This is a genomic window from Serratia sp. JKS000199, assembly GCF_900215455.1.
Taxonomy (GTDB): Bacteria; Pseudomonadota; Gammaproteobacteria; order Enterobacterales; family Enterobacteriaceae; genus Serratia; species Serratia ureilytica.
Window position 1 is genome coordinate 2,725,020 of sequence record NZ_LT907843.1, and the last position, 455,053, is coordinate 3,180,072.

A 455,053-nucleotide genomic window follows, 5' to 3' on the forward strand; every position below is an offset into this window, starting at 1 on the left:
TTACCGGCAAGCAAGGGGCGCGCAACGCGTAATGCTGGTCAGTTAGCGTTTTTTTGAAGTACTCGAGTCGTTTTCGGTCGATAAATGAGAGGTGCATCATGAGGCTCCAGCACCTCGACCGAGCCAGGGGCCGAAGGCGCGGCCCCTGGCAACCCGCGCCTTTGCCCTATCAGACGGTTGGCTTTGCCAACTGCCCTCTCTCCGCCATACCGCATTGAGGCCGGTTGCGACAGGCGTCCCTGCCTGTCTCACCTGAAACCGCCGTCCATGGCGGTTTCTCCTAATGCGCCATGCCTGCGTTCGGCGTCTTCAAGGGCGTCCAATACCGTGCTCATCTCCGATTTCTCTTCTCTGCCATAACCTCATAAGGGACAGGTTGCCCGGTAGCTGCCAGCTCGGGTGTTGACCTTAGGCGCGCATCACCGGCTGCCGAGCAAGACGGCATTGTCAGGGGCAACCGGCCAGGGAAGGCCGGTTGAGGCGAGACTAACAGGGATGTTTGTCGCAGCCGACCCGCCCGACAATGCAGACGCGGCGAGGGCATCCGCACAGCGGACAGACGGTGTTAAGCAAGGGCGCGGGGGGAGGGGCCGCGCCTTCGGCCCCTCCAATTGCCGTTCATTGTAGTAACAGAGAAATTCGGGGGATTTACGGCAATTCATCCTGCACGTCACGTAAAGAGACTGGATAAAAAATACCAGTCAGGCTTAAGTGACCGGCATTAGGCGCAACGCGCCCTCTGTTTTCCTCGTCGCCGCGCGACATATTCGCTTACCCTGCGCCAATGGATAGCGGTTTGCGTTTCATTTCAACGGGCGTATGATGCGCGCGACCTTCCTTTTTCGACGAATTATCAACCACCATGCCGACTTCATCCGCAATAACGCGACGCGCGCCCGATCTCACTTCGCTGGCCTTTTTGGCGGTGGCGTTTCTTACCGGCATCGCCGGTGCGTTGCAAACCCCGACGCTGAGCCTGTTTCTGGAAACCGAGGTCAAGGTGCGGCCGGCGCTGGTCGGGCTGTTCTTTACCGGCAGCGCGGTGATCGGCATTCTGGTCAGCCAGTTTCTCGCCGGCCGCTCGGATAAACAAGGCGACCGCAAATCGCTGATCTTCCTCTGCTGCATGCTGGGTGCGCTGGGGTTCACGCTGTTCGCCTGGAGCCGCAACTACTATCTGCTGCTGATCGTCGGCGTGGTGCTTACCAGCTTCGGCTCCACCGCCAACCCGCAGATGTTTGCGCTGGCGCGTGAGCATGCCGACCGTACCGGCCGCGAGGCGGTGATGTTCACCTCCATCATGCGCGCCCAGGTCTCCCTGGCCTGGGTCATTGGCCCGCCGATCGCCTTCGCGCTGGCGCTGAGTTTCGGCTTCAAAACCCTGTATCTGGCGGGCGCGGCGGCCTTTGTCCTGTGCGGCCTGCTGGTGTGGAAACGGCTGCCCTCCATGCCGAAAAGCGCCGTGGCGAGCGCGCCTCTGGCCGCACCGCGCCAGCATCGCCGCGACGCGCTGCTGCTGTTTGGCGCCAGCACCCTGATGTGGACCGCCAACAGCATGTACCTGATCAACATGCCGCTGTATATGGTGCACGAACTGCGGCTGCCGGAGCGGCTGGTCGGCGTGCTGATGGGCACCGCCGCCGGGCTGGAAATCCCGATCATGCTGATCGCCGGCATGGTGGCGAAACGCTGCGGCAAACGGTGTTTGATGCTCGGCGCCGCCGTCGCCGGCGTACTGTTCTACTGCGGCCTGCTGTTTATCACCGGCAATGGGCAACTCATCGCTCTGCAGCTGTTGAATGCGGCGTTTATCGGCGTGCTGGCGGGGATCGGCATGCTCTACTTCCAGGATTTGATGCCCGGTCAGCCCGGCACGGCCACCACGCTGTTCACCAACACCATTCGAGTCGGCTGGGTTATCGCCGGCGCCATCGCCGGCGCGGTGGCGGAAATCTGGAACTACCATGCGGTGTTTTACGCCGCGCTGGCGATGGCCGCAGGCGCGACGCTGTGTCTGTGGCGGTTGAAAGACGCTTAAGGCGCGGTGTCCGCTTCCAGTCTGGCGAGGTAGATCAGCGCCTGATCGCGGTGATCGTGGCACATGTCGCGGCTCGGCTGCAGGCTGCCGCACACCTTCGGCCGCAGCGGCGAATGAAACAGGCCGCAGCGTAGCTGTTCATCCAAATGAATACAGCGGGTATTGGCGGGCTTGCCGTTCGGCATGCCGGGGATCGGGCTGGATATTGACGGCGCGATACAGCAAGCGCCGCAGTCGCTGCGACAGTCCATCAGCGCTACTCCTGGTGGGCTGGGGAAAAGAAGCGCGACAATAGCAGCCGCGTGCGGCGGCCGCCAGCAGAATCCCTGCGCCTTGGCGATCTTTACACTCGTCCCGCAACCGTCTTGCCCCGCCGGATTCGCCACCTGACGAATAAATGCCCAAAAAGCCGCAATTTAAAGACAAAAACGCGTGAAGCGTGCAATTCCCACGCTTTACATGCGCCATGCACCCATGTACCATTGAGCTAGTACAAAAGAACCTCTTCCATCAGGAGCACGCATGTCTACGGACACCATCCAGAAGCTGGCCCGCCCTTCCGTCCTCGGCGGCGCGATGATCATTGCCGGAACCGCCGTTGGCGCCGGCATGTTTTCCATTCCGATCGTCACTTCCGGTGTCTGGTTCAGCGGCTCCGTCGCTCTGCTGGTGTATACCTGGGCCTGCATGTTGCTTTCCGGCCTGATGATCCTCGAAGCCACGCTGCACTACCCGAGCGGCGCCAGCTTCAACACCATGGTCAAAGACCTGCTGGGTAAGGGCTGGAACGCCGTGAACGGCCTGTCGGTAGCGTTCGTGCTGTATATCCTGACCTACGCCTATATCTCCGCCGGTGGCTCGATTATCGCGCATACGCTGGAGGGCATCGTCGGCGTCGGCCAGACCACCGCCGGCCTGGTATTCGCACTGGTCGTGGCGTTTATCGTCTGGCTCTCCACCCGCGCGGTCGACCGCCTGAGCACCATTCTGATCGGCGGCATGGTGATCACCTTCGTGATGTCCGTGGGCGACATGTTCACCCACGTGCAGCCCGCGGTGCTGTTCAACACCGGCGATGACCAGGCCAGCTATCTGCCTTACGCCCTGGCGGCGCTGCCTTACCTGCTGACCTCGTTCGGCTACCACGGCAACATTCCCGGGCTGGTGAAGTACTACCACAAGGACAGCGGCTCCGTGGTGCGCAGCCTGGTGTACGGCACCCTGCTGGCATTGGCTATCTACATCCTGTGGCAGTATGTGATTCAGGGCAATATCGCGCGCGATGCCTTTAAGCAGGTGATCGCCGAAGGCGGCAATATCGGCAGCCTGCTCAAGCAAATGGGCAACGTCTCCAGCAGCCAGACCGTCAGCCAACTGCTGAACGCCTTCTCCTATATGGCGCTGGCCAGCTCGTTCCTCGGCGTGTCGCTGGGCCTGTTCGATTATCTGGCGGACTTCTGCAAGTTCAAGGACGACGCCGTCGGGCGCAGCAAGACCGCGTTGGTGACCTTCGTGCCGCCGACCCTGGCCGCGCTGCTGTTCCCGAACGGTTTCCTGTACGCCATCGGCTTCGCCGGGCTGGCGGCCACCATCTGGGCGGTGATCGTGCCGGCGCTGATGGCGCGCGCCAGCCGCCGCCGCTATCCGCAGGCCGGTTATCGCGCACCGGGCGGCAACGGCGTGATCCTGTTCGTCATCCTGTTTGGACTGATCAACGCCGCCGCGCATATTCTGTCGCTGTTCGGCCTGCTGCCGGTCTTCCGATAATCCCCGACGGGAGGGCTGCCGCCCTCCCTTTCCCGTACTGTTTTTGCGCCGGGCTATTGCCTGAAATCGGCGGCGCGAGTACCTTGTCGCAACTTCTCTAATACTCTTCATTGCGGATGAATTGAAATGGCAAGAGCTAACGAAATTAAACGCGGCATGGCGATCAGCTACAACGGCAAGCTGCTGCTGGTAAAAGATATCGATGTGCAGAGCCCGAGCGCCCGCGGCGCCAGCACCCTGTACAAAATGCGCTTCTCCGACGTGCGCACCGGCCTGAAAGTAGAAGAACGCTTCAAGGGCGACGATATCCTGGACACCATTTCCCTGTCGCGCCGCAAGGTGAACTTCTCCTATATCGACGGCGAAGAATACGTGTTTATGGATGACGAAGATTACACGCCGTACATCTTCAAGAAAGACCAGATCGAAGACGAACTGCTGTTCATTCCGGAAGGCGGCCTGCCGGGCATGCAGGTGCTGACGTTGGATGGCCAGGTGCTGGCGCTGGAGCTGCCGCAGACCGTGGATATGGAAATCGTCGAGACCGCGCCGGGCATCAAAGGCGCTTCCGCCAGCGCCCGCAACAAGCCGGCCACCATGGCGACCGGTCTGGTGATCCATGTGCCGGAATACCTCAGCGCCGGCGACAAGATCCGCATTCATATCGCCGAACGCCGCTACATGAGCCGCGCCGACTAGTCGTGCCAGCGGGGCCGATACTCGGCCCCGTTTCCTTTTCCGCTACGGCAATTCCGGGAAAAAGCGCCGCTTGAGCGCCAGCTCGACGCCGCGCAGCTCCGCCAGCCCTTTCAACCGCCCGATGGCCGAATAGCCCGGATTGGTTTTCTTTTTCAAATCGTCCAGCATCTGATGCCCATGATCGGGGCGCATCGGGATCGGCCGCCGATCGCCCGCCCGCTGCCGACGCAGTTCTTCGGTCAGGATCGCTTCGATCACCGCCACCATGTCCACATCGCCCTGCAGATGCGCCCCCTCGTGGAAGCTTTTCGGGTTTTCCTCGCGGCAGGTGGCGCGTAAGTGGGTAAAGTGAATGCGATCGCCGAAGGTTTCAATCATCCGCACCAGATCGTTGTCGGCGCGCACGCCGTAGGAACCGGTGCATAGGGTGAAGCCGTTATGAATACTGTCGACGGTCTGCTTCAGCCACTGCATGTCTTCGATCGTGGAGACGATGCGCGGCAGGCCGAGGATCGGCCGCGGCGGATCGTCGGGATGCACCGCCAGCCGGATGCCGGCCTCTTCCGCCACCGGCACGATGGCGCGCAGAAAGACCGCCATGTTTTCGCGCAGCTGCGCCTTGTCGATGCCGTCGTATTCCGCCAGGCGGCGGCGGAACTGCTCCAACGTATAGCCTTCTTCCGCCCCCGGCAGCCCGGCGATGATATTGCCCGTCAGCGTGGCTTTCTCCTCCTCGCTCATGGCGGCGAAATAGGCCGCCGCCTGACTACGCTCTTGCGCCGTATAGTCCGCCTCGGCGCCGGCGCGTTGCAGGATATGCAGCTCGAACGCAGCGAAGGCGATTTGATCGAAACGCAGCGCTTTGGCACCGTCCGGCAGCGAATAGGCCAGATCGGTGCGCGTCCAGTCGAGGATCGGCATGAAGTTGTAGCAGACGGTGTCGATGCCGCAGGCCGCGAGGTTGCGCAGTGACTGCTGGTAATTGGCGATGTACCGCCGCCAGTCACCGCTGTGGGTTTTGATCTCTTCATGTACCGGCACGCTCTCCACCACCGACCACACCAGCCCCTTTTCCGCCAGCAGCGCCTGCCGCGCGCGGATCTCGTCGATCGGCCAGACTTCGCCGTTCGCAATATGGTGCAGCGCCGTGACCACCCCGGTCGCCCCAGCCTGACGCACGTCATCCAAAGAGACCGGATCGTTCGGGCCATACCAACGCCATGTTTGTTCCATGTTGTGTCCTTATGCCTGTCTCGCATCGCGATGTTGTTATACCAGTTTAATTTAGATGTCAGCTAGCTTTAACTTACTCTTTCGCCGTGCGCTGTCAAAATTGAACCGTTCATTGGTTGATCCGCTTCACGATTCTGGCTTATTTTGGCCTGACCAATTCCCTTAACCTGCCGATAACTTTAGACTGGTGGCAGTTTTTTATCGCCGGCCCCCGCTGCCCTTGCGTCGGCAAACTGGTCCGCTAACTTGACGCAAGTGGCCCGCCAGCTGTCTACTCGCTTTGGAGATGAGATGAATACGATCGCCAACACCCCGCTGCCGGGCGCCGTCCGGCAACCGAATTATGATCGCCGGGCCCTGCGCAGCCGCATCGTGCACCTGGGTTTCGGCGCGTTCCACCGTGCGCATCAGGCGCTGCTGACCGATCGGGTGTTGAACGCCCAGGGCGGCGACTGGGGCATTTGCGAGATCAGCCTGTCCGGCGGCGTGCCGCTGTTTCAGGCGCTGCGGCAACAGGATCATTTATACAGCGTGCTGGAGAAAGGCGCGGACGGCCATCAGGCCCTGGTGATCGGCGCAGTGCATGAGAGCGTGCACCGCAAGCTGGAGGGCATCGCCGCGGTGTTGGAGAAGCTGGCCGAGCCGCAGGTGGCGATCGTCTCGATGACCATTACCGAAAAGGGCTACTGCATCGAACCCGGCAGCGGGCGGCTGGATCGGCGGCATCCGGGGATCGTCGCCGATCTGGCGGCGCCGCATCAGCCGCAGACCGCGCCCGGCATTTTGGTGGAGGCGCTGCGGCTGCGGCGTGAACGCGAGCTGCCCGCCTTCACCCTGCTCTCCTGCGACAATATTCCGGAGAACGGCCACGTCCTGCGCCGGGCGGTGCTCGATTTGGCGCAGGCGCGGGATCCGTCGCTCGCCGACTGGATAGCCTCCGCCGCCACCTTCCCCTGCACCATGGTCGATCGCATCGTTCCGGCCGCCACGCCGGCCACGCTGGATGAGATCGCCGCCGCGCTGGGCGGCGTGCGTGACGAATGCGCCATCGCCTGCGAGCCCTTCATTCAATGGGTCGTGGAAGACAATTTCGCCGCCGGACGCCCGGCATGGGAGCTGGTCGGCGCCCAGTTGGTCCGCGATGTGCTGCCGTTTGAGCATATGAAGCTGCGCATGCTGAACGGCAGCCACTCGTTCCTGGCATATCTCGGTTACCTGGGCGGCTACCGCTATATCAACGAGTGCATGGCGGACGAGCACTACCGCCGCGCCGCACAGCGGCTGATGCTGTGCGAGCAGGCCCCAACCCTGAGCGTCACCGGCATCAGTCTGCCCGACTACGCCGCGCAGCTTATCGCGCGCTTCAGCAATCCGGCGCTGCAACACCTCACCTGGCAGATCGCCATGGACGGCACGCAAAAGCTGCCGCAGCGCCTGCTGGACGCCGTGCGCTGGCATCTGCGGCACGGCGGCGACTATAGCGGGCTGGCGCTGGGCGTGGCGGGCTGGATGCGGTACGTCGGCGGTGTCGATGACGCCGGCCAGCCCATCGACATTCGCGATCCGCTGGCAGATGTCCTGCAACAGACGATCGCCGCCACTCCGGACGATCGGCGGCGCGTAACGGCGCTCCTGGCGCTGAAATCGGTGTTTGGCGAACAGCTGGCGACGCATGCCGCGTTTACCGAGGCGGTGACGCAAGCCTATTTGTCACTGCGCGATCGCGGTGCGCGTGAAACGGTGAAGGAGTGGGTGAAGCGGTGAAGTGCCTGCAGGCTGAGAATAACCATGCCGACGTAACGTTACGCCGGCATGGCGGAACGACTTAACGATAAACGACCGTCATAACAGCAAGTTTCTTCTGTTGGTCTACCCACTTCATTTCGGTTGTGCCAAGATTCAGCGGAAGTTCTTTGCGTGTAGTATCAAAACCTGACAACGCTTGCTGGGCCTGATAATGCTGGCCGTTGCGGTAACATTGCGTATTCGCCTTAGAATCTGCAATCTTGACCGTGCAAGGACTTTCAACGATAGAGCCGACGAAGCGAATTACCCCGCCGGCCACTCCTGCCTGACTCACTGCCGTCCATGAAAACAACATTCCTACGATCAAAAATAACCGAAAGGTATTCATGGCAACCTCATTTTTAGTTAAGCCAATTTAACCATAGAGGATCTTGTTCGGAATAATCGCAAGGAAAGGGACGAGATTTGATCGTTAATCGCGTCATTAACAATGTAAAAACAAGCTACTAACAAAAGTTAACCGTATCTAATACAGGGTTTTATCTAAGAGTTTTCTTGCAAAGAAAAGTGGATTTTGCCGGTTGAAAAGCGCAGGGTGGCGTGCAAAATTTGCGAGGTAGAGCACAAATTAAATCGCGCTCGCCGCCGCGACCGCGCAGAATCGCTCATTTATTAGGCAGGTTGATTTTTGCACCCAGGAATGATTAATGACTAAAACCAATCTGATTACCGGCTTCCTCGGCAGCGGTAAAACCACCGCCATCCGCCATTTGCTGGCCCATAAGCCCGAGCATGAACGCTGGGCGGTACTGGTCAACGAATTCGGCGAAATAGGCATCGACGGCGCGCTGCTGGCGGACAGCGGCGCGGTGCTCAAAGAGATCCCCGGCGGCTGCATGTGCTGCGTCAACGGCCTGCCGATGCAGGTGGGTCTGAATATGCTGTTGCAGCAGACCAAACCGGACCGGCTGCTGATCGAGCCGACCGGGCTCGGGCATCCGAAGCAAATCCTGTCGCTGCTGACCCAGGAGAGCTATGCCGGCTGGATCGATCTGCAGGCCACGCTGTGCCTGCTGGATGCCCGTCAACTCAGTCAGCCCCGCTACCGCGACAACGAAAACTTCCGCGATCAGCTGGCCGCGGCCGACGTTATCCTGGCCAGCAAAAGCGATACCTATCGGCCGGAAGACAGACGGGCGCTGGAAGCCTGGACGGCGCAAGATCCGCTGCAGCGGCCCTGCTACGCCATCGCGCAAGGTGAGGCGGATGTCGCGTTGTTGTCGCTTCCTCGCACAAATCGTACAGAATTACCGGACGCACGACATCATCATGGTCAGGCGAAAACGCAGGGACTGGCGGCGTTGCGGCTGCCGGAGAACGCGCGTTGGCGGCGAGCGCTGAACGAAGGGCAAGGCTTCACCAGCTGCGGCTGGATTTTTGACGGCGACACCCGGTTCGATACCGTCGGCTTTATGGAATGGGTGCGGCTGGCGCCGGTCGAACGTGCCAAAGGCGTGGTGCGCATCCCCGAAGGCACGTTGCTGATCAATCGCCAGGGCCAGGATCTCAACATCGAAACCCGCCCGAACGCGCCGCTCGACAGCCGGGTTGAACTGATCCACAGCGAAAATGCCGACTGGAACGCCCTGCAATCCGCCTTGTTTAAGATTCGTTTAAGTTAAACCCCGTACCGTTGCCCCCCGGTTGCCGCAGGGCGGCCGGTTTTGTTTCGTTTTCATTTTTCCAACAGGTTTATGTCATGACACGCCGCAATTTACCCTTCATTCTCTTCTTCAACTTACTGGGCGTTGCGCTGTTTCTGTCCTGGTTCCTGCCGGCCAATCACGGCGGCTGGTTTACCCTGGATTCGGCGATCTTCTTCTTCTTTAACCGCCATCTGGCTACCGACCCGGCATTTTTGCACCTGGTCGCCATCACCAACAACCGCGCGTTCGATGTGATTTCACTGCTCGCCATGGGCCTGCTGTATTTGTACTTCTACCTGAAGCAGGACGCCGCCGGCCGCCGCCGTCTGGTGATCACCGGCGTGGTGATGCTGCTGACCGCCGTGGTGCTGAATCAGCTTGGCCACCTGCTGCCGGTGAAGCATCCGAGCCCCACCCTGACCTTCGACAATATCAATCGCGTCAGCGCATTGACCGGCATCCCCACCAAGGACGCCTCCGGCGACAGCTTCCCCGGCGACCACGGCATGATGCTGATTATTTTTTCCTGCTTTATGCTGCGCTATTTCGGCCGCGGCGCCTTCGCCGTCGCCCTGCTGATTACGCTGATCTTTTCATTGCCACGCGTGATGATTGGCGCCCACTGGTTTACCGATATCGCCGTAGGCTCGCTGTCCGTGGTCTTGGTTGGCGCCAGTTGGGTGCTGATGACGCCTTGCAGCGACTGGATTATCGAACGGTTGAATCGCCTGTTGCCCGGCAAGCACCGCCCCGGCCAACCATAACTTACGTCTATGAGTCATTCCGGGAGGCGCCCGCCTCCCGCGTTTTATCCCCTCGCGATGCGCAAAATTTCTCCGCCCCCCGTTAACGCTTTTGCAACCTGATTTCACGCCAGATTCATACATCGGACAATTGGCGTTTTTTATATGAAGATTTACATTATGTTACATCACAAATTCATATAAAAAAGACCGGAAAAAGACTCGCAATCCCCTATTTGTTCCGGTAATCTCAGATGCGTTTGTGCCTGGTTTAAGTCGAATCAGTACGGAATCCGATAAAAATGTGCGTTCCCGCACGTTTTCAACGGTAACTGATTGTCGATGCAACAGGTGCGGACTAGGCTCGTTTCGTTTGGCATTTTTCAGGTAGCGACTTTCGTCGTTAAGGACTTCAAGGGAAAACAACAACAATGGTCAAATCTCAACCGTTTCTGAGATATTTTTTGCGGGTAGTCCCTGCAATTGCCGCTGCGGTTATGCTGTCAGCGTGCAGCTCGACTCACACTTCGAACTTGAGTAACGCACAAACTGAGATGCGTGCAGTTAATGACAAAGACGGTCTTTTACTGCAAGCCTCTCAGGATGAATTCGAAGCGATGGTCCGCAACGTTGACGTCAAGTCAAAGATTATGGATCAGTACGCGGACTGGAAAGGCGTTCGCTACCGTTTAGGCGGTGACACCAAGCGCGGCATCGATTGCTCGGCGTTTGTACAGCGCACCTTCCGCGAACAGTTCGGCATGGATTTACCGCGTTCTACCTACGAACAGGAAGATCTCGGTAAGAAAATCCAGCGCACCAAACTGCGCGCCGGCGATTTGGTGCTGTTCCGCGCCGGTTCTACCGGGCGCCATGTCGGCATCTATTTAGGCAACGATCAGTTCGTTCACGCTTCTACCAGCAGTGGCGTCATGATTTCCAAGCTGACCGATAACTATTGGAATAAACGTTATCGAGAAGCGCGCCGAGTGTTGACCAACGGCTGACGGCGCAACGCCCTGAAGATCCTGAATACCAAACGAGCGATAAACGCCGCCTACGGGCGGCGTTTTTTTTGGCTGTCGAACGAGAGCCACCGGGGCTGAGCCAGGCCTTATCGTCACCTCACACCATTATTTTGATAAACTGCCGGCCGGAAATCGCGCCGACGAGGAAAAACTCGCCTATTATCGTCAGATGACGGCAACGGCGCGCCCGGCGTTATTTAAAACGTTTCCGCTTAATAGGTGCATTATATTTCTGTCGGCGACGCCTTGTATTTAAACGCGTCGCCGGTTGGGTACGGGATAAAAGGCAAAAAATGAAAAAAAAGCCGTTGGCACAATCCATTAAATGGCTGCGCGACACGCCTGACGCCCCGTTGCAGAGGTCTCGGTTATGGGCTTGAAAAGGGCGTTCTCTCGCAGCGTGTCGCACCGACAGCGCAGTCTGGCCAAAAGCGTTGTCGCCGCCCTGCTATTTTTTACGCTATTCACCGCGGTCACACTTTCTTTGATCAACCACCAGCGCACGCAATATCAACACAAGGTTGAAGCGCGTACGCAAAAATTCGCGCTGGGTTATATCTCGCACCTGACGGATGTCATGCAAAAAATGATGCCGCTGCTGGACAAACCCTGCCTCTCAAGCCAGTCGGACATCACCTATCAGGCGGCCTTTACCAGCGGCGTACGCACCTTCCTGCTGGTGAAAGACGGTTACGCCTACTGCTCCTCCGCCACCGGCGACATGATGCTGCCGATGAAAAACCTGTATCAGGACATCGATACCCACCTGCCTTTGGATCTGAAGCTGCAGCAGGGCACGCCGATCGTGCCGGACAAGCCGGCGGTCGCGGTTTGGCTGCGGCATCCTGGCGCATCGGCGACCGGCATCCTCGCCACGCTGGACATCAATTTGATGCCCTACCTGCTGTTCACTTCGCATGACGAGCAGGCGCCGGGCATCGCCATCGTGATGGGCAACCGCGCGCTGACCACCTTCAGCCCGAACCTGATGCCGATCGCGCAGTTGCCGCAAGACAAGGCGGACACCCTGACGCTGCCCAATCTGCCGCTGAGCATCCTGTTCTACAACGAGAAACTGACGCCCAACGATATTCGCCTGACGCTGCTGGGCAGCCTGGTGCTGTCGCTGATGATCGGCGTGCTCTGCTACTACATGCTGCTGTTGCGGCAAAGCCCGGAGCGCGCGCTGCTGCGCGGCATCAAGCGCAACGAGTTCTTCATCGAATATCAGCCGGTGTTCCATACCGGCAGCAACAGCATCGGCGGGCTGGAAGCGTTGATCCGCTGGCAGCATCCTATCGAGGGCCGCATTCCCCCGGATGTCTTTATCCCGTACGCCGAAAGCAACGGGCTGATCGTGCCGCTCACCCGCCATCTGTTCAGGCTGATTGCCGAAGATGCGCCGCAGCTCGCCAAGGCGCTGCCGCGGGGAGGCAAGGTCGGCCTCAATATTTCCCCCGCCCACCTTAGCGCGCCGTCATTCCATCAGGACGTGTATGAACTGTTGGCGCAGCTGCCGGGCGATTACTTTACGCTGGTGTTTGAAATCACCGAACGCGGCATGGTGGAAGAAGAGAGCGCGCTGGCGGAGTTCGACTGGCTGCATAAACAGGGCATCGAGATCGCGGTGGACGATTTTGGCACCGGCCACAGCGCGTTGATCTATCTTGAGCGTTTCACCATGGATTACCTGAAGATTGATCGCGGCTTCGTCAACACCATCGGCCAGGACACCGTCACCGCACCGGTGCTGGATGCGGTGATTTCGCTGGCGAAAAAGCTGAAAATGCTGACGGTGGCCGAAGGCGTGGAAACCGCCGAGCAGATGCAGTTCCTGCAAGAACGCGGCGTTAACTTCATGCAGGGCTATTACTTCAGCAAGCCGCTTAGCATCGCTAATTTCCTCGCTTACTGCAATGCTCATCAGGTCTTTGATTATCAGGAAAAAAATAGTTAATCTTTAAGCATCTTTACCCTGCGTCCGCCCGAAGAATGTTATGCTGGGCGCCGGTTGTACTTTATTCCACAGCAGGAGCTTACCGTCTGATGTCCGTGCGCATTTTCGCTGCTCTGGTGCTTTCGGCACTGAGCTTCGCCTCGCAGGCCGAAGCCCTCAACGAAAGCTACGCTTTCGCCCTTCTCGGTGAACCGAAATACGCCGCCGACTTCAGCCATTTCGACTACGTCAATCCGGCGGCCCCCAAGGGCGGCGACGTGCGCCTGGCGGCCATCGGCACCTACGATAACTTCAACCGCTTCGCTACCCGGGGCGTGCCCGGCGCGCGTACCGACGAACTCTACGATACTCTGTTCGCAACGTCCGACGACGAACCCGGCAGCTTTTATCCGTTGATTGCCGAATCGGCGCGCTTCCCGGCCGACATGCGTTGGGTGGAAGTGGATATCAACGCCCGCGCGCGTTTCCACGACGGCAGCCCGATCACCGCCGCCGACGTGGCCTTCACCTTCAGCAAATTCATGGCCGAGGGCGTTCCGCAGTTTCGCTCCTACTACAAAGGCGTCACGGTCAAAGCCATCTCTCGGTTGACGGTGCGCATTGAATTCCCGCAGCCGAACAAAGAAGCGATGCTGTCGTTATTCGGCAGCCTGCCTATTCTCCCGGCCGCCTTTTGGCAAAACCATAAGCTCAACGAGCCGCTCAACACGCCGCCGCTGGCCAGCGGCCCGTATAAAATCGGCGATTATCGCCTCGGCCAGTACATCACCTATCAACGGGTGCGCGACTACTGGGCCGCCAACCTGCCGGTGAACCGCGGCCGCTATAACTTCGACAGCATTCGCTACGATTATTATCTGGACGATAAAGTGGCGCTGGAAGCGTTCAAGGCCGGCGCTTACGATTTCCGCATCGAGCCGTCGCCCAAGAGCTGGGCCACCCAGTATCAGGGCGGCAACTTCGCGCGCAACTACATCATCAAACAGGACGAGACCAACCAGGCGGCGCAAAACACCCGCTGGCTGGCGTTCAACATCCAAAAACCGCTGTTTGCCGACCCGCGCGTGCGCGAGGCGATCACCCTGGCTTTCGACTTTAACTGGATGAACAAGGCGCTGTATTACAACGCCTATCAACGCGCCGACAGCTATTTCCAAAACACCGCCTACGCCGCCCGCGGCTATCCGGACGCCGCCGAACTGGCGCTGCTGGCGCCGCTCAAAGGCCAGGTGCCGCCTGAGGTGTTCACCAGCATCTATCAACCGCCCGCCTCCGACGGCAGCGGCAACGATCGGCAAAATCTGCTGAAGGCGACCCAACTGTTGCAAGAGGCCGGTTGGGTGGTCAAAAATCAAAAGTTGGTCAACGCCAAAACCGGCCAGCCGTTCGCCTTTGAGCTGATGCTGCTGAGCGGCAGCAACTTCCAGTACGTGTTGCCGTTCCGCCACAACCTGCAGCGGTTGGGCATCGATATGGCAATCCGCGAGATCGACGCCTCGCAATATACGCGCCGCATGCGCGAACGCGACTTCGATATGATGCCGACGGTGTACATGGCGATGCCGTTCCCCACCGCCAATTTACGCATCATTTGGGATTCGGAGTACATCAACTCCAGCTATAACACCCCCGGCGTCAAGGACCCGGCGGTCGACAGCCTGGTCAGGCAAATCGCTGAGCATCAGGGCGACGAAAAAGCGCTGCTGCCGCTCGGCCGCGCGTTGGATCGGGTGTTGACCTGGAACCGCTACATGCTGCCGATGTGGTACTCCAACCACGACCGCTACGCCTATTGGGACAAGTTCTCCACGCCGCCGATCCGCCCGGCCTACGCCATCGGCTTCGACAACTGGTGGTACGACGTCAACAAGGCGGCGCGCTTGCCGGCTCAACGGCAATAAGGAGTCGGCATGGCAGCCTATCTGATACGCAGACTGTTGCTGGTGATCCCTACGCTGTGGGCGATCATCACCATCAACTTTTTTATCGTGCAAATCGCCCCCGGCGGCCCGGTCGATCAGGCCATCGCCGCCATCGAACTGGGTCAGGGCAGCGGTTTCGGCAGCGGCGGGGTCAATGAAGGCCTGGGGCACGCCAGAGCCGGCGTCCCGGCCGCGACCGAAGGGCAATACCGCGGCTCGCGCGGCCTGGATCCGGAGGTGATCGCCGAGATCACCCAGCGTTATGGCTTCGATAAACCGCTGCACGAACGCTACTTCACCATGCTGTGGAACTACATGCGTTTTGACTTCGGCGACAGCCTGTTTCGCGGCGCTTCGGTGATGCAACTGATCGGCCAAAGCCTGCCGGTCTCCATCACGCTGGGCCTTTGGAGCACGCTGATCATCTATCTGGTGTCGATCCCGCTCGGCATCCGCAAGGCCGTCCACAACGGCAGCGCGTTCGATACCTGGAGCAGCACGCTGATCATTATCGGCTACGCCATTCCGGCGTTCCTGTTCGCCATCCTGCTGATCGTGCTGTTCGCCGGCGGCAGCTATCTCGACTGGTTCCCGCTGCGCGGCCTGGTCTCCAGCAACTTCGATACCCTCTCGTGGCCGGCGAAGATCGCCGACTATCTGTGGCACATCACGCTGCCGGTGCTGGCGACGGTGATCGGCGGTTTCGCCACCCTGACCATGCTGACCAAAAACTCGTTCCTCGACGAGATCCGCAAACAGTACGTCACCACCGCCCGCGCCAAGGGCCTGGACGAGAAAAAGATCCTGTACCGCCACGTGTTCCGCAACGCCATGCTGCTGGTGATCGCCGGTTTTCCGGCCACCTTTATCAGCATGTTTTTCACCGGCTCGCTGCTGATTGAGGTGATGTTCTCGCTCAACGGCCTGGGGCTGCTGGGTTACGACGCCACGCTGCAGCGCGACTACCCGGTGATGTTCGGCACGCTGTATATCTTCACCCTGATCGGCCTGCTGTTGAACATCCTCAGCGATATCACCTATACCCTGGTCGATCCGCGCATTGACTTCGAGGCCCGCCAATGAGCCGCCTTAGCCCGATCAATCAGGCGCGCTGGGCGCGTTTTCGCCGCAACCGCCGCGGTTACTGGTCACTGTGGATCTTTCTGGCGCTGTTCACGCTCAGCCTGGCCGCCGATCTTATCGCCAACGACAAACCGCTGTTGGTGCGTTATGAAGGCCGGCTATACCTGCCGTTTATGATCAACTACAGCGAAACCGCGTTCGGCGGCGAACTGAACACCGAAGCCGACTATCAGGATCCGTTCGTCCAGCGCCAAATCGACCGGCATGGCTGGGCGATCTGGGCGCCGATCCGTTTCAGCTACGACACGATCAACTTCGCCACCGAGGTGCCCTTCCCCTCCCCGCCTTCGCGCCATAACCTGCTGGGCACCGACAGCAACGGCGGCGACGTGCTGGCCCGCGTGCTGTATGGTTTTCGCATTTCGATGCTGTTCGGCCTGGCGCTGACGCTGTTTTCCAGCCTGATCGGCGTGTGCGTCGGCGCGACACAGGGGTATTACGGCGGGCGTTTCGATCTGTGGGGGCAACGCTTTATCGAAGTGTGGTCGGGCATGCCGACGCTGTTTCTGATCATTCTGCTGTCGAGCATCGTCCAGCCCAATTTCTGGTGGCTGCTCGGCATCACTATTCTGTTCGGCTGGATGAGCCTGGTGGGCGTGGTGCGCGCCGAGTTCCTGCGCACCCGCAACTATGACTATATCCGCGCCGCGCGCGCCATGGGCGTGCCGGATCGCGTGATCATGTCCCGCCACATGCTGCCCAACGCCATGGTGGCGACGCTGACCTTCCTGCCGTTTATCCTCTGCGGCTCGATCACCACCCTGACGTCGCTCGATTTTCTCGGCTTCGGTCTGCCGATCGGTTCGCCGTCGCTCGGCGAACTGCTGCTGCAAGGCAAAAACAATCTGCAGGCGCCGTGGCTCGGCATCACCGCCTTCCTGGTGCTGGCAGTGCTGCTGTCGTTATTAATCTTTATCGGCGAAGCGGTACGCGACGCCTTTGACCCCAGCAAGGCGCATTGATATGGCTACACCTCTGCTCGCCATCCAGGATCTCAGCATCGCCTTCCGCCAGGGCGACGCCGTCACGCCGGTGGTCAACGAACTCTCTTTGCAGATAGCCCCGGCGGAAACGCTGGCGCTGGTGGGAGAATCCGGCTCCGGCAAAAGCGTCACCGCCCTGTCGATACTGCGACTGCTGCCCGCGCCGCCGGTGGTTTACCCTGGCGGCGATATTCTGTTCAACGGCAACTCGTTGCTGCATGCGCCGGAGGCTGAACTGCGCAAGGTGCGCGGCAATCAGATCGCGATGATCTTTCAGGAACCGATGGTGTCGCTCAATCCGCTGCACACCATTGAGAAGCAACTGGCGGAAGTGCTGATGCTGCACCGCGGCCTGCGGCGCGAAGCCGCACGCGCAGAGATCGTCGACTGTCTGGAGCGCGTCGGCATCCGCCAGGCCAAAACCCGGTTGCAGGACTATCCGCATCAGCTCTCCGGCGGTGAACGCCAACGCGTGATGATCGCCATGGCGGTGTTAACCCGCCCGAAATTGCTGATTGCCGACGAACCCACCACCGCGCTCGACGTAACTATCCAGGCGCAGATCCTGACGCTGTTGCAAGAATTGAAACAAGAAATGAGCATGGGGTTGCTGTTCATCACCCATAACCTGAATATTGTGCGCCGTCTGGCGGACAACGTGGCGGTGATGCGTCAGGGCCGTTGCGTGGAGCAAAACGGCCGCGCACAGCTGTTCAGCCGGCCGCAGCATCCCTACACACGGCAACTGCTGGCCGCCGAGGACGTCGGCGAACCGCTGCCGCTGCCGGCCGCAGCCAGCGCGCGCCCCGGCGATGAGCGGCCGCTGCTCAAGGTGGAAGATCTGCAGGTGCGATTCCCCATTCGGCGCGGCCTGCTTCGCCGCACGGTGGACTATCACTATGCGTTGAAGTCATTGAGTTTCGAACTGCGCGCCGGAGAAAGCGTGGGGCTGGTGGGGGAATCCGGATCGGGTAAAAGCACCACCGGGCTGGCGCTATTGCGTCTGCTGGCCTCGCAGGGGGCCATCTGGTTCGACGGCGAACCGCTCCACCCGCTGACGATGAAACAAATGCTGCCCTACCGCAGCCGGATGCAAATCGTCTTTCAGGATCCGTATTCCGCCCTCAACCCGCGCCTGAACGTACAGCAGATCATCGCCGAAGGGCTGGAAGTGCACCAGCGGCTGAACGCCGAGCAGCGCGAACAGCGCGTGATCGAGGTGTTGCAGGAGGTCGGCCTGGATCCGCAGCTGCGCCACCGCTACCCCACCGAGTTTTCCGGTGGCCAGCGCCAGCGCATCGCCATCGCGCGTGCGCTGATCCTGCAGCCGCAGTTGCTGATCCTCGACGAGCCGACCTCTTCGCTGGATAAATCGGTGCAGGCGCAGATCCTGACGCTGCTGAAATCGCTGCAGCAACGCCACCGGCTGGCTTATCTGTTCATCAGCCATGACCTGCAGGTGGTGCGTTCGCTGTGCCACCAGGTGATTGTGCTGCGACAGGGAGAAGTGGTTGAGCAGGGAGACTGTCGGGCGATTTTCGCGGCGCCCGCAGCCGACTATACCCGACAACTGTTGCAGTTGGCGGATTAGCGGCGAATTCAGAAGGGGTATTGCGCGCTGAGCGGTTCGGCGATCGCGGCGCCGACGTTTTTCAGGCGGCACATCGTCGCGCTCTCATCGCTGCGCTGCACGAACAGGCAAGGTTCCCCTTCCCATTCGACGATCGCGCAGTCGACCTGAATCTCCTGCAACGACAGATTAAGCTGTTGCATCACCTGCCAGGCCTCGGCCCCTTCATGGCTGAGCAGCTTCAGTCCAATCAGGTTGTTATCCTCGTCTATTCCGTTAAACGGAATCGGTTCGACCTTTACGCCGGTGAAACCGGATAGCCAACGATAACTTTGCGGCAAGCGATGCACTACCGAAAGTTGGATACTCTCCACATGAAATCCCTAGTTTGAAAAGGTGAAACACTTTTACCTGACAGGGTTACTAAGTTATAGCCGTTGACTCCCGACTCTGCCGCGCACAAATGTTATTTAAATGTAAATTTTGCCGCAAGCCATTAACCTGACCCCGTGCTTGCCGATGCCGTGCCATTTTTTGGCGCGCCGTGCGGTGTTATTTCACGGCATTTTGCGACTCAGCTCGCATTTTTGCGTTATATGTAACCCTTTCCCGCAGCGATCTCAACTCTTTTTTCTTGCAATGCGACTACTTTTTCGTCGCCATATTTTTACATTGAAGAAACATTTCACCCGTCGCGTTAGCGCACCGTCCTCCGCTAATACCTTGATTTACATCACCCCTAATGCAAACCGCCCGCACCGACCCGCCGGCAAAACGCCGCGCATACCGGAGGATATCGGGCAGCTCAGCGACGGTATTTTTTAACAAAAAGCACACAGAAGGGTAAATGCCCCATTAATTAGCAGGCATATGTTTGGCAACAAAATTTTCATTGCCGGTTGCACCGCAAACTGGCAAGGCGCAACCCTGTGACGGCTCGGGGCAACTTCGCCCCGAACCAGGAGAACGTCAGGCTGCGCGATCGCGCGGCCGGCTGGCGTACAGATAGAACAACACCGCCACAATGCTGCACAGCGCCATCGAAGTGACCATCGGCCAGGCGCTCTTGCCCGGCGCCATCGACAGAACCGCGCCCACCAGCGCGCCGATGCTGAACCGCAACGTGCCGGCCAGGGAAGACGCGGTGCCCGCCATATGCGGAAAATCATCCAGGATCACCGCCATGGCGTTGGAGGAGATCATCGCGATGCACCCCAGATAGACCGCTACGCCGATCACCAGCGCCCAGAAGCCCAGCCCGACGGCGCTCACCGCCAGCAGCCACAGCCCCATCGCCAGCTGCACCAGCAGCCCCAGTTTGAACATCTTGACCGCGCCGAACCGCCGCACGTTGCGGCTGTTGATCAGCGTCGTCAGGAACAGGAAGACGATATTCAGCGCAAAGTAGTAACCGAAGTGCTGCGGCGAAACCTGGTTCAGTTCGATGTAGACGAACGGCCCGGCGCTGAGGAACGAGAACATGCCGGCGAACGAGAAGGCGCTGGCCAGCATGTAGCTCAGCACCCGCTTGTGGCGGAACAGCGAACCGAAGTTGCCCAGCGTAGTGCGCAGGTGGAACCGCTGTCGACGCTCTTTCGGCAACGTCTCCTTGATGAACAAGGCCACCAGCAGTGAACCGATCAGCGCCGCGGCGCCCATGGTCCAGAAGATGGCATGCCAGTTGAACCACAGCAGCAGCGCCCCGCCGATCATCGGCGCCAGCAGCGGCGCGATGGTCATCACCAGAATGACGAACGACATCATGCGCGAGAACTCGTCCTTGGTGAACATGTCGCGCATCAAGGCGTTGATCACCACGCTGGCGGCGGCGGCGGCCAGTCCGTGCAAGAAACGCAGTCCGATCAGCTGATCGATCGACTGCGCCATGGCGCAGGCGCAACCGGCGATGGCGAAGATCAGCGTTCCCCACAGGATCACCGGTTTGCGGCCGATGCTGTCCGACATCGGCCCATAGAACAGCTGCCCGAAGGCGAAGCCGAGCATATAGGCGCTGAGCGTCATCTGCACGCTGCCGGACTCGACGCCAAACTGGGCGGCGATCACCGGCATGCTGGGCAGGTACATGTCGATGGCCAGCGGCATCAGCATGGACAGCAGGCCCAGAATGAAAATCAAACCGAGATGAGAGGTTCGGTTCTGTTGCACGTTCCACGACTCCTTAATCGGCCGCAATCAATGATCGGTTATCAGTCCTGCAGGTGCGGCGCGCCCACGCTGGCGATCTCTTCTTCGGTCAGTGGGCGGTATTCGCCCGGCGCAAGATCGTCATCCAGCACGATGGCGCCGATGCGCTCACGGTGCAATTCGATCACCCGATTGCCGACCGCAGCGAACATCCGCTTCACCTGGTGGTAGCGCCCTTCGCTGATGGTCAGGCGCACCACATGCTCGTCAACCTGCTCCAGCGTCGCCGGCCGCGTCAGATCTTTCTCGTTGTGCAGTTGCACCCCTGCGGCGAAACGCTGCGCGGTGTCTTCCGCCAGCGGGTGCTCCAGCGTCACCAGATAGGTTTTCTCGCAGTGGTGGCGCGGCGAGGTAACGCGGTGCGACCACTGGCCGTCGTCAGTCATCAGCACCAGCCCGGTGGTGTCGATATCCAGCCGCCCGGCGGCGTGCAGTTTGTACGCGACCGGCTCATCGAGGAAGTACAGCACCGTCGGATGATCGGGATCGTCGGTGGAGCAGACGTAACCCTGCGGTTTGTTAAGCATGAAATAGCGCGGGCCGTTCTGCTGCTGCAGCGGATTGCCGTCGAACGCCACCTCTTGTTCCGGGGTCAGTTTGACAGCCCCGCTCTTCACCACCTCACCGTCTACGGTGACGCGTTTAGCCCGAAGTTCGCGCGCGACCAGCGCACGGCTGATGCCTAACTGCTGAGATAAAAACTTGTCCAATCGCATGGGATCTGCTTTGCCTGTCGTTGTTATGATCGCATTGATCGTATTGCCAAAATATGACGCCCGCCGTTGCACCGGGTGCAAATGGCAGGCTCAGGGGGGAAATCGCGTGGGGGCACAGCGATTGCTGTCACACGAGTATAGCGGCACAACGCGCTGCCCGACAGGGGTAATTTTCACGCTTCTCGCACCGCGCGCGCTCAGAAGGCATAATATAGACATTTCTCGGTCGCCCGGGGCGTAAAATGTCAGCGTTTCTGTGGCAACAGCGCTGACAAACCTAACCCCCGCGGCCCATTCCAACCTACGGCGTTCATTTATGGCCTTTACCCTACGCCCCTACCAACTGGAAGCGGTCGAAGCCACCATCAACCATTTCCGGCGGCATCCCGAGCCGGCGCTGATCGTGCTGCCGACCGGCGCCGGCAAAAGCCTGGTGATCGCCGAGCTGGCGAAACGCGCCCGTGGGCGAGTGCTGGTGTTGGCGCACGTCAAGGAACTGGTGGCGCAAAACCACGCCAAATACTGCGCCTACGGCCTGGAGGCGGACATCTTCGCCGCCGGGCTGCAACAAAAAGAGAGCGCCGGCAAGGTGGTGTTCGGCAGCGTGCAGTCGGTGGCGCGCAACCTGCCGCTGTTCGACGGCGCCTTTTCGCTGCTGATCGTCGATGAATGCCATCGCATCAGCGACGACGACGACAGCCAGTACCAGCAAATCATCCAGCACCTGCAGAAAACCAACCCGCAATTGCGGCTGCTGGGGCTGACCGCCACGCCGTACCGGCTGGGCAAAGGCTGGATTTATCAGTACCACTACCACGGTTTCACCCGCGGCGACGGCGCCAGTCTGTTTCGCGACTGCATCTACGAGCTGCCGCTGCGCTACATGATCAAGAATGGCTTCCTGGTGCCGCCGGAGCGGCTGGATATGCCGATCGTGCAATATGACTTCAGCAGGCTGGAAGCCAGAAGCAACGGCCTGTTCAGCGAAGCGGATCTGAACCGTGAGCTGAAGCGGCAAAACCGCGTCACGCCGCACATCATCAGCCAGATTGTGGAGTACGCCGACGATCGCAAAGGCGTGATGATCTTCGCCGCCACCGTCGAGCACGCCCGTGAGATCCACGGCCTGCTGCCGAACGGCGAAGCCGCGCTGGTCAGCGCCGAAACGCCGCCCGCCGAGCGCGATGCGCTCATCGAGGCGTTCAAACAGCAGCGGCTGCGCTATCTGGTCAACGTAGCGGTATTGACCACCGGTTTCGACGCGCCGCACGTCGATCTGATCGCTATCCTGCGCCCCACCGAGTCCGTCAGCCTGTATCAGCAGATCGTCGGGCGCGGGCTGCGTTTGGCGCCCGACAAAAAGGATTGCCTGATCCTCGACTACGCCGGCAACCCGCACGATCTGTTTACGCCGGAGGTCGGCGTCAGCAAGCCGCACGGCGACAGCCAGCCGGTGCAGGTGTTCTGCCCGGCCTGCGGTTTCGCCAACCTGTTCTGGGGCAAGTGCACCGAAAACGGCGACATCATCGAACACTACGGCCGCCGCTGCCAGGGCTGGCTGGAGGACGACGACGGCCACCGCGAACAGTGCGATTACCGCTTCCGGTTCAAGAGCTGCCCGCACTGCGGCGCGGAGAACGACATCGCCGCACGCCGCTGCCATCAGTGTCAGGAGGTGTTGGTCGATCCCGACGACATGCTGAAGGCGGCGCTGAAGCTGAAAGACGCGCTGGTGCTGCGCTGCGGCGGCATGGAGTTGCAAAGCGGCCGCGACGATAAGGGCGAATGGCTGAAGGCCATCTATTACGACGAGGACGGCACCAGCACCAGCGAGCGCTTCCGCCTGCAGACGCCGGCGCAGCGCAAAGCGTTCGAGATGCTGTTCCTGCGCCCGCACCAGCGCGCGCCGGGCGTGCCGTTCGCCTGGCACACCGCCGCCGACGTGCTGGCGCAACAGCAATCGCTGCGCCATCCGGATTTCGTGGTGGCACGCAAGCGCGGGCAGTTTTGGCAGGTGCGTGAGAAAGTGTTCGATTATCAAGGCCGTTTCCGCCGTGCCAATCAGTTGGCCTGAGCGAACGGCCCTCAATCTGGGCAGGTTTTCGTTGCCCTGCGGGCGGCTTTCCGTTAAAATGCCGCGCGCTTTACCTGGGCCTGCCCAGCGTTAAAGCGGAATTCCGAACTTGCTACTTGGGTCGCCTGTAGCAGGGTAAATTTTCTTTTAAGAGAAAAAACAATGTTCACTATCAATGCAGAAGTACGTAAAGACCAGGGTAAAGGTGCGAGCCGCCGCCTGCGTGCAGCAAACAAATTCCCAGCTATCGTTTACGGTGGCAAAGAAGCTGCAGTTTCCATCGAATTGGATCATGATTCTGTCAAGAACATGGAAGCTAAACCAGAATTCTACAGCGAAGCAGTAACTCTGGTTATCGACGGTAAAGAAACCAAAGTTAAGGTTCAGGCTGTACAGCGTCACCCGTTCAAGCCAAAACTGGCTCACATCGACTTCGTTCGCGTTTAATCGCTACGTTTTCGAACCTTTCGGGACGCCGAAGTAAAGAACGCCGCAATTGCGGCGTTTTTTATTGTCTGCGATTCGGCAAGCTTACTTGCCGCTGCCGGTCCGGCGCTGCAGCTGATCGCGCAGGTTCGGCGGCGTGCCCCTGATGGTCAGCGTGTCGGTGGCCGCATCCCAGAAAATGCGCTCGCCCAGCAGCATGGCGTCGAAGTTCAGACTGATACCGCCGCCGCTGCCGGCGAATTTGGTCAGCTGGCGCAGCGTGCCGCGATCCGCCGGGAAGCTGTCTTCCAGCTCATACCCTTGCTCGCTGGAGAACTGCATGAAGTCTTTCTCACCGACCGGCGACAGTTCCTGCGACAGCGCCTGCAGTTCGATCTCTTCGCCCGCCTGCAGCTGTTCGTTGCAATAGCTGTACACCTGCTGGCGCACCGACTGGCGTTCATTCTTGTCCAGCTGCGCGTCGGCGCAGTAGTCGTCCACCGCCTGCAGCAGCCCGCGGTTTTGCGCCTTGGTGTCCAACCCTTCGGACGCCGCCAGGAAATCCATGAAGAAGTCGGCGACCTTACGGCCCACGCGCCCGCGCAGGAAGGTCAGATAGCGGGTCGATTCCGGGTTGGTTTCCCACTCGGTCAGATCGATGCGCGCAACGATATCGGCGTTGTTGATGTCCAGATAGTGCGTAGTGTTGATATCCAGCTCTTCGTTGACGCGCATGCTGTTACGACTGTTCAGCACCGCGATCAGCAGGTACTCGACCGCCAGATAACGGTATTGGCCGAACAGCACCACGCCGCCTTCGGCGAATGGATACTTCGCCAGTTCGTCGCGCAGACGGCCGGTCGCCGCGCGGCTGAAGGCCAGAAAGTCCTTATCGTCCTTGCGGCAGGTGCGCAGCGCTTCCGCCAGCTCGCTGCCCTCGTTGAACAAGCCCAGGGCCTTGCTCTTGGCGCTGTAGACGCGATGCAGTTCCGCCATCATTTCTTCCACCGCCGCGTTGGTGGGAAGCAAGGAATCGCGCAGCACCACGTCCAGCGTTTGCTCGTCGCGTTTCACCAACTGGTGCAGAGCGATCTGGTCGATATCCAGACTCATGGTAAATCCTCCTGTTCTTTAGGCGCGTATTCAAACACTGAAGGCCCCGCCCTGCAATACTAAAAAACCGCGGCAAACCGGAAAGGCGCAGCGGTGAGCCGCCCCGTCGCGGGCGAACCCTTTCCCGAATGACAGGAAGTGATAAAAGAGCGGAAAATCACTGTCCTATACGGTAAGATAGGGCACTTTGCAGATTACTAAGCGCAATTTTATGCCACAATCATCCCGTTACAGTGACGAACACGTTGAACAACTGCTCTCAGAGCTGGTCAATGTTCTGGAAAAACACCATACCCCCACCGATCTTTCCCTGATGGTGCTGGGCAATATGGTCACTAATTTGATCAACACCAGCGTTGCCCCCGCGCAGCGGAAAACCCTGGCGAGATCGTTCGCGGAAGCCCTGCAGGCTTCTGTCCGTGAAGATAAAGCGCATTAATATTTATTTATGGTGACAAACCGTCAGCGTTATCGTGAAAAAGTCTCCCAGATGATCAGCTGGGGGCACTGGTTCGCCTTATTCAACATCCTGCTCGCCCTTGGGCTGGGTAGCCGCTACCTGTTTGTCACCGACTGGCCCGCTTCCCTGCTGGGCCGGGTCTATGCCCTGGTCAGCCTGCTGGGGCATTTCAGCTTTATCGTGTTCGCCGGCTACTTGCTGGTGATCTTCCCGCTCACCTTCGTGGTGATGTCGCAGCGGCTGCTGCGATTTATTTCCGCCGCGCTGGCCACCGCCGGGCTCACGCTGTTGCTGGTCGACAGCGAGGTGTTCTCCCATTTCCACCTGCACCTCAATCCGGTGGTGTGGGATCTGGTGGTCAACCCGGATCAAAGCGAGCTGTCGCGCGACTGGCAGCTGATGTTTATCTGCGTGCCGGTGATCTTCCTGGTGGAGATGCTGTTCGGCACCTGGAGCTGGCAGAAGCTGCGCAGCCTGAACCGCCGCCGTTTCGGCAAGCCGCTGGCGGCGCTGTTCATCAGCGCCTTTTTCGCCTCGCACCTGATTTACATCTGGGCCGACGCCAACTTCTATCGCCCGATCACCATGCAGCGGGCCAACCTGCCGCTCTCGTACCCGATGACCGCGCGCAAGTTCCTCGAAAAACACGGCCTGCTCGATCAGCAAGAATATGAACGCCGCCTGGTGCAACAGGGCAATCCGGAAGCGGTGGCGGTGGAGTACCCGCTCAGCGATCTCAGCTACGGCGATAAGGGCAGCGGCTATAACCTGCTGATGATCGTGGTGGACGGCATTCGCGCCAAAGACGTGGCGCAGGATATGCCGACGCTGACGCGTTTCGCCCAGGAAAACGTGCGCTTCAGCGATCACTACAGCTCGGGCAACCACGCCGACACCGGGCTGTTCGGCCTGTTCTACGGCATTTCCCCGACCTATCTGGACAGCGTGCTCGCCGGCCGCAAGCCGTCGGCGCTGATCAACGCGCTCGGCGAGCAGGGTTACCAACTGGGGCTGTTCTCGTCCGACGGCTTCAACGCCAGCCTGTACCGTCAGGCCCTGTTGACCGACTTCTCGCTGCCGACGCCGGCGCCGCAAAGCGACGCGCAAACCACGCAGCAATGGCAACGCTGGCTGACGGATCAGGGCGACAAAGAGCCGTGGTTCTCCTATATCAACTTCAGCGGCGCCGAGCCGGCCGAAGGCGCTAAAACTCCGGCGCCGGCCGATTTTATCCAACGCTATCGCACCGGCGCTCAGGACGTGGACAGCCAGATAGCCCAGGTGCTGGACACCCTGAAACAGCGCGGCCTGCTGGATAAAACCGTGGTGGTGATCACCGCCGAGCACGGCGTCGAGTTCAACGACAGCGGCAAAGGCCAATGGGGCGCCGGCACCGCCTTCAACCAGGCGCAGCTGCAGGTGCCGCTGGTGATCCACTGGCCGGGCACGCCGGCGCAGACCATCAACAAGCTGACCGGCCATAACGACGTGATGCGTACCTTGATGCAACGGCTGCTGCACGTGAAAACCGCGCCGAAAGACTATTCGCAGGGCGAAGATCTGTTTACCGCCCAGCGCCGCAACAACTGGATCGCCACCGGCGATGGCAACCAGCTGGTGATCACCACGCCGACGCAGACGCTGATGCTGGACAACAGCGGCAACTATCGCGTCTACGATCAGAACGGCGATGAAATAAAAGACGAGAAACCGCAGCTTGCTCTGCTGTTGCAGGTGCTGACCGATGTAAAACGCTTTATCGCCAACTAACTGCTTAAAACTAAAGCAATCAAGTGGTAAGGCGCTTGCATAAACATCGAGAATCGGTAGTATGATTTTTCATAGCGTCGGCATGTAGCGCAGCCTGGTAGCGCACCGTCATGGGGTGTCGGGGGTCGGAGGTTCGAATCCTCTCATGCCGACCAAATTCAAGAAAACCTGCTGTAACAGCAGGTTTTTTTTCGTCTGTACGTGAGAGGATGAGAATCTCCGAAGGAGGTTTGAGCCGAACGTAGTGAGACCACGTTGCTTTAGCAACGGCCCACAGGGCAAGCATCGAAGATGCGCATAATCCTCTCATGCCGACCAAATTCAAAAAACCTGCTGTAACAGCAGGTTTTTTTTCGTCTGCACGTCGAGAGGATGAAAGCGCAGCCGCTGCGCCACTGTCTCCCCCAACGATCATTGCGCGCCTCGCTTTCGCGACGGCCTTTCTCTTTACCAGGCTCAGGCTGAGATTTTGTCTTGTTGGTTTTCGGGCGCTGCGGCGATGAACGCCGGGAGCTGAGTACAGGCGTCGTAAATCGCTTTACAGCGCGGGTACCCGCTCAGATCGCACCCCATCCGCAGGGCATTCGCCCACTGAGGGATCAGGCAGCAATCCGCCAACGTCGGGCTGTCGCCAACGCAGAAGGGCCCTGGCGGCCTCTGGAGCAACATCTGTTCCACGGCGCTCAGCCCTTGCCGGATCCAGTGCGCATACCAGCGTTTTTTCTCTTCCTCACTCACCTTCAGCTCTTCACTCAGGTAGCGTAACACCCGTAGATTATTGACCGGATGAATATCGCAAGCGATGACATAAACGATTTCCAGTACCCGGCTGCGCGCCGGATCGGCCGTCGGCAACAGCGGCGACTGGGGGAAATGGCGATCCAGCCAGTCGGTAATCGCCAGCGACTGGCTGAGAGACTCGCCGTCGTCCGTGAGCAGCGTCGGCACCAGCCCGACCGGGTTCATACGCCGATAAGCCAGCTCATTCTGCTGCCCGATGCGAATATTGACGCCCACCGTCTGGTAATGGATACCTTTCAGCGCCAGCGCAATGCGCACGCGGTAGGACGCAGAGCTATTAAAAAAACTGTACAGCTTCATCATTCACCTCAGAATCAGCCTCAGACAATCTTCACGGCGATAGGGGTAAGCCCCTCTACATTCCCGGTAATCACATCGCCTTTCACCACCGCCCCCACCCCTTCCGGCGTGCCGGTAAAAATCAGATCGCCGGGCTGCAGCTCAAAAAAGCCGGACAGATAGCTGATGGTTTCATTCACCGACCAGATCAGATGACGGATGTCGCTGCGCTGACGATCGCTGCCATTGACCTGCAGCCAGATAGGCGCATGGTTGACGTCTGCGCTGTCGCCGGCTTTATGCAGTGGCGCGATGGGCGCAGAGAGATCGAACGACTTGCCGATTTCCCATGGGCGCCCCATTTGACGCATGTCCATCTGCCGATCGCGGCGGGTCATGTCCAGGCCCGTGGCATATCCCCAGATATATTCATGCGCCTTTTCCAACGGAATATCGTTCCCCCGTTTGCCAATCGCCACCACCAGTTCGATTTCGTAGTGATAGTTGTCCGTTTGCGCCGGATACGGCAGCGTCAGCGTTTCGCCGGCCGCCACCGGCACCACCGCATCGGCAGGCTTGCAGAAGAAGAACGGCGGCTCACGATCCGGATCAAAGCCCATTTCGCGAGCATGGGCGGCATAGTTGCGCCCGACGCAGTAGACACGGCGCACGGGGAACTGTTTATCACTCCCCACGACAGGAACAGTCACGGGGGCTGGCGGTGCAAATACGTATTGCGTCATTTTGTCTCTCCCAAATTAATAACGTGCTTCACGGAACAGCCCCAGGGCTTCCTGAACCGGCCGGTCCGAAAAACTGAATAACACGGTGTCTTCATCCGCCTGAAACGACACGTCGAACCAGGTCGGTGCCACAAAGATATCTTTTGCCGAAAAGTGAAGGGTTTCGTTGCCGATGCTGACCTGGCCGCGCCCTTCCACTACGTGGTAGAGGGTGCTGTCCGTGGCGCGCGCCTTTCGTGAGGAAAAGCCTTTCGGTAACAGTTGCAGAAAAGCGCCCATCGAGGGCATGGGATAGCCGCCGGTCACCGGATTGACGTAGCGCATCTTGTAGCCGTCCCACTCGTCGGCGTCCCCCATGCGGGTGAGGTCGTACAGCGTTTCGCGGCTGCGATCGTAGCGGTAGTTGAAAATGGGCGATGAGTTGCCTTTCTGATGGCGCAGCGGCAACATATTGGCCGCATAACGCGGTAAATAGTCCCCCTCCCGGCGCGTCACGGGCTGCTGTTCTTGCGGATAGTCTTCCGCGAAACCGCAGCCCAGCAGATTCACCAGCGGCAAATCCAGCCCGTCCAGCCATACCACCGGCTCAGCGCCGGGATTGCCGTGATCGTGCCAGCGCCACTGCGGCGTCAAAATGAAGTCGCCTTCATGCATTTGCGTTCGTTCGCCGTCAACGGCGGTAAACGCCCCTTTCCCTTCGACGATAAAACGCAACGCGGACTGATTATGGCGATGGCTCGGCGCAATTTCGCCCGGCATGATCAACTGCAAGCCGGCGTACAGCGTCGGGGTGATGGCGGCTTGTCCGCGCAACATCGGGTTTTCCAGCACCAGCACGCGGCGCACTGCTTCTTTGGCGCCAATCAACTCGCCGCTGGCCAGCAGGTGCGGGCGAATCTCCTGATAGTTCCAGTAAGCCGGGGCGCAGTTTGCATTCGGCGTTGACGGTACCAGATGGTGCAGCGACTCCCACAACGGGGTCAGGTTCTGCCCGGAAATCTGCCGGTAAAACTGCTGGCGGCTGGGGTTAACATCCTGATGGCGTTCAGGCATAGGGATTCTCCTTTTTCATTCACGACGCTGCGCGAGGCAACGTGTCAGGGGCTGGGGCAGACAGACGAACGACAGCCGTCAGCAGCATTAACATCACCGTACTGAGCGCCGCCGGAAGGGCAATAATGAAAAATAGCGTATCGAATGAGAAATTCATCGCCATCATCACGCCGCCGGAAAGCGAGCCGACAATCGCGCCGCAGCGGCCAATGGCATTGGACCAGCTGACGCCCGTCGCCCGGCTTTGCGTCGGATAGAGCGTGGCGGTCAAAGCATTCAGCCCGACCTGCGACCCGCTGATGCCGATGCCGGTGCCGAAGATGGCCAGCGCCATTTGCCACAGGCCGTTCTCGCTCAGGCCAATCATGACGATACACACGGCGCCCAAGGCGTAGCTCACCGCCAGCACCCGGAAGGGATTGCATTTGTCCATCAACACGCCCAGCCCCAGCGCGCCCACCGTGCCGCCTATCTGGAAAGCAGCGGTCACCCAGGAGGCATGCCGCAGATCAATACCGCGGTGGTTAAGCAGCGTCGGCATCCAGCTGGAGAGCAGGTAGATGATCAGCATGCTCATGAAAAAAACCGCCCAGAGCATGAGGGTGATGCGCAACTGGCGGCCGGCGAACAGCGGGCTGATGCTGCCTTTGGCCGCCGTGGCGGCTTCGTTCAGATAAAAATGGGTCTCTTCATCGCACTCGCCAGTCATGGCGCTGACCGTTTTGGCAATCACCTTTTGCGGCAGTTGGCGGCGAACCTGCCAGCGCGGGGATTCCGGCAGGGCAAACAGCAGCGCCGCAAAGAGCATCAACGGCAAGACGCCGCCGAGCACCAAAATGCCGGACCACCCCACCCTCGGCACCAGTTGGGCGCTGACGATCCCGCCCAGGGCCGAACCGAGCGTGAAACCGCAGAACATCAGCGTGACCAGCGCGCCACGGCGGCGAGCGGGCAGATATTCAGAGGTCATCGTGATGGTGTTCGGCATCGCGCCCCCCAGGCCCAGGCCGGTGAGAAAACGCAAAACGACCAGCGTTTGCAGATCGGGGGAGAAGGCCGAAATCAGGCTCAGCGCGCCAAACAGCGCCACGCAAAGTTCGATAACGCGCTTGCGGCCAAAGCGGTCAGAAAGCGGGCCGCAAAGCAGCGCGCCCGCCGTCAATCCCAGCAACCCCGCGCCAAACAGCGGCGCCAGCTCACCGGCGGACAGTTGCCATTGGGCGCGGATGTCGGGCGCGATGAAACCAATGGCGGCGGTGTCAAAACCATCGAGCATCACCACCAAAAAGCAGCAGAGAATGACGCGCCACTGCGTCTTGCCGATAGGGGCTGCGTCGATCAGTGCTTGTAAATCACGCCGTTGAGTCATAGTGAGCGCCTCGGAGCAGGTAGGGAGATGTCTGTGTTGTTTTAGGTATGTTACGAATTTGTATCTTTAGCGATAAAATGTACAATGGCTTTTCGGGCGGAGACATAACCGGAGGGTTATAGCAAATGGCGAACTGGGCGCAGAAATTGAAGCTGCACCATCTACAAATGTTGGTGGCATTGGGTGAACAGGGAAATCTGACCCACGTTGCGCGGATGATGAACATCTCCCAACCCGCTCTGTCAAAATGGTTGTCGCAGCTCGAAGATGAGATTGGGCTCACGCTCTTTGAGCGGCATAGCAAAGGGCTACGCCCCTCCGAGGGGGGGAAATTGCTGCTTCAGCATGCGCAGCGTTTGATCAATGATCTGGAGCGTTCGCAGTCTGAAATCGCCCGCTTTAAGCAAGGCGGGCTGGTGGGAAGCCTGAAAATCGGCTGCTCGCCGGTGGCGACCGACTGCGTTTCGCAGGCCATATTGAGCCTGCTGCAGGAAATGCCGACGCTGCATCTCAATATTGAGGAAAAGGTGATGACCCCCCTGCTGCACGATCTGCTCGCGGGCGCGGTGGATGTCGTCGTGGGCCGCGTCGGGGGGCGGGCGCTGCAACTGCCGCTCAACTATCAAGTGCTCTACACCGAACCGGTATGCTTCGTTGCCCGCCCTCACCATCCGCTGGCAAAATCCGCCTCCCTCACCTGGCACGATCTCACCCACTGGCGCTGGATAGTCTGGCCGACCGGCACGCCAATCCGCCTCAGCATCGATAATGCGTTGGCAGATAACGGCGTGATGCTGCCTGAAAACACGGTTGAATCGGCATCGATGAACGTCAGCACCAACCTGCTGCAAAGCAGCGACATGATCTCCATTCTTTCACTACGGCTGGCGCAGCGTTATGCCAGCCAGGGGCAACTGGCGATCCTGAACCTGCCGAAGATTGAGCAGAAAGGCAGCGTGGGCGTCTTCTGGCGCAACAGCGAGCCGCCTTTTGCCGCACTGAGCCGCTTTTTGCAGCTGCTGACGCAGGCCAGATAAAAATCGCCTTAACGCGACGGCTCCCTTTTCTGGCAGAACGGGGATTCAGCAGCGGGCTTTACCGCACGCCGCGCAAGAATAAACGCCCCTTGTAAAATTCTGCGCCGCCTCTTGCCAACCCGAGCGCCTCAGGCCAGAATACTGTACATTAAATCAGTGTTTACAGGTGAGTCATGTTTGTAGAATTGGTGTACGACAAACGCAACGTCGCTGGGCTGCCCAACGCCGCCGAGATTATTCGCAGCGAGCTGGAAAAACGCGTGCACGTGTTGTTCCCGGAGGCGGAAGTGCGCGTGAAACCGATGCAGGCCAACGGCCTGAACTCCGACGCCAGCAAAAGCGATCGCGAAAAGCTGAACCGGATGTTGGAAGAGATGTTCGAAGAAGCGGATCAGTGGCTGGTTCTTGATAGTTGATGAATAGTAGCCTGCGTAGAACACCCTACTGGTAGCCAAACCTGAATCTAGTACTATCACGCTTTTTTATAGGAGCAAGGCAGCGTGGCAACATCGTGTCTGCCATCTACTATACTACCCAAGCCTACATCTGAGAAAATAGTGGCTCTCAAAAGTCACGGCTTGCACTACGATGCAATTCTCATAATGCCGCCCACCGACTTTCACTCACATAGTTTGATAATTTCAAGGCCCACGATAAAGCCAAGTAAAACCACAAATTCTAAATGGGTTACATTCGGAATTTGTCAGCTAACCTCCCAACATATCTCATGCTATAATATCAATAATCTAATCAACCCATTGGAATTGTTAATGAAAATTTATTTAGGGGCTTCTCTTTATGCAACCTACTAAAAAGTGGTCACAGGAACTCGAAGGGTTACGCGGCCTGGCATCGCTTTGGGTTGTTTTAGGCCATATCTGCATTTTAACTCGCTTCCGTCCCCCCATTCTTTCTGATCCCGCAGTGGGTGTAGATCTTTTCATCCTGCTTTCTGGCTACCTGATGGCCAAAAATTATGTTGAACGCAAGGAACAAGAACCTTGGACCGATTCGTCGACTTTTAAAAAATTTTGGACTCGGCGATTCTTTCGCATCGCGCCGCTCTACTATGTCTTATTGGTTTTAGCTATCGTATTCGGTAACTACTTTGGTGAGGCCAGGGACATCATCGGCCACTTCTACAGCGAAACGCAAACCAACAGCTCACGTTATAGCGACCATTCATTTTTAAACGTGTTCACACATGTCAGCTTTATGTTTGGCTTCCTACCTGATTTTTCATTCAATACAGTTCTACCCGACTGGAGTATTGGGTTAGAAATGCAGTTCTATTTTCTTTTCCCATTCATCATGTTAACCGTCTTGAGGCTGGGTTTTGCGCGAACATGTCTCACCGCTGTTTTGTTATGTGGACTCGCCAAGTTTCTGGTACCGGACTACTTTGCGGCGTTCCCAATGCCTTCCATGATCCTCATAAAGCTAAACTTATTTATCGCAGGTATGCTGATAGCTGAGTCAATCCGTAGGAAGAGCATTCAATATGCAGGTTTTGCTCTGCTGACTGTATTGGGCAGCGTGTATTTACCAAATGAATTTAATAAATACCATCTGCTTGCTCAGGTAGGTCTGATCTTAATGCTGGTCACGATACTTTGGACTCGGAGTGAAGATAGCAAATGGGCACGCGCGTTGCGCTTGCCACGTTGGTTCCTGACAAACCGCCTCAGCGTATTTATGGGCGATGTCTCATACTCAGTCTATCTACTCCACCTATTGATAGTTCTACCAGTCGTCGCTTATTTGCTCTCAAACACATCGTTTGCAGAGCTTTCTTCAGTAATGCGGTTCATTGTTGCATCAGGGATCATTATCCCGCTCACTTATGGTATCGCAACATTGCTGTATCGCTTTATTGAGAAACCGGGTATCAAGTACGGAAAAATGCTTATCAGTCGCAACAGAGCAAAAGCCGCCGTGCTACCGTAATTGCTATCGATACTCTATAGGCATGCTTAGCTGTTGACCCAGCGCCACCAGGAGAATTCATTCCCGTGGCGCCTTTTCAACAACAGTCATAGTAAAAAAGCCATCTGCTAAGCAGGTGGCTTAAACACTACCTTTCTAGTCCTAGATGCATTCGCTTTACTCTTCCTTGACCTGGTACCGACCATACCCATCGAGTTATCTCTTCGTTTGCTCCAACTATGTCCAGAAAGCCTCCCTTTGCCAACAGTGATAACCTCAACAAGTGTGCTTTCTGAGATAAGGATACTTAGCGAACGGCCTGATGGCTGCATCTGTACTTCGGTGTCCATACGAAACGATACTGACAGCGATAAAACACTCGAGGAGTGGGTTCATATCTGCCGATGCTGCTCAATCCTTGATTTGCTGGTAACAAACCGAGGCAGTAATCAGCATGGGTATTCCACAGGAACGATCATCACCGCCACAGGAGGTGATGTAGCATTGATAACAAAAAGCCCCAGCATCGCTGCTGGGGCCTCTGTCATGGTGCCGGCTACCGGAATCGAACTGGTGACCTACTGATTACAAGTCAGTTGCTCTACCTACTGAGCTAAGCCGGCTGAATTTGGCGGAAGGACAGAGATTCGAACTCTGGGAGCTGTTACACTCGACGGTTTTCAAGACCGTTGCCTTAAACCACTCGGCCATCCTTCCAATGGGCGCTGATATTAGCGATACCGTTATGAAATGTCTATCGTTTTGATGCAAAAAAATCGCATCGGCGGCGCAGTTGCCTAAACTTCAGGCCTTAAACGCTTAAAAAATGAAAAGCCCCGCAAAAGCGAGGCTTTTATGTTCGGCTGAAACGCGATTACTTCGGCTGCGAATCGTAGTCTGAACAGGTTTGATAGCCCTTGTTCATGACATGGCCCGTGTCGTTGTAGCTGACAAAATACGTTTGCACTTTGCCATCGCGCGGCGCGACCGCATAGGTGTCGCAAGTGCCCTGCGCATGGATCAGCGTGGCGGACGTCGACGGCGGACCGGCAATCGCCCGCACCTGCTGCTTGGTCATCCCTACTTTGACATCGCTGACCACCGGCTCATTGACATAACTGGTTGCACGGTCATAGGCGGTGCAGCCGGCAAGAATGGAAAATACCGCCGCAGTGCCGACGGCCAAAACCAACTTCTTCGTCATAGCTTGTCCTCTTGGAGTACGTTTGTTGTCCCCTAAGTCTAGAAGTGGAAAGGCTTTTCTACAAACTCCCCTTTGTCGATCGGTGCGCTTTTTCTCGCGTTCGGCCGGCACGGGCGCGACATCGGATTCAAAAGCCGAAATCGCTCAGCGCCGGGACATCGTCCGGGCGCCGACCGAGCGGCCAATGAAAACGCCGATCCTGTTCGCGAATCGGCATGTCGTTGATGCAGGCATGGCGGTTGATCATCAACCCTTCCTGATTGAACTCCCAGTTTTCGTTGCCGAAGCTGCGATACCAGTTGCCGGAATCGTCGCGCCACTCATAGGCGAAACGCACCGCGATGCGCGCGCCGTCAAACGCCCACAGTTCCTTAATCAGCCGATACTCCAGCTCTTTCGCCCACTTGCGTTGCAAAAATGCGACCACCGCCGCGCGGCCGTCGACAAACTCCGCGCGATTACGCCAATGGGTATCGAGGGAATAGACCTGCGAAACCCGCTCAGGATCGCGGCTGTTCCAGGCATCTTCCGCCAACCGTACTTTTTCGATGGCGGATTCACGGGTAAAAGGCGGCAATGGGGGTTTAATGCTCATGATCATCTCCTGCGTATAGGCAAATAGACAACTCTGTCTACATCATTACGCTAGCGCATGTAGACAGAGTTGTCTACAATCACTCGAGAATAGCTTGGGAGAAAAATGATGACCGTTGATCGCAACACCTTACCCGCCCGTCAGCGCATCCTGCTGACGGCCCACGATCTGTTCTATCAGGAAGGGATCCGCGCCACCGGCATCGATCGCATCATCAAGGAATCAGGCGTCACTAAGGTGACGTTTTATCGCCACTTTCCCAGCAAGAACGATTTGATTACGGCGTTTTTGGCCTATCGCCACCAGCAGTGGCTAACCTGGTTCAGTACAGCGTTGGATCGACATGTGGCGCAGAGCAGCGGGTTACTGCCGGCGCTGGCGCCCTGCCTGGCGGAATGGTTCGACGATCCGCGTTTTCGCGGCTGCGCGTTTATCAATACGGCCGTGGAGATCGCCGATCTGCTGCCGGAAAGCCTGCACCTCGCCGGCCGGCATAAGCAACAGATGACGGATGAACTGGCGCGCCACCTGCCCGCAGGCCCGCAGCGGGAACAGCACGCCGCGATATTGGCGATGCTGATCGACGGCGCCATCGTCAGGGTGCAGATTGAGCGCCAGCCGCAGCCGGCGTTGCAGGTGCTGAATGCCGCGCTGGCGTTGTTGGCACAAGGCGGGTTCGATCAGTAATTGGCCCAGATGCCCGGCGTCACCAGTTCCAACAGGTGGGAGTCTGGATCGCGAAAGTAGATGCTCTCGCCACCGTGATCCCAACGCATGCGCCCCTCAATCTCCACGCCGTTGGCCGTCAGATGCCGTTCCCAGTGCGGCAGTTGGTCTTTTGCCACCGCCAGCCCGATATGCGCCGGCCCCACGCCATCGTGCGCGGGAATAAAGCCGGTCGGATAATGCGCCCCACGCAGTGAATCGCCCTCGACAAACAGCAACAATACGCTCCGATCGCCAACGTTATAGGCGCGGAACCGCTCGTTGGCGACCATCGCCGGCAGCTTCAGCACTTCTCGGTAGAAGGCGTCCGCTCGCTCAATATCGCTGACGTACAGCACCGTTTCGATCACCTTATCGATCTTGAGTTCCATATCATCCCCCTCTTTTTTGTACTGACAGCGTAGGCTTAGAGGAGGAAAACCACGGTGCTTCCCGTGCCGATAGCGGATCAATCCGTGCTTTTTACCGGTTTACAGGCAAAAAAAACGCGGCCCGAAGGCCGCGCGATGACGTTCACACTGAGGTGCTTAGAACTGGTAAACCAGGCCCACGGCAACCACGTTGTCGGTGTTGATCCCGGCAGCGTCGGTGAAGTCGTTGTTGTCCACCAGGTTGATTTTGTAATCAACATAGGTAGACATGTTTTTGTTGAAGAAGTAGGTCGCACCCAGGTCGACGAATTTGACCAGGTCTTGATCGCCGTAGTCCTTGCCGTTACCGGCGCGGCCCAGGTCTTTACCTTTGGTCTGGTTATAGCCGACGAACGGACGCAGACCGAAATCGAACTGGTAGTGCGCGTAGGCTTCGAAGCTCTGCGCCTTGTTGGCGTAGCCGTAAACGCTGCTGTCGGAGCTGCCGAAACGCGCCGCGTTGTAGGACTGGGTGAACATCACCGCCAGGTAGACGTCGTTGGCGTCATATTTCAGACCGCCGGAGTAACCTTCGGCCTTGTCGCCGCGGCCCATGATGTTCTGGTGACCGTTAGCGCCGTTCTGCTCGCTGGTGCGGCGAGAGTTGAAGAAGGCGCCCGCCGCGCTGATGCCGTAGCCCATATCATAGCTCATGGACATACCGTAGCCTTCGCCGTTCTGGCCAAGGACGTCGCGACCGTTGTTGGTCTCTTCGCCATTACCGTTTTTACCCTGGTACTGCAGGGCGAAGTTCAGGCCGTCAACCAGACCGAAGAAGTCGTTGTTACGGTAGGTCGCCAGGCCGCTGGAACGCTGGAACATGAACTGGTCGGCGCCGTAGGTCATACCGTCGAACTCAGGCTGCAAGTCGGTATACGCCGCGACGTCGTACAGCACACCGGTATTACGGCCGTAGTCGAAGGAACCGTAGTCGCCGAATTTCAGACCGGCGAAGCCGTAACGGGTGAAGTTCTTGTTGTCCTGGTTTTCAGCGTGGTTCAGGTTAGCCTGATATTCCCACTGGCCGTAGCCGGTCAGCTGATCGCTGATTTGCGTTTCGCCGCGCAGGCCAAAACGCATATAAGACTGGTCACCGTCCACGCCGTTGTTGCTGGAGAAATAGTGAAGACCGTCGACTTTACCGTACAAATCCAGTTTATTACCGTCTTTGTTGTAGATTTCCGCCGCGCCTGCTGTGCCTGCAACCAGCAGTGCGGGTACCATCAGAGAGAGTACTCGAAGTTTCATCGTTATTATCCTCGTTAATTATGTCGAGCTACGGCCACTGCCCTTTTCGAGCATTATTAGCACGACTGTGCATTACCATTCTGGTAACAAGGGTTATATTAATCCAGAAAGAAAATGATACCAAGTATCCGATAGTGTTTCAGCGTGATTAATAAAGGTTTCAAAATGTAAATGTGCGCGAACTTTCACAAAACATTACCGACAAACAAAATAAAGCACTTAAAGACAAAGAATAGATTAATTGATAAAAAATCATGTAGTTATACAAATCTTTAAGAAAAAAAAGCCAACCATACAATTGTGCTGGACAATAAGCACATTGTGCCAAAACGCCGCCTGCACGCAGCCGCTATAATCACCTCGCTATCATCATTATTTTCATTATTACCTTCATTATCCGAAGATAATTTCTGCATACCTTTAACCGGCTTCTGGCCGGTTTTTTATTTTCCTCCACACTGTCCTCACAATTTCAATCCGCACAAATAGCACGCAAATAAATAACCTCGCGATATAGTTTCGCCAATTTACATCCGCACTAATTGCTAATCTTTTCTCTTATTTTGGTCTACAAATTGAATTTGTTTTTCATTTCGTGCTTTATCTCGCCGAATATTGTGTGTCACAGGCAAAATTGGCCGCAGAGTTTCACTTCTGGTAGCCTGAAAAAAAGCTCACCCTCAGCGAGTAAAGTCATGATGCCATTTCACCCAGAGGCGCTATGGCGGCGGCTGCAAGGCTCCCCCTTCCGCGCCCGTTTCCGTTTGAATCCCAAAGACCAGAGCTATCTTGACGACAAAGGCTTGCCGCTGATCCTCAGCCATGCCCGCGACTTTATCGATCGCCGTCTGGCCGCCGCCCACCCCAAAAACGATGGCAAGCAGACGCCGATGCGCGGCCACCCGGTGTTCGTCGCCCAACACGCCACCGCCACCTGCTGCCGAAGCTGCCTGGAAAAATGGCACGGCATACCGCAGGGCGTCGCGCTGGACGAACAGCAAAAAGACTATATTGTCCAGGCGATCGCCCTGTGGCTGGTGCGCCGAGGCGGCGCCAGAGAGGAATCAGGCGCGAATCTTTTCGACCCGGATCGCGGATTGTGATAAAAACTGTCAGTAACTTTCGCCACTCTTTTGACCCAAGATCCTGACGCTTACATGACAGCCACCTTGTGCAATGAACAGCAAACGCCCGGCGTTCCTCAACAGATCGCCACCCGCCTGGCCTTTTTCGTCGCCGGCCTCGGTATGGCCGCCTGGGCGCCGCTGGTGCCCTTCGCCAAAACGCGCATCGGCCTCGATGACGGCTCGCTCGGCCTGCTGTTGTTATGTATCGGCGCCGGCTCCATGTTGGCGATGCCGCTGACCGGCTTCCTGACCGGCAAACTGGGCTGCCGCGCGGTGATCCTGATGGCGGGGCTGGGGCTGTGCATCGATTTGCCGTTGCTGGCGCTGATGGACTCCCTCGGCGGCATGGCCGTGGCGCTGCTGTTGTTCGGCGCGGCGATCGGCATGATAGACGTGGCGATGAACGTGCAGGCGGTGATCGTCGAGCGCAACAGCGGCAAGGCGATGATGTCCGGCTTTCACGGCTTCTTCAGTATCGGCGGCATCGCCGGCGCAGGCGGCGTCAGCGCGCTGCTGTGGCTGGGGCTGACGCCGCTGCAATCCACCCTGATCACCGTGCTGGCGGTGATCGTGCTGCTGGCGTTCGCCAGCCGCCATCTGCTGCGTGACAGCGGCGCCGACGACGACGGCGGACCGATGTTCGTCTTGCCGCGCGGTTGGGTGATGTTTATCGGCATTCTGTGCTTTATCATGTTCCTGGCGGAAGGCTCGATGCTCGACTGGAGCGCGCTGTTCCTCACCACGCTGCGCGGCGTCGAACACAGCCAGGCCGGGCTGGGCTATGCGCTGTTTTCCATCACCATGACGCTCGGCCGCCTCAATGGCGATCGGGTGGTGAACTCGCTGGGCCGCTACCGGGTGCTGCTGCTGGGCAGCCTGTGCGCCGCTGTCGGTCTCAGCCTGGCTATCGCCTTCAATCACGCCACCGTTTCGCTGGTCGGCTTTATGCTGGTTGGCCTAGGCGCTTCCAACGTCGTGCCGATTCTGTTCAGCGCCGCGGGCAACCAACGCGATATGCCGGCCAATTTGGCGATCGCATCCGTTACCACCGTCGGCTATGCCGGTATTCTGGCCGGCCCGGCGCTGATCGGCTTTGTCGCTCAGTTTTCCAGCCTGACGGTGGCCTTCGCCTGCGTAGCCGCTCTGCTGTTGGCGGTGACCGCCAGCGCCAGGGCCGTCACTCGCTGATTCAGGAATGCGCAGCCACTATGCAAAATAAACAACTGACCATTAGCTCCAGCAATATCACTCGCTGTTTCCTGCTGTTTATCGTGCTGCTGACGATCGGCATCGGCCTGTATGGCTACAACTACACCAACGCCTGGCTGGCGGAAAAGAAGTACACGCTGAACAGCATCGCCGGTTCGCTGCAAAAGCGCATCGATACCTATCGCTACATGACCTATCAGGTCTATGACAAATTCGGCAACGCGCCGGCGCAGAATGTCGATCCCGGTTTGCAGGAAACCCGCCTGCGCCCCGACGTCTACTATGTCGAGAAGCCGCACAAGAAAACCGACGCGGTGATCTTCGGCAGCCATGACGAGAACACGCTGGCGATGATCGCCAACATTTCGGACTACCTGGACAACCGTTGGGGCGCCAAGACCGAGAGCTACGCCATGTATTACCTCAATGGTCAGGACAACAGCCTCAGTCTGATCACCACTCAGCCGCTCAAAGAGCTGGCTTCGCGCTTTAGGGAAAGCTACCTGACCACTTCGGCGGACGAACGCCGCGCCGAGATGCTGCAACAGGCCAATATGCTCGACGAACGCGAGAGCTTTTCCGATCTGCGCAAACAGCGCTTCCAGAACGCCTATTCATTCTCGATTCGCACCACCTTTAATCAGCCGGGACATCTGGCGACGGTGATCGCCTTCGACTTGCCGATCAACGACATCATTCCGGCCAACCTGGCCCGCGCCAATTTCCTGCTGCAGCCGGACGATGTCGAGCTCGACGACAGCGCCATCCCGGCGGAAACCGCCCTCGGCGCCCAGGCGGCGATGAGCGGCGGCTGGGTGGAGTTCAGCGCCGCCCTGCCCAATGCGCCGTTGAAGGTGGTGTATCGCGTTTCGGCCATTAATCTGGCCATAGACCTGCTGCGCAACAACATCTGGCTGATCGCGGTCAATCTGCTGCTGTTGGCGCTCTCGATGCTGAGCATCTACTTTATCCGCCGCCAGTACATCCGCCCGAGCGAAAACATGGCGGTTGAGCTGGAGGCCGAGCGCGCGCTGAATCAGGAAATCGTCTCCAGCCTGCCCTCCGGCCTGCTGGTTTACAGCTTCGCCAACAATGCGGTGATCGCCAGCAACAAAATCGCCGAGCACCTGCTGCCGCACCTCAGCCTGCAAAAAATCGCCCATATGGCCGAACAGCATCACGGCGTCATTCAGGCAACGGTCAACAACGAGGTGTATGAAATCCGCATTTTCCGCAGCCAGCTATCGCCGGATACCTACCTGTTCCTGATGCACGATCAAGATAAAGAGGTCATGGTGAACAAGCGGCTGCAGCAGGCACGGCGTGAATACGACAAGAACGTGCAGGCGCGCAAACTGATGTTGCACAACCTGGGCATCGAACTGAATCAGCCGGTGCGCCAGATGCACGATCTGGTCGACAGCCTGCGCAACCAGCCGGATCAGGAACAACAGCAGGCGCTGCTGGTTCAACTGACGGCGGCGTCGTCATCGGTGCTGGGATTGATCGATAACATCACTCTGCTGACGCGGCTGGAAACCCAGGACTGGCAACCGACGCGCGAGCCGTTCAACCCGGCGGCGATGATCGACGAGTTGCTGCTGGAAGCCCTGCCCGCTCTCAATCAAAAGGGGCTGGCGCTGTTCAAGCATTTCCAGTTGGACGTCGAACAGAACTACATCGGCGACGCCAACGCGCTGCGCAAAGTGATCTCACTGCTGGTGCATTACGCCATTATCACCACCGCCTGCGGTAAGATTTCTCTGGTCATCGACCATGAGCCCGAACACCCGGATCGCCTGATTTTCCAAATCAACGACACCGGCTCCGGCATCTCCAACGAAGAGATCAGCAATCTCAATTACCCGTTCCTCAGCCAGACGCTGGTGGACCGCTTCAACCACGGTTCCGGCCTCACTTTCTTCCTGTGCAATCAGCTGTGCAAAAAGCTTAACGGCCAGTTGGACATTCGCAGCAAAGTGGATATCGGCACTCGCTATACCATTCGCGTCGCCATGGAGATGGAGAGAAAAGAGCCGCAGGAACAGGAAAAGCTGCTCGACGGCGTCACCGCCCTGCTGGACATCACGTCAGATGAAGTGCGCGGCATCGTGACCCGCCTGTTGCAGGCTTACGGCGCCGACTGCCTCGTCGCCGAAGATCGCGCGGTCAACCGCGATTATGACGTGCTGCTGACCGATAACCCGCAGCGAGCCGATGATTACACGCTGTTGCTGGCGACCGATGAACCGGGTTGGCAAGCGCTGGATAAACGCTACATTCGGGTGAACTATAACCTGAACGGCGCATTAATCGACGCCGTGCTGATGCTGATCGAACAGCAAATGGCCGCGCTGGAGCAGGAAGAAAGTCCGCTTTCATTGAGCTCAGAAGATATCCAACTCTATGAAAAACAATTGAAATCAAGTGATTACTATGGGCTGTTTGTCGATACAGTACCCGATGATGTCAAAAAACTGTATACTGAGGCGGGCAGCAGTGATTTCAATGCGCTGTCACAAACCGCACACCGCCTGAAAGGCGTGTTTGCCATGTTAAATCTGCTTCCCGGCAAGCAGCTGTGCGAATCGTTAGAACAGCGCATCGCAGAAGGTGATGCGCCCGAGATCGAGAATAACATCAGTCAGATTGATTTTTTCGTCAGCAGACTGCTGAAGCAAGGTAGCCAACAACATGAATAACCTGAACGTAATTATTGCTGATGACCATCCTATCGTACTGTTTGGCATCCGGAAGTCACTTGAGCAAATTGAATGGGTGAATGTCGTTGGGGAGTTCGAAGACTCAACCGCACTGATCAACAATCTGTCCAAGCTGGATGCCAACGTGCTGATCACCGATCTGTCGATGCCGGGTGACAAGTATGGCGACGGCATCACGCTGATTAAGTACATCAAGCGTCATTATCCGCAGTTGTCGATCATCGTGCTGACCATGAACAACAACCCGGCGATCCTGAGCGCGGTATTGGATCTGGATATCGAAGGCATCGTGCTGAAACAAGGCGCGCCGACCGATCTGCCGAAGGCGCTGGCCGCCCTGCAGAAAGGCAAGAAGTTCACGCCGGAAAGCGTCTCCAAACTGCTGGAGAAAATCAGCGCCAGCGGCTATGGCGACAAACGCCTGTCGCCGAAAGAGAGCGAAGTGCTGCGTCTGTTCGCCGAAGGTTTCCTGGTGACCGAAATCGCCAAGAAACTCAACCGCAGCATCAAAACCATCAGCAGCCAGAAGAAATCGGCGATGATGAAGCTGGGCGTAGAAAACGACATCGCCCTGCTCAACTACCTCTCGTCCGTCAGCATGACGCCGTTGGACAAAGACTAAAGCCCGCCTCACGGCAGGTTAACGCCAAACAGGCACGGCATCCGCCGTGCCTGTTTGCTTTTCAGGCCTCGCTGCGGTTGTAGCGTACCTGCTGGCTGTAATAAGCCAATGTCTGCTCCAGCGTCTCCAGCGTAACCGGTTTCGACAGGCAATTATCCATGCCCGCCTCAAGACAGCGCTGCTTCTCCTCCGCCAACGCGTTCGCCGTCACGCCGATCACCGGCGCGCTGAACTGCATCTCCCGCAGCGCCTGCGTCAGGCGATAGCCGTCCATGTTTGGCATATTGACGTCGGTCAACACAATATCGACGTGGTGCTGTTTCAGTACGGCGAGCGCGTCTACGCCGTCGTTGGCGGTCACCACCTGATACCCCAGCGACCCCAGCTGATCGGAAAGCAGACGACGGTTGATCGGATGATCGTCGACCACCAGCAGATGAATATCGCCGTTGTCCGCCGCGCTGGCCTTGGCGGGCACCGGCAGCTGCACCAGCGCCTCTGCCGCGCCGTTGCCGACGCCGAACAATCGGTTGATCAAGGTCAGCGTTTCACGCGGCGTAGAGGTGCTGTGCATCCAATAGCCTGGCCGGGTTTCCAGCGACGGGCCGATATGTTCGGTCGAGAACTGGATCTGAGCCAACAGCGGCGTGTTCAGCATCAGCGGATAATCGCTGAGCATCACCTCGTCGGCGGCGGTCTCCTGCCCGTCATAGCGCTGGATATCGGCGCCGTAGCCGCCCAGAATCGCCATCAGGTAGCTTTCCAGCCGCTGATTGCGGATATCCAGCCACAGCCGCCGGCCCTGCCAGGTATCGCTGGCCTGCGGGATCGGGAACTGGGCGTTAAACAATGGAATGCGAATGCTGAACAAGCTGCCCAGCCCCGGTTCGGACTCGACGGAGACGTCGCCGTCCATCAGGTTGACCAATTTCTCGCAGATCGCCAGCCCCAAACCGGTGCCCTGGAAGTGGCGCTGCACGCCGGTGCCCACCTGGAAGAACGGATCGAACAGGCGTGAGATCTCCTTCTCCGGAATACCGACGCCGGTATCGCGCACGCTGAATTCCAGGTAGCTGCCGCGGGTGCAGACCTGCAGCACGATGCAGCCGGTATCGGTGAACTTGATGGCGTTGTTCACCAGGTTGGACAGCACCTGCTGCAGCCGCACCGGATCGCCGAAGATACGCTCCGGCACGTTTTGCTCGATAAAGCAGTACAGCCCCAAACGTTTCTTCACCACCAACGGCAAATAGTTGCCGGCGATATGGGTGATCACCTCCAGGCAGGAGAACTCACGCGGTTCAATCTTCAGCTGCTCGGACTCGATTTTGGAGAAGTCGAGAATATCGCTGATGATTTTAAGCAGCAGCCCGGAAGAGTTGTTCATCGCATTGACCAGCCGATCGACCCCTGGCGGTAACGCCTTGGTCTGCAGCAGATCGAGGTTGCCGATAATGCCGTACAGCGGCGTGCGCAGCTCATGGCTGACGGTGGCCAGGAACATCGATTTAGACTGGCTGGCCTGCTCCGCCGCCGCCGCCATCTCCTGCAGCGACTCTTCCATTTTCACGCGCGCGCTGACGTCCACCAGCACGCAGATCGCCACCTCTTCGTTGCGGTAACGCGAATGGACAAAGCTGATCTGCAGATTATTGTTGTTGCTGGTCATCACATCGACGAAGTTCGCCTGCTGTTCGCAGATGATGCGCGTAATGCGATCGCGATCTTCGTGGGTCAACAGGTTGATGTAGTTGTGCGCCAGTTCGTTACTCAGAATATTGGTGCCATCGCTGATGCGCAGGATACAGATGCCCACCGGCGCCGAGGCGACGATCTTGCGGTTGAACTGTTCGTGTTCTTCCAGCCGGAAGGCATTGTCCTCCGCCGGCAGGAACATTTTGCGCTCAAACAGCCACGCCAGCGTGAACAGCACGATAGCCGACAACAGGTTCAGCAACAGCGCATTGAGGATCAGCATTTTGAAGCGTTCCACCACGCTTTTCACCGGCAGCGCATAAACGATGCTCAGCGATGAAGGCGGCAGCGCTTTTTTCAGGATCAGATCGCGGTAGTTGTCGACATAACCGAAGTAAGCATGCTCTTCGGGGTAGCTGTTGAGCGCAGCGGCATAGCGATCGCCATCCGCCAGGCGCAGTATCGGATCGTTGTTTTCATCCAGCAGCGTGACACCGATCGGCAGGTTGCCGGCGGTGACGAAATCTTCCAGCCGGACGGTTTGCTCGATGCCCAGCAGCGCCTCCAGCTTGTTGCCGATATAGAGAGGCGTCAGCACATACAGATAACCGATGTCAGGCCGCTGCGCGCTGGGGCTAATCCAATACAGGTTGTTGTCTTTGTCCAGATTCTTGGCGTTGCGGTATTTCAGAATGCGCTCGTGCAGCAGCTTCAGCATGTTTTCCCGGTTGGCGACCGCGTTGCCGCCGCCGAATTCCGCCAGACACAGGCTGTCGCCGCCGATAAAGAACACCCGGTTGAGATCGTAGGCCGCCACGAAGTTCTCTTTCCAATACTGGATCAGGCCGCTCAGCGAATCGAGTGAACTGCGGTAAGTGGCGCTCAGGGCGCAATTAGACTCTGGATACAGCGGATAGAATTGCGGTGGGCTGCCCTTGCCGGGGATCACGCCGCTGAACATGTCCAGGCCGCTGACCGAACCGTTGAGGCGGTTTTCCGCCATGTACTTGATGTCGCGTATGATGTCGGCGGAATGGCGAATATAGCCCTGCGCCTGATCGAAATTGAGGTTGTACTCCTGGCGGATGTCCGATTCTTTCTGATGCAGGATATTCAGAATATAAAAGGTGGTGAGCAGCGCTCCCAACGACCACAGCAAAATCGCCAGCACCCGGAACAGATAGCGGGATATCTTCAGCGTAGTTCGAAAAGAGGCTAAATATTTCAATCGGATACCATACGAAAGTCAGTGGCGGCGCGCGTTGTCGCCGGCGCAGCGGCCGGCGGCTCGGTGCGCCAATTAAACCATATAACTGAAAAAGGGCCTAGCATCGCTGCCAGGCCCTTTTGTCTCAGTGCATTACGGTGTCGGCATGCCGACGCCCTCACCTTGCTTAAACGTTGTCGTCGTCCATCGGCTCAGCCGCGTCGTCGCCATCGTCCAGCGGCGTAGTGTCTTCTTCCACCGCTTCCGCGCCCGGTTCCAGGCTGTCCAGCTCTTCGTCTTCCACCGGCTCGGCCACGCGCTGCAGACCGACGACGTTTTCGTCTTCCGCCGTACGGATCAGCGTCACGCCCTGGGTGTTACGACCGACCACGCTGACTTCCGAAACGCGGGTACGCACCAGCGTGCCGGCATCGGTGATCATCATGATCTGGTCGCTGGTTTCCACCTGCACGGCGCCGACCACCTGGCCATTACGCTCGCTCACCTTGATGGAGATAACCCCCTGGGTGGCGCGTGACTTGGTCGGGTACTCGGTGACTGCAGTACGTTTACCGAAGCCGTTTTGCGTGACGGTCAGAATGTCGCCCTCGCCGCGCGGCACGATCAGCGAAATCACGCTGTCGCCTTCGCCGAGGTTGATGCCGCGCACGCCGGTCGCGGTACGGCCCATCGAACGCACCTGCGTTTCCGGGAAGCGCACCACTTTACCGTTGGCGGAGAACAGCATCACTTCGTTGGTGCCATCGGTCAGATCGACGCCGATCAGCTCGTCGCCCTCGTTGAGGTTGACGGCGATAATGCCGGCGCTGCGCGGACGGCTGAACTCGGTCAGCGCGGTTTTCTTCACGGTACCGCTGGCGGTGGCCATGAACACGTGACGCCCTTCTTCATACTCGCGCACCGGCAGAATGGCGGTGATACGCTCATCGGCTTCCAGCGGCAACAGGTTGACGATTGGGCGGCCGCGCGCGCCACGGCTGGCTTCAGGCAGTTGATACACCTTCATCCAGTACAGGCGGCCACGGCTGGAGAAGCACAGGATCGTATCGTGGGTGTTGGCCACCAGCAGGCGATCGATAAAGTCTTCTTCTTTAATGCGCGCGGCGGACTTGCCTTTGCCGCCGCGGCGCTGAGCTTCATAGTCGGACAGCGGCTGATACTTCACGTAGCCCTGGTGAGACAGGGTCACCACAACATCTTCCTGGTTGATCAGGTCTTCGATGTTGATGTCGGAAGTATTGGCGGTGATCTCGGTGCGACGGCCGTCGTTGTACAGCTCTTTGACCGCCACCAGCTCTTCGCGGATCACTTCCATCAGGCGCTCTGGGCTTTCCAGAATAAAGATCAGCTCGGCGATGAAGTTGAGCAGCTCTTTATATTCGTCCAGCAGCTTTTCGTGCTCCAGGCCGGTCAGTTTCTGCAGACGCAGATCCAGAATCGCCTGAGCCTGCTGCTCGGTCAGGTAGTACTTGCCGTCGCGGATGCCGAACTCCGGCTCCAGCCACTCAGGGCGAGCGGCGTCGTCACCGGCGCGTTCCAGCATGGCGCTGACGTTGCCCAGATCCCACGGCTGAGCCACCAGCGCGACTTTCGCTTCCGCCGGCGTCGGCGCACGGCGAATCAGCTCGATGATCGGATCGATGTTAGCCAACGCGATAGCCAGCGCTTCCAGGATATGGGCGCGGTCACGGGCCTTGCGCAGTTCGAAGATGGTGCGGCGGGTGACCACTTCGCGGCGGTGGCGCACGAAGGCTTCGAGGATATCTTTCAGGTTCAGCAGCTTAGGCTGCCCCTGATGCAGCGCGACCATGTTGATGCCGAAGGTAACCTGCAGCTGCGTCAGCGCATACAGGTTGTTCAGCACCACTTCGCCGACCGCGTCGCGTTTGACTTCGATCACGATGCGCATGCCGTCTTTATCGGACTCGTCACGCAGCGCGCTGATGCCTTCTACGCGTTTTTCTTTCACCAGCTCGGCGATCTTTTCGATCAGACGCGCCTTGTTCACCTGATACGGGATCTCGTGAACGATGATGGTTTCGCGGCCGGTTTTGGCGTCGGCTTCCACTTCCGCGCGCGCGCGCAGGTAGACTTTGCCGCGCCCGGTGCGGTAGGCCTCTTCAATGCCGCGACGGCCGTTGATGATCGCCGCCGTCGGGAAGTCCGGCCCCGGGATGTGTTCCATCAGCCCTTCGATGCTGATGTTTTCATCATCGATATAGGCCAGGCAGCCGTTGACGACTTCAGCCAGGTTGTGCGGCGGAATATTGGTGGCCATGCCCACGGCGATGCCCGACGAGCCGTTGACCAGCAGGTTCGGGATCTTGGTCGGCATAACGGCCGGGATCTGCTCGGTGCCATCATAGTTAGGCACGAAGTCGACGGTTTCTTTTTCCAGATCCGCCAACAGTTCGTGAGCAATCTTGGACATGCGCACTTCGGTATAACGCATCGCCGCGGCGGAGTCGCCGTCGACGGAACCGAAGTTACCCTGACCGTCCACCAGCATGTAGCGCAGTGAAAACGGCTGAGCCATACGCACGATAGTGTCGTAAACCGCGCTGTCACCGTGCGGGTGATATTTACCGATCACGTCCCCGACGACACGGGCCGATTTCTTGTATGGTTTATTCCAGTCGTTACCCAATACACTCATCGCGTAAAGAACGCGGCGGTGAACCGGCTTCAGTCCATCACGAACATCTGGCAGCGCACGTCCGACAATAACGGACATCGCGTAGTCCAGATACGAGTTTTTCAACTCGTCTTCGATGTTTACCGGTGTGATTTCTCTGGCAAGGTCGCTCATGGAGCTGCTATCCCTCTACTAATGATTCATCTGCCCGCTGCCATAGTGGCAAAGGTGTAAAACTATATCACAAAGCACGCTTTACGGGAAAATAACCGCCGCTGTTTCACGGAAATTGTACAGATTAGTGCGCTAAAAACGCATCGACGCAGACGATGCCGCGCCGGAACATGTATAATCCGCGCAACGAGAACAAGGAGCCAGACAAGCCCATGAACGCAGAATCATCCAGCCGAGTGCAAAACGTTGACCACCAGGAAATCGCCAAGTTCGAGGCCGTCGCCTCCCGCTGGTGGGATCTGGAAGGCGAGTTCAAACCGCTGCACCACATCAACCCGCTGCGCCTGAACTACATCATGCAGCGCGCCGGCGGCATTTTTGACAAGCAGGTGCTCGACGTGGGCTGCGGCGGCGGCATTCTGGCGGAAAGCATGGCGCGCGAAGGCGCCGAAGTGACCGGTCTGGACATGGGCGGGGAGCCGCTGCAGGTCGCCCGGCTGCACGCGCTGGAAAGCGGCGTGAACGTGACTTACGTGCAGGAGACGGTGGAAAGCCACGCTCAGGCCAACCCGCAGCGCTACGACGTGGTCACCTGCATGGAAATGCTGGAGCACGTGCCCGATCCGGCCTCGGTGGTGCGCGCCTGCGCCCAACTGGTGAAACCGGGCGGCCACGTGTTCTTTTCCACCATCAACCGCAACACCAAAGCCTGGCTGATGGCGGTGATCGGCGCGGAGTACGTGCTGAAGATGGTGCCGCAGGGCACCCACGATCATAAGAAGTTTATTCGCCCTTCCGAACTGATCGGCTGGGTCGACGGCACGCCGCTGCGCGAAAAGCACATGATCGGCCTGCATTACAACCCGATCACCGATCATTTCAAGCTTGGGCGCAACGTTGACGTGAACTACATGGTGCACACCCAGCACGAAGGCTGAGCGCTGTAAACCGCGCCGGCCCTGCGTTATCGGGGTTCGGCGCCAACGCGCTGTTAGGAAAAATACCTAATTTCCGCGACTTCGATCAAAATCGTGGTTGTAGACAGTTTTTTAGAATATTAAATCAGATCAATATGCCGTTTTTTTCTAACGTTTAATAAAACGCCAAACGATCGGTTTTTTCAGTTTTTCAGTAAAATCTGATCTCGCTTATTGACAAGCTTGTCGCGCCAGTCACGGCGCGCACTGCGAACGGCAAGTTACATTTCACCCCCAAGTTATCCACAAATTAGGCCGGTTTTGTTCACTTGCAAACGCCGTTTTTTCTCACTATCTTGTTACCTCACCGACATACAACCCCTATATATAGTGTTTACATACTGAGCAGAGCGACTACACTTCTGCTTAGGGGCACCATACGGACAGGTAAAACACCACATGAACCAAAGTCTGCTTGTAACTAAACGCGATGGCCGTAAAGAGCGCATCAACCTCGACAAAATCCACCGGGTCATCGATTGGGCCGCAGAAGGATTGCACAACGTCTCGGTTTCTCAAGTAGAGTTGCGTTCCCACATTCAGTTTTATGACGGCATCAAAACCGCCGACATTCACGAAACCATCATCAAAGCCGCTGCCGATCTGATCTCCCGCGATGCGCCGGACTATCAGTACCTGGCCGCTCGCCTGGCGATCTTCCACCTGCGTAAAAAGGCTTACGGCCAGTTCGAACCGCCGAAGCTGCACGCTCACGTGACCCGCATGGTCGAGATGGGCAAATACGATAAACATCTGCTGGAAGACTACAGCGCTGAAGAGTTCGAGCAGATGGACTCCTTTATCGATCACTGGCGCGACATGAACTTCTCTTATGCCGCCGTCAAGCAGCTGGAAGGCAAGTATCTGGTGCAGAACCGCGTCAGCGGCGAGATCTACGAAAGCGCCCAGTTCCTGTACATGCTGGTGTCCGCGTGCCTGTTCTCCAACTACCCGCGTGAAACTCGTCTGGATTACGTCAAACGTTTCTACGACGCGATTTCCACCTTCAAGATTTCGCTGCCTACGCCGATCATGTCCGGCGTGCGCACCCCAACCCGCCAGTTCAGCTCCTGCGTGCTGATCGAGTGCGGCGACAGCCTGGACTCCATCAACGCCACCTCCAGCGCCATTGTGAAATACGTTTCGCAACGCGCCGGCATCGGCATCAACGCCGGCCGCATCCGCGCGCTGGGCAGCCCGATCCGTGGCGGTGAAGCCTTCCATACCGGCTGCATCCCGTTCTACAAACACTTCCAGACCGCCGTCAAATCCTGCTCGCAGGGCGGCGTGCGCGGTGGCGCGGCAACGCTGTTCTACCCGATGTGGCACCTGGAAGTGGAAAGCCTGCTGGTGCTGAAAAACAACCGCGGCGTTGAAGGCAACCGCGTGCGCCACATGGACTACGGCGTGCAGTTGAACCGTCTGATGTACCAGCGCTTGATCAAAGGCGAAGACATCACCCTGTTCAGCCCGTCCGACGTGCCGGGGCTGTATGACGCGTTCTTCGCCGATCAGGACGAATTCGAGCGCCTGTACACCCAGTACGAGAAAGACGACAGCATTCGCCAGAAGCGCGTGAAAGCGGTTGAGCTGTTCTCGCTGATGATGCAAGAACGCGCCTCTACCGGCCGTATCTATATCCAGAACGTCGACCACTGCAACACCCACAGCCCGTTCGATCCGCAGATCGCGCCGGTGCGCCAGTCCAACCTGTGTCTGGAAATCGCCCTGCCGACCAAGCCGCTGGAAGACGTCAACGACGAAAACGGCGAGATCGCACTGTGCACCCTGTCCGCCTTCAACCTGGGCGCGATCGACAGCCTGGACGATCTGGAAGAGCTGGCGACCCTGGCGGTACGTTCGCTGGACGCCCTGCTGGATTATCAGGATTATCCGATCAAGGCCGCGCACCGTGGCGCAATGGGTCGCCGCACCCTGGGCATCGGCGTCATCAACTTCGCCTATTATCTGGCGAAGAACGGCGTGCGCTACTCCGACGGCAGCGCCAACAACCTGACCCACAAGACGTTCGAAGCCATTCAGTACTACCTACTGAAAGCCTCCAACCGTCTGGCGCAGGAACAAGGCGCTTGCCCGTGGTTCAACGAAACCACCTATTCGCAGGGCATCCTGCCGATCGACACCTACAAGAAAGACCTGGATGCGATCTGCAGCGAGCCGCTGCACTACGACTGGGAAACCCTGCGTAAAGAGATCCAGGAAACCGGTCTGCGCAACTCGACGCTGTCCGCCCTGATGCCGTCGGAAACCTCTTCGCAGATTTCCAACGCCACCAACGGCATCGAGCCGCCGCGCGGTCACATCAGCATCAAGGCGTCGAAAGACGGCATCCTGCGCCAGGTGGTGCCGGAGTATGAGCGTCTGAAAGACAACTACGAGCTGCTGTGGGAAATGCCGAGCAACGACGGCTATCTGCAGCTGGTGGGGCTGATGCAGAAATTCATCGACCAGTCGATTTCGGCCAACACCAACTACGATCCGACCCGCTTCCCGGGCGGCAAGGTGCCGATGAAGCAGCTGTTGAAAGACCTGCTCACCACCTACAAGTTCGGCGTGAAAACGCTGTACTACCAAAACACCCGCGACGGTGCGGAAGACGCCCAGGAAGATTTGCAGCCTGCCAAGGCCGGCGATGACGACTGCGAAAGCGGCGCCTGCAAGATCTAAAGTTTGACCTAGCGGGCCGGAATTTTCCGGCCCCTTCATTTAGCCACGTTACGATGGATTCAGGCTTATGGCTTACACCACTTTTTCTCAGACCAAAAACGACCAGCTGCAAGAGCCGATGTTCTTCGGCCAGTCGGTAAACGTTGCGCGTTTCGACCAGCAAAAGCATGAAATCTTCGAAAAACTGATCGAAAAACAGCTCTCCTTCTTCTGGCGCCCGGAAGAGGTTGACGTTTCCCGCGATCGCATCGATTACCAGGCGCTGCCGGAGCATGAGAAGCACATCTTCATCAGCAACCTGAAGTATCAGACCCTGCTGGACTCCATCCAGGGCCGCAGCCCGAACGTCGCCCTGCTGCCGCTGATCTCGATCCCTGAGCTGGAAACCTGGGTGGAAACCTGGTCGTTCTCCGAGACTATCCACTCCCGTTCCTACACCCACATCATCCGCAACATCGTCAACGATCCGGCGCTGGTGTTCGACGACATCGTCACCAACGAAGAGATCAAGAAGCGCGCGAAAGACATTTCCGGCTACTACGACGATCTGATCGAGATGACCAGCTACTATCACCTGCTGGGTGAAGGCACCCACCAGGTGAACGGAAAAACCGTCACCGTCAATCTGCGTGCGCTGAAGAAGCAGCTGTACCTGTGCCTGATGAGCGTGAACGCGCTGGAAGCGATCCGCTTCTACGTCAGCTTTGCCTGCTCCTTCGCTTTCGCCGAGCGCGAATTGATGGAAGGCAACGCCAAAATCATCAAACTGATCGCCCGCGACGAAGCGCTGCACCTGACCGGCACCCAGCACATGCTGAACCTGATGCGTTCCGGCGCCGACGATCCTGAAATGGCGGAGATCGCCGAGGAATGTCAGCAGCAGTGCTACGATCTGTTCGTGCTGGCCGCCCAGCAGGAGAAAGAGTGGGCGGAATACCTGTTCCGCGACGGCTCGATGATTGGCCTGAACAAAGACATCCTGTGCCAGTATGTGGAATACATCACCAATATCCGCATGCAGGCGGTCGGCCTCGGTCTGCCGTTCGAAACCCGCTCCAACCCGATCCCGTGGATCAATGCCTGGTTGGTGTCCGACAACGTGCAGGTAGCGCCGCAGGAAGTGGAAGTGAGCTCTTACCTGGTTGGCCAGATCGACTCGGAGATCAACGCCGACGACCTGAGCGACTTCGAACTGTAAGCGATGGCGACGCCAACCGTAACGCTGCGCGCCGCCGGCACGCAGCTCTCTTGCCCTAACAGTGAAAACTGCCTGCTCGACGTGCTGGAACTGCACGATGTGCAGGTAGAGTACCAATGCCGCTCCGGCTATTGCGGCGCCTGCCGTCTGAAGCTGGTGAAAGGCGAAGTGGCCTACCGCCAACAGCCGCTGGCGTTTATCAACGCCGGTGAAATCCTGCCCTGCTGCTGCATGCCGCTGACGGATATCGAGCTGGAAATGTAAAGTCGGGTGCCGGAAACCGCGCCTGGAGACCAGAAGGCGGGGTTGCCCCCGCCCTAGGATTACCGCTTCACCTCACACGCCAACCTGATCAGGATAGTGATATTTTCCTGGTAGATTTTCAGCTCGCACAGCGAGTCTCTTATCATCCAGATAAATAACAAAACCGTAATACATACAACGGTTAGCGAGTGAAACACATGCCTTAAGCGCATGCTTGCCTCCTTGCTGTGAAGGGGCTACCATACCGGTGTCTAGGCGGTATGTGCAGCCCCATTCTGATTGAGAGTCAGTCTGGGGCTTTCATCTATCCGCCTTGTCACACAATGCCCAAGACGAACAGTCTCAAGCACCCGTCAAGAGAGTAACAGCATTCCCTCACCGCGAATATCCCCTATAAGATTATGATTAATCAGGGATATATAACTATCCTCAAAGTATTTCGCTTAGCGCCCCTTTCCCGCCGATGTGGAAAAATAACGCGCCGGGGAATCGCCGAAGGCTTTACGAAACATGGCGATAAAATTGCTCGGCGAGGCATACCCCAGCGCCTCCGCAATCTGCAGCACCGTTTCGCCTTCGGCCAGCTTCGCCAACGCATATGACAACCGAGCCTGCTGACGCCACTGGGCAAAACTCAACCCCGTCTCGCCGATCATCAGCCGCCGCAGGGTACGCGGCGACATCGCCCCCCATTCAGCCCACGCCTCCAGTGAACGTTCGCTCCCCGGTTGCGCCAGCAAGGCCTGCAGAACGCCGGCCAGGCGCGGATGGGACGACATCGGTAAATACAGCGGCTCCGTCGGCGCCAGCCGTATCTCGTCACGCATCACCTGCGCCATACGCTCCTGCTCCAGGGTAAGCGCGCTGCGTTTGTCCCAACCTTCCGCACGCTGAGCCAGCGCCTGTAGCACTGCGCTGATGCCGATAACGCAAGGTGTATTCGACAGATCGTGGCAGGCCTCCGGCGCCAGCAGTAAACTCCAACCGCTCAGCGCGCCGCAAACCTGCACCCGGTGCTCCGTCGCCGGCGGGATCCAACCCGCCCGCTGAGGCGGCAGCACCCAATCGCCCTGCGCCGTGCTTACATGCAGCAAACCGCTTTCAACGCACAGCAACTGCCCGCGCACATGCTGATGCCAGTCGTATTCGCGCGTGCCCAACCGATACTCCCGGCCTGCCGCGTCGCGGCCGCCGAGGGCGATCAGCCAGGGGCCCGTCGACCATTCGCTGCAGTCAGCGTCGAGGGCGTGAAGGTTCGCATTCATATTGGCCACTAATCACTATTTTTAGTCCAGATACCGTTATACCAACCTTTTCCTGCACCGACATAATGAAATGCTTCCGGCCGCGACCGTCTGCGGCCACTGACTCACGAGGGAACATGATGACAACACTCAGCATTGGCATTATCGGCGCCGGGCCCGGCGGCCTGTGTCTGGCTCAGGGACTGCGCCGCTTTGGCATCCACGCCACGGTGTTTGAACGCGACACCACACCGCAAGCACGCGATCAGGGCTACCGGCTGCGCATCGATCCGTCGGGCCAGCAGGCGCTGGCCGCCTGCCTGCCGCCGACGCACTACCGCTTGCTCTGCGCCGGCAGCGCGCAAAACAGCGGCGAGAGCAATCTATGGGATCCGCAGCTTGCCCCGCTCATCGGCCGGCGCCCCGAGCACTGGTTGCCCTCCAGCCAGCACCAAACACAAGAACCGGGCGGCGATCTCGGCATTCATCGCCAAACGCTGCGCGAGATCCTGCTTGCCGGCCTGCAAGACCGGGTACGTTTCGGCCATACCTTGCATGAATTTGCACAAACGCCGCAGGGTGTGGAACTTCAGTTCGCCAACGGCGAACACGTGCGGGTCGATGTGCTGATCGCCGCCGACGGCGTCAACTCGCTGGTGCGGCGGCGCTGCCTGCCCGAGGCGGGGCCAGAAGACAGCGGTGCGGTCACCCTCTACGGCAAAACGCCGCTCGATGCGGCGACCCGGGCCCAATTGGCCCCTGAGCTGCTGAACGGCGTATCGGTGATCTTCGCCGACGGCGTGTCGCTGGTGGTTGAACCGATGCGCTTTCAGGCCCCCATGGCGCAACTGGCGGCCGACTACGCGCCCGATTGCCGCCTCTCGCCGGTCGACGACTATCTCTATTGGGCCTGTATCGGTTCGGCTGAACGTCTCGGCGGAGCCCCGGGACTGGAGGAGAACACCGCGTTGCAGGCGCGCGTACGGCATATCTCGCAAGGATGGGCGCCCGCCTTGCAAACGGCGTTAGCGCTGGCGGATCCCCTATCGCTCAGCGTGCGGACGGTGCAGGTTACGGCGGCGATGCCGGAATGGCACAGCGAACGCATCGCCTTTCTCGGCGACGCCGTGCACGCCATGAGCCCGGCAGGTGGGCTCGGCGCCAACACCGCGCTGGTAGACGCCGCCAGCCTGGCGGCGCATCTGGCGCACTCAGACAGCGCCGCGCAGGCGCTCAGGAACTACGGTACAGAGCTGCAAACGCGAGGCGCGGCGGCAATACATCTTTCACGCCTGGCGTCCGAACGGCTACAACAAAACAGTGAGGCAGACAACTCAGCGCCATGAGCGTCACTCGATAATTTCCACCACCTCCAGCCAGGCGTTTTTACCGCACGCCTGGCCCCCATTCAGCCAACGGCGCAGCATATCCAGCGCCAGCATCGCCACCGACTCCTGCCGCAGCCGCAGCCCGTGGCGCGACGCGCGATAACGCACGGTCTGGCCAATCCCGCCGCGCGGCGTGTGCAGCGCAATGCTCACCTGCTCATCGCGCATGGCGCTGACCGCCAACGCCAACGGCGCGCCGGTCAATTCCGCCAGCGAGCGGGCGCGCGCCAGCGTCGTTTCCAGCGTTTCGATGCAGTGGGCCGGCAGCAGCTCTCCCCCCGCCAGCGGCGCGCCTTCGCTCTGCAGCTGCAGGTTGATCAAGCCGCCGCTGAATTGCTCGCTCAACGCCAGCTTCAGCCCTTGCTGATTCAGGCGCTGCGTCAGCGTCGCCGGCAACCCGACGGTGCCTTCGAAGATGCAGTTGTCCCCCGCTACCTCGCGCACGCGTCGCCAGGCCAGCTCCATCTCCGCGCGCCGGCTTTCCGGCCCGGTCAACTTCAGCTCAATGATCGGGCTGGACGAGCGGTAACCCAGCACCACGTCCGGCGGCAGCGGCAGGCTGTCCAGTTCGGCGGCCAGATCGCTCTCGGAGGTACCGAACGTCGTCAGACGCAGGCACAGCGGCGGCGCCGGCAAAGTGAAGCGCTGGCGCAGACGCGGCACGATCTGCTGTTCGACCATCACTTTGAATTCCGAAGGCACGCCGGGGGTGAAGAACATCAGGCATTGGTTCAGCTGCAACGCGAAACCGCAGGCGGTGCCCACCGGGTTATCCAGCATTTCTGCATTGGCCGGGATCTGCGCCTGCTTGCGGTTGGAAGGGGCCATCGGCCGCCCGCGCTCGGCGAAATAGGCTTCCATGCGCGCCAGCCAGTCAGCCCGTTCAATCAGCTCTACGCCGCAGGCTTTCGCGGCGGCCAGCGCGCTCAAATCGTCGCTGGTCGGCCCCAGGCCGCCGTTGACGATCAGCACATCGGCGATATGGCTGCGTTCCTGCAGGATCTCGATCAAAGCAGAGAGGCTGTCCCCTACCGTTTCCCGCCCGCTCATCGGCACGCCCTGCTGGAACAGGTAGTCCGCCAGCCAGGCGGCGTTGGTATCAATAATTTGCCCGTGCAGCACCTCATCGCCGGTGCTGAGCATCTCCACCCTTAACATTGATCTCTCCCACATTTTTTGGTCATTCCACTATAGAAGCCCGTAAATAACTTTTCACTAGCCGCCGTCGGATTATTTCCGCCATCGCGTCGTTCATCATGCGCCATGCCGCTCGCAAGGTTGTAAACTTTAATTTACAATGCGCGTAACGCCGGTTTGACACAAATTAGGGCTTCCACTATCCTGCCATCCTCATAAATCGTTACCTATAATTTTCAAAATCTTTCGGCTGGTAGAGAAAAAACGTGAAGAATCGCACTCTTGGCAGTGTTTTTATCGTGGCGGGCACCACCATTGGCGCCGGGATGCTGGCGATGCCGCTGGCGGCGGCCGGCGTCGGTTTCGGCGTCACGCTGGCCTTACTGGTCGGGCTGTGGCTGTTGATGTGTTACACCGCGCTGTTACTGGTGGAGGTTTACCAGCATGAGCAGGCGGATACCGGTCTGGGCACGCTCGCCAAACGTTATCTCGGCGGCGGCGGCCAGTGGCTGACCAGCTTTAGCATGATGTTCCTGATGTACGCCCTCACCGCCGCCTACATTAGCGGCGCCGGCGAACTGCTCGCCACCAGCATCAGCCAATGGACATCGCAGGACTTCCCGGTGTCGCTCGGCGTCCTGCTGTTCACCCTGGTGGCCGGCGGCGTGGTGTGCATCGGCACCCACTCGGTCGACTTGTTCAACCGCATCCTGTTCAGCGCGAAAGTGGTGTTTCTGGTGGTGATGCTCGGCCTGATGTTGCCGAATATCCACCAGACCAATCTGATGACGTTGCCGCTGGAGCAAGGTCTGGCGTTATCGGCCATTCCGGTGATCTTCACCTCATTCGGCTTCCACGGTAGCGTGCCGAGCATCGTCAACTACATGGGCGGCAACATTCGCAAACTGCGTTGGGTGTTTATCATCGGCAGCGCCATCCCGCTGATCGCCTATATCTTCTGGCAGCTAGCGACGTTGGGCAGCATCAGCTCTGACACCTTCGTCGGCATTCTGGCGCAGCAGGCCGGGCTGAATGGCCTGTTGCAGGCGGTGCGTGATGCAGTAGCTTCACCGCACGTTGAACTGGCGGTGCACCTGTTCGCCGATCTGGCGCTGGCGACCTCGTTCCTCGGCGTTGCGCTTGGGCTGTTCGATTTCCTGGCTGACCTGTTCAAGCGGCAAGATAACGTGCGTGGCCGCCTGCAAACCGGCGCCATCACCTTCCTGCCGCCGCTGGCCTTCGCGCTGTTTTATCCGCGTGGTTTCGTGCTGGCGTTGGGTTTCGCCGCCATCGCCCTGTCGGTGCTGGCGCTACTGCTGCCTTCGCTGTTGGTGTGGAAAACTCGCCAAAAGCATCAGGCACAATATCGCGTCTGGGGCGGCACCCCTGCGCTGGCGCTGGTGTTTGTCTGTGGGGTAACGGTGATCGCCATCCAACTGGGCATCGCCAGCGGCATGCTGCCGGCGGTCGGGTAAGCGACGAAAGACAAAGAATGATAAAGAGAAAGGGGCCGCAATGGCCCCTTTTTGCTGAGCGTCAGAAGCTCAGACCGACACCGACATAAGGGCCATCGGCCAGGGTGTTGTCGCGACGCCCGTCTTTGCCTTCCATCTGCATGTAACGGTAGCCCACGTCCACGCTCAGCGGACGGAACTTCCAGCGCAGGCCGCCGCTGGCTTCGTTATAGGCCTTCACGCCGCTGGTGAAAGACTCAGGGGCAAAGTAACCTTCGCCGTGCAGGCTGAAGTAACGGTTAATTTCCCACTCCAGGCCGCCGCCCAGCGCCACCGCCCCGCCGCTTTTCCCGTCTTTCGGGCTGAGGTACAGCGCTTTGGCGCCCACGGTCGCCGTCAACGGCCCCAGCGGCACGCCGAAGTTCAACCCCACGCTGCCGACGTTGCCGTCGTGGTCGCTGCGCGCCCAGTTGCCGGTCAGGTCCAGACCTGAAGAGCCGGTGCTCATACCAACGCCCAGGTTGGTGTAGTGTTGCCCGGCTTCGCCCGACACGCTGATGGCGTTCGCCGCGCCGGTCACAAACAGCAATCCTGCCGCGCACGCGACCCAAGTCTTTTTCATCATCTTTCCCTCTGGTTTGTCATCCGTACCGAATGATCGAATCAACGCAAAATAATAACGTCATGAGTCTATACCAAAGCGCAATGAGTATTTAAGGGATAAAAGCGAAAAAATTCTTCAATAATCAAATAAATGTAAAAATTTGCAAACAAAAATCCATATTCGTCAAGGCGATGCCAACGATAACCGAGACCTATTTGCCGTCGCTCGGCAATAGGGCTACAACTAGTAGTGGCTTTGACCAAGGTCAGGGGAAGAAGCCCCGCCAAAGGACTATGCTGATGAACGCTTAAACCGCCCGAGTCTTTACTTAACTGCACTACGATAAGGAGCAAGTGATGAGCAAGAAAGGACTGACCACCGCAGCCGGCGCCCCGGTTGTCGATAACAATAACGTGATCACCGCGGGCAAACGCGGCCCGATGCTGTTGCAGGACGTGTGGTTCCTGGAAAAACTGGCCCACTTCGACCGCGAGGTCATCCCCGAGCGCCGCATGCACGCCAAAGGATCCGGCGCCTACGGCACCTTTACCGTCACCCATGACATCACCCGCTACACGCGTGCCAAGATCTTCTCCGAAATCGGTAAGCAGACCGACATGTTTATCCGCTTCTCCACCGTCGCCGGTGAGCGCGGCGCGGCCGACGCCGAACGCGACATTCGCGGTTTCGCCATGAAGTTCTATACCGAAGAAGGCAACTGGGATTTGGTGGGTAACGATACGCCGGTGTTCTATCTGCGCGATCCGCTGAAATTCCCCGATCTCAACCACGTGGTAAAACGCGATCCGCATACCAACCTGCGCAACCCAGTCTACAAGTGGGACTTCTTCTCCCACCTGCCGGAGTCGTTGCACCAGCTGACCATCGACTTCAGCGATCGCGGCATTCCGAAATCCTACCGTCACATGCACGGTTTCGGCAGCCACACCTTCAGCTTTATCAATGCCGCCAACGAACGTTTCTGGGTGAAATTCCACTTCCGCTGCGAACAAGGCATTGAAAACCTGATGGATGAAGAAGCGGAAGCGATCATCGCCAAGGATCGCGAAAGCTCACAGCGCGATCTGTTCGACGCGATCAAACGCGGCGACTTCCCGCGCTGGAAGCTGCAAATTCAGATCATGCCGGAACACGAAGCCTCGCAGACGCCGTATAACCCGTTCGATCTGACCAAGGTGTGGCCGCACGGCGACTACCCGCTGATCGACGTCGGCTATTTCGAGCTGAACCGCAACCCCGACAACTACTTCTCAGAAGTTGAGCAGGTGGCGATGAACCCCGCCAACGTAGTGCCGGGCATCAGTTTCTCGCCGGATAAAATGCTGCAGGGCCGCCTGTTCTCCTATGGCGATGCGCACCGCTACCGCCTGGGCGTCAACCACCACCAAATCCCGGTTAACGGCGCCAAATGCCCGTTCCACAACTACCATCGCGACGGCGCGATGCGCGTGGACGGCAACAGCGGCAACGGCGCCACCTACGAACCGAACAGCTTCGGCCTGTTCCAGGAGCAGCCGGACTTCAGCGAGCCGCCGCTGAGCATTGAGGGCGCGGCCGACCACTGGAATCATCGTGAAGACGACGATTACTACAGCCAGCCGCGCGCGCTGTTCAACCTGCTGAGCGCCGAAGAGCACCAGCGCATGTTCACCCGCATCGCCGGCGAACTGTCGCAGGTGCCGGAACACATCCAGCGCCGTCAGGTCGAGCTGTTCACCAAGGTGCACCCGGACTACGGCGCCGGCGTCGCCAAGGCGTTGGGGCTGAAATAATCCCCCTGCCATCATTCACTCAGCCGCCCTTACGGGCGGCTTTTTTATGCCTGAGAGAGACGCTGCGCCACCCACTGCTGCAACTGGCGGCGCGAAATCTTGATGCCGCCGTTTTTCAGCTCGTCAGGCAGCGGAAGCAATGCCGTCGGGCGTTGGAAATTGGCGAGCTTATCCTGCGACCAGGCGAGCAGCGTCGCCAGCGACAGCGACGGATCGCCGTCGATCACCGCCACCGGCCGCTGACCGAATTCGGCGTCCGCCACCGGCACCACAAACGCCTGCGTGATCTGCGGATGCGCCGCCAGCACGCGTTCGATATCTTCCGGCTGCACCCCTTCGCCGCCGCTGAAAAACAGGTTGTCCAGCCGGCCGAGAATTCGCAGTTCCCCCTCGATCATCGCGCCGCGATCGCGGGTCGGGAACCAGCCCTGCTCATCGGCCAACGGCTGCAGATGGCCATGACGCCAGTAGCCAAGCGCCAGGCTGTCGGCGCGGATCCAGACCTCTTCATCCACCAGTTTTACCTCGCGGCCGCCGAGCGGCAGGCCGACACCCGCCCGCGCATCGGCGCGCTTGGCGCACACCGTGGAGGCCAGTTCGGTCAGCCCGTAGCCGCACCAGCAACGGATCCCCGCCGCCTCCGCCCGTTCGGTCAGTTCCACCGGGATCATCGCGCCGCCGAGCAGCACCGCCTTCAGCGTCATGCCCGCCAGCGGTTGCGCCAGCAGCCGCCACAGCTGGGTCGGCACCAACGAGGCATGCGTGCATCCCGCCAACGCCTCGTTCAGCGGGTGCATCTCGCGCACCGCCAACCGGGCGCCCGCCGCCAGCCAGCGCCAGACAATGCCCTGTCCGGAGACGTGAAACAGCGGCAATGACAGCAGCCAGCAATCCTCGCGCTGAAACGCCATCAGCCCCAACACCCCGGCGGCGCTGGCCAGATGGTTGGCATAGCTGTGTGCGGCCGCTTTCGGCATGCCGCTGGAACCGGAGGTCAACGTCAGCGTCGCCAGACGCTGCGCATCCCACGTCGGCAGGTCTGGCCAACGCGGCTCGGTCGACGGCGGGGTCAATCGAATCACGTCTTCCGGCAGCGCCGGCAACGAGTCCGGGCCGAAGACAAAGGTCATATCCAATTCCGGCAATAGCTGCGCCAGCAGCGGCGTCGGCAAGGCGGGATTGAGCGGCAACAGGCGTGCGCCGCACTGCAACAGCGCCAGATAGGCCAGCAGCAGTGGATAGCTGTTTTTACCGCACAGCGCCACGCCGCAGCCCGGTTCAACGCCCTGATGCTGGAAATCCGCCGCCAGCTCATCCACCTGGCTCTGCAACGCCAGCCAGTTCAGCGGTTGTTCACCGAGCATCAGCGCCGTCGCCTGCGGCTGAGTGCGCGCCCAGTGTCGCCACGGCCAATCGTTCAACGGCGCCATAGGCACTCCAGCGCCGAGACATCCAGCAGCGGCAACGCGCTGCCCGGCCACGGGCGCAGCACCTGCGCCTGCATCAACCCCAGCGTGTCCAGGCCCGGCACGGTATCCGGCGTCAGCCAATGGGCGATGCGCGCCAGCTGGGTCAACCCCAGGCTGGATTCGAGGCTGGAGCTGATCACCGCCGTCAGGCCCGCCGCGTGCGCCTGCGCCACCAGCGTCTGGCAACGCGCCAGGCTGCCGACCAGCGTCGGCTTGATCACGATGGCCGCCACGCCCGGCTCGGCCTGCACCACAAAGTCCGCCTCCCGCACGCTCTCATCCCAGGCGATGGCGATACCGGTCGCCCGGGCGAAGTCGCGCGATTCATCACGGGTCTTGCAGGGCTCTTCCAGGAAGGCGATGCGATCGCGCCACGCCGGGTTAACGTACCTGGCGAAGCCGTCGGCCTTGGCGCGGGTCCAGCTGCGGTTGGCGTCCAGCCGCAGCCGCAGATCCGGCAGTGCCTCCAGCAACACGTTGACGATCATGCCGTCCCGCACCGCCTCATACAGCCCCACCTTCACCTTGGCGACTTTCTCGCCCGGCAAAGCGCTCAATGTCTCGAACAGCTCATCCGGATCGCCGGTGCACAGCGGCGCCTTGCGAAAATCCGCCTGCATCGGCAAACGCTGCTCCAGCTCGGCCTGCGCACAGCTGAGCCCAAAGGCCACCGAGGGCAGCGCGCTGTGCTCCGGTTCGTTGCCCGCCAACCACGCCTGCAGCCAGCCCAACGCGGCCTGTTCGGCCTGCGCCGGCGTTTCCCGGCTGAATTCCGGCAGCGGCGCGATCTCGCCCCAACCTTCACGCTCGCCCTGACACAGCTGCACCACCCATCCGTCACGCGTTTTCAACCGTTGATTGCGCAGCACCACGCCCGCCTCCATCGGCAGGCTGTAACGGTATAGCGCCGCGCTGCGGTTTGCCCCGCTCATTACGGGTTACGCTTGAATTTGCTGAAGTCCGGTTGGCGCTTCTCGTTGAACGCGTTGCGCCCTTCCTGCCCTTCGTCGGTCATGTAGAACAGCATGGTGGCGTTGCCCGCCAGCTCCTGCAAACCAGCCTGGCCGTCGCAGTCGGCATTCAGCGCCGCCTTCAGGCAGCGCAGCGCCATCGGGCTGTTCTGCAGCATTTCGCGGCACCAGCGCACCGTCTCTTTTTCCAGATCGGCCAGCGGCACGACGGTATTGACCAGGCCCATGTCCAGCGCGGCGGCGGCGTCGTACTGGCGGCACAGGAACCAGATTTCGCGCGCCTTCTTCTGGCCGACGATGCGCGCCATGTAAGACGCGCCCCAGCCGCCGTCGAACGAGCCCACTTTCGGGCCGGTCTGGCCGAAGATGGCGTTATCCGCCGCGATGGTCAGATCGCACATCATGTGCAGCACGTGGCCGCCGCCGATCGAATAGCCGGCCACCATCGCCACCACCGGCTTCGGGCAGGTGCGGATCTGGCGCTGGAAGTCCAGCACGTTGAGGTGATGTACGCCGCTGTCGTCGCGATAGCCGCCGTAGTCGCCGCGCACTTTCTGATCGCCGCCGGAGCAGAAGGCCTTATCGCCGGCGCCGGTCAGAATAATGACGCCGATGCCGTCGTCGTAACGGGCGTTGGCCAGCGCGTCGATCATCTCTTTGACCGTTTGCGGACGAAACGCGTTGCGCACCTGCGGCCGGTTGATGGTGATTTTGGCGATGCCGTCGGCGGACTTGTGATACAGAATGTCTTCGAAATCGCCGGTGCAATCCTGCCAGGCGATAGCGGCATACAGGTGTTCTTCATTCGGATAAAGCATGTTCGGTTCCTTTAACCAGGGTTAACGAGAAAGGTCTGCAGCTCGGCGACGAAATCCTGCGGATTGGCCAGATGCGCGTTGTGGCCGGCCTGCGGCACGATGCGCAACGGCAACCCGGCGTCGCGCGCCAGCCGTTGAAATTTGGGGTCGTTCTCACCACACAGCACCCGCAGCGGCACGGTCAGTTGGCGCAGCTGCGGCGCCAGATAAGGCTGTCTCCCGAGCGAGGTGGCTTCGAGCATGTCGGCAATCGCCGGGCCACTGTTGACCGAACGCGCGGCGATCAGCGCCTGGCGGTGCACATGGCTAAGCTCTTTGAACACCGGTTGCTGATACCAGTCCGCCAGGACTTCGGCAATCGGCTCACTGCGAAAACGCGCCGCCCATCGCGCATCCTGCTCGCAACGATCGCGGCGCTGTTGTTCGTCCTCAAGCCCCGGGTTGCCGCCCTCGACGATCACGCCTTGCAGGCCGTCATGGCGGCCGTGGCAAGCGTGATACATGGCGATGCGCCCGCCGAGCGAGTAGCCCACCAACCAATAACGTTCAATATTGCGCAGTTGCAGGGTCGCGGCGATTTGCGCGCTGATGTCGTCGAAGCCGCGGCAGCTCACCGCCACGGAATCGCCGTGGCCGGGCAGATCGATGGCCAGCGACGGCCATTCCGGGCAACGCGCGGCGATCACCCGCCATTCATTGTTGTTGCCCAGCAGGCCGTGCAGCCATACCAGCCACGGACGCCCCGCTTCGCCCTGTTGCAAAATTCGCGTCGCCAGCATCATTGCACCGCCATCTGTTGTACCAGGAATTGCAGACTCTCGGCCCCTGCGCTCGGCGACACCTGCAGTTCTATCAGCGTGGCGCCGCCGCGCCGCCAGCCTTGCTCAACCGCCTGTTGCAGTTGGCGCCAGTTTTCCGGCCGCGCGTAGTCAAGCTGGAACATCGCCGCCGCGTGGCTGAACTCGACGTTCTGCGGCATGCAGTAAAAGCGTTGGCGCTCCTCGTCCGGCGTCGGCAACAGCGAGAAAATTTGGCCGCCGTTGTTATTGACGACGATCAGCACCGTCGGCGCCGAACAGTGGCGCAACAACGCCAGCGCATTGAGGTCATACAACGCGGAAAGGTCGCCCACCATCGCCAACGTCGGCCTGGCGGTGGCGCGCTGTACGCCGGCGGCGGTGGAAATCAGACCGTCGATGCCGCTGGCGCCGCGGTTGCTGAATACCGGGTAAGCGACAGGCAGCGTGGTTAACGCGTCGATCAGTCGCACCACCAGGCTGTTGCCGAGAAACAGCTGGCCGTTCTCCGGCAGCAGTTCCGGCAGGCGGTGCGCCAGCTGCGCTTCGCCAAAGTTATCGTGCAGATGCGTGGACGCCGCCGTCAGCGCCTTATCCGCCAAGACCGCCAGCCCGGCGGCCCACGGCGCGCGCGGTTGCGCCGGATGCTGCGCCAACCACTGCGCCACCCCGGCACGCAGACGCCGCCCCCGGTGCTGGGCCGGATCGAGCCGCCCCGGCAGCTCGTCGATGACCCAATACTCTTCCGGCCGACACTGCGCCTGCCACTGCAGCAAGCGTTTACCGGTCAGACTGCCGCCGAACTGCACCACCAGCTGCGCGTCTTGCAACACGCGCTGCGCCTGCGGATGAGCGAGCCATAAATCGGCGCAGGGCAGCGGTTGCCCGGTCTGCGACAGCACATCGCCGATCAGCGGCCAGCCCAGCGTCTCGGCCCAGTCGGCCACCTGTGCGCCCTCTTCCGCGCTCATGCGGCCAGCCAGCACCACGCCGCGTTTTTGCCGCCAGAAGAACCAGTCCGGCTGCGGCACTGGCGCCGCACGCGTCTCGCTTTCCTGCAGCCAAGGCCGATCGCTCTGCCACCAGTCGCCCAGCGCGGCGGACCAATCGGCATACTGACGTTCATCGCCGCCGTACAGCGGTTCGGCGAACGGGCAGTTAATATGCAACGCGCCGTGCTGCAGGCGCGCCATCGCGCTGTCGACGCTGGAGGCCAGCCACGCGGCCGGAATATCCGGCGTAGGACGCGGCAGATCGATCGCCAACGTCGGGTGGCTGCTGTAGAGGCCGTTTTGACGGATCGCCTGATTGGCGCCGCAGTCGATCAGTTCCGGCGGCCGATCGGCGGTGAGAAACACCAGCCGCTCACCGGTCAGGCCGGCCTCGATTAAAGCCGGGTAAAGGTTCGCCGCCGCGGTACCGGACGTGACAATCACCGCTACCGGCTCACGCGCCGCCTTCGCCAGCCCAAGCGCCAAATGGCCAAGCCCGCGTTCATCAAAGTGGGTATGACAGATAAAAGATCGGTTGGCCGCAGCGGCCAGCGTCAACGGCGTGGAGCGCGATCCCGGAGCGATACAAACATGCCGCACCCCATGGCGGGCCAGCGCCTCGAGCAGCACAGCCGCCCACCGGCGATTAAAAACACTTGTCGACATAGTTCGCTCACAAGTCAGTTAGCAGAGATCGTCCCCGGCGCAGCCGACGGACGCCGCGCCTGTAGTTACGCTCTGTATTATATGAGGTGTTATTTTCACGGCTTTTGCGCCAGCGCAAAAACGCCGTATATCCCTGGGTGTTTACACCAGATAATTATTTGATTTAGAACAAAAAACAAACAATAAATACACAAACACTTTACACCTGCGGCGACATGGCCTCAATTCGTCCGCACAAAAAACAGGGGAATAGCGCCCCGCCTGCGGCGGCTAGCGGAAAGTATAGGCGGGATATGGAAGAACTATCGGAGAAACAGCGGGATGAAGCACACAGTCTGCAGAAAAGAACGAGGCGGCTTGCGCCGCCCCTGGGGCGTGATTTATTTGCGGGCCAGCAGCAGCCCCAGCACCAGCCCGACGGTGGCGCCGATGCCCACGCTGTGCCAGGGTTTATCCCGCACATAGTCGTCGGTGCGGTGCACCGCTTCTTTGGCGCGGGCATAGTAGGATTCGCCGGTGTTCACCCAGCGCGCCTTGACCTCACTCAGCGCCTGCTCGGCGTGCGACTTGATGTCGATGTAGGCCTGATCCGCGCGATCGCCGCTGTATTGCAACACTTCTTCCAGCGTTTCGGTCAGCATTCTCAGATCGTCATCCAGCGTAGTTTGCTCAGCATCCGTATGTCTTGCCATCGTGAGATCTCCGTGGTTGAAAAATTAAGCGTTCCTACACTATAGACAACGATCGTCACCTGCGGCCATCGGACTTTTACCCTAAAACACTAATTGCACCTTGGCGGCCTGGCGCTTGTCACCGGCAAACTCCAGCGCCTGCGCCAGTTGGTCCCCGGCGAACTCCGCCGACAGCAGCGGCAGCGGATCGACCACATCGCCGGCCAGCCAGGCCACCGCCAGCGCGAATTCCTCCACGAAGCGGAAGGAGCCGAGCAGATTCAACTCCTTGGCGATCAACAGCATCAGCGGGAAATCAGGGAAGCTGCCGCCCATCCCGACCTGCACGACGGTGCCCTTGGCGCGCGTGACTTCCAGGCAGCGCTGCAGCGACGTCGGATGCCCTGCTGCCTCGAAAGCGATGTCGAAATAGCCTTTGTGTTGCTGATATACGCTGAAATCGTCGTCTGCGGCATGCAGACAGCGATCCGCCCCCATCTGGCCGGCGAGCGCCAGACAGCGCGGGCTGAGATCGGCGCAGACGATCTCGGCGGCGCCCAGCGCTTTCAGCGCCGCCACCAGCAAACAGCCGATCGGGCCGACGCCGGACACGAAAACCGTTTTACCCTTCACCGCGCCGGGCTGTTTCGCCGCGTGGATCGCCACCGCCAGCGGTTCGGCGAATACCATCACCCTGTCGTCGCGATCGGCGGCGTAAGGAATGCACTGCGCGCTATCCACCACCTTGTATTGGGTGAAAGCGCCGTCGACGTGCGGGAAATACATCGCGCTGCCGAAAAAGCGCATCTCGACGCACTGATTGCTTTGCTGCGCCAGACAATATTTGCACTGCCCGCAGGGTTTGCTGGGATTGAGCGCCACCTTCTGCCCGATCGCCAGCTGCGGCGAATCGCTGGCGACCACCTCGCCGATCGCCTCGTGGCCCAGCACCATCGGCTGGCGTACCTGAAAATTGCCGACCTTCCCTTCCTGAAAGTAATGCAGATCCGAGCCGCAGATGCCGCCGCGGCGGATTTTCACCAGCGTGCCCTGCCCCTGATAATTCACTTCTTGCGCGATCACCGCCACGTCTCGTTTGCCGTTAACCATGCAGGACTGGGTTTGAATTTTCATCTCAACACTCCACGAAAGAGGGATTACACCGCGGCGGACATGCCGCCATCGACAAACAGCAGCTGCCCGTTGACGAAGCTGGAAGCGTCGGCGGCCAGGAACACCGCCGCGCCGATCAGCTCCTGCGGATCCCCCCAACGCGCGGCGGGCGTGCGCTGGGTTAGCCAGGCGGTAAAGGCCGGGTCGTCGGCCAACGCCTGTGTCATCTCGGTTTTGAAATAGCCGGGGGCAATGCCGTTGACCTGAATGTTGTAACGCGCCAACTCCACGCACATGCCGCGCGTCAGCATTTTCACCGCCCCTTTGGACGCCGCGTAAGGGGTGATGGTGTCCCGCCCCAGCTCGCTTTGCATCGAGCCGATATTGACTATCTTGCCGCGCCGGCGCGGCACCATGTAACGGGCCACGGTCTGCGACACGATGAAGACCGCCTTCTGGTTGACGGCGATGATGTCGTCCCAGTCTTGCTCCGGGAACTCGGTGAAGGGATGACGGCGCTGGATGCCGGCGTTGTTGATCAACACGTCTATCGCGCCGATGTCCGTTTCGATACGGCCGATGGCGGCATGCACCGCCTGAGAGTCGGTGACGTCGAACGCCGCCGCGTCGGCGCGCAGCCCCTCTTCGCGCAGGCGATCGGCGGCGTGCCGGGCATGTTCTTCGGTGGTGGCGTTGACCAGAATATGCGCGCCTTGCTGCGCCAGGCCGCGCGCCAGCAGAAAACCGATGCCGCGCGAGGCGCCGGTGATCAAGACGGTTTTGTTATCCAGAGAAAACAGGTTGTTCATGGTAATTCCCGGCCTTCAGGCCTCCAATCGGACAGGCCTCTATCTCAGCCGATTGTTACCGGTAAAAACGTGATGGAAATCACTGAAAATAATGTTACGAAACCCTGTTACCCTTAACGTGAACTCACGCAGACAGCGAGAGAACAAAACCAACCTATCAAATTGAAAAATAGCCACTTTCAATAAAATCGCATGCGTTGTTATCACCAAATCGATTTGTTAACATACCGCTATCCCCCCTTGCCGCGCCGCCCGTTAAGGCTACCGAATGAAACACCCCCGCGTAACGCTACAGGACATCGCGCAATTGGCCGGCGTGACCAAAATGACCGTCAGCCGTTTTCTGCGCACGCCGGACAAAGTGGCGGCCGACACCGCTGAACGCATTGCGCAGGTCATGCGGGAGCTGAACATCACTGACGCCGATACCGCACAGGCCGGCAGAAAACCGCGCATCGGCGTGTTGATCCCCTCTTTCAATAACCAGATTTTCGCCGATCTGCTGGCCGGCATCGAATCCGTCACCCAGGCGCGGGGTTACCAAACGCTGGTGGTGAACTACGATTACAGCCCGCAGCGGGAAGAAGAGCAGATTGCACAGCTGCTGGCTTATCCAATCGCCGGGCTAATCCTCACCGATTCGGCGCACACCTTGCGCGCTGAGACCTATCTCGCCGCCGCGAAAATTCCCATCGCGCAGGTGATGGATCTCGACGCGCCGCCGGGGCGGATCGCGGTGGGATTCGACAATGAACAGGCGGGGTATGACATGACCGCCGCGCTGCAGGCCAGCGGCAAACGCCATATCGTTTACTTTGGCGCCATGTCCGACGCCCGCGACATTAAACGTTACCAGGGTTACTGCCGCGCCATGGCGGCTCAGGGGCAAACGCCGCGCCAGATCACGCCGCATCGGGTCTCATCGGTTTCGATCGGCGCCGACATGCTGGCAATGGCGCGCGAACGCTACCCGCAGTTGGACGGTATCCTGTGCACCAACGACGATTTGGCGGTAGGCGTGTTGCAGGCCTGCCTGCGTCTCGGCGTGCGCGTGCCGCAGGAGGTTGCGCTATCGGGTTTTCACGGTCTGGATATCGGCCAGGCGACCACGCCGGGCATCGCCAGCGTGATCACGCCGCGCTTTGAGATGGGTAAGGCCGCCAGTGAACTGTTGCTGCAGCGGATCGCGGGCGAGCCCTGCGCCGAGCGTCTCGATCTGCACTACCGCCTCTCACTCGGCGGCACCGTTTGAGCCGGCATGCCGGCTGACCGGCTGTGCGGCGCGGGCTTTTTCGCTGCGCGCCGCCCACCACAGCCCGCTGTTTTTCATCGCATAGCCGAATAGCAGGCCCACCAGCAAAGAGAGCGTCACCAGCGGCCAGTCGCCGCCGCCGGCGAAGGTCGCACAGGCGCCGATAAAGGTGCCGGGCACGAACCCCAGCCATTGCTGTTTGGCCTGTATGCACATCAAGAACGCCACGGCGCCGGTCAGCAGATACCCCAGCAAATTCCATTGCGGCGCCAGTTCGCTGCCGTGGATGATGACCATTGCCCAGAAAACGCCGCTGCAGCAGGTCAACGCGCCGATCAACAGCCCTTTCAGGCCGCCCTGCGGGCAGGCGAAATAGGCCGTGCAGCCGAGAAAACCGGCCCAACCGATCAGGCCCAGACTAACGGCAACCCATCCCCAAACGCCGGACAGGATCCCGGTGGTGACGGCAATGGCGAAAAGAACGTTCATAAAGTGACCTGCAGCAAAAAGAAAGCGCGCAGTTTACCCGAAAACAGGCCAATTTATGCGATACAAATCACATCATAAATGTAATTAAAGAATCATTAATTATAAAAAATAGATATTCATCACAAAATAATTAGCAAGGGAACCCCACCCGGGACGTTTTCCATGCCAGCAACAGGCACACTGCGCTGCTGCTCAAGAACAGCAAATGGGTCGCCTGCTGCAGATCGACGCGATCGACCACCACGCCCAGCAAGATCGGCACCCAGTTGGCGATATAAGCGATAACGTAAAACAGAGAAAGCAAACGCGCATGGCTGGTCGGCGGCGAAATCAAGTTCACCAGGGTCGCGCTGCCGACGAAAATGGCGCCGTAAGCATAGCCGGCCACCACCAGCCCCACCGCCGCCAGCCCCAGAGAATGCCACTGGATCGCCATGGCGAACACCACTGCCGCCAGCACCTGCGCCAGGCAACCGAACAACAGCGAATGACGGGCGTTAACGCGGCGGCTCAGGATCTGGCTGATGCCGGCGATCAGCAGATACACCGCAATCGCATAGCCAAAGACGCCACGCTGGTGCATGCCTAACAGCGTTTCCGCCACGCCGGGGCCGATTGCCAAAATACTGGCGGCCAGCGCCCAACAGACAAACAGCGCGCCGGCGCACACAAAGAATTTACCGCCGGTAGCGCGCAGGCCATCGAGCAGCGTGCTTTTTTCCTGTTCGGCCGGCGCAGCGCGGGCCGGCGACGCAACCTGGCCACGCGGCCACAGCAGCATGACGCCCAACGCCGCCATGGCGGCAATGGCCATGATGAAAACGAACGGCAGCGTCGTAGGATGAAAACCGGTCTGCAAAGCGATGCCGCTGAAGATCGGCCCCAGCGCTAATCCGGTGGTGAATGACAGCGTTGCGATTAACGCCGCGCTTTTACCGCCGTCGCGCGGCCCAAACCGCACCAACGCGATGTTCGCCGCGCCGGTCAGCGCCCCGGTGCCTACCCCGGCCAGCAGCCGCGCCATCAGCATCATGGCAAAGGTATCAGCCAGCGCGAACAGCAGCGCGCCGCTCAACACCACCAGCAACGCCGGCACGATCATGCTGCGTAAATCCTTTACTTTGCCGGCCAGATTGCCGACGCCGAACAAAGAGATCAGCACGCCGGCGGCATAGGCGCCGTAGATGACGGTCAGACTGACCGAGCTTAGCGCAAGCTGCTGCTGATACAGCGGATAAAGCGGCGTCGGCGCGCTGCTGTTCAGCAATGCCGACATCAAAGCCAGCGCCAGGAACAGTAAAATGGCCGTGCGCGACGCCCGTGCGTTTGCTGGCGCCGCGTCCTGGATCGCGGTATTTTCTGACATGCTTCCACTCCCAAAGTCGGCAGGCGGCGGCCTGCCATCGTCGTCTTTCCTCACCCGGTCTGCCGGGAACGGCGCTTATCATAGCGTTACGACGACGGGCGAAGTATCGTCAAGAATGAATCACCCTGATGCATTCTTGCATCACCGGAGAAATAACCGCCGATGTGCGTGCCGTTGACCGTCTTTCTCTCCCTCCAGGCGGAACAACGCTTTATGATAGATACCGGTATCGTTCGCCCGGCCCGCACTGCTCCCCTGGCGCCGACAAATCTGCAGAGAGGAAATGGCATGATGAATTGGGATGACGCGCGCTTCTTTCTGGCCGTCGCACGCTGCGGCACGTTACGTAAAGCCGCCAACCAGCTGCAGGTTGATCAAGCGACCGTCGGCCGACGTCTCACCGCCCTGGAAAACTCGCTGGGTTCGAAATTGTTTATCCGCACGCCAAAATCCTTCTCCCTCAGCCCGCTGGGTGAATCCATGCTGGCGGACATGATGAAGATGGAAAATGCCGTGCAGGCGATCGCTCGCAAAGCCGCCGGCGGCGACGAAAGTCTGTGCGGCAACGTGCGCATCGCCACCACCGATACCCTGGCCGAAGCCTTCGTGATACCGGCGCTGCAAGATCTGCGGCAACGCTATCCGGCCATCACCGTCACGCTGTTGACGGCGCTGAACATCACCGATATCGCTTACCACAGCGCGGATCTGGCGATCCGCGGCGCGCGCCCCGATGACGATGAGCTGATCATCAAACGCTTAGCCACTATCGAAATGGGCCTGTACGCCAGCCCGCATTATCTGGCGCAACGCGGCATGCCGGTCAAAGGCGAGCAGCTGCGCGGCCACGATCTGCTGATGTTCCCGCGCGAACTGGTGCCGCGCCACTGGAGCAATTTCGGCGGCGAGACCCTGTTCGAGCCCAACGCCGTGCTGCAATGCAATTCGCAGCTGTTGTTACGTTCGGCCACCCGCAGCGGGCTGGGCATCGGGCTGCTCTTGTCGTGCTTGGCCGACCACGACCCGGAACTGGTGCGCCTCTTTCCCGAGAGCAAAGACTGGGTGGATATCTGGCTGGTGCTGCACCCCGATTTGCAACGCGCCGCTCGCGTGCGCGCGGTGGTGCAGGCGCTGGAAACGTCGTTTAGCGCCCATTACGACTGAGTGCCGTTTCTCCATAAAAAAAGGCCGCCGAAGCGACCTTTTTACCGTCTGAAGCGTTATCAGAACGTCGGCTGAGCCATCTGCACCAGCGAAATCAGCGGCTGAGGATAAACCCCCAACAGCAGCACCAGCGCGGCTGAGATCAGCACCACGACGCCACCGGCGGTCAACGCCCAGTTGTTCGGGGTGTCGCGCTGCAGCGATTCCGGCGCGCTGAGGAACAGACTGACGGTCACGCGCAGGTAGTAATACAGGCCGATGGCGCTGCCTACCACGACTGCGCCGGTCAGCCACCACAGGTGCGCGCTGACGCCCATCGCGATCACGAAGAACTTACCGATAAAGCCCAGCGTCATCGGGATACCGGCCAGCGACAGCATCATCACCGTCATTACCGCGGACAAGATTGGCTTGTGCCAGAACAGACCACGGTAAGAGAACAGCGAATCCGCATCCGGGCCGCGGTATGGGCTGGACATCAGGCTGACCACGCCGAAGGCGCCCAGGCTGCTGAACAGGTAACCGGCCAGATAAACGCCGGCGGTTTCCAGCGACAGCTGATGGGTTTGCACCGCAATCAGCGCCACCAGCAGGTAGCCCAGATGAGCGATCGACGAGTAGCCCAGCAGACGCTTGATGTTGGTCTGGCTGATGGCCATCAGGTTACCGAACAAGATGGAGCAGAACGCGATGATCGACAATACCATGCGCAGCGCTTCGTTGTCGGCGGCCGGGGCATATAGGAACAGACGCATCACGACCGCAAAGATCGCGATCTTGCTGGCGGTCGCCAGGAAGGTCGAGACCGGCGCAGGCGCGCCCTGATAAACGTCCGGCGTCCACAGTTGGAACGGCACCAGCGACAGCTTGAAGCCCAGACCGACGATCATCATGCCCATGCCGGCCAGGATCAGCGGCTGGTGCATCATGTTTTCCTGCAGGCTCTTGCCGAGGCCGGCCAGCGACAGATCGCCGGATTCGGCGTACAGCAGCGCCATGCCGAACAGCAGGAACGACGACGCGGCGGCGGACAGCAGCATGTACTTGATGGCGGCTTCCAGCGGGCGCTTCTGGCGGTAGGCGTAGCCCACCAGGCCGAACAGCGGCAGCGAGATCAGCTCGATACCGATGAACAGCGAAGCCAGATGGTTGGCGCTCGCCAGCAGGATGCCGCCCATGGCGGCGATCAGCACCAGCAGGTAGAACTCTTCGCGGTTATCCGGATAGCCGACCAGCCACGGATACGCGAAGGTGCAGGTCGCCAGACTCGCCAGCAGCACCAGCCCGGTGTAGAACATCGAGTAGCCGTCAACCCGCAGCAGCGGGGTGACGTCCATTGGGCCTGCCTGGCCGACAAAGTACAGCGAAAGCAGCGCCAGGTTGAGACCGATCACGGTCAGGGTGGCGTTGATAAAGTGGTCGCGTCGCCACGCAATGCCTAGCATCACAACCACCACCGTCAATCCGACGATCAACAGCGGCAGCAGTGCGATCAGTTGTTGAGGAGTTATTGTCATGGCGAATTACGGCCTTGTTGTTGAAATTGCTGAAACTGACGAACCAAACCAGTGTTGCACGTTGCTCATCGCCGCGTTGGAAGTATCCAGAATCGGCTGCGGGTAAACCCCCAGCAGAACCAGCAACACCACCAGCAGCAGAATGATGAACAGTTCGCGCGCGGTCATGCCCTGCAGCGGCTGGTCGGATTTAGGCGCACCGTAGTAAGCGCGCTGCATCATGATCAGCGAGTAAACCGAAGCGAACACCAGACCGAAGGTGGAGATCACGGTGATCACCGGCACCACCTGGTAGCTGCCGAACAGAATCATGAATTCGCCGACGAAGTTACCGGTACCCGGCATCCCCAGCGTAGCCACAGCGAAGAACAGCGACAGCGCAGGGATGAACTTGATGCGCCCCCACAGGCCGCCCATCTGACGCATGTCGCGCGTATGCAGACGTTCATACAGCTGGCCGCAGATGATAAACATGCCGGCGGCGGACAGGCCGTGCGCGATCATCTGGATAACCGCGCCCTGGTAAGCCAGCTGGCTGCCGGTGTAGATGGCGATCAGCACGAAGCCCATGTGCGATACCGAGGTGTAAGCGATAAGGCGCTTAATGTCGGTCTGCGCGAACGCCATCCAGGCGCCGTAGAAGATGCCGATCACGCCCAGCCACATGGCGATTGGCGCGAACTCGTGCGAAGCCTCAGGGAACAGCGGCAGGCTGAAACGCAGCAGGCCGTAGGCCGCGGTTTTCAGCAAGATGCCCGCCAGGTCGACGGAACCTGCGGTTGGCGCCTGGCTGTGCGCATCCGGCAACCAGCCATGCAGCGGCACCACCGGCATTTTCACCGCGAAGGCGATGAAGAAGCCCAGCATCAGCATATATTGCACGTTGTGGGACATCGGCGTTTGCAGCAGGTCTTCGTAATCGAAGGTCCACACGCCGGTGGCGTTATAGTGCACGAACACCAGGCCCAGGATCGCAATCAGCATCACCAGACCGCTGGCCTGGGTGTAGATGAAGAACTTGGTCGCCGCGGTGATGCGGGTTTTACCGTCCGACGCCTTGTGACCCCACAGCGCGATCAGGAAGTACATCGGCACCAACATCATTTCCCAGAAGAAGAAGAACAGGAACATGTCGATGGCGAGGAACACGCCGATAACGCCGCCCAGGATCCACAGCAGGTTGAGGTGGAAGAAGCCCTGATACTTCTGGATTTCACGCCAGGAACAGAGGATCGCCAGCACGCCCAGCAGACCGGTCAACACCACCATCAGCAGCGACAGACCGTCCAGCGCCAGGTGGATGGAGATGCCGAAGCGCGGGATCCACGGCAGCAGGAATTCGCTCTGCCACTGCGGAATGCCTTTCGGCGTGGTCAATGTATAGCCGCCCTGCATCCACAGCTGCAGAGAGAGCGCCAACGTCAGCCCCATTGCGATCAGCGCTATCCAGCGCGGCACCTTAGTACCGAAGCGCTCAAGCTGCCAGCACAGCAGACCGCCGATAAAGGGGATAAGAATTAGCCAAGGTAATAGCATGGCGTTTTGTGTCCCTTATACGAATAATTTCAAACTTTGTACGTAGCGCCTGCCCGGCGCTACGCCCGAAAAATGCGTCTGTTTAAATTATTCAATTAAACCAAAATCAACAGAGCCAATACGACCACTGCACCCACACCCATAGACGCTATATACCAACGCACCTGACCGTTCTCGCTCACCGTCAGACCGCGGTTCCCCCAGCGGGAGAAGACGGCCGGCAGGTTCATCAGCGAGTTCAGCGGATCGCGTTGCAGCAGCTTCGCAATGCCCAGGTACGGCTTGACGAACACTTTGTCATACAGCCAGTCGAAGCCCCAGGCATGGAACCACCAGGTCGAGAAGAAACGACCCGGCGCGCTGTTGGCGATGCTGTTGACCAGGCTGCGTTTGCCCAGCCACAGCGCGGCCGCCAGCAGAATGCCGACGATAGCCACCACGCCGGAGGTGATTTCAAGCCGCAGCACGCTGCCGTGCGCCAGCTCGGTGGTCTCCGGCAGCACGCCCTGCAACGGCGGCACGATCATCGCGCCGACGAAGGTGGACAGCACCAGCAGAACCAGCAGTGGCAAGTGGTGAGTGATGCCTTTACCGGCATGCGCTTTGATTTTCTCTTCGCCATGGAACACGATGAAAATCATACGGAAGGTGTACAGCGAGGTCATGAACGCACCGACCAGGCCGGCAACCATCAGGTTGATGTGGCCGTTGGCCATCGCGCCCGCCAGGATCTCGTCCTTACTGAAGAAGCCGGCCGTGACCAGCGGCAACGCAGACAGCGCCGCGCCGCCCACCAGGAAGCAGACGTACACCAGCGGGATGCTCTTGCGCAGACCGCCCATCTTGAAGATGTTTTGCTCGTGGTGGCAAGCCAGGATCACCGAACCGGACGACAGGAACAGCAGCGCCTTGAAGAACGCGTGGGTCATCAGGTGGAAGATCGCCGCGTCCCATGCCTGCACGCCCAGCGCCAGGAACATGTAACCGATCTGGCTCATGGTGGAGTAAGCGAGCACGCGCTTGATGTCGGTCTGCACCAGCGCGGCGAAGCCGGCCAGCAGCAGAGTGACCGCACCGACGATGCCCACCAGGTGCAGCACTTCCGGCGCCATCAGGAACAGGCCGTGCGTGCGGGCGATCAGATAGACGCCCGCGGTCACCATGGTCGCCGCGTGGATCAGTGCGGAAACCGGGGTTGGGCCCGCCATCGCGTCCGCCAACCAGGTTTGCAACGGCAGCTGCGCCGATTTGCCGACCGCGCCGCCCAGCAGCATCAGGGTCGCCCAGGTGATGGCCGTGTCGCCCACCGCCAGTTTCTGCGGCGCCAGGATCATCAGCTCGCGGATGTTCAGCGTGCCCAGCTCGTTGTAGAGGATGAACAGCGCGAACGCCAGGAACACGTCGCCCACGCGGGTCACGATAAAGGCTTTCATCGCCGCCGCGCCGTTGGCCGGATCTTTGTAGTAGAAACCGATCAACAGGTAGCTGCACAGGCCCACGCCTTCCCAACCCAGGTACATCAACAGCAGGTTGTCCGCCAGCACCAATACCACCATGCTGGCGATAAACAGGTTGGTGTAAGCGAAGAAGCGCGAATAGCCCTCTTCACCGCGCATGTACCAGGAAGCGAACATGTGGATGAAGAAGCCGACGCCGGTGACCACCGACAGCATGGTCAGCGACAGGCCGTCCAGCACCAGGGTCACGCCGATATTGAAGTTGCCGACGGCCATCCAGGTCCACAGGCTTTGCTCGAACAGCTGCACGCCGGCGGCTTTCTGGGCGAAGAAATCCATCGCCACATACACCGTGACCAGCGCAGCCAGGCCGATAGAACCCACGCCGACGGTGGCCGCCGTGTTTTCAGACCAACGACCGCGGGAAAATGCCAACAGCAGGAACCCGATCAGCGGTAGCAGAATTGTTAAATATAATAGGTTCATCCGCGCATCTCACTGACAGTATCAATATTCAGGGTATGACGACGACGGTAGAGCTGCAGCAGCAGCGCCAGGCCGATACTGGCCTCGGCTGCCGCCAGGCTGATCGCCAGGATGTACATCACCTGTCCGTCCGCCTGGCCCCAGTAGCTTCCCGCCACGATAAACGCCAACGCCGCAGCGTTGATCATCACTTCCAGGCTGATCAGCATAAACAGCAGGTTGCGGCGCACCAGCAGCCCGGTCAGCCCGAGCACAAACAGGATAGCCGCCAGGATCAGGCCATGTTGAAGAGGGATCATGCTTGCTCCTCCGATTTTCTTCTCGCCATTTCGCCACTCGCCGGCGCGTTGCTCAGCACCTCTCCAGGCTTGTGCTCGCGGCCGATATGGAAGGCGACAACCAGACCCGCCAACAGCAGCATTGAAGCCAGCTCAACCGCCAGTACGTAAGGCCCGAACAGGCTGATGCCCACCGCCTTCGCGTCGACCATCTCACCGCTGATACCCTGATCGGATACGCTGCGGATCGCGACGATCAATACCACCAGCAGCGCCAGCGACAGCAGGCCAGGCCCGATCCACACCGTCGGCTTCATCCAGTCGCGCTCTTGCTGCTGCACGTTGCCGAGGTTCAGCATCATCACCACGAACACGAACAGCACCATGATGGCGCCCGCATAAACGATGATTTCCAACGCGGCGGCAAAGTAGGCGCCGAGAGAGAAGAAGACTGCCGAGATCGCCAATAACGAGACGATCAGATACAGCAGCGCATGCACAGGGTTGGTATGGGTGATCACGCGAATCGTCGCGGCCACCGCAATCAAACCTGCCAGATAAAATGCAATTTCCATGCTTGCTGGCTCCTTAGGGCAACAGACCTTTGACGTCGATCGGTTTGGCTTCGTTTTCGGCTTCGCCTTTGGCTTTGCCGTCAATCGCCATACCGGCCATCCGGTAGAAGTTATATTCCGGATATTTACCCGGCCCCGAGATCAACAGATCTTCTTTTTCGTACACCAGATCCTGACGCTTGTACTCACCCAGTTCGAAATCCGGCGTCAGCTGGATAGCGGTAGTCGGGCAAGCCTCTTCGCACAGGCCACAGAAGATGCAGCGCGAGAAGTTGATGCGGAAGAACTCCGGATACCAACGGCCGTCTTTCTGTTCCGCTTTTTGCAGCGAGATACAGCCGACCGGGCAGGCAACCGCACACAGGTTACAGGCGACGCAGCGCTCTTCGCCGTCCGGATCGCGCGTCAGCACGATGCGGCCGCGGTAGCGCGGCGGCAGGTAAACCGGTTCTTCCGGGTACATCTGGGTTTCACGCTTGGCGAAGGCATGCATGCCAATCATCCAAATGCTGCGCACCTGGGTGCCGAAACCAACCACTAACTCTTTCAATGTCATGGTTTATTCACCCCTTATTGAGCGTTGTACAAAATGACCGCGGCGGTTGCCAGCAGGTTCAGCAGCGTCAGCGGCAGGCACACTTTCCAGCCGAAAGACATCACCTGGTCATAACGCGGACGCGGCAGCGCGGCGCGGATCAGGATGAACATCATCATGAAGAAGGCCGTTTTCAACGCGAACCAGATGAATGGCGGCAGGAACGGACCCTGCCAGCCGCCGAAGAACAACGTCACAATCAGGGCGGACACGGTGACGATACCGATGTATTCCCCCACGAAGAACAGACCGAACTTCATGCCGGAATATTCGATGTGGTAACCGTCAGCCAGTTCCTGCTCGGCTTCCGGCTGGTCAAACGGGTGACGGTGACACACCGCCACGCCGGCGATCGCGAAGGTCACGAAGCCGAAGAACTGCGGAATGACGTTCCAGACGTGCGCCTGCGATTCAACGATAGCCTGCATGTTGAACGAACCCGCCTGCATCACCACGCCCATCAGCGACAGGCCGATGAACACTTCGTAGCTCAGGGTTTGCGCGGAGGCGCGCATCGCGCCCAACAGCGAGTATTTGTTGTTGCTCGACCAGCCGGCGAACAGCACGGCGTACACCGCCAGGCCGGCCATCATCAGGAAGAACAGAATACCGATGTTGAGATCGGACACCGCCCAGGTCGGGCTGACCGGCACGATGGCAAATGCCAGCAACAGGGAAGTAAAGGCGATCATCGGCGCCAGGGTGAAGATCACCCGGTCGGAGAATCTCGGCACCCAGTCTTCCTTGAAGAACATTTTGATCATGTCGGCGACCAGCTGCAGCGAGCCGCCCCAGCCTACGCGGTTCGGTCCGTAACGGTTCTGGAACAGGCCGAGCAGGCGGCGTTCGCCGAAGCTCATGAACGCCCCGCACGCCACGACCACCAACAGGATCACGACCGCTTTAAGAACGGCGATCAGAATGTCGATCACCTCAGGGGTAAACCAGCTCATCGTGCCGCCTCCCGCAGATTGTCTACCTTAGCACCCACCAAGATCGGCGGGATCCCTGGCAAGCCGAGCGGCAAACCAACCTGGCCCTGGGTCAGGGTTTCACTCAGACGCACCGGCAGACGCAAGGTCTGGCCCGCACAGCTGAACTCCACCAGGCTGCCCGCGTTGACGCCAAGCGTCGCCGCGTCGGCCGGGTTGACCATCACGTAGGCTTCCGGCATGCGCTGCTGGATCACGTGAGAGCGCTGCGACATTTCATCGCTGCCGAACAGGTGGTAGTAAGGCGCGACACGCCAGCCGTCGTTCGGATTGAAGGCGGCTGGCACGCGGTCGAAGTAACCGAGGCTGCCCTCCCCCGCTTCGATCAGGCGCACGCCCGGATCGCCGTGGCGCAGTTTGCCGCCCACTTCGGCCTGGAACTTGTTCCATGCCTGCGGTGAGTTCCAGCCTGGCGCCCAGGCGAACGGGATCTGCTGACGATCGGCCAGCGGGCTGTTGTTCCCTTCCATCGAGAAGGCGAACATGGTGTCTTTATCCTGCGGCTGACGCGGCTCGTGCACGCTGATGTTGGCGCGCATGGCGGTACGGCCGCTGGAACGGTGCGGCGAACGCGCCAGCTTCTGACCGCGAATGCGGAAAGTCGCGTCCGGCGCGGCATCGACGATGCCCTGCAGCTGCGGCAACGCGGCGACGCAAGCGGCGATCACGTCATCGAGCTGAGTCCAGTCCACATGGCGGCTGGTGTAGGTGGAGTGCAGCGAGTGCATCCAGCGCCAGCTTTCCAGCATCACGGTGAACTGATTCTTCTTGGCGTCGTCGTAGTAAGCCGGATCGTATACCTGGAAGAAGCGCTGCGCGCGGCCTTCCTGGTTGATCAGCGTACCGTCGCTCTCGGCAAAGCTGGCCGAGGAGAGGATCAGATTGGCTTTGTCCATGATCGCGGTGCGCTGGTGATCGGCGACGATCAGGTTGCTGACCTTGGCCAACGCTGCGTCCACCTGCGCCGCCGGCGCATGGCGATAGAGATCGTTTTCCATCACGATGGCGGTATCGGCTGCGCCGCTCGCCAGCTGTTCCAGCGCCTGATCGAGCGAACCGCCGCCGATCATCGCCAGGCCCATGCTGTTGGCGGCGCCCGCCACGAAGGTGATGCCGACGTCGGAACCGCGGCCCTTCAACGCTTTGGCGATGTTGGCCGCCGCTTCGATGATGGCTTCGCTGCCGGCGTTGCTGCCGGTAATGATCAGCGGTTTGCGTGCGCCGGTCAGCGCCTGCACGATGATGTCGACTTTCTTGTTCAGGCCTTCGGCCAGATCGTTCACCGCCGGCGCCGCGCTATCCAGCGCGTGCGCGATGGCGAAGCCGAAGCGCGCCTGCTCGTCAACCGGCGCGCGGTAGTTCCAGGCGGCGATGTCGTCCAGGCGGGTGTTGTCGACGTTGGTGGTGAACAGCGGGTACTTGGCGTGCTGGCCGATGTTCTGCACCGCCGCGATCTGCCAGTCGGCAACGCGCTGCGCCGCCGCCATCGCGCGGGCTTTACCCTTGACGGCCTGACGCACGGACAGCGCGATGCGCGCGCCGGTTTGCGTCAGGTCTTCGCCCAGCACCAGCACCGCGTCGTAATCTTCGATCTCACGCAGCGCCGGCGTATGAACGCCGCCGTTCTTCAGCACGTTCAGCATCAGCGCCAGGCGTGATTGCTCCGCCTGAGCGATACCGGTGTAGTAGTTCTCGGCGCCGACCAGCTCGCGCAACGCGAAGTTGCTTTCCAGGCTGGCGCGCGGGGAGCCGATGCCGATGGTTTTCTTCGCCTGACGCAGGATGTCCGCCGCGCCCTGCATCGCCTGCTCGGCGTTCAGGGTGATCCAGTCGTCGCCGCGCAGCTGCTGCGGTTGACGCGGACGATCTTTCTGGTTGACGTAGCCGTAACCGAAACGGCCGCGGTCGCACAGGAAGTAGTGGTTCACGCTGCCGTTGTAACGGTTTTCGATACGGCGCAGCTCGCCATAGCGCTCGCCCGGGCTGGTGTTACAGCCGATGCTGCACTGCTGGCAAATGCTCGGCGCGAACTGCATGTCCCATTTACGGTTGTAGCGTTCGGAGTGCGTTTTGTCGGTGAAGACGCCGGTCGGGCACACTTCCACCAGGTTGCCGGAGAACTCGCTTTCCAGCGTGCCGCTTTCCGGGCGACCGAAGTAGACGTTGTCGTGCGCGCCGTACACGCCGAAGTCGGTGCCGTCCGCATAGTCTTTGTAGTAACGCACGCAGCGATAGCAGGCGATGCAGCGGTTCATCTCGTGCGAGATAAACGGCCCCAGCTCCTGGTTGTTGTGGGTGCGCTTGGTGAAGCGGTAGCGACGGAAGCTGTGGCCGGTCATTACCGTCATATCCTGCAGGTGACAGTTACCGCCTTCCTCACAGACCGGGCAATCGTGCGGGTGGTTGGTCATCAACCACTCGACCACGCTTTCACGGAACTGCTTCGCTTCGCCGTCATCGATGGAGATGAAGGTGCCATCGGATGCCGGGGTCATACAGGACATCACCAAACGGCCGCGCGTATCTTCCGCGTTTTGGTATTGCTTTACCGCACATTGGCGGCAAGCGCCGACGCTTCCCAGCGCCGGATGCCAGCAAAAGTAAGGAATATCAAGGCCGAGGGAGAGACAAGCCTGCAGCAGGTTGTCCGCTCCGTCTACCTCATACTCTTTGCCGTCTACATGAATCGTAGCCATAGTCAGCATGCTTCCAAGTGGCCTGCCTTGCGGCAGGCGTTAATCAAAAATTCTGGCCGTGTTCGGGCGAGTCGGCTTACCAGCGTTGCTTCAGCAGATTGTTCGGCTGAATGCCGCCAATCGCATGCGCGTTGCCGAAGTGCTGCACGGCGATACCCGCCTCGAACTCTTCACGGAAATATTTAATCGCGCTTTGCAGTGGCTCTACGGCACCTGGCGCGTGGGCGCAGAAGGTTTTGCCCGGGCCGAGGGAACGGCACAGCTGTTCGAGGGTTTCGATATCCCCCGGCTGCCCTTCGCCGTTTTCCAACGCACGCAGGATCTTCACGCTCCACGGCAGGCCATCGCGGCATGGCGTACACCAGCCGCAGGACTCGCGGGCGAAGAACTCTTCCAGGTTGCGCACCAGCGGCACCATGCCGATCTCGTGGTCTACCGCCATCGCCAACGCGGTGCCGAGACGGCTGCCGGCTTTGCCGATCGCGCCGTATTCCATCGGCAGATCGAGGTGATCGGCGGTCAGGAAGTCGGTGCCCGCGCCGCCCGGCTGCCAGGCTTTGAAACGCAGACCGTCGCGCATGCCGCCGGCGTAATCTTCCAGGATTTCACGCGCGGTGGTGCCGAACGGCAGCTCCCAGACGCCCGGATTTTTCACCCGGCCGGAGAAGCCCATCAGCTTGGTGCCTTTGTCTTCACTGCCGGAGATGCCGGTGTACCACTCCACGCCGTTCGCCAAAATGGCCGGCACGTTGCACAGCGTTTCGACGTTGTTGACGCAGGTCGGCTTGCCCCAGACGCCGGCGCTGGCCGGGAATGGCGGCTTGGAACGCGGGTTGGCGCGGCGGCCTTCCAGCGAGTTGATCAGCGCGGTTTCTTCGCCGCAGATGTAACGGCCGGCGCCGGTGTGCACGATCAGCTCGAAATCAAACCCGGTGCCGAGAATGTTCTTGCCCAGATAGCCGGCTTCGGTGGCTTCCGCGATGGCGCGACGCAGGTGCGCCGCCGCTTCGATGTACTCGCCGCGCAGGAAGATGTACCCGCGATAGGCTTTCAGCGCGAACGCGGAGATCAGCATGCCTTCCACCAGCAGGTGCGGCAGCTGCTCCATCAGCAGGCGGTCTTTATAGGTGCCCGGCTCCATCTCATCGGCGTTACACAGCAGGTAACGGATGTTCATGGATTCGTCCTTCGGCATCAGGCTCCACTTCAAACCGGTGGAGAAGCCCGCGCCGCCGCGGCCCTTCAGCCCGGAATCTTTCACCAGGCCGACGATCTCGTCCGGGGCCAGGCCTTTGAGGGCCTTCTCTGCGCCGGCATAGCCGTTTTTGCTGCGGTATTCGTCCAGCCACAGCGGCTGCTTGTCATCGCGCAGACGCCAGGTCAGCGGATGCGTTTCGGGAGTGCGTACAATGTGCTTGGTCATTGATACTGCTCCAGTAGCGTCTCGATATCTTCAGGCTTCAGCTGACTGTGCGTGTCGTCATCAATCATCATGGTCGGCCCTTTATCGCAGTTGCCCAGACAGCAGGTCGGCAGCAGCGTGAAGCGGCCATCAAAGGTGGTTTGACCCGGTTTGATGTTCAGCTTCTTCTCGATAGCGGCCTGAATGCCCTGGTAACCGGTGATGTGACAAACAACGCTGTCACAATAACGGATCACGTGACGTCCTACTGGCTGACGGAAAATCTGGCTGTAGAACGTGGCCACGCCTTCTACGTCGCTGGCGGGGATGCCCAGCACTTCCGCGATGGCGTAAATCGCACCGTCCGGAACCCAGCCGCGCTGCTTCTGCACAATTTTCAGTGCTTCGATGGAAGCGGCGCGCGGATCCTCGTAATGGTGCTTTTCGTGCTCGATCGCATCACGTTCTTCCGCGCTCAGTACAAATGCATCAACGCCGCTCTGAGGAGCGGCTGCATTGATGGGCTCGAGCGCATCGTTGACTGCGTGATTGTCTTTTTGATCATGCATAGTTAGCGGTCCACATCTGACATTACAAAATCGATACTACCCAGATAGACGATCAGGTCGGAAACCAGGCTGCCTCGGATGACCGATGGGATCTGCTGCAGGTGCGCAAAGCTCGGCGTACGTACCCGGGTGCGGTAGCTCATGGTGCTGCCGTCGCTGGTCAGGTAGTAGCTGTTGATCCCTTTGGTGGCTTCAATCATCTGGAATGATTCGTTGGCTGGCATCACCGGGCCCCAGGAAACCTGCAGGAAGTGGGTGATCAGCGTTTCAATGTGCTGCAGCGTGCGCTCTTTCGGCGGCGGCGTGGTCAGCGGGTGATCGGCCTTGAACGGGCCTTCCGGCATATTGTTCAGGCACTGTTCGAGGATGCGCAGGCTCTGGCGCAGCTCTTCCACCTTCAGCATCACGCGGGTGTAGCAATCGCTGTTGCCGTCGCCGACCGGCACTTCGAAGTCGAAGTTCTCGTAGCCGGAGTACGGGCGCCATTTACGCACGTCGAACTCGACGCCGGTGGCGCGCAGACCGGCACCGGTCACGCCCCATTCCAGCGCTTCTTTGGCGTTGTAAGACGCGACGCCGATGGAACGGCCTTTCAGAATGCTGTTCTTCAGCGCCGCTTTCACGTAGGAATCCAGACGCTTCGGCATCCATTCGAGGAATTCACGCAGCAGGCGATCCCAGCCGCGCGGCAGATCGTGCGCGACGCCGCCGATGCGGAACCAGGCCGGGTGCATACGGAAGCCGGTGATCGCTTCCACCAGATCGTAGATCTTCTGGCGGTCGGTAAAGGCGAAGAACACCGGGGTCATCGCGCCGACGTCCTGAATGAAGGTGGAGATGTACAGCAGGTGGCTGTTGATGCGGAACAGTTCGGACAGCATCACGCGAATGGTGTCAACGCGCTCCGGCACCTTGATGCCGGCCAGCTTTTCAACCGCCAGCACGTAAGGCATTTCGTTCACGCAGCCGCCGAGGTATTCGATGCGGTCGGTGTACGGAATGTAGCTGTGCCAGGATTGACGCTCGCCCATCTTCTCGGCGCCGCGGTGGTGATAGCCGATATCCGGCACGCAGTCGACGATCTCTTCGCCGTCCAGCTGCAGAATGATGCGGAACGCACCGTGCGCAGACGGGTGGTTCGGGCCGAGGTTGAGGAACATGAAGTCTTCGTTCTCGGTGCCGCGCTTCATGCCCCAGTCTTCCGGCTTGAAGGTCAGCGCTTCCATCTCCAGATCTTCTTTCTGCTTGGTCAACACGAAAGGATCGAATTCGGTGGCGCGCGCCGGGTAGTCCTTGCGCAGCGGGTGCCCTTCCCAGGTCTGCGGCATCATGATGCGCGACAGGTGCGGGTGGCCGTCGAAGGTGATGCCGAACATTTCCCAGGTCTCGCGCTCATACCAGTTGGCGTTTGGGAACACCTTGGTGGCCGTCGGCACGTGCAGGTCTTTTTCAGACAGCGCCACCTTCAGCATGATGTCGCGGTTGCGCTCGATGGAAATCAGATGGTAGAAAACGGAGAAATCCGCAGCGGGCAGGCCGTCGCGGTGGGTGCGAAGACGTTCGTCCACGCCATGCAGATCGAACAGCATGACATACGGCTTCGGCTGTTTTCTCAGGAACGTCATTACTTCCAGTAACTGGTCAGGTTTAACCCATACCACGGGCATGCCGGTGCGGGTGGCCTGAACAGTAAAGGCTTCCGGCCCAAAACGGTTGCGCAGTTCGCCGATCACCGGGTCGTCAAGGTGATCTCGGGTCTGCCAGGCAGGCAAGGCGTCGTGCGTCGTCAAATCTGTCATAATTTTTTTTCACCACACTAAAGGGTTATTCGCCGCAAGTTTCACTTTTCGCTGTGTTAACCAATAGCGCACTAAGATGGACGTTAAATGAACGTCTTAAATCTCGTCAGGCGTCCGGAGGTTGGTCACCGCGATGCGCTCGCCGTGTTTACGCTCTCTTTCAGACTGCATATTGGCGCGGTAAACGCCCTGATCGCCGACAACCCACGACAGTGGGCGACGTTCTTTGCCGATGGATTCCTGCAGCAGCATCAGCGCTTGCATGTAGGCTTCCGGACGCGGTGGGCAGCCGGGAATGTACACGTCGACCGGCAGGAACTTGTCCACGCCCTGCACCACGGAATAGATGTCGTACATGCCGCCGGAGTTGGCGCAAGCGCCCATCGAGATCACCCACTTGGGCTCCAGCATCTGCTCGTACAGGCGTTGGATAACCGGGGCCATCTTGGTGAAGCAGGTGCCGGCCACCACCATCAGGTCAGCCTGACGCGGGGAGGCGCGCAACACTTCCGCACCGAAACGCGCCACGTCGTGAACGGCGGTAAACGACGTCACCATCTCCACGTAACAGCACGAAAGGCCGAAGTTATACGGCCAAATAGAGTTTTTACGCCCCCAGTTCACCATGTCATGCAGCGCATGCTCGAGTTTACCCATGTAAACCGTGCGGTGGACCTGTTGTTCCAGGGGATCGGCGACGATCTCCTGTTTTTGCAGGGGATAACGGTCGTTCTCACCGTTCGGGTCTATGCGGGTGAGCGTATAGTCCATCTTAATGCCTCGCTGTTACTGCGGATGACTGTTGGTGTTAGTGATCGTGCTCGGTTTGCTGCGGCGTTGGGAACGCGCCGGAGTCCAATCCAACGCGCCGATGCGCACCAGATAAACCAGACCGGCCAATAGCACCAAAATGAAAATGGCGGCTTCGATAAAGCCTACCCAGCCGCTCTCGCGAATCGAGACCGACCAGGCATACAGGTATAAGGCTTCAACGTCGAAAATAACGAAGAACATGGCCACCAGGTAGAACTTGGCGGACAAACGCATGCGCGCCGTGCCGACCGAGTCGATGCCTGATTCAAACGGGGTGTGTTTGGCGCGCGCCCGGGCTCTCCCGCCCAAGAAGAACGCGCCCAGCAGCATTAAGCCGCAGAGCCCGATAGCCACAACGAGAAATACGGCGAGCGCCCAGTGATGAGCGATAACTTCAGTGGTTGTTGACATACTCTATGCTTACTCATCAAAAGTGGCGTCGATCGCACTGCTCTTGTCACCGGCAGTTAGTGCGCCACATCGATTTAAGGGAAGGATAAATAACCACACAAACAAACTGCTTTTACAGCGAGTTAGGCAGCGTTTTTCTGTGGGCTTTTTACTCCTTTCTATAACCTTTTGTCAACTTTGACAAAAGTATCTACACACTAGTTTACATACGTATCATTTGATTAACATTTGATGCGCCAGGGACAGGCTAAATCGTGTCAGTTAATTTTTGTGTAGAAACAGATAGATATAAACCAACATGCACATTTCAGTTTTACTATACCATTGTCTCAGGAATTCCCTGTTCTTCCACTCACTACCTAGGGGTATTTTTTTGATCCAGGACACGTTTTCAGCATAAATCCTCAAAAAAAGTGTGGCCCTTTAACAATTTTCCTCAAATTGAGCCGCAAAAACGGCCGCTATAAGCTAACAAAATAACCCTTCTATTACCATGCCTTTAACCCATTCAATCTTATTGCTCAAAAAACGAACTTAGCGTATTAAACCAGGCCAAACTCTCTTTTCAGTAACGCTTAAAAGTTAACAAAACATCCAACTCAATTAAAAAAACAAACCAAACACATATAAATACAATTTTAGGTAAAAAAAGGACAAAAAAAACCTCCGCCGAAGCAGAGGTTTTCATCAGATATCGCGCCGCAGCGTTATTCTTCTTCGTCCACCAGGCTGGCGTCATCCTGATCGCTCTGGAGACCGCCTTCCGCGCCGTTGAAGCCATAGCCGTCATTGCCGCCCTGCATCGCGCTAAAGATGGCCATCGCCAGCTCGTTGCTGCACTGCGCGTTTTTGCACAGCGCATACTGGGTATCCGGCAACGGCGGCAAACCTTCCGCCGCGCCCAGCACCCGCAGGTCAGGGCTCATCATCTCGATCGGCCGCGCGGTCACGCCCAGGCCGGCCTTGCAAGCCGCCCGCACCGCGGACAGCGTGGAAGCGACGTAGGCGATGCGCCACGGGATGCCGGCTTCGTCCAACTGCTTGATCGCCAGCGAACGGAACGGGCTTGGCTCGTCCATCACCACCAGCGGGATCGGCTCGCCGGCCTGGTAATGGTAATCGGCGGCGCAGTACCACAACGTCGGCGACGTGCGCAGCACGATGTGCGGATGCCCTTCGGGATCGGCCGTGGTCACCGCCAGATCGATCTCGCCCTCTTCCAGCAGATCGACCATCGTCGTGCTGCGCTTCACGCGCACGTCAATAGCCAGCTTCGGATAGATGGCGGTTACGCGGTTCAGCAGGAAAGGCAGAATGGTATCGGCGGTGTCGTCGGAAGCGCCGATGGTCAGAACACCTTTAATATTGTTGTACATCAGAGAGGTACAGGCTTCATCGTTAAAGCGCAGGATTTTTCTGGCATAACCGAGAAGCTGAATACCATGCTCAGTCAGAAGTTTGTTGCGCCCATGGCGGGCAAACAGTTCTTTGCCGACCAGTTGCTCTAATCGCTGCATTTGTTGGCTGACGGCTGATTGAGTACGGCAAACGGCGACAGCCGCCGCTGCGAAAGTATTCAAATCAGCAACCGCAACAAAGGTTCTTAGCAGATCGAGGTCGAGATTAAGTATCGGACGATTTGCAGTTGTCATAGTGTATTCTTCACTTTTTTAAATTCTAATTTACGAACTACTACCCTGGTGTGTTTCTCAGACGCCGTTGAAAAAGGACGGAGCCTGTTATGACAGTACCCCACTCATAAGTGGAGGGCAAAAAAATTACTTATGATTCGTTACCTCTATCGCTTTTTGAAATGCGATCTATCGATGCTGCTTATAGAACGCGGGGGACTAAATGCCGGCATACGGGGAAAACCCCCACCGGGCCTGAGATTTTACTCATTCATACTGCCTAATTTCCACTCCATTCGTGCTACTGATAACCCTTATCAACTGGCGTTCAGACTGCATTTACGAGCAAGAAATATAAATAATTAACGGCACCGACTTCGTGTCACCACGCAATGAATTTAATAAATTCAATCAGTAAGATTTTTACTTTAAATAATATTCTCATAACCACATAAACAATGCTTAAGATAAAATATAAAGTAAAGCTTATGTAAATATGCCATTTTTCTTAGTGTGGTGTGTCATCTGACAACCCGCTATCAGACAACTCCGGTATTATCGTTCCTTTACAGTTACTGAAAACCATTCTCCCTTACGGCTTATCAGTTCTCCACACCCAAGCGCTGACGCCAGCGCGTCGCGTTGAACGACGCTCGATTTCACAGAACAAAACCCTAGTAAAATTATAGTTCATGAAATTATGAACCACAAAATAACTTTACCTTTGCTTATCATAACTAAAATCCCCCGTTACGACATGCATTTGCACCAAAGGCGTGCAAAACCCTTCAAAAGCAACTACGCCAGGAGTACATTGGGCGGGTTGCGGCGTCCCACGGTAGGAGCGCCCCTATCCCAGCAAAAGGCTCAACTTTTTATGTCCCCCATTGAGAAATCCAGCAAACTGGACAACGTCTGCTATGACATTCGCGGCCCGGTGCTTAAAGAAGCTAAACGTCTTGAAGAAGAAGGCAATAAAGTCCTGAAACTGAACATCGGCAACCCTGCCCCGTTCGGCTTCGACGCCCCGGACGAAATCCTGGTCGACGTGATCCGCAATCTGCCCACGGCGCAAGGCTACTCCGATTCCAAAGGCCTCTTCTCGGCGCGTAAAGCGATCATGCAGCACTATCAGGCGCGCAACATGCGTGACGTGACCGTTGAGGATATCTACATTGGCAACGGCGTCTCCGAGCTGATCGTTCAGTCCATGCAGGCGCTGCTCAACAGCGGCGACGAAATGCTGGTGCCGGCGCCGGACTATCCGCTGTGGACCGCCGCAGTGTCGCTGTCCGGCGGCAAGGCCGTACATTACCTGTGCGATGAGCAGGCCGGCTGGTTCCCGGATCTGGACGACATCATCAGCAAGATCACCCCGCGCACCCGCGGCATCGTGATCATCAACCCGAACAACCCGACCGGTGCGGTCTACAGCAAAGCGCTGCTTGAGCAGATCGTCGAGATCGCCCGTCAACACAACCTGATCATCTTCGCCGACGAGATCTACGACAAGATCCTGTACGACGAAGCAGAGCACCACTCGATCGCCGCGCTGGCGCCGGATCTGCTGACCGTGACCTTCAACGGCCTGTCGAAGACCTACCGCGTGGCGGGCTTCCGCCAGGGCTGGATGGTACTGAACGGGCCGAAAAAGCACGCCAAAGGTTATATCGAAGGGCTGGAGATGCTGGCTTCGATGCGCCTGTGCGCCAACGTGCCGATGCAGCACGCGATTCAGACCGCGCTGGGCGGTTATCAGAGCATCAGCGAATTCATTCAGCCCGGCGGCCGCCTGTACGAACAGCGCAACCGCACCTGGGAATTACTCAACGACATCCCGGGCGTCTCTTGCGTGAAGCCGCAGGGCGCGTTGTACATGTTCCCGCGCATCGATGCCAAACGCTTCAACATCCATGACGACCAGAAGCTGGTGCTGGATCTGTTGCTGCAGGAAAAAGTGCTGCTGGTGCAGGGCTCCGCGTTCAACTGGCCTTACCCCGATCACGTGCGCATCGTCACCCTGCCGCGCGTAGACGAACTGGAAATGGCGGTCGGCAAGCTGGGCCGCTTCCTGGAAGGCTATCACCAATAATCATCAGGGGCGCAGCGCCTCGCTGCGCCCTTCCCTCACAGCCCGGTTGCAAAATTCGCCGACACTGCTTCACAATGGGGCCCTCACTTGCCGTTAAAGAGAGCACCATGAGTCAGAGCCATTTCTTCGCCCATCTGTCCCGCCTGAAACTGATCAACCGCTGGCCGCTGATGCGCAACGTGCGCACCGAGAACGTCTCCGAACACAGTCTGCAGGTGGCCTTTGTCGCCCACGCGTTGGCGGTGATCAAGAACCGCAAATTCAACGGCAACCTCAACGCCGACCGCGTTGCGCTGTTGGCGATGTACCATGACGCCAGCGAAGTGATCACCGGCGACATGCCGACGCCGATCAAATACTACAATCCGCAGATCGCCCATGAGTACAAGAAGATCGAAAAGATCGCCCAGCAAAAGCTGCTGGACATGATCCCGGCGGAGCTGCGCAACGATTTTCGCACCATTCTCGATGAGCATTATTACAGCGAAGATGAAAAGCAGGTGGTGAAGCAGGCTGACGCGCTGTGCGCCTACCTGAAATGCCTGGAAGAGCTGTCTGCCGGCAACAACGAATTCACCCTGGCCAAGGCGAGGCTGGATAAAACCCTGGAACAGCGCCGCAGCCCGGAGATGGACTACTTCATGGAAGTGTTCATTCCCAGCTTCAGCCTGTCGCTGGACGAAATCAGCCTCGACAGTTCGCTGTAACCCCGCCGGCGCAGCCTCGCTGCGCCGTTAAAAACCGTAGAGCCACGGCACCACAATCACGCTGACCGCCATCACCAGCAGGGTGAACGGCACGCCGAGACGCACGAAATCGCCGAACTTGTAATTGCCCGGCCCCAGCACCAGCGTGTTGACCGGTGAAGAGACCGGCGTCATAAAGGCGGCGGACGCGGCGATGGCGATAATCATCGCGAACGGGTATGGCGAGACGCCCATTTCGCGCGCGGCGGCGATGGCGATCGGCGCCATCAGCACCGCCGTCGCGGTGTTGGAAATAAACAGCCCGATAGTCGCGCACAAGACGAACAGGCACAGCAGCATCACGCGCGGCCCCGCCCCGCCGGCGACATCCATCAGCCCGCTGACGATCAGACTGACCCCGCCGGTCTTTTGCAGCGCCTGCGCGAACGGCATCATGCCGACGATCAAAATGATGCTCGGCCAATGGATCGATTTATAAGCGCTCTCCATGTCGATACAGCGGAATTTGCCCATCAGCAAACAGGCGATCAGCGCCGCGATCGGGTTGGGGATTTCGTCGGTCAGCATCATCGCCACCATCAACGCCAGGCAAAACAGCGCGTGCGGCGCCTGTGTGATGGCCGGCGCCACTTCGTCCACTTCGGCCGGCAAGTTGAGCACGATAAAGTCATGGGTTTTGGCCTGCAGTTGACGGATCGCCTTCCAGTCGCCGATCACCAGCAAAATGTCGCCCAGCTCCAGCGGCTCGTCCACCAGTTTGCCGCCGAGCGTCTCGCCGTGGCGGCGGATGCCCACCACGTTCAGATCGTAGCGGCTGCGGAACGCCGCTTCGCGCAGGCTTTTGCCCAGCAGCGCCGAGTCAGGGATCAGCGAGACCTCCGCCATGCCGACGTTGCGCGACTGTTCCGAGAAGTAATCGCCGCGCAGCACCATCGGCTCCAGCCGCTGTTCGCCGCAGAATTCGCGCAGATCGATCTGGCTGTCCGACATGTCGATCAAGAGGACGTCGCCCTCGCGCAGCTCGGTGCTGCCGGAGGCGCTGACCATCACCCGCCGAAAGCGTTTCCAGCGTTCGATGCCCACCACGTTGGCGCCGTAGCGCGCACGCAGGTGCAGTTCATCCAGCGAACGCCCAATCAGCGGCGAAGCGCTGCGGACAGCCAGCCGCCGCGCGCGGCCGGTCAGTCTGTAATCGCGGATCAGATCGCGGAAGGTGCGGCGCTGCCAGCCGTCGCCGGCTTTGCCCGTGTCACCGCTGCCCAGCCAACGCCGGGCGATCAGCATGTAGCCGACCCCCAGCGCCAGCACCACCAGGCCGATCGGCGTCACGCTGAAGAAACCGAAACCATGGATGCCTTCGCGCACCAGCTCGCTGTTGACCACCATATTGGGTGGCGTGGCCACCAACGTCATCATGCCGCTGATAAGCCCGGCAAAGCTGAGCGGCATCATCAGCCGCCCCGGCGCGATCTTCATTCTGGCCGTCACGCTGAGCACCACCGGGATAAAGATCGCCACCACGCCGGTCGAGCTCATAAATGCCCCCAGCCCGGCGACCGTCACCATCAGCAGCATCAACATTTTGGTTTCGCTGCTGCCGGCCACTTTCACCAACCAGTCGCCCACCTGATAGGCCACCCCGGTGCGTACCAACCCTTCGCCGATCACGAACAGCGCGGCGATCAGAATCACGTTGGGATCGCTGAACCCGACCGTCGCCTCCTGCAGGCTGAGCGTGCCGCTCAGCACGAAGGCGATGATCACCAACAGCGCCACCACGTCCATGCGCAGCTTGTTGGTGGTAAACAGCACGATGGCAATCAGCAGTAAACTCAGCACCCACAGTAATTCGCTGTTCAAAACGGCCTCATCCGGCAAATGTCCAAGGGCTTAAAAAATAGCATAAAAAAACCCCGCAAAGGCGGGGTCTAATCAATTAGGGTGAAGATAATGCCACTCAGGCCAGTAGGCGAACGATCGCGCCCTGCGCCGTTTTATCAACGGCGATCTGCGCCAGCGAATCCAGCCGCAGGTCAACCTGCTCCAGCTTCGGCGCGTCGGCCGGGGCGTTGACCGCAATCACCTGGCAGCCCGCCGCCAGCCCCGAAAGAATGCCGGCCGGCGCGTCTTCAACCACCACGCACTCGTGCGGCGCCAGCCCCAGACGTTCGGCACCCAGCAGGTAGGCATCGGGCTGAGGCTTGCCGTGTTTAACCTGCTCGGCGGTGATGAACACCGCCGGCTGCGGCAAACCGCCGGCCTGGCGGCGAGCGCCGGCCACCGGCACCGAACCGGAGGTGACGATCGCCCAAGGGATGCCGAGCGCGTTCAGGCGCTCCAACAACGCGATGGCGCCCGGCAGCGCGCGAACGCCTTCGGTATCCTGCGCTTCCACCTGCTCCAGCAGTTGGAACTCGCGCTGAATTTCCGCTTCGCTTTCACCCGGCATAAAGTGGCGCAGAGAAGTAATGGCCTGTTTACCGTGAATGAAGTCCAGCACCGCTTGCGGATCGACGCCGCGACGCTCGGCCCAGTGCGTCCAGGCGCGCTCTACCGCCGGCAGCGAATCCACCAGGGTGCCATCAAGATCGAACAGAAAACCCTTACACTCCACAGAAAACCTCTTTTTAATCAAGCATTGATGATTTGCGCTATCTCAACGGCGCTCAAGTGATACTGGCGCGGGCAGGCCAGCCAGATCGCCAGCATACGCTGGTATTTTTCCCACATTTTGGTCTGGGCGTTGAAACCGTGGCTGCCGGAATCGAAGTGAGTATAGCGCCCCTCGGTGTTGACCAGGAAACGCACATAGCTCAGGTAGCGCGCCTCGGTGGCGGCGTCGAAGCCGAGAAACGCCAGGCGGCGCTCGTCCAGCCCCTGTTTCTCTTTCAGATTGCCCCAGGAAACCTGCAGCGCATGGTGCATCTCCATCACGTTGATGATGGTGCGGCATACCTCTTCGCTCAGTTCACCAAAGTCACGATCCAGCTCGCGCATTTGCAAGCCGAAGCCGCGTTCGACGATGGTTTGCAACCGGCGATAACGATCGCTGTTGTCCGGATCGAGTAGCGTCATCATCTTGTACTGATTCGACAGGATCAGGCGCTGGGCATGGGTCATTTCCATCAGGATTTCCTCATTTCTGTATGATGGCGGGAGCATCGCACAGCGCAAGAACGCAGGAAATCACAACTCGACCGTTCTTTGATTTAAACCGGGGTTATTGGCGCTTTGACGAGAAAGGCCGCATCAGCGCGGCCTTTTTCATTTACAGATCGTCGAGGAAGGTTTTATCCAACTGCTTGAAGGCGCGCTTAAGCAGATCGGCCAACGTCTGATAGGTGGGCGTGCCCTCGAGCGGCGCCACCGCCTGCCCGGCTTCCGTCAGCTTGTTGCGCACCTCATGGAACCATTGCAGCAGCGTCGGCGGCAGCGGCGTAACAGAGCGACGCCCCAGCCACCACAAGCCCTGCATCGGCAGGCTGCAGGCGAACAGCGCGGTGGCGATCGCCGGGCCGAGCTGGCCGCCCAGCGCGATCTGCCAGGTCAGCGTGAAAATCGCCAACGGCGGCATGAAACGGATAGCGAAACGGGTGGCACGCGCAACGCGGTTCTCCGGAAAGACCGGTGCCAGACGTTTGTCTGACGGCCAGGTTTTCATATAATGCTGCCCGCGCTGGAAGACCTGAAACCAGCTTACGGAACCGGACGGTTTGCTCGTCATTGCGTACCTCAACGTCACGTAAAGAAACTAAAAGCGTGCTGCCAGAGCCCATACTAAAAAATTTGAAGCTTTAAATTTATTTTGTGTTTGCACCGGGCTATCGGTATCCTAAGCCGGCCTTGTGGCCGGTAGAAGATGACGTAAATTTTGTCAACTTTTAGCCCTATAAAAATCAAGATTATTTAAACCGCAGAGAAATCATCGGTTTTTCCATCATCCTGTGATTTGTGCACTTCACATGATGTTAATCATAAATGTCATCGGCACTATGCGCTACGCTTGTTGTCTGATTGACGATTAATTCACCACGTGTGTTCGATTTTCTTTTAACAACACGACTATTTAAGTAGGTACTTCCATGTCGAGTAAGCTAGTACTGGTTCTTAACTGCGGCAGTTCTTCTCTGAAATTCGCCATCATCGATGCCGTTAACGGCGACGAATTCCTCTCCGGTTTGGCCGAGTGTTTCCACCTGCCTGAAGCTCGCATCAAGTGGAAAATGGACGGCGCCAAACACGAAGCTGCCCTGGGGGCCGGCGCTGCACACAGCGAAGCGCTGAACTTCATTGTTAATACTATTCTGGCACAAAAACCAGAGCTTTCTGCGCAGCTGACCGCTATCGGCCACCGCATCGTGCACGGCGGCGAGAAGTTCACCGCTTCCGCCGTGATCAACGACGAAGTTCTGCAGGGTATCAAAGATTCCGTGCCGTTTGCACCACTGCACAACCCGGCTCACCTGATCGGCATCGCGGAAGCGCTGAAATCCTTCCCTCACTTGGCTGACAAGAACGTTGCCGTGTTCGACACCGCGTTCCACCAGACCATGCCGGAAGAATCTTACCTGTACGCCCTGCCGTACAGCCTGTACCGCGACCACGGCGTTCGCCGCTACGGCGCACACGGCACCAGCCACTTCTACGTGACTCAAGAAGCCGCGAAGATGCTGAACAAGCCGGTAGAAGAAGTGAACGTGATCACTTGCCACCTGGGCAACGGCGGCTCCGTCACCGCAGTGCGCAACGGCCAGTGCGTTGACACCTCCATGGGTCTGACCCCGCTGGAAGGCCTGGTAATGGGCACCCGCAGCGGTGACATCGATCCGGCTATCATCTTCCACCTGCACGATTCTCTGGGCATGAGCGTTGATCAGATCAACAAGATGCTGACCAAAGAATCCGGCCTGCTGGGCCTGACCGAAGTCACCAGCGACTGCCGTTACGTTGAAGACAACTACGACAGCAAAGCCGACGCCAAACGCGCCATGGACGTGTTCTGCCACCGTCTGGCCAAATACGTCGGCGCCTACAGCGCGCTGATGGAAGGCCGTCTGGACGCGGTGATCTTCACCGGCGGCATCGGCGAGAACGCCGGCATGGTGCGTGAGCTGACCCTGAACAAACTGGGCCTGCTGGGCTTCGAAATCGACCACGACCGCAACATGGCCGCTCGCTTCGGCAAATCCGGCGCCATCACCAAAGACGGCAGCCGCCTGGCGCTGGTGATCCCGACCAACGAAGAGTTGGTCATCGCGCAGGACGCATCCCGCCTGACCGCGTAATGCTCTCAAAACACCGTCAGCCCAGGCTGACGGTGTTGTTTTAGCCTCATGTTAATCGTGAAGAGGACTATTCTGTGTCACGTACTATTATGTTGATCCCCACCGGCACCAGCGTCGGCCTGACCAGCGTCAGCCTGGGTGTCATCCGCTCCATGGAGCAAAAAGGCGTTCGTCTGAGCGTGTTCAAACCTATCGCTCAACCGCGCACCGGCGACAACGCACTCGACCAGACCACCACTATCATCCGCAGCAACTCCACCATCCCGGCGGCCGAACCGCTGCGCATGGACTACGTTGAGGGCCTGCTGAGCTCCAACCAGCAAGACGTGCTGATGGAAGAGATTGTGGCGCGCTACCACGAGAACACCAAAGACGCGGAAGTGGTGCTGATCGAAGGCCTGGTGCCGACCCGCAAACATCAGTTCGCCAACGCGCTGAACTACGAGATCGCCAAAACCCTGAATGCCGAAATCGTCTTCGTGCTGGCGCTGGGCAACGACTCCCCGGCGCAGCTGAAAGAGCGCATCGAACTGGCGCGCACCAGCTTCGGCGGCAGCAAGAACAAAAACATCACCGGCGTGATCATCAACAAGCTGAACGCACCGGTCGACGATCAGGGCCGCACCCGTCCTGACCTGTCCGAAATCTTCGACGACTCCACCAAGGCCAGCATCGCCCACGTCGATCCTGCGCAGCTGTTCGCCAACAGCCCGCTGCCGGTTCTGGGCTGCGTGCCGTGGAGCTTCGATCTGATCGCCACCCGCGCCATCGACATGGCTCGCCACCTGAAGGCCCGCGTGGTCAACGAAGGCGACATCATGACCCGCCGCGTGAAGTCCGTGACCTTCTGTGCGCGCAGCATTCCGCACATGCTGGAACACTTCCGCCCAGGCTCCCTGCTGGTGACCTCCGCAGACCGTCCTGACGTACTGGTCTCCGCCTGCCTGGCGGCGATGAACGGCGTGGAAATCGGCGCCATCCTGCTGACCGGCGGCTACGCCATCGACGAGCCGATCAAGAAGCTGTGCGAACGCGCCTTCCAGACCGGCCTGCCGGTGTTCATGGTTGACACCAACACCTGGCAAACCTCGCTGAGCCTGCAGAGCTTCAACCTCGAAGTGCCGGCGGACGACCACCAGCGCATCGAGAAAGTGCAGAACTACGTGGCCAGCCACATCAGCACCGAGTGGATCGACTCGCTGACCGCTACCTCTGAGCGTTCACGCCGCCTGTCTCCACCGGCGTTCCGTTACGAACTGACCGAGCTGGCGCGTAAAGCCGGCAAGCGCATCGTGCTGCCGGAAGGCGACGAGCCGCGCACCGTGAAAGCGGCGGCCATCTGCGCCGAACGCGGCATCGCGGAATGCGTGCTGCTCGGCAACCCGGACGAGATCCAGCGCGTCGCGGCAGCGCAAGGCGTTGAGCTGGGCAAAGGCATCGAAATCGTCGATCCGGTCGCCGTGCGTGAAAACTACGTGCCACGTCTGGTTGAGCTGCGCAAGAGCAAGGGGATGACCGAAGTGGTCGCGCGCGAGCAGCTGGAAGACAACGTGGTGCTCGGCACCCTGATGCTGGAACAAGGCGAAGTCGACGGCCTGGTCTCCGGCGCGGTTCACACCACCGCCAACACCATCCGTCCGCCGTTGCAGCTGATCAAAACCGCACCGGGCAGCTCGCTGGTGTCCTCCGTGTTCTTCATGCTGCTGCCTGACCAGGTACTGGTCTACGGCGACTGCGCGATCAACCCGGATCCGACCGCCGAGCAGCTGTCTGAAATCGCCATCCAGTCTGCGGATTCCGCCGCGGCCTTCGGCATCGAGCCGCGCGTGGCGATGATCTCCTACTCCACCGGCAACTCCGGTGCGGGCAGCGACGTAGAGAAAGTGCGCGAAGCGACCCGTCTGGCGCAGGAAAAACGCCCGGATCTGATCATCGACGGCCCGCTGCAGTACGACGCCGCCATCATGGCCGACGTCGCCAAGTCCAAGGCGCCGAACTCGCCGGTGGCCGGCCAGGCGACCGTGTTCATCTTCCCGGATCTGAACACCGGCAACACCACCTACAAAGCGGTACAGCGCTCCGCTGACCTGGTTTCCATCGGCCCGATGCTGCAAGGCATGCGCAAGCCGGTGAACGACCTGTCGCGCGGCGCACTGGTTGACGATATCGTCTACACCGTCGCGCTGACGGCGATCCAGTCTTCCCAGGCTGACGCTGCCGCCGCCAAGGCGTAATAAACCGTTAAAAAAAGCCAGTCAGGTAATCCTGACTGGCTTTTTTATGCCTGATATTCTTGGTGATGATGCTGTTTTAGACAATACCCGCCAAATCCGCAGCACCCACCATCATCGCCAGGCGCTGACGCCCCGTGCAGAAAAATCAATGGTAGGCATGATGGGGGTTTGGCTGTTCGTGGCATAGAAAAATGCCGAATTCGTAAAGGAATACACCTTCCCGGAAAAATTGATGGTGACGCGGTTGCCCTCGCCGCGGATAGTTGCATCAGCCCGATCCGCCGTCAAAATTGGCGCGCTTTGACTCAGCACGTTGATAGGGTCGCCATCCAGGCTTCCGTTCAAATAGTAACGATACACACCCGTGTCGGTGGCCCCCGCATTCTGGTACTCGGTGACATAGAGCCAAATCTCGTCGGTCAACTGCTTTTTGCTGTAGAGCTTATCGTCATAAGTATCGCGGGTGGCATACCAATACCCCGCAAAGCCAACGACAATAACCAACAAAACCGTCGTCAATAGCCGATGAGCCCATTTAGTAACCATGCCGAGTTGCATAATCAATTCCTTCTCAAGCGTTATACCAATCACCCCGCTTCACACACATTGCTGCCCCAGTCATCTCATTCATCCCTTCTCTGGCTTTATTACTTCGCGCTGGCAATAACCTGCGAAATCTGGCCGTCACTGATTTTCAGCGAGAAACTGCGCTGCCAGAAACGTTTGGAATCTGCATCCTGAGGATCTACGGTACTGATTGCCACGGTATATGGCACATTGCTCTCAAATGCCTTGAACGAGTATGGGATACATTGGCCGGGCGTAATCGTCTCAACGGGCTTCGGCGGTAGAATGGTCCTACGCCAGAGTTCATGCGTTTGGCTACCCAACCGGTGTTCAATAGCGATACTGACCAGACTGACCCTGCCACTCTGTGTTGGGTCGGTTTGCGGTAAAGAGAAACAGAGATCATTTCCCCTCAGCGTAATATCCGCAGTGTAAAAACGTTGCTTTTCAAGCATACAGCCACTGAGCAACATCATCATGATGAGCGTAGAACGGGATAGCGTGATCTCGCCTAGCGTCAGCCTTCTGAACGAGCCTCTTGCTGTTATCATTATTTACTCCATGAATATAACTAATTGTATTTATTATACTATTTTTATTATCTCTTTTTACCTAAGCATTGGCCATCTATTATCCATTAAAAACAAAAAGCCCCCTAAGGGGCTTCTCAGTTGATAACGCGTGAGTCATGACTCAGATACTGGGCAGGAAGCTATGTGCTTTGTCCAGAGCACCAGACCTCATTCGTTACAGCAGTTGTTATTGACTCGAGAACTATTTTTGCAGCAGCTGCCCGGCAGCCTCCAGAATGTGCTCGGCGGTCAGGCCGTACTCCTGCTGTAAAAACGCCTGGGTGCCCACCTGGCCGTAACGCTCCTTCACCCCCACGCGCCGCATCGGCGTCGGGCATTCCTCCGCCAATACCTCCGCCACCGCCGACCCCAGCCCGTTATGAATGCTGTGGTTTTCACAGGTGACGATGCGTCCGGTCTTGGCCGCGTAGGTTTTGATCAGTTCACGGTCAATAGGCTTGAGGGTGAACATATCGATCACCGCCGCGCTGACGCCCTGCCGCGCCAGCATCTCCGCCGCCTTCAGCGCCTCCGCCACCATGATGCCGTTGGCGATCAGCGTGACGTCGTCGCCATCGCGCAGCAGGTTGCCCTTGCCGATGGTAAAGCGCGAGCCTTCCTGGTAGATGCGCGTCGCCTGCTTGCGAATGGTGCGCACCCAGTAGAAGCCGCGCAGATCCATCAGTTGGCGCAGAACGTCGGCGAACATGGTGGCGTCGGTCACTTCCAGCACCACCGAATGCGCCAGCCCGCGCACAATGCCCATGTCCTCGAACGACATGTGGGTGCCGCCGTTGTGGCAGGCGCTTACCCCGGCGTCGGAAGCGATCACTTTGACGTTGTTGCGCTGGTAATCCAGCGACATGAACAGCTGATCGAAACAGCGGCGGCTGGCGAAGGCGGTGAAGGTATGCACGAACGGCACCCGGCCGGTAAGCGACAGCCCGGCGGCGACGCCGATCACGTTGGCCTCCATGATGCCGCAGTTGATCACGTGCTGCGGGTGATCCTTGTGCACGCCGTCCATCGCCATCGAGCTCATCAAATCCGCCTCCAGCGCGATGATCGGCGCGCCCGCTTCAATCTGCCGCCGGACCGCGCCGGCATAGACTTTGCGCATTTCGACGGCGTCGTTCTCCAACTGCGTCACTACGTTAAACATGGGCGGCCTCCAGTTCGGCGATGGCTTTTTCGATTTCCAGCTGCACGTCCGGCGTCAGGCGCAGGTGGTGTGAGTTCGACAGGTTTTCCAAATAGGTCACCCCCTGTCCCTTGATGCTGTCGAGCACGATCGCCAGCGGCCGCTGTTCTCCGCCGCGCGCCGGCCTCACCGCCGCCAGCAGCGCCGCAATGTCGTCGCCCTTGATGGTCTGCACCTCAAAGCCGAAAGCGCGGAACTTGGCGGCCAGATCGAACGGTTGGATCACCTCGTCCAGCGCGCCGTCCAGCTGCTGTTTGTTGTAATCGATAAACAGCGTCAGGTTGTTCAGATTGTGGTGGGCGATAAACTGGAACGCCTCCCAGCACTGCCCTTCGTTCAGTTCACCGTCGCCGAGGATGCTGAACACCCGATTGCGGCGCCCCGCCAGCCGATGGGACAGCGCCATGCCGGCGGCGATCGACACACCCTGCCCCAGCGAGCCGGTAGTGGCGTCCACGCCGCGCGTGCGCAGCCGGTCCGGATGGCTCGGCAGGCGCGTGCCGTTCTGATTGAGGGTTTGCAACTCCGCCAGCGGGAAGTAGCCCTTGATCGCCAGCGTGCTGTACAGCGCCGGGCCGGCGTGCCCCTTCGACAGCACGAAGTCATCGCGCTCCGGCCAGTCCGGATCCGCCGGATCGATGCGCATCACGCCGCCGTACAATACCGCCAGCGTCTCGACCACCGACATACAGCCGCCGTAGTGGCCAAACCCCAGCCCGGTCAACGCCTTCAATGTTTCCAGGCGGATGGCGCGCGCCAGGGCGCGCAGCTCTTCAATTTCCATTTCGCTCGTTGTGTCGTTCATCACTCTGCCCTCGTTATTTCTCGACGCGGTCAGCGGCCGGCGCGCCTTTGCGTTTTCCCAGGAAGTTATGCGCCACCAGCAGCGCAAACACGGCGACAATCGCCAGCATGATCATCTCCTTCGACATAAAGCGCGCCATGTTGCCCAGCAGGATGCCGATCGCGCCGAAGTCGGCGTCGGAGAAGGTGGTGTTGGCAAAGCCCAGCGCCCCCAGTACCGGCAACAGCAGCACCGGCAGGAAGGTGATCAGCAGACCATTGGCGAAAGCGCCCAGCATCGCACCGCGCCGCCCGCCGGTGGCGTTGCCGAACACCCCGGCGGTAGCGCCGGTGAAGAAATGCGGCACTACGCCGGGCAGGATCAACACCATCTTCAGTTGCCCCAGCAGGAACAGCCCGGCCAACCCGCCGAGGAAGCTGAACAGGAAGCCGATCAGCACCGCGTTGGGGGCATAGGGGTAAACCACCGGGCAATCCAGCGCCGGCCGCGCGTTAGGCACCAGTTTTTCCGAGAAGCCGGTGAACGCCGGCACGATCTCTGCCAGAATCAAGCGCACGCCCTGCAGGATAATGAATACCCCGGCGGCGAAGGTGATAGCCTGGATAATCGAATACACCAGGTAGTTCTGGCCGCCGCTGAGCTCGCTTTCCACATAGGCCCGCCCGGCGCAGATCGCCAGGATCAGGTAGATGACAATCATGGTCATCGAGATCGAAATGGAGCTGTCGCGCAGAAAACTGAGGTTTTTCGGCAGGTTCATCTCTTCGGTCGAGCGCGAGTTTTTCCCCACTTTCGAGCCGATCCAACCGGACAGCACATAGCCCAGGGTGCCGAAGTGGCCGAAGGCGATATCGTCGTTGCCGGTGATGCGGCGCATATAGCGCTGGGCGATCGCCGGGAAGAACGCCATCACCAACCCCAGGGTCAGCGCGCCGGTGAACACCAACTGTACGCCCTCGAAGCCCGCCACCGTCAGGATGATGCCGATCATGCAGGCCATGTAGAAGGTGTGGTGGCCGGTGAGGAAGATGTATTTCAATCGGGTAAAACGCGCCACCACGATATTCGCCACCATGCCGAACGCCATGATCAGCGCGGTGGAAGCGCCGTATTTCTCCAGCGCGATGGAGACGATGGCTTCGTTATTCGGAATGATGCCCTGAATATTAAACGCGTGTTCGAACATGCCGCCCAGCGGATTGAGCGATCCGACCAATACCGTGGCGCCGCCGCCCAAAACGATAAAGCCGAGAATGGTTTTTACCGTGCCTTTCACCACGTCGGAAAACGATTTCTTTTGCGCCAGCAAACCGATCAGCGCAATAAGCCCGACCAGTACCGAAGGCACCTTTAATATATCCACCACAAACTTAAGCGTTTCCTGGATAAACATATCCACCTCGCCAATCGTTTTATTCAGATGATTGAGTGGGCTTCGAAGTAAGCGCGCAGCTTGGCTTCCAGCTCATTAATGTCGATGATGTTGCTGATCACCACCAACTGCTCGGCCGGTACGCTGGCGCTGTCGGCGATGTCTTTCGCCATCACGAACACGTCGGCGGCGCCGGGAGTGGCGGACGACAGATCGGAGTGTTCGACCTCGGCCTCCACCCCCATCTTTTTCAGCACCTTTTTAATGTTCATTTCCACCATAAAGCTGCTGCCGAGACCTGAACCGCAAATCGCCATGATTTTCATGATATCCACCTGTTGAATTTAGCGTGTAGGGTAGCGCCGCCGGGAATATTCCCGACGTTATGGGCATTAATAATGTTCCTGGTGATTAAACGTTAATAGCGGGCGATAATATCCTCAATTTGCCGTTTATCTGTGGCGTGAAATAACGCCTCCATCGCGGTGTTATCGGAAAATAATTCCGCCAACTGCGAAATCATTTCAATGTGACTGTTGCCGTCGGGTGCGGAAAGCATCACCACCACCTGAACCGGATCGTTATCCGCAGAATGAAAATTCACGCCCTGGTGGATCTTCAACAGCGACAGCCCCAGCGCGTTGGCGCCCTGCTCCGGCCGCGCGTGCGGCATCGCGATGCCCGGCGCCAGGACGAAGTAGGGGCCAAGCTGCTCCTGCTGATGAAAGATGGCCGTCAGGTAATTCGGCGTAATCACGCCGCGTTGCAGCAGCGGTTGCGCGCTCAGCGTTACCGCCTGGCGCCAGTCCTCCACCCGTTCGCACAGCTGTATATGATCGGCGGTCAGCCATTCTTTCAGCACGTTACCCTCCCAAGCGTTGATGGTTTCGGCCGGTGATTAATTCACCGACGACGGTAAAACTTTAATCAACCCCTCTCGGCTGCACAGTGATTGGCATCACAAAGATAGCGCTACCAAAGCGCTATCATGCAGATCTGTGATAGCGCTATCAAAACGCCATGCCGCGGCGCGGCGTTAACCACAATTTTTTCTCGCTCTTCCGGGTTACGGGGTAGAATGTGCCGCATACTGGGATCGTCGAAGCCGCGCCGTCGGCTTCCCACCATCACAATCTTTATGCGCCGCGCGCGCATTTCAGTCGGGATTAGGCATGTCGATCGGTAAAAAACGCCGCAGCACAGGCAGGGTGACGTTGGCTGACGTAGCGCAGCTGGCGGGCGTCGGCACCATGACGGTGTCGCGCGCGCTGCGCACGCCGGAACAGGTTTCGGACAAACTGCGCGAGAAGATAGACGCGGCGGTAAACGAGCTGGGCTATCTGCCCAACCTGGCCGCCAGCTCGCTGGCCTCGGCCTCGTCCTACACCATCGCCATGGTGGTGCCCAGCCTGTCCGAATCCGGCTGCGCCGAAATGTTCGCCGGCCTGCAGAAAGTGCTGCAGCCCGCCGGCTATCACATCATGCTGGCGGAGTCGCAGCACCACCTGGAACGCGAGGAGAAACTGCTGGAGACGCTGCTCTCTTACAACCTGGCGGCGGCGGTGCTGCTCAGCGTCGAGCATTCGCAAAATGCCCGCAACGCGTTGATCGCCGCCAACATTCCTGTGGTGGAGATCGGCGCCGTACGCGCCGATCCGATCGACATGAGCATCGGCATCGATTACGTGGCGGCCATGTATCAGCTGACGCAAACAGTGATCGCCAGCGGTTACCAGAATGTCGGGCTGCTGTGCGCCAATCAGGAGCAGTGGATTTTCCAGCAGCACCTGCAGGGCTGGCACAAGGCGCTACTGCGCAACCATATGTCGCCGCATCGGGTCATCAACGCCGCGCAGCCCGCCAGCTTCAGCACCGGCGCGCAGCAGCTGCCGGAATTCTTGCTGGCCTGGCCGGAGCTGGACGCGCTGGTGTGCGCGTCGGACGAACTGGCGGGCGGCGTACTGTATGAATGCCAGCGGCGGCGCATCAAGGTGCCGGATAATCTGGCGGTGGTGGGCTTCGGCAACAGCGAGTTCAGCCGGGTGTGCCAGCCGCCGCTGACCACCATGACCATTCCGCATCGCGACATCGGCATTCAGGCCGGCCAGGCGCTGCTGGCGCGGCTGAACGAGCATCCCTGGCAGCCGCCAGGCTCCCTGCCCGCCACGCTGTGCCGCCGCGACAGCTGCTGAATCCGCCCATAAAAAAAAGCCGGTCGATGACCGGCTTTTCCATGCGCAGGCGGCTCAGTGATTGTCGAGCGGCTTGCCGTAATCCTGTTCATTGTTGCGCGTCAGCCACAGCGACAGCGCCTTCAGCGAATCCGGGGTAAACTCGTCGCAACGGGCGGTGATCTCTTCCGGCGTCAGCCAGCACACCTCGGCCACTTCTTCTTCCTGCAGCGCGAACGGCCCGTGCGATACGCAGCTGAACAGCGCCCCCCACACCCGGCACTGCTCTTCCTCGAAGTAGAACAGACCGTGCTCGGCGAAAGGCACGCCGGCGATGCCCAGCTCCTCTTCCGCCTCGCGGCGCGCCGAATCCAGCACGTTTTCACCGCTTTGCACTACGCCGCCCGCCGTCGCGTCCAGCCAGCCCGGGTAGAAGTCCTTGATCTCGGTGCGACGCTGCACCAGAATTTTTCCCATCCCATCATGCACCACAATATAGGTAGCACGATGACGCAGCCGCTCCGCCCGCATCTGTTGACGACTGGATTGAGCAATCACCTCGTTTTGCTCGTCGACGATATCAACCCACTCGGTATCTGCAGCCTGACCCTGTTCCGCCATCCTCTAAAACCTTCTATTTTGGCGCGATGCAATCCCGCGCGCTGGTTAATCAATGAGTGTTTTTCAAAGATTTTTATTGTGTGTGTATAAATTAGTGCGTTTAGCGTGTTAACGCCACCTCCGCGACGACCTTGCCGTCGTCGAGCGTCAGCACGCGCAAAGTGCCGCTTTCCAACATGCCGTAGCTGGCGGGAAAGCCCCCTTTCGGGATGCTGACCGAGCCCGGATTGAAGCAATAGATCTCACCCTGCCGCTCCGCCTGCGGCAGATGCGTATGGCCATAGGCCAAGACGTCACCGCAGTATAACGGCGGCAGTGCCGAGGGATGATAAAGGTGACCGTGGGTCAAAAACAATCGTCTTTTTTGCAGTAAAACCTGTTGCCAGGGCGCCTCGATGGGAAACGTCAGCAGCATCTGATCGACCTCGCTGTCGCAATTGCCGCGAACGGCGATGATCTTGTCGCTATAGCGATTCAATCGTTCGGCAACCTGAGCGGGCTGATACCCGGCGGGCAGCGCGTTGCGCGGGCCGTGATTCAGCAAATCACCCAGAAGAATCAACCAGTCGGCGCCGTGTTGTGCGAACAATTCCAGCACGCGTTCGGTCGCCGGCAGCGAACCGTGGATATCCGAGGCGAACATCAGCTTCATAACCTTGTCCTATAGAGGGAAATAAGCGCCATTTTACCGCGCCGGCGCCGTGCGGCAAACCGCCGCCCGCCCCGGTGGAGAATTGTGATCCAACTGCGCAGATAGCATCGGACGAATCCCACATAGCCTGCTATCCTTAGCTGCTATTGTTGGATCTCTGATATACCTTTGTGCGCGGCGAAGACCGCAGCAACGTGTAATGAATTACAGATCACCTTACCGCAGGAGGCAACATGATTGACCTGTATTACGCGCCTACTCCCAATGGTCACAAGATCACCTTGTTTTTGGAAGAGGTCGGCTTACCCTACCGTATCCATCGCGTAAACATCAGCGCCGGCGAACAGTTCAAGCCGGACTTTCTGAGCATTTCTCCCAACAACAAAATCCCGGCGATCGTCGATCAGCAACCGGTGGACGGCGGCGCGCCGATCAGCCTGTTCGAATCCGGGGAAATCCTGCTGTATCTGGCGGAGAAGACCGGCAAGCTGCTGAGCAAAGGCCTGCGCGAACGCGCCGCTACCCTGCAGTGGCTGTTCTGGCAGGTGGCCGGATTCGGGCCGATGCTCGGGCAGAATCACCACTTTAACCACTACGCGCCGCAGCCGGTGCCTTACGCCATCGAGCGTTACCATCTGGAGACCAAGCGGCTGTACGGCGTGCTGGAAGCTGAACTGCAAAAACACCCGTACCTGGGCGGCGATAACTACAGCATCGCCGATATCGCCACCTACCCGTGGGTCGTGTCGCATCCGCGCCAGCGCATCGATCTGGCGGATTACCCGGCGGTGCGCAACTGGTTCGAGCGCATCAGCAATCGCCCGGCGACCGAGCGCGCCTACAAACTGGCCGAACAAGCCTAAGTGCCCCCCCGACTCCCCGTCGGCCGGGGAGTCACATCGTCCCTGCGTTATCATTTCCCTACTTTCCGTGTATTCTGAACGCTAATAATCAGACCTATGGAGAATCTCTGATGTCTTTCAGTCAACCCGACGCCGTTATTCGCATTAAAAATCTGCGGCTGCGCACGTTCATCGGTATCAAGGAAGAGGAAATCAACAACCGACAGGACGTCCTGATCAACGTGGTGATCCACTACCCGGCGGACAAGGCGCGCAACAGCGAAGATATCGCCGATGCGCTCAACTACCGCACCATCACCAAAGCGATCATCCGCCATGTGGAAGATAACCGTTTCGCGTTGCTGGAAAAATTAACGCAGGATGTGCTCGATATCGTAAAAGAACACGTCTGGGTGACCTATGCTGAAGTGGAGATAGATAAACTTCTGGCCCTGCGCTACGCCGACTCGGTTTCCATGACCATGAGCTACCGCCGGGACTAATTCAGGGAGGTCGACCATGCGGATCCTGATCACCGGCGCAACGGGATTGATAGGCAGCAGCCTGACGGCAAGACTGCTGGCGCTTTCTCACCACATTACGGTGCTGACCCGAGACGAACGGCGAGCCCGAGCCCGGCTGGGCGACCGGCCGAGCTATTGGCGAACGCTGGACGACCGGCAATCGCTGGATGAATTTGACGCGGTGATCAACCTGGCCGGCGAACCTATCGCCGACAAGCGCTGGAGCGTGCAGCAGAAAGAGCGGCTGTGCCGCAGCCGCTGGGATCTGACCGAACGCTTGGCGAAGCTGATCAAGGCCGGCAGCACGCCCCCCGGCGTGCTGATTTCCAGTTCCGCCGTCGGCTACTACGGCGATCAGGGGCAGGCGGTGGTGACCGAAGAGGAGCCGCCGCACGACGAATTCACCCACCAGCTGTGTCAACGCTGGGAAGCGCTGGCGCTGCAGGCGCAAAGCGACGCCACCCGCGTCTGCCTGCTGCGCACCGGCGTGGTGCTGGCGCCACAGGGCGGCGCGCTGGCCAAAATGCTGCAGCCGTTCCGCTTCGGGCTCGGCGGCCCGATCGGCGACGGTCGCCAATACCTGCCGTGGATCCACCTCGAAGACATGGTCAACGGCATTATTTATCTGCTGGATCACGCCACCCTGAGCGGCCCGTTCAACATGGTCGCTCCCTACCCGGTGCACAACGAGCAATTCGCCGCCCAATTGGCCAACGTGCTCGATCGCCCGGCGTTTCTGCGGGTGCCGGCGTTCGTCATGCGGCTGTTGATGGGGGAAGCGGCGGTGCTGGTGCTCGGCGGCCAGCGGGCGGTGCCGAAGCGCCTGGAAGAGGCCGGTTTCCACTTCCGTTATCTGGAGCTGGAACAGGCATTGGATGACGTTGTCAATCAGCGGGCCGAAGCCCGCTGATCTGAGGTTACTTCAACGCGCCGGACAGGAACTGCTGCAGGCGCGGGCTTTTGGGATTGCCGAACAGCTCGGCCGGCGGGCCCTGCTCTTCGATCAACCCTTTGTGCAGGAAGATCACGTGGTTCGAAACGTGGCGCGCAAATTCCATTTCGTGCGTCACCACCACCATGGTTTTTCCCTCCTCCGCCAGCTTCTGCATGATGCGCAGCACCTCGCCCACCAACTCGGGATCCAGCGCCGACGTCGGTTCGTCAAACAGCAGCACTTCCGGCTCCATCGCCAATGCGCGGGCAATGGAGACGCGCTGCTGCTGGCCGCCCGACAGGTGCACCGGGTACTTGCCGCGCGCCCGCTCGTCGATGCCCACTTTATCCAGGTAGCGCACCGCGCGCTCGTGCGCGTCGGCCTTGCTCAGCCCCAGCACCTGCACCGGCGCCTCCATCACGTTCTCCAGCACCGTCATATGGCTCCACAGGTTAAAATGCTGGAACACCATGGTCAGGCGGGTACGCAGCAGCTGCAGCTGCTTCTTGTCGAATACCTTCAGCTGGCCGTCCTTGTCGCGCACCATGCGAATATCTTCGTTGTTCAGGCTGATCGAGCCTTCGCTCGGCTTCTCGAGGAAGTTGATGCAGCGCAGAAAGGTGCTTTTGCCGGAGCCGGAGGAGCCGATGATGCTGATCACATCCCCGGCGTTGGCCGCCAGCGAGACGCCCTTCAGCACCTCGTGATCGCCATAGCGTTTGTGCAGTTCCGTGACGGCTAATTTATTCTCAGACATGGTTTTTCTTCCCGTCATTTATCAGTGACTAACGTGTGCCATCCAGCGTTTTTCAGCTTTGCGGAACAGGCTGATTAACACGTAGGAGATGATCAGGTACAACACCGCCGCAATGCCGAAAGCGTAAAACGGCTGATAGGTCGCGGCATTGATGTCGCGCGCAATCTTCAGCAGATCCGGCACGGTGGCGGTAAACGCCAGCGCGGTGGAGTGCAGCATCAGGATCACTTCGTTGCTGTAGGCCGGCAGCGCGGTGCGCAGCGCCGAAGGCAAAATGATGCAGCGATACATCTTGAAGCGCGAGAAACCGTAGGCGTTGGCGGCCTCGATTTCACCGTGCGGCACCGAGCGGATCGCCCCGGCGAAGATCTCGGTGGTATACGCGCAGGTGTTGAGCGTCAGCGCCAGGATGGTGCAGTTGAGCCCGCTGCGGAAAAACGCGTTGAGAAACTCGCTGCCGCGCACGATTTCCAGGCTGTACATGCCGGAGTAGAACACCAGCAACTGCACGTACAGCGGCGTGCCGCGAAACACGTAGGTGTAGAGCCACACCGGGAAACGCACCCAGCGCAGGGAAGAGACGCGCGCCACCGCCATCGGGATCGCCAGCAGCCCGCCCATCACCACGGAGGCGATCAGCAGCCACAGCGTGACCGCCACGCCGGTGAAACGGTAGCCGTCGCTCCACAGCAGCGACTGCCAATACTGTTGCAAAATCTCGATCATAGCTCGGCCCTCTTGACGCCCAGTGAGTAACGCCGTTCAAGCCACAACAGCACGCCGTTGGAAACGGTAGTGAAAATCAGGTAAACCACGCCGGCTACGATGGCGAAGAAGAACGGCTGATAGGTGCCTTTCCCCGCCAACTGCGTGGCTTTCACCACGTCGTTCAGGCCAAGGATAGACACCAGCGCCGTCGCCTTCAGGATCACCTGCCAGTTGTTGCCGATGCCCGGCAAGGCGAAGCGCATCATCGCCGGGAACAAAATGCGCCGAAAGATCTGCGCGCCGCTGAAGCCGTAGGCCGTCGCCGCCTCAATCTGCCCTTTCGGCACCGCCAAGTAGGCGCCGCGGAAGGTTTCGGTAAAGTACGCGCCGTAAATAAAGCCGAGGGTAATGATGCCGGCGCCGAGCGGGTCGATATCGATCTGCGAGAAACCGAGCAGCGTGGTGATGTTGTTCAAAGCGATTTGCAGGCCATAAAAAATCAGCAGCATCAGCACCAGATCGGGCACGCCGCGGATCAGCGTGGTGTAAGCGCCGAACAGGCCGGAAATAAGGGGGTTGTGGGAGAGTTTGCCGCCGGCGCCGATCAACCCGATCACCACCGCCAACAATACGGAACTGAGGGCCAACTCCAGCGTCACCAGAGCCCCCTCGAAAATCAGTTGGGAATAGCCTTGCAGCATCTACTTCACCCTGTCGTCTAGGATCCGAACCATCGGAGCCGGCGCACCGGCCCCGCAGTCACAGCATGGAACGGTTAGCGGATTAGCCGCCGTAGACGTCGAAGTCGAAGTACTTTTTCGCGTATTTATCGTAGGTGCCGTCTTTGCGCATCTCGGCGAAGGCTTTGTCCAGCGCCGCTTTCAGCTCGGTATCGGTTTTGCGCAGCCCCATGCCGGTACCGACGCCAAAGAATTTGTCATCCTTCACCGATTCGCCGGCGAACGCATAGTCTTTGCCCGGCGGCTGTTTCAGGAAGCCATCGCTGCCCGCCACTTCATCCTGGAAGGCGGCGTCGATACGCCCGGAGGCCAGATCGGCGTAGACCAGATCCTGGTTCTGATAAGGCACCACGGTGACGCCCTTCGGCTGCCACATGGCGTTGGCGTAGGCTTCCTGGGTCGTGCCCTGCAGCACGCCCACGCTCTTGCCTTTCAACGCATCCACGGTAGGCAACAGCTTAGACCCCTTCGGCGCGATCAGGCGGGCGTTGGCGGCATACAGCTTGTCGGTAAAGGCGATTTCCTGCTGGCGTTTTTCGGTGATGGACAGCGAAGAGATGATAGCGTCGATCTTTTTCGCCTTGAGGGATGGGATCAGCGCGTCAAAGTCGCTCTCCACGAAGGTGCATTGGGTATTTATGCGTTTGCACAGCTCTTTGGCCAAATCGATATCGAAGCCGACCAGCTCGCCTTTGGCGTTTTTGGATTCAAACGGCGCATAAGTCGGATCGGTGCCAATCTTCAATGTCGATGGGATAGCGGCGAATGCGCTGTTTGCGGCCGCCAAAGCCAAGACTAAAGGAAGAACCTTAACCAGCTTTTTCATAAATTACCCTCAAATTGATTTTTTTGATGCCACTACGGGCATTACTTTTCCCCACCAAATCAATTTGCAGTAATCGTGCCACATTAGGTGCTACGGGCGGAGGGAACGGCTCCGGCCTTCACAATACTGTTTCCTGGGACGATAACCGCAAAATTAAATCGGCCGCTCGGGGCCGCGCCACTGGCAGCCGCGACAGGACGGCGCCATGAAACAGTGAACGTGATGAAGTGGGATCATTATGGTGCATGCGCCGCCCTAATTCAGTGCGGTGTTGCACAAATGTACCAATTTGGGGATGAAAATGTTAATCAGCACCCTGCCAACGGGTGAACAGATCGGCCGGCAATTCAATATCAAACTGATCGATCACCCGATTGACGGTCTGATCGATGATGTCTTCCACGCTTTTCGGCTGGTGATAAAACGCCGGCACCGGGGGCATGATCACCGCGCCCATTTCCACCGCCTGCGTCATCAGCCGCAGGTGCCCAAGGTGCAACGGCGTTTCACGCACGCACAATACCAGGCGGCGGCGTTCTTTCAGCACCACGTCGGCGGCGCGGGTCAGCAGTCCGTCGCTGTAGCTGTTGACGATGCCGGACAGCGTTTTGACTGAACAAGGCAAAATCGCCATGCCCAGGGTTTTGAAGGAACCGGAAGAGATGGCGGCGGCGATATCGCGCGCATCGTGAACCACATCGGCCAGCGCCTGCACTTCACGCAGACTGTACGGCGTTTCCAGCGCCAGCGTCTGCCTTGCAGCGTTGCTCATCACCAGATGGGTTTCCACCTCTGCGACGTCGCGCAAGACCTGCAACAGGCGCACGCCGTAGATCGCGCCGCTGGCGCCGGAAATGCCGATGATGAGTCGTTTCATGAAGAATGGCCTCTGCCGTAAAAAAGTAAAAAATAAGATCAGGCAGACTTTGCCGCAATGGCGAGGGATAAGCAAGTTCACAGGAGCAAGGCGCACCGCCGCAGACGCGGCGATGCCCCCTGATGGATCAACGCAGGCGGTTAGCCTTCGTTATGCAGTTCCAGATTTTCCGCTTCGGTTTGTCCCCGCAGCGCCTTGGCGTCGTCGTTGCGCAGCGACTCCAGGTATTCCAGATAGCTTTGATCGACGTCTTTGGTCACGTAGATGCCGTTGAATACCGAGCATTCGAACTGGGTGATGTCCGGGTTTTCTTCACGCACCGCTTCGATCAGATCGTCGAGGTCCTGGAAGATCAGCCCATCGGCGCCGATGATTTGGCGGATTTCATCCACTTCGCGCCCGTGGGCGATCAGTTCGTTTGCGCTCGGCATGTCGATGCCGTAGACGTTAGGGAAACGCACTTCCGGCGCGGCGGAAGCCAGGTACACGCGCTTGGCGCCCGCTTCGCGCGCCATCTCGACGATCTGCTCTGAGGTCGTGCCGCGCACGATGGAATCATCCACCAGCAGCACGTTCTTGTCGCGGAACTCGGCGCGGTTGGCGTTCAGCTTGCGGCGCACCGACTGACGACGCGCCTGCTGGCCCGGCATGATGAAGGTGCGGCCGACGTAGCGGTTCTTCACAAAGCCCTGGCGGTAGGGTTTGTCGAGAATGCGCGCGATCTCCAACGCGATGTCGCAGGAGGTTTCCGGAATCGGGATCACCACGTCGATGTCCAGATCTTCCCATTCGCGGGCAATCTTCTCGCCCAGCTTCTGGCCCATGCGTACGCGGGCGCTGTAGACCGAGATCTTGTCCATAAAGGAGTCCGGGCGCGCGAAATAGACGTATTCGAACAGGCACGGATTGGTTTTCGGATTCTCTGCGCACTGGCGGGTGAACAGCTGGCCTTTGGTGGTGATGTACACCGCTTCGCCCGGCGCCACGTCGCGCAGGAATTCAAAGCCCAGGGTATCCAGCGCCACGCTCTCGGAAGCCACCATATACTCGCTGCGGCCATCTTCCAGCGTGCGTTTGCCGATCACCAGCGGACGAATGCCGTACGGGTCGCGGAACGCCAGCAGGCCGTGGCCGATAATCATCGCCACGCAGGCGTAAGCGCCACGCAGTTGCTGATGCATGGCGGCAACCGCGGTAAAGATGTTGTCGGCCTCCAGCGGATAATGCGGGAAGCGATCCAGCTCGCTGGCCAGCACGTTCAGCAGGATTTCCGAGTCGGAGGTGGTGTTGACATGGCGGCGGCCGCTTTCGAACAGCTTTTGGCGCAGCTCATGGGCATTGGTCAGGTTGCCGTTGTGGGCCAGCGTAATGCCGAACGGCGAGTTGACGTAGAAAGGCTGGGCCTCAGAGGCGCTCGAGCTGCCGGCCGTCGGGTAACGCACATGGCCAATGCCCATGTTGCCCTGCAAGCGTTGCATATGGCGCGCCTCAAATACATCCTTCACCAGGCCGTTGGCTTTACGCAAACGGAACCCGTTGTGGGCGTCAATGGTGACGATGCCTGCGGCATCCTGGCCACGGTGCTGAAGCACCGTCAGCGCATCATAAATCGACTGGTTTACCGGCATAAAACCGGCGATACCGACAATACCGCACATGTTGTCTTTTCCTCATCAGCGCTACCGCCCCGGCAATTGGGTCGGCAAGAAACTCGACGTGCTCTGCAGGTAGTCAAAGAACCACCTGATGACGTAACTGAACTGGGGAATCAGCTGCGACTGTTTCCAGTCGGCACTTTGTGAAAAGCCGGTAAAGGTATCCAGGAAGAACAGGATCGCCGCAACGATCAACACGCCGCGCAATGCGCCGAAGCAGATGCCCAGCACCCTGTCGGTGCCCGACAGCCCGGTTTTCTCTACCAGTGAGCTAATCACATAGTTAACAATAGCCCCTACGATCAGGGTCGCGATGAACAAAATCGCGATCGCGATGCCGTTTCGCACCAGTTCATCTTCAAAACGAGTGAAATAGACCGCAAGGTAAGAGTAGAAATGGCTGGCAACAAAAAACGCACATCCCCATGTCACAAGTGACAATGCTTCGCGAACAAACCCTCGGATCAGGCTCACCAGAGCCGAAAATCCAATCACCGCTATAATGACGTAATCAATCCAGACCATGAACTATTCCAATGATGAATCGCCCCTGCATCCAATTCGCGGCGAATTCTAACAGAAAAAGAAAACGTTTGCGTAGGGGATTTCCTACCACGTTACAAATAAAAAGCGGCGATTAAAAAATTCCCAATCGCCGCGCCTACATAGGTGATTTCGCCTGTAAAAGGCGCGGTTTCTCTAGCGATCTCTCCACCACTCCTTAATTCAGGGGCGCATCCTGCTGCGCCCCTGCGGGGTTTAACGACCGTACGGCTTCACCTGCCCGCTCAGCCCGCTGATCGAGTTCAGCGACGGCAATGCCGCCTGCAGCTTCTGCTTGGAAGCATCCGGGCCGACGTAGATGCGGGTGATCTGCCCTTGCACCGGCGTTGACGGCACAGTGAAGGCGCGATAGCCCGAAAGACGCAGCGAAGCGACAATCTCGTTCGCCTTGGCGGCATTCTTCAACGCCCCGAGCTGCACGACATAGGCTTGCCCGGCCGGCGCTTTTTCTTCCGCCGGTTTCGGCTGCGGTGCCGGCTCAGGCTTCGGCGTCGGTTCAGGTTTCGGCTCCGGCTTAGGCGTCGGTTTCACTTCCACCGGCTTCGGCTGCGGCGCCGGTTTCGGTTTCACCTCTACCGGTTTGGTTTCCACCGGTTTCGGCTTAGGCTGCTGCTGCACCGGCTGAGGACGCGTCTCGACCGGCGGCTGCGCCACCTGCGTCGGTTGCTGAGCATTCTGCCGCACCGCCTGTTGCGCCGCCGCTTCGTTAGCCGCCTGCTGCTCGACCAGCGCCCCCGCCCCTTCCGGCGGCTGCGCCGGCAACGGCTGCGTCACCGGCGGCAACACGTCGTTCTCTTCGACGTCGCCCGCCTTCGGCACCAAAGGAATGGCCGCGAATTCATCCTCGTAATGCTTCTTTTTGCCGTCCAGCAACCCTGGCAGGATAATCACCCCCAGCGCCACCAGAATCACGGTTCCGACCAGTCGGTTCTGAAATTTACTCGCCACTCACACTCCCCGCATCTCGTCTGACGCCGCCATCACCTGCGCAACGGTGTGGAACGATCCACAGACGATCACAATATCCTGTTTATCAGCATCCTGCATAGCCTGCCGCCAGGCAGTTTCGACATCATTAAAGCGTCGCGGTTCCGCCAGATGTTGCGCCAGCAGTTCGACGCTGGCGCCGCGCGGGCCGTCGAGCGGTGCGCAGTACCATTCATCCACCTGCTCGCTCAGGCAGGCCAGCGTACCGGCGATGTCCTTGTCCGACAGCATGCCCACCACCGCGCGCACCTTGCCGCCGTCACGCGGCAGCTTGGCCAGACGCCCGGCGAGATAGCCGGCGGCGTGCGGGTTGTGCGCCACATCGAGGATCAGCATCGGCTCCCGCCGCACGATCTGGAAACGCCCCGGTAGCGTCGCCTGCTGCAGCCCGGTGAAGATCGCGCGCTCGTCGATTTCCAGCGGGGAACAGTTCAGCGCCGCCAGCGCGGTAGCGGCGTTGGCCAGCGGCACGTTCGGCGTCGGCAGATCGGTCAGCAGCGTGTCGCCGCCCTGCCACTGCCAGCGATCGCCCTGCTCGCTGAAGCTCCAGGCTTCACCACGGCGATACAGCGGCGCGCCCAGCGTTTCGGCGACCTGGCGAATGCTGTCCGGCATGTCGGGTTCACCCACTACCGCCGGCTTGCCGCTGCGGAAAATGCCGGCCTTTTCTCGGCCGATGCTTTCGCGATCGTTGCCCAGCCAGTCGGTGTGATCGAGCGCGATGCTGGTGATCACTGCCACGCTCGGATCGACGATGTTGGTGGCGTCGAGACGCCCGCCCAGGCCGACTTCCAGGATCACCACGTCCAGCCGCGCCTGTTTGAACAGCTGCAGCGCCGACAGGGTGCCGAATTCGAAATAGGTCAGCGACGTTTCGCCGCGGCCGGCTTCAATGGCGGCAAACGAGCGGCTGTGCTCCGCTTCGCTCAGCTCTTCCCCCTGAATGCGCACGCGTTCGGTGTAGCGCACCAGATGCGGTGAGCTGTAAACGCCGACGCGCAGGCCGGCGGCCCGCAGAATAGCTTCAAGGGTGCGACAGGTCGTGCCTTTGCCGTTAGTGCCGGCAACGGTGAACACCGTGGGAGCGGGGGTCAGTAAGTCCAGATGCGCCGCGACGCGCTGTACGCGCTCGAGGCCGAGTTCGATCGCCTGGCTGTGCAGACGTTCCAGATAGTAAAGCCACGAGCTCAATGGCGACGTGGCTTGGGGAATTTGGTGGTTTTGCATGAGTCCCATCACTGAACTTGGGTTCATTAATCCATCAGGGCACCACCCTCACCGCGGTAAAGGCGATGCGCTTCGTCACTGCCGCCCACCTGCAAACCGCAACGTCATAGGCTGCGGCCGGCAGGGAACGGGCATCAGCCGTCACTTAGCCACAAAGTGGCGGCTGAACCCGGGCGGGATCCGTCTTTGCCTCAGGCGTCGGCCTGCTGCTCCGGCTCAATGACCGGCGCGGCCTCATCGAAATGCGGCTGCGGCTGGTTGGTCAGCTTGGACAGAATGCTCGCCAGCGTTTGGCGCATTTCCGGGCGGCGAACGATCATATCGATCGCGCCTTTTTCGATCAGGAACTCGCTGCGCTGGAAGCCCGGCGGCAGTTTCTCGCGCACGGTCTGCTCGATCACGCGCGGGCCGGCAAAGCCGATCAGCGCTTTCGGCTCGGCGATGTTGATGTCGCCCAGCATCGCCAGGCTGGCGGAGACGCCGCCCATGGTCGGGTCGGTCAGCACGGAGATGTACGGCAAGCCGCGCTCCTGCATTTTGGCCAACGCCGCGCTGGTTTTCGCCATCTGCATCAGCGACATCAGCGCTTCCTGCATGCGCGCGCCGCCGCTGGCGGAGAAGCACACCAGCGGACAGTTGTCCTCCAGCGCCTGCTCAACCGCACGCACGAAACGCGCGCCAACCACGGAAGACATCGAACCGCCGATGAAGGCGAATTCAAAGGACGCCGCGACGATCGGCATGCCGTACAGCGTGCCCTTCATCACCACCAGCGCATCTTTCTCGCCGGTCGCTTTCTGTGCGGCGACCAGACGATCTTTATAGCGCTTGGAATCCTTGAATTTCAGAACGTCCTTCGGCTCCAGATCGCTGCCCAGCTCCACTTCGCTGCCTTCGTCCAGCAGGGTATGCAGACGCGCGCGCGCGCTCATACGCATGTGGTGGTCGCACTTCGGGCACACTTCCAGATTCCGCTCCAGCTCGGCGCGGTAGAGAACCTGGCCGCAGCTGTCGCATTTAGTCCAGACCCCTTCAGGAATGCTCGCCTTACGGGTTTGTGTGATATTGCTCTTGTTAAGAATTCGTTCAATCCAGCTCATCGATGACCTTTCTGTTTGAACCTGGCACACGCCAGTCCGCTGTTCATGCTTTAACAATCCCCCCGAAAACACCCCAATGAAAAAATGCCCGTTCGCGGCGCGGCAAGCGCGGCGACTGAGGCATCGGCTTCAGGGTTGTTCGCAGGAACAGACCATAATGTCGCTCATTAAACCATATCGGCCCGACGCTGTGGACAAAAAACTGGTCGAACCGACAGGTTAAGCGATGTTTTTACTGTTTTTGCTGGCGGGCGGCCGCGCGCTTGTGGCGCCAAATTTCAATCACGCCCGGCAGAATCGAAACGATGATGATCCCGACGATCAACAGCTTCAGGTTCTCCTGCACCACCGGCAGATCGCCGAACAGATAGCCAGCATAAGTGAAGAGCAGCACCCAAACCAGTGCGCCAATCACGTTGTAGGCGGCGAAGTGGCGATAGGACATATGCCCCATGCCGGCGACGAACGGCGCAAAAGTACGCACGATCGGCACGAATCGCGCCAGAATAATCGTTTTCCCGCCGTGCTTCTCATAAAACTGATGCGTTTTATCCAGGTAGCTGCGGCGGAAGATTTTCGAATTCGGGTTGCTGAACAGCTTCTCGCCGAACAACCGCCCGATAGTGTAGTTCACCGCATCGCCGATGATCGCCGCCACGGCCATCAACGCCACCATGGTGTGCACGTTCAGATCGTTGGTCGGCAAAGCCGCCAGCGCGCCGGCGACGAACAGCAAAGAATCCCCCGGCAGGAACGGCGTCACCACCAAACCGGTCTCGCAAAACAGGATCAGGAACAGAATAGCGTAGACCCACATGCCGTATTGTGCGACCAGTTCGGCCAGGTGCACATCAATATGCAGAATGAAATCAATAATAAACTTGATGATGTCCATAAATTCTCTCATTGATACCGGGCGTTTCAATCACCCGGCAGAAGCACAAGGGAGCGACGCTTTCAGGCGTGCCGGCGTTTAATCGTCGGGTAAAAACAGCGGCCCCATCGGCGGCCGCGGGATGCCAAAGTGGTCGGGATAGTCCACGGAAACCAGATACAGCCCCTCGGCTCGCGCCGTCGCCGCCGCCAGATTGCGATCCTTCAGCGCCAGCAACTCGGCCATCCAGTTCTCATCCTGATTGCCGCAGCCGATCTCCATCAGGCTGCCGACGATGTTGCGAACCATGTGATGCACGAAGGCATTCGCCTTGATATCTACCACAATATATTCGCCGTAGCGCGTAACCTTAACGTGTTTTACGCAGCGCCACGGGGTGCGCGACTGGCATTGCACCGCGCGAAACGAGGTAAAGTCGTTCTCGCCCAGCAATGCCTGCGCCGCCCGATGCATGCGGTCCGCGTCCAGCGGGTGATAAAAATGCGTCACCCCCTGTTGCAACACCGCCGGCCGGTAGCGATGGTTGAAAATAATATAGCGGTAACGGCGCGCGGTGGCGCTGAAACGCGCGTGAAAATCATCGGCGACGGGGCTCACCCAGCGCACCGCGATGTCCGGCGGCAAATGGGTGTTGACGCCCATCGTCCAGGCGGCGTCCTTGCGGCGCGCGGTGGTTTCGAAGTGCACCACCTGCCCGGTGGCGTGCACCCCGGCGTCGGTGCGCCCGGCGCACAGCACGTTGATCGGCGCATCCGCCACCTTGCTCAGCGCCTGCTCCAGCCGTTCCTGCACGCTGGCCACTTCTTGCTGCCGCTGCCAGCCGTAGTAACGGCTGCCGTCATATTCGATGCCCAGCGCTACCTTCAGCGTCGGCTGAGCGGGCGAGACCACCTCAGACATCAGTACATCTGCTCCTGCACCAGACGCTCGGCGGTTTCGATCGCCATCAACGCGCCGCCGAAGCGGACGTTGTCCGCCACCGTCCAGAACTGCAACAGCTCGGGGATGCCGTAATCGTTGCGCAGACACCCGATGCTGAGCGCATCGCTGCCGGAAGCTTCGGTGACCTGAGTCGGGTAATCATCCTCTTCACTCAGTTGAACGTCCTCGACCTCTTCAAGCTCGCTGCGCGCCTCTTCGGCGGACAGCGGGCGCAGCGCTTCCAGGTGCACGACCTGGGCGTGGCCATAAAACACCGGCGACTGGATACAGCTCACCGAAATCGGCAACCCTTCGTCCTGCAGCACCTTGCGCACCTGATCGACGATCAGGCGCTCTTCGCGCACGCTGCCCTGCTCGTCGGCGACAAGCGGCAGCATATTAAACGCCAGCTGTTTAGTGAAAACGCCTTCTTCGGCCGGGATGCCGTTCAACAGCCGCGCGCTCTGGCCGGCCAGATCGTCCACCGCCGCCTTGCCGCGCGAGGATACCGACATCAGCGTCGTGACGTGCAGGCGCGACAGCCCCGCCTGTTCGGTCAGCGGTTTGATCGCCGTCAGCAGTTGGCTGACCATGCTGTCGGCCACCGCGACGATGTTGCGGTTGCGGTAATCCGCCAGCACCTGCGGGTTAACGCCAGGCACCACCAGCGGCACATCCGGTTCCATGGCGAACAGGCCGCTAGTGTCGATCACCAGACAGCCCATGTTGCCGGCCTCTTCGGCATAGCGCGCTGAAGCGTCGCTGCCGGCGACGAAGAAGGCCAGCTGCGCCTGCGACCAATCGAACTCTTCGGCGTTTTGCACCAGAAGAGACTTGCCGTTGAAGCGCACATTGGCGCCCGCACTGCGTTCGCTTGCCAGAGGATAGAGCTCACCCACCGGGAACTGGCGTTCCTGCAACAATTCCAGCAACGCTTCACCTACCGCGCCAGTGGCGCCGAGCAGCGCGATATTCCAGCCGTCAGACATTGGGTTTTCTCCAGAGTATTTCATTCATAAAAGCAGACGGGCAGTGCAGCCACCGCCCGATAATCTTTGCCGCTCACTGTAGCGGCGTTGGCTTAAGACAACCTTACGCGCTACGCGATGCTGAAGCCCAACTTGCCGAGCAGCTCGGCGCTGGCGCTGTCATCGCATTGCACGGCCAGCGAAGACCACTCGCGGCGTTCCTGGTAGTGCTTGCGCAGGCGATCGAACTCGCCCGGTTGCCCGGCGACTTTGCGCAGCGGCGCATCATCGCGGCGCACATCATACACCAAGTGCATCAATCGTTTTAACCGCGCTTCATCCAGCGGGCCGTTGAGACGGATCTGGCTGAACTCCGGCACCGGCAGCAGCGAGGCCAGCGCCACCTGTTGCGGCTGCCCCAGATGGCGGCTGAACGCTTCGAACACCTGGGTGGTGCCGCGCGCCTTGCCTTCCAGCGTATACCCGGCGATGTGCGCGGTGCCGATATCCACCCGCGCCAACAGCGGCAAGGCGAGATCCGGCTCCGGTTCCCACACGTCCAGCACCGTGCTCAGCTTTTTGCCTTTTTCCAGCGCCTGCAGCAACGCAGCGTTATCCACCACCGGCCCGCGGCAGGCGTTGATCAGAATGCGGTTGTCCGGCAACGCCGCCAGCAGATCGGCGTCCGCCAGATGCAATGAATGATACGGGCCGGATTTATTCAGCGGCGTATGGAAGGTCAGCACGTCGGCCTCGGCCACCAACTTCTCCAGTGGCCAGAATTCCCCGGCGTCGCCGCGATCGGCGCGCGGCGGATCGCACAGCAGCGTGCGCACGCCCAGCGCTTTGAGGCGCGCGTCCAGACGCGAACCGACGTTGCCCACGCCGACGATGCCGACGGTTTTATCCCGCAGTTGGAAGCCGTCGCGCTCGGCCAGCAGCATCAATGCGGAGAACACATACTCGACCACCGCGATGGCGTTGCAGCCCGGCGCGGCGGAAAACCCGATGCCCTGCCGTTGCAGCCAGGCGTCATCGACGTGATCGGTGCCGGCGGTAGCGGTGCCGACAAAGCCGATGCGGCTGCCGGCCAACAAGGCTTCATTGACCTTGGTGACCGAACGCACCATCAGCGCGTCGGCATCCGCCAGCGCCTCAAGCGGGATCGGACGCCCCGGCACCGCCCGCACGTCGCCCAGGCGGCTGAACAGCTCGGCCGCATACGGCATATTTTCATCAACCAGAATTTTCACTGCGTTCTCCGACGGTTTACGGCTATTTGTCTGCGAAATAGTGTGCCACTGAATCAGGCACGGCGAAAGCGCTCAGGGGTGGTGCCGGCGATCTGCTGGAACATGACGATAAAGGCCGACGCGGAGCTGTAGCCGACCTCCAGCGCCACGTCCTGCACGGTTTTGCCCTGTTCGAGCAGCGACACGGCGTGCAGGAAGCGCAGGCGCTGGCGCCATTCGCTGAACGGCATGCCCAAATCCTGCTGGCAGCGGCGAGACAGCGTGCGCTCGGTGGTGTATACCCGCTTCGCCCACGTCGCCAGCGAGGTGTTGTCCGCCGGGCAATGTTCCAGCGCTTCCAGCACCGGCGCCAAAAACTTGTCGTCCGACGACGGCAGATAGGTTTGCTGGCGCGGCGACAGATGCAGCTGGTCGATCAGCACCTGGCAGAGGCGCAAATCCGCCTCCGCCTGCGGAATGTACTGTTTGCGCGCATAGAAATCCTCGGCGATGGCACGAAAGATCGGCGTCACATTGACCAGGCAAGGATCGGCCGGCATGCCGGCGCACAGCGCCGACGCGATGTCCACCATGCGGCACTGCGCCAGCCGCTGGTTGTAACAGGAGTGTTCGATGCCCGCCGGCGTCCACAGCACGTACTCCGGCGGCGCCAGAAAGCGCTGCCCGCCGATGCGCAGCACCATCACCCCGGCTTTGACCCACATCAATTGGCCCCAGGTATGGCTGTGCGGCTGGAATTCGGTGCGGACGTTGAACTCCTCGCAACGAAACTGCACCGGGTTTGGCGCCGGGATCAGCGACTCGGGGAAATGGCGGATTTCTGGCATGGTTTCGTCCCGTGATTTGTCTTATTTACGCCGATTTTTGTCTGAATATCGTTATATATGATAAACCGGACACGCGTAGACTAGCCAGCATGTTGGACGCTATTGAGAATAATTGTCATGAATATGCTTTTCCCCCTGCTGGCCGTGCTAATTTGGTCAATTAACGCCGTCGTCAGCAAACTCTCCGCCACCGCCATCGATCCGGCGGCCATCTCGCTCTACCGCTGGCTACTGGCGCTGATCGCCCTGACGCCGTTTGTGCTGCCGGGCGTGCTGCGCAATTGGGCGCAGGTGCGCGCCAACTGGTGGAAGCTGATGATCCTCGGCTTGCTCGGCATGGTGCTGTATCAAAGCCTGGCCTATTACGCGGCGCACAGCGTCAGCGCGCTGTTTATGGGCATCATCGTGTCGCTGATCCCACTGCTGACCATCCTGATCAGCATCGTACTGCTGCGCATTGCGCCGACCGTCGGCGTGCTGCTCGGCAGCATTCTCTCCTTCTGCGGTTTGATCTGGCTGGTCAGCGGCGGTCAGCCCGGCGCGCTGTTGCAGCACGGTATCGGCAAAGGGGAATTGATGATGCTGCTCGCCACCGCCTCTTACGCACTGTATGGCGTGTTGACCAAACGCTGGGCCATCGCGCTGCCGAACTGGCAATCGCTCTACGTGCAGATCCTGTTCGGCGTGCTGTTGCTGCTGCCGAATTTCCTGATGGCGCAGGATGTCGGCTTGAACGGCCATAACCTTCCGCTGGTGCTGTTCGCCGGCATTCCGGCCTCGATCATCGCGCCGTACCTGTGGATCCAGGGCGTCCTGCGCCTGGGCGCCAACACCACCTCGATCTTCATGAACCTGGCGCCGGTGTTTACCGCCGCTATCGCAGTGCTGTTCCTGCATGAGCAATTGCACGGTTACCATCTGATCGGCGGCGGCATCACCCTGCTGGGCGTGATCCTGTCGCAGCGGCTGCGCACGCCGCTGACGCGTAAAGCCAAAGCCCCGGCGGCAGGCGCAGATTCCTGCAAAGAACAGGCCTAAGCCAGCAACCTGAAACGCACCCGCACCAACAGGCCGCCCAGCGCGGCGGAGCTCAACAGCTCCGGGCGGGTGCCGTGATACGCGGTGATGTCCTTCACCAACGCCAATCCCAAACCGGCGCCCGGCTGATCGCCCACGTTGTCCAAACGATGAAACGGCTGCAGCGCCAACGCCTTGTCCTGCAAGGCGATGCCCGGGCCGCTGTCTTCTATCTCCAGCACCCCTTCCCCCGTAGCCTTGTCCCGCGTAAGGCGGGCGGTCACCACGCCCTGACGCGGCGTGTATTTCAGCGCGTTGTCCAGCAGATTGGCACACAGCTCGGCCAACAGCAGCGGCTCCCCCGCGACCTGACATGCCGCTTCACCCTCGAAACCGAGATCGATCTGTTTGCTGCGCGCCTGCGGCAAGCGAGAGAAACAGGCGTCGCGCAGCACCTGCGCCAAATTGACCGGCTGCAGCTTCCGATCGGCGCTGTGCTCGCTGGCTTTCAGGCGCGAGAGGTGCAGCAGACGGTCGGTGAGCGCCACGGTGTTATCCAGCGTCGCGCTCATCGCCTGCAGACTTTCGCGCCACTGCTGCGGCCGATCGCTGGCCAGCGCCACCCCGACCTGGGTCTTCAGCACCGCCAGCGGGGTGCGCAGCTGGTGAGAGGCGTCGGCGCTGAAGCGTTCCTGACGCGCCACCATCAGCCGCAGCCGTTCGATGTAACGATTAAAGGCCACCAGCAGCGGCTGCATCTCCGACCAGGGAAGAACCCGCGGCAAAGGCGTCAGTTCGCCCGGATCGCGCCGCAGCATGATGCCGGAGAGTTTACGCATCGGCTTCAACACCCGCTTGAGCAGCGCGAACGCCAGGATCAGGGTCAACACCACCACCGTGCCCTGGCTCAACAGCGCCGCGATCATCATCTGCCGCGCCAGGTAACGACGCGATTCCAGGGTTTCCGCCACCAGAATGGTCGCCATGCCGCTCACGCCCGACTCGTTGACCGGTTGAAACAGCGCCGCCACGCGGATCGGCCGGCCGAGGTATTCCGCATCGTAGAAATGCACCAATGCCGGATAGAGGGTGGAGCGTGGAATGTGGGGCGGCAACGACGGCAAGTCGTCATAGCCCGAGATGCTTTTCCCCTGCGGCGAGATCACCTCGTAATAGAGCTGATCGTTCATGTTGCGCTCGAAGCTGTCGAGCACCACATAAGGCACATCGACCGCCAGCTTGCCTTCGCGCACCACCAGCCGCTCCGCCACGGTGCGCGCCGACGCCAGCAGCGTGCGGTCGTAGGCCAGGGTGGCGGCGCTCATGGCGCTGAAGTAGTGGGTGTAGATAGAGATGCCGCCCAGCGCCAGCAGCGGCAGGCCAAAAAACAGCAGCAGTTGATAAAACAGCGAACGCGGCGCGTTAAACCACCGCATTGCACAGTTCCAGGCTGTAGCCCAGACCGCGCAGCGTGACGATCGCCACGTCGCTGCCCTGCAGCTTTTTCCGCAAACGGTGTACGTAAAGCTCGATGCTCTCTGGATTGGCCTCGTCAGACAGCGTAAACACCTGCTCAAACAGCTGCTGCTTGGCCACCGGGCGGCCGCGCCGGTGCATCAGCGCGGTCAGCACCGCCAGCTCGCGCGGCGTCAGCGCCAGCGGTTTGCTCTCCAGCAGGAAATAACCTTCGTCATGATAGGTCAACGCGCCGTATTGCAACGCCGGCTGCGCGGCGCCGACACTGCGGCGCAGCAACGCCCGAATGCGCGCCTCCAGCTCGTCCAGTTCGAACGGTTTGGTCAGGTAGTCGTCCGCCCCCAGATTCAGGCCTTTCACCCGGTCGGTCACGTCGGTGCGCGCCGTCAGCAACAGCACCGGCAGATCCTGCCCGCGCTTGCGCAAGCGCGCCAGCAAATCGAGACCGTTCAGACGCGGCAACGCCACATCCAGCACCGCCAGCGCATAGCGTTCATTAAGCAACAGGTGGTCGGCGGCCACGCCGTCCGGCGCGACGTCGACGGCAAATCCGGCGCCGGTCAGCGCCTTTTGCAACCAGTGAGACAGCTCGGGGTGATCTTCAACCAATAACAGTCGCATGTTCCCATTCCATTGATTTACCTGAACAACCAGACATCGATGCGGCGTCTGTTAACAGGTCGATAACAGAGAATGGCATGGAAAATAAGGGGATAAAAGAGCGCCGCGCCGCCAGTTTTGGGAGCTGGCACACAATTATGCGTACTGGGGCGCGCTCGTGTGACGCCTCAGATCAGCGTGATGGGGCTATCGGCGAGAGCAAGATCCAACACCGGACGCAGCTTGTCGGCGGTAAACGGCGAAGAAACCAGCACGGAGCGGTTGTTGGCGGCAAACACCAGATCGATGCCGGTCACGCAGGCGGTCATCTGGCAAGCATACTTTTCACCGTCGGCGTTGACGAAATGCAACTCAAATACGCCAATCTCAGGGCGCAAGCGCTTCAAACGACACTGCCCGGCTTCTCCCGCCATCTCGGCGTAGACCTCTGGCAACCGTTTAATCGCACATACCTTGGCGCTGTCCCTGCCGCCAAACAATTTCCCTAACGAAAACATATCACTGCATCTCTATTCATTTTATTACAGATGATTTTAACGCGAACGACTATCGGCAATCCTGACATTACGCAGGGTTTTGGCCGGTTTTGCGCACTGTTCTCTGCGCCCATTCTATGTTAGCGCACCCGCCGTTCGCTCGCGACAAGAGACCCTAATCACAGACTGGAAACTTTTCCGGCCACTGAAAGGTAAATGAAAGGTTGTTGTTTTAACAATTCCGCAACCGCATTCGGCGGGATTCACCATCAGACAATACCGAGGGTAAGTCACAATGAAAAAAATAATGACCCGCACCTTTACCGCCGCCGCCCTGTTGCTGGCGGTCTCTCAGGCCTTTGCCGTGGAAGCGCCCAAACGCACCGAATGCATTGCGCCGGCCAAACCCGGCGGCGGCTTCGATCTGACCTGCAAACTGATTCAGGTATCGCTGCAGGACACCAAGGCCATTGATAAACCGATGCGCGTCACCTATATGCCCGGCGGCGTCGGCGCGGTGGCCTACAACGCCATCGTCGCGCAACGCCCGGCGGAGTTCGGCACCGTGGTGGCCTTCTCCGGCGGTTCGCTGCTCAACCTGGCTCAGGGCAAGTTCGGCCGCTACAACGTGGACGACGTGAAATGGCTGGCGGCGGTCGGTACCGACTACGGCATGATCGCGGTGCGCGCCGACTCGCCTTACAAAACCTTGAAAGACTTGATGGACGCTTTCCAAAAAGATCCCAACAGCGTGGTGTTCGGCGCCGGCGCCTCGATCGGCAGCCAGGACTGGATGAAAACCGCGCTGCTGGCGCGCGAAGTCGGCGTGGATCCGCGCAAGATGCGCTACGTGGCGTTCGAGGGCGGCGGGGAACCGGTCACCGCGCTGCTGGGCAACCACATCCAGGCGGTATCCGGCGATCTGAGCGAAATGGTGCCTTACCTGCAGGGCGACAAGATCCGCGTGCTGGCGGTGTATGCCGAGCAACGTCTGCCGGGCCAGTTGGCCGATATTCCCACCGCCAAAGAGCAAGGATACAGCCTGGTGTGGCCGATCATTCGCGGCTTCTACGTCGGGCCGAAAGTCAGCGATGAAGAGTATCAGTGGTGGATCGACACCTTCCAGAAAATGATGGCGACCGACGAATTCAAGCAGCAGCGCGATCTGCGCGGCCTGTTCGAATTCAACCTGACCGGCAAAGAGCTGGACGCCTACGTGAAGAATCAGGTTGCCCAATACCGTGAGCAGGCGAAAGTGTTCGGCCTGGCCAAATAACCGCAGGGGAAAACCATGAGCGATCGTATTTTTGCCGGCTTTTGGCTGCTGCTGTGTATCGGCGGGCTGTTCATCGGCTGGGGCATCCAGAGCGAATACAGCTATGAACCGCTGGGGCCGCGCCCGTTCCCGCTGGCGATCCTCAGCCTGATGGCGCTGTGCGCGGCGCTGCTGTTGCTGCGCCGCCCGCAGGCGGTGGAATGGCCGCACCACAAGGTGATGCAGCGGCTGCTGGTGCTGGTGATCACCCTGGTGCTGTATGCCTGGGGGTTTGAATGGCTCGGCTTTCCGCTGGCGACCGCGCTGCTGACGTTCAGCATCGGCCTGCTGTTTCAGGCCAGCCTGCCGGCAGCGGCCATCTCCGGCATCATCATGGGCGCCGCGTTGTACTACGCCTTTGACCAACTTCTCGATGTCACACTGCCGCTCGGCGCCTGGCTGAGCTAACGGGAGCGATGATGGATACCTGGATGTATTTGACCCAAGGGTTTGAAGTGGCGCTGGTGCCGCAAAACCTGATTATCGCCCTGATCGGCTGCTTCGTCGGCACCATCGTCGGCCTGTTGCCGGGGTTGGGGCCGATCAACGGCGTGGCGATCCTGCTGCCGCTGGCGTTCGCCCTCAAACTGCCGGCCGAATCGGCGCTGATCCTGCTGGCGACGGTGTATATCGGCTGCGAATACGGCGGGCGCATCTCGTCAATTCTGCTCAACGTGCCGGGCGATGCGGCGGCGATCATGACCGCGCTGGACGGCTACCCGATGGCGCAGCAGGGGCGCGCCGGCGTGGCGCTGTCCATCTCGGCGGTCAGCTCGTTCGTCGGCTCGATGATCGCCATCGGCGGCATTATTCTGTTCGCGCCGCTGCTGGCCCGCTGGTCACTGGCCTTCGGCCCGGCGGAGTATTTCGCCCTGATGGTGTTCGCCATCGCCTGCCTCGGCAGCATGATGAGCCAAAACCCGCTGAAATCGCTGCTGGCGGCGCTGATCGGCCTGGGGCTGGCGACGGTGGGCGTCGATGCCAACACCGGCGTTTACCGCTTTACCTTCGACAGCGTGCACCTCTCCGACGGCGTGCAGTTTATCGTGGTGGTGATCGGCCTGTTCTCGGTCAGCGAGATCCTGCTGATGCTGGAAAGCACCAGCGCCGGGCAAAAGCTGGTGCGTAAAACCGGCCGGTTGCTGTTCAACCGCAAAGAGGCGGCGCAATGCGCAGGCCCTACCCTGCGCTCGTCGGTGATCGGCTTCTTCGTCGGCATTCTGCCGGGCGCCGGCGCCACCATCGCCAGCGCGCTGACCTACATGACCGAAAAGAAAATCAGCGGCAACAGCGACACCTTCGGCAAGGGCGACATCCGCGGCGTAGCGGCGCCGGAAGCGGCCAACAACGCCTCGGCCTGCGGTTCGTTCATTCCGATGCTGACGCTGGGAGTGCCGGGTTCCGGCACCACGGCGGTGATGATGGGCGCGCTGACGCTGTACAACATCACCCCCGGCCCGGCGATGTTCACCGAACAGCCGGATATCGTCTGGGGGCTGATCGCCGCGCTGCTGATCGCTAACGTCATCTTGCTGATCATGAACCTGCCGCTGGTTGGCCTGTTCACCCGCATGCTGACCATCCCGCTGTGGTTCCTGGTGCCGGCAATCGCCGCGGTTTCCGCGGTGGGGGTTTATGCGGTGCACAGCACCACCTTCGACCTGCTGTTGATGGTCGGGTTGGGGGTGTTCGGCTACATTCTGCGGAAAATGCACTTTCCGATGTCGCCGCTGATTCTGGGCTTCGTGCTGGGTGAGATGCTGGAGCAGAACCTGCGCCGCGCGCTGTCGATCAGCAACGGCGAATTCGGCATCCTGTGGAGCAGCAGCATCGCGCAAACGCTGCTGGTGTTGGCGGTCGCGGTGCTGGCGCTGCCGCCGCTGCTGCGCCTGATGCGCAAACGCAGCCATCCGGCGGCCGAGGCCAAGGCCGAGTAACGCGTAACGGGCGGGGATATGTTCCCTAATGCCGATCGTTTGAGGATGCTTGCATAAGTCGAGCAGAGAAAAAATCCAGAGCCAGACTTTTGACTCTGGATTTTTCATGTCTAAACTCGCAATAGCCTTTGTTGTACGCGATTGCTCCATTAAAGATGTCTGTTACCTCCTCGACACCGTTTTTAACCTGGCGAAGGCCATCAAATTTTACCCCTGAATCTGCCCCCTACACGAACTTTTTATATCGGTATTTATGGAGAACGTGACGCAAGCACACTGAGCCATTATATAAATATGAATTATGATTTTTTATTTAATCATAAAAAATAAAATATTATAAACCTAGCCAAAGCTCATCGAACAACGCCAGAGACCATATTATTGCCGTTCAATCAGGCACATGGTAATGTGATGACGATATCCTCTGTAAACCTGTCACAATATGGGCAACATTATAGATGAACAATCAATAAGGAAGATCAATGTAAAATGAGGGATTATAATGTTTAGAGTATTTATTTTTTGTTTCGCCTCTTTATTATCTCAGCAAGCTTTAGCTGGCGCCTATATGCTCCCGGTCTCTTTTGTTAACCTGACGGTTGTTCAATCGCTGGTTGCGTGGGATGAGAGCCCTTCTGATCTCAACCCTTGCTATGGGTGGACGTCTTGTTTTATTGGCCCTGATGTAAAATACAGTACTCGATATCCTGGACTACACGGCTCATGTGTAGACTCCAAAAATTGTCTTCGGATTGAAAATTATAGAACAGCAAAAGAAGTGGAGATCGCCTGGAAGAACACCTTCGGCATTCCATGGACCTCGCAGCCTTACCTCGTGAATGGCAGAGATGCCAGCTGTGTTGGGATGTTCTATATACGAACGCCGGCAATATCCGGCGGTGCGAGTTTATGGCCTAATTCTGTTTGCGGCATATTACCACCACAAAACCAATCTTGTGATGTGAATCTTCCTACAGTGATAGATTTTGATACGCTTTCACAAGACGAGATTTCCGGGATGGAGAGAACGATTTATGGAACAATCGGATGCACTCAATCAGGCACGATAAAAATTTACTCTCAATCTACATTGGGCGAGGGGAATATTTATTTAAGAAGCAACAAGAAATTTTATTCAACGCTTTTTTTAGATGGCAACTCTGCATGGACAGGCGTGGATTATTATCTGGTTGGCGGCCAACAAAGAAATATCAGCCTAAAAGCAAAACTGACAGCCCATGATACCGTCGACCCAGGGCCTTTCTCAGGTAATGCTATTGTATACATTGCATTTCTATAAATGCGGCACTACGGCTGTCGTGGAACGAGGATTAACAGCCGCAGTGTTTCTGGTACACTTGGCCCGATTATCTCGGGCCTTAATCGAGCTTGCGCAGCGTTATTATCCCGTGTTTCATTAGCTAACGCTCAATGTTGCATACCGCCCGCTCTAAGGCCGCAATATCATTATCGGCCAGCAAAGGCTGCACCTGCGCAAAGTCCGCCTCGGACAAATCATAGAGGCGCAACGCAAGCAACCGTGCGATGATTTCCGGCGCGAATCGCCAACGGATAAACCTCGCGGGATTGCCGCCGACGATGGCATAAGGTTCAACGTCGCCGGTCACCACGCTGCCGGCGGCGACGATCGCCCCTTCGCCTATCGATACCCCTGGCATCAACATCGCCCGCATGCCAATCCAGCAACCGTCACCCAGCCGGGTATCGCCTTTGGGGCGGTACGCCTGTTTGATGGTTGCCATAAACGGGTACAGGCTCAACCAGTCGATGCGATGGGTGTGATTGCCCCCCATCAGGATCACCGCTTCGGCCGCGATGCAGACATAGTCGCCGATCAGCAGGCGATCTATTTCGCCCAGCGGCTGCCATTGCCGGCTGACCGCGTCGCCGTGCAGATAGCGCACCACCGAGCGTTCGAAACCGTTATCCCAGCAGTCGCTGTAGTAGCTGTGGGTGCCTTTGACGATAATATTCGGGTTAGTCACCGTCTGATGCAGCAGTTCGGTGTTGGACCAGTGTTTTTCGGACATGGCGTATTCTCTTGTTACGGGAATAAAAGCCACGGAACGGAATGTCTGTGGCCGTGTTGTCGTTCACTCAACACGGCCATTCAAGCGATAAGCGCTCGTTTCAATCTCGGGTTATTCATGATTACCGCCTCTCTTGCGAGGCGAAATGGTAACCGATCACGCCTCGGCGGTCTTGCTTTTCAACAGCAGCACCCCACCCATGACCAACGCGCTGCCCAGCAGCTGCAGCTGATTCATGTTTTCCCCCAGCAGGAAATAGGCGATCACCGCGGTGAAAACCAGCTCCAACGACAGGATCAGGTTGGCTACGGCCAGCGGCAGCGTTTTCAGGCTGATGTTATACAACCCGAAGCCCAACAGCGTCGGCCCGGCGGCCAGCGCCAGCAGCAACAGCCAGCCGCTCCACTGAATGCCCTGCGCGCCGTGCGACAGGAACCACAGAGAGCCGGCCATGCCGTGGAACGCTGCCAGCGGGAACGCCGTCAGCGCCGCGTTGAACACCAGCTGATACAGCGCCGAAAAACCGAAAACGTACAAAATGGTGTTCCACACCGGATAGCCCCGTTCGCTGGCCACCCGCCCGCCGAGGGTATACAGGGTATAGCCGATGCCCGACAGCATCCCCACCAGCAGCCCCAACAAGTCGAAGTGCTGGTTGCCCATGCTGTCGCCGTTGCTGACCAGGAAACAACCGCCCAGGCTGATGGCGATCACCAGCAGTTGGCGCAGCGTCAGGCGTTCGCTGTACATCACCCAGCCGAGGAACACGGTAAAGCCCACCGAACAGTAGGTCAGAATGGTCGCCACCGATGCGCCGTTCAGCGCCACCGACAGCGTCCACAGGCTGTTGAACAGCGCCAGCAGCAGCCCGTAAAGCGCGTAGAACAAGACCTGTTCACGGCGCAGGCGCGCCCACTGCGGTTTCACCACCAACAGCAGCGGCAACAGCACCAGCGCCACCAGCGCCGCGCGCCAGAACGCCAGCACGAAGGTCGGCAGGTGATAGTACTCGGTCAGCGCGCGGATGATGATGGCGGTAAAGGCCAGCAGCATGGCGCTGATCATGGCGATGACGTAACCCTGGTGGCTGCCCTGAAAGAGACGCGCGCCGGGCAGCGCCGGCCGGGCGGAAACGCCTGACGGTAATGACATGAGATCCTCGGAAAAATGGCGACGTAAATGCTCAGGCGCACAGTGTAACGCGGCCATTTTTTCTCACTATAGCCACTTTACGGCGTTGTCATGCAGGCCACTTTTCTGCGCTTGAAGCCCTGTTGACATGGGGTATATTAAAAAGCTCTCTCCCTAACCGGGCCAATTTCGCATGCATATCCCGTTGGATCGCGAGCAGGACGTTCCGCTCTATTTACAGATCGAAGAAGCGCTGCGGCGCGCCATCCTCACCGGCGTGTTCGTCGATGGCGACAAACTGCCCTCAACGCGCACGCTGGCGGCCGAATTGGCGGTCAGCCGTTTGACGGTGGATAACGCCTATGCCGAACTGGCGGCCAAGGGCTTTTTGCATCAGCGGCGCGGCAGCGGCGCCTATGTTGCTCACCCGCAGGCACAAACGCGCCCGGCCCGGCCGAGCAGCGATGCCCCCTTCCCGCTGGAGAGCTTCACCACCCTCACCTCGCGGCTGGACGGCTACGCCGACGCCCCGCTGCCGGAGGGGCTGATCAACTTCGCCGCCGGCGTCGGCAGCCCTAAGGTGTTTCCGCTGGAGGCGTTTCGCAAAGTGCTGCTGTCGGTGCTCAGCCGCCACGCGGAAGAGGCCTTCAGCTACGGGGAATACTGCGGCTACTACCCGCTGCGCGATACGCTGAGCCGCATTCTCAGCGCGCAGGGCATCCCCACGCAGGCGGAACAGGTGCTGATCACCAACGGCTCGCAGCATGCCATCAGCCTGGTGGTGCAAAGCCTGCTGGCGCCGGGCGATACGGTGATCGTCGAAGAACCGACCTACGCCGAAGCGCTGGGCCTGCTGCGCCAGCACCGCATCAATATCGTCACCGTGCCGGGCGATCGCCACGGCATGCTGGTCGAACGATTGCCCGAGTTGCTGGAACGCCACCGCCCCAAATTGATCTACACCATCCCCAACTTTCACAACCCGACCGGCCGTTGCCTGAGCGAAACTCGCCGGCGGCGCCTGCTGGCGATCGCCCAACGGGCCGGCGTGGTGATCCTGGAGGACGATTTCGTCGGCGATCTGCGTTACCAGGGCAAACAGCTGCCGTCGCTGCGTGCGCTGGCGCAGCCGGGCGCGGTGATCTACGTCAGCACCTTCTCCAAGATGCTGCTGCCCAGCATGCGCATCGGCTATCTGGTGGCGGACAGCGAGCACTATCAGCGCTTCGCGCGGCGCAAGCACGTTGACAGCTTCACCAGTTCCAGCCTGATCCAGCGGGCGCTGGACGCGTTTGTCACCGTCGGCCGTTACGACAAGCAGCTGCGCCGCGCCGGGCGCGTCTATCGCCTGCATCTCGAAGTGATGATCGACGCGTTGCAACGGCGGTTGCCGCCGGGGTGCCGTTTCGAAACGCCGCAAGGCGGCTTGTTTATCTGGCTGACGCTGCCCGCGACGGTGACCACCACCGAGCTGATGCCGGTGGCCTGGCGGCACGGCGTCACTTTCGCGCGCGGCGAATGCTTTTATGCCCAGGAACAGCTGGGCGCGCACAGTCTGCGGCTAAACTTCGCCGCCAACTCGCCGCCGCAGATTGAAGAAGGTATCGCCCGGCTTAGCCGGGCGATTGAGGAAGTGATAGCAGAGAAAAACGCCGGTTAGACGGCGGCCCACCACAGCCGCAGCTTCATCCCCCAGTAGCTGGTCCAGCCGGTGGTGCTCTGCACCACCTTGCCCTGCGAGACCACCACGAAGGTCGGCGTCACGCCAATCTGCCACTGCGCCGACAGCGTACCGGCCGGATCGTTGACCACCGGCAGCGCCAGCCGTTTGCGCGCCAGCCACTGTTTCACCTGGGTATCGTCGCCCGATCGCAGCGCGACGGTCAGCACGTTGCCGCCCGCCGCCTGCAAACGGGCGACGTCCGGCGTGGTGAAACGACAAACGCCGCACCAGCTGGCCCAGAAGTAAACCAGCAGCGGCCGCTCATGACTGAGCTGCGCCAACGACACGCGCTCGTCGTCCAACGTGGTCAGCGTCTGGGCATCGAAGGCCGGCGGCGCCTGCGGCGCGTTCAGCCAATCCATCACCGTGATCACCGCCAGTGCGATCAGCGCCAGCAGCAGCAACTCGCGCCCCCAGCGCTTGAGCTTAACCATGGTTGGCCTTCGCCAGCTGCTGCTTCACCATCGTTTCCAGCTCTTCATAGGACACCGCCCCCGGCAGCATCCGATCGCCGATCAGCGTCGCCGGCGTCCCTTGTACGCCCAGTTGTTCCGCCAACGCCATATTGGTGCGCAGCGTGGTCATGCTCTGTTCGCTCGGTGCCACCGCCTTGACGCCGGTTTTCTCCTGCGCGGCGGCGATGCTGGCCTTGTCGTGGAAGCCCTTTTTCGCCATCAGCCGCTGATGCAAGGCCCAGAATTGCTCCGGGTGCTGCTGCCAGGTGGTGAGCGCCACGCGCGCCGAACTGACCGAACTTTCGCCCTTGAACGGCAACAGCTTCACCACCAGCGCCACATCCGGGTATTGCTTGACGATTTTCTCCAGCATCGGATCAAACCGCTTGCAGTACGGGCAGTTATAGTCGGTAAAGGTCACCAGCGTCAGTTTCGCGTTGGCGGCGCCGAGGCGCGGGCTGGCCGGATCCTGATACAGCGTTTTGGCATTCTGCTTGATAGCCTGGCTGATTTGCTGGCTTGCGGTTTGCTGCTGCCAGGCGTCCACCGCCTGCGCCAGAATGTCCGGGTTGGACACCAGCGTTTCGCGGATCATCTCTTTGATACGCGCCTCTTGCGCCGGGGTGAAAGGCTCGGCGGCCCACACCGGGGCGGCGATGATCATCAGTAAAATCAGTAACTTTTTCATTGTTCGGTTCCTTTGGCATGGGAAAGCGTTTGCAGCACGGCGTCACGGGTCAACAGCGGGGATAGCACCACGCCGTCCGGGCTGCCGGGGCCATAGATTTGGTTGAAAGGCACGGCGACGCTGCCGCGCCTTTGCAGGAAGGCGCTGATGTCGGCCGACGGGCGGCTCCAGTCGCCGCGCAGCGCGACCACATCATCGGCGCTCAACGCCCGCTGTACGTCATCGCGCAGCAGCACATTGAATTTGTTGGCTTTACAGGTCACGCACCAGTCGGCGGTGACGTCGACGAACACCCGTTTATGTTGCGCCAGCGCCTCGGCGATCGCCTGTTCGCTCAGCGGTTGCCACTGCACCCGATCCTGCAACGGCTGGTGCCACAGACCGGCGGTCAGCGAGCCGGCCAGCAAGACGGCGCCCGCCAGCACCAACGTGCCCGCCGCCAGCTTGGCCGCCAACCGTGCCCCCTGCCGGCGCCACACCGCCAGCAGCAGTGCCAGCAGCGCCAACCCCCCCAGCCACAGCGTAGCCTGCACGCCGATATGATTGCTCAGCAGACTCAGCAACCACAGCGACGACGCCAGCATCAACAACCCCATCGCCAGCTTGACGGTATTCATCCAGCGGCCGGGACGCGGCAACCGCAGCGCCAGCGACGGCCAGGCGGCGATCAGCAGCCACGGCAGGCTCATGCCGATGCCGAGCGCGATGAACATGCCCCACAGCACCGGCAACGACGCCGCCAGCGCGAAGGCCACCGCCGTGCCGAGAAACGGCGCCGAGCACGGCGTCGCCAGCAGCGTGGCGAACGCGCCCTGCCAGAAATGGCCGCTCAGACCGTGCCCGTTATGGGTGGCCAGCGAGGTATTCAGATCGGATGAGAGGCGCAGATGGAACAGGCCGAACAGGTTGGCGCTGAACAGCAGCGTCACCAGCACCATAAAGCCGATAAACCACGGATTCTGGAACTGAATGCCCCAACCGAGCGCGTGGTTGCCGAGCCGCAGCAGCGTCATCAGCAGGGCCAACGCCATAAACGAGGCGACAATACCCAGCGACGACGCCAGGAACTGCAGCCGTACGCTGCGCCGATCGCGCCGCTCCACCTGCAGGATGGAACCGAGCTTGATGCCCAACACCGGCAGGACGCACGGCATCAGATTGAGGATCAACCCGCCCGCCAGCGCCATCAATACCGCCTGCCATAACGGGAACGCCGCACCGGCCGGCGCGGCCAGCGGCTCGCCGATCGGCAGCGTTATCTGCTGCGCCATGCCGCCGTCGTCGATCACCAGCGTCAGCGTTTTGCCGCGCAGATCCGGCGCCGCATCGCCCCAACCGTCGCTGACCGGCACTCGCGCCAACAGCTGAGCGCCGTCGGTCTCGACCTTCGGCTTGCCGAGATCGGCATCCGCCAGCGTATCGAAGAACAGCGCGGGCTGTTGCCAGCCGGCGGCGCGTTCGGCGGCAATCTGCAGCTCGCCGCTGCGATACCCGGCCTTGACGTTATCCGTCAACCCGGCGGCGATCGGCACTTGCCCCATCGCCTGCGCGAAGTCGTGATTAAACTGCGGATCGTTCGGCGCCGTCAGATCCAGACTGAAGGGGTAGTCGGTCAGAATGCAGACGTTGCTGCAGGTGGACAGCGTCAGGGTGCCCGCCAGCGGGCCGGATACCGGGCCTGGCACCACGATCGGCAGCGTGACCCGATCGTGATAGCCCTGGGTGGAAATGCCGGCCACCTCGAAACGCTGCGGCGTCGGCCAGTGCCAGATCGCCGGCGGTGGGTGGCCTTGCCAGACGATAGCCGGCGCGATGCCGCCTTCACCCGGGGAACGCCAGTAGGTTTTCCAGCCTTTTTGCAGCTCGACCGACAGCAGCAGACGGGTCTCTCCCGGCTGTGACGTGTCGGCGCGCAGCCGCACCTTGGCATGATCGTTGGCCGGATTTTGCAGCCAGCCGCTGTCCGCCGCCTGCAAGGCGGGCAGCCACAGCATAAACAGGCAAGCGCAGGCCAGCCTGATAATTTTCAACATGTTAATTCTCCATAAATGATTAATTCACCGCGAAAAACGGGCGATTAACTCATTCACGGAAGACGCATAATCGAAGGTGCACCCTGAGGGTGGGCGGAGAAATGGCGCGAGGAGGAGGAATGCGCAGACGCGCGGCAATGGTCGGCGCCAACAGCGCCAGCAGCAGACCCAGCCCGAACAGCACGGTTTCGAACATTACCGGCGGCGCGGCCAGCAATGATTTGGCGCTCAGTTCACAGGGCGTCGGCTGCGCTTCGGCGGCGGCATCACTGGACTGAACGGCGGTAGCGGCCGGGATCCCCAGCGTTTGCTGCAGCGCATGCAGGCCCGCCATGCGCTGGGTCATGCACGTCAGCACCACCAGGCAAGCCAGGCATAAAAACCATTTTGCAATCCGCTGCCGTTTAACCATGCCATCCTCATGTTCAGATCTGGGGTTATCTTAGCGGCGCAGACGCGATTAGCAACGTTTTGTCGGTAAAGAAATGTCTGAGCGGCGGTATTGATGGCGGCGAATTACAGGTATCATAGAGGGTAAGCCTGCGCTTTTCGCCGGGTACAATGACGATTCTCTCCTCCAGGCACACTGCGGGGATACACAGCGAAGGACTGGTGATATGCAACCTTTGAGTGGGCCGGGCACCCCAATCGCCGGCGAGCGCCCCCCTTCCCCGGGCAAAACGGCGGCCACTGACGATCAACCCCTCTCTCCGGCGCAGCGCACAACGCTGGAAAAACTGATCGTGAAAATCATGACGCTCAGCTCAGTAAAATCGGCGGAGATCTGGGCGTCTCTGCGTCACGATCTCGGCGCCGACAAAGGCGGCGAACTGCTGGCGCGCCATTTTCAACCGGCGGAACAGCTGCTGCAAACGCGCCTGACGCAGGCGCAGCAAAACCATGCCGGGCGCCAACTGCTGCAACAGCTGGCCGAGTTGCTGCCGCAGGGCAATAATCGCCAGGCGGTCAGTGACTTTATTCGTCAACGGTTCGGCCATACGGTGTTGAGCCAGCTAAGCCCGCCGCAGCTGCAGCAGGTGCTGAATCTGTTGCAGACCGGCGGCCTGACCATTCCCCAACCGCAGCAAACCGCCACCAGCGATCGCCCGCTGCTGCCCGCAGAGCATCAAAGCCTGCAGCAGCAGGTCACCAAACTCAGCGCCGCGACCGGCGAAGCGCCGGCTAAAATTTGGCAAACGCTGTTCGATCTGGCGGGCGTGAAAACCAACGATCCGCTGCCGGCGCGCCACTTCCAGCTGCTGAACCAGTTTTTACAGGTGAAGGTGGCGCTCAGCCCGCAGAACGCGCCAACGCTGAACAACCTGCTGGCGGCGCTCAAACAGCCGGCGGATGAGCAAGAACTGCAGCAGATGAACGACTATTGCCAGACGCGCTTCAACTGCGGCGCCAACGCGCCGCTGACGCATCCGCAAATGAGCGACGCCATTCATCAGCTGTTTGCCCGCCGTCTGGAGAAAGCCGGCCAGGCGCAGCCGATCGCCAGCCCCTCTATCGAACCGCAGCCGCTGCTCAACCCGCTGATCGCCACCCTGCCTCTGCCGCTGCAAAAAGCGCTGAGTAAGCCCGCCGTGGCGCTGATCCTGCTGCTGTTGGCGTTGGCCGTCGTGCTGGCGCTGGTGTTTTAACGCCTCAGGCGCAGCCGCAGTCCGCTGCGGCCGCCCGGGAGCGCAGTGACCCCGGCAGTTCGCCGATGGCCAACGGATGGCCGTCGCGCAGCCAGAAATCCAGCCCGCCAATCAACTCCTTCACCCTAAACCCCAACTTCGCCAGCTTGTAGGCGCCTTTGGTGGAGCCGTTGCAGCCGATGCCGTCGCAGTAGGTCACATACACCTTTTGGCGATCCAGGTGCGCCGTGCCGGCTTCATCCATCAGGCGATGCGGCAAGCTGAATGCGCCGGGGATATGCCCGGCGGCGTACAGCGCCTCCGCACGGGTGTCGATCACCACCATCCCGTCCACGCCATTGCGCAAATCTTCCGCCACGTCCCAGGCATCCGCATAGCGACTCAGTTTAGCCGCCAGATAGGCCAGGCTCTCTTCCGGCGCTGCCGGCGGAAAGGCCAGCACCAAGGATTCTTTCGACATATCACTCACTCCCGTTGATCAAGACAGATGACAATAGTGCCTGATTTTGGTCTTATGATTGATACCCATTTTTTACTCATGATAAGACCCATTATGCGGCACACGCTGATCACGCTGTTTCAGCAATCGCCCCAGGCCATCGGCACGCTGCGCGATCGTCTGTGTGCGGCATTGCGGCAGGCCATCCACCACGGCGCATTGAGCGTTGGGCAACGGCTGCCCTCCAGCCGAGTGCTGGCTGGGGATCTGAACCTCTCAAGGGTGACCGTCGAAGCAGCCTACGGCCAGTTGGAGGCGGAGGGGTATTTGCAGCGCCGCGTCGGCCAGGGCACATTTGTGGCTATCCGCATCGCCAAATCGCCGCCGCCGGCGACCCGCTCCGCCATGCCGCGCCTTTCGCTGCGCGGCCAACAGATCGTGCACACCGGCGGCTGCCGCGATCCGCAGCATCCTCAGGCCTTCGCAGCCGGCTCGCCGGACCTGCGCGCGTTTCCGCTGGCCCTGTGGAAGCAGTTGACCGCTCAACGCCTGCGCCTGCAGGGGGAAAGCCTGCTGCGCTACGGCGATCCGCAAGGCTATCTGCCGCTGCGCGAAGCCATTGCCACCCACGTCAACCAAACGCGTGGCGTAGTCTGCGATGCGAGCCAGGTTATCGTGCTGACCAGTTCGCAGCAGGCGCTGCAAATGATCGCCACCTTACTGTTGGACAGCGGCGACAGCGTCTGGATGGAAGAGCCGGGTTACGCCGGGGCGAGAAACGCCTTTATCAGCGCCGGCGCCACGCTGACGCCGGTGGCGGTAGACGGCGATGGCCTGCGAGCAGAACCTTCCTTGCCCGATCCGCGTTTGATTTATCTGACGCCCTCGCACCAATACCCGACCGGCGCGGCCCTCAGCCTGGCACGCCGCTTAGCGTTGCTGGCGCAGGCGGAGCGGCAACAGGCCTGGATCATTGAGGACGATTACGACAGCGAGTTTCACTACGACGGGCTGCCGATTCCGGCGATGCAAGGCCTGGATCGCCATGGCCGGGTGCTCTATCTCGGCACCTTCTCCAAATCGTTGTTCCCTTCGCTGCGGCTGGCGTACCTGATCGTGCCGCCCGCGCTGGTCGCCCCCTTCGTCACCGCACGCACGGTCTATGACGGCCACAGCGCGCAATTGATGCAGGCGGTGACCGCCGAGTTCATCCGCCAGGGGCACTTCGCCGCGCATATTCGTTACATGCGCCAGCTCTACCACAGCCGGCGCGATGTGCTGCTGACGGAAGTGCGCGAAAAGCTGAGCCACTTCGCCACGGCCGCTCCCGCCGCCGGCGGCCTGCAGCTCAGCGTTTGGCTGCCGCCCGGCCGGGAGGCGGCGCTCAGCCAACAGGCGCGGCGGCTCGGCGTCCTTACGCCCGGGTTAACGGCGCAATACCAAACGGTTCAGGCCCAGCGCGACGGCTGGCTGCTGGGTTTTTCGGCCCTGACGCCGGGCGAGATGCGCAGCGCCGTCGAGCGGCTGGCGCGGATCGCCGCGGCTTAGCCCTGCCCCGGAGAGACGCCGGCCGGCTTATTGCTCGGTCAGGCGCATCTCCGCCACCAGCGGCAGGTGATCGCTCACCGCCGGCCAGTGCACGCCGTTCCAATCGCCGCTGGCGTTCGGCACCGTCAGGCTGTCCAGATGCCAACGCTGCGCATTGCCGCTAAAGATGTAATCCACCTTGATTTCGGCGTTTTCCGCCGGCCAGCTGCGGCCATCTTGCCCATTGGGCATGATATCGTTCCAATAGCGGCTCAGCTCCAGCCAGGTGACGCTGCCCGGCACGTCGTTCATGTCGCCGAACAGCAGTTTGATGCCGCGCACTTCGATGGTGCGATCGTTCAGCTCCCGCACCTGATCCAGACGCATCGTCGGATCTTCCTTGGTATCGAGGTGGGTGTTGAACAGGGTGATCGGCGTCGGGAACTCCGGCACATCGACCTTGGCGCTGAAGGCGATGCGCTGCTCGCGCTGGCCGGACGGCAACGGATAGATCACGGCGTCGTGCAGCGGATACTTCGAGAGAAACGCCAGTCCGTATTCACCGCCGTCGAAATCGATCGCCCGGCCGAACACCGCCTGCATGCCGGTCAGCTTCGCCAGTTCCGCCGCCTGATCGACCCGCCCGCTGCGGGCGGTGAGTTTATCCACCTCCTGCAGCGCCACCACGTCGACGTTCATCGCGCGAATCGCCTTGGCGATGGCGGTCATGTCGCTGACCTTGCCGGCGGCGATATTGAAGCTGGCGACGCGGATCTTCGGCGCCTGTTCCAGTTCGTAGGTTTTGTTCTTCAGGCCGCCCAACGCGCTGGCCACCTCGCGGCTGTTGGCGTTGCTGTTGGCGTGCCCGGTATCGGCGGACGACCAGGCGCTGTGAGAGATGCCCAGGGACAGTAAGGTGATGAGCAAAGCGTGACCGGTGTGCATGAATTCTCCTTGAGGGACAGATAAGTGTTATGCGGGCGCTTCCCGGCCCACAGCTAACACCGATTTTGCCGCAGAAACCTGCGACTATTTCCTAGTTGCACCGCTATTTTTCGTTTCTGCGCGATGCTTCGCATTCTGGCGGTTTACGCATTGCGCCGTTGGACAATCGGCTGATTTCGTTTTAAAACCGGTAGATTGCCAACCGCGAGGAGTTCCGATGACCAGCCCGATTGCCGAACAGCTTACCGAACGTTTCTTCCGCTATCTGGCGGTGACCAGCCAGAGCGACGCCGCCGCAACCGCCCTGCCCAGCACGCCGGGGCAGCATGAGATGGCGCAACTGTTGGCGGACGAGCTGCGCCGGCTCGGCCTGGCCGACGTTCAAATCGACGAGCACGCCACCGTGACCGCCCGCAAGCCCGGCACCCAACCCGGCGCACCGCGCATCGGCTTCATCACGCATATCGACACCGTGGACGTCGGCCTGTCGCCCGAGATTCGCCCGCAGCGCCTGCGCTTCACCGGCGAGGATTTATGCCTGAACACCGAGCAGGACATCTGGCTGCGTACCGCCGAGCATCCGGAGATCCTGCCCTACCGGAACGAAGAGATCCTGTTCAGCGACGGCACCAGCGTGCTGGGCGCCGACAATAAGGCGGCAGTCACCGTGGTGATGACGCTGCTGGCCAACCTGACCGCGGCCGATCGCCACGGCGATATCGTGGTGGCGTTCGTGCCGGACGAAGAAATCGGCCTGCGCGGCGCCAAGGCGCTGGATCTGCAGCGTTTCCCCGTCGATTTCGCCTACACCATCGACTGCTGCGAACTGGGTGAAGTGGTGTACGAGAATTTCAACGCGGCGGCGGCGGAGATCCGCATCGAGGGGGTGACCGCCCACCCGATGTCGGCGAAAAACGTATTAATCAACCCGATACGCATCGCCAACGACATCATTAACCGATTCGATGTGCAGGATACTCCGGAGCACACCGAAGGGCGCGAGGGCTATTTCTGGTTCACCGATCTGGCCGCCAACGCCAATCAGGCGACGCTGAAGGTGTCGATTCGCGACTTCGATCGCGCGGCGTTCGAGGCACGCAAAGCCCGCCTTGAGGAGACCGTGCGCCAGGTGGCGGCCAACTATCCGCGGGCCAACGTCAGCTGCAGCGTCAGCGACATCTACAGCAACATCAGCAACGCCATCGGCGAGGACCGGCGCGCCATCGATCTGATCTTCGGCGCCCTCGCCGCCCACGGCATCCCGCCGAAGGTGATCCCGATGCGCGGCGGCACCGACGGCGCGGCGCTCTCGAGCCGCGGCATCCTGACGCCCAATTACTTCACCGGCGCACATAACTTCCACTCGCGCTTCGAGTTTTTACCCGTCAGCGCCTTCGTGAAATCCTATCAGGTGACCCGCAGCATTTGCCTGCTGGCCGCGCGACAAAGCGGCCAACCGGCTTAGCTCATCACCCAGCCGAGCAACGCGGCCCATACCAACAGCGGCAGCGAATAATAGTGGAAGCGCAACCAGATCTTGCGCTCCCCCGCCATGCGCAGCGCAATCAGGTTGGCGAGCGATCCGATCGCCAACCCGAAGCCGCCGGCGTTGACCGCATAGGCCAACTGAGCGCTCGAGGGCACATAGTTGAGCAGCAAAATGGTGGCCGGCACGTTGCTGACGATCTGCGACAGCCCGACGCCCAGCGCATACACGCTCCCCTCGCTCAGCCCGGCGATGGCGGCGAACGCCGGCTGAAGCGGCGGCAGGCGGGTAAACAGGCCAACATCGATAAACATGGCGGCGAACACGAAAATCAGGCTCCAGTCGATCTGCAACAGCACCCGGCGCGCCAGCAACAAAAAGCCGGCGAACACCGCCAGCAGCCCATACAGCGGCAGACCGATATCCAGGCACAGCAGGAAGATCGCATACAGCCCCACGCAGCTCAGCAACAGCGGCCGTTGATAGGGGTAGCCCTCGGTATTCGGCGTTTTCACGATGTCGCGCGCCGGGAAGCTGAACCAGGTCAACGCCAACAGGCTCAGCATCATCGCGGCGCCAAACGGCGCCATCTGGCCGATGAAGCCGAGGAAAGAAAGGCCGGAGCGGCTCCACAGCAGGATATTTTGCGGGTTGCCGATCGGCGTCAGCAGCGAACCGGCGTTCACCGCCAGCGCCTGAAAGATGATCAAACGGCCCACCGGCAGCGCCGATAGCTTTTTCAGCGTGATGGTGAGCGGAATGACGATAAACAGCGCCACGTCGTTGGTCAGAAACGACGACAGCAGCGCGGCGGAAAACACCAGGAACAGCGCCAGCCGCCGTTCGCTATGCAGCCGGTTGATAATCTTGCGGCCAACGACGTCGAAGTAGCCGCTGACCTCGACGCCTTTGGTCAGCAGCATCAGCCCCAACAGGGTAATGAGGGTACGGCCGTCGATAAACCCGCCCAGCGCCGCCAGCGGCTGCGGATGAAAGGCGAACATCGCCACGCCGGCCAGCAGCAATGCATGCAAGAAGCGATCTTTGACAAAGGGGTGGATAAGCCGAGAAATGTCGGTTGAACTCATAGCGGCAGTGTGAACCTCACCGAAAAGAATGGGCAGACGTTAGCTCAGACGCGGCTTCAGCGCCAGCAAAATGCTATTTTACCTTTATCCGCTTTTCATTTGCCGCGCTTTACTTTATTTGTAGCGGCTTTCTCGTTTTCAAAGGACATGTTATGGCTTCCCTGTTCGCCAAAGGGGCGTTGCTCAGCGCCTTATGCGCCCTGCTCGCCGCCTGCGACGATGCCTCCTCCCGCCCGCAAATCGATATCGACGGCAAGACCATGGGCACCTTCTACAGCGTTAAGGTCAGCGGTGACGTCGCGATCGGCAAACAAGAGCTGCAGCGGCAGATCGATACGGTGCTCGAACGGGCCAACGACGATATCTCTACCTACCGCGCCGATTCGGTGCTGTCGCGGTTTAACCGCAGCGCCAGCCTCGAGCCGCAGCCTATCCCGCGCGGCATGGCGGACATCGTATTGATGGCCCAACGCATCGGCCGCGATACCGGCGGCGCCATGGACATCACCGTCGGCCCACTGGTGAACCTGTGGGGGTTCGGCCCAGACAAGCATCCGGTCAAGGTGCCGGAACAGGCGCAGATCGACGCGGCGAAGCAGAACATCGGCCTGCAGCACCTGAAGCTGATCAGCGACAATCGCGGGGAGTGGCTGCAAAAAGATCTGCCGGGCATGTATGTCGATCTCTCGACGCTGGGCGAAGGCTATGGCGCCGATGAGCTGGTGCGCCTGATGAACCGTCACGGCATTACCAACTACCTGGTGTCGGTAGGCGGCGCGGTCTCTTCGCGCGGCGTCAACGGCCAGGGCAAACCCTGGCGGGTGGCGATCCAAAAGCCGACCGACCGTGAAAATGCGGTGCAGGCGCTGGTGGATCTGCACGGTTACGGCATCAGCACCGCCGGCAGCTACCGCAACTACTTCGAACAAAACGGCCAGCGTTACTCCCATGTCATCGATCCGACCACCGGCAGGCCGATAAACCACCGACTGGTTTCCGCCACGGTGATCGCCCCGACCGCACTCGAGGCCGACGGCTGGGATACCGGCTTGATGGTGCTGGGCCCGGAGAAAGCGTTGCAGCTCGCAGAAGAGAAAGGGCTGGCGGTCTACCTGATCAGCAAAACCGACGACGGTTTCAGCGCCGTGATGACGCCGCAGTTCAAAGCATTTTTAGTGCAGTGAGATAAAAAAGCCCGGCGCGCAATGGCCGGGCTTATTCCTGTTCCGCGCCGATCACTTGGTCAGCGCGATGATACCGAGGGTCAGACCGGCAACCGCCGCCGCACCGCCGGCGATCGCGCCCGCGGTTTCCCAGTTATCCTGAGTGGTGCCCTTCATACAGGTGTTGGTGTGCACCAGACGCCCCTGGTCATCGTAGACCGGCACGCAGGGAGAATCGGTGGCGCATCCGGCCAACACGGCCGACAGTAACCCAACCGCAATTAACTTTTTCATACTTCTTGCCTCAATGTTCGATCACTTTAGAAAGCTACGCCGAGCGATAATCACGCTACCTGGCTATTGTATGCCCAACGCGTGTAATGGCGAGGTAATGATGTGTCAGGGGATGTGATTTGGGAAAACTCCGAGCGCCCGGCCGGTGGGCTTCGGGCAGTAAAAAGCCCGCGAAAACGCGGGCTTGTTGGCGGAATGACGCGCGGCGGGATTATTTCGCCAGTTTGCGCATCACCAGCGTGGCGTTGGTGCCGCCGAAGCCGAAGCTGTTGGACATCACGGTGGTCAGCTCGCGCTGGGTCGGCTGAGTCACGATGTTCATGCCGGCCGCCTGTTCATCCAGGGTTTCGATGTTGATGCTCGGTGCGATAAAGCCGTGCTCCAGCATCAGCAGGCTGTAGATCGCTTCCTGCACGCCCGCGGCGCCCAGCGAGTGGCCGGTCATCGCCTTGGTGGAGGAGATGGCCGGGGTATTGTCGCCGAACACTTCACGAATGGCGCCCAGCTCTTTCACGTCGCCTACCGGCGTAGAGGTGCCGTGCACGTTGATGTAATCGATCGGCGCATCCAGATCCTGCATCGCCATCTTCATGCAGCGCACTGCGCCTTCACCCGAAGGGGCAACCATGTCGGCGCCGTCGGAAGTCGCGCCGTAGCCGACGATTTCCGCATAGATGTGCGCGCCGCGCGCCAGCGCGTGCTCCAGCTCTTCAACCACCACCATGCCGCCGCCGCCGGCGATGACGAAACCGTCACGATCGGCGTCATAGGTGCGGGACGCTTTTTCCGGCGTGTCGTTGTATTTGGTGGACAGCGCGCCCATCGCGTCGAACTCGCAGGCCATTTCCCAGCACAGCTCTTCGCCGCCGCCGGCGAATACGATGTCCTGTTTGCCCAGCTGGATTTGCTCAACCGCGTTGCCGATGCAGTGCGCGGAGGTGGCGCAAGCGGAGCTGATGGAGTAGTTCACGCCGTGGATTTTGAACGGCGTTGCCAGGCAGGCGGAAACGCCGGAAGCCATGGCCTTGGTCACCACGTACGGGCCAACCGCTTTCAGGCCGCGCGGGCTGCGCATCGCATCGGCGCCGAACACCTGGAAGCGCGGAGAACCGCCGCCGGAACCGGCGATCAGGCCCACGCGCGGGTTGTTTTGATACTCTTCTTCCTTCAGGCCGGAAGACGCGATCGCTTCTTGCATCGCCAGGAAGGCATAAATGGAAGCGTCGCTCATGAAACGCACCGCCTTGCGGTCGATCAGGCCGGTAGTGTCGAGCTTAACTTGCCCCCATACGTGACTACGCATGCCGGAATCTTTCAGCTCCTGGGAGAAAGTGATCCCAGAACGTCCTTCCTGCAGGCTTGCCAGGACCTCCTGCTGGTTATTACCAATGCTGGAGACAACTCCCAGGCCAGTAATCACTGCACGTTTCATTCAATACCTCTTCCACTATTTACCTACGGGATTTTGCATCGCACTTTAGCGTACAGATGTAAGCCGAACAAGTCCGATCAGCGTTTTTCAGCTTTATTGTTGTCCAGTTTGCGCCGGGGCGCCAGCGCCGTTAGAATTCGCGGCATCCCTTGAATTTCGAGCCATTGACCGTGAACCACGCCCCCATCCAAACCGCAACGCTAACCTGGAACGAACAGGGTACACCTGTTTCGAAACAGTTTGATGACGTCTATTTTTCCAATCAGGATGGGCTGGAAGAAACCCGCTACGTCTTCCTGCACGGCAATCGGCTGCCGCAACGTTTCGCCGCCCATCCGCGTTCGCTGTTTGTCGTGGCGGAAACCGGGTTCGGCACCGGGCTCAATTTCCTCACGCTGTGGCAGGCCTTCGCCGGCTTCCGTCAAGCCGAGCCGGACGCGACGCTGCAGCGCCTGCACTTTATCAGCTTCGAAAAATTCCCCCTGCAGCAGGCTGACCTGGCGGCGGCGCATGCACGCTGGCCGGAGTTGGCGCCTTATGCCGACGAGCTGCGCGCCCAGTGGCCGCTGCCGTTGCCGGGTTGCCATCGCCTGCTGTTAGCCGAAGGCCGCATTACGCTCGATCTGTGGTTCGGCGACGTCAACGATCTGCTGCCGCAGTTTGACGCCAGCATGAATAACCAGGTGGATGCCTGGTTCCTCGACGGTTTCGCGCCGGCAAAAAACCCCGACATGTGGACCGATCAACTGTTCGCCGCCATGGCGCGCTTCGCCCGGCCGGGAGGCAGCTTCGCCACCTTTACCGCCGCCGGCTTCGTGCGCCGCGGCTTGCAACAGGCCGGTTTTCAGGTCAACCGCTGCAAGGGCTTCGGCCAAAAGCGTGAGATGCTCGCCGGCGAGCTCCCGGCCGATGCGCAGCCCGCCACACATCCGGCGCCCTGGTATCGACGCCCGGCGGCGGACAACACCGCCGACATCGCCCTGATCGGCGGCGGCGTCGCCAGCGCGCTCACCGCGCTGGCCTTGCTGCGCCGCGGCGCCACCGTCACGCTGTACTGCGCCGATGAGCAGGCGGCCGAGGGCGCATCCGGCAACCGCCAGGGCGCGATTTATCCTTTGCTGAACGGCAGCGGCGACGCGCTGGAGAGCTTTTTCAGCGCCGCGTTTCCCTTCGCCCGCCGCCAGTACGATGCCCTGTTGCAACAAGGCGTCGCCTTTGATCACCAGTGGTGCGGCGTCAGCCAGTTGGCCTATGACGAAAAGAGCGGCGCCAAGATCGCCAATATGCTGAAAACTGACTGGCCGCAGGCCTTGGCGATGGCGGCCGACCGCGAGACGCTCAGCGAACGGTGCGGCGTCGATACCGGCTTTGGCGGCATCACCTACCCGCTAGGCGGCTGGCTATGCCCGGCCGAGCTGACGCGCGGCGCTATCGCGCTGGCGCAGCGTCAGGGCTTGGTCTGCCACTACCAGCACGATGCACAGAGGCTGACGCAGGAAGAAAACGGCTGGCGCATCGATTTCGCCAACGGCGACAGCCGACGCCATGCGACGGTGATCCTGGCCAACGGCCATCGGTTGGCCGAACTGGCGCCGACGGAAGCCCTGCCGCTGTATTCGGTACGCGGGCAGGTGTCGCATATTCCGACCTCGCCGGCCCTCGGTCAATTGAAACAGGTATTGTGTTACGACGGCTACCTGACGCCGGTTAATGCCAACAACGGCCACCACTGCATTGGCGCCAGCTACCAGCGCGGCGACATCGCCACCGACTACCGCGAGCAGGAGCAACAGGAGAACCGCGAGCGCCTGCTGCGCTGTCTGCCGGAGCAGGCCTGGCCGCAGCAGGTGGACGTCAGCGCTCATCAGGCGCGCTGCGGCGTGCGCAGCGCCACCCGCGATCATTTGCCGATGGTCGGCGCGCTGCCGGACTATCAGGCCACGCTGGCACAGTATCAGGATTTGCAGCGGCAGAACCAGCGCGGCGAAACCGTCGCCGATGCGCCGGTCTATCCCGGTCTGTTCGCTATCGGCGGGTTAGGCTCGCGCGGCTTGTGCTCGGCGCCGTTGGCGGCGGAAATTTTGGCGGCGCAGCTGTTCGGCGAACCGTTGCCGGGTGATGCGCGCCTGCTGGCGGCGTTGAATCCGAATCGGATGTGGGTGCGGAAATTGCTGAAAGGACGTGCGGTTTAATCAACCTTGAGGGGCGCGGCGACGCGCCCCGGCATGACGATCAGGCGGCAGGGGTTGCAGCCTGATAGAGGTTTTCCCACATGCCGCGCACCAGGATCTGATCCGGCGGCGAGAGTTCCCCGGCGGCGATCGCTTTGTGCAGGCTCTCCTCCACCCGCGCTTTCAGCGCTTCGGCGGTGTGTTCGCCCTGCTCTTCCGCCTCGGCCACCGCCAGCGTCAGATGACCGCGCAGGTAGCCACCGGCAAACAGTTCATCATCGCTGGCGTGCTCTACCATGTCATCAATCAGCGCCAAAATGCGCGCTTCAAATTCTGCGATCATCAAATTTCCTCATTAAATAACGGGCTGTGGCGTCAGTTGAGATCTTCCGGATACGGAAAGTGCTCGGCCGCCAACGGTGGCGTATTGTAGAACGATTGCAACGCCTGAATAAAGCGCGCAGGCCTTGTGGGTATTCCCTGCTCCAGCAGCGCCAATACCCGGGCGCGCACCTTGCGTTGGAAGGCGATGCGATCCGGCTCGCAGTCGCCGTTCAGGTTGTCGCAGCTGACGTTGAACGGGAAACCGGCCGCCACGCAGAACATCCATTCCAGCGCCTGCGGTTTGATCTCTACCGCTTCAAATTCGCTCTGGGTCTGCGCGTCCCGCCCATCCGGGCAATACCAATAGCCGAAGTCCACCAATTGACGGCGCGCTTCACCGGCGATGCACCAGTGCGAAATTTCGTGCAGGCCGCTGGCGTAGAAACCGTGGGCGAACACGATGCGGTGATACGGCAATTCGTCGTCGGCCGGCAGGTAGATCGGTTCGTCGTCGCCCTTCACCAGGCGGGTGTTGTAGTCATCGCTGAAGCAGCGATTGAAGATCTCGATCAACTGCTCATAATGATGGCGGGTCTGCGTGTCTGACATAAAAAACTCTATAACCACAAAAATAAAGAGGCCATTATACCCGATAACCGGCGGGGGGATACGGGCGCATAAACGGCGCCCATTTTCATCGTCAGCCGTGCACGAAGGCGGACAGCCACTGCTGAATCTCTGCGCCGTGATTGTCGTAAAGCAGCTTGAGGCTCATCACCAGCGAGACGATCACGATCATCGGCCGAATCAATTTCTGGCCACGGGTCAGCACCATGTGCGCGCCCAAACGCGCCCCCAGCACCTGCCCCACCAGCATCACCAGACCGATGCTCCACACCACCTTGCCGCCGATGATGAACAGCGCCAACCCGCCGACGTTGGAGGTAAAGTTCAGCACTTTGGCGTGCGCCGTAGACTTGGCGAGGTTGAAACCGCACAGCGTCACGTAGGCCAGCGCGTAGAATGAGCCGGCGCCGGGGCCGAAGAAACCGTCGTAAAACCCGACGCAACCGCCGGCTACCAGCCCGAACGGCAAGGCGCCGAGGCGGCGTTGACGATCTTCCTCACCCAGTCGCGGCATCAACAAGAAATAGAGACCGATGCCGATCACCAGCAGCGGCAACATCTGCCGCAGCAAATCGGCGCGCATGTGCTGCACCAGAATCGCACCGGCGATCGAGCCGATCAGCGTCAGAAAAATCGTCAGCTTCTGGTCGTTGAGGTTCACCGCTCGCCGACAAATGAAGTACAGACTGGCGGAGAAAGAGCCGCCGACCGACTGCAGCTTATTGGTCGCCAGCGCCTGCGCCGGAGGAACCCCCACTGCCAGCAAGGCCGGCACCGTCAGTAATCCGCCGCCGCCGGCGATGGAGTCGATAAACCCCGCCAGCAGCGCTACCGCAAACAACACCCCGAGCATCTCGGGGCCAATGACGAACCAGTCCATGTGTTATTCCGCTGAGAAATGGTGATCCAGCAATGCCTGACAGGTAGGCGGTAACGGCGGCGGCACGGGTTTGCCCGGCTTCGCGTTCGGCTGATGCGGTACGAACCAGCTCGCCAGTTCGGCGCCGCAGCCATCGCCCGGCGGCGGCGTATCCTGCTCCTGGCACTCCAGGCTGCCGGCCGGACAACGCAGACGCACGTGCATGTGCGCACGGTGGCCGAACCACGGCCGCACCTTGTGCAGCCAGGCGCGATCGGCGCCGGCGTCCAGGCACAGACGCTGCTTGATCGCCGGGTTGACGAAGATGCGCGTCACGTCCGCATCCTGCGCCGCCAGTTTGATCAGCGACTCAATCTGCGGTTGCCATTGGCTCGCCACCACCTGTTTGCCGTCGCCCGACACCAGATCGATCGGCTGCGGCTTGAGCAATTGCTGCGCGCTCCAGCGTTGGCGCGGCAGCTGCAGCCAGATGTCGACGTCGAGCCCAGACTGGTGGCTGGCGTGGCCGCTGCTGAAGCGCCCGCCGGCCGGCATCGCCATGTCGCCGATCAGCACCGTGCCCAGCGCTTTCTGGTTCGCTTTGCTGCTGAGACGCTGTATGAACGCCAGCAGATCCGGATGGCCGAAATAGCGGCGCTGGTCGGTACGCATCACCTGATAGTCCGGTGAATTCAGCGGCAACGGCTGCGCGCCGATGATGCAGCCGTTGGCGAAACCGCCCACCGCCTGCGGCGCGCCGGCCACCGGATGGTCGATTTTCTGCCACGGCGTCAGCGCCATGGCGGAAGCGGAGGCCGTCAGGGCCACCAGGCCCAACATCCAGTTTTTCATGGCGATTACCAGCGAGGCACGTCGGAAACCACATCACCGTTTTGCGCACGCTGGCGCAGCAGGTGATCCATCAACACGATCGCCATCATCGCTTCGGCGATCGGTACGGCGCGGATGCCCACGCACGGATCGTGGCGACCGCGGGTGACCATTTCCACCGCTTCCCCGTGGCGATTGATGGTGCGGCCCGGCACCATGATGCTGGAGGTTGGCTTCAGCGCCAGATGCGCGATCACCGGTTGGCCGCTGCTGATGCCGCCGAGAATGCCGCCAGCATGGTTGCTTTGGAAGCCTTCCGGGGTGATTTCATCGCGGTTTTCGCTGCCGCGTTTGCTCACCACGGCGAATCCGTCGCCGATCTCCACGCCTTTCACCGCGTTGATGCTCATCAGCGCGTGAGCCAGATCGGCATCGAGGCGGTCAAACACCGGCTCGCCCAGGCCAACCGGCACGTTTTCCGCAATCACGCTGACCTTGGCGCCGATGGAGTCACCCTCTTTTTTCAGCGCGCGCATCAGTTCGTCCAGCGCTTCCAGCTTGTCCGGATCCGGGCAGAAGAACGGGTTCTGTTCGACCTGATCCCAGTCTTTCAGCTCGCAGGTCACGTCGCCGATCTGCGCCAGATAGCCGCGCACCTGCACGCCGAACTTCTGCTGCAGGTATTTCTTGGCGATAGCGCCCGCCGCGACACGCATGGCGGTTTCACGCGCCGAAGAGCGGCCGCCGCCGCGATAGTCGCGCAGACCGTATTTCTGTTCGTAGGTGTAGTCGGCATGCCCGGGACGGAACACGTCTTTGATGGCGCTGTAGTCTTGCGAGCGCTGATCGGTGTTTTCAATGATCAGACCGATGCTGGTGCCGGTGGTCACGCCTTCGAATACGCCGGAGAGAATGCGCACCTGATCCGGTTCGCGACGCTGGGTGGTGTAACGCGAGGTGCCCGGACGACGGCGGTCCAGATCGTGTTGCAAATCGGCTTCGGTGAGCGGGATGCCGGGCGGCACGCCGTCGACGATACAACCCAGCGCCACCCCGTGAGATTCACCGAAGGTGGTGACGCGGAAAATCTGCCCAATACTGTTTCCTGCCATCACGGCTCCTTACCGTTAGTCTTTTATCGTTATGAGGCCCGCCATGCGGGCCTTGGAAATGCGGCTTAGCTGCGATAGAGGCTGAAGTGATCCTTGCAATCCACCAGCTGCTGTTTGGTCAGCATGAACACGCCGTCGCCGCCGTTTTCGAATTCCAGCCAGGTGAACGGGATGTCCGGATATTGTTCCATCAGATGTACCATGCTGTTGCCCACTTCACAAATCAGCACGCCGTCGTCGGTCAGGTAGTCCGGCGCGCAGGCCAGGATGCGGCGCACCAGCTTCAGGCCGTCGCTGCCCGCCGCCAGCCCCAGTTCCGGCTCAAAGCGGAACTCCTGCGGCAGATCCGACATGTCTTCCGCATCGACGTACGGCGGGTTGGTGACGATCAGATCGTACTGGATCGCGGGAACGTCGCGGAACAGATCGGAACGGATCGGGATCACCTGGTGCTCGACGCCGTGCGCCTGAATATTGCGCTCGGTCACCGCCAGCACTTCGCTGGAGATGTCCACCGCGTCCACTTCCGCTTCCGGGAAAGCGTAGCCACAGGCGATGGCGATGCAGCCGCTGCCGGTGCACATGTCGAGAATATGGCGCGGCGGGTGCGGGATCAGCGCGCTGAAACGATCGTTGATCAACTCGCCGATCGGCGAGCGCGGCACCAGCACGCGTTCGTCGACGTAGAATTCCATGCCGCAGAACCAGGCCTTGTTGGTCAGGTAGGCGACCGGGATACGCTCGTTGACGCGGCGGATCACGCGCTCAACGATGCGATGGCGCTCGCTGGAAGTCAGACGAGCGGTATGCATGTCCTCCGGAATGTCCAACGGCAGAAACAGGCTTGGCAGCACCAATTGCACCGCTTCGTCCCACGGATTGTCGGTTCCGTGACCATAATAGATATTGGCGGCGTTGAAACGGCTTACCGTCCAGCGCAGCATATCTTGAATGGTGTGCAGTTCGTTCACTGCTTCGTCGACGAAAATTTTGTCCAATTTGCCCTCCGGCAGGCGCTGTGTTTCATGATTTAGCCGCATAGTTTGCCATGAAGCCCGCGACAAATCACGCGCGCCCCTCGCGCTTTTCACTCTGGCCCGAGTTTTGCGTCGACAGCGCTCATTCACAAGGTAAACTAGCGAAATAAACGATTTCCGGTGAATGAAGCATGAAGAACAAGCCCCCTCTGAGCAAAGACGAACAACAGCTCTTCAGAGAGTCGGTGGCGGGCGCAAAAAAGCTGCGCCAGGACACCATCGTCCACCGCCCGCCGAAGCTCAAGGTCAAACAGGTCGCGCCGCAGCGGCTGCTGCAGGAGCAGGTCGATGCCAGCTATTATTTTTCAGATGAATATCAGCCGCAGCTGGAAGAGGAAGGCCCGACGCGCTACGTGCGCCCCGGCAGCAGCCCGTATGAGCTGAAGAAGCTGCGACGCGGCGATTATTCGCCGGAGCTGTTTCTTGATTTGCACGGCCTGACTCAGCTGCAGGCCAAGCAGGAATTGGGGGCGCTGATCGCCGCCTGCAAACGCGAGCATGTGCACTGCGCCTGCGTGATGCACGGGCACGGCAAACACATTCTCAAACAGCAAACGCCGCTGTGGCTGGCGCAGCATCCCGACGTGCTGGCGTTCCATCAGGCGCCGAAGGAATGGGGCGGCAACGCCGCCGTCCTGCTGTTGGTGGAGCTGGCAGAATAGCCTCCCGCAGAAACGACTCAGGGCGATGTCAGACATCGCCCTGAGTTTATTCCGCACCGCATCCGCGGCTCACACTTTGGCCATCACCTGCGAAGGGCTGACCTGCCATTCAAATTTGCCGTAGCTGCCGTCCGCCGGCAGATCGACGTTGGCGATCGCCGAGGTCGCGAACATCGGCGGGCACTCGCCCGGACACAGTTCCGCCACCAGATACCCCACCAGCGGCAGGTGCGACACGATCAGCACCGAGCTCACCCCTTGCATCGCCAGCGCCTGAAGATAGCTGCCGACTTGTTCGGCGTTCCCGCCCGGCGTCAGTTCAGGCAGCACTTCTTCGCCCTCCGGCAGCGTCAAGGCTTCACGCACCGTCGCCAGCGTCTGTTCGGCCCGCAGATAGGGGCTGACCAGCACGCGTTCAATATCCACAGACTTGGTGTTCAACCAGGCCGCCATCTGACGGGACTCGTCGCGGCCGCACAGGGTAAGGGGCCTTACCGCATCGCTGGCTGCCTCGAGCGCCGCCTCTCCGTGACGCATAATCAAAACTTGCATATTGCACCGCTGTTGTTGACAAAGTAACGCTATACAGAAACGCCGTGCGTGCTGTACCGCCGAGTTTTACAACCCCAAAGCCAAAGCTTTAAAACGATAACGCGCCGTCTCTTTATGGCGGCCGGGCATTTTGCCTGAAAGTTTGCGTAAAGAAAATGCTGTTTTTTACAGCAATCCTCCCCGGGCAAACCTCGATTGCTCATAGAACAATCAATTCAACGGGTTAAATTTTAACCTTTCCGCCATGAAAATTATTGATGGCGCTCAAGCTAACTTACCGCTGCCGCAGCCTTGCTGTACAGCCTCACGGGCTGACGCTGTCGCAAGGAGTGATGGCGATCACAACGCGGCCCTGTTGCAACTATAGTGCAAATCGGGCCGCCCTGCGTTCAACTCCCCAGCGGGTAAAAACGTTCGCCCTGCTGCGCCATGCGCTGCAGGCGCTCGCACGGCGCGAAGTGCTCGCCGTGCTGCTGACGCAGGTAGTCCAGCGTCTTCACCACTTTCTCGGCGCCGAGTTCATCCATATAACGGAACGGGCCGCCAAGGAACGGCGGGAAACCGATGCCGAATACCGCACCGATGTCACCGTCGCGCGCGCTGCGGATCACGCCTTCATCCAGACAGCGCGCCGCTTCGTTCAGCATCATCATCACGCAGCGCTGGGCAATGGTCGCCGGCAGCATGTGCGCCTTCGGCGTGACGCCGAGCAACGTATACAATGAGGTGTCCGCTCGCTTGCGCCGCTGACGCTGCTGCCCCTCGCTCGGGTAAAGATAGAAGCCGCGGCCGTTCTTGCGCCCTTTGCGCCCGTCCTTCAGCACCGCCTCGAACGCGGCAGGCGCGGCGAAGCGCGGCCCCAGCGCCTCAACCAGCACCGGAATGATCTTGGTGCCGACGTCGATGCCCACTTCGTCCAACAAGGTGATGGGGCCGACCGGGAAGCCGAAGTCCACCAGCACTTTGTCCAGCGATTCAATGGGCTCGCCTTCCAGCAGGCAGCGCGCCGCTTCGTTGATGTACGGCGCCAGGATGCGGTTGACATAAAAACCGGCGCTGTCGCCCACCACGATGGCGGTCTTGCCCTGCTTGTGCGCCAGCGCCACGGTGGTCGCGATAGTCTCTTCGCTTGTGCCAGCGTGCGGGATCACTTCCACCAGCGGCATTTTGTCCACCGGGCTGAAGTAGTGCAGACCGATCACCTGCTGCGGCCGCTGGGCCTGTTCGGCGATTTGACCGATAGGCAGCGAGGAAGTATTGGAGGCGAACACGGTATGCGGCGCGCAGTTCGCTTCGACCTCGGCCACCATCTTCTGCTTCAGCGCCAGATCCTCAAACACCGCCTCGACCACGATATCCACCTGCTCGAAGCCGGTGTAATCGGTAGAGCCGGAGATCAGCATCATCTGTTTTTGCCGTTCCGCCGGGCGCATGCGCTTGCTGCGCACCCGCTTGCCGAGCACGTCCCAACTGTATTTCAGCGCATGATTGATGCCAGTTTCATTGATGTCTTTGATGCGAACCGGCAAACCGCCGCGCGTGGCGGTGACGCAGGCGATGCCGCCACCCATCAGGCCGCCGCCGAGAATGCCGACGCGATGCAAGGCGCGCGGCTGAGCATCGCCGCCCCGCTCTTTTTTCAGCGCGGTGGAAGCGAAGAACAGGCTGCGCAGCGCCGCCGATTGCGGCGTCATCGCCAGCTCGCCAAAGGCGCGCGCTTCGGCTTCATAGCCGCTGGCGCTGCCGTGATCCAGCCCGGTGCGCACCACCTGAATGATGCGCTCCGCCGCCGGGTAGTTGCCGTGCGTTTTCGCCAACGTTTTCTTGCGCACGATGCTGAACAGCAGATTTCTGCCCAGCGGGCCGTTGAGCAGACGATCCTGCCACGGCAGCTCGCGCTGATGCTTCCAGCCCTGTTTCACCCGCTCGATGGCGGTCTGCAGCAAAATCGATTGCGGCACGGCGTCGTCCACCAGCCCCATGCGCAACGCCTGGCGGGCGCGAATGTGCTTGCCGGTCAGGATCATGTCCAGCGCCTTGGCGGCGCCTATCAGGCGCGGCAGGCGCTGAGTGCCACCGGAGCCCGGCAGCAGGCCCAGCTGCACTTCCGGCAGACCGAGCGCGGTTTTGTCATCCAGCGAACAGACGCGGCCGTGGCAGGCCAGCGCTAATTCCAGCCCGCCGCCCAGGCAGGCGCCGTGGATGGCCGCCACCACCGGTACCGGGAAGGCGGCGATCTGCGCCAGCGTGCTCTGCCCTTTCTTGGCCAGCGTTTCCGCCTCTTTGGCGCTGGTGCAGGCGGCGATCATGGTGATATCAGCGCCGGCGATAAACGAGTCCGGCTTGCCGGAAACGATCACCAGCCCTTCCAGCGCAGTATGCTGCTGCGCGCGGATCAGCACGTCGTTAACCTGTTCGACGAACTCGGCCTTGAGCGTATTGACCTTGTCGCCCGGCACGTCGATGGTGATCACGCCGATGTTGTCGGGGCGGATCGTCAGTTGAAAGGCCGACGGTTTGGCGCGCTGCTCGTGCAATGCGTTTTCGACGCTCATCATTCCACCTCCACGATCATCGCGGCCCCTAACCCGCCGGCGGCGCAGGCGGTGGTCAGGCCCAGCCCGCCGCCGCGGCGTTTCAGCTCACGCAGCGTCTGGGTAATCATGCGCGCGCCGGTGGCGGCGAACGGGTGACCATAGGCGATAGAACCGCCCAATACGTTGAATTTGTCCATGTCCACTTCGCCGATTGCCTGGCTGCGGCCAAGCTTCTCGCGGGCGAACGCTTCGCTGGCGAACATCTTCAGGTTGGCCAGCGTTTGCGCGGCGAAGGCTTCATGCATGTCGATGAGCGTCAGATCGGCCAGGCCGATGCCGGCGCGATCCAGCGCCAGCGGCGTGGCGTAGGAGGGCCCCAGCAGCATGTCTTCCCACACGTCGATGGCGGCGAAGGCGAAACTGCGCAGATAGCCGAGCGGCTGCAGCCCCAGCGCTTTGGCGCGCGATTCGCTCATCATCAGTACCGCCGCCGCACCGTCGGTCAACGGCGTGCTGTTGGCCGCAGTGACGCTGCCGTGCTTGCGATCGAACGCCGGTTTCAGCTTGGCGTAGGAAGCCAGGCTGGAGTCTTTGCGGATGTTGTTGTCTTCAGAAAGCTGTGCGCGGTACGGCGGCACGTAGGCGGTCATCACCTCATCGCGCAGCCACCCCTCCTGCCAGGCCCTGGCCGCCAGCTCATGCGAACGGTGCGCCAGCGCATCCTGCGCTTCACGGGTGATGCCGTGGCTTTTCGCCATCTGTTCGGCGGTATCGCCCATGCGCAAGCCGGTGGAATACTCCGCCACCGCCGGCGGCACCGGCATCAGATCGCGGAATTTCAGCCGGCTGAACAGTTTGAGACGCTGCGACAGCGTGCGCGCCTTGTTGACGTCCACCAGCGTGCGTGCCAGCGCCTTGCTGACGCCGATCGGCAAGACGGAAGAAGAGTCGGCCCCGCCGGCGATGCCGACGCTGATGCTGCCGGCCATGATGCTCTCCGCCACGTTGGCGATCGCCTGGAAACTGGTGGCGCAGGCGCGCGACACGCTGTAGGCGTCGGTATGAACGCTCATGCCGGTGCCAAGCACGATCTCACGCGCGATGTTCGGCGCCTCGGGCATTTGCACCACCTGGCCGAACACCAGTTGTTCGATCAGTTGCGGCTCGATACCGCTGCGCGCCAACAGCTCGCTCACCGCCGTTTTCCCTAAATCCACCGCCGGAATGCCGTGATAGGCGGTCGCCTGTTTGGCAAAGGGGGTACGCAGTCCATTCACAATCGCAATGCGGTCACCATGACGGGTCACCAACGGCAGTGCCTTACTCATAAATGCTCCTGAAGAAAATAACGTCAGCGCAATGGGCAGAAAGAGGTCTGACCTGATGAGGTCATTGTTAACCAAACGGTTACATTTGGCAAACCGGCAGAGATCAAAACTGCGAGCAGGCGCACTTTCTATCGGGAACGAGGCAGGGAAGGAAATCCCCGGCGCGCAGCAGGCGGCGCCGGGGGTAAAGCGGGGATTAACGCAGGCCGAGCTGGAAGATCAGGGTTTCCGCCTGGCAGGCGAAGGTAAAATCGGCTTCCAATTGTACGCCGCCGTCAACCGGTTTAATGCTACTGCTGATGTCACAGGGATCGGATTCGACCGCGCGAGCCTTTTCGCTCAGGGCCGCCAGCATCGCCTCCGCATCTTGTTGATTGCTGAACACCTGGCTGTAGGATGCGGTGCAATCGGTGTTATCCATCACGGTGCCGACATCCACGCAGCAACACGCGGCGGTTTCCTGGGCGCTGCATTTATTAATTGCATCTGACATGGTTGGTTCTCCTCAAGGGCCTCTGTTATCAGCCCAAATTGCCGTTTTATTCACCGGCGCAAAGCCACGAAATTCTGTGGGTATTTTACGCTCCCAAGCCGGCAATCACTAGCACTTACTTTTACTGGGTGTTTTAAGTGATGGAAATCACAAATAAAAATGAGCGCCTGCTAAGAAATGGTAAGAATTTTGTTATTTACCACTGTCTTTTTGTTAAGCAGATCTCTTTTTTGATATCAGAGTGGAAATATTTCAAAAACAAACTTGCAACATTTTCACAGGTCAGACCTATACTTCAGCCACTGGTCTGATTTGTCTGAACGATAACGGACCCTACAATCCCGCGCTCCTTGTTACTTCGTGTAACAATAGTTTAAATAATAAACACATAATGAGGTTTTGGTCATGAGCCAGAAAAACCTATTGACTAAATCAGCTCTCGCAGCTGCAGTGGCAATTATTTCTTCAAACGTGTCTGCCGCAGGATTCCAGCTGAATGAGTTCTCATCAGCTGGTTTAGGACGTTCGTATTCTGGCGAAGGCGCCATGGCGGATACGGCGGCCTCCGCAAGCCGCAACCCGGCGTTGCTGATGATGTATACCCGCCCGGAACTCTCTTTCGGCGCAGTCTTCATCGATCCGGACGTAGATATTTCCGGTACCTCGCCTTCCCGCGCCAGTCTGGATGCGAAAAACATCGCGCCGACCGCCTGGGTGCCGAACCTGCATTATGTTCACCCGATTAACGATCAATTCGCCGTAGGCGGCTCGGTCACCAGCAACTTCGGTTTGGCGACCGAATTCAATAACGGTTACACCGCAGGCGCTTACGGCGGTAAAACCGATCTGGAAACCCTGAACCTGAACCTGAGCGGCGCCTATCGTCTGGACCAACACTTCAGCTTTGGCCTGGGCTTTGACGCCGTCTACGCCAAGGCTAAACTCGAGCGTTACGCCGGTGAATTGCCTAAGCTATTGGCCGCTCAAGGCTTACAAACCGGTAGATTAACGCAGCAGCAAGCCGGAATGATCGCTCAAATCCCTGGCGATACCCAGATTTCTCACCTGAAAGGCGATAAATGGGGCTTCGGCTGGAACGCCGGTATTCTCTACGAAGTGGATGAAAACAACCGTTACGGCTTCACCTATCGCTCTGAAGTGAAAATCAAGTTCGACGGCGATTACAAGAGCAGCCTGCCGGCACAGTACAACCCAATTACCCAGGCGCTGGGCGTTGGTTTACCGTGGGGCACCAGCGGCAGCACCATTCCAGGTTCTCTGGATCTGAACCTGCCGGAAATGTGGGAGCTGTCCGGTTACAACAAAGTGGCGCCGCAGTGGGCCGTTCACTACAGCCTGGCTTATACCAGTTGGAGCCAGTTCCAGGAGCTGAGAGCCACCGGCAACAACGGCCAGACGCTGTTCGAGAAGCATGAAGGCTTCCGCGATGCCTACCGTATCGCATTGGGCACCACCTACTTCTACGACGACAACTGGACCTTCCGTACCGGTATCGCCTTCGATGACAGCCCGGTGCCTGCCCAAAACCGTTCGATTTCCATTCCCGATCAGGATCGTTTCTGGCTGAGTGCCGGTACTACCTATGCGTTCAACAAAGACGCCTCGGTTGACGTCGGCGTGTCCTACATGCACGGCCAGAAAGTCACCATCAATGAAGGTCCTTACACCTTCAACTCGGTGGGTAAAGCCTGGCTGTACGGCGCCAACTTCAACTACCGCTTCTAATCTCGCTTGAGATGGATGCCAAAGCGCCCCGCGGGGCGCTTTTTCTTTGCCTGTCGCTCGCAGCGGGCGTAAAAAAACCCGCCAGACGGCGGGTTTTCATGGGCATAAAGCCGGCGGTTACTGCGAGTCGATCTCGTCCAGATCGCCCTGAATCGCCTTGGCGTTCGGGTTCTCTTCCGGCTTGAGCGAACCGCCGTTGGCGATGAAGTCGTGGCGCTGGAAGTAAGCTTCGCGCACCATGACATAAGGATCGGAGGAGTTGCGCAGCAGGCCGTCGGAATCCAGCAGTTGAGCGCGAGTTTCGATACCCTCGACCACCCATTTGCCCGCCGACATCCAGAAAGTCAGGTAGCTCAGCATCGGATACAGCGTATCCGCAAAGTCGCCGCCGTCTTCACGCAGGGTAAAGCTGCCGTAGCCCGGCAGCATCACGTACGGACCGTAGCCCACATCGTAATGCCCCAACGTGCTGCCGAAACGGTTCGGCTCTTCGCGCGCCAGTTTCGGGTTGGCCATGCCGGCCACGTCGATCAGGCCGCCCATCCCGAGCAGGGTGTTCAGGAAGAAACGGTTGAAGTGGATCATCCCGCGGTAAGGATCCCCCTTCAGGAAGGCGTTGACCATGCTGGCCGGCTCTTCCAGGTTGGAGGTGAAGTTGCTGATGCCGTTACGCGCCGGCATCGGCACGTAGTCACGCCAGGCCACCGCGACCGGACGCAGGATATAAGGATCCAGGACGTTGTAGTTGAAGTCGAACATCGTCCGGTTAAATCCTTCCAGAGGATCGGAACGCCCTTGCGGCTCATTGTCTGGCGCGCTGGCACAGCCCACCAGTAATGCCGCTGCGAATGCCACCCCAGTCAGGCGAAAGTTCATATTTTTCTCCATAAAAACACGTTCGGTCTTATTTTTCAGGGACCTGCTTGTTTATCTGAACGCTAACCTGCTCTTTGCCGCTGAATGTCTGCAGCGAGCTTTCGCCGAACCAGTCCCCCGGCTGCGGCGTGGCCAATCCGTCCTGTGAGAGGCGCACACGCACCTGCACCTGATGCTGTGCCGAGAGTAGACGCTCGGGCATCATGGCGTTGCTGTCGTCCAGAGAGAAAGACAGCGGAAAACGGCTCAGCGGCAATTGTTTTACCGCGACCGGCACCGGGCTGACGCCGTCGGTCACCGAGATAACCAGCGTCCCCTGCGGCGGCATGGCTTTCGCCGCCTGCGGTGACAGTGAAACAGTCACATTCAGTTTAACAGTTTCTCCGCCGGCCTGGGCTTTTGCTTGTGCAATACTGCGCTTTATCACTTCCGCGCGCGGATCGTTGGCCGGCAGCAGCTGCAGCATCACTTGCCAGGCGCCGATCGCCTGTTTGAAATCGCCCTGTTCGAAAGCGTTAAACGCCAGCAGGCTGAGCACCCGCGGATCGCTGTGATTTTCCGCGATCATGCGCCGCAACAGCTGCGTCGCCTGCTTGTTATCCTCCGGATCGTTGGATCGCGTCAAGACCTCGGCATAGCCGAGCCGCACTTCCAGACTATTCGGATCCAATTGATAGGCATGAGCAAATGCCTGCGTGGCGGTGGTGGCGTTGTTCAACGCCATGCCGACGCGCCCCAGCATCATCCAGTCATTGATATTGCGATCGTCCTGCTGCAGCTCGGTGCGCAGCCCCAGCCCGAGGCGAGCGATCTCTTCCATGCTCAGCGGTTTGGCGCGCTCATTGGCGACGCGCTCACGCAATTCCGGCATTTGCGCCTGCACCAGACGCCAATCCAGCACCTGCGCCAACCCGCCGGTTTTCAGATAAAAGCCAACGGTCACCGCCAGCAATAACAGCACGCCCGGCACTAACGCCCAACGGTTGATCGGGTTCGCCTGCTCTGCCTGTTCGACGGGGATGTCGTTCAACAGGTTCTGTTGCAGCTCTTTAACCAGCTCCGGGCGCTCGGCCACCACACCCTGCTGCTCGTCCTGCTCCAGTTCGCTGAGGCGATCCTGATAGAACGCCTTGTTCAGCACATCGCGCGTAGCGGCGCTCTGCTTGCCGCGGCGCATCGCCGGCACCACCAGCAACGCGGCGGCGCCGGCCAGCAACACGCAAATAATCAGCCAAAAAGCCATTAGGGTTTCTTCCTGTCAGTCTCTTGCAACAACGCCGCCAGGCGCTGCCGTTCCCGTTCGGAGAATTCATCGTCCACCGCCGCATCGGGCCGGCGACGGGTGCGCAGGATCACCACCGCCCCGCCTATCAGCACGAACAGCAGCGGGCCGATCCACAAGATCAGCGTCGCCGGCGTTACCGGCGGTTCGTAGGTGACGAAATTGCCATAACGCGCCACCATGTAATCGATGATCTGCTGCTTGCTTTGCCCCTGCATCATCAGCTCGTACACCTTGGTGCGCATGTCTGCGGCGATAATGGCGTTGGAATCGGCAATGCTGTTGTTCTGGCATTTCGGGCAGCGCAGCTGTTCGGTCAACTCGCGATACTGTTGCTCCTGCTCAACGGAGTTGAAGCGATAGGTATCGATCGCCGCAGCGGCGCTCCAGCTCAGCAATGCGGCGAACAGCAGGGCAATCAGCCTCATGCCTCACCCCCGTACTTTCTATACAGCGGCAGCACTTCCTGCTGCCAGACGCGCTCGTTCATGTCGCCGGCGTGGCGATAGCGAATGATCCCCTGTCCGTCGATAAGGAAGGTCTCAGGCGCGCCGTACACCCCGAGATCCAATCCCAGCATGCCGTCGCCGTCGTACAGGCTGAGCGCATAGGGATTGCCGAGGGAATTAAGCCAGGTCACCGCCTTGGCGCGATCGTCTTTATAGTTCAGGCCGACCACCCGCACGCCGCGCGCCGCCAGCGTATTGAGATACTGGTGCTCCGCGCGGCAGGTCGGGCACCAGGTCGCCCAGACGTTGAGCAAGATCGGCTTGCCGTCACGCAGCACCGCCTGATCGTAGGTTTTGCCCGGCTGATCCAACGATTCCAGCCTGAAGGTCGGCACCGGTTTGCCGATCAGCGCCGACTCCAGCATGGTCGGATCTTCGCCGCCGGCGTTGCGCGTCAGTTGCACCATCAGGGCCGCCACCAGCAGCAGGAAGAGCACCAACGGGATAAACAGCAGCTTACGCTTCATGATTGCGCCTCCAGCTTGCCTTCGCGCTTGAGCTTTTTGCTCATGCGATAACGCGGATCGAGAATGCACAGCAGGCCGCCGATCGCCATAAAGACGCCGCCGAACCAGATCCAGCGCACGAAGGGTTTGTAATACAGACGCACCGCCCAGGATCCGTCTTCCAGCTCCTCGCCCAGCGCCGCGTACAGATCGCGGCTGAACCCGCCGTCGATCGCCGCCTCGGTCATCATGCTGCGCGCCACGCTGTAGTAGCGTTTCTCCGCGTGCAGCGTCGCCTCCGGCTTGCCGTTGCGCGTGACGTCGATGATGCCGACGCCGCCGCTGTAGTTCGGGCCGCGAATGTCGTGCACGTCGCGGAACACGAAGTGATAGTTGTGGATATCCACGCTGTCGCCGGCCTTCATCCGCACGTCGCGCTCCACGCTGTAGTTCTGGCTGAAGGCGATGCCGATCACCGTCACCGCCACGCCGAGGTGGCCGAGCACCATGCCCCAGTGGCTGCGGGACAGCTGCCGCAGGCCGCGCCAGAAACCGTGACGATGGGTGGCGCGCTCATGCAGCTCCATCAGCGTCAGGATGATCACCCACAGCGCCATAATCAGGCCCACCACCGTCATGCCGGCGATGCTGTCCTGCAACAGCCACGGCAGCAGAATCGACAGCACCAGCGTCACCAGCAGCGCCACGCCGAGGCGGCGCCAAAGCTTGCCCGGCTCATCGCGGCGCCAGCGCACCAGCGGCCCGATGCCCAACAGCAGCGCCAGCGGCGCCATCAGCCAGGTGAACATGGTGTTGAAGAACGGCTCGCCGATCGAAATGCTGCCCAGCCCCAACTGTTTGTGCACCAGCGGCAGCAGCGTGCCCAACAGCACCACCAGCATGGCGGCGATCAGCAGCACGTTGTTGCCCAGCAGGAAGGTCTCGCGCGAGAAGGTCTCGTGCTGCACCCGGCTGCGCACCTGGCCGCCCTTGACCGCGTACAGCAGCAGCGAACCGCCGATGACGATCACCAGATAGGCGAGAATAAACATGCCGCGCGCCGGGTCGGAGGCGAAGGAGTGCACCGAGACCAGCACGCCGGAGCGCACCAGGAAGGTGCCCAGCAGGCACAGCGAGAAAGCGGTGATCGCCAGCAACACCGTCCAGGCTTTGAACGTGCCGCGTTTCTCGGTCACCGCCAGCGAATGCATCAGCGCGGTGCCGGCCAGCCACGGCATAAAGGAAGCGTTCTCCACCGGATCCCAGAACCACCAGCCGCCCCAGCCCAGCTCATAGTAGGCCCAGGCCGATCCGAGCACGATGCCCAGCGTGAGGAACACCCAGGCGGCGGTGGTCCACGGGCGTGACCAGCGCGCCCAGGCGGTGTCGAGCCGGCCGGCCATCAGCGAGGCGATGGCGAACGCAAAGGCGACCGAGAAACCGACATAGCCCATGTACAGCAGCGGCGGGTGGAAGATCAGGCCGATATCCTGCAGCAGCGGGTTGAGATCGCTGCCGTCAATCGGGAAATTCGGCAACGTGCGGGTGAACGGGTTGGAGGTCATGATGATAAACAGCAGGAAACCGGCGGTGATCATCCCCATCACCGACAGCACTCGCGCCACCGCATCCTGCGGCATCGCACGGCTGCACAACGCCACCGCCAGCGACCAGCAGCTCAGCAGCAGCACCCACAGCAGCAGCGAACCCTCGTGCGCCCCCCAAGTGGCGGCGATGCGGTAATACACCGGCAGTTGGGTATTGGAGTTGGTGGCCACGTAGGCGACGGTAAAGTCGTTAACCACGAAGGCATGCACCAGGCACAGGAACGCCAGCGCAATCGCGGCGAACATGCCGTAGGTCAGCGGGCGGGCCACCGCCATCATGCGGCTGTCCTGCCGCGCCGCGCCCCACTGCGGGTAAATGCTCAGCAGCAGCGCGATCGCCAGCGCCAGGCACAGCAGAAAACTGCCCAGTTCCGGCATCATGACTTGGCGCCCTCCGCCTGCGGCGCGTTATACGCTTCCGCCGGCCCTTGGTGATTCTCTTTCATCGCGTCGGCCACTTCCGGCGGGGTGTATTTCTCATCGTGTTTGGCCAGCACTTCGCGCGCGTTGACCACGTTGCCCTCGCCCAGCACGCCCTGCGCCACCACGCCCTGCCCTTCGCGGAACAGGTCCGGCAGAATGCCGGTGTAGGTCACGCCGATCGCGCCGCGCGCATCGTAAATCTTGAAGCTGACCTGCAGCGTATTGGGATCGCGTTTCACCGAGCCCGGCATCACCATGCCTCCGATGCGCAGCCGCTGGCCGACCTCGGGCTTCTCATGGTTTTCGCCCTTGCCCTGCAGGATTTCACCCGGGGTGTAGAACAGATCGATGTTGGAGCGCAGCGCGTACAGCATCAGGGTTGCGGTCAGCGCGATGCCGATCAGCACAACGATCGCCAGATAAAGGCGGCTTTTACGACGTGGATTCACAATGATTTCTCCCGCGGTGCGGCGGATTTTTGTTTTGATTGTTGCGCATGGCGAATGCGCCGCTCGCGCGCCTGACGGCGGCCGATCTCGGCGAGCAATAGCCGCCGCTGCCAGACGGTGTGCGCCACCAGCCCCAACAGCGAAATCAGCGTGACGGCAACCGCCAGCCAGACATAGAAGGCATAACCGCCCATGGCGAAAAACGCCGGCCAGGAATCGAACGCGGCATTCATGACTGACGCTCCTTATTCACCAGCCCGGCGACCCACGGGCGCTGGCGCTCCTGGAACAGGATCAGATTGCGCAGGCGCATCAGCGTCAGCGTAATGAACAACAGCAGGTAACCGAGGATCGCCCAGCGCAGCGGGGTGCGCATGCTGGGCGCAATGGATTGCTGCATGTTGGTCGACCCCTGATGCAGCGTGTTCCACCATTCGACAGAGAAATGGATGATCGGGATATTCACCACGCCTACCAGCACCAGAATCCCGGCGGCCCGGCCCGCCAGGCGGCGGTCTTCAAAAGCGTTATACAGCGCGATAACGCCCATATAGAGGAACAGCAGCACCAGCTCGGAGGTCAGCCGCGCGTCCCATACCCACCAGGTGCCCCACATCGGCTTACCCCAGGCGGAGCCGGTCACCAGCGCGATAAAGGTGAACACCGCGCCGATCGGCGCCATCGCCGCCACCACGGTATCGGACATTTTCATCTGCCACACCAGGCCGATAAACGCCGCCACCGCCATCGAGGCGTAGATGCCCATCGACCACATGGCCGCCGGCACATGAATATAAATGATGCGGAAGCTGTCGCCCTGCTGATAATCCTTCGGCGCGAAGCCAAAGCCCCATGCCCAGCCGAGCAGCAGGCAGGCCGCCGCCGCCAGCCCCAGCCAGGGGATAAAGCGGCCGCAGACGTGATACAGCCGTTCGGGCCGCGCCAGTTGATGTAACCATTTCCACATTGTCGTCAGTGCTCACGGTAATTTTTATGCGTCGGCCGCTCCGAGCGTTCGAAACGGCGAAAATCTTCTGCGGGGTACGCTCTTGTCGGCCTTGCCCCGTCTGTTCATTCAATACGTTAGCTAGTGCACGCTCACTCGCAGCGCCGCCGCGGTGGCAAACGGCGCCAATGTCACGCTGCCCGCCAGCATCGCGCCGAGTATCGCCAGATAACCGTCGATCGGCATGCCCATCGAGGCGGCGTCGATCGCGCCGGTGGCGAAGATCAGCACCGGGATATACAGCGGCAGCACCAGCAGGCTGAGCAGCACGCCCCCTTTGCGCAGGCCGACGGTCAGCCCCACGCCGATAGCGCCGATCAGACTCAGCGTCGGCGTGCCGAGCAGCAGCGTACCCGCCACCGCCAGCCAGGTTTGCATATCAAGCGACAGCAGCAGCGCCACCAGCGGCGACAGGATCAGCAGCGGCAATCCCGTCACAACCCAGTGAGCACACACTTTGCCCAGCACCGTCATCGGCAGCGGCGTCGGCAGCAGCAACAGCTGCTCCAGCGAACCGTCGAGAAAGTCGTCGCGAAACAGCCGCTCCAGCGACAGCAGCGAAGCCAGCAGCGCCGCCACCCACACGATGCCCGGCGCAATGCGCGCCAGCAGCTGCGGTTCAGGGCCAATCCCCAGCGGGAACAGCGTGATCACAATCAGGAAAAACCACAGTGGGTTGACGATCTCCGACCCTTTACGGCAGGCGATCTTCAATTCGCGACGCACCAGAGTCAAAAACATCACAAACTCCCCGCGTCGTGTTCCGCCAAACGAATTTTGCCCACCGTTTGGCTGACGCCGGCCAAATCCTGATGCGTGGTCAACAATACCATGCCGCCCCGCTGCGCATGTTGTTCAAAAAGGCTAATCAACTCGGCCACGCCCTGTTTATCGATTGCCGTCAAGGGTTCATCGAGGATCCACAGCGGCGCCGCGCTGAGCCACAATCGCGCCAGCGCCACCCGCCGCTGTTGCCCGGCCGAAAGCTGCGCCACCGGCAGATCTTCGTACCCCACCAACCCCACCTGCTCCAGCGCGCGCCAGATGGCCTGATGCTCGACCGCGCCGCGCACCGCCTGATAAAACTGCAGATTTTCAAAGGGTGTCAATACGGCTTTGATGCCCGGTTGATGGCCGATAAACAGCAAATCTTGCTGATACGCCGCGCGATCGCGCAACGTGTTGCGCCCGCGCCAGCACACCTCACCGCCGTCCGGCCGCGCCAGACCGGCGAGGATGCGCAGCAAACTGGTCTTGCCCGCGCCGTTCGGCCCTTCTACCTGAATGATATCGCCCGGCTGAACTGAAAAGCTTAGCTCGCTAAACAGGATGCGCTCATCGCGCACGCAACTCAGACTTTTGGCTTCCAGCATCAGGGAACTCATATTTTTCTTTGGGATAGCGAATCATAGCATAAGCCTTTCCCCGCACGCAGCCTGCGGCGGGCGCGCCGAGGGGCCAATATGGCGAGCAGGATCAAGAATGCGTGGAAAAAATCGGCGGATTTTAACTCTTGTTACCTTTTTCTGTATTTCGCCGCATTTAGACCGGGCAACTACGCTTAATGACGTGAACTCACCCTTATTGAGCAGGAGCGACAGCATGAACGAACAGCCACGCCAGGAGCACGAGCCGGATGAGACAATGCAGGTAGAGAGCGAAGAGCAGGAACAGGGCAAACGCGAAATCGAAGTCAGGGAAGAAAATTTGCCTTCGCGCGCGGCAGCGGTGCATGAGCAGATCCGGATGGAAGGCGAAAAAGAGCTAGAGCGCGACGGGCTGGCGCTGCTGTGGTCGGCGATCGCCGCCGGGCTGTCGATGGGCGCCTCGCTGGCGGCGAAAGGCATTTTCCACGCCCGCTTGCCGGACGATCCCAGCCGCTTTTTCATTGAGAACCTCGGCTACACCTTCGGTTTTATCATTGTCATTATGGCGCGCCAGCAGCTGTTTACCGAAAACACCGTCACGGCGGTGTTGCCGATCATGCATAAGCCCACGCCGCGCAACCTGCTTATCCTACTGCGCCTGTGGGGCGTGGTGCTGCTCGGCAATCTGATCGGCACCGCGCTGGCGGCACTGGCGTTTACCCATATGCCGCTGTTCGACGCCGAAACGCGCCGCGCCTTCATCAGTCTGGGCGAAGAGGTGATGCGCCATACGCCGGGAGAAATGTTCGCCAACGGCATCCTGGCCGGCTGGATCATCGCCACCATGGTATGGATGTTCCCGGCCGCCGGCGCGGCGAAAATCTGGGTGATCGTGTTGATGACCTACCTGGTGGCGATTTGCGATTTGACGCATATCGTGGTCGGCTCGGTGGAGATCCTGTATCTGGTGTTCAACGGCGCGATGGGATGGCAAGCATTCGTTTATCCGTTCGCCCTGCCGACGCTGGCGGGCAACATCATCGGCGGCACCTTTATCTTTGCGCTGATAAGCCACGCGCAAATCCGCAACGATTTGAGCGCCAAAAATAAGGCGGCGCGCCTGCAAGAGGAAAAACGGCGCCACGGCGGGGAAAAATCGTGATCGCCGTCGGTTAGCCGAGGAAATTTCGGCGCGAACTGGCGAGGTATTGAGCAAACGCGCCGCTAAGCGCTTATTCTGCGGGTAAAAAAAGGTATAATGCCCCGGCAGCTTCGGTTGCCGGTACGCAGCGTCCCCGTAGTTAAACGGATATAACAAGCCCCTCCTAAGGGCTAGTTACTGGTTCGATTCCAGTCGGGGACGCCATTTTTCCTTATCGAGCCAATGCGCATCGACCGCCCGCGGACCCTGCTCCAATCCCTTATTCAGCCCTAATTTCATCCCTGCGGGTGCAGGCACGCCATCCAGGTCATTCCTGCCAACACGATTGGCTGATGTTCCCGATTATTGGCCATCGCATTTCCTGAAAACATGAACAGAATAAATGCCAGCATGAATTGAATGGCCCGTTTTCCTAAACCGGCGACGATGATTCGGCCAAAGGCAGACAGCCTTAAATACAGTAGCAGGAGTGCGCGGTGCCGTTTATTCATCGAATCGGGGCGATTTTCTCTATCCATGACGTCTCCTTTTCCATCACTACGTCACAGGAATAAGTATATCGACATTGATAACTTTACTGTTTGAATTTTCATCTCTATATAGCTCGATAAAGAAGCTTTCCCTCATTTTGGCGTTGATAGCCGGCAAGTAAGCGTCATATATCCCCTCAAAAAAATTAACGTACTCAGGCAACTCGCCCATAAAGGGAATAACAATATATTTGCCCATTGGGATATAGAAGTTGAAGATGGAGTGAAAAACCGCCTGCTCCTTGCCGTTGGCATGGCATTTATTCCCCCTGCTTTTCTCTACATTATATGCCCCCCAATTTTTGCTTAGCCGTTTCTCATTAGTCTGCGCAATATCATTGGCATCTCTGTATTTCCTTATAGAATGGAAAATTAATGTTTTGTAATGCTTCAGCATCTCGATGTCATCCGGCATGACCGTATGATAGAAATAGGGTTTATTATCGTTGCCGTACGGGGGGATCTGCGTGGAAAAATCCCATCCCCGGCTGTTTCTAAAGCTGTTGGGCGTTTCGCCAAAGAAACGTTTGAATGCCCGGGTGTAGCATTGCTGAGAGGCAAACCCCGATGCCAAGGCGACATCCAATATGTTCCCTTGATGCTGTTTGAGCAAGACAGCCGATCGGCTCAGCTTTCTATTCCTGATATACGTCCCGAGCGTAATGCCAAAATAATGCTTAAACAACCGCTGTAAATGCCATTTAGAGTAACCCGAGATAATTGAAACCTTCTCAACCGAAAGCCCTTCCACAATATTCTTTTCCATATACTCCAATACTTGTAAAAGAATATCTCTTCTGTAATCCATGTGCGCTCCTTGCATTTATAAAAGCCGTATCCTTTTCATTAAAATCGTTAAGCGAAGAAATTAAGTCATTAAGATTAATCCTAAAAAATCACGCCCTCTTCTTTTTATTCTCACACCCTCCAAGAGGTCATTATATAAATAACTGAAAATGATCATGTTATATAAATCCACCCACAAGAAAATAGAAAAACAAAATTTAACGACACAAAGTGCATCTATTGAAGGAGCACTTGCGCCGCCAGTGAGAATCACACTTTCTGTTAAATTTTTTATCTTAAAGTGTTTTTTATCGCATCAATTGCATGGCCGAATAGGAATTTCATCATCAGAAATTAAATCGCATTTTATAGCCTTGATTGTTGATAACACTTATTGCAGCTAATGGGTAAAGCCTGAGCCGTGGCTAAGGAAACTGAGAGGAATAAACGCAAAGCCTGAACATCAGGCTTAATAATCACGTGTCGCAACAGTGAGTTTCTTTTTTATCTTTCCCTGCACAGAAAAAGCGGATGCATCAACAAATCATGTTAGAGGTCATATATTGCCTTCCCGTCCCGGGGGCATTGATGCTCCCGCACCGCGCCAGCCTCTCCGCCGTCAAGCGCCAAGCCGATACGCGCCATAGTTTGTTACCGTAACCGCCCGCTCCTCAAAAAAAAGCCCAGCACGCAAAGCTGGGCTTTTCATCCAATGAGCGGATTAGTCCGTCAGGTTGTCGATCTCTGCCGCTCTGTGCTTACGCAACAGATACAGCAGCAAGGACACCCGTCGCTCGGTCCGTTCCGGGGTATCCGGCGGCAAGTTATAGCGCAAGGTGTAGCGCTCGTTGTTCTCGTTGCAAAAATCGATGACCAGTACGGGCGCAGACGCTCCCGCCACTTTTCGATAATTCAGCGAGATGCACGACAGGTTTTTGCCCATCTCAACTCACCGTGACGGTACGGCGGGTTGACTCGGCAATTCGCCCCACGCCGGCGCTCAACGCAGCGCCCAGCAGCAGTATCAGCAGTGAGCCCCACGCGGCGCGAGAGAGTTGCTTGGCCGCTTCATCAGCCGCTTCACGCGCTTTCTGCTCGGCCTCGGCCTTGAGTTTTTCCACCTTCTGCACCGCCTGCTGATAAGCCTGGGCGTAGTTATCGACGATTTGGCTCGCTTCATCACGGCTCTTGCCGGTGCGTGCCGCAACAATATTCACCAGCGCGTCCTTATCGGCGGCGCTCAACGTCGGCTCACCGGACTGCTTAACGCGCTCGAACCACTGCTTAAGCTCGGTGGCGGCCTGCGCCGGATCGGCCGCAGCATCCACGGCCGACTGTTTGCCGTCGGCGGCCGCCCGATTGGCTTTCTGCTCCAACCGAGCCGGATCCAGCTCCGGCTTACCGGTCTGCTTAAGCGTTGCGTTCAACTGGCTTTCCAGGTTTCCCCAGTCCAGGCTGATGCCATTTTTATCCAACTGTTGCTTCAGGCTGTCGCCCACGCTTGGCGCCGCCGCCGCCAGGCCGCTGCCCGCCAGCGAGAGCCCTTTGCCAACCGCGTTGCCAGCCAGCCCCACCACGCCGCTTGCCAGCGACACCATCAACCAGGTGGTCAGCAAGGTGGTGATCGCCCAGCTCAACAGGCCATGCAAGCCGCCGCGATTCGGCGCGGTGCGGCCGGCGACGAACGCGCCTGCGGCCAACGACGCCAGCGTTGAAACCAGCAGCCAGATCCCGGTGCCGGTGCCAAATCCGCTCAGCGGGTTGCCCTTTTGCATCATATCCACGGCCTGGGCGCCGATCGCCGTCCCCAGCACGCTGAATATCAGATAAGTCACCAGCGCCACGGCACTCCCGGCCAATATCGAGCCCCATGACACCTGAAACGCAAAGCGATTTGATTCATAGACAGTGGTCATCGTTGTTCCTTATATTTTCTGGACAAGTGATTGCACGCACGGCAGAAAACCGCGCAGACAAATTCAGTCTGCCGCGCGACATCATCGGCCGTCCCGGTTCATTTGCACCAGAACGCCTGGTGCATTCACACCCTGCGAATACGCACGTTATGCACTAAGCTGCTCAGCGAGTAGCGTAACCCGCGGCCCCTAGAGAGGCCGCTCCCCTTCTGTCTAGCGGAGAACACATGAGCCAATCCGTCTTGGCCAGCGAAACCAACCGCGGCCACCTGCAGCAAATCATCTCCGGCTTGTCCGACGGCGTGATCCTGACGGATACCGATCAAACCCTGCTATGGGCCAACGAGGCCGCGTTAGCCATGCATGGCGTGAGCCACCAGCAAGCCCTGGGGGCCAATGCCGGCGAGTACGCGGCGCGTTTTGCCCTGCGCTATCGCAACAACCATCCGCTGGCTTTGGAGCAGTACCCTTTGAACCGGGTTGCCGATGGCGAGACCTTCACCGATGTGGTGGTGGAAGTTCGCCAGGTCGACGATCCGGACAGTTTCTGGGTGCACCGCCTGCGGAGCCTGATCGTCACCGATCCGCAGGGGCAGCCGGAGCTGCTGGCGCTGATCATGAGCGACGCGACGGAGTGGGCCAGCGCCGAACAGCGCTTTGAAAAAACCTTTAACGCCAATCCGGCGCCGGCGGTCATCTGTCGGCTCAGCGATCTGCGCTACGTCAAGGTCAATCAAGGGTTCCTTGATATGACCGGTTACCAACGTGAACAGGTCTTGGGGCGTTCGGTTTATGAACTGGACGTCCTGCAACAGGCCGAGCATAAAGAGCTGGCCGTGCAGCGCCTGGGGGAAGGCGCCACCATTCCGCAGATGGAGGCCGAGCTGAAACTGCCCGATGGAGGCAGCAAGCTGGTGGTGGTTGCCGGTCAACCGTTGGACATCAATGAAGACGACTGCATGCTGTTCACGTTTACCGATCTCGAACCCCGGCGCCAGGCTGAATCGGCGCTGCGAGAAAGTGAAGAGCGGTTCGCCAAATCTTTCCGCCTGAGCCCGGTGCCAACGCTGGTGTGCACCGCAGACGGGCGGCGCGTGCTGGATGTTAACGAAGCCTTCGTCCGCGCCATCGAATGCGACGCCGAAGCCTTGGTCGGCAAATCGGTCGACGAGATCCCGGTTTTTGACGATCCCGAGGCGGGCAGCCGTTTGTTTGCCGCCCTGGAAAAAACCGGCAATGTCGAAGGGATGGACATCCGGGTGCGCAAGAAAGGGAGCGAGTTAATCGACTGCGTGGCCTCGGCGGATGCCGTCAGCATCCATAATGCGCCCTGCTATCTGTTGGTGCTCATGGACATTACCGAACGCAAGCGCTCGGAGCTGGAGCTGGTGAACGCCATCGAGGAAGTGATGCAGGACGCCTCGTGGTTTAGCCAAACCCTGATCGAAAAACTGGCTAATGTGAAAAGCATCAATCGGTCCAACCAGACCGGGTTTGCCGCCAACGATCTCACCCCGCGCGAGCGCGATGTGCTGGGTTTGATCTGCGAGGGACTGCCGGACAAGAAAATCGCGGCGCGCCTCAATCTGGCGCTCAACACCATTCGCAATCATGTCGCGACGGTCTATTCCAAACTCGGCGTGCACAGCCGCAGCGAAGCCATCGTATGGGCCAGAGAACGCGGGCTGTTTACCGGCGGACCAGCCTCGATGAATGGCAAGTAGCCTGCAAATGCACTAGCCATACCGATGCAAACGCCCCTTATGAGCACCGAGTGAAGTGCATAACATGGCGGTGCAAATGCAGGCTTTCGCCCTGTGCGAACGCCAAACGGATCGAACCTAAGGAGCGCATCATAATGAACAGCGAAAAAGCCAATGGCATGATGGAAAAAGTGGCGGGCAAAGCGCAGGAAATCGCGGGCGACGTCAGCGGCAACGAACGTTGGCAGGCCGAAGGCGTCACGCGCCAGGCAGTGGGCGCGCTGCAAGAAAAATACGGCGACGCCCTGAGCTGCGCCGGCAGCATGATGAAGAAAAATCCCCTCGCCGCGTTGGCACTCGTTGCCGGCGCAGGTCTGTTGGCCGGCCTGCTGCTGCGTCGCCGTTGATGGGCGCCGACGAGCAAACCGCTTTTCCCTGAATGCCGTGTCCGGTGGGCAGCCACCGGGCACGGTTCTTTGCCAGGCGGGGGATTGCTGCCTCCCTCTCGTTGGCATCCGGGCTTAACGCATGCTCTGCGTCGCCATGCCACGGATTATTATGGCGAAACCATTCTATCCCGCATGGAACATGAGCCTTTATCGTTCAGGCTGTCGCACACCGCCTTTACTCGCTGCTTAACGGCACCTCTTTTATTATATTCGTCCTATTGCTGATTATCATCGCCCTCTCAATCAACGCCCCCTGTGCCTGTTATTTCTGCTTGTTATGCCAGTAAGTTAATTTACCCTCAACATAACGAAATTCCTCGGCATAAAAACCGAATATATCAATCAGGCTGGGTTTATCCTCCGTGCCATTAAATGTTAATATTGCCGGATTATGCGCACGGAGAAATAGCATGTTCCCCAGTAAAAAACATTCGCAGCGGGCGACCCCGCTGACCAGCTATCAATTTTCCAGGCTGCATACTTTCGAATGCGTCGCCCGTCATTTATCTTTTGCGCTGGCGGCACAAGAATTGTCGATCACCCCCAGCGCCGTGAGCCACCGCATTAATTTGCTCGAAAAGGAATTGGGGTTTCTGCTATTCCAACGCTTTCATCGCAGAATTACGCTGACGCCGGAGGGCGAGCGTATGCAATGGGCGCTGGACAGCTCCTTCAACACCTTGAATCAGGAAATCCTGGACATCAAAAATCGCGAGTTGACGGGGACCTTGACCCTCTACTCGCACCCGTCCCTGGTGCAATGTCTGCTGCTGCCGCGCATCGGCGATTTTATCGCCCAGCACCCCACCATTCACCTCAACATTCTGACCGGGCAGGAAATCATCAACCTGGCCAACCGCGGCGTGGATCTGGCGATGTACTTCGGCAAACTGCGCTCGGGGCGGCATCTGGAAGAAGCCTTTATGCAGGAATCGATGGTGCCGATCTGCACGCCGCAGTACGCCGCCGCACACAATCTGTATGATGCGCCGGAAAACCTGGCTCACTGTACGCTGCTGCACGATCGCTACAACTCCGGCGAAGATGAGTGGCAAACCTGGTCACAACACTTTGCGCTGGGGCTGGATACCGACAGTAAAAGTATGGAGTTCGACCGTTCCGATCTCGCGGTGCTGGCCGCTACGCGGCACCTTGGCGTCGCCATGGGGCGGCTTAATCTGGTGCAGGACTGGATCAAAAGCGGCGAGCTGATCATTCCGTTCGCCGATATGACCGTGCCCTGCGAACACTGCTATTTTACCTCGACCATCTCCGAGCGGCAGTGGCCGAAGATCCTCGCGTTTAAGCAGTGGATCATGAAAATATCCCCTCTGGTCTGATGGCCAGAGGGTTATCGCCATACTTTGGGAGAATAAGAAAAATGCAACGCGCAGGCATAGAGCCGGCCGGCCTTTGAATAAGAGATATATTTGCGATTTTTATCCCAGGTCAGCAGGGAATTATTGGCAAAGTAATAAACCTCCAGCGGCATCCCGTTAGCCAATTTCGACCAACCTCGGCTTCTTATCACGGTAAAGTCACCGTTATCGCTGAGCGTAATCAACGGCACGCCCCAGGCATAGCGGGATATTTGCATCTGAATAATGAATTGGCTTTCGCAGCTTATTTGGTAATTCTGTACATCAACATCCATAATTTATATTTTTGGTGCCACCCTACGGTCAAAATAAATAAGATATGAACAACTCACCACGATTAACCCCAGCACGATCAGCACGGCACCCAATACAAACTCAATTTGCAGCGGCTCGCCGAGCATGACGACGCCCGCCAGGATGCCGAATACCGGCGTCATAAAGGTGAGAATGCCCAGCGAGGACGCCTGATAACGACGCAACAGTGAAAACCAGATCAGGTAACTGAAAAACGACACGATCACCGTTTGGAACAGCAGGCTACTCCAGGCCACCCGGCTCAGAACGACGTGCAAATTGCCCGACGCTATCGCCAGCAACGACAGCAGCACGCAGGCGCCCGTCAACTGGAACAGCAGCGTCTGTTTAGCCGGGCACTCCGCCAGACGCGTGGTACGGATCACCAGCGTAGAACCGCCCCAGGCGATCCCCGCCAGCAGACCGTAGAGATCGCCCTTCAACCGAGCTGCAGCGCCGCTGCCCTCAGCCATGCCCGATATGGCCAACACCACGCCGCCAAAGGCGATGAGCATGCCAAGCCACTGCACCGGCGACAGGCGTTCCTGGCGAATCAGAAAATGCAGGCCGAGAGCGGAAAACAGCGGCGCGGTATACAAAAACACCGCCATATGCGAAGCGCTGGTATAGCGCAGCCCTTCGGAGACAAAAAAGAACTCCAGCGCGAACAATGCCCCTACGCTCAAACCGGCGCTCAGCGTGGCGCGATCCCAGGTGAAGCACTCGCCGCGGCAGCGCGCCAGCAGGTAAACCCCCAGCGCGGCAAGACCGGAGCGAATGGCAATTTGCAGCACCGCCGACACATCCGACTCGGCGGCCTTGATCGCCACCTGCTGCATTCCCCAAATGGCGCATAGCATCACCATGGCGGCGGCAGCCCTGCCGTCGATACCGATTCTTGCATTCATAATAGGGTTCCCGCCGCCGTTGAAATAATCACAGGCTGCCGTCGCGTTATTCTTTATACACCACGATTTCCTGATAAAGCTTAATAACTTCGCCATCGCTGTCGACGGAGTCGGTATATTCAGTTTGCTGCGCCAGGTGAATCACCTTCCAGCCTTTTCGCGCCAATTCCGGGATCGTCAGGCGCCCCACGCCGCGGCAGAAAAACAGAGTGTCGTCAGACAACCTTAGCTTACTAACCTCTGCATAATCATAAGCTTGAGAATGGCAGACGTGCGACTCCGCCGCCATCGCCGGCAGTGAAAACAGCCCCACTAACAACATTAACAGGTTTCTCATGGCGACCTCCCAATCGCTTATTCATGCCGGCCGATTACGCAGACAAAGGCTGACGTTAATACACCGGTAAAAGGCTCAAATTAATTACCTCTTGCACGGATGAAATTACAGGCTGGGGTTGGTGACTGACAAATGAAAAATATAAACCTTGGCGTTAAATGAATTCATCCGAGTGGAGAGAGAGGCAGAGCGGCCACTTTCACCGCACGAAATGGTCAAAAACCGGACAATAATTAGCAAGAAAAGTAATTATTTATTTCACCGTTTATGCTACAAATGCCGCCCGCCGCTAAAACACCAAAAAAAACCGTCAAAATGCGCAAAAACGCAGCTTTCTGCGCAAAACATCGGCATGGCGGCGCTGATGAGGGCGGTCATACCTAAAACAGGGATAACACATGGCAATGAAATTGCGCGTAATGACTCAAGCGGTGGCGCTGGGTCTGGCGATCGGCAGCGCGTCGTTCGCCGCTCAGGCGGAAATCACCCTGCTGAAGCAAGATCCACAGGCCGGCGATCCGCTCAGCCGCCTGAACTTCACCGTTGGCGGCAGTATTCGTCCGCAGTTCAACAACATGACGGGCGACGGTGACAAGGGCTCGTACAAGCGTAACGGCTTCGACGGCGGCACCCGCTTCCGTTTCGCGGCGGACTACTATCTGTTCGACGATATCAGCTGGATCAGCTACTACGAGCTGGGCGTGAACATTCCGGCGCTGTTTGACTGGGATCATCACTATGCCGACGGCGCGAGAAACACCAGCCGCCGCATGCTGTACACCGGCCTGAAAAGCAACACTTGGGGCCAGATGACCTTCGGTCAGCAGAACAGCGTTTATTATGACGTGGTGGGCGCCAAGACCGATATCTGGGACTACGACATGCTGGCCCAGGCGCCGGGCAACGGCATTAACGGCGACTACGACGGCTCTTACCGTTCACGCAAAATGCTGAAGTACAAGAACCGCTTCGGCGATGCGGACGTTTACGCCTCGTACCTGTTCAGCGACAGCGACTACCTGCCGGGCAACGGCCTGCGCTACAAGCGCAAAGGCGGCGGCTCTCTGGGCGTGGATTACCACATTACGCCGGATCTGACCTGGGGCACCGCCTGGAACTACACCCGCGCCGAAATGCGCAACCCGTCCACCAGCGGCAGCAAAAGCTACGATCAGAACATTTTCGGCACCGCCATCAGCTGGAAACCGGACAACTGGACCCTGACCTTCGGCGGCGGTTACTACAACGACTTCCTGACCACCAAGAAAGCCGACGTCAATAATTACTTCGCCGGCGATGCGTGGGGTATCGAATACCTGGCCGGTTATACCGTGCCGGTAGGTCAGTACGCGGTGAAATCGGTGATGCCGTACTTCATGGGCGACCGCCTGGAATACATCACCGGCCGCAACTACCAGCGCATCGATAACGGCCTCGGGGTGACCGTACAGTTTGACTACGGTTTCCGCGTTGACGTGGAGCACGTGCTGACATCGAGCACCGACAACCTCGGCGATATGACCGTGGTGCGTCTGCGCTACGATTTCTGATTGCTCAGAATGCAAAAAAGGCCGCGCAAGCGGCCTTTTTCGTTTATTGACGCAGCGTCAGAAGCCGCCGCGCGCCGAGCGCCCGACCGCTTCGCCCAGTTGCCATACCGCCATGGCGTAATGGGTGCTGTGGTTATAGCGGGTGATGACGTAGAAGTTCGGCAGACCGTACCAATACTGGTAGCCGGTGCCGACATCCAGCCGCAGCAGGCTGGCCTCTTGGTTATCACCAAGCGAACCCTGCGGGCTCAGGCCGGCTTCGGCCAGCGCGGCGACCGAGTAGCGCGTCTTGAAGCCGTTTTCCAACCCCGGCGCCTGGCCGTTGGCCTGAATGGCGACCGGCTCGCCTTTGGACCAGCCGTGCGCTTTGAAGTAATTGGCCACGCTGCCGATGGCATCGACCGGATCCCACAGGTTGATATGCCCATCGCCGTTGAAATCGACCGCATAGCTTTTGAAGGAAGAAGGCATGAACTGCCCGTAGCCCATCGCACCGGCGAAGGAGCCGCGCAACTCGAGCGGATCGTCGCCTTCGGTGCGCGACATCAGCAAGAAGGTTTCCAGCTCACCGGCGAAGTAATCGGCGCGGCGCGGGTAGTCGAAGGCCAGCGTCGCCAGCGCATCGATAATGCGGGTTTTACCCATTACGCGGCCCCAACGGGTTTCCACGCCGATAATCCCCACGATAATCTCCGGCGGCACGCCGTACACCTGCCAGGCGCGCTGCAGCGCATCCTGATATTGATTCCAGAACACTACGCCGTTTTGCACGTTATCCGGGGTGATGAACTTGTTGCGGTAGCGCAGCCAGGAGCCATTCGGCCCGGTTGGCCCCTGGGTAGACGGCGTCGGCGCCTGCCTGTCCATCAGCCGCAGCACCGAATCCAATCGCCGAGCCTGCGCCAGCACGTCGTGCAGCTGCTGCCGGTCAAAACCGTGTTCCTGCACCATCTTCTCGATAAAGCGCGCGGTATTCGGGTTATTGGCGAAATCCCCACCCAGCGGCGCGCCGCTGTGCGCCGGGCTCAGCAAAAAGCCGCCCTTTACCGGGGTGCTCTGCGGCGTAGCGGTGGTACTGGGTTTCGGCGTGCTGCTACAGGCAGCAAGCAAGGTAATCAGCGGTAAAAGCGCAACCAGGTGACGCATCGGATATCCATATAGCCATGCAAGAGATAAGTGGGAGTTATGTTAATGCATTGTTCAACGCGAACAAACAGGATTATGCCGCCAATGACCGCGTCAGGTAGCCAAACGTGCCAAATTGTGACGTTTTGCACGGGCAAAGAACGCCCGGTGCGGCCGCGCTGAATCTCAACCGCAACTAAATGAGAAAAGTTATCACCTTGACGCCCACGTTTGCCCCGATAAAATGCCCGACTGCTTGCCACCCGGCTATCGCCGCAATGATCACGACAATGGACTGTGATGGAATCTCTCGGACAACTCGCCAAAGACCTGTACCGTGGGCGCATCTCGCGCAAACCGTTTATTTTCTCGCTGGCGATCTTCGCCATCGGTATCGTGCTGCTGTCGTTTCTGTCGACCTATCTGGATAAAAACCATTTTCGCGCCCACGCGCACGGCGACGGCGCCGAATTCGTCTCGGTGCTGCTGTATCTGCTGTGCATTATGGTGTGGGCGTTGTTCTGTTTCGGCCTGGTCACGTGGTTCATGGCCAAAACCGCATTCCGACTCAACGATATCGGCCTGCCCGGTTGGGCGTTGGCCGTAGCGTGCTATGTTTGCTCGGTGCTCAACAACTACTCCCCCGGCCCGGTAGCGCGCTGGCTGCCGCTGTTCAGTCTGGCAGTCATGGTCTGCGCCCTGCTGTTGCCGCCCGACGGGCTGCGACGCAAGCCGCGTGAACAGACCGATTGAGCGCCATTCCGCTCAAGGCTATGGCTATCCGCCGGCCGTGCCGTCACAATAGCGCCTCATTCAGGTTTTAATCAGGGATCGCCATGTTCAGCCATTACTTCGCCCATTACGCCTTCGATCGCGACAGCGACGCCTGGCAGATCGGTTTTCGCGACTTCCCCGAGTGGCAAACCGCCTGCTATAAACGCGAAGACATCGAACTGGAGGCGCAGGAAAGCCTGTTGGCCGCCATCGCCGCCACGATGGATGAAGGTTTGCCCCTGCCCGCCCCTTCTCCTCTGCAAGCCGATGAGTTGAGGGTACACCTGCCGGCGCTGGTGGCGCTGAAAATCGAACTGCACAACGCCATGCTGCGCAAAAACACCGGTAAAGCGGCGCTGGCGCGCAAGCTGGGTTTCAACGGCGGGCAAATGGAGCGGTTGCTGGATATCGGTTACGCCTCGAAGGTGGAAGCGTTGGAGCAGGCGCTGTATCTGTTGGGCTACGACGTGCGCGTGACAATAAGTGAAGTTTGCCAATAAGTTAGCAACAGGTAAGCAAAATATTATCCGCAGGGGCTAAATTTTCCTCCATTCACGCCGATGTGATCGTTACCTAATCCTCTGTCGCAACAACGAAGGCTAAAAATGGAGTGGAGTCGCCGTCATATTTGGGCCGTTATTCTGCTGTCTTGTCTCGTTTTTTGGGTCATTCTGGCGACCGGCATCAACGCCGTCGCCTGAGCGCCTGCCGCTGCATTGCTTCATCCCTTATTTTACAGCCCGCCACGGCGGGCTAGTTCCTGTCGCCCGCCGATAAAAAGCGTTATAAAACAGCGCGCCCTGTTCAAAAAACAGCCAAAAATTGTGATCAAAAACACAGTATTGAAATCAGACCAGTATTGAGAGTACATTAGCGCCGATCCTGTCGCGGTTCGGATTTTACCTCACGGAGCATGAGGCGCGACAACCGGACAACCCGCGCGCGAGGACGTTGTTCTTTCGTTTGGAAGAACCCGCCCGACAAACAGGTTGCCCATAAAACACTCAGCACAACAATCGGGATCATTGCTGGCGAGGACTCCAGACAGGAGTTGTTCAGTGAAATATTTTTTGATGGGCGTGTCATTCATGCTGGTTGCCTGGGTTGGCACCTTCATGTTGATGGTTGCCTGACCGGGAACACAGCCAAAGGGACGCGCGAGCGTCCCTTTGTCGTTTCCGTCGTTCGCCGTTATTTGCCCGGCATCATGCGGCGCAGGGTGTCGTCCTTGCGCAGGTAGTGGTGATACAGCGCCGCCAGCGCATGCGCGCCAATGATAAAGTAGCCGATATTCGCCAGCGTCTCATGAACCGTTTTAACCAGCTTGCGCATCACCGGATCCGGCGTCACCCATTGCGGTACCGGCCACCCCAGTAAAGTCCACGATTTCCCGCCGTAGGCCAGGGTTAACACGCCCAGCAGCGGCAACATCAGGAATACCACGTACAGCAGCCAATGGAAGATCTTGGCGCCCACTTCCTGCCATTCCTCCAGCGGCGGCGTGGTCGGCGGCGTCGCGTGGAGGGTGCGCACCGCCAGCCGAATCAGCATCAGGGCAAAAACCGAAGCCCCAAAATTAAAGTGCAGATTTTTGACCAGCGGCGCCCACGCCTCCGGCACCGAATCCTTCAGCAACATCGCCGCGTAGGTGAGGCTCACCATCAGCAGCGTCAACCAATGTAAAACGATTTGCGATCGCGCGTAGCGGTTGCTCATACACTCTATCCAAAAAATAAAATTCAGCGTAGTCGAGCATAATGGGGAAATAATGAAGAAAACCTTGGGACGGGAAAAAATAAGGCCGGACAAACGTCCGGCCTGACAGGATTATTTGGCGCCGCCGCCTTTGCCCGGCATCAGCAACCCGTCCGCGCGGAACATGGCCTTGATGCCGCGTACCGCCTGGCGAATACGGTCCTGATTTTCGATCAGCGCGAAGCGCACATGGGTATCGCCATAGTCGCCGAAGCCGATGCCCGGCGAAACGCAAACCTTGGCTTCCGCCAGCAGGCGTTTGGCGAACTCCAGCGAACCGAGATGGGCATAAGGTTCGGGAATTTTCGCCCAGACGTACATCGACGCCTTCGGGTTTTCCACCATCCAGCCGGCCTCATGCAGCCCTTTCACCAACACATTGCGGCGCTGCCGATACTGCTCGGCGATATCGCGCACGCACTGCTGATCGCCTTCCAGCGCGGCGATGGCCGCCACCTGCAGCGGCGTAAAGGTCCCGTAGTCGTGATAGCTCTTGATGCGCGCCAACGCGCTGACCAGTTCGGGATTGCCGACCATGAAACCGATGCGCCAGCCGGCCATGTTGTAGCTTTTCGACAGGGTGAAGAACTCCACCGCAATGTCTTTCGCCCCCGGCACCTGCATGATCGACGGCGCTTTCCAGCCGTCATAGACGATATCGGCATAGGCCAGATCGTGGATCACCAGCACGTTGTACTGCTTGGCCAGCGCCACCACCCGCTCGAAGAAATCCAGCTCCACGCACTGCGCGGTCGGGTTGGACGGGAAGCCGAGGATCATCATTTTCGGGCGCGGAATGGTTTCGCGAATGGCGCGCTCCAGCTCGCCGAAGAAATCCACGCCGTCCACCAGCGGCACCGAGCGCACCTGAGCGCCGGCGATCACCGCGCCGTAAATGTGGATCGGGTAACTGGGGTTCGGCACCAGCACGGTATCGCCGTGATCGAGGGTCGCCAGCATCAGGTGCGCCAGCCCCTCTTTCGAACCGATAGTGACGATGGCTTCGCTTTCCGGATCGATATCCACCTGATAACGATCGGCATACCAGCGCGAAATGGCGCGGCGCAGGCGCGGAATGCCGCGCGAGGTGGAATAACCGTGGGTGTCGTCGCGCTGGGCGACGGCGCACAGTTTTTCCACGATGTGCGGCGGCGTCGGGCCGTCGGGGTTACCCATGCTGAAGTCGATAATATCCTCGCCGCGACGGCGTGCGGCCATCTTCAGTTCGGCGGTGATGTTGAATACGTAAGGGGGAAGGCGTTCAATGCGCGTGAAACGGCGCTGTGGACTGTTATCAGCCATAGGGGATTCCTCGATAGACGTTAGCGCCCGGACCGTCCGAGCGACGCTGGCCAGCGAACTGACCGAATATCGAACATAGCGCAGCGCCGACGAGCTTGTCGATACCCTGCGCGATATTTTTATTTAGCGCTCTGAAACTCCGCCGCCAGCAGCCCGAACAGCCAGTCGTCGCACCACTGATCCGCCAGACGGTAGTTGTCGCGCAGCGTGCCCTCCAGCTGGAAACCGCACGACTCCAGCAGGCCGCGCGAGGCGAGGTTGCCGGCGGTCACGGTGGCGGTCAGCTTGTGAAAACCGCAGGCGTTCACCGCAAAATCCAGCACCGCCCGCAGCGACTCCTTGCCATAGCCCTTGCCCTGCCCGGAAGGCAAACTCCCGTATCCCACTTCCGCCTGCCGATACGGCGCCCAGTGCGGGCGAAAGCCGGTAATGCCCACCGCCTCTCCGCTGTGCTTCTCACGCATCACCAGGCACAGCCACTGGTCGCCGTGTTTGTCCCAGACCGGCAGGCGCTCCTCGAACCGTGCGCGGATCTCCGCTTCGCTGCGCGGATCGGAGATGTAACGGATCACCTCGGGATCTTGGTACAGGCGCAGAAACAGCGGCCAATCCTCGGCGGTTATCGACTGTAACTGCAGTCGTTCAGTGACCAGCTTCATAAAATCTCCGAAAAACGAAAAAGAGGAACTTACGAATGAAAGATATCTCTTTATTTTCCCCGATTGGTTGCCGATAATCATTTACGTTAAAACCACAAAACCATAACGTCTTGCCCGATTCCCTACAACTGCCCGCCGCCGTTACCCACGCGGCATCAGGAGAACACCATGGCCTCTTTAGTCATCGACGATATTCCGCAGGCGATCGTTAACGTCAAGCGTCAGCTGCGCCAGGCATTGCCCAACTATCGCGACGTATTCCAGGCGCTGGAAGAGAACATCCGCGGCCAGGTCGAACAGATTCGCCGCGAACTGGCCGCCGGCCACAACCCGGTGCCGCAAATTGACGCGGAAGATATCCTGCAGCAGCGCGTCACTGAACAACAAAAAGCGCTGATCAAACAACGCGGCGCCTGCGCTATTCGCGGGGTGTTTCCGCGCGCCAAAGCCGAGGGCTGGAACCGAGAAATCGGCGATTACCTCGATCGCAACAACTTCGTCGAGCGATTGAAGAACGCCGCCGAAGACAACTATTTCGGCAAGCTGGCCGCCAGCAAGCCACAGATCTACGGCATCTATTGGTCAAAACCGCAGGTTGAAGCGCGGCAGGACGCGCGCATGCATGCGGTGCAGGTGTTCCTCAACAGCCTGTGGGCCACCGAAAGCAACGGCAAACAGCATTTCGATCCGACTCGCGTCGCCACCTACGCCGATCGCACCCGCCGCCGCCCGCCGAACTCCTCGTCGCTGGGCCTGTCGCCGCACGTCGACAGCGGCACCATCGAGCGCTGGCTGGACGAGAACTTCCGCTATGTGTATCGCCACGTCTTCTCCGGCGACTGGCAGCAGTACGATCCCTTCGCCGCCGACGGCCGCACCGAAGTGCGCGAGATAGCCTCTCCGGCGGTCTGCTCGATGTTCCGCACCTTCCAGGGCTGGACGGCGCTGACGCCGCAGCGCACCAACGCCGGCACGCTGAACCTGGTGCCAATCGCCAACGCCATGGCCTATGTGCTGCTGCGCGCGCTGCAGGACGACGTCGCCGATGACGATCTGTGCGATGCGGCGCCGGGTCGCGCGCTGTCGATCTCGGAAAAATGGCATCCCCTTTTATTAAGCGGGATTTCCCCTATTCCCGATCTGGAGCCGGGCGACACGGTCTTTTGGCACTGCGATGTGATCCACGCGGTGGAGAACGAACATAACGGCGAGTTCGACAGCAACGTGATGTACATCGCCGCCGCGCCGGGCTGCGAGAAAAACGACGCCTATCTGCAGCGCCAGCTGCCGAGCTTTATCGACGGCAGAACGCCGCCGGACTTCGCCCCCGACGACTTCGAGGTGGATTTCGACGGCCGCGCCACCGTCGACCTGCTGACGCCGCTGGGCAAAGCGCAGCTCGGCATAGGCTGATCCCCCGCCCGTGGCGCACGCCACGGGCCCCTTTCGCTGTGGTATACTGCCGCCATCCGTAGGCCGCAGCGAGAACCCGTCGTGCACCCTTTTTTTGAAATGCTGTTGGCGGTGTTTGATCGCGCCGCGCTGATGTTGATCTGTCTGTTTTTCCTGACCCGCACCCGGCTGTTCCGCCAACTGCTGCAAAAAGAAGACCATACGCCGCTTGAGCTCGGCATCGTCACGGCAATCTTCTCGCTGTTCGCGCTGTTCAGCACCTACTCCGGCATCAACGTTGAGGGCTCGCTGGTCAACGTGCGCGTCATCGCCATCATGGCCGGCGGCATCCTGTTCGGCCCCTGGGTGGGGATCGTCACCGGCATCATCGCCGGGGTGCACCGTTATCTGATCGACATCGGCGGCATCACCTCGGTGCCCTGCCTTATCACCAGCATCATCGCCGGCATCAGCGCCGGTTACATCAACCTCAAGGTGAAAAAAGAGCAGCGCTGGCGCGCCGGCATCGTCGGCGGCATGCTGTGCGAATCCCTCACCATGCTGCTGATCGTGCTGTGGGCCAAGCCGACCGAGCTCGGGCTGGACATCGTGTCGCAGATCGCCCTGCCGATGATCCTCGGCACGGTGTGCATCGGCCTGATCGTGCTGCTGGTGCAGAGCGTCGAGGATGAGAAAGAAGTGATCGCCGCGCGCCAGGCCAAGCTGGCGCTGGATATCGCCCACAAGACGCTGCCCTATTTCCGCAACATCAACAGCGAATCGCTGGCCACCATCTGCGATATCATCCGCCAGGATATCCGCGCCGACGCGGTGGCGATCACCGATACCCATCAGGTGCTGGCTTACGTCGGCGTAGGGCGCGAAGCCTACCCGATCGGCCGCGAAGGGCTGAGCCGCGTCACTCGCGAAAGCATTCGCCACGGCAAAATCATCATCAAAAACAACCTGGAAAACCCGGCCGCGCCGCAGATCCATTCGCAGCTGGTGGTGCCGCTGTGGGAAAAAGGCGAAGTGACCGGCGCGCTGAAAATTTACTACTGCCACGCTCACCAGATCACCAACACGCTGAAGGTGATGGCGGTCGGGCTGTCGCAGATCATCTCCACCCAGATGGAGGTTTCGCGCATCGAGCACCTGCGTCAGATGGCGGATAAAGCCGAAATGCGCGCGCTGCAGAGCAAGATTAACCCGCACTTCCTGTTCAACGCGCTGAACGCCATCTCTTCCTCCATCCGCCTGAATCCGGACACCGCGCGCCAGCTGATCATCAACCTGTCGCGCTACCTGCGCTACAACCTGGAGCTGAACGACGAACTGATCGATATCCGCAAGGAACTTCATCAGATCCAGGATTACATCGCCATCGAACAGGCGCGTTTCGGCGCCAAGCTGACGGTGATTTACGACATCGACGACGACGTCTCGGTGCGCATTCCGAGTCTGCTGATCCAGCCGCTGGTGGAGAACGCCATCGTGCACGGCATCCAGCCCTGCAAGGGCAAAGGGGTAGTGGTGATCGCAGTGAAAGATCAGGGCGACCGGGTGAAAATATCGGTGAAGGATACCGGCCACGGCATCAATCAGGAAACCATCGATCGGGTGGCGCGCAACGAGATGCCGGGCCACAATATCGGCCTGCTCAACGTACACCACCGCGTGTCGCTGCTGTACGGTGAAGGGCTGCATATCCGCCGCCTGGAGCCGGGCACCGAAATCGCGTTCTACATCAGCAAAAACGGCGGCAAGCTGCATCAGGAGCCGAGCGCGCCGCCGGTCGGGGAGGCCTCATGAAAGCCATTATCGTGGAAGACGAATTCCTCGCGCAGGAAGAACTCAGCTACCTGATCAAGAAACACAGCAATATCGATATCGTCGCCACCTTCGAGGATGGCCTCGACGTCCTCAAATACCTGCAGACTCACCAGGTCGACGCCATTTTCCTCGACATCAACATCCCGTCGCTGGACGGCGTGTTGCTGGCGCAAAACATCAGCAAATTCGCGCATCGCCCGTCTATCGTGTTCATCACCGCCTATAAAGAGCACGCGGTGGAAGCGTTCGAGATCGAAGCGTTCGACTATATCCTCAAGCCCTATCACGAGGCGCGCATCGTCACCATGCTGCAAAAGCTGGAGGCGCTGCATCATCGCCCCGCCGGCGCGACGGAGCCGGCCAGCGCGCCGAGCCGCGGCAGCCACAGCATCAACCTGATCAAAGATGAGCGGATCATCGTTACCGACATCAACGACATCTATTACGCCGCCGCCGATGAAAAGGTGACGCGGGTCTATACCCGCCGGGAAGAGTTCGTGATGCCGATGAACATCACCGAGTTTTACGGCCGGCTGCCGGAAGAGCATTTCTTCCGCTGCCACCGCTCTTACTGCGTTAACCTGGCGAAGATCCGCGAGATCGTGCCCTGGTTCAACAATACCTACATTCTGCGGCTGAGCGATCTCGAGTTTGAAGTGCCGGTCAGCCGCAGCAAGGTGAAAGAGTTCCGCAAGCTGATGCGCCTGTAAGCGCTTACCAGCGCGGGCCCGGACGGTAGTAATACCCCGGCGGCGGCGGTGGCGGCATGCGGTAATGCGGCCGGTCGCGCCAGTCGCGCCAGTCGCGCCGCGGCGGCCCGTAGTAAATCACCCGGGGCGGCGGGCCGTAATAGTACCCGCGCGGGCGTTCATACCGGCGGTGATCGGCCCACCAGCGCGGATCGCGCCAGCGATAGCCGTCCCAGTAATGGCCGCGATTGTCGCGATCGCCGATATGCAACGACAGGCCAGGCACGTTCACGCCGATGGAGACGTCGGCCTGGCTCGCCAGCGGCAGCGCCAGCAGCGCAGCCAGTAACAACAGCGTTTTTTTCATTTCATGGCTCCTGCAGAGCGGACCTTGTCCGATCGCAGATAACATAGCCCCGCGCTCACCGCCGCTCTATAGGCGCAATGCCGATTTACGCCTTTCAGACGCATCCTTCACAATTCCACCACAATCGTTCACCGGCGATTAACAATAAATCGTTGATATCTTTGATGTAGATCACGTGTCACCCCCGGCATTTCACGGGCTTTCAGGCGCAAAAACGGCAACTCACGCCGCATAAAATGCATTTCATTCCTTCCGTCGTGCAACTCATTCCCGATCCGCCGCCCGCCGCAGGGGCCGGCCATATAATAAGCCCATACCGCGGGAACACTGATTCACCCCGCAAATTTCAGCCAACGGCTCACGCCCGGCAACGCACACACAGGAAGGAGACCGGCCATGAACACCAAACCGGCAAATCGCAGCTTAATCGTTCTCGGCACCATCATCTGTCAGATGGGTCTGGGCACCATCTACACCTGGAGCCTGTTCAACCAGCCGCTGGTCGACAAGTTCCACTGGGGGCTGGCGGACGTCGCCACCACCTTCTCCATCACCAGCTTCTTCCTGGCCTTCGCCACGCTGTTCGCCGGTAAGCTGCAAGAACGCTTCGGCATCCGCAACCTGACGCTGTGCTCCGGCATCCTGGTCGGCCTGGGCCTTATCGCCAGCGCCCACGTCAGCTCTCTCGACATGATCTACCTGCTGGCCGGCGTGGTGGTGGGCTTTGCGGTCGGTATCGCCTACATCTCCACCCTGTCCAACCTGATCAAATGGTTCCCGGCCAACAAAGGCCTGATTTCCGGCATCTCCGTCGGCGCCTTCGGCAGCGGCAGCCTGCTGTTCAAATACGTCAATGCCGCCCTGATCGCCGACGTCGGCGTTTCCGGCGCCTTCTTCTACTGGGGTGCCATCGTGATGGGCCTGATCGTCGTCGGCTCCCTGCTGCTGAAAGAGCCGGTGCTGGCGACCAACGCCGCACAGCCAGGCGCCAACGGTCTGGGCAACGACTTCAGCGTGCGCCAGATGCTGGCCACCAAAGAAGCCTACCTGCTGTTCACCATCTTCTTTGCCGCCTGCATGAGCGGTCTGTATCTGATTGGCATAGTGAAAGACATGGGCGTTCAACTGGCCGGGATGGACTTGGCCACCGCCGCCAACACCGTGTCCGCCGTCGCCATCTTCAACACCGCCGGCCGCATCATCCTGGGGACGCTGTCCGATAAAGTGGGCCGTATGCGCGTCATCAGCTTCACCATGCTGGTTACCGTACTGGCGATTGTCGCCCTGAGCTTCATGACCCTGAACCACACGCTGTTCTTCATCTGCGTCGGCGCAGTGGCCTTCTGCTTCGGCGGCAACATCACCGTGTTCCCGGCGATTGTCGGCGACTTCTTCGGTCTGAAAAACCACAGCAAGAACTACGGCATCATCTACCAGGGCTTCGGCCTGGGCGCGCTGGCCGGTTCGTTCGTCGCCAAATACTTCGGCGGCTTCCACGCCACCTTCATGGTGATTGGCGTCCTGTCCGCCGCCTCCTTACTGATTACGCTGTTCATCAAAGCGCCGAAAGCCGTGGAAGTGGAAAGCGAAGAAACGGCACAGGCGGCAGAGCTGGCCAAAGCCTGATACCCCGCGAAAACGACAAGGGGCGCAACCTGCGGGTTGCGCCCCTTTTTTTATCGTGCCGCCGCGTTGCTTACAGCTGCATGCCCAGCGTCTGGCGCAGATGCGCGCCGGCTCCCAGCAGGCCCGGTTGGCCATGGGTTATCATGAACACCGGAATGTCTCGCACATAGTCACGGAAACGCCCTTTATCTTCGAAAGCGGCGCGGAAGCCCGAGGCCTTGAAGAATTCCATAAAGCGCGGCACGATGCCGCCGGCGATGTACACGCCGCCAAAGGTGCCCAGATTCAGCGCCAGGTTGCCGCCGAAGCGCCCCATGATCACGCAAAACAGCGACAGCGCGCGGCGGCAATCGATGCAGCTGTCAGCCAGCGCCCGCTCGGTAATGTCCTTCGGCTCCAGTTTCTCCGGCAGGCGGTTGTCCGCCTTGACGATGGCGCGATACAGGTTGACCAGGCCCGGCCCGGACAGCACGCGCTCGGCGGAAACGTGCCCCACTTCACCGCGCAGCACCTCCAGAATAATGTCTTCTTCTTCGCTGTTCGGTGCGAAATCGACATGGCCGCCCTCGCCCGGCAGGCTGACCCAGCGGCGATCGACCTGCACCAGGTGGGCAACACCCAACCCGGTGCCGGCGCCGTACACCGCGATCGGTTTGCCCGGCTGCGCATCGCCGCCGCCAAACTGCAGCACGTCGTCCGGCGAGAGCATCGGGATCGCCATCGAGACGGCGGTGAAATCGTTGATCACTTCCAGATGACTCAACCCCAGGTTGGCCTTCATTTCTTTGATAGAGAACGCCCAGCTGTGGTTGGTCATCGCAACCCAGTCTTCCGTCACCGGGCAGGCGATCGCGATACAGGCGTCCTGCACCTCGATATCGCACGCTTTCAGATAGTGGCGGATCACCGCCTCCAGGCTGTCGAACTCCAGGCCGGAATAGGTTTTCGCCTGGGTAATCTCACCCGTCGCAACAGTGCACAACGCCAGGCGGGCATTGGTGCCGCCAACATCACCTACGAGGGCATAGGTCATTGATTTCGTCTCCGCAAAATGAAAAATAAAAAGCTGCCCACACTGTAAAATCCTGCTGCGAAAACAACAATCACCCGCCTCGTATCTGCACCCCAATAGCGATCCGGATCACAAAAAACGTTTCAGCTGGCCCGCGACGCCGCGCTTTGAAACAAATTGCGGCAAAAAACGCCCCTCGGCGACTGTTAACCGTCATCGACGCCGGGCAATATCAATGCGTGCCTGCGCGCCGATAGTCTGGCAAGCTGTGGCCACTGTCCAACCACCCGCTCTCCCTGCCCTGCATGGAGGCATCGACAAGGGATTATCCATGCTGCATCCGCGCGCCAATGCCATGTTGGCCTTTGCTTTGCCTGCGCTGATTATCGGTTCCGCCTCCAGTCTGGTGCTGTTGTTGGTGATGAAAATCGCCGCCGCACTGCAGCAGTTACTGTGGGTAACGCTGCCCGATGCGCTGAGCCTGGACGCCCAGTCGCCCTGGTGGCCGGTCGCAATGTTGACGCTGACCGGTGTGGCGGTCGGCCTGATCGTGCGCTATATGCCGGGCCATGCCGGGCCGGATCCGGCGACGGAATCGCTGATCGGCATGCCCCTGCCGCTCTCCGCCCTGCCGGGGCTGGGGTTGGCGCTGATCGTCGGCCTGGCCGGCGGCGTCAGCCTGGGGCCGGAAAACCCGATCACCGCCATCAATATCGCGCTGGTAGCGGCGGCTGGGGCTCGCCTGCTGCCGAAAGTGCCGCGCATGGACTGGATTATCCTGGCGGCCGCGGGCACCATCGGCGCAATGTTCGGCACACCGGTCGCCGCCGCGCTGATCTTCTCGCAAACCCTGGCAGGCAATAACGAAACGCCGTTGTGGGATCGGCTGTTCGCCCCGCTGGTGGCCGCCGCTGCCGGCGCGGTCACCACCCAGCTGTTCTTCGTGCCCAACTTCGCCCTGCAGCTCGACGCCTATGACGTGACGCGGCTGCCGGACATCTTCAGCGGCGCCATTGTGGCGCTGATCGCCATCGCGCTCGGCATGGTGGCGCTGTGGTGCTTCCCGCACGTTCACCGCCTGTTCCATTCGATGAAGAATCCGGTGTTGATGCTAGGACTGGGGGGCTTTGTGCTGGGCCTGCTGGCGCTGGTGGGCGGTGAGATTACCCTGTTCAAAGGGCTGGATGAAATGAAGCGCCTCGCGGCAGACGGCAACTATTCGGTGCCGGCGCTGTTGGCCGTTACCCTGACCAAGCTGGCGGCGCTGGTGATCGCCGCCGCCTGCGGCTTTCGCGGCGGGCGCATCTTCCCGGCGGTGTTCGTCGGCGTGGCGCTGGGGCTGATGCTGCATCAGCACGTTCCGGCGGTGCCGGCGGCGATCACCGTCTCCTGCGCCATCATGGGGCTGGTGCTGGTGGTCACGCGCGACGGCTGGCTCAGTCTGTTTATGGCGGTGGCGGTGGTGCCGGATCTGCACCTGCTGCCGATCTTGTGCATCGTGATGCTGCCCGCCTGGCTGGCGCTGGCGGGCAAACCCTTGATGCTGGTGAACCGCCGGCAACCGCCGCACGACGATTAGGCCAGCGCGAACGCCGCACGACGATTAGGCCAGCGCGAACGCCGCGGCGGCGCGAGCGTGGATCGCGGTGGTGTCGAACACCGGCACCGAGGCATCCCGCTCGCTCACCAGCAACCCTATCTCGGTGCAGCCGAAAATAATCCCCTGCGCGCCCTGTTGTTCCAGATCGCTGATGATCCGGCGATACTCGTCGCGCGAGGCGTCGCGAATTTTGCCGAGGCAGAGTTCGTCATAGATGATGCGGTGCACGATGTCACGATCGGCGCTGACCGGCGTCACCACATCGATGCCGTGCAATTCCTGCAGGCGGCCTCGGTAGAAGGTCTGCTCCATGGTAAAACGCGTGCCCAGCAGCCCGACGCGGCGAATGTTTTTCTCCCGCACCTGCAGCGCCGTGGCATCGGCGATGTGAATCAGCGGCAGGCCGCTGGCCTGCTCGACCGCCTCCGCCACCTTGTGCATGGTGTTGGTGCAGATCACGATAGCTTCGGCGCCGGCGGCGCGCAAAGCCACCGCGGCGGCGGCCAGCAGCCGACCGGCGCCATCCCAATCGCCCTGGTGCTGCAAGCGTTCAACCTCCTGAAAATCGACGCTGTAGAGCACGATTTTGGCCGAATGCAGCCCGCCGAGGCGCGCCTTTACCTGCTCGTTGATAGTGCGGTAATACGGAATGGTGGATTCCCAACTCATGCCGCCCAGCAGACCCAACACTTTCATCCTTCACTCCTCAGCATTTTCCGACGATCCTCTGACCTTACCTGAGAATCGCCGGGCTGACGACGCCTTATTTGGCGCCGGAATTGATCGGCTGGCGCGCTTCGAACCAGCGTTGGCGCAGCGTGTCGTACAGCCAGTTGTAGGCCATGGTGTACGGCAGGAAGAACAGGAAGAAACCGATTTCCAGCATAAACGCCTGCGCCCAGGAAATGCTCAGCATCCAGGCGGCGATCGGCACGCCGATCAGAATAAAACCGGCTTCAAAGCCGACGGCGTGCAGCGCACGCACCTTCAGGTTACGCACCACCCGGCTGACCGGCCACAGGCGGTCGAACACCGTGTTGTAAACCATGTTCCACAGCATCGCGACGGTGGACAGCATCACCGCCAACGCACCGACCTGCACCATTGAGCGGTTCAGCAGCCACGCGCCCAGCGGGGCGCAAACCATCACGGCGATGGCCTCGAAACCGACGGCGTGGACGATACGTTCAATGAGAGACTTGTTTTGCAGTTGCATACATCACCTTTTTTTCAACAGTTGTTGCGAAAGCCAGGTGATTATCATCGCTTTTTTGGGTAGATTAAAAATAGGTTCCATCGATAAAGTAGATATATGCACTATTCACCGGAAGCGTTACAGGCGTTCGTTGAAGCCGCCTCCCTCGGCTCATTTTCCGCCGCCGCGCGCAAGCTGCGCAAAAGCCAATCTACCGTCAGCACCGCCATCGCCAATCTGGAAGCCGACCTGGCATTGACGCTGTTCGATCGCAGCGCGCGCCAACCGGTGCTCACCGCCGCTGGCCGCAAGGTACTGGGGCACGTGCAGGAGATCCTCGCCGCCAGCGAGCGACTCGACGCGCTGAGCATTCAGCTGGCGGGCAATGTCGAACCGCGCCTGAGCATGGTATTTTCCGATACCTACCAACCGAAGCATCACGACAGCCTGATGCAGCGGTTTGAACAACGTTACCCGGAGATTGAGCTGGAATGGATGATCGCCGAGGAAGGCGACGTTATCGATCTACTGCAAAGCGGCCGCGCGCATTTGGGCATGGTGGAAGTGCAAAAAACCTATCCGCCGGATATCGCCTTCTCCCGCCTGCCTGAGCAGACCGAAATGGGGTTGTTCGTCGCGCATGGGCATCCGCTGGCGCAGGTCGCCGCGCCGACCCCGGAGCAATTATCCAGCACCCGTCAGCTGATCCTGAACACTTACACCGGCGCCGAAGCGGCCAGACAAGGCGGGCTGGTCTGGTCGGCGCCCAGCTATCTGCTGTTGCTGGAGATGGCGGAACAGGGATTCGGTTGGGCGGTGCTGCCGCACTGGCTGGTGCAACAATACGGCCACGGCAGGCTCACCCAGCTGCGCCCGCGCGGCTGGCCCAAACTGATTTCGGTGGATGCGGTATGGTCCAAACTGACCCCGCCGGGCCCGGCGGGGTACTGGATGCTGGAGCGATTGCTGGAAGACGACGCGGCTCAGGCGGCGGCGTTGCGCGACTGAATGACGCGCGAGATCGTATCGAGCAGTTCGGGAATATCCATCTTCGGCAGCATCACTTCGATGAAAGCCAGCCGGTCGCCCTGCGCCGCCTCACTCAGCGCCTGGCGCAGCGCCTCCGGCTGACTGACCCGCAACGCCGTCACCGGCCGCCCACCGGCCAATGCCGTTGGCAGCTGCGTCCAGTTCCACCGGGCGATGTCGTTGTAACTCTGCTCCGGCCCGTGGATAGCGCGTTCAATCGTGTAGCCCTGATTATTCAGCACGAAGATCACCGGTTTAAGCCCGTCGCGCAGCATCGATCCCAGCTCCTGCACGGTCAATTGCGCGGCGCCGTCGCCGATCAACAGCACCACCCGGCGCTGCGGTTCGGCAGTTTGCACCCCGAAGGTCGCCGGTAAGGTATAGCCGATCGAGCCCCAGAGCGACTGCACGATCATCCGGCTGCCGCGCGGCAGCGTCAAGGTCGCGGCGCCGAAACAGGCCGTGCCCTGCTCAGCCAGCACGATATCCCCCGGCCGCAGGAAATCCTGTATCTGCCGCCAGAAGGCGTGCTGATCCAACCCTTCCCCATCGCCTTCCGGCAGCGCCGGACGGCCGATCGTCGGCAACGGCCAGCGAGACGCCAGCGACAGAGTCAGGCGGTGCAGCGCCTGCACGGCGGCGCACATCGGGATGCGGCTGAACCGTTGACGACCGACCCAGGCTTCGAACGGTTGGATATCGATGCATTTTTCCGCCGGCAGATGATGCGTGAATCCTCCGGTAATGGTGTCGGTGAGACGCACGCCAACGGTGATCACGACATCGGCATTTTCAATCAGCGCTTTGGTCGCCGCAGCGCTGGCGCCGCCGCTGTAGGTGCCGACAAAACCGTCGCGGTTCTCATCCAGCACGCCCTTGCCGAGCAGCAGCGTGGCGTGCGGGATAGCCACCTCCTGCATCCAGTTATCCAGCGCTGTTTCAACGCCAAAGCGGTCCGCCAGAAAGTCCGCCAGCAATGACACTTGCCGTGCCGATTGCAGCTTTTCACGCGCTGCGGCGATAAACGCCTGCAATGCGCTCCGCGACAGCCTGGCCTGGCGCAGCATCAGCGGCGCCGGTTTGGCCGGCAGCGGCGCTTCCGCTACGTCGCTGGGCAGCATCAGATAAACCGGACGATGCTCCAGCAAGGCGGCGTCGATCAGGCGGTCGATCTCCCTGGCGGCGTTGTCGGCGGTCAGATTGGCCTGTGCGACGCTGACTTCTTTGGCTATCCGCGCAAAGTGAGTGAAGTCGCCATCGCCCAGCGAATGGTGCAGCAAATCGCCGGCGCGCTGGGCACGCTGCGCCGGTGTGCCCACCACGTGGATCACCGGCAGGTATTCGGCATAACTGCCGGCCACGCCGTTCAGCGCGCTCAGCTCCCCGACGCCGAAGGTGGTGAGCAGCGCCGCGGCCGGTTTGCAACGCGCATAGCCGTCGGCGGCGTAGGCGGCGTTCAGTTCGTTGGCGCAGCCTACCCAGGTGATTTGCGGATGAGCGATGACGTGATCGAGGAATTGCAGGTTGTAATCCCCCGGCACGCCGAAGACGTGGCGGATGCCAATCTGGGCCAGACGATCGAGCAGATAATCGGCCACCGTGTAGATCTGAGTCATGATCATCACCTGTCTGCAGCTGAAGCGATTATCTTTAAGTATCGAAGATGCCGGTTAATTTTCGAACAGCGCTTTCCGTGTCGAGCGGCAACCTGGCGTTACATGCCGGCCTTGTGATCGCCCCCTCGACGGCACGTTGTGAAAACGCATACACTCAAAACACGCCACTTCTTCGCCGACAAAGGATCACAATGTCCTACTCAGCCTCCCCCTCGCGTTATCAAGATATGGAATACCGGCGCTGCGGCCGCAGCGGATTGAAGCTGCCCGCCGTCTCGCTCGGGCTATGGCACAACTTTGGCGACGCCACGCTGTACGACAACGCCCGCGCCCTGATCCGCTGCGCCTTCGATCGCGGCATAACCCACTTCGATCTGGCCAACAACTACGGCCCGCCGCCCGGCGCCGCCGAGGAAAACTTTGGCCGCATTCTCAACGCCGATCTGCGGGCCTGGCGCGACGAGCTGATCGTCTCATCCAAAGCCGGTTACACCATGTGGCCCGGCCCCTACGGCGATTGGGGCTCGAAAAAGTACCTGGTCGCCAGCCTCGATCAGAGCCTCAGGCGCATGGGATTGGAGTATGTGGATATCTTTTATCACCATCGGCCGGACCCGGACACGCCGCTGGAAGAAACCATGGCGGCGCTGGATCTGTTGGTGCGCCAGGGCAAAGCGCTGTATGTCGGTTTGTCCAACTACCCGGCCGAGCGCGCGCGCCAGGCGTTCGACATCCTGCAGCGGCTCGGTACGCCGTGCGTGATCCACCAGCCCAAGTATTCGATGTTGGAACGCGGGCCGGAGGCGGAATTGCTGGATACACTGGCGAATCATGGCGTCGGCGCGATCGCCTTCTCCCCGCTGGCGGGCGGCCTGCTGACCGATCGTTATCTGCACGGCGTCCCGCAAGATTCCCGCGCCGCCAGCGGCAGCCGTTTCCTGCAGCCGGAACAGCTGACCGCCGACCGACTGGACAAGGTGCGCCGCCTCGATGCGCTGGCGCGGCAACGCGGGCAGAAGCTGTCGCAGATGGCGCTGGCCTGGGTGCTGCGCGGTGATCGCGTTACCTCGGTGCTGATCGGCGCCAGCAAGAGTGCGCAGATAGAAGACGCGGTGGGCATGCTGGCCAATCGTCACTTCAGTGAAGAAGAACTCGCGCAGATCGAGAAAATCTTATTGTAATCGCTTACAAATTCCGCCGCTCAATTGAGCGGCGATGCCCCAGAAAAATCTCAAATCTCGGCCTCCGGCGCCCTTTTCAGAGTGGCTCTCAGATTCAACCCTATGCGCCGGCGCTATGATGCCGATATTGCAGCAAAAATAACGATAAGGCCGCTTTTTAAACTGATGAACGCGCTTCATAAAGTGATCAACGGCCAGGCCGCGCAAGCGGAAAGGAGAAGTCATGTTTAAACCTCTGCTCTTGGCCGCCATCTTGGCGGCGACGGTGCTGCCCGCCGCACAGCAGGCTCACGCCGAAGGGCTCAGCATCGATCTGATGCCGGGCGTTTCATTGCGCATCGGCGATCAGGACAATCGCGGCCGCTACTGGGACGGTTACGACTGGCGCGATCGCGACTGGTGGCAAGGCCATCAGGGCCGCTATCTCGGCGACCGCAGCCCGCGTGGTTATTACTGGGACGGCTATCGCTGGCGCGACCGCGACTATTGGCGCAAATACTACTACTCGCGCGATGGCCGTTATTACAAATGCGACCGCCGTTGCGACAAGCATTACTGGAAGAAAGAGAAAAAGCACCACCACGATCATGATCGCGATCGCTGGCGCCGCCACGGCGATGACGACCGCGATTAACGACAACGGGCCTGCGCAACGCCGGCCCGCACTGTTTTCGCCTACAGCACACTGCCGATCAGCAAGTAGCCATTCAACCCCACCACCACCAACACGATCAGCTTGCCCAGGTTTTGCACCACGGGGCCGTTAACCATCTCCCCCATCAGCGCCCGATTGCCGGTGAAAGCCAGCAGCGGCACCAACGCCAGCGCAATGCCGAAGCTGAGCAGCACCTGGCTCAGCACCAGAATGCGCGTGGCGTCCATTCCCAGCATGATGACGATAAACGACGGCAGCATGGTCACCGCTCGGCGCAGCCACAGCGGGATATGGAAATGCACGAACCCTTGCATCACCACCTGCCCCGCCAGCGTGCCCACCACGGTGGAAGAAAGACCGGCGGCCACCAGGCTCAGGCCAAACACGGTGGCGGCGGCTTGCCCGAGCAGCGGTTGCAGCGTCAGATAGGCCACGTCAAGATCGGCGATGCCGCTGTTGCCGCTGAAATGAAACGCGGCGGCGGCAGTGGCCATCATCGCCAGGTTAACGAAACCGGCGATGGTCATGGCGACGGCGACGTCGACTTTGGTGGCGGCATAGCGCTCCGCCTTATCGTGCTCACCGCCAACTTGGGTGAGCGACGAATGCAGATAGATCACGTGCGGCATGATGGTGGCACCCAATACCCCGGCGGCCAGGAATACCGCGTCGCCGTTGGGCAAATCGGGCAACGCCATGCCCTTCAGCAACGGCGCGAGCTGCGGCTGGGAGAATGCCAACTCGACGATATAAGCGGCGGCGACGAACAGCAGCAGGCCACCAATAACCAGCTCCAGTGGCTTTTGCCCGCGTTTTTGCAGCATCAAAATTAAAAAGGTGGCGATGCCGGTCAGCACCGCGCCCTGCAACAGGGACACGCCGAGCAGCAGCTTGAAGCCGATCGCCGCGCCGATAAATTCGGCCAGATCGGTCGCCATGGCGATGATCTCCGCCTGCACCCAATAGGCCCATACCGCCGGCCGCGGGAAACGATCGCGAATATGCTCGGCCAGGTTTTTCCCGGTGGCGATGCCCAGCTTGGCAGACAGCAGTTGGATCAGCATCGCCATCACGTTGGCCCAGACCACGACCCACAGCAAACTGTAGCCGAACGAGGCGCCGGCCTGGATGTTGGTAGCGAAGTTGCCGGGGTCGATATAGCCGATAGCGGCGATGAAGGCGGGCCCCATCAGCGAGAGTTTGATTTTTCTGGCGGAGCGACCGGAGGTGGTTTCAACCACGCGACTGTTCAGCATATGTTGAACCCTTACTGAAATTACGTTTATCTCCACTCTATATAAATGATAATAATTATCAAGCGCATTTAGAGCGGTAAAACTTATCTCTGTAATAGCCAACATTAATGGTTTTATCGAAGGGTTCAGCGCGGAGCTTGCCGATTTCCATGCTTTTCTGATGGGATTTTGGCTGCAATACCCCTGAAAGACAGGTTAGCACAAGAATACGAATTTCCTATTTCTGCTTTAACATCTTGATTTTTTATGCTTTTGCGCAACACTTTAGGAGAATTCCCGCTATGATTTTCCATATTTGCAATAGAAGTCTCGTTTTTAAACGTAGCGTTACATAAAATGACAGCCGAAATTCAGCCTGCCTCAAATTTGGAGCAAACATGTCCCATATTGCGCACTTTGCGTTGGCGATAGTGGTGGTGGCGATCCTGGCCCTGTTGGTGTGCCGCGATCGCAAAAGCATCCGCATTCGCTATGTTATTCAATTATTGGTTATCGAAGTACTGCTGGCCTACTTTTTCCTGCATTCGGAAGCGGGTTTGGGCTTCGTAAAAGGATTCGCCGCGCTGTTTGACAAACTGCTCGGGTTTGCGGGACAAGGGACTGATTTCGTGTTCGGCGGCATGGGCGACAAAGGCCTGGCGTTCTTCTTCCTGAAGGTGCTGTGCCCGATCGTCTTCATTTCGGCGCTGATCGGTATTCTGCAGTACATCAAAGTGCTGCCTTTCATCATCCGCATTATCGGTACCGTGCTGTCGAAAGTGAACGGCATGGGCAAGCTGGAGTCGTTCAACGCCGTCAGCTCGCTGATCCTGGGCCAATCCGAAAACTTCATCGCCTACAAGGATATCCTGGGCAAGATGTCGGAAAAGCGCATGTACACCATGGCGGCGACCGCGATGTCTACGGTGTCTATGTCCATCGTCGGCGCCTACATGACCATGCTGGATGCCAAGTTCGTGGTGGCGGCGCTGGTACTGAACATGTTCAGCACCTTTATCGTGCTGTCGTTGGTCAACCCGTACGACACCAATAAAGAAGAAGAGCTGCACCTCGGCAACCTGCACGAAGGCCAGAGCTTCTTTGAAATGCTGGGCGAATACATCCTGGCCGGCTTCAAAGTAGCGATTATCGTCGCCGCGATGCTGATTGGTTTCATCGCCCTGATCGCCGCGCTTAACGGCGTGTTCAGCGCCATCTTCGGCCTGAGCTTCCAGGAAATCCTCGGCTACTTCTTCTATCCGTTCGCCTGGATCATGGGTATTCCTAAGCACGAAGCCCTGCAGGTCGGCAGCATCATGGCCACCAAGCTGGTTTCCAACGAATTCGTGGCAATGATGGAACTGCAGAAAGTCTCTGCCGAACTGTCGCCGCGCAGCCTGGGGATCCTGTCGGTGTTCCTGGTGTCCTTCGCCAACTTCTCTTCCATCGGCATCGTGGCCGGTGCGATCAAGGGCCTGAACGAACACCAGGGCAACGTAGTGTCCCGCTTCGGTCTGAAGCTGGTCTACGGCTCTACGCTGGTCAGCATCCTGTCCGCTTCTATCGCGGGTCTGGTGCTGGGCTAAGCCTGAAATTTACAGCAATGATAAGGCGCCTGCGGGCGCCTTTTTTATTGGCTGGCCTTCGGCGAAGGTGAAATAACGCAAAGCAAAAAGCCGACCCTAAGGTCGGCTTTTCAAATGGTGGTGGAGCTAGACGGGATCGAACCGTCGACCTCTTGCATGCCATGCAAGCGCTCTCCCAGCTGAGCTATAGCCCCACAAAAGTGGTACGCGTTGACCGGCGTTACGGTATTCCCCAACCTCTCTGAGAAGAAGGTTGGTGGAGCTAGACGGGATCGAACCGTCGACCTCTTGCATGCCATGCAAGCGCTCTCCCAGCTGAGCTATAGCCCCGTTCCACAATCACTTTGTGCTGTGAACGGGGCGCATAATATGAAACCCGCTCAAAGCTGTCAACGGCTAAATTGAATTACTGAATCAAGCGTTGAAAAAGCCGCCAAATCAGCATCTTTGGCGCCAAAAAATCATCACTTTGCGCAGAGTTCATCCATTTTGCGCGCTACTTCTCAAAATGGCAAAAGACCCTGCATATCACGTTGATTTTTAATTAATGGAATGTTAGCGAAATGCGCTTGAGTCGGGCTCCCGAGCGGCATAGACTGCCCGCGCCATAAACTTTATTACTATAAACCGAGTCCGTCATGTCTTTGCATTCACCAAAAGAAATCGCCGCCCTCGCCGTTCAGGCCGGGGTAAACAAAAGCCGCGCCCCGCTCGCTAATCTGCTGATTCTGGGCTTTCTCGCCGGCGCCTTTATCGCCACCGGCTTCCTGCTGGATATTCACGTCATCGGCACCCTGCCGGCCGAATGGGGCTCTTTCGGCGCGCTGTTGGGGGCCGCGGTCTTCCCTATCGGTTTGATCCTGACCCTTCTGGCCGGCGGCGAACTGCTGACCGGCAACATGATGACCTTGCCAATGGCCTGGTTCGCCCGTGAAATTCCCGCCATCGCCGTGCTGCGCAACTGGTTTTGGGTCACCCTGGCCAACTTCGCCGGCAGCGTGGCCGTCGCCTACTTCTTCGGCCACCTGCTGGGCCTGACCGAAGGCGCGTTTTTACATAAGACGCTGGCGATCGCGCAGGCCAAAGTGGATGCGGACTTCCTGCACGCCTTCATTTCCGGCGTCGGCTGCAACTGGCTGGTATGCCTGGCGGTGTGGTTAGCCTTCGCCAGCAAAGATGTGCCGGGCAAAGTGATCGGCATGTGGTTCCCGGTCATGGCTTTTGTCGCCATCGGCTTCCAGCACGTGGTGGCGAATATGTTCATCATCCCGGCGGCCATCTTTGCCGGCGGCATGGGCTGGGAGCAGTATCTGCCTAATTTCGTCGCGGTATTTCTCGGCAATGCGCTGGGCGGCGCCGGCTTTGTCGGGTTGATGTATTTCCTCGCCTACCGTCCGGGTTTGCCGGCTAGCGAACAAGCCTGACAAAGCGCAATAAAAAAGCCCCGGGATCGCTCCACGGGGCTTTTTCTTTAAGGCGTATCAGCCTAATCAGGCTTGGGCTTCACGCTCGGCGATGTAAGCCAGCGCCATATCGATACGCTGCAGCGAACGCTTCTGGCCGATCGCATGCACGGTCACGTCCATGCCCGGCGACTGGCCGGCGCCGGTCACCGCGACACGCAGCGGCATGCCGACTTTACCCATGCCGACGCCCAGCTCATCCGCCGTGCCCTGAATGGCGTCGTGCACGTTTTCCGGCGTCCAGACGGTGATGGCGGCCAGCTTGGCGCGCACCGCTTCCAGCGGCTGACGCGCGACCGGACGCAGGTGCTTCTTGGCGGCGTCGGCGTCGAATTCGCTGAAGTCTTCGTAGAAGTACCGGCAAGACTCCGCCATCTCTTTCAGCGTCTTGCAGCGCTCGCCCAGCAGCTTGACGATGTCCTTCAGTTCCGGCCCGTTGCGGGTTTCAATGCCCAGTTGCTCAACGTGCCATGCCAGATGCACCGCCACTTCTTCCGCCGGCATATGGTTGATGTAGTGGTGGTTCAGCCACTGCAGCTTCTCGGTGTTGAACGCGCTGGCGGATTTGTTGATCGCTTCCAGCGTGAAGAACTCTTTCATCTCGTCGATGGAGAAGATCTCCTGATCGCCGTGGGACCAGCCCAGACGCACCAGGTAGTTCAGCAGCGCCTGCGGCAGATAGCCGTCGTCGCGGTACTGCATCACGCCCACGGCGCCGTGACGTTTGGACAGCTTTTTACCGTCGTCGCCGAGGATCATCGACACGTGCGCGTATTCCGGCACCGGCGCGCCCAGCGCTTTCAGAATGTTGATCTGGCGCGGGGTGTTGTTGATGTGGTCTTCGCCGCGGATCACGTGGGTGATTTCCATGTCCCAGTCATCGACGACGACGCAGAAGTTATAGGTTGGCGAACCGTCGGTGCGGCGGATGATCAGATCGTCCAGCTCCTGGTTGCTGAATTCGATCGGGCCGCGAATTTTATCGTCGAAGATCACCGACCCTTCCTGCGGGTTGCGGAAGCGCACCACGTGCGGCTCGTCGTCGGTGTGGCTGCACTGGCTGTCGCGGCAGTGGCCGTCGTAACGCGGCTTCTCGCCGTTTTCCATCTGCTTCTCGCGCAGCGCTTCCAGGCGTTCCTTGGAGCAATAGCATTTATAAGCGGTGCCCTGCTCCAGCATTTCGTCGATGACCGCGTTGTAGCGATCGAAACGCTTGGTCTGGAAGTACGGGCCTTCATCCCAATCCAGGTTCAACCAGTTCATGCCATCCATAATTGCGTCGATCGCGTCCTGGGTAGAGCGTTCCAGATCGGTATCTTCGATACGCAGAACGAACTCACCGCCCGCATGGCGGCTGAACAACCAGGAATAAAGTGCGGTACGCGCGCCGCCGACGTGAAGATAGCCGGTCGGGCTCGGTGCAAAACGGGTTTTGATTTTCATTGGGTTCACTGCCTTATTACGCAACGCGTGTCGGCGATGGCCGACGATTGCTCGGAATTGAAAAAAGAGTGGACGACATTGTATCACCACACGCTAATTCCTCAACGCCGACACGATATTGCGCTGGTCGATTTCGCGCGTTTTGCGGCGAGTTTCGCATAGCATTGCGCAAAGAATCGACGCCGTTGGCGATAATTATCGCGCCCTGCCTAAATTTGCGGCGAACGATTGAAATCATTTTAAAAACCGTTGACTCACTTTGAACTATCCCTATAATGCGACTCCAACAAGACGGGGCGATTAGCTCAGTTGGTAGAGCATCTCCTTTACACGGAGGGGGTCGGCGGTTCGAGCCCGTCATCGCCCACCATCTTGTTGAGAAAAATGAGAACGAATGAGGGTGATTAGCTCAGTTGGTAGAGCATCTCCTTTACACGGAGGGGGTCGGCGGTTCGAGCCCGTCATCACCCACCATCATTCTCTCGTTTAGCAGTGCCTGGAAGTCCTGAAGTGGGTGATTAGCTCAGTTGGTAGAGCATCTCCTTTACACGGAGGGGGTCGGCGGTTCGAGCCCGTCATCACCCACCACTTCTGCGGGTCGTTAGCTCAGTTGGTAGAGCAGTTGACTTTTAATCAATTGGTCGCAGGTTCGAATCCTGCACGACCCACCAATTCAGAAAAAAGCGCCTTTTGGCGCTTTTTTCGTTTCTAAAGACCGTATTATACAGCCCTCTTTATCTCTCGTCAGTGAACACTCATCCGCCATGGCCCTTTGTCAGATCAATTAAACCTGCAGCGGTAGGGCGAAAACCGCACCCGCAATAAAAACCGGCCAGATGGGGTTCGTAATCGACGTGCAGCCAGCTTGCTCCACGCATTTTTGCGATCGCTATCGCCGCTTGAACCAGCCCGGTCGCCACCCCCTGCCGTTGATAATGACGATGGACGCAGGTATCTAAAATAAACGCGTGCTTGCCACCGTCCCAAGCCACATTCACAAATCCAATCATCACATCTTCTGCGTAAGCGCCGATATGGGCCAAACTGCGGGATAATATCGCCGGCATGTCAGCCGGTAGCGGTTCTCCCCAAGCGGATAACCATAGCTCGTTCAACACAGGAAAAGCCGGATGAGGATCCGTTCGAAACTCAACATCCCGAACCATACGCCCCCTCTTAATCGATTAAGTCGAAACAGGAAACTTCTATCATCTCTCTATTATGGACAGGCCTCGTTAAAGCTGCCTGCGGTTGCCTGGGAAACACGAGATACGAATGGTTATCATTTTGACGGCTTGAATGGTAAATTAGCGGGCATAACACTCCCCAGCAATCCGCACGCGGATTGATACGCCTTAGTTCAAGGAAAGAAAGAGCCCGCTCATGACCCTATCCTTACGTCAGCTGTTCATTTCAGTTATTGCCGCCGCGGCCTTGCTGCTCAGCGGTTGCGGCCCGGACGACAAGAGCGACGGGCAGAAACCGTCCGCCCCCGCTGCCGACAGCAGTTGGCCGCGCACCATCGATAGCGCTAAAGGGAAGTTCACGCTGGAAAAACCGCCGCAGCGCATCGTATCCACCAGCGTCACCATCACCGGCACGTTACTGGCTATCGACGCCCCGGTGGTCGCCAGCGCCGCCACCAGCCCAAATCCCCTGGTGGCCGATCAACAAGGCTTCTTTACCCAGTGGAGCGAAGTGGCCAAACAGCGCCACGTCGAACGGCTGTATCAGGTGGAACCCAATGCCGAAGCCGTTGCCGCCGCCGCGCCGGATTTGATCGTCGTCGCCGCGACCGGCGGTGATTCGGCGCTGAAACTGTACGATCAGCTGTCCGCCATTGCGCCGACGCTGGTGCTCGATTACGGCGACAAAAGCTGGCAACAGCTGGCCAGCGAGCTCGGTGAGATCACCGGTCACGAAGCCGGCGCCAAACAGGCGGAAGATCGTTTCGAGCAGCGCGTGGAACAAGTGAAGCAGGCGATTACCCTGCCGCCGCAGCCGACCACGCCGCTGGTGTATGCCGACAACGGCCGCGAAGCCATGCTGTGGACGCCGGGCTCCGCCCAAGGCAAGCTGCTGACCCAGCTCGGTTTCCAGCTGGCTACCCCACCGGAAAGCGCCAAAGGCAACGCCAGCATGGGTAAACGCCATGACATCATCCAGATCTCCGGCGAAAAAATGGCCGAAGGCCTGAACGGCAAAACCCTGATCCTGTTCGCCACCAATGAGCGCAAAGTGCAAGAGGTGCTGGCCAACCCGTTCCTCAAGCATCTGGAACCGGTGGAACAGCGGCACGTCTACGCCGTCGGCAACGATACCTTCCGCCTCGATTACTACAGCGCCACCAACATGCTGAACCAAATCGAACGGTTGTTCAAAAAGCCCTGAATCACGCCGTCGGCAGGCCAGTCCCCTGCCGACGCTTTTCGCAAACGGGGCAACAATTCACATTCAATCAATTGAAATATCAATAGTTATTAACATCGTCCACGCGCCTTCGCCACCAACCGGCGGGTGCATGCGGGCGTAAACTCGTGTTACTATTGGCGCCCTTCACGAACGCAAATAACAATGAGAATAAAAATCATAAAGGAGTTACCGGTGTGAACGTACCCACTCCGACTGAGCGGACGCTTTCGTCCGCACCGCACGCAGCTTACGCCAGTGGCTTCAAACGCATCGCCGGGTTCGGTATCGGCTTGGCGTTGTTGTTGCTGTGCATCATTGCCAGCCTGATGCTGGGTTCCAAAGCCATCCCCTTCCATACCGTCTGGCTCAGCCTACAGGGCGCCGCGAGCGGCTCCGACAGCACCATCATTCTCAACGCCCGGGTGCCCCGTACGCTGGCGGGCATTTTGGCCGGTATGGCGCTCGGCGCCGCCGGCGCGCTGATTCAGGCGCTGACGCGCAACCCGCTGGCCGATCCCGGCGTGCTCGGCATCAACGCCGGCGCCAGCTTCGCCGTAGTCATCGGCATCATGTTTTTCGGCGCCGCCACCACCGAAAGCTATATGGCCTATGCCTTTGTCGGCGCGGCCCTCACCACCCTGCTGGTCTACCTGATCGGCACGCTGGCGGGCGGGCGCATCAACCCGGTGCGGCTGACGCTGGCCGGCGTGGCGATCGGCGCGGTGTTGCTCGGCATCACCACCGGGCTGTCGCTGATCGATCCGCAAACCTTCGACCAACTGCGCTTCTGGCAGGCCGGCACGCTGGATATCCGCACGCTGGCCACCCTGCCGGTGACCGCCCCCGCCATTTTGCTCGGCTGCCTGCTGACGCTACTCATCGCCCGGCCGCTGAATACCATCGGCATGGGGGAAGATCTGGCTATCGCGCTCGGCGCGCGCGTCGTGCTGACTCAGGCGATCGCAGTGATCGCCATTACGCTGCTGTGCGGCGCGGCGACCGCCACCGTCGGCCCGATCAGTTTCATCGGCCTGATGGTGCCGCATATCGCCCGCTGGTGGGTCGGCCCCGACCAACGCTGGATCCTGCCCTACTCCATGCTGCTGGCGCCGATTTTACTGCTGTGCGCCGACGTGGTCGGCCGCTTGCTTGCGGCCGGTGAGCTGCGGGTTTCCATCGTGGCGGCCTTCATCGGCGCGCCGGTGCTGATCTGGCTGGTGCGCCGCAAGAAAACGCTGGGGGGTCTGTGATGAGTCTGCCGCACACGCTGCATATCGGCCGCCCGGACGGCGTCATCAACGGGCGCCTGCCGCTGCGCCTGCTGCTGGTCAACCTTTCACTGTTGGCGCTGTGTCTGGCGATGGCCGTCGCCGCCCTGTGCTACGGCACGCTGCAACTTTCGCTGGAGCAGGTTTTTGCCGCGCTGACCGGCGAGGCGCCGAAAAACCTGGTCACCGTGGTCACCCAATGGCGCTTGCCGCGCATCGCCATGGCGCTGCTGTTAGGCGCCGCGCTCGGCATGAGCGGCGCCATCTTCCAGTCGATTATCCGCAACCCGCTCGGCAGCCCGGACGTGATTGGCTTTAACATGGGGGCTTACACCGGCGCGCTGATCGCCATCACCCTGTTCAACGGCGGCTATTACTACATCGCCGGCGGCGCGCTGGCCGGCGGCATTCTCGCCGCGCTGGCCATCTACCTGCTGGCCTGGCGGCAAGGCATCGCCGGCTTCCGGCTGATCATCGTCGGCATCGCCATCAGCGCGGTGCTGGTCTCCACCAATACCTGGCTGATCATCACCGCCTCGCTCGAGCGCGCCATGGACGCCGCCATGTGGCAGGCCGGTTCGCTCAACGGCATGACCTGGCAGAAAGCCCAGCCCGCCACGGCGTTTATCGTGCTGGCGGCCGCCGCCGCGCTGTTGATGGGCAAACGGCTACAGCTGCTGGAAATGGGCGACGACACGGCGCGCGCGCTGGGCGTCAATGCCGAAAGCAGCCGGCTGTGGCTGATGCTGTTCGGCGTCACCCTCACCGCCGCCGTCACCGCCACCGCCGGGCCGATTTCCTTTATCGCGCTGGCGGCGCCGCAAATCGCCCGCCGCTTGGCCGGGCAATCCTCGGTCACCCTGACGTCCTCGGCGCTGATGGGCGCGGCGCTGCTGCTCGGCGCCGACGTGGTGTCCCAACATCTTTTCGCGCCGATCCAACTGCCGGTCGGGATCGTGACCGTCTGCATCGGCGGCCTGTACCTGATTTGGCTGCTCATCCGTGAGGCCCGCAGATAGATAATGAAGAGTGATAATGCCATGAGCCACCGCCTGCACGCCTCGCACCTGAAGCTAGGCTACGACAATAAAATCATCGCTGACGATCTGAGCGTGGCGATCCCCGACGGCGCCTTTACGGTGATCGTCGGGCCGAACGCCTGCGGCAAATCGACGCTGTTGCGCGCCCTGTGCCGCCTGCTGAAACCCAGCGCCGGCGAGGTGATGCTGGACGGCAAGAACATCAGCAGTTTCGCCACCAAGGCGCTGGCGCGCGAGCTTGGCCTGCTGCCGCAAACCTCGATCGCACCGGACAGCATCACCGTGGCGGACCTGGTGTCGCGCGGCCGCTATCCGCACCAGAGCCTGCTGAAACAGTGGACACAGGCCGATAAACAGGCGGTGGAAGCCGCCATGGCGGCCACCAACGTCAGCCAACTGGCGGATCGCAGCGTCGACGAGCTGTCCGGCGGGCAGCGTCAGCGCGTCTGGGTAGCGATGGCGTTGGCGCAGCAAACGCCGCTGCTGCTGCTGGATGAACCGACGACATATCTGGACATCGCGCACCAGATCGAGCTGCTGGATCTGTTCCGCCAGCTCAACCGCGAGCGCGGTCAAACCCTGATCGCGGTGCTGCACGATCTCAACCACGCCTGCCGCTATGCCGATCACATCATCGCCATGCGCGACGGCAAGATCGTGGCGGAAGGGAAACCGGCGGAGATCATTACCGCCGAACTGGTGGAGCGGGTGTTCGGCATGCCGTGCATGATCATCGACGATCCGCTGTCCCACACGCCGCTGGTGATCCCGCGCGGCCGCTACCACTGCGACGCGCCGCAGGCATGAAAAAGGCCGGGTTACCCCGGCCTTATCGTTACTTCTCCAGCGACACCTGCTTGAAAATGTGTTTGCCGAACGGGTCTATCTCGTAGCCTTTCACTTCCTTGCGCACCGGTTCGAAGATGGTCGAGTGCGCAATCATCAATGCCGGCATCTGATCGTGCATTATCACCTGCGCCTGCTGATACATCGCCACCCGTTTGGCGTGATCGTTCTCCTCGCGCGCCTGCAAGATCAACTGGTCGAACGGTTTATAGCACCATTTCGCCGAGTTCGAACCGCCGAGCGAAGCGCAGGTAAACAGCGGGCCGAAGAAGTTGTCCGGATCGCCGTTGGCGGTGGTCCAGCCCATCAGCGCGGTCTGGTGTTCGCCGTTTTTAATCCGCTGTAAATACTCGCCCCATTCGAAGGTGACGATTTTGGCGCGCACGCCGATTTTAGCCCAGTCGGCCTGGATCATCTCCGCCATGCGCTTGGCGTTGGGGTTATAGGGCCGCTGCACCGGCATCGCCCACAGATCGATGTCGAAGCCCTGCCCTAGCCCGGCCTCCTGCAACAGCTGCTTCGCCCGTTCCGGCGAATACGGGTAGTCTTCAAGCTGCGCGTTGCTGCCCCATTGAGCCAGCGGCAGCAGGTTCTTGGCCGGCTGACCGGCGCCATGGAACACCGCGTCGATGATCGCCGGCTTGTTGACCGCCAGCGCCAACGCCTGGCGCACCTTAACGTTATCCAACGGTTTCTTCTGGGTGTTGAACGCCAGGAAACCGATATTCAAGCCGGATTTTTCCATTACCTGAATGTTGCCGTCCTGCCGCATGCGTGCCAGATCCGCCGGATTGGGGAACGGCATCACCTGGCATTCGTTCTTTTGCAGCTTGGCGTAACGCACCGCCGCATCCGGCGTGATCGAGAATACCAGCCGATCAAGCTTCGGCTTGCCTTCCCAGTAGCGGTCGAACGCCTTGTAGAGGATTTTCGCGTCCTTCTGGTACTGCACCAGCTGGAACGGCCCGGTGCCGATCGGATCGTTGTCCACCCGCTGCGGCGTGCCGGCCTTCAGCATCGCGTCGGCATATTCCGCCGATAAAATGGTGGCGAAATACATGCCCAGATCGGCGACGAACGGCGCCTCGGCGCGGGAGAGCTCAAAGCGCACGGTGTGCTCATCCACCTTGACGATCCGGTCAATCAGCGTGCCGAACTCCATCGACTCGAAGTTGGTGTAGGCGCCATTGGAGACCTTGTGATACGGGTTGTTGGCGTCCTTCTGGCGCATAAACGAGAAGATGACGTCATCGGCGTTGAAATCGCGGGTGGGCGTGAAATATTTATTGCTCTGGAATGCCACGCCCTTGCGCAGATGGAAGGTATAGCGCTTGCCGTCTTCGCTCACCTCCCAGCTTTCCGCCAGGCTGGGTTGCAGCTCGACGGTGCCGGGTTTGAAATCCACCAGCCGGTTGTAGATCGCCGCCGAACTGGCGTCTACCGTGGTGCCGGAGGTGAACAGCTGCGGGTTGAAGCCTTCCGGCGAGCCTTCGGAACAGTAGACCAGCGTATTGGCCCGCGCGCCGCCGGCAATCGCCAACGCCAGCAGCCCGATCGTTATTGCTTTTCTTTTCATTGCGCTATCCCCAGTGGTGAAAAAACAGCCGAACGGATAGCAATAAATCATGCAGTTAGCGATGTAAAGGACAAATTCCGCGCATAAAAACGGGCAGGCGCGCAAGCGGCCTGCCCCGGTGAAACGGCGCGAGGATGATGAAATTAAATCATCTGGCTGAAGTTCATCTGCGCCATCAGCTTATAGTTATCGGCGTAGTCGACCGGAATGGCCACCACCACCGGCCCCTGGATCTCCATCGCCTTGCGCAGCATCGGCCGCAGATCTTCCACCGACTGCACGGCGAAACCGACCGCGCCGCAGGATTCCGCGTAGGCCTTGAAGTCGATCGGCCCGAACTCCACGCCGGATTTGCGCTGGTATTTGTTCACTTCCTGCATTTCCACCATGTTGTAAGCGTTATCGACCCAGATCACGTGCACGATGTTGTTTTTCAGCCGCACCGCGGTCTCCAGCTCCATGCTCGACTGCATGAAGCCGCCGTCGCCGGAGATTGACACCACCTTATCGCCGGGGCGCACCAGCGCCGCGCCAATGGCCCACGGCAGCGCTACCCCCATGGTTTGCTGGCCGTTGGAGATCAACAGCTGGCGAGCGCGGAAGCTGTAAAGATAGCGGGCTATCCAGATGTGGAAACTGCCCATGTCCACGCACAGCGTCACGTCGTCGCTGACGATGTCCTGCAGCTCCTTGACGATGCGCAACGGATGGATCGGCATGCCGCCGCGGCGCGCGGCGCGTTCCGCCAATTCGGCGCGCTGGCGGCCGAGATCGGTCAGGATCAGTTCCACCTCCGCCGGGACGCAGACCGCCTCATTGAACGCTTCGGTCATCATGTTCAGCGTGGCGCTGATGTTGCCCACCAGCTCGACGTCCGGCCGATAGCAGGTATCGATGTCCGCCGGCAGCACGTCGATATGCACCAGCTTCAGCCGCCCGTGGCTGTTCCACATGCACGGATCGTATTCGATCGGATCGTAGCCGACGCTGACCACCAGATCGGCCTTTTGCAACAGCTGATCGGCCGGCTGGTTGTTGAACAGGCCGACGCGGCCGGCGAAGCGGGCAAAGTGATTGACGTCAATCACCCCCGCCGCCTGATAGGTGCCGACCACCGGCATATGGGTGCGGTACAGCAGATGGCGCACCGCCTCGCTGTTCTCCGGCCGGCTGGCCTGCAAGCCCAGCAGCAGCACCGGGCATTTGGCCTGGCGGATCAGTTTCACCGCCGCCTGAATGTCGTCCGCCGCCGCGGCCCCCATGCGCGGCAAGCGGCAGCCCGCCAGCACCGGCGCCGTGACCGGCTCATTGACGATATCCATCGGCAGGCTGACGAACGACGCCCCCGGCCGGCCGAACTCGGCGCGGCGGAAGGCGTTGGCGATCACCTCGGAAATCGCCGAACCGGCATGCACTTCGGCGCAGTACTTGGTCACCGGCCGGAACATGCTGACGGTATCCATGCTCTGGTGCGTCTGCTTCAGGCTGTCGGCGCGCTTCACCGCGCCGCCGAAGGCCACCACCGCATCCCCTTCCGAGGTGGCGGTCGCCAGCCCGGTGATCAGGTTGGAGCTGCCCGGCCCGGAGGTGACCAGCGCCACCCCCGCCTTGCCGGTCAGGCGGCCGACCGCCGCCGCCATAAAGGCCGCGTTGGCCTCATGGCGCACCACTACCGTTTCGATCGACGGCGCATCTTCCAGCGAATCGAACACCCGGTCGATCTTGGCGCCCGGAATGCCGAAAACGTGTTTGACGCCCTGCGCTTCCAGGTTTTTCACCACCAAGTCGGCGCCGCATTGCCAGTCATTGCCTGTTTTTTCCTGTGCCATGGTTCCACCTCCTAAGAAAACGATCGCCGGGATTAGCCCTCGGCGGAACGAATCGCGCGATCCAAATCCTCTGGACAGAGGTTGGCGCGCAAGAAATCCGCATCATGCGGCAACTGAAGATTGAGACGGGTGATGACGCCGAACTGCAGGCGGCCATGATCGAGCTGGTAATCCAGCACGTGGCCGCCGCCGCTGCGGTCGTCGGTAACGAAGTGTTCGTGATAGCCGGCCACGCCGATGCCCTGCATGTAATCGGGCGAGCGGAAGCCGACCAGCGTGCCGCGCCGCTGATGGAACGAGAAGGTCGGCTGCTCTTCTATCGCTTCCAGCATTGGGCGGTAAGGCCGTTCCTGACGCGGCACGGTGCGGGTTTCGACATGGCTGAACTCACCGTCGACCCGCACCGCGCAGAACAGGTTCGGCGAGGCGACCTGTTCATCGATGCATTGGTGCAGTTGCGCCTTGGTGATCGGCCGATCGAATTGCTGGCTGACGCTGGGCTGGAAAAAGGTGACGACGGCGAAAGGGGTTTTCTGTTGCAAACCGGCCGGGCGGGCGCTGCCGTCGGCGCGCAGCTGGTGTATTTCCTGATCGAACGCGATCAGTTCGCCATCCAGATGATTGAAGGTGCCGAGGCCGAAATCGCCGTGTTTCAGCAATTCGGCGATGGTGGTCTCCCCTTCATAAACCCCGTCGATGAGCGCGCTCATCAGCGAGATTTGATAGATTTCGCCCTCCCCGGCGTTGATCGACTGCCTGGCGAAACCCTGCGCCAGATGGCGCGCACAGGAACACCCGTGTTTTTCGTTCATGCTGACTCCTCCACCAGCGCGGAACTGCGGTTCCACGCGTTCAAAAGACCCGCCGACGGCGAGCCAAGATGCCCCTCAGGCGCGTTCATCAGTTGGAACGATTCAGCCTGAGGCGACAAAAAAACCGGCACGGCTGGCCGGCCGATATCCAGAAACAACAGGAAGATAAGTGAAAGTAAAGACTCACTAATCATTGAGGTTGAGTCGGATATCAAATTGAACGGTTAATCTGGTGTTGGAGCGACAATCAACGCCACAGGCGGCTGACGCAGCCTGGGAAAAACATCTGCTATTTGGTGCTAAACGCCGCGAGGTTTATGCGTTTTCTCTCTATGCGGCCGGGATGCGGCGGCGCTGAAGCCCGTCGTCAACCCGCAATCAGAGTAGCCGCAGCATCGCCAACAGAGAAGCGGGTATTCATAAGAAACGCTTTTGCATATAATGCAAAAATGAATGACGCCCGCTATGTAGAACATCTGCCAATCTTTCTCGACGTGGCCCGCCTGGGCAGCTTTTCCGCCGCCGCACGCCAGCTGGGTATGGTGCCTTCTTCGCTGGTGCGCCATATCGATGCGCTGGAAAGCGCGCTCGGCGCGACGCTGTTCGTACGCTCCACCCGCGGCCTGTTGCTGACCGACGCCGGCGAGCTGCTGCTGGCACGCGCCGCCGCGCTGATGACGGACATTACCGGCATTCGCGCCGAGCTGAACGCGCTGAACGAAACGCCGCAGGGCACGCTGCGCATCAGCTGCCTGCCGACCTTCGGCAAAACCTATGTGCTGCCGCTGCTGCCGACGCTGGCGGAACGCTACCCTCAGCTGTGGGTCGATCTCGATCTGACCGAACGCCAGACCGATCCGACCCAGGAACGGCTGGACGCCGCCATCCGCATCGGCGAGCAGAAGGACAGCGCGCTGTACGCCAGCCGCATCGCCACCCAACGCTGGGTGATGTGCGCCAGCCCCGGCTACGTCGCCCGCTATGGCCTGCCGAGCGATCTGGAGGCGCTGCCGCAGCACCGGCTGATCGCCCGCTACCACAAACAACAGCCGGCCTGCTGGGCGCAGATCCTCGACGCGGCGTTGATGAACCGCTGCACCATGGCGCTGCGCTGCGACGACTTCACCGCGCAGCGCCAGGCGGCGCTGCTCGGCCTCGGCATCGCCTTCCTGCCCAACTGGGTGGTGGGGCCGGACGTGCAGAATGGGCAACTGGTTCAGATGCTCGAAGATCCGCGCCATGAGCAGCAAGGCATCTATCTGCTGCGCCCGATGGCGAAGGTGTCCGCCCGGCTGGCGGCCTTCACCGCCCTGCTGCAGCAAACCCTCGGTCAGCCGCCCAGTTGGGGGTAAAGCGGTGTCACCCGGTTGTGCAGCGCCGGATTGTCGCTCTCGTCCTTCAGCTCGATGCCGCTCAGCCGCCGCTGGAACGCCTGCTCCAGCAGCCAGGCCAGGCGGAACGCCGCCTGCGGGTAATCCAGCCCCTCCGGCCGCACGTTGGAGATGCAGTTACGCTCGGCGTCCGTTCTGCGCGCATTCGGCTCCCAGGTTAAATAAATGCCCAGGCTGTCCGGCGACGACAGCCCCGGCCGTTCGCCGATCAGCACCGCCACCGCCCGGGCCTGCAGGCACTCGCCGATCTCATCCCCCAGCGCCACTCGCGCCTGATGCGCCAACACCACCGGCGCGATCGCCAGCCCCAACGTATCGAGATAGGGCCGCAGCGCCTGCAGCAGCGGCAATGCCTGGCGGTGCACCGCCTTGGAGGAGAGGCCATCCGCCACCACCAGCAGCAGATCGGTCCGGCGCGGCGGCACGCCGAGCAGCAGGCGGCGGCTGTCCAGCGCCAATCGCCGCCCCAGATCCGGACGGCGCAGATAGGCGGCGCGGTCAACGGCCTGGCTGTGCACCGCCAGCGTGGGCCAACCGGCATCGTGCAGATCCGCCGCCAGCCGTTCGCTCTCGAATGGCTGATGCACCGCGTCGCGCGCCTGGGCATGGGCCAGGCCGAAGCGCAGCAGCTCGTCGGTCGGCAGACTGGCGCCGGTGCGCCCCAGCGCGATGCGCGCATCGGTAAAGGCGCGCAGCGCGTCCCAACTGTTGACGTGAACCGGTTTGCTCATGTCCGTTCTCCCTGCAGCGCCAGCAACAGCGGGTGATTGGCGGCGGCGTCGCGCAGCCGTCCGCGTTCATCGGTGATGTTCATCGCCGCCAGCCAGGCGGCGAACTCTGGCGCGTGCTTCAGCCCCAGCAGCTCGCGGATATAGAGCGCGTCGTGGAACGAGGTGCTTTGGTAATTGAGCATGATATCGTCCGCGCCCGGCACGCCGATCAGGAACGTCAGCCCGGCGGCGGCCAACAGCGTCAGCAGCGTGTCCATATCATCCTGATCGGCCTCTGCATGGTTGGTGTAGCAGACATCGCAGCCCAGCGGCAGGCCGAGCAGCTTGCCGCAGAAGTGATCCTCCAGCCCGGCGCGGATAATTTGTTTGCCGTCATACAGGTATTCAGGGCCGATAAACCCCACCACGGTGTTGATCAGCAGCGGTGAGAAATGCCGCGCCACCGCATAGGCGCGCGCCTCGCAGGTCTGCTGATCGACGCCGTGATGCGCGTTAGCCGACAGGCAACTGCCCTGCCCGGTTTCGAAGTACATCACGTTATCGCCCAACGTGCCGCGCTTGAGGCTCAGCGCCGCCTGCTGCGCCTCCGCCAGCAGCGCCAGACTGATGCCGAAACCGCGATTGGCCGCTTCGGTACCGGCGATCGACTGAAACACCAGATCCACCGGCGCGCCTCGCTCCATCAGCCGCAGCGTGTTGGTCACGTGGGTCAGCACGCAGGATTGGGTGGGTATGGCGAAGCGCTGGATCACATCGTCCAGCATGTAGTTGAGTTTTTCCAGCAGCGGCAGGCTGTCGCTGGCCGGATTGATGCCGACCACCGCGTCGCCGCTGCCGTACAGCAAACCGTCCAGCATGCTGGCGGCGATGCCTTGCAGGCTATCGGTCGGGTGATTGGGCTGCAGCCGCACGCTGAGGTGGCCCGGCAGGCCAATCGTATTGCGAAAGCGCGTCACCACCCGGCATTTCTTCGCCACCAGGATCAGATCCTGATTGCGCATGATCTTGCTTACCGCCGCCGCCATCTCCGGCGTAATGCCGGCGGCCACCTGCGCCAGCATGGCGCTGTCCGCCTGCTCGCTCAGCAACCAGTCGCGAAAATCGCCGATCGTGAGGTGCGAGATGGGCTCAAAGGCGGCGGCGTCGTGGCTATCGATGATCAGGCGCGTCACCTCGTCCTGCTCGTACGGCACCAGCGGCTGCTGCAGGAACGCCTTGAGCGGCACATCCGCCAGCGCGATGCGCGCCGCCATGCGCTCTTCGGCGCTTTCCGCCGCCACCTCCGCCAGATAATCGCCGGAACGCGCCGGCGAAGCTTTCGCCATCAGCTGGCGCAGGCCGCCGAAGCGATAGCCGCGTTGGCCCAACGTTGCCTGATACATAGCCCCCCTCCCTTGCCCTGAGTGACGAGATAAAAGCCCTGCACCAAGTGTAGTCAGTGAAGCAAGAAAATTAATTTGCCTGCTATCGCCGCCATCGCGCATCCCCCCATTTCACCCGCCGCCGCTTCGGGTTACAGTAGCCGCGAAAACAGGAGGGGTGATGGATCCGCAACGGCAAATTATCGACTGGCTGCAACAAGATAGCGCGCGCATGGCCGCCCTGCGCACCGTGCGCCGGCTCGGCCTGAATGACTGGTGCCTCGGCGCCGGCTTTGTGCGCAACCTGGTGTGGGATCGGCGCCACGGCTATGTGGAGCCCACGCAGCTCAACGATATCGACGTGATCCACTTCGATGCAGAGCGGGCGGACGCCGAACGCGATCGCATGCTGGAGGCGCGGCTGCAGCAGTGGCTGCCGCAGCCGTGGTCGGTCAAGAACCAGGCGCGCATGCACCTGCGCAGCGGCCGCGCGCCCTACCGCAACAGCGAAGAGGCCATTAGCTTCTGGACCGAAGTGGAAACGGCGATCGGCGCGCGCCTGAACGCCGACGACAGCATCACGCTGGTCGCCCCTTTCGGGCTCGCGGCGCTGTTCAACGACACCATTACCTTCAACGTGAAAAATGGCGATCGCACGGCCTATGCCCAGCGCGTGGTCGACAAAGGCTGGCTGCTGCGCTGGCCGCGTCTGCAGCAGGTAAAGATTTAGCCGCCGCTGCCGATACCTTGAACAGCGAGATCCAGACTCAGGGAGAGCAACCATGTCGACCACCATCACCATGATCGTACCGATCAAGAATACCGTCCCCGGCGTCAGCAACGTCTTCAGCGCGCCGGGCCATCAGGGCGAATTACTGATGGCCAAACCGGTCAACAACCAGCCGCAAGGCGGCAAGATGGAGAAAAACGAACGCGCCAACGGCAATGACGAACCGGTTAATCTCAATGAAAGCCGCGCTTCGGCGCGTATCAAGGCGCTGAACCGGCAGATTCAGGCGCTGCAGCAAAAGCTGGTGGAACTGAAGGATTCCGACGCCGATCCCAAAGAGATCGAAAAGCAGAAACAGCTGATCGAAGCGCAGATCAAGATGTTGCAGGCCGAGATCGCGCGCATCCAGAAAGAAGAAATGGAAAAGCAGCAGCAGGAGCAGATGGCAAAAGCCGCAGCGCAATCCGGCGACGGCGTAAACCGCCCAACGCCGCTCAACGCAGTGGACGTCTATATCTGACTCAATATTCCGCGTTTTCCTGCCGGCGCTGGTGCAGCAGCGCCGCCTGCTGACGCGCCACCTGCCAGATGGCCTCCGCCGCCGGCGTCAGCGAGCGGTTCTTGCGCCGTACCAGCATCAGTGCGCGGTTAATTTCCGGCACCAGCCGCCGTACCCGAAGCCGCCCCCCTTCCGGCAACGGCAGCGCCAACGCCGGGAAAATGCTGATGCCGATCCCCGCCGCCACCATCGGGAACAGCGTCGCCGGATGGCCGATTTCCTGCACCACCTGCGCCTCGACGCCCTGCTGCCTCAGCGCGCTGTCGATCAGCGGCCGGCTGCCCGACGCATAATCCTGCAACACCAGGCGGCAGCCGTTTAACGCCGACCAACGCACCTCTTGCTGCTCAGCAAACGGGTGATCGTCGCGGCACAGCAGCAGAAACGGTTCGTGCAACACCGCTTCGCACTCCAGATCCACCGCCTGCACCGGATCGACCACGATGCCGAAATCCACCTCGGCGTTACGCACGCTGTGCAGCACCTGCTGCTGCGCCTGATCGCGCAGCATGATGCGGATCTCCGGGTATTCGCGTTCGCCGGCGGCGATGCACTGCGGCATCAGATGGGCGGAAATGGTCTGGCTCGTCGCCACCCGCACCGTGCCGCTGCGCTGTACGCCAAAGCTGCGCGCATCCAGCAAAGCGGCCTGCAGTTCGTCCAGCAGCCGCTCGACCCGGTTGGCCAGCCGCAGGCCGGCGTCGGTCAACACCACTTCACGCGTGGTGCGATCCAGCAGGCGCACGCCGACCTCCGCCTCCAGCTCTTTCACGCTGTGGCTGACCGCCGATTGCGTCAGGCCGATCGCCTCGCCGGCGCGGCTGAAGCTGCCGTGGCGGGCGATGGCGACGAACACCCGCAGCTGTTTGAGTGAGTAATTCATGTGTTTTATTCATAGATGAATTAAATAAATCAATTTAATTATTATATGCCCACGCGGGAGAATAGCCCCATCGATTTTCTACCCGAGCGCATCGCCATGAGATTCCTGCCCGATCGTTTTACCCTGACGCTGATCGCCACCGTGCTGCTGGCGTCGTTCCTGCCGGCTCGCGGCGAGTTCGTCGGCTGGCTCAACGCCCTGACCATCGCCGCCATCGCCCTGCTGTTTTTCATGCACGGCGCCAAGCTGTCGCGCGAGGCCATCCTGGCCGGCAGCAATAACTGGCGGCTGCATCTGTGGGTGATGTTCAGCACCTTCATCATTTTTCCGGCGCTGGGGATGCTGTTCGCCTGGTGGGCCCCGATCGACGTCAGCCCCGAGCTGTACGCCGGTTTCATCTACCTGTGCATCCTGCCCGCCACCGTGCAGTCGGCCATCGCCTTCACCTCGCTGGCGGGCGGCAACGTGGCGGCAGCGGTGTGCAGCGCGTCTGCATCCAGCCTGCTGGGAATCTTCGTGTCGCCGCTGTTGGTCGGCCTGCTGATGAACGTGCACGGCGATACCGGCAGCCTGCGGCAGGTGGGCTCGATCGTGCTGCAGCTGCTGGTGCCGTTCGTCGCCGGCCACCTGCTGCGGCCGCTGATCGGCGGCTGGATCGAGCGCCATCGCCCGCTGATCGGTAAAACCGACCAGACCTCGATTCTGCTGGTGGTGTACGCCGCCTTCAGCGAGGCGGTCACGCACGGCATCTGGCATCAGGTGGGGATCGGTTCGCTGGCGTTTATCGTCGGCGGCAGCATCGTGCTGCTGGCGATCGTGCTGGTGGTGAACACCTACATGGCACGCTGGCTGGGGTTCAGCAAGGCGGACGAGATCACCATCGTGTTCTGCGGTTCGAAGAAAAGCCTGGCGAACGGCATTCCGATGGCCAATATCCTGTTCCCGGCGGCGACGGTAGGGATCATGGTGCTGCCGCTGATGGTGTTCCATCAGGTGCAGCTAATGACCTGTGCGGTGCTGGCGAAAAGGTATCAGCGCAAGCAGCGGGCGCAACAGGCGGTGCCCAACGCCAACGCGCAGGCGTCGCGCGGGTAAAAAAAGACGGGCCAAGGCCCGTCAGTTCAGCTTTTCTTCAGCGGCTTGACCAGGTGGTCAAGCCCTTCGATTTTAATCGCCAGCGTCATCTCCATCAGCATGCCGAGCTTGCCTTTGGGGAACTCGCCCTTGCGGGCGAACCACAGCAGGTACTCTTCGGGCAGATCGATCAGCACCCGCCCCTGGTACTTGCCGAACGGCATCACGGTATTGGCGATTTCCAGCAGGTTTTCTTTTTCCATCAGTCACCCAGCAAGCGGATCATCTCCGCTTCGTCGATCACGGCGATACCCAGCTCCTGCGCCTTCGCCAGCTTGGAACCGGCCGCTTCGCCGGCGATCACCAGATCGGTTTTCTTCGACACACTGCCGCTGACCTTGGCGCCCAACGCCGTCAGGCGATCTTTGGCCTCGTCGCGCGACAGCTGGCTCAGCGAGCCGGTCAGCACCACGGTTTTACCGGCGAACGGGCTGTCTATCTCCTCCGCCACCACCATCACCGGCGCCGGCCAATGGATGCCAATCTCGGCGCCCACCAGCTCGTTGATCACCTGCTGATTGAGCGCTTCATCGAGGAAGTTGCGAGTGTGTTTGGCCACCACTTCGCCAACGTCCGGCACCTCTTTCAGCGCTTCGATATCGGCGGAAAACAACTTCTCGAGCGATCCGAAATGCGCCGCCAGGTTGGCGGCGGTCGCTTCACCAACCTCGCGAATGCCGAGCGCATACAGGAAACGGGCGAAGGTGGTCTGCTTGGATTTCTCCAGCGCGTTAACCAGGTTCTGTGCCGATTTCGGCCCCATGCGATCCAGACCGGTCAGAATGCCGGCGGACAGGCGGAACAGATCGGCCGGGTTCTTCACGTACTCCTTGTCCACCAGTTGCTCGATGATCTTGTCGCCCATGCCTTCGACGTCCAGCGCGCGGCGAGAAACGAAATGCTTCAACGCCTCTTTGCGCTGCGCCCCGCAGATCAGCCCGCCGGTGCAACGCGCCACGGCCTCGCCTTCCACGCGCTCAACGTCGGAACCGCACACCGGGCAGTGCAGCGGGAACACCACTTCGCGCGCATCCTGCGGCCGACGGTCTTCCAGCACACCCACCACCTGCGGGATCACGTCGCCGGCGCGGCGCACGATCACCGTATCGCCGATGCGCAGCCCCAACCGCTCAATTTCATCGGCGTTGTGCAAGGTGGCGTTGCTGACGGTCACCCCGGCCACCAGCACCGGCTCAAGGCGCGCCACCGGCGTAATCGCGCCGGTGCGGCCAACCTGAAACTCCACTTCGCGCACCACGGTGATCTGCTCCTGCGCCGGGAATTTGAACGCCGTCGCCCAGCGCGGCGCACGCGCCACGAAGCCCAGCGTTTCCTGCAGATCGATGTCGTCAATCTTGATCACCACGCCGTCGATATCGAAACCGAGCTGTGCGCGGTCCCGCTCGACCTGGCGATAGAACGCCAGCACTTCCTCGCTGCCGGTGCGGCGCTGGGCGCGATCGCTGACCGGCAGGCCCCAGGCCTTGAACTGCATCAGGCGTTCAAAGTGGCTGCGCGGCAGCTCGCCGCCTTCCAGCAGCCCGACGCCATAGCAGAAGAAGGTCAGCGGGCGTTTGGCGGTAATGCGCGGATCGAGCTGGCGCAGCGAACCGGCGGCGGCGTTGCGCGGATTGGCGAACACCTTGCCGTCTTTGCGCCGCGCCTCTTCGTTCATCTGTTCAAACCCGGCCTGCGGCATGAACACTTCGCCGCGCACTTCCAGCCGGCGCGGGATGTTGTCGCCGGTCAGGCGCAGCGGGATGGCGCGAATGGTGCGCACGTTGGAGGTGATGTTCTCGCCGGTGGTGCCGTCGCCGCGCGTCGCCGCACGCACCAGCTCGCCGTCTTCGTACAGCAGGCTGACCGCCAGGCCGTCCAGCTTCAGCTCGCAGCAGAAGGTCAGCGGATCGCTGCTCTTGAGCCTGTCCTGCACGCGCTTGTAAAACGCCAGGAAGCTCTCTTCGTCGAACACGTTGTCCAGCGACAGCATCGGCACTTCGTGACGCACCTGGTCAAACGCCGCCAGCGGCGCCGCGCCCACGCGCTGGGTCGGCGAATCGGCGGTGATCAGCTCCGGATGCGCGCTCTCGAGCTCGCGCAGCTCGCGCATCAGGCGGTCATATTCCGCATCCGGCACTTCGGGCGCATCCAGCACATGATACTGGTATTCATGATGGCGCAATGTGGCTCGTAGTTGATTGATTTGTTGGATTATCGATTCCATGGCTCACCATCAAAGATAAAAAACCCCCGGCTAGCGGGGGCTTTGTTGTTACGGATGTTCAGTGCGCGCGGCAACCCGGTCAGGCGTTGTTTTCCAACACTTCACGGATACGCGCTTTGTAGGTTTCCAGCTTCTGCGGCGTCATCATGCGGCGCTCGTCGTCCAGCACCACACCGCCCACGTCGTCGGCGATGCGCTGCGCCGACTGCAGCATCAGCTTGAAGTTCTGATTGGCGTCGCCGTAAGACGGCACCATCATGAACATCGACACGCCCGGCGTGGAGAAATCGGACATCATGTCAGGATCGAACGACCCCGGCTTGACCATGTTCGCCAGGCTGAACAGCACCGGGCCACTGCCGGCCGGGCTGATATGGCGGTGGAAGATGCCCATCTCGCCAAACTGGAAGCCCGCCTGCAACACGCTCTGCAGCAGCACTTCGCCGCCGATCACGCCGCCCTGATGGGCCGCGACGTGCAGCACCAGCACGGTCTCTTTCAGTTTAGCCTGTACTGGCGCAGCGGCCGGCTGTTGCGGCTGCGGTGCAGGTTCCGACGCAGGCTTCACTTCCGGCGCTTGCTGCACCGGGGCGGGTTCGGCGTGGAATGCCGGTTCCGCCGCCAGCGGCGCCTCATGTTCATGCGGCAGATCGTCGACGCGCGGCTCACGGCGCGCGGCCGGTTGCGGTTGCTGCGGCTCGGCCGGTTTTTCGTCCGGCGCGTAGTTGTTCAGCAGGATGTCATCGTACTCCGGCCGCTGAGACAGCGGAGGCGGCGTCTGATGGGCAGCCGGCTGAACGGCGCGGGGCGCAGGCGCAGCCGCCGGAGCGGGCTTCGGCGCGGCCACGGGTTCTTCGCGTGCGGCATCGAAATGGCCGAATGACGGCTCGTCTTGCGGGTGAGCGGCGCGTACGCGCACCTCACCGACGCCTTCTTCGAGATCGTCGATCGGAGTTTGTTCACGTTCCTTTTGGGAACGTTTGGCTGGGCGATCGCGGAAGAGCGCTGACCGTTCTTTGCGACTGGTCCACAGACCGTGCAATAACAGCGCTATTATGGCGATCGCGCCAACAACGATTAATATCAGACGCAAATCCTGCATCATTGCTATCTCTGTTGTTCCAATACATTGCCACCGCGGCAAACATTCACTCTTTAACTCTATTTGCCCGCGCACACAAGTGCAAGTCCGTGCTGAACTTTATGCCAATAAAGATGATTATACTGCCTTTTTCTGCTGGTTTTTCAGCCAACCCTACCCTAGCCAGTGGAAAATCATCCCTATATGATAATGATGCCTGTTCAGACAACGAGATAACTTAAGATATGTCCTATACGCAGCCCCCTTCCCGTTCCACCAGCGGCATTCATTATTTCGCCGAAGGCTGGCGCCTGATTTCGCGCCCGGGGATTAAACGCTATGTGGTCCTGCCGTTGCTGGTCAACGTGCTGCTGATGGGCTCCGCTTTCTGGTGGCTGTTCAGCCGCCTCGGCGACTGGATCCCGGCGATGATGAGCCACGTTCCCGATTGGCTGCAATGGTTGAGCTACCTGCTGTGGCCGCTGGCGGTCATTTCGGTGCTGCTGGTGTTCAGCTATCTGTTCAGCACCCTCACCAACCTGATCGCCGCCCCGTTTTGCGGCCTGCTGGCCGAACAGCTCGAAGGCAGCCTGACCGGCAAACCGCTGCCGGACACCGGCCTGCTCGGCATCGCCAAAGACCTGCCGCGCATCATGGCGCGCGAATGGCGCAAGCTGATGTATTACCTGCCGCGCGCGCTGCTGCTGCTGGCGCTGTACTTCGTGCCCGGCATCGGCCAGACGGTGGCGCCGGTGCTGTGGTTCCTGTTCAGCGCCTGGATGCTGGCGATCCAGTATTGCGACTATCCGTTCGACAACCACAAGGTGAGCTTTGCCGACATGCGCCGCGCTTTGCGCCAGCACAAAACCGACAACCTGCAGTTCGGCGCGCTGGTCAGCCTGTTCACCATGATCCCGATCCTCAACCTGGTGATCCTGCCGGTCGCCGTCTGCGGCGCCACCGCGATGTGGGTCGATCGCTACCGCTCGCAATTCGTCCGATAACCGCCGTTTTTTGCCGCCGACAGCGCGGAAATTTTCGACAGGGCGCGCATTTCGCGCCCTTATCATTGTGCTTAAAACTTATTTCCTAATAACATATAGATATACCAATTCTTTACTTCCCTGCCGGTACTGTTAGCGTATGCTTTCGATGTTCCCCACATTTTCATAGAGTTAAAGGACGGGCTATGAGCAAGATATATGAAGACAACTCATTAACAATCGGCCATACGCCGCTGGTTCGTCTGAACCGTATCGGCAACGGACGCATTCTGGCCAAGGTTGAATCACGCAACCCGAGCTTCAGCGTCAAATGCCGCATCGGTGCCAATATGATTTGGGATGCGGAACAACGCGGCGTGCTGACCGCCGGCAAGGAACTGGTGGAGCCGACCAGCGGCAACACCGGCATCGCGCTGGCCTTCGTGGCCGCCGCGCGCGGCTACAAACTGACGCTGACCATGCCGGAAACCATGAGCATCGAGCGCCGCAAGCTGCTCAAGGCGCTGGGCGCCAATCTGGTGCTGACCGAAGGGGCGAAAGGCATGAAAGGCGCCATCGCCAAAGCGGAAGAGATCGTCGCCACCGATCCGAACCGCTACCTGATCCTGCAGCAGTTCAGCAACCCGGCCAATCCGGCCATCCATGAAAAAACCACCGGTCCGGAAATCTGGGAAGACACTGACGGGGAAGTCGACGTGTTCATCTCCGGCGTCGGCACCGGCGGCACGCTGACCGGCGTCAGCCGCTACATCAAGAACACCAAAGGCAAAGCCATCACCACCGTGGCGGTCGAGCCGACCGACTCGCCGGTCATCAGCCAGGCGCTGGCCGGTGAAGAGCTGAAGCCGGGCCCGCACAAAATTCAGGGCATCGGCGCCGGCTTCATTCCAGGCAACCTCGATCTGGACCTGGTGGATCGCGTCGAAAAAATCTCCAACGACGAAGCCATCAGCATGGCGCGCCGTCTGATGGACGAAGAAGGCATCCTGGCAGGCATCTCCTCCGGCGCAGCGGTCGCAGCGGCGGTGAAACTGGCCGAAGAACCGGCGTTCGCCGACAAGACCATTGTGGTCATCCTGCCCTCTTCCGGCGAACGTTATCTCAGCACCGCGCTGTTCGCCGATCTGTTCACCGAGCAGGAATTGCAGCAGTAATTCCGCCACTGCACAAATCGCTAAAAAAGCACCCTGTGGGGTGCTTTTTTGTGGACTGGATCAAACTTTATAGCAGTCCAAGATTGCTTTTGCCCGTCGCCTTTAGTATTTAACGGTGCATTATTTCGATGCGCAAAATTAATCACTCTCCGAGCCTGGTCGAGGCTGAATCGATTTACTCATCTGTCGCCGACGCGGCGAATCGGGCATAATGGGGAGCGGATTGGAACGACGTCTAAAGCCGAGTTTTTTGATCTGAAGTGCCTAACGCGTCGTTTTCTGTTGCATCAACGTTCGCCCCTGTCCATAGTCAGGCGCTATAACCAGACAAGCTAAAGTCAGGCCCCTGGGCTAAACTTTAGCTCCACAACATTAATCCAATAAGTTGGGGAAACATCAATGTTCCAGCAAGAAGTTACTATTACCGCTCCGAATGGTCTGCATACTCGCCCTGCCGCTCAGTTCGTAAAAGAAGCAAAAGGCTTCACGTCTGACATCACCGTAACCTCCAACGGCAAAAGCGCCAGCGCCAAAAGCCTGTTCAAACTGCAAACTCTGGGGCTGACTCAAGGGACCGTAGTGACCATCTCCGCTGAAGGTGAAGACGAGCAGAAAGCCGTTGAGCACTTGGTAAAACTGATGGCAGAGCTTGAGTAATCGGCCCGTCTTTTTAGTTAACACCAGTCAAGAGTAAGGTAGGGTTATGATTTCAGGCATTTTAGTATCACCGGGCATCGCTTTTGGTAAGGCTCTCTTGCTGAAAGAAGACGACATTGTCATCAACCGGAAGAAAATCTCTGCTGATCAAGTAGAGCAGGAAGTCTCGCGTTTTCTGGCCGGCCGCGCGAAAGCGTCCGAACAGCTGGAAGCGATCAAGACCAAAGCTGGCGAAACCTTCGGCGAAGAGAAGGAAGCTATCTTCGAAGGCCACATCATGTTGCTGGAAGACGAAGAGCTTGAGCAGGAAATCATAGCCCTAATCAAAGACGATCTGGCCTCCGCAGACGCCGCCGCCTACACCGTGATCGAAGGCCAGGCGAAAGCGTTGGAAGAGCTGGACGACGAATACCTGAAAGAACGCGCCGCCGACGTGCGCGACATCGGCAAACGCCTGCTGCAGAACATTCTGGGCATGCCTATCGTCGATCTGGGCTCCATTCAGGATGAAGTGATCCTGGTGGCCACCGATCTGACCCCGTCCGAGACCGCGCAGCTGAACCTGGACAAAGTGCTGGGCTTCATTACCGATCTCGGCGGCCGCACCTCCCACACCTCTATCATGGCGCGCTCCCTGGAGCTGCCGGCAATCGTCGGTACCAGCGACGTGACCAAGCAGGTGAAGAACGACGACTATCTGATTCTGGACGCGGTTAACAACCAGATTTACGTTAACCCGACCGCTGACGTTATCGATCAGCTGAAAGCCGCCCAGAACCAATACATCACTGAGAAAAACGATCTGGCCAAGCTGAAGGACCTGCCGGCGATTACGCTGGACGGCCATCAGGTTGAAGTCTGCGCCAACATCGGCACCGTGCGCGACGTCGCGGGTGCAGAGCGCAACGGCGCGGAAGGCGTCGGCCTGTATCGTACCGAATTCCTGTTCATGGACCGCGACTCGCTGCCAACCGAAGACGAGCAGTTCCAGGCTTATAAAGCCGTGGCGGAAGCCATGGGCTCGCAGGCCGTGATCGTCCGCACCATGGACATCGGCGGCGACAAAGACCTGCCGTACATGAACCTGCCGAAGGAAGAGAACCCGTTCCTCGGCTGGCGCGCCATCCGCATCGCGATGGACCGCCGTGAAATCCTTCACGCCCAGCTGCGCGCCATCCTGCGCGCCTCGGCGTTCGGCAAACTGCGCATCATGTTCCCGATGATCATCTCCGTGGAAGAAGTGCGCGATCTGAAAGGCGAAATCGAGACGCTGAAGGCGCAGCTGCGCGAAGAAGGCAAGGCGTTTGACGAGAGCATCGAAGTGGGCGTGATGGTGGAAACACCGGCTGCGGCGGTCATCGCTCACCACCTGGCGAAAGAAGTCGACTTCTTTAGTATTGGGACAAACGATCTAACCCAGTATACTCTGGCGGTAGATCGCGGCAACGAGCTGATTTCTCATCTCTATAACCCGATGTCCCCATCAGTGCTTGGCCTGATCAAACAGGTTATTGATGCATCTCACGCGGAAGGCAAGTGGACCGGCATGTGCGGCGAACTGGCTGGCGATGAGCGTGCTACACTGTTGTTATTGGGCATGGGGCTGGATGAGTTCAGCATGAGTGCGATTTCAATCCCGCGCATCAAGAAAATTATTCGCAACACGAATTTCGAAGATGTGAAGGCGTTGGCAGCGCAAGCCTTGGCACAGCCAACGGCACAAGACCTGATGAATTGCGTCAATAAATTCATCGAAGAAAAAACGCTCTGCTAAACTTCCACGACACTGGAACGCCGCCCAATTTAATGCTTAGGAGAAGATCATGGGTTTGTTCGATAAACTGAAATCTCTGGTTTCTGATGACAAGAAAGACACGGGCACTATCGAGATCGTCGCTCCCCTTTCTGGCGAAATCGTCAATATCGAAGATGTGCCGGACGTAGTGTTCGCTGAAAAAATCGTTGGCGACGGTATCGCCATCAAACCGGCCGGCAACAAAATGGTTGCTCCGGTTGACGGCACCATCGGTAAGATTTTCGAAACCAACCATGCATTCTCTATCGAATCCGACAGCGGCATTGAGCTGTTCGTCCACTTCGGCATCGATACCGTAGAACTGAAAGGCGAAGGCTTCAAACGCATCGCCGAAGAAGGTCAGCGCGTCAAGAAAGGTGACGTCGTTATCGAGTTCAACCTGCCACTGCTGGAAGAGAAAGCCAAGTCTACCCTGACGCCGGTCGTTATCTCCAACATGGACGAGATCAAAGAGCTGATCAAACTGTCCGGCAGCGTAACCGTTGGCGAAACCCCGATCATCCGCATCAAGAAGTAATCGCGAATGAGCAAGAAAAACGGCGCCCTCGGCGCCGTTTTTTTATCCCCTTCGTCTTTCGAACCACTGCGTTGTTGGCCGCACGTGCTCACCCCGGTCACTTACCGGAGTAAGCTCCCGGGGATTCCCCCGCTTGCCGCCTAGCTGCAATTCGAAATCCTTTGGGTATGCCGCGGATAATAGACGTTATCGGCGCAGGCAGTTTGAACATGGACAGCGCGCAACCTTCGGAGCGTACACACAGTACGTGACGAAGGCGAGCACTGCCCTAGTTCAAAATGGCAAGTAAGATAGTCTATTATTGCCAGCGCGGGATACGCAGAGTGATGATAAGCCCCTCTTTGTCGCCATTGCGCGCCTCAACCTGGCCGCCGTGCGCCAATACCACCTTGCGGGTAATCGCCAGCCCCAGGCCGTAGCCCTTGCCCGACTGCGCCGACTTCACGCGCACGAATGGATCGAAGATGCTCGACAGTTTCGACTCCTCCACGCCCGGCCCCTGATCGCTGACGGCGAGCTGGAACTGGTTGTCGATGCGCGACAGCGCTACCGTCACCCGCTGGCCCTGGCTGGAAAAGCGCAGCGCATTGCGCACGATGTTGTCCACCGCGCGCCGCATCAGCTCCGCATTGCCCTTGACGGTATACTCCACGTCCGACTCGGCCTGCAGCACGATCTCCACGCCGGGCACCTGCGCCTCGTAGCGCGCATCGCTCACCACCGCGTCCACCAGGCCGTACAGATCGAAGTACTCCTCGTCCGGCAGGCTGCTGTGTTCGGTGCGCGACAGCGCCAGCAGCTCGCCGATCATTTTATCCAGCCGCCCCGACTCATGTTCGATGCGCTTGAGCGAGGTTTCGACGTTGCCGGCATTCTGCCGCGCCAGGCCGATCGCCAACTGCAGGCGCGCCAGCGGCGAACGCAGTTCGTGCGAGACATCGTGCAACAGCTGCTCGCGGGCGCTGACCAGCAGTTCCAGCCGCTCGGCCATGGTGTCGAAATCGCGCGCCACGTCGGACAGCTCGTCATGACGGCGGCGCATTTTCGGGAACAGCCGCACCGACAGATCGCCCTGCGCCACCCGATCCAGGCCGCCGCGCAGCTGACGCATCGGCCGGGTCAGGTTCCAGGCCAATACGGCGCTGAACAGCAAACCGCCCAGCCCGCCGACCCACAACATCGGCGCAGGAATGTTGAAGAAATGGGAACGCCGCTCCGGCCGATACTCTTCCCGCAGCCCGCGCACGTTATAACTCAGCCAGTATCCCTGCCCTTCCCCGGTCTGCACCCAGGCGGAAATCGCTTTCGGCATCCGCCGCCCTTCAAACAGCGGTTCTTCCGGCGCGGGCGGCGGCGGTTGGGTCATCGGCGTTACCGACAGCAGACGCCTGTCGTCCTCGGGCCAGTCGCGCATCAGCGCTTCCAGCGCCGGCATGCCGCCGCTGCGCAATTGGGTGGCGGCGGAGGTCAGCTGCAGGCCGATCGCCCGCCGCGCCATGGCGTTCTCCGGCGGCACATAGCGATCGCCATAAAGAGAAAACGCCACCCACAGGGCCTGCGTCATGATGAGAAAGGTCAGCCAAAAGCCGAGCAAAATTTTCCAGAACAGTCTTCCGCGCATGTCAGGTTACCGGATGCGATAGCCGATGCTGCGCACCGTTTCGATGCTCAGCGTATTGCCGGCCAACGCGCTCAGCTTCTGGCGGATATTGCTGATATGCACATCCACGCTGCGGTCATAGGCTTCACGCGGGCGCCCCAGCCCCTTCTCGGACAATTCGTCCTTCGACACCACACGGTCCGGCGCGCGCAGCAACAGCTCCAACAGATTGAATTCCGAAGCGGTCAGATCGAACGCCTTGCCGCGCCATTCGCTGCTGCGGGTTGAAGGGTTTAACGTCAGCTCGCCAACGCTGATGGCGGCCTCGTCGTCCGCTTCTTGCGGCCGTTCTTCGAAACGGCGCAGCACCGCGCGCAAACGCGCCACCAATTCGCGCGGATAGCAGGGTTTGGGCATGTAATCGTCGGCGCCCATCTCCAGACCAATCACCCGATCGATGTTGTCACCTTTGGCGGTCAGCATGATGATCGGCAGCCGGCTCTTTTTGCGCACGTCGCGCAGCACGTCGATGCCGCTCATATCCGGCAGCATGATGTCGAGGATCATCGCGGTATAGTCGCCCGACAGCGCGCCCTCTACCCCCGCCTTGCCGGTCAGCACCAGCTTGGCGTCGAAACCTTCGCCCGTCAGGTATTCGCTCAGCATGGTGCCAAGCTCCAGGTCATCGTCGACCAGTAAAATTTTCATGCCTTGCTCCTTCACCGATTTTCGTTATTTTCCCGCCAATTTCGCCGGTCCGCAGCCGGTTTTACTCAATCCTTACACATCGCTCTTGGCGTCTCGTCACCGTTATTGTGGCCGCTGCCGCGCGATTTCTCTACTTCAGTCATGGCATTGGCGCACGGGCAAGCGGCAGCCGCCGCAAGTGGGGCTGCCGTCTGTCGAAAGGAAAGGAGGAAAGGTTTTCCCGACGGAACACACCGCCGGGAGGGCGCGCTCAGCCGAACACGCCGGTTGAAAGGTAGCGATCGCCGCGATCGCAGACGATCGCCACCACCACGCTGCCGGGGTGAGCCGCGGCGACGCGCAAGGCGCCGACCACCGCGCCACCGGAGCTGACGCCGCAGAAGATGCCTTCACGCTGCGCCAGCTGGCGCATGGTCTGCTCGGCATCGCCCTGTTCGATATCCAGCACCTGATCCACCAGCTCCGGGCGGAAAATACCCGGCAGGTAAGCGGGCGCCCAGCGGCGAATGCCGGGGATGCTGCTGCCCTCCGCCGGCTGCAGGCCGATGATCTGCACCTGCGGATTCTGGCTTTTCAGGTAACCGCCCACGCCGGTAATGGTGCCGGTGGTACCCATGCTGGAAACGAAATGCGTGATGCGCCCTTCGGTTTGGCGCCAAATCTCCGGGCCGGTGGTAGTGAAATGGGCGTAGGGATTGTCCAGGTTGTTGAACTGATCCAGTACCTTGCCCTGCCCCTGACGCTGCATCTCCAGCGCCAGATCGCGCGCCCCTTCCATGCCCTGCTCACGGCTGACCAGGATCAGCTCGGCGCCGTAGGCGCGCATCGCCGCCTGCCGCTCCAGGCTCATGTTCTCCGGCATCAGCAGCTTCAGCGTATAGCCTTTCAATGCAGCGATCATCGCCAGCGCAATGCCGGTGTTGCCGCTGGTGGCCTCAATCAGCACGTCGCCGGGCCTGATCTCACCGCGCAGCTCCGCCTGCTGGATCATCGCCAACGCAGCGCGATCCTTCACCGATCCCGCCGGATTGTTGCCTTCCAGTTTGACCCATACCTCGCTGCCCGCCTGGGCGGCCAGCCGTTGCAGTTTTACCAGCGGGGTATTCCCGATGCATTGTTCGAGCGTTGTCACGATCTTTGCCTGTGTGTTGGTGTGCGTAAAGTAAAAAGGCAACCCTGGGGTTGCCTTGAATAAAGGGCTGCTAAAACCTATCAGGCGCTTTTGGCTAACGCAACAGGTTGCAGCAGTTGATCGCCGGCATATAGCCGCGCATTGAGGCTGCCGACGTAATAACGGCCGCCGCGCACCGGCGTGGCGTTGCCTTCTGGCAGCACCACGCTGATCGGTTCCTGGTGCCAGCCGATCGGCTGCACCGTCAGCTGCCAGAAATGGCCGCGCGGACTGACTTCCAGCACCTGAACCGGTAGCGGGCAACGTTCGCTGCTTTCGGTCGCCACTTCCATTTCCCACGGGCGCAGGAACAGATCGACGCTGCCCTGGTGCATCGGCTGGAACGACAACGGCCACTGGTGCGCGCCGACGAACAGCTGGGAGCCGCGAATTTCGCCGTTCAGGCGGTTCACTTCCCCCATGAATTCCAGCACAAAGCGGCTCGCCGGTTCGCGCATGATGTCGACCGGCGACCCGACCTGTTCGATATTGCCCTGGCTCATCACCACGATGCGGTCGGCCACTTCCATCGCCTCTTCCTGATCGTGGGTGACGAACACGCTGGTGAATTTCAGCTCTTCATGCAGCTGACGCAGCCAGCGGCGCAGCTCTTTGCGCACCTGCGCATCCAGCGCGCCGAACGGTTCATCCAGCAGCAGAATCTGCGGTTCCACCGCCAGGGCGCGCGCCAGCGCCACGCGCTGTTTCTGGCCGCCGGACAGCTGCGACGGATAGCGGGTAGCCAGGTGGCCCAGCTGCACCATTTCCAGCAACTGAGTGACTTTCTGTTTGATCGCCGCGGCGTTCGGGCGCTCACGGCGCGGCAGCACGGTCAGGCCGAAGGCGATGTTATCGAACACCGTCATGTGGCGGAACAGCGCATAGTGCTGAAATACGAAGCCCACGCGCCTGTCGCGCGCGTGCATGTGGCTGACGTCGGTGCCGTGGAAGCCCAGCTTGCCGCCGCTCTGGCTTTCCAGCCCGGCGATGATGCGCAGCAGCGTGGTCTTGCCGGAACCGGACGGCCCGAGCAGCGCCACCATTTCGCCGGAAGCAATATCGAGCGAGATATCGTTCAATACCTTGGTGCGACCGAAGGACTTGTTGATGCCGTTAATCTCAATGCTCATGATTTTCCTCCCGCTCGAGACGCGCGTTTTGACGTTCCAGACGCCACTGCAGCGCGCTCTTCAAAAATAGGGTAACGATCGCCATCAGGGTCAACAGGGCGGCGGCGGTAAAGGCCCCGACGGTGTTGTAATCCTGCTGCAACAGCTCGACCTGCAGCGGCAGGCTGTAGGTTTCGCCGCGAATCGAACCGGACACCACCGACACCGCGCCGAACTCGCCGATGGCGCGCGCGTTGGTCAGCACCACGCCGTACAGCAGCGCCCAGCGAATGTTGGGCAGCGTCACGCGGCGGAACATCTGCCAGCCGGACGCTCCCAGCAGAATGGCGGCCTCATCTTCCTGGCTGCCCTGGCTGAGCATCATCGGCACCAGTTCGCGCACCACGAAGGGACAGGTGACGAAAATGGTCACCAGCACCATGCCCGGCCAGGAGAACATCACCTGAATGTTATGCGCATCCAGCCAGCCGCCCAGCAGGCCGTTGCTGCCGTAAAACAGCAGATAAATCAGCCCCGCCACCACCGGTGAAACGGCGAACGGGATATCGATCAGCGTCAGCAGCAGCTGGCGGCCGGGGAAGGTAAAACGCGTCACCAGCCACGCCAGCAACGTGCCGAACACCAGGTTGAACGGCACGGTGATCAGCGCGATCAGGACCGTCAGCCAAATGGCGTGCAGCATGTCCGGATCGAGCAAATTGCTCCACATCGCGCCGAATCCTTTGGAGAAGGCCTCGGCGAAAATCGATATCATCGGCACCACCAGCAGCAGCGCCGAAAACAGCGTGCCGATGGCGATCAGCGTCCACTTGCCCCAGTTGACGCGCGGGCGCTCGGCGCCGTTGAAGGCGGAAATATCAGCCATCAGTGCCCTCCTCCCAAACGTCTGCCGAAGCGGCTTTGCAATACGTTAATGCTGAACAGCAGCAGCAGCGACGCCGCCAGGATCACCGAGGCGATGGCGCTGGCCGCCGGGTAATCGAACTCCTGCAAACGCACAAAAATCATCAGCGAGGTCACTTCCGTCTTCCAGGCGATGTTGCCGGCGATGAAAATCACCGCCCCGAACTCGCCCAGACTGCGGGTAAAGGAAATTGCGGTGCCGGCCAGCAGCGCCGGCGCCACTTCAGGCAGCACGACGCGGCGAAAACTCTGCCAGCGCGTGGCGCCCAGCGTCTCGGCCGCCTCTTCGTACTCCGGCCCTAACTCTTCCAGCACCGGCTGCACGGTACGCACCACAAACGGCAGGCTGGTGAACGCCATCGCCACCGCGATCCCAAGCCAGGTGAAGGTGACCTTGATGTCGAAGTGCGCCAGCCACTGCCCGTACCAGCCCGTGGTGGAAAACAGACCGGCCAGCGTCAGGCCGGCTACCGCCGTCGGCAGCGCGAACGGCAGGTCGATCAGGCCATCCAGCAGCGAACGGCCGGGAAAGCGGTAGCGCGTCAGGATCCAGGCCATCAGCATGCCGAACACCGCATTGAACAGGCTGGCGACAGCGGCCGCCAGCAGCGTCACTTTATACGCCGCCACCACCTGCGGGTTGGAAATCACTTCCCAATATTGCGCCAGGCTCATCTGCGCCAGCTGCATCACCAGCGCACTGAGCGGCAGCAGCAGAATCAAACAGGTATAAAACAGGCTGCTGCCGAGGCTGAGGCCAAATCCGGGCAGCACCCGCTTACTGGACGACAACGCCAACATTTACTTGCGCCCTGCCGCTAACAGCTGATCCAGCTCGCCGCCGGTGGCGAAGTGGGTTTTCATCACCTGCGGCCAGCCGCCGAATTGATCTTCTACGCGGAACAGTTGGGTGTCCGGGAATTGCCCCTTGGCCGCCGCCATCGCTTTCTGGTCATACACGCGGTAGTAGAAACTGGTGATCACCTGCTGCGCCGCCGGGCTGTAGAGATAGTTCAGATAGGCTTTGGCCGCCTGTTCGGTGCCGTTGCGCGCGACGTTTTTGTCGACCCAGGCCACCGGGAACTCCGCCAGAATATCGACCGGCGGCACGATCACTTCGTACTTGTCTTCACCGTATTGCTTGCGGATGTTGTTCACTTCGGACTCGAAGCTGATCAGCACGTCGCCCAAACCGCGCTCGACGAAGGTGGTGGTCGCGCCGCGGCCGCCGGTATCGAACACCAACACGTTTTTCAGGAAACGGGTCATGAAGGCGCGGGTCTTGTCCGCATCGTTGCCGTCGGCCTGGCTGGCGGCGCCCCAGGCGGCCAGATAGGTGTAACGGCCGTTGCCGGAGGTTTTCGGGTTCGGGAACACCAGCTTCACGTCGTCACGCACCAGATCGTTCCAGGTGTGGATGCCCTTCGGGTTGTCCTTGCGCACCAGAAACGCCATGGTGGAATAGAACGGCGAGCTGTTGTTCGGCAGACGCGACTGCCAGTCCGCCGGGATCAGCTGCCCGCGATCGTGCAGGATCTGCACGTCGGTGACCTGGTTGTAGGTCACCACGTCGGCGCGCAGGCCCTGCAGGATCGCCAACGCCTGCTTCGACGAGCCGGCGTGCGATTGTTTGATGGTCAGCTTGTCATTCGGATGCTGCTGATTCCATTGCTGTTCAAAGCCGGGATTCAGCGCGACGAACAATTCACGGGAAACGTCATAAGAGCTGTTCAGCAATTCCGCCGCCGACGCGGCGCCGCTCGCCAACAGCGCAGCCGCCAGCCAACCTTTCAGCACGAGATTTTTAACCCGGTTTTGTTTCATTCTGCACCTTATCACTAAGTCATTCCTTCAGGCTTTCGCCTTATTGACGACCAGTGTATTTATAACTCGGTGCGGAGCTGTAACGCTTTTATATACCGTTTAGTGATTTACAAGCATCAAACGCTATAAGGCAGGAAATGCGAGGCGTTTTGGGGGCGGGAAAACAGACCGAAGCCGGACGCGCCGGCTTCGGCAACGGCGTCAAAGTGACAGCAAGCGCGTCAGCGATGGCGCAAAGTAGTAGCTGCCGGTGACCGCACGGCTGAAACGCAGCATCGCGTCGCGTTTGCCGTCCAGATCGCCGAACATGCTCAGCAGTTGCTGCTCGATATTGTGCAGGCGCGCGCAATAGGCGATGAAGAACAGGCCGTGCTTGCCGCTGGCGGTGCCGTAAGGCAGGCTCTGGCGCAGAATTTTCAGGCCTTTGCCGTTCTCTTTCAGATCGACGCGGCTGACGTGGGAGGTATCCGGGCGCCGATCCGCCGGCAGCTCTTCGCTGTCGTGCTTGGTGCGGCCGATGATCTGCTCCTGTTGCTCGGTGGTAAAGCGCTGCCACTGGCGCAGGTTGTGCTCGTAGCGTTGCACCAGCACGTAGCTGCCACCAGCGTCCTCTTCGCCTTCGGCGATCGTCGCCACTGCCGGGCGTTGGTCACCTTGCGGGTTTTCGGTGCCGTCGATGAAGCCGCTCAGATCGCGCTCTTCCACCCAGCGGAAACCGTGGGTTTCTTCCTCAATCTTGATGACGTTGCCGAACGCCGCCAGCGCGGCCTGCGCCAGCGTGAAGTTGACGTCGTGGCGCAGCGACTGGATGTGGATCAGCATATCGCGCTGGGTGGCCGGCGCCAGCCCTTTGCCGAGCGGCGTGAACGGCTTCAGCTCTTTCGCGCCCTGGCCGCTGGAGAGATCGTGCCAGACGTCGTAGCCGAAAGCGATCACCGCGCCGAGGCGCGCATCGGGGAACTGCTGCTGCAGCTCGCTCAGCGTCTGACAAAACTGTTTGCAGCCCTGGCGCAAATCGGCGAATTCGCCCTGTACGCTGGCTTCCATAAAAATGGCGAAACGGCAGTGCTCCAGCAGAATGCCGCTCTGAACCTGTGTCATGTTGTTATCCTCAATACCAGAATCCGGCAACAGGTAAGGTATGGCGGTTGACGCGCGGGGTCCCTGTTACAAACGCGCGCTATCATACCGCAAGCACAGGCGATTGCCTTGCAGCAGCGCAAAGAAAATAGGGGTAATGATTTGGACAAGCAGGCGCCGGGAACCGGCGCCCGTTGAACGCGTTACTGCTGCGGCTTGGCGTGCCAGATGATTTTGCTGACCGTCCAGCTTTTCAGGGTGTCGTCCGGCGGGATGATATCCTGCGCGCCGGCCCACTTGCCGCTGAAGATGTAGGTGACGTATTTGCTCTGCTCCGCCACGCACTCCACTTTACCGGCGTCTTCGCCGCTGCCCGGCTTACAGGAGCCAAACGCCTTGCTGTACATGTCGCCGAACGGCGTGCCGAGCTTGTTGCCCCACTCCGTCGCCACTTTCGGATCCAGCACGTCCACCCGCTGCAGGCGCCCTTTCGGTTCGCCGGTGATCACCAGCTTCACTTCGTCGCCGGACAGCGCCTGATAATAAGAGACGATCTGGCCGTTGTTGGTCGCCATGCCGCCGCGCAGGCGGTAGTTGCCGTCCAGCCCGTCGTTGATGGCACTTTCCGACATCGGCGTGCCGGCGTTGAGCTTGCCGACGCCCTTGGCGCCGACTTCCAGGCTGCTGCCGAACCAGTTGAATGGCGACAGGCTGGACCAGGAGAAATTAGACATGCTCGAACAGCCGGTCAGTAACAGCGGAAGCCCTAACAACAGGGGGCGAATATTCATCTCTAGCTCCTTAGACATCAATGGCACGGGGCGGGTCACCCGCTCCTGCCGCATTCGGCGTTTTGCTGCGTGCCAGCCTCTCACAACGGCCCGCACTACGCCAACGGTTGCCAGCTTGGAGTGCGGAAAATGCGAAAAGTGCCGCACTTCTCGGCAATTAGTCGGCGCGCTCCGCCAGCGCGAAACAGGCTTTCAGACGCGCGTTCAGCAGCAGATAGCTCAGCGCCAGCGCGTCGAGCAGCGCCAACGTCAGCTCCAGCCCCGGCGCATCGCCGTCCTGGCGCCACAGGCTGAACAGCGAGCCGCCGAACGACGCCAGCAGCGAGACAGCCAGCCCCCAGCGCCAACCGCGCCACAGCCGCGGCCATTGGTGGCGACGGCCGCTCAGCAAAAACGCCAGCGCCGCCGGCAGACCGAGCAGCATGCCGTACCAAAAGCGTTGGGTATCCGGATAAAACAACGCCAACAAGCTTTCGCCCTGCTCGCGCGAAGCGCCGGCCATCACGAACAACAGCCAGGTGCGCGCCTGCAAAATCAGCACGGCCCAAAATCCCAGCGGCAGCCGCAGCGCGCCGTGCTGATCGTAATCGTCCGGGGAAAACCGGGGTGAGAATGGCTTCAACGCTCGTTCCTTGCCAACAGAATAAAGACTATGGCTACAGATGGGCGCCGGCGATGGGAATTTCAATGCGTCGGCTTAAGAAGCTCTTAAGATCGGTGTGTTTTAATCCTTATCACTAAGCAAGCAACCCGATATCAGCGGGATGTGATTTTCGATAACGATAAGGAAGCGCAACATGAAAAAACTGACTCTGGCCGCTCTGATCGCGCTGTGCAGCGCACCGGTACTGGCGCAACAAGGCGGGTTCCTCGATCCGGCCGCGCCGCAGGCTCAAACGCAAACCACCGCACAGGGCGGTTTCTCCGGCCCCAGCGCGGCGCTGACCACCGTGGACAAGGTGAAATCGCTGAGCGACGACGCCTGGGTGATGCTGCAGGGCAACATCGAGCAGCGCATCGGCGACGAAACCTACACCTTCCGCGATGCCACCGGCACCCTGACGGTCGATATCGATCGCAAACGCTGGAACGGCCAGACCGTTACGCCGAAAGACAAGGTGCAGTTGGAAGGCAAAGTGGATAAAGACTGGAACAGCCTCGAAGTGGACGTGAAAACCGTCAAAAAGCTGCCGTAATGCGCTGCGGCGGGCGGTGCAACGCCGCCGCCCGCCGCTCGATCAATATTCCTGATCTTCGATCAGCCGCTTGCCCAGGCTGGTGATGCCCTGAATCTCGTAGCCGAGCTTCTCGTACATCTCGACCACCGTGTCGTTGTCTTCGCGCACCATAATCTGGATCTTCGGGCAGCCGCGGGCGATCAACTTCTTCTCCAGACGGTTGATCAACGCATTGGCAATGCCGCGCCCGCGATAGTCGGGATGCACCCCGAGGTAATACGCCGACCCGCGGTGGCCGTCATAGCCGCCCATCACCGAACCGACCACTTCGCCGCCGACTTCCGCCACCAGGAACAGCTCCGGGTCGTGGTTCAGCTTGCGCTCGATGTCCATTTCCGGATCGTTCCACGGCCGCAGCAGATCGCAGCGCTCCCACAGGGTAATGACTTCTTCAAAGTCGTCTTGTCGAAATACGCGAATTTCCATCGATGTTGGCCGCTGTTAATTAAGGTGTTTATCTGATTATCGCGTGATTATTCACTTACGCAATATCAAACTGCAATTTACCGCGCTATTTGCCCGGAAATCGCCGGTAACAGGCGTAATAAATGGAAATAGTTATCGGGTCGATTAATGATTATCAATACGATATAACGTCGCAAAATAGAATCGTCGACGGAGCGTTGCGTAATGAAAAAGCAGGGTAAACAATTCCTCAATTTTAAACCGCTTGCCGTTTCCCCGACGCGACGCCAACTGTTGCTTTCCGGCCTGGCGGTGGCGCTGTTCGGCGTGAAAAACCCAAGCGCCAGAGCGGAAGGCCTGCTGCGCAACCAGCACAGCAAACCGGCGGCGAAACCGGCCGGCGGCAAAAAGCGGGTGATGATCGATCCCGGCCACGGCGGCATCGACTCCGGCGCGGTCGGCCACGAAGGTTCGCAGGAAAAACACATCGTGCTGGAAATCGCCAACCACGTGCGCCGTTTCCTGCATGAGCACGATCACATCGAGGCGCGCCTGACGCGCGAAGAAGACGAATTCATTCCGCTGTTCCAGCGGGTGGAGATCGCCCACCAGCACCAGGCCGATCTGTTCATTTCCATTCACGCCGACGGTTTTACCAGCCCGTCGGCCTCCGGCGCTTCGGTATTCGCCCTCTCCAACCGCGGCGCCAGCAGCGCCATGGCGCGCTACCTGTCCAACCGTGAAAACGCCGCCGACGACGTAGCGGGCGGCAAATACAAGGATCAGGACAACTACCTGCAGCAGGTGCTGTTCGATCTGGTGCAAACCGACACCATCAACAACAGCCTGACGCTCGGCCGCCACGTGCTCGGCCAAATTCGTCCGGTACACCATCTGCACAGCGACAGCACCGAACAGGCGGCGTTCGCGGTGTTGAAATCCCCGTCCATTCCCTCGGTGCTGGTAGAAACCTCGTTCATCACCAACCCGAACGAAGAACGGCTGCTGGGCACCACCGCGTTTCGCGAGAAAATCGCCCGCGCCATCGCGGACGGCATCGTCAACTTCTTCGACTACTTCGACGCACACCAACGCAAACCCCGCTGATGCCGCGGGCGGCGAATAAGAGTATACTCAGCGCCTTGTTCAGCCAGACGCTATAAAGACCCCGCATGAGTTTACCTAACATCGCTGAAGTAAAATCCTTCCTGCTGGCGCTGCAGGATCATATCTGCGCGCAGCTCGCCCAGGCCGATGGCGGCGCCGTGTTCACCGAAGACCAATGGACGCGTGAAGAAGGCGGCGGTGGCCGCAGCCGCGTGCTGACCAACGGCGCGGTGTTCGAACAGGCGGGGGTCAACTTCTCGCACGTCTCCGGCGCCACCCTGCCGGCCTCGGCGACCGCGCACCGTCCGGAACTGGCCGGGCGCAGCTTCCAGGCGATGGGCGTCTCCCTGGTTATCCATCCGCTCAGCCCCTACGTGCCCACCAGCCACGCCAACGTACGCTTTTTCATCGCTGAAAAGCCGGGCGAAGCGCCGGTGTGGTGGTTCGGCGGCGGTTTTGACCTGACGCCGTTCTACGGTTTCGCAGAGGATGCCGTGCACTGGCACCGCACCGCGGCCGAGCTGTGCGCGCCGTTCGGCGACGAGGTCTACCCCAAATATAAACAGTGGTGTGACGATTACTTTTTCATCAAGCATCGCAACGAAGCGCGCGGCATCGGCGGCCTGTTCTACGACGATCTGAACACCCCGGATTTCGACCATTGTTTCGCCTTCACCCGCGCGGTGGGCCAGGGCTTCCTCGACGCCTACCTGCCGATTGTCGAAAAACGCAAGGCTTTGACCTGGGGCGAGCGCGAGCGCCAGTTCCAGCTGTATCGCCGCGGCCGCTATGTGGAGTTCAACCTGGTGTGGGATCGCGGCACGCTGTTCGGGCTACAAACCGGCGGGCGCACCGAGTCCATCCTGATGTCGATGCCGCCGTTGGTGCGTTGGGAATATAACTACCAGCCGGACGCCGACAGCCCGGAAGCGGCGCTGGCGCGCGATTTCCTGCCGGTGCGCGACTGGCTGCAGGAGCCGAAATGATGCAGATTTGGGTCGATGCGGACGCCTGTCCGAACGTGATCAAGGAAGTGCTGTTCCGCGCCGCCGATCGCACCGCCATCACCGTGACGCTGGTGGCGAACCAACCGCTGCGCACGCCGCCGTCGAAGTACATCCGTTCGCTGCAGGTGGCGGCCGGCTTCGACGTGGCCGATAACGAGATCGTGCGCCGCTGCGAAGCGGGCGATCTGGTGATCACCGCCGACATTCCGCTGGCAGCGGAGGTGATTGAGAAAGGCGCGGTGGCGCTGAACCCGCGCGGCGAACGCTATACGCCGGACACCATCCGCGAGCGCCTCAACATGCGCGATTTTATGGATACCCTGCGCGCCAGCGGCATTCAGACCGGCGGCCCGAACGCCCTGAACCAGCGCGACCGCCAGCAGTTCGCCAACGAGCTGGATAAATGGCTGCTGCAGGCGAAACGGGCGCAGTGACTGCGCCCTGCTCCGCTGCGGTTTAGAAGCGCACCTCCCCGCCGAAGATATAGGTGCGTCCACGGGCAGTGTTGGTCGGCGTCTCATACTGCGACTGAGACGGCAGCGAGTTCATCTTGTTCAGCGCGTCCGAGTAGTCCTTGTCCATCAGGTTTTGCACGCTGAGCTTCAGCAGCAGATTGCGATTCACCTGATAGGTGCCGTACAGATCGATAATGGTCGGAATATGCGGCGCCGGCTCTTTCAGCAACTGCTCATTCTCATCGTAATCAGAGTCCGGCGACAGGCGCACCGATTTGCCGGTATATTTCACCACCCCGCCCAGCGTCAGTTTCTCGTCCAGCAGGCGCACCCCGCTGTCCAGCGTGAAGTAGAACTCCGGCAGCTCGCTGATATCGCCCGCGCCGAATACGTTGCTGGCCTGGTTGGTCGGCTGGGAGGTATGCTCCTTGCTTAACGACAGCTTGGTGAAGGCGAAACCGGCGTCGTACAGCGCTTCAAGCTCCACCCCGCGCATTTTGACCGGTTCGGGGGCGTTGCTGTACATGGTCATGCTGACGTTGACGTCCGCGTCATCCCACTCTTCCTGCGTCGCCTGCGAACGGTTGCACTTCTGGCGATTTTTACACACCAGATAGGATTGGCTGGAAATGTAGTTTTTGATCCTGGTTTCGAAATAGACCGCTTTCAGCTGGAAGCTATCCTGCTTGAACAACAGATCGTGGGCATTGGCGTTGAACCCGCCCTGCCAGGTCTCCGCTTTTTCCCCCTTCAGGAACGGGTTCATCGACTGGCCGCCGCTGTTGGCGAAGAACACTTCCTGGATATTCGGCCCGCGCATCGACTTGCTGTAGCTGACGAACGGCTGCAGCCACGGCGTCACCTGCGCCGACAGCATGACCGACGGGTTGAAGCCGTGTTCGTTGCGGGTGATATTGCCGGCGCCCTGCGGGAAGCACTCTACGCGCTCGTCACAGGCCGGCTTATAACCGGAGAGGCGATAGGCGGTGTAGTTCAGATCGAAATTCCCCTGCCAGATACCGTAGTTAGCTTGCAACCCGCTGTACAGGCTGGAGATATCTTGTTTGCCGGCAATGCCCACCGGCATGCTTTCCGCCTGATTGTCATCCGTCACCAAACCGGAGGCCTTTTTCTTATACTCGTTGCGCACCAGCTTGCCGCCGTAGCTGAAAGCGAAATCGACGTCCTGCAGGCTGAAACGGCTGGTGTTGTTGATATCCAGCGCATCGGAGATGTTTTTCGCCGTGCTGTCGCTGAATCCCGCCATGTTGTTGGACATGAACTGCTGCTTGCCGCGGCTGGTGCTGGCGGTCAGGTTGAAATCGATCAGTTCCGAGAACGGCGCATAGTGGTATTTAAGGTAGAAATCGTCGCTGTCGATGTGGCGGCGGGTGATTTTATTCTGGTAGCTGCGCGCCGACAGTTCGATGCTGTTAAAGGCATCCGGCTTGATGTCCACCTTGAACAGCTGGGATTTCGGGTTCTGGCGGTAGGTTTTATCGACGTTGAACATCTCGCTGTCGAACCCGGCGCCGTTTTTGTAGTTGGAGGTGATGGAACTGCCGCTGATCGCCGCCATCGCCCCCAGGCTGCCGCCGTCGGCAAAGGCGGCGGTTTTGGCACCCAGGGCGATCATGCCGCTGCGGCCGATGCCGTTATTGCCCACCGAGAATTTGGTGCGCACGCCGAACGGGTTGTCGGAAAATACCACGTCATCCACGCCGATGGTGCCGAAGTTGGCGCTGCCCGCCAAGGCGTTCACCCCAGCGGATCCGGTGGCGTTGCCGCGCGCCACGTCGACGCCGACGATAAAGTTAGGATCGATCAGCGCCCCGAACTGGCTGGTGGGCAATCCCCCGTGCGCTGCGTCGCTCGGCGAGTTGCCGTAGTAGTTTTGCGTGATGCCGTCGACCATGGTGTTGACCCGGCCAAAGCCGCTCAGGCCGCGGATATTGACGCTGACCGATCCCTGGCCGGGATCGATCTGGGTATAGGTGCCCGGCATGCTGCGCAGAATGCTGTCCACCGACTCCAGATTCTTGTTTTCGTCGCGCGAGCTGAACGCGCCCGGCCGGGCCAGCGCGTCTTTTTCGCTGCTTTTGCCGCTGTCGGCGGCCGAGACGTTGAGCGGGCTGAACGCCACGCTGCCTTTATTATTTTCCGCCTGTTCCTGCGCGGCCGCAGCCTGCCCGTACAGCGCCAGTCCCGCGCCGATCAGGCTCGCTATCATTTTGATTTTCATATATCCCCAGAAATAGCCAATAAGGTTTGATGGCCGACAATGCCCAGCAAAAAGCCCGCCGAAAGCGCGGTAAAAGGTTGTTATTGTTTTATTGCGCCGCAGCGTGCTGCGGCGCTAAAGGTTATTTCTGCGCCTGCCGGTCCGCCGCCAGAATAAAGGCGTACTCCAGCGCGCCGTTTTCCAGCCGCGCCAGGCGGCCCGATTTGCCGCCGTGGCCGGCGGTCATGTCGGTGGAGAGCAGCAGCAACGAATCGCCCTGCTTGAAACGCCGCAGCTTCGCCACCCATTTGGCCGGTTCCCAATACTGCACCTGCGAGTCGTACAGACCGCTGGTGACCAACAGGTTCGGGTAACGTTGCTTACGCACGTTGTCGTACGGGCTGTAGGACTTCATCAGCACATAGGCGGCCGGCTGGTGCGGGTTGCCCCACTCCTCGTATTCCCCGGTGGTGAGTGGAATGCTGTCGTCCAGCATGGTGGTCACCACGTCGACGAACGGCACCTGCGCCACCACCGCGTTGAACAGCTGCGGCGCCTGATTGATCACCGCCCCCATCAGCAAGCCGCCGGCGCTGCCGCCCATGGCGTAGATGCGCCCCGGTTGGCCGTAGCCGTCTTTGATCAGCGCCTGGGTGGCGTCGATGAAGTCGTTGAAGCTGTTCGGTTTGTGCGTCAGCTTGCCCTGTTTGTACCAGCTCTGCCCCAGCTCGCCGCCGCCGCGCACGTGGATCAGCGCATAGACGAAGCCGCGATCCAGCAGGCTGATGCGGTTGGCGCTGAACGCCGGATCCATGCTCATGCCGTAAGCGCCATAGCCGTACACCAGCAGCGGGTTATGCCCGTTTTTGAACAGCGATGTGCGGTACACCAGCGAGACCGGCACCTTCACGCCGTCGCGCGCCGTGACCCAGATGCGCTCGCTGTGATACAAGCTGGGATCGACGCCTTTCACCTCCTGCTGTTTCAGCAGGGTGCGCTCGCCCTTGTTCAGGTCCCACTCATAGGTGCGGGTCGGCGTGGTCATCGCCGAATAGCCGTAGCGCAAGCGATCGCTGTCCGGCTCGGGGTTATAGCCCAGCCAGGCCATGTAGCTGGCATCATCGAACGGGATGGCGCGCTCGGTTTTGCCGTCCCAGCTGATTTGCCGCAGCTGCACCAGCCCGTTGGCGCGCTCCTGCACCACCAGCCAATCGCGGAACAGGCTGAAGCTTTCCACCTCGTGCTGCGCCTGCGGTGCGATCAGCGTCTGCCACGGTTTGCCCGCCGCCGCCGTGTGGTACAGGCCAAAGTTCGGATCCTGATGGTTGGAGCGCAGGTAGAACTCGCCCCGGTAGTGATCGAGGTAATACTCGCGGCCGTTCTGCCGGGCGGCGAACAGCTGCGGCTCGCGCTGCGGCTGGTTGGCGTCGATCAGGCGCACTTCGGAGGTGGTGTTGCCGCTGATGGTCAGAATCAGGTAATCGCGCGAGGACGAGCGGCCGAGGCTGAGGTAGAACGCCGGATCGTTTTCCTGGTACACCAGCTTATCTTCCGCGGTCGGCGTACCGTACCGATGGCGGTAGACCTGATATGGCAACAGCGTTTGCGGGTGGTTGCGCACGTAGAACAGGGTTTGGTTGTCGTTGGCCCACACCATGTTGCCGGAGGTGTTTTCCAGCGTTTCCGGCGACCAGCGTTCGCTGTCTATCTCGCGCAGGGAGATGCGGTATTGGCGGCGGCCCTGCAGATCCTCGGCCACTGCCAGGCGGCGGTTGTCCAGGCTGACGTCCATCGCCCCCAGACGATAATACGCATGGCCGGCCGCGCGCTGATTGGCGTCCAGCAAGGTTTGCCACGGCGCGTCGGCAGTGAGCGCCTGGCGCTGATACAGTGCGAAATCTTTACCGGCGGCGTAGCTTTCCTGATAGCGATAACCGTTGAGCTGATACGGCACCGAACGATCGTCAGGGTTCACGCGACCCAGCATCTCCTGATACAGCGTGGCGCGCAGCTTCTGGTACGGCGCCATCATCTGCTCGGTATAACGATTCTCCGCCTTCAGGTAGTCCAGCACCTTCGGCTCTTTTCGGCTATCGTCGCGCAGCCAGTAGTAATCGTCGGTGCGCGTCTCGCCGTGCGCCGTCAGCGCTTTCGGCGCGCGTTCCGCCAACGGCGGCTGCGGTTGCGCCAGCGCGACGCCGGCGACGCCTAAAGAAAGCCAGAGCGCGGCCGCGATGCGACGGCGCGGGGTGAATAACAGCGGATTCATAATCCCTCACGAAGTTTGAAGAGGTGCACGACGGCGATGCGGCGCCTGCGGGCATTAACGGCGGGCATTCAGCTCCGCCAGATTGAAATCGATCGGCATCGTCACCTTGACGGCTCCCTGCTGCAGCATCTCCGGCGGCGGCGGCGGCAACGGCTGGGCGCGCGACACCACCGCCACCGCTTCCCGATCCAGCGACGCGGTGCCGGAACGCACCTGCAGAATGACATTCGAGACCCGTCCCTGCGCGTCAACGCTGAAACTGACCTGCGGCATGCCGCTGCGCCGGCGGCTGCGGGCATCCAAAGGGTAATCCTTGATGCGATTCAGTTTGCCCTTCACTAGGCTCTCCCACGACAGTTTGGCCTGCGCGTTGCTGTTGGCGTCGCTGTTGATCGGTGCGGCGGTTTGGTGGGAGAGCGTCTGCGCCTGCGGCGCAGCAGCGCTGGACGCGGCGGCGTTGCGCGTCTCTTTGGCCTGCTCCTGCGGTTTCGGCTGCGCTTTTTGCGGGGGACGGTGTTCGGCGCGCTTCTTCTGCGCCGTCACGATTTTTGCTTTATCGGCACGCGCCAGCTTGGGCAGATCTGGCTGTTGCTGCTGCTCCGCCGGCTGCGCCGCGGCAGATTCAGCCTGCTGCACGCCCAGCGGCAGCGGCTTACTTTCCGGCGCTTCAATCTGCGCCGCCCAGCTCATCATCACCGCCGGCGGCGGCAGCGCCACCGGCTCCAGCGCCGTCTGCGGCCAATAAAACAGCAGCACCAACGCCACATGCGCCGCCAGGGCAAGCAGCAGGCCGCGCGCCCAGCGCGGCTGCGGCAGCTCAAAGGCCGGAAGGGAATAAGACTGACTTAACATAGGGACATTAGTTTACTTAATTGCGAATGATTGCAGATCACATTTACTAATGATAATCATTTGCAAATATAATTAACACTCCTTTTCACCGTCTTAACGTATTCATTTCACTGATGGTGTGATCCACAGGTAGTCTGCGGTGTTCGCATCGACCTGTACGCCCGGCTCCGCCAGCATCAGCACCATCGGCGCCGCCGCCGGTTGCAGATCCCGCACGTGCAGCGGCACGCCCACCGATTTGGCGGCGTGATAGCCACCGGCGATCAACAACGCGGGCGTCGGCGCCGCCAGCAGGCGCTCAGCCATGCGCCGGTCGCGCTGCTGCTGGATCGCCAGCATCGCATGCAGCTGCGCGGCCTCAATCTGGCCGCCGTGCGAAGTGCGGATAGTCTCTTCCAGCGCCTTGCGCACCGCCGGCTGCGACGAGAGCTGCCCCGCCGGGAACTGCGGCTGCTGATAGAACGCCGCGATCTCGCTGCGATCCAGGTTGGCCGACCACAGCGGGTAAGGCGCGCGCATCGCCGCCATCGTCACCCCGCCATACAGCGCCCATTTCCAGCCCGGCTGCCAGGCGATCAGCTCCGCCACGCGGCCATCACGCACCGTGGGATCGCTCTGCAGCCACTGCTTGACTTTGTCGACCTGCGCCTGCTGGTTCGGGTTGATCATCTCCATCAGCACGCTACCCTGCGGCCGCAATTGCGGCAGCTGCTGCACCAGCCATTGCTCAATCTGATGGTGGTAAGGATTGTCATGCTTTTCCCCGACGATCACCCGCGGCTGCTGCGCCAACCGCGACAACAGCTGCTCGGGCGTCAGGGTCGCGCCGCTGTGCAGATCGGTGATATTCCCCATGCTCGCGACGTCGCTGGCCGGCGTCTTCACCGGCGTTTGGCTGCAGGCGCCGAGCGCCAACGCCGCCAATAAAATCAGATATCTCATCATGTTGCCCCATTAGCGAAAATGGCGACATTATAGATAATAATTATCATTTGCATATAGATCTGGCCTGACGATTTTTTTACGCGGCGATCGCCGGTGACGCATTGCGTTGAAACGGCATTGCGGGTATAACCAATAGCCATTCAGATATTTAGACGTCTATACGGATAGATTATTATGCACTCATCGGCGCCCGCCGCAGGGCAGTTCAAACGCAGCATGAAGGCCCGGCATCTGGTGATGCTGTCGCTGGGCGGCGTGATCGGCACCGGGCTGTTTTTCAATACCGGCTACATCATCTCCACCACCGGGGCGCTCGGCACGCTGCTGGCCTACCTGATCGGCGCGCTGGTGGTGTATCTGGTGATGCTGTGCCTGGGCGAGCTGTCGGTGGCGATGCCGGAAACCGGCGCCTTTCACGTCTATGCTTCGCGCTATCTGGGGCCGGCCACCGGCTATGCCGTCGCCTGGCTGTATTGGCTCACCTGGACGGTGGCGCTGGGCTCCAGCCTGACCGCGGCCGGATTCTGCATGCAGTACTGGTTCCCGCAGTCGCCGGTGTGGCTGTGGTGCCTGATCTTCTGCGCGGCCATTTTCCTGCTCAACGTCGTGACCACCCGTTTTTTTGCCGAAAGCGAATTCTGGTTTTCGCTGATCAAAGTGGTGACCATTCTGGCGTTCATCATTCTGGGCGGCGCCGCCATGTTCGGCCTGCTGCCGATGAAAGACGGCACCCCGGCGCCGTTCCTGCACAACCTGACCGCTTCCGGCTGGCTGCCGCACGGCACGCTGCCGATCCTGATGACCATGGTGGCGGTGAACTTCGCTTTCTCCGGCACGGAGCTGATCGGCATCGCCGCCGGTGAAACCGAGAACCCGGAGAAAGTCGTGCCGCTGGCGATCCGCACCACGGTGATCCGCCTGATGCTGTTCTTTATCGGCACGGTGTTTGTGCTGGCGGCGTTGATCCCCATGGATCAGGCGGGGATCGTCAAAAGCCCGTTCGTGCTGGTGTTTGAACGCATCGGCGTGCCTTACGCCGCCGATATCTTCAACTTCGTGATCCTGACCGCCATCCTGTCGGCGGCCAACTCCGGCCTGTACGCCTCGGGGCGCATGCTGTGGTCGCTGGCCCACCAGCGCACCCTGCCGGCCTACTTTGCGCGCGTCAATGCGCGCGGCATTCCGATCAACGCCCTGACCTTCAGCATGCTCGGCGGCGTGCTGGCGCTGCTGACCAGCGTGATCGCGCCGGATACGGTGTTTGTCGCCCTGTCGGCGATCTCCGGCTTTGCGGTGGTGGCGGTGTGGCTGAGCATCTGCGCCGCCCACTATGCTTTCCGCCGCGCCTATCTGCGCAGCGGCCAGCCGATAAACGGCCTGAAATACCGCGCGCCCGGCTATCCATTGACGCCGATCCTCGGTTTTGCGCTGTGCCTGCTGGCCTGCATCGGGCTGGCGTTCGATCCGGAGCAGCGCATCGCGCTCTACTGCGGGCTGCCGTTCGTCGCCCTGTGCTATCTCACCTATTTCCTGACCCGGCGCGCCGGGCAAAAAAACGCTTTGGGAGAACAACATGTCGGTTAACAACTCCGTCGCTCGTTTGCTGGCCGAACGGCCGACGCTGATCCTGGACGGCGCGCTGGCCACCGAGCTGGAAGCGCGCGGCTGCGATCTGACCGATCCGCTGTGGTCGGCCAAGGTGCTGATTGAAAATCCCGAGCTTATCTATCAGGTACACCTCGATTATTTCAACGCCGGCGCCCAGTGCGCTATCACCGCCAGCTATCAGGCCACGCCGCAGGGCTTCTCGCGCCGCGGCCTGGACCAGGCTCAGTCGCTGGCGTTGATCGCCAAAAGCGTGCAGCTGGCGCAGCGCGCACGCCACGATTATCTGGCCGCGCACCCGCAGGCGGCGCCGCTGCTGATCGCCGGTTCGGTGGGCCCGTACGGCGCCTATCTGGCCGACGGCTCGGAATACCGCGGCGACTACCGGCTGGCGCAGGATGACTTCATTGCCTTCCACCGCCCGCGCATCGCCGCGCTGGCCGCCGCCGGCGTCGATCTGCTGGCCTGCGAAACGCTGCCGTCGTTCACCGAACTGCAGGCGCTGCTGACGCTGCTGCAGGAATTCCCGACGCTCGGCGCCTGGTTCGCCTTCACCCTGCGCGACAGCCAACACCTCAGCGACGGCACGCCGCTGACGGAGGTCCTGTCCGCGCTGCGCGGTAACCCGCAGGTGCTGGCCACCGGCATCAACTGCATCGCGCTGGACAAGGTCGCCCCGGCGCTGCGTCAGCTGAGCGCGCTGGCCGACAAACCGCTGCTGGTCTACCCGAACTCCGGCGAGCACTACGATGCGGTGAGCAAAACCTGGCGCGCCTGCGGCGGCGAGCACGGCAGCCTGGCCGATCAGGCGACAGAGTGGCGCGCGCTCGGCGCACAATTGATCGGCGGCTGTTGCCGCACCACCCCGCAGGATATTCGCGCCATCGCCGCGCGCTGCAAGGCATAAAAAAGCCCCCGGCGCCAACGGCGCAGGGGGCCAGTCATTAACCCGGGCTTACAGCGGTTCGGTCTGGGCTTCCACCACCGCCAGCGCCACCATGTTGACGATGCGGCGCACCGAGGCGATCGGCGTCAGGATGTGCACCGGTTTGGCCACCCCCATCAGCACCGGCCCGACGGTCACCCCTTCCGAGCAAGAGACGCGCAGCAGGTTGTAGCTGATGCGCGCCGCTTCCATGTTCGGCATGATCAGCAGGTTGGCCGAGCCTTTCAGCGGGCTGTCCGGCATCAGATCGTGACGGATGCTTTCCACCAGCGCGGCGTCGCCGTGCATTTCACCGTCGATCTCCAGCTCCGGCGCCAGCTCGTTCACCAGCTCCAGCGTTTTACGCATCTTGCGCGCCGCCGGGCAATCAGACGAGCCGAAGCTGGAGTGAGACAGCAGCGCCACCTTCGGTTCGATACCGAAACGGCGCACGGTTTCCGCCGCCATCAGGGTGATCTCCGCCAGCTGTTCCGGCGTCGGATCGTCGTTGACGTAGGTGTCGGCGATGAAGGTGTTGCCGCTCGGCAGCAGCAGCGCGTTCATCGCGCCCGCGACGTGCGCGCCTTCACGGAAGCCGAACACGTTCTTCACCACGTCGTAATGCTCGTGGTAGCTGCCGATGGTGCCGCAGATCATCGCATCCGCTTCACCGCGGTGCAGCATGATGGCGGCGATCAGCGTCGGGTTGCCAATCACCGCGCGACGCGCCTGCTCTTGCGAAACGCCACGACGTTTCATGATCTGGTAGTACTCGCCCCAGTATTCGTTGAAGCGCGGATCCGACTCGTTGTTCACCACTTCGAAATCTTTGCCCGGCGTCAGTTGCAGGCCCAGCTTTTTCAGGCGCATCTCGATCACGCTCGGACGGCCGACCAGGATCGGGAAAGCCAGCCCCTGCGACACCAGCTCTTGCGTGGCGTGCAGCACGCGCTCTTCCTCGCCTTCCGCCAGCACCACCCGCTTCACCTCTTTGCGCGCCTGGGAGAAGATCGGTTTCATGAACAGATTGGTTTTGTAGACGAACTCCGCCAGCTTCTCCACGTAGGCGTCGAAGTCTTCGATCGGACGCGTCGCCACGCCGGAGTCCATCGCCGCCTTGGCCACCGCCGGTGCGATCTTGACGATCAGACGCGGATCGAACGGTTTCGGAATGATGTATTCCGGCCCGAAGGAGAGATCCTGATCGTCATACGCGGAGGCCACCACGTCGCTCTGTTCCGCCAGCGCCAGATCGGCGATGGCATGCACGCAGGCCAGCTTCATCTCTTCGTTGATGGTGGTGGCGCCCACGTCCAGCGCGCCGCGGAAAATGAACGGGAAGCACAGGACGTTGTTCACCTGGTTCGGGTAGTCGGAACGGCCGGTGCAGATGATGGCGTCCGGGCGCACCGCTTTGGCCAGCGGCGGCAGAATTTCCGGTTCCGGGTTGGCCAGCGCCATGATCAGCGGATCGCGCGCCATGGTTTTCACCATATCCTGCGTCAGCACTCCCGGGCCGGAGCAGCCGAGGAAGATGTCGGCGTTCGGGATGGCGTCGCCCAGCGTGCGCTGGCCGTTATCCTCGATGGCGTAGGCGGCTTTGGTCTGTTCCATATTGGCGTCGCGGCCTTTATAGATGACGCCCTTGGAATCGCAGACGGTGATGTTCTGTTGACGCAGCCCCAGCGCCACCAGCAAGTTCAGGCAGGCGATGGACGCCGCGCCGGCGCCGGACACCACCAGCCGCACATCGGAGATGTTCTTCTTCACCACGCGCAGGCCGTTGAGCACCGCGGCAGTGGTAATGATCGCCGTGCCGTGCTGGTCGTCGTGGAACACCGGGATCTTCATGCGCTCACGCAGTTTCTGTTCGATGTAGAAACACTCCGGCGCCTTGATGTCTTCCAGGTTGATGCCGCCGAAGGTCGGTTCCAGCGCGGCGATAATGTCGATTAATTTGTCAGGGTTATGCTCATCCACTTCGATATCAAATACATCGATACCGGAAAACTTCTTGAACAAAACGCCCTTGCCTTCCATCACCGGCTTACCGGCCAACGCGCCGATATTGCCCAGACCCAGTACCGCCGTGCCGTTGGAAATCACCGCCACCAGGTTGCCGCGCGCGGTGTATTTGTAGGCCGCCAGCGGATCTTCGGCGATCTCGAGGCAAGGCGCGGCGACGCCCGGCGAATAGGCCAGCGCCAGATCGCGCTGGGTCGCCAACGGTTTGGTTGGGGAAACCTGGATCTTCCCTGGGACAGGAAACTGATGGAAATCAAGGGCACTCTGTTTGAGCTGTTCGTCCATTATGGATTCCTTTGTTTTTTGCTTTTATGTTGAGGTAAGGCTTTGAGGCTGCGCCCTGCCGTGGGCTATGGCGCCCAGGTACAATGACAGGGCACAGCCTTGAAGTATAGTGAGAGAAACATCACAAACTTTGAAGCGCGCCATAACCTTGGTCGAAAGACCGTTTTAAAAGTAAAAAAAGAAGGCCTGCGGGACAAGTCAGACAAGCGCCGCCGTCAGCGCGGCGGCAGCGTGGCGCGCCAGGCGTTGAGCGTCTCCACCTGGCCGGCGCAAATGTGTAACGAGGTTTGTAACGCCAGGGCATAGCTTACCGCATCGCCCCAGGTCTCCCCCTGCAACTGCGGCTGCTCACAGGGAGCAAATACCGACTCAGGGGGCAACAGCGGCACGGCCTGCGGCGCCGGCGGCCGGGCGCAAGAGCTCAAGCACAGCGCCAGGCAGAGGCTGAGCGGCGCAGGGATCGTTTTTAATCGCTTCACGGTATTTCCTCTGATAAGCCTCGTGTTGTTGGCGCAGCTGCTGTTCCTGCCGCTGCTGCGCCGCCATCAGCGCACGATTTTGCGCATCCTGGGTCTGCAGGGTGGCGATCAGCCCCGCCTGCTGCGCCAGGCTTTTTTGCAATTCCGCCGCCTGTTGCCGCGCGGACACCAACTGATGCGACAGCAACGCGCTGTAGCCGCCGAGGCAGATGGCCGCCAGCAACAGCAGCAGCAACCCGCCCTGCATCAGTTTTTGCAGCCAGCCGCTCATGCCGGATAGTCCCGAAACGGCAGCTGGAAGTGCGGGCCGTCCTTGAGGGTCTTCCATTCGCCGCCCCATTCGACGTTGATGCCGCATTCACGCGCCGCGCGCCGCACCGCCACCGCAATTTGCGCGTAGTAATCCCACTCCCAGGAGACCACGCCCGCCGGCATCGCCACCACGTCCACCGCGTGTCCGGTCAGATGGCGGCTGCGCAGCGTTTGGCTGTTGCCGGCGCGCACCATTTCCCGCTGGCGCGCCATGCTGCGCAGCCCCTCGCTGACGGAAAACGGCACCAGGGAATAGCGCAGCGCCAGACGAATAACGCGCACCAGATCCGGATGCACGCCGCGCAGGTTCTCTTCACTGCGGGCGGTAAAGCGAATCTCTTCGATGTCATTTAACATTTTTAAACCCCGTTTTTTTGCCGATGAATTTTTTAATTAAGGCGTTGATGTAATCCGCCCCCATAAAGCCAATCAATACGCTGGCCAAATTCGCCCAGTTTAATTCCAGGCCCATCAACGCCAGCGCATCGCGCACCGTCCAGGCCAATAACGCGCACATCGCCGCATTCAATAAACGTCGCCGAATACCCACGTTGCGATAGGCACCGTGTAATAGCGCCATCACGCCGGCCAGAATGGCGTTCAATACCGGCTGAAGATATTCACATACTCGCTGGACTATTAAGCCAACAGCGTCAGGCTCTATGCTGGACATAGCTCATCTCCTTTTTTATTTTTAATTAAATGCCAATCACGGCCGGTGGGACATCGGATACTCAGAATCTAGTTAAGGATGCTATTACAAAGCAAATGAATAAATACAGGCCCTATGGTCGAATTCATTCATGCTGAATGCTGGCACAACACATAAACGCCAAGGCAGGCGGCAGTGAATAAAAAATTCATTCTTATCGTGATTTGTTTCGACTGTTATTTCCGCGAAAAATAAACATTAATGGCAACGGGAAATATTTCCCCATCGAAAAACATCCACTCTGGAGAAATGCCATGTCCACACGTAAAGCCGTTATTGGGTATTATTTTATTCCGACCAACCAAATCAATAATTACACCGAGACCGATACGTCTGTCGTGCCGTTCCCGGTTTCCAACATCACGCCGGCCAAAGCCAAACAGCTGACGCACATTAACTTCTCGTTCCTGGATATCAACAGCAATCTGGAATGCGCCTGGGATCCGGCCACCAACGACGCCAAGGCGCGCGATGTGGTCAACCGTCTGACCGCGCTCAAAGCGCACAACCCCAGCCTGCGCATCATGTTCTCCATCGGCGGCTGGTACTACTCCAACGATCTGGGCGTGTCGCACGCCAACTACGTCAACGCGGTGAAAACCCCGGCGTCGCGCGCCAAGTTCGCCCAATCCTGCGTGCGCATCATGAAGGATTACGGCTTCGACGGCGTGGATATCGACTGGGAGTACCCGCAAGCCTCGGAAGTGGACGGTTTCATCGCCGCGCTGCAGGAGATCCGCACCCTGCTGAACCAGCAAACCGTCGCCGACGGCCGCCAGGCGTTGCCGTACCAGTTGACCATCGCCGGCGCCGGCGGCGCCTTCTTCCTGTCGCGCTATTACAGCAAGCTGGCGCAGATCGTCGCGCCGCTCGATTACATCAACCTGATGACCTACGATCTGGCCGGCCCCTGGGAGAAGGTAACCAACCACCAGGCGGCGCTGTTCGGCGATGCGGCCGGGCCGACCTTCTACAATGCGCTGCGCGAAGCCAACCTGGGCTGGAGCTGGGAAGAGCTGACCCGCGCCTTCCCCAGCCCGTTCAGCCTGACGGTCGACGCCGCGGTGCAGCAACACCTGATGATGGAAGGCGTGCCGAGCGCCAAAATCGTGATGGGCGTGCCCTTCTACGGCCGCGCCTTCAAGGGCGTCAGCGGCGGCAACGGCGGGCAATACAGCAGCCACAGCACGCCGGGCGAAGATCCGTACCCGAACACCGATTACTGGCTGGTGGGCTGCGAAGAGTGCGTGCGCGACAAGGATCCGCGCATCGCCTCCTATCGCCAACTGGAGCAGATGCTGCTGGGCAACTACGGCTATCAGCGGCTGTGGAACGACAAGACCAAAACGCCTTACCTGTATCATGCGCAGAAAGGGCTGTTCGTCACCTATGACGATGCCGAGAGCTTCAAATACAAAGCGAAATACATCAAGCAGCAGCAGTTGGGCGGCGTGATGTTCTGGCATCTGGGGCAAGACAACCGCAACGGCGATCTGCTGGCCTCGCTGGATCGCTATTTCAACGCCGCGGACTACGACGACAGCCAGCTGGATATGGGCACCGGGCTGCGCTACACCGGCGTCGGCCCCGGCAACCTGCCGATCATGACCGCGCCGGCTTATGTGCCGGGCACCACTTACGCGCAGGGCGCGCTGGTGTCCTATCAGGGTTACGTCTGGCAGACCAAATGGGGTTACATCACCTCGGCGCCCGGTTCTGACGGCGCCTGGCTGAAGGTGGGCCGCGTGGCGTAAGCCGTAAAAAAACCCCGTAGCCGAATGCTGCGGGGTTTTCATTGAGTTAACCGTTTGATTTTCGCGTCCCTTCGTCTCTATTCCTTCAGTTGTGGCACCAAGGATAACCGCCATCCCGCACCACTTCGCGGCCCATCAGGCTGTAGACATCGCTTTTGCGCGTCAGCCGCTCATGCCACCAGTTAAACCCGGCGCCCTTGCTGGCCGGGTGCCACGCCAGCCAAATCATTTCGTCGCCCTTTTGCATCTCTACCGGCACCGTCACCAGTTCGCCGCTGGCCAATTCCTTTTCGATCAAAGCAGGCGGCAGAAAAGCGTGGCCGATGCCGCGTTTGAGCAGCGCCAGGTTGCTTTCCACGTCGCATACCACCAACTGACGCTGCAAGGGCAGCGTGCCGTGATTGCGCTTGGGCAGCTCATGGCTGCTGTCGGCGATCACCACCACGATGTCGTTCAACCGCTGTTTCTTGCACACCGGCTTTCTCTGCGCCGCGAACGGGTGCGAAGGCGACACGCACAGCACAAAGTTGAGCTTGCCGAGCATCAGGGTTTTAGCCTGCACGCTGTCGGGAATTTGGCCGATGGCGATGATCAGATCCGCCCGGTTGTTCTTCAGCGCATCCCAGGTGCCGTTCAACGCTTCTCGCTGCACCGAGATACTGGCGTTCGGGCAATGCTGAATATAGTCGCGGATATCCTGCGTCAGGGTTTCCAACGGGAAGAAGGTGTCTACCGCCAGGCGGATATTATTGTCCAGCTTGGGGATGTTGCGCACCCGGCTTTCCAGATCCTGCACCGCATTTAATATCCAGCTGCCTTCCTGCAGGAGAAACTCCCCTTCATCCGTCAGGGTAATCATGGGGCCATTGCGATGAAAAAGTTTCACGCAGAGTTTGCTTTCAATATTGGAAACCCGATAAGAGATCGCCGAAGGCGTTTTATGCAGCGCCTCCGCCGCCATAGAGAAAGAACCGGTGCTCTTGATGGTGCTGATTATTTTAATCGCGTCCAGGGATAATCTAGTCATACAAATTCCTCTTTAAAATAAAATAAGAAAAATGACACTAAATTCCCAAGGTGGTGGCGCACAAAAATCGATCAAATCGAACAAGGGTACTCATAGCAACAAGCAATATACTTCATAAATGAGAGCGCTATCTTAAATACTATTCATCACGACCTGATATAAAATTCATCATAGCGCCCTACTTTTACACAGCGACAGTTAAATAAATTCAGCCTAACGATCAAAGATCGTCATCATAATAATTTTCGTTAATAGCCGTTAAAACATTCCGCTCTATCGCACGACCAGAATGATAAAAATAAAACAAGCCGACAAGAAGGGTTATTTCTAATTGCGTTATTAGTCTCTCATTTTGTCGGTGAAATACGCTCAACTTACAACATAATTTCAGTCAGGAGTGACTTATGAACAAAACTTCCCGTACCCTGCTCTCTCTGGGCCTGCTGAGCGCGGCCATGTTCGGCGTTTCGCAACAGGCGAATGCTCACGGTTATGTCGAGTCGCCGGCCAGCCGCGCCTACCAGTGCAAACTGCAGCTCAACACCCAGTGCGGCAGCGTGCAGTACGAACCGCAGAGCGTCGAAGGCCTGAAAGGCTTCCCGCAGGCCGGCCCGGTTGACGGCCATATCGCCAGCGCCAACAAGTCCACCTTCTTCGAACTGGATCAGCAAACGCCGACGCGCTGGAACAAGCTCAACCTGAAAACCGGCCCGAACTCCTTTACCTGGAAGCTGACCGCGCGTCACAGCACCACCAGCTGGCGCTATTTCATCACCAAGCCGAACTGGGACGCTTCTCAACCGCTGACCCGCGCTTCCTTTGACCTGACGCCGTTCTGCCAGTTCAACGACGGCGGCGCCATCCCTGCCGCGCAGGTCACCCACCAGTGCAACATACCGGCAGATCGCAGCGGTTCGCACGTGATCCTTGCCGTGTGGGACATAGCCGACACCGCCAACGCCTTCTATCAGGCGATCGACGTCAACCTCAGCCACTGATCCGTCAAAAGGGGGATGTCTCTGGAGGGTTCAGCCTGGCGCTGAACCCTTTTTTTGCGGGTGTCGCTATTGCGACATGTTGAGGATAGTGCGCACATTGAGCGCGCTGGTGGCGATAATGTCGATGGCGCCGGTGCGCAACGCGCCCAAAATCGCCAGCGCCTTGGTATTCTCGGAGGCAATGGCGATCACGCACGGAATTTTGCGCAGCTCATCAATGCTCAGCCCAATCACACGGTCATTCATCACCGTATCGACATGCTGCCCCTGGGCATTGAAAAAGTCATAGCCGGCGATGTCGCCGATCACGCCCTGATTAAGGCTGGCGTCGATAATCTCGTGCGGCGTAAACCACCCCAATTTCACCATATAACTGTTTTCATTCATGTCGCCAATGCCGACTAACGCCACATCGGCCTTACGCGCGCGATCCAACGTTTCCTTGATCGTGCCGTTCTGCATGAAGGCGTCTTTCAACGCGCGATTTTCGACGTAGGCCGGCGCATAGAGCGTCTCGCTGCTGCCGCCGAACTTCTTCGCCAGACGCCGGCTGATATGGTCGGCGTTGATCGCATCGCCCGGACGGTGGGTGCCGCCGATGCCGCAGATGAACTTGCAGTTGCGCTCCGCCACGCTGCCGACGTGATCGGCGATCGCCGCCACGTTGCGTCCCTGCCCGACCGCCAACACCATATCGTCTTTCAGCGACATCGCCAGGTAGTTGGACACCAGCGCCGCCACTTGCCGACGCTGTTCCTCTTCGTCCTGATGATCGAGCGCGATCAGCGCGCGGCTGATGGGAAAACGTTCCATCATCTGCTGTTCCAGCCGGGTGCTGAACACCGGGTGATAACGCACGTTGATCTCGACGATGCCTTCTTCCTTGGCGCGCTTGAGCAAACGACCGACTTTGATCCGTGAGATGCCGAACTTTTTGGCGATCTCTTCCTGCGTGATCTCATCCTGATAATAAGCAACGGCGATTTCGGTCAGCAGTTCGTTATCCTGGGACACAGTTTGTTTTTCCATCCGTTAGACGTTTCCCCACGGCAGGCCGGTTAATCATGGCGGAGGGACGATACACGCCCCTCCGACAATGCTGAATGCCCGCTAGTATAACGCGTTCAGGCGGCAACGGTATTCAGTCGTTGCTCCACCTCGTCCGCCAATCGGGTCAAGAGCAGGCAGCAAGATACCGCGCCGGCGTCCAGTACGCCGCGCGAACGCTCGCCCAGACGGCTGGCGCGGCCGATTTTCGCCACCAGCTCGCGCGTGGAATCGCGCCCGCGCGCCGCGGCGATCCTCATCTGTTCCAGCGCAGCGGCGAAGTCGTCACCGCGCCCCGCCGCCTGCTCAAACGCCGCTACCGCCGGTATCAGCGTATCCATCAGACACTTGTCCCCCACGCCCGCGCTGCTGATGTCCTGCAGTTCGCGCAAACCGCCGTGCAACATCGCCAAAAATGCCTGCTTATCCAGCACGCTGCGCTCGCGCACGCTCTCCGCCATGCCCATGAACAGGCTGCCGTACAGCGGCCCCATCGAACCGCCGATGCCCTCCATCAGCGCATCGGAAACCGCATCGAACGCCTGCGCCAACGTGAGCTCGCGGCCGCGAATGGCATCGCCGCACATCGCGAATCCCTTCGACATGTTAATGCCGTGGTCGCCGTCGCCGATGGCGCCGTCGATTTCGCTCAGGTATTCGCGGTTGCTGACAATGGTTTCTATCAGCCCCGTAACGATCTCACTGCCGTACCGGGTTGAAATTTGTTCCGTCATGATTCACTCCACCTGGGTTAAGCCTAAAGATTGCGCCGGCATGTCCAGCAGCGTTTTCAGTTCGTCATCCAGCGTCATCAGCGTCAGCGTCACGCCCATCATTTCCAGCGACGTGAAGTAATTGCCGACGTAGCGCCGATGCACCCGCACGCCTTTCGCCGTCAACCGACGCTCTATTTCGGCATAATAGATATACAGCTCCATCACCGGCGTGGCGCCAAGCCCGGAGATCAGCAACGCCACCTCATGCCCCTGTTCCAGCGGCATGTCGTTGAGCACGAAATCGAGCATGGTGCCGGCCATCGCCGACGCCGACTGGATCGGCGACACCTCAATGCCCGGTTCGCCGTGATGGCCAATGCCGATCTCCATCTTGCCGTCTTCGATATGAAAATTGGGTTTGCCGACCGCGGGAATGGTGCAGGAACTGAGGCCGACGCCGATCGAACGACACCGGTCGATGGCTTTTTGCGCCGCGCCGATCACGCCGTCCAGATCGTATCCCTTGGCCGCCGCCGCCGCGCCGACCTTCCACATCAGAATTTCTCCGGCCACGCCGCGCCGTTTATCGATCTCACTGGCCGGCGCCGAGGCGACGTCATCGTTGGCCACCACGGTTTTCACCCGTATGCCGGCCGCCGTGGCCTTCTTGATCGCCATCTTGACGTTCATGTTGTCGCCGGCGTAGTTGCCGTACAGGCAAGCGACGCCCGCACCGCTGTCCGCCGCCTTGAACGCGTCGAGAAAAGCCCCCGCCGTAGGCGATGAAAAAATCTCGCCAATTGCGACGGCATCCAGCATGTTTTTGCCGACATACCCCAGAAACGCCGGCTCATGGCCGGAACCGCCGCCGGTGACGATGCCCACTTTGCCGGCGATCGGCGCCGGCGGATATTTCAACACCCGCGCATTGTCAGTGGCGGCGTAATAGTCCGGGTGGGCCAGCCTATAGCCCTGAATGGCGTCTTCCACTACGTGATCGGGATCGTTAATGATTCTGTTCATCGCGGCCTCTCTGTCGCCTGAATAAGAAATTATTGAATGGTGTAACCGCCGTCGACCACCAGGTTGGCGCCGGTGATCATCGCCGCCGCGTCACCGGCCAAAAACAGGGCGCTGGCGGCGATATCTTGCGGCTCAGCAAAGCGCCGCAGCGGAATTTTCTGCTTCATCTGCTCAGCCACCTCGCCAGACCAGGCTTTGCGCCCCAGCTCCGTCAAAACCACGGTGGGTGAAATGGCGTTGACCCGCACGTTGTGTGGCCCCCACTCCAGCGCCAGCACCTGGGTCAACCCGATAACGCCCGCTTTGCTGGCGCAATAGGCCAGGTGATTCGGCAATGCCACCACCCCGGCCTGCGAGGCGAGATTGATGATGCTGCCGCCGCGCTGGCGAATGAAACGGCGACCCACCGCCTGGCAGGTGAGAAACACGCCTTTCAGATTGACCGCCAGGGTTGCATCCCACGCCGCTTCCGGCAGTTCCTCAGCGGGATGCAGCGCGACGATGCCGGCGCTGTTGACCAGCACGTCCAGCCGCCCGAAATGCGCCTCAATCTGCGCCACCGCCCGCTCCACCGACGCGGCATCGGTGACGTCGGCCACGACGCCCAGCGCCGCCTCGGCGTCCAGCTGTCGCGCCACTTCCGCAACCTGCGGCGCCCGATCGAGCAGCGCCACGCGCGCGCCGTTTTGCAGATAGCGTTCGGCGATAGCGAGACCGATCCCCGCAGCGCCGCCGGTAATCAGCGCCACCTTGCCCTGCAGCGAGAGCTCGCGCGGCGCCGTAGTTTGATGATTAATCATAAATTTCCCCTTAAAACTGTGAACTTCACCCTCGGTCAGGATATTTTCGCCAAACTCGCGCCGCGTTCTTCCTGCGCCATCGCGTTTTCCTTCGGCAGCGTGACAAATTTCATCAGCACGCCGCTGAACAGGTACAAGCCGGTAAAGATCCAGATCACGCCAACGGTGCCGAGGCTGCCGATAAACAGCCCCACCACCGCCGGGCCGACAAAGGTGCTCAGGCCGGCGCCCAGATTGAGAATCGACATCGCCGCGCCCTTATTGTCCGGCGCCAGCGACGGCATGATGGCCGACAGCGGCACGAACGCCGCCAGGCAGGCGCCGAACAAACCGGCGGCGCAAACGGTCAGCAGGTAGTTGGCGCCGAAGAATTGCGGCACGTAGTAGAACATCAGCGTGGTCAAGGCGCAGCCGACGCAGCCGAACCACATCACCACATTGCGCCAGCCGAGACCGTCGCTGATCACGCCGAAAATCAGGTTGAAAATGATGTTGACCGTCCACAGCGCGGCGTACATCTGCAGCCAATGCGTGCGGGTGAACCCCATATCCATCATGTACATGGGCATGAATACGACGAAGCCGTATGCCGCAGAGGTATTAATGGTGCGCACGATGCCGCCCAGGCCAATCTTCGGGTTTTCAAACGCGATGGTGATGCCTTTCAAGACGTAACCCAGCGACGCTTTTTCCCGGTTGCCGCTCTGTGCCGCGCCGTCGTCGCGATTGAGCATCAGCGCAATCACCGCGCCCAGCACGACGAAAATCAGCGCGCTCCACAGCGTGTGGATCTCGCCGAGATAAGGCAGCATGATGCTGGAATACAGCACGCCCAGCACGCTGAGCCCGCCGCTGTAGACGAACCAGAAAATCCCCACCGCCGACCCCAGCCTTTCCGGCGGCGCCTCATACGCCACCCACACCAGAAAGCCGTAGGCGAACAACGGATAACCCAAGCCGCGCAGCGCATAGGTCGGCACCATGATCGCCAGGTTGTTGCTCGGCAGGCCGAACGTCAAAAAGCACACCGAACCGAACAGAAACAGCAGCAGGCCGGCCAACATCACCCGCCGGGCGGTAAAGATTTCCGCCAGCACGCCGGAAAACCAGGCGGCGATCGCGGCCGCAAAACCATAAACGCTGAACAGCAGCGCCGATTCCTGAATGCTCAGCCCCTTGCCGATCAAATAAGGCGACAGCCAGCCCTGTTCCAGCCCTTCGCCCATCATGAACACCAACACGCCGGCATAGCCCAGCAGCAGTTTCGGTGACAGACCAATGCGATGAATCAGTCCATGCAACATAGAACACCCCAGCACATGTGATTATGGAGGCGCAGGCTCACCCGCACCCGAAGAACGATGCAGGTTTCAGAGGTTTGGATTAAGCACCACTTTGATTGAACCGATGCCGCGCTTCATCAGCTCGAAGCCCTCGGCGAACTGTTCCAGCGGCAGCGTATGCGTCACCACGCCTTCGGTCGGCAGATCGCCATTGGCGATGCCTTCGATCACCAGCGGGTAGCAGTAAGGGCCGAGGTGCGAACCGAGCACGTCCAGCTCTTTGCGGTCGCTGATGATGCTCCAGTCGACGGTCACCGGATCCTTGAACACGGAAAATTCCACGAAGGTGCCGAGTTTGCGGATCAGCGTCAGGCCCTGTTCCACGGACTTTTGGGCGCCGGTCGCCTCGATGTAGATGTCGCAGCCGTAGTCGTCGGTCATCGCTTTAACCGCCGCGGGCACGTCGTCACGGGTCGGGTTCAGCGTCACATCCGCGCCGAAGCACTTCGCCAGCGCCAGACGCTCGTCGGACAGATCCAGCACCACCAGCTTCGAGGGCCCGGACTTTTTGATCGCCCCGATCATGCCCAGCCCCAGGGTGCCGGCGCCGGCCAGCACCACGACATCGCCCAGTTTGATATTGGCGCGTTGCACCGCATGGAAGGAGCAAGCATAGGGTTCGATCAGAATGGCTTTTTCGATCGGCAGATCGGCCGGTACGTGATAGTTAATCGCCTCTTTGGTGAACTTCATGTACTCGGCCATGCCGCCATTGACGTTTTTCTGGAAACCGTACAGGTCATGCTTTTCGCACATCCAATACTGGCCGCGGTTGCAGAAGCGGCATTGCCAACAGGGAACGATCTGTTCTGATATCACCCGATCGCCGAGATTGAAGCCCTCGACGCCTTCGCCGTATCCCACCACGTGGCCGATAAACTCATGACCGGGGATCATCGGCGCCTTGATGTATGCCGGTTGTTTTTCATCGCCCCAGAAGCTGGGCGCCCCTTCGAACGCTTTAACATCGCCGGCGCAGATGCCGCAGGCCTCGATCTTCACTAGGATCTCTTTCGGGCCGATCTTCGGTACCGGCACCTGTTCCAGGCGGTAATCTTTCGGGGCGTACGCCACAACCGCCTTCATGATCTCGGGGATACCGTCCGCCATTTTCGCCTCTGTCATGCAGGTCTGACACATAGCACTCTCCTCTGGTAGGGTGACTCTTTATGATCAATAACACAAACAAAGAACAAATGAACACTAACGTCACGCGTTCAATTTGCCCACAGAGAACTTGCCAAACTGTGATATCGCTCAAAAACCCGTCTGCATGAGGATAAATAACGATTAAAACCCCTTTTTTAGTGACGATCGTCACCTTTTAAAGGGAGGAACAGAAAAATCAGGCAAAAAACAAAAGAACACCAATTGAACATTTGATTAAACAGGGATACGGTAATGAACGTGGCGCCACCGAGGATCGCCGCCCTTTTCGTTACCAATCAGGAGACCGCTATGCTGCCTATCGCCATCGGCGCCGACGATGCCGCCATTGAACTGAAGGATCTGATCGTCGCCCACCTGCAACGACGGGACATTCCCGTCATTGACTACACGACGGATCGCACCGCAGAAACGGGGATCTATCCCGATATCGCCTATCGCGTCGCGCAGGCGATACGGGAGGAAAAACATCGGCGGGGGATCCTGCTGTGCGGCACCGGCATCGGTATGAGCATCGTGGCCAATAAAGTGCCCGGCATTCGCGCGGCGCAATGTCACGATACCTACTCCGCCCAACGGGCGCGCAAAAGCAATGATGCGCAGATCATCACGCTGGGCGCGCGGGTCATCGGCGCCGAACTGGCGAAAACCATCGTCGATGCCTGGCTGGAATCGGAGTTTGAAGGGGGAGGTTCGGCGCCGAAAGTCGAGCGGATCGGCTATTACGAAAACGCGGTCGGTCGGCGTTAAACCGCCTGCAGTCTCGATGGCGGTCGCGCGCAAGCCGCGCTCCGCCTGGGTTTATTCGTCATTCATTGTTATTATCCATCGCAACAATCAGAAAAAGCGCATTTTCATTCTCGATCCGATGATGCAGTGTGTTCCCCCTATGATGAAAAAGGTTCTCATTTCCCTACGTTGAGCTTGGTCAAGGAGCTTATCAATGAATCAATTAGACGCACTCAAGCAGCTGACCACGGTGGTCGCCGACAGCGGCGATATCGAATCCATCCGCCAGTTCGAACCCCAGGACGCCACCACCAACCCTTCGCTGATCCTGAAAGCCGCCGCGCTGCCGCAGTACAAAGCGCTGATCACCGAAGCGCTGGAGTATGCCCGCCGCCAGGGCGGCAGCAAGGAAACCCAGCTGATCAACGCCAGCGATAAACTGGCAGTCAACATCGGCGTCGAGATCCTCAAAAGCGTGCCGGGCCGCATCTCCACCGAAGTGGACGCCCGCCTGTCGTTCGACCGCGGCATGTGCGTCGCCAAAGCGCGCAAACTGATCGGCATGTATCAGGAACAGGGCATCGACAAATCGCGCATCCTGATCAAGCTGGCTTCCACCTGGGAAGGCATCAAAGCCGCCGAAGAGCTGGAAAAAGAAGGCATCAACACCAACCTGACGCTGCTGTTCTCCTTCGCTCAGGCCCGCGCCTGCGCCGAAGCCGGCGTGTATCTGATCTCGCCGTTCGTCGGCCGCATCTATGACTGGTACCAGGCTAAACAGCCTGCCGCCGACTACGACGCCGATCAGGATCCGGGCGTGAAATCGGTGCGCACCATCTATGAATACTACAAGCGTCATCGTTACCAGACGGTGATCATGGGCGCCAGCTTCCGCAAAGTTGAGCAGATCCTGGCGCTGGCCGGCTGCGATCGCCTGACCATCGCGCCGAACCTGCTGGAGCAGCTGAAAAACAGCGAGCAGCCGGTCGAACGCAAGCTGACCCCTTCGACCGAGGGCTTCCACCAACCTGCCCCGCTGGCCGAAGCGGAGTTCCGCTGGCTGCACAATCAGGACGCCATGGCGGTGGAAAAACTCGCCGAAGGCATCCGCCTGTTCGCCGTCGACCAGCAGAAGCTGGAAGACATGTTGGCCGCTCAACTGTAATCGCACTGGAGTTTCGTTATGTCTTCTCGTAAAGAGCTTGCCAACGCCATCCGCGCACTCAGCATGGACGCCGTACAAAAAGCAAATTCCGGCCACCCGGGGGCCCCTATGGGCATGGCGGACATCGCCGAAGTCCTGTGGCGCGACTACCTCAACCACAACCCGACTAACCCGCACTGGGCTGACCGCGACCGTTTCGTGCTCTCCAACGGCCACGGCTCCATGTTGATTTACAGCCTCCTGCACCTCACCGGCTACGACCTGCCGATGCGCGAGCTGGAAAACTTCCGTCAACTCCATTCCAAAACCCCGGGCCACCCGGAGTACGGTTACACCCCGGGCGTTGAGACCACCACCGGCCCGCTGGGCCAGGGCATCGCCAACGCCGTCGGCTTCGCCATTGCCGAACGCACCCTGGCGGCGCAGTTCAACCGCCCTGGTCACGACATCGTCGACCACCACACCTACGCCTTCATGGGCGACGGCTGCATGATGGAAGGCATCTCGCACGAAGTCTGCTCCCTGGCCGGCACCCTCAAGCTCGGCAAGCTGACCGTCTTCTACGATGACAACGGCATCTCCATCGACGGCCACGTCGACGGCTGGTTCACCGACGACACCGCCCTGCGTTTCGAAGCCTACGGCTGGCACGTGGTGCGCAACGTCGACGGCCACAACCCGGACGCCATCAAGGCCGCGATTGAAGAAGCCCGCAAGGTGACCGACAAGCCGTCGCTGCTGATGTGCAAGACCGTTATCGGCTTCGGTTCGCCGAACAAGGCCGGCACCCATGACGTGCACGGCGCCGCGCTGGGCGCCGCCGAAGTGGCTGCCACCCGCGAAGCGCTGGGCTGGAAATACGCCGCCTTTGAAATCCCGCAGGACATCTACGCCCAGTGGGACGCCAAGGAAGCCGGTCAGGCCAAAGAAGCGGCCTGGAACGACAAGTTCGCCGCCTACGCCAAGGCCTTCCCGGAACTGGCCGCCGAGTTCAAGCGCCGCATGAACGGCGAGCTGCCGGCGGACTGGAAAGCGGACGCCAAAGCGTTCGTGGAAAAACTGCAGGCCAACCCGGCCAACATCGCCAGCCGCAAGGCGTCGCAGAACGCGCTGGAAGCGTTCGGCAAGGTGCTGCCGGAGTTCCTGGGCGGCTCCGCCGACCTGGCGCCGAGCAACCTGACCATGTGGTCCGGTTCGAAAGCGCTGAACGTTGACCCGGCGGGCAACTACATTCATTACGGCGTGCGCGAGTTCGGCATGACCGCCATCACCAACGGCATCGCGCTGCACGGCGGGTTCCTGCCGTACTCGGCGACCTTCCTGATGTTCGTGGAATACGCCCGCAACGCGGTGCGCATGGCGGCGCTGATGAAGCTGCGCAACGTGTTCGTCTACACCCACGACTCCATCGGTCTGGGCGAAGACGGCCCGACCCACCAGCCGGTGGAGCAGCTGGCGAGCCTGCGCGTGACCCCGAACATGAGCACCTGGCGTCCGTGTGACCAGGTGGAATCGGCGGTGGCGTGGCAGTACGGCATCGAGCGCAACGACGGCCCGACCACGCTGGTGTTCTCGCGCCAGAACCTGACCCAGCAGCCGCGCACCGCAGAGCAGCTGGCGAACGTGTACCGCGGCGGCTACGTGCTGAAAGACTGTGCGGGCACGCCGGACGTCATCCTGATTGCCACCGGCTCCGAAGTGGGCATCACGGTGGAGGCGGCGGACAAACTGACCGCGGCGGGCCGCAAGGTGCGCGTGGTGTCGATGCCGTCGACCGACGCGTTCGACAAGCAGGATGCGGCGTACCGCGAGTCGGTGCTGCCGGCGGCGGTAACGGCGCGCGTGGCGGTGGAAGCGGGTATCGCGGACTACTGGTACAAGTACGTGGGCCTGAACGGCGCTATCGTGGGCATGACCACCTTCGGTGAGTCGGCGCCGGCGGAGCAGCTGTTCGCCGAGTTCGGCTTCACCGTGGACAACGTGGTGGCCAAGGCGCAGGCGCTGCTGAAGTAAGCCGCCGGGTGCAAGCCGATAAAAAAGCCGGTCATCATGACCGGCTTTTTTTATTCCATCACCCGATGAATCTGCAAATACTGCAGCAACATGATGGTTTTGCCGTCTTTAATCCGGCCATCGGCGATCATCGCCACCGCGTCGCGAAACGGCAGTTCGATCACCTCAATATCTTCATCTTCAATGCCGCCGCCGGCCGCGCGCCGCTCATTGTCATGGTATTCGGCGATAAAGAAGTGCACGATTTCGGTCACGCCGCCCGGCGACATGTACGCTTCGAAGATTTTCTTCACCTCGCTGACCTGAAAACCGGTCTCCTCCACCGCTTCGCGGCGCGCGCACTGCTCCGGAGAGTCGGCGTCCAGCAAGCCGGCGCAGGCCTCGAGCAGCATGCCGCTCTCGTTGCCGTTGACATAGGTCGGCATGCGGAACTGGTTGGTCAGCACCACCGTGCCTTTGGCGCGGTTATACAGCAAAATGGTGGCGCCGTTGCCGCGATCGTAGACCTCGCGCACCTGTTGCACCGAACCGCCGTTTTTGCGTTTCAGATCGAACGTGTACTTGTGCAGCACATACCAGTTGTCCGACAGCAGCTCTTTCTTCACATTCTCAATTTTCGACGACATAACCCTTTTCCCTTGCGTGACAACGTGAAGATCATACCGCGATTAGGTCGCGCCGCGGCAGACGATTTGCAACAAAAATCACACCGCGCCCCGCCGGACAAGCCGGGACTTAACATTGCTTAAAATAATGAAAAATAAGTCGCGCTCAGGCGCATGAGATTGCATAAAACCCAGTGCGATTCGCCCCCCAAAGACAAATCGTCAGAGGAAACCGGCCCGCCGCTGAAAATCGACGGGTGTTTCGCTATTCATTTGATTACACAACCACAATTGTTCCCGTTTTGTTGACAACTTGATACAAATCGCGGTGCATTTTAGTTGCAAAAGTTATAGTTTTGCTTTCGAATGAAACTGGCGACGCGCCCTACCTGAGAGAAGGATCCTTGATTGCTTGTTAAACGTTCCGTGACCGGCAGCCTGGCCAAAGCGCTGTTCGGCATCGTGATACTGTCGGTGCTCGCCACCGGGTTGGCGTTGACCACCGTCGCCGGCAGCCAGAGCGATGCAGAAGCGATCAATATCGCCGGTTCGCTGCGCATGCAAAGCTACCGGTTGGCCTTCGATCTCGACCAACAGAGCCCAGAACTGGAGCTGCACCTGCAGCAATACCGGCAGTCATTGCAGGCGCCGGCGCTGCAAAAACTGGCGCGCTTCTACGTACCGGCCGAGGTGCGCAACCATTACCTGGCGCTGCAACAGGCGTGGCAAACGATGGAGCGGCAGATCCGCAACGGGCAGGCGATCGCCTATCGGGCGGAGGTCGCCGGCCATGTCAATCGCGTTGACCATTTCGTGTCCGCCCTGCAGCGCTATTCCGAACTGAAACTGACCCTGGTGGCCGCCGTCAGCGTGCTGGGTTACGCCGCCATCATCGGTCTGGTGCTGTTTTGCATTCGTTTTATGCGCCGCCAGGTGGTCACCCCGCTGCAACATCTGGTCGACGCCAGCCAGCGCGTGCAACAAGGGGATTTTCACCACCCACAGTTGGACGTGACGTTGCCGAACGAGCTCGGCGTGCTGTCGCAAACCTTCAGCGCCATGTCGGACGAACTGGCCCGGCTCTATCAGTCGCTGGAGCTGAAGGTACAGGAAAAAACCCAACGTCTGCAGCAGGCCAATGAAACGCTTGAGGTGCTGTATCGCTGCTCGCAGGCGCTGAGCGTGCGCCAGCTCGATCAGCAGGCGTTCGAAAATGTGCTGCGCATCGTGCGCCAAAGCGAACGGCTGCGCTGCATCCAGCTGAACGTAGCGGACGGCCAGGGCCAGTGGCGGCTGAGCGAAGGGGAAGCGGCGCCGACGCAGGCCTGGAACGCGCTGCCGATCACCCAGGGCGACAAGCCGCTGGGCGAGTTGCGCTGGCAGCCCGAGGCGCACCCGCCGCATCCTCACCTGATGCAGAGCCTGGCCAATATGTTGGGCCGCGGCGTTTACTTCAACCGGGCACAAAAGCAGCACCAATATCTGCTGTTGATGGAAGAGCGTGCGACCATCGCCCGCGAGCTGCACGATTCGCTGGCGCAGACGCTGTCGTTCCTGCGCATCCAGCTGACACTGCTGCGGCGCAGCGCCGCCGATCCGGCGGCGCAGACCATTATCGACGATTTCGATCGCACGCTGGCCGATGCCTATCGCCAGTTGAGAGAGCTGCTGGCCACCTTCCGCCTCAACATTCAGGAGGCGGATCTGAACGCCGCGCTGGAGCAGCTGTTGCAGCCATTAAAAGCGCTAACCCCCGCGCGGATTCAGTTACACTGTCGGCTGTCTTCGCAGGCGCTCAACGCCCAGCAGCAGGTGCACGCGTTGCAGATCGTGCGCGAGGCGGTGCTCAATGCCGTCAAGCACGCTGGGGCAGACGAGATTACGGTGTGTTGCGAGGTCAACGCCGCAGGCGACAACGTTTTCAGCATTACCGACGACGGTTGCGGCATCGCCAGTCTGGAGGAACCGGAAGGGCATTATGGTTTGACCATCATGAGCGAACGCGCGGCGCGATTGGGAGGAACGCTGCACATTCAGCGCAGAAGCGGCGGCGGCACGGCGGTTTGCCTGACATTCTCGCCCTGACCTTGCGCTGTTCATTCTGCGTTACGGTTGCCGCCGGGCGGAAGGCCGTCCGGGGAGGTTTACGGCGCTGATTGCCGCTATTTTTGAAGAGACAGTCCCACTGTGAAGCACGCCGCAGGGCGCGTTTGAGTGGCTTTACTTGCTACAGGGAGCATATTTCATGGTGATGAAGCAATACCGAGTCATGATCGTTGACGATCATCCGTTGATGCGGCGCGGCATCAAACAACTGCTGGGACTGGATGCGCGATTTAGCGTGGTGGCGGAGGCCGGCAACGGCAGCGAGGCGGTTGCGCTGGCGCTGCAGCACGCCCCGGACGTGATCTTGTTGGATCTGAACATGAAGGGCATGTCCGGGCTGGACACGCTGCGGGCCCTGCGCGACGAAGGCGTGGACGCGCGCATCATCGTGCTGACGGTCTCCGACGCGCGCAGCGATCTGTATGCGCTGATCGACGCCGGCGCCGACGGCTACCTGCTGAAAGACAGCGAGCCGGAACTGCTGCTGGAGCACATCGGCGCCGCCGCCGAGGGGCAGAACGTGATCAGCGATGCCATGGCCGACTATTTGCTGGCGCGCAGCGAGCAGCGCGATCCCTTTGCCGCCTTGACTGAACGTGAGCTGGATGTCTTGCAAGAGGTGGCGCGCGGCCTGTCCAACAAACAGGTAGCGGCGCAGCTGCATATCTCTGAAGAAACAGTGAAGGTGCACATCCGCAACATACTCCGCAAATTGGACGTGCGTTCTCGCGTGGCGGCGACGGTGATGTACCTGGAGCATAAAAGCCAATGAACGTCAGCCCCGGCCGCTGCGCCGGGGCAGCTTACTCGATGGCGCTGAGCAGCGCCTGATGGTGCTGGTGCACCCAGCTCTTGTTGAACGGCCCCCAGCTTTCCAGCTGATAAAAACCGTCGTTGTTGCGCACGCCCTGCTGCACGAACTGCAGCTCGACGCCCATGCCGGGCAGCGCCTTCAGCACATCCTGCAACGTGCGGCGCGGCCAACCGGTCAGCGCCATCAACCGCGGCACATTGGGCCGCTCACTGTGGCTGATCAGCCAGCACAAATAAAGCCGACGGGCAAATACCGGGTTAATTCCCATGCCAAGCTCCTGCTGTAAGGTGAGTCCTGTTTATTTCCGGTTCCCTGTGCGCGAAAAAGGCGCGCAAGGCCTTCGACAGTCATAAAAATGTCTTAATCGCGTCTCGTTGTCGGCAAACAAGCGCCAACGCCGTTTTACGCTACCGTTATTTACACTATCTCCTTTTTTTCTCCACGCTTTCCTCGGCTTTCCCGAGTACAGTGCAATAGCGCCGGGATCCCTCCCTGCCGCTGAAATGCATAATTCTGATGCGTTTTAAAGATAGAACAAGTCATAACGAGGTTCGCGCTGCATGGCCAATTTTTTTATTGATCGCCCGATTTTCGCCTGGGTGCTGGCAATAATTCTTTGCCTGACCGGAGCGTTGGCGATTTTTTCTTTACCGGTAGAACAATACCCGAATTTGGCGCCGCCGAACGTGCGCATCAGCGCAACTTATCCAGGCGCTTCGGCGCAAACGCTGGAAAACACCGTCACGCAGATCATCGAACAGAATATGACCGGCCTCGACAACATGATGTATATGTCGTCGCAGAGCACCAATACCGGCCAGGCGACCGTCACGCTGACGTTCGAAGCCGGCACCGACCCCAACGAAGCGATGCAGCAGGTGCAAAACCAGCTGCAGGCGGCGATCAAACGTCTGCCGCAGGCGGTGCAGAATCAGGGGGTCACGGTCTCGAAATCCGGCGATACCACGCTGATGATGGTGGCGTTCGTCTCCACCGACAACAGCATGGACAAGCAGGACATCGCCGATTACATCGTCTCCAACCTGCAGGATCCGCTCAGCCGCATCAACGGCGTCGGCAGCATGGACGTCTACGGCTCGCAGTACGCCATGCGCATCTGGCTCGATCCCAACAAGCTCAACAGCTATCAGCTCACGACCCAGGACGTGGTCAAAGCCATTCAGTCGCAGAACGCCCAGGTGGCGGTCGGCCAGTTGGGCGGCACGCCGTCGGTCGATAAACAGGCGCTGAACGCCACCATCAACGCCCAGTCGCAGCTCCAGACACCGGAGCAGTTCCGCCAGATCACCCTGCGGGTCAATCAGGACGGTTCGCTGGTGACGCTGGGCAACGTCGCCACCGTTGAGTTGGGCGGCGAGAACTACAACTACCTCAGCCGCTACAACGGCATGCAGGCCGCCGGCATGAACATCAAGCTGGCTTCCGGCGCCAACGAACTGCAGACCGACCAGTTGGTGAAGGACAAAATCGCCGAGCTGTCGCAATACTTCCCGCACGGACTGGAAGCCAAAGTGGCCTATGAAACCACCCCGTTCGTCAAAGCCTCGATCAAGGACGTGGTGAAAACGCTGCTGGAGGCCATCCTGCTGGTGTTCCTGGTCATGTACCTGTTCCTGCAGAACTTCCGCGCTACCCTGATCCCCACCATCGCCGTGCCGGTGGTGCTGATGGGCACTTTCGCCATCCTCTCCGCCTGCGGCTTCAGCATCAACACCCTCACCATGTTCGCCATGGTGCTGGCGATCGGCCTGCTGGTGGACGACGCTATCGTGGTGGTGGAGAACGTCGAGCGCGTGATGAGCGAGGAAGGCTTGCCGCCGCGAGAGGCCACGCGCAAATCCATGGGGCAGATCCAGAGCGCGCTGGTCGGCATCGCTCTTGTGCTGTCGGCGGTGTTCGTGCCGATGGCGTTCTTCGGCGGCACCACCGGCGCCATCTATCGCCAGTTCTCCATCACCATCGTCTCCGCCATGGTGCTGTCGGTGCTGGTGGCGATGATCCTGACTCCGGCCCTGTGCGCGACGCTGCTTAAACCGATCGCCAAGGGGCATCATCACGGCAAGCGCGGCTTCTTCGGCTGGTTCAACCGCATGTTCAACCGCAATGCCGATCGCTATGAGCGCGGCGTGGGGCGCATCCTGCACGCCAGCGGCCGCTATATGGTGATTTATCTGCTGCTGCTCGGCGGCATGGCGCTGCTGTTCATCAAGCTGCCGACCTCGTTCCTGCCGCAGGAAGACCGCGGCATCTTCACCGTACAGGTGCAGCTGCCGGCGGGATCGACCCTGCAGCAAACGTCCAAAGTGGTGGAGAAGGTCGAGCAGTACTTCCTCACCGAAGAGAAACAGGACGTGTTGTCGGTGTTCGCCATCATCGGCTCCGGGCCGGGGGGCAACGGCCAAAACGTGGCGCGCCTGTTTGTCCGGCTGAAAGACTGGGACCTGCGCGCCTCGGGCGCCAACAGCTCATTCGACATCATCGATCGCGCGACTCAGGCATTCAGCAAGATTAACGAAGCCCGGGTGATCGCCAGCAGTCCGCCGGCGATCACCGGCCTCGGCAACTCCTCCGGCTTCGATATGGAGTTGGAAGACCACGCTGGCCTCGGCCACGCCAAGCTGATGGCGGCGCGCGATCAATTGCTGCAGCTCGCCGGGCAAAATCCGCTGCTGTCGCGCGTGCGCCACAACGGCCTGGACGACAGCCCGCAGTTGCAAATCGATATCGATCAACGCAAGGCTCAGGCGCTGGGCGTGTCGATCGACGACATCAACAGCACGCTCTCTACCGCCTGGGGCTCGACCTACGTCAATGACTTCGTCGATCGCGGCCGGGTGAAAAAAGTCTACGTTCAGGCTGCGGCGCCGTTCCGCATGCTGCCGGATGACATCAACAAATGGTATGTGCGCAACAGCACGGGCGGCATGGTGCCGTTCTCGGCCTTCGCCAGCTCGCACTGGGAGTATGGTTCGCCACGGCTGGAACGCTATAACGGCAGCTCGGCGCTGGAGATCGTCGGCGAAGCGGCCAACGGCGTCAGCACCGGCACCGCCATGGCGGAAATGGAGAAACTGGTCAGCCAGCTGCCGACCGGCTTCGGTCTGGAATGGACGGCGATGTCCTATCAGGAACGGCTGTCCGGCTCGCAGGCGCCAGCGCTGTACGCCATCTCGCTGCTGGTGGTGTTCCTGTGTCTGGCGGCGTTGTACGAGAGCTGGTCAATTCCGTTCTCGGTGATGCTGGTGGTGCCGCTGGGGGTGATCGGCGCGGTCGCCGCCACCTGGCTGCGCGGCCTGGAGAACGACGTTTATTTCCAGGTCGGCCTGCTGACCATCATTGGGCTGTCGGCGAAAAACGCCATTCTGATCGTCGAGTTCGCCAATGAGCTGAACCAGAAGGGGCAGGATCTGATGTCGGCGACGCTCGACGCGTCGCGCATGCGCCTGCGGCCGATCCTGATGACCTCGCTGGCGTTCATCTTCGGCGTACTGCCGATGGCCACCAGCAGCGGCGCCGGTTCCGGCAGCCAGCATGCGGTCGGCACCGGGGTGATGGGCGGCATGATCTCCGCCACCCTGCTGGCGATCTTCTTCGTGCCGCTGTTCTTCGTGCTGGTTCGCCGCCGCTTCCCCGGTAAAGCGCATCCTGCCGCCACACCGCCCGCCGAAGAGTGATCGGCGATGCATAAAAAAAGCAGCGTCGGATGACCGATGCTGCTTTTTCGAACGAATATTTCGTTCCCACGGTGTTTCAGTAATTTTCCAATGACTCAACCTTGCCATCGGCTTCATCGCTGTGTCAGTTGCCCAACATCTCATCAATGAAGTCTTTCCAGTTTCCTAATTCACGATCAACCATAATACTTTACAACCTCAATTATTTGACGAAGCGGATTCTACGCCTGTTTTTTGACCATGTGAAGGGAAACGGGAACGATGCCGGGCCCGGAAACCGGGGTTAGCGCACATTTTCGTATTTATCTGATCAATGTTCAGTGCGGCTATTCCCTTGTGATATCAATTTCTCCACGATAGCGTGTAAAAGGTATAACAATACGCCAATGGAGCGCCGATCATGTCCACCTCTTTGTCTGTCTCACAGTTGAAAGCGCAAGGTCATTATCAGGAAGCCACTGCGCTGGCGTTGCGGCAACTGGCGGCAGAGCCGGAAGCGGCGATGCTGCATTTTCAGCTGGCCTGCCTGTACGACGTTCAGGGTTTGGAGCGACAGGCGATTCCCTGCTACCTCGCGGCGTTGGGTCGCGATTTGCCGCCCGCCCAGCGCCGTGAAGCCTGGCTGGGCCTCGGCAGCACTTACCGCGCCCTGGGGAAATACCCGGCTTCGCTGCGCGCTTTCGACGATGGCTTGGCTGAATTCCCGCAGGCCAACGAGCTGAGGCTGTTTCGTGCCATGACGCTGTACAACCTGGATGAAGGTAAACGGGCCGTGGCCGATCTGTTGTTGTTGCTGGCGGAAACCTCGTCAGACCCCGACATCCGCGGCTATCAGCGCGCCATTCGGCACTATGCCGCCGATCTCAATCATATTGATTAGAGGAAAACGATGGAAATCATCACCGATATGAACCGCCGCGCCATCGACTGGCGGCGGCTGTGTGAATTGCTGCAGGCCGCCGGGCTGGGCGAACGCGATCCGCATACGCTGCAACGCGTTTATCAACACAGCCAGTTTTGCTATTGGGGGTTTATCGGCGATGAGCTGATCGCCACCGCGCATGCCATCAGCGATTTGACTTCGGTCGCTTACCTGGCCGACGTGGCGATCGATCCGCGCTTTCAGGGGCAGGGATTGGGGCGCCGGTTGATGGACCGGGTAATGCAAGATCTGGCGCCGCTCGGCAAGGTTTTCATCTATTCGGTGCCGGAAAAACTGGCTTTCTATGAAAAGTACGGTTTTCACGATTTGACCACCGGCATGGTGTTCGCAGAGGGGGATGCTCTGTGGCGTTTGCAACTGGGGGGCTACGTGCGTTAATCGCGCATTACAACGTTCGGCTGATAAAAATAGGGCGGCAGATGCCCCGCAGAATTGCTGCCGCTGTCAGGATCTTTCACCACGGCCGACGATTGTCGTAGCCGATATATTCATCGTTAACGCGATCCAATCCGTCCACAAGACAAGACGCTATTTCCGACGTGATCTTATCGGAAATTTCGATCCGGCATTCTTTCATGCCGTTCCCCCGTATAAATCCTCCCCACTTGCACAACGCACGCAGCTTAAAACATCGCATTTTTTTGATTAAGATTTATCTTTGCCATTAATTTGGCGCGCGCCATGAGATTGTCCCAGCACACTCTTTGAACTGCGCTAAAAATAAGCAACACCCCTCACTAAAAAGCAAGAAATATCTTAATTATTAATTCATTAACATTCCCTCCCTCACAAAAACGATCGATATTAACGATCGAATATTTTATTTTGATAGCCATTTTCTATGTTAATTCCTTTTAATAACCGGAGTATTAATAGAGGATTTCTATTCTATTCCTCTTTCTTCACTGGGCAGCTCGATTAAAAACCAAATTTACTCTTTATAAATCATGCTAGTATATGGGGCTTTCCTGATTGTCCACCGCAGGATAGCGTTCTTTCCCTGAGGCGCCCAATAAGTTCAATGTGAAATTATTTAGATTGTTTCTTTTTTTATGTTTTAAGATATCAATCCTCACCGGGAAATAGAAATTAAGGGATTATAATAAAATGAAAATTGATATTTTCAGCGAGTGTGCCTATACCGCTATCGGCATCCGGCAGCTCATCAATCAAACCTGGGCGGAGAAACGCGCGCCGGCCGGCTTTAGCCGCAAAAGGGTCTGCTTTATCGATGTCACCATCGCCAATTTTGAAGCGCGCTACCGCGATGAATATGCCAACCCCAATACCTACAAAATAGTCATTATCACCGACTGCCTGCATGACATGGTGATTGTCGACAGCAAGACCATTATATTATCAAACCTTATATCATTGAGCCGCTTCAGCCACCTGATCGGCGACTTATATAAGCGCTACAGCCACTATACCGAGCCGCCGCAACTCTCTCAGCGCGAATCGCATTTTCTGTCGGAATGGTCGACGGGAAAATCGCTGGCCGACATCAGCAATGCCATGAATATCAGAAATAAAACCGCCAATCATTACAAGTCGCGAATAATGAAAAAACTCGGCGCCAGCCGGATAAAACCGCTCTTGCATATTACCCGCGTACGGTGTTTGACCGATCGTTTAAACATAAGGCTCAATAAAGAGTAGCTCTCTCTCTGCCAGCTCTGCATTGGCGGCAGAACGCTTTCGCCGGCGCCTTTTCACCAGCACGGTCGGCGAAGGCAGCCGTTCAACCACGTTGCCGACCTCTTATCCCTGGCGCGCAATCGCACCTCGCACGCATCGTTGTCTGGATCTCGCCGCCGCTTTACTGGCATTATCTCTGCTATCGCCGGGCGGCTAGCGGGCCAAAGATCGCCCACGCCGCTCAGTATCGACTCGACGAGACAGGTAGCTTTACGCCATGGCAAACAAACCGCAACAGACAACGCTGACGATGTACGGCATCAAAAACTGCGACACCATCAAAAAAGCCCGCCGCTGGCTGGAAGATCAGGGCGTGGCCTATCATTTTCACGACTATCGCGCCGACGGCCTGGACGAACAACGGCTGCGCGGTTTCGTCGCGCAACTGGGGTGGGAGCCGCTGCTCAATACCCGCGGCACCACCTGGCGCAAGCTGGATGAAGCGCAGCGCAACGCCTGCGATAACGCCGACGCCGCCATCGCGCTGATGCTGGCGCAGCCGGCGATCATCAAACGCCCGTTGCTGGACGCCGGCAACGGGCGCACCCTGCTCGGTTTCAACGCCGACGCTTACCAGCAATTTATCGCCGAGGTCGCCGTATGACTTGCCCGGTTATCGAACTGGCTCAGCAACTGATCAAACGCCCTTCCCTCAGCCCAAATGATGAAGGCTGCCAGCAGCTGATGATCGATCGCCTGCAGGCGATCGGTTTCACCGTCGAAGCAATGGACTTCGAAGATACCCAAAACTTCTGGGCCTGGCGCGGCGAAGGGCAAACCCTGGCGTTTGCCGGGCACACCGACGTAGTGCCGACCGGCGATGAAAAGCGCTGGGACAACCCGCCGTTTGAACCGGCGATCCGCGACGGCATGCTGTACGGCCGCGGCGCGGCGGATATGAAAGGGTCATTGGCCGCGATGGTGGTGGCCGCGGAACGCTTTGTCGCCGCCAACCCGAATCACCGGGGTCGTCTGGCATTCCTGATCACTTCGGATGAAGAAGCCAGCGCCACTCACGGCACGGTTAAAGTGGTTGAAGCGCTGATGGCGCGCAACGAACGGCTGGATTACTGCCTGGTCGGCGAGCCGTCCAGCACCGAGCGCGTCGGCGACGTGGTGAAAAATGGCCGTCGCGGCTCGATCACCGCCAACCTGCATATCCACGGCGTACAAGGGCACGTCGCCTATCCGCATCTGGCGGACAATCCGGTGCACCGCGCCATGCCGGCGCTCAATGAACTGGTGGCGATCGAATGGGATCGCGGCAACGAGTTCTTCCCGCCGACCAGCATGCAGATCGCCAACGTGCAGGCCGGCACCGGCAGCAATAACGTGATCCCAGGCGATTTCTACGTGCAGTTCAACTTCCGTTTCAGCACCGAACTGACCGACGCGATGATCAAGCAGCGCGTGGAAGAGCTGCTGGAACGCCATCAGTTGAATTACAGCATCGAGTGGCGTCTGTCCGGCCAGCCGTTCCTCACCTCGCGCGGCGCGTTGGTGGATGCGGTGGTCAACGCCGTCGAGCACTATTCTGAATTGACGCCGCAGCTGTTGACCACCGGCGGCACCTCCGACGGCCGCTTCATCGCGCAGATGGGCGCGCAAGTGGTGGAGCTGGGGCCGGTCAACGCCACCATCCACAAGGTCAACGAATGCGTCAACGCCGCGGATCTGCAGCTGCTGAGCCGCATGTATCAACGCATCATGGAGCAATTGATCGCATGATCAACGCAGAAATGCTCACCGGCCGCTCGACCGAGCACCTGGCGCCGCTGAGCGGCAACCATCGGCTGCAGCCGGAAGCCGTCAACGCGTTTCTGGCGATGCAGCAGGCGGCGCGTGCGGCGGGATTCGATCTCCAGCCCGCCAGCACCTTCCGCGATTTTGACCGGCAGTTGGCCATCTGGAATGGCAAATTCTGCGGCCAGCGGCCAGTATTAGATAAGGACAGTCAACCGATCGACGTCGCGCCGCTGTCCGCCACCGAGCGCTGTGAGGCGATCCTGCGCTGGTCGGCTCTGCCGGGCGCCAGCCGCCACCACTGGGGCAGCGATCTGGACGTGTACGATCCGTCGCTGTTGCCGGAAGGGCAAAAGCTGCAGCTGGAACCGTGGGAATATGAGGAAGGCGGCTACTTTGCGCCCCTTAACCAGTGGCTGACGGCGCATATGGCCGAATTCGGTTTCTACCGCCCCTTCACCGAAGACTGCGGCGGCGTAGCGGTGGAGCCGTGGCATCTGAGCTACCGGCCGCTGGCGCAAGAAGCCGAACACTTGCTGACGCCGGCGCTGTTGCTGGCGGCCTGGCAAGACAAGGAGGTCGCCGGTGCCGAATGGCTCGAACGCCATCTGCCATCGATTTTTTCGCGTTTTATACGCAGTAAAGGAAAGGAGTAGCTATGCAATGGTTAGCTGATTACTGGTGGATTATCCTGCTGGTTCTGGTGGGGATGGTCGTCAGCGGCATCAAGGAACTGCGCCGCGTTGACGTCAAAAGCTATCTGGCCAACAAGCCGGAGATACCGCCGCACCGCGACAACAACGCCCAGTGGGATGACGAAGACGACTGGCCGAAGAAGAAGTGATATCAGGGCGCTCATCGGCGCCCTGAATTTTTAGCGGAAGGCGATCAGCTCGCCGCGCTTGCCGGACAAGGCTTCGTCCCAGTAGCGCTGCGGCACATAGTAATGCAACCTTTCCAGCGCGGCGTTCATCATGCCCTGGTTGATCGCATGCCCAACGTCCTGTTCCACGTCCAGCGTGAAATCGGCGCCGTTGGTCCGCAACGCCTCCGCCGCCGCGTGAGCATGCTGCACCGCGATCACCGCGTCCTCTTCGCCGTGGATCAAATGCACCACGCTGTCGCCGAACGCCTGCTCAGGCAACTGGGCGAAACGCCCGCTGAACGCGACCACTCGCCCGGCGAGGCGGGTTTCCGCCTTCAACGCCTCCAGCGCCATGATCGCTCCCTGCGAGAACCCCACCAGGGCAGTGCCGGCATAGCCAACGCCGCTCAGCTGCTGCCAATGGCGCACCACGGCCACAAACTGCGGCATTACGTCTGCGATGCGGGCCACGCGGTTCTCTTCGGTCACGTCCTGCACCGAAAACCACTGGCGGCCGGCGCCGTTGCCAAACGCTGCGGGGCCACCGATGCTTACCACCTGCGCCTGGGGAAACTCTTTGGCGAAGTAACTGCCGATCTCCCCCATCGCCACCGGGTTGTCGCCGACACCGTGAAACAGCAAGATCAGCTGCGCCGCCGGGGTCGCCGGGCTTTGGACAACGAAATGCTCATGTTTCATCGATGACTCCTTAATAGTAACCAAACCTGACGCAGCGACTGTCGTCGCCGCACCGCTGACAGCCACTATACGCCGCTGAGAAATCGGGAAAATCGGGTTTTATTGAGCAAGTTCTTCAATTTATTGCAATGACTGCGCCCAGTCGCGCCAGTAGCGGCAGTGCTGCGCATTCAGCTGTTCCAGCGCCTGCGCCGTTTCGTGCCGCCAGTGGCGCAGCAAGGCTTTCTGGCCGCTGACGCCCGCCCGCTCTGCGCACTCCGCGGGAGAGTGCCGCCGCTGCAGATGGCCGCGCAGTGCGGGCAGCGGCAGACTGCTGGCCAACAGTAACCGCTGCAACGCCCCCAGGCTGGCCTCCAGCGGCCGATGGGCAAAAGCGAACCCGGCCAGCTCGCGCCAGTCCTCTTCGCCGAGCGACGTATCGCCGTCGTCGCCCGGGATCGCCAGCGTAAGCTCGATACGCTGCCGCAGCCAGGGCCAGTCGCGCGCCAGATGCTTGTGTGCCGCGTGCCGCAGCGCCTCTCCTTGCTCGCTCAGGGGCAAGATCGCCATCGCGGTATAGCAGCCGCTGCTGGCCTCCGGCTTGCTGCCAATGCGCACCAGCTCAAAACCGCAGGATTGCCAAAAGCGCCACAGCGGCTCGGTATAGCCGAAGCTGACCGACAGGAAGTCCAGCCCCTGCGCCTGGCGGCGTTGCCGCTCGATCAATTGGCGCGCGATACCCCGCCGCCGCAATGCCGGCAGCGTCGCAATGCGGGTAATGCGCCGTGAACGCAGCGTCGGCGCCCACCATTGGCCGCCATGCGCCGCCAACGACTGCGCCACCAGATTGCCGCGCGGCCGACGGCGGCCGGCCCACACGTCGTGCGCCAACTCGGCGCTCAACCCGCCTTCGTCCACCAGCCACACGGCGCCGACCACCTCTTGTTCGGCCTGCGCCAGCCCAAAATGCATGCCGGGCGCATCCATCAACCTGCGCAAATCCAGCGGCGAGGTGCGGTAATGCGCGCTGCTCAGCAGAGCATAGAAACGCGTGAGCCGCTGCGGGTCGGCGCACAGCTCGCCTTGTTCCGCCTGGCTGTAATCGATCGCCTGGCCATCCGCCGGCCAGGCGGGCAGCTCGTTGAACAACAGCGCATTGTCCGTTATCCGTTCCAGCGCATCCCCCTGCGCCCAACGCATCGGCTGATGCAGGCTCAGCGCCTGATAGGCCGGCAGCCCGGCGCAAAACTTCAGCAGAAAACCGCGGCCAGTGCCTTCATAGCCCTGCACCGTGGTGGTCAGCAACACGCGCGGGAAATAGCCGATCAACTGCTGCAACAGCGGCGCGGGGATCGCCGCCGCCTCATCCACCAGCAGCCACCCCACGGCGCTGACGTCGCCTTCCCGGCACTGCGCCAACAAGGCATCGGGCGCCCAAAACTGCGCGCGCCCCTGCGCCCATTCCCCGGCCACCGCCGTGGCGGCGCGGCTCGGCCCGGTGATCCAGCAGATCAGCGGCGACTGCGCCACCAGCATGCCCGCCAGCGTCGATTTGCCGCGGCCGCGAGCGGCGGTCAGCACCCACACGCCGGACTCGGCCTGCAGCAGCGCCGTCAAGATCGCCTGTTGTTCCTCGGTCGGCCGGCCATCCGGTGGCAGCCACCCTTCACGCGCCGGCAGCGCGGCCAGCGTCAGGGGCTCATCCTGCCGCCAGATCGTCACTTCGCTGTCGTCGGTCAGATGCTGCTGCAGATGATGAATGAAATGCGGCGTGGTGATCGGCTGCGGGCAATCGCTCCAGCGCAGGCTGTCGCCGTCCGGCAACTGAGCCCATTGCCGCCAGGGCGGCGTCAACAGCAGCAGCCAGCTGCCGGCGCGCAGGGCGCCACTCAACGCCGCCAGCGCCTCTACGTCCAGCGAATGACCGGCATCGAACACTGCGTGCAGCCGCTCCTGCCCCAGCAATTGACGCACCGCGCCGCTCGCCAACGCCGCCTGGCCGGGCGGCGGATTCTCCCCGACCCAAGGCCAGTCGCCGGGCAACGTCGCCGCCAGCCGCTGCGCCTGTTCGCGGCACCACTCGGGTTCGCCGCTGAGCACCAGCAGGCGCCGGATGCCCTGCCGCCGCATGAGTTGTTGCGCTGCCTGTAGCATAAGGCTGTATCTCAATTCGAAAAAAATGCCGGAGTCAGGCTCCGGCACGTGAGGTGTTAACGGGATGCGAAGGTGTTGCAGGTATTGGGATCGCCGCTGTCGAAGCCCTGTTTAAACCAGGTGTAGCGCTGCTGCGAAGTGCCGTGGGTAAAGCTGTCCGGCACGACGCGGCCCTGGCTCTGTTGCTGCAACCGATCGTCGCCAATCGCCTGTGCGGCATTCAGCGCCGCCTGCAGGTCGCCCTCTTCCAGCATCTGCTGCTTCTCGGCGTATTTGCCCCATACGCCGGCAAAGCAGTCCGCCTGCAGCTCCATTTTCACCGACAGGCGGTTCACTTCCGCCTGGCTGGCGCCCTGCTGCATCTGGCGGACCTTCGGCTCGATGCCCAGCAGGTTCTGCACATGGTGGCCGACTTCGTGCGCCACCACATAGGCCTGAGCGAAATCACCGCCGGCGCCCAGCTTGGTCTTCATGTCCTGATAGAAAGACAGATCGATATACACCGTTCTGTCGCCCGGGCAGTAGAACGGCCCCATCGCCGCCTGACCGGTGCCGCAGCTGGTGCGCGTCACGCCGCGATACATCACCAGCTTCGGCGGTTGGTAGGTTTTGCCCATGCGCTGGAAAATCTCTTTCCAGTTATCTTCGGTCGAGGCCAGCACCACCGAAGTGAATTTGGCCAGCTCATCGTCTTTCGGACTGATGCTGGCGCTCTGTTGTTGACCCTGAGGAGCGACATTACCGCCGTTCAACAGCGGCGACAGATCGATGCCGTAATAGCCGGCCACCAGCACCACCACCAGAATGACGATGCCACCCTTGCCGCGCACCGGCACGCGGAAACCGCCGCCACCGCCGCCCAAACCTGAAGACTGCCCGCGACGATCCTCAACATTGTCACTTTCCCGACGCCCTTGCCAACGCATAAATACACTCCAGATATTTCCCCTGCTCGTTGAAGATGCCGCGCGTTGGTAAGCGCAAAGGCAGCTTCAAGCCTGAGTGGGATAGGTTTTAGTCATCTCGCATCCATCATTATAAATGGTCTGCCGCGGAGGAAATGTAGAAATTTTCTGGAAAAATGCAGAACAGCGGGACGATCCGGCCGGATCGCCCCGAATGGCGGTGCCAACGCTTAGTCGAGCTTCACGCCGATGCGGCGCGCCACTTCTTCGTAGGCTTCGATCAGCCCGCCCAGGCTTTGACGGAAGCGGTCTTTGTCCATCTTGTCCAGGGTGTTTTTGTCCCACAGACGGCTGCCGTCCGGCGAGAATTCATCGCCCAGCACCACTTCGCCGTTGAACAGGCCGAATTCCAGCTTGAAATCGACCAGGATCAGGCCGGCGTCGTCAAACAGCTTGGTCAATACTTCGTTGGCGCGATAGCTCAGCTCACGCATGCGCGCCAGATGCTCTTTGCTCACCCAGCCGAAGGTTTCGCAGTAGGATTCGTTGACCATCGGATCGTGCATGGCGTCGTTTTTCAGGAACAGATCGAACAGCGGCGGGTTCAGCACCAGACCTTCTTCGATGCCCAGACGCTTCACCAACGAACCGGCGGCGCGGTTGCGGATCACGCATTCCACCGGCACCATGTCCAGCTTCTTCACCAGCACTTCGTTGTCGGACAGCAGACGCTCCATCTGGGTCGGGATGCCGGCTTCTTCCAGTTTGCTCATGATGAAATGGTTGAACTTGTTGTTCACCATGCCTTTGCGATCGAACTGCTCAATGCGCTGACCATCCAGTGCTGACGTATCGTTGCGGAACTCCAACACCAACAGATCGGGATTCTCGGTGGTGTAAACGGTTTTTGCCTTTCCGCGATACAGCTCAGCTAGCTTTTGCATCTTACTTACTCCAGTGATGTATCCCCGTTGTCTCCCGAGCGCGGCCCGAAATTAGGGGGTATAGAATTGACCTAATGAATTCTTTGGCGTGCCGGGCACTATTGTGCCAAACCTGCGACGCAAACGATACCGTATAGACAAAACAAAAAGGGGCCGAAGCCCCTTTTTGGTTATTTAACGCTGGTTTTACTGAAGGCAGACTGGAATGCCGCCACCAGTGCGTCGTTTTTCGACTGGGTGAGCGGTTTGCCTTTCGGATCGATAAATTGCAGGCTGGTGCGGTTGTTGAGATCGCCGACCTGCAGCTTGTAATCCCCTTCCGCCAGCTCAGGATCCTTGACGCCCAACGCATCCCAATCGCTGCTGCTCAGGGACTTGTAGGTCACGGCGACGGTGCCCTGCGGACGGCTGCGGTCACCCACTTTCATCCCCAGTTTTTCGAGCGCCGGCGGCAGGCGATCCCACACCACGGTGTACGGGCCGCGCACGACCAGCATCGGCAGGCCGGTATCATCGGCGCCGCTCTGCACGTCCAGCGCGCCGAAGCGGCTGGCGGTCTGGCTGCTCGCCAGGTTGTCCTGCTTGTCCAGACCTTCGATCAGGGTGTTGATCATCATGCCGTTGTAACGCTGGATCTCAGACTGATCGGTGACCTGTTCGGTCTTGCCCTGCTGCTGCAGGCCAACGCTTTTCACCACCAGCGCCTGCTGGTAGCCTTGTTGCTGCACGCTGATCTGATAACGGCCTTCGTACTGGTTGTCTTCGTCCAGACGGTTCCACTTCACCCAGTCGGTGGTCAGGGTCTGACCGGCGTCCTGGCGGGAAGCGATCGCGATGTTCTTCGTCTGCAGCAGGCTGACGACGCGCGACCACAGGTTTTGGTTCTGCGGGCTGTTTTCCAGCAGCAGCGTGCCGCTGTCGCCGGCGTATTGCGCGCGAGAACCGCTCAGCAGCGCCAACGGCTGCACCGGCGGACGAATGTCCAGTTGCTTGCCGACGTTGCCTTGCAGCGTCGTGGCGGGCACGTCATAGTTGCCGCTCTGCACCGGCAGGATCATGCCTGACGGCGCGTTCAGCGCCTTGAGCGGAGCCGCGTCGAGGTAAGCCTCGTCGCCGCTGACCTGGCGCTTGTAGCGCTGATCGCTGCTGCAGGCCGCCAGCATCATCACCAAAGAGATGCCCACTACTTTTGCTACCGTCGACTTTTGCAATGAATAAGCCATCAAATTTCCCTTAGAGTTACAGCAAACCGACGCTTTTCAGCGCGCGCTCCACCACCGGGCGGGCGGTTTCGCTCAACGGCGTCATCGGCAGACGCAGCGTATCGGTTGCCATCAATCCCAACGCCTTACAGGCCCACTTCACCGGAATTGGGTTTGCTTCTACAAATAGATCCTGATGCAACGGCATCAAGCGCTGATTTAAGCGGCGCGCTTCGGCGAATTTGCCCTGCGCCGCCAGCGCACAAAGTTCCGCCATCTCGCGCGCAGCCACGTTGGCCGTCACGGAAATCACCCCTTTGCCGCCCAGTTGCATGAAGTCCAACCCGCTGGCGTCGTCGCCGCTCAGCAAAATGAAGTCTTCATCGTCAACCAGCACTTGGATCTGACTAACGCGACTTAAGTTCCCCGTCGCTTCTTTTACAGCAACAATATTCTTGATTTTCGCCAGCCGAGCGATGGTCGGCGGCAGCATGTCGCAGCCGGTGCGCGAAGGCACGTTATACAGGATCTGCGGCAGCTCGGTGCTCTCGGCGATCGCCTTGAAGTGCTGATACAGCCCTTCCTGCGTCGGCTTATTGTAGTACGGCGTCACCGTCAAACAACCTACCACGCCAGTGTTGGCGAAGCGGGTGGTGAGCGCGATGGCTTCGGCGGTAGCGTTGGCGCCGGTGCCGGCGATCACCGGAATGCGGCCGTCGGCCAGCTCCAGCGTCTGCAGCACCACGTCAACGTGCTCGTCATGGGCAAGCGTTGCGGACTCGCCGGTGGTCCCTACGGAAACGATCGCCGCGGTGCCACTGGCTACATGATAATCGATCAATTTTTTCAGGCTCGCGCGATCGACAGCACCTTTGTCGTCCATCGGCGTAACCAGTGCAACAATACTTCCCGTAAACATTGGCCGTCCCCTCCACAAACAAGTCACTCATGGTACTTTTGCTGCCTATCCAAAAGCAAGCGCACAACCGCGTTGTAAGCGCTTGGCAGGCGGTTTTTTTTATGTTTACCATGGTAACCCCATTAAGCACGACAGGAAGCGCCATTTTGCCTCAGTCAGACGAACACTATCTCGTGATTACCGCGCTCGGCGCCGACCGCCCCGGAATCGTCAATACCATCACCCGCCACGTCAGCAGTTGCGGATGCAATATCGAAGATAGCCGTCTGGCCATGCTGGGAGAGGAGTTCACGTTCATCATGCTGCTGTCCGGCAGCTGGAACGCCATCACCCTGATCGAATCCACCCTGCCGCAAAAAGGCGCGGAGCTGGAGCTGCTGATCGTGATGAAGCGCACAAACTCGCATGAAAGGCCGCCGATGCCGGCCACCGTGTGGGTTCAGGTCGAGGTGAAGGACTCGCCGCACATCATCGAACGTTTTACCGATCTGTTCGACTCCAGCCAGATGAATATCGCCGAGCTGGTCTCACGCACGCAGCCGGCGGACGGCGACCTGCCGCCGCAGCTGTATATTCAAATCACCGCCCACAGTTCCGGCGATCGGGACGCCTCAAATATTGAGCAAGCCTTCCATCGCCTATGTACAGAATTGAACGCGCAAGGCAGTATTAGCGTGGTGAACTATCCACAGCATGATGAGAAAGATGGAGAGTAGTGATGAGCCCATTGAAAGCCGGTGACACAGCGCCGAAATTTAGTTTGCCTGACCAGGACGGTGAGGAAATTAATTTGGCCGACTTCCAGGGACAGCGAGTATTGGTTTATTTCTATCCGAAGGCGATGACGCCGGGCTGCACCGTGCAAGCCTGCGGCCTGCGGGACAACATGGACGAATTGAAAAAGGCCGGCGTCGAAGTGCTGGGCATCAGCACCGACAAACCGGAAAAACTGTCGCGCTTCGCCGAAAAGGAGCTGCTCAACTTCACGCTGTTGTCTGATGAAGACCATCAGGTATCGCAACAGTTTGGCGTGTGGGGCGAGAAAACCTTCATGGGCAAGACCTATGACGGCATTCACCGCATCAGCTTCCTGATCGACGCCAAAGGCAAGATTGAAAAAGTGTTTGATGATTTCAAAACCACCAATCACCACGACATCGTTCTGAACTACCTGCAGCAGTAATTTTCACGAAGCGCAGCGGCCTGCTGCGCTTCGTTTCCCTCCGTCAGCCGGCCTTGTCTTCCACCTCGACCCGCAGTTCATCCGGCCAAGCGTGAATCACCGCCTTCACCAGCGTCGCCAGCGGTATGGCGAAAAACACGCCCCAGAAGCCCCACATTCCGCCGAACACGATCACCGACAGGATAATCACCAGCGGATGCAGGTTGACCGCCTCGGAGAACAGGATCGGCACCAGCAGGTTGCCGTCCAGCCCCTGCACCACCAGATAGGCGACGATCAGCGTCCAGAAATCGGCGCCGACGCCCCACTGGAACAGCGCCACCACCACCACCGGTATGGTGACCAGCACCGCGCCGATATAGGGGATCAGCACCGAAAAGCCCACCAGCACCGCCAGCAGCAGCGAGTAGCGCATGTCCAGTACGGCGAACACCAGGTAGGTCGCCACGCCGACAATCACCATCTCCAGCACCTTGCCGCGAATATAGTTGGTGATCTGCTGATTCATCTCGTTCCAGACCTGCCCCGCCAGACCGCGATTGCGCGGCAACACGCGGCGCACCGCGTTCAGCAGCTGCTCTTTGTCTTTCAACAGGAAGAACATCATCATCGGCACCAGGATCAGGTAGATAGCCAGCGTCAACAGGCCGACCAGCGACGCCAGCGAGAATTTCACCACCGACTCGCCCATGCCGGACAGCCGGCTGCGCAGATTTTCCGCCATCATGTCGATGATGCCGGCATCCACCAGCGCCGGATAACGCTTCGGCAGCGTCGCGGCAAAGTTATAGAACTGGTTGAGCATGCCCGGCAGATCGCTCATCAGATTGATGCCCTGCTGCCAGGCGGTTGGCGCGACGACGAACACCAGCAGCATGGCAACGCCCGCGAACACCAGCAGCATGATACTCGCCGCCCAGGTGCGCGAACAGCCGATGCGCTGCAGGCGCGCGGTCGGCCACTCCAGCAGATAGGCCAGCACGATGGCGACCAGCAACGGGGTCAGAATGCCGTGCAGAAAATAGAGAATGAGGAAGCCGGCGACCAGGATCACCAGCAGCGCTATAGCCTGCGGATCGGTGAAGCGGCGGCGGTACCACTGTAATAACATCTCCAGCATCAGAGCGGGCTCCTCGAGATTTGGCGGGCGGGCATAGCGATTCCTGTGATGGGCCTGATTAAAGCATAGATAGAACGGGCGCACTCGAGGTGTGCAAGGCACTCAGAGTACTCAAAGTTGGCCATACATCAACAGCGATTTGGCTGATTTTATCGCGCAGGCGAGCGATTGGCGCAAAAATCCGCAGACGCGGCGACAGACTGGGTGAACGGCCCCGGACGGGGCCGTGGAAGATTACAGCGAGGTGCTGATGGAGAGGGGCGAACCAACCGCCAGTGCGAACAACAGCACACAGCCAATCGCGATCGCCGCCGCCAAATCATTTTTCATTGTCCCGTCCCTTGATGCTTGAAGTGATTATCGTCACGAACTCTGTCGGTTCTACGTTGACGGCCTTTGCCGATGCACATCATTAAAAACCCCCGCCTAAGCGGGGGAGAAGACGTTCTGGTGCATCAAGTATTACAAGGAGGTCATGAGGGATTGCTAACCCTAAATGACTATTTCAAGCTAGGATTATTCCCAGAACATGGCAAGCGATCGCGTCGAGGTTATCCGCACTTTGAGATAAACCTCATAAAAAAATCCCGCACGGCAGCGGGATGAAGGGATGATAACGTCATAAATTTTTTATGCGGACAATGAGGCGGTATTGTCGTCATTTGGCGACAATACCGCGCCGCCATGGCGGTCACAAGGGAAATTTGACCACCGTGAGGAAATCAGAATTTCGCCAATGCACGCGATCGCGCGCCAGTCAGCATCAACGAAAAAATGGGATTTTCGTCAGACAGCCGTCGAGCAAAAACCGGTAGCATGGCCGATATCATCCCAAATGCCGTAAGGGGGAAAGATGAACAGCAAACCGTGTGAATTTGATGAAGCCATCTGTCTGGCAATCGGGCGTGGCGTTTGCGAAGTCGTGAAGATAGGGGATGAAATCAGCGTCTTCTCTCTGCTGGAAGCTATCGAGAGCTTCATCGAGCGGCAGGCGCTCAGCGAAAGTGAAGTGGCGGCGGCGGACGACGCGCTGGATTTGATCAGCGGATTGGTCCGCCGCCAGTGCTGAGGCCGGTTACGAGGTGCAGCCGATGAGCCGTTGCTCTATCGCAACGCCGGGCATCATTTGTCGTAAACCGGCAATCAATTCGTCGCCCGCCGCATGCAGCGCCGCCAACGGCATTGCCGGCAGGCTCTCCAGGATGAACCACATCCGTTCGGCCTCGGCGCTCAGCCGGGTTCTGACGCCCTGACGCCAGTTCCAGCGGCGGCAGGTCACGCCGCGATCGTCGCGCCAGACCACCTCCCCCGCCTCCGGCGATTCATGGATCACCGCACCCTCCTTGACGGTATCGAACAGCTCACTGCCTTCCGCGACGATCAGCCGCGGCTCGCCGACATAAGCCGCGATATTCTCGCCCCCCACCGGCACCGCATAACGAATGCTGACGGCGTTGTAGAGATCGACCACCGGATCGATGCTGGGCATCGTGCCGTCGCGCAGCGCGCGCTTGCGCAAGGCATCGGCGGAACAGGGCGTACGCTTGGGTTTGGCGCCAAACCGCATGAAGACATCGCGCCAGGCCGAGAGATGCGCCTCAGCCCAGGGCGCGTCCTCCTCGCCGAGGGCGCGACAGGCCTGCGCCAACGCCAGCGCCCCCACGTCCGGGTTGGTTATGGGAGCCGCGGCCACGGTAATGCTTAACGCCCGGAATCCGGGCGCCAGCGCAGCGACGGCCGGATCGATTGACGGATCGACTAAAATCATTGAATAATCCTATACTGACCATTTTATTCCATAATATTGACCGATGAGCGAAAAAGTCAACAGACCGACCGAGTTCGGCGCCGACGTGCAAACCGTCAGCGAAGCGGTGTCACACCGCATCAAACAGCAGCGAAAAAGCCAAAAGCTGTCGCTGGACGAACTGTCGCGCCGGGCGGGCGTCAGCAAGGGCATGCTGGTGGAGATCGAGAAAGGCAGCGCCAATCCCAGCATCGCCATCCTGTGCAAACTCGCGGCAGCGCTGGGCCTGTCGGTGGCGGACATCGTCAACGTGACCCGCGCACCCGCCGCCTACCTGATTGAAAGCCAAGACATTCCCACGCTGTGGCACGGCGATCGCAGCGGCTCGGCCCGCTTGCTGGCAGGCACCCGCGGCCCGAATATGATAGAACTGTGGCGCTGGGAAATGGCGCCGGGGGAAGCCTATGCATCGGGCGGCCATCCAGCGGGCACCTTCGAGCTGCTGCACGTTGAACAAGGCGTCTTGAGCCTTGCCGTCGAACAAACCGAGCTCAGGATTACGCCAGGCTGTTCGGCGGTCGCCAGAACGGACGGCCCGCACCGTTACGCCAACGAGGGCGAAGACACGCTGATTTTCACCATGACGGTCGCCGAACTGCACGCCTGAACGGCGGCCCAGACCTTAACGCTTGCACAGGAGAAGAACCCTCATGACAATCCCTGCCCCACGGGAGTGGCGGCGTGCTGACTATCTCGTCAGCACCGAGCCCAGCCTGCTGGATATTGACGCCATTCATGCATTTCTGACCCGTTCGTCATGGGCGGAGGGCATTGATAAAGAGACCGTTCGCCAGTCCCTCTCCCACAGCCTGTGCTTCGGCTTGTATCACGGCACCAGACAAATCGGTTTCGCCCGGCTGGTCACCGATTACGCCACCTTCGGCTATCTGTGCGACGTGTACGTGCTGGAGACGCATCAAAAAGGCGGGTTGGGCCTGTGGCTGGCGGAATGCTGCCAGGCCCATCCGCTGATGGCGACGCTGCGGCGAATCATGCTGGTCACCAGCACCGCCCCTTGGCTCTATGAAAAAGTGGGCTATACCGCCATCAACTGTCCCGATTTTGTCTGGCAGATCGCCCGACCGGACATCTACCGACGTTAATTTTTCAGCAAGGCCGCCCCAGTTCACACTCTTCCCCCGCGACATTGGCAATCGCGGCGGTTAGGGCCCATGCTGGCGACAAATTTTACCGTTTGCCCCTTTCAAGGAGAATCTATGCCCGTTTCAGCCCGTAACCAGTTAGCCGGTACCGTGTCCGCCGTCGCCAAAGGCGCCGTCAATGACGAAGTGGAGATCACCCTGCAGGGCGGTGAAAAACTGGTGGCCATCGTCACGGTACAAAGCCAACAGTCGCTGGGATTAACCATCGGTAAAGAGGCCGTCGCGCTGATTAAAGCGCCGTGGGTGATCCTGGCGACGGAGGATTGCGGTTTGCGTTTTTCCGCCCGCAACCAGTTTGCCGGGGAAGTGATTGCGGTTGAGCACGGCGCGGTCAACAGCACCGTGCACCTCAAAGCGGATGCCGGTTTTGTGCTGACGTCGGTGATCACCAATGAAAGCCTGCAGGAGATGGCGCTGAAGAACGGTTCGCGCGCCATCGCCCTGATCAAAGCCTCATCGGTGCTGCTCGCCGTCAAAGCCTGATACCGCCAGGCCCGCACAAGCGGGCCTTTCAAGGCGCTATTTCAGCGCCTGCTCGGCCAGCAGCCCGAGGGCGATGACGATCATCGCCGCGCCGGAGATGCGCCCCACCACCTTCGCAGCCTGCGGGCGCGTGCGCAGCACCGACTGCGAACCGAATCCCACCAGCAGGTACACCAGGCCGCAGCTGATCAAATGCACCACGCCCAACGCCAGCATCTGCATCGGCACCGACCATTCGGCCCGGGCGTCGGTAAACTGCGGCAGCAGCGCCAGAAACAGCAGAAACACCTTGGGGTTCAGGCCGCTGACGCACACGCCCTTGCCGGCCCAGCGCAGCCAGGAATCGGAACGCTGATCCTCACCGGCGCCCGGCACCGGCGGATGCAGCAGCATATTGAAACCGATCCACAGCAGGTAAGCCGCCCCCAGCAAGGTGAGCGCCGTCAGCGCCAGCGGATTGCCGACCAGCAACGCGCCGACGCCCGCCACCACGATGGCAATCATCAGCAGGTGGCCGAACAACAAACCGGCGACGGCGGGCACCACCACCCGGCCGCGAATGCCCGCCGAGATCACATAAGCCCAATCCATACCCGGCGTGATCACCAACAGAATCGACACCGCCCAAAAAGCGGCGAACAGAGCGAGCGTCATGCCGGCGCCCTCTCAAACGCACAGCGCCGCACCGAACAGAGAACCATCGCGTTTTCCTCGTAGAATAAGCACGGCCGCCGCCTGGCGGCGGCCGTCAAAACCGTTCAACAGATGGCAAGAATATCCTCAAGGCGTTAAAATGTGCTTTCAATTACTTGCCTGAAACCGGCATAAGCGGGGAAATTTTTCCAAATGGACAAGATTGATCGCAAAATTCTTGCGGAACTGCAAACCGACGGGCGTTTGTCGGTGACCGAGCTGGCCGAGCGGATCGGATTGAGCGTATCCCCCTGCCACCGCCGGGTGCGCGCATTAGAAGAATCCGGGGTGATCAGGGGCTACCGCGCCCAGCTCGATCCCGGCAGCCTGGGCTACAACTTCTCCGCTCTGGTGTTCGTCACCATGCGCGAAGGCGATCGCCGCGCCGTCGAAACCTTCGAAAACGCCATGGTGGACATTCCGCAGGTGGTGCAGGCACAGCGTTTGTTTGGCGATCCCGATTATCTGCTGCACGTTATCGCCCGCGATCTGCCCGCCTTCCAGCAGCTTTACGACGAGAAGCTCTCCGCCCTGCCGGGCGTGCAGCGCCTGAGCTCCACGCTGGTGATGAAAACCGTGGTGCCGGAACGCTCTTTCCTGCCGCTGGGGAAATGACGACGGGAGCGTTGCCGCTCCCGTTTTTATCTTTTTAAGGCACAATCACGAAATCCGGATTGGCGACGGCGAACAACGCCTCGCGGTCCGCCGCCGGTGGGTAAATCCACTGCGTGTTAATCTCCTGTTTAATCTTTTTGCCTTCCTGACGGGTAAAGCGCACCTGGCGCTGCCAGCCTTCGGTATACAGCGCGCCCCAGGGGCCCAGATCCAGACAGGTCACATACTTCGGCTGGCTATACGGGTGCGTCGGCAACCCCACCAACTCCGCCGCCGCATTGTGACCGGCGACGCGGCCGAGGCTCATCGCATGCTGGCAGGTCATCAGGTTGTGGTTACCGAGATCATCGGTCGCCGCCTTTACCGTATCGCCGGTCACGAAAATGCCCGCCGCCGCCGGCGCACGCAGGAAAGCGTCGCCGATCACTCGGCCACTGCCGTCGCGCTCGCCGGGGATCTGTTCGGTCAGCGGGTGCGCCCGCACGCCCGCCGCCAGGATCACCGTGTTGGCGGCGATGCGCTCACCGTTCGACAGCATCACTCCCTCGGCATCGATAGCCGAAACGCGCAGGCCGGCCCGCGCTTCCACGCCGCACTCCGCCAGCGCCTGGCGTATCACCGCCCCCGGCTCTGCCCCCATTCCCGCGCCCACTTCCGGCGCGGTATCGACGATCACCACGCGCACGTTCTCGTCTTTGCCCAGCGCATCGCGCAGCCGTTGCGGCATCTCCGCCGCGCTCTCCAGGCCGGTCAGTCCCGCTCCCACCACCACGGCGGTGTTGCGCGCCGGCGTCGACGGTTTGGCCGCCAGCGCTTTAATATGAGCATCCAGACGCTGCGCGCTTTCCAGCGTATCGACGTTGAAACCGTATTCGGCAAAGCCCGGTACCGCAGGCACGGAGAGCCGACTGCCGGTGGCCCACACCAGGCGGTCGTAAACCAATTCAAGGGCTTCCCCCGTCGCCTGCGCCACCGTGAGCGTTTTGGCGACGGCATCGATGCCCTCTACCGTCCCGGCCAGGTGCCGTACGCCGACGGCGGCGAGCTGCGCGGAAATATCCGGGTTCATGTTTTCCAACACCGCTTCATACAGGCGCGGGCGGATGGTGACCGTTGGCGTCGGTGAGACCATGATCACCTCGATATCCTCATGCTTACCGGCAAGGGTAATGGCGCGCATGGCGGACACGGCGGCCCAAAAACCGGCAAAACCGGAACCGGCAATCACTATTTTCTGCGTCATGGGATGACTCCTTCATACAGGGTTAACCGGGCGACAAGGCTGCCCGCAGTTTTTTCGGATGAACGATGCCGTTCCGCTCCCGTAACAGGGTGCAGAAGGCCCGCCCGCCCCTTCCGAAGAGGCGGGAAAAAGTGTGTTTCGCTTTAAGGAAAGGCGGCGATTAGGACTTGGCGCGCGCCGTTTTGCCGCTGCGCGCGGTGCGTTCCGTCATGCGCTCGTCGAGCCAGAGGTTGACCTCACCGAAGAAGCCCTGCGGCGCCTTGCGGCCAAAGCGGGCGGCGACGGCGCCGAGGGTCTGCGCCGCCAGCGCATCGCGCATCGCCTTCTCCGCCTGCAGCATCACCGCATGGATAGCGCATTTGCCGGAGACCGCCCATTCCGGCGGGGAGTCATCGAACACCGCACAGCGCCCGCGCACCTCCTGGCAATCGAACAGCGGCTTGTGCCCCTCGATGGCGTCGATGATTGCCAGAAAACTGATCTCGTCCGCCGGGCGGGCCAGCCGGTAACCGCCTCGCACCCCTTCACTGGCGGCGACGATGCCCGCCTTTTCCAGCTTGGGGAAAATCTTGGCCAGAAAGCTGGGGGAGATCCCTTGCAGTTCGGCGAGTTCGCGGCTGCTGAGCGCGCGCTGGTTATCGCCGACCAGCCACAGCAGGCAGTGGATGCCATATTCAACGCTGGTTGTGATGTACGCCATATGTCCGTTTTTGACCGTCAGTAAACCTTCAATAACGCAGACTATATGAGTCTGCGTTTATCTTGTCAATAAAACACAGACTAACTTTATCCGCGTTTTATTGAAGTTCCGTCTCGCTCCCGACGGAGAAAACGCCCTTCGAAATGAAAAATAAAACTTTTTTGCCCTATTCGCCCCCGGCTAACGTTTCCTTGTCGCCTGCCGCTGACTATGATGTGATGATTGCCGTCGCGGCGGTTTGTGATCCGCCGCACTTTCACGCGGATCGCGCCGTGGGAATAAAGAACTCTTGTCTGCTGCTGACGTCTTAGAAATGATTATTTAAGGGAAACGCCTGACTATGACCAACCGGTTGACCAAAACCGCGTTAGCGGTGCTGTTGCTCGGCACGTTGAACGCCACCGCCCTGGCGCCAGCACAGGCGGAAAGCCAGGACCAGTTGCCGGATATGGGCACCTCCGCCGGCGGCACCCTGAGCATCGGACAAGAGCTGGCGATGGGCGACTTCTACGTGCGCCAACTGCGCGCCAGCGCCCCGCTGATCAACGATCCGCTACTGAGTCAATACATCAACCAACTGGGCAACCGGCTGGTGGCCAGCGCCTATTCGGTGCGCACGCCGTTCCATTTCTATCTGGTGCGCAACGACGAAATCAACGCCTTCGCCTTCTTCGGCGGCAACGTGGTGCTGCATTCCGCCCTGTTCCGCGTCAGCGACAACGAAAGCCAGCTGGCCTCGGTGCTGGCGCACGAAATCTCGCACGTCACCCAGCGCCACCTGGCGCGCGCAATGGAAGATCAGCAACGCAACGCCCCGTTGACCTGGGTGGGCGCGCTTGGTTCCATCCTGCTGGCGATGGCCAACCCGACCATGGGCATGGCGGCGCTGAGCGGCACCATGGCCGGCACCCAGCAGGGCATGATCAGCTTTACCCAATCGAACGAACAGGAAGCCGATCGCATCGGCATTCAGGTGCTGCAGCGCGCCGGTTTCGATCCGGAAGCGATGCCCGACTTCCTGCAGAAACTCTCGGATCAGTCGCGTTACGCCTCCAAGCCGCCGGAAATGCTGCTGACGCACCCGCTGCCGGACAGCCGTCTCTCTGATGCGCGCAACCGCGCCAACCAGATGCAGAAACACATCGTGCAGTCTTCGCAGGATTACCTGATGGCCAAGGTGCGCGCACTGGGCATGTACAGCTCGGAAGGCTATGGCCTGAATGAAGAGCTGCTCGGCTCGCTCAGCAAAGGGAACGTGCGCGAACAGGCGGCCGCCAAATACGGCCGCGCCATCCTGTTCTATGAAGCGAAAAAATACGACGACGCGCGCAACATCATTCAACCGATGCTGGCGCAGGATGCGAAAAACGTCTGGCTGATTGACCTGATGACCGATATCGATCTCGGCCAGAAACGCGCGCCGCAGGCCATCGCCCGCCTGCAGGCGGCCAACGTCGCCCAGAACAACAACCCGGTGCTGCAGCTCAACCTGGCCAACGCCTATGTCGAAGGCAACCAGCCGGCGCAGGCGTCGAAGATCCTGAACCGCTACACCTTTGCCCATCCGGACGATCCGAACGGCTGGGATCTGCTGGCGCAGGCCAGCGCCGCTCAGGGGCTGCGCGATGAAGAGCTGTCGGCCCGCGCCGAAAGCCTGGCGCTGAACGGCCGGCTCGATCAGGCTATCGGCCTGCTCAGCAATGCCAGCTCGCTGCAGAAACTCGGCAGCCTGAAACAGGCGCGCTACGATGCGCGCATCGACCAGCTGCGCCAACTGCAACAGCGCTTCCGCCAATACCAGCGCAGCTGATTCAACAAGGAATGAACGCCATGAAAAACGTCACGATTTACCACAACCCGCGCTGCTCCAAGAGCCGTGAAACCCTGGCGCTGCTGGAACAGCACGGCGTCGATCCCAAGGTGGTGCTGTACCTCGAAACGCCCCCTACGGTCGATGAGCTGAAAAAGCTGTTGAAGGAACTGGGCTTCACATCCGCGCGCGAGCTGATGCGCAAAAAAGAAGATCTGTACAAGGAATTGAAGCTGGCGGACGAAAGCCTGAGCGAAGAGCAACTGCTGGCGGCGATGACGGCGAACCCGAAACTGATCGAACGCCCGATCGTGGTGAAAGGCAGCAAGGCGCGCATCGGCCGGCCGCCGGAGCAGGTGCTGGAGATTTTGTAATCGTCCGGCAAATCTCTTATTGAACCGCAAAATACCAATAGCCCTGAACAGGGCTATTTTTAATTAATTGTTATATAAATACTTTTCATCATCACAGTCTTCTTCCGCTGCTATGCTGCGCAAACGCCAAATCTCTCGGTGAAACAGCCGTTGACAATCGTCAACACCCCACCTACCCTGATCGCATCACTGGACGAGCGATGAAAAAACACCCAGACAAGTACATTCAGGCGGCATTAGCTTACGCCCTTTCTCAGGGTTGGCATTTTCGGCCCAGCAAGGGGCACGCATTTGGCCGACTACATTGCGCCTTTGCCGGGCATCAAGAACATATGATGAGCATCTGGAGCACGCCAAAAAACCCAGAGGTACATGCCAAACAGATTCGGCGCAAAGTCGATCACTGCCTGGCGCTGTCGCAGAAAAAATAACCGGAGAATCACCATGACGCTCTATCATTTCTCATTGACGCTGGATGGGGTCACCGCCGATACCACCGGGCTGGAAGATGCGCTGTATGCGGCGGGATGCGATGACGCGCTGATCTGTTTCTACGGTAAAGCCGTTTACCTGGAGTTCGATCGAGAAAGCGATAACTTTGCGCACGCGATTTGCAGCGCCATCAGCGATATTGAATCCGCAAATATCGGCGCCAAGGTGATATCGGTGGACTCCAGTCTGGTGGGATTAAGCGATATTGCCGAGCTCACCGAACTGTCGCGTCAGGCGATCGCCATGCTAAAAGACGGGACTCGCGGCCCCGGCGGCTTCCCTTCCCCCATTCAACGGCTCGGCGGCGCCTCACCGCTGTGGCGCTGGGCTGACGTGGCGGCCTGGTTGGCACAGCAGGGGAAAATCGACCCACTGCTTGCAGACAATGCGCAGTGTCTGGAACATATCAATCTCGCTTTGCAACTGCGAAGCGATCGGCAACGCCAGCAGGTTGAGCACTACTGCTCCCTGCTGGAACACGCGGAAAAATAGGCAGATTAGCCCGTTACAGCCCCAGGATCTCTTTAACGAACGGGATGGTGAGCTTGCGTTGGGCGGTGATCGAGGCGCGATCGAGTTGATCGAGGGTCATAAACAGCGTGCGCATCTCGCGATCCAGCCGTTTCAACAGGAAGCGGCCCACGTCTTCCGGCAGCTCGAAGCCGCGCAGTTTGCCACGCAGCTGCAGCGCCAGCAGTTTCTCTTCGTCCGACAGCGGCTGCAGCTTGTAGATCTGCCCCCAGTCCAGGCGCGAAGCCAGATCCGGTAAACGCAGGTTCAGCTGACGCGGCGGACGATCCCCGGTGATGAACAAACGGGTGCGGCCGGTTTCCAGGATGCGGTTGTAGAGGTTGAAGATCGCCATCTCCCACTCTTCGTCGCCGGCGATGCATTCGATATTGTCGATGCAGACCAGCGCCAGCTGCTCCATGCCGTCCAACACTTCAGGCACGAAGTAGGCGCGCTTGTCGAGCGGCACATAGCCCACCGCTTCGCCTTTCTGCGAAAGCTCGGCGCAGGCCGCATGCAGCAGATGGCTGCGCCCGCCGCCTTCACGCGACCAGAAATAGATATAGCTGCCATGTTCCTGACGGACGGCGGATTGGATCGCGGCTAATAGGGATGGGTTCTCGCCCGGATAAAAACTGGCGAAAGTTTCATCATCGGGAAGATAAAGTGGCAGTGAAAGCTGTGCCGGCGTATTCAGAGAAGCACCTCAACCAAAACTGGCAGAAAAACGTGGGCAGTTTAACACAGAAAACGGGCGCTGTTGAACCGGCAGGATCTTATGCCGCAATAGTGAACAATGCCTAAGCATCGCTTGATCGGCGGCGGCACCCGCCGAGGCAAGAATTATCCGATATAATTCCCTAACTCCATGCCTGCGCAGGTTAAATTTGTAATTTAAGTAAAATCTGACCTAGTATAGGTAGGCTAAATGCAATCACCATCAACAAGGTTTCTGCAAGGATATAGACGATGAAAGTATGGAATAAAGTGCTGTTGGCCTCCTTTATCGGGTTGTTGGTTGCCGGCTGTGATGACTCCTCCAAGGTTGACGCCAACCTGGATAAAGCCAAAGACAGCGCCGAGCAGATGAAAGACGCCGCCCAGAAAAAAGCGGACGATCTGACGGACAAAGCGAAAGCGACGGCGGATGAAATCAAAAAAGAGGCCGCCACTCAGGCGGATCAGCTGAAAGACAAAGCTTCGGCGATTAAAGAAGACGCCGCCAAGCAGGCGGACGCCATCACCAACGACGCCAAGGCCAAAGCCGCCGCGATCAAAGACGACGCAGGCAAACAGAGCCAGCAGTTGGTGGATCAGGCCAAGGCCATCAAAAACGACGCCATCAACGGCGCCAACGATCTGACCGAGCAGGCCAAGGCGAAGACCGAAGCCATCAAGAACAGCGCCGAAAACAAAGCGCAAGAGTTGAAACAAGAGACCGATGCGGCGGTGAACGGCAATACTCAGCCGGCCACCCAGCAGTAAGCTATTCTCAGCCACCAAAGAAAGGAGCAGTAAATGGGGATTATTTCCTGGATTATCTTCGGCCTGATCGCCGGTATTTTGGCTAAGTGGATCATGCCCGGCAAAGACGGCGGCGGCTTTATTCTGACCGTCGTGCTGGGGATCATCGGCGCCGTGGTCGGCGGCTATATCAGCACCTTCTTCGGCTACGGCAAGGTTGACGGCTTCAACTTCGGCAGCTTCGTGGTGGCGGTTATCGGCGCCATCGTGGTGCTGTTCGTGTACCGCAAAATTCGCAGCTAAGGCGAATGCCATAAGTCAAAAGGGCAGCCCCTGGGCTGCCCTTTTCGTTACTTCTGCTCCGCCGATTCGTCCGGCGCGTCAAGCACCTCTTCTTCCTTGCGGAACAGGCTGATGACCTTGAACAGCAGGCTCAGGCCGATCCCCACGATGGTCGCCAGCGCCATGCCTTTCAGCTCCGCCGCGCCGATGTGCACCTTGGCGCCGCTCACGCCGATGATCAGGATCACCGAGGTCAAAATCAGGTTCTGCGCTTTGTTGTAATCCACTTTGGATTCGATCAGCACGCGAATGCCCGAAGCGCCGATCACACCGTACAGCAGCAGCGAAACGCCGCCCATCACCGGCACCGGCACCGCCTGGATCGCCGCCGCCAGCTTACCGATGCAGGACAACAGGATCGCCAGCACCGCCGCGCCGCCGATCACCCAGGTGCTGTAGACCTTGGTGATGGCCATCACGCCGATGTTCTCGCCGTAGGTGGTGTTCGGCGTGGAGCCGAAGAAGCCGGAGAATACCGTCGAGATGCCGTTGGCGAACATCGAGCGGTGCAGGCCCGGATCGCGGATCAGGTCTTTTTTCACGATGTTGGCAGTCACCACCAGGTGGCCGACGTGCTCGGCGATCACCACCAGCGCCGCCGGCAGAATGGTGAAGATGGCGAACCACTCAAAGCGCGGGGTGTAGAAGGTCGGCAGCGCGAACCAGTGCGCCTCGCGGATCGGCGTCAAATCCACCACGCCCATGAAGAACGACAGCGCATAGCCCACCAGCACGCCGATCAGGATCGGGATAATCGCCAGGAAGCCGCGGAACAGTACTGAACCGAGCACCGTGACCGCCAGCGTCACCAGCGAAATGGTGATGGTGGTCGAGTCGGCGCTGGCGCCTTCCGCCGGCAGCAGCCCCGCCATATTGGCCGCCACGCCCGCCAACTCCAGGCCGATGACGGCGACGATCGCCCCCATCGCCGCCGGCGGGAACATCACGTCCAGCCAGCCGGTGCCGGCCTTTTTCACGATCAGCGCCACCAGGCAGAACAGCACGCCGCACATGATGAAACCGCCCAACGCCACTTCGTAACCGAGCGGCAACAGCAGCAACACCGGCGAGATAAACGCGAAGCTGGAACCGAGGTAGGCCGGGATCTTGCCTTTACAGATGAACAGATACAGCAGCGTGCCGATGCCGTTGAACAACAGCACGGTCGCCGGGTTGATCTTGAACAGGATAGGCACCAGCACGGTGGCGCCGAACATGGCGAACAGGTGCTGGAAGCTGAGCGGAATGGTCTGGAGCAGCGGCGGGCGCTCGCTGACGCCGATGGCGCGACGGGTCATGTGTGCTTTTCCTCGGTTTATTGGTTTTATAGGTTTTAGTCAAAAAAAAGCCGACTCGTTAAGTCGGCTCAAATGTTTACTTAGTACCAAATATCTTGTCGCCCGCATCGCCCAGGCCAGGCACGATGTAGCCCTTGTCGTTCAGACACTGATCGATGGAGGCGGTGTACAGCTCAACGTCCGGATGCGCTTTCTCCAGCGCGGCGATGCCTTCCGGCGCCGCGACCAGAACCAGCACCTTGATGCTGTGGCAGCCGGCTTTCTTCAGCAGATCGATAGTGGCGATCATCGAACCGCCGGTGGCCAGCATCGGGTCGACGACCAGCGCCATGCGCTCTTCGATGTTGGAAACCAGCTTCTGGAAGTACGGCACCGGCTCCAGGGTTTCTTCGTCGCGGTATACGCCCACTACACTGATGCGCGCGCTCGGCACGTGCTCCAGCACCCCTTCCATCATGCCCAGGCCTGCGCGCAGGATTGGCACTACGGTAATCTTTTTCCCTTTGATCTGATCCACTTCAACTGGCCCGCACCAGCCTTCGATGGTGACTTTTTCCGTCTCCAGATCGGCGGTCGCTTCATAGGTCAGTAAACTACCCACTTCTGAGGCCAGCTCACGGAAGCGTTTGGTGCTGATGTCATTTTCGCGCATCAGGCCAAGCTTGTGTTTTACCAGCGGGTGTTTCACCTCAACGATCTTCATCATTTTTCTCCTATTAAGGTGGTTGCGGCCAAAAAAATCGCGGGATTATACCTCCTTTTTTTCGCCGCGCCACCCACAATAGCCCGATCGGGATCAACAAAAGTTTGAATATCAGTATAGATGACGAAAAAGCGGAGCCGGTTCACAAGCCGCTCGCAAACGTTTGCCTGCGCTGTTAGAATTGCCGCGCCTTATTCCGGAATCAACATCGGAAGCACAGTTTTCAAACCGCAAATCGTCGTGGGGAATCGCGCAGTGACCGACAAAACCTCTCTCAGCTATAAAGACGCAGGTGTCGATATCGATGCAGGCAACGCATTGGTAGATCGCATCAAAGGTGTAGTTAAACAGACCCGTCGCCCGGAAGTGATGGGCGGTCTGGGCGGGTTTGGCGCCCTGTGTGCGTTGCCGCAGAAATACCGCGAGCCGGTGCTGGTTTCCGGTACCGACGGCGTGGGCACCAAGCTGCGTCTGGCGATGGATCTGAAACGCCACGACACCATCGGCATCGATCTGGTGGCGATGTGCGTCAACGATCTGGTGGTTCAGGGCGCCGAGCCGCTGTTCTTCCTCGACTACTACGCGACCGGCAAGCTGGATGTGGACACCGCGGCCAGCGTGATCACCGGCATCGCCGAGGGCTGCAAACAGTCCGGCTGTGCGCTGGTGGGCGGCGAAACCGCTGAAATGCCGGGCATGTACCACGGCGAAGACTACGACGTGGCCGGTTTCTGCGTCGGCGTGGTCGAAAAATCCGAGATCATCGACGGCAGCAAAGTGCAGTCCGGCGATGCGCTGATCGCCCTGGGCGCTTCCGGCCCGCACTCCAACGGCTACTCGCTGGTGCGCAAAATCCTGGAAGTGAGCAACACCGATCCGACCGCCACTCAGTTGGAAGGTAAACCGCTGGCCGACCACCTGCTGGCGCCGACCAAGATTTACGTGAAGTCCGTGCTGGAGCTGATCGAGAAGGCTGACGTACACGCCATCGCTCACCTCACCGGCGGCGGCTTCTGGGAAAATATTCCACGCGTGCTGCCGGAAGGCATGCAGGCGGTGATCGACGAAGCCAGCTGGCAGTGGCCGGCGGTGTTCACCTGGCTGCAGCAGGCCGGTAACGTCAGCCGTCATGAAATGTATCGCACCTTCAACTGCGGCGTAGGCATGGTCATCGCCCTGCCGGAAGCCGAAGTGGAAGCGGCCATCGCGCTGCTGACCGCGGCAGGTGAAAAAGCGTGGAAAATCGGTAAACTGACCGCCTCTTCCGACGAACAACAAGTGGTCATCAACTGATGAAAAAGATCGTGGTGTTGGTCTCCGGCCAGGGGAGCAATCTCCAGGCGCTGATTGACGCCTGCCAGCAGGGCCGCATCGCCGCCGAAATCGTGGCGGTGTTCAGCAACAAGGCGCAGGCATATGGCCTGCAACGCGCCGAAGCGGCGGGCATCGCCGCCCAGGCGCTGGATGCCAAGGCCTACGCCGATCGCACGGCGTTCGACGCCGCATTGGCGGACGCCATCGACCAGTACCAGCCCGATCTGGTGGTGCTGGCCGGCTACATGCGCATCCTCAGCCCGCAGTTCGTGCAGCGCTATGCCGGCCGCATGCTGAACATTCACCCTTCCCTGCTGCCGAAATACCCGGGGCTGCATACTCACCGTCAGGCCATCGACAACGGCGACAGCGAACACGGCACCTCGGTGCACTTCGTGACCGAACAGCTCGACGGCGGCCCGGTGATTTTACAAGCCAAGGTGCCGATTTTCGCTGACGACGAGGAGGATGACGTGGTTGAACGGGTGCAAACCCAGGAACACACGATCTATCCACTGGTGGTGAGCTGGTTCGTCGACGGCCGCCTGGCGATGCGCGACGGCGCCGCCTGGCTGGACGGTGAACGCCTGCCGGCGCAGGGCCACGCCGCCGACTGATGCGCGCAGCCTGAACCTTGCCTAAACGGCGCCCACGCGGCGCCGTTTTTTTTCGCTGCCCGCCGCGATGGTTCCAAAAGGCTCGCTGCGCCGTGGCCAAACTGCCCGCTTTAGGGCCAACCCCGTCGTGAGCGCGTCCCAGTATGTCGCATCAATGCCCCGCCCGGAACGGAACGCATCACGGACGCCAAGCCAACTGTGGTTCCGCGCGCAATAATCCTTGTCAAAAAATAAAACCATTATAATACTTTCTACCCTAAACAATATTGGGTGAAATTTTTCAAAAAAGAATATATTTATCCCTTATACATAGTTTTAAATTAAATAAATTAACGTCAACCCCATGATTATTGTGAGCTTCGTTGCAATAACAGAAAACACCCCTGTCAATTGTAATGATGTGTTGCCGTTCTATTACAAGTATGTAAGAGTGTGTCTAACACGATAACTTAACATTACGTACATAGGATTCCTTTCATATTCGCAAGCGCCAGTCATATATGACGCCTTCAAATGCAAATAATTCAATATGAAAGAATTCAGTATCGCCGCTGCTTATTTTTATATAATTAGCGCGATATTAAAATTGATTTTTATTTTTCAGATAAATATTTAATGGGGAATATCCCATTGAGATGAATTCGTTTGAATATATTTCAACGATATGCAGCAGCTCGAATCATGTTATAGCTAACTCATCAACAAACTGATTAATAAGGATATTTATGCTTAATCATACCTCTCTGACTCGTCAATCCCACCGTTTCGATATTGTTCTCGACTCGCCTTCCATGCCCTCTGACGGCATTGATTTATTAGTCGAAGAACTGCCTGAAACGCTGCACTTTGCCAGCGATTGCGCCTCAACCGGCAGCAGCGTCAGCACCGCCTCTACAGCGGGCTGCGGCTGCATTGCAACGGCGAGCTGCATCGGCACAATGGGCAGCGTTACCAGTAGCGGCAGCTAAATCATTACCCACAACCGGTACAAGATACTGTGCCAGTTAGTTATCTGAAACTCTACTCACTGGCTTTAAACAATGAGCACGTACACTGACGCCACTTTAGATTTCGACAGCAGTCATAAGCCAACCCTGGATATATCCTGGGATCGCAAACGGCCGCTATTAGAGGTCGAGTCACTGAATAAGTTTTATGGTGACACGCAAGTTCTTCATGACATCTCGCTGCAAATCAAGCCGGGAGAAATCATTGGATTGGTCGGACCTAACGGTGCCGGCAAAACGACGCTCATGGAAACCTTGTACGGAGGACAGCCCTTTGAAGCCGGCTTGGTGCGTTTATTTGGCGAAGACGTTCGACAAGGGCTTAATCACGTCATCAAGCAACAGTTAGGCGTCGTTCCGCAATCCTTTAGTTTGCCTTCGCTGCTGCGCGTTGAAGAGATCATTTCGCTCTATCAGGTACTTTATACGGATGCGTTGTCGGTTAAGCAGTTATTGGACATTGTGGCGCTAAAAGCGCAGCGTAAAATGCGTTTCTCGCGGCTTTCAGGGGGGCAAAAAAGACGTTTGGTGTTGGCGCTGGCATTGGCCGGCAAACCCAAGCTTCTTTTGCTGGATGAACCCACCAGCGATCTTGACCCGCAAAGCCGACGCTATATTTGGCGGCACATTATTGCGAATTCTCGTCAATCTGGCACGGGCGTATTGATCGCCACTCACCAAATGGATGAGGCGGAGAATTTATGCGACCGGGTGATGATCATCAACCACGGCCGGTTGCTGGAGAATGCCAGCCCACAACAGCTTATTGAGCGTTATTGTCCTGGGCATCATATCCGATTCTCAGTGCCGTTGACGTCGGTTGACGAGTTCCTCGCGCTCTTCCCTGAGGCGACGCAGGAAAGCGATGAACATGATCAAACCTTCCGCCGCCTACATATTCCCACCCAAGAATTGGCACAGGTGTTACCGCAAGTGATTGCGTTATCACAACGATTGGGTTGTGAACCCGAACAAATGCAGGTAAGCAAAAACACCCTCGAGGATGTGTTCATTCATCTGACAGGCGAAGCATTAAGGGATTAACATGAGCCATAGCTGGCAGATTTATCGGCGCTTCTTCGGCGCCAACACCAAAGAATATTTACGCGATCCGCTATCAACCTTATTTTCTCTTGTATTGCCGTTATTTTTCATCTTTACCTTTGGCATAACGGCAAAAATTATTAATGGCAATCATCAACCGTTCTCCATGCAGGTGAGCGTTGTCGGAGACACGCCGGAAACAGAGGCTCTCTGGCTTAAATTGAACAATTATCCTGGCCTGGCCGTCCAGCGCCAGCTTCGAAGCGATCCGGAAGCGCTGGTGCGCGCGAATGAAGTGAACGCGGCGGTGAGTTGGGATGCAGTACAACAACGCCCTGCGATCACCACGACGGAATCCATGAGCTCCATCGCTCAACTGGTTTCCGCCGCACTCAATCAGCAACCGGCCGACGCCCAGCAGCCGATACGCTTCATTACGCTGAAAACTGAGCGTTTCAACTATTTTAGTTTTATCTTCCCGTCCTTGCTGACGCTGGCCCTGTTGCAAGTCGCCTTATTTGGCACGGCGACGCCGCTGATCGCCGCGCGAGAAAAAGGCACTTACCGCTATTACGGCGTCATTCCGTTGCCACGCTGGATTCTGCTCGCATCACAGGTCAGCGTCCGCCTGGTGATATCACTGGTTCAGATCGCCCTGTTAATGCTCATTAGCAGTCTGGTCTTTGGCTTTACCCTTGAGCATCCCCTGCTGTTTATCGTGCTGCTCGTCGCCAGCGCACTGTTGCTGGTGAGCTTTGGGTATGCGCTGGCCGGCTTATTCCGCACGAATACCGTCGCGACAATCGCCCTGACCTTACTCAACTTTTGGTGCATGTGTTTCGGGCAATTGTTCCTCGATCTGAGCGCATTCCCGCCACTCAAATGGTTAATTTTGACGACGCCGGTCGGTTTTGTCGCCGATGCACTGCGATACGCCATGAATGGCAGCGAAGGCGTATTCCCCTTCTTCATTAACTGTATCGGCATGGCGATATGGGGTGTGATCACGCTGTTTGTCGGCGTTAAGTGGTTCCTTTTCCAGCCAAAACAATCTTAAAAAAAACAGGTACGCAAAGATGAAAAACAGATCGGCATCTTGGCATTTTTACAAGCTGTATATCGGTAGCCATCATGATGGAATGGACTTTCTGATCACCCAGGGATTGACCCAAGCACTGGCGTACGCTCCTGATTCTCCTTGGTTCTTCTTACGTTATATCGATGAAAAAGGATTACATTTACGCGTTCGTTTTCTGCTGCAGGAAAAGGACAGCCAGCGCCTGGAAACTGCCATTTACGCTGCGCTGCATGATGCGCTGAATAGCCTGCCGTTGCGCCCGGCCAACCTGTGGACGCCATTGGTCAGCTTCCGCGGCAACACGCCGTTTCCCACGCATGAACTCCCGGTCCATTGCGAACGCGCGGAATATGAGCCGGAAACGGACGTCTACGGGGGCGAAACGGGCATTGGCATCGCCGAAGCGCTGTTTCACCAATCCAGTGACATTGCCCGTGCCATATTGCTGGCCGAGGCAGGCGGCGGCATGACGCGCAAAGAGTTTGCGTTGCCTCTGATGCTGGCCATGTTGGAAACGTTCATTCCTGTTGCCCGGCGTTCCGCCTTCCTTGAAAGCTTCTCGACTTTCTGGCTGGCGGGCTCTGCGGATATCGGAATGATCAAAAACAGCTTTACCGATCGCGCATGGGAACTGATTGATGAAAACTCGGTTCTTCTGTCGCCGCAGATACGGCAAGACGCGCAAAGCGCCGAACTGGTGGATCGCTGGCAGTCTGCGCTAGACCAGACCCGGCGTAACTATGAACGCCATTGCGAACGATACAGTGACGGCCTCGCGAAAAATCTGGCATTCCAATTCATGCACCTAATGAACAATCGCCTTGGCTTAAGCACGCTGGATGAAGCCTGGCTGGCCGTGTTGCTAAGCAAAAGCCTGGAAAGCGGAGTTATTCATGCATCATCATAACTTTGCCGTTTCCGCGTCCATGCGCCAGAAATATCCGTTCATGTCGCTGCTCTCGCCGCTGACGGGCGTTGTCGGCAGCGTCTACCCGTTGGAACCGCAGGAGATGCATATCCCCCGCTTTTCGTCGGTTCTGGCCAGCCTGGGCAATCTGTCAATGCCATATCCCCATATCATTGACAATAAAGGCAACGACCTGCAAAAAATCGCGCTTGCCGGCTGCGGCGCCGATGAACACGTCGATATGGCGATCGTCCGCGCTGTCGCCGAAGCGGCAGAGCGATACGCCACCTGCGTCTACCATCCTCGCGATGTTTCGGTCGCCAGCTTCCGCGAACTCGGGGCTGACGGTTTGGCGGCCGACAGCCTGCCCCGTTGCAGCGAGGAGGAGCTCGCCGATCCGCTCTGCCCGGTCAAACCCATTGATGACGCCCAGCCGTTGCGCTGGGTGGAAGGTTACTCGTTGACGGACTCCCGCCCGCGCAAGATCCCGTTGATCATGTCGCATCTGTATGTGCGGCCCTGGGAAAGCGAGCGTTTCTGGTTGCCGATATCGACAGGCGTCGCGGCGCACACCGACCTCACCACCGCCACGGTAACCGCGATCAATGAAGTCATCGAACGCGATGCGATTGCCCTTACCTGGCTATTGCAAATGCCTTTAGCGCGCATCCGCTTCGATGAACCGGTACCGGATAGATTACAAGACAAGTTTTCACGCCTGGCGGCCAGTGGGCTGGAACAGCTGTTCTTCGATGCCACTACCGACATCGGCTGCCCGACAATCTACGGATTGCAGCTGCGCGACGGGCATCCGACCTCGGCCCAGTTCGTCAACTGCTCTACGGGGTTCGATCCCTGGGGCAGCTGCGGCAAGATTATCCGAGAAAGCGCCATGGGGCGTTCGGTACTCGAACATCAACTGCCGGTGCCGGACGATATACGCGATTTTATCGCTCTCGAACATGGCGCCATCTTCATGGGGCGAGCCGAACAGCGCTCCGCATTCGATTTTCTCACCGCCAGCGAGCGGCAGATGCCGATTAGCCGCCTGCAGGCCGGGCAACCGCAAACGCCGGCAGCACAGCTGAAAAAATTGGTGGCGCGTTTTCGTCAACTCAAGATGGACGTCGTGATAGCGGACATGACGACGGATGAACTGCGCGATGCCGGTTTACATGTGGTGCGCGCTGTCATCCCCGCCCTTTTGCCCATGACGGCATGCTATCGCGCCCGCTATCTCGGGCATCCGCGCCTACGGGAACAGCAGCAACGGTTGAGTGAACAATTAGGCAAAGCCGCCACGATAAATCCGTGGCCGCAACCTTTTGCCTGAAGGAGAGTGGTAATGATTATCGTCAGTGACACCGCGTTCGGCAATGACGTGGCCGATTATATGCACTGCCAGGAAGGGATCTCTCAACTGACATTGGCAACCGCACTGAACTATTCCTGGGCCGACAGCAAGGCTTCGTTCGTCGGGATCGCGCTATCCGGCGGCGCGCCGCTTAAGCTTGAACAGCTCACCACGCAGCTGTTTCGCGCCGGGATCCCTCACGCTTGCACCGTGTTGAACGACCATATGCTGTTTTGCGGCCCCCTAGTCATCCCAGGCCGAACCGCCTGTTATGCCTGTGCGGCGAAGCGCCTGCTCAGCCTCGCCGAAACGCCGCGTACGGCAATGATGGATTTGAACCTGCAGCGATATCATGAACAGCAGCCGCAGAACGCATTGCGCGGATATACGCCGGCGCTGGTGCTGATGGCTGGATTACGGTTAAAGCAGTATGCGCAGCTCCCCGAAGACCAATTCGGCAAACTGACCGCCGTGAGCTTTGGCAGCAATCGCACCGCGAGCAGTTCCGTGGTGGCGTTACACGGCTGCAGCTGCCGTGAGAACCGGCATATTTCGCAGGCTCAGGGCACGGCCTTGTTGGCCGAACACCTGGAAGGAGCCTTACGCTAATGAAAGCCACTCATATGTCGACCGTCTTGTCGGGCGCACAGTTTAGCCACCATAACGATCTTTACGCTTTGCTGCCCAAGCGCCCCAAATTAATTCCGGAACTGATTTTCATTCCTGAAAGCGATACCCGCGTAGCCGTGTATGGCGCCTATCAGCCGCGCATCCTGACCTGCGTTCAGGGGATAAACACGCTGGCGGTCTTCCTCGAGCGCCTCGATGGCGTCAACGTGCTGGAAAGCGTGCTGACCGACGACGCGACCATGAGCCGCGAGAATGCCCTGGGCATGCTGTCCTTACTGTTTCGCTATGGCTTCCTTGAAGAAGGTGAAGGCCTGGATGACGGCGCCCCAAGCCATTTGGCAAGCTATTGCGGCCGCTTTGTCGACAATACCCGCCTGCACGCCAACCGCACTGCGGCGCTGCAGTCCGCCCGCCGCCGCAGGCTCGCCCTGGTTTGCCCGGAAGATGTGTCATCGCTGCTGCAACACGCGTTGGCGCCTATGGCCGCCAGCATTGACGTTCTGACCGAGCGCCCAACGTCCAGCGCCCTCCCCTGGGATGATGCACTGATCATTTTTGACGGCAGCGAGTCCGACGTTTTCCGCCAGGCATGCGCCGATGGGTTGCACCAGGCCGGCGTGCGTTATCTGAGCTGCATTATTGGCGCGGATCGCACGCTGGTGGGCCCTTATACCCTCCCGAACATCAGCGCCAGTTATCAATGCGCACGCACGCAATGTGAGCAGCCATCGCCCGCCAACGATCGGCAAGAGGTGGCGTTCCGCGCCGTCTATGCCGCCCATGAGCTGGGGCAAATTCTGCTCGGGCTGTCCTCTGAAAGCTACCTCAACAAGGTCGTTTCCCATAGCCATCGGGGCGAGGGGGAGTACACCTTAGCCTATAAGGTCGCCCGCATTCCCGGTACCGCGCTAAGCGGTTTAGGCCATGCCGCCTATCTGCCGCCGGGGGAAGAGGCATTTACTGCCTGGCAGCACCATATCGGCACACGCTTGCCGCCGCAGGGCTTGTTGCCACCGCGTTCGCATCAGATGCACTTCACGCTGGATAACCTCAACCGCCACGCCTCAAGGCCGGTCAGGCTGCATGGGCAGCAGCATATCAACCTGCCCGACAGCGCATTGGCGGAGCGCTGTCCGCCGCCCTGGCGAATGTCGGCAATGCCGTCACAACCGTTGACACTGGCCAATCTGGGCTGGTTGCTGCGCCACGCCACGGGTTATCAAAAAGGTGAAGACGGCACATTACGCCGCATCGCGCCCAGCGGTGGGCAACTGCTCTCGTGCGATATGTTTGTGGTCGTCCGCCGGCCGCTGCCGGAGATACCTTGCGGGGCCTGGTTCTATCTCGGTGAAAAGCACCAGCTCGTCAGGATTGACGGCATTGACTGCCAGCAATTGGAACACTTGCTCCAGCATCCCGAAGAGCCGATTTCACTCATTACCAGCGGCAACCTGAACCGCGTGCGCGGCAAATATAACGACTTCAGCTATAACATCGTTAACCTTGACGCTGGAGTGGTTAATCAATATTGCGCGCTTTCCGCGCGCGCGGCGGGCTGGACGCTGAGAGAAGATCATGGCGTCGACCTGCAATGGTTGGCGTCATTGCTCTTCTTCACGCAACAGGATAACCCCCATATCCTCTGCCAGGTCTTGCATGTGCAAGCGCCCCCGTCACAGGGTGAGCCGTGCCCTGCTCCACTTTATGAAACGGCGAGCAGCCTGGTCGCCGTTAGCCACCGCCCACGGCCGGCCGCCGCGCCAGCGTCGCCCACGCCCGCTGCTCTTTCATCACTGGCGACTGTGCACCGCGATGAGCCGCTCTCCGCGTTGCTGGAGCGCCGCAGGGCGACGTATGACTATGCCGATAGCCCGTTCCCGGAAACCTGGCTGAATACCCTGATCGCCGTCGCGCATGCCGGTCTTGAACAAAGCCGCCTGCGCGGGATGCCGGCGTTGCCAATGGAACCCTGGATATTGCTGCCGGAAGCCAGCGGCGAACTTGCCGCGGGCATTTATCAGTGCAGTCAGGCAGATCGCCGTTACTGGCGGAAACGGGATAGCGGGTTTGGCCGCGCACATTTGGCTGATTGCATCAATCAATTAGCGTTCCATAAAGCCGGCGCGTTGCTGATGTGGGTTGCCGATCTTGAAAAGACCCTGCATGACCATGGCGCGGCGGGATACCGCATGCAGCTGCAAAACGCCGCGGCAAGCGCGATGCAGTGCTGGTTGGCGGCGCTGGACTGCGGCTTGACCGGAACGCTGGCGGGAGGCGTGATCGAAGAAGGGCTCATTCGCCACGCGGGCGCCGACGGCTATCGCGAGGCGCCGCTGTTCTGTCTAGTGCTGGCGTCCCCTCCGCCGGCAGAGGGTGTTTAACATGCCGCCTGCATCCCCCCTGTTGCGTTTAAACGAGGATGTGAAACTGATCTCTCCGCAGGCGAATGTGGCGCTGTTGCTGCAAGAAAACAGTAATGCGCCGTTAAAGCTGAGTGGGTTTTCTGCCCGGCTTGCCCAACAGTTGCAAGGGGGCAGCTCCATGGCGGCCCTCCTGGCGGAGCTGGCAGAACACCACCCGAACGCAACGCCCGAACAGTGCCAACAGGCGCTGTCCGCGTTTCTGCTGCGGTTGAAACAGGCGAATATGATCGTTGATGGCGCGCAAAAGCCGCCTGCGGCGGCGAAAGTGGCCGGGCGATATCAGCTGCCTAACCCCGATCGCGCCGCACATAAAATCGCCACCGTGCTGCGGGTTGTCCCGCGCGGGTTAGGTTACGGCCTGCTGAGCCTCGCGATTGCCGCTGCCTTGTGGCGTTTCATCGCGTGTTTGCCAGGGCTAAACGCCTGGCTGCTGCAGGGCGAATGGGCCAGCGTCCAGCTGATGGTGATGCTTGTCGGCATACCGTTATGGCTGTTTTTGCATGAAATGGCGCATGCCGTCGTTTGCCGTCTTTACGGCTGCCCGGTTCTGGGGGCAGGTCTGCAATTTCGCGGCTGGTGGCTGCCCTCCGTGTTTGTCAACACCAGCGCCATCGCGCTATTCCCACTGCGCGGCATGAAGGCCTGGGTGGCGATGGCAGGGCCATTGATGGATCTCTTGTGTCTGGGAGCGCTCGCGGCGCTGAGTGAAAGCGCCGTCGCCACCGCGATACGGCCGTTACTGCTGTTGATACTGTTCGGCCTGCTTTTCAATCTCACCCCTTTTCGGCTTTCGGATGCCACGCGGGCATTTCGCGCTTTTGCCCAACCCGGCGCCAATAAGAAAACCCGCGAGTGGTCTGCCCGAGGCCGCCGCCTATTCCGCAGTTATTGCCTGCTTTACAGCCTCTGCATGGCGGCGGCGATGGGTTGGTTAAGCTTCGTGAGTTGGCAGAAGGTGAATAACTGGTTGGCATCTGGAGTATTATCATGACGTTACCCGCGCAGCCTTTGTTGCTCGTCGCCCCTTTTATCATGCTGCGCACCGCAGGCCTGCCGGCGCACTATGTCAGCCAACTTCCGGATGATTTATCCGCGATTATCCGGCAACACCACTTGCAGGAGCCGGCCTGGCGGCAACTCGGGCAGGCGCTTATCGCCAGGCTGCATGCGAATATCGCATTACCCTCGGCGGACAGCGTTCGCCAGGATATGATTCGCTGTCGCCGCCATATCTTCAACGATCGCTATTTCAACCTGTCTGCCGAAGTGCGCGCCTGGTTGGCGCATTACGACTCAGCCGCTCTGGAGCAACTGACCGAATGGTTGGCGATAGCGAATGAGCGCCGGCAGTTGGCGGCAACCTTTAACCAACGCTGGCAGCGTGTCAACGAACAGACGCAGGCCTTGTTGCTCAAAGCCGCCAACGAACCGGCTCTGCGCCGGGCGCTCTGCCTTGCCTCCCCGCAGTTGCTTTGCGATCTGGAACAAAATTGGCAGAGTTGGCCGGCCAAACGGCGCCGGCGCGTAGAGCGCTCCTTGTTTGCCTACATGATTCGAGCGGCGGGCAAAGTCAGCCCATTCAGCACCTTTTCCTCTTTTAGCCTGGTCCCGTTTGAAAGCTCGGCCGGCGAAGCCACTCTGCAAACCGGTGAAGGCAAGGTGACCTCGACCGTACACCTCAACCGCTCCATCGCATTAGCCTTGCGCGACGCGCTGTATACGCAGCTCTGGTTGGCGAAACATGATCTGCCGCTGTGCCGTAACCCCTCCTTGCAACGCATTTCCGCCAGCCAGATGCGCGGCCATTTCTATCGCTATGAGAAACGCCACGGTTTGTTATGGAACGAAGAGCAGCAATTTGTCTTGGGCCTGGAGGCAGCGGAAATCGACGCCGTTCTGAGCGCCAGCCACCAGCAAAGCTGGAGCGAGTGGCGAGCGCATTTCGAACTGGCCGGGATGGCCCCGCCCGAAGCGGAAAGACTGCTGAGAAAGCTGGTGCGCAAGGACGTCTTGCGCCCAACATTACAGTGGGGAACGCATCATCCTGCCCCTCTGGCCGATGTTTTGGCGCTGATGCCGGCGGAGCTCTCCAGCGACGCTCTGCGCAACCTGCCCGAACTGCCCGAACGCTTTGGTGCGGCAGAAAACGCGGAGCGCGTTGCGCTGCTTGAGCAGGCTCAACAGACGATTCAACAGAGCTGGGAGCGGCTGACCCGCCATCAGATGCCCGAAATTCGCAATATTTTATATGAAGACGCCTGGCGGGAAGGGATCAGGATGACATTGCCTGACGCTTTCATTCCCAATGTACTTGCCCGCGTAGCGAAAGCGGTGGCCAAACGCGCCACGTTGTCGCAGGAGTACCTCTGGCTGCTGCAGAACTTTATCGACAAATACGGCGCAGGTGGCCACTGCACCGATGTCTCATTGTTTTTGCAGCAGAGCTGGCAGGGATTTATTCAATTCACCCAACAACGTATCTCGCAGTCCGCCGCCACAACGGCCCGCTGGCGGCAGCACAATATCAACCCCGCCGCCCTGAAGCTGCCGGTAACGCTCTTCCTGCAATTGGATGCCCGTCATGTGGGGCAGCTAGCGCATCCCCGGGGCAAAGTGGTCATCAACAATGCGTATTCGCGTATCGGCTGGCAGTTGGCACGCACCACATTGACCAACGACAGCCAGGCCGACGACAGGCGCCATCAGTTGCAAAACTGGCTGCGCCAGTTCGCCGCGCCGGCGCTGCCATTAACCTTCAGCGTCAGCGGCGAGTCCAGCAATCTCCAGGCTCAGGCCCGCCTGGCGGCTCATCATCTGTGCCTGGATGAGCCGCCTCAGGTTGCCGGCGACCTGACGCTCGACCGGCTCCAACTGCATCATGATACGCAGAGCGGCCTGCTGAAGCTGACGGACAACCAGGGACAAGCGTTCCAATTATGTTACCTCGGCGCGGCGACGCCGATGGTGGCCTGGGGAACCAAATACCTGCTTACCGTACTGGCCGAACCGGTGCAGATTGGCCGCCCCGCCTACAAGCGATTGATGGCCAATGAGCTGGATCATGACTTCCGCCATGCCCCGCGCATGGAGGAGGAAGACTGTGTCCTGATCCGTGAAACCTGGTGGGTCCGCTCTTCCCGCATTTTCCATGAGCTGTCCGGGCATCAGGCGGCGGAGCATCCGGCGCGCCTGTTGGCATTGTTACTGAAGAACGGCATTCCGACGGACAGCTATGTGAACGGGCAATTCAACGATCATCTTAGCTGGCAGTCATTTAACAACGACAAGATTCGCAAGCCGATGTGGTGCAGGCTGGGCAATTCACATTGCCTTGACCAATTGCTGCTACTGGCGCGAAAAGTTGACTGGTTAGTCTTCCGAGAGGCTCTCCCGTCACCGGAAAACAGTTGGATGGAAGTGAAGAATGAAACCTATCTCACTGAAATACACACTGAGATGGTCATCCCTGGCGATTACCTCGACGCCTCTCTTATGTCCCCTCTGAAGGAGAAATCCCATGCATAAAGTATCAGGCTTGCTGCTTATTATCGGCCTCGTCATGTTCGCTGTCGCCCTGGCCCTCAATATCTACAGTAGCTACACGGCGAGCAACGCCAACGGTGCGTCATTGTTCTCCACCAACTGGTGGGCGCGCTGGTTCCCACTTTACGCTTCGGGAGCCGCTCTGCTCTTCATTGGTGTGATCTTGCGCCTGACAGTAGGGGATCGTTAAGCACCTATGCGTTCCCCATCTTCAGAGGCACCGCGCAACGCCGCCCGCCAGCAGGCGTTGCACCTGCTGAACTCGCCTCATACTCCGCCGCGCGGGCGGCCATGGCGCAAAGCGGCGCTCGTCGGAGCGATTGCGCTGGCGTTAGCCTTAGGTCTCGTTGCCGGCAGGGCATGGTTTACCCAGCCAGCAGCGGCCGAGCGCGCCAGCGCCGCCGAGCCTCAGGCCAACACCGCAGCACCTGTCGAGCCAGCGCCCCCTGCGGCGGCCGCATCTGCAGTCACGGCCGCAGGATTCATCAAGGCCTCGCGCCTCTCCACCGTTTCGGCAGAGATTACGGGAACGGTGCAAGAGATTTATGTGCAACGCGGGGACAAGGTAAAAAAAGGCGAGCGATTGGCATCACTCGACGGGCGTTCGCTAAGAGCGCAGCTTGCGTCGCTCCAGGCCAGCCAGCAAATCGCGGCGGGCAAACTCGCGCAGACAGAGTCCCGCCTGCCGCGCGCGCGCAATCAGCTGCAGCGATTGAACCGTTTGTTGCCGCTCAACTATGTGAGCCAGGATGATGTCGACAGCGCCAAAGCGGAGTTGGATTCGTTCGAGGCGCAGCGCCGCCAATATCAGGCAGAATTACAACAAGTGGGCTGGCAGATAAAAGCCAGTGAAATCGACCTGTTGCGTACGATTATCCGCGCGCCCTTCGACGGCCAGGTGGTGTCGTTAGACGCCTCCCCAGGGGAAACGGTCTCGCCCATTTCCGCCGGCGGCGGTTTCACCCGCACGGGGATCGCCACCATTGTCGGTTTGGATAATTTTGATGCCGAAGTTTGGCTGCCCGAAAGCCAGCTGGCGAAAGTCGCGCCCCAACAACGAGTGACAATCAAGCCGGATGGCCTCCCCGATCGACAGATCTCAGGCACCGTCAGCCTTATCTCTTCGGTGGTGGATGAGCAACGCGCGGCGGTTTTAGTCATTATCAAGCTCGCTCAGCAACAGCCCTGGCTGAAACATAATATGTCAATTCAGGTAGATTTTTATGAATAAAACGGCAACCGCGCCGAGCGATCCGGTCGTACAACTGCAACAGGCCGGCAAAGACTATAAAAAAGGGCGCGAGCACATCACGGTATTGCACGATCTTGATTTTAGCCTGCACGGCGGCGAGATGGTCAGCATCATGGGGCCATCCGGCTCAGGGAAATCGACGCTGCTCAATCTGATCTCCGGCGTTAATGTCTGCGATCGGGGCGAGGTATTTTTGCAAGGGCATTCGCTGCATCGGCTGCGACCTGAAGAACGCACCTCGCTGCGAGCCCGCCATATTGGCTTCGTCTTTCAGTTTTATAACCTGTTGCCCGTGCTCAGCGCCGAAGAGAATGTCGCCCTCCCCCTGCACCTTTGGCATATGGACGCCAAACAGCGCCGGCAACGCGTCGACGCCGCGCTGGAGCTGGTTCAGATGGAACACCGGCGCCGCCACTTGCCGGATGAACTCTCCGGAGGAGAGCGCCAACGCGTGGCCATTGCGCGTGCGATAGTCACTAATCCGGATCTGCTGCTGTGCGATGAGCCTACCGGCGATCTCAGCCAGGAGGCGGGGGAGGAAATTATGGATATTATGACGCTACTGAGCCGGGAGCAGGGCAAGGCTATCATCGTCGTGACGCATGATATTCAGGTCGCCGCGCGGGCACAGCGCCAATTCCAACTCAGGGACGGCAAGCTGATCCGTAGGGATATGCCATGAGAGCCGTGTTTTACCTCTGGTTGTGGCGCTCCGCCACTGAGCAGTCGAGAAGATTTATCATGATCTTGCTGTTTATCGCCAGCGGCGTCATGTTGCTGCTGCTCATGCTGACCTTTGATCGCGCCTTCAGCTTAAAGGCAAGCGATCCGCCCGGCGCAGACAACCGGCTACTGGTGCTGAATGCACTCAGTTCCCAAATGCTGCTGCCGCAGTTTTATCATCAGAAAATGAGTCAACTGCCGGCGTTGGATCGGCTGAGCTGGGGAGTTTGGGTCGGTGCTTACTATCGCCACCCCGGATGGTTCGTGCCCGCTATCGCGGTAGAAGACCAACACTACTTCGCCATGATCCCCTCTTTAAAAATAGCGCCGGGCTTACTGGAGCGTTGGCAGAATGACCGGCAAGGCGTGCTGGTCGACAGCCGTTTTGCGGCGCAATATCGCTTAAAAGCGGGCGATCGGCTGCCGCTTTCATCCGCGATTTGGAAGCTCGCGCCTAACCCCATTCTCGATCTTTACATTACTGGCATCGTTGAAGAAACCCAAACCGACACCCCTCCCGCGGTCTGGATGCATTATGACTACCTCGACAGCGTGAGACAAAATGGCAAGCGGCTGGTGAGTTTTTTTATGGCGACCCCTAAACCCGGCATGTCTGCCGAGAACCTCTCCCGGCAGATTGATGCCCTGTTTGGCGCGGAGCGGTTGCGCGGCACCACGCAGACAGCCCCCGTACGCATGCATATAAAATTGTTTATGAGTAAATTGTTCGATTTCCATCGCGTGATTTTTTGGGTCAATCTGGCGCTGTGCCTGTTATTGGCGCTGCTGCTCAGCACCAACTTCTATGTCATGACGCATAAAGCCTTGAGCGACTACCGCACCCTTAATTATCTGGGTTTTCGCAAATCACAGTTGATTAAAGCGGTTGCCGTGCAACTCGGCGCCATCACCTTGGCGGGTGCCATCGTGGGCATAGTGTTGTCGGTTATTTTTATTCTGCTGTTGCCGACGCTGTTCCCCGCCGTATTAAACGCCGTTGAGCCGCATTTCCAGGATTATGCCATCGGCCTCCTGCTGGTCTTTATTTTATCCCTGGTCTGCGCATTGCCCTCCCTCTTGCAAATCGCTCGCCTGCAGGAGGAGAGAAAATGAACCCGCGCTCATCCTCGAAAATCCACCAGCTCGGGATATTGCTGGGCATTGGATTACGCAACCTGTGGCGGCGGCCGCTTTATTTCACCGCGATTCTATCCAGCTTCATTTTTCTCGCGGTCATTGTGACATCGTTATTTTCACTGCGCGCAGGGCTGATCGGCGCGCTGGAGTCGAGTGCGGAACCCGGCCTGTATTTTGCGCAAAGCAAAGACTCCTCTTCCGAACTGACCAGCACGATAACGCGAACGCAGGCGGCGCAACTTTCGCGCTTGCCCGGCCTTGTTGCGGCTTCGCCGGAGTGGGTTGTCCTGGTGCGGCTCCGCCCAGACAACGTGGAGAAAGAGTATCTGGTGCGCGGCGTAACGCCGGCGGCATTCACGCTGATGAACGCGAACAACGGGCAACCGCTGGTCACCCTCACCCGCGGCAGAGCATTTCAGCCGGGGCAAAATGAGCTCGTCGTCGGCGCGTCATTGGCGCGGCATTATCCGGCGTTCCACGTGGGCGAGACCATACGCCTGCACGACCGCGATTGGAAAATCGTCGGTGAATTTACCACCGGCGGTTCGCCGCGGCAGTCCGAGTTCATGGCCGATCTGGAACATATCCGCACCAGCTGGGGCGCGGGACTCGATTACAACCTGGTGGCATTGACCAGCAATGTCACCTCTGTCGAGCAACTGCAACAAGCCATCCAGGGGACGCTCAATGACCGAGTCGCCATTAGCGACAGCCGAACCTACTATGCCGGCAGCAGCGAAGGGTTGGGCCAGGTGCTGCTGTGGTTCGGCCTGTTATTTTCATTGCTGGCGGGGGTGTCGGTGACTGCGGGCATCATCGCGCTGTGTGAATCGCTCATTGCCAACCAACAAGACCAGCTGGCAATAACGCTGCTGCTGGGATTCGGCAGGGTTATTGATGTGTCTTATCTCTGCCAAACCCTCTTGCTGGGCCTGGCAGGCTCTTCCATTGGCGCCTTGTTGAGCATGTTGCTGTTCAACGGCATCACGTTCACCACGTTTGGCCACGCGCATGAGCTGGTGTTCCCCATGATGGTCAGCGGAAAAATGCAGATGATCAGTATCGCTTATGGCGTATTCATCAGCTTTATCGCCTCACTGTTTGTGCTGCCGGCCATTCGCGCAGCGACAAAGGGAAAATAATGCCGGGCGCAACAGAGAGCCGGCGAAAAGCAAGCCGCGCGTCGCCGCCGGGGTGCGGCCCAATAGCGATTAAAAAATGATAGCTACTTAATTTATTGCGGTATGCCCGGCGAAACGCGGCAGAAGATTTTGCGATGACCTTGGCGATAAGGGCAAAGCAATTTCCCCCGCCGGTCATTGTCGCCAACGAAGAGCGCAGGGCATTCATTGAATGAAATCGCGCTAGGTGAAAAACCCAAAGCACTGAATATCAATTACACAGAGATATTGATTTGATTTTGCAGGCCAAAAGAAAATGGAAAGCCTGGTGACAAGGCACTTGAGTACCACTCCAGAACAGGAGCCAGAGAAAAAATGAATGATTCATCCCTTAATAATACCCCCCTGGCGGACACCCAGCAGGGCGTATGGTACGCATCGCAAGCGAGCCACTCTTCCAAACTCTATGCGACGGCGCAAGCCCTGCGCCTGCACGGTGAAATTAATCGGACATTATTGCTCAACGCCATCGAACTGGCTCTGCAGGATATTGAGGTGCTCAACCACCGTTTCCTCGATATCGATGGCACTCCGTCTTTCGGCATCCGCCAGCCTGCTGGCCGCGTGACCGTCTGCGATCTCAGCCATCACGCAGACCCGGAGGCGCTCGCCTGGCGCGCGATGGAACAGATAACGCAACGGGAACAGGGACCGGAGAATTTACATCTTCATGAACATCAGCTGTATGTTTTGAATGAACGCGAAGCGATATGGTTTTCCCGAATACACCATATCGCTTTCGACGCCTACGCCTATTCCCTGCTCCACCGCCGTGCGGGGGAGCATTACCGAGCGCTGTTGCAAGGAACGCCGCCTCTCCCCAGCCGCTTTGTCAAACTGACCACGCTCTGCCAGGACGACGTCCTCTACAGGCAGAGCGCGCAATATGCGGACGATCACCGCTACTGGATGCAGCGCTGCGCGCAGTTGCCTGCGCCGACCTTTCTGGGTGCGCCAGCGCAAGCCATGGCCGAGCACACGTTGGAAGTCGAGACCGTTATCGATACCGAGCTGGCGCTAGCCCTGGGCAGCTTCTACCAAAGCAGCGGGATCGCGTTATCCGACATCTTGCTCAGCGCGTTCGCCAGCTATTTCTCCCGCTGTCAGTCGGGCGAGCGGCAACTGTTGTTCGGCCTGCCCTGCATGGGGCGGCTTGATACTTATGGCGCCCAGGCGGCGGTCACACGCAGCAATATCCTGCCGCTTCTGCTGGATTTGCCGCAACACGCGCACTTTCGCGACGTTTGCGCCACCGTCGCCCGCAGCCGGCGCGAGCTGCTCGCGCACCAGCGCTACCGCGGAGAATGGATCGGCCGAGCCATCGGCAGGGTAGGCGATACTCTGCCCCTTTACGGCATCGAACTGAACATCTTGCCTCCGCCTGCGACGCTCGATTTTGCGGAGCTAAGCGCCACGGTCAAACATATCGCCACCGGCCCCGTACGCGATCTTAACCTCCACCTGGAACTGGGTACGGACCTGCAACCGCGCCGCCTGCGTCTTATCGCCAATGCCGCGCGCCATCATCACGCAGAGCTGCAATTGCATGTGCGGCGGCTGTTGCATTGGATCATGCAGTTGGTTGCGGCGCCGACCCTTCCGCTGCAACAACTGACGCTGCCAGCACCGGCGGAACTGGCGTTAATCGCGCAATGGAACGACACCGCCCAGCCGTTACCCGCCAACACGATCCTCGGCCTGTTCCTCAAACAGGCTCAAGCCACTCCGCATCAGCTAGCCGTGCTCGACGAAAACGAACGGCTGAGCTATTCGGCGCTGGAACTGCGCTCACGGCGGTGCGCGCATGCCCTTGAACGCCATCTGCAAGGCGCTCGCGGCCAGGTGATCGCCGTCACACTTGAACGCAGCGTAGCCTTAGAAGTGGTTCTGCTGGCCATTATGCGTGCCGGCGCCACGCTATTGCCGCTGTCGCCCGAACTGCCGACGCGGCGACAGCAAAAGATGCTCGAGCAGGCCAATGCGGCATTGCTGATAGCCGATCGCGCCGATGACGACAGGTTGCCGGACAGCGTTCCCCGGCTCGATCTCGCCGCGCTGTACTCACTAGCCGCCCATCAGGGCGACGCGGCATTGCCGCTCGTCACGCGGCAAAGCGGCGCAGATCCGGCTTATATTCTGTTCACCTCCGGTTCCAGCGGCGCCCCAAAAGGGGTGATCGTGAGCCATCTTGCCTTGGCCAATCGCCTGCAATGGATGCAGGCCGAATATCCTCTCGGAACGCAGGATCGCGTGCTGCAGAAAACGCCGGCCACCTTTGATGTGTCGATTTGGGAGTTTTTCTGGCCGCTGATCGGGGGCGCAACCTTGGTGATGGCGCGGCCCGGCGGCCATACCGATCCGGCGTACCTGCTGAATTGCATCGTGCAGCATCGCATCACAACGCTGCACTTTGTTCCATCGATGCTGGCGCTGTTTCTCGACGCCGTCGAACGCAGGCCCGAACCGCTGCCGCTGCTCAGGGTATTCGCCAGCGGGGAAGCCTTGTCGCCGGAGCTGGCCCAACGGCAGCGGACATTGCTGACGGCGCCTTTGCATAATCTTTACGGCCCGACGGAGGCCGCCATTGATGTCACTTACCACGCGCTGAGCTGCAGCGACGAGAAGCGCAGCGTGCCTATCGGCCGCCCCATTTGGAATACGCGCATCCACGTGCTGGATCCCTTCGGCAACACCACCCCCATTGGCATCGAAGGGGAATTGCACATTGAGGGCATTTGTCTCGCTGACGGCTATGCGGGCCAACCCGAGCTGACGGCAGAACGGTTTTTCGCCACAGCGGACGGCAAGCGCCTTTACCGCACGGGAGACCTGGCGCGCTGGCGCCCGAATGGCGAAATAGACTATTTGGGGCGGCTGGATCACCAGATAAAAATACACGGGCAGCGTATTGAGCTGGAGGAAATTGACGCGGTTCTCAATCGACATCCGCAGGTGCTCCAGTCCTGTGCCAACATGCATGACGGGCGCATTGTCGCCTATGTCGTGGCCAGCGGCGCCGAGGCCGATGAAAAAGCCTTACTAGCGCTCTGCCGGGAATATCTCCCTGCCTACATGCTGCCGCAGTGCCTGGTGTTTCTCTCCGAACTGCCGCTCAGCCGCAATGGCAAACTGGATAGAAAAGCGCTGCCCGCTCCGCAAAGCCCGCAATCACAGGGCGGTGGCATTCCCTCCTCCCTGACGGAGCAACGGCTGTGCGAATATTTTGCCGATGCGCTGCGCCTGCCTGCCGTGGCGCCTGAAGCCAACTTCTTCGAACTGGGAGGCAACTCGCTGAGCGCCGTTGATGTCGCCGCCCGCATTAACGCCGGCCTGGGTTGGCAAATCACCATCGCCAGTATCTTTGCTCATCCTTCAGCCCGGGCGCTGGCCGAACAAGGCCAGCACTCAGCGCCGGATATGCTCGATGCCACACTGCTGCTGCGCCCTGGCGCCGGCGCTTCGCAAAACGCGCTGCCGACGCTGTTTTGCATCCATCCGGCCGGTGGCATCGCCTGGTGTTACAGCGGCCTGGCGCGTTTTCTCAAAACGCCGTGTGAAATCGTCGGCTTGCAAGCTCAAGGCCTGACGCCGGGCAGCAATATCACCCGAACGATGGATGAAATGGCCGCAGAATATGCCAGGCGCATACGCGCCCATCAGCCCGAGGGGCCTTACTGGATCATCGGGTGGTCGGTTGGCGGCATGATCGCCCACAATGTCGCCATCCACCTAGAGCAACAAGATCAGCAGGTCGAATTGCTGGCGATGATGGATGCCTATCCCAGCGATCTGTGGCGACGCTTCGCTTTTGAAACGCTCAATGGCGAAGAGGAGGAGAGCCTGGCGCTGGCCGCCCTGTTGTTCATTGCGGGCATCGCCTTGCCCTTCGATCAAGAATTGCCTTCGCTGGTCGTGCCGAAAGGCGAGATCCTGCAACGCGCGGAAACAATCGCCCTGTTGCGAAAACACGGCAGCGCCCTGGCCAGTCTGGATGACGGCACGCTCGACCGCTTGATTGACGTGGTGATTAATAGCCGCCGCCTGGTCGGCCAGTCGGAACACGGCCACTTCTACGGTAATTTGCTGTTCTTCACGGCAGCAGCGCCGCGCGCAGAAGACTGGTTGGATTTGGAGGCCTGGCGCCCCTATGTACATGGACGAATACAAAATATCGACATCGACTGCGATCACCCCGCGATGGCCAGGGCGGAAGCATTGCGCGATATCGCCGGGCATCTGGACGCCGCTTTTGCTCGTTTCGCGCAGCGCACGTCCGTATCAGAACTGAACTACACCATAGAGTACATCACCCAATGAGCGATTCTTTTTTACTTAAGGACCTGGCGGAAAATTTAGTGCCTTTCACGGCACACCGGGTTACGTCCTCTCTCATTTGGTCCGCCGAAGAAAAGGCAGACGGCGAAGCGCTGCACGCCGCGTGCAGCTATCTGGTCACTCCCGATACGCCAGGCGCCGTCAAAGTTTTCCACGCGGAACGTTACGGCGGAGGCGGTATTCAACGTAACGGCGGCGGCGCCCGCTGCGGTTTTGATGGCCGTTACCAGGTGAAAGGAATCGGTGCTAATCCGCTGGTCGGGCAAGGTTCGGATTGGTATCACTCCAATGGCGAACTGCGCGCCGAACAGGCGATCTATGAAGCCCTATGGAGCGAAATGCTGGCGCAGACGTTGCCTTATGGCGCCGCGCGCACCCACGCGATTTTGCTCACCGACAGCTATACCCATGGGGATTTCACCCGCACAAAGGGCCGCTCTCGCCGCGCCCTTCTGGTTCGCGAGCCCCTGGTCCGCCCGGCACATTTTGAACGAACGCCCTACTTCCGGCCCAAAGCGGAATATGCAGGGCAGCTCATGCATGACGTTCAACGGGTTAAATCCGTGCTTCGCCGCCTGCCGGACTATTTGCCGGTCCCCACCGCGGGCTTCAGCGAACAGGCCGCTCGCGATCCGCGGCGCCGCTGCCTTGAGGGGATGTATGAGCTCACCAAACGTCTGGCTCGGCAAATGGCGTTTTGCCGCACCCGCTTCCTGATGTTGACCACCTCATCCTCCAACATCACCATGGACGGTAGGGTATTGGATTTTAACGGGCTAACCTGTTTATTCCCCAGCGATCATCGTTACGATTTCGAATACCAGCTCAAGTTTGCACAATTGATGAGAGAACCGGCAATCATTCAGAACAGCCTATCCGAGCTGTGCTTCTACCTTGGGAAGTACCTGTTTGATCGGCCTTTCATTGCCATCGCCCAGCAACAGGTAAAAACCTATTTCTGGCATTTTTTTCAGCAGGCCTGTTGCCGTGGCTATTTGACGCTACTGGGCATTCCCATCGACCTGCTCTCACCGACGCAGACGCCAAAACCCTTAGAGAGGCTGGCAAACAATTTCCTGCAGCTGCTTATCCACCGTTGCCGAAAGCTCTATGTCTCAGCGGAAATGGCGGGAGACGAATCGCCGCTGGAACGTTTGGTCGTGACCTTGATTCGCTGCAGCCAAGGGCACCCCGTCCCCACGCATGACGATTTCTCACGGGATGCGCGTTTTATGGGCACCCTGCGCGCTTTCTCGCAGGTCAATCATTGGTTGGTCGAAACCTGCCACGCCCAGGGAATCGATGCCACCGTTATTCAGAAAGGCATGGCGCAACAGGCTCGCCTCAGGCTGCGGCCCCGCCCCCAGTGCGGGAAAATACAGATGCTCAACGAAATCACGGCTCTGGTGGAGGCCAATGGTGATGACGACCAACGCTTGCGGCAACTGTTAACCGACATGCGGATAAAGGCGGTGGCCTTCGCCAAAGAAACCTTTGGCGGGCAGCCGCTTGTCATCCCCTCCAGGAGAAATGAACCAGCATGACGCTCTATATTCGAGAAACCGCCGGCGGCCAAGATCAATGGTCAGACTATGAGCAGCTTGGTTTTGCCGTGAGCTGCATGTTACATCACCGAAATTACAGCCTTCATCCGATAAAAAGCGTTCAAGAGCGCTTGATATTTGCCATACAGCACGGGCAGATCAAGTTTCTTTTCGACACCAATGACCAACCGCTGGCCTATGTTCTCTGGGCCTGTCTGACGGAGGACACCGAAACGCAATTGCAACGCGATCCGGGGTTCCCACTTCACCCTTCCGAATGGAATGAGGGAGACAGGATATGGCTGCTCGATTTTTGTTGCAGGCCCGGTTTCGCACCTCAGGCAATCAAGCGCTTCAACAAGCTCAAACCCTGGGGAGAGGGCCAGGTGCGCTGGCAGAACAGAAAGAGAAAGGTAATGACGCTGGCCTGATCCGCACGGCCCGCTCCTTAAATAAAACGAATGGAGAGCCCCTCGATGGACGGATTTGTACTCATGGCGATCAAACGAATCGCGGTAGAAACGGCATTTTTCTGTGAAGGCCCCTATGACAGCGATAACGGATTTGAGCGTCTGATGGCCTGTAAAACCCGCAGCGACTTGAACAATAGCGCGTTTGGCGATGTCTTCCTGCATTCGTTTCTTCGCGGCAAAAGCGTGGAAGAAATAAAAAGCGTTGTCCTAAATTCGGCAATTCAATTGATTGTTGCGATTAAAAAAGTATCGGCGGAAATCGCCGAACAAATTTTATTGCAGACTCCATTGCCACCAGAGGCCATAAGTGTCGCCAGGCCAGCTAATACCTGCACCGTCTGAAGTCTGAACCTTGCCTAAACGGCGCCCACGCGGCGCCGTTTTTTTTCGCCTTCATCCATTCTGTGAAGTTATACTTTGCACAATTTCACGGCACAGAGGAGCCCACATGTCCAGCACTGCCAGCGTCAGGTTACGCCCATTGGAACGGGACGATCTGTCGTTCGTCCACCAGATGGACAACAACGCCAGCGTTATGCGCTATTGGTTTGAAGAACCCTACGAAGCCTTTGTCGAACTTTCCGATCTCTACGACAAACACATCCACGATCAGAGCGAGCGCCGCTTTATCATCGAGCACGAAGGCGCCAAGGTCGGCCTGGTGGAACTGGTGGAGATCGATCACATCCACCGCCGCGCAGAATTCCAGATCATCATCGATCCCGCCCACCAGGGCAAAGGCTACGCCAGCACCGCCGCCCGCCTGGCGATGGACTACGGCTTCTCGGTGCTGAACCTGTACAAGCTGTACCTGATCGTCGACAAGGAGAACCCGAAGGCGATCCACATCTACAGCAAGCTGGGCTTTAACGTGGAAGGCGAGCTGATCGACGAGTTCTTCGTCAACGGCGAATACCGCACCGTGCTGCGCATGTGCATCTTCCAGCCGCAATATCTGGCGAAGTTCAAAACGCCGGGCGATAAGCCGCTGGTGAAGTGACGGTCTGCGAGAAAAAAGAGAAAACCCGCGCTGGCGGGTTTTTTATTGGCGAATAACCGGCTAGTATTCGGTGATGCCATTTTTACCGGAAAATGAGCTGATAAAAAAGCCAAGAGCGTATTTAACCGGAATAGTGGATGAAACAGTAACGCACCGCAATAACAAGAACCTTTCCTCTGAATTTCTACGAAGGAGTAACGTAAATGGCTAAAGTTTCAAACCTGCTGCTTTTTATCGGCCTGGCGATGTTTGCCATCGCCGTAACCCTGAATATATATAGCGGCTACACGTCCGCAGATCCCAACAGCACCCCGCTGTTTTCCCCGCTCTGGTGGACGCGCTGGTTCCCGCTCTATGCCTCGGGCGCTGCATTGTTGGTGGTGGGGTTGGTATTGCGGGTTACGGCTAAAGGCCGCGCGCATTAAGGATTACCATTTCAGCACCGCCGAGCCCGCCACAGCTATTATCGACATGAGCAATTATATTGATCATCATCGACAACATAATTGTGGTTGATAATAAATTGCAGAGAATGGATTGAATTCCACATGATGAAAAATGAATAAAACAAACTCGCCGGCAATCAGACTTATGCCATGCCTTAATTCATGCCGGCTTAATGCGCGGGTAAAATAAAACAGCAGACGCAGGCCGACTGCAACGGCCATTGCCGGCGACGGAGCGAAAACCTCCGTCGCTCATCCCTCACCCATACCGCCCGGTAATATAATCCTCGGTGCGGCGCTGACGCGGCGAAGTGAAGATGGCGTCGGTGTCGTTGTACTCCACCAGCCGCCCCTGATGAATAAAGGCGGTGTAGTCGGAGACGCGTGCCGCCTGCTGCATATTGTGCGTCACCAGCACCACGCTATAGCGCTGCTTCAGCGCGGAAATCAGCTCTTCGATGGTCAGCGTGGAGATCGGATCGAGCGCCGAGGTCGGCTCGTCGAGCAGCAATACTTCCGGCTCGATGGCGATGGCGCGCGCGATCACCAGGCGCTGCTGCTGGCCGCTGGACAAGCGGAACGCATTTTCGCGCAGCCGGTCCTTCACCTCATGCCACAGCGCGGCGGCGCGCAGCGAACGCTCCACCGCTTCATCCAGCAAGCGCCGGTCGCGCACGCCCTGCAGGCGCAGGCCGTACACCACGTTTTCATAGATCGATTTCGGGAACGGGTTCGGCCGCTGGAACACCATGCCCACCCGCCGCCGCAACGCCGCCACGTCGATCTGCGCGCCGGAGATCGCCGCGCCGTTCAGCTGCAGTTCGCCCTCGATGCGGCAGTTGTCCACCAGATCGTTCATGCGGTTGAAACAGCGCAGCAGCGTCGATTTGCCGCAGCCCGAAGGGCCGATCAGGGCCGTCACCCGGTGTTTCGGGATACGCAGCGAGATATCGTGCAGCACCTGTTTGTCACCATAAAACAGGTTCAGGCCGTTGACCGCCAGCGCGGTCTGTTCATCGTCGAGATGCTGGACATCCAGCCGGGGCAAACTGCCTGGCGTCATCAAACCCATTACGCACTCCCCAAAAATAGCGTCATTGTTACTGCGACCATGCTCGGTACCGCTCCCTCAGCGAATGGCGGATGCCCATCGCCGCCAGATTCAAACTCACCACGATCGTCACCAGCAAGAAGGCGGTGGCGAACACCAACGGCCGCGCCGCCTCCACGCTCGGGCTCTGGAATGCCATATCGTAGATCTGGAAGCTCAAATGCATGAACTTCCGCTCAAGGTGCAGATACGGGAAAATCTCGTCCACCGGCAGCACCGGCACCGATTTCACGACCCCCACCAGCATCAGCGGCGCGGTCTCCCCGGCGGCGCGCGCCACCGCCAGGATCAGACCGGTCATCATCGCCGGCGCCGCCATTGGCAGCACGATGCGCCACAGCGTCTCGGCCCGGCTGGCCCCCAGCGCCATCGAGCCCTGCCGCAGCGAGGTGGGTATGCGCGACAGCCCTTCCTCGGTGGCGACGATCACCACCGGCAGCGTCAGCAGCGCCAGCGTCAGCGCCGCCCACAGCACGCCGGGCGTGCCGAAGGTCGGGTTGGGCAGGGATTCAGGATAGAACAGCTGATCGAGCGTGCCGCCTATCATATAGACGAAGAAGCCGAGGCCGAATACGCCATAGACGATCGAGGGCACGCCGGCCAGATTGACCACCGCGATGCGGATCACCCGCGTCAGCAGATTGTTGCCGGCATATTCGTGCAGATACACCGCCGCGATCACGCCAAACGGCATCACCACGATCGACATCAGGATCACCATCAACACCGTGCCGAAAATGGCCGGAAACACCCCGCCCTCGGTATTCGCCTCACGCGGGCTGTCGATGAGAAACTTCTTCACCTGCTCGCCCCAGTGCGCCAGCTTCTCGGAGGTGCTCATGGCGTTCGGGTACCAGGCATCGCGCACCTGGCTGAGCGGAATGGTCAACGTCTGCCCGTGCATGTCGCGCAGCAGCAACGCGTCGCGCTGGCGATCGCGGTTCAGCCCCGCCAGACGTTCGGACAACAGCTGATACTGCCGCTGCAGCTCCAGCCGCTCGGCCTTGATCGCGTCCTGCGCGCGGGCGTCCAGTTTATCGTCGCGCTGCAGGCGCTTTTCCCGCAGCCGCAACGCGTCAAACTGCTGATTGATGCGCGCCATGTCGCGGAATTGAATGTCGTGCGCCTGGCGCGAGAGCGCGGCGATTTGCGGCAGGCGCTGCTGCAACGCCTGCCCCAGATTGCGGCCGGTCAGCGGTTGCCCGTCTTCCAGCAGCCCCGCCAGATAGCCGTAAGCGGTGCCGTGGCTGTCGCGTTCCAGCACCAGCAGGCTGCGCGGCGCGCTTTGACTGCGGATATCGCTGGCCAGCAAGGTGCGGAAATCCTGCCCCTCGCGCTCGCGGTTGCCGACCTTAATCAGATAACGTTCGACGTTCTGCGCCTCGCCCGGCGGCGTGACGCCCGCCTCGGCCAACTGGCGCCGGGAAATGCTTTGTTGCTGGTACAACTCGCCGATCACCGTCACCGGCCCGGCACCGTTCTGATTCAGTTCGAACTGATAAACCGGGCTCGGCCAGAAATAGCGCATCCCCTGCCCGGCCAGCAGCAACAGAATGCCGATCAGCGCCAGCAGGCTGACGGCGACCGAACCGGCGGTCAGCCACACCCACGGCGACCCGCTCTTCACCCAGCTTTTCATGGCGCCTCCTGATTCGGCGTGTAGCGCTTGCGCAGCCGCAGGCGCACCGCCTCCGCCAGCGTGTTGAACACGAAGGTGAAGACAAACAGCACCAGCGCAGTCAGGAACAGCACGCGGTAATGGCTGCTGCCGGAAACCGCCTCCGGCATTTCGATGGCGATATTGGCCGCCAGCGCTCGCAGCCCCTGGAACAGGCTGCCGTCAATAATCGGCGTGTTGCCGGTGGCCATCAGCACGATCATGGTTTCCCCCACCGCGCGGCCAAAGCCGATCATCAGCGCGGAGAAAATGCCGGCGCTGGCGGAAGGCAGCACCACCTTGATCACCGTCTGCCATTGGGTGGCGCCCAGCGCCAAAGAACCCTGGCTCAGGGTGGCCGGCACGCTGAACAGCGCGTCCTCCGCCAGCGAGAAAATGATCGGCACCAGCGCGAAGCCCATCGCCACGCCCACCACCAGCGCATTGCGCTGGTCGTAATTATCCCCCAGCCAGAAATGCAGCGGCTCACCAAACAGCACCACCTCCAGCCGCGGCCCCAGGCTGAGCGCCAGCCACACCGTCAACGCCAGCAGCGGCAACAGCAACAGCAGATCGACGCCCGGCCGGCAGCGCGGCATAAAGCGATGGGTCAACGCGCCGCACAGCAGCACCGCCGCCGCCAGCAACAGCGGCAATGCCAGCACCGCCAACAGATACTGCTCGATGATCGGCGCCAGCCAAATGCCGGCCACCAGCCCGATCACCACCGTCGGCAGCGCGCCCATCACTTCGATAGCCGGTTTGATCACCCGCCGCAGCCCCGGCGTCATAAAGTAAGCGGTATAGATGGCGCCGGCCAGCGCCAGGGGAATAGCGAACAGCATCGCGTAAGCCGCCGCCTTGAAGGTGCCGAAGATCACCGGCATCAGGCTGAATTTGGGTTGGTAACTGTCTTCGCCGGAGGTGGACTGCCAAACATAGGCCGGCTGCGGGTAGTTCTCATACCACACCTTGCCCCACAGCGAACGCCAGGTAACGTCCGGATACGGGTTGTCGAGCGCATAGCGCTGCCAGCCCTGCGCGCTCTCCAGCAGCAGGCCATCGCCGCGCGGCGCAAACGCCATCTGCTGCACCTCGGCGCCCAAACGGGTATTCAGCAGCGGCTGCGGTTGAATGGTGGAGAACAGCGAGAAGCCGCCATCGGGCCGCAGGGTGGCGAACACCCGGCGATAGGGCTCAGCCACCGTCAGCTCCTGCCCGTCGGCGCCATGGTCGAAATGCTGCACCGGCGTCAGGCGCCAGCGCTGCTCTTTTTCTACTTCGAACCACTCGCGCAGATTGCCGTCGGCGCCCTTGATCAACAGCGCGCTGCCGCCGGGCAGCGCCGTCATCTGATACGGAGCATGTTCGCCAAGGGTACGCGTTTCACGCAGCTGCAGCTGCGCGCCGTCGATCTGATAACGCGCCAGCCGGTTGCCCGCCAGCAGGTAAAGCTGGCGGCCATCCGGCGTCAGCACCAGTTGTTCTGCATTCTGTTCCAGCGGCCGCTCGCTGAACTGCGGCGGCCGATCCGGGCTGAAACGGCCGAACACCAGCCGCCGATCGTCGGTCACCCCGGCCAGCAGATACTGCCCGCGATGCGCGTCCGCCAGCGACAACAGCTTCAGCGGCTTGCGCTGCGGATCCAGCGCCAGCGGCGGTTGGCCGAGTGGGAACAGCCACTGCGGCCGGCCGTTTTCCGCCGTGGCGAAATCCGCGCGCGCCACCACCAACCGGCCGTCGGCCTGCGCCAACGCGAACAGATCCCGCTCTCCGGCGGCCTGCGCGAGCAGCACCGGTTTGGCCAGCAGCGTTTGCTGCACCAGCGGTGTCTGGGCCTGGCCGCTCGGCGCCGGCGACAGACGATAAAATTGCCCCGTGCCCTGCGCATCGATGCGATAACCGACGCGCTGCTGCACGTCCATGCCCAGCGCCAGCGCCGGGGAAGACGCCACAATCGGCAGCGGCTGAACTTGCCCAAGCGAGGCCGGTTTGAACAGCGGCAGCACCGCAAACAGCAGATAAACGAAGATCAGCATCAACGTCATCAGCACCATCAGCCCGCAGGCGGTCACTGCCGCCTGCACGCCGCGGTCGATGCGCCCGCGCAGGCGATCTCGGGGATGTTGATTTGCCGTCGTCTGTGTCATGTGTCTCGCTGTCGCTGATGTAATCGGGCTTACGCCGTAAGATAACCGGGCATCTTATGTCAGTTTTATGACGTTTGCATGACAAAGTTACCCGACTCAACCCAGGTTTTTTACACTGCCAACAGACAATATGAATTTGATATATTGCTGAAAAATGACCATAAACACGCTTTATAACGCCAAGAATAAGCCTGCTAACCGTCATTTCATGCTGATCGTTTCACTGCCGGGCATCCCGCCGCGGGGAAAATTTATTGTCGGCGAAAAACGCCGCGCGCCAACGCAATGGATATGTTGGACTTTCCTGTCAATCTCTCGCAATAATGATGAAGGACACTAGAGCGGCATCCGGGCGCTGCGTCCCGGATCCTATTCTAAAATTGAACTGGAGTGGCAATGGGTCAGGAAAAGCTCTACATCGAAAAAGAACTAAGCTGGTTATCCTTTAATGAACGCGTGTTGCAGGAAGCCGCAGATAAGAGCAATCCCCTGATTGAACGAATGCGTTTTCTGGGCATTTACTCCAACAACCTCGACGAGTTCTATAAAGTCCGCTTCGCCGATCTCAAACGCCGCATCCTGATCAGCGAAGAGCAGGGCTCCGCCGGCGCCTCGCGCCACCTGCTGAAAAAGATCCAGGCCAAGGTGCTGAAAACCGATCAGGAATTCGACGGCCTGTACAACGATCTGCTGCTGGAAATGGCGCGCAACCAGATCTTCCTGATCAACGAACGCCAGGTGTCCGAAAACCAGCAAATCTGGCTGCGCCAGTATTTCAAACAGCATCTGCGCCAGCACATCACGCCGATCCTGATCAACCACGACACCAATCTGGTGCAGTTCCTGAAAGACGATTACACCTATCTGGCGGTGGAAATTATCCGCGGCGCGCGCACCGACTATGCGCTGCTGGAAATCCCGTCGGACAAAGTGCCGCGCTTCGTCAATCTGCCGCCGGAAGCGCCGCGCCGCCGCAAGCCGATGATCCTGCTGGACAACATTCTGCGTTACTGCCTGGATGAGATTTTCAAAGGCTTCTTCGACTACGACGCGCTCAACGCCTATTCGATGAAGATGACCCGCGACGCCGAGTACGATCTGGTGACCGAAATGGAATCCAGCCTGCTGGAACTGATGTCCTCCAGCCTGAAACAGCGCCTCACCGCCGAACCGGTGCGCTTCGTTTATCAGCGCGACATGCCGAACGAGATGGTGGAACTGCTGCGCGGCAAGCTGGGCATCTCCAACTACGATTCGGTGATCGCCGGCGGCCGCTATCACAACTTTAAAGACTTCATCAGCTTCCCGAACGTCGGCAAGGCCAATCTGGTCAACAAGCCGCTGCCGCGCCTGCGCCACATCTGGTTCGACGGTTTCCGCAACGGCTTCGACGCCATTCGCGAAAAAGACGTGCTGCTCTACTACCCGTACCACACCTTTGAGCACGTGCTGGAGCTGCTGCGCCAGGCGTCGTTCGATCCGAGCGTGCTGGCGATCAAAATCAACATCTACCGCGTGGCGAAAGACTCGCGCATCATCGAATCGATGATCCACGCCGCGCACAACGGCAAAAAGGTCACGGTGGTGGTCGAGCTGCAGGCGCGCTTCGACGAAGAGGCCAACATTCACTGGGCGAAGCGCCTGACCGAAGCCGGCGTACACGTAATCTTCTCGGCGCCGGGGCTGAAAATCCACGCCAAACTGTTCCTGATTTCGCGCCGTGAAGGCGATGAAATTGTGCGCTATGCTCATATCGGCACCGGCAACTTTAACGAAAAAACCGCGCGCATCTATACCGACTATTCGCTGCTGACCGCCGACTCGCGCATCACCAACGAAGTGCGCCGGGTGTTCAACTTTATCGAGAACCCCTACCGGCCGGTCACCTTCGACAACCTGATGGTGTCGCCGCAGAACTCGCGCCTGAAGCTGTATGAGCTGATCGACAACGAAATCGCCAACGCCCAGGCCGGGGAACAGGCCGGCATTATGTTGAAAATAAATAATCTGGTGGATAAAGGGCTGGTAGATCGGTTATATACCGCGTCCGGCGCCGGCGTGAAGATCCGCCTGCTGGTGCGGGGCATGTGTTCCCTGATTCCCAACCTGCCGGGGATCAGCGACAATATTCAGGTGATCAGCATCGTCGATCGCTTTTTGGAACACGATCGGGTTTACGTTTTCGACAACAAAGGTGACAAACGGGTGTATCTGTCCTCCGCCGACTGGATGACCCGCAACATAGATTACCGTATCGAAGTGGCGGTATCGCTGCTGGATCCGGCGCTGAAACAGCGCGTTCTGGACATTCTGGAGATCCTGTTCAGCGATACGGTCAAGGCCCGTTATGTGGATAAAGAACTGAGCAACCAGTACGTGCCGCGCGGCAACCGCCGCAAAGTGCGCGCCCAGGTGGCTATTTACGAGTATTTAAAAGCTCTGGAACAACCAGGACAGTAGGCCAGCAACTATGCCGCTAAAAAACACTGCAACGAACAAACCGCAGGAAATCGCCGCCATCGACCTCGGGTCGAACAGTTTCCACATGGTGATCGCCCGCGTCGTCAACGGCGCCTTACAGGTATTGGGCCGTTTAAAACAGCGGGTGCACCTCGCCGACGGATTGGACAGCAACAACGTACTCAGTGAAGAGGCGATAGAACGCGGCCTGGCCTGCCTGGCGCTGTTTGCCGAACGGCTGCAGGGCTTCCCGGCGGATAACGTCACCATCGTCGGGACCCACACCCTGCGCCAGGCGGTGAACGCCGAAGTGTTCCTCAAGCGCGCCGCCAAAGTGATCCCCTACCCGATCGAAATCATCGCCGGCCAGGAAGAAGCTCGCCTGATCTTCATGGGCGTGGAGCACACTCAACCGGAGAAAGGCCGCAAGCTGGTGATCGACATCGGCGGCGGCTCGACCGAGCTGGTGATCGGCGAAGACTTCGAGCCGCTGCTGGCGGAAAGCCGCCGCATGGGCTGCGTCAGCTTCGCCCAGCTGTTCTTCCCCGGCGGCGAGATCAGCAAAAACAACTTCCGCCGCGCGCGGCTGGCGGCGGCGCAGAAGCTGGAAACGCTGGCCTGGCAGTACCGCATTCAGGGCTGGCAGTACGCGCTGGGCGCCTCGGGCACCATCAAGGCCGCCCACGAAGTGCTGGTGGCGATGGGAGAAAAAGACGGTCTGATCACCCTCGAACGCCTGGAAATGCTCGCCGAACAGGTGCTGCAGTTCAAAAGCTTCAGCTCACTGAGCCTGCCGGGGCTGTCGGAAGATCGCCAATCGGTGTTCGTGCCGGGGCTGGCTATTCTGTGCGGCGTGTTCGATGCGCTGGCGATCCGCGATCTGCGCCTGTCTGACGGTGCGCTGCGCGAAGGCGTGCTGTATGAAATGGAAGGCCGCTTCCGCCACCAGGACATCCGCAGCCGCACCGCGAAAAGCCTGGCCGATCACTACAACATCGACCGCGAACAGGCCAAGCGGGTGCTGGAAACCACCGAACTGCTCTATTCGCAGTGGATGGCGCAAAACACCAAGCTGGTGCATCCGCAATTGGAAGCCCTGCTGAAATGGGCCGCCATGCTGCACGAAGTGGGGCTGAGCATCAACCACAGCGGCATGCATCGCCATTCGGCTTACATTCTGCAAAACTCCAATCTGCCTGGCTTTAACCAGGAACAGCAGCTGCTGTTGGCGGCGTTGGTGCGTTTCCACCGCAAGGCGATCAAGTTGGAAGAGCTGCCGCGCCTCAACCTGTTCAAAAAGAAACACTACCTGCCGCTGATCCAGCTGCTGCGTCTGAGCACCCTGCTCAACAACCAGCGCCAGTCGACCACCACGCCGGAAACGCTGCGCCTGACCACCGACGACAACCACTGGACGCTGCGCTTCCCGGCCGGCTACCTGGCGCAAAACAACCTGGTGCAGTTGGACTTCGAGCGCGAGCAGGCCTACTGGAACGACGTCGTCGGCTGGAAGCTGCTGATCGACGAAGAAGGTTCGCAAGACGAACAACGCTCCGCCTGATCCCCCGCCCCCTGCCAGCCAGGGGGTTTTTCTTTCCGCCCCCGCTCCGCCAACCTAAACGAAACCCTAATACGGCGCGCCGCTCGCCGGAAAAAAATGGACAACTTTTGTCATCAGCGCCTAAAATCCGGTTACAAATTCTCGAGCGAATAACACAGGACACCGGCATACCGGGTGATATATGCGCAAGAAAACCACCGGACAGATGACGAAGATAGTGTTGTTTATCAGCTTTATCATTTTAGTCGGCCGACTGCTGTACGCCGCCGTGGTGGCGGTGCCTCATCATCAGGAAAAAAAGCAGGCCGCTGCGCAAAACGCCGCCGAAGTCAGCACGCCGCAACAGGACGCCTCCTCTGAATAACCGCCGCGCCCCGTCCGTTTCATAAAAATGACTCCGGCACTCGCTATGCTCTATCTTTTAATGAGCCTGCGTCAGGAACGCCGAGCGCCCGTTAAGGAACACCATGTCAGCCGCAACCCATAACGTCAAAAAAGTCGCTGAACACCGCCAGCGCATTCTCACTCTGTTGTTGAACAATAAGGAATTGGTCGACGGCATTCTCGGCCGGCCAGGGGATGAACACGCCCTCAGCCAAAGCGAACTGCTGAACCAGACGGCGGAAATCACCGGCCTGCTTGACGACATGCACGCCGCCGACCTGGCGGACCTGCTGGAAGCGCTGCCGCAGGATGAACGTATGGCGCTGTGGCGGCTGGTGGGCAACAGCAAGCGCGGCCAGACGCTGGTGGAGGTCGCCGAGCCGGTCTGGGACAGCCTGATCGAGGAAATGAGCGACAAAGACCTGCTCAAAGCGATCAAAACGCTGGACGTCGACGAACAGGCCTACCTGGCGCAATACCTGCCGCGTAACCTGATGGGCCGGTTGCTGACCTCGCTGGAGCCGGAGCAGCGCGCTCAGGTGCGCGAGATGAGCCAGTACGCCAAAGACAGCGTCGGCTGGATGATGGATTTCGAACTGGTGACGGTGCGGCCGGACGTCACGCTCGGCGCGGTACATCGCTTCTTGCGCATGCGTAAAACCATTCCCGACGCCACCGATAAACTGTTCGTCACCGATCGCAAAAACACCCTGCTGGGCGAACTGCCGCTCACCGCAGTGCTGCTGAACGACCCGGAGATCCCGGTGCGCGAAGTGATGGACAGCGATCCCGCCACCTTTCAGCCCGAAGACAAGGCCGATGAAGCGGCCGGCGCGTTCGAACGTTACGACCTGATCAGCGCCCCGGTGGTTGATGCCAAAGGCAAACTGATGGGCCGCCTGACTATCGAAGAGATCGTCGACGCCGTCAACGAAGAGAGCGACACCAACCTGCGCCGCATGGGCGGTTTAAGCCCGGAAGAAGACGTGTTCGCCCCGGTCAGCAAAGCGGTTAAAACCCGCTGGGCCTGGCTGGCGATCAACCTCTGCACCGCGTTCGTCGCCTCGCGCGTGATCGGCCTGTTCGAGCACACCATTTCCCAGCTGGTGGCGCTGGCGGCGCTGATGCCGATCGTCGCCGGCATCGGCGGCAACACCGGCAACCAGACCATCACCATGATCGTGCGCGCGCTGGCGCTGCACCAGATTGAAGTCGGCAACATCTCGCGCCTGATGCTCAGAGAGCTGGGCGTCGCCATCATCAACGGCGTGGTGTGGGGCGGCATCATGGGCGTGATCACCTGGCTGCTGTACGGCGACGCGGCGATGGGCGGCGTGATGACGTTGGCGATGCTGCTCAACCTGCTGCTGGCGGCGCTGATGGGCGTGGTGATCCCGATGACCATGCTCAAACTGGGCCGCGACCCGGCGGTCGGCTCGAGCGTGCTCATCACCGCGCTGACCGATACCGGCGGCTTTTTCATCTTCCTCGGCCTCGCCACTCTGTTCCTGCTGTAATACGCCAAAAGCCGGCCTCGCGCCGGCTTTTTCGTCATTCTGTCGCCGGGCTGGCGTTAACGCAGTAAAGTCGGGCTTCCCGGTAGGTTTTCCTCTCGCGCTGTACTACCCTTTGCCAATAAATCGTCTTAATTCATCCACGTCATGAATCCAATCACTGACAGAGGCCATCGGTAAGGGTGTCTATGGATATCAGCGCGCCGAACACGTTCGGCACACACAAAGGCGTCGTGGTGACGCATTCCCTGTTCGTGGCGCTGGCGACGTTTTTGCTCGCCTTGCTGAGCCTGTCGCTGTCCAGCGAAGCCCGCCACTTCACGCCGCTGTGGTTCCCGACCGCCGCCGCAATCGCGGTGCTGTACCGCCACGCCCCGCGTCACTGGGGGCTGCCGCTGCTGGCCAGCGGCCTCGGCATCGTGCTCGCCAGCTTCTTGCTGTTCGGCGTCAGCGTCACTCCCGTCAAGCTGGCCGCCATCAACCTGCTGGAAGCGGCGATTTGCGCCCTGCTGTTGCGCCGCATGCTACACCCGTACGATCCGTTGAATGATCTCGCCAGTTGGCTGCGTTTTGTGGTCTGTGCGGTGATTTTTACCCCGCTGTTCAGCGCGCTGCTGGCCGCCGGCCTGGTACCCGCGCCAGAGCAGCCTTTTTGGCAGCCGTTCGGTACCTGGTTCATTTCCGAAGCGATAGGGGTACTGTCGCTGGCACCGATCGGCCTCGCTTACAACCGTCGTACCCTGACGGCGCTGAACCCGTTTCCATTATTGCTGACACTGATGGTTACGCTGGCTTTCAGCTTTATGGCGCTGACCTATCTGCCTTTTCCGTTCACGTTCGTGATTTTGCCGCTGCTGTGGGCAGCCATCGCACTGCCGCGTTTTGAGGCGTTCACCGTTTGCTTCTGCACCCTCTTGCTGATCACCGTGATGATTTCGCTGGGACTGCTGCATTTTCAGGCTACCGGCAAACACCTTGGCGATCTCGGTCTGTACTTGCCGATGCTGCTGATTTTAATCCCGGCGCACGCAATGGCGGTGGTGATGCACGCCTTCCGAGTGGAAAAACAGCATATCGTCGAAAGTGAAAGCCGCTTTCGCAGCGCGCTGGAGTATTCCGCCATCGGCATGGCGCTGGTGTCGCCGCAGGGCAAATGGCTGCAGGTCAATCAGGCGCTGTGCACGCTGCTCGGCTATACGCCGGAGGCGCTGCATAAGCTGACCTTTCAAGAAATTACGCATCCCGACGATCTCAACGCCGATCTCAGCCAGTTGCACGACCTGCTCGATGGCCATATCAGCAGCTATACCCTGGAGAAACGCTACATTCGCAGCGACGGCCAGACCGTTTGGGCGCTGCTGGCGGTTTCGCTGGTGCGCGACGCCGAAGGGGTGCCGTTGTACTTCATCTCTCAGGTGGAGGACATCAGCGATTTGAAGCGCAGCCAGGCGGAAAACAACCGGCTGGTGGAGCGCATAACGCTGGCCAATCAGGTGGGCGGCGTCGGCATCTGGGAATGGGTGATAAGCCAGGAAAACTTCACCTGGGATCAGCGCATGTTCGAACTCTACGATCTCAATTCCGACCAAACGCCGACGTTGGCGCTGTGGCGCACGCTGTTGGTGCCGGAAGATCGCGACCGCACCGATCGCGAGCTGGCCGAGATTCTGGCTCAGCCACGACCATTCGTCATGGAATTTCGCATCACCACGCGCGGCGGCAAGTTACGCCATATTCGCGGCCAGGGCAATGTGATCCTCGACGACCAGGGCCAGCCGCTGCGCATGATCGGCACCAATATCGACATGACCGAGCTCAAGATCCTCGCCGAAGCGCTGCACGAGGAGAAAGAGCGCTTGCACATTACCCTCGACGCCATCGGCGAAGGGGTGATCTCCACCGACGGTCACCAGCGCATTACCTTTATGAATCCGGTGGCCGAGCAGATGTGCGGCTGGCCGCTCGATCTGGCGATCGGTATGCCCGTCGCCGGCGTGGTGCGCCTGACCAACGGCAAAGACGGCCCGGAAATCGAAAACCTCACGCAATACCCACGGCAATGGCCGGCGGATTATGCGCTGGTGCTGCACAGCCGCGACGGGCGTTATTTCGACGTACAGCAGTCGGTCTCACCGCTGAAAACCCTCGACGGGGAAACCATGGGCGCGGTGATGGTGCTGCAGGACGTCACCGCCTCGCGCGAACTGATGAAAAAACTCAGCTACAGCGCCTCGCACGATGCGCTGACCGGATTGCCGAACCGCACCCGCTTCGAGAAACAGCTGAAGGCGGCGATCGTCGCCGGCGGGGAACCGTCGTCACCGCATTCGCTGGTGTTCCTCGATCTGGATCGGTTCAAGGCGGTGAACGACACCGCCGGCCATGCGGCGGGCGATGCCCTGCTGCGGGACATCGCCCAACTGATGCGGCATCAGCTGCGCCATAGCGACTGCCTGGCCCGGCTGGGCGGCGACGAGTTCGGTCTGATCCTGTACGACTGCCGGCTGGAACAGGCCAAATCGCTGGTGCAGCAAGTGGTTAATCAAATCAGCCAGCACCCGTTCTACTGGGAAGGGAAGATTTACCGCGTCGGCGCCAGCGCCGGCATCACGCGCATCAGCGCCGACGCCAAAAGCAGCGAACTGCTGGCGCAGGCCGATATCGCCTGCTACACCGCCAAGCACCAGGGGCGCGGCCAGGTTTATCTGTACGAAACGCGGCAGAAACAGCTGCTGGAGCGGCAACACGAGGTGCTGAGCCTGCAGGAAGTGCAGACGATCATCAGCGAGGGGCAACTGCGGCTGCTGACTCACGCGGTCGCACCGCCGGCGACGCCGCTGTCGGCCGCGTTTCACCAGGTGAAGCTGCAGGTGATGGCGCCGGACGACCGCCCGCTGTCGCACGAGGCGTTCATCGCCGCCGCGCAGCTGTACGGCCTGATGCCGGACATCGACCGCTGGACGGCGGCGCAACTGCTGGTGAAATATGCCGACGACATCAAACGCAAAGGGCTGTCGCTCGCGCTGCCGCTGGCCATCGACAGCCTGCTGAGCGCCGACTTCCAGCGCTACCTGACTGAAACGGTGCGCGCTTCCTCGCTGCCGCCGCAGGCGCTGCTGTTCAGCGTCGATGAGGCCGCAATACTGGAGCACGCCGCGCAGTGTCGGGCATTTCTCCGCGAACTGCAGCAGCAGGGCTGCCGGCTGATCGTCAACGGCTTCGGGCATAACATCAATGCGTTCGATGAGCTCAGCGACCAGAGGATCGACATCATTCGCATCGATGAGCGCTTTATCACCAACGTGCACTGCAACCAGATGGACGAGCTGATGGTCTCGATGCTCAACGGCGCGGCGCATCGCATTAAAGCGCAGACCTTCGCCGGACCGGCTCACCAGCCGGTGACGCTGCAGGCGCTGCGCGACATCGGCGTCGATCTGGCGGACGGCGACCAGGTGGCGCTGGAGCAGCCGCTGGCGGTGTTGCTCAGCGACGGCTATTTCGGCATCCGTTAACCCTCTCCCCCTCTCAGGCGCCGTCTCCCGGGCGGCGCCTCGCATCTCGTTCGTTACATGATATTAACCAAGACAAGATTAGTGATATAAATAACACCTGAAGCTTAAACGATTAAGTAAGATGAAATCCCCATGCGAACATCGACGTATCCGTTGATTTTCCTCGACAGGTGATGGCTCAGAGACAAGGGACTATGGAAAAGAAATGGTTTTCCGCCAGGGAACTGATGGGTAAGGCGGGGTTGCCCTCAACCCCGCAAGGGGTCAATCTGATGGCCCGGCGCGAAGGCTGGGTCAGCCGCCGCCGCAGCGGCGTACAGGGCAAAGCGCTGGAATACCATATCGACAGTCTGCCGTTCGGCGCGCGCAGCCTGTCGGCGTTGCGCGAAACCGACCATCCGGATTACGACGTCAAACGTCAGGATCCGGTACGGGTCTGGATCGAGTATTACTATCACCTCACGCCGGCCGAACGGGAAAAGCTGCTGGCGTTCCTGATGCGTGAAGGCATGAGCCGCCTGCTGCAGCTGATCGAGTCTCCCCGCTAGCCGCGTTCAACTCTCCGCTTCCGGCGCCCAGCCGCCGTTGTGCCACAGATGCAGCGTGGCGTAAGAGCGCCACGGGCGCCAGCGCTCGGCGTAGCGTTCAATCTGGCGCGGCGTCATACCGGGGAAACGCTGTTTGATCAGGTAGTCGCCGGCCAGGAACACGTCCGGCCACGACCAGGCGCGCATCGCGATATAGCTGGCGGTCCAGCTACCGATACCCGGCAGCGCGGTCAGCGCCTTGATGCCCTGTTCGATATCCAGCACGTTGTCGAGCTGCAGCCGTCCTTCCCCCAGCGCGCGGGCGATCTCGATCAGCGCCGCCGCGCGCTTCACTTGCACCCCGAGCGGGCGCAGTTCTTCAGGCTGCAGCTGCGCCACCCGTTCTGCCGTGGGGAAAACGTGGGTGATGCCCTCATGCGGCGTCGCCAGCGCTTCGCCCCAGCGTTCAGCCATCCGCCCGGCGAAGGTCGCCGCCATTTTCACGCTGACCAACTGCCCCAGCACCGCACGCGCCGCCTGCTCGAAACTGTTCACGCAGCCCGGCAGGCGCAACCCCGGCGCATCGGCCGCCAGCGAGCCCAGCGCCTCATTGATGCGATCCGGCGCGGCGTCCAGATCAAACAGCAGGCGCACCCGGCGCAACACCTCCGTCGTCACCAGACTGAGCGTCGGCGCAATCTCGACCCGAACCCGATTGCGCGCCTCTTCCGGCTGCACGCTGAGCCAGCCGCGGTGTTCCGTGCCGCCCTGGCTGACGGCGATCGAGCGCAGGTAGCGGCGCCCCTCGACCCGCTCCACGCCCTGCACGGCGCGCGCCTGCAAGAAATTCAGCATGCGCGCCCAGTCATAGGGCGGCCGATAGCCCAGGTGAAACACCAACCCGCTGGCGGCGGCCCGTTCACCGCGCGCGCCGCCGCTGCGCAGCGCCGAAGGGATCAGGCGGTAACGCGCCTTGAACAGCTCGTTGAAACGCCGCAGGCTGCCGAAACCGGCGGCGAACGCCACCTCGCTGAGCGGCAGATCGGTGTCCGCCAGCAGGCGCTTGGCCTGTAGCAACCGGTGCGACTGCGCGTAATCGATCGGCGAGGCGCCAAACTGTTCGGCGAAGATGCGCCGCAGATGGCGATCGGAAATGCCCAGCCGCGCCGCCAGCGCTTCGCAGCTGTGTTCGGACAGATACCCCTGCTCGATGAGCTGCACCGCCACCTGGGCATAGCGGTTGCCCAGATCGATCAGCGCCAGGCCGGGCGCCAGTTCCGGTCGGCATTTGAGGCAGGGGCGAAACCCCGCCAGTTCAGCCGCCGCCGCGCTCGGATAAAAGGTGCAGTTTTCCAGCTTCGGCGTGCGGGCGCTGCACACCGGGCGACAATAGATGCCGGTGGAAGAGACGCCGACGAAAAAACGGCCGTCGAATTTGCGGTCACGCGCGCGCAGCGCGTCGTACAACGCTTGCTGTTGAGTATTCATGGCAACGCTCGGGTTCGGTTTTTTCTGCATTATGGGACTCGGCTAGCGCGCTGACGTGCGGAATTCGGACATTAAGTTACGCACCTTCCCACCGTCCAGATTAGCGATTGTCTTTAATGATTATGCGTCTGAACAGTGTTCAGACGCACCATTTTCACCGCCACCGACATAAAGCCCCGCTGCCCGACGACTTATTGCCCCTGGCGCGGTACCCCCAATGCCCGGCGCATCAGCCCATCGAAGGCGCGATCGGACAACAAGCGCCGCAGAAAAATCAGCGGTTTCGCGCCAAACCCCACGGCATAGCGCGTTTTCGGACGATGGGCGGCGACGGCTTTGGCGATCGTATCGGCAATCACGCTCGGCGGCGATTGCCGTTTCTTGCTGGCGTCGCTGACCATGGCGTGGGCGACAGCGTGAGCCTGAGCGGCGTACTCGCTCTGGCCGGAAACGCCGATCAGTTTTTCCGCGGCGATATCCGCCCATTCACTCTGGATGCCGCCGGGTTCGATCACCACGACGTCGATGCCGAAAGGTTGCACCTCCATGCGCAAACAGTCGCTGATGGCCTCCAAGGCGAATTTGGTGCCGTGATACCATCCGCCCAGCGGCGTATGTATTTTCCCGCCCATCGACGTAATATTGATGACGGTGCCGGAGCGCTGCGCTCGCATGTGCGGCAAAATCAGCTGCGTCAGCCGAACCGCACCGAACACATTCACATCAAATTGAGCGCGAGCCTCATCCGCAGAAACGTCTTCAATAGCGCCATAGGAGCCGTAACCGGCGTTATTGACCAACACATCGATACGCCCCGTTTCGGCGATGATGGTCTTTACCGCCTGCGCCATGGAAGCATCGTCGGTGACGTCCAACGGCAAAACGCGAATGCCGGCGGCAGCCAGAGCCTGCATGCGTTCAACCCGGCGGGCGGCCGCATAAACGGTATGCCCGCGCTGCTTTAACGTGACGGCGGTGGCTTCGCCAATACCGGACGAGGCGCCGGTCACCAGGATCACTTTGGACTTCATACTGACTGCTCCTTATTAGGATGATTGCGTTGGCGACTGCCTGCGCAGTCTGTATGTTGTCCACTTTAAGCGACGGGCCCTGCCGCAACCATGTCGAACCGCGCCAATCAACTCGCAGAATGCGCCAACGTGAACAGCGCCTCTCGGCTAATTCAGCCGCATCGCCTGGCGAGCCGCTTCCGGCGTTTGCCCTGTCCATTCGTGAAAGGCGCGGAAGAAAGAGTTCGGCTCTTCAAAACCGAGCAAAAAGGCAATCTCTCCGCTGGTAAGGGTCGAATGCTTAAGATAGTGGCGCGCCAATTTTTCCCGGGTGCCGTTGCTCAGCGAACGAAAACTCTCGCCCTCATCTTCCAGACGCCGCTGCAGCGTCCGGCGGCTCATGCCCAATCTTGCCGCCACCGCGTCGATGCCGGCGGTATTGCTGGGAATCAACTCCAGCAGCACCGCACAAACGCGCTCTCCGGTGGTTGCCGTGGCGTCCAGTTCACTGAGGCGACGACGCAGCTCGGGTTCGAAAACGCGCCACATGCCCTCATTCACTGTCAAAAAGGGACGCAAGGCATCTGCGGAGGAGAAAGTAATGCCCGGCCCTGCCCCAGGCGTTACCGCGCAGCCGAAGAAGGCTGCCAAGGGGCGTGAAAGGGCTGCAGGCGGCAGTTCAGGCAAGGTGATACGGCGCGCTTTTACCGGTTCGCGCGTGGCAAGCTGCGCCAGCCGAACATAAAATGCCAGCTCAGCCACCAGTAAAGACGCCGGTACCGCCTCCTCCGCCAACAACCAGCGGGGTGAAATCGTCATTTCGCCTTCAGGGCCGATGGCGAGCTCCAGGCTCATCGGCGCCGTAAGTTGCTTGTATTTCGCTAACCGCTGGACAGCTTGCGCCAGATTGGCGCTGCACAGGGCGGCGAATATCGGAGGGTCAAACGATTCCGTTGACATCAGCGCAACGATTTTCAACGGAAACAACGGGTCGCCCGTTCCTTCCTCCATCGCGCGCCAGAAGCGGAAATATTCTTCCGTAGTGATCCCTTCAGCGGTGCGTGACAACAGATCTTCAGGCAATGCAGCCCGGCGTAAAACATCCGTCGGCTGGAGCCCCAGATCTTTCAGCAGGGTTCTCCAGCCGATATTCATGAGAAAGGTCGAGTTGCGCGTCATGAAATCCTCATCACAGAGTCATAGGGAAAGGCATTCCCCGCTCGGAATACCTGTTGAGTATAAAGAAATGGCGTGCGTCTTGATGGGCGAAGCACGCCATTTTCATAGCCGACTGTGCCATTGCTGCGGCTTGAGCGTTATCCGCACTGAGAAAGTTCGCGCACGCCGCCGCGCCCGCTAAATTTTTCGACACTCGCGCATTGGCGCATTGCCCGCCGGCCCCGTCTCGGGTAAAGTCGCCCCCCTTCATTGGCATGGGGACAAAAAAGAGATGTTTATTGGATTCGATTACGGGACAGCCAACTGTTCCGTTGCAGTGATGCGCGACCACGGCCCCGAGCTGTTGACGCTGGAAAACAACGCGCCCTATCTGCCTTCGATGCTGTGCGCGCCGACCCGCGAAGCGGTGAGCGAATGCCTGCACCGCCATTGGCAGATCCCGACCGGCAGCGAAGAAAACCAGCAGCTGCTGCGCCGCGCCATCAGTTACAACCGCGAAGAAGACATTCCGGTCAACGGCGACAGCGTGCTGTTCGGCCTGCAGGCGCTGGCGCACTATATGGAAGATCCGGAAGAGGTGTATTTCGTGCGCTCGCCGAAGTCCTTCCTCGGCGCCAACGGCCTGAAACCACAGCAGATCGCGCTGTTCGAAGACCTGGTGTGCGCCATGATGTTCCACATCAAACGCCAGGCAGAAAATGTGCTGCAAACCGGCATCGATCAGGCAGTGATCGGCCGGCCGATCAACTTCCAGGGCATCGGCGGCGACGAAGCCAACCGGCAGGCGCAGGGCATTCTGCAACGCGCCGCCGAACGCGCCGGTTTCAAGGACATTGAATTCCAGTTCGAGCCGGTGGCGGCGGGGCTGGACTTCGAAGCGACGCTGAGCGAAGAGCAAACCGTGCTGGTGGTGGACATCGGCGGCGGCACCACCGACTGCTCGGTGCTGCTGATGGGGCCGCAGTGGCGCAACCGCGCCGATCGCCAGCAGAGCCTGCTGGGCCACAGCGGCTGCCGGGTCGGCGGTAACGATCTGGACATCATGCTGGCCTTCAAGCAGCTGATGCCGCTGTTCGGCCTGGGCGGCGAAACCGCGAAAGGCATCGCCCTGCCGGCGCTGCCTTACTGGAACGCGGTGGCGACCAACGATGTGCCGGCGCAAAACGATTTCTACAGCGCCGCCAACGGCCGCGTGCTGCGCGATCTGATCCTCGACGCGGCGGAGCCGGAAAAGGTCAAGCGCCTGCTGAAAGTGTACCAGCAGCGCCTGAGCTACCGATTGGTGCGGGCGGCCGAAGAGAGTAAGATCGCCCTGTCCGGCCAAACGGCCATCAGCGCGCCGCTCAATTTCGTGCAGGCCGATCTGGCGGAGAACATCAGCCAGGATCAGCTCGCCGACGCCATCTCGCAGCCGTTGATGCGCATTCAGGAGCAGGTCAGCGCCGCGCTGGCCAGCAGCCAGACCGCGCCGCAGGTGATCTACCTGACCGGCGGCAGCGCGCGTTCGCCGCTGCTGCGCGCCGCGCTGCAACAGCAGCTGCCGGGCATTCCGATCGTCGGCGGCAACGACTTCGGCTCGGTCACCGCCGGGCTGGCGCGCTGGGCGCAAACGCTGTTCCGTTGACAGCCCAAGGGCGCGGCTCGCCGCGCCCTTGTTCATTGGAGGCTATGCATCATGTCGACCATCCTTACCCTCGACAGCGCCAGGCTACGGCTGCGCCCCTGGCGCGACGACGACCTGCCGGCCTTCGCCGCGCTCAACGCCGATCCGCAGGTCATGCGCTATTTCCCGGCGACGATGACGGCCGAGGAAAGCCGCGCGCAGGCCGAACGCATCCGCACCTTCCTGCAACAGCACGGCTGGGGGCTGTGGGCGGTGGAAGTGAAAAGCGGCGCGCCTTTTATCGGTTTTGTCGGGCTGGCGCGGCCGGGCGACGATCTGCCTTGCTCCCCCTGCGTGGAGATCGGCTGGCGGCTGGCGGCGGCCCACTGGGGCAACGGCTACGCCGCTGAGGCGGCGCGCGCCGCGCTGGCGTGCGCCTTCGACACGCTGCATTTGCCGGAAGTAGTGGCCTTCACCGCCGAAGATAACCAGCCGTCGCGCCGGGTGATGACGCGCATCGGTATGCGCTTCGACGGCGAAACCTTCCTGCACCCGCGTCTGCCGGCGGGCCATCCGCTGCAAAAGCACGTCTTATACCGGCTGAATCGACAAACGTGGCGCGAACGCCACGGCGATTAATACAGCGTATCCTTCAGCCGCTGCGGCAGCGCGCTGTCGTACTCCTCACCGTCGAAGCGCGTTTGGCTCACCGCGGCCAAAATATGGCCGGGGCTGGGCAGCACCGAACGCTCGAGGCGGCTGGCCTCTTCCCATAACCCCGAACGCAAGATCGCCCGGCTGCACTGGAAGAACACCGCCTCCACCCGAATGCGCAGCACCGAACGCGGCAGCTGGTTGCGGTGGGCGAAGCGCTGCAACACCGCCGGCGCCACCACGATCTCCGCCCGCCCGTTAATCCGCAGCGTTTCGCCGATGCCGGGGATCAGCAGCAGCAGCGCCACCCGGTTGTCGTGCAGGATATTGCGCAGGCTGTCGATGCGGTTATTGCCGCGCCGATCCGGCAACAGCAGGGTTTTCTCGTCTTCGATATGAATGAAACCGGCCGGATCGCCGCGCGGCGAGACGTCCATGCCGTCCGGCCCCACCGTCGAGAGGGCGGCGAACGGCGCCGCCTCGATAAACGGACGGTAAGCCGGGTGGATGTAGCTGACTTCTTTAAAAACCGAGGGCGCGGCGGGCTTGCCGTACAGCTGTTCCAGCGCCGCGAGGTCGTTGATGATATCGCCAGACATTGCAGTTTCCTGAATGAGTCATATTGACCCCTTCAGCATAGAGCAAAATCGCCGGCGGCTCTTACTCGGCGCTGGCGTGGTTCAGCGTCTGAATGTCGTCCGCATCCAGCGTCAGACGCGTGGCGCTGACCAACTCATCCAGCTGCGACAACGAGGTGGCGCTGACGATCGGCGCGGTGATGCTCGGACGCGCGATCAGCCAGGCCAGCGAGACCTGCGCCGCAGAGACGCCGTGTTTGCCCGCCACCTGATCCAGCGCCGCCAGGATGCGGAAACCGCGCGGGTTCAGGTAGCGTTCGACGATGCGATCGCCGCGCTGGCTTTTGCCCTCATCCGCTTTGCTGCGGTATTTGCCGGTCAGAAAGCCGCTGGCCAGCGCGAAGAAGTTGATCACCCCGAGGCCATGGCGCTGCGCCACCCCCTCCAGCTCGGCTTCATACCCTTCGCGCGCATACAGATTGTATTCCGGCTGCAGGGTTTCGTAGCGCGCCAATCCGTTGCTCTCGCTCACCCGCAGCGCTTCTTCCAGGCGATCCGCCTGATAGTTGGAGGCGCCGATCGCCCGCACCTTGCCGGCCTTAATCAACGCATCGAACGCCGCCAGCGTCTCTTCCAGCGGCGTATCGCGGTCATCGTCATGCGACTGATAAAGATCGATATAATCGGTTTGCAGGCGCCGCAGCGAATCTTCCACCGCCTGCTGAATATAGCGCGGCGACAGACCCTGTTTGCCTTCGCCCATCGGTTTACCCACCTTGGTGGCGATGATCACCTGGTCGCGCTTGCCGCTCTTCTTCAGCCATTCGCCGATGACGGTTTCCGATTCGCCGCCCCGGTTGCCCGGCGCCCAGCTGGAATAAACGTCGGCGGTATCGATAAAGTTGAGCTGATTGTCCACCAGCGCATCCAGCAGGCTGAACGAGGTCGCTTGATCCGCCGTCCAACCGAACACATTGCCGCCAAAGGTCAACGCCGGCACCTGAATGCCTGAGCGGCCCAATTCTCTGTTGCTCATCACCTGCTCCTGTGGGAAAAGATTCGCGGGTTAATTATTAGCGCCAACCAGGATAGAACGCTAAAACGGATTGGCTATAAGCTGAAACAAATCACTTATAAACATAGCACGCTCAAATCACCCACTTATTAGGACAATGCTGACGGTTCCTCCATATTTCCTTCATTTTTATGCCGTCCCCGCTGGCTAAACTAGTATCCTGTAAGGAGTGTCATTTTTGTGGCAATGAGTGCCCGCACCCCTGCCTTTTGGAGAGAATTTTCGCCGCCATGAATGCAAAACCCCAACGCCGTTCCCTGATGCCGCGCCTGCTGGTTGCGGCCATCCTGGTCATCGCCGCCGTCTTCGCCTGGCGTTATTTTAACGCCGCTCAACCGCCGGCCGGCACGGCCCCGGGCGCGCAGCAGGCCGGCGGCAAAGCGGGGGCCGGTCGCGCGGCGGGCGGGCGGCGCGGCGCGCCGATGTCGCCGGTGCAGGCCGCGACGGCCACGCAACAGACGGTGCCGCGCTATCTTTCCGGCTTGGGCACCGCCACCGCCGCCAATACCGTCACCGTCACCAGCCGGGTCGACGGCCAACTGATGGCGATCCACTTTACCGAAGGCCAGCAGGTCAAAGCCGGCGATCTGCTGGCGGAGATCGATCCCCGGCCGTTCCAGGTGCAGCTGACCCAGGCGCAGGGGCAGTTGGCAAAAGATCAGGCCACGCTGGCCAATGCCCGGCGCGATCTGGCGCGCTATCAGCAATTGGTGAAAACCAATCTGGTTTCCCGTCAAGAGCTGGATACGCAGGCCTCGCTGGTGCAGCAAACCGAAGGCGCCATCAAAGCCGATCAGGGCGCGGTCGACAGCGCCAAACTGCAGATCACCTACAGCCGCATCACTGCGCCAATCGACGGCCGCGTCGGGTTGAAACTGGTCGACGTCGGCAACTACGTCACCAGCGGCAGCACCACCGGTTTGGTGGTGATCACGCAGACGCACCCGATCGACGTGGTGTTCACGCTGCCCGAAGGCAACATCGCCGATCTGCTCAAGGCGCAAAAAGCCGGGCCGGTGAGCGTCGAAGCCTGGGATCGCACCAACCAGAACAAGCTGACGACCGGTTCGCTGCTGAGCCTGGACAACCAAATTGATACCGCCACCGGCACCATCAAGCTGAAAGCGCGCTTCGCCAACGAAGACGACGCGCTGTTCCCCAACCAGTTCGTCAACGCGCGGCTGCAGGTGGATACCCTGCACGATGCGGTGGTGATCCCGACCGCCGCGCTGCAGATGGGCAACGAAGGCAACTTCGTCTGGACGCTCAGCGAAGACAACAAGGTCAGCAAACACCGGGTCACCGCCGGCGTGCAGGACAGCCGGCAGGTGGTGATCAGCGCCGGCCTCAACGCCGGCGATCGGGTGGTGACCGACGGCATCGATCGCCTGACCGAAGGCATGCAGGTGGAAGTGCTGGCGCCGAACGACGCGCCTGCGGCGTCAAAAGCCAAGCGCGAACCTGACGTTCAGAGGAAGTCCTGATGCAGGTGATGCCACCGACCCGCGGCGGCGGCCCTTCCCGCCTGTTTATCCTGCGCCCGGTCGCCACCACCCTGCTGATGGTGGCGATACTGCTGGCGGGGATCATCGGCTATCGTGCGCTGCCGGTTTCCGCGTTGCCGGAAGTGGACTACCCGACCATCCAGGTGGTGACGCTGTATCCCGGCGCCAGCCCGGACGTGGTCACCTCCGCCATTACCGCGCCGCTGGAACGCCAGTTCGGCCAGATGTCCGGCCTGAAGCAAATGGCGTCGCAAAGCTCCGGCGGCGCCTCGGTGGTGACGCTGCAATTCCAGCTGGCGCTGCCGCTCGACGTCGCGGAGCAGGAAGTGCAGGCGGCGATCAACGCCGCCACCAACCTATTGCCGAACGATCTGCCCTACCCGCCGATTTACAGCAAGGTTAACCCGGCCGATCCGCCGATCCTGACGCTGGCCGTCACCTCCACCGCCATGCCGATGACGCAGGCGGAAGACATGGTGGAGACGCGCGTAGCGCAGAAAATCTCTCAGGTGACCGGCGTCGGCCTGGTGACCCTGGCCGGCGGCCAACGCCCGGCGGTGCGTGTAAAACTGAACGCCGCGGCGGTCGCCGCCTATGGCCTGAACAGCGAAACCATCCGCACCGCCATCAGCAACGCCAACGTCAACTCGGCAAAAGGCAGCCTGGACGGCCCGACCCGCTCGGTCACCCTGTCCGCCAACGACCAAATGAAATCCGCCGACGACTATCGCCAGCTGATCGTCGCCTATCAGAACGGCGCGGCGATCCGCCTGCAGGATATCGCCACCATCGAACAAGGGGCGGAAAATACCCGACTGGCGGCCTGGGCCAACCAGCAACAGGCGATCGTGCTGAACATTCAGCGCCAGCCCGGCGTCAACGTCATCACCACCGCCGACAGCATCCGCGAAATGCTGCCGACGCTGATTAAAAGCCTGCCCAAGTCGGTCGACGTCAAGGTGTTGACCGATCGCACCACCACCATCCGCGCCTCGGTCAGCGACGTGCAGTTCGAGCTGCTGCTGGCGATCGCGCTGGTGGTAATGGTGATCTACGTGTTCCTGCGCAACGTGCCGGCGACCATTATCCCCAGCGTGGCGGTGCCGCTGTCGCTGGTCGGCACCTTCGCCGCCATGTATTTCCTCGGCTTCTCTATCAATAACCTGACGCTGATGGCATTAACCATCGCCACCGGTTTCGTGGTGGATGACGCCATCGTGGTGATCGAGAACATCTCGCGCTACATCGAGAAAGGGGAAAAGCCGCTCGACGCCGCGCTGAAAGGGGCCGGCGAGATCGGCTTCACCATCATCTCGCTGACCTTCTCGCTGGTGGCGGTGCTGATCCCGCTGCTGTTCATGGGCGACATAGTCGGCCGCCTGTTCCGCGAGTTCGCCGTGACGCTGGCGGTGGCGATTTTGATCTCCGCCGTGGTATCGCTGACGCTGACGCCGATGATGTGCGCCCGCATGCTCAGCCACGAATCGCTGCGCAAGCAGAACCGCTTCTCCGCCGCCTCTGAGCGCTTTTTCGAGCGCGTGATCGCGCGATACGGCCAGTGGCTGAAAACGGTGCTTAACCACCCCTGGCTGACGCTCGGCGTGGCCGTGGGCACCCTGGCGCTGACGGTGTTGCTGTACCTGCTGATCCCGAAAGGCTTCTTCCCGGTGCAGGACAACGGCATCATTCAGGGCACGCTGGAGGCGCCGCAGAGCGTTTCGTTCAGCAACATGGCCGAGCGCCAGCAGCAGGTCGCGGCGCAGATCCTCAAAGATCCGGCGGTGGAAAGCCTGACCTCGTTCGTCGGCGTCGACGGCAGCAACGCCACGCTCAACAGCGGCCGGCTGCAGATCAACCTGAAGCCGCTGAGCGAACGCAGCGACCGCATTCCGGCGATCATCAGCCGGTTGCAGCAGCAAACGGCGCAGTTCCCCGGCGTGAAGCTGTACCTGCAGCCGGTGCAGGATCTGACCATCGATACCCAGGTCAGCCGCACCCAGTACCAGTTCACCCTGCAGGCGATGTCGCTGGACGATCTCAGCCTGTGGGTGCCGCAGCTGATGGATGAGCTGAAACAAACCCCGCAGCTGGCGGACGTCACCAGCGATTGGCAGGATCAGGGGCTGGTCGCCTACGTCAACGTCGATCGCGATTCGGCCTCGCGCCTCGGCGTCACCATGAGCGACGTGGACAATGCGTTGTACAACGCCTTCGGCCAACGCCTGATCTCCACCATCTACACCCAGGCCAATCAATACCGGGTGGTGTTGGAGCACGACGTCAGCGCGACGCCGGGGCTGGCGGCGCTCAATGAGATCCGTCTGAGCGGCAAGGACGGCGCCGTGGTGCCGTTGAGCGCCATCGCCAAAATCGAAGAACGGTTCGGCCCGCTGTCGGTCAACCACCTCGACCAATTCCCGTCGGCCACCGTCTCGTTCAACGTCGCCGCCGGCTACTCGCTCGGCGAAGCGGTAGACGCGGTCACCCAGGCGGAAAAAAATCTCGCCATGCCGAAAGACATCACCACCCAATTCCAGGGCGCGACGCTGGCCTTCCAGGCGGCGCTCGGCAGCACGCTGTGGCTGATTTTGGCGGCGGTGGTGGCGATGTATATCGTGCTGGGCGTGCTGTATGAAAGCTTCATTCATCCGGTGACCATCCTCTCCACCCTGCCGACCGCCGGGGTCGGCGCGCTGCTGGCGTTGATGCTGGCCGGCAGCGAACTGGACGTGATCGCCATCATCGGCATCATCCTGCTGATCGGCATCGTGAAGAAGAACGCCATCATGATGATCGACTTCGCGCTGGCGGCGGAACGCGAACAGGGTTTATCGCCGCGCGACGCCATCTATCAGGCCTGCCTGCTGCGTTTCCGGCCGATCCTGATGACCACGCTGGCGGCCTTGCTCGGCGCGCTGCCGCTGATGCTGAGCACCGGCGTCGGCGCGGAGCTGCGGCATCCGCTCGGCGTCTGTATGGTCGGCGGCCTGATCATGAGCCAGATCCTGACGCTGTTCACCACGCCGGTGATCTACCTGCTGTTTGACAAACTGGCGCGCAACACGCATCGCCAGCCGGATACGCAGGAGCTGCCGTGAAATTCTTCGCCCTGTTCATTCACCGGCCGGTGGCCACCACCCTGCTGACGCTGGCCATCGCCATCAGCGGCGCGATCGGTTTTCGCCTGCTGCCGGTGTCGCCGCTGCCGCAGGTGGATTTTCCGGTGATTTCGATCAGCGCGTCGCTGCCGGGCGCCTCGCCGGAAACCATGGCCTCCTCGGTGGCGACGCCGCTGGAGCGCGCGCTGGGCCGTATCGCCGGGGTCAATGAAATGACCTCGATGAGCTCGCTCGGCAGCACCCGGGTGATTTTGCAGTTCGATCTCAGCCGAGACATCAACGGCGCCGCGCGCGACGTGCAGGCGGCGATTAACGCCGCGCAAAGCCTGTTGCCGACCGGCATGCCGAGCCGCCCCAGCTATCGCAAGGTCAACCCTTCCGACGCGCCGATCATGATCCTGACGCTGACGTCGGACATCTACAGCCAGGGGCAGCTTTACGACTTCGCGTCCACCCAGCTGGCGCAGAAGATCAGCCAGACCGAAGGCGTCGGCGACGTTTCCGTGGGCGGCAGCTCGCTGCCGGCGGTGCGCGTGGAGTTGAACCCTTCGGCGCTGTTCAATCAGGGCGTTTCGCTGGATGCCGTGCGGCAGGCCATCAGCAACGCCAACGTGCGCCGCCCGCAGGGCGCCGTCGAAAACCCGCAGCAACGTTGGCAAATCCAGGCCAACGACGCGCTGAAAACCGCCGACGCCTACCGCCCGCTGATCGTTCATTACAACAACGGTTCGGCGGTGCGGCTCGGCGACGTGGCCGAGGTCAAAGATTCGGTGCAGGACGTGCGCAACGCCGGGATGACCGACGCCAAGCCGGCGATCGTTCTGGCCATCAGCCGCGCGCCGGACGCCAACATCATCGAAACCGTCGATCGCATTCGCGCCGAGCTGCCCGCCTTGCAGGAGAATATCCCGGCCTCGATTCAACTCAACGTCGCGCAGGATCGCTCGCCGACCATTCGCGCGTCGCTGGCCGAGGTGGAACAGTCGCTGGCGATCGCCATCGGGCTGGTGATCCTGGTGGTGTTCATCTTCCTGCGCTCCGGCCGCGCCACGCTGATCCCGGCGGTCGCCGTGCCGGTGTCGCTGATCGGCTCGTTCGCCGCCATGTATCTGTGCGGCTTCAGCCTCAACAACCTGTCGCTGATGGCGCTGACCATCGCCACCGGCTTTGTGGTGGACGACGCCATCGTGGTGCTGGAAAACATTTCCCGCCACGTCGAGGCCGGCATGAAACCGATCAACGCTGCGCTGCTGGGCGCACGGGAGGTCGGTTTCACCGTGCTGTCGATGAGCGTTTCGCTGGTGGCGGTGTTTATCCCGCTGCTGCTGATGGCGGGCCTGCCCGGCCGGCTGTTCCGCGAATTCGCCGTCACCCTGTCGGTGTCGATCGGGCTGTCGCTGATCGTCTCGCTGACGCTCACGCCGATGATGTGCGCCTATCTGCTGCGCCACCAGCCGGCACGTTCGCAGCGGCGCGCGCGCGGCTTCGGCAAAATGCTGCTGGCGCTGCAGCAGGGATACGGACGCTCGCTGAACTGGGTGCTTGGCCACTCGCGCTGGGTGCTGGCGGTGTTCCTCGCCACCATTGCGCTCAACGTCTGGCTGTATATCAGCATCCCGAAAACCTTCTTCCCCGAACAGGATACCGGCCGCCTGATGGGCTTTATCCAGGCCGATCAGAGCATCTCGTTCCAGGCGATGCGCGGCAAACTGGAAGATTTCATGAAAATCGTGCGCGAAGATCCGGACGTGGAAAACGTCACCGGCTTTACCGGCGGCTCGCGCACCAACAGCGGCTCGATGTTCATCTCACTGAAACCGCTGTCGGTACGCAGCGACGACGCGCAGAAAGTGATCGCCCGCCTGCGCGCTCGCCTGGCCAAAGAACCGGGCGCCAGCCTGTTCTTGATGGCGGTGCAGGATATCCGCGTCGGCGGCCGCCAGGCCAACGCCAGCTACCAATATACGCTGCTGGCGGATGACCTCGCCGCGCTGCGCGACTGGGAACCGAAGATCCGCGCCGCGCTGGCGGCATTGCCCGAGCTGGCGGACGTCAACTCGGATCAGCAGGATAAAGGCTCGGAGATGGATCTGGTCTACGATCGCGAGACCATGGCGCGTCTCGGCATTTCGGTGTCCGACGCCAACAACCTGTTGAACAACGCCTTCGGCCAGCGACAGATTTCGACCATCTATCAACCGCTCAACCAATACAAAGTGGTGATGGAAGTGGCGCCGCCTTACACTCAGGACGTCAGCTCGCTGGACAAGATGTTCATCATCAACAACGAAGGCAAGGCGATACCGCTCTCCTACTTCGCCAGTTGGCGACCGGCCAACGCGCCGCTGTCGGTCAACCATCAGGGGCTGTCCGCCGCCTCGACCATCTCCTTTAACCTGCCGGACGGCGGCAGCCTGTCGGACGCCACCGCCGCTGTCGAGCGCACCATGACTCAGCTCGGCGTGCCGTCCACGGTGCGCGGCGCCTTCGCCGGCACCGCCCAGGTGTTCCAGGACACCCTGAAGTCGCAGCTGATCCTGATCCTGGCGGCGATCGCCACGGTGTATATCGTGCTCGGCGTGCTGTACGAGAGCTATATCCATCCGCTGACCATCCTCTCCACCCTGCCTTCCGCGGGCGTGGGGGCGCTGTTGGCGCTCGAGCTGTTCGGCGCGCCGTTCAGCCTGATCGCGCTGATCGGCATCATGCTGTTGATCGGCATCGTGAAGAAAAACGCCATCATGATGGTCGACTTCGCGCTCGAGGCGCAGCGCAACGGCGGCATCAGCGCCCGCGAGGCGATTTTCCAGGCCAGCCTGCTGCGCTTCCGGCCGATCCTGATGACCACGCTGGCGGCGCTGTTCGGCGCGCTGCCGCTGGTGTTGACCAGCGGCGACGGCGCGGAGCTGCGCCAGCCGCTCGGCATCACCATCGCCGGCGGTCTGGTGATGAGCCAGTTGCTGACGCTGTACACCACGCCGGTGGTCTATCTTTACTTCGACCGGCTGCAGGCGAAGTTCCGCCGCAACAAGCAGCTGGCCCCGCTGCCGCACTAATGGCCGACCGATGCTGATGAAACACACCGCCACGGTACGTTGGCAACTCTGGATAGTGGCGTTCGGCTTCTTTATGCAGACGCTGGATACCACTATCGTCAATACCGCCCTGCCCTCGATGGCCGCCAGCCTGGGGGAGAACCCGCTGCGCATGCAGTCGGTGATCGTCGCCTATGTGCTGACGGTGGCGGTGACGCTGCCGGCCAGCGGCTGGCTGGCGGACAAGGTCGGCGTACAGCGGGTGTTTTTCAGCGCCATCGTGCTGTTTACCCTCGGCTCCCTCCTCTGCGCCCGCTCGGCAACCCTGAACGAGCTGATCGCCTCGCGCGTGCTTCAGGGCATCGGCGGCGCGATGATGGTGCCGGTCGGCCGCCTGACGGTGATGAAGATCGTGCCGCGCGAGCAGTACATGGCGGCGATGACCTTCGTGACGCTGCCGGGCCAGATCGGCCCGCTGATGGGGCCGGCGCTGGGCGGACTTCTGGTGCAATACGCCAGCTGGCACTGGATTTTCCTGATCAATATTCCGGTGGGCATCGTGGGCGCCATCGCCACGCTGCTGCTGATGCCCAACTACCAAATGCAGACCCGCCGTTTCGATCTCAGCGGCTTTTTCCTGCTGGCGATCGGCATGGCGTCGCTGACGCTGGCGCTCGACGGCCACAAAGGCATGGGCCTGACCGGCGGCGCCATCGCCGGCCTGGTGGCGCTGGGCGCGGCGGCGTTGTTGGGGTATGTTTGGCATGCCTACGGCAATAGCCGCGCCCTGTTCTCGCTGCGGCTGCTGCGCACCCCGACCTACAAGATCGGGCTGCTGGCCAGTCTGCTGGGGCGCATCGGCAGCGGCATGCTGCCGTTCATGACACCGCTGTTTCTGCAGGTGGGCATGGGCTTCACGCCGTTCCACGCCGGGCTGATGATGATCCCGATGATCATCGGCAGCATGGGCATGAAGCGCATCGTGGTGCAGGTGGTCAACCGCTTCGGCTACCGCAACGTGCTGGTGGCCGCCACGCTGCTGCTGGCGTTGGTCAGCCTGAGTTTCCTGCTGGCGGCGATGCTCGGCTGGCTGTGGCTGCTGCCGGTGATACTGTTCTTCCAGGGGATGGTCAACGCATTGCGCTTCTCGGCGATGAATACCCTGACGCTGAAAGACCTGCCGGACCGGCTGGCCAGCAGCGGCAACAGCCTGTTGTCGATGGTCATGCAGCTGTCGATGAGCCTCGGCGTCAGCGTCGCCGGCATCTTGATCGGCAGCTTCGCCCATCACCAGGCGGTGGCCGACAGCCCGGCCATCCACAGCGCATTTATTTACAGCTACTGCTGTATGGCGTTGATTATCGCCCTGCCCGCGCTGGCCTTCGCGCGCGTGCCGGCGGATAGCGCGCCTAACCGCACGCTGGCCAAAGAGCCGGGCACCGGCTCAACGAGGTTGCAATGAAGATAGGCATTACCGGGAAGCTGTTCCTGGCCATTTTCGCCACCTGCATGCTGGTGTTGATCACCATGCACTGGGGGGTGCGCGTCAGCTTTGAGCGTGGTTTTATCGACTACATCAAGAGCAGTAACGAGCAGCGCATCAACATGCTGAGCGAAGCGCTGGAGGAACAGTACAGCCATCATGGCAACTGGATATTCCTGCGCAACAACGATCAGGTGGTCTACCAAATCATGCGTTCGTTCGAGCAGAACAGCGACAGCAGCCACAACCTGCCGCCCAAGGGCTGGCGCACCCAGTTTTGGGTGGTGGACAGCCAGTTCAATCGGCTGGTCGGGCATTCCGGCCCGTTGCCGAAAGAGGGGCCGCGCCACCCGATCCGCTACAACAACGAGATCGTCGGTTGGGTGCTCACTACCCCGGTCGAACGCCTGACGCGCAATACCGACATCAACTTCGATCGCCAGCAGCGCCGCACCAGCTGGATCATCGTCGCGCTCTCCACCCTGCTGGCGGCGGCGGTGACCTGGCTACTGTCGCGCGGCATGCTGGCCCCGGTTAAACGCCTGGTGGCGGGCACCCATCGATTGGCGGCGGGCGACTTCACCGCCCGCGTGGCGGTCAGCAGCCAGGATGAGCTGGGCAGGCTGGCGCACGACTTCAACCAGTTGGCCACCTCGCTGGAGAAAAATGAACAGATGCGCCGCGCCTTTATGGCCGACGTGTCGCACGAACTGCGCACGCCGCTGGCGGTGCTGCGCGGCGAGCTGGAGGCGCTGCAGGACGGCGTACGCCAGCCGACGCCCGCGTCGCTCAGCTCGCTGCAGGCCGAGGTGTCCACCCTGACCAAACTGGTCGACGACCTGCACCAGCTTTCGCTCTCCGATCTCGGCGCGCTGGCCTATCGCAAATCGTCGGTGGACTGCGTGCATCTGCTGCAGATCGCCGTCGCCGCCTTCCGCGAGCGCTTTCGCGCCAAAGGGCTGGAGATCGTCACCCATCTGCCGCCCCAGGCGCCGCTGTTCGGCGATCCCGATCGCCTGAATCAGCTGTTCAATAACCTGTTGGAAAACAGCCTGCGCTACACCGATGCCGGCGGCCGGCTGGAAATCAGCGCCGAGCTGCAGCCGGGGCGGCTATCCCTCTGCTGGCAGGACAGCGCGCCAGGCATCAGCGATCAGCAACTGACGCGCATTTTCGAACGTTTCTACCGGGCGGAAGGCTCGCGCAACCGCGCCAGCGGCGGTTCCGGATTGGGGCTGGCGATCTGCCACAACATCGTGGAAGCGCACGACGGGAAAATCCGCGCCGAGCATTCGCCTTTAGGCGGCGTGCGCATTACAGTAGAATTTGCTACCCCGATAAAAAATAAGGCGCCCTGATGGACATTCAGAATCAACCCGTGCAGATCATGATTGTTGAAGATGAGCCCAAGCTGGGCCAGCTGCTGGTGGATTATCTGCAGGCGGCGGGCTACGCCACCCGTTGGCTGACCAACGGCAACGAAGTGGTGCCGACCGTGCACCAGCATCCGCCGGCGCTGATCTTGCTCGATCTGATGCTGCCGGGCGCCGATGGGCTGACGGTGTGCCGCGAGCTGCGCCGCTTCAGCGACGTACCGATCGTGATGGTGACGGCGAAAATCGAAGAGATTGACCGCCTGCTAGGGCTGGAGATCGGCGCCGACGATTACATCTGCAAACCCTACAGCCCACGCGAAGTGGTGGCGCGGGTGAAAACCATCCTGCGCCGCAGCTATCGGCCACAGGAGAACGCGCGGGAAGATGATCTGCTGCACATCGATGAACCGCGCTTCCAGGCCAGCTATCAGGGGCAGTTGCTGGATCTGACGCCGGCGGAGTTCCGCCTGCTGAAAACGCTGGCCAGCCAGCCGGGCAACGTGTTTTCGCGCGAGCAGCTGCTGAATAACCTGTATGACGACTATCGGGTGGTCACCGACCGCACCATCGACAGCCACATCAAAAACCTGCGCCGCAAGCTGGAGCTGATCGACGGGCAAAAATCCTTTATCCGCTCGGTATACGGCGTCGGTTACCGCTGGGAAGCCGAACCCTGCCGGCTGGTGAATGGGGTTTAGGGGAGAGAATCGACCGCGTTCCACCAAGGCGCGCGGTCAGCCACACCCTGTTGTCGCTCATCCGACAGCAGGAAGTCGTGTGGTAGGGCTGTGTTAGCGATCATTCTCAACAGAGGCTCCCAATCTTTATCGCTGCCCTCGCTTTTATCATTTCCTACTGACCGTTCGATTTTTTCCATCCTTGGCGCTCCTGTGCAAAATTTGCCCTATTTTATCTCTGCGAGGTGAACCCGCCAAGATGAAATCGCGAGTGTTCCACGGCTTAGACGTCCCAAATACTGCGCTGCGCAATCACCGCCCCTCCCTTAGCTTCCCGTGCGGCGCCGGGCTTCTCGGGCGAAAACTCCGCGCCGGCGCAAAAAAATTGCGCATTTTTTCGACTAAGCTGCTGTGAGGTTTAGCCACCGATTTTCAAGCGATTGGCTACACTTACATCACGAATCGGAACCTACAGGAGAAGAACCATGGCAATCGGTCATTACGAGCTGAAAAAAGCAAAGAACGGACAGTACCACTTCAACCTGAAAGCCAGTAACGGCGAGATCATTCTGGCCAGCGAGATGTACGCCAGCAAAGCGTCGGCGGAGAACGGCATCGCCTCGGTGCAGACCAATTCGCCGCATGAAGCGCAGTTTGAACTGAAGCACAGCACCAGCAACCAGCCCTACTTTGTGCTGAAGGCCAAGAACCATCAGGTGATCGGCGTCAGCGAAATGTACAGCTCCGAAAGCGCAGCCAAAAACGGTATCCAGTCGGTGATTAAAAACGGCCCGACCACCGATATTCGCGATTTGAGCGCCTGATCCCCCGTTTCGCCCGCGCGGTGGCCGCCATCGCGCGTTTTCCGTTTGACCGGGATCAATCTCCCTTGAATAAATCCGGTTAACTGCTGATTTTTTGCCGCGCCGCGGCTACAATCCCCCGCTTTTACTGCGCCATCAGGTGGCGTGGTGCTGACCTGAAATCAGACCGAGACACACTATGTTTACACCGGAACTTCTCTCCCCGGCCGGAACGCTGAAAAACATGCGTTACGCCTTCGCCTACGGCGCCGATGCGGTTTACGCCGGCCAGCCGCGCTACAGCCTGCGGGTGCGCAACAACGAGTTCAACCACGAGAATCTGGCGCAGGGCATCAACGAAGCGCACGCGCTGGGTAAAAAATTCTACGTGGTGGTCAACATCGCCCCGCACAACGCCAAGCTGAAAACCTTCCTGCGCGATCTGAAACCAGTAGTCGATATGGGCCCGGATGCGCTGATCATGTCCGATCCTGGCCTGATCATGATGGTGCGCGAAGCCTTCCCGCAGATGGACATCCACCTGTCGGTGCAGGCCAACGCCGTTAACTGGGCGACGGTGAAGTTCTGGAAACAAATGGGCCTGACCCGCGTGATCCTGTCGCGCGAGCTGTCGCTGGAAGAGATCGCCGAGATCCGCGCCGAAGTGCCGGACATGGAGCTGGAGATCTTCGTCCACGGCGCGCTGTGCATGGCCTACTCCGGCCGCTGCCTGCTGTCCGGCTATATCAACAAGCGCGATCCCAACCAGGGCACCTGCACCAACGCCTGCCGTTGGCAGTACAAGGCGGAAGAAGGCAAAGAGGACGACACCGGCAATATCGTGCACCTGCACGAGCCGATCCCGGTGCAGACCGTCGAGCCGACGCTGGGCATCGGCGCGCCGACCGACAAGGTATTCATGCTGTCTGAGGCGCAAAAACCAGGCGAATATATGAGCGCCTTCGAGGACGAACACGGCACCTACATCATGAACTCCAAGGATCTGCGCGCCATCCAGCACGTAGAGCGTCTGACGCAGCTCGGCGTGCATTCGTTGAAGATCGAAGGGCGCACCAAGTCCTTTTACTACTGCGCGCGTACCGCCCAGGTCTACCGCCGCGCCATCGACGACGCCGTTGCCGGCAAACCGTTCGATCCGACCCTGCTCACCACGCTGGAAGGCCTGGCGCACCGCGGCTATACAGAAGGCTTCCTGCGCCGCCACGTGCACGAAGCGCAGCAGAACTACGAATACGGCTCTTCGCTCTCCGAGCGCCAGCAGTTCGTCGGCGAGTTCACCGGCGTGCGCCGCGAAGGCTGGGCGGAAGTCGACGTGAAGAATAAATTCTCACTCGGCGACAGCGTCGAGATGATGACGCCGGGCGGCAACGTGCTGTTCACCCTCGAAAGCATGCAAAATAAGAAAGGCGAGCCGATTGAGGTCGCGCCGGGCAACGGCCATATCGTTTATTTGCCGATCCCGCAGGATATCGATCTCAATTATGCTTTGCTGATCCGCAATTTGGCGGAAGAAAATAGCGCCGGAGCCTAACAATGAATCGCCGTCATTCGGCGGCGATTTTTAGCAAATATTAGAATTGGATCACATCAATGTGCCCGCAGCTTGGTTACTATCACGCTGCTTAAAACGAACAACGAAAATATTTGCATAGCAATACTAGGAACCACCTCCTTAGCCGGCCCAATCTCCCTTGGGCTGGCTTTTTCTTTATGGGCCCGCCATTGCCGCCGGCGCGCCTATTTCTCATTACGTTTTCCCGTTATCCATTTTAATAAAAATAATAACGCCACATCGATATATAAATAACGCTATAGCGATTAATCCTGCCGCCATTAAAATTGCGCTTATTGTCAGGTTAAATTCAGATAAATTCGCATCGTCTTCATATTCACGGCGCAATGGGAAATAACCGGAATTAGCTGAATATTCTGATGGCTTGGCGGCCTGGGCTGGTTTATCTTGAGGCATTATTGGTTTTCCGCCGGAGGAGCTCGGCAATGCCTCAACACTCACATGCACCAGCACTGCTTATCATCAACGGCAAGGGCGCCGGCAACGAAGAGCTGCGCCAGGCCGTCAACCGGCTGCGCGAAGAGCAGATAACGCTGCACGTGCGCGTCACCTGGGAACACGGCGACGCCGCGCGCTACGTCGCGGAAGCCGCTCGGCTCGGCGTCGGCACCGTCGTCGCCGGCGGCGGTGACGGCACCATCAACGAAGTGGCCGCCGCGCTGGCGCAACTGCCGGCGCAAGGTCGGCCGGCGCTGGGCATTTTGCCGCTCGGCACCGCCAACGACTTCGCCATGGCCTGCAACATTCCCCTCTCGCCCGAGCAGGCGCTGCAGCTGGCGATCAAGGGCCGCTCGGTGCCTATCGATCTGGCCAAGGTCAACGGCGAGCGCTACTTCATCAACATGGCCACCGGCGGCTTCGGCACCCGTATCACCACTGAAACGCCGGAGAAGCTGAAGGCGGCGTTGGGCGGCGTGTCCTACTTCGTTCACGGCTTATTGCGCATGGATACGCTGCAGGCCGACCGCTGTGAAATCCGCGGGCCGGACTTCCGCTGGGCCGGCGAAGCGCTGGTGATCGGCATCGGCAACGGCAAACAGGCCGGCGGCGGCCAGGAACTGTGCCCCAACGCGCTGATTAACGACGGGCAGTTGCAGCTGCGCCTGCTGATCGCCGATGAACTGCTGCCGGCGCTGGTGGCCGCCCTGTTCAACGACGAAGAGAGCAACAGCATCCTCAGCGCCGCGCTGCCGTGGCTGGAGATCGACGCGCCGCATGAGATGACCTTCAACCTCGACGGCGAGCCGCTCAAAGGCCGCCATTTCCGCATCGAAGTGGTGCCGCAGGCCATCGAATGCCGCCTGCCGCCGAACTGCGCCCTGCTGGGCTAATCCGGCTCTGCGCCCGCTCGCCGCTCGGAACACCAAGGCAGGCGAGATCGAACAATCAAGCACTTAGCGCGCCGGGGGCGATCGTCCCCGCGTATTTGGCCTCGCAAATGGCATTTCCTCTCAATCGCATCTATTGTTTGTCCTTGCCGGATCAAGTTCGGTAGTATCGCTTTACAGCTTCAATCACCGCTTTTTTACTTCGCCGGTGGTCAAAAACCCTTGCATTGCCGGTGTATGAAGAAGCTTAATCGGGAGTGAATCATGACTGATATTGTGCAGTTGCTAGGAAAGGAAGCGGAAGATCTGCTGCAACACCGCTGTACCACTATCCCCGCCGAGAATCTCTACCTGCCGGGCGCCGACTTCGTCGACCGCGTAATGATCGATAACAACCGTCCCAACAGCGTGCTGCGTTCGATGCAAACCCTGTTCAACCACGGCCGCCTGGCCGGCACCGGCTACCTGTCGATCCTGCCGGTCGATCAGGGCATCGAGCACTCCGCCGCCGCCTCGTTCGCCGCCAACCCGCTGTATTTCGATCCGAAGAACATCGTCGAGCTGGCGATTGAAGCCGGCTGTAACTGCGTCGCCTCCACTTACGGCGTGCTGGCGTCGGTATCGCGCCGCTACGCGCACAAGATCCCGTTCCTGGTCAAACTCAACCACAACGAAACGCTGAGCTACCCGACCCAGTACGACCAGACCCTGTACGCCAGCGTCGAGCAGGCGTTCAACATGGGCGCGGTGGCGGTCGGCGCCACCATTTACTTCGGCTCCGAGCAGTCGCGCCGCCAGATCGAAGAGATCTCGATCGCCTTCGAGCGCGCGCATGAGCTGGGCATGGTCACCGTGTTGTGGGCCTATCTGCGCAACCCGGCGTTCAACAAGGATGGCGTGGACTACCACTCCAGCGCCGATCTGACCGGCCAGGCCAACCACATCGCCGCCACCATCGGCGCCGACATCGTCAAACAGAAAATGGCGGAAAACAACGGCGGCTACCGCGCGGTGAAATTCGGCTATACCGACGATCGCGTCTACACCAAGCTGACCACCGATCATCCGATCGATCTGGTGCGCTACCAACTGGCCAACTGCTACATGGGCCGCGCCGGGCTGATCAACTCCGGCGGCGCCGCCGGTGAGAACGACCTGCAGGAGTCGGTGCGCACCGCGGTGATCAACAAACGCGCCGGCGGCATGGGCCTGATCCTGGGGCGCAAGGCGTTCAAGAAATCGATGAAAGACGGCGTGGCGCTGATCAACGCTGTGCAAGACGCCTACCTGGACAAGAAGGTCACCATCGCCTGATGTGACGGACCACCTGTCCTCAAGCCCGGCTAGCCGGGCTTTTTTGTGCCCGCTTTCTCCCCCTCATGCCACAGACCTTCTCTTTCTTTCACTTTAAACTTTCGAAATAAAATATTTATCTTTCAAGCTGTGATCTATTTAAAACAAATAGCCCAACAAAGTGACTACTGTAAGGCCCATGGCGACAGAGCCGCCGTTCGCTCCAGGCCATATCAGTCCATTACAGGAGAACATAATGATTGAGCTAATCACCCACGGCGCCGAGTGGTTTATCGGCCTGTTTCAGAAAGGCGGTGAAGTGTTTGTCGGCATGGTGACCGGCATTTTACCTTTGTTGATCAGCCTGTTGGTTATCATGAACGCGCTGATCAAATTTGTTGGCCAGGAACGTATCGAACGATTGGCGCAGCGCTGCGCGGGCAACCCCGTCTCGCGTTATCTGCTGCTGCCGCTGATCGGCACCTTTGTCTTCTGCAACCCGATGACCCTCAGCCTGGGGCGCTTCATGCCGGAGAAATACAAGCCGAGCTACTACGCGGCGGCCTCCTACAGCTGCCACTCGATGAACGGCCTGTTCCCACACATCAACCCCGGCGAGCTGTTCGTTTACCTCGGCATCGCCAGCGGCCTGACCACCCTCGGCCTGCCGCTCGGCCCGCTGGCGGTGAGCTATTTCCTGGTGGGGCTGTTCACCAACTTCTTCCGCGGCTGGGTCACCGATCTGACCACCAGCCTGTTCGAACGCAAGATGGGCATCCGTCTGGATCGCCAGGTGCAACTTTAATTCGTGGAGTGCAGCATGAGTGCTTATATCCGTATTGAAAAAGGCGCCAGCGGCTGGGGTGGCCCCCTGGAGCTGCCGATAGAGCCCGGCAAAAAAGTGGTGTACATCACCGCCGGCACCCGGCCTTCCATCGTCGATCGCCTCAGCGAATTGACCGGTTGGCCGGCCGTCGACGGTTTCAAAGAGGGCGAGCCGCCGGCGGAAGAGATCGGCGTGGCGGTGATCGACTGCGGCGGCACCCTGCGCTGCGGCCTGTACCCGAAACGCCGCATTCCGACGGTCAACATCCACGCTACCGGCCAGTCCGGCCCACTGGCGCAGTTTATCCTCGAAGACATCTATGTCTCCGGCGTGCGCGACCACAACATCAGCCGAATCGACGCGACGGAGAACCCACCCGCCGCCGCCGCCGTTGCAGCGCCGCCCAAGGCGCGCGACTACGACACCAGCAAGAAGATCACCGAACAAAGCGACGGGCTGCTGGCGAAGGTCGGCATGGGCATGGGATCGGTGGTGGCGGTGTTCTTCCAGGCCGGGCGCGACACTATCGACACCGTGCTGAAGACCATTCTGCCGTTTATGGCATTCGTCTCGGCCTTGATCGGCATCATCATGGCCTCCGGCCTCGGGGACTTTATCGCTCACGGCCTGACGCCGCTGGCCAACAGCCCGATCGGCCTGGTGACGCTGGCGCTGATCTGCTCATTCCCGCTGCTGTCGCCGTTCCTCGGCCCCGGCGCGGTCATCGCCCAGGTGATCGGCGTGCTGGTCGGGGTGCAGATCGGCCTCGGCCATATCCCGCCGCAGCTGGCGCTGCCCGCGCTGTTCGCCATCAACGCGCAGGCCGCCTGCGATTTCATTCCGGTCGGCCTGTCGCTGGCGGAAGCCAAACAGGACACCGTACGGGTCGGCGTGCCTTCAGTGCTGGTTGGGCGCTTTCTGACCGGCGCGCCAACGGTCCTGATCGCCTGGGCCGCCTCGGCCTTTATTTATCAATAGCATGATTTCCAGGGAGACGTTTATGCACACCATTTTTCATACCACCATCACGCAGATCGGCGGCTGCGCCCGCGACGCGTTGCTGGACAACATGCTGATCACTTTCCGGGAAGGCGCGCCGGCGGATATCGAAGAGTTCTGCTTTATCCACCGCCACGGCGCGACCGCCGGTGAGCTGCAGGTCGGCGGCGTGATGGAACTGGCGCAGCAGCGCTACGCCATCACCGCCGTCGGCAGCGTCGCCACACAGAATCTGCGCGAACTGGGCCACATCACCGTGCGCTTCGACGGCGAAGCCGAAGCCGAATTCCCCGGCTCGATCCACGTTTCCGGCCCGACGCCGACCGATATCCCGTTGGGCAGCACGCTGTCATTTATCGCATAAGGAGTAGACCATGTCTGAAGTAGCTGTAGTGATCGGCGGCGGCCAAACGTTAGGCGCCTTTTTGTCCCACGGGCTGGCGCAGGCCGGCTATCGGGTGGCGGTGGCCGATCTGAACGCCGACAACGCCAATCGGGTGGCGCGGCAGATCAACGAAGAGTACGGCGCAGGCAGCGCCTGCGGTTTTCAGGCCGACGCCACCGACGAGCAGAGCGTGATCGCGCTGGCGGCAGCGGTTGACCGGGAGTTTGGCCAAACCAACCTGCTGGTCTACAGCGCCGGCATCGCCAAGGCGGCGCCGATCACCGACTTCCCGCTGGGCGACTTCGACCGCTCGCTGCAGGTGAACCTGGTGGGCTATTTCCTCTGCGCCCGCGAGTTCTCGCGCCTGATGATCCGCGACGGTATCGCCGGGCGCATCATTCAGATCAACTCCAAGTCCGGCAAGGTCGGCAGCAAGCACAACTCCGGCTACAGCGCCGCCAAGTTCGGCGGCGTGGGGCTGACGCAGTCGCTGGCGCTCGATCTGGCGGAATACGGCATTACGGTGCATTCGCTGATGCTCGGCAACCTGCTGAAATCGCCGATGTTTCAATCGCTGCTGCCGCAGTACGCGCAAAAATTGGGCATCGCGCCGGACCAGGTGGAGCAGTACTACATCGACAAAGTGCCGCTGAAGCGCGGCTGCGACTACCAGGACGTGCTGAACACCCTGCTGTTCTACGCCAGCGATAAGGCCTCTTACTGCACCGGCCAATCGATCAACATCACCGGCGGCCAGGTGATGTTCTGAGGCCACCGACGCCCCCTTCCGCGGAAGGGGGCATAAGGAGAACCCCATGACACAAGCTTTGATCGCCTTCGCGCTGCTGGCCTGGCTGCTGCAAATCGCCTTCGGCTGGTGGCAACTGCAACGTTTCAACCGCGCCTTCGACGGCTTATGCCGACTGGGTGCCGTCGGCGTCGGCCGCTCCGGCGGCCGTTTTCGCCCGCGGGTGGTGCTGGCGCTGGCCTTCGACGCCGATCGGCGGGTGTGCGGCAGCCTGTTGCTGCGCGGCCTGACCGTTTTCGCCCGGCCCCGCCCGCTGCCTCATTTGCACGGTTTGCATCAGCGGGATTTGCGCCCGGATGTGATCTTCCCCGAGGATCGCGCATGCCAGTCTGCACTATCGTTAGCGATTGAACCCAAATCGTGATATTTTCACATTAAAAGGCATTACCTTTCATAGTGAATTATTCAGCGAGGGGAAATGCCCCACTCTTGTGAACGGGAATCGCGATGAAACCAAAGCAGCGGCAGGCCGCTATCCTTGAATATCTGCAGCAGCATGGCAAAACGGCAGTGGACGCCCTGGCCGAGCATTTCTCCACTACCGGCACCACCATCCGCAAAGATCTTACCCTGCTGGAAGAAGAAGGTGAGGTGATCCGCACCTACGGCGGCGTGGTGCTCAGCCGCGACGACGGCGATCAGCCAATCGACCGTAAAACCCATATCAACACCGAGAAAAAACGCCGCATCGCCAGCGCCGCCGTGGCGCTGATCGCCGACGGCGACTCGCTGATCTTCGACGCCGGCAGCACGGTGCTGCAGATGGTGCCGCACCTGGCGCAGTTCAATAACATCACGGTGATGACCAACAGCCTGACCATCGTCAACGCGCTGGTGGAACTGGACAACGATCAGACCATCCTGATGCCCGGCGGCACCTACCGCAAAAAATCGGCCTCGTTCCACGGCAGCCTGGCCGAATCGGCGTTTCAGCAATTCAGCTTCGACAAGCTGTTTATCGGCGCGGACGGCGTCGATCTCAACGCCGGCGTCACCACCTTCAACGAAGTGCACAACGTAAGCAAAGCGATGTGCGAAGCCGCCGGCCGCATTATTTTGTTGGTGGACTCCTCGAAATTCGGCCGCAAGAGCCCGAACGTGGTGTGCGAACTCAGCGCCGTCGATACGCTGATCACCGACCGAGACATCAACCCCGATTACCACGCCGCCCTGCAGGCGAAAGGCATCAATATCATTCTGGTAGGAGACCCCGATGAGTAACGCCAACGCCCTGCTCGCCTTCGCCCGCGAAACGCTGGAGATCGAGTTGACCGAAGCGCAGCGCCTGCTGGCGCGCCTGGATGACAATTTCGTCTGCGCCTGCGAGCTGCTGCTGAACTGCCGCGGCAAAGCGGTGATTTCCGGCATCGGCAAGTCCGGCCATATCGGCAAAAAAATCGCCGCGTCGCTGGCCAGCACCGGCACGCCGTCGTTCTTCGTTCATCCGGCGGAGGCGCTGCACGGCGATCTCGGCATGATCGGCGCCGACGACGTGGTGGTGTTCATCTCCTACTCCGGCCGCGCCAAAGAGCTGGATCTGATCCTGCCGCTGCTGGCGGAGAACGGCATTCCGGTGATCGCCATCACCGGCGGCAAAGAATCGCCCCTGGCGCAGGGCGCGGCCTGCGTACTGGATATCGGCGTCGAGCGCGAAGCCTGCCCGATGGGGCTGGCGCCCACCTCCAGCGCGGTCAACACCCTGATGATGGGCGACGCTCTGGCGATGGCGCTGATGCGCCAGCGCGGTTTCAATGCGGAAGACTTCGCCCGCTCGCACCCGGGCGGCAGCCTGGGGGCGCGCCTGCTGAACCGCGTGCATCACCTGATGCGCACCGGCGATCGCCTGCCGCGCGTGAGCGAAAGCGCCAACGTGATGGAAGCGATGCTGGAACTGAGCCGCACCGGGCTCGGGTTGGTGGCGGTGTGCGACGCGCAGCAGCGGGTAGTGGGCGTGTTTACCGACGGCGACCTGCGCCGCTGGCTGGTGAAGGGCAACAGCCTGCAGGATCCGCTCAGCCCGGCGATCACCCGCCCCGGCTATCGGCTGCCGGAGCAGTGGCGCGCCGGCGAAGCGCTGGAAGCGCTGCACGAACAGCACATCAGCGCGGCCCCGGTGGTCGATATGGACGGCGTGCTGGTGGGGGCGCTCAACCTGCACGATCTGCATCAGGCCGGCATCGGCTGATCAACGCCGGGGGCGGCATCGTCAGCGCCCCCGGTCAGATCATTTCCAGTCGGGATTGTTCTCGAACTGCTGCTTAAGCAGCGCTTTCATGTCGTCATCCGGCTTGCCGAGCCACTGGTACTTGGCGTATTTCTTCGGATGATCGACGGCTTCCGGCCGATCTTCCACTTCCACCCGCACGCCCCAGGCCTGGGATTTGTCCGCGCTGAACGCCACGATCAAAAAGTTGTTGCCGCAGTCGTGCGGCTTGCACAGGTTGCCGACCAGATACTCTTTGCCCTTCCAGCTCAGGTTTTGCGCCGGCGTAGAGGTGCCGACGCCCTTGCGCGCCCAGCCCGGCATCCGCGCCTGGCCTTTGACCATGTTTTGCCAGCTGGCCTGATACCCCGGCTGCTGAATCAAATCCGATGTGGTGACGATCTGCTGAGCAAAGCTGCCCGCGCTGAAGCTGAGCAGTGCGCCGAAGAGGGCGCAACGCAGCGCCTGGTGTCCCGTCATAGTCCTTCTCCCTAGGTTAAATCAGGTTTCGCCCGTAAACCGGGCCTGAACTAGTCAGACCACGGTTGCGGCAAAAAGTTGACTCACCACCAGGCGTGAAAATGATGCACCGGCCCGATGCCGTGCCCCACTTCCAGCGTGTCCGCCTGTTGCAGCGCGTGTTGCAGGTAGTCCTTGGCGGCGGCCACCGTGGCCGCCCAGTCGGCATGGCGCGGGCGCAGCGCCGCCAGCGCGGCCGAGAGCGTGCAACCGGTGCCGTGGGTGTGGCGGGTGGCGACGCGCGGCGCCGTAAAGCGCTGCTCGCCTTCGGCGGTAAACAGCCAGTCCGGGCTCTCGCTTTCGCTCAGGTGGCCGCCCTTCATCAGCACCGCCCGGCAGCCCATCGCCAGCAGCGCCCGCCCCTGCTCGCGCATCTGCGCTTCATCTTCCGCCGGCGCGCACGCCAGCAGCGCCGCCGCTTCCGGCAGGTTCGGCGTAATGATCGACACCAGCGGCAACAGCTCGCGCCGGATAGACGCCACCGCCTCCGGCGCCAACAGCGGATCGCCGCTTTTCGCCAGCATCACGGTATCCAGCACCACGAATTCCGGCCGGTAATGGCGCAGCCGTTCGGCCACCGCCTGCACGATGTCGGCGTTGGCCAGCATGCCAATCTTGACGCTGTCGATGCGCACGTCGCTGAACACCGAGTCCAGCTGCGCGGCGACGAACGCCGGATCGATGTAATACACCGACTGCACGCCGCGGGTATTTTGCGCCACCAGCGCGGTGATCACCGAGGTGCCGTAGGCGCCAAGCGCCGAGAAAGCCTTCAAATCGGCCTGAATGCCGGCGCCGCCGCTGGGATCGGTGCCGGCGATGGTCAGGGCGTTAATGCGTTTCATCACAGATCCTCCCCGCGCAGTTGATACAGCGCATCGAGGAACGCCGGCGTAAAGCTGCCCGGCCCGGCGGCCTGCCTGGCCGCCAGGCCGCCGCAGTGGGACATCACCCGGCAGGCGGTCGCCACGTTGTCCAGGCGATCGCCCGGCAGGGCGCAAAACGCCGCCACCACCGCCGACAGCGCGCAGCCGGTGCCCACCACCCGCGTCATCAGCGGGGAGCCGCCTTCGATCGCCCAATCGCGCTGGCCGTCGGTGACGTAATCCACCGCGCCGGTGACCGCCACCACCGCGCCGCTGCGCTGCGCCAGCTCACGCGCGGCGGGCAAGGCCGCCAGCGAGTCGTCGCCGCTATCCACGCCGCGGCCGCTGGCCAGCAACCCGCTGAGCGCCATGATTTCCGAGGCGTTGCCGCGTATCGCCGCCGGTTTCTCGTCCAGCAGCTGTTTGGCGAAGGCGGTGCGGTAGGAGAGCGCGCCGACCGCCACCGGATCCAGCGTCCAGGGCTTACCGGCCCGATTGGCGGCGGCCACCGCCGCCCGCATCGATTCGGCGCGCAGCGCGTTGAGGGTGCCGACGTTGATCAGCAGGCCGTCGGCCAGCGCGCTGAACTGCGCCGCCTCTTGCGGCTCCACCACCATCGCCGGAGAGGCGCCGAGCGCCAATAGCACGTTGGCGGTCAGCGACTGCACCACTTCGTTGGTCAGGCAGTGGATCAGCGGAGGCCGCTGTTGGAATTGGGTCAGGCAGGCCGCGGCGCGGGCGCCGGGTAGTGCATCAGGTCGAGCGATCATATTCCTCCCAACCGGCGTTCAAGAAGGCGGCGCCGGTTGAGCGGCCGTGACTTCCCTACGCTGGCATTATCCAGATCAGGTAATACGGGTATTTCTCAGCCTTCACGCGGAAGGGCACCCCGAGTCATGAAAATCAATAGGTTGTGATCAACGTTGCGTTAATCCCTGCAGGGGATCATGCCAGCGGCGGCGCGGACAAACAAGCGATTAAATTGGCCCAGCGGGCATACGCCGCGCAATGCGCTATAGTGAGCACAAACCACCGGGAGATGCCATGCAGATAAGACCCTACCAAGAGACCGATCGCCCCTTCCTGCGCACGCTGTACCTGGCGTCGCGCAAGGCGGCGTTCGGCTGGCGCGATACCTCAAACTATCAGTTGGAAGATTTCGACGGCGCGACGCTGGGCGAAGCGATTTGGGTGGCGGAAGACGGCGGCGCGCTGCTGGGATTCGTCTCCGTCTACCGCGAAGATAACTTCATTCATAACCTGTATGTCGATCCCCATCAGCCGCCGCGCGGCGTCGGCAGTGCGCTGCTGCATGCGGCGCAAGCCACCTTCACCGCCACCGGTTCGCTGAAATGCCTGGTGAAAAATGAAAAAGCGCTGGCGTTCTACCGCAAGCACGGCTGGCGCATCATCTCCACTGGCAACGACGGCGAAGAAGATTATTACCTGATGCACTCACCGGCCCGCTAGCCCTTACCCGCCGCATCCGGCATCCCGCGCAGCGTCAGCCGCCAAAACAGCAATGCGCTCAGGCTGACGCCCGCCCCCAGCCAGCAGACGCCGCTCCAGCCCGCCCAGGCGTACACATGGGTGCCGGCAAAGGCGCCCAGCCCGCTGCCGACGGCGTAAAACAGCATGTAGCAGCCCACCAGCCGGCTGTGCGACTGCGGATGCGCGCGGAAGATCATGCTCTGGTTCAGCACGTGGATCGCCTGGCCCGCCAGATCCAGCAGCACGATGCCCGCCACCAGCCAAACCAGGTCGCTGCCGAGCAAACCGAGCGGCAGCCAGGCCAGCGTCAGCAGCAGCAGACACACGCCGCTGGCCGCCTGCCCCAACCCGCGATCCGCCAGATGCCCGGCGCGCACCGCCGCCAGTGCGCCCACCGCGCCGACCAGGCCGAACGCCCCGACCGCGGCATGGGTGAAGTTGAACGGCGCCTGGCTCAGCGGCAACACCAGCGAACTCCAAAAGAGGCTGAAAGCGCCAAACATCAGCAGCGCCAACATGCCGCGAATTTGCAGCGTGCGGTCATGCAGCAACAGGGTCAGCATTGAACGCAGCAGCTCGGGATAACTCAGCGTACTGGGAGCGGTGCGCGGCGCAGGCAGCAGGCGCAACAGGATCGGCAGCAATACCAGCGTCACTCCAGCAGAGAAGAAATACACCGTGCGCCAACCGCCAACGTCCGCCAGCGCGCCGGACAGGGTGCGCGCCAGCAGCAACCCCAGCACCACTCCGCCCTGCGCCGCACCGACTACCCGCCCGCGCTCCTGCGGCGCCGCCAGTGCCGCAGCGAAAGCGATCAGCCCCTGCGTCATGGCAGTGCCCAATAAGCCTACCAGCAACATCCCTACCAGCAGCCCGGATGCGCTGTGCGCCCAGCCCACCAATAGCAGCGCGCCAATCAGCCCCAGCTGCTGCCCCGCCAGCAACCGATGCCGGTTCAACCGATCCCCCAACGGCACCACCAACAGCAACGCCAGCGCGCAGCCCAACTGAGTCACGGAGATCACCATGCCGACCGCCGCCAGGCTGATGGAAAAATCATGGGCGATGGCGTCCAACAGCGGCTGCGCATAGTAAACGTTGGCCACGCTGAAGGCGCTGGCGGCGGCCAACAGCAGCACCAGGGGGGCCGGCAGGCGCCCCAGCACCGCACAGGGAGGATCCAACAGTTTGTCGCTCATTGCACACCTCAATCTGGTTTCATTATTAAACCCAATGAACTTTAGGTGCAGAGGTTTTATAATGCAACCACAATATGCAGCTGGAGATAACCGTCGTGAAACGTAAAAGCCTGGAAGACGCGCCGTGCCCGGTGGCGCGCACGCTGGATGTGATTGGCGACTGGTGGTCGCTGCTGATCGTGCGCGACGCCTTCGACGGCGTCACCCGCTTCAGCGAATTTCAAAAAGGGCTGGGGATGGCGAAGAACATCCTTGCCACCCGGCTGCGCGCCCTGGTGACGCACGGCGTGCTGGAGATCGTGCCCGCCGCAGACGGCAGTGCCTATCAGGAGTATGTGCTGACCGAGAAAGGCCGCGCGCTATTTCCGGTGATCGTTGGCCTGCGCCAGTGGGGGGAAGATCATTTGTTCGCCGAAGGAGAGGCGCATTCAACGCTGGTGGAAAGCGACAGCGGCCGCCCCGTGCCGCGCCTGACGCCGATCGGCAACGCCGGGCAGACGCTCACCCCGCTTAACACCCGGGTGGTGAAGGTATGAAGAGTCTCAATAAGGCCTGCATCACCTTGCGCTATTGCATCTATTCTCGAACAGCTTCCGCAATCCCCTGCGGGTAATGTATAGTCCGCGTTTTACGGAGATCCCATGCTGACTAACTCATCCATTCGTCTGAACAAATACATTAGCGAGAGCGGTATCTGCTCACGCCGCGACGCCGATCGATACATCGAACAGGGCAACGTTTTCATCAACGGTAAACGCGCCACCGTTGGCGCCCAGGTATTTGCCGGCGATGTGGTGAAGGTTAACGGTCAGCTGATCGAACCGCGCAATGAAGAAGATCTGGTGCTGATCGCGCTGAACAAACCGGTCGGCATCGTCACCACCACCGAGGACGGCGAGCGCGACAACATCACCGACTTCGTCAACCACAGCAAGCGCATCTTCCCGATCGGCCGCTTGGACAAGGATTCGCAGGGGCTGATCTTTCTGACCAACCACGGTGACCTGGTCAACAAGATCCTGCGCGCCGGCAACAATCACGAGAAAGAGTATCTGGTGACGGTCAACAAGCCAGTGACCGACGAGTTTATTCGCGGCATGGGCGCCGGCGTGCCGATGCTTGGCACGGTGACCAAAAAGTGCAAGGTGAAGAAAGAAGCGCCGTTCGTGTTCCGCATCACGCTGGTGCAGGGGCTAAACCGCCAAATCCGCCGCATGTGCGAACACTTCGGCTATGAGGTCACCAAACTGGAACGCACGCGCATCATGAACGTCAGCCTGAAAGGCTTGCCGCTGGGCGAATGGCGCGATCTGACCGATGACGAGCTGATTGAGCTGTTCAAGCTGATTGAAGGCTCTTCGTCCGAGGCTAAACCGACGAAGAAAGCCCCGGCCAAATCTTCCCCGGCGAAAAAACCGAGCGCCGGCGGACCGAAAAGCGCCGATAAAACCGCTGCGCCGGCCGGCCGCAAGCGCTTTACCCAGCCAGGACGCAAGAAAAAAGGGCGTTAAACGTCCTTCCCTGCTCAGCCCGCCGTTGCGCGGGCTTGGCGAGGGCGAAACCCTGACCACCACCTAGACGAGTCTGATTGAAAACGAGGAAAAATCAGGGGGTAAGAGTAAGAGTCACTATTTTTTTAACAGCGTGGTCTTACCGTCAGGCTCTTGAGCCAAAGTCTTCCCATCCAGACTGATAAAAATCCTTTTATTAGCATCACCATTAATAATCATCGCTATATCCTTATAGATACATTTGTTCTTGGCATCGCCCTCGGCAAAACAATGATAGTCATCAACACTTCCATCATTGCTACCCGTCGGAGCGGCAACATAGCCATCAAAATTCATTACGGCAACGGTAAAGTGACTCTCGTCTTTGATAATATGATATTTTTCCTGAAGTTTATCTTTATTATCATTCCACCAAGATATTTTACCTTCCGTGGTCAACGGAAGGTATTGAACATAAACAGCAGCACCATCAACCCGCACAACATTAGCCGGCCTGACAAGCACCCAAACCAACCAAAAAGCCGCTACGGCAACCAAAGAAAAGAACGCAACCTTTTTCTTGTTAAGCATAGTTTTCACCTGTCACTATTATCTTCGCGCCAAAGTTGGTGAAAAAGGGTCTAAACGCGAACTCTTTATACCTTTGAAGTACAAACCAAATCCTGAAAAAACCAATAGAATTAAACGTTAACTTGCTAATATCTTCTTTATCCAATCCAAAATGATCCTGAGCTTTATAGCTAATCACGGCAGTATATCTATTACCTTGAAAAACCAAAGAATCAACACTGATCTCTGTACTGTTGACCTCATGCACACTGACTCCCATTCCATTTATGCAGTCTTCCCAGCGAACATATTTTGGCAAACGGCTCTGTGATAACTGAAGAGCAAATGCCTCTTTATTCAGCCGATATGAGTTAAAGTCAAAGGTGTCGAGAACACTTTTAATTCGAATTAGCGTACTATTTTCTGATTTATCGCTCAGTATCAGCCTTTTATAGGCTAAATCCATTTGAACATCTTGAAAGTCAGTTCCGTTATTGCACTGCATATGATTGAAAAGCTTAACTATCAAGCCTTGATAAACGCCAGTAAAAGAAAAGTATCTCGATGCAGCTCTCAGCTCATCAAAAAGCATGGCAACCGCCTTTTCTTTTCCTGCTGCCGGAATATTTCGCGTTGCCGGATGATCATAGGGCGATTTATAAGTACTCCAATCGATAAACGTTGATACTTGCCCCAAGCGATACCGTTGCTTAAGTGTACGTTCATCCATATCGCCATATTGCATATCATCCGCAAAACGGTCGTTAAAAGGCTTCTTGCTGGTGAAAATCGTTAACGGCCTTGTCAATTCACGCATTGGAAAATCAGTCCCTTGCCCATACCAATAAGAGCATTAATCATACAGGCAATCCCGCCCTGCTCATATCGGGAAATGTCTTAGCGCCCCCTTACTCAGGCTCACGGGAAACTTAATGCCCACCATAAAAAAGGCCCGCACCAAGCGGGCCTGCAAGTACCAGAGAAGTCTAGAGGAAAAATCAGAACGACCAGCGCAGGTTGGCGTTGACCGAATTGACGCGGGTATCGGCGCCGAATTGCCCCTGATAGCCGACATCCAGCGTCGCAGCGCGCGACAGCTTCACGCTCACGCCGATATCGCCCACCATCACGTTGTCATCCACGGCCTGGCCCTGAGTGACGAACGCGTCGCTGCCGGCAAACGCCATGCGCGATGAGGTGTTCTTATCGCCGTAGGCATGTTGCCAGCCGAGCGAGCCGTAAAGGCTGACGTTCTTCGGCAGTTCAGTCACGCCGCGCACCCCGAGCGTGGAGTAGAAGGTGTCCATCGTTTCATTGCGCACGCTCAGCGCCGCCGCGCCACCCGACTCCTGGAAGCTGTCGGTATGCAGGCGGATGTAGCTCAGGTTGATGAACGGTTCGACGTTCATCTCCGGTTGGCCGAAACGGTAACCCGCTTCGGTGAACGCCAGCAGCGAGTTCGCGTCATAATCCGACTTCAGCCGATCCGAGAAGCCGCTGAAATCGACGTTGCGCTTGCCTTCAATCTTGTGCCAGGTGTAACCCAGCGCGCCGCGCAGCGAGAACGCATCCTGTTGCCCGGCCGCATACAGGCCGAGGTGGTAGTTGTCGGTATCGGCCTTGGAGCGGCGGCTGTCGACGTCATAATCGCCGCGGCTGTAACCGAAGTAACCGCCGATGCGCACGTTATGGTCCGCCAGCTTGCGATCCGCCCCCAACAGGAAGCCGGTGGTGTTGCCATCCAGCTTGCCCACGTTGCCGTTGCCGCTGTTCCTGCCCCAGGAACTGAAGGTCTGGCCCCAGACGCCGCTGTTTTGCGCCTGCGCCGGTTGCACCAGCGACATCGCCAACGGCGGTACCGGCAGACTGTCATTGTCGAACAGGCGCAGCATGCGCTGGTTCAGCACGTTGAACAGCTGGGTGCTGCCGGCGATCAGGTTAGACTGCATCGACGGATAGACTTCGCCGGACAGCTGATTGAACGCCTCACGCGCTTCCGGCGCGCTCAGCAGCAGCAGCGAGTTGTACAGCGCCAGTGAAGGACCGCGCTGCGCCAGCGTGGAGAGCGCGCCGGCGGTATTCCACTGGTTGCCGCTCTCGGCCACCGTTTGGAAAATGCCCTGCTTGCCGCTGCCTGGATTCTCGCCCCCCGGATTTTCCCCGCCTGGGTTTTCTCCGCCCGGATTCTCGCCCCCTGGATTCTCACCGCCAGGGTTTTCTCCGCCCGGATTCTCACCACCTGGATTTTCCCCACCCGGATTCTCGCCGCCTGGGTTTTCACCGCCCGTGTCTTTCTGCGCGATAGTCAGATCCACGGCGTTGGCGCTGTGTTTTAACGCCACATCGAGGAAGGCGGACTTGGAGACCGCCGACGCGAACTGGCCGTCAATACCGCCGTCCGAGGTCAGAATGCGGTAGCTTTGGCCGGTTTTATAGCTGGTTTGCGGATCCAGCGCCGTAACCTGCACCTTGGCCCGATCGCTGATGGTGGTTTTGCCCGCCACCAGCAGTTGATCGCTGCGGCCGTCGCCGGCGATATCGACGTCATAGAAGGATTCGCCGATAAAGTTCAGGTAGCGTTTCAGCGTCAGCGTGCCGATATTGCCGTCGCCGGGCGAGATATGGCCGCCGGACTGGATCTCGGTCTGGCCCAGCGTGCCGTTGCCGCCCAGCGTGCCGCCGGCCTTGATCGACGCGGCGCTGCTGTAGCCCAGCCCGTTATTGACGTCGGTGCCCGCCGTCGCGTTAAGGATCAGCGTGCCGCCGTTCTCGGCGCCGAGGGTTTGGATCTCGAAGATGTCGTCTTCTTTCTGGGTATTGATGTCGCTGGCGATGATGAGCTTGCCGCCGCGCGCGGTGACGTTCGCCTGCAGCTCAGAGAGATCGCCGTTCAGCGTCGTGTGCCCGGCGCTGTTGATCACCTCGCCTTCGCCGCTCATCTTGTTGCTGAAAACGTAATTGCCGTCGGTATGGTTAAAGTACACATAGCTGCGGAACAATCCGCCTCGCAGGGCGATCGCCGTCTGGGCATCGATAGTGCCTGCAGCGCCCGCCGCGCCGAGCGTCGGTTCGGTTAACCCGGTGCCGGTGTCCATATTGCCGCGGCTGCCGATAATCAGCGCGCCGCGGTTCGAGCCGGAACCGGTCTTGCCCAGCACCACTTCGTTGCCGCCGGCGGAGAATGTCCCGCCGTCCATGACCGCCAACACGCCGTTGCCGTAATCGCCGACGTTGACGCTGCTGCCGCTGGTAAACCGTGAGCCGTTGCCGGCGATCGTCAGCTCGGCAGTTTTACGCGCGCCCGAGACGCCCGCCACCTGAATATTACCGACGTTGACCGCAGCGCCGTTCAGCACGTCCAGATCGCCGTAGAGCGTGAGCGCACGGCCGACGTTCCACTGGGAATTGTCCCCCTTGACCGTGGCTTTCGGGCTCAGCGTATCGGTCTCACCCGGCCCGCTGCCATTGCCGATGCGTGCGTCAAAGGCAGTGTTCAGCACCGCGCCGTCTTCAATCGCCAGCGTGGAACGTGCCCCCAGATCGGTGCCGACGCTGAGAAAATTGCTGGTAACGCGAGAACCGGCGCCGGTGGCGATAAGGTGGCTGTCATAGCCACGGGTGGTGCCGACCACGATCTCTTTCGCGCTGGCCAGCGCACCGTCTTCAACCCGCAAAGTGCCCCGCCCCAGATTGAGGCCGCCGCGCAGCACGAACTGATCGTTCACCGCATTCAGCTCGGCGTTCGGCCCGCGGACCGTGACTACGCTGTCATGAATTTGGCCGTTGAACATCCGGCCGATATTGATGTTATAGGCGCTGATCTTGCCATTCTCGATCAGCAGGTTGCCGCTTTGGTTACGGCCGACGTAAACGTCCCCGGTGTAGGCCAATGATTCGGTAATTTTTGAGTCGCCGTCAAAAATGGCATCGTCTGCGCGAGCGATATCGGCGGGCGCCAGCATCAACAGCGGCGCGGAAAATAGAGCGAGGTAAAGTTTGGAAAGCGGTGTTTTAACCGCTAAAGAATGCGATGTCGTGTCATTCACGGGCTATCTCCGTACTCGTTAGCGTGATGTCGCGGAATGTATTGTTATAAGAAAACTCAATGCGCTAGAGGAGGTATGAGGCGTTATTCCGCGCACGCAGGTTTATTGATCGTCGAAGCAAAAGCTTATTGCCCCCCGGCGCTGGCGCTCCGACGATGGAAAACCAGGAAGCGGCAATACCGCCTCCAAAGCGAATTATTTATGGGTGACTACCGGTGTACAGGTCGGCGCGCTCAGCGACGGCGAGGAGCCTAAAATTCCCGGCATCATCAGCGATGAACAATCGAAAATTCGGCCTTTTTCTGTGGTGGCGCGATAAGAAAGTTTTTGGCCGCCCAGCGCATCCGGCTGCGCGCCATTGACATTGGTCACGGTAATTTCGTCCGATGAACCCAGGCCCAGCATTTTAGCGGTTTCCGCCTGCAGCAGCGGAATGGCCTGATCGGTTTTCAGGGTGGAACAACCGGCTATCATCATCGTAACGGTTAAAGCGATAAGTGGTTTCTTCATAAATTATCCTTTATAACCAATCAGTTAAAATTACCGATTGGCTTTATGTTTTCTCTTATCCAAATCCTCGAATAATATATTTCCCTTTCCTAAACGAAAAAACCCTCCTAAAGTAGGGAGGGTTGATAATAACTCATCAGACCTATCTGATATTTGAAGGCGAAAGGAGAATCCTTTGGGGCAGGATTATGCGTTGGTCGTTGATGACCATCCATTGGTAGCAAGCGGCATCGCTAATTTTCTCAGCACGCATTGCCGATTCAAACAGGCGCATGTGGTGACCACAGAAGAGAATTGCTACCGTCATATTAGGGAAAATGGCCCGCCGCGTTTACTGGTGATCGATTTTTGGCTCTCTTCCGGTACGGCGTTGAAATTACTCAAAGAAGTAAAGCAACTTTATCCTCAGGTGCGGATCTTGGTGGTTAGCGGCGACGAGAATAACGATATCTGGCAGAAAGTGCACACTGCCGGCGGGCATGGATTTGTATTAAAAAACGAACCTCCTGAATTATTCGCCAAGGCGGTCTTTGCGCTGAACGATAATCAGGAATGGTTTCCTGACGGGAATGAATTCGCCGTTAAAAGCAACAACGAGCATTTAAAAAAATTTAATTTAACCCCGCGACAAATTGACGTATTAAATATGATGATGCGCGGCCTGCCCAATAAAAGGATCGCCGCGCAGCTGTCTATTTCCGAACCCACCGTCAAAGAACACATCAGCAATATTTTGAAAAAGATCGGCGTCAACAGCCGGGTCGAAGCCATTACGCTGTTGCACGGCAAACGGGAGCCGTCGCAATGAGGTTTTTCCAGAATTTACAAAATGATGGCATCTCACCACGCGCGCAGATCCGCCTGCTGGACAACACCTTCATGCGATTGGTGTTCAGCTTTACCGCCGTACCTTTCGTCGGCATCCCTTTTGCCATCTGGATTTATTTGCTGGGGGATGAACTTGGCCCAACCATTGCCTGGATCATGGTTTACCTGCTATGCGCCGTGGCGATCAGAATATGGCATCGGCGCTACCTGCGCGAGGCCAAAGAAAATGATGAAGACACCGTGCTGCGCCGCTGGCTGCCGCGCATTAATAAGGTGGCCTTTATTCACGGGCTGGGGATCTCCTCACTCTATTTAATTACCCCGCAGACCCATAACTTTGACTTTTTCCTGCTGCTCAATATCAGCATCGCCGCGATCGTCGCCGCCAACGCAACGCATCTGACGCCCGTCATCAGCACCTTTACGCGTTTTTTCTTCGCCTCCTGGGGGCTGCTGAACCTCGGTATCATTTGGCGGCTGGAAGACGTGATGTTCATCGTGCTGATGCTGAACTTGCTGTACGGTTTCGCCATTTATCGCCACGCGTTAACCTCACATGCGTTCTTTATTCAGCAAGCGCTGCTCGAAGAGCAAAGTTCGCGCCTGGCGGAACAGTTCCGCCAGGCCAAAGAAGAGGCGGAACAGGCGCTGTTGGACAAGAACCAGTTCCTGACCACCGCCAGCCACGATCTGCGCCAACCGGTGCACGCCATGGGTTTTCTGATCGAAGCCATCATCCACAAAAACCGGGACGACAGCCTGACGCCGCAGCTGCTGGATCTGCAGCAGAGCGTGCGCTCAGTGCATCTGATGTTCAATTCGCTGCTTGATCTCAGCAAGATCGAATCCGGCAACGTGCGCACCGCCGCCACCCATGTGGATATCGGCGCACTGCTCGACTCAGTGATCACCCTGTTCCGCGAAGAGGCCAACAGCCGCTCGCTGGCGCTGCGCACCTGGCGGCCCAGGCGGCGCATCAGCGTGATGGGCGATCCGCTGCTGGTGCGGCAATCGCTGATCAATCTGATCCAAAATGCCCTGCGCTACACGCAACGGGGCGGCGTACTGATCGCCATCCGCCCGCGCGGCGCCGAGTGCCTGGTGGAAGTGTGGGATACCGGCGTAGGCATCGCCGACGAAGAGAAAAGCAAAATCTTCTCCCCTTACTACCGCCCCGAGCTGGCGTGGAAGATAGACAGCGCCGGGCACGGGCTGGGGTTGGCAGTGGTAGCGCGCTGCGCCAAGCTGATGAAGGTGAAGTACGGCATGCACTCCGTCGAGGGCAAAGGCTCGCGCTTCTGGATGCGCTTTGCGCAATACCTCGGCGAAGACAAAGCGCCGGAGAGCGCGGCGACGTACGACAACACCGCCACGCCCACCCGCTACGCGCCGCTGCGGGGATCCTGCCTGGTGGTGGACGATGATCCTTTGGTGACCTCCGCCTGGGAAAGCCTGATGAGCACCTGGGGCATCACCGTGCGCTGCGCGGCCTCCGCCGAGGAAGCCTTCGCCATCGTCGACGACGGCTTTACGCCGTTCGCCGTGCTGTGCGATCAACGCCTGCGCTCCGGCGAGAGCGGTTTCGACATCCTCAAAGCGTTGTTCGAACGCCTGCCGGACGTGAGCGGCGCCATGGTCAGCGGCGAGTTCAATTCGCAAGTTCTGCAAGAGGCCGAGCAGGAAGGCTATCTGGTGCTGCGCAAGCCGCTGGAACCGGCCAGGCTGCATGCGCTGTTGACGCAGTGGGGGGCAAGTTAACTACACAGATGGCGCAGGTTATCCGCCAGCAATAAGGCAGGCTCAATGAATAAAACATTAAGCCTGCCGCATTTTACGCTGCGTTATCTAAATACGATTAATCGCATTTAGGCGGTTCTGGTTTGCAGACCGGCGGCTCAGGTTTACATACCGGCGGTTTTGGCGTGCAACCGCCCCAGGCATTATTCCACGCGTTTCCCCAGCTGTTAACAACCTTGCCGATAATAGCCAGACCCAGGCCAATCGTTGCGCCGTTCACCTGCTGAACTTCTGTTGAGTTTAATTCTCTCATTTTTCATCTCCATTCACTAAAAAGAATCAATTAAAAAAGACTGCTTTTTATGAACCGTCGGTTCACGCTTTAGGTATAAGGTGCTCGATAAATTAACTCAATAACGAAAATCTTAATTAAAGATGAAATAAATATAAAATTTTATATTTCATCAAACAATTACGCCATTGCATTTACAGGCTGCAAAGTAATTACCCGATCTGCCGATGCAATCGTCGATGGCCGATGAGCAATGATAACGCGGGTCATTTTCAACGAGGATATGGCTTCGTTCACCCTTTTTTCATTGTCCAGATCCAAATGACTGGTGGCTTCGTCCATAAACAGAATACTGGGCCTTCGATATAACGCGCGGGCGATAAGCACCCGCTGTTTTTGCCCGCCGGAAAGGCTCCCCCCCAATTCGCCCACCAACGTTTCATATCCCATCGGCATTTTCATAATATCGTCGTGAATATTGCAATGCTTGGCGCATTCAACGATAAATTCCGTATCGGGATGAGCATCAAAACTGCATATGTTCTCGGCAATTGAACCGGCAAGCAGTTTATCTTCTTGCAATACACATGCGATGCACTCCCGATAATTATTAATGCCGATATCATGAATGTTAATGCCGTTGATAAACAAACGCCCTTCCGTCGGTTCCAACAGCCCGCACATCAGCTTCATCAACGTGGTTTTGCCGACGCCTGAAGGCCCGACGATCGCCACGCTTTCTCCCGCCGCGATCTGCAGGCTGAGCCCGGGGATCACTGGGCGCGAAAGGCTATCATATTGATAAAGCAGATCGCGCACTTCAAAAGTCACCGCCTCGTTGGGATTGCATATCTTGCGATAGGGCTTCTCTTCCTCTGTCGTAGAAAGCACGATGTCCGCCAGCCTTTCATTATGCAAATTCAGCATTCGCAGCCGAATGACCATATCGATAAGATTTGACGCGCGATCGGAGAATTGCCCCCGATAGGCATTAAAGGCGACAAACATGCCTAATGTCATTTGACTGTCGATCACTAAAGACGCGCCTAACCACAAGATAACGATTTGATCGCAGGCCGCAAGAAACGCATTCACGCCGCCAAAGAACATATCGAGCTTCGTCACCCGAATATTGGCGTTTGCCGTATCGATATTTAAATTTAACCAGAATTGCGAACGCGTTCCCGCCAACCCCAACGACTTCAGCGTCGCGATGCTGTACAGCGTCTCCATAAAATGTGAGCTGGCTTTCGCCGACTTCACCAATTGCTCCTCGGACGCTTGCCGATAATAGCGATAGGTCGAAAGGCGCAGCAGAACATATAAGACCGTAAAGCCGGAGGCTACCCACACCAGCCAGCCACCGTACATGAACATCATGATAAATACGCCGACCGACATGATGCCATCAATGATGCTGGAAACGATACTGGTGGTAAACGTGGTGCGAATGGCGTCCAACGAGCCAAAGCGCGATTGAATATCACCCAGCTTGCGCTTTTCAAAATAGGCAAGCGGGAGCTTCATCAGATGATCAAACAGCCCTGATTTCCACTGTATATCGATCAGCGCGCCCATCACGATGGAGATCCACGAGCGAAACATCGAAACGCAGGTGCGGAACAAGATAAAAAACAGTAAACCGACGCAAATAATGACCAATAAATTATGGTCGCCGGCCTGGATGACGTGGTCCATCACCAACTGAGTCCCGACGGGCATCAGCAGATTGACGGCCTCAATGACCAGCGACAGCGCGAAAATTTTTACCAGCGCGCTTTTAAGACCGGTGACATTGCTGAGCAGTTTTCTAAAGTGCAGGCGATTTTTCTGCACCACAGGCGTGAATTCACTGCTTGGCCATACCTCTAAAGCGATTCCGGTAAAATGAAGGGAAAACTCCTGCAGGCCGATAACCCGGCGGCCAAATGCCGGATCGTGCAGGGTTATCCGCCCACCGCGAATGTTGACCAGGACCACAAAGTGATTCATATCCCAGTGCAATATGCAGGGCCTTTTCACCTGGTGAATCTCATCCAGGCTCAAGGATAAAGCCCGCGTTTTCAAATTGAGATTCTCGGCGATCGCGATCAGCGAGCTCAGGGTGGCGCCGCGGGCCGAGATATCAAACTTCTGGCGCATCGACAGCATATCGATGTGCATGCCGTAATAGCCGCACACCATCGCTAAACTGGCCAGCCCGCATTCGGCGGCCTCCGTTTGCAAGACCTGCGGCACTTTTCTTCTGAGCGACAGGTTCAGCTTGCCAACGATATTCTCATAAACTTTATTCACGAAGTGGCCCCGACACACTGTTTTTCATGTCATAAAATGGCGCGAACATCCATTGGTAGATGGGTCTTTTCTCCAGGAAAAGCGTGGCTTGCGCCTTCATGCCGCTTGAAAGGTTCAGCTTCTTTCCCTGATAGCCGAATTGCGTGTTATCGATAGCCACCAGCACTTTGTAGTACGACTCAACCAGTTCAGCCGATTGTCGAGTTGGCGAACTGCTGTAAGTGGACATTTCCTGAATCGATGCGGGAACATAAGCGATGCTTTCGATCACGCCGGGAAACTGACCAAATTTTTCATACGGGAAGGCGTCATAGCGAACGTTGATGTGATCGCCTCGGCTCACGTAAGGCACGCTGCTGTTGGGCAACCATAAAACCAAATAATAGATGGCATGATTACTGGGGATTAATTGCGCCAGGCTGTCTCCCGTATTGACCATTTGCCCAGGCGTCACGCTGAGCGATTCAACGCGCCCGTCCGCCGGCGCATTGACAATCAACGAGCCGCTGGCGTCCGCTTCGGCCAGCTGCCGCAGGAGATCATTGCGCTGAAATTGATATTGTGAGATTTGATTATCGAAATCGGACGCTCTTGTCGCGAGATCGCTATTCAGGTTAGTTATCTGCAAAGACTCTTGAATGCTTTGGTTATAGAGACTGTGGAACGTACTCTGCTGCTGATAGTAGAGGTAAACCTGGTTATTCAGCTGATCCCGATTAATGAGCCCCTTACTGCGATACTCATCGTAATTTTTCATGGTTTCGCGCATGAAGTTAACGCCGTTGCGTGAATTTTCGACCATCTGTTTGGACTGGCTGTGCGCCAGTTTATATTGGTCAATCTGCGCTTGCAGATTGACCAGGGTCGTTTTCTTGTTCGCCTCCAATTTGGCGATGATGCTATCGACCTGCGCCAGTTGATTTTCTATCGCCTGCCGCGTGCTTGCGCTGACGGTGCCGGAATCCGTCACCCTGCTGACGTCTATCTGATAAAGATGCTGCCCTTTTTTTACCTGATCGCCCACATTGACAAAGCGTTGTGCAATGAATCCCTGCTGAGTAGCAAATATATTGACCGATCTTGGCAGCGTCGTGACCTCTCCGCCCACGCTGATACGCCGGGTATAACCGCCATAGGTCACGAAAATGATCAGCACAGAAACGAATGAAAGTGAAATGCCCGCGATGACCCAGGCCGGCAATCCTGCAATTAACAATGCTTTTCCTGCCCATTTAGAACGACTGTGCGATAAGGCCTCTTCCCTAAACAAATTCTGACCTCTCCATATATAGCGACACCGTTCATTTTTATCTTATCCCTGGCCCAACACGGCGCTTATTTAGATTTAGTCTTTGTTGGCAAAACCCACAAGTAATAATAATCTTAAAAAAACACAAAACTGCTGAAACGTCACAAAAAGTGCGACCCTAATATTAGCGACGGCGTTATGAGTTGCATATTTCAACGCCGACCTCTTTAATCTAAGCGTATTCTCATCAAGCCGTCATTCACAGAGGCTGCGAGAATTAAGCGGCGAAACGCTTTACGTTTCGTTCCTGAGGTATAGGGATAAAGTTGAAAGGATTTACTATGAAAGAGCTAAATACTGCAGAGATCGAAATCGTTTCTGGTGCGGGGATTATTTCCGATACGGCAAGCTTTGTATCAGGATTTGCCGGCGATGTTATCATTGATACCGTAAAATTGGCCAATGATGCGCTTAATACCCGATTGATCTCTTCCGTAGGCCAAGGGTTCAACGCGATCGGTTTTGGCTTGGGCGCCGTTCATAATGTCGCGGACTCGCTTGGCTATGCGGCATTTAAAAGCGTTGCAGCCGTAGGCTCCCTGCTGGGTGGGGATGCAAGCCGTATCGAATATCATTACGAGAAAGAATGGGGTGCTTGAAAACAAGCGGCTCCCTCTGAAAGGTTAATGATGCTAACCACCTGCCCAATCAGGTGGTTATTTCAATTACGCACTCACTAACTCTTCTGTTTGAAAACCGCTTTGGTCAATGGAGAGGAGAACACGTTGTGCGGATCGTACTTATTCAGCACGTTGCAGGCATGATTCCAACTGTCATTGTTCCCTGCCCCGGCATTAAAGCTGCGCGGAATGTTTTCTTCGAGTACGGTTTTATCCTGCCACGCGGCCTGTGACGTATAACCCCAGCCTTTACTCCACTCTACGCGAACCGTCGCATAGTCGCCCGCATAGTGGCTAAAAATCCATTTTTCCATTTCACTGTAGAATTTATTGGCATCCGGCGTATCGGGCATGGTCAGAATATCCAACCAGATCGCGACATCCCATTCCGGATGGGATTCAACGGGACGAATAGCCGAAAGATCGGGAGCAATGGCATTGGCCACCGCGCTCTCTTTTGCACTGTCCAATCCGGTGACGCGAATTTCAATCGGGCCATTCATCGGAAATGAATTCTTGCGCTGGTAATCGGCCACCATTTCTTCATATTTTTTCGTGAAATCGTGCAATACGTTTTGAATATTGCTCCGCTTCGTGATTATCGCGTAACCATTGGCCGTCACGCGCAGCGTTGTCGGCTTCACATACAACAGCAGATCCTTGCTCCACCCCCACAGATCCGCCGACACGGTGGCCCCTAAACCAATGCTGACCAACTCCATCTGCGCCTTGCCGAGTGTCGGGGTCAGCTCCGGGTGGCCATTATTGATTTTTTTAATGATATCGGAAATTTTAACCGGCAAATTATCCGAGAACGGATAGTTAAATGGACCATTAACCGGTTTTGACACTTTTGGGAAGCTGTCTTCTTGCTTCCACACTTTCAGCCATGGTTTTTCCGTGAACGGGAACCAAATGACTTCAACGCGCCCGCACAGATCCAAGAAATGGCTGAAGGTATTTTTTGTCGTGCTTGCAGTGGAAAAAAGATCCGCCGCGGTGACATTAACATAACTTTGACAGCGTAAACGCCGGTTGCGCGGCACCTGCAGCGTCACTTCGCTGATAAAAGCCCGGCCGACATGCACCAGGAATGCCGAGCTCTCCGCATTATCACGCGTAAACTCCTTTAATTCATACTTCGACCGCGCCTGATCCCAGACGACAGCTTTTAGCGACACCACGCTATTGCTCACGGAACCAAAACTGGCAAACTCAGCCAGAGGCTCATCTTTTGCCGGGATGCAGGTTCCATGGCCGCCGATGGCAAGCACGCCGCCCAGGGTCAGATCGCCAGGCGCCGGCGTCGCGTAAAAGCCGAGTTTCTTTTTTTCTAATTCAGTGAGCAAAGCCTGCATTGTCACCCCCGTTTGCGCGGTGACGTATCCATGCTCTCCCACTTTATTGATTGAGATGTTTTTGAATTTTCTGGTGAGGTCGATCAGCACGACATTGCTGTTATCCTCCCCGTTTGCAATAACGAGCGGGGACCAGTTGTGCTTGATGCCAACCGGACGCACGCAATATTTATTCTCATGCGCCCAGTTAATTACGGCCAAGAGCTCATCCGTATTTTGTGGATAGCAGGTCAGAATATGATTGCCGGAGATTTCTTTTGACCAATTAACAAAATTGACATACTCATAGCCCACAGGGAACGTGTTCAAACTAGAACCAGTCATAACTGACTTCCTTTTAAAATTAAAATAGATAGAGATAAAAACGGCAACAGCCCGAGCGCTAATTGATCCCCCTGATAAGCACCTCCTTTTCCTTGGGATAATCCCTCTGTTTTACTGCCCGATTAGCGTCAAGACTTGCCAATATAAATCAACACCTTGACGTTAATTTCCGCGTATTGAAAATTCTTTTCTTTATGCAACTCAATTAAAAAGCCGTTTCTTATTCGCACGCCAAGCAAAGGAAGATAGGCGTCATAGATGCTGTCAAAAAAAACCAGGTATTCGTTCAACCTGCCGTTAAACTCGAACAATAAATACTGCCCTCTTATCAACGTCAGATTGCGTGTCTCGTAGTACCCTTTGCTGAGCGTTACTTCCCAACCGGATGAAGCCAACTTTACCGTGCGCATTGACGTATCGGTATTTTTCCCTGTGCGGCTGCCGTATTTCTGTCGTTCCTCTCCTCCAGAGCTGGAAGCATTCATTGAATGATAGAGAAAAAACTTATATCCCTTAAGCAGGTATATGTTCTTGGGCATTTCGATAAAATGATATGCTGACGGATTTTGTATTAAAAAGGGAGGGAGATGTTTGGAAAAGTCCCATTCCTGGCTCGTTCTAAAGTCCTTTGGGCTTTCACCGAAAAAGCGTTGAAAGGCGCGGCTAAAAGCCTGCTGGGAGCTAAAGCCGATAGCAGTAGCCACTTCCAATACTTTTAAATCAGACTGTTTGAGCATGACGGCAGACTTGCTCAGACGCCTATTTCTGATATACGTCGCTATTTTCATTCCCGTATAACGCTGAAACATTCTTTGCAAGTGCCATTTCGAATAACCAGACAAATCCGATAACTTTTCTATCGAGAGATCATGCTGTATATTCATCTCGATCAAATTAACTAGCTCGACCACGATACTATGCTGGTAACTCATAATGACATCCATGCCCTAACAAAACCCACCCTCAGACAACCTGCTCATTGGGCTTTTATCCATTAAAATGAAAAACAAAGCGCTGCCGCAATCATGCAATTAGGATTAGAATGTGAAAAACAATGAACCTTTTATAGTTGATTGACAAAGAGATACTTCTTTTTGGGTAGACATCCTCCTTGTGACGTTATTGGTATAATTCTTATAAAGCTTTTCCCTGGTGAAGGCTTTTCCTGTCTCTTTCATCTTGACCAATATCCATCCTGACGTTGTGCAACTAAGCAGTCAAAAGAAAGCATGTCCTGGCATCCGTTGATAAATCGTTTGCCTCCCTCTCGGCGGTGCATTTTAATACCCTTACATTTAGAGTAGCCTATGTAGATAGCTTAGAAAATATCAAATGCCAGATAATTACACAGTTCGCACTTTATGTTACGACAATAATTAAAAGATAAGAAAAATCATATAATTAGAATTTCAATTCCAAGCAATGAATGCCGATAAAACGTAGGGCTCGCCCTTGAGAAGGGTTATTAAATACAATGAAGCCGCTAATTTCCCCAATAAAAACAGAAGGAAAGATTTATAAAATAAGAAATAGACTAATTCATCGCATCCTTCTGATATATTTATTCGTCAGACCAAGTCTTTCAGAAAAATCCCATAAAAAGACTCATGGAGTCCTTTAATTTTCGCAGAGAATTAATTAGCTACGCCATCGCCCGATGCCGATGAGTCGACGCGCCTCAATACGGCAATTCATTTTAATGCCGCGGCCCGGCGGATACGGTGAATAAAGCCCCGTTATCCGACGACATCATCGCACCGGCGAAGTGCGCGTGGTTGCAGAATACCGTTCTGCGGATAGGCGCAAAGCCGAGATGGAAAACGCCGCGTCTCAGGAAATGAGCCGTAAGCAAAGCGCAGGCGGCTCCGCGCGGGCTGTCCTCTCCGTTCGCGCCTCTCTCAACCCAGCCCTCTTGCGGATCGGAGGCCGTCTACGGCACAGGGCGCCAAACATCGGGCATAAAAAAACCCGCCGTTAAGCGGGTTTGGTTCTCATGTGCGGTTCACTGACGCCAGCCTACGCCGGACGCGGGATTACTCCCACTCGATCGTCGCCGGCGGCTTGCCGCTGATGTCGTACACCACGCGGGAGATGCCGTCCACTTCGTTGATGATGCGGTTGGACACGCGGCCGAGGAAGTCATACGGCAGATGCGCCCAGTGCGCGGTCATGAAGTCGATGGTTTCCACCGCACGCAGGGAGACCACCCAGTCGTATTTGCGGCCGTCGCCCATCACGCCGACCGAGCGCACCGGCAGGAACACGGTGAACGCCTGGCTGACTTTGTTGTACAGATCGGCTTTGTGCAGCTCTTCGATGAAGATGGCGTCGGCGCGGCGCAGCAGATCGCAGTACTCTTTCTTCACTTCGCCCAGCACGCGCACGCCCAGACCCGGGCCCGGGAACGGGTGACGGTACAGCATGTCGTACGGCAGGCCCAGTTCCAGGCCAATTTTGCGCACTTCGTCTTTGAACAGCTCTTTCAGCGGCTCGACCAGGCCCAGCTTCATCTCTTTCGGCAGGCCACCCACGTTGTGGTGCGACTTGATCACGTGCGCTTTGCCGGTGGCGGAAGCGGCGGATTCAATTACGTCCGGGTAGATGGTGCCCTGCGCCAGCCATTTCACCTGCTCTTGCTTGCAGGCTTCTTCGTCGAACACTTCAACGAACACGCGGCCGATGATTTTACGCTTGGCTTCCGGCTCGTCGACGCCCGCCAGCGCGGTCAGGAAGCGGTTTTCCGCCTCGACGTGCACGATGTTCAGGCCGAAGTGGTCGCCGAACATTTCCATCACCTGCTTGGCTTCGTTCAAGCGCAGCAGGCCGTTGTCGACGAACACGCAGGTCAGACGCTTGCCGATGGCGCGGTGCAGCAGCATCGCGGTCACGGAGGAGTCAACGCCGCCGGACAGGCCGAGGATCACGTGGTCTTCACCCACCTGCTCGCGGATGCGCTCAACCGCATCTTCGATGATGGTCGCCGGCGTCCACAGGGCCTCACACTGGCAGATGTCCAGTACGAAGCGCTCCAGCATGCGCTGGCCCTGACGGGTGTGGGTCACTTCCGGGTGGAACTGCACGCCGTAGAAGCGTTTTTCTTCGTTGGCCATAATGGCGAACGGGCAGGTATCGGTGCTGGCGACGGTCACGAAGTCGGACGGGATCGCGGTCACTTTGTCGCCGTGGCTCATCCACACGTCCAGCAGCGGTTTGCCGGCCGGGCTGATGGCGTCTTCGATGTCGCGCAGCAGCGCGCTCTCGTTGACGATTTCCACCTGCGCGTAGCCGAACTCGCGTTCGTTGGAACCCTGCACATGGCCACCCAGCTGCATCGCCATGGTCTGCATGCCGTAGCACACGCCCAGCACCGGCACGCCGGCGTTGAACACGTAGTCAGGGGCGCGCGGGCTGCCGGCTTCGGTGGTGCTTTCCGGGCCGCCGGACAGGATGATGCCGCTTGGGTTGAATTCGCGGATCTGCTCTTCGCTAACGTCCCAGGCCCACAGTTCGCAGTAAACGCCGATTTCGCGCACGCGGCGGGCGACCAGTTGGGTGTATTGCGAACCGAAGTCCAGTATGAGGATGCGATGCTTATGGATATTTTGTGTCATGTGAGGCGAATTCCAGCAACAAGAGAAAAAGAGCGAAAATGTATGTTTTCGGGATGGGGCTTAGCGCCCCACCCCGGCCTCTCACTCAGGAGAGGTTAAGGCATCAGCCCATGCGGTAGTTCGGCGACTCTTTGGTGATGGTCACGTCGTGCACGTGGCTTTCCTGAATGCCGGCGCCGCTGATGCGCACGAACTCCGCCTTGGTGCGCAGATCGTCGATGGTGGCGCAGCCGGTCAGGCCCATGCAGGAGCGCAGGCCGCCCATCTGCTGGTGCACGATGGCTTTCAGCATGCCTTTATAGGCCACGCGGCCTTCGATACCTTCCGGCACCAGTTTGTCGGCGGCGTTATCGGTCTGGAAGTAACGGTCGGAAGAGCCTTTGGACATCGCGCCCAGCGAGCCCATGCCGCGGTAAGATTTGAACGAGCGCCCCTGATACAGCTCGATTTCGCCCGGAGATTCTTCGGTGCCCGCCAGCATGGAGCCGACCATCACGCAAGAGGCGCCCGCGGCGATCGCTTTGGCGATATCGCCGGAGAAGCGGATGCCGCCGTCGGCGATAACCGGAATACCGGTGCCTTCCAGCGCTTCCACCGCGTCGGCGATGGCGGTGATCTGCGGTACGCCTACGCCGGTCACGATGCGGGTGGTACAGATGGAGCCAGGGCCGATACCCACTTTCACCGCGCTCACGCCGGCTTCAGCCAGCGCTTTGGCGCCCGCCGCGGTCGCGACGTTGCCGCCGACGATCTGCAGATCCGGGTATTTGGCGCGGGTTTCGCGGATGCGCTGCAACACGCCTTCGGAGTGGCCGTGCGAGGAGTCGATCAGCAGAACGTCAACGCCTGCCGCCACCAGCGCATCAACGCGCTCTTCGTTGCCGGCGCCGGCGCCGACCGCCGCGCCCACGCGCAGACGGCCGTGCTCGTCTTTACAGGCGTTCGGCTTACGTTCCGCTTTCTGGAAGTCTTTAACGGTGATCATGCCCAGCAGGTGGAAGCTGTCGTCCACCACCAGCGCTTTTTCTACGCGCTTTTCGTGCATCTTCTGCAGCACCACGTCGCGCGCTTCACCTTCTTTCACGGTGACCAGGCGATCTTTCGGCGTCATCACCGCAGTCACCGGCTGAGTCAGATCGGTCACGAAGCGCACGTCGCGGCCGGTAATGATGCCGACCAGCTCGTTGTCTTCGGTGACGACCGGATAACCGGCGAAGCCGTTGCGCGCGGTCAGCTCTTTCACTTCCTGCAGCGTGGTGGCCGGGGTAACGGTCTGCGGGTCGGTGACTACGCCGCTTTCATGTTTTTTCACGCGGCTGACTTCTTCAGCCTGGCGCTCGATGGACATGTTTTTGTGGATGAAGCCCAGGCCGCCTTCCTGCGCCAGCGCGATGGCCAGGCCGGATTCGGTAACGGTATCCATGGCTGCGGACAGCATAGGGATGTTCAGGCGGATGGTTTTGGTCAGTTGAGTGCCGAGCTCTGCGGTGTTAGGCAGAACCGTGGAGTGGGCTGGAACCAGGAGGACGTCGTCAAACGTCAGAGCTTCTTTAGCGATACGTAGCATGGGCAATATCTCACCAGGGTGGGCTGTGAAAAAGATAAAATATTGCCGCGGCATTATACAGAGCGGAATCGGTTGCCTCCAGCACTTTCTTACAAAAAGTCTTGATTACCTTTTTCAGCCATGTAGTATCGACCAATTAAGTGATTGTTTTGAAATTTGATCTGGGTCACATGTCGCTACCTGTTTCGCCTTCCATTTTTACCGTAAGCCGCCTGAATCAGACGGTTCGCCAACTGCTGGAAATGGAAATGGGGCAGATTTGGCTCTCCGCCGAGATCTCCAACCTCTCCCAGCCCGCCTCCGGCCACTGGTATTTCACGCTGAAAGACGACCGCGCCCAGGTGCGCTGCGCGATGTTCCGCAACAGCAATCGCCGCGTCACCTTCCGGCCGCAAAACGGCCAGCAGGTCTTGGTGCGCGCCAGCATCACGCTGTATGAACCGCGCGGCGACTACCAGCTGATCGCCGAGAGCATGCAGCCCGCCGGCGACGGCCTGCTGCAGCAACAGTTCGAGCAGTTGAAACAGCGCCTGAGCGCCGAAGGGCTGTTCGATCAGCAGTTCAAGCAGCCGCTGCCCGCCCCGGCCAAACGCGTCGGGGTGATCACCTCCGCCAGCGGCGCGGCGCTGCACGATATCCTGCAGGTATTGCAGCGGCGCGATCCGTCGCTGCCGATCGTCATCTACCCCACCTCGGTGCAGGGCGCGGAAGCGCCGATGCAGATCGTGCGCGCCATCGAGACCGCCAACCGCCGCGATGAATGCGACGTGCTGATCGTCGGCCGCGGCGGCGGTTCGCTGGAGGATCTGTGGAGCTTCAACGACGAACGCGTGGCGCGGGCGATCTTCGCCAGCCGCATTCCGATCGTCAGCGCCGTCGGCCATGAAACCGACGTCACCATCGCCGACTTCGTCGCCGACCTGCGGGCGCCGACCCCTTCCGCCGCCGCCGAACTGGTGAGCCGCAATCAGCTCGAGCTGTTGCGCCAGCTGCAGTCGCAGCAGCAGCGGCTGGAGATGGCGATGGATTACTACCTGGCGCAGCGTCAGCAGCAGTTCACCCGAATTCATCACCGTTTACAGCAGCAGCATCCGCATCTGCGCCTGGCGCGCCAGCAGACGCTGCTGTTCAAGCTGCAGCGCCGAATGGAAGACGGCATGCAGCAGCAGCTGCGCCTGGCCGCCCGCCGCAGCGAACGCGCCCAGCAGCGGCTGGCGCAGGTGCAGCCGCAGGGCCGCATTCACCGCTACCAACAGCGCGTACAGCAGCAGGAATACCGCCTGCAGCAGGCGATGGAGCGCCAGCTCAACGCCTACCGCCAGCGTTTCGGCGTGGCGTGCAGCCAGCTGGAGACCGTCAGCCCGCTGGCGACGCTGGCGCGCGGCTACAGCGTGACGCAAACTCCGCGCGGCGAGCTGCTGAAAACCACCAAGCAGGCGCAGGTCGGCGAGCTGCTGAAAACCCGCCTGCAGGATGGCTGGGTGGAAAGCGAGGTGAAAACCATCACCGTCGCCAAAAAGCCGCGCAAGAAGCGCGCGGCCGAGTAAGCCCTACTCCAGCGTAAAACGCTCGCCGGGTTCACCGTTCACCCACAGCGCGCGCGTTTCGCCTTCCGGCAGGCTGAGCGTCAGCGTGCGCCAGGCCGGGCGGAAATGCCCTTCCGTCGTGATATCCAGCATGATGCGCTGATGGTCACAGCGCATTTCCCAGCGCAGCCACAGCGCCTCGCCCTGCCGCCAGCCGTCGCTTTCGCCGTCGTCCTCAAACAGCAGCCCGCCGCTCGCCCCGCCGCCCTTGAGCGGAAACAGCCGCAGCTCGCGCCGATCGTCGGCGGCCACGTCCACATGCGCCAACCGCTGCGACAGCGGCAGCGCCGCCCCGGCGCGCACCAGCAGCGGCAGACGCACCAACGGCGCCGCCAGCGTCACCGTCTGGCCGCCGCCGAACCACTGGCCGCTGTAGAAGCAGTACCAGCCTTCGCCGTTATCCGGCAGATACACCGAACGGCGACGTTGCCCCGGCTCCACCACGCTGGCCACCAGCAGATCGCGGCCAATCAGAAAATCGTCGTTTTCGCCAAAGGTGCGCGCATCCTGTTCGTGATCGAGAAAAGTCGGGCGCAGCATCGGCTCGTCGTCGGCGCAGGCCTGCCACAGCAGCGTGTAGAAATACGGCAGCAGCCGGTAACGCAGGTTGATCGCCTCGCGCACCGCCGGGGTGGCGGCCGGGTACATCCAGGGTTCGTTGACCGTGGCGTCGTCATTCCAGGAGTGGATGGTGAAACGCGGGTGCATCACGCCGTTTTGTACCCAGCGCACCAGCAGCTCCGCGTCCGGTTTGTCACCGGAGAAGCCACCGACGTCGTGGCCGAGGTTATACAACCCGGACAGGCTCATGCCCAACCCCATGCGAATGTTGTAGCGCAGCGTCTGCCAGCTGGTGCGATTATCGCCGCTCCAGGTCTGCACGTAGCGCTGCATGCCGGCGCAGCCGGAGCGCGAGATCAGGTACGGCCGCCGCTGCGGCGCAAAGCGCAACTGGGCCTCCATCGAGGCGCGCATCATCAGCAGCGGCATCACCGGGCGGAGATGTTTGATGGCGATCGGCCGTCCAAAGCCGTGGCAGCGCGCTTCGCCGTCCCACACTTCGTACTCGTTGTTGTCGTTCCAGGTCGAATCGATGCCCATCTCCAGCAGCTGCTGTGTGACGCCCTGCTGCCACCATCGCACCGTCGCCGGATTGGTGAAGTCGAGGTGCGATCCTTCGTCGTCCCAGAAGCTGGAGCGTTCCGGCGCGTCGCTTTGCGAATCGCGGATAAACAGCCCCTGCGCCGCCACCTCTTGATACTGCGGATGATCCTGCAGCAGGCACGGCTTGATGTTGGCCGCCAGCTTGAGGCCGGCGTCGTGAAACGCCTGGCTGAGCAGCCTGGGCTGCGGCACCTTGTCATAGTTCCAGTTAAACACGTAGCGTTTGTTGTTGATCGAGGTGTAGCCCGACGACAGCTGGAAAGAGTCGCAGGGGATGGCATGTTGGCGGCACAGCGCAATGAACTGTTGCAGCTGCTGCTGGGCGTCCGGCGCGTCGGTGTAGTGCATGGTCGAACCGCTGTAGCCCAGGCTCCACTTCGGCCCGAAGTGGGTGCGGCCGGTCAGGCGCACGAACGCCTTGGTGACATCCAAAACCTTCGGCCCGAGGAACAGGTAGTAATCCAGATCGCCCGCTTCGGCCTGATAGCGGCGGTAGGCCGTATGGTAGTTGTCGATCTCGTTGCCCAGATCCAGCCAGCAGCTGCTCAGGTTGTCGTAGAACAGGCCGAAGCTCGCCTCCGGCCCGCGGGTGATGGTGAACGGAATGTGCTTGTACAGCGGATCGGTGCTGGCGGCGTTGTAGCCCATCGCGTCCAGATTGCGCATCTCGAAGCGGCGGCCGGTGCGTTCCAGATCGCCGGCCTTCTCCCCCAGGCCGTAATAGCGCTCATCGGCGAAACGCCGCTGGTAATGCGCCACGCCGTCGCCATGCGCGTTGAGCAGGTAGGCGCTGGTCGGCCGATCCGCCGCCAGCGGCCGCCACTCGCCGGCGGCATTGCAATACTCCCACGCCAGCCACAGCGGCTGATGCACCGTCACACGCAGCAGCGGCGTGCTGACCACCAGCCGATCGCCCTCCCGGCGCAGCTGATAGCCCGGCAGGTTGAAACCAGCGACGCTGAGCCGATCTCGCCCCTCCCAGGGCACATCCTCCTGCGGCGCAATGCTCCAGGTGCGATCCAGCGCCAGCTCGCCCTCACGTTTGATCAACACGCGGAACAGACCGTCTTCCAGCACGTACAGGCAGAAACGGTGGCGTTCATCGACCAGCAGCTCGACGTGGTCGGCATGCTGCGCCGCCAGCGTCCAATTTTTCAACGTTTTCATACATATTCCACTTAGCTGTGTGAAGGGGTTTTCTTACCGCCGCGCTCGGCGATCAGGGCGATCAGGAACAGGGCGCCGATCAAATCGAAGAAGCCCATCGCGATAAACAGCGGGTTGAAGCCGAGGGTGTCGGATACCGCGCCGATCAGGAGCGTGAACAGGAAGCTGGCGATCCAGGCGCTGGAGCCGCGCATGCCGTTGACCGTCGCCATTTGGTTTTTATCGAACGATTCCACCACCAGGGCGCTGAGCATGCAGGAGATCACCTGATGGCCGAATCCGCCGATCGAGATCAACGCGATCGCCACATAGGGATCTTGGGTGATCGCCACGAACGCCAGCGACACCATCAGGAAAGCGCCGGTCACCGAGCTGGCGACCACCGAGTTGACGCGGCTGCAGCCGAACCATTTGCGGTATAGGGTGGTGAGATAGCCGCTGGCGACGCTGCCGATATCCGCCGCCAGGAACGGCAGCCAGGCGAACATCGCGATCTGCTTCAGATCCATGCCGCGTTCGGTGGCCAGGTACAGCGGCACCCAGAAACTGAAGACCGCCCAGGCCGGCTCGGCGAGAAAGGCCGGGATGGCGATGCCATAGAATTTCTTGTTCTTGCACAGGCTGGCCAGCGAAGTGAAGAACGGCAGCTTCGGCAGCACCGGCTCGTTGTCTTCACGGATCAGATCCAGCTCTTGTTGGCTGAGGTTCGGGTGCTGCTGGGGCGAGTGGTAGAACAGCCACCACAGCACTACCCAGATCAGTGCCAGCCCGCCGGAGAACAGGAACGCGCCCTGCCAGCCGAAGGAGACGTGGGCGATGACGATGATCGGCGGCGCCAGCATGGCGCCGATGGAGAAACCGACGCCCGCCCAGCCGGCGGCGATCGGACGCTCCTTCTTCGGGAACCAGTCGGAGATCGCCTTGGCGTTGGCCGGGGTGGCCGCCGCCTCCGCGCCCCCCATGAAGAAGCGCAAAATGGCCAGTTGCAGCCAGCTGCCGGCGCCGGCGTGCAGCATGCACACCACCGCCCAAATGCCCGCGCAGATCAGAAAGCCCATCTTCAGGCCGATGACGTCGATCAGCCAGCCGCAGATCGGCTGAAATACCGTATAGGCCAACTGGAACGACGCCACCACCCAGGCATATTGCTCGGTGCTCATGTTCAGGCTGGTTTTCAGTTCCGGCGCCAGAATGCCCAGCGAGTTGCGGGTAATGTAGTTGACCGTGACGCCCAACAAGAACAGCGCCAGCATCCACCAGCGTAGCGATTTGAACTTGCGCCGGCCGCTCTGCGCGACCGTCTGATTGATCTCCACACTCATCGGTTCTCTCCCCGCGGCCGCCCGTGACAACGACGCGCGCATTGGTAGGGTACATTGCGCTATCAAAAGGGGACGGTGAACACAGGCCAACGCCCGCATAACAGACCGGCAGTTCATCACAACCCCATGATTTATTTTGTGTTTTCTTCTTTGCACACCGTTAAAATTGGACTGACAAGTCGTTAAAATTGGTGTACCAATGCAGACTACTCAGCGATCACGCACAGCGAAACGGGGTTTTTTGCAAAGATTTTCACAGGCGGGTGAAAAAATAGTCATAATGGCCGCAGGATCCAGTCAAAGTGCTGAAAAGCCGCAGTGAAAATATTCTCATGGACGAATTTGAAGGAGATCACAAAATGAACGGAAAGCTGAAAATCCAGGAGATCGCCCGCCAAACCGGGCTGTCGATCAGCACCGTTTCCCGCGTGCTGGCGGGCAAGGCCAACACCAGCGCCGAAGCGCGCCGCAAGGTGCTGGAATGCGCGCAGCAAAACGGCATTCTACAGGGCATTTCCAGCGGCCGATTGATGTTGAACAATGTGATGGTGTTCGCGCCGCAGCGCGCGTTCGACGTGCGCACCGATATCTTCTACTACAAGGTCATTCAGGGCATCGCCGCCGCACTGATGCAGCACGAGGTGCGCATCCGTTACTGCGGCCTGGAAGAGCAGCACAGCGACGGCGCGCTGTTTCTGGAAAAAATGAGCGATCCGCACACCGAAGCGGCGCTGATCATCGGCATCGACGACGAGCATATCCATACCCTGGCGGCCGATCTGCCCAAGCCCTGCGTGCTGATCAACTGCACCGATCGGCAGATGCGGCTGGACAGCGTCTCGCCGGATCATCAGCTGATCGGCGACTATTCCGCCAGCTATCTGTTCCAGCAGGGGCACAGCCATATTCTCAACCTGCAGTGTCTGCGCCGCCACACCATGGAGCTGCGGCTGGCGGGCATCCGGCAGGCCTACGCGCGGCATCATCTGCCGTTCGACGACGGCCGCCATCTGGTGACCACTTCCGGCTTCGGCAGCGAAGAGGCCGAACAGGCGCTGAGCACCTACCTGAACCGCGCCCCGCTGCCGACGGCGATCCTGGCCGGCGGCGACTACATGGCGGTCGGGGCGGTCAAGGCGCTCAACAAGCGGGGGCTGAGCGTACCGGGCGACGTATCGGTGATGAGCACCGATGGCTTCAACCTGGCGGAAATACACGACGTGCCGCTGACCTCGGTACAGGTGCCGCGCGATGAGCTGGGCTACGAGGCGATCCAGCTGCTGCAGCGGCGCATGCTGCGCGCCGACGCGCCGCCGTGCAACCTGCTGCTACATGGCCGGTTGGCGGTACGCGCCTCGGTGCGGCGCATAAGTCCCCACAAGACCACCCCGGCGGTGAGCACGCATAACCACAGGCTTTATGACGAGTAGACTACACTTAGGCTCAGTGCATTCATTCGATGAGGTAAATTTTTTGCCTAAGGAGAGCCACTATGCAAGCCCAGCGCATGCGTTCCGTCATTCCTCCCTACATGCTGCGCCGCATTATTGAACACGGTAACGCCCCGCAGCGCGACTGCGCGCTGCACACCCTGAACCACGTGCAAAGCCTGCTCGGCAACAAGCCGCTGCGTTCACCGACCGAGAAAAACGCCCGAGCCGGCGAAGCGCTCCGCGATATCTACGACGCCCAGAACGGCACCCAACTGCCCGGCAAACAGGTGCGCAAGGAGGGGCAGCCCAGCAACCACGACGTGGCGGTGGACGAGGCCTACGACTATCTCGGCGTCACCTACGATTTCTTCTGGCAGGCCTACCGGCGCAATTCGCTGGATAATAAAGGGCTGCCGCTGGTCGGCAGCGTGCACTACGGCAAGGAGTACCAGAACGCTTTCTGGAACGGCCAGCAGATGGTGTTCGGAGACGGCGACGGCGAGATCTTCAACCGTTTCACCATCGCCATCGACGTGGTCGGCCATGAGCTGACGCACGGCGTGACCGAGAGCGAAGCCGGGCTGATCTACTACCAGCAGTCCGGCGCGCTCAACGAATCGCTGTCTGACGTGTTCGGTTCGTTGGTCAAGCAATTCCACCTGCAGCAAACCGCCGATAAAGCCGACTGGCTGATCGGCGCCGGTCTGCTCGCCAAGGGCATCAAAGGCAAAGGGCTGCGCTCGATGTCAGCGCCCGGCACCGCCTACGACGACCCGCTGCTGGGCAAAGACCCGCAGCCCGCCAGCATGAAGGATTACATCCAGACCAAGGAAGACAACGGCGGCGTGCACCTCAACTCCGGCATTCCCAACCGCGCGTTCTACCTGGCGGCAACCGCGCTGGGCGGCTTCGCCTGGGAAAAAGCCGGCTACGTCTGGTATGACACGGTGTGCGACAAAGCGCTGCCGCAAAACGCCGACTTCGCCACCTTCGCCCGCGCCACGGTGAAACACGCGCAGGCGCGTTTCGATCAAAGCGTGGCGGACAAGGTGCAACAGGCCTGGCATCAGGTGGGGGTGGAGTAATGAAACCGCTGCCGACGCTCAATCAGGATACGGTCATTGAGCTGGCGCGCGAGGGAGGCTTCGCCTACATTCCCAAACTGGCGGGCCAGCGCCGCATTGCGCTGGCCGATATCACGCCGGAGCAACGGCAGCGCCTGAATCAGTTGCTGAATCAGACGCTGCCGTACGCCCAGGAAGAGGGCCAACCCAACTCCCCCGGCTGCGGCGACCAGCGCTACTACCGCGTACAGATCAACTACACCAGCCCCACCCTGAGCACCGAGATCGTGCTGTTAATCCCGGAAAGCAGCGCGCCGCAGGCGCTGGTGGATTTGTGGAAAACCGGCCAGGTGGATGAGTGAGGGCTTACAGCGGCTGATAGCTGAAATTCACCCGTTTTTTGGAGATCAGCCCGTGCCCGTTCTGGCACAGGTAATCCACCGCCCCGCAGGCCTTCAACTCTTGCAGCGGCTGCCCGCACTCCGGGCAGCTCGCCAGCTGCCGATAATCGCGCTGACAGGCGGCACAATGGTAGTGACCCGCTACCCAATTCATGGTCTGACGACAGTGCGGACAATGCGCATCCATAACAGCTCCCAGGTTAAATCGCGCCCCATGAGCGCAAGAAATAGATCCCCAACGCGGTGGTGAAGAACGACCCGACGGTGGTGATAGCGATAATGTTGGCCGCCAGCGTGGCGTTGCCGCCCATAGCGCGCGTCATCACATAGCTGCCCGAAGCGGTCGGCGTGGCGGAAAACAGGAAGATAATGCCCAGCGCCGCCCCCTGAAACCCGCACAGCCAGCCGGCCAGCGTCATCAGGAACGGCACCAGAAACAGCTTGGCCGCCGACGACAGCGCCGCCACGTTGGACGAGCGGAACATGGCGCGAAAATCCAGGCTGGCGCCGGTGCACAGCAGCGCCAACGGCAGCGACAGCGCGGAGATATAGCTGCCGGTCTGGCGGATCACGGTCGGGATGCCCAGCCCGGTTTGCGCATACAGCAGCCCGCACACCAGGCCGATGATCAGCGGATTGGTGACAATGCTGCGCAGCAGCGACAGGTGGCTGATTTTCTTGCCCTGCCCGCCCTGCAGGCTGCGCGTGAGGGTGATGACCGACAGTATGTTGAACAGGATCACGGTCACCGTCAGGTACAGCGAGGCGAGCGCAATGCCTTCGCTGCCGTAGGCGGTCATGGCGTAGGCCAGACCGACGATGGCGGTGTTGGCGCGAAACCCGCCCTGCACGAACACCCCGCGCTCACGCGGTTCTTTCACCACCCACCTGGCCGCCAGCTCCAGCAGCAGGAAGGTCGCCAGCGTGCCGACCGCGCCGAACAGCACCAGCGGCAGATTGCCGAGCAGCTGCGGATGGTTGGTGGCAATGCTGAAAAACAGCAGGCACGGCAGCGCCAGATTGAACACCAGGCGGGTCGCGCCATCGACGAAGCGGTCATCCATCAGGCGCCAATGGCGCAACAGGATCCCCAGCAGCATCATCAGCAGATTCGGCACGGTGACGTCGAACGCAAAACTCCAGGTTTCCCAGGACATGGTGTTCCTTCAGACAGGCAAGGTAATCTTCAGATAATAAAACGATTTCGGGCCAATAAAAAAGGGGCGCGGCATCACTGCCGCGCCCCTCATGAGCGATTACTTGCTCTTTTTCAGGTGGCTCATCAGGCGTTTGCGCTTACGCATCTGGGTCGGCGTCAGCAGGTTGCGTTTGCCGGCGAACGGGTTGTCGCCCTCTTTGAACTGGATGCGGATCGGCGTCCCCATCACGTTCAGCGAGCGACGGAAGTAGTTCATCAGGTAGCGCTTGTACGAATCGGCCAGATCGCTGACCTGGTTGCCGTGGATCACCACGATCGGCGGGTTGTAACCGCCGGCGTGGGCGTATTTCAGCTTCACGCGGCGGCCGCGCACCAACGGCGGCTGGTGATCGTCAACCGCCATCTGCATGATTTTGGTCAGCATCGAGGTGTTTACGCGACGGGTTGCGCACTCGTAGGCTTCCTGTACCGATTCGAACAGGTTGCCGACGCCGCTGCCGTGCAGGGCGGAAATAAAGTGCACGCGCGCGAAGTCGACGAAGCCCAGACGCAGATCGAGCATCTCTTTCACGTGCTCGCGATCTTCTTCGCTCATGCCGTCCCACTTGTTGACCGCAATCACCAGTGAGCGCCCACTATTGAGGATAAAGCCGAGCAGCGAGAGGTCCTGATCGGAGATGCCTTCACGCGCGTCGATCACCAGCAGCACCACGTTGGCGTCTTCAATCGCCTGCAGGGTCTTGATCACCGAGAATTTCTCGACGGTTTCGGTCACCTTGCCGCGTTTGCGCACCCCGGCGGTGTCGATCAGCACGTATTCGCGTTCGTCACGCACCATCGGAATGTAGATGCTGTCGCGGGTAGTGCCCGGCATGTCGTACACCACCACGCGCTCCTCGCCGAGGATACGGTTAGTGAGCGTAGACTTACCTACGTTCGGGCGGCCGACGATCGCCAGTTTGATCGGCAGATCCTGCGGATTGAACGCTTCTTCCGGCTCTTCGTCTTCTTCGCCTTCCAGCGTTTCGCCGTTTTGCTCGGCCCAGTAAGCGGCGTTGGCCTCTTCCTCGGTCAGCTCGACGTCTTCCGGTTTTTCCGGCACGAACGGCACCAGCACGTGTTCAATCAGCTGGGTCACGCCGCGGCCGTGAGAAGCGGCGATAGCGAACACTTCACCCAGACCGAGCGAGTAGAAATCGGCGGTGGCGGTGTCCGGATCCAGACCGTCGGTCTTGTTGGCCACCAGGAATGTCGCCTTCTGGCGGCTGCGCAGGTGCTGGGCGATGCCCTGATCCGCCGGCATCAGGCCGGCGCGGGCGTCGACCATGAACAGCACGATGTCCGCTTCTTCGATCGCCAGCAGCGACTGACCGGCCATGCGCGTTTCGACGCCGTCTTCGGTGCCGTCGATGCCGCCGGTATCGACGATGATAAATTCATTGCCTTCGATTTCAGCACGACCATACTTGCGGTCACGCGTCAGCCCCGGGAAATCCGCCACCAGCGCATCGCGCGTATGGGTTAAACGGTTGAACAAGGTGGATTTACCCACATTCGGGCGCCCGACCAGCGCGACGACAGGTATCATTGTTGAAGCCTCATTACTTAATAATCAATGCGTTACTGCACTGTGGATAGACACCAGCGGTGCAGCTTATAAAATACGAAACGGCCCCTGAACATTCAGGAGCCGTTTTCCCCTTCATCTTTCGCGCCACAGCGGCGTTGTCTGCGCACCTTCGCCTCGGTCACTTAGCTCACTAAGCTCCCGAGGACTCATGCGCTTGCCGCCTGGCTGCAACCCGAAATCATTCGGGTGCAAGAAGGGATACGACGAGCGGCGTTAGCGGGTGAAAGCGTAAACTTTCCCGCCGCGAGCCTGGATGACCAGCTTGTCGCCGGCCACCATCGGCGCAGACAGGAAGCCGGAGCTGTCCACTTCCTGCTGGGCGACAAAACGGCCATCGGTGGTGTTGACCCAGTGCAGATAGCCTTCGGCGTCACCGGTCACCAGATAACCATTATACATCACCGGCGGCGTCAGGTTGCGGTGCAGCAGATCGCTCTGCGTCCACACGGTCACGCCGCCTTCGGTGCTGAGCGCCACCACGCGATCGTTCTGGTCGATCAGGTAGATGCGGCCCGCGTCGACGATGAAATCATTCACCGAACCCAGCTCGCGTTTCCAGATGATCTGACCGGAACGCAGATCCAGCGCCGTCAGGTTGCCGTTGTAACCCAGCGCGTAGACCACGCCGTCAACGATCACCGGCGTGGTGTCCACGTCGTTCAGGCGATCGATTTCGGTCGCGCCGCTCGGCTGAGAAATGCGCTGTTGCCAGATCAGCTGGCCCTGCTGCATCAGCACGGCGCTGACGCGGCCGTTGTCACCGCCGACGATGGCGGCGCCAAAGGCGACGGCTGGCGCGGATTCACCGCGCAGCGACAGCGAAGGCATATCCAGGTTAACCGTCCACTTCACCGCGCCGTCGGCTTCGTTCAGCGCCTGCAGCATGCCGTTGGAAGTATGCACCAACACCATGCCGTCGCTGACAACCGGACGGGAGATCGCTTCGCCGGCCACTTTGGTCTGCCAGGCGATGGCGCCGTCGGCGGTGTTCAATGCGTAAACCACCGCTTTTTCGCTGCCGACGTAAACCTTGTCACCCGCAACCGTCAGGCCGCCCGACAGCAGCGCAGACAGGTTGCTGGAGAAGAAGCCGGTCTTCTCGGAAAGATTGACCTTCCACTTCTCGTTGCCGCTGTCGGCATCCATCGCTTTCACGATGCCGAAGCGATCGGCGGCGTAAATGGTGCTGTCCTGATAGGCCGGACGCAGGTGGGAGTAATACTCACCGATACCGTCGCCCACCGAGGTGCTCCACGCCTTGTTCGGCGTAAACTGATTTTCAACTTTCGGCAACGGCGACATGGTAACCACGTCTTCTTCGCTGTTAAACAGCGAGCAACCACTCAGCAAGGCAGCGGAAACCAGTCCGACCAAGAGTGTTTTACGCAATTGCATGGGAATTCCCCTTAGCTGGACAAGTTATTCAATTTCATGCGCAGCAGAACCTGCAGCGCTTGAGAAGCGTTGGACTCAATGCCTTTGCTGTAAGCTTCGCGCGCGCCCTTGGCGTCGCCCTTCGCCAGCAGCACATCGCCGCGCACATCCTGCATCATCGCCGCCCAGCCTTCGCCTTTCACGCCATCCAGCGTTTTCAGCGCTTCATCCAGCTTTTTCTCCTGCAGCTGGACGCGCGCCAGACGCAGGTCGATCATCGCCAACAGGTTGTCGTCTTTGGTCTGGCCCTGCGCCAGCGCCAATTGTTGTTCCGCCTTGGCGAAATCATTCTGTTCGACAAAGTGCTTGGCCAACTGCAGCGCGGCCAGTACGCCGTAGCTGTTGCCGTTGGCCTGGACAAATTTCTCTGCGGTAGCCACGTCATCCGGCTTGCCGGCCGCCAGACGATCGCTGGCTTCCTGATAGGATTGCGATGCCGCCATCATGTTGGAGTTTTCATGGCTCTGCCAGTAACGCCAGCCAACCAGGGCACCAATTCCGAGCACCACGCCCACCGCCAGCGCTTTGCCGTTCTCGGCAAAGAACCGACGCAGTGCGTCGACTTGTTCGTTTTCAGTGGTATAGACTTCCACGGTGTCCTTCTCCTTAACCTAACATCAAAGCCAGACGCGCAGCGACTTCGCTTTGCGCCAGCGTTTCTTGTTCACCACTGCGCAGGTCTTTCACCACCACCTGCTGCGCCGCCACTTCGCTCTCGCCCAGGATCAGCGCGATGCGCGCGCCCCATTTGTCCGCACGGGTGATCTGCTTCTTGAAGTTGCCGCCGCCGTAGTTGGTCATCAGCTTCAGCTGCGGCGCCGCGTCGCGCACCTGTTCAGCCAGCCGCATCGCCGCGCTCTGGGTGCCCGCGCCGGAAGAGATGACGTAGACGTCGATAGCCGACGGCGCCTTGAATTCCGGGTTGACCGCCTGCACCAGCAGCACCAGACGCTCCAGGCCCATGGCGAAACCGACCGCCGGGGTGGCGCGGCCGCCCAACTGCTCGACCAGACCGTCGTAACGGCCGCCCGCGCAGACGGTGCCCTGCGCGCCCAGGCTGGTGGTCACCCACTCAAACACGGTGCGGTTGTAGTAATCCAGACCGCGCACCAGGCGCTCGTTAACGGTATATGGGATACCTGCCTGCGCCAAAAGTTCACACAGACCGGCGAAGTGAGCACGGGATTCTTCATCCAGGTACTCGGACAGGCGCGGCGCGTCGTTCAACAGCGCCTGCACCTCAGGATTTTTGGAATCCAGCACGCGCAGCGGGTTGCTGTACATGCGGCGTTTGCAGTCTTCGTCCAGCACCTCGACGTGCTGCTCCAGGAACGCCACCAGCGCGTCGCGGTAGTTGGCGCGCGCCTCCAGAGAACCGATGGAGTTCAGCTCCAGCTTGACGTGCTCGGCGATGCCCAGCGCTTTCCACCAGCGGGCCGTCAGCAGGATCAGCTCGGCGTCGATATCCGGGCCTTGCAGGCCGAACACTTCCGCGCCCAGCTGATGGAACTGGCGATAGCGGCCCTTTTGCGGGCGCTCGTAGCGGAACATCGGGCCGATGTACCACAGACGCTGTTCCTGATTGTACAGCAGACCATGTTCGATGCCGGCGCGCACGCAGCCGGCCGTCCCTTCCGGACGCAGCGTCAGGCTTTCGCCGTTGCGGTCTTCGAAGGTATACATCTCTTTTTCCACGACGTCGGTCACTTCGCCGATCGCGCGTTTGAATAACGGGGTCTGCTCTACAATCGGCAACCGGATTTCGCTGTAACCGTAGCCGCCCAGCACCTGCTTGAGGGTGCCTTCAATACGCTGCCATAATGCCGTTTCTTCCGGCAGGTAGTCGTTCATGCCGCGGATGGCTTGAATGTTCTTTGCCACGTGAGTTCTCTGTCCGTTGTCTGTAAAAATGAACCTGATTATAGGGACTTTGCCGCCCGGTATTCAACGCGGATGCGGTTTTCCGCCCTTCAGGTGCATAAACAAGCGGGCCAACAGGCCCGCCGTGTAGCGATAACGCTTATTTTTCCAGCAGATTGACCGTGATACGGTTGCTTTCGTCCATCATCGCGGCCTTGGCGCGAATCTTCGCTTCCAGCTGGTCGATCATCTGTTCGTTGTCGAAACGCTCTTTCTGGCGCACGCCGTCTTCGTAGAAGCCGCTCTTCTTGTGGCCGCCGGTCACGCCCATGGTGGACACCAGCGCTTCGCCCGGGCCGTTCACCACGCAACCGATGATCGAGACGTCCATCGGCGTGATGATGTCTTCCAGGCGCTGCTCAAGCGCGTTCACCGTGCCGATCACATCGAACTCCTGACGCGAACAGGTCGGGCAGGCGATGAAGTTGATGCCGCGCGCGCGGATGCGCAGCGACTTCAGGATATCGAAACCGACCTTCACCTCTTCGACCGGATCCGCCGCCAGCGAGATGCGCAGGGTATCGCCGATGCCTTCAGACAGCAGCATGCCCAGGCCGATGGCCGATTTGACCGACCCGCTGCGCGCGCCGCCGGCTTCGGTGATGCCCAGATGCAGCGGCTGATCGATGCGCGACGCCAGCAGACGGTAGGATTGCACCGCCAGGAACACGTCCGACGCCTTGACGCTGACCTTGAACTGGTCGAAGTTGAGGCGATCGAGGATATCCACGTGGCGCATGGCGGATTCCAGCAGCGCTTCCGGCGTAGGTTCGCCGTACTTTTCCTGCAGATCTTTCTCCAGCGAACCGCCGTTGACGCCGATGCGAATCGGGATGTTCTTGTCGCGGGCGCAGTCCACCACCGAGCGAATGCGCGATTCGTTGCCGATGTTGCCCGGGTTGATGCGCAGGCAGTCCACGCCGTATTCGGCAACCTGCAGCGCGATGCGATAATCGAAGTGGATATCGGCGACCAGCGGCACGTTGACCTGCTGCTTGATCAGCTTGAACGCCTCGGCGGCGTCCATGGTAGGAACCGAAACGCGGACGATGTCGACGCCCACGCGCTCCAGCGCTTTAATCTGATTAACCGTTGCTTCAACATCGGTGGTACGGGTGTTGGTCATCGACTGCACGGCAATCGGCGCGCCATCACCAATAGGCACCTTGCCGACGTAAATGCGTGTAGATTTTCGACGGTTGATGGGCGCTTGGTTATGCATTACTTACTCTCCATTGCTGCTCTGACATCACGACCGGGGCCGCGCGATTACTGCGCGGCGACGGTCAGGCGAGCAACACGGTTTGACTTAACGAACCGGCTCAAATCAACCGGTTTACCCTGATACTGGATCTGTACTGCCGCCGGCGCGCCGATGGTCAGTTTGTACGGCGCAGTGCCGGTCAGGTTCAGCTTGCCGCCCTGCTTCTGGGTGCCGCTGAACAGCGTTTTACCGCTCGCGTCGGTCACCTGCAGCCAGCAGTCGGCGGAGAAATCCATCACCAGCGCGTTCGGATCGGCCGCCGGCGCAGCCACGCCCGCATCGGCGGTCGGCAGCGGCGATTGCGCCGCCGGCGCGGTTTCCGGCAGGGTGGTCTGGCTTGGCGACACCACGGCAGGCTGTTGCTGAGCCGCGCCCGGCGTCTGGGCGGTCGCCGCCGGCGCCTGAGCCGCTGCGCCGGTATCGGCCGGCGCGGCGCTGTTGTCGGTCAACGGCACGTTGGTGCCGGCGTCGGCGTTGCCGTCCGTCAGCGGCACGGACTGCCCTTCGTTATTCTGTGAAAGCTGCGCGGAGGATTGATCGGCCATGGTGGCGATCTCTTCCTGCTGCGCCTTGTGGTTTTGCCACCACCAGGCGCCGGTCAGGCCAATCACCACGAACACGATAAGCCAGGTGAAGCTCATCAGCCAGCCGTCGCGTTTCTTGCGGCGCTTGCCCAGCGAGAAGCTTTGCATCGGCGCCACTTTCGCCATCTTCAACGGCGCCTGCTTGGCCAGCATCGGCAGCAGTTCGTCTTCCGGCAAATGCACCAGCTTGGCGTAGGAACGAATGTAGCCGCGCACGAAGGTGGACGCGAGGTCAGCGGACACGCTGTCTTCCTCGATATCGCGCACGGTGGACATTTTGAGACACAGGCGTTCTGCAACGGCCTGTTGGCTCAGCCCGAGTTGCTCACGGGCCTGACGCAGGCGCTGGCCCGTCGTCATGGATACGGTTTTATCTTGGGAGGCTTCAGTATTCATTAGCTAAGAACTGCTGGTACTGTTTGGATTGTGGAAAACTTCGCGCTAACTGCTTGCCATAGCGTTGAACGCTATCCTGACGGCCGGCTAACGCGGCGAAACGAATCTGTAACCATAAGCTGCTGGCGCTAGCCGGCAGAACATGCTGATAAACATCCAATAAAAGTTGCGACTGGGCGCGCTTCCCTTCTCCAAATTGCTTTTCGGCCTCCGCCAACAGCGGAGCGCCTTTGTCCGGATCGACTTTCAGCGCGCGGCTCAACAGCGTGCGCGCTTCATCGTTTTGTCCGGCCTTGAGAAAACAGTAACCTGCGTTTTCCAGGCTGTCAGCGACCTGACCATAATCGGGCGCCAGCGCCGCAGCGCTAAACTGCTGTTGCGCCGGTACATACTGCCCTAAACTGCAAAGAAACGCACCGTAATTATTCAGTACGGTGCCATTGCCCGGCGCAAGTTTGAGCGCTTGCCGATAACGCTGTTCGGCCGCGGCGTTTTCACCGATCCGCTGCGCGTAGAGCGCCATGCCCAACTGCGTGCGGTAATCCTGCGGGGCCGCGTCCAGCGCCTTTTCCAGGTTCTGGCGCGCGGCGTCCATGTCACCTTGCTGCAGGTACTCCAGCCCCAGCTGCAACCGCGTCTGGCCCGCCTCAGCGACCTGTGCTTCCTTTTCCGGCGATGAGCCGGAACACCCGGCCAACAACCCGACCGCCAGCCACACACCCCACAGTTTCAGCTTCATGCCCGCATTCATTTCCTTATCGGCCGTCAGCTAACGCCCATTAGCGTCAACATCTCGCATAACAGGCTGTTAGATAACAAAAAAGGTGCTATAGGATTCAGACCGCCCGTACGTTGATAGGTTCCCCGGCCATTTTCTTTTTCAGGGTACGCTTGGTACGGTCGATCACTTCACCCGCCAGTTGCCCGCAGGCGGCGTCGATATCGTCACCGCGGGTTTTACGAACAATAGTCGTAAAGCCGTATTCCATCAACACCTTGGAGAAACGATCCACCCGGCTGTTGGAGCTGCGGCCGTAAGGGGCGCCCGGGAACGGGTTCCATGGGATCAGGTTGATCTTGCACGGCGTGTCTTTCAGCACTTCCGCCAGCTGATGCGCATCGTCGGTGCTGTCGTTGATATGATCCAGCATCACGTACTCGACGGTGACGCGCCCCTGGTTGGCGTTGGATTTCTCCAGGTAGCGACGCACCGCGGACAGGAAGGTCTCGATGTTGTACTTGCGGTTGATCGGCACGATCTCATCGCGGATGGTGTCGTTAGGCGCGTGCAGCGAAATGGCCAGCGCCACGTCGATCATGTCGCCCAGCTTGTCCAGCGCCGGCACCACGCCGGAGGTAGACAGGGTCACGCGGCGTTTGGACAGGCCAAAGCCGAAGTCGTCCAGCATGATTTCCATCGCCGGCACCACGTTATTCAGGTTGAGCAGCGGTTCGCCCATGCCCATCATCACCACGTTGGTGATCGGGCGTTGGCCGGTCACCTTCAGTGCGCCGATGATTTTCGCCGCGCGCCACACCTGGCCGATGATTTCCGACACGCGCAGGTTGCGGTTGAAGCCCTGCTGCGCCGTCGAACAGAATTTGCACTCCAGCGCGCAACCCACCTGCGAGGAGACGCACAGCGTCGCGCGGTCGGCTTCCGGGATGTACACGGTTTCGACCTGCTGATCGCCCACCTTGATCGCCCACTTGATGGTGCCGTCGGCCGAGCGCTGTTCTTCCGCCACTTCCGGCGCGCGGATTTCCGCCACGCGCTGCAGCTTGCCGCGCAGGACTTTGTTGATGTCGGTCATCTGCTCGAAATCGTCGCAGCAGTAGTGATAAATCCACTTCATCACCTGATCGGCGCGGAACGGTTTCTCGCCCATTTCGGCGAAGAACTCGCGCATTTGCTGGCGGTTCAGATCCAGCAGGTTGATTTTGGCCGCAGCCGGTTGCTCCACGTTAACGGAGGGGGTAGTCAGCGAATTATTTTCAGACACGGTGTGCTCGGACGTGATGGGTTCTAACATAATGATCTCTGGCCTCGTTATTACACGTTATGGCGCTAAAGAATGGAAAGTAAGTTGTGCATTTCAGCCCGCGAGATTCGGGTGGCGGCACTAAAAACACGCCCCTGACAAGTCGTCTTATCAGGGGCGCGGCATTGTACAAATTTTAGTAGCGGGTTTCTATGGCTGAAAGGCATTCAGGGCATTTTTATTGTTTCAGCCGGTGAATGCCTGGCTATCAGCTCAGAAACGGCACGATTAACGTGCGCAGATTTCGCTTTCGTTGAAGAAGTAAGCGATTTCACGCTGTGCGGATTCAACGGAGTCGGAACCGTGAACGGCGTTAGCGGTGAAGCTGTCCGCGTAGTCGGCGCGCAGGGTGCCGGCCAGTGCGTTGTCCGGGTTGGTTGCGCCCATGATGTCGCGGTTGCGCTGCACGGCGTTTTCAGATTCCAGAACCTGCACCATGATTGGGCCGGAGGTCATGAACTCTACCAGACCGTCGAAGAATGGGCGGCCTTTGTGCTCAGCGTAGAAGCCTTCAGCTTGCTCGCGAGTCAGACGCAGCATTTTAGCGGCGATGATTTTGAAACCGGCGCGCTCGAAACGCGCGTAGATAGCGCCGATGTCGTTGTTGGCTACAGCGTTTGGTTTAACGATGGAAAAGGTACGTTCTACGGTCATGATGGCCTCTGTATGACTTCCAAAACAGGCCGGTCTGCAATGTTGCCGGCCTTCTCAAGTGGCGCAGATTATATGTGCGCCGTTAACGCTTGCCTACGGGAAAATCAACATTTCATTAAAAAAATATGATCTTCCTGCGGCATTTCCGACCACGCGCCGCGTTACTGGGTTTTGTCGGTGGACGGGATCAAATTGCGCAGCCAGCTGCCCCAGCGGCGCTGATAAAACGGCTGCGTATGGGCGATCAGGTAGTGGCTGATGCCGCGCTCTTTCTCCGACACCAGGCAGAAATCGACCGGTTCGTCATTCGGCGCCGTTTCGCTGGCGACGCTGCCGGCCTCGTTGATCAACGCCTCGATCTCCGCCGGTTCTGCATCCACTTCCAGCCCGATCAGCAGATTCGGCTTCTCGTCCGCCGCCTGGTCGTGCATCAGCGCCAGAAACGCGCGGCGCACCGGTTTGCGCTGGCTGAACAGCGTGGTCAGCGCATCCACCATCGCCGACGGGTACTCTTCGGGCTGCCCCAACAGGATTTGGGTTTCTTTGTCGACGTAATGCTCCACCGGTTTGACGACGCCGCCGGTCGCCAACAGCATCGCCACCTCTTCCGGGTAGAACTCTTTGCCGTACTCCGCCTTCGGGTTGAGGAACAGATCCGCGCCCTGGGTGATTTCGAACAACACCCGCGCCGGCATGGCGATGAACGGCTGTTCGTCCTCAACGGCCTTCTGCAACGCGTCCAGCGAGGTGAAGAACGGAATGATGCTGCCGCCGTCCTGCTTTTCCCAATGCTGGATATTGACCGGCGTATCCGCGTTCAGCGTGATGTCGCCGTCCTGCTGCACCTGCTCGCTGTCGCCGAGGATCAGCACCGTGGCGTCGAGCAGTTCACGGAAGAACGCCGGACGGTGGGCCGGCTCCGTCACCGCCAGCTTCAGCAGGCGTTCAAGCTCGTTCTCGCTCGGGGCGGCATCGTGATGATGGGAACTCATGGCAAACTCCAGGGATCAAATAGCGAGGCCCAGCATGCTGGGCCCCGAAGATAATGCGCATTCTAGCGCCCGACGCGGCGGGCGTTCAATTATTTGGCTTTGCTCAGCAAGAGATTGGCCAGGGTGCGCACGCCCAGCCCGGTCGCGCCGGCCGACCACTGCTCCACCGCGCCTTTGCGGTAGGTGGCGGAACAGTCGATGTGCAACCAGCCTTGCTGGTAGTTCTTAACGAAATGCGACAGGAAGGCCGCCGCGGTGCTGGCGCCGGCGGTGTAGGCCGGGCCGGCCACGTTGTTCAGCTCGGCGAAGTTGGACGGCAGCTGGCTGCGGTGGAACTCGGCCAACGGCAGACGCCAGAACGGCTCTTGCTCGGCGGCGGCGCTGCTCAGCAGCTCCTGCGCCAGCGCATCGTCGAAGCTGAACAGGGCGTGGTAGTCGTTGCCCACCGCGGTTTTGGCCGCGCCGGTCAGGGTGGCGCAGTCGATAATCAGTTGCGGATTCTGCTCAGAAGCGTCGATCAGGCCGTCGGCCAGCACCAGGCGCCCTTCCGCATCGGTGTTCATCACCTCAACGGTTTTGCCGTTGCGGTAGCGAATGATGTCACCCAGTTTGAAGGCGTTGCCGCTGACCATGTTGTCGGCGCAGCACAGGTACAGCTTCACGCGCTGCTTCAGGCCGCGCGCCGCCGCCAGCGCCAGGGCGCCGGTGATGGTGGCCGCACCGCCCATGTCAGCCTTCATCGAATCCATAAAGGCGCTCTGTTTCAGGCTATAACCGCCGGTATCGAAGGTGATGCCCTTGCCGACCAGGCAAGCGAACACCGGCGCGTCCGGGTTACCGGTCGGGTTGAAGTCCAGCGCCAGCAGCACCGGCGGGCGCTCGGAGCCGCGGCCGACGGTGTGGATGCCGGCATAGTTCTGCTCGCGCAGATCTTCGCCCTTGGTGATGCGGTAGCTGACGGCATCGCAGCCGACGTCGCACATCAGATCGACGGCGCGGGTCGCCAATTGCTCCGGCCCCAGCTCTTCCGCCGGCATGTTGATGGTGTCACGCACCCAGTCGACGATCTTCAGGCGCTTATCCAGCTCCTGACGCGCGGCTTCCGGCAGTTCGGCCCATTCGACGTTGCGCTGCCCTTTCGGCCCGCGATAGCCTTGCCAGAACGCCCAGCTGTTTTCCAAATCCCAACCGTCGCCGGCCAGCTTGACGTTTTTGATGCCCTGGCCGTCAATTTTGCGGCCCGCGCGCTGGATCGCGCCCAGCTTGTCGGCGCCGGTCAGGTGGATGGTCATCCCTTCGCCGTTGGTGCTCAGCAGCGCTTTCTCGCCCCAGCGGGCGTCGGCAGGTTGTTGCGACAGCGTGACCTGCATGAATTCTGTTGTCATAGCCTTCTTACTCCGGATGTTCCCTTTATTATTTCATTAGGGCTTTATTGCATACCCTATGGATTTCAAATTGCAGCTAGGCGCCCAGCGATCTCATCCCCAGGAGCTTACTCAGGTAAGTGACTGGGGTGTGATCGTGCAGGTAACAACGCTGCGGTTTGAAAGACGACGGGTATGTCGGATACAAAATAAACGGGCCGCCCATGGCAGCCCGTTACGCTATTTACTCCGCTTCATCTAACCAGACCAGCAGGATCGCTTCCAGTATTTTTTCGTTGGAAGCCTGTGGATCGTCATCGAACTCTTCCAGATCGCAGATCCACTGATGCATGTCGGTAAAACGCACGGTTTTCGGATCGGTGTCCGGGTATTGGTCGTACAGGGCTTCGCCGATTTCACGGCTGTCGGTCCACTTCAGTCCCATTATGATCTCCGGGTTGACGCTGCGGCTAACAATTAATGCTCACGCGCGTGGTTGACGGTGTAGCGCGGCATTTCGACCACCAGATCTTCGTCGGCGACCAGCGCCTGGCAGCTCAGACGGCTTTCCGGCTCCAGCCCCCACGCTTTGTCCAGCATGTCGTCTTCCAGCTCGCTGCTCTCTTCCAGCGAATCGAAGCCTTCACGCACGATGCAGTGGCAGGTGGTGCAGGCGCAGGATTTCTCGCAGGCATGCTCGATTTCAATGCCGTTGCGCAGCGCAACGTTGAGGATCGACTCCCCTTTTTCGGCTTCCAGAACCGCCCCTTCAGGGCAAAGGTCTTGATGGGGCAGGAAAACAATTTTAGGCATGGTTAAACCTCATCCACAGAATGGCCAGCCAGCGCGCGGCGAATGGAAGCGTCCATGCGGCGCGCGGCAAAATCTTGCGTTTGTGCATCTAATGTTTTGATGGCGTCTTCGATAGCGGCGGGATCTTCACCCTGCGCCGCCTGCTGCAACGCCTGGGTCGCGGCGGCGATCGCCTGGCTTTCCGCCTCGCTCAGCAGCGCGGCGTCGGTGGCCAGCGCGCCCTGCAGGCTTTCCAGCACCCGCGCGGCTTCCACGCGTTGCTCCGCCAACTTGCGCGCGCCCACGTCGCTTTGCGCGTTGGCCATCGAATCCTTGATCATGCCGGCGATTTCGCTGTCCGACAGGCCGTACGACGGCTTGACCTGGATCGAGGCTTCCACGCCGGTGGATTTCTCCATCGCGGTGACGCTCAACAGGCCGTCGGCATCCACCTGGAAGGTGACGCGAATATGCGCGCCCCCGGCAGGCAATGGCGGCAGGCCGCGCAGCGTGAAGCGCGCCAGCGAACGGCAATCCTGCACCAGCTCGCGCTCGCCCTGCAGCACGTGGATCATCATCGCGCTCTGGCCGTCTTTAAAGGTGGTGAACTCCTGTGCGCGCGCCACCGGAATGGTGGTGTTGCGCGGGATCACTTTCTCCACCAGGCCGCCCATGGTTTCGAGGCCCAGCGACAGCGGGATCACGTCCAGCAGCAGCATGTCGCTGTCCGGCTTGTTGCCCACCAGAATGTCGGCCTGGATCGCGGCGCCGATGGCGACCACTTTATCCGGATCGATCGACGTCAGCGGCGTGCGGCCGAAGAAGGCGCCCACCTGCTCACGCACCAGCGGCACGCGGGTGGAACCGCCGACCATCACCGCTTCCAGCACCTCGTCGGCGGCGACGCCGGCGTCTTTCAGCGCGCGGCGGCAGGCCATCAGCGTGCGTTTCACCAACGGAGCGATCAGCGATTCAAACTGGGCGCGGGTCACTTCACCCTGCCAGCCGGCCACCTCGACGCGCACGCTGTCGGCATCGCTCAACGCGATTTTGGCGGCGATGGCGGCATCCAACAGTTGGCGCTGCACGCCGTGGTCGCTGCGATCGGCCACGCCGGCCTGCTCGCGCAGCCAGTCGGCCAACAGGTGATCGAAGTCGTCGCCGCCCAGCGCGGAATCGCCGCCGGTGGCCAGCACTTCGAACACGCCGCGGCTGAGGCGCAGAATGGAGATATCAAAGGTGCCGCCGCCCAGATCGTAAACCGCGATCACCCCTTCCTGGCCGGAATCCAGCCCATAGGCGATCGCGGCCGCAGTGGGTTCGTTCAACAGACGCAGAACGTGCAAGCCGGCCAAACGCGCCGCGTCTTTGGTGCCCTGGCGCTGCGCGTCGTCGAAGTAAGCGGGAACGGTGATCACGACGCCATCCAGCTCGCCTTCCAGCGCCGCTTGCGCGCGCGCGGACAGGGCTCGCAGGATATCGGCGGAGACGCCGACCGGGTTAACCGCGCCGGCGGCGGTGACGATCAGCGGCAGGCCGTTGTCGCTGGCCTGAAATTGATACGGCAGGTTCGGGTAACGTTGCTGCACGTCCGCCAACGAGCGGCCCATCATGCGTTTGATGGAGCTGACTGTATTGGCCGGATCCTGCGCCGCCTGTTGGCGCGCATCCCAGCCGACGCGCTGCGCGTCCGCCTGATAATGCACAACCGAAGGCAGCAAATGGCGACCCTGTTCGTCGGCCAGCGTTTCCGCTTGCCCGCTGCGCACCGTGGCGACCAGCGAGTTGGTGGTGCCCAAGTCGATGCCGGCGGCCAGACGTCGCTGGTGCGGCGCGGCGCTGAGGCCAGGCTCACTAATTTGTAATAAGGCCATGTTGAAGCTTCCACAATCAGAATCAGAAGGTGTTACTCAAAACCCAGCAGTTTTTCTTCGAGTTGTTCAACCTGTTGCTGGAGTTTGTCCAAGAAGCGCAGCTTGCGCACGGTGTCGGCGGCGTCCGCCCACTGTTCACTGTCCAACTGCTGCAGCATCAGCGCGCTGCGCTGTTTGACCGAGGCGGCCAGCCGCGCGCCGAAATCGGCCAGCAGGCTTTCCGCCTCCGGCTTGCGCTCAATGGCGTCGAGCTCTTCGCGCAGTTCCAGCTGTTCCATCAGGAACGCGGTGTCGCGCATCGTATGCTGTTCGTTGCCCAGATCGAAGCCGTGCAACGATAGCATATACTCCGCGCGTTTTAACGGGTGCTTCAGCGCCTGGTAGGCTTCGTTGATGGTCGCCGCCTGCTGCAACGCCATCAGGCGTTCGCGCTCCGGCTGGTTGGCGAAACGATCGGGGTGGAATTGGCGCTGCAGATCCTGGAAGCGGGACGCAAGCAGGCTGCCGTCCACGGTGTAGCGAACTGGCAGCCCGAATAAAGTAAAGTAATCCATAGCGTGCTCTGGGCGTTAGCGGATGAAGTTCCCCCGCCGAAACGGGGGAGCACGATGGACTGTCAGACGTTGAAACTCTCGCCGCAGCCGCACTCGCTTGAGACGTTCGGGTTGTTGAACTTGAAGCCTTCGTTCAGGCCTTCCTTAACGAAATCAAGCTCGGTGCCGTCAAGGTAGACCAGGCTCTTGCCGTCGATGATCACCTTGATGCCTTTGTCTTCAAACACGATGTCGTCATCGTTGGCTTCGTCAACAAATTCCAGCACGTACGCCATCCCGGAGCAGCCGGAAGTTCGCACTCCCAGACGCAGGCCGAGACCTTTGCCGCGGTTCGTCAAAAACGCCTGAACACGCTGCGCAGCGCTGTCGCTCATGGTAATAGACATCACAACCTCACACTTCACATCAAAGCCCGGCGCGGCCGGGCCGACTCAGACAAATTACTTGGCGCTATGCTTGCTCTTATAGTCGGCAATCGCTGCTTTGATGGCGTCTTCAGCCAGGATCGAGCAGTGAATTTTGACCGGCGGCAATTCCAGCTCTTCGGCGATCTGGGTGTTTTTGATCGCTTCAGCCTGATCCAGCGACTTGCCTTTCATCCATTCGGTCACCAGCGAGCTGGAGGCGATGGCGGAACCGCAGCCGTAAGTTTTAAAGCGCGCGTCTTCGATGATGCCTTCATCGTTAACCTTGATTTGCAGCTTCATCACGTCGCCGCAAGCCGGCGCCCCTACCATGCCGCTGCCGACGGTAGGATCTTCGTTGTCGAAAGAACCCACGTTGCGCGGGTTTTCATAATGATCGATTACTTTTTCGCTGTAAGCCATGACCTTGCTCCTGAAACCTGAGAATTAATGATGCGCCCATTCGATGCTGTTGATGTCCACGCCCTGCTTGAACATCTCCCACAGCGGGGACAGATCGCGCAGACGGCCGATGGATTTACGCACCAGTTGAATGGTGTAGTCGATCTCTTCTTCCGTGGTGAAACGCCCCAGGGAGAAACGGATCGAGCTGTGCGCCAATTCATCGCTCATGCCCAGCGCGCGCAGCACGTAGGACGGCTCGAGGCTGGCGGAGGTACAGGCTGAACCGGAAGAAACGGCCAGGTCTTTCAGCGCCATGATCAGCGACTCGCCTTCAACGTAGTTGAAGCTGACGTTCAGGATGTTCGGTGCGCCGTGCTCCAGATCGCCGTTCAGATACACTTCTTCCATATCTTTCACGCCGTTCCACAGACGATCGCGCAGGGTGCGCAGACGCGCCATCTCTTCGGTCATCTCTTCTTTGGCGATGCGATAAGCTTCGCCCATGCCGACGATCTGGTGGACAGGCAGGGTGCCGGAACGCATGCCGCGCTCGTGACCGCCGCCGTGTACCTGCGCTTCGATGCGGATGCGCGGCTTGCGACGCACATACAGCGCGCCGATGCCTTTCGGGCCATAAATTTTGTGGCCGGAGAACGACATCAGGTCGACTTTCAGCTTGCTCAGATCGATAGGCAGTTTGCCCACGCTCTGGGTGGCGTCAACGTGGTAGATGATACCGCGCGCACGGCACATTTCGCCGATCGCTTCGATATCCTGCACCACGCCGATTTCGTTGTTGACGTGCATGATGGAGACCAGGATGGTGTCATCGCGCATCGCCGCTTCGAGATCCTGCAGGCTGATGATGCCGTTGCTCTGCGGCGCCAGGTAGGTCACTTCAAACCCTTCGCGCTCCAGCTGACGGCAGGTGTCGAGCACGGCTTTGTGTTCGGTTTTGCTGGTGATGATGTGCTTGCCTTTTTTCTGGTAGAAATTGGCAGCGCCTTTGATCGCCAGGTTGTCGGATTCGGTCGCCCCGGAGGTGAAGACGATTTCGCGCGGATCGGCGCCCACCAGTTCGGCGATTTGGTTACGGGCGATGTCTACCGCCTCTTCCGCCTGCCAACCGAAACGGTGGGAACGGGAAGCCGGGTTGCCGAAAGTGCCGTCCAGGGTCAAAAACTGCATCATCTTCTCAGCAACGCGCGGGTCAACCGGCGTCGTTGCTGAGTAATCCAGATAAATCGGTAATTTCATTGCTCTTGTGCTCCGTACATCACTTCCAAAAACTAAAATAATTTCGCCAGCTGCTTATGCGCGCAGATTAACGTTGATAGTTTCTTGCGGACGACCGTTGGCCGTGCGGCGCGTATCGTTGTTTTGACGATCCGCCACCACCAGCACTTCCTGGTTGTTGACCAGTTCAGCCAGCGTAATGTTGTTCAGGAACCCGCTGATGCGCTCGCTCAGATCGCGCCACAGGGCGTGGGTCAAGCAGCGATCGCCGCCCTGACAGCCTTCTTTGCCCTGGCAACGGGTTGCATCTACCGATTCATCGACGGCAGTGATGACAGCGCCAACGGCGATCTCACCCGCGTCTTTACCCAGCAGATAACCACCGCCCGGACCGCGCACGCTGGCCACCAGGCCATTCTTGCGCAGACGGGAGAATAATTGTTCCAGATAAGAGAGCGAAATACCCTGGCGTTCGGAAATGTCCGCCAGTGGCACCGGCCCTTCCTGGGAATGCAGCGCTACGTCGAGCATAGCGGTTACGGCATAACGGCCTTTGGATGTCAGTCTCATAGCTCAATGGTTACCTGTTGGTCAAATATGGCCGAAAGTCTGACATTCCTGAGTAAAACAGTCAACTATTTAACCTAGTAATTAACTCAAGTATTAGCACGTTTTGAACTTAGCAAGAACAAAGGTATATAAAATACATGTTATAACCTTTGGATAACTAATACTATTGTCGCCCACCGTTATGCCACATCAATTAATTACCTTGATGTTTATCCTGTTTCTCGATCGAGGTCAGCATGCCGCGCAGGATATTCAGCTCCTGCCCTTCCGGGCGCGCGCGGGTGAACAGCCGGCGCAGGCGGCTCATCACCTGGCCCGGATGGGACGGGCGAATGAAGCCGGTACGCTGCAGCGTCTGCTCAAGGTGCTGATAGAAACGCTCAAGGTCGTCCACCAGCGGATACGGCGTCTCTTCCAGCTGCGGCGCGCCCGCCTGTTGGCGATCGAGGTAAGCCACGCGCACTTCGTACGCCAGGATCTGCACCGCCATCGCCAGGTTCAGCGAGCTGTAGTCCGGGTTGGCCGGAATGGCGACATGGTAGTGGCACTTCTGCAATTCATCGTTGGTCAGCCCGACGCGTTCACGGCCGAACACCAGCGCCACCGGCGCGTGCTCGCCCTCGTGCACCGCGCGCACGCCGCATTCGCGCGGCTCCAGCATCGGCCACGGCAGGGTGCGAGAGCGCGCGCTGGTGCCCACCACCAGGCTACAGCCGGCGATGGCGTCATCGAGGGTATCGACGATAGTGGCGTTGCCGATCACGTCGCTGGCGCCGGCGGCCAGGGCAATGGCCTGAGAATCGGGTTTGATCAGCGGATTAACCAGATAAAGGTTGGTTAACCCCATGGTTTTCATGGCTCTGGCGGTCGAGCCCATGTTGCCGGTATGTGAAGTCTCTACCAGAACAATGCGGATATTGTGCAGCATACAAACTCTGAGCGTGGCGGAAAATCGCAGCATCTTAACACAGCCGTAGGCAATTTGCCGAACAGCTGCTATACTTCGCGCCGTTTCCTGTTCTTTAACATCCTAGTTGGAAGATACCCATGCATCCGATGCTGACTATCGCCGTGCGCGCTGCGCGCAAGGCCGGTAACCTGATTGCCAAAAACTACGAAACCCCGGACGCTGTAGAAGCGAGCCAGAAAGGGACCAATGACTTCGTCACCAACGTCGATCGCGATGCAGAGCATCTGATCATCGACGTCATCCGCAAGTCTTATCCGCAACACAGTATCGTGAGCGAAGAACGCGGTGAGCTGATCGGCGAAGATCGCGATGTGCAATGGGTGATCGATCCACTGGATGGCACTGCAAACTTCATCAAACGTTTCCCTCATTTCTCCGTTTCCATCGCCGTACGCATCAAAGGCCGCACTGAAGTGGCCGTGGTTTACGATCCGATGCGCAACGAACTGTTCACCGCCACGCGCGGTCAGGGCGCCCAGCTCAACGGTTACCGTCTGCGCGGCACCAACGCCAAAGATCTGGATGGCACCATCCTGGCGACCGGCTTCCCGTTCAAAGTCAAACAGCACGCAACGCCTTACATCAACATCGTCGGCAAGCTGTTCACCCAGTGTGCGGACTTCCGCCGCACCGGTTCCGCTGCGCTGGATCTGGCCTATGTGGCCGCCGGCCGCGTAGACGGTTTCTTCGAAATCGGCCTGAAGCCGTGGGACTTCGCCGCGGGCGAACTGCTGGTGCGTGAATCCGGCGGCCTGGTCACCGACTTCGTCGGCGGCCACAACCACTTCAGCTCCGGCAACGTGGTAGCAGGCAACCCGCGCGTCGTGAAAGCCATGCTGGCCACCATGCGCGAAGAACTGAGCGAAGCGCTGAAGCGTTAATCGCCAGAAGCGAATCGAAAAAAGCGCTGCCGATGCAGCGCTTTTTTTATGCCCGTCAGCGGGAGAAGGGGCGGATGCCGCCGCCGAATTCCGGCTGCGCGCTGACGTACAGCAACAGCCCGGTGGCCAACAGGATCAGGCCCCCGGCCAGCGCCAACGATCCCCAGGCCACCGCGCTCCAGGCGGCGGGCGCACGCGAGCGGCTAAGGCGCACCGCCAGCCGTCGGCTGTAATGCACCAGCAGCGCCAGCATGGAGATGGTCAACGACGTGCCGAACGCCATCGCCAGCGCGGAGATCACTCCCCAGCCGAACACGCCGATCACCTTGGAGAACAGCAGCACCAAAATCGCCCCCGAACAGGGACGCATGCCCATCGCCAGCACGATGGCGGTCTGGGTGCGCCAATCGCTTCCCGCCTGCAGCTCGCTGTCGCTCGGCAGATGCCGGTGGCCGCAGCCGCAATCGGCGCTGTGCACATGCTCCGCCGTCAGCGGCGTCAGGCTGTTAATGCGCAGCGCCGGCGCCGGGCGCATCGCCTTGATCGCCGCAAACAGACGTTTCAGCGCGCGCCAACTCAGCAACACGCCAAGCAACATCACCAAAATAAAGCTGCCCTTCTCCAGCCAGAAGCTGCTTTGGTGCAGCTGGCGCGAAGAGAGCTGCAATATCACCAGCATCAGCGTGACCAGCGCGATCGCCACCCCGCCCTGCACCAGCGAAGCGGCGAAGGTCAGCTTCAGGCTGCTTTTCAGCCGCGCCGGGTGAGTGGCCAGATAGGTGGCGATCACCACTTTGCCGTGGCCGGGGCCGAGCGCATGCAAAACGCCATAGCCGAGGCTGAACAGCGTCAGCGCCAACCCTGCCTGCTGCGGCGCGGCCTTCACCTGTTGCAACAACCCCGCCATCTGCTGGTGCAGCGCTTTTTGCCATACCACGCTCTGCATCAGCAGCTGCGGCCAATAGTGCCACGCCAGCAGCGCGGCGGCCGCCAGCGCCAGCGTGAACGGCAGCAGCGGCCACAGGCCGAAAGCCCAGTGGCGCCGGTTTATCGTCGGTTGCGAGAGATTCAGCGACATTGCAGCGTCACCCGCTGGGCGAACTGCTGCCCCAGCGCCAGGTCTTCACCGGGCGAGTCGTTCTTGTCGAGCGACAGCGCATAGGCCTGCAGCGACGCATTCGGCTTCGGCGTCATCAGCTTGTAGCTGCACTGCTGCGCCATCTCCGGCGGCAAATGCAGCGCATTTTGGTCTTTATAGGTCATATCCACGAAATAAGTCGGATCGTAAGTAGAAAGCTCGAACGGCTTGCCCGCCAGCGGCTGCGGCTCGGCCAACGGCAGCACGAACTCCAGTACCGCCTGGTTGCCCTGGCGCGACAGGTGATATTCGCTGGGCAAGTTCAGGTATTTCACCGGCTTGCCGTCGCGGTAAAGGTCGGTGAAATAGTGCTGCCCCAGCACGTTGGCCATCACTTCCGCCGCCAGCTTTTTCCACACTTCCGAATCGCTCTTGGCGTTTTTCGCATCGTAGAGCAGATCCGCCGAGGTGATTTCATCCATCACCCACACCATTTTCAGGCCGACCAACCGCTGATCCTTGGCGACGAAGGTGGTGTTCATATCGATAAAGCTGTGCGGATGCGCGATCGCACCGGCGCTGAACACGGCGCCAAAGGCAGCCAAAAGTCGACGTAACTTCATCATTATCCTGCTTTACCTATATTTGTTATAACGTAACACAAATAAATGTCGAACGGCCCGCCTCTGCCGGCGATATTTGTGACGAAAGTTGTAAGCCGAAGTAAAAGCCGCGCGTTAACCCTGCCGGCACAAAGCCTTTTGCTATGCTTAGGCATAATCGCAACCTTTTATGCCGGAAGGTGATATGAGCCTGGACACCTCTCCCGTGCCTGAGCTCTCCGGACAACAACGGCGCTGCCATCTGCTGCTGATGCTGTACACGCCGGAGCCCGAGTTACAGCTGGAGACCCTCAGCCGAATCAATGGCGTCGCCCCCCCGATAACCCGGCAAGATATAGCCGAGGTGGCCAGTGAAATCCAGCGTTTCCACCATCTGGAGATCGCCGTCGATCCCGACCATGGCTACCGATTGAGGGGCAGCGCGCTCAACCAACGCCTGTGCCTGCTCCATTGGCTAAGGCGCACCCTGCGCTGCAGCCCGCGGTTCGTCGAAGACGATTTCGCCCCGCGCCTGCGGCAAGCGCTGGCGGCCGATGCCGAGTTGACATCGCTGTTGGCCCAGTCGCTCGACGCCTGCGAGCCGCTGCTCAATCGTCACTTTGACGCGCGCGACCGCCAATTCCTGCAGCATTATCTGCTCTACTGCGCCTGGCAAAACCGCCTGCAGCAACACCCGTGTTTCGACGCCGTTCAGCGCGACTGGCTGCGGCAAAAACCGGAGCAGCAAGCCGCCGCCTGGCTGCATCAGACCTGCAACCGGCTGTTTAACCAGCCGCCGCACGCGGACGAGCGCGATTTCCTGGCGCTGACCTTCACCCTGTTGAAAAGCCACAGCTACCACAGCAACGACTCGGCGCATGAGCAGCGGTTGATGACGGCGATCGACAGCATGGTCGAGCGGTTCCAGCAGCTGTCCGGCATGGCTTTCAGCAGCAAGGCGGAGCTGGTCAGCCAGCTGTTCGCCCATCTGGCGCCGGCGCTGGAGCGCTGCCGTTTCGCCATCGGCATCGACAATATGCTGCTGGAAGAAGTGGTGCGCAAATACCCGCGGCTGATGCGCACCACGCAGGAAGCGTTGAAACCGCTGGAGCAGGAGTACGGCGTGCATTTTTCCAACGAGGAGGCGGGCCTGGTGGCCATCAGCTTCGGCGCCTGGCTGATGCAGGACAACGCGCTGCAGGAAAAACAGGTGCTGCTGCTGACGCTGGATAACCCGCAGTTGGAAGAGGAAGTGGAATATCAGATCCGCGAGCTCACGCTGCTGCCGCTGAACATCAAGTATCTGCCGCTGAGCGACTATCTGTGCGGCGGAGCGCCGCAGGGCGTCACGCTGGTGATCACCCCCTACGCGGCGGTGCACAGCGCTCCACACCCGCCGCTGATCTATACCGAACTGCCGCTGGAAAACCGCCAGCGCCAGGCCATCCGCGCGCTGCTGGAAGCCCCTTAATCACCGGCTGACGCTGACCGCCGGCGGCCGGATGAACAAGGCCGGCACCGCGACCGCCGCCATCACCCAGAACACCCCGCCCTGCCAATGTTCGAACAGGAACCCGGCAATGACCGTCATGACGGCGATACCGCCGCCCATCGCCAGCGCCGAATACACCGCCTGCAGTTGGATCACCTCTTGCCCCTGGCGCGCGGCGATAAAGCGCATCGCCGCCAGATGGCACACGGTGAAGGTGCCGCAGTGCAGGATTTGGATCAGCAGCAGCCAACCCAGCTCGGTGCTGTAGGCCATCAGGCTCCAGCGCAACACGCCGCAACAGGCGGAAAGCAGCAGCAGGTTGCGCGCATTCCAGCGGCGGAACAGCACGTTGCTGCTGGCGAAAATAATCACTTCCGCCACCACGCCCAGCGACCACAGATAACCGATGGTCGAGGCCGAATAGCCCGCCTCCTGCCAGTAAATGGAGCCGAAGCTGTAGTAGCCGGCGTGCGCACCCTGCAGCAGCGTGACACACAGCAGGAAGCGCCACACCGGCCCTTCTTTCAACAGCGCCCACAGCGAACGCTCGGCCCCGCCGTGCGTGCGCGCTTCGCCCTGCGGCATCACGCTCGGCTTCAGCAGCATGCCCAGCAGCATCGCCAGCACGCTGAGGATCAGGCTGTAGAGAATGGCGTTATGGCCCCACACCGCCACCAGTTGCCCGGTCAGCGCCGAGCCGATGACGAACGCCAGCGAGCCCCACAGCCGCACCCGGCCATAGTCCATGCGGATCTGCTTTTGCCAGGTGGCGGCCAGCGCGTCGGTCAGCGGCACCAGCGGCGAGAAGAACAGGTTGAACCCCGCTATCACCAGCATCAGCCAGCCCCAGCCGTTGCCGAAGCAGAAGCCAACCGCGAAAGCCAGGGTCAGCAGCGCCAGCAGGCGCAGCGCGGAAACCAGATGAGAGGGATCTTTAACGCGGGGAGCAATCAGTAAACTGCCGAGGAAGCGGGCCACCAAACCGGCGCCGAGCAATATGCCGATGGTTTCGGGCGCGATGCCCTCGCCTTTCAGCCACACGCCCCAGAACGGTAAGAAAATGCCGTAGGAAAAAAAGTAGGTGAAATAACTGAGCGCGAGCCAACGCGTGGATTGCAGAACCATGATCCCTCCGGAGTGAGGGCAATACTTTGACAGAGCTCACACCTGCCCGCAATCTTCATTCCACGTCAATGCGTTAGAGTGCCAGACAGCTCACAGTTTGCCGCGAGCGGCCACAAAAAAACCCGCCGCAGCGGGTTTTTTCAGGCAAAAGCGGGATTATGCGTAAACCGGCAGGCGGGCGCAGATATCCAGCACTTTCTTCTTGGTGCGTTCGATGGTGGCTTCATCGTTGATGTTGTCCAGCACATCACAGATCCAACCGGCCAGTTCGCGCACGTCGGCTTCTTTGAAGCCGCGACGGGTCACGGCCGGGGTGCCGATACGCACGCCGGAGGTGACGAACGGGCTCTTCGGATCGTTCGGCACGCTGTTTTTGTTGACGGTGATGTTGGCACGGCCCAGGGCGGCGTCCGCTTCTTTACCGGTCAGGTTTTTGTCGACCAGATCCAGCAGGAACAGGTGGTTATGGGTGCCGCCGGAGACCACTTTGTAGCCGCGCTGCAGGAACACGTCCACCATCGCCTTGGCGTTGACCGCCACTTGCTGCTGGTAAACCTTGAACTCAGGCTCCATCGCTTCTTTCAGCGCCACCGCCTTGCCGGCGATCACGTGCATCAGCGGGCCGCCCTGGCCGCCAGGGAACACGGCGGAGTTCAGCTTCTTGTACAGCTCTTCGTCGCCGCCCTTCGCCAGGATCAGGCCGCCGCGCGGGCCCGCCAGGGTTTTGTGGGTGGTGGTGGTGACGATGTGCGCGTGCGGTACCGGGTTCGGGTACACGCCGGCGGCGATCAGGCCGGCCACGTGCGCCATGTCGACGAACAGATAAGCGCCGATGCTGTCGGCGATTTCGCGCATTTTGGCCCAGTCAACCACGCCGGAGTAAGCGGAGAAGCCGCCGATGATCATTTTCGGCTTGTGGGTTTGCGCCTGTTTGGCCAGATCGTCATAGTCGATTTGACCTTTGTCGTCGATGCCGTAAGGCACCACGTTATACAGTTTGCCGGACAGGTTAACCGGGGAACCGTGGGTCAGGTGGCCGCCGTGCGCCAGGTTCATGCCCAGAATGGTGTCACCCGGCTGCAGCAGCGCGGTGTAAACGGCGAAGTTAGCCTGGGAGCCGGAGTGCGGCTGCACGTTGGCGTAATCGGCGCCGAACAATTCTTTGGCGCGGTCGATAGCCAGCTGCTCAACGATATCCACGTATTCGCAGCCGCCGTAGTAACGCTTGCCCGGATAGCCTTCAGCGTATTTGTTGGTCAGCTGGGAACCCTGAGCCTGCATCACGCGCGGGCTGGTGTAGTTCTCAGACGCGATCAGCTCGATGTGCTCTTCCTGACGCACCACTTCCTGCTCCATGGCACGCCACAGTTCCGCATCGTAATCGGCAATGTTCATTTCACGCTTTAACATCCGGCATCTCCTGACTTAAATCAGCTAACTAAAAAATCACCAAATAACTACCCGTTTGGGTTCTGGGCCACAGTGTAAACCGTTTCGCCCCACCGAAGATAGGTCTTGACAGAGGTTTTTACGCAAACGATTGGCATAAGGCGGCGCAAGGCTTTGATCCGCTAAACGCCGCCGTTTATCAACGGACATTTCCTCATGCGAACGATGCGCTTTTTTCATGTTCTGTGAGCGCGATCGACGCCGGAAGAACACCGCAACGAAAACAAGGGTATTTACAAGCGGCGTGGAACTCAATAAGATGCATTTAAAATGCATCATTAAAATTCTCGTCAAGATCCCAACCCAAGGAGCGCTCCCATGCTGGATAGCCAAACCATCGCCACCGTTAAATCCACCCTTCCCCTGCTGGCTGCGACCGGGCCGAAGCTGACCGCCCACTTTTACGATCGCATGTTCGCGCACAACCCGGAATTGAAAGACATTTTCAACATGAGCAACCAGCGCAACGGCGATCAGCGTCAGGCGTTGTTCGACGCCATCTGCGCCTATGCCGCCAACATCGAGAACCTGGCGGCGCTGCTGCCGGCGGTGGAGCGCATCGCGCAGAAGCACACCAGCTTCAATATCCAGCCGGAGCAGTACCAAATCGTCGGCGGCCACCTGCTGGCGACGCTGGACGAAATGTTCAGCCCGGGTCAGGAAGTGTTGGACGCCTGGGGCAAAGCCTACGGCGTGCTGGCCAACGTGTTTATTCAGCGTGAAGAGCAGATTTATCAGCAGAGCGAAACCGACAACGGCGGCTGGCGCGATCTGCGCGCATTCCGCATCCTGAAGAAACAGCCGCAGAGCGACGTGATCTGCAGCTTCGTGCTGGCGCCGGTGGACGGCGGCCGGGTGGCGGACTTCAAACCGGGGCAATACCTGGCGGTCTACATCAAGCACGACAGCCTGGAGCATCAGGAAATTCGCCAGTACTCGCTGACCGCCTCGCCAAACGGCGAGTTCTACCGCATCGCGGTGAAGCGCGAAGATCAGGGGAAAGTGTCCAACTACCTGCACCGGCAGGCGCAGGAAGGCGACGTGATCGACATCGCCCCGCCGCACGGCGACTTCTTCCTCGACGTGGCGCCGACCACGCCGGTGGCGCTGATCTCCGCCGGCGTCGGCCAAACCCCGATGCTCGGCATGCTCAACAGCCTGCACGACAATCAACACCAGGCGCAGGTCCACTGGCTGCACGCGGCGGAAAACGGCAGCGTGCATGCCTTTGCCGAGGAAGTGGCGGATATTGCCGGGCGCATGCCGAATCTTAGCCGCCATGTGTGGTACCGCGAGCCGGGCGCCGATGACGTGGAAGGCCGCGACTACCACAGCCGCGGATTGATGAATTTGAGCACGCTGCAAGGCAGCCTGGCCGATCCGCAGATGCACTATTACTTCTGCGGCCCGGTGGCCTTCATGCAGTTCGTGGGCAAACAGCTGCTGGAGATGGGCGTAGAGGCCGAACGCATCCACTACGAATGCTTCGGCCCACATAAGGTGCTGTAATGCTTGCGGAGCGCGGCCGTCAGACCGCGCTCCCTCTTTATTTCGCCTGCAGTTGGCGCGCGTCCTGCACCTGCTGCACCGTCACCGGCGCCGCCTGGTTGCCCCAGCTTCCCCGCAGGTAGCTCATCAGATCGGCCGCCTGCCGATCGTTCAACGCCCAGCCATAAGCCGGCATGTCAAACGCCATCGCCTGCTGCGTGATCGGCGTATGCGCCCCCTCCAGCACCACCCGCAGCGCGGTCAGCGGATTGTCCGCCGTTACCGTGGCATTGCCCGCCAGCGCCGGAATGGCGAAGTCAGTGCCCTCCCCCTTATTGCCGTGGCAGGTCGAGCAGTACATCGCATAGGTCGCCTTGCCGCTCGGGTTATCCGCCTGCGCAGCCTTCGAGGCGGCCCCGGCGACGGGGCCCGGCGCCAGACTGCGCAGGTACACCGCGATGGCGTTCAGATCGCCGTCGCTGAGGTACTGCGTGCTGTGGGCCACCACCTCGCTCATCGGCCCGGCGACCGCCGCATGGCGGCTGCGGCCGGTTTTCAGCAGCGCCGTCACCTCTTCCGGCGGCAGGCCGCGCAGGTTGGAAGCGTACCAGCCGTCCAGCTCGGCGCCGCTCAGGAACACCGGTTCCTTACCGTCCAGCCCCTTCTCCTGCATCGCCCAACCGCGCGGCGTATGGCAGCTGCCGCAGTGGCCCGCGCCCTGCACCAGGTAGGCGCCGCGGTTCCACTCGGCACTTTGCTGCGGATCGGCCTGATACGGCTGGTCGTCGTGGAACAGCTGGTTCCACACCGCCAGCGGCCAACGCATCGACAGCGGCCAGCTGATGTCGCTGGCGCGGTTGGCGACGTTCTGCGCCGGCACCTCGTTCATCAGATAGTCATACAGCGCGCGCATGTCTTCCGCGCTCATTTTGGCGTACGAGGTGTACGGCATCGCCGGATAAAGCCGGTGACCGTCTTTGGCGATCCCCTGACGCATGGCGCGATCGAACTCTTCGAACGAGTAAGCGCCGATGCCGTGCAGCTTGTCCGGCGTGATGTTGGTGGCGTAGATAGCCCCGAGCGGCGTCGGGAACTTCATGCCGCCCGCCAATTCGGCGCCGCCCGGCGCGGTATGGCAGGCGGTGCAGTCACCGGCTTTGGCGACGTATTCCCCGGCCGACATCGCCTGGGCCGAGCCGCCGGCGGCCAACAGGCTCAACAGGTACAACGAACGCAGACTCATGCTCCCTCCTTGGCGGCAACCTTGCCATAGGCCAGTTCGTTAACCGCACGCCACGCCTGATCGATCGCCGAGTTGGCGTACGGGCTCCAGTCGGCATCGGAGTTGGCGATAGCGATCTTGCCGATCGGCTGCCGCGCCGTTTCGATGATTTTCTTGGCTTCGTCTTCGTCGTCAAACAACCCGTTGAGGAAGTAGGAGTAACCGTGCGACCAGCGGTTGACGGTGATCGCCTGAATGTCGCGCTGATGATCGAAACCGGCCTCGCCCAGCATGCCCTGCAGCTGTTCGCGGATCATCTGCTCGTGCACTTCGAACGGCGTGCCCAGCAGCAGCGCGCGCCCTTTGCGCGACTGTTCGCGCGTGCTGAGGCCGCTGCCCGGCAGCGTCGGCACATACACCATATGCAGGCCGATCGGCCGATCCGGATCGCGCGGGTGCTGATAGCCGCCCATGCTCACCGGATAGTCCAGCTTCACGCGGCTGTACGGCGCGGCCGGCGAATAGACCTCGTGCACGCCCAGCTTGATGAACGGCTGCCAGTTGCGGATCACCACCTTGCTGTACACCAGCGGCGCCTTGACGTTCTGCTTCAGCGCCTCCTGCTGCTCGTGCGCCATCTCCGGCACCAGATACGGGATCATCATGTTGTAGCCGGCCATCACCACCTGCCCGGCGCGCACTTTGGTCATCTTCTCGCCGGTCATGTAGGTGACTTCCACCTTGTCGCCGACGTTGGCCGCGTGCAGCCCGGTGCTGTTCAAGCGCAGCTTCACCGGCGACTCCGGCCGATCGAGCTGGCTGTAGTCGAATTTAGCCAGCACCACGTCGTTCATGTCCTTGCCGGCCGGAGCCACCGTCGGGATCAGCTGGCGCACCATCAGGCGCGCCAGCGTGGCGTTGCCGTCCGGGAAGTGGAACACGTAAGGATCGTCGAGATCCGCCTGCGACTCTTCGTCCAGCGGCGGCAGATTCATGCCGTTCAGGCCCGGCAGATCGCAAATACGCGCATCGCTGCACGAGGTGCCATCGATGCCCACCGCCTGGAAATCGTTGGTGGTCTGCTGGAAATACCGGATCGCCAGCTCGCTCAGGCCCACCTTCTCGCGCAGGAACTGGGTGTAGCTGTGGGTGTCGAGCCATTCGACCTTCTGCTCCAGCGTCATCTCCGGCAGATAATCCTTCTCCACCGTGTGCAGCGCGATCAGCGCCTGGCGATCGCTTTCCGGCAGCGGGAAATCGCCGATGAACGCTTCATAAGAGCGGCCGTTGAGCCGATCGCGCGGAATGTCGTCCGCCACCGTGCGCCCCGGATCGCCGCTCACCACCTTGTCGACGCCGAAGTTCTTGCGATCGAAGTAAACCCCGCGGCTCAAATTCAAATCCGGGTAGAAGGTGGTGTCGAAAGCCTGTTCCAGTTGGTCGATATCGACGCCGAGCTTGCGCAGCAGCCCCATCGCCACCGGGCTGAAGTTGGAACGCGGCGACTGCAGCGATTCACTGCCGCCGTAGCCGAGCAGCATGCCGTCGTCGCTGTTGAACTCGTTGCGCTTGGCGTGGCCGCCGAAGTCGTCGTGGTTGTCGATCAAAAGAATGCGCTGCCGCTCGCCTTTCAGTTGCTGCCAGAAACAGGCGGCCGCCAGCCCGCTGATGCCGGCGCCCACCACCACCAGATCGAACTCTTCAACGGCGGGTACGCTGCCGAAATCAAAGGTTTTGCCGTCGCGCCCCAACTGGTGCGCATGCTCGAACGAGCCCGGATGGTTGCCCCGCAACCCGGTCAGCGCCGGCGGATAGTACAGGGCTTGATTAGCGGTTTGCGGCGACGCGCGCAAGATTTGCAGCGGCGTCAACCCGGCGGCGATGGTGATCGCCACTCCGTTGAGAAAATCGCGTCTGGTGATACCCATATAGGCTTCCTTTCAATTTTTATTATCATCAGCCGGCCGGAGCCGGCTCGAAGGCCGCGCTATTGTGCGGATAATTACTGTAAAATCAATGTTTGAACATCACATGACGAATGGCCGTGTAATCCTCCAGCCCGTACATCGACATATCCTTGCCGTAGCCGGACAATTTCTGGCCGCCGTGCGGCATTTCGCTCACCAGCATGAAGTGGGTGTTCACCCAGGTGCAGCCGTATTGCAGGCGGGCGCTTAAGCGATGCGCGCGGCCCACGTCGCGGGTCCACACGGACGACGCCAGCCCGTAATTGGATTCGTTCGCCCAGGCCAGCACCTGCTCTTCGTCGTCGAACGGCGTCACCGTCACCACCGGGCCGAACACTTCGCGCTGCACGATCTCATCGTCCTGGCGCGCGCCCGCCAACAGCGTCGGCTGGAAGTAGTAGCCCGGCCCTTTCACCTTCTCGCCGCCGGTCACCACCTGTACGTGCGGCAACGCTTTGGCTCGCTCGACAAAACCGGCCACCCGCTCCAGATGCTGGGCGGTAATCAACGGCCCCAGCTCGGTGCTCTCGTCGTCCGGCGCGCCGATCTTCAGGCTGGCCACCGCCTCGCCCAACCGCTTGACCAGCTCGGGATAAATGCTTTTCTGCGCGTAGATGCGGCAAGCGGCGGTGCAATCCTGCCCGGCGTTGTAGAAGCCGAAACCGCGAATGCCGTCGACCACCTGCTGCAGATCGGCATCGTCGAACACCAGCACCGGCGCCTTACCGCCCAGCTCCATATGGGTGCGCTTAATGCCGGCGGCGGTGTGGGCGATGATGTGCTCGCCGGTGGCGATCGACCCGGTCAGCGACACCATGCGCACCTTGTCATGCCCGGTCAGCCGATCGCCCACGCCGGCGCCGCGCCCGAACAGCACGTTGAGCACGCCCGGCGGGAACAGCCCGGCGGCCAGTTCGGCCAGTTTGAAGGTGGTCAGCGGCGTCTGCTCAGAAGGCTTGATCACCACGCAGTTGCCCGCCGCCAACGCCGGCGCCAGCTTCCAGGCCGCCATCATCAGCGGGTAGTTCCACGGCGCGATCGAAGCCACCACGCCGAGCGGATCGCGGCGGATCATCGAAGTGTGCCCGGCCAGATACTCGCCAGCGGCCATGCCGGTCAGGCAGCGGCTGGCCCCGGCGAAGAAGCGAAACACGTCGGCCACCGCCGGCAGTTCGTCATTCAATACGCAGTGATAAGGCTTGCCGCAGTTGAGCGACTCCAGCCTGGCGAAGGTCTCGGCATGCTCATCGATCAGATCCGCCAGCTTGAGCAGATGCTCGGCGCGCTCCTTCGGCGTGGTTTGCCCCCAGGCGGCGAACGCGGCGTCCGCCGCCAGCACCGCGCGATCGACCTGCTCCGGGCTGGCCTCCGCCACCTGCGCGATCACTTCGCCGGTCGCCGGGTTATACACCGGCTGGGTCGCGCCCTGGCCATTCACCAGTTGGCCGTCAATCAACAGTTGGCTTTGCATAGGGTTATCCTTTTATCAGAGGTCGGGTAAGGAAATTATTTGCCGCTGCCGGCGACGCTTTCTCCACCTTTGGTCAGGTAGTAAGCGCCGAGGATCGGCAGCATGGTCAACAGCATCACCGACAGCGCCACCACGTTGGTGATCGGCACGTCGCGCGGGCGGCCGAGCTGGTTCAGCAGCCACAGCGGCAGCGTGCGCTCGTGGCCGGCGGTAAAGGTGGTCACGATGATTTCGTCGAACGACAGCGCAAACGCCAGCATGCCGCCGGCCAGCAGCGCCGAGCCGAGGTTCGGCAAGATCACGTAACGGAAGGTTTGCCAGCCGTCGGCGCCGAGATCCATCGACGCTTCGATCAGGCTGTACGAGGTGCGGCGGAACCGGGCGATGACGTTGTTGAACACGATCACCACGCAGAACGTCGCATGGCCGACGACGATGGTCAGGATGCCGGGCTCGATGTTCAGCGCCTTGAACGCCGCCAGCAGCGCCAGGCCGGTGACGATCCCCGGCAGCGCAATCGGCAGCAGCAACAGCAGCGAAATGCTGTCCTTGCCGAAGAAATCGCGCCGATACAGCGCCGCCGCCGCCAGGGTGCCGAGCACCAGCGCGATGGCGGTCGCCAGGCAGGCGATCTGCGCCGACAGCAGCACCGCATCGATAATGTCCTGCCGCCCGGCGGCGACATTGAACCAGTGCAGCGTGAAGCCCTTCGGCGGGAAGCTGAAGGCCGCGTCCTCGGTGTTGAAGGCGTAGATGGCGATGATCGCCAACGGGAAATGCAGGAAGACAAGTCCGCCCCAGGCGGCCAGCTTCAGCCCTAAGGGCGCGCGTTCAGAGTGCATCGAAAGCCCCCAGACGTTTGACGATGGAAAGATAGATGGCGATCAGGACGATCGGCACCAGCGTAAAGGCCGCGGCCATCGGCATATTGCCGATCGCGCCCTGCTGGGCGTACACCATGCTGCCGATGAAATAGCCCGGCGGCCCCACCAGCTGCGGCACGATAAAGTCGCCCAGCGTCAGCGAAAAGGTGAAGATCGATCCGGCGGCGATGCCCGGCACCGCCAGCGGCAAAATGACGTGGCGGAAGGTCTGCGCCGGCCGGGCGCCCAGATCCGCCGAAGCGTGCAGCAGCGAGGGCGGCAGGCGCTCCAGCGCCGCCTGGATCGGCAGGATCATGAACGGCAGCCAGATATAGACGAACACCAGAAAACGCCCCAGCCCCGAGGTCGACAGCGTGTTGCCACCGACGCCGGGCACCGTCAGCAGCGACGCCAACAGCGGCTCCAGCCCCAGGTGCTGCAGGAACCACTGCGCCACGCCGTCTTTCGCCAACAGCAAAGTCCAGGCATAGGCTTTGACGATATAGCTGGCCCACATCGGCATCATCACGGCGATGTAAAAGAACGCCTTGACGCGGCCGCTGGTGTAACGCGCCATGTAATAGGCGATGGGGAACGCCAGCGCCGCGCTGGCCAGCGACACCAGCACCGCCATGGTCAGCGTGCGCAGGATAATGTCGTAGTTGGCCGGGTTGAACAGCGCCGCGAGGTTGGCGAAGGTCAGATCCGGCGTCACCGCCATGGTGAAATCGTCGAAGGTGTAAAATCCTTGCCACAGCAGCGTCAGCAGCGAACCGAGGTACACCGCGCCGAACCACAGCAGCGGCGGCACCAGCAGCAAAAGCAGATACAGCGTCGGCCGGCGATAGAGCCAGGTCGACAGCGCGCGCACGGTACCGCCGCGCGCCGGGGGGGAATCGATGCTCATGTCCATCTCACCTCTCCTCCAGCAGCGGCACCATCGCCGCGCGCGGCCAGCAGGCGACGATCGGCTGGCCGATCTGCCGCTGTTGCCCTTCGGCGATCCACTGCGGATTGGCCTGGCTGACCAGCAGCTTTTCGCCGCCGTTCAGCGCGATTTCATACCGCGTGGCCGCGCCCTGGTAATGGATTTCCTGCAGCGTGCCCTGCACCTGGATCTCGTCCTGCGCCGCGCCGCCGTGCTCCAGCAGGCGGATATGTTCCGGCCGGATCGAGAAGGTTCGGCTTTCGCCGAGCAGGCGCTGCGCCAGCTCGCTGCGCACCACGTTGGAGGTGCCGACGAACTCGGCGACGAACGGCGTCTTCGGCCGCATGTAAAGTTCGCGCGGCGTATCCACCTGTTCGATGCGGCCGTTATTGAACACCGCCACCCGATCGGACATCGACAGCGCTTCGCTTTGATCGTGGGTGACGAAGATAAAGGTGATGCCCAGCTGACGCTGCAGCTTCTTCAGCTCACCCTGCATCTGCTCGCGCAGCTTGAGATCCAGCGCGCCGAGCGGCTCGTCCAGCAGCAGCACCCGTGGCCGATTGACCAGCGCGCGCGCCAACGCCACGCGCTGACGCTGGCCGCCCGACAGGTGCGCCGGTTTGCGTTCGGCAACGAAACCGAGCGCCACGCTCTCCAGCGCCTCTTGCGCCCGCGCCAGCCGCTCGCGTTTGGCGACGCCCTTCACCATCAGGCCGTAGGCGACGTTTTCCAGCACCGACATGTGCGGGAACAGCGCGTAATCCTGAAACACGGTGTTCACGTCGCGCTGATACGGCGGCAGGTTGGCAGCTTCCTGACCGTGAATGCGAATCGAGCCGGAAGTCAGCTGTTCAAAGCCAGCGATCAGGCGCAGGCAGGTGGTTTTGCCCGAGCCGGATGGCCCGAGCATGGAGAAAAATTCCCCGTCCTGAATGTCGATGGATACCCGATCCACGGCGCGAACATCGCCGAAAGTCCGCGAAACATCGATGAATTGCACGGCAATGGTCATTTTCTGTGCTCCATACTGATGTGATTCGGGCGCAGCGAGCCGCGCCCCCGCGGCTTAGCGGCCGCCCATGATGGCGATGTAATCCTGGGTCCAGCGGCTGTACGGCACGAACTTGCCGCCCTGCGCCTGCGGCGTTTTCCAGAAGGCGATTTTGTCGAACTGGTTGAAGCCGTTGGTTTCGCAGCCCTTCTCACCCAACAGCGCGCTGGCCTTGCAGCCCGCCGGTGAAGCCGGCACCGACCCGAACCAGGCCGCCACGTCGCCCTGCACCTTCGGCTCCAGCGACCAGTTCATCCACTGGTAGGCGCAGCTCGGGTGCTTGGCATCGGTATGCAGCATGGTGGTGTCCGCCCAGCCGGTCACGCCCTCTTTCGGGAACACGGTGGCGATCGGCTGCCCCTCGCCCTTCAGGGCGTTGGCCTGATACGGCCAGGCGCTGGAGGCCACCACGCCTTCGTTTTTAAAGTCGCTCATCTGCACCGAGGTGTCGTGCCAGTAGCGGTGGATCAGCGCGTGCTGGCTGCGCAGCAGCTTCAGCGCCGCCTGATACTGCTCTTCGTTGAGCTGATAAGGATCGCTGATGCCGAGCTGCGGCTGGGTGGCCTTCAGGAACAGCGCCGCGTCGGCGATGTAGATCGGGCCGTCGTAAGCCTGCACCCGCCCCTGGTTGCTCTTGCCGTCCGGCAGGTTCTGCTGCTGGAAGATCACCGCCCAGCTGTCCGGCGGCGTCGGGAAGGTTTTGGTGTTGTACATCAGCAGGTTCGGCCCCCACTGGTACGGCGTGCCGTAAGTTTTGCCGTCCACGGTATACCAGGCGCCGTTCAGCAGGCGCGGATCGATGTTCTTCCAGTTCGGGATCAGCGCGGTGTTGATCGGCTGCACCCGCTTGCCGAAGATCAGGCGCAGCGAGGCGTCGCCGGAGGCGGTCACCAGATCGTAGCCGCCCTTGGCCATCAGGCTGACCATTTCATCGGAGGTGGCGGCGGTCTTCACGTTCACCGCACAGCCGGTTTGCTTCTCAAACTGGGTGACCCAGTCGTAGTTTTTGTCGGACTGGCCGCGTTCGATGTAGCCGGGCCAGGCGATGATGTCCAGCCGGCCTTCGCCTTTGCCCAGCGACTGCGGCAGATCGGCCGCCTGAGCCAGGCCGCACAGCACGGTGAGACAGAGCGCGGAGACGGTGGTGGTGACTGCGGTAGTTTTTCTCATCGTAATTACCCCTGTGTTGCGTATCTGTGTGCGGCAGGGAACGGCTGCCGCCCGATTTTGCTTTATAGAACCGCTAGAAGCTGGCTTTGAACTTCGCCATTACGTGCCTGACAACGCTGTAATCCTGCAGCGAATCGCTGGACAGATCCTTGCCGTAGCCGGAGCGTTTCAGGCCGCCGTGCGGCATCTCGCTCGCCAAGGTGAAATGGGTGTTGATCCAGGTGCTGCCGTACTGCAGATGGGCGGCGATGTGCAGCGCCCGATCGATATTTTGCGTCCATACCGACGAAGCCAGCCCGTATTCCGAGTCGTTGGCCCATTCGACCGCCTGCGCCAGATGCTCGAAGCGCGTGACGCTGACCACCGGGCCAAACACCTCGCGCTGCACGATTTCGTCGCTTTGCAGGCAGCCCGCCAGCAGGGTCGGCTGATAGTAGAATCCCGGCCCGGAGTGCGCCGCGGCGCCGGTGATCAATTCGATATGCGGTTGGCTGAGCGCCCGCTCGACAAAGCTGGCGACGCGATCGCGCTGGCGGCTGCTTATCAACGGGCCGATCTCGTTGTCCTGATCGCGCTTGCGGGCGAAGCGCAGGCTGGCGACCGCCTCGCCCAGCGCGTCCACCAGTTTGGGATAGATGCCGGCCTGCGCGTAGATGCGGCAGGCGGCGGTGCAGTCCTGGCCGGCGTTGTAATAGCCATAGGTGCGAATGCCGTTGACCACTTCGTCAAGATCGGCGTCGTCGCAGACGATCACCGGCGCCTTGCCCCCCAGCTCCAGATGGGTGCGCTTGACGCTTTTGGCCGCCGCCTGAAGAATTTTTTGCCCGGTGACGATATCGCCGGTGACCGACACCAGCCGCACCTGCGGGTGCCCCACCAGCTGGCTGCCGACCCCTTCCCCGCCGCCGTAGACGATGTTCAGCACGCCCGGCGGCAGGATCTCCTGCAGCGCCGGCGCCAGCGCCAGAATAGTCAGCGGCGTGTGCTCGGACGGTTTGAACACCACGGTATTGCCCGCCGCCAACGCCGGCGCGATCTTCCACGCCGCCATCATCAGCGGATAGTTCCAGGGGGCGATCGAGGCGACTACGCCAATGGGATCGCGGCGGATCATCGAGGTGTGGCCCGGCACATACTCACCGGCCAGCTGCCCTTGCTGCGTGCGCACTGCGCCGGCGAAGAAGCGGAACACGTCGACCGCCGCCGGCAGATCGTCATTGAGCGCCTGATGCAGCGGTTTGCCGCAGTTGAGGGCTTCCAGCTGCGCCAGCTGCGGCGCCTGCCGCTCGATGGCGTCGGCGATGCGCAGCAACAGCGTGGCGCGCTGGGCCGGCGTGGTGCGCGACCAGTGGCTGAACGCCTGCTGCGCGGCTTTTACCGCGCTGCCGACCTGCGTCGAAGAGGCTTCGGTCAGGGCGATCAGCGTCTCGCCGTTGGCCGGATTGACGATGCATTCCTGCTGGCCTTCGCCGTCGATAAGCTGACCGTTAATGAACTGCTGACAGGACAAACCTGAGAGAACCTGCACATCCGCCATCGCCTGACGCCCCTAAGTGACAAAAACGTTAACTAAATGTGAATAAGTTAGTTTTAATCAGCCTAAGCGAGCCTCTGGCGGGCAACAAATTCTAAATACTGAACGCCGCGTTCGATTAAATCGAATGCTTAAGCCCGGCGGCGTGTTTGCTGCCGTTCTCGCGCGCGATGGTGAGGAACGGCGTCACCAGCTCCGGCCGCGCGCTGCCGCGCCGCCATGCCAGCCCGATATCCAGCGGCTCCAGCAGATCGTCCAGCTTGCGCGCCTCGATCATATTGCCCTCCAGCGACCAGGCGCGGTACGCCATGTCGGGCTGGATGGAGACCCCCATCCCCGCCGCCACCAGGCTGCGCACCGCCTCGGTCGAGGCGGTCTTCATCGCGATCTCCGGCTTCAGCCCGGCGCGCGCCCAGATGCGCCGCGCGTGCACGTCCATTTCATCAGCGTTGAGCTGGATCAGCGGCTGTTTGGCCACGTCCGCCAGGCTGATGCTCTCGTGCTCCAGCAGCGGGTGCAGCGGCGGTAGCCACAGGCGATACGGCGAGTGCATCAGCACCTCGGTCTGCAGCGCGTCGCGGTCTTCGATGTTCGACAAGATCAGCACGCCGATGTCGATCTCGCCGCTAACCAGCAGATGCTCGATGTACGGGCGTTCATCTTCAACCACCTGCACGGTGACGTTGGGATAGGCCGATTTAAAGCGCGTGAGCAGCTCCACCAGAAAGTAGCCGGCCACCAGGCTGGTGACGCCGACGGTCAGCTTGCCGGTCAGGCTTTCGGTGCCGATCTGCAGGCTGCGCTTGGCGTTGTCCACCGTCGCCAGGATCAGATACGACTGACGCAAAAACTGGTGCCCCTGATGGGTCAGCGTCATGCCCTTGGCGTGGCGATCGAACAACCGCACGCCGATCTCGGTTTCCAGCTGCTGGATAGCGAGCGTCAGCGAAGACTGGGAGACAAACACCGCCTGGGCGCCGGCGGAGATCGACCCGGTTTCCGCCACGGCGATGAAGTGGCGGATTTGGCGTAACGTCATCATCCCCATCGCCTTTCAAGCCGCTGCGTTGTTGTCTGCGTTCGCTTACCCCAGTCACTTACTTGAGTAAGCTCCTGGGGATGCACGCCCTTGCCGCCTAGCCGCAACTTGAAATTCATTGGGGATCACCTTAATCAAAATAGTTACGTTGATTGTAGATCTCGCGAGAGAAGCGATCGGGAAAAGTATCAAAAACGCGATAGCGTTCGCTTTTTTAGAATGCCGACAGGCAAAAATGGGGGGAACAATGAGGCGAAGAAGTGCGATGTGCGGGGGGACAGAAATGACAAGGGCGCAGCAAGCTGCGCCCTGATGACCGATGATCCTGCGGAGGATCAGATCGCTTCTTCGTCCTGCTCGCCGGTACGGATGCGCACCACGCGCGCCACGTCGAAGACGAAGATCTTGCCGTCACCGATCTTGCCGGTCTGCGCCGTCTGCATGATGGTTTCTACGCAGGTGTCGACGATGTCGTCGGCAACCACGATCTCTATCTTCACCTTCGGCAGAAAGTCGACCATGTACTCGGCGCCGCGGTACAGCTCGGTGTGGCCCTTCTGGCGGCCGAAGCCTTTGACTTCGGTGACCGTCATGCCGGTGATGCCCACTTCGGCCAGCGCTTCGCGGACGTCATCCAGTTTGAACGGCTTGATAATCGCGTCGATCTTTTTCATCTTCTTTCCTTATTACCAATTTTTGCGGCCAAAACCGGATGTGATGGGATAACGGCGGTCTTTGCCGAAGTTACGGGCGGTGATGCGCGGCCCGACGGCGGCCTGACGCCGCTTGTATTCGTTGATGTCCACCAGGCGGATCACCTTGCGCACGATCGCTTCGTCGAAGCCTTCGGCCACCAGATCGGCGACCGACTTGTCGCGCTCAACGTAGCCTTCCAGGATCGCATCCAGGATATCGTACGGCGGCAGGCTGTCCTGATCGACCTGATCCGGCGCCAGCTCGGCGGACGGCGGACGATCGATCACCCGCTGCGGGATCACGTAGGAGACGGTGTTGCGGTATTCGGACAGCTTGAACACCAGCGTTTTCGGCACGTCCTTCAGCACGTCGAAACCGCCGGCCATATCGCCGTACAGCGTGGCATAACCCACCGCCATTTCGCTCTTGTTGCCGGTGGTCAGCACGATGCTGCGGCGTTTGTTGGACAGCGCCATCAGCACCACCCCGCGGCAACGCGCCTGCAGGTTTTCTTCGGTGGTGTCGCGCTCGGTGCCGGCGAACATCGGCGACAGCTGGCCCATAAAGGCGTCGAACATCGGTTCGATGGAGACGATATCGAACTCCACGCCGAGGATTTCCGCTTCTTCCTTGGCGTCGGCGATGCTGATATCCGCGGTATAGCGGAACGGCATCATCAGCGCCTGCACCTTGTCTTTACCTAACGCATCCACGGCGATCGCCAGCGTCAGCGCCGAGTCGATGCCGCCGGACAGCCCCAGCACCGCGCCTTTGAAACCGTTCTTGGTCACGTAGTCGCGCACCGCCAACACCAGCGCCTGATACACCTGCGCCAGCTGCGGCAGTTCGGCGGCCGGATCGGCCATCGGCACCACGTCCAGCTCGTTGAATTCCAGGCGAGTGACCTGCTCGTCGAAGGCCGCCAGACGGTGGGTCATGGTGCCGGCGGCGTCGAAGACCTTGGAGCAGCCGTCGAAAATCAGCTCATCCTGGCCGCCGACCTGGTTGAGGTACACCAGCGGCAGCTGGGTGCGCTGGCAGTGGCCGGCCATCAGCGTTTTGCGGATATACGGTTTTTCGCGGTTATACGGCGAGGCGTTGATCGACAGGATAATCTCCGCGCCGGCGGCCTTGGCGGCG

Annotated in this window: 423 protein-coding genes, 10 tRNA genes, 1 other RNA gene, 1 pseudogene and 1 riboswitch (1 of these 436 running past the window's edge); of the genes and pseudogenes, 186 read left to right on the forward strand and 249 right to left on the reverse strand. The window is 60.0% G+C overall.

Annotation, left to right across the window (positions count from 1 at the left end; all coding sequences use genetic code 11):
* Positions 1–862: 862 nt before the first annotated feature.
* Positions 863–2,038, forward strand: a complete 1,176-nt coding sequence (locus CPH57_RS12990; protein ID WP_096242440.1) for a sugar efflux transporter — start codon at positions 863–865, stop codon at positions 2,036–2,038.
* Here CPH57_RS12990 and CPH57_RS12995 read toward each other — a convergent pair.
* Positions 2,035–2,289: a YkgJ family cysteine cluster protein gene (locus CPH57_RS12995; protein ID WP_019453627.1), complete on the reverse strand. Its 255-nt coding sequence runs from the start codon at positions 2,287–2,289 to the stop codon at positions 2,035–2,037. The genes CPH57_RS12990 and CPH57_RS12995 overlap by 4 nt on opposite strands.
* A 271-nt stretch (positions 2,290–2,560) precedes the next feature.
* On the opposite strand from CPH57_RS12995, the gene mtr reads away from it, so the two are divergent.
* Both mtr and yeiP read left to right on the forward strand, forming a co-directional pair.
* A complete protein-coding gene (gene mtr / locus CPH57_RS13000; RefSeq protein ID WP_047025330.1) occupies positions 2,561–3,805 on the forward strand; it encodes a tryptophan permease in 1,245 nt (414 codons plus the stop codon).
* 126 nt (positions 3,806–3,931) lie between these two features.
* Complete coding sequence (gene yeiP / locus CPH57_RS13005) at positions 3,932–4,504, forward strand: elongation factor P-like protein YeiP (protein WP_004935725.1); 573 nt, start codon at positions 3,932–3,934, stop codon at positions 4,502–4,504.
* 42 nt (positions 4,505–4,546) lie between these two features.
* Here the strand turns inward: yeiP and uxuA are convergent, their stop codons facing one another.
* Positions 4,547–5,737, reverse strand: coding sequence for a mannonate dehydratase (uxuA, locus tag CPH57_RS13010; RefSeq protein WP_046687523.1), 1,191 nt, complete (start codon positions 5,735–5,737; stop codon positions 4,547–4,549).
* 291 nt (positions 5,738–6,028) lie between these two features.
* Between uxuA and CPH57_RS13015 the strand changes: the two genes are divergently transcribed.
* Entirely contained in the window at positions 6,029–7,501 is a 1,473-nt protein-coding gene (locus CPH57_RS13015) for a mannitol dehydrogenase family protein (RefSeq protein WP_046687524.1), read from the forward strand.
* 61 nt (positions 7,502–7,562) lie between these two features.
* Here the strand turns inward: CPH57_RS13015 and CPH57_RS13020 are convergent, their stop codons facing one another.
* Entirely contained in the window at positions 7,563–7,871 is a 309-nt protein-coding gene (locus CPH57_RS13020) for a type 1 fimbrial protein (protein ID WP_004935734.1), read from the reverse strand.
* Positions 7,872–8,190: 319 nt separating this feature from the next.
* On the opposite strand from CPH57_RS13020, the gene CPH57_RS13025 reads away from it, so the two are divergent.
* The 8 genes from CPH57_RS13025 to yejF all read left to right on the forward strand — a co-directional run bounded on the left by CPH57_RS13025 (position 8,191) and on the right by yejF (position 18,556).
* Positions 8,191–9,165, forward strand: coding sequence for a GTP-binding protein (locus CPH57_RS13025; protein ID WP_033652532.1), 975 nt, complete (start codon positions 8,191–8,193; stop codon positions 9,163–9,165).
* Positions 9,166–9,242: 77 nt separating this feature from the next.
* Positions 9,243–9,953, forward strand: a complete 711-nt coding sequence (locus CPH57_RS13030; RefSeq protein WP_033643814.1) for a phosphatase PAP2 family protein — start codon at positions 9,243–9,245, stop codon at positions 9,951–9,953.
* 410 nt (positions 9,954–10,363) lie between these two features.
* Positions 10,364–10,939: a bifunctional murein DD-endopeptidase/murein LD-carboxypeptidase gene (gene mepS, locus CPH57_RS13040; RefSeq protein ID WP_033643815.1), complete on the forward strand. Its 576-nt coding sequence runs from the start codon at positions 10,364–10,366 to the stop codon at positions 10,937–10,939.
* A 391-nt stretch (positions 10,940–11,330) separates the two neighbouring features.
* The gene (locus CPH57_RS13045) at positions 11,331–12,917 is read left to right on the forward strand and encodes a cyclic di-GMP phosphodiesterase (protein WP_033643816.1); all 1,587 of its coding nucleotides are present in this window, start codon (positions 11,331–11,333) and stop codon (positions 12,915–12,917) included.
* A gap of 89 nt (positions 12,918–13,006) precedes the next feature.
* Positions 13,007–14,818, forward strand: a complete 1,812-nt coding sequence (locus tag CPH57_RS13050) for an extracellular solute-binding protein (RefSeq protein ID WP_033643817.1) — start codon at positions 13,007–13,009, stop codon at positions 14,816–14,818.
* Positions 14,819–14,827: 9 nt separating this feature from the next.
* Positions 14,828–15,922, forward strand: coding sequence for a microcin C ABC transporter permease YejB (locus CPH57_RS13055; RefSeq protein WP_033643818.1), 1,095 nt, complete (start codon positions 14,828–14,830; stop codon positions 15,920–15,922).
* A complete protein-coding gene (locus tag CPH57_RS13060) occupies positions 15,919–16,944 on the forward strand; it encodes an ABC transporter permease (RefSeq protein ID WP_042785062.1) in 1,026 nt (341 codons plus the stop codon). The genes CPH57_RS13055 and CPH57_RS13060 overlap by 4 nt, the downstream gene beginning before the upstream one ends.
* Position 16,945: 1 nt before the next feature.
* Positions 16,946–18,556 carry a microcin C ABC transporter ATP-binding protein YejF gene (gene yejF, locus CPH57_RS13065; RefSeq protein ID WP_060660447.1) on the forward strand — a complete coding sequence of 537 codons (1,611 nt, stop codon included), beginning with the start codon at positions 16,946–16,948 and terminating at the stop codon, positions 18,554–18,556.
* Positions 18,557–18,564: 8 nt separating this feature from the next.
* On the opposite strand, the gene CPH57_RS13070 is transcribed toward yejF, so the two are convergent.
* From CPH57_RS13070 to rsuA, 3 genes are all read right to left on the reverse strand, one after another.
* Positions 18,565–18,909 carry a YejG family protein gene (locus CPH57_RS13070; protein ID WP_004935763.1) on the reverse strand — a complete coding sequence of 115 codons (345 nt, stop codon included), beginning with the start codon at positions 18,907–18,909 and terminating at the stop codon, positions 18,565–18,567.
* A gap of 595 nt (positions 18,910–19,504) precedes the next feature.
* Positions 19,505–20,701, reverse strand: a complete 1,197-nt coding sequence (locus CPH57_RS13075) for a Bcr/CflA family multidrug efflux MFS transporter (protein WP_033652528.1) — start codon at positions 20,699–20,701, stop codon at positions 19,505–19,507.
* Positions 20,702–20,742: 41 nt separating this feature from the next.
* Positions 20,743–21,456, reverse strand: a complete 714-nt coding sequence (gene rsuA, locus CPH57_RS13080; RefSeq protein ID WP_033652527.1) for a 16S rRNA pseudouridine(516) synthase RsuA — start codon at positions 21,454–21,456, stop codon at positions 20,743–20,745.
* A gap of 316 nt (positions 21,457–21,772) precedes the next feature.
* On the opposite strand from rsuA, the gene CPH57_RS13085 reads away from it, so the two are divergent.
* Together CPH57_RS13085 and rplY are read left to right on the forward strand one after the other, a co-directional pair.
* Positions 21,773–23,530, forward strand: coding sequence for a DEAD/DEAH box helicase (locus CPH57_RS13085; protein WP_047574306.1), 1,758 nt, complete (start codon positions 21,773–21,775; stop codon positions 23,528–23,530).
* Positions 23,531–23,692: 162 nt separating this feature from the next.
* Positions 23,693–23,977: a 50S ribosomal protein L25 gene (gene rplY, locus CPH57_RS13090; protein WP_004935776.1), complete on the forward strand. Its 285-nt coding sequence runs from the start codon at positions 23,693–23,695 to the stop codon at positions 23,975–23,977.
* Positions 23,978–24,061: 84 nt separating this feature from the next.
* Here the strand turns inward: rplY and yejK are convergent, their stop codons facing one another.
* Positions 24,062–25,069 carry a nucleoid-associated protein YejK gene (yejK, locus tag CPH57_RS13095; RefSeq protein WP_033643824.1) on the reverse strand — a complete coding sequence of 336 codons (1,008 nt, stop codon included), beginning with the start codon at positions 25,067–25,069 and terminating at the stop codon, positions 24,062–24,064.
* Between the two features lie 211 nt (positions 25,070–25,280).
* On the opposite strand from yejK, the gene CPH57_RS13100 reads away from it, so the two are divergent.
* From CPH57_RS13100 to CPH57_RS13115, 4 genes are all read left to right on the forward strand, one after another.
* Positions 25,281–25,508 carry a YejL family protein gene (locus tag CPH57_RS13100; protein WP_004935782.1) on the forward strand — a complete coding sequence of 76 codons (228 nt, stop codon included), beginning with the start codon at positions 25,281–25,283 and terminating at the stop codon, positions 25,506–25,508.
* 9 nt (positions 25,509–25,517) lie between these two features.
* Positions 25,518–27,299 (forward strand): LPS biosynthesis-modulating metalloenzyme YejM, encoded by a 1,782-nt coding sequence (gene yejM, locus CPH57_RS13105; protein ID WP_033643825.1) that lies wholly within the window; start codon positions 25,518–25,520, stop codon positions 27,297–27,299.
* A gap of 78 nt (positions 27,300–27,377) precedes the next feature.
* Positions 27,378–27,454, forward strand: a tRNA-Pro gene (locus CPH57_RS13110).
* A 33-nt stretch (positions 27,455–27,487) separates the two neighbouring features.
* A non-coding RNA gene (locus tag CPH57_RS13115) (RtT sRNA) lies at positions 27,488–27,617 on the forward strand.
* Positions 27,618–27,755: 138 nt separating this feature from the next.
* Here the strand turns inward: CPH57_RS13115 and maiA are convergent.
* Genes maiA through CPH57_RS13135 form a run of 4 tightly spaced genes read right to left on the reverse strand, consistent with a single transcriptional unit; the run spans position 27,756 to position 31,544 of the window.
* Positions 27,756–28,400 carry a maleylacetoacetate isomerase gene (gene maiA / locus CPH57_RS13120; RefSeq protein ID WP_096242441.1) on the reverse strand — a complete coding sequence of 215 codons (645 nt, stop codon included), beginning with the start codon at positions 28,398–28,400 and terminating at the stop codon, positions 27,756–27,758.
* A gap of 20 nt (positions 28,401–28,420) precedes the next feature.
* Positions 28,421–29,122: a fumarylacetoacetate hydrolase family protein gene (locus CPH57_RS13125; RefSeq protein ID WP_096242442.1), complete on the reverse strand. Its 702-nt coding sequence runs from the start codon at positions 29,120–29,122 to the stop codon at positions 28,421–28,423.
* Between the two features lie 15 nt (positions 29,123–29,137).
* Positions 29,138–30,175, reverse strand: a complete 1,038-nt coding sequence (gtdA, locus tag CPH57_RS13130) for a gentisate 1,2-dioxygenase (RefSeq protein ID WP_060660446.1) — start codon at positions 30,173–30,175, stop codon at positions 29,138–29,140.
* Between the two features lie 19 nt (positions 30,176–30,194).
* Positions 30,195–31,544, reverse strand: a complete 1,350-nt coding sequence (locus tag CPH57_RS13135; RefSeq protein WP_042785071.1) for an aromatic acid/H+ symport family MFS transporter — start codon at positions 31,542–31,544, stop codon at positions 30,195–30,197.
* Between the two features lie 125 nt (positions 31,545–31,669).
* Between CPH57_RS13135 and CPH57_RS13140 the strand changes: the two genes are divergently transcribed.
* The 3 genes from CPH57_RS13140 to CPH57_RS13150 all read left to right on the forward strand — a co-directional run bounded on the left by CPH57_RS13140 (position 31,670) and on the right by CPH57_RS13150 (position 34,528).
* Positions 31,670–32,581, forward strand: a complete 912-nt coding sequence (locus tag CPH57_RS13140) for a LysR family transcriptional regulator (RefSeq protein WP_033643831.1) — start codon at positions 31,670–31,672, stop codon at positions 32,579–32,581.
* A 173-nt stretch (positions 32,582–32,754) separates the two neighbouring features.
* Complete coding sequence (locus tag CPH57_RS13145) at positions 32,755–32,997, forward strand: DinI family protein (protein WP_046687534.1); 243 nt, start codon at positions 32,755–32,757, stop codon at positions 32,995–32,997.
* 382 nt (positions 32,998–33,379) lie between these two features.
* Positions 33,380–34,528: an acyltransferase gene (locus tag CPH57_RS13150; RefSeq protein WP_046687535.1), complete on the forward strand. Its 1,149-nt coding sequence runs from the start codon at positions 33,380–33,382 to the stop codon at positions 34,526–34,528.
* A gap of 190 nt (positions 34,529–34,718) precedes the next feature.
* Here the strand turns inward: CPH57_RS13150 and CPH57_RS24375 are convergent.
* The 5 genes and pseudogenes from CPH57_RS24375 to CPH57_RS13170 form a co-directional block, all read right to left on the reverse strand.
* Positions 34,719–34,913 (reverse strand): annotated as a pseudogene (locus tag CPH57_RS24375) (hypothetical protein); the annotation flags it as partial.
* A 141-nt stretch (positions 34,914–35,054) separates the two neighbouring features.
* A tRNA-Thr gene (locus tag CPH57_RS13155) sits at positions 35,055–35,130 on the reverse strand.
* A 6-nt stretch (positions 35,131–35,136) separates the two neighbouring features.
* Positions 35,137–35,224, reverse strand: a tRNA-Ser gene (locus CPH57_RS13160).
* Positions 35,225–35,381: 157 nt separating this feature from the next.
* Positions 35,382–35,711 carry an osmotically-inducible lipoprotein OsmE gene (gene osmE, locus CPH57_RS13165; RefSeq protein WP_004935874.1) on the reverse strand — a complete coding sequence of 110 codons (330 nt, stop codon included), beginning with the start codon at positions 35,709–35,711 and terminating at the stop codon, positions 35,382–35,384.
* Between the two features lie 127 nt (positions 35,712–35,838).
* Positions 35,839–36,306, reverse strand: coding sequence for a nuclear transport factor 2 family protein (locus tag CPH57_RS13170; RefSeq protein ID WP_033643833.1), 468 nt, complete (start codon positions 36,304–36,306; stop codon positions 35,839–35,841).
* A 108-nt stretch (positions 36,307–36,414) separates the two neighbouring features.
* Here CPH57_RS13170 and CPH57_RS13175 point away from each other — a divergent pair, with 108 nt between their 5' ends.
* Positions 36,415–36,993 carry a TetR/AcrR family transcriptional regulator gene (locus CPH57_RS13175; RefSeq protein ID WP_096242443.1) on the forward strand — a complete coding sequence of 193 codons (579 nt, stop codon included), beginning with the start codon at positions 36,415–36,417 and terminating at the stop codon, positions 36,991–36,993.
* On the opposite strand, the gene CPH57_RS13180 is transcribed toward CPH57_RS13175, so the two are convergent.
* Positions 36,987–37,403: a VOC family protein gene (locus CPH57_RS13180; protein WP_096242444.1), complete on the reverse strand. Its 417-nt coding sequence runs from the start codon at positions 37,401–37,403 to the stop codon at positions 36,987–36,989. The two genes, CPH57_RS13175 and CPH57_RS13180, sit on opposite strands and share 7 nt — an antisense overlap.
* Positions 37,404–37,559: 156 nt before the next feature.
* A complete protein-coding gene (gene ompC, locus CPH57_RS13185) occupies positions 37,560–38,690 on the reverse strand; it encodes a porin OmpC (RefSeq protein WP_033643836.1) in 1,131 nt (376 codons plus the stop codon).
* Positions 38,691–39,385: 695 nt separating this feature from the next.
* On the opposite strand from ompC, the gene CPH57_RS13190 reads away from it, so the two are divergent.
* Genes CPH57_RS13190 through rcsB form a run of 4 tightly spaced genes read left to right on the forward strand, consistent with a single transcriptional unit; the run spans position 39,386 to position 44,371 of the window.
* Positions 39,386–39,793, forward strand: a complete 408-nt coding sequence (locus CPH57_RS13190) for a DUF4186 domain-containing protein (protein ID WP_071991658.1) — start codon at positions 39,386–39,388, stop codon at positions 39,791–39,793.
* A 54-nt stretch (positions 39,794–39,847) separates the two neighbouring features.
* Positions 39,848–41,005, forward strand: coding sequence for an MFS transporter (locus tag CPH57_RS13195; RefSeq protein ID WP_096242445.1), 1,158 nt, complete (start codon positions 39,848–39,850; stop codon positions 41,003–41,005).
* 20 nt (positions 41,006–41,025) lie between these two features.
* Entirely contained in the window at positions 41,026–43,728 is a 2,703-nt protein-coding gene (rcsD, locus tag CPH57_RS13200) for a phosphotransferase RcsD (RefSeq protein ID WP_096242446.1), read from the forward strand.
* Entirely contained in the window at positions 43,721–44,371 is a 651-nt protein-coding gene (rcsB, locus tag CPH57_RS13205) for a response regulator transcription factor RcsB (protein ID WP_004935900.1), read from the forward strand. Before rcsD ends, rcsB begins: the two co-directional genes overlap by 8 nt.
* Before the next feature lie 61 nt (positions 44,372–44,432).
* Here rcsB and rcsC read toward each other — a convergent pair whose 3' ends face one another.
* Together rcsC and gyrA are read right to left on the reverse strand one after the other, a co-directional pair.
* Positions 44,433–47,294, reverse strand: a complete 2,862-nt coding sequence (gene rcsC, locus CPH57_RS13210; protein WP_033643839.1) for a two-component system sensor histidine kinase RcsC — start codon at positions 47,292–47,294, stop codon at positions 44,433–44,435.
* A 166-nt stretch (positions 47,295–47,460) separates the two neighbouring features.
* Positions 47,461–50,103, reverse strand: a complete 2,643-nt coding sequence (gene gyrA, locus CPH57_RS13215) for a DNA topoisomerase (ATP-hydrolyzing) subunit A (protein WP_033643840.1) — start codon at positions 50,101–50,103, stop codon at positions 47,461–47,463.
* Positions 50,104–50,315: 212 nt separating this feature from the next.
* On the opposite strand from gyrA, the gene ubiG reads away from it, so the two are divergent.
* From ubiG to yfaE, 4 genes are all read left to right on the forward strand, one after another.
* Positions 50,316–51,041, forward strand: a complete 726-nt coding sequence (gene ubiG, locus CPH57_RS13220) for a bifunctional 2-polyprenyl-6-hydroxyphenol methylase/3-demethylubiquinol 3-O-methyltransferase UbiG (RefSeq protein ID WP_096242846.1) — start codon at positions 50,316–50,318, stop codon at positions 51,039–51,041.
* A 438-nt stretch (positions 51,042–51,479) separates the two neighbouring features.
* Positions 51,480–53,768: a class 1a ribonucleoside-diphosphate reductase subunit alpha gene (gene nrdA, locus CPH57_RS13225; protein ID WP_033632525.1), complete on the forward strand. Its 2,289-nt coding sequence runs from the start codon at positions 51,480–51,482 to the stop codon at positions 53,766–53,768.
* 67 nt (positions 53,769–53,835) lie between these two features.
* Positions 53,836–54,966, forward strand: a complete 1,131-nt coding sequence (nrdB, locus tag CPH57_RS13230) for a class Ia ribonucleoside-diphosphate reductase subunit beta (protein ID WP_019453694.1) — start codon at positions 53,836–53,838, stop codon at positions 54,964–54,966.
* A gap of 3 nt (positions 54,967–54,969) precedes the next feature.
* A complete protein-coding gene (gene yfaE, locus CPH57_RS13235; protein ID WP_015378558.1) occupies positions 54,970–55,230 on the forward strand; it encodes a class I ribonucleotide reductase maintenance protein YfaE in 261 nt (86 codons plus the stop codon).
* A 59-nt stretch (positions 55,231–55,289) separates the two neighbouring features.
* Here the strand turns inward: yfaE and CPH57_RS24850 are convergent, their stop codons facing one another.
* On the reverse strand, positions 55,290–55,442 hold the full coding sequence (locus CPH57_RS24850; protein WP_004935921.1) for a Hok/Gef family protein: 153 nt from the start codon (positions 55,440–55,442) through the stop codon (positions 55,290–55,292).
* Between the two features lie 231 nt (positions 55,443–55,673).
* Positions 55,674–56,495: a helix-turn-helix domain-containing protein gene (locus tag CPH57_RS13245; protein ID WP_033651927.1), complete on the reverse strand. Its 822-nt coding sequence runs from the start codon at positions 56,493–56,495 to the stop codon at positions 55,674–55,676.
* 116 nt (positions 56,496–56,611) lie between these two features.
* On the opposite strand from CPH57_RS13245, the gene CPH57_RS13250 reads away from it, so the two are divergent.
* Complete coding sequence (locus CPH57_RS13250) at positions 56,612–57,820, forward strand: NAD(P)/FAD-dependent oxidoreductase (protein WP_231922806.1); 1,209 nt, start codon at positions 56,612–56,614, stop codon at positions 57,818–57,820.
* Positions 57,821–57,823: 3 nt separating this feature from the next.
* Here the strand turns inward: CPH57_RS13250 and CPH57_RS13255 are convergent, their stop codons facing one another.
* Positions 57,824–59,020 carry a nicotinamide mononucleotide deamidase-related protein YfaY gene (locus CPH57_RS13255; protein WP_033651929.1) on the reverse strand — a complete coding sequence of 399 codons (1,197 nt, stop codon included), beginning with the start codon at positions 59,018–59,020 and terminating at the stop codon, positions 57,824–57,826.
* 245 nt (positions 59,021–59,265) lie between these two features.
* Here CPH57_RS13255 and tyrP point away from each other — a divergent pair, with 245 nt between their 5' ends.
* Positions 59,266–60,474: a tyrosine transporter TyrP gene (tyrP, locus tag CPH57_RS13260; RefSeq protein WP_004935940.1), complete on the forward strand. Its 1,209-nt coding sequence runs from the start codon at positions 59,266–59,268 to the stop codon at positions 60,472–60,474.
* A gap of 61 nt (positions 60,475–60,535) precedes the next feature.
* Here tyrP and CPH57_RS13265 read toward each other — a convergent pair whose 3' ends face one another.
* Complete coding sequence (locus CPH57_RS13265; protein ID WP_096242448.1) at positions 60,536–61,075, reverse strand: YfaZ family outer membrane protein; 540 nt, start codon at positions 61,073–61,075, stop codon at positions 60,536–60,538.
* 338 nt (positions 61,076–61,413) lie between these two features.
* On the opposite strand from CPH57_RS13265, the gene katA reads away from it, so the two are divergent.
* The gene (gene katA, locus CPH57_RS13270; RefSeq protein ID WP_025303647.1) at positions 61,414–62,850 is read left to right on the forward strand and encodes a catalase KatA; all 1,437 of its coding nucleotides are present in this window, start codon (positions 61,414–61,416) and stop codon (positions 62,848–62,850) included.
* 44 nt (positions 62,851–62,894) lie between these two features.
* On the opposite strand, the gene menE is transcribed toward katA, so the two are convergent.
* The 8 genes from menE to idnO form a co-directional block, all read right to left on the reverse strand.
* Complete coding sequence (gene menE / locus CPH57_RS13275; RefSeq protein WP_096242449.1) at positions 62,895–64,280, reverse strand: o-succinylbenzoate--CoA ligase; 1,386 nt, start codon at positions 64,278–64,280, stop codon at positions 62,895–62,897.
* Positions 64,268–65,251, reverse strand: coding sequence for an o-succinylbenzoate synthase (gene menC, locus CPH57_RS13280; RefSeq protein WP_033643847.1), 984 nt, complete (start codon positions 65,249–65,251; stop codon positions 64,268–64,270). The genes menE and menC overlap by 13 nt, the downstream gene beginning before the upstream one ends.
* Positions 65,251–66,108 carry a 1,4-dihydroxy-2-naphthoyl-CoA synthase gene (gene menB / locus CPH57_RS13285; protein WP_033639797.1) on the reverse strand — a complete coding sequence of 286 codons (858 nt, stop codon included), beginning with the start codon at positions 66,106–66,108 and terminating at the stop codon, positions 65,251–65,253. Before menB ends, menC begins: the two co-directional genes overlap by 1 nt.
* Positions 66,109–66,119: 11 nt before the next feature.
* Positions 66,120–66,890, reverse strand: a complete 771-nt coding sequence (gene menH / locus CPH57_RS13290) for a 2-succinyl-6-hydroxy-2,4-cyclohexadiene-1-carboxylate synthase (RefSeq protein ID WP_033643848.1) — start codon at positions 66,888–66,890, stop codon at positions 66,120–66,122.
* Positions 66,887–68,563: a 2-succinyl-5-enolpyruvyl-6-hydroxy-3-cyclohexene-1-carboxylic-acid synthase gene (menD, locus tag CPH57_RS13295; protein WP_046687542.1), complete on the reverse strand. Its 1,677-nt coding sequence runs from the start codon at positions 68,561–68,563 to the stop codon at positions 66,887–66,889. Before menD ends, menH begins: the two co-directional genes overlap by 4 nt.
* Positions 68,564–68,943: 380 nt before the next feature.
* A complete protein-coding gene (gene elaB, locus CPH57_RS13300) occupies positions 68,944–69,255 on the reverse strand; it encodes a stress response protein ElaB (RefSeq protein WP_033643850.1) in 312 nt (103 codons plus the stop codon).
* An 81-nt stretch (positions 69,256–69,336) separates the two neighbouring features.
* Positions 69,337–70,368, reverse strand: a complete 1,032-nt coding sequence (gene idnD / locus CPH57_RS13305) for an L-idonate 5-dehydrogenase (RefSeq protein ID WP_033643851.1) — start codon at positions 70,366–70,368, stop codon at positions 69,337–69,339.
* A gap of 23 nt (positions 70,369–70,391) precedes the next feature.
* On the reverse strand, positions 70,392–71,156 hold the full coding sequence (idnO, locus tag CPH57_RS13310; protein WP_033643852.1) for a gluconate 5-dehydrogenase: 765 nt from the start codon (positions 71,154–71,156) through the stop codon (positions 70,392–70,394).
* Between the two features lie 268 nt (positions 71,157–71,424).
* On the opposite strand from idnO, the gene CPH57_RS13315 reads away from it, so the two are divergent.
* Entirely contained in the window at positions 71,425–72,408 is a 984-nt protein-coding gene (locus CPH57_RS13315) for a LacI family DNA-binding transcriptional regulator (RefSeq protein WP_089197264.1), read from the forward strand.
* Here the strand turns inward: CPH57_RS13315 and CPH57_RS13320 are convergent.
* Together CPH57_RS13320 and CPH57_RS13325 are read right to left on the reverse strand one after the other, a co-directional pair.
* On the reverse strand, positions 72,388–72,897 hold the full coding sequence (locus CPH57_RS13320; protein ID WP_033643854.1) for a DUF1097 domain-containing protein: 510 nt from the start codon (positions 72,895–72,897) through the stop codon (positions 72,388–72,390). The two genes, CPH57_RS13315 and CPH57_RS13320, sit on opposite strands and share 21 nt — an antisense overlap.
* Positions 72,898–73,027: 130 nt before the next feature.
* Positions 73,028–74,263 carry an MFS transporter gene (locus CPH57_RS13325; protein ID WP_033651937.1) on the reverse strand — a complete coding sequence of 412 codons (1,236 nt, stop codon included), beginning with the start codon at positions 74,261–74,263 and terminating at the stop codon, positions 73,028–73,030.
* Between the two features lie 288 nt (positions 74,264–74,551).
* On the opposite strand from CPH57_RS13325, the gene CPH57_RS13330 reads away from it, so the two are divergent.
* Positions 74,552–75,427 (forward strand): LysR family transcriptional regulator, encoded by an 876-nt coding sequence (locus CPH57_RS13330; RefSeq protein WP_047574272.1) that lies wholly within the window; start codon positions 74,552–74,554, stop codon positions 75,425–75,427.
* A gap of 59 nt (positions 75,428–75,486) precedes the next feature.
* Here CPH57_RS13330 and nuoN read toward each other — a convergent pair whose 3' ends face one another.
* From nuoN to lrhA, 14 genes are all read right to left on the reverse strand, one after another.
* A complete protein-coding gene (nuoN, locus tag CPH57_RS13335; RefSeq protein WP_033635324.1) occupies positions 75,487–76,944 on the reverse strand; it encodes an NADH-quinone oxidoreductase subunit NuoN in 1,458 nt (485 codons plus the stop codon).
* A gap of 6 nt (positions 76,945–76,950) precedes the next feature.
* A complete protein-coding gene (gene nuoM, locus CPH57_RS13340; RefSeq protein ID WP_033643857.1) occupies positions 76,951–78,480 on the reverse strand; it encodes an NADH-quinone oxidoreductase subunit M in 1,530 nt (509 codons plus the stop codon).
* 95 nt (positions 78,481–78,575) lie between these two features.
* Complete coding sequence (gene nuoL / locus CPH57_RS13345) at positions 78,576–80,423, reverse strand: NADH-quinone oxidoreductase subunit L (protein WP_004936005.1); 1,848 nt, start codon at positions 80,421–80,423, stop codon at positions 78,576–78,578.
* A complete protein-coding gene (nuoK, locus tag CPH57_RS13350; protein WP_004936014.1) occupies positions 80,420–80,722 on the reverse strand; it encodes an NADH-quinone oxidoreductase subunit NuoK in 303 nt (100 codons plus the stop codon). The genes nuoL and nuoK overlap by 4 nt, the downstream gene beginning before the upstream one ends.
* Positions 80,719–81,276, reverse strand: coding sequence for an NADH-quinone oxidoreductase subunit J (nuoJ, locus tag CPH57_RS13355; protein ID WP_019453717.1), 558 nt, complete (start codon positions 81,274–81,276; stop codon positions 80,719–80,721). Before nuoJ ends, nuoK begins: the two co-directional genes overlap by 4 nt.
* Positions 81,277–81,289: 13 nt before the next feature.
* On the reverse strand, positions 81,290–81,832 hold the full coding sequence (gene nuoI / locus CPH57_RS13360; protein ID WP_025160170.1) for an NADH-quinone oxidoreductase subunit NuoI: 543 nt from the start codon (positions 81,830–81,832) through the stop codon (positions 81,290–81,292).
* Between the two features lie 14 nt (positions 81,833–81,846).
* Complete coding sequence (nuoH, locus tag CPH57_RS13365; RefSeq protein ID WP_033643858.1) at positions 81,847–82,824, reverse strand: NADH-quinone oxidoreductase subunit NuoH; 978 nt, start codon at positions 82,822–82,824, stop codon at positions 81,847–81,849.
* Positions 82,821–85,559 (reverse strand): NADH-quinone oxidoreductase subunit NuoG, encoded by a 2,739-nt coding sequence (gene nuoG, locus CPH57_RS13370; protein ID WP_080301931.1) that lies wholly within the window; start codon positions 85,557–85,559, stop codon positions 82,821–82,823. Before nuoG ends, nuoH begins: the two co-directional genes overlap by 4 nt.
* A gap of 76 nt (positions 85,560–85,635) precedes the next feature.
* A complete protein-coding gene (gene nuoF / locus CPH57_RS13375) occupies positions 85,636–86,982 on the reverse strand; it encodes an NADH-quinone oxidoreductase subunit NuoF (RefSeq protein ID WP_015378579.1) in 1,347 nt (448 codons plus the stop codon).
* Complete coding sequence (gene nuoE, locus CPH57_RS13380) at positions 86,979–87,530, reverse strand: NADH-quinone oxidoreductase subunit NuoE (RefSeq protein WP_015378580.1); 552 nt, start codon at positions 87,528–87,530, stop codon at positions 86,979–86,981. The genes nuoF and nuoE overlap by 4 nt, the downstream gene beginning before the upstream one ends.
* 2 nt (positions 87,531–87,532) lie before the next feature.
* Positions 87,533–89,329 carry an NADH-quinone oxidoreductase subunit C/D gene (nuoC, locus tag CPH57_RS13385; protein WP_033651942.1) on the reverse strand — a complete coding sequence of 599 codons (1,797 nt, stop codon included), beginning with the start codon at positions 89,327–89,329 and terminating at the stop codon, positions 87,533–87,535.
* Between the two features lie 96 nt (positions 89,330–89,425).
* Positions 89,426–90,100 (reverse strand): NADH-quinone oxidoreductase subunit B family protein, encoded by a 675-nt coding sequence (locus CPH57_RS13390; protein WP_004936039.1) that lies wholly within the window; start codon positions 90,098–90,100, stop codon positions 89,426–89,428.
* A gap of 15 nt (positions 90,101–90,115) precedes the next feature.
* Positions 90,116–90,553, reverse strand: coding sequence for an NADH-quinone oxidoreductase subunit NuoA (gene nuoA / locus CPH57_RS13395; RefSeq protein ID WP_004936040.1), 438 nt, complete (start codon positions 90,551–90,553; stop codon positions 90,116–90,118).
* Between the two features lie 707 nt (positions 90,554–91,260).
* The gene (gene lrhA / locus CPH57_RS13400; RefSeq protein WP_033643860.1) at positions 91,261–92,205 is read right to left on the reverse strand and encodes a transcriptional regulator LrhA; all 945 of its coding nucleotides are present in this window, start codon (positions 92,203–92,205) and stop codon (positions 91,261–91,263) included.
* 856 nt (positions 92,206–93,061) lie between these two features.
* Here lrhA and CPH57_RS13405 point away from each other — a divergent pair.
* Entirely contained in the window at positions 93,062–94,276 is a 1,215-nt protein-coding gene (locus CPH57_RS13405; RefSeq protein ID WP_019453720.1) for a pyridoxal phosphate-dependent aminotransferase, read from the forward strand.
* A 107-nt stretch (positions 94,277–94,383) separates the two neighbouring features.
* Positions 94,384–94,983, forward strand: coding sequence for a 5'-deoxynucleotidase (yfbR, locus tag CPH57_RS13410; RefSeq protein WP_015378582.1), 600 nt, complete (start codon positions 94,384–94,386; stop codon positions 94,981–94,983).
* A 27-nt stretch (positions 94,984–95,010) separates the two neighbouring features.
* Here yfbR and CPH57_RS13415 read toward each other — a convergent pair whose 3' ends face one another.
* The 4 genes from CPH57_RS13415 to yfbV all read right to left on the reverse strand — a co-directional run bounded on the left by CPH57_RS13415 (position 95,011) and on the right by yfbV (position 98,707).
* Complete coding sequence (locus CPH57_RS13415; protein ID WP_033643862.1) at positions 95,011–96,843, reverse strand: SLC13 family permease; 1,833 nt, start codon at positions 96,841–96,843, stop codon at positions 95,011–95,013.
* A gap of 97 nt (positions 96,844–96,940) precedes the next feature.
* Complete coding sequence (locus CPH57_RS13420) at positions 96,941–97,597, reverse strand: sugar phosphatase (RefSeq protein WP_033643863.1); 657 nt, start codon at positions 97,595–97,597, stop codon at positions 96,941–96,943.
* Positions 97,598–97,614: 17 nt separating this feature from the next.
* Positions 97,615–98,109, reverse strand: a complete 495-nt coding sequence (locus CPH57_RS13425; RefSeq protein WP_033643864.1) for a YfbU family protein — start codon at positions 98,107–98,109, stop codon at positions 97,615–97,617.
* A gap of 142 nt (positions 98,110–98,251) precedes the next feature.
* Complete coding sequence (gene yfbV / locus CPH57_RS13430; RefSeq protein ID WP_004936061.1) at positions 98,252–98,707, reverse strand: terminus macrodomain insulation protein YfbV; 456 nt, start codon at positions 98,705–98,707, stop codon at positions 98,252–98,254.
* Between the two features lie 358 nt (positions 98,708–99,065).
* On the opposite strand from yfbV, the gene ackA reads away from it, so the two are divergent.
* Together ackA and pta are read left to right on the forward strand one after the other, a co-directional pair.
* Positions 99,066–100,268: an acetate kinase gene (gene ackA, locus CPH57_RS13435; RefSeq protein ID WP_004936063.1), complete on the forward strand. Its 1,203-nt coding sequence runs from the start codon at positions 99,066–99,068 to the stop codon at positions 100,266–100,268.
* A gap of 74 nt (positions 100,269–100,342) precedes the next feature.
* On the forward strand, positions 100,343–102,502 hold the full coding sequence (gene pta / locus CPH57_RS13440) for a phosphate acetyltransferase (RefSeq protein ID WP_004936066.1): 2,160 nt from the start codon (positions 100,343–100,345) through the stop codon (positions 102,500–102,502).
* A gap of 111 nt (positions 102,503–102,613) precedes the next feature.
* Here the strand turns inward: pta and CPH57_RS13445 are convergent, their stop codons facing one another.
* From CPH57_RS13445 to CPH57_RS13475, 7 genes are all read right to left on the reverse strand, one after another.
* Positions 102,614–103,060, reverse strand: coding sequence for a hypothetical protein (locus CPH57_RS13445; RefSeq protein ID WP_185742217.1), 447 nt, complete (start codon positions 103,058–103,060; stop codon positions 102,614–102,616).
* An 89-nt stretch (positions 103,061–103,149) separates the two neighbouring features.
* Positions 103,150–103,620: a putative T6SS immunity periplasmic lipoprotein gene (locus tag CPH57_RS13450; RefSeq protein ID WP_229597901.1), complete on the reverse strand. Its 471-nt coding sequence runs from the start codon at positions 103,618–103,620 to the stop codon at positions 103,150–103,152.
* A 223-nt stretch (positions 103,621–103,843) separates the two neighbouring features.
* Positions 103,844–104,803, reverse strand: coding sequence for a transketolase family protein (locus CPH57_RS13455; RefSeq protein ID WP_089195013.1), 960 nt, complete (start codon positions 104,801–104,803; stop codon positions 103,844–103,846).
* Complete coding sequence (locus CPH57_RS13460) at positions 104,796–105,647, reverse strand: transketolase (protein ID WP_172428009.1); 852 nt, start codon at positions 105,645–105,647, stop codon at positions 104,796–104,798. Before CPH57_RS13460 ends, CPH57_RS13455 begins: the two co-directional genes overlap by 8 nt.
* A 13-nt stretch (positions 105,648–105,660) precedes the next feature.
* A complete protein-coding gene (locus CPH57_RS13465) occupies positions 105,661–107,040 on the reverse strand; it encodes a PTS ascorbate transporter subunit IIC (RefSeq protein WP_004936074.1) in 1,380 nt (459 codons plus the stop codon).
* A gap of 23 nt (positions 107,041–107,063) precedes the next feature.
* Positions 107,064–107,345, reverse strand: a complete 282-nt coding sequence (locus CPH57_RS13470) for a PTS sugar transporter subunit IIB (protein ID WP_025303676.1) — start codon at positions 107,343–107,345, stop codon at positions 107,064–107,066.
* Positions 107,346–107,437: 92 nt separating this feature from the next.
* Positions 107,438–107,881, reverse strand: coding sequence for a PTS sugar transporter subunit IIA (locus CPH57_RS13475; RefSeq protein WP_033643869.1), 444 nt, complete (start codon positions 107,879–107,881; stop codon positions 107,438–107,440).
* A 310-nt stretch (positions 107,882–108,191) separates the two neighbouring features.
* Here CPH57_RS13475 and CPH57_RS13480 point away from each other — a divergent pair, with 310 nt between their 5' ends.
* Positions 108,192–109,211: a LacI family DNA-binding transcriptional regulator gene (locus CPH57_RS13480; protein WP_042785105.1), complete on the forward strand. Its 1,020-nt coding sequence runs from the start codon at positions 108,192–108,194 to the stop codon at positions 109,209–109,211.
* Between the two features lie 54 nt (positions 109,212–109,265).
* Here the strand turns inward: CPH57_RS13480 and yfcD are convergent, their stop codons facing one another.
* Both yfcD and yfcE read right to left on the reverse strand, forming a co-directional pair.
* Entirely contained in the window at positions 109,266–109,811 is a 546-nt protein-coding gene (gene yfcD / locus CPH57_RS13485) for an NUDIX hydrolase YfcD (RefSeq protein WP_004936086.1), read from the reverse strand.
* A 100-nt stretch (positions 109,812–109,911) separates the two neighbouring features.
* Entirely contained in the window at positions 109,912–110,463 is a 552-nt protein-coding gene (gene yfcE / locus CPH57_RS13490) for a phosphodiesterase (RefSeq protein WP_096242450.1), read from the reverse strand.
* A gap of 233 nt (positions 110,464–110,696) precedes the next feature.
* Between yfcE and yfcG the strand changes: the two genes are divergently transcribed.
* The 3 genes from yfcG (at position 110,697) to CPH57_RS13505 (ending at position 112,739) form a co-directional block, all read left to right on the forward strand.
* Entirely contained in the window at positions 110,697–111,326 is a 630-nt protein-coding gene (yfcG, locus tag CPH57_RS13495; protein ID WP_016926886.1) for a GSH-dependent disulfide bond oxidoreductase, read from the forward strand.
* Between the two features lie 110 nt (positions 111,327–111,436).
* Positions 111,437–111,808, forward strand: a complete 372-nt coding sequence (folX, locus tag CPH57_RS13500; RefSeq protein ID WP_096242451.1) for a dihydroneopterin triphosphate 2'-epimerase — start codon at positions 111,437–111,439, stop codon at positions 111,806–111,808.
* A 16-nt stretch (positions 111,809–111,824) separates the two neighbouring features.
* Entirely contained in the window at positions 111,825–112,739 is a 915-nt protein-coding gene (locus tag CPH57_RS13505; protein WP_096242452.1) for a TIGR01777 family oxidoreductase, read from the forward strand.
* Positions 112,740–112,746: 7 nt separating this feature from the next.
* Here CPH57_RS13505 and hisP read toward each other — a convergent pair whose 3' ends face one another.
* The 15 genes from hisP to CPH57_RS13580 form a co-directional block, all read right to left on the reverse strand.
* Complete coding sequence (gene hisP, locus CPH57_RS13510; RefSeq protein ID WP_004936098.1) at positions 112,747–113,520, reverse strand: histidine ABC transporter ATP-binding protein HisP; 774 nt, start codon at positions 113,518–113,520, stop codon at positions 112,747–112,749.
* A 21-nt stretch (positions 113,521–113,541) separates the two neighbouring features.
* Entirely contained in the window at positions 113,542–114,246 is a 705-nt protein-coding gene (locus CPH57_RS13515) for an ABC transporter permease (RefSeq protein WP_033643875.1), read from the reverse strand.
* On the reverse strand, positions 114,243–114,929 hold the full coding sequence (locus CPH57_RS13520; protein ID WP_033635345.1) for a histidine ABC transporter permease HisQ: 687 nt from the start codon (positions 114,927–114,929) through the stop codon (positions 114,243–114,245). Before CPH57_RS13520 ends, CPH57_RS13515 begins: the two co-directional genes overlap by 4 nt.
* Positions 114,930–115,011: 82 nt before the next feature.
* Positions 115,012–115,794, reverse strand: a complete 783-nt coding sequence (gene hisJ, locus CPH57_RS13525; RefSeq protein ID WP_033643876.1) for a histidine ABC transporter substrate-binding protein HisJ — start codon at positions 115,792–115,794, stop codon at positions 115,012–115,014.
* Between the two features lie 304 nt (positions 115,795–116,098).
* Positions 116,099–116,671: a UbiX family flavin prenyltransferase gene (locus CPH57_RS13530; protein ID WP_033643877.1), complete on the reverse strand. Its 573-nt coding sequence runs from the start codon at positions 116,669–116,671 to the stop codon at positions 116,099–116,101.
* A gap of 140 nt (positions 116,672–116,811) precedes the next feature.
* Complete coding sequence (purF, locus tag CPH57_RS13535; protein WP_033632500.1) at positions 116,812–118,329, reverse strand: amidophosphoribosyltransferase; 1,518 nt, start codon at positions 118,327–118,329, stop codon at positions 116,812–116,814.
* 21 nt (positions 118,330–118,350) lie between these two features.
* Complete coding sequence (gene cvpA, locus CPH57_RS13540) at positions 118,351–118,851, reverse strand: colicin V production protein (RefSeq protein ID WP_004936119.1); 501 nt, start codon at positions 118,849–118,851, stop codon at positions 118,351–118,353.
* Positions 118,852–119,085: 234 nt separating this feature from the next.
* Entirely contained in the window at positions 119,086–119,838 is a 753-nt protein-coding gene (dedD, locus tag CPH57_RS13545; protein ID WP_096242453.1) for a cell division protein DedD, read from the reverse strand.
* Positions 119,839–121,104: a bifunctional tetrahydrofolate synthase/dihydrofolate synthase gene (folC, locus tag CPH57_RS13550; protein WP_096242454.1), complete on the reverse strand. Its 1,266-nt coding sequence runs from the start codon at positions 121,102–121,104 to the stop codon at positions 119,839–119,841.
* Between the two features lie 191 nt (positions 121,105–121,295).
* On the reverse strand, positions 121,296–122,204 hold the full coding sequence (gene accD / locus CPH57_RS13555; protein ID WP_033643880.1) for an acetyl-CoA carboxylase, carboxyltransferase subunit beta: 909 nt from the start codon (positions 122,202–122,204) through the stop codon (positions 121,296–121,298).
* 232 nt (positions 122,205–122,436) lie between these two features.
* Positions 122,437–123,099, reverse strand: coding sequence for a DedA family protein (locus CPH57_RS13560; protein WP_004936130.1), 663 nt, complete (start codon positions 123,097–123,099; stop codon positions 122,437–122,439).
* Between the two features lie 78 nt (positions 123,100–123,177).
* Complete coding sequence (gene truA, locus CPH57_RS13565) at positions 123,178–123,999, reverse strand: tRNA pseudouridine(38-40) synthase TruA (RefSeq protein WP_033651950.1); 822 nt, start codon at positions 123,997–123,999, stop codon at positions 123,178–123,180.
* Complete coding sequence (locus CPH57_RS13570) at positions 123,999–125,009, reverse strand: aspartate-semialdehyde dehydrogenase (RefSeq protein ID WP_033643883.1); 1,011 nt, start codon at positions 125,007–125,009, stop codon at positions 123,999–124,001. Before CPH57_RS13570 ends, truA begins: the two co-directional genes overlap by 1 nt.
* A gap of 110 nt (positions 125,010–125,119) precedes the next feature.
* On the reverse strand, positions 125,120–126,241 hold the full coding sequence (pdxB, locus tag CPH57_RS13575; protein ID WP_033643884.1) for a 4-phosphoerythronate dehydrogenase PdxB: 1,122 nt from the start codon (positions 126,239–126,241) through the stop codon (positions 125,120–125,122).
* A gap of 53 nt (positions 126,242–126,294) precedes the next feature.
* The gene (locus CPH57_RS13580) at positions 126,295–127,068 is read right to left on the reverse strand and encodes a helix-turn-helix domain-containing protein (RefSeq protein WP_096242455.1); all 774 of its coding nucleotides are present in this window, start codon (positions 127,066–127,068) and stop codon (positions 126,295–126,297) included.
* Positions 127,069–127,185: 117 nt separating this feature from the next.
* Between CPH57_RS13580 and CPH57_RS13585 the strand changes: the two genes are divergently transcribed.
* A complete protein-coding gene (locus CPH57_RS13585) occupies positions 127,186–128,106 on the forward strand; it encodes a DMT family transporter (RefSeq protein ID WP_033651953.1) in 921 nt (306 codons plus the stop codon).
* Here CPH57_RS13585 and CPH57_RS13590 read toward each other — a convergent pair.
* The 3 genes from CPH57_RS13590 to CPH57_RS13600 all read right to left on the reverse strand — a co-directional run bounded on the left by CPH57_RS13590 (position 128,103) and on the right by CPH57_RS13600 (position 130,679).
* The gene (locus CPH57_RS13590; protein ID WP_033651954.1) at positions 128,103–129,521 is read right to left on the reverse strand and encodes a sensor histidine kinase; all 1,419 of its coding nucleotides are present in this window, start codon (positions 129,519–129,521) and stop codon (positions 128,103–128,105) included. The genes CPH57_RS13585 and CPH57_RS13590 overlap by 4 nt on opposite strands.
* The gene (gene tctD, locus CPH57_RS13595; RefSeq protein ID WP_033643888.1) at positions 129,508–130,182 is read right to left on the reverse strand and encodes a transcriptional regulator TctD; all 675 of its coding nucleotides are present in this window, start codon (positions 130,180–130,182) and stop codon (positions 129,508–129,510) included. The genes CPH57_RS13590 and tctD overlap by 14 nt, the downstream gene beginning before the upstream one ends.
* A gap of 167 nt (positions 130,183–130,349) precedes the next feature.
* Positions 130,350–130,679 carry a hypothetical protein gene (locus CPH57_RS13600; RefSeq protein ID WP_046687556.1) on the reverse strand — a complete coding sequence of 110 codons (330 nt, stop codon included), beginning with the start codon at positions 130,677–130,679 and terminating at the stop codon, positions 130,350–130,352.
* Positions 130,680–130,953: 274 nt separating this feature from the next.
* Here CPH57_RS13600 and CPH57_RS13605 point away from each other — a divergent pair, with 274 nt between their 5' ends.
* The 4 genes from CPH57_RS13605 (at position 130,954) to CPH57_RS24380 (ending at position 135,210) form a co-directional block, all read left to right on the forward strand.
* The gene (locus CPH57_RS13605) at positions 130,954–131,934 is read left to right on the forward strand and encodes a tripartite tricarboxylate transporter substrate binding protein (protein WP_033643890.1); all 981 of its coding nucleotides are present in this window, start codon (positions 130,954–130,956) and stop codon (positions 131,932–131,934) included.
* A 15-nt stretch (positions 131,935–131,949) separates the two neighbouring features.
* Positions 131,950–132,381, forward strand: a complete 432-nt coding sequence (locus CPH57_RS13610) for a tripartite tricarboxylate transporter TctB family protein (protein WP_060660429.1) — start codon at positions 131,950–131,952, stop codon at positions 132,379–132,381.
* Between the two features lie 11 nt (positions 132,382–132,392).
* Positions 132,393–133,910 (forward strand): tripartite tricarboxylate transporter permease, encoded by a 1,518-nt coding sequence (locus tag CPH57_RS13615; protein WP_042785109.1) that lies wholly within the window; start codon positions 132,393–132,395, stop codon positions 133,908–133,910.
* A gap of 502 nt (positions 133,911–134,412) precedes the next feature.
* Positions 134,413–135,210, forward strand: coding sequence for a hypothetical protein (locus CPH57_RS24380; protein ID WP_142075822.1), 798 nt, complete (start codon positions 134,413–134,415; stop codon positions 135,208–135,210).
* A 121-nt stretch (positions 135,211–135,331) separates the two neighbouring features.
* Here CPH57_RS24380 and CPH57_RS13620 read toward each other — a convergent pair whose 3' ends face one another.
* Together CPH57_RS13620 and CPH57_RS13625 are read right to left on the reverse strand one after the other, a co-directional pair.
* The gene (locus CPH57_RS13620) at positions 135,332–135,961 is read right to left on the reverse strand and encodes a CatB-related O-acetyltransferase (RefSeq protein WP_089197268.1); all 630 of its coding nucleotides are present in this window, start codon (positions 135,959–135,961) and stop codon (positions 135,332–135,334) included.
* A gap of 156 nt (positions 135,962–136,117) precedes the next feature.
* The gene (locus CPH57_RS13625) at positions 136,118–137,113 is read right to left on the reverse strand and encodes a DMT family transporter (protein WP_096242456.1); all 996 of its coding nucleotides are present in this window, start codon (positions 137,111–137,113) and stop codon (positions 136,118–136,120) included.
* A gap of 172 nt (positions 137,114–137,285) precedes the next feature.
* Between CPH57_RS13625 and CPH57_RS13630 the strand changes: the two genes are divergently transcribed.
* Complete coding sequence (locus tag CPH57_RS13630) at positions 137,286–138,752, forward strand: PLP-dependent aminotransferase family protein (RefSeq protein ID WP_096242457.1); 1,467 nt, start codon at positions 137,286–137,288, stop codon at positions 138,750–138,752.
* On the opposite strand, the gene CPH57_RS13635 is transcribed toward CPH57_RS13630, so the two are convergent.
* The 4 genes from CPH57_RS13635 to CPH57_RS13650 are packed head-to-tail and all read right to left on the reverse strand — an operon-like array spanning position 138,749 to position 142,403.
* Positions 138,749–139,249, reverse strand: coding sequence for a protein disulfide oxidoreductase (locus CPH57_RS13635; protein WP_033643898.1), 501 nt, complete (start codon positions 139,247–139,249; stop codon positions 138,749–138,751). The genes CPH57_RS13630 and CPH57_RS13635 overlap by 4 nt on opposite strands.
* On the reverse strand, positions 139,242–139,958 hold the full coding sequence (locus CPH57_RS13640; protein ID WP_047025292.1) for a DsbA family protein: 717 nt from the start codon (positions 139,956–139,958) through the stop codon (positions 139,242–139,244). The genes CPH57_RS13635 and CPH57_RS13640 overlap by 8 nt, the downstream gene beginning before the upstream one ends.
* Positions 139,955–141,991, reverse strand: a complete 2,037-nt coding sequence (locus CPH57_RS13645; protein ID WP_096242458.1) for a protein-disulfide reductase DsbD — start codon at positions 141,989–141,991, stop codon at positions 139,955–139,957. Before CPH57_RS13645 ends, CPH57_RS13640 begins: the two co-directional genes overlap by 4 nt.
* A 49-nt stretch (positions 141,992–142,040) precedes the next feature.
* Positions 142,041–142,403 carry a hypothetical protein gene (locus CPH57_RS13650; RefSeq protein WP_033639760.1) on the reverse strand — a complete coding sequence of 121 codons (363 nt, stop codon included), beginning with the start codon at positions 142,401–142,403 and terminating at the stop codon, positions 142,041–142,043.
* Positions 142,404–142,608: 205 nt separating this feature from the next.
* On the opposite strand from CPH57_RS13650, the gene flk reads away from it, so the two are divergent.
* Positions 142,609–143,637 carry a flagella biosynthesis regulator Flk gene (gene flk, locus CPH57_RS13655; RefSeq protein WP_046687561.1) on the forward strand — a complete coding sequence of 343 codons (1,029 nt, stop codon included), beginning with the start codon at positions 142,609–142,611 and terminating at the stop codon, positions 143,635–143,637.
* A gap of 4 nt (positions 143,638–143,641) precedes the next feature.
* On the opposite strand, the gene CPH57_RS13660 is transcribed toward flk, so the two are convergent.
* Entirely contained in the window at positions 143,642–144,097 is a 456-nt protein-coding gene (locus CPH57_RS13660) for a rhodanese-like domain-containing protein (protein WP_033651965.1), read from the reverse strand.
* Between the two features lie 93 nt (positions 144,098–144,190).
* On the opposite strand from CPH57_RS13660, the gene CPH57_RS13665 reads away from it, so the two are divergent.
* On the forward strand, positions 144,191–145,624 hold the full coding sequence (locus CPH57_RS13665; protein ID WP_172428010.1) for a PLP-dependent aminotransferase family protein: 1,434 nt from the start codon (positions 144,191–144,193) through the stop codon (positions 145,622–145,624).
* Between the two features lie 27 nt (positions 145,625–145,651).
* On the opposite strand, the gene CPH57_RS13670 is transcribed toward CPH57_RS13665, so the two are convergent.
* On the reverse strand, positions 145,652–146,548 hold the full coding sequence (locus tag CPH57_RS13670) for an endonuclease/exonuclease/phosphatase family protein (protein WP_016926861.1): 897 nt from the start codon (positions 146,546–146,548) through the stop codon (positions 145,652–145,654).
* A 217-nt stretch (positions 146,549–146,765) separates the two neighbouring features.
* Here CPH57_RS13670 and pepT point away from each other — a divergent pair, with 217 nt between their 5' ends.
* A complete protein-coding gene (pepT, locus tag CPH57_RS13675) occupies positions 146,766–148,013 on the forward strand; it encodes a peptidase T (RefSeq protein ID WP_089195020.1) in 1,248 nt (415 codons plus the stop codon).
* On the opposite strand, the gene CPH57_RS13680 is transcribed toward pepT, so the two are convergent.
* On the reverse strand, positions 148,010–149,122 hold the full coding sequence (locus CPH57_RS13680; protein WP_096242460.1) for an SLC13 family permease: 1,113 nt from the start codon (positions 149,120–149,122) through the stop codon (positions 148,010–148,012). The two genes, pepT and CPH57_RS13680, sit on opposite strands and share 4 nt — an antisense overlap.
* Positions 149,123–149,274: 152 nt before the next feature.
* Here CPH57_RS13680 and apbE point away from each other — a divergent pair, with 152 nt between their 5' ends.
* Positions 149,275–150,306 (forward strand): FAD:protein FMN transferase ApbE, encoded by a 1,032-nt coding sequence (gene apbE / locus CPH57_RS13685; protein WP_060660419.1) that lies wholly within the window; start codon positions 149,275–149,277, stop codon positions 150,304–150,306.
* A 51-nt stretch (positions 150,307–150,357) separates the two neighbouring features.
* Here apbE and CPH57_RS13690 read toward each other — a convergent pair whose 3' ends face one another.
* Entirely contained in the window at positions 150,358–150,579 is a 222-nt protein-coding gene (locus tag CPH57_RS13690) for a hypothetical protein (protein WP_004936201.1), read from the reverse strand.
* 211 nt (positions 150,580–150,790) lie between these two features.
* Positions 150,791–152,011, reverse strand: coding sequence for a beta-ketoacyl-ACP synthase I (fabB, locus tag CPH57_RS13695; protein WP_016926857.1), 1,221 nt, complete (start codon positions 152,009–152,011; stop codon positions 150,791–150,793).
* 170 nt (positions 152,012–152,181) lie between these two features.
* On the opposite strand from fabB, the gene mnmC reads away from it, so the two are divergent.
* Entirely contained in the window at positions 152,182–154,203 is a 2,022-nt protein-coding gene (gene mnmC / locus CPH57_RS13700; protein WP_096242848.1) for a bifunctional tRNA (5-methylaminomethyl-2-thiouridine)(34)-methyltransferase MnmD/FAD-dependent 5-carboxymethylaminomethyl-2-thiouridine(34) oxidoreductase MnmC, read from the forward strand.
* A gap of 40 nt (positions 154,204–154,243) precedes the next feature.
* On the opposite strand, the gene CPH57_RS13705 is transcribed toward mnmC, so the two are convergent.
* The 6 genes from CPH57_RS13705 to prmB form a co-directional block, all read right to left on the reverse strand.
* Positions 154,244–154,525, reverse strand: a complete 282-nt coding sequence (locus tag CPH57_RS13705; RefSeq protein WP_016926855.1) for a YfcL family protein — start codon at positions 154,523–154,525, stop codon at positions 154,244–154,246.
* A 32-nt stretch (positions 154,526–154,557) separates the two neighbouring features.
* Positions 154,558–155,115, reverse strand: coding sequence for an elongation factor P hydroxylase (locus tag CPH57_RS13710; protein ID WP_033651970.1), 558 nt, complete (start codon positions 155,113–155,115; stop codon positions 154,558–154,560).
* A 91-nt stretch (positions 155,116–155,206) separates the two neighbouring features.
* Complete coding sequence (locus CPH57_RS13715; RefSeq protein ID WP_096242461.1) at positions 155,207–156,013, reverse strand: sulfite exporter TauE/SafE family protein; 807 nt, start codon at positions 156,011–156,013, stop codon at positions 155,207–155,209.
* A gap of 3 nt (positions 156,014–156,016) precedes the next feature.
* Positions 156,017–156,844, reverse strand: a complete 828-nt coding sequence (gene mepA, locus CPH57_RS13720; RefSeq protein ID WP_025303719.1) for a penicillin-insensitive murein endopeptidase — start codon at positions 156,842–156,844, stop codon at positions 156,017–156,019.
* A gap of 5 nt (positions 156,845–156,849) precedes the next feature.
* Positions 156,850–157,935, reverse strand: a complete 1,086-nt coding sequence (gene aroC, locus CPH57_RS13725; RefSeq protein ID WP_096242462.1) for a chorismate synthase — start codon at positions 157,933–157,935, stop codon at positions 156,850–156,852.
* 65 nt (positions 157,936–158,000) lie between these two features.
* Positions 158,001–158,933: a 50S ribosomal protein L3 N(5)-glutamine methyltransferase gene (prmB, locus tag CPH57_RS13730; RefSeq protein ID WP_025160157.1), complete on the reverse strand. Its 933-nt coding sequence runs from the start codon at positions 158,931–158,933 to the stop codon at positions 158,001–158,003.
* Positions 158,934–159,103: 170 nt separating this feature from the next.
* Between prmB and smrB the strand changes: the two genes are divergently transcribed.
* Positions 159,104–159,634 carry an endonuclease SmrB gene (smrB, locus tag CPH57_RS13735; protein ID WP_025303720.1) on the forward strand — a complete coding sequence of 177 codons (531 nt, stop codon included), beginning with the start codon at positions 159,104–159,106 and terminating at the stop codon, positions 159,632–159,634.
* Positions 159,635–159,703: 69 nt separating this feature from the next.
* Here smrB and sixA read toward each other — a convergent pair whose 3' ends face one another.
* The 4 genes from sixA to CPH57_RS13755 all read right to left on the reverse strand — a co-directional run bounded on the left by sixA (position 159,704) and on the right by CPH57_RS13755 (position 164,544).
* Positions 159,704–160,186, reverse strand: coding sequence for a phosphohistidine phosphatase SixA (gene sixA / locus CPH57_RS13740; protein ID WP_004936230.1), 483 nt, complete (start codon positions 160,184–160,186; stop codon positions 159,704–159,706).
* Positions 160,187–160,575: 389 nt separating this feature from the next.
* Positions 160,576–162,741, reverse strand: coding sequence for a fatty acid oxidation complex subunit alpha FadJ (gene fadJ / locus CPH57_RS13745; RefSeq protein ID WP_096242463.1), 2,166 nt, complete (start codon positions 162,739–162,741; stop codon positions 160,576–160,578).
* Positions 162,741–164,051 (reverse strand): acetyl-CoA C-acyltransferase FadI, encoded by a 1,311-nt coding sequence (gene fadI, locus CPH57_RS13750; RefSeq protein WP_046687567.1) that lies wholly within the window; start codon positions 164,049–164,051, stop codon positions 162,741–162,743. Before fadI ends, fadJ begins: the two co-directional genes overlap by 1 nt.
* 196 nt (positions 164,052–164,247) lie before the next feature.
* Positions 164,248–164,544 carry a YfcZ/YiiS family protein gene (locus tag CPH57_RS13755; RefSeq protein ID WP_072145088.1) on the reverse strand — a complete coding sequence of 99 codons (297 nt, stop codon included), beginning with the start codon at positions 164,542–164,544 and terminating at the stop codon, positions 164,248–164,250.
* 405 nt (positions 164,545–164,949) lie between these two features.
* Between CPH57_RS13755 and fadL the strand changes: the two genes are divergently transcribed.
* Positions 164,950–166,290: a long-chain fatty acid transporter FadL gene (fadL, locus tag CPH57_RS13760; protein WP_042785124.1), complete on the forward strand. Its 1,341-nt coding sequence runs from the start codon at positions 164,950–164,952 to the stop codon at positions 166,288–166,290.
* Between the two features lie 117 nt (positions 166,291–166,407).
* On the opposite strand, the gene mlaA is transcribed toward fadL, so the two are convergent.
* The 10 genes from mlaA to ccmA all read right to left on the reverse strand — a co-directional run bounded on the left by mlaA (position 166,408) and on the right by ccmA (position 174,261).
* The gene (gene mlaA / locus CPH57_RS13765; protein WP_033643913.1) at positions 166,408–167,166 is read right to left on the reverse strand and encodes a phospholipid-binding lipoprotein MlaA; all 759 of its coding nucleotides are present in this window, start codon (positions 167,164–167,166) and stop codon (positions 166,408–166,410) included.
* A gap of 28 nt (positions 167,167–167,194) precedes the next feature.
* The gene (gene ccmI / locus CPH57_RS13770) at positions 167,195–168,409 is read right to left on the reverse strand and encodes a c-type cytochrome biogenesis protein CcmI (RefSeq protein WP_096242464.1); all 1,215 of its coding nucleotides are present in this window, start codon (positions 168,407–168,409) and stop codon (positions 167,195–167,197) included.
* Positions 168,409–168,876, reverse strand: a complete 468-nt coding sequence (locus CPH57_RS13775) for a cytochrome c-type biogenesis protein (RefSeq protein WP_033643915.1) — start codon at positions 168,874–168,876, stop codon at positions 168,409–168,411. Before CPH57_RS13775 ends, ccmI begins: the two co-directional genes overlap by 1 nt.
* Positions 168,873–169,424, reverse strand: a complete 552-nt coding sequence (locus CPH57_RS13780) for a DsbE family thiol:disulfide interchange protein (protein ID WP_033643916.1) — start codon at positions 169,422–169,424, stop codon at positions 168,873–168,875. The genes CPH57_RS13775 and CPH57_RS13780 overlap by 4 nt, the downstream gene beginning before the upstream one ends.
* A complete protein-coding gene (locus CPH57_RS13785) occupies positions 169,421–171,391 on the reverse strand; it encodes a heme lyase CcmF/NrfE family subunit (protein WP_033632468.1) in 1,971 nt (656 codons plus the stop codon). Before CPH57_RS13785 ends, CPH57_RS13780 begins: the two co-directional genes overlap by 4 nt.
* Positions 171,388–171,882, reverse strand: coding sequence for a cytochrome c maturation protein CcmE (ccmE, locus tag CPH57_RS13790; protein WP_046687569.1), 495 nt, complete (start codon positions 171,880–171,882; stop codon positions 171,388–171,390). The genes CPH57_RS13785 and ccmE overlap by 4 nt, the downstream gene beginning before the upstream one ends.
* Positions 171,879–172,115 (reverse strand): heme exporter protein CcmD, encoded by a 237-nt coding sequence (gene ccmD, locus CPH57_RS13795; RefSeq protein WP_033651976.1) that lies wholly within the window; start codon positions 172,113–172,115, stop codon positions 171,879–171,881. The genes ccmE and ccmD overlap by 4 nt, the downstream gene beginning before the upstream one ends.
* Positions 172,112–172,849: a heme ABC transporter permease gene (locus tag CPH57_RS13800; RefSeq protein WP_042785127.1), complete on the reverse strand. Its 738-nt coding sequence runs from the start codon at positions 172,847–172,849 to the stop codon at positions 172,112–172,114. Before CPH57_RS13800 ends, ccmD begins: the two co-directional genes overlap by 4 nt.
* Positions 172,850–172,969: 120 nt before the next feature.
* Entirely contained in the window at positions 172,970–173,629 is a 660-nt protein-coding gene (gene ccmB / locus CPH57_RS13805) for a heme exporter protein CcmB (protein WP_025303731.1), read from the reverse strand.
* Positions 173,629–174,261, reverse strand: coding sequence for a cytochrome c biogenesis heme-transporting ATPase CcmA (gene ccmA, locus CPH57_RS13810; RefSeq protein ID WP_047574213.1), 633 nt, complete (start codon positions 174,259–174,261; stop codon positions 173,629–173,631). The genes ccmB and ccmA overlap by 1 nt, the downstream gene beginning before the upstream one ends.
* A 229-nt stretch (positions 174,262–174,490) precedes the next feature.
* On the opposite strand from ccmA, the gene CPH57_RS13815 reads away from it, so the two are divergent.
* Together CPH57_RS13815 and CPH57_RS13820 are read left to right on the forward strand one after the other, a co-directional pair.
* Positions 174,491–175,417, forward strand: a complete 927-nt coding sequence (locus tag CPH57_RS13815; protein WP_033651978.1) for a formate/nitrite transporter family protein — start codon at positions 174,491–174,493, stop codon at positions 175,415–175,417.
* A 129-nt stretch (positions 175,418–175,546) separates the two neighbouring features.
* A tRNA-Arg gene (locus CPH57_RS13820) sits at positions 175,547–175,621 on the forward strand.
* 71 nt (positions 175,622–175,692) lie between these two features.
* Here CPH57_RS13820 and CPH57_RS13825 read toward each other — a convergent pair.
* The 4 genes from CPH57_RS13825 to CPH57_RS13840 all read right to left on the reverse strand — a co-directional run bounded on the left by CPH57_RS13825 (position 175,693) and on the right by CPH57_RS13840 (position 178,649).
* Positions 175,693–175,935 (reverse strand): hypothetical protein, encoded by a 243-nt coding sequence (locus CPH57_RS13825; protein WP_096242465.1) that lies wholly within the window; start codon positions 175,933–175,935, stop codon positions 175,693–175,695.
* A gap of 19 nt (positions 175,936–175,954) precedes the next feature.
* Entirely contained in the window at positions 175,955–176,755 is an 801-nt protein-coding gene (locus tag CPH57_RS13830; protein WP_033643921.1) for a helix-turn-helix domain-containing protein, read from the reverse strand.
* A 699-nt stretch (positions 176,756–177,454) separates the two neighbouring features.
* Positions 177,455–177,676: a hypothetical protein gene (locus tag CPH57_RS13835; RefSeq protein ID WP_033643922.1), complete on the reverse strand. Its 222-nt coding sequence runs from the start codon at positions 177,674–177,676 to the stop codon at positions 177,455–177,457.
* A gap of 1 nt (position 177,677) precedes the next feature.
* Positions 177,678–178,649, reverse strand: a complete 972-nt coding sequence (locus tag CPH57_RS13840) for a hypothetical protein (RefSeq protein ID WP_096242466.1) — start codon at positions 178,647–178,649, stop codon at positions 177,678–177,680.
* Positions 178,650–178,876: 227 nt separating this feature from the next.
* On the opposite strand from CPH57_RS13840, the gene CPH57_RS13845 reads away from it, so the two are divergent.
* The 3 genes from CPH57_RS13845 to dsdC all read left to right on the forward strand — a co-directional run bounded on the left by CPH57_RS13845 (position 178,877) and on the right by dsdC (position 182,141).
* A complete protein-coding gene (locus CPH57_RS13845) occupies positions 178,877–180,373 on the forward strand; it encodes a PAS domain S-box protein (RefSeq protein ID WP_046687575.1) in 1,497 nt (498 codons plus the stop codon).
* Between the two features lie 134 nt (positions 180,374–180,507).
* The gene (locus CPH57_RS13850) at positions 180,508–180,759 is read left to right on the forward strand and encodes a CsbD family protein (protein ID WP_033643925.1); all 252 of its coding nucleotides are present in this window, start codon (positions 180,508–180,510) and stop codon (positions 180,757–180,759) included.
* 452 nt (positions 180,760–181,211) lie between these two features.
* Positions 181,212–182,141 (forward strand): DNA-binding transcriptional regulator DsdC, encoded by a 930-nt coding sequence (gene dsdC, locus CPH57_RS13855; protein WP_033651984.1) that lies wholly within the window; start codon positions 181,212–181,214, stop codon positions 182,139–182,141.
* A gap of 11 nt (positions 182,142–182,152) precedes the next feature.
* On the opposite strand, the gene CPH57_RS13860 is transcribed toward dsdC, so the two are convergent.
* The 3 genes from CPH57_RS13860 to CPH57_RS13870 are packed head-to-tail and all read right to left on the reverse strand — an operon-like array spanning position 182,153 to position 183,719.
* Entirely contained in the window at positions 182,153–182,455 is a 303-nt protein-coding gene (locus CPH57_RS13860; RefSeq protein WP_042785132.1) for a hypothetical protein, read from the reverse strand.
* 3 nt (positions 182,456–182,458) lie between these two features.
* A complete protein-coding gene (locus CPH57_RS13865; RefSeq protein ID WP_096242467.1) occupies positions 182,459–183,382 on the reverse strand; it encodes a DMT family transporter in 924 nt (307 codons plus the stop codon).
* A gap of 46 nt (positions 183,383–183,428) precedes the next feature.
* Positions 183,429–183,719, reverse strand: coding sequence for a hypothetical protein (locus CPH57_RS13870; protein WP_033643929.1), 291 nt, complete (start codon positions 183,717–183,719; stop codon positions 183,429–183,431).
* 398 nt (positions 183,720–184,117) lie between these two features.
* On the opposite strand from CPH57_RS13870, the gene CPH57_RS13875 reads away from it, so the two are divergent.
* A complete protein-coding gene (locus CPH57_RS13875; protein ID WP_033632458.1) occupies positions 184,118–185,269 on the forward strand; it encodes a porin in 1,152 nt (383 codons plus the stop codon).
* 57 nt (positions 185,270–185,326) lie between these two features.
* Here the strand turns inward: CPH57_RS13875 and mltB are convergent, their stop codons facing one another.
* Positions 185,327–186,415 carry a lytic murein transglycosylase B gene (gene mltB / locus CPH57_RS13880; RefSeq protein WP_046687577.1) on the reverse strand — a complete coding sequence of 363 codons (1,089 nt, stop codon included), beginning with the start codon at positions 186,413–186,415 and terminating at the stop codon, positions 185,327–185,329.
* 279 nt (positions 186,416–186,694) lie between these two features.
* Here mltB and CPH57_RS13885 point away from each other — a divergent pair, with 279 nt between their 5' ends.
* The 3 genes from CPH57_RS13885 to ypdK all read left to right on the forward strand — a co-directional run bounded on the left by CPH57_RS13885 (position 186,695) and on the right by ypdK (position 188,301).
* Complete coding sequence (locus CPH57_RS13885) at positions 186,695–187,147, forward strand: DUF805 domain-containing protein (RefSeq protein WP_033643931.1); 453 nt, start codon at positions 186,695–186,697, stop codon at positions 187,145–187,147.
* 83 nt (positions 187,148–187,230) lie between these two features.
* Positions 187,231–187,668 (forward strand): antitoxin HicB, encoded by a 438-nt coding sequence (locus tag CPH57_RS13890; protein ID WP_033651988.1) that lies wholly within the window; start codon positions 187,231–187,233, stop codon positions 187,666–187,668.
* A 558-nt stretch (positions 187,669–188,226) separates the two neighbouring features.
* Complete coding sequence (gene ypdK / locus CPH57_RS24385; RefSeq protein WP_099782600.1) at positions 188,227–188,301, forward strand: membrane protein YpdK; 75 nt, start codon at positions 188,227–188,229, stop codon at positions 188,299–188,301.
* Between the two features lie 58 nt (positions 188,302–188,359).
* Here the strand turns inward: ypdK and CPH57_RS13895 are convergent, their stop codons facing one another.
* From CPH57_RS13895 to CPH57_RS13905, 3 genes are all read right to left on the reverse strand, one after another.
* The gene (locus CPH57_RS13895) at positions 188,360–188,884 is read right to left on the reverse strand and encodes a cytochrome b (RefSeq protein WP_096242468.1); all 525 of its coding nucleotides are present in this window, start codon (positions 188,882–188,884) and stop codon (positions 188,360–188,362) included.
* 111 nt (positions 188,885–188,995) lie between these two features.
* Positions 188,996–190,225 carry an alanine transaminase gene (gene alaC, locus CPH57_RS13900; protein ID WP_033643934.1) on the reverse strand — a complete coding sequence of 410 codons (1,230 nt, stop codon included), beginning with the start codon at positions 190,223–190,225 and terminating at the stop codon, positions 188,996–188,998.
* Positions 190,226–190,344: 119 nt separating this feature from the next.
* On the reverse strand, positions 190,345–190,884 hold the full coding sequence (locus CPH57_RS13905) for a GNAT family N-acetyltransferase (RefSeq protein ID WP_072627244.1): 540 nt from the start codon (positions 190,882–190,884) through the stop codon (positions 190,345–190,347).
* Positions 190,885–191,052: 168 nt separating this feature from the next.
* On the opposite strand from CPH57_RS13905, the gene CPH57_RS13910 reads away from it, so the two are divergent.
* The 3 genes from CPH57_RS13910 (at position 191,053) to CPH57_RS13920 (ending at position 194,819) form a co-directional block, all read left to right on the forward strand.
* Positions 191,053–192,297: a DUF1479 domain-containing protein gene (locus CPH57_RS13910; RefSeq protein ID WP_096242469.1), complete on the forward strand. Its 1,245-nt coding sequence runs from the start codon at positions 191,053–191,055 to the stop codon at positions 192,295–192,297.
* 99 nt (positions 192,298–192,396) lie between these two features.
* Positions 192,397–194,088, forward strand: a complete 1,692-nt coding sequence (locus CPH57_RS13915; protein ID WP_025303750.1) for a sensor histidine kinase — start codon at positions 192,397–192,399, stop codon at positions 194,086–194,088.
* Positions 194,085–194,819 carry a LytTR family DNA-binding domain-containing protein gene (locus CPH57_RS13920; RefSeq protein ID WP_025303751.1) on the forward strand — a complete coding sequence of 245 codons (735 nt, stop codon included), beginning with the start codon at positions 194,085–194,087 and terminating at the stop codon, positions 194,817–194,819. Before CPH57_RS13915 ends, CPH57_RS13920 begins: the two co-directional genes overlap by 4 nt.
* A gap of 4 nt (positions 194,820–194,823) precedes the next feature.
* On the opposite strand, the gene CPH57_RS13925 is transcribed toward CPH57_RS13920, so the two are convergent.
* On the reverse strand, positions 194,824–195,165 hold the full coding sequence (locus CPH57_RS13925) for a DUF2502 domain-containing protein (RefSeq protein ID WP_060660407.1): 342 nt from the start codon (positions 195,163–195,165) through the stop codon (positions 194,824–194,826).
* 396 nt (positions 195,166–195,561) lie between these two features.
* On the opposite strand from CPH57_RS13925, the gene CPH57_RS13930 reads away from it, so the two are divergent.
* Positions 195,562–196,791 (forward strand): OFA family MFS transporter, encoded by a 1,230-nt coding sequence (locus CPH57_RS13930; RefSeq protein WP_033643939.1) that lies wholly within the window; start codon positions 195,562–195,564, stop codon positions 196,789–196,791.
* Positions 196,792–196,861: 70 nt separating this feature from the next.
* Here CPH57_RS13930 and glk read toward each other — a convergent pair whose 3' ends face one another.
* Positions 196,862–197,824, reverse strand: coding sequence for a glucokinase (gene glk / locus CPH57_RS13935; RefSeq protein WP_025303754.1), 963 nt, complete (start codon positions 197,822–197,824; stop codon positions 196,862–196,864).
* A 310-nt stretch (positions 197,825–198,134) separates the two neighbouring features.
* Here glk and CPH57_RS13940 point away from each other — a divergent pair, with 310 nt between their 5' ends.
* The gene (locus CPH57_RS13940; protein WP_096242470.1) at positions 198,135–199,382 is read left to right on the forward strand and encodes an ion channel protein; all 1,248 of its coding nucleotides are present in this window, start codon (positions 198,135–198,137) and stop codon (positions 199,380–199,382) included.
* Positions 199,383–199,406: 24 nt separating this feature from the next.
* Here CPH57_RS13940 and CPH57_RS13945 read toward each other — a convergent pair whose 3' ends face one another.
* Positions 199,407–200,099 carry an aspartate/glutamate racemase family protein gene (locus CPH57_RS13945; RefSeq protein ID WP_019453821.1) on the reverse strand — a complete coding sequence of 231 codons (693 nt, stop codon included), beginning with the start codon at positions 200,097–200,099 and terminating at the stop codon, positions 199,407–199,409.
* A gap of 67 nt (positions 200,100–200,166) precedes the next feature.
* A complete protein-coding gene (locus CPH57_RS13950) occupies positions 200,167–200,619 on the reverse strand; it encodes a multidrug/biocide efflux PACE transporter (protein WP_016926809.1) in 453 nt (150 codons plus the stop codon).
* Between the two features lie 96 nt (positions 200,620–200,715).
* On the opposite strand from CPH57_RS13950, the gene CPH57_RS13955 reads away from it, so the two are divergent.
* Complete coding sequence (locus tag CPH57_RS13955) at positions 200,716–201,606, forward strand: LysR family transcriptional regulator (protein ID WP_033643941.1); 891 nt, start codon at positions 200,716–200,718, stop codon at positions 201,604–201,606.
* On the opposite strand, the gene CPH57_RS13960 is transcribed toward CPH57_RS13955, so the two are convergent.
* Positions 201,582–203,243 (reverse strand): alpha-keto acid decarboxylase family protein, encoded by a 1,662-nt coding sequence (locus CPH57_RS13960; RefSeq protein WP_047575522.1) that lies wholly within the window; start codon positions 203,241–203,243, stop codon positions 201,582–201,584. The two genes, CPH57_RS13955 and CPH57_RS13960, sit on opposite strands and share 25 nt — an antisense overlap.
* A 191-nt stretch (positions 203,244–203,434) precedes the next feature.
* Here CPH57_RS13960 and mgrA point away from each other — a divergent pair, with 191 nt between their 5' ends.
* Positions 203,435–204,424 (forward strand): L-glyceraldehyde 3-phosphate reductase, encoded by a 990-nt coding sequence (gene mgrA / locus CPH57_RS13965; protein ID WP_046687580.1) that lies wholly within the window; start codon positions 203,435–203,437, stop codon positions 204,422–204,424.
* On the opposite strand, the gene CPH57_RS24390 is transcribed toward mgrA, so the two are convergent.
* Entirely contained in the window at positions 204,416–204,649 is a 234-nt protein-coding gene (locus CPH57_RS24390; protein WP_150130714.1) for a hypothetical protein, read from the reverse strand. The genes mgrA and CPH57_RS24390 overlap by 9 nt on opposite strands.
* Between CPH57_RS24390 and CPH57_RS13970 the strand changes: the two genes are divergently transcribed.
* On the forward strand, positions 204,648–205,058 hold the full coding sequence (locus CPH57_RS13970; RefSeq protein ID WP_046687581.1) for a DUF2502 domain-containing protein: 411 nt from the start codon (positions 204,648–204,650) through the stop codon (positions 205,056–205,058). The two genes, CPH57_RS24390 and CPH57_RS13970, sit on opposite strands and share 2 nt — an antisense overlap.
* 41 nt (positions 205,059–205,099) lie before the next feature.
* On the opposite strand, the gene CPH57_RS13975 is transcribed toward CPH57_RS13970, so the two are convergent.
* Complete coding sequence (locus CPH57_RS13975) at positions 205,100–206,335, reverse strand: Nramp family divalent metal transporter (protein WP_047574189.1); 1,236 nt, start codon at positions 206,333–206,335, stop codon at positions 205,100–205,102.
* A 377-nt stretch (positions 206,336–206,712) separates the two neighbouring features.
* Here CPH57_RS13975 and CPH57_RS13980 point away from each other — a divergent pair, with 377 nt between their 5' ends.
* Positions 206,713–207,900: a NupC/NupG family nucleoside CNT transporter gene (locus CPH57_RS13980; protein WP_004936373.1), complete on the forward strand. Its 1,188-nt coding sequence runs from the start codon at positions 206,713–206,715 to the stop codon at positions 207,898–207,900.
* Between the two features lie 118 nt (positions 207,901–208,018).
* On the opposite strand, the gene CPH57_RS13985 is transcribed toward CPH57_RS13980, so the two are convergent.
* Together CPH57_RS13985 and CPH57_RS13990 are read right to left on the reverse strand one after the other, a co-directional pair.
* Positions 208,019–208,094: transfer RNA gene (locus tag CPH57_RS13985), tRNA-Ala, on the reverse strand.
* Positions 208,095–208,154: 60 nt separating this feature from the next.
* A tRNA-Ala gene (locus CPH57_RS13990) sits at positions 208,155–208,230 on the reverse strand.
* A gap of 308 nt (positions 208,231–208,538) precedes the next feature.
* On the opposite strand from CPH57_RS13990, the gene CPH57_RS13995 reads away from it, so the two are divergent.
* Positions 208,539–209,324: a formate/nitrite transporter family protein gene (locus CPH57_RS13995; RefSeq protein ID WP_047025272.1), complete on the forward strand. Its 786-nt coding sequence runs from the start codon at positions 208,539–208,541 to the stop codon at positions 209,322–209,324.
* 66 nt (positions 209,325–209,390) lie between these two features.
* On the opposite strand, the gene gltX is transcribed toward CPH57_RS13995, so the two are convergent.
* Entirely contained in the window at positions 209,391–210,806 is a 1,416-nt protein-coding gene (gene gltX / locus CPH57_RS14000) for a glutamate--tRNA ligase (RefSeq protein ID WP_033643946.1), read from the reverse strand.
* Positions 210,807–211,100: 294 nt separating this feature from the next.
* Between gltX and CPH57_RS14005 the strand changes: the two genes are divergently transcribed.
* The 4 genes from CPH57_RS14005 (at position 211,101) to CPH57_RS14020 (ending at position 211,477) form a co-directional block, all read left to right on the forward strand.
* Positions 211,101–211,176: transfer RNA gene (locus CPH57_RS14005), tRNA-Val, on the forward strand.
* Positions 211,177–211,204: 28 nt separating this feature from the next.
* A tRNA-Val gene (locus CPH57_RS14010) sits at positions 211,205–211,280 on the forward strand.
* Positions 211,281–211,318: 38 nt separating this feature from the next.
* Positions 211,319–211,394, forward strand: a tRNA-Val gene (locus CPH57_RS14015).
* A gap of 7 nt (positions 211,395–211,401) precedes the next feature.
* Positions 211,402–211,477: transfer RNA gene (locus CPH57_RS14020), tRNA-Lys, on the forward strand.
* A gap of 84 nt (positions 211,478–211,561) precedes the next feature.
* Here CPH57_RS14020 and CPH57_RS14025 read toward each other — a convergent pair.
* On the reverse strand, positions 211,562–211,972 hold the full coding sequence (locus CPH57_RS14025; protein WP_071997822.1) for a GNAT family N-acetyltransferase: 411 nt from the start codon (positions 211,970–211,972) through the stop codon (positions 211,562–211,564).
* A gap of 217 nt (positions 211,973–212,189) precedes the next feature.
* Here CPH57_RS14025 and fepB point away from each other — a divergent pair, with 217 nt between their 5' ends.
* The 4 genes from fepB to CPH57_RS14045 all read left to right on the forward strand — a co-directional run bounded on the left by fepB (position 212,190) and on the right by CPH57_RS14045 (position 216,333).
* Positions 212,190–213,197, forward strand: coding sequence for a Fe2+-enterobactin ABC transporter substrate-binding protein (gene fepB, locus CPH57_RS14030; protein ID WP_046896262.1), 1,008 nt, complete (start codon positions 212,190–212,192; stop codon positions 213,195–213,197).
* Between the two features lie 215 nt (positions 213,198–213,412).
* On the forward strand, positions 213,413–214,468 hold the full coding sequence (gene fepD / locus CPH57_RS14035) for a Fe(3+)-siderophore ABC transporter permease (RefSeq protein ID WP_042785147.1): 1,056 nt from the start codon (positions 213,413–213,415) through the stop codon (positions 214,466–214,468).
* The gene (fepG, locus tag CPH57_RS14040) at positions 214,468–215,505 is read left to right on the forward strand and encodes an iron-enterobactin ABC transporter permease (protein ID WP_033643949.1); all 1,038 of its coding nucleotides are present in this window, start codon (positions 214,468–214,470) and stop codon (positions 215,503–215,505) included. The genes fepD and fepG overlap by 1 nt, the downstream gene beginning before the upstream one ends.
* A gap of 21 nt (positions 215,506–215,526) precedes the next feature.
* The gene (locus CPH57_RS14045) at positions 215,527–216,333 is read left to right on the forward strand and encodes an ABC transporter ATP-binding protein (protein WP_004936408.1); all 807 of its coding nucleotides are present in this window, start codon (positions 215,527–215,529) and stop codon (positions 216,331–216,333) included.
* Positions 216,334–216,361: 28 nt separating this feature from the next.
* Here the strand turns inward: CPH57_RS14045 and CPH57_RS14050 are convergent, their stop codons facing one another.
* The 3 genes from CPH57_RS14050 to budA form a co-directional block, all read right to left on the reverse strand.
* Positions 216,362–217,948, reverse strand: coding sequence for an ABC transporter substrate-binding protein (locus CPH57_RS14050; RefSeq protein ID WP_096242849.1), 1,587 nt, complete (start codon positions 217,946–217,948; stop codon positions 216,362–216,364).
* 143 nt (positions 217,949–218,091) lie between these two features.
* Entirely contained in the window at positions 218,092–219,777 is a 1,686-nt protein-coding gene (gene alsS / locus CPH57_RS14055) for an acetolactate synthase AlsS (protein ID WP_033643950.1), read from the reverse strand.
* Between the two features lie 32 nt (positions 219,778–219,809).
* Complete coding sequence (gene budA / locus CPH57_RS14060; RefSeq protein WP_033643951.1) at positions 219,810–220,589, reverse strand: acetolactate decarboxylase; 780 nt, start codon at positions 220,587–220,589, stop codon at positions 219,810–219,812.
* 449 nt (positions 220,590–221,038) lie between these two features.
* On the opposite strand from budA, the gene CPH57_RS14070 reads away from it, so the two are divergent.
* Positions 221,039–221,941, forward strand: coding sequence for a LysR family transcriptional regulator (locus CPH57_RS14070; protein WP_033643953.1), 903 nt, complete (start codon positions 221,039–221,041; stop codon positions 221,939–221,941).
* On the opposite strand, the gene eutC is transcribed toward CPH57_RS14070, so the two are convergent.
* Together eutC and CPH57_RS14080 are read right to left on the reverse strand one after the other, a co-directional pair.
* On the reverse strand, positions 221,920–222,711 hold the full coding sequence (gene eutC, locus CPH57_RS14075) for an ethanolamine ammonia-lyase subunit EutC (protein ID WP_033643954.1): 792 nt from the start codon (positions 222,709–222,711) through the stop codon (positions 221,920–221,922). The two genes, CPH57_RS14070 and eutC, sit on opposite strands and share 22 nt — an antisense overlap.
* A complete protein-coding gene (locus CPH57_RS14080; RefSeq protein ID WP_033643955.1) occupies positions 222,708–224,093 on the reverse strand; it encodes an ethanolamine ammonia-lyase subunit EutB in 1,386 nt (461 codons plus the stop codon). Before CPH57_RS14080 ends, eutC begins: the two co-directional genes overlap by 4 nt.
* A 160-nt stretch (positions 224,094–224,253) precedes the next feature.
* On the opposite strand from CPH57_RS14080, the gene CPH57_RS14085 reads away from it, so the two are divergent.
* Together CPH57_RS14085 and CPH57_RS14090 are read left to right on the forward strand one after the other, a co-directional pair.
* On the forward strand, positions 224,254–224,802 hold the full coding sequence (locus tag CPH57_RS14085; protein WP_033643956.1) for a nucleotidyltransferase family protein: 549 nt from the start codon (positions 224,254–224,256) through the stop codon (positions 224,800–224,802).
* A gap of 52 nt (positions 224,803–224,854) precedes the next feature.
* On the forward strand, positions 224,855–225,322 hold the full coding sequence (locus tag CPH57_RS14090; protein WP_019453840.1) for a FlxA-like family protein: 468 nt from the start codon (positions 224,855–224,857) through the stop codon (positions 225,320–225,322).
* 1 nt (position 225,323) lies between these two features.
* Here the strand turns inward: CPH57_RS14090 and CPH57_RS14095 are convergent, their stop codons facing one another.
* A complete protein-coding gene (locus tag CPH57_RS14095) occupies positions 225,324–226,244 on the reverse strand; it encodes a LysR family transcriptional regulator (protein ID WP_089197299.1) in 921 nt (306 codons plus the stop codon).
* A 96-nt stretch (positions 226,245–226,340) separates the two neighbouring features.
* Here CPH57_RS14095 and CPH57_RS14100 point away from each other — a divergent pair, with 96 nt between their 5' ends.
* Positions 226,341–227,339, forward strand: coding sequence for a bile acid:sodium symporter family protein (locus tag CPH57_RS14100; RefSeq protein ID WP_049198403.1), 999 nt, complete (start codon positions 226,341–226,343; stop codon positions 227,337–227,339).
* A gap of 26 nt (positions 227,340–227,365) precedes the next feature.
* Here CPH57_RS14100 and CPH57_RS14105 read toward each other — a convergent pair whose 3' ends face one another.
* From CPH57_RS14105 to zipA, 3 genes are all read right to left on the reverse strand, one after another.
* Positions 227,366–227,581 (reverse strand): DUF3820 family protein, encoded by a 216-nt coding sequence (locus tag CPH57_RS14105; RefSeq protein ID WP_004936441.1) that lies wholly within the window; start codon positions 227,579–227,581, stop codon positions 227,366–227,368.
* Complete coding sequence (ligA, locus tag CPH57_RS14110) at positions 227,581–229,602, reverse strand: NAD-dependent DNA ligase LigA (protein WP_089195039.1); 2,022 nt, start codon at positions 229,600–229,602, stop codon at positions 227,581–227,583. Before ligA ends, CPH57_RS14105 begins: the two co-directional genes overlap by 1 nt.
* A 79-nt stretch (positions 229,603–229,681) precedes the next feature.
* Positions 229,682–230,707 (reverse strand): cell division protein ZipA, encoded by a 1,026-nt coding sequence (gene zipA / locus CPH57_RS14115; RefSeq protein WP_060660396.1) that lies wholly within the window; start codon positions 230,705–230,707, stop codon positions 229,682–229,684.
* Positions 230,708–230,928: 221 nt separating this feature from the next.
* Between zipA and cysZ the strand changes: the two genes are divergently transcribed.
* From cysZ to crr, 5 genes are all read left to right on the forward strand, one after another.
* On the forward strand, positions 230,929–231,687 hold the full coding sequence (gene cysZ / locus CPH57_RS14120) for a sulfate transporter CysZ (RefSeq protein WP_033643961.1): 759 nt from the start codon (positions 230,929–230,931) through the stop codon (positions 231,685–231,687).
* A gap of 185 nt (positions 231,688–231,872) precedes the next feature.
* On the forward strand, positions 231,873–232,841 hold the full coding sequence (cysK, locus tag CPH57_RS14125) for a cysteine synthase A (RefSeq protein WP_016926786.1): 969 nt from the start codon (positions 231,873–231,875) through the stop codon (positions 232,839–232,841).
* A gap of 399 nt (positions 232,842–233,240) precedes the next feature.
* Complete coding sequence (gene ptsH / locus CPH57_RS14130; RefSeq protein WP_004936458.1) at positions 233,241–233,498, forward strand: phosphocarrier protein Hpr; 258 nt, start codon at positions 233,241–233,243, stop codon at positions 233,496–233,498.
* 46 nt (positions 233,499–233,544) lie between these two features.
* Complete coding sequence (ptsI, locus tag CPH57_RS14135) at positions 233,545–235,272, forward strand: phosphoenolpyruvate-protein phosphotransferase PtsI (RefSeq protein ID WP_004936461.1); 1,728 nt, start codon at positions 233,545–233,547, stop codon at positions 235,270–235,272.
* Between the two features lie 49 nt (positions 235,273–235,321).
* Positions 235,322–235,831 (forward strand): PTS glucose transporter subunit IIA, encoded by a 510-nt coding sequence (crr, locus tag CPH57_RS14140; protein WP_004936467.1) that lies wholly within the window; start codon positions 235,322–235,324, stop codon positions 235,829–235,831.
* A gap of 298 nt (positions 235,832–236,129) precedes the next feature.
* On the opposite strand, the gene CPH57_RS14145 is transcribed toward crr, so the two are convergent.
* From CPH57_RS14145 to CPH57_RS14190, 10 genes are all read right to left on the reverse strand, one after another.
* Positions 236,130–237,452, reverse strand: coding sequence for an ATP-binding protein (locus CPH57_RS14145; protein ID WP_069100650.1), 1,323 nt, complete (start codon positions 237,450–237,452; stop codon positions 236,130–236,132).
* Between the two features lie 6 nt (positions 237,453–237,458).
* Positions 237,459–238,139 carry a response regulator transcription factor gene (locus CPH57_RS14150; RefSeq protein ID WP_033643964.1) on the reverse strand — a complete coding sequence of 227 codons (681 nt, stop codon included), beginning with the start codon at positions 238,137–238,139 and terminating at the stop codon, positions 237,459–237,461.
* A gap of 250 nt (positions 238,140–238,389) precedes the next feature.
* Positions 238,390–239,271, reverse strand: coding sequence for a cysteine synthase CysM (gene cysM / locus CPH57_RS14155; protein WP_033644334.1), 882 nt, complete (start codon positions 239,269–239,271; stop codon positions 238,390–238,392).
* Between the two features lie 80 nt (positions 239,272–239,351).
* Positions 239,352–240,440 (reverse strand): sulfate/thiosulfate ABC transporter ATP-binding protein CysA, encoded by a 1,089-nt coding sequence (cysA, locus tag CPH57_RS14160; protein ID WP_033643965.1) that lies wholly within the window; start codon positions 240,438–240,440, stop codon positions 239,352–239,354.
* Positions 240,430–241,305, reverse strand: a complete 876-nt coding sequence (gene cysW / locus CPH57_RS14165) for a sulfate/thiosulfate ABC transporter permease CysW (RefSeq protein WP_033643966.1) — start codon at positions 241,303–241,305, stop codon at positions 240,430–240,432. Before cysW ends, cysA begins: the two co-directional genes overlap by 11 nt.
* Positions 241,305–242,144: a sulfate/thiosulfate ABC transporter permease CysT gene (gene cysT / locus CPH57_RS14170; protein ID WP_033652561.1), complete on the reverse strand. Its 840-nt coding sequence runs from the start codon at positions 242,142–242,144 to the stop codon at positions 241,305–241,307. The genes cysW and cysT overlap by 1 nt, the downstream gene beginning before the upstream one ends.
* Entirely contained in the window at positions 242,145–243,167 is a 1,023-nt protein-coding gene (locus CPH57_RS14175; RefSeq protein WP_089192098.1) for a sulfate ABC transporter substrate-binding protein, read from the reverse strand.
* A gap of 201 nt (positions 243,168–243,368) precedes the next feature.
* Positions 243,369–244,268 carry a Dyp-type peroxidase gene (locus CPH57_RS14180; RefSeq protein ID WP_033643968.1) on the reverse strand — a complete coding sequence of 300 codons (900 nt, stop codon included), beginning with the start codon at positions 244,266–244,268 and terminating at the stop codon, positions 243,369–243,371.
* A gap of 182 nt (positions 244,269–244,450) precedes the next feature.
* Positions 244,451–245,038, reverse strand: coding sequence for an RpoE-regulated lipoprotein (locus tag CPH57_RS14185; RefSeq protein ID WP_004936494.1), 588 nt, complete (start codon positions 245,036–245,038; stop codon positions 244,451–244,453).
* 157 nt (positions 245,039–245,195) lie between these two features.
* Complete coding sequence (locus CPH57_RS14190) at positions 245,196–245,660, reverse strand: DUF2919 domain-containing protein (protein WP_033643969.1); 465 nt, start codon at positions 245,658–245,660, stop codon at positions 245,196–245,198.
* Between the two features lie 175 nt (positions 245,661–245,835).
* Between CPH57_RS14190 and CPH57_RS14195 the strand changes: the two genes are divergently transcribed.
* Positions 245,836–246,234 carry a YgiW/YdeI family stress tolerance OB fold protein gene (locus CPH57_RS14195; protein WP_033643970.1) on the forward strand — a complete coding sequence of 133 codons (399 nt, stop codon included), beginning with the start codon at positions 245,836–245,838 and terminating at the stop codon, positions 246,232–246,234.
* A gap of 42 nt (positions 246,235–246,276) precedes the next feature.
* Here CPH57_RS14195 and CPH57_RS14200 read toward each other — a convergent pair whose 3' ends face one another.
* Entirely contained in the window at positions 246,277–246,702 is a 426-nt protein-coding gene (locus CPH57_RS14200) for a GNAT family acetyltransferase (protein WP_004936504.1), read from the reverse strand.
* A 204-nt stretch (positions 246,703–246,906) separates the two neighbouring features.
* Between CPH57_RS14200 and amiA the strand changes: the two genes are divergently transcribed.
* The 3 genes from amiA (at position 246,907) to CPH57_RS14215 (ending at position 249,229) form a co-directional block, all read left to right on the forward strand.
* A complete protein-coding gene (gene amiA / locus CPH57_RS14205; RefSeq protein WP_033643971.1) occupies positions 246,907–247,788 on the forward strand; it encodes an N-acetylmuramoyl-L-alanine amidase AmiA in 882 nt (293 codons plus the stop codon).
* 65 nt (positions 247,789–247,853) lie between these two features.
* Positions 247,854–248,774 (forward strand): oxygen-dependent coproporphyrinogen oxidase, encoded by a 921-nt coding sequence (gene hemF / locus CPH57_RS14210; RefSeq protein ID WP_033635468.1) that lies wholly within the window; start codon positions 247,854–247,856, stop codon positions 248,772–248,774.
* On the forward strand, positions 248,774–249,229 hold the full coding sequence (locus CPH57_RS14215; protein WP_004936514.1) for a YaiI/YqxD family protein: 456 nt from the start codon (positions 248,774–248,776) through the stop codon (positions 249,227–249,229). Before hemF ends, CPH57_RS14215 begins: the two co-directional genes overlap by 1 nt.
* Before the next feature lie 22 nt (positions 249,230–249,251).
* On the opposite strand, the gene CPH57_RS14220 is transcribed toward CPH57_RS14215, so the two are convergent.
* The 4 genes from CPH57_RS14220 to CPH57_RS14235 form a co-directional block, all read right to left on the reverse strand.
* Positions 249,252–251,492, reverse strand: a complete 2,241-nt coding sequence (locus CPH57_RS14220) for a TonB-dependent receptor domain-containing protein (protein WP_096242471.1) — start codon at positions 251,490–251,492, stop codon at positions 249,252–249,254.
* A 121-nt stretch (positions 251,493–251,613) separates the two neighbouring features.
* Positions 251,614–253,740 (reverse strand): S9 family peptidase, encoded by a 2,127-nt coding sequence (locus CPH57_RS14225; RefSeq protein ID WP_080376462.1) that lies wholly within the window; start codon positions 253,738–253,740, stop codon positions 251,614–251,616.
* A gap of 54 nt (positions 253,741–253,794) precedes the next feature.
* Complete coding sequence (locus CPH57_RS14230; protein WP_060660391.1) at positions 253,795–254,592, reverse strand: TonB family protein; 798 nt, start codon at positions 254,590–254,592, stop codon at positions 253,795–253,797.
* 102 nt (positions 254,593–254,694) lie between these two features.
* Entirely contained in the window at positions 254,695–255,534 is an 840-nt protein-coding gene (locus tag CPH57_RS14235; RefSeq protein ID WP_096242850.1) for a ChaN family lipoprotein, read from the reverse strand.
* Positions 255,535–255,711: 177 nt separating this feature from the next.
* Between CPH57_RS14235 and mmuP the strand changes: the two genes are divergently transcribed.
* Together mmuP and mmuM are read left to right on the forward strand one after the other, a co-directional pair.
* Positions 255,712–257,121, forward strand: a complete 1,410-nt coding sequence (mmuP, locus tag CPH57_RS14240) for an S-methylmethionine permease (protein WP_033643976.1) — start codon at positions 255,712–255,714, stop codon at positions 257,119–257,121.
* On the forward strand, positions 257,111–258,049 hold the full coding sequence (gene mmuM / locus CPH57_RS14245; protein WP_096242472.1) for a homocysteine S-methyltransferase: 939 nt from the start codon (positions 257,111–257,113) through the stop codon (positions 258,047–258,049). The genes mmuP and mmuM overlap by 11 nt, the downstream gene beginning before the upstream one ends.
* A 48-nt stretch (positions 258,050–258,097) precedes the next feature.
* Here mmuM and maeB read toward each other — a convergent pair whose 3' ends face one another.
* From maeB to CPH57_RS14265, 5 genes are all read right to left on the reverse strand, one after another.
* Positions 258,098–260,377 carry an NADP-dependent oxaloacetate-decarboxylating malate dehydrogenase gene (maeB, locus tag CPH57_RS14250; RefSeq protein WP_016926766.1) on the reverse strand — a complete coding sequence of 760 codons (2,280 nt, stop codon included), beginning with the start codon at positions 260,375–260,377 and terminating at the stop codon, positions 258,098–258,100.
* A gap of 215 nt (positions 260,378–260,592) precedes the next feature.
* Complete coding sequence (locus CPH57_RS24595) at positions 260,593–260,766, reverse strand: hypothetical protein (protein WP_004936544.1); 174 nt, start codon at positions 260,764–260,766, stop codon at positions 260,593–260,595.
* Positions 260,747–261,127 (reverse strand): DUF2570 family protein, encoded by a 381-nt coding sequence (locus CPH57_RS14255; RefSeq protein WP_046687600.1) that lies wholly within the window; start codon positions 261,125–261,127, stop codon positions 260,747–260,749. Before CPH57_RS14255 ends, CPH57_RS24595 begins: the two co-directional genes overlap by 20 nt.
* Positions 261,124–261,525: a M15 family metallopeptidase gene (locus tag CPH57_RS14260; RefSeq protein WP_033643981.1), complete on the reverse strand. Its 402-nt coding sequence runs from the start codon at positions 261,523–261,525 to the stop codon at positions 261,124–261,126. The genes CPH57_RS14255 and CPH57_RS14260 overlap by 4 nt, the downstream gene beginning before the upstream one ends.
* Entirely contained in the window at positions 261,515–261,841 is a 327-nt protein-coding gene (locus CPH57_RS14265; protein WP_033643982.1) for a phage holin, lambda family, read from the reverse strand. The genes CPH57_RS14260 and CPH57_RS14265 overlap by 11 nt, the downstream gene beginning before the upstream one ends.
* Before the next feature lie 293 nt (positions 261,842–262,134).
* On the opposite strand from CPH57_RS14265, the gene CPH57_RS14270 reads away from it, so the two are divergent.
* On the forward strand, positions 262,135–263,634 hold the full coding sequence (locus CPH57_RS14270) for a glycosyl hydrolase family 18 protein (protein ID WP_033652572.1): 1,500 nt from the start codon (positions 262,135–262,137) through the stop codon (positions 263,632–263,634).
* Between the two features lie 85 nt (positions 263,635–263,719).
* On the opposite strand, the gene CPH57_RS14275 is transcribed toward CPH57_RS14270, so the two are convergent.
* On the reverse strand, positions 263,720–264,661 hold the full coding sequence (locus CPH57_RS14275) for a LysR family transcriptional regulator (protein WP_025303805.1): 942 nt from the start codon (positions 264,659–264,661) through the stop codon (positions 263,720–263,722).
* Between the two features lie 404 nt (positions 264,662–265,065).
* On the opposite strand from CPH57_RS14275, the gene CPH57_RS14280 reads away from it, so the two are divergent.
* The gene (locus CPH57_RS14280; protein WP_033643984.1) at positions 265,066–265,659 is read left to right on the forward strand and encodes a lytic polysaccharide monooxygenase; all 594 of its coding nucleotides are present in this window, start codon (positions 265,066–265,068) and stop codon (positions 265,657–265,659) included.
* A 66-nt stretch (positions 265,660–265,725) separates the two neighbouring features.
* Here the strand turns inward: CPH57_RS14280 and CPH57_RS14285 are convergent, their stop codons facing one another.
* The 6 genes from CPH57_RS14285 to CPH57_RS14310 form a co-directional block, all read right to left on the reverse strand.
* The gene (locus CPH57_RS14285) at positions 265,726–266,688 is read right to left on the reverse strand and encodes a sugar-binding transcriptional regulator (protein WP_069100658.1); all 963 of its coding nucleotides are present in this window, start codon (positions 266,686–266,688) and stop codon (positions 265,726–265,728) included.
* Positions 266,689–266,783: 95 nt separating this feature from the next.
* Entirely contained in the window at positions 266,784–267,440 is a 657-nt protein-coding gene (gene dhaL, locus CPH57_RS14290) for a dihydroxyacetone kinase subunit DhaL (protein ID WP_033643985.1), read from the reverse strand.
* 3 nt (positions 267,441–267,443) lie between these two features.
* Complete coding sequence (locus CPH57_RS14295) at positions 267,444–268,445, reverse strand: dihydroxyacetone kinase subunit DhaK (RefSeq protein WP_060660386.1); 1,002 nt, start codon at positions 268,443–268,445, stop codon at positions 267,444–267,446.
* Between the two features lie 29 nt (positions 268,446–268,474).
* Positions 268,475–269,245 carry an SDR family oxidoreductase gene (locus CPH57_RS14300; RefSeq protein WP_046687601.1) on the reverse strand — a complete coding sequence of 257 codons (771 nt, stop codon included), beginning with the start codon at positions 269,243–269,245 and terminating at the stop codon, positions 268,475–268,477.
* Positions 269,246–269,280: 35 nt separating this feature from the next.
* Complete coding sequence (locus CPH57_RS14305) at positions 269,281–270,549, reverse strand: MFS transporter (RefSeq protein WP_042785164.1); 1,269 nt, start codon at positions 270,547–270,549, stop codon at positions 269,281–269,283.
* Positions 270,550–270,615: 66 nt separating this feature from the next.
* Positions 270,616–271,728, reverse strand: coding sequence for an alcohol dehydrogenase catalytic domain-containing protein (locus CPH57_RS14310; RefSeq protein WP_096242473.1), 1,113 nt, complete (start codon positions 271,726–271,728; stop codon positions 270,616–270,618).
* Positions 271,729–272,046: 318 nt separating this feature from the next.
* On the opposite strand from CPH57_RS14310, the gene rpiB reads away from it, so the two are divergent.
* The 3 genes from rpiB (at position 272,047) to tkt (ending at position 275,662) form a co-directional block, all read left to right on the forward strand.
* Positions 272,047–272,505: a ribose 5-phosphate isomerase B gene (gene rpiB / locus CPH57_RS14315; RefSeq protein ID WP_033643988.1), complete on the forward strand. Its 459-nt coding sequence runs from the start codon at positions 272,047–272,049 to the stop codon at positions 272,503–272,505.
* Positions 272,506–272,698: 193 nt separating this feature from the next.
* Positions 272,699–273,649, forward strand: a complete 951-nt coding sequence (tal, locus tag CPH57_RS14320) for a transaldolase (RefSeq protein WP_016926754.1) — start codon at positions 272,699–272,701, stop codon at positions 273,647–273,649.
* A gap of 18 nt (positions 273,650–273,667) precedes the next feature.
* Positions 273,668–275,662, forward strand: a complete 1,995-nt coding sequence (gene tkt, locus CPH57_RS14325) for a transketolase (protein WP_096242474.1) — start codon at positions 273,668–273,670, stop codon at positions 275,660–275,662.
* Positions 275,663–275,712: 50 nt separating this feature from the next.
* Here tkt and nudK read toward each other — a convergent pair whose 3' ends face one another.
* Entirely contained in the window at positions 275,713–276,288 is a 576-nt protein-coding gene (gene nudK / locus CPH57_RS14330; RefSeq protein ID WP_096242475.1) for a GDP-mannose pyrophosphatase NudK, read from the reverse strand.
* Between the two features lie 387 nt (positions 276,289–276,675).
* Here nudK and narQ point away from each other — a divergent pair, with 387 nt between their 5' ends.
* Together narQ and CPH57_RS14340 are read left to right on the forward strand one after the other, a co-directional pair.
* Entirely contained in the window at positions 276,676–278,352 is a 1,677-nt protein-coding gene (gene narQ / locus CPH57_RS14335) for a nitrate/nitrite two-component system sensor histidine kinase NarQ (protein WP_069100427.1), read from the forward strand.
* A gap of 160 nt (positions 278,353–278,512) precedes the next feature.
* Positions 278,513–279,145 (forward strand): response regulator, encoded by a 633-nt coding sequence (locus tag CPH57_RS14340; protein WP_033643992.1) that lies wholly within the window; start codon positions 278,513–278,515, stop codon positions 279,143–279,145.
* A 31-nt stretch (positions 279,146–279,176) separates the two neighbouring features.
* On the opposite strand, the gene CPH57_RS14345 is transcribed toward CPH57_RS14340, so the two are convergent.
* Complete coding sequence (locus tag CPH57_RS14345; protein ID WP_004941750.1) at positions 279,177–279,455, reverse strand: helix-turn-helix domain-containing protein; 279 nt, start codon at positions 279,453–279,455, stop codon at positions 279,177–279,179.
* A 292-nt stretch (positions 279,456–279,747) separates the two neighbouring features.
* On the opposite strand from CPH57_RS14345, the gene acrD reads away from it, so the two are divergent.
* Complete coding sequence (gene acrD, locus CPH57_RS14350; RefSeq protein WP_033643993.1) at positions 279,748–282,882, forward strand: multidrug efflux RND transporter permease AcrD; 3,135 nt, start codon at positions 279,748–279,750, stop codon at positions 282,880–282,882.
* 124 nt (positions 282,883–283,006) lie between these two features.
* Here the strand turns inward: acrD and ypfM are convergent, their stop codons facing one another.
* On the reverse strand, positions 283,007–283,066 hold the full coding sequence (gene ypfM / locus CPH57_RS24855; protein ID WP_100396732.1) for a protein YpfM: 60 nt from the start codon (positions 283,064–283,066) through the stop codon (positions 283,007–283,009).
* Between the two features lie 216 nt (positions 283,067–283,282).
* On the opposite strand from ypfM, the gene CPH57_RS14355 reads away from it, so the two are divergent.
* The 7 genes from CPH57_RS14355 to CPH57_RS14385 all read left to right on the forward strand — a co-directional run bounded on the left by CPH57_RS14355 (position 283,283) and on the right by CPH57_RS14385 (position 288,110).
* Positions 283,283–283,762: a tetratricopeptide repeat protein gene (locus CPH57_RS14355; protein WP_033651520.1), complete on the forward strand. Its 480-nt coding sequence runs from the start codon at positions 283,283–283,285 to the stop codon at positions 283,760–283,762.
* Positions 283,763–283,771: 9 nt separating this feature from the next.
* Positions 283,772–284,203, forward strand: a complete 432-nt coding sequence (locus tag CPH57_RS14360; protein WP_033643995.1) for a GNAT family N-acetyltransferase — start codon at positions 283,772–283,774, stop codon at positions 284,201–284,203.
* A 729-nt stretch (positions 284,204–284,932) separates the two neighbouring features.
* Entirely contained in the window at positions 284,933–285,484 is a 552-nt protein-coding gene (locus tag CPH57_RS14365; protein WP_096242476.1) for a LuxR C-terminal-related transcriptional regulator, read from the forward strand.
* Between the two features lie 256 nt (positions 285,485–285,740).
* On the forward strand, positions 285,741–286,127 hold the full coding sequence (locus CPH57_RS14370; RefSeq protein ID WP_033643997.1) for an ArsC family reductase: 387 nt from the start codon (positions 285,741–285,743) through the stop codon (positions 286,125–286,127).
* Positions 286,124–287,251, forward strand: coding sequence for a succinyl-diaminopimelate desuccinylase (gene dapE, locus CPH57_RS14375; protein ID WP_033651525.1), 1,128 nt, complete (start codon positions 286,124–286,126; stop codon positions 287,249–287,251). Before CPH57_RS14370 ends, dapE begins: the two co-directional genes overlap by 4 nt.
* Positions 287,248–287,922, forward strand: coding sequence for a M15 family metallopeptidase (locus CPH57_RS14380; RefSeq protein ID WP_096242477.1), 675 nt, complete (start codon positions 287,248–287,250; stop codon positions 287,920–287,922). The genes dapE and CPH57_RS14380 overlap by 4 nt, the downstream gene beginning before the upstream one ends.
* 2 nt (positions 287,923–287,924) lie before the next feature.
* Complete coding sequence (locus CPH57_RS14385; protein WP_004941720.1) at positions 287,925–288,110, forward strand: YpfN family protein; 186 nt, start codon at positions 287,925–287,927, stop codon at positions 288,108–288,110.
* 30 nt (positions 288,111–288,140) lie between these two features.
* Here CPH57_RS14385 and ypfH read toward each other — a convergent pair whose 3' ends face one another.
* The 6 genes from ypfH to dapA form a co-directional block, all read right to left on the reverse strand.
* Positions 288,141–288,830 (reverse strand): esterase, encoded by a 690-nt coding sequence (gene ypfH / locus CPH57_RS14390; protein WP_042785172.1) that lies wholly within the window; start codon positions 288,828–288,830, stop codon positions 288,141–288,143.
* Positions 288,831–288,950: 120 nt separating this feature from the next.
* Positions 288,951–290,963, reverse strand: coding sequence for a tRNA(Met) cytidine acetyltransferase TmcA (locus tag CPH57_RS14395; protein WP_096242478.1), 2,013 nt, complete (start codon positions 290,961–290,963; stop codon positions 288,951–288,953).
* A gap of 56 nt (positions 290,964–291,019) precedes the next feature.
* Entirely contained in the window at positions 291,020–291,889 is an 870-nt protein-coding gene (locus tag CPH57_RS14400) for a neutral zinc metallopeptidase (protein ID WP_033644002.1), read from the reverse strand.
* 209 nt (positions 291,890–292,098) lie between these two features.
* Positions 292,099–292,812, reverse strand: coding sequence for a phosphoribosylaminoimidazolesuccinocarboxamide synthase (gene purC / locus CPH57_RS14405; protein WP_033644003.1), 714 nt, complete (start codon positions 292,810–292,812; stop codon positions 292,099–292,101).
* A 170-nt stretch (positions 292,813–292,982) separates the two neighbouring features.
* A complete protein-coding gene (gene bamC, locus CPH57_RS14410; RefSeq protein ID WP_046687608.1) occupies positions 292,983–294,035 on the reverse strand; it encodes an outer membrane protein assembly factor BamC in 1,053 nt (350 codons plus the stop codon).
* A 16-nt stretch (positions 294,036–294,051) separates the two neighbouring features.
* On the reverse strand, positions 294,052–294,933 hold the full coding sequence (gene dapA, locus CPH57_RS14415) for a 4-hydroxy-tetrahydrodipicolinate synthase (protein ID WP_033644005.1): 882 nt from the start codon (positions 294,931–294,933) through the stop codon (positions 294,052–294,054).
* A gap of 110 nt (positions 294,934–295,043) precedes the next feature.
* Between dapA and CPH57_RS14420 the strand changes: the two genes are divergently transcribed.
* Together CPH57_RS14420 and bcp are read left to right on the forward strand one after the other, a co-directional pair.
* Entirely contained in the window at positions 295,044–295,649 is a 606-nt protein-coding gene (locus CPH57_RS14420; protein ID WP_369795937.1) for a glycine cleavage system transcriptional repressor, read from the forward strand.
* A gap of 2 nt (positions 295,650–295,651) precedes the next feature.
* A complete protein-coding gene (bcp, locus tag CPH57_RS14425; RefSeq protein ID WP_033635500.1) occupies positions 295,652–296,116 on the forward strand; it encodes a thioredoxin-dependent thiol peroxidase in 465 nt (154 codons plus the stop codon).
* A gap of 43 nt (positions 296,117–296,159) precedes the next feature.
* Here bcp and CPH57_RS14430 read toward each other — a convergent pair whose 3' ends face one another.
* On the reverse strand, positions 296,160–297,236 hold the full coding sequence (locus tag CPH57_RS14430; protein ID WP_033644006.1) for an AI-2E family transporter: 1,077 nt from the start codon (positions 297,234–297,236) through the stop codon (positions 296,160–296,162).
* Positions 297,237–298,089: 853 nt separating this feature from the next.
* Here CPH57_RS14430 and CPH57_RS14435 point away from each other — a divergent pair.
* Entirely contained in the window at positions 298,090–298,305 is a 216-nt protein-coding gene (locus CPH57_RS14435; RefSeq protein ID WP_089195056.1) for a hypothetical protein, read from the forward strand.
* A 6-nt stretch (positions 298,306–298,311) separates the two neighbouring features.
* Here the strand turns inward: CPH57_RS14435 and CPH57_RS14440 are convergent, their stop codons facing one another.
* Positions 298,312–299,004, reverse strand: coding sequence for a B3/4 domain-containing protein (locus tag CPH57_RS14440; protein ID WP_046687610.1), 693 nt, complete (start codon positions 299,002–299,004; stop codon positions 298,312–298,314).
* Between the two features lie 43 nt (positions 299,005–299,047).
* On the opposite strand from CPH57_RS14440, the gene CPH57_RS14445 reads away from it, so the two are divergent.
* From CPH57_RS14445 to CPH57_RS14455, 3 genes are all read left to right on the forward strand, one after another.
* Complete coding sequence (locus CPH57_RS14445) at positions 299,048–299,650, forward strand: XRE family transcriptional regulator (protein ID WP_060660380.1); 603 nt, start codon at positions 299,048–299,050, stop codon at positions 299,648–299,650.
* 43 nt (positions 299,651–299,693) lie between these two features.
* Positions 299,694–300,146 carry a GNAT family N-acetyltransferase gene (locus tag CPH57_RS14450; protein WP_060660379.1) on the forward strand — a complete coding sequence of 151 codons (453 nt, stop codon included), beginning with the start codon at positions 299,694–299,696 and terminating at the stop codon, positions 300,144–300,146.
* A 114-nt stretch (positions 300,147–300,260) separates the two neighbouring features.
* Positions 300,261–300,689 carry a molybdopterin-binding protein gene (locus CPH57_RS14455; RefSeq protein WP_038873689.1) on the forward strand — a complete coding sequence of 143 codons (429 nt, stop codon included), beginning with the start codon at positions 300,261–300,263 and terminating at the stop codon, positions 300,687–300,689.
* Positions 300,690–300,725: 36 nt separating this feature from the next.
* Here the strand turns inward: CPH57_RS14455 and CPH57_RS14460 are convergent, their stop codons facing one another.
* The gene (locus CPH57_RS14460; protein ID WP_004941674.1) at positions 300,726–301,343 is read right to left on the reverse strand and encodes a LysE family translocator; all 618 of its coding nucleotides are present in this window, start codon (positions 301,341–301,343) and stop codon (positions 300,726–300,728) included.
* Positions 301,344–301,535: 192 nt separating this feature from the next.
* On the opposite strand from CPH57_RS14460, the gene CPH57_RS14465 reads away from it, so the two are divergent.
* On the forward strand, positions 301,536–301,997 hold the full coding sequence (locus tag CPH57_RS14465; RefSeq protein ID WP_021504394.1) for an Lrp/AsnC family transcriptional regulator: 462 nt from the start codon (positions 301,536–301,538) through the stop codon (positions 301,995–301,997).
* A gap of 34 nt (positions 301,998–302,031) precedes the next feature.
* On the opposite strand, the gene CPH57_RS14470 is transcribed toward CPH57_RS14465, so the two are convergent.
* Positions 302,032–303,240 carry an NAD(P)/FAD-dependent oxidoreductase gene (locus tag CPH57_RS14470; protein ID WP_096242479.1) on the reverse strand — a complete coding sequence of 403 codons (1,209 nt, stop codon included), beginning with the start codon at positions 303,238–303,240 and terminating at the stop codon, positions 302,032–302,034.
* 160 nt (positions 303,241–303,400) lie between these two features.
* Positions 303,401–303,940, reverse strand: a complete 540-nt coding sequence (locus tag CPH57_RS14475) for an Rrf2 family transcriptional regulator (protein WP_096242480.1) — start codon at positions 303,938–303,940, stop codon at positions 303,401–303,403.
* Positions 303,941–304,280: 340 nt separating this feature from the next.
* Between CPH57_RS14475 and CPH57_RS14480 the strand changes: the two genes are divergently transcribed.
* The 4 genes from CPH57_RS14480 (at position 304,281) to CPH57_RS14495 (ending at position 307,108) form a co-directional block, all read left to right on the forward strand.
* Complete coding sequence (locus tag CPH57_RS14480; protein ID WP_033644017.1) at positions 304,281–305,750, forward strand: M48 family metallopeptidase; 1,470 nt, start codon at positions 304,281–304,283, stop codon at positions 305,748–305,750.
* Between the two features lie 20 nt (positions 305,751–305,770).
* A complete protein-coding gene (gene arsC, locus CPH57_RS14485) occupies positions 305,771–306,124 on the forward strand; it encodes an arsenate reductase (glutaredoxin) (RefSeq protein WP_033644018.1) in 354 nt (117 codons plus the stop codon).
* A gap of 200 nt (positions 306,125–306,324) precedes the next feature.
* Positions 306,325–306,555 carry a hypothetical protein gene (locus CPH57_RS14490; protein WP_047574107.1) on the forward strand — a complete coding sequence of 77 codons (231 nt, stop codon included), beginning with the start codon at positions 306,325–306,327 and terminating at the stop codon, positions 306,553–306,555.
* A 13-nt stretch (positions 306,556–306,568) separates the two neighbouring features.
* Positions 306,569–307,108, forward strand: coding sequence for an AlpA family transcriptional regulator (locus CPH57_RS14495; RefSeq protein WP_096242481.1), 540 nt, complete (start codon positions 306,569–306,571; stop codon positions 307,106–307,108).
* A 13-nt stretch (positions 307,109–307,121) separates the two neighbouring features.
* Here the strand turns inward: CPH57_RS14495 and hda are convergent, their stop codons facing one another.
* Positions 307,122–307,823 (reverse strand): DnaA inactivator Hda, encoded by a 702-nt coding sequence (hda, locus tag CPH57_RS14500; protein WP_025159568.1) that lies wholly within the window; start codon positions 307,821–307,823, stop codon positions 307,122–307,124.
* Between the two features lie 272 nt (positions 307,824–308,095).
* On the opposite strand from hda, the gene CPH57_RS14505 reads away from it, so the two are divergent.
* Positions 308,096–308,611 carry a hypothetical protein gene (locus tag CPH57_RS14505; protein WP_016926729.1) on the forward strand — a complete coding sequence of 172 codons (516 nt, stop codon included), beginning with the start codon at positions 308,096–308,098 and terminating at the stop codon, positions 308,609–308,611.
* A 33-nt stretch (positions 308,612–308,644) separates the two neighbouring features.
* Positions 308,645–308,893 carry a GlsB/YeaQ/YmgE family stress response membrane protein gene (locus tag CPH57_RS14510; protein ID WP_016926728.1) on the forward strand — a complete coding sequence of 83 codons (249 nt, stop codon included), beginning with the start codon at positions 308,645–308,647 and terminating at the stop codon, positions 308,891–308,893.
* A 47-nt stretch (positions 308,894–308,940) separates the two neighbouring features.
* On the opposite strand, the gene uraA is transcribed toward CPH57_RS14510, so the two are convergent.
* A complete protein-coding gene (uraA, locus tag CPH57_RS14515; RefSeq protein WP_033651534.1) occupies positions 308,941–310,230 on the reverse strand; it encodes a uracil permease in 1,290 nt (429 codons plus the stop codon).
* A 76-nt stretch (positions 310,231–310,306) separates the two neighbouring features.
* Positions 310,307–310,933 carry a uracil phosphoribosyltransferase gene (gene upp, locus CPH57_RS14520; protein ID WP_004941642.1) on the reverse strand — a complete coding sequence of 209 codons (627 nt, stop codon included), beginning with the start codon at positions 310,931–310,933 and terminating at the stop codon, positions 310,307–310,309.
* A gap of 255 nt (positions 310,934–311,188) precedes the next feature.
* On the opposite strand from upp, the gene purM reads away from it, so the two are divergent.
* The 22 genes from purM (at position 311,189) to CPH57_RS14625 (ending at position 336,920) form a co-directional block, all read left to right on the forward strand.
* Positions 311,189–312,226, forward strand: a complete 1,038-nt coding sequence (gene purM, locus CPH57_RS14525) for a phosphoribosylformylglycinamidine cyclo-ligase (protein WP_025303843.1) — start codon at positions 311,189–311,191, stop codon at positions 312,224–312,226.
* A complete protein-coding gene (purN, locus tag CPH57_RS14530; protein WP_033644022.1) occupies positions 312,226–312,864 on the forward strand; it encodes a phosphoribosylglycinamide formyltransferase in 639 nt (212 codons plus the stop codon). The genes purM and purN overlap by 1 nt, the downstream gene beginning before the upstream one ends.
* Positions 312,865–313,589: 725 nt before the next feature.
* Positions 313,590–313,832 carry a hypothetical protein gene (locus tag CPH57_RS24400; protein ID WP_127897176.1) on the forward strand — a complete coding sequence of 81 codons (243 nt, stop codon included), beginning with the start codon at positions 313,590–313,592 and terminating at the stop codon, positions 313,830–313,832.
* Positions 313,833–313,904: 72 nt separating this feature from the next.
* Positions 313,905–314,915: an ABC transporter ATP-binding protein gene (locus CPH57_RS14535; RefSeq protein ID WP_050594439.1), complete on the forward strand. Its 1,011-nt coding sequence runs from the start codon at positions 313,905–313,907 to the stop codon at positions 314,913–314,915.
* A gap of 1 nt (position 314,916) precedes the next feature.
* Positions 314,917–315,972, forward strand: a complete 1,056-nt coding sequence (locus CPH57_RS14540) for an ABC transporter permease (protein WP_046687618.1) — start codon at positions 314,917–314,919, stop codon at positions 315,970–315,972.
* A 19-nt stretch (positions 315,973–315,991) separates the two neighbouring features.
* Positions 315,992–316,900 (forward strand): thiopeptide-type bacteriocin biosynthesis protein, encoded by a 909-nt coding sequence (locus CPH57_RS14545; RefSeq protein WP_071841623.1) that lies wholly within the window; start codon positions 315,992–315,994, stop codon positions 316,898–316,900.
* Positions 316,887–318,233 (forward strand): YcaO-like family protein, encoded by a 1,347-nt coding sequence (locus CPH57_RS14550; protein WP_050594440.1) that lies wholly within the window; start codon positions 316,887–316,889, stop codon positions 318,231–318,233. Before CPH57_RS14545 ends, CPH57_RS14550 begins: the two co-directional genes overlap by 14 nt.
* A 12-nt stretch (positions 318,234–318,245) precedes the next feature.
* Positions 318,246–318,863, forward strand: coding sequence for a hypothetical protein (locus tag CPH57_RS14555; RefSeq protein WP_021504405.1), 618 nt, complete (start codon positions 318,246–318,248; stop codon positions 318,861–318,863).
* The gene (locus CPH57_RS14560; protein ID WP_096242482.1) at positions 318,863–321,265 is read left to right on the forward strand and encodes a nitroreductase family protein; all 2,403 of its coding nucleotides are present in this window, start codon (positions 318,863–318,865) and stop codon (positions 321,263–321,265) included. The genes CPH57_RS14555 and CPH57_RS14560 overlap by 1 nt, the downstream gene beginning before the upstream one ends.
* Before the next feature lies 1 nt (position 321,266).
* Positions 321,267–322,298 (forward strand): PqqD family peptide modification chaperone, encoded by a 1,032-nt coding sequence (locus CPH57_RS14565; protein WP_033644028.1) that lies wholly within the window; start codon positions 321,267–321,269, stop codon positions 322,296–322,298.
* Positions 322,295–324,832: a lantibiotic dehydratase gene (locus CPH57_RS14570; protein ID WP_069101082.1), complete on the forward strand. Its 2,538-nt coding sequence runs from the start codon at positions 322,295–322,297 to the stop codon at positions 324,830–324,832. The genes CPH57_RS14565 and CPH57_RS14570 overlap by 4 nt, the downstream gene beginning before the upstream one ends.
* Positions 324,825–325,040 carry a hypothetical protein gene (locus CPH57_RS14575; protein WP_033644030.1) on the forward strand — a complete coding sequence of 72 codons (216 nt, stop codon included), beginning with the start codon at positions 324,825–324,827 and terminating at the stop codon, positions 325,038–325,040. The genes CPH57_RS14570 and CPH57_RS14575 overlap by 8 nt, the downstream gene beginning before the upstream one ends.
* Positions 325,041–325,046: 6 nt before the next feature.
* Positions 325,047–326,081, forward strand: a complete 1,035-nt coding sequence (locus CPH57_RS14580; protein WP_080273402.1) for an efflux RND transporter periplasmic adaptor subunit — start codon at positions 325,047–325,049, stop codon at positions 326,079–326,081.
* Positions 326,074–326,784, forward strand: a complete 711-nt coding sequence (locus tag CPH57_RS14585) for an ABC transporter ATP-binding protein (protein WP_047025626.1) — start codon at positions 326,074–326,076, stop codon at positions 326,782–326,784. Before CPH57_RS14580 ends, CPH57_RS14585 begins: the two co-directional genes overlap by 8 nt.
* A 59-nt stretch (positions 326,785–326,843) precedes the next feature.
* Positions 326,844–327,938, forward strand: a complete 1,095-nt coding sequence (locus CPH57_RS14590; RefSeq protein WP_033644034.1) for an ABC transporter permease — start codon at positions 326,844–326,846, stop codon at positions 327,936–327,938.
* On the forward strand, positions 327,935–329,104 hold the full coding sequence (locus tag CPH57_RS14595) for an ABC transporter permease (RefSeq protein ID WP_033644036.1): 1,170 nt from the start codon (positions 327,935–327,937) through the stop codon (positions 329,102–329,104). Before CPH57_RS14590 ends, CPH57_RS14595 begins: the two co-directional genes overlap by 4 nt.
* Before the next feature lie 354 nt (positions 329,105–329,458).
* Positions 329,459–333,460 carry a non-ribosomal peptide synthetase gene (locus CPH57_RS14600; protein ID WP_046687623.1) on the forward strand — a complete coding sequence of 1,334 codons (4,002 nt, stop codon included), beginning with the start codon at positions 329,459–329,461 and terminating at the stop codon, positions 333,458–333,460.
* Complete coding sequence (locus tag CPH57_RS14605; protein ID WP_096242483.1) at positions 333,457–335,022, forward strand: MchC protein; 1,566 nt, start codon at positions 333,457–333,459, stop codon at positions 335,020–335,022. Before CPH57_RS14600 ends, CPH57_RS14605 begins: the two co-directional genes overlap by 4 nt.
* Entirely contained in the window at positions 335,019–335,453 is a 435-nt protein-coding gene (locus CPH57_RS14610; RefSeq protein ID WP_033644038.1) for a toxin-activating lysine-acyltransferase, read from the forward strand. The genes CPH57_RS14605 and CPH57_RS14610 overlap by 4 nt, the downstream gene beginning before the upstream one ends.
* A 45-nt stretch (positions 335,454–335,498) precedes the next feature.
* Positions 335,499–335,837: a hypothetical protein gene (locus CPH57_RS14615; protein ID WP_033644039.1), complete on the forward strand. Its 339-nt coding sequence runs from the start codon at positions 335,499–335,501 to the stop codon at positions 335,835–335,837.
* A 106-nt stretch (positions 335,838–335,943) separates the two neighbouring features.
* The gene (gene speG, locus CPH57_RS14620) at positions 335,944–336,495 is read left to right on the forward strand and encodes a spermidine N1-acetyltransferase (RefSeq protein ID WP_033644040.1); all 552 of its coding nucleotides are present in this window, start codon (positions 335,944–335,946) and stop codon (positions 336,493–336,495) included.
* Positions 336,496–336,698: 203 nt separating this feature from the next.
* Positions 336,699–336,920, forward strand: coding sequence for a hypothetical protein (locus CPH57_RS14625; protein WP_060660371.1), 222 nt, complete (start codon positions 336,699–336,701; stop codon positions 336,918–336,920).
* Between the two features lie 280 nt (positions 336,921–337,200).
* On the opposite strand, the gene pstB is transcribed toward CPH57_RS14625, so the two are convergent.
* Genes pstB through CPH57_RS14640 form a run of 3 tightly spaced genes read right to left on the reverse strand, consistent with a single transcriptional unit; the run spans position 337,201 to position 341,859 of the window.
* Positions 337,201–338,013 carry a phosphate ABC transporter ATP-binding protein PstB gene (pstB, locus tag CPH57_RS14630; RefSeq protein WP_004941613.1) on the reverse strand — a complete coding sequence of 271 codons (813 nt, stop codon included), beginning with the start codon at positions 338,011–338,013 and terminating at the stop codon, positions 337,201–337,203.
* Between the two features lie 28 nt (positions 338,014–338,041).
* Entirely contained in the window at positions 338,042–339,691 is a 1,650-nt protein-coding gene (pstA, locus tag CPH57_RS14635; protein ID WP_060660370.1) for a phosphate ABC transporter permease PstA, read from the reverse strand.
* Entirely contained in the window at positions 339,688–341,859 is a 2,172-nt protein-coding gene (locus CPH57_RS14640; RefSeq protein WP_096242484.1) for an ABC transporter permease subunit, read from the reverse strand. Before CPH57_RS14640 ends, pstA begins: the two co-directional genes overlap by 4 nt.
* 396 nt (positions 341,860–342,255) lie before the next feature.
* On the opposite strand from CPH57_RS14640, the gene ppk1 reads away from it, so the two are divergent.
* From ppk1 to CPH57_RS14670, 6 genes are all read left to right on the forward strand, one after another.
* Positions 342,256–344,319 carry a polyphosphate kinase 1 gene (gene ppk1, locus CPH57_RS14645; protein ID WP_033644044.1) on the forward strand — a complete coding sequence of 688 codons (2,064 nt, stop codon included), beginning with the start codon at positions 342,256–342,258 and terminating at the stop codon, positions 344,317–344,319.
* Positions 344,320–344,329: 10 nt separating this feature from the next.
* Positions 344,330–345,880, forward strand: coding sequence for an exopolyphosphatase (gene ppx / locus CPH57_RS14650; protein WP_033632396.1), 1,551 nt, complete (start codon positions 344,330–344,332; stop codon positions 345,878–345,880).
* Positions 345,881–346,061: 181 nt separating this feature from the next.
* Complete coding sequence (locus tag CPH57_RS14655) at positions 346,062–346,244, forward strand: YfgG family protein (RefSeq protein ID WP_033644045.1); 183 nt, start codon at positions 346,062–346,064, stop codon at positions 346,242–346,244.
* Positions 346,245–346,347: 103 nt separating this feature from the next.
* On the forward strand, positions 346,348–347,781 hold the full coding sequence (gene mgtE, locus CPH57_RS14660) for a magnesium transporter (protein WP_015378729.1): 1,434 nt from the start codon (positions 346,348–346,350) through the stop codon (positions 347,779–347,781).
* A 185-nt stretch (positions 347,782–347,966) separates the two neighbouring features.
* Positions 347,967–351,293, forward strand: a complete 3,327-nt coding sequence (locus CPH57_RS14665) for a diguanylate cyclase (RefSeq protein WP_060660368.1) — start codon at positions 347,967–347,969, stop codon at positions 351,291–351,293.
* A gap of 194 nt (positions 351,294–351,487) precedes the next feature.
* A complete protein-coding gene (locus tag CPH57_RS14670) occupies positions 351,488–351,841 on the forward strand; it encodes a DNA-binding protein (protein WP_033644048.1) in 354 nt (117 codons plus the stop codon).
* Positions 351,842–351,847: 6 nt separating this feature from the next.
* Here CPH57_RS14670 and alkA read toward each other — a convergent pair whose 3' ends face one another.
* The 3 genes from alkA to CPH57_RS14685 all read right to left on the reverse strand — a co-directional run bounded on the left by alkA (position 351,848) and on the right by CPH57_RS14685 (position 355,497).
* Positions 351,848–353,338 (reverse strand): DNA-3-methyladenine glycosylase 2, encoded by a 1,491-nt coding sequence (gene alkA, locus CPH57_RS14675; protein WP_072627151.1) that lies wholly within the window; start codon positions 353,336–353,338, stop codon positions 351,848–351,850.
* Positions 353,339–353,499: 161 nt separating this feature from the next.
* Entirely contained in the window at positions 353,500–354,339 is an 840-nt protein-coding gene (locus CPH57_RS14680; protein WP_033651541.1) for an oxidoreductase, read from the reverse strand.
* A 147-nt stretch (positions 354,340–354,486) separates the two neighbouring features.
* Complete coding sequence (locus CPH57_RS14685; RefSeq protein ID WP_033644051.1) at positions 354,487–355,497, reverse strand: AraC family transcriptional regulator; 1,011 nt, start codon at positions 355,495–355,497, stop codon at positions 354,487–354,489.
* A 271-nt stretch (positions 355,498–355,768) separates the two neighbouring features.
* Between CPH57_RS14685 and yegD the strand changes: the two genes are divergently transcribed.
* On the forward strand, positions 355,769–357,121 hold the full coding sequence (yegD, locus tag CPH57_RS14695) for a molecular chaperone (protein ID WP_033644053.1): 1,353 nt from the start codon (positions 355,769–355,771) through the stop codon (positions 357,119–357,121).
* 51 nt (positions 357,122–357,172) lie between these two features.
* Entirely contained in the window at positions 357,173–357,739 is a 567-nt protein-coding gene (locus CPH57_RS14700) for a GNAT family N-acetyltransferase (RefSeq protein ID WP_096242485.1), read from the forward strand.
* On the opposite strand, the gene CPH57_RS14705 is transcribed toward CPH57_RS14700, so the two are convergent.
* Together CPH57_RS14705 and CPH57_RS14710 are read right to left on the reverse strand one after the other, a co-directional pair.
* The gene (locus CPH57_RS14705; RefSeq protein ID WP_033644055.1) at positions 357,736–358,353 is read right to left on the reverse strand and encodes a pyridoxamine 5'-phosphate oxidase family protein; all 618 of its coding nucleotides are present in this window, start codon (positions 358,351–358,353) and stop codon (positions 357,736–357,738) included. The two genes, CPH57_RS14700 and CPH57_RS14705, sit on opposite strands and share 4 nt — an antisense overlap.
* A 61-nt stretch (positions 358,354–358,414) precedes the next feature.
* The gene (locus tag CPH57_RS14710) at positions 358,415–359,368 is read right to left on the reverse strand and encodes an aldo/keto reductase (protein WP_033644056.1); all 954 of its coding nucleotides are present in this window, start codon (positions 359,366–359,368) and stop codon (positions 358,415–358,417) included.
* A gap of 269 nt (positions 359,369–359,637) precedes the next feature.
* Here CPH57_RS14710 and CPH57_RS14715 point away from each other — a divergent pair, with 269 nt between their 5' ends.
* Genes CPH57_RS14715 through baeR form a run of 6 tightly spaced genes read left to right on the forward strand, consistent with a single transcriptional unit; the run spans position 359,638 to position 370,623 of the window.
* Positions 359,638–360,891, forward strand: a complete 1,254-nt coding sequence (locus tag CPH57_RS14715) for an MdtA/MuxA family multidrug efflux RND transporter periplasmic adaptor subunit (RefSeq protein ID WP_033644057.1) — start codon at positions 359,638–359,640, stop codon at positions 360,889–360,891.
* Positions 360,891–364,010: an MdtB/MuxB family multidrug efflux RND transporter permease subunit gene (locus tag CPH57_RS14720; protein WP_096242486.1), complete on the forward strand. Its 3,120-nt coding sequence runs from the start codon at positions 360,891–360,893 to the stop codon at positions 364,008–364,010. The genes CPH57_RS14715 and CPH57_RS14720 overlap by 1 nt, the downstream gene beginning before the upstream one ends.
* Positions 364,007–367,087 (forward strand): multidrug efflux RND transporter permease subunit MdtC, encoded by a 3,081-nt coding sequence (gene mdtC / locus CPH57_RS14725; RefSeq protein WP_096242487.1) that lies wholly within the window; start codon positions 364,007–364,009, stop codon positions 367,085–367,087. Before CPH57_RS14720 ends, mdtC begins: the two co-directional genes overlap by 4 nt.
* A 10-nt stretch (positions 367,088–367,097) precedes the next feature.
* Positions 367,098–368,528, forward strand: a complete 1,431-nt coding sequence (gene mdtD / locus CPH57_RS14730) for a multidrug transporter subunit MdtD (protein ID WP_033644060.1) — start codon at positions 367,098–367,100, stop codon at positions 368,526–368,528.
* The gene (gene baeS, locus CPH57_RS14735; protein ID WP_033644061.1) at positions 368,525–369,907 is read left to right on the forward strand and encodes a two-component system sensor histidine kinase BaeS; all 1,383 of its coding nucleotides are present in this window, start codon (positions 368,525–368,527) and stop codon (positions 369,905–369,907) included. Before mdtD ends, baeS begins: the two co-directional genes overlap by 4 nt.
* A complete protein-coding gene (gene baeR, locus CPH57_RS14740) occupies positions 369,907–370,623 on the forward strand; it encodes a two-component system response regulator BaeR (protein WP_033644062.1) in 717 nt (238 codons plus the stop codon). The genes baeS and baeR overlap by 1 nt, the downstream gene beginning before the upstream one ends.
* Here baeR and CPH57_RS14745 read toward each other — a convergent pair.
* Complete coding sequence (locus CPH57_RS14745) at positions 370,620–370,802, reverse strand: hypothetical protein (RefSeq protein WP_046687632.1); 183 nt, start codon at positions 370,800–370,802, stop codon at positions 370,620–370,622. The two genes, baeR and CPH57_RS14745, sit on opposite strands and share 4 nt — an antisense overlap.
* 285 nt (positions 370,803–371,087) lie before the next feature.
* Here CPH57_RS14745 and CPH57_RS14750 point away from each other — a divergent pair, with 285 nt between their 5' ends.
* Both CPH57_RS14750 and yegQ read left to right on the forward strand, forming a co-directional pair.
* Positions 371,088–371,426, forward strand: coding sequence for a YegP family protein (locus tag CPH57_RS14750; RefSeq protein WP_033644064.1), 339 nt, complete (start codon positions 371,088–371,090; stop codon positions 371,424–371,426).
* Positions 371,427–371,604: 178 nt separating this feature from the next.
* On the forward strand, positions 371,605–372,957 hold the full coding sequence (yegQ, locus tag CPH57_RS14755) for a tRNA 5-hydroxyuridine modification protein YegQ (RefSeq protein WP_046897730.1): 1,353 nt from the start codon (positions 371,605–371,607) through the stop codon (positions 372,955–372,957).
* 216 nt (positions 372,958–373,173) lie between these two features.
* On the opposite strand, the gene CPH57_RS24405 is transcribed toward yegQ, so the two are convergent.
* A complete protein-coding gene (locus tag CPH57_RS24405) occupies positions 373,174–373,395 on the reverse strand; it encodes a hypothetical protein (protein ID WP_127897175.1) in 222 nt (73 codons plus the stop codon).
* A gap of 29 nt (positions 373,396–373,424) precedes the next feature.
* Between CPH57_RS24405 and yegS the strand changes: the two genes are divergently transcribed.
* The 9 genes from yegS (at position 373,425) to gutQ (ending at position 380,823) form a co-directional block, all read left to right on the forward strand.
* Positions 373,425–374,330, forward strand: coding sequence for a lipid kinase YegS (gene yegS, locus CPH57_RS14760; RefSeq protein WP_033644066.1), 906 nt, complete (start codon positions 373,425–373,427; stop codon positions 374,328–374,330).
* A 261-nt stretch (positions 374,331–374,591) separates the two neighbouring features.
* Positions 374,592–375,641 (forward strand): class I fructose-bisphosphate aldolase, encoded by a 1,050-nt coding sequence (fbaB, locus tag CPH57_RS14765; protein WP_033644067.1) that lies wholly within the window; start codon positions 374,592–374,594, stop codon positions 375,639–375,641.
* A gap of 235 nt (positions 375,642–375,876) precedes the next feature.
* Positions 375,877–376,425: a PTS glucitol/sorbitol transporter subunit IIC gene (locus CPH57_RS14770; protein WP_004941528.1), complete on the forward strand. Its 549-nt coding sequence runs from the start codon at positions 375,877–375,879 to the stop codon at positions 376,423–376,425.
* Positions 376,426–376,440: 15 nt separating this feature from the next.
* Positions 376,441–377,424, forward strand: a complete 984-nt coding sequence (locus CPH57_RS14775) for a PTS glucitol/sorbitol transporter subunit IIB (RefSeq protein ID WP_042785195.1) — start codon at positions 376,441–376,443, stop codon at positions 377,422–377,424.
* A gap of 22 nt (positions 377,425–377,446) precedes the next feature.
* Positions 377,447–377,809, forward strand: coding sequence for a PTS glucitol/sorbitol transporter subunit IIA (gene srlB, locus CPH57_RS14780; protein ID WP_004941520.1), 363 nt, complete (start codon positions 377,447–377,449; stop codon positions 377,807–377,809).
* 10 nt (positions 377,810–377,819) lie between these two features.
* Positions 377,820–378,599 carry a sorbitol-6-phosphate dehydrogenase gene (srlD, locus tag CPH57_RS14785; protein WP_033644069.1) on the forward strand — a complete coding sequence of 260 codons (780 nt, stop codon included), beginning with the start codon at positions 377,820–377,822 and terminating at the stop codon, positions 378,597–378,599.
* A gap of 46 nt (positions 378,600–378,645) precedes the next feature.
* On the forward strand, positions 378,646–379,002 hold the full coding sequence (gene gutM / locus CPH57_RS14790; protein WP_004941515.1) for a transcriptional regulator GutM: 357 nt from the start codon (positions 378,646–378,648) through the stop codon (positions 379,000–379,002).
* Positions 379,003–379,085: 83 nt separating this feature from the next.
* Positions 379,086–379,859, forward strand: a complete 774-nt coding sequence (locus CPH57_RS14795; protein WP_096242488.1) for a DNA-binding transcriptional repressor — start codon at positions 379,086–379,088, stop codon at positions 379,857–379,859.
* Positions 379,852–380,823, forward strand: a complete 972-nt coding sequence (gene gutQ, locus CPH57_RS14800) for an arabinose-5-phosphate isomerase GutQ (protein ID WP_069100799.1) — start codon at positions 379,852–379,854, stop codon at positions 380,821–380,823. The genes CPH57_RS14795 and gutQ overlap by 8 nt, the downstream gene beginning before the upstream one ends.
* A 39-nt stretch (positions 380,824–380,862) precedes the next feature.
* Here gutQ and CPH57_RS14805 read toward each other — a convergent pair whose 3' ends face one another.
* The 3 genes from CPH57_RS14805 to thiM all read right to left on the reverse strand — a co-directional run bounded on the left by CPH57_RS14805 (position 380,863) and on the right by thiM (position 382,996).
* Positions 380,863–381,321: an inhibitor of vertebrate lysozyme family protein gene (locus tag CPH57_RS14805; RefSeq protein ID WP_033644072.1), complete on the reverse strand. Its 459-nt coding sequence runs from the start codon at positions 381,319–381,321 to the stop codon at positions 380,863–380,865.
* An 83-nt stretch (positions 381,322–381,404) separates the two neighbouring features.
* Positions 381,405–382,205, reverse strand: coding sequence for a bifunctional hydroxymethylpyrimidine kinase/phosphomethylpyrimidine kinase (thiD, locus tag CPH57_RS14810; protein ID WP_025303881.1), 801 nt, complete (start codon positions 382,203–382,205; stop codon positions 381,405–381,407).
* Positions 382,205–382,996, reverse strand: a complete 792-nt coding sequence (gene thiM, locus CPH57_RS14815; RefSeq protein WP_033651555.1) for a hydroxyethylthiazole kinase — start codon at positions 382,994–382,996, stop codon at positions 382,205–382,207. The genes thiD and thiM overlap by 1 nt, the downstream gene beginning before the upstream one ends.
* Positions 382,997–383,031: 35 nt before the next feature.
* Positions 383,032–383,128, reverse strand: a riboswitch (TPP riboswitch).
* Positions 383,129–383,270: 142 nt separating this feature from the next.
* On the opposite strand from thiM, the gene CPH57_RS14820 reads away from it, so the two are divergent.
* Positions 383,271–383,696 carry a GNAT family N-acetyltransferase gene (locus tag CPH57_RS14820; RefSeq protein ID WP_033644074.1) on the forward strand — a complete coding sequence of 142 codons (426 nt, stop codon included), beginning with the start codon at positions 383,271–383,273 and terminating at the stop codon, positions 383,694–383,696.
* Here the strand turns inward: CPH57_RS14820 and CPH57_RS14825 are convergent.
* Positions 383,693–384,916, reverse strand: coding sequence for an MFS transporter (locus CPH57_RS14825; protein ID WP_096242489.1), 1,224 nt, complete (start codon positions 384,914–384,916; stop codon positions 383,693–383,695). The genes CPH57_RS14820 and CPH57_RS14825 overlap by 4 nt on opposite strands.
* 95 nt (positions 384,917–385,011) lie before the next feature.
* Between CPH57_RS14825 and CPH57_RS14830 the strand changes: the two genes are divergently transcribed.
* Both CPH57_RS14830 and rluF read left to right on the forward strand, forming a co-directional pair.
* Positions 385,012–385,452: a helix-turn-helix domain-containing protein gene (locus tag CPH57_RS14830; RefSeq protein WP_096242851.1), complete on the forward strand. Its 441-nt coding sequence runs from the start codon at positions 385,012–385,014 to the stop codon at positions 385,450–385,452.
* A gap of 105 nt (positions 385,453–385,557) precedes the next feature.
* The gene (rluF, locus tag CPH57_RS14835) at positions 385,558–386,427 is read left to right on the forward strand and encodes a 23S rRNA pseudouridine(2604) synthase RluF (protein ID WP_047574034.1); all 870 of its coding nucleotides are present in this window, start codon (positions 385,558–385,560) and stop codon (positions 386,425–386,427) included.
* Positions 386,428–386,544: 117 nt separating this feature from the next.
* On the opposite strand, the gene CPH57_RS14840 is transcribed toward rluF, so the two are convergent.
* From CPH57_RS14840 to CPH57_RS14855, 4 genes are all read right to left on the reverse strand, one after another.
* Positions 386,545–386,997, reverse strand: a complete 453-nt coding sequence (locus CPH57_RS14840; RefSeq protein ID WP_096242490.1) for a DUF943 family protein — start codon at positions 386,995–386,997, stop codon at positions 386,545–386,547.
* Entirely contained in the window at positions 386,990–387,793 is an 804-nt protein-coding gene (locus CPH57_RS14845; protein ID WP_094141513.1) for a DUF3289 family protein, read from the reverse strand. The genes CPH57_RS14840 and CPH57_RS14845 overlap by 8 nt, the downstream gene beginning before the upstream one ends.
* Before the next feature lie 181 nt (positions 387,794–387,974).
* A complete protein-coding gene (locus CPH57_RS14850; RefSeq protein WP_089195075.1) occupies positions 387,975–391,022 on the reverse strand; it encodes an autotransporter outer membrane beta-barrel domain-containing protein in 3,048 nt (1,015 codons plus the stop codon).
* Between the two features lie 195 nt (positions 391,023–391,217).
* Positions 391,218–391,532: a hypothetical protein gene (locus tag CPH57_RS14855; RefSeq protein WP_025303891.1), complete on the reverse strand. Its 315-nt coding sequence runs from the start codon at positions 391,530–391,532 to the stop codon at positions 391,218–391,220.
* A 175-nt stretch (positions 391,533–391,707) separates the two neighbouring features.
* On the opposite strand from CPH57_RS14855, the gene CPH57_RS14860 reads away from it, so the two are divergent.
* Both CPH57_RS14860 and CPH57_RS14865 read left to right on the forward strand, forming a co-directional pair.
* Positions 391,708–392,340, forward strand: a complete 633-nt coding sequence (locus CPH57_RS14860) for a response regulator transcription factor (protein WP_047025599.1) — start codon at positions 391,708–391,710, stop codon at positions 392,338–392,340.
* Entirely contained in the window at positions 392,337–394,118 is a 1,782-nt protein-coding gene (locus CPH57_RS14865) for a hybrid sensor histidine kinase/response regulator (protein ID WP_033644080.1), read from the forward strand. Before CPH57_RS14860 ends, CPH57_RS14865 begins: the two co-directional genes overlap by 4 nt.
* Before the next feature lie 97 nt (positions 394,119–394,215).
* Here the strand turns inward: CPH57_RS14865 and CPH57_RS24410 are convergent, their stop codons facing one another.
* The 3 genes from CPH57_RS24410 to CPH57_RS14875 all read right to left on the reverse strand — a co-directional run bounded on the left by CPH57_RS24410 (position 394,216) and on the right by CPH57_RS14875 (position 397,954).
* On the reverse strand, positions 394,216–394,410 hold the full coding sequence (locus CPH57_RS24410; protein ID WP_127897174.1) for a hypothetical protein: 195 nt from the start codon (positions 394,408–394,410) through the stop codon (positions 394,216–394,218).
* A gap of 159 nt (positions 394,411–394,569) precedes the next feature.
* Positions 394,570–396,684: a peptidase domain-containing ABC transporter gene (locus tag CPH57_RS14870; RefSeq protein WP_033644081.1), complete on the reverse strand. Its 2,115-nt coding sequence runs from the start codon at positions 396,682–396,684 to the stop codon at positions 394,570–394,572.
* A complete protein-coding gene (locus CPH57_RS14875) occupies positions 396,677–397,954 on the reverse strand; it encodes an HlyD family secretion protein (RefSeq protein ID WP_033644082.1) in 1,278 nt (425 codons plus the stop codon). The genes CPH57_RS14870 and CPH57_RS14875 overlap by 8 nt, the downstream gene beginning before the upstream one ends.
* Positions 397,955–398,274: 320 nt before the next feature.
* Here CPH57_RS14875 and CPH57_RS14880 point away from each other — a divergent pair, with 320 nt between their 5' ends.
* Entirely contained in the window at positions 398,275–398,592 is a 318-nt protein-coding gene (locus CPH57_RS14880; RefSeq protein ID WP_079007635.1) for a hypothetical protein, read from the forward strand.
* A 77-nt stretch (positions 398,593–398,669) separates the two neighbouring features.
* On the opposite strand, the gene CPH57_RS14885 is transcribed toward CPH57_RS14880, so the two are convergent.
* From CPH57_RS14885 to guaB, 4 genes are all read right to left on the reverse strand, one after another.
* The gene (locus tag CPH57_RS14885) at positions 398,670–400,295 is read right to left on the reverse strand and encodes a cholesterol oxidase substrate-binding domain-containing protein (protein WP_047574026.1); all 1,626 of its coding nucleotides are present in this window, start codon (positions 400,293–400,295) and stop codon (positions 398,670–398,672) included.
* A 128-nt stretch (positions 400,296–400,423) separates the two neighbouring features.
* A complete protein-coding gene (locus tag CPH57_RS14890; protein ID WP_033644341.1) occupies positions 400,424–401,227 on the reverse strand; it encodes a helix-turn-helix domain-containing protein in 804 nt (267 codons plus the stop codon).
* Between the two features lie 1,101 nt (positions 401,228–402,328).
* Positions 402,329–403,906: a glutamine-hydrolyzing GMP synthase gene (gene guaA, locus CPH57_RS14895; protein WP_021504498.1), complete on the reverse strand. Its 1,578-nt coding sequence runs from the start codon at positions 403,904–403,906 to the stop codon at positions 402,329–402,331.
* Positions 403,907–404,009: 103 nt separating this feature from the next.
* Entirely contained in the window at positions 404,010–405,473 is a 1,464-nt protein-coding gene (gene guaB, locus CPH57_RS14900) for an IMP dehydrogenase (RefSeq protein ID WP_004941460.1), read from the reverse strand.
* A gap of 170 nt (positions 405,474–405,643) precedes the next feature.
* On the opposite strand from guaB, the gene xseA reads away from it, so the two are divergent.
* Positions 405,644–407,020 carry an exodeoxyribonuclease VII large subunit gene (xseA, locus tag CPH57_RS14910; protein ID WP_055312720.1) on the forward strand — a complete coding sequence of 459 codons (1,377 nt, stop codon included), beginning with the start codon at positions 405,644–405,646 and terminating at the stop codon, positions 407,018–407,020.
* A 3-nt stretch (positions 407,021–407,023) separates the two neighbouring features.
* Here the strand turns inward: xseA and CPH57_RS14915 are convergent, their stop codons facing one another.
* Together CPH57_RS14915 and CPH57_RS14920 are read right to left on the reverse strand one after the other, a co-directional pair.
* Positions 407,024–409,390: a TIM-barrel domain-containing protein gene (locus CPH57_RS14915; RefSeq protein ID WP_096242491.1), complete on the reverse strand. Its 2,367-nt coding sequence runs from the start codon at positions 409,388–409,390 to the stop codon at positions 407,024–407,026.
* 11 nt (positions 409,391–409,401) lie between these two features.
* On the reverse strand, positions 409,402–410,712 hold the full coding sequence (locus CPH57_RS14920) for an MFS transporter (protein ID WP_033651564.1): 1,311 nt from the start codon (positions 410,710–410,712) through the stop codon (positions 409,402–409,404).
* A 359-nt stretch (positions 410,713–411,071) separates the two neighbouring features.
* Between CPH57_RS14920 and CPH57_RS14925 the strand changes: the two genes are divergently transcribed.
* From CPH57_RS14925 to CPH57_RS14935, 3 genes are all read left to right on the forward strand, one after another.
* Positions 411,072–412,142, forward strand: a complete 1,071-nt coding sequence (locus tag CPH57_RS14925; protein ID WP_089197708.1) for a LacI family DNA-binding transcriptional regulator — start codon at positions 411,072–411,074, stop codon at positions 412,140–412,142.
* Positions 412,143–412,204: 62 nt separating this feature from the next.
* Positions 412,205–413,230, forward strand: a complete 1,026-nt coding sequence (locus CPH57_RS14930; protein ID WP_096242492.1) for a M4 family metallopeptidase — start codon at positions 412,205–412,207, stop codon at positions 413,228–413,230.
* A complete protein-coding gene (locus tag CPH57_RS14935) occupies positions 413,230–413,571 on the forward strand; it encodes a protealysin inhibitor emfourin (RefSeq protein WP_016929750.1) in 342 nt (113 codons plus the stop codon). Before CPH57_RS14930 ends, CPH57_RS14935 begins: the two co-directional genes overlap by 1 nt.
* Before the next feature lie 4 nt (positions 413,572–413,575).
* Here CPH57_RS14935 and CPH57_RS14940 read toward each other — a convergent pair whose 3' ends face one another.
* The 22 genes from CPH57_RS14940 to trmJ all read right to left on the reverse strand — a co-directional run bounded on the left by CPH57_RS14940 (position 413,576) and on the right by trmJ (position 433,812).
* Positions 413,576–413,797 (reverse strand): zinc ribbon domain-containing protein, encoded by a 222-nt coding sequence (locus CPH57_RS14940; protein ID WP_004941446.1) that lies wholly within the window; start codon positions 413,795–413,797, stop codon positions 413,576–413,578.
* Positions 413,798–413,810: 13 nt separating this feature from the next.
* Positions 413,811–414,767 (reverse strand): AEC family transporter, encoded by a 957-nt coding sequence (locus tag CPH57_RS14945; RefSeq protein ID WP_033651565.1) that lies wholly within the window; start codon positions 414,765–414,767, stop codon positions 413,811–413,813.
* A gap of 99 nt (positions 414,768–414,866) precedes the next feature.
* Positions 414,867–416,357, reverse strand: a complete 1,491-nt coding sequence (gene der, locus CPH57_RS14950) for a ribosome biogenesis GTPase Der (RefSeq protein WP_004941442.1) — start codon at positions 416,355–416,357, stop codon at positions 414,867–414,869.
* A 255-nt stretch (positions 416,358–416,612) separates the two neighbouring features.
* Positions 416,613–417,794 (reverse strand): outer membrane protein assembly factor BamB, encoded by a 1,182-nt coding sequence (bamB, locus tag CPH57_RS14955; protein WP_046687651.1) that lies wholly within the window; start codon positions 417,792–417,794, stop codon positions 416,613–416,615.
* Positions 417,795–417,805: 11 nt separating this feature from the next.
* Positions 417,806–418,426 (reverse strand): YfgM family protein, encoded by a 621-nt coding sequence (locus CPH57_RS14960; RefSeq protein ID WP_096242493.1) that lies wholly within the window; start codon positions 418,424–418,426, stop codon positions 417,806–417,808.
* A 13-nt stretch (positions 418,427–418,439) separates the two neighbouring features.
* Complete coding sequence (gene hisS, locus CPH57_RS14965; protein ID WP_049299977.1) at positions 418,440–419,714, reverse strand: histidine--tRNA ligase; 1,275 nt, start codon at positions 419,712–419,714, stop codon at positions 418,440–418,442.
* Between the two features lie 139 nt (positions 419,715–419,853).
* Positions 419,854–420,975 carry a flavodoxin-dependent (E)-4-hydroxy-3-methylbut-2-enyl-diphosphate synthase gene (ispG, locus tag CPH57_RS14970; protein WP_016929756.1) on the reverse strand — a complete coding sequence of 374 codons (1,122 nt, stop codon included), beginning with the start codon at positions 420,973–420,975 and terminating at the stop codon, positions 419,854–419,856.
* A gap of 47 nt (positions 420,976–421,022) precedes the next feature.
* Entirely contained in the window at positions 421,023–421,997 is a 975-nt protein-coding gene (gene rodZ / locus CPH57_RS14975) for a cytoskeleton protein RodZ (RefSeq protein ID WP_033644090.1), read from the reverse strand.
* A complete protein-coding gene (gene pilW / locus CPH57_RS14980; RefSeq protein ID WP_033644344.1) occupies positions 421,987–422,736 on the reverse strand; it encodes a type IV pilus biogenesis/stability protein PilW in 750 nt (249 codons plus the stop codon). Before pilW ends, rodZ begins: the two co-directional genes overlap by 11 nt.
* A gap of 97 nt (positions 422,737–422,833) precedes the next feature.
* Entirely contained in the window at positions 422,834–424,030 is a 1,197-nt protein-coding gene (locus tag CPH57_RS14985) for a bifunctional tRNA (adenosine(37)-C2)-methyltransferase TrmG/ribosomal RNA large subunit methyltransferase RlmN (RefSeq protein WP_004941426.1), read from the reverse strand.
* Positions 424,031–424,267: 237 nt separating this feature from the next.
* Positions 424,268–424,693: a nucleoside-diphosphate kinase gene (gene ndk / locus CPH57_RS14990; protein ID WP_004941424.1), complete on the reverse strand. Its 426-nt coding sequence runs from the start codon at positions 424,691–424,693 to the stop codon at positions 424,268–424,270.
* A gap of 161 nt (positions 424,694–424,854) precedes the next feature.
* Positions 424,855–425,685 carry an enhanced serine sensitivity protein SseB gene (gene sseB / locus CPH57_RS14995; RefSeq protein WP_060660349.1) on the reverse strand — a complete coding sequence of 277 codons (831 nt, stop codon included), beginning with the start codon at positions 425,683–425,685 and terminating at the stop codon, positions 424,855–424,857.
* 89 nt (positions 425,686–425,774) lie between these two features.
* Entirely contained in the window at positions 425,775–427,070 is a 1,296-nt protein-coding gene (gene pepB / locus CPH57_RS15000) for an aminopeptidase PepB (protein WP_033635597.1), read from the reverse strand.
* A gap of 223 nt (positions 427,071–427,293) precedes the next feature.
* The gene (gene iscX / locus CPH57_RS15010; protein WP_006327336.1) at positions 427,294–427,494 is read right to left on the reverse strand and encodes a Fe-S cluster assembly protein IscX; all 201 of its coding nucleotides are present in this window, start codon (positions 427,492–427,494) and stop codon (positions 427,294–427,296) included.
* Positions 427,495–427,526: 32 nt separating this feature from the next.
* A complete protein-coding gene (fdx, locus tag CPH57_RS15015) occupies positions 427,527–427,862 on the reverse strand; it encodes an ISC system 2Fe-2S type ferredoxin (RefSeq protein ID WP_004941417.1) in 336 nt (111 codons plus the stop codon).
* Between the two features lie 2 nt (positions 427,863–427,864).
* Positions 427,865–429,715 carry a Fe-S protein assembly chaperone HscA gene (hscA, locus tag CPH57_RS15020; RefSeq protein ID WP_096242494.1) on the reverse strand — a complete coding sequence of 617 codons (1,851 nt, stop codon included), beginning with the start codon at positions 429,713–429,715 and terminating at the stop codon, positions 427,865–427,867.
* Positions 429,716–429,747: 32 nt separating this feature from the next.
* On the reverse strand, positions 429,748–430,269 hold the full coding sequence (gene hscB / locus CPH57_RS15025; RefSeq protein WP_033644094.1) for a co-chaperone HscB: 522 nt from the start codon (positions 430,267–430,269) through the stop codon (positions 429,748–429,750).
* Positions 430,270–430,331: 62 nt separating this feature from the next.
* A complete protein-coding gene (iscA, locus tag CPH57_RS15030) occupies positions 430,332–430,655 on the reverse strand; it encodes an iron-sulfur cluster assembly protein IscA (protein WP_004941410.1) in 324 nt (107 codons plus the stop codon).
* Positions 430,656–430,709: 54 nt separating this feature from the next.
* Positions 430,710–431,096, reverse strand: coding sequence for a Fe-S cluster assembly scaffold IscU (gene iscU, locus CPH57_RS15035; protein ID WP_004941408.1), 387 nt, complete (start codon positions 431,094–431,096; stop codon positions 430,710–430,712).
* Positions 431,097–431,120: 24 nt separating this feature from the next.
* Positions 431,121–432,335 (reverse strand): cysteine desulfurase, encoded by a 1,215-nt coding sequence (gene iscS / locus CPH57_RS15040; protein WP_015378780.1) that lies wholly within the window; start codon positions 432,333–432,335, stop codon positions 431,121–431,123.
* Positions 432,336–432,389: 54 nt separating this feature from the next.
* Complete coding sequence (gene iscR, locus CPH57_RS15045) at positions 432,390–432,884, reverse strand: Fe-S cluster assembly transcriptional regulator IscR (RefSeq protein WP_004941404.1); 495 nt, start codon at positions 432,882–432,884, stop codon at positions 432,390–432,392.
* 193 nt (positions 432,885–433,077) lie between these two features.
* The gene (trmJ, locus tag CPH57_RS15050) at positions 433,078–433,812 is read right to left on the reverse strand and encodes a tRNA (cytosine(32)/uridine(32)-2'-O)-methyltransferase TrmJ (protein WP_025303916.1); all 735 of its coding nucleotides are present in this window, start codon (positions 433,810–433,812) and stop codon (positions 433,078–433,080) included.
* Positions 433,813–433,931: 119 nt separating this feature from the next.
* Here trmJ and suhB point away from each other — a divergent pair, with 119 nt between their 5' ends.
* Positions 433,932–434,735 (forward strand): inositol-1-monophosphatase, encoded by an 804-nt coding sequence (gene suhB, locus CPH57_RS15055; protein WP_033644096.1) that lies wholly within the window; start codon positions 433,932–433,934, stop codon positions 434,733–434,735.
* A 55-nt stretch (positions 434,736–434,790) separates the two neighbouring features.
* Here suhB and CPH57_RS15060 read toward each other — a convergent pair whose 3' ends face one another.
* Both CPH57_RS15060 and CPH57_RS15065 read right to left on the reverse strand, forming a co-directional pair.
* Positions 434,791–435,813, reverse strand: coding sequence for a nickel/cobalt transporter (locus CPH57_RS15060; RefSeq protein ID WP_096242495.1), 1,023 nt, complete (start codon positions 435,811–435,813; stop codon positions 434,791–434,793).
* A complete protein-coding gene (locus CPH57_RS15065; RefSeq protein WP_046687657.1) occupies positions 435,804–436,439 on the reverse strand; it encodes a DUF1007 family protein in 636 nt (211 codons plus the stop codon). Before CPH57_RS15065 ends, CPH57_RS15060 begins: the two co-directional genes overlap by 10 nt.
* A 181-nt stretch (positions 436,440–436,620) precedes the next feature.
* Here CPH57_RS15065 and csiE point away from each other — a divergent pair, with 181 nt between their 5' ends.
* Positions 436,621–437,886: a stationary phase inducible protein CsiE gene (gene csiE / locus CPH57_RS15070; protein WP_033651573.1), complete on the forward strand. Its 1,266-nt coding sequence runs from the start codon at positions 436,621–436,623 to the stop codon at positions 437,884–437,886.
* Here the strand turns inward: csiE and CPH57_RS15075 are convergent, their stop codons facing one another.
* On the reverse strand, positions 437,887–439,032 hold the full coding sequence (locus CPH57_RS15075) for a 3-phenylpropionate MFS transporter (RefSeq protein WP_046897760.1): 1,146 nt from the start codon (positions 439,030–439,032) through the stop codon (positions 437,887–437,889). It abuts the gene before it with no gap.
* A 156-nt stretch (positions 439,033–439,188) separates the two neighbouring features.
* Positions 439,189–440,442: a serine hydroxymethyltransferase gene (gene glyA, locus CPH57_RS15080; protein ID WP_025303922.1), complete on the reverse strand. Its 1,254-nt coding sequence runs from the start codon at positions 440,440–440,442 to the stop codon at positions 439,189–439,191.
* Positions 440,443–440,799: 357 nt separating this feature from the next.
* Here glyA and hmpA point away from each other — a divergent pair, with 357 nt between their 5' ends.
* Positions 440,800–441,990 carry an NO-inducible flavohemoprotein gene (gene hmpA / locus CPH57_RS15085; RefSeq protein WP_089195083.1) on the forward strand — a complete coding sequence of 397 codons (1,191 nt, stop codon included), beginning with the start codon at positions 440,800–440,802 and terminating at the stop codon, positions 441,988–441,990.
* Positions 441,991–442,027: 37 nt separating this feature from the next.
* Here the strand turns inward: hmpA and CPH57_RS15090 are convergent, their stop codons facing one another.
* The 11 genes from CPH57_RS15090 to CPH57_RS15145 all read right to left on the reverse strand — a co-directional run.
* Positions 442,028–443,212 carry a cytochrome c gene (locus tag CPH57_RS15090; protein ID WP_089195084.1) on the reverse strand — a complete coding sequence of 395 codons (1,185 nt, stop codon included), beginning with the start codon at positions 443,210–443,212 and terminating at the stop codon, positions 442,028–442,030.
* Positions 443,209–445,119 (reverse strand): FAD/NAD(P)-binding protein, encoded by a 1,911-nt coding sequence (locus CPH57_RS15095; RefSeq protein ID WP_096242496.1) that lies wholly within the window; start codon positions 445,117–445,119, stop codon positions 443,209–443,211. Before CPH57_RS15095 ends, CPH57_RS15090 begins: the two co-directional genes overlap by 4 nt.
* Before the next feature lie 85 nt (positions 445,120–445,204).
* On the reverse strand, positions 445,205–446,629 hold the full coding sequence (patD, locus tag CPH57_RS15100; protein ID WP_033651578.1) for an aminobutyraldehyde dehydrogenase: 1,425 nt from the start codon (positions 446,627–446,629) through the stop codon (positions 445,205–445,207).
* 35 nt (positions 446,630–446,664) lie between these two features.
* Positions 446,665–447,471: an ABC transporter permease gene (locus CPH57_RS15105; protein ID WP_016929774.1), complete on the reverse strand. Its 807-nt coding sequence runs from the start codon at positions 447,469–447,471 to the stop codon at positions 446,665–446,667.
* Positions 447,461–448,405 carry an ABC transporter permease gene (locus CPH57_RS15110; protein ID WP_016929775.1) on the reverse strand — a complete coding sequence of 315 codons (945 nt, stop codon included), beginning with the start codon at positions 448,403–448,405 and terminating at the stop codon, positions 447,461–447,463. Before CPH57_RS15110 ends, CPH57_RS15105 begins: the two co-directional genes overlap by 11 nt.
* Position 448,406: 1 nt before the next feature.
* Positions 448,407–449,435 carry an ABC transporter ATP-binding protein gene (locus CPH57_RS15115; RefSeq protein WP_033651579.1) on the reverse strand — a complete coding sequence of 343 codons (1,029 nt, stop codon included), beginning with the start codon at positions 449,433–449,435 and terminating at the stop codon, positions 448,407–448,409.
* Between the two features lie 54 nt (positions 449,436–449,489).
* Complete coding sequence (gene ydcS / locus CPH57_RS15120) at positions 449,490–450,644, reverse strand: putative ABC transporter substrate-binding protein YdcS (RefSeq protein ID WP_033644107.1); 1,155 nt, start codon at positions 450,642–450,644, stop codon at positions 449,490–449,492.
* Positions 450,645–450,717: 73 nt separating this feature from the next.
* On the reverse strand, positions 450,718–452,181 hold the full coding sequence (locus CPH57_RS15125; RefSeq protein WP_089195085.1) for a gamma-aminobutyraldehyde dehydrogenase: 1,464 nt from the start codon (positions 452,179–452,181) through the stop codon (positions 450,718–450,720).
* Between the two features lie 115 nt (positions 452,182–452,296).
* Complete coding sequence (locus CPH57_RS15130) at positions 452,297–453,220, reverse strand: LysR substrate-binding domain-containing protein (RefSeq protein ID WP_004941365.1); 924 nt, start codon at positions 453,218–453,220, stop codon at positions 452,297–452,299.
* A gap of 332 nt (positions 453,221–453,552) precedes the next feature.
* Positions 453,553–453,891 carry a nitrogen regulatory protein P-II gene (gene glnB / locus CPH57_RS15140; RefSeq protein WP_004847623.1) on the reverse strand — a complete coding sequence of 113 codons (339 nt, stop codon included), beginning with the start codon at positions 453,889–453,891 and terminating at the stop codon, positions 453,553–453,555.
* Positions 453,892–453,903: 12 nt separating this feature from the next.
* On the reverse strand, positions 453,904–455,053 hold the 3' portion of the coding sequence (locus CPH57_RS15145) for an NAD+ synthase (RefSeq protein WP_033644110.1). 473 nt of this gene lie beyond the right edge of the window; 1,150 of the gene's 1,623 nt are visible here — the last part of the coding sequence; the start codon falls outside the window, past its right edge; its stop codon occupies positions 453,904–453,906.

Excerpts from the sequence above, each read along its gene's own strand:
- nuoK (WP_004936014.1), bottom strand. The coding sequence starts at position 80,722 with ATGATCCCTCTTCAACATGGCCTGATCCTGGCGGCTATCCTGTTTGTG.
- CPH57_RS13055 (WP_033643818.1), top strand. The coding sequence starts at position 14,828 with ATGGCAGCCTATCTGATACGCAGACTGTTGCTGGTGATCCCTACGCTG.
- CPH57_RS14360 (WP_033643995.1), top strand. The coding sequence starts at position 283,772 with ATGGAAATCATCACCGATATGAACCGCCGCGCCATCGACTGGCGGCGG.
- CPH57_RS13825 (WP_096242465.1), bottom strand. The coding sequence starts at position 175,935 with ATGGATAGAGAAAATCGCCCCGATTCGATGAATAAACGGCACCGCGCA.
- CPH57_RS13585 (WP_033651953.1), top strand. The coding sequence starts at position 127,186 with ATGAATATGCTTTTCCCCCTGCTGGCCGTGCTAATTTGGTCAATTAAC.
- CPH57_RS14050 (WP_096242849.1), bottom strand. The coding sequence starts at position 217,948 with ATGAAAAGAAAAGCAATAACGATCGGGCTGCTGGCGTTGGCGATTGCC.
- iscU (WP_004941408.1), bottom strand. The coding sequence starts at position 431,096 with ATGGCTTACAGCGAAAAAGTAATCGATCATTATGAAAACCCGCGCAAC.
- CPH57_RS14435 (WP_089195056.1), top strand. The coding sequence starts at position 298,090 with ATGAACAGCAAACCGTGTGAATTTGATGAAGCCATCTGTCTGGCAATC.
- CPH57_RS13845 (WP_046687575.1), top strand. The coding sequence starts at position 178,877 with ATGAGCCAATCCGTCTTGGCCAGCGAAACCAACCGCGGCCACCTGCAG.
- fabB (WP_016926857.1), bottom strand. The coding sequence starts at position 152,011 with ATGAAACGTGCAGTGATTACTGGCCTGGGAGTTGTCTCCAGCATTGGT.
- ydcS (WP_033644107.1), bottom strand. The coding sequence starts at position 450,644 with ATGAGAAAAACTACCGCAGTCACCACCACCGTCTCCGCGCTCTGTCTC.
- xseA (WP_055312720.1), top strand. The coding sequence starts at position 405,644 with ATGTCGCTACCTGTTTCGCCTTCCATTTTTACCGTAAGCCGCCTGAAT.
- CPH57_RS13980 (WP_004936373.1), top strand. The coding sequence starts at position 206,713 with ATGTCCCATATTGCGCACTTTGCGTTGGCGATAGTGGTGGTGGCGATC.
- nuoA (WP_004936040.1), bottom strand. The coding sequence starts at position 90,553 with ATGTCAACAACCACTGAAGTTATCGCTCATCACTGGGCGCTCGCCGTA.
- maeB (WP_016926766.1), bottom strand. The coding sequence starts at position 260,377 with ATGGACGAACAGCTCAAACAGAGTGCCCTTGATTTCCATCAGTTTCCT.
- CPH57_RS15110 (WP_016929775.1), bottom strand. The coding sequence starts at position 448,405 with ATGGACATGAGCATCGATTCCCCCCCGGCGCGCGGCGGTACCGTGCGC.
- CPH57_RS14340 (WP_033643992.1), top strand. The coding sequence starts at position 278,513 with ATGGTGATGAAGCAATACCGAGTCATGATCGTTGACGATCATCCGTTG.
- der (WP_004941442.1), bottom strand. The coding sequence starts at position 416,357 with ATGATACCTGTCGTCGCGCTGGTCGGGCGCCCGAATGTGGGTAAATCC.
- CPH57_RS13660 (WP_033651965.1), bottom strand. The coding sequence starts at position 144,097 with ATGTCGAAAGAATCCTTGGTGCTGGCCTTTCCGCCGGCAGCGCCGGAA.
- CPH57_RS14585 (WP_047025626.1), top strand. The coding sequence starts at position 326,074 with ATGAATAAAACGGCAACCGCGCCGAGCGATCCGGTCGTACAACTGCAA.
- CPH57_RS13480 (WP_042785105.1), top strand. The coding sequence starts at position 108,192 with ATGTCGATCGGTAAAAAACGCCGCAGCACAGGCAGGGTGACGTTGGCT.
- CPH57_RS13325 (WP_033651937.1), bottom strand. The coding sequence starts at position 74,263 with ATGTCAGAAAATACCGCGATCCAGGACGCGGCGCCAGCAAACGCACGG.
- hisJ (WP_033643876.1), bottom strand. The coding sequence starts at position 115,794 with ATGAAAAAGCTGGTTAAGGTTCTTCCTTTAGTCTTGGCTTTGGCGGCC.
- CPH57_RS14490 (WP_047574107.1), top strand. The coding sequence starts at position 306,325 with ATGAAAAAACACCCAGACAAGTACATTCAGGCGGCATTAGCTTACGCC.
- CPH57_RS13085 (WP_047574306.1), top strand. The coding sequence starts at position 21,773 with ATGGCCTTTACCCTACGCCCCTACCAACTGGAAGCGGTCGAAGCCACC.
- CPH57_RS13045 (WP_033643816.1), top strand. The coding sequence starts at position 11,331 with ATGGGCTTGAAAAGGGCGTTCTCTCGCAGCGTGTCGCACCGACAGCGC.
- upp (WP_004941642.1), bottom strand. The coding sequence starts at position 310,933 with ATGAAGATCGTTGAGGTGAAACACCCGCTGGTAAAACACAAGCTTGGC.
- CPH57_RS13425 (WP_033643864.1), bottom strand. The coding sequence starts at position 98,109 with ATGGAAATGACCCATGCCCAGCGCCTGATCCTGTCGAATCAGTACAAG.
- CPH57_RS14080 (WP_033643955.1), bottom strand. The coding sequence starts at position 224,093 with ATGTATCAGGCAACGTTGGGCCAACGCGGCTATCGCTTCGGCGGCCTG.
- CPH57_RS14475 (WP_096242480.1), bottom strand. The coding sequence starts at position 303,940 with ATGGCGTACATCACAACCAGCGTTGAATATGGCATCCACTGCCTGCTG.
- yfbV (WP_004936061.1), bottom strand. The coding sequence starts at position 98,707 with ATGACGAGCAAACCGTCCGGTTCCGTAAGCTGGTTTCAGGTCTTCCAG.
- yejK (WP_033643824.1), bottom strand. The coding sequence starts at position 25,069 with ATGAGTCTGGATATCGACCAGATCGCTCTGCACCAGTTGGTGAAACGC.
- glk (WP_025303754.1), bottom strand. The coding sequence starts at position 197,824 with ATGACCTATGCCCTCGTAGGTGATGTTGGCGGCACCAATGCCCGCCTG.
- hscA (WP_096242494.1), bottom strand. The coding sequence starts at position 429,715 with ATGGCCTTATTACAAATTAGTGAGCCTGGCCTCAGCGCCGCGCCGCAC.
- CPH57_RS14280 (WP_033643984.1), top strand. The coding sequence starts at position 265,066 with ATGAACAAAACTTCCCGTACCCTGCTCTCTCTGGGCCTGCTGAGCGCG.
- CPH57_RS13455 (WP_089195013.1), bottom strand. The coding sequence starts at position 104,803 with ATGTTTAACGTAGTGACGCAGTTGGAGAACGACGCCGTCGAAATGCGC.
- CPH57_RS13315 (WP_089197264.1), top strand. The coding sequence starts at position 71,425 with ATGAAACACCCCCGCGTAACGCTACAGGACATCGCGCAATTGGCCGGC.
- CPH57_RS14715 (WP_033644057.1), top strand. The coding sequence starts at position 359,638 with ATGAATGCAAAACCCCAACGCCGTTCCCTGATGCCGCGCCTGCTGGTT.
- CPH57_RS13195 (WP_096242445.1), top strand. The coding sequence starts at position 39,848 with ATGACAGCCACCTTGTGCAATGAACAGCAAACGCCCGGCGTTCCTCAA.
- cysW (WP_033643966.1), bottom strand. The coding sequence starts at position 241,305 with ATGGCTGATATTTCCGCCTTCAACGGCGCCGAGCGCCCGCGCGTCAAC.
- CPH57_RS15090 (WP_089195084.1), bottom strand. The coding sequence starts at position 443,212 with ATGAGTCTGCGTTCGTTGTACCTGTTGAGCCTGTTGGCCGCCGGCGGC.
- sseB (WP_060660349.1), bottom strand. The coding sequence starts at position 425,685 with ATGAGTTCCCATCATCACGATGCCGCCCCGAGCGAGAACGAGCTTGAA.
- CPH57_RS14150 (WP_033643964.1), bottom strand. The coding sequence starts at position 238,139 with ATGAAAATTTTACTGGTCGACGATGACCTGGAGCTTGGCACCATGCTG.
- rpiB (WP_033643988.1), top strand. The coding sequence starts at position 272,047 with ATGCTGCCTATCGCCATCGGCGCCGACGATGCCGCCATTGAACTGAAG.
- ligA (WP_089195039.1), bottom strand. The coding sequence starts at position 229,602 with ATGGAATCGATAATCCAACAAATCAATCAACTACGAGCCACATTGCGC.
- CPH57_RS13520 (WP_033635345.1), bottom strand. The coding sequence starts at position 114,929 with ATGCTGCAAGGCTATTCCCAACTGATTTTCGAGGGGGCTCTGGTGACG.
- CPH57_RS13670 (WP_016926861.1), bottom strand. The coding sequence starts at position 146,548 with ATGCACACCGGTCACGCTTTGCTCATCACCTTACTGTCCCTGGGCATC.
- glyA (WP_025303922.1), bottom strand. The coding sequence starts at position 440,442 with ATGTTAAAGCGTGAAATGAACATTGCCGATTACGATGCGGAACTGTGG.
- gyrA (WP_033643840.1), bottom strand. The coding sequence starts at position 50,103 with ATGAGCGACCTTGCCAGAGAAATCACACCGGTAAACATCGAAGACGAG.
- hscB (WP_033644094.1), bottom strand. The coding sequence starts at position 430,269 with ATGGATTACTTTACTTTATTCGGGCTGCCAGTTCGCTACACCGTGGAC.
- CPH57_RS14665 (WP_060660368.1), top strand. The coding sequence starts at position 347,967 with ATGGATATCAGCGCGCCGAACACGTTCGGCACACACAAAGGCGTCGTG.
- CPH57_RS14105 (WP_004936441.1), bottom strand. The coding sequence starts at position 227,581 with ATGGAAAAAGAAAACCTGCTGGAAATCGCCAATACCGTGATGCCGTTC.
- CPH57_RS14185 (WP_004936494.1), bottom strand. The coding sequence starts at position 245,038 with ATGAATATTCGCCCCCTGTTGTTAGGGCTTCCGCTGTTACTGACCGGC.
- uxuA (WP_046687523.1), bottom strand. The coding sequence starts at position 5,737 with ATGGAACAAACATGGCGTTGGTATGGCCCGAACGATCCGGTCTCTTTG.
- thiM (WP_033651555.1), bottom strand. The coding sequence starts at position 382,996 with ATGATCGCTCGACCTGATGCACTACCCGGCGCCCGCGCCGCGGCCTGC.
- CPH57_RS14220 (WP_096242471.1), bottom strand. The coding sequence starts at position 251,492 with ATGAAAATCAAAATGATAGCGAGCCTGATCGGCGCGGGACTGGCGCTG.
- CPH57_RS13590 (WP_033651954.1), bottom strand. The coding sequence starts at position 129,521 with ATGCGGTGGTTTAACGCGCCGCGTTCGCTGTTTTATCAACTGCTGCTG.
- CPH57_RS13940 (WP_096242470.1), top strand. The coding sequence starts at position 198,135 with ATGCTGCATCCGCGCGCCAATGCCATGTTGGCCTTTGCTTTGCCTGCG.
- tal (WP_016926754.1), top strand. The coding sequence starts at position 272,699 with ATGAATCAATTAGACGCACTCAAGCAGCTGACCACGGTGGTCGCCGAC.
- nuoL (WP_004936005.1), bottom strand. The coding sequence starts at position 80,423 with ATGAACCTATTATATTTAACAATTCTGCTACCGCTGATCGGGTTCCTG.
- CPH57_RS14495 (WP_096242481.1), top strand. The coding sequence starts at position 306,569 with ATGACGCTCTATCATTTCTCATTGACGCTGGATGGGGTCACCGCCGAT.
- CPH57_RS13955 (WP_033643941.1), top strand. The coding sequence starts at position 200,716 with ATGCACTATTCACCGGAAGCGTTACAGGCGTTCGTTGAAGCCGCCTCC.
- CPH57_RS14305 (WP_042785164.1), bottom strand. The coding sequence starts at position 270,549 with ATGTTGCATGGACTGATTCATCGCATTGGTCTGTCACCGAAACTGCTG.
- CPH57_RS13960 (WP_047575522.1), bottom strand. The coding sequence starts at position 203,243 with ATGACTCAGATCTACACGGTGGCCGATTATCTGCTCGATCGTCTGGCC.
- CPH57_RS13645 (WP_096242458.1), bottom strand. The coding sequence starts at position 141,991 with ATGTTGAAAATTATCAGGCTGGCCTGCGCTTGCCTGTTTATGCTGTGG.
- ptsI (WP_004936461.1), top strand. The coding sequence starts at position 233,545 with ATGATTTCAGGCATTTTAGTATCACCGGGCATCGCTTTTGGTAAGGCT.
- mepA (WP_025303719.1), bottom strand. The coding sequence starts at position 156,844 with ATGAAAAACTGGATGTTGGGCCTGGTGGCCCTGACGGCCTCCGCTTCC.
- CPH57_RS13465 (WP_004936074.1), bottom strand. The coding sequence starts at position 107,040 with ATGTTTATCCAGGAAACGCTTAAGTTTGTGGTGGATATATTAAAGGTG.
- CPH57_RS13615 (WP_042785109.1), top strand. The coding sequence starts at position 132,393 with ATGGATACCTGGATGTATTTGACCCAAGGGTTTGAAGTGGCGCTGGTG.
- CPH57_RS14480 (WP_033644017.1), top strand. The coding sequence starts at position 304,281 with ATGACCAACCGGTTGACCAAAACCGCGTTAGCGGTGCTGTTGCTCGGC.
- CPH57_RS14385 (WP_004941720.1), top strand. The coding sequence starts at position 287,925 with ATGCAATGGTTAGCTGATTACTGGTGGATTATCCTGCTGGTTCTGGTG.
- CPH57_RS14745 (WP_046687632.1), bottom strand. The coding sequence starts at position 370,802 with ATGGAAAAAATCGAACGGTCAGTAGGAAATGATAAAAGCGAGGGCAGC.
- CPH57_RS14175 (WP_089192098.1), bottom strand. The coding sequence starts at position 243,167 with ATGAAACAAAACCGGGTTAAAAATCTCGTGCTGAAAGGTTGGCTGGCG.
- CPH57_RS13450 (WP_229597901.1), bottom strand. The coding sequence starts at position 103,620 with ATGATAACAGCAAGAGGCTCGTTCAGAAGGCTGACGCTAGGCGAGATC.
- CPH57_RS13775 (WP_033643915.1), bottom strand. The coding sequence starts at position 168,876 with ATGAGGCTGATTGCCCTGCTGTTCGCCGCATTGCTGAGCTGGAGCGCC.
- CPH57_RS13405 (WP_019453720.1), top strand. The coding sequence starts at position 93,062 with ATGTCCCCCATTGAGAAATCCAGCAAACTGGACAACGTCTGCTATGAC.
- CPH57_RS14540 (WP_046687618.1), top strand. The coding sequence starts at position 314,917 with ATGAGCCATAGCTGGCAGATTTATCGGCGCTTCTTCGGCGCCAACACC.
- CPH57_RS13705 (WP_016926855.1), bottom strand. The coding sequence starts at position 154,525 with ATGATCGCAGAATTTGAAGCGCGCATTTTGGCGCTGATTGATGACATG.
- hisP (WP_004936098.1), bottom strand. The coding sequence starts at position 113,520 with ATGTCTGAGAATAAATTAGCCGTCACGGAACTGCACAAACGCTATGGC.
- CPH57_RS14825 (WP_096242489.1), bottom strand. The coding sequence starts at position 384,916 with ATGAGCGACAAACTGTTGGATCCTCCCTGTGCGGTGCTGGGGCGCCTG.
- CPH57_RS24390 (WP_150130714.1), bottom strand. The coding sequence starts at position 204,649 with ATGACTTCTCCTTTCCGCTTGCGCGGCCTGGCCGTTGATCACTTTATG.
- flk (WP_046687561.1), top strand. The coding sequence starts at position 142,609 with ATGCAACCTTTGAGTGGGCCGGGCACCCCAATCGCCGGCGAGCGCCCC.
- purF (WP_033632500.1), bottom strand. The coding sequence starts at position 118,329 with ATGTGCGGTATTGTCGGTATCGCCGGTTTTATGCCGGTAAACCAGTCG.
- CPH57_RS13650 (WP_033639760.1), bottom strand. The coding sequence starts at position 142,403 with ATGGTTAAACGGCAGCGGATTGCAAAATGGTTTTTATGCCTGGCTTGC.
- dhaL (WP_033643985.1), bottom strand. The coding sequence starts at position 267,440 with ATGACGGAACAAATTTCAACCCGGTACGGCAGTGAGATCGTTACGGGG.
- menE (WP_096242449.1), bottom strand. The coding sequence starts at position 64,280 with ATGGCGCCGTTGAACGATTGGCCGTGGCGACACTGGGCGCGCACTCAG.
- truA (WP_033651950.1), bottom strand. The coding sequence starts at position 123,999 with ATGTCTGAGGTGGTCTCGCCCGCTCAGCCGACGCTGAAGGTAGCGCTG.
- CPH57_RS13560 (WP_004936130.1), bottom strand. The coding sequence starts at position 123,099 with ATGGACATCATCAAGTTTATTATTGATTTCATTCTGCATATTGATGTG.
- CPH57_RS13860 (WP_042785132.1), bottom strand. The coding sequence starts at position 182,455 with ATGGATGTTGATGTACAGAATTACCAAATAAGCTGCGAAAGCCAATTC.
- yfbR (WP_015378582.1), top strand. The coding sequence starts at position 94,384 with ATGAGTCAGAGCCATTTCTTCGCCCATCTGTCCCGCCTGAAACTGATC.
- CPH57_RS15125 (WP_089195085.1), bottom strand. The coding sequence starts at position 452,181 with ATGGCGGATGTGCAGGTTCTCTCAGGTTTGTCCTGTCAGCAGTTCATT.
- CPH57_RS15095 (WP_096242496.1), bottom strand. The coding sequence starts at position 445,119 with ATGGGTATCACCAGACGCGATTTTCTCAACGGAGTGGCGATCACCATC.
- CPH57_RS15065 (WP_046687657.1), bottom strand. The coding sequence starts at position 436,439 with ATGATGAAGTTACGTCGACTTTTGGCTGCCTTTGGCGCCGTGTTCAGC.
- fbaB (WP_033644067.1), top strand. The coding sequence starts at position 374,592 with ATGACTGATATTGTGCAGTTGCTAGGAAAGGAAGCGGAAGATCTGCTG.
- gltX (WP_033643946.1), bottom strand. The coding sequence starts at position 210,806 with ATGAAAATCAAAACCCGTTTTGCACCGAGCCCGACCGGCTATCTTCAC.
- smrB (WP_025303720.1), top strand. The coding sequence starts at position 159,104 with ATGAAGAACAAGCCCCCTCTGAGCAAAGACGAACAACAGCTCTTCAGA.
- CPH57_RS14845 (WP_094141513.1), bottom strand. The coding sequence starts at position 387,793 with ATGCGTGAATTGACAAGGCCGTTAACGATTTTCACCAGCAAGAAGCCT.
- CPH57_RS14470 (WP_096242479.1), bottom strand. The coding sequence starts at position 303,240 with ATGACGCAGAAAATAGTGATTGCCGGTTCCGGTTTTGCCGGTTTTTGG.
- CPH57_RS14935 (WP_016929750.1), top strand. The coding sequence starts at position 413,230 with ATGAAACCGCTGCCGACGCTCAATCAGGATACGGTCATTGAGCTGGCG.
- CPH57_RS14505 (WP_016926729.1), top strand. The coding sequence starts at position 308,096 with ATGAAAGTATGGAATAAAGTGCTGTTGGCCTCCTTTATCGGGTTGTTG.
- CPH57_RS14100 (WP_049198403.1), top strand. The coding sequence starts at position 226,341 with ATGAGATTCCTGCCCGATCGTTTTACCCTGACGCTGATCGCCACCGTG.
- CPH57_RS13890 (WP_033651988.1), top strand. The coding sequence starts at position 187,231 with ATGTTCAGCCATTACTTCGCCCATTACGCCTTCGATCGCGACAGCGAC.
- idnD (WP_033643851.1), bottom strand. The coding sequence starts at position 70,368 with ATGAAAATTCAAACCCAGTCCTGCATGGTTAACGGCAAACGAGACGTG.
- CPH57_RS14225 (WP_080376462.1), bottom strand. The coding sequence starts at position 253,740 with ATGAATCCGCTGTTATTCACCCCGCGCCGTCGCATCGCGGCCGCGCTC.
- CPH57_RS24400 (WP_127897176.1), top strand. The coding sequence starts at position 313,590 with ATGCTTAATCATACCTCTCTGACTCGTCAATCCCACCGTTTCGATATT.
- CPH57_RS14440 (WP_046687610.1), bottom strand. The coding sequence starts at position 299,004 with ATGATTTTAGTCGATCCGTCAATCGATCCGGCCGTCGCTGCGCTGGCG.
- yejM (WP_033643825.1), top strand. The coding sequence starts at position 25,518 with ATGGTGACAAACCGTCAGCGTTATCGTGAAAAAGTCTCCCAGATGATC.
- CPH57_RS13140 (WP_033643831.1), top strand. The coding sequence starts at position 31,670 with ATGGCGAACTGGGCGCAGAAATTGAAGCTGCACCATCTACAAATGTTG.
- CPH57_RS13835 (WP_033643922.1), bottom strand. The coding sequence starts at position 177,676 with ATGGGCAAAAACCTGTCGTGCATCTCGCTGAATTATCGAAAAGTGGCG.
- trmJ (WP_025303916.1), bottom strand. The coding sequence starts at position 433,812 with ATGCTGCACAATATCCGCATTGTTCTGGTAGAGACTTCACATACCGGC.
- idnO (WP_033643852.1), bottom strand. The coding sequence starts at position 71,156 with ATGAACAACCTGTTTTCTCTGGATAACAAAACCGTCTTGATCACCGGC.
- mltB (WP_046687577.1), bottom strand. The coding sequence starts at position 186,415 with ATGCGTCACCTGGTTGCGCTTTTACCGCTGATTACCTTGCTTGCTGCC.
- CPH57_RS14355 (WP_033651520.1), top strand. The coding sequence starts at position 283,283 with ATGTCCACCTCTTTGTCTGTCTCACAGTTGAAAGCGCAAGGTCATTAT.
- yfcE (WP_096242450.1), bottom strand. The coding sequence starts at position 110,463 with ATGAAGCTGATGTTCGCCTCGGATATCCACGGTTCGCTGCCGGCGACC.
- CPH57_RS14750 (WP_033644064.1), top strand. The coding sequence starts at position 371,088 with ATGGCAATCGGTCATTACGAGCTGAAAAAAGCAAAGAACGGACAGTAC.
- CPH57_RS13170 (WP_033643833.1), bottom strand. The coding sequence starts at position 36,306 with ATGAGCATTAAACCCCCATTGCCGCCTTTTACCCGTGAATCCGCCATC.
- ompC (WP_033643836.1), bottom strand. The coding sequence starts at position 38,690 with ATGAAACTTCGAGTACTCTCTCTGATGGTACCCGCACTGCTGGTTGCA.
- fadI (WP_046687567.1), bottom strand. The coding sequence starts at position 164,051 with ATGAGTAAGGCACTGCCGTTGGTGACCCGTCATGGTGACCGCATTGCG.
- CPH57_RS14510 (WP_016926728.1), top strand. The coding sequence starts at position 308,645 with ATGGGGATTATTTCCTGGATTATCTTCGGCCTGATCGCCGGTATTTTG.
- CPH57_RS14095 (WP_089197299.1), bottom strand. The coding sequence starts at position 226,244 with ATGAATTACTCACTCAAACAGCTGCGGGTGTTCGTCGCCATCGCCCGC.
- CPH57_RS13640 (WP_047025292.1), bottom strand. The coding sequence starts at position 139,958 with ATGAAAAAGTTACTGATTTTACTGATGATCATCGCCGCCCCGGTGTGG.
- CPH57_RS14365 (WP_096242476.1), top strand. The coding sequence starts at position 284,933 with ATGAAAATTGATATTTTCAGCGAGTGTGCCTATACCGCTATCGGCATC.
- CPH57_RS24410 (WP_127897174.1), bottom strand. The coding sequence starts at position 394,410 with ATGAGAGAATTAAACTCAACAGAAGTTCAGCAGGTGAACGGCGCAACG.
- CPH57_RS13715 (WP_096242461.1), bottom strand. The coding sequence starts at position 156,013 with ATGGACTGGTTCGTCATTGGCCCCGAGATGCTCGGGGTGTTGTTTGCG.
- ubiG (WP_096242846.1), top strand. The coding sequence starts at position 50,316 with ATGAACGCAGAATCATCCAGCCGAGTGCAAAACGTTGACCACCAGGAA.
- CPH57_RS14285 (WP_069100658.1), bottom strand. The coding sequence starts at position 266,688 with ATGGAAAAACAAACTGTGTCCCAGGATAACGAACTGCTGACCGAAATC.
- CPH57_RS24850 (WP_004935921.1), bottom strand. The coding sequence starts at position 55,442 with ATGCGCTTAAGGCATGTGTTTCACTCGCTAACCGTTGTATGTATTACG.
- CPH57_RS14090 (WP_019453840.1), top strand. The coding sequence starts at position 224,855 with ATGTCGACCACCATCACCATGATCGTACCGATCAAGAATACCGTCCCC.
- CPH57_RS14615 (WP_033644039.1), top strand. The coding sequence starts at position 335,499 with ATGGACGGATTTGTACTCATGGCGATCAAACGAATCGCGGTAGAAACG.
- thiD (WP_025303881.1), bottom strand. The coding sequence starts at position 382,205 with ATGAAACGCATTAACGCCCTGACCATCGCCGGCACCGATCCCAGCGGC.
- CPH57_RS13125 (WP_096242442.1), bottom strand. The coding sequence starts at position 29,122 with ATGACGCAATACGTATTTGCACCGCCAGCCCCCGTGACTGTTCCTGTC.
- yegD (WP_033644053.1), top strand. The coding sequence starts at position 355,769 with ATGTTTATTGGATTCGATTACGGGACAGCCAACTGTTCCGTTGCAGTG.
- nuoF (WP_015378579.1), bottom strand. The coding sequence starts at position 86,982 with ATGACCAAGCACATTGTACGCACTCCCGAAACGCATCCGCTGACCTGG.
- ccmA (WP_047574213.1), bottom strand. The coding sequence starts at position 174,261 with ATGCTGGAAGCCAAAAGTCTGAGTTGCGTGCGCGATGAGCGCATCCTG.
- ptsH (WP_004936458.1), top strand. The coding sequence starts at position 233,241 with ATGTTCCAGCAAGAAGTTACTATTACCGCTCCGAATGGTCTGCATACT.
- CPH57_RS14595 (WP_033644036.1), top strand. The coding sequence starts at position 327,935 with ATGAACCCGCGCTCATCCTCGAAAATCCACCAGCTCGGGATATTGCTG.
- crr (WP_004936467.1), top strand. The coding sequence starts at position 235,322 with ATGGGTTTGTTCGATAAACTGAAATCTCTGGTTTCTGATGACAAGAAA.
- mmuM (WP_096242472.1), top strand. The coding sequence starts at position 257,111 with ATGTCGGTTAACAACTCCGTCGCTCGTTTGCTGGCCGAACGGCCGACG.
- CPH57_RS13175 (WP_096242443.1), top strand. The coding sequence starts at position 36,415 with ATGACCGTTGATCGCAACACCTTACCCGCCCGTCAGCGCATCCTGCTG.
- speG (WP_033644040.1), top strand. The coding sequence starts at position 335,944 with ATGTCCAGCACTGCCAGCGTCAGGTTACGCCCATTGGAACGGGACGAT.
- CPH57_RS14235 (WP_096242850.1), bottom strand. The coding sequence starts at position 255,534 with ATGAGATATCTGATTTTATTGGCGGCGTTGGCGCTCGGCGCCTGCAGC.
- CPH57_RS13580 (WP_096242455.1), bottom strand. The coding sequence starts at position 127,068 with ATGCCAGAAATCCGCCATTTCCCCGAGTCGCTGATCCCGGCGCCAAAC.
- eutC (WP_033643954.1), bottom strand. The coding sequence starts at position 222,711 with ATGAGCAAACCGGTTCACGTCAACAGTTGGGACGCGCTGCGCGCCTTT.
- CPH57_RS14265 (WP_033643982.1), bottom strand. The coding sequence starts at position 261,841 with ATGTCCAGCATAGAGCCTGACGCTGTTGGCTTAATAGTCCAGCGAGTA.
- CPH57_RS13610 (WP_060660429.1), top strand. The coding sequence starts at position 131,950 with ATGAGCGATCGTATTTTTGCCGGCTTTTGGCTGCTGCTGTGTATCGGC.
- CPH57_RS14590 (WP_033644034.1), top strand. The coding sequence starts at position 326,844 with ATGATCTTGCTGTTTATCGCCAGCGGCGTCATGTTGCTGCTGCTCATG.
- CPH57_RS14195 (WP_033643970.1), top strand. The coding sequence starts at position 245,836 with ATGAAAAAACTGACTCTGGCCGCTCTGATCGCGCTGTGCAGCGCACCG.
- aroC (WP_096242462.1), bottom strand. The coding sequence starts at position 157,935 with ATGGCAGGAAACAGTATTGGGCAGATTTTCCGCGTCACCACCTTCGGT.
- CPH57_RS14255 (WP_046687600.1), bottom strand. The coding sequence starts at position 261,127 with ATGAGCGGCTGGCTGCAAAAACTGATGCAGGGCGGGTTGCTGCTGCTG.
- cysT (WP_033652561.1), bottom strand. The coding sequence starts at position 242,144 with ATGTTGGCGTTGTCGTCCAGTAAGCGGGTGCTGCCCGGATTTGGCCTC.
- CPH57_RS13255 (WP_033651929.1), bottom strand. The coding sequence starts at position 59,020 with ATGTTAAGGGTGGAGATGCTCAGCACCGGCGATGAGGTGCTGCACGGG.
- rsuA (WP_033652527.1), bottom strand. The coding sequence starts at position 21,456 with ATGCGATTGGACAAGTTTTTATCTCAGCAGTTAGGCATCAGCCGTGCG.
- CPH57_RS14610 (WP_033644038.1), top strand. The coding sequence starts at position 335,019 with ATGACGCTCTATATTCGAGAAACCGCCGGCGGCCAAGATCAATGGTCA.
- cysK (WP_016926786.1), top strand. The coding sequence starts at position 231,873 with ATGAGCAAGATATATGAAGACAACTCATTAACAATCGGCCATACGCCG.
- CPH57_RS13865 (WP_096242467.1), bottom strand. The coding sequence starts at position 183,382 with ATGAATGCAAGAATCGGTATCGACGGCAGGGCTGCCGCCGCCATGGTG.
- CPH57_RS14625 (WP_060660371.1), top strand. The coding sequence starts at position 336,699 with ATGGCTAAAGTTTCAAACCTGCTGCTTTTTATCGGCCTGGCGATGTTT.
- ackA (WP_004936063.1), top strand. The coding sequence starts at position 99,066 with ATGTCGAGTAAGCTAGTACTGGTTCTTAACTGCGGCAGTTCTTCTCTG.
- rcsD (WP_096242446.1), top strand. The coding sequence starts at position 41,026 with ATGCAAAATAAACAACTGACCATTAGCTCCAGCAATATCACTCGCTGT.
- yfcG (WP_016926886.1), top strand. The coding sequence starts at position 110,697 with ATGATTGACCTGTATTACGCGCCTACTCCCAATGGTCACAAGATCACC.
- pstA (WP_060660370.1), bottom strand. The coding sequence starts at position 339,691 with ATGAAAAGCTGGGTGAAGAGCGGGTCGCCGTGGGTGTGGCTGACCGCC.
- CPH57_RS13630 (WP_096242457.1), top strand. The coding sequence starts at position 137,286 with ATGCATATCCCGTTGGATCGCGAGCAGGACGTTCCGCTCTATTTACAG.
- CPH57_RS14680 (WP_033651541.1), bottom strand. The coding sequence starts at position 354,339 with ATGAAGTCCAAAGTGATCCTGGTGACCGGCGCCTCGTCCGGTATTGGC.
- CPH57_RS14880 (WP_079007635.1), top strand. The coding sequence starts at position 398,275 with ATGAAAGAGCTAAATACTGCAGAGATCGAAATCGTTTCTGGTGCGGGG.
- CPH57_RS24380 (WP_142075822.1), top strand. The coding sequence starts at position 134,413 with ATGTTTAGAGTATTTATTTTTTGTTTCGCCTCTTTATTATCTCAGCAA.
- uraA (WP_033651534.1), bottom strand. The coding sequence starts at position 310,230 with ATGACCCGTCGCGCCATCGGCGTCAGCGAGCGCCCGCCGCTGCTCCAG.
- CPH57_RS14230 (WP_060660391.1), bottom strand. The coding sequence starts at position 254,592 with ATGTTAAGTCAGTCTTATTCCCTTCCGGCCTTTGAGCTGCCGCAGCCG.
- katA (WP_025303647.1), top strand. The coding sequence starts at position 61,414 with ATGAGCAAGAAAGGACTGACCACCGCAGCCGGCGCCCCGGTTGTCGAT.
- CPH57_RS14345 (WP_004941750.1), bottom strand. The coding sequence starts at position 279,455 with ATGGGAATTAACCCGGTATTTGCCCGTCGGCTTTATTTGTGCTGGCTG.
- tkt (WP_096242474.1), top strand. The coding sequence starts at position 273,668 with ATGTCTTCTCGTAAAGAGCTTGCCAACGCCATCCGCGCACTCAGCATG.
- zipA (WP_060660396.1), bottom strand. The coding sequence starts at position 230,707 with ATGATGCAGGATTTGCGTCTGATATTAATCGTTGTTGGCGCGATCGCC.
- CPH57_RS13265 (WP_096242448.1), bottom strand. The coding sequence starts at position 61,075 with ATGAAAAAGACTTGGGTCGCGTGCGCGGCAGGATTGCTGTTTGTGACC.
- CPH57_RS14775 (WP_042785195.1), top strand. The coding sequence starts at position 376,441 with ATGAGTGCTTATATCCGTATTGAAAAAGGCGCCAGCGGCTGGGGTGGC.
- CPH57_RS13470 (WP_025303676.1), bottom strand. The coding sequence starts at position 107,345 with ATGAAAATCATGGCGATTTGCGGTTCAGGTCTCGGCAGCAGCTTTATG.
- hemF (WP_033635468.1), top strand. The coding sequence starts at position 247,854 with ATGAGTTTACCTAACATCGCTGAAGTAAAATCCTTCCTGCTGGCGCTG.
- CPH57_RS14930 (WP_096242492.1), top strand. The coding sequence starts at position 412,205 with ATGCAAGCCCAGCGCATGCGTTCCGTCATTCCTCCCTACATGCTGCGC.
- iscS (WP_015378780.1), bottom strand. The coding sequence starts at position 432,335 with ATGAAATTACCGATTTATCTGGATTACTCAGCAACGACGCCGGTTGAC.
- ccmB (WP_025303731.1), bottom strand. The coding sequence starts at position 173,629 with ATGTTTTTGACTCTGGTGCGTCGCGAATTGAAGATCGCCTGCCGTAAA.
- CPH57_RS13665 (WP_172428010.1), top strand. The coding sequence starts at position 144,191 with ATGCGGCACACGCTGATCACGCTGTTTCAGCAATCGCCCCAGGCCATC.
- CPH57_RS14025 (WP_071997822.1), bottom strand. The coding sequence starts at position 211,972 with ATGGTTCGGGATGTTGAGTTTCGAACGGATCCTCATCCGGCTTTTCCT.
- CPH57_RS14685 (WP_033644051.1), bottom strand. The coding sequence starts at position 355,497 with ATGACGCGCAACTCGACCTTTCTCATGAATATCGGCTGGAGAACCCTG.
- acrD (WP_033643993.1), top strand. The coding sequence starts at position 279,748 with ATGGCCAATTTTTTTATTGATCGCCCGATTTTCGCCTGGGTGCTGGCA.
- csiE (WP_033651573.1), top strand. The coding sequence starts at position 436,621 with ATGAGCCTGGACACCTCTCCCGTGCCTGAGCTCTCCGGACAACAACGG.
- CPH57_RS13460 (WP_172428009.1), bottom strand. The coding sequence starts at position 105,647 with ATGAACGACACAACGAGCGAAATGGAAATTGAAGAGCTGCGCGCCCTG.
- CPH57_RS13605 (WP_033643890.1), top strand. The coding sequence starts at position 130,954 with ATGAAAAAAATAATGACCCGCACCTTTACCGCCGCCGCCCTGTTGCTG.
- CPH57_RS13600 (WP_046687556.1), bottom strand. The coding sequence starts at position 130,679 with ATGTTTTCGTTAGGGAAATTGTTTGGCGGCAGGGACAGCGCCAAGGTA.
- CPH57_RS14670 (WP_033644048.1), top strand. The coding sequence starts at position 351,488 with ATGGAAAAGAAATGGTTTTCCGCCAGGGAACTGATGGGTAAGGCGGGG.
- CPH57_RS14310 (WP_096242473.1), bottom strand. The coding sequence starts at position 271,728 with ATGTGTCAGACCTGCATGACAGAGGCGAAAATGGCGGACGGTATCCCC.
- gutM (WP_004941515.1), top strand. The coding sequence starts at position 378,646 with ATGACACAAGCTTTGATCGCCTTCGCGCTGCTGGCCTGGCTGCTGCAA.
- CPH57_RS14920 (WP_033651564.1), bottom strand. The coding sequence starts at position 410,712 with ATGAGTGTGGAGATCAATCAGACGGTCGCGCAGAGCGGCCGGCGCAAG.
- CPH57_RS14370 (WP_033643997.1), top strand. The coding sequence starts at position 285,741 with ATGGCAAACAAACCGCAACAGACAACGCTGACGATGTACGGCATCAAA.
- CPH57_RS14430 (WP_033644006.1), bottom strand. The coding sequence starts at position 297,236 with ATGCTGGAGATGTTATTACAGTGGTACCGCCGCCGCTTCACCGATCCG.
- iscX (WP_006327336.1), bottom strand. The coding sequence starts at position 427,494 with ATGGGACTGAAGTGGACCGACAGCCGTGAAATCGGCGAAGCCCTGTAC.
- arsC (WP_033644018.1), top strand. The coding sequence starts at position 305,771 with ATGAAAAACGTCACGATTTACCACAACCCGCGCTGCTCCAAGAGCCGT.
- tctD (WP_033643888.1), bottom strand. The coding sequence starts at position 130,182 with ATGCGACTGTTATTGGTTGAAGATCACCCCGAGCTGTCTCACTGGTTG.
- CPH57_RS13445 (WP_185742217.1), bottom strand. The coding sequence starts at position 103,060 with ATGCAACTCGGCATGGTTACTAAATGGGCTCATCGGCTATTGACGACG.
- CPH57_RS13050 (WP_033643817.1), top strand. The coding sequence starts at position 13,007 with ATGTCCGTGCGCATTTTCGCTGCTCTGGTGCTTTCGGCACTGAGCTTC.
- CPH57_RS13830 (WP_033643921.1), bottom strand. The coding sequence starts at position 176,755 with ATGGATTACAGAAGAGATATTCTTTTACAAGTATTGGAGTATATGGAA.
- CPH57_RS13970 (WP_046687581.1), top strand. The coding sequence starts at position 204,648 with ATGTTTAAACCTCTGCTCTTGGCCGCCATCTTGGCGGCGACGGTGCTG.
- nudK (WP_096242475.1), bottom strand. The coding sequence starts at position 276,288 with ATGTCGTCGAAAATTGAGAATGTGAAGAAAGAGCTGCTGTCGGACAAC.
- CPH57_RS15115 (WP_033651579.1), bottom strand. The coding sequence starts at position 449,435 with ATGACCATTGCCGTGCAATTCATCGATGTTTCGCGGACTTTCGGCGAT.
- CPH57_RS14565 (WP_033644028.1), top strand. The coding sequence starts at position 321,267 with ATGCCGCCTGCATCCCCCCTGTTGCGTTTAAACGAGGATGTGAAACTG.
- CPH57_RS14890 (WP_033644341.1), bottom strand. The coding sequence starts at position 401,227 with ATGAGTTACCAGCATAGTATCGTGGTCGAGCTAGTTAATTTGATCGAG.
- ppx (WP_033632396.1), top strand. The coding sequence starts at position 344,330 with ATGCCGCTAAAAAACACTGCAACGAACAAACCGCAGGAAATCGCCGCC.
- nrdB (WP_019453694.1), top strand. The coding sequence starts at position 53,836 with ATGGCTTACACCACTTTTTCTCAGACCAAAAACGACCAGCTGCAAGAG.
- pepB (WP_033635597.1), bottom strand. The coding sequence starts at position 427,070 with ATGACAACAGAATTCATGCAGGTCACGCTGTCGCAACAACCTGCCGAC.
- CPH57_RS13250 (WP_231922806.1), top strand. The coding sequence starts at position 56,612 with ATGATGACAACACTCAGCATTGGCATTATCGGCGCCGGGCCCGGCGGC.
- CPH57_RS14270 (WP_033652572.1), top strand. The coding sequence starts at position 262,135 with ATGTCCACACGTAAAGCCGTTATTGGGTATTATTTTATTCCGACCAAC.
- srlD (WP_033644069.1), top strand. The coding sequence starts at position 377,820 with ATGTCTGAAGTAGCTGTAGTGATCGGCGGCGGCCAAACGTTAGGCGCC.
- mlaA (WP_033643913.1), bottom strand. The coding sequence starts at position 167,166 with ATGAACTTTCGCCTGACTGGGGTGGCATTCGCAGCGGCATTACTGGTG.
- CPH57_RS12990 (WP_096242440.1), top strand. The coding sequence starts at position 863 with ATGCCGACTTCATCCGCAATAACGCGACGCGCGCCCGATCTCACTTCG.
- suhB (WP_033644096.1), top strand. The coding sequence starts at position 433,932 with ATGCATCCGATGCTGACTATCGCCGTGCGCGCTGCGCGCAAGGCCGGT.
- CPH57_RS14180 (WP_033643968.1), bottom strand. The coding sequence starts at position 244,268 with ATGACACAGGTTCAGAGCGGCATTCTGCTGGAGCACTGCCGTTTCGCC.
- CPH57_RS14560 (WP_096242482.1), top strand. The coding sequence starts at position 318,863 with ATGAAAGCCACTCATATGTCGACCGTCTTGTCGGGCGCACAGTTTAGC.
- CPH57_RS15075 (WP_046897760.1), bottom strand. The coding sequence starts at position 439,032 with ATGGTTCTGCAATCCACGCGTTGGCTCGCGCTCAGTTATTTCACCTAC.
- CPH57_RS13390 (WP_004936039.1), bottom strand. The coding sequence starts at position 90,100 with ATGGACTATACGCTCACCCGCATAGACCCGAACGGTGAGAACGACCGT.
- CPH57_RS13950 (WP_016926809.1), bottom strand. The coding sequence starts at position 200,619 with ATGCAACTGCAAAACAAGTCTCTCATTGAACGTATCGTCCACGCCGTC.
- CPH57_RS14705 (WP_033644055.1), bottom strand. The coding sequence starts at position 358,353 with ATGTCTGGCGATATCATCAACGACCTCGCGGCGCTGGAACAGCTGTAC.
- CPH57_RS13875 (WP_033632458.1), top strand. The coding sequence starts at position 184,118 with ATGGCAATGAAATTGCGCGTAATGACTCAAGCGGTGGCGCTGGGTCTG.
- gutQ (WP_069100799.1), top strand. The coding sequence starts at position 379,852 with ATGAGTAACGCCAACGCCCTGCTCGCCTTCGCCCGCGAAACGCTGGAG.
- CPH57_RS14605 (WP_096242483.1), top strand. The coding sequence starts at position 333,457 with ATGAGCGATTCTTTTTTACTTAAGGACCTGGCGGAAAATTTAGTGCCT.
- nuoH (WP_033643858.1), bottom strand. The coding sequence starts at position 82,824 with ATGAGCTGGTTTACCCCTGAGGTGATCGACATTCTGATCGCCGTTCTT.
- CPH57_RS14400 (WP_033644002.1), bottom strand. The coding sequence starts at position 291,889 with ATGCGTTGGCAAGGGCGTCGGGAAAGTGACAATGTTGAGGATCGTCGC.
- bcp (WP_033635500.1), top strand. The coding sequence starts at position 295,652 with ATGAGCCCATTGAAAGCCGGTGACACAGCGCCGAAATTTAGTTTGCCT.
- CPH57_RS15105 (WP_016929774.1), bottom strand. The coding sequence starts at position 447,471 with ATGCACTCTGAACGCGCGCCCTTAGGGCTGAAGCTGGCCGCCTGGGGC.
- CPH57_RS13680 (WP_096242460.1), bottom strand. The coding sequence starts at position 149,122 with ATGAGTTCAACCGACATTTCTCGGCTTATCCACCCCTTTGTCAAAGAT.
- fadJ (WP_096242463.1), bottom strand. The coding sequence starts at position 162,741 with ATGAGCGTCGAAAACGCATTGCACGAGCAGCGCGCCAAACCGTCGGCC.
- elaB (WP_033643850.1), bottom strand. The coding sequence starts at position 69,255 with ATGGCAAGACATACGGATGCTGAGCAAACTACGCTGGATGACGATCTG.
- ypfH (WP_042785172.1), bottom strand. The coding sequence starts at position 288,830 with ATGAAACATGAGCATTTCGTTGTCCAAAGCCCGGCGACCCCGGCGGCG.
- CPH57_RS14925 (WP_089197708.1), top strand. The coding sequence starts at position 411,072 with ATGAACGGAAAGCTGAAAATCCAGGAGATCGCCCGCCAAACCGGGCTG.
- rodZ (WP_033644090.1), bottom strand. The coding sequence starts at position 421,997 with ATGAATACTGAAGCCTCCCAAGATAAAACCGTATCCATGACGACGGGC.
- CPH57_RS14575 (WP_033644030.1), top strand. The coding sequence starts at position 324,825 with ATGCATAAAGTATCAGGCTTGCTGCTTATTATCGGCCTCGTCATGTTC.
- mtr (WP_047025330.1), top strand. The coding sequence starts at position 2,561 with ATGTCTACGGACACCATCCAGAAGCTGGCCCGCCCTTCCGTCCTCGGC.
- CPH57_RS13815 (WP_033651978.1), top strand. The coding sequence starts at position 174,491 with ATGAACGAACAGCCACGCCAGGAGCACGAGCCGGATGAGACAATGCAG.
- CPH57_RS13870 (WP_033643929.1), bottom strand. The coding sequence starts at position 183,719 with ATGAGAAACCTGTTAATGTTGTTAGTGGGGCTGTTTTCACTGCCGGCG.
- nuoN (WP_033635324.1), bottom strand. The coding sequence starts at position 76,944 with ATGACAATAACTCCTCAACAACTGATCGCACTGCTGCCGCTGTTGATC.
- lrhA (WP_033643860.1), bottom strand. The coding sequence starts at position 92,205 with ATGACAACTGCAAATCGTCCGATACTTAATCTCGACCTCGATCTGCTA.
- CPH57_RS14395 (WP_096242478.1), bottom strand. The coding sequence starts at position 290,963 with ATGCTACAGGCAGCGCAACAACTCATGCGGCGGCAGGGCATCCGGCGC.
- CPH57_RS13030 (WP_033643814.1), top strand. The coding sequence starts at position 9,243 with ATGACACGCCGCAATTTACCCTTCATTCTCTTCTTCAACTTACTGGGC.
- CPH57_RS13330 (WP_047574272.1), top strand. The coding sequence starts at position 74,552 with ATGATGAATTGGGATGACGCGCGCTTCTTTCTGGCCGTCGCACGCTGC.
- nuoI (WP_025160170.1), bottom strand. The coding sequence starts at position 81,832 with ATGACATTGAAAGAGTTAGTGGTTGGTTTCGGCACCCAGGTGCGCAGC.
- CPH57_RS14275 (WP_025303805.1), bottom strand. The coding sequence starts at position 264,661 with ATGACTAGATTATCCCTGGACGCGATTAAAATAATCAGCACCATCAAG.
- CPH57_RS14380 (WP_096242477.1), top strand. The coding sequence starts at position 287,248 with ATGATCAACGCAGAAATGCTCACCGGCCGCTCGACCGAGCACCTGGCG.
- CPH57_RS14945 (WP_033651565.1), bottom strand. The coding sequence starts at position 414,767 with ATGTCCTGGGAAACCTGGAGTTTTGCGTTCGACGTCACCGTGCCGAAT.
- CPH57_RS13025 (WP_033652532.1), top strand. The coding sequence starts at position 8,191 with ATGACTAAAACCAATCTGATTACCGGCTTCCTCGGCAGCGGTAAAACC.
- CPH57_RS14455 (WP_038873689.1), top strand. The coding sequence starts at position 300,261 with ATGCCCGTTTCAGCCCGTAACCAGTTAGCCGGTACCGTGTCCGCCGTC.
- nuoM (WP_033643857.1), bottom strand. The coding sequence starts at position 78,480 with ATGCTATTACCTTGGCTAATTCTTATCCCCTTTATCGGCGGTCTGCTG.
- menB (WP_033639797.1), bottom strand. The coding sequence starts at position 66,108 with ATGCTTTATCCGAATGAAGAACACCTGTATGCCGCTATCGCCTGGCAG.
- CPH57_RS14070 (WP_033643953.1), top strand. The coding sequence starts at position 221,039 with ATGAATGACGCCCGCTATGTAGAACATCTGCCAATCTTTCTCGACGTG.
- yegS (WP_033644066.1), top strand. The coding sequence starts at position 373,425 with ATGCCTCAACACTCACATGCACCAGCACTGCTTATCATCAACGGCAAG.
- CPH57_RS13995 (WP_047025272.1), top strand. The coding sequence starts at position 208,539 with ATGTCTTTGCATTCACCAAAAGAAATCGCCGCCCTCGCCGTTCAGGCC.
- CPH57_RS14465 (WP_021504394.1), top strand. The coding sequence starts at position 301,536 with ATGGACAAGATTGATCGCAAAATTCTTGCGGAACTGCAAACCGACGGG.
- CPH57_RS13015 (WP_046687524.1), top strand. The coding sequence starts at position 6,029 with ATGAATACGATCGCCAACACCCCGCTGCCGGGCGCCGTCCGGCAACCG.
- CPH57_RS14145 (WP_069100650.1), bottom strand. The coding sequence starts at position 237,452 with ATGCGCGGAAGACTGTTCTGGAAAATTTTGCTCGGCTTTTGGCTGACC.
- CPH57_RS13635 (WP_033643898.1), bottom strand. The coding sequence starts at position 139,249 with ATGGTTAAGCTCAAGCGCTGGGGGCGCGAGTTGCTGCTGCTGGCGCTG.
- CPH57_RS13150 (WP_046687535.1), top strand. The coding sequence starts at position 33,380 with ATGCAACCTACTAAAAAGTGGTCACAGGAACTCGAAGGGTTACGCGGC.
- cysA (WP_033643965.1), bottom strand. The coding sequence starts at position 240,440 with ATGAGCATTGAGATTAACGGCATCAACAAGTCCTTCGGTCGCACCAAG.
- CPH57_RS14840 (WP_096242490.1), bottom strand. The coding sequence starts at position 386,997 with ATGCTTAACAAGAAAAAGGTTGCGTTCTTTTCTTTGGTTGCCGTAGCG.
- CPH57_RS13850 (WP_033643925.1), top strand. The coding sequence starts at position 180,508 with ATGAACAGCGAAAAAGCCAATGGCATGATGGAAAAAGTGGCGGGCAAA.
- osmE (WP_004935874.1), bottom strand. The coding sequence starts at position 35,711 with ATGACGAAGAAGTTGGTTTTGGCCGTCGGCACTGCGGCGGTATTTTCC.
- srlB (WP_004941520.1), top strand. The coding sequence starts at position 377,447 with ATGCACACCATTTTTCATACCACCATCACGCAGATCGGCGGCTGCGCC.
- ccmI (WP_096242464.1), bottom strand. The coding sequence starts at position 168,409 with ATGGCTTTTTGGCTGATTATTTGCGTGTTGCTGGCCGGCGCCGCCGCG.
- purN (WP_033644022.1), top strand. The coding sequence starts at position 312,226 with ATGAAAAAGATCGTGGTGTTGGTCTCCGGCCAGGGGAGCAATCTCCAG.
- alsS (WP_033643950.1), bottom strand. The coding sequence starts at position 219,777 with ATGGCACAGGAAAAAACAGGCAATGACTGGCAATGCGGCGCCGACTTG.
- CPH57_RS14795 (WP_096242488.1), top strand. The coding sequence starts at position 379,086 with ATGAAACCAAAGCAGCGGCAGGCCGCTATCCTTGAATATCTGCAGCAG.
- ccmD (WP_033651976.1), bottom strand. The coding sequence starts at position 172,115 with ATGAATGCCGCGTTCGATTCCTGGCCGGCGTTTTTCGCCATGGGCGGT.
- CPH57_RS13320 (WP_033643854.1), bottom strand. The coding sequence starts at position 72,897 with ATGAACGTTCTTTTCGCCATTGCCGTCACCACCGGGATCCTGTCCGGC.
- CPH57_RS14710 (WP_033644056.1), bottom strand. The coding sequence starts at position 359,368 with ATGAGCAACAGAGAATTGGGCCGCTCAGGCATTCAGGTGCCGGCGTTG.
- CPH57_RS13690 (WP_004936201.1), bottom strand. The coding sequence starts at position 150,579 with ATGAAAAAGTTAATTGCGGTTGGGTTACTGTCGGCCGTGTTGGCCGGA.
- amiA (WP_033643971.1), top strand. The coding sequence starts at position 246,907 with ATGAAAAAGCAGGGTAAACAATTCCTCAATTTTAAACCGCTTGCCGTT.
- CPH57_RS13930 (WP_033643939.1), top strand. The coding sequence starts at position 195,562 with ATGAACACCAAACCGGCAAATCGCAGCTTAATCGTTCTCGGCACCATC.
- fepG (WP_033643949.1), top strand. The coding sequence starts at position 214,468 with ATGAGTCTGCCGCACACGCTGCATATCGGCCGCCCGGACGGCGTCATC.
- CPH57_RS14545 (WP_071841623.1), top strand. The coding sequence starts at position 315,992 with ATGAAAAACAGATCGGCATCTTGGCATTTTTACAAGCTGTATATCGGT.
- CPH57_RS24405 (WP_127897175.1), bottom strand. The coding sequence starts at position 373,395 with ATGCCTCAAGATAAACCAGCCCAGGCCGCCAAGCCATCAGAATATTCA.
- fepB (WP_046896262.1), top strand. The coding sequence starts at position 212,190 with ATGACCCTATCCTTACGTCAGCTGTTCATTTCAGTTATTGCCGCCGCG.
- CPH57_RS14420 (WP_369795937.1), top strand. The coding sequence starts at position 295,044 with ATGGTAACCCCATTAAGCACGACAGGAAGCGCCATTTTGCCTCAGTCA.
- CPH57_RS14215 (WP_004936514.1), top strand. The coding sequence starts at position 248,774 with ATGCAGATTTGGGTCGATGCGGACGCCTGTCCGAACGTGATCAAGGAA.
- CPH57_RS13800 (WP_042785127.1), bottom strand. The coding sequence starts at position 172,849 with ATGTGGAAATGGTTACATCAACTGGCGCGGCCCGAACGGCTGTATCAC.
- accD (WP_033643880.1), bottom strand. The coding sequence starts at position 122,204 with ATGAGCTGGATTGAACGAATTCTTAACAAGAGCAATATCACACAAACC.
- nuoE (WP_015378580.1), bottom strand. The coding sequence starts at position 87,530 with ATGCATGATCAAAAAGACAATCACGCAGTCAACGATGCGCTCGAGCCC.
- nuoC (WP_033651942.1), bottom strand. The coding sequence starts at position 89,329 with ATGACAGATTTGACGACGCACGACGCCTTGCCTGCCTGGCAGACCCGA.
- CPH57_RS14445 (WP_060660380.1), top strand. The coding sequence starts at position 299,048 with ATGAGCGAAAAAGTCAACAGACCGACCGAGTTCGGCGCCGACGTGCAA.
- folC (WP_096242454.1), bottom strand. The coding sequence starts at position 121,104 with ATGCAAAACCACCAAATTCCCCAAGCCACGTCGCCATTGAGCTCGTGG.
- CPH57_RS13180 (WP_096242444.1), bottom strand. The coding sequence starts at position 37,403 with ATGGAACTCAAGATCGATAAGGTGATCGAAACGGTGCTGTACGTCAGC.
- CPH57_RS14940 (WP_004941446.1), bottom strand. The coding sequence starts at position 413,797 with ATGGATGCGCATTGTCCGCACTGTCGTCAGACCATGAATTGGGTAGCG.
- cysZ (WP_033643961.1), top strand. The coding sequence starts at position 230,929 with ATGTCCTATACGCAGCCCCCTTCCCGTTCCACCAGCGGCATTCATTAT.
- ppk1 (WP_033644044.1), top strand. The coding sequence starts at position 342,256 with ATGGGTCAGGAAAAGCTCTACATCGAAAAAGAACTAAGCTGGTTATCC.
- CPH57_RS13710 (WP_033651970.1), bottom strand. The coding sequence starts at position 155,115 with ATGTCAGACACGCAGACCCGCCATCATTATGAGCAGTTGATCGAGATC.
- CPH57_RS14460 (WP_004941674.1), bottom strand. The coding sequence starts at position 301,343 with ATGACGCTCGCTCTGTTCGCCGCTTTTTGGGCGGTGTCGATTCTGTTG.
- iscR (WP_004941404.1), bottom strand. The coding sequence starts at position 432,884 with ATGAGACTGACATCCAAAGGCCGTTATGCCGTAACCGCTATGCTCGAC.
- CPH57_RS14550 (WP_050594440.1), top strand. The coding sequence starts at position 316,887 with ATGCATCATCATAACTTTGCCGTTTCCGCGTCCATGCGCCAGAAATAT.
- baeS (WP_033644061.1), top strand. The coding sequence starts at position 368,525 with ATGAAGATAGGCATTACCGGGAAGCTGTTCCTGGCCATTTTCGCCACC.
- CPH57_RS13245 (WP_033651927.1), bottom strand. The coding sequence starts at position 56,495 with ATGAATGCGAACCTTCACGCCCTCGACGCTGACTGCAGCGAATGGTCG.
- apbE (WP_060660419.1), top strand. The coding sequence starts at position 149,275 with ATGGCTTCCCTGTTCGCCAAAGGGGCGTTGCTCAGCGCCTTATGCGCC.
- fadL (WP_042785124.1), top strand. The coding sequence starts at position 164,950 with ATGAGCCAGAAAAACCTATTGACTAAATCAGCTCTCGCAGCTGCAGTG.
- CPH57_RS13925 (WP_060660407.1), bottom strand. The coding sequence starts at position 195,165 with ATGAAAAAAACGCTGTTGTTACTGGCTGCGCTGCTGGCGCTGCCGCTG.
- CPH57_RS14555 (WP_021504405.1), top strand. The coding sequence starts at position 318,246 with ATGATTATCGTCAGTGACACCGCGTTCGGCAATGACGTGGCCGATTAT.
- ispG (WP_016929756.1), bottom strand. The coding sequence starts at position 420,975 with ATGCATAACCAAGCGCCCATCAACCGTCGAAAATCTACACGCATTTAC.
- CPH57_RS14700 (WP_096242485.1), top strand. The coding sequence starts at position 357,173 with ATGTCGACCATCCTTACCCTCGACAGCGCCAGGCTACGGCTGCGCCCC.
- yfaE (WP_015378558.1), top strand. The coding sequence starts at position 54,970 with ATGGCGACGCCAACCGTAACGCTGCGCGCCGCCGGCACGCAGCTCTCT.
- CPH57_RS13570 (WP_033643883.1), bottom strand. The coding sequence starts at position 125,009 with ATGTCTGACGGCTGGAATATCGCGCTGCTCGGCGCCACTGGCGCGGTA.
- CPH57_RS12995 (WP_019453627.1), bottom strand. The coding sequence starts at position 2,289 with ATGGACTGTCGCAGCGACTGCGGCGCTTGCTGTATCGCGCCGTCAATA.
- CPH57_RS14855 (WP_025303891.1), bottom strand. The coding sequence starts at position 391,532 with ATGAAGAAACCACTTATCGCTTTAACCGTTACGATGATGATAGCCGGT.
- CPH57_RS14655 (WP_033644045.1), top strand. The coding sequence starts at position 346,062 with ATGCGCAAGAAAACCACCGGACAGATGACGAAGATAGTGTTGTTTATC.
- CPH57_RS13190 (WP_071991658.1), top strand. The coding sequence starts at position 39,386 with ATGATGCCATTTCACCCAGAGGCGCTATGGCGGCGGCTGCAAGGCTCC.
- CPH57_RS13135 (WP_042785071.1), bottom strand. The coding sequence starts at position 31,544 with ATGACTCAACGGCGTGATTTACAAGCACTGATCGACGCAGCCCCTATC.
- mepS (WP_033643815.1), top strand. The coding sequence starts at position 10,364 with ATGGTCAAATCTCAACCGTTTCTGAGATATTTTTTGCGGGTAGTCCCT.
- CPH57_RS13620 (WP_089197268.1), bottom strand. The coding sequence starts at position 135,961 with ATGTCCGAAAAACACTGGTCCAACACCGAACTGCTGCATCAGACGGTG.
- CPH57_RS14820 (WP_033644074.1), top strand. The coding sequence starts at position 383,271 with ATGCAGATAAGACCCTACCAAGAGACCGATCGCCCCTTCCTGCGCACG.
- CPH57_RS13885 (WP_033643931.1), top strand. The coding sequence starts at position 186,695 with ATGGAATCTCTCGGACAACTCGCCAAAGACCTGTACCGTGGGCGCATC.
- dapE (WP_033651525.1), top strand. The coding sequence starts at position 286,124 with ATGACTTGCCCGGTTATCGAACTGGCTCAGCAACTGATCAAACGCCCT.
- alaC (WP_033643934.1), bottom strand. The coding sequence starts at position 190,225 with ATGGCTGATAACAGTCCACAGCGCCGTTTCACGCGCATTGAACGCCTT.
- CPH57_RS13755 (WP_072145088.1), bottom strand. The coding sequence starts at position 164,544 with ATGTCAGATGCAATTAATAAATGCAGCGCCCAGGAAACCGCCGCGTGT.
- menC (WP_033643847.1), bottom strand. The coding sequence starts at position 65,251 with ATGAGCGGGGCAAACCGCAGCGCGGCGCTATACCGTTACAGCCTGCCG.
- CPH57_RS14450 (WP_060660379.1), top strand. The coding sequence starts at position 299,694 with ATGACAATCCCTGCCCCACGGGAGTGGCGGCGTGCTGACTATCTCGTC.
- CPH57_RS13895 (WP_096242468.1), bottom strand. The coding sequence starts at position 188,884 with ATGAGCAACCGCTACGCGCGATCGCAAATCGTTTTACATTGGTTGACG.
- CPH57_RS14580 (WP_080273402.1), top strand. The coding sequence starts at position 325,047 with ATGCGTTCCCCATCTTCAGAGGCACCGCGCAACGCCGCCCGCCAGCAG.
- CPH57_RS13920 (WP_025303751.1), top strand. The coding sequence starts at position 194,085 with ATGAAAGCCATTATCGTGGAAGACGAATTCCTCGCGCAGGAAGAACTC.
- CPH57_RS14200 (WP_004936504.1), bottom strand. The coding sequence starts at position 246,702 with ATGGAAATTCGCGTATTTCGACAAGACGACTTTGAAGAAGTCATTACC.
- CPH57_RS14885 (WP_047574026.1), bottom strand. The coding sequence starts at position 400,295 with ATGACTGGTTCTAGTTTGAACACGTTCCCTGTGGGCTATGAGTATGTC.
- bamB (WP_046687651.1), bottom strand. The coding sequence starts at position 417,794 with ATGCAATTGCGTAAAACACTCTTGGTCGGACTGGTTTCCGCTGCCTTG.
- pilW (WP_033644344.1), bottom strand. The coding sequence starts at position 422,736 with ATGAAGCTGAAACTGTGGGGTGTGTGGCTGGCGGTCGGGTTGTTGGCC.
- CPH57_RS14915 (WP_096242491.1), bottom strand. The coding sequence starts at position 409,390 with ATGAAAACGTTGAAAAATTGGACGCTGGCGGCGCAGCATGCCGACCAC.
- pepT (WP_089195020.1), top strand. The coding sequence starts at position 146,766 with ATGACCAGCCCGATTGCCGAACAGCTTACCGAACGTTTCTTCCGCTAT.
- menD (WP_046687542.1), bottom strand. The coding sequence starts at position 68,563 with ATGTCGACAAGTGTTTTTAATCGCCGGTGGGCGGCTGTGCTGCTCGAG.
- yfcD (WP_004936086.1), bottom strand. The coding sequence starts at position 109,811 with ATGGCGGAACAGGGTCAGGCTGCAGATACCGAGTGGGTTGATATCGTC.
- CPH57_RS14600 (WP_046687623.1), top strand. The coding sequence starts at position 329,459 with ATGAATGATTCATCCCTTAATAATACCCCCCTGGCGGACACCCAGCAG.
- rluF (WP_047574034.1), top strand. The coding sequence starts at position 385,558 with ATGCTGACTAACTCATCCATTCGTCTGAACAAATACATTAGCGAGAGC.
- CPH57_RS15060 (WP_096242495.1), bottom strand. The coding sequence starts at position 435,813 with ATGTCGCTGAATCTCTCGCAACCGACGATAAACCGGCGCCACTGGGCT.
- iscA (WP_004941410.1), bottom strand. The coding sequence starts at position 430,655 with ATGTCTATTACCATGAGCGACAGCGCTGCGCAGCGTGTTCAGGCGTTT.
- CPH57_RS13785 (WP_033632468.1), bottom strand. The coding sequence starts at position 171,391 with ATGATGCCGGAACTGGGCAGTTTTCTGCTGTGCCTGGCGCTGGCGATC.
- fdx (WP_004941417.1), bottom strand. The coding sequence starts at position 427,862 with ATGCCTAAAATTGTTTTCCTGCCCCATCAAGACCTTTGCCCTGAAGGG.
- purC (WP_033644003.1), bottom strand. The coding sequence starts at position 292,812 with ATGCAAAAGCTAGCTGAGCTGTATCGCGGAAAGGCAAAAACCGTTTAC.
- nrdA (WP_033632525.1), top strand. The coding sequence starts at position 51,480 with ATGAACCAAAGTCTGCTTGTAACTAAACGCGATGGCCGTAAAGAGCGC.
- glnB (WP_004847623.1), bottom strand. The coding sequence starts at position 453,891 with ATGAAAAAGATCGACGCGATTATCAAGCCGTTCAAACTGGATGACGTC.
- yeiP (WP_004935725.1), top strand. The coding sequence starts at position 3,932 with ATGGCAAGAGCTAACGAAATTAAACGCGGCATGGCGATCAGCTACAAC.
- guaB (WP_004941460.1), bottom strand. The coding sequence starts at position 405,473 with ATGCTACGTATCGCTAAAGAAGCTCTGACGTTTGACGACGTCCTCCTG.
- CPH57_RS15130 (WP_004941365.1), bottom strand. The coding sequence starts at position 453,220 with ATGATGACGTTACGCCAAATCCGCCACTTCATCGCCGTGGCGGAAACC.
- CPH57_RS14300 (WP_046687601.1), bottom strand. The coding sequence starts at position 269,245 with ATGATTAATCATCAAACTACGGCGCCGCGCGAGCTCTCGCTGCAGGGC.
- rcsB (WP_004935900.1), top strand. The coding sequence starts at position 43,721 with ATGAATAACCTGAACGTAATTATTGCTGATGACCATCCTATCGTACTG.
- CPH57_RS13020 (WP_004935734.1), bottom strand. The coding sequence starts at position 7,871 with ATGAATACCTTTCGGTTATTTTTGATCGTAGGAATGTTGTTTTCATGG.
- hmpA (WP_089195083.1), top strand. The coding sequence starts at position 440,800 with ATGCTGGATAGCCAAACCATCGCCACCGTTAAATCCACCCTTCCCCTG.
- pstB (WP_004941613.1), bottom strand. The coding sequence starts at position 338,013 with ATGGGTTTGATGACGCCAGGCAGTTTGCCCCGGCTGGATGTCCAGCAT.
- bamC (WP_046687608.1), bottom strand. The coding sequence starts at position 294,035 with ATGGCTTATTCATTGCAAAAGTCGACGGTAGCAAAAGTAGTGGGCATC.
- dapA (WP_033644005.1), bottom strand. The coding sequence starts at position 294,933 with ATGTTTACGGGAAGTATTGTTGCACTGGTTACGCCGATGGACGACAAA.
- CPH57_RS14570 (WP_069101082.1), top strand. The coding sequence starts at position 322,295 with ATGACGTTACCCGCGCAGCCTTTGTTGCTCGTCGCCCCTTTTATCATG.
- nuoJ (WP_019453717.1), bottom strand. The coding sequence starts at position 81,276 with ATGGAAATTGCATTTTATCTGGCAGGTTTGATTGCGGTGGCCGCGACG.
- rplY (WP_004935776.1), top strand. The coding sequence starts at position 23,693 with ATGTTCACTATCAATGCAGAAGTACGTAAAGACCAGGGTAAAGGTGCG.
- guaA (WP_021504498.1), bottom strand. The coding sequence starts at position 403,906 with ATGACACAAAATATCCATAAGCATCGCATCCTCATACTGGACTTCGGT.
- CPH57_RS13060 (WP_042785062.1), top strand. The coding sequence starts at position 15,919 with ATGAGCCGCCTTAGCCCGATCAATCAGGCGCGCTGGGCGCGTTTTCGC.
- gtdA (WP_060660446.1), bottom strand. The coding sequence starts at position 30,175 with ATGCCTGAACGCCATCAGGATGTTAACCCCAGCCGCCAGCAGTTTTAC.
- nuoG (WP_080301931.1), bottom strand. The coding sequence starts at position 85,559 with ATGGCTACGATTCATGTAGACGGCAAAGAGTATGAGGTAGACGGAGCG.
- budA (WP_033643951.1), bottom strand. The coding sequence starts at position 220,589 with ATGAACGAAAAACACGGGTGTTCCTGTGCGCGCCATCTGGCGCAGGGT.
- CPH57_RS14535 (WP_050594439.1), top strand. The coding sequence starts at position 313,905 with ATGAGCACGTACACTGACGCCACTTTAGATTTCGACAGCAGTCATAAG.
- CPH57_RS14865 (WP_033644080.1), top strand. The coding sequence starts at position 392,337 with ATGAGGTTTTTCCAGAATTTACAAAATGATGGCATCTCACCACGCGCG.
- CPH57_RS14045 (WP_004936408.1), top strand. The coding sequence starts at position 215,527 with ATGAGCCACCGCCTGCACGCCTCGCACCTGAAGCTAGGCTACGACAAT.
- CPH57_RS14720 (WP_096242486.1), top strand. The coding sequence starts at position 360,891 with ATGCAGGTGATGCCACCGACCCGCGGCGGCGGCCCTTCCCGCCTGTTT.
- mgtE (WP_015378729.1), top strand. The coding sequence starts at position 346,348 with ATGTCAGCCGCAACCCATAACGTCAAAAAAGTCGCTGAACACCGCCAG.
- CPH57_RS13515 (WP_033643875.1), bottom strand. The coding sequence starts at position 114,246 with ATGATCGAGATTTTGCAACAGTATTGGCAGTCGCTGCTGTGGAGCGAC.
- mmuP (WP_033643976.1), top strand. The coding sequence starts at position 255,712 with ATGCACTCATCGGCGCCCGCCGCAGGGCAGTTCAAACGCAGCATGAAG.
- dsdC (WP_033651984.1), top strand. The coding sequence starts at position 181,212 with ATGTTCCCCAGTAAAAAACATTCGCAGCGGGCGACCCCGCTGACCAGC.
- CPH57_RS13505 (WP_096242452.1), top strand. The coding sequence starts at position 111,825 with ATGCGGATCCTGATCACCGGCGCAACGGGATTGATAGGCAGCAGCCTG.
- menH (WP_033643848.1), bottom strand. The coding sequence starts at position 66,890 with ATGATGCTGGCGACGCGAATTTTGCAACAGGGCGAAGCGGGGCGTCCG.
- yejF (WP_060660447.1), top strand. The coding sequence starts at position 16,946 with ATGGCTACACCTCTGCTCGCCATCCAGGATCTCAGCATCGCCTTCCGC.
- CPH57_RS13625 (WP_096242456.1), bottom strand. The coding sequence starts at position 137,113 with ATGTCATTACCGTCAGGCGTTTCCGCCCGGCCGGCGCTGCCCGGCGCG.
- CPH57_RS14295 (WP_060660386.1), bottom strand. The coding sequence starts at position 268,445 with ATGAACAGAATCATTAACGATCCCGATCACGTAGTGGAAGACGCCATT.
- patD (WP_033651578.1), bottom strand. The coding sequence starts at position 446,629 with ATGCAAAGCCAACTGTTGATTGACGGCCAACTGGTGAATGGCCAGGGC.
- maiA (WP_096242441.1), bottom strand. The coding sequence starts at position 28,400 with ATGAAGCTGTACAGTTTTTTTAATAGCTCTGCGTCCTACCGCGTGCGC.
- baeR (WP_033644062.1), top strand. The coding sequence starts at position 369,907 with ATGGACATTCAGAATCAACCCGTGCAGATCATGATTGTTGAAGATGAG.
- CPH57_RS13100 (WP_004935782.1), top strand. The coding sequence starts at position 25,281 with ATGCCACAATCATCCCGTTACAGTGACGAACACGTTGAACAACTGCTC.
- CPH57_RS13145 (WP_046687534.1), top strand. The coding sequence starts at position 32,755 with ATGTTTGTAGAATTGGTGTACGACAAACGCAACGTCGCTGGGCTGCCC.
- folX (WP_096242451.1), top strand. The coding sequence starts at position 111,437 with ATGTCTTTCAGTCAACCCGACGCCGTTATTCGCATTAAAAATCTGCGG.
- CPH57_RS13840 (WP_096242466.1), bottom strand. The coding sequence starts at position 178,649 with ATGACCACTGTCTATGAATCAAATCGCTTTGCGTTTCAGGTGTCATGG.
- CPH57_RS13905 (WP_072627244.1), bottom strand. The coding sequence starts at position 190,884 with ATGAAGCTGGTCACTGAACGACTGCAGTTACAGTCGATAACCGCCGAG.
- sixA (WP_004936230.1), bottom strand. The coding sequence starts at position 160,186 with ATGCAAGTTTTGATTATGCGTCACGGAGAGGCGGCGCTCGAGGCAGCC.
- CPH57_RS13915 (WP_025303750.1), top strand. The coding sequence starts at position 192,397 with ATGCTGTTGGCGGTGTTTGATCGCGCCGCGCTGATGTTGATCTGTCTG.
- CPH57_RS14770 (WP_004941528.1), top strand. The coding sequence starts at position 375,877 with ATGATTGAGCTAATCACCCACGGCGCCGAGTGGTTTATCGGCCTGTTT.
- yegQ (WP_046897730.1), top strand. The coding sequence starts at position 371,605 with ATGTTTACACCGGAACTTCTCTCCCCGGCCGGAACGCTGAAAAACATG.
- ndk (WP_004941424.1), bottom strand. The coding sequence starts at position 424,693 with ATGACCGTAGAACGTACCTTTTCCATCGTTAAACCAAACGCTGTAGCC.
- CPH57_RS13945 (WP_019453821.1), bottom strand. The coding sequence starts at position 200,099 with ATGAAAGTGTTGGGTCTGCTGGGCGGCATGAGTTGGGAATCCACCATT.
- CPH57_RS14085 (WP_033643956.1), top strand. The coding sequence starts at position 224,254 with ATGGATCCGCAACGGCAAATTATCGACTGGCTGCAACAAGATAGCGCG.
- CPH57_RS14260 (WP_033643981.1), bottom strand. The coding sequence starts at position 261,525 with ATGTTAAATGACATCGAAGAGATTCGCTTTACCGCCCGCAGTGAAGAG.
- alkA (WP_072627151.1), bottom strand. The coding sequence starts at position 353,338 with ATGCAGAAAAAACCGAACCCGAGCGTTGCCATGAATACTCAACAGCAA.
- CPH57_RS13780 (WP_033643916.1), bottom strand. The coding sequence starts at position 169,424 with ATGAAGCGTAAGCTGCTGTTTATCCCGTTGGTGCTCTTCCTGCTGCTG.
- mdtD (WP_033644060.1), top strand. The coding sequence starts at position 367,098 with ATGCTGATGAAACACACCGCCACGGTACGTTGGCAACTCTGGATAGTG.
- CPH57_RS13975 (WP_047574189.1), bottom strand. The coding sequence starts at position 206,335 with ATGCTGAACAGTCGCGTGGTTGAAACCACCTCCGGTCGCTCCGCCAGA.
- cvpA (WP_004936119.1), bottom strand. The coding sequence starts at position 118,851 with ATGGTCTGGATTGATTACGTCATTATAGCGGTGATTGGATTTTCGGCT.
- mgrA (WP_046687580.1), top strand. The coding sequence starts at position 203,435 with ATGTCCTACTCAGCCTCCCCCTCGCGTTATCAAGATATGGAATACCGG.
- CPH57_RS14985 (WP_004941426.1), bottom strand. The coding sequence starts at position 424,030 with ATGTTAGAACCCATCACGTCCGAGCACACCGTGTCTGAAAATAATTCG.
- CPH57_RS14805 (WP_033644072.1), bottom strand. The coding sequence starts at position 381,321 with ATGACGGGACACCAGGCGCTGCGTTGCGCCCTCTTCGGCGCACTGCTC.
- CPH57_RS13530 (WP_033643877.1), bottom strand. The coding sequence starts at position 116,671 with ATGAAACGACTCATCATCGGCATTTCCGGCGCCAGCGGCGCGATCTAC.
- CPH57_RS13910 (WP_096242469.1), top strand. The coding sequence starts at position 191,053 with ATGGCCTCTTTAGTCATCGACGATATTCCGCAGGCGATCGTTAACGTC.
- CPH57_RS14640 (WP_096242484.1), bottom strand. The coding sequence starts at position 341,859 with ATGACACAGACGACGGCAAATCAACATCCCCGAGATCGCCTGCGCGGG.